Raw genomic sequence first — 456,923 nt, forward strand, 5'->3', positions numbered from 1 at the left:
CGCGCGTGCACAGATGTGGCTTTACGAAGGGCGCGAACAGTCAGGTGTCAACCCTCACGAGATACTGCGCGCCTTTGTCGACCGCACGGATCGTACACTCGCCTTGCTCGACGGTTTCATGCCGGAATGCCAATGGCTCGATGATAGCGGCACGCTGACTTATCTGCATTCAACCGTCTCGACCAAGCGCCATCGCGTCCGGGTTCCCGAGACGCCGATCTATCTCGACGCGCTACTGGCCGATCAAACGCTGACCGGCGGGCTGGAGCCGCGCCTTGGCGACCAACATCTTCGCGTGCTCACGATTGTCGGCTTTCCAACCGCAACGACACCCGGCCTCCTCGATGAGCTGAACCGGCTCGCCTTTTCCTATCGATGGTCGACACGCGCGATCCTGCTCGACAAGACCGATGCGACGAAGCTGCTGACCAAGATCCGAAGGCAATGGTTTGCCAAGCGCAAGTCGATCGCGGCGATACTGAAAGAGGTCATGACGAACGAGGCGTCCGCGCTTGTGGACACGGACGCGACCAACAAGGCGGCTGACGCCGACATGGCCTTGCAGGAACTCGGTGCCGACATGGCGGGCATGGCCTACGTCACCGCGACCGTCACGGTCTGGGATGTCGACCCTGGTGTGGTGCAAGAGAAGCTGCGCCTCGTAGAAAAAGTCATTCAGGGCCGCGATTTCACGGCCATGGCCGAAACCGTCAATGGCGTCGACGCGTGGCTCGGCTCGTTGCCTGGACATGCCTACGCCAATGTCAGACAGCCGCCCATCACGACGCTCAATCTCGCCCACATGATTCCGCTGTCCGCGGTGTGGGCGGGGCCGGAACGGGACGAGCATTTTGGTAGTCCCCCCTTGCTTTACGGCAAGACCGAAGGCTCGACCCCGTTCCGGTTGTCCTTGCATGTCGGCGATGTCGGACACACGCTTGTCGTCGGACCGACCGGCGCCGGCAAATCAGTTCTGCTTGCGCTGATGGCGCTGCAGTTCCGCCGCTATGCAGGCAATCAGGTCTTCGCCTTCGACTTCGGCGGCTCGATCCGAGCCGCGACGCTCGCCATGGGCGGCGAATGGCAGGACCTTGGCGGCAATGCGGTGCGCCATCGCGACGACGATGATCCGCTTATCGGGCTCGCGCTCGCCGACCTCACCGATGACGCAACCCCCGTTTCCCTCCAGCCACTCGCGGGCATATATCACACACCGGAGCGAGCTTGGGCCGCGGACTGGTTGGTCGACATACTCGCGCGCGAGGGCGTTGTTGCCACCCCGGAAGTCAAAGAGCACCTTTGGTCGGCGCTCACCTCGCTCTCATCTGCTCCAGTCGAAGAACGGACGCTGACGGGCTTGTCCGTTCTTCTGCAGTCGTCGGTGCTGAAGCAGGCGCTGAAGCCTTACTGCATTGGCGGGCCATATGGCCGGCTGCTCGACGCTGAGCACGAGCATCTGCGCAAGGCGTCCGTCCAGGCCTTCGAGACCGAGGGTCTGATCGGCACGGCGGCAGCACCTGCCGTGCTCGGCTATCTCTTCCATCGCATCGAGCAGCGGATGGACGGCCGCCCGACCTTGCTCATGATCGACGAGGGTTGGCTCGCCCTGGACGACGGCAGCTTCGCGAACCAGCTCCGCGAATGGCTGAAGACGCTTCGCAAAAAGAACGCCTCCGTCATCTTCGCCACCCAGTCGCTGTCGGACATCGACGGCAGCAAAATCGCGCCAGCCATCGTCGAGAGCTGCCCTACGCGACTGTTCCTGCCGAACGAGCGCGCGATCGAGCCGCAGATCGCGGCGATCTATCGGCGCTTCGGCCTGAACGACCGTCAGATCGACATCCTTGCGCGGGCCATACCAAAGCGCGACTACTACTGTCAGTCGCGGCGCGGCAACCGCCTCTTCGAGTTGGGGCTCGGGCCCATCGCGCTGGCGCTTTGCGCGGCGTCGTCGAAGTCCGACCAGGCCGCCATCGATCGCATCCTCACCGAGGCTCCCCGCCAACACTTCCTTGCGGCCTGGCTCACGCATCGCAGCCTCGCATGGGCCGCCGATCTCATTCCCGATCTCACCAACGTCATCGACCAATCCGCAGAGGAGTCCTCGCCATGAGACCCGTTCCCGTCCGTATTCGTATCTGCCGTCTGGCCTTGGCAGCAATCATTGCCGGCACCGCCCTGACCGTGCAGCCGGCTTACGCGCTGATCGTCTTCGATCCAAGGAACTATGCAGAAAACCTGCTCTCCGCCTCGCGCGCGCTGGAGCAGATCAACAATCAGGTCGCCTCGCTTCGGAACGAGGCGCAAATGCTGATCAACCAGGCGAGGAACCTCACCTCGCTGCCGACCTCGATGCTCGGCCGCATCGAGGGAAATTTCGCTCATATGAAAGCTCTGCTCGGGCAGGCGCAAAGGCTTGCTTACAGCGTTCAGGACATCGAGCGGCAGTTCAAGGACACCTACCAGAACTTCGGGTCAAACCTCTCCGACCGACAGTTGGTCGACGGCGCCCGGGAGCGCTGGCAGGGTTCCGTCTCGGCCTTCGAGGACGCGCTCAAAACCGGCGCGGTCGCCGTCGGCAGTATCGACGACACGCGGCAACAGACGAGATCGCTGGTCGACGCCAGCCAGGCGGCCGTCGGCGTGCTGCAGGCGACGCAGGCCGGCAACCAGTTGCTCGCAGTGCAGGCGAGCCAGATCGCCGATCTCACGGCGATGCTGGCCGCGCAGGGGCGCGCGAACGCATTGGAGTCTGCGGGCCGCGCCGCTGCGCAGGAGCAGGCGCGCGAGCAGTTCAGCCGCTTCATGGCCGGGAGCTCCTACCGCGCGGCCACCGTCAAGATGTTCCACGACTGAGCGGGCGCCATCATGAACATGAAGATCGCCGCCCGGACGCTTGCCGTCCTCGCCCTTGTCGCCGCCATGACAGCCGCCATCATGGCGCTGCGAGACCACGGCACGGAGGATGCCACCTCCCACAGCCTCCGACATCCGGGCGGCGAGCCTGCCAATCTTGAACTCACCCGTTGCCGCGATCTCGGCATCGCGGCCGTCCGCGATGATGGCTGCAAGAGGGCGTGGGCCGAGAGCCGGCGCCGTTTCCTCGGCCTTGACGGCTCCAATCGCCCTTTCATGCCGGCGCTGGAGCGTTTTGGCGAGGACGCCCAGACGAGAATGCCTCTGGAGCCGGCTAATCCGTCTGTCAGCCAGCCGGTGTCGCCATGAACAATACGGGGATTATCGACCAGTTCCTGGAGACGTTCACCCGCTACATCGATTCCGGCTTCGGACTGCTGGGCGCAGATGTGGCGTTTCTCAGCTCCACTCTCATCGTGATCGACATCACGCTGGCCGGTCTGTTCTGGGCCTGGGGCGACGACGGGGACGTGCTCCAGCGGCTCGTCAAAAAGACGATCTATATAGGCTTCTTCGCCTTCGTCATCGGTAACTTCAATCGTCTCGCCGGCATCGTCTTCGAGAGTTTTTCCGGCCTTGGCCTGAAGGCGGGCGGCTCGTCGCTTTCCGGCTCCGCGCTCCTCCAGCCGGGCCGCGTGGCGCAGGTGGGTATCGACGCCGGCAATCCCATTCTGAACGCCGCTGGCGAGTTGATGGGCTACGTCTCCTTCTTCGAGAACTTTGTCCAGATCATTGTGCTCATGGCAGCCTGGGCGATCGTTCTGGTCGCCTTCTTCGTCCTTGCGGTCCAGATCTTCGTCACGCTGATCGAATTCAAGCTGACCACGCTTGCCGGCTTCGTGCTGATCCCCTTTGCGCTGTTCAACAAGACGGCATTCCTCGCTGAAAAGGTGCTCGGCAACATCGTCGCCTCCGGCGTCAAGATACTGGTGCTTGCCGTCATCGTCGGCATTGGCTCGGGTCTGTTCAACCAGTTCACCGCCGGCTTCGGCGGCAACCAGCCTTCCATCACCGACGCGTTGTCTCTGGTTCTTGGCGCGCTGGCCTTGATGGGGCTGTCGATCTTCGGCCCCGGCATCGCGACGGGGCTTGTCTCCGGCGCGCCGCAGCTTGGTGCCGGTTCGGCGGTTGGAACCGGTCTTGCCGCGGCCGGCCTGGGTGCGGCCGGCTACATGGGCACACGCGCCGGCGTCGGTATGGCCACAAGCGCGTTCGGCGGCGCGGCGCGCGGTGGTGCTGCCCTGGCTGGCGGTGTCCAGACCGCCTACGGTCTTGGCGATTCATCGGTGGGAACATCCGGGACAGGCGGCGGCGCTGCCGCATTCGCCGGCGTCGCCAAGGCGGGAGCCGGTCTTGTTCTCAACCGGGGCAGGCAAGCCGCCGCGCGCGCTTCTGAATCGATGCGTTCCAGCTACCATTCCGGACAGGCCGCCGCGTGGAAGGCGACCGGCGGCAAGAACGAGGTCAATCCCGGCCATACCGACGCGCCCAGCGGCCACCCGGTCTCCGGTGCTTCGCCGACCGCTGTTGCCGGCCCGGGCGCTGTCGGAGGCTCCGGTTCTGAAACCGCACAGCAGTCGCCGCCCGAATGGGCCAGGCGCATGAAGCGCGGTAGCTCCATCAATCATGGCGTCAGCACCGCTGCCCATACCGTCCGTTCCGGCGACCACGGCGGCGGCTCGATGTCCGTCAATCTCAAACAGGATGATCGCTGATGAATTTGTTCCGACGACCCTCCATGCGCTATTCCCGCACGCCAGAACCGGAAACGCCGTACCAGAAGGCAGCACAGGTTTGGGACGACCGGATCGGCTCCGCGCGTGTGCAGGCAAAGAACTGGAGGCTCATGGCCTTCGGCTCACTCCTGCTCGCCGGCGGTTTCGCTTCCGCGCTCGTCTGGCAATCGACGCGAGGCAGCATCGTGCCATGGGTCGTCGAAGTCGACAAACTCGGCGCAGCGGCAGTCGTTGCGCCGGCCGTCTCTGATTATCGCCCGACCGATCCGCAGATCGCCTGGCATCTCGGCCGCTTCGTCGAGCAGGTTCGCTCGATCGCCGCCGATCCGATCATCGTGCGCCAGAACTGGCTACGCGCGTATGAGTGGACCACCGACCAGGGCGCCGCGGCGCTCAATGACTATGCTCGTTTGAACGAGCCCTTCGCCAAGGTCGGCAAGCAGCAGGTCGCGGTAGAAGTCTCCTCAGTCATCCGCGCCTCTGCGGACTCCTTCCGCGTCGCCTGGACCGAGCGTCACTACGAAAACGGCCAGCTCTCCACCACCGAGCGCTGGACGGCGATCCTGACCATCGTGGTCCAGCCGCCGCGGGATGCCGAAAAGCTTCGGGCCAATCCGCTCGGCATCTACGTCAACGCCATCAACTGGTCTCGGGAGTTGGGCCAATGATCCCGCCATTCCGCATGGTCGCCGGTCCGGCTTTTGGCAAATATGCGCTCGTGGCGGGCCTTTTCTCGGCGACAGTTCTCGCCGGCTGCGCGACGCCGCGGAAGTCGCCACAGATCACGTACGACGTCAGTGTGCCGCCCCTTCCGGCCATCCCCTCGGCCGTGACAGATGAGAGGCCAAAGCCGCTGCACATTCCGCCTTCCTGGACGCCGGCTCGTGGTGGCACCGCCGCAATTACGCCGGCCGGACGCGTCGAGAACGCCAATGCGGCCGCGCGCGTCCAGCCACGGCGCGAGGGCTACTACAACGCGATCCAGATCTTTCCCTGGAGCGAAGGAGCGCTCTATCAGGTCTATGCGGCACCTGGGCAGATCACCGACATCGCGCTCGAGCCAGGTGAAAATCTGACCGGTACGGGCCCGATCGCGGCCGGTGACACAGCCCGTTGGATCATCGGCGACACCGAAAGCGGATCTGGTGTCACTCGGCGCGTCCACGTGCTGGTAAAGCCCTCACGCGCCGACATCACCACCAATCTCGTCATCTCCACCGATCGGCGCACCTACATGGTCGAGCTGCGCGCAGCTGAGAAACCTTACATGCCCGCCGTGGCATGGGCCTATCCAGCACCCCCGGCCGGACAGCGGCAGGCGGTTCCCGCGGCGCCAGCCATCCCCGCAGTCGCGGCGCGAAACTATCGCTACAACCTCACCGGCGACACGCCGCCGTGGAAGCCGGTCGGCGCCTATGACGATGGCCGGCGTGTCTATATCGAGTTTCCTCGTGGAATCGTGCAGGGCGAGATGCCGCCCATCTTCGTCATCGGCCCCGACGGCGAACCCCAGATCGTCAACAGCCGCGTCTACCAAAACATCCTGATCGTCGACCGCCTCTTCGGCGCGGCCGAATTACGTCTTGGCAGCGGCAAGCGGCAGGAAACCGTCCGGGTCGTGCGCACCAACGCAAAGAGGGTCGGTAGATTGTCGTGGATGCCGAGCTCCACGGCCAATTCGAAGACCATGAACACCCCCAGTCAGAGGGGAGGACAAGGCTGATGATCGGAAAAGAAACCGCCGCTGCACCGATGCGGCTTCGCGCCGAACCACCGCGGGTCACCCGGCTGTCGCGCAAGGTGCTCGCCGGTATCGGCTTTGTCGCGTCGCTCGGCGTCGGCGTGGCGGTGATCTACGCCTTCCAGGTCAGCGACAAAGACGTCAGCGGCGAGGAGCTTTATTCGACGAACAATCGGCAAACCGCCGATGGTCTCGCCGGTCTGCCGCGTGACTACACTGGCCCGGTCCTTGGGCCGCCGCTGCCTGGCGATCTCGGCCGGCCGATCCTCGATGCCCAGAGCAAGGGACAGCCCGTGCTGCAGCCGACTGTTGGGGGAGCCACGATCGACGAAGGGGAACAACGCCGGCGAGCAGAAGAGGAGGCGGCCAGGACGTCGAGCGTGTTCTTTCAGACTGGGGCGCGTGCGACAGCAGCCGTCGAAACGGCTGGACGCACAGCAACGCTGGACCTTGCCAGTCCCGACCTCACCGGCCTGCCCGGTCAGCCAATGGCGTCGGACCGCCAGCTTGCCTTCCTCAACGCGGCCGTCGATCGGCGCACTGTGGCGCCGGATCGCGTCGTGCCACCGGTGTCGCCTTATGTGCTTCAGGCTGGAGCGATCATCCCGGCTGCGCTCATCACCGGCATCCGCTCCGATCTGCCGGGCCAGATCACTGCGCAGGTGACTGAGAATATCTACGACAGTCCGACCGGACGCATCCTGCTCATACCGCAGGGCACCCGCATCATCGGCCAATACGACAATGATGTCGGATTCGGACAACGCCGGGTGCTGCTCATCTGGAACAGGCTGATCTTGCCCAATGGCCGCTCCATAGTCTTGGAGCGTCAGCCTGGGGCCGTTGGCCAAGGCTATGCCGGGCTCGAAGATGGCGTCGACTACCACTGGGGCGAATTGTTCAAGGCGGCTGCGCTCTCCACCCTGCTTAGCGTCGGCGCTGAGGCGGGCTCATCCGGCCAGGAGAGCGACGTCACGCGCGCCCTGCGCCGCGGCGCTTCCGACAGCATCAGCCAAGCCGGCCAGCAGATCGTCGAGCGTCAGCTCGACATCGCACCGACACTGACCATCCGCCCGGGTTTCCCCGTGCGCGTTCTTTTAACCCGCGATCTCGCGCTTGAGCCCTATGGAGACTGATATGGGGAAGCTAAAACTCGGTCCGATTGCGGACGACAAGCCAGTCAAGGTGACGGTGGACTTCCCAGCAGCGCTACATCGCGACCTTACGCGCTACGCCGAAATCCTCGGCCGAGAGACGGGAAACCCTCCCGCAGATCCGCTACGCCTGATCGTCCCCATGCTGGAACGGTTCATTGCGACGGATCGGGCCTTTGCGAAGGAGAAGCGCTCTAGCGGAGGATCAAGACCGAAAGGCTGATGCCTGCAGGTTGCTGCCGTTGCTCAGTCGAAGCTTAATCGGAAGGCATGACCCGGCGCCGCTCCCGGCGCCGGATGATCAAGGCTCTGCTTGGGCGAGATCCATCGGCGGACTATGATTTGACCCCAGCTATCGGATCCAGTTGTTCCAGCGTTCCAGGAGCATGGGCGCATTCGCGTTGATCCATTCAGCGTCGGGCACGACGATCGAATTGCGGATATCGTCTGCGCCGGGCATCGTCTTGCGCGCCTGATCAGACATCAACGAAATTGCTTCAGCGCTTGGCGGCGTGCAGGACAGAACCTCGCAGGCCTGCGCCTGTACCTTTGGCGAATTGAGCCAAAACGCGATCAGCCTGAGCGCATTGTCGCGATGGGGTGCGCCTTTGATGAGCGAAATCCGATCGCCGACCAGGAACGACGCCTTGCTGGACCATGCAATCGGCAGGCCCTCGCTTTGCATCGCCTTTGCCCTCGTCAGCCAGATCTGGCCCAGCGAATACTCGTCATTGCGGAAGCCTTGCACGCTTTGATCGCCGGTCTTCCACCACAGCGTGATCGCCGGTCGAATCTGATCGAGCTTGGCCAGTGCGCGGTCGACATCGAGCGGAAACAATTTGTCCTTGGCGACGCCGTCTGCGAGCAAAGCGGCCGCCATCACGCGCCAGGGGTCATCGAAGTTCGGGAAGGCTCGCCCGCCCGGGAACTTCTTCGTGTCCCACATGTCCGCCCAGGTTTCGGGAGCCGGCTCGCCCGCCTTGCCGGTCCGGTAGGCGAGGAGGGTGGCAGTCGATTGCAGCAGCGCGCCGCCGGGAGCGCATGCGTTTGGACTGAGGTCCTTTCGGCTCGCGAATTGCTGGCAGAACCCACTCAGATCCTGGGTCGCCCGACGATGCGCCTCGGAAACCGCCTGGATTTCGCCATCGAGATAAAGGTCCCACGTGACATTTCCGGCCTTCACCATCGCGCTCGCCTTGGCGCGCATCTCGGCGTTCGTGGCAACGACGGTCACGACCTCGATGCCGGTCTCCTTGGTGAAGGGATCAAACCATGCCGCCTTAAGTGCCCGGTCATAGGCGCCTCCTGTCGAGGCGATGACCACCTGCTCTGTAGCCGACGCCTGGTTCAGGGACATGGCAAGCGGCATCAGACATGCGAAGGCACATCTCGAGAGCCGATGCTGGACGGCAGACGAGCGAATCCAAGTGGACGACATGGTGCGATTCTCCCTTTTTGATTTGATGTTTTTCGATTGGATCGGGCGTTACCGTCCGTCATGCGGCCGGCCAAATATGTGCGCCAGCGCCATGAGCAGCAGCGAAAGCCCGACGAAGGTCGTCGAGGCAGCCGCAATCACCGGCGTGAGGTTGAAGTCGATGTCCTCGAACATCTTGCGGCCGATCGATTTGCCGTTGATGTCCGAAATGAAGAAGGCCACGGTCGCCTCGTCGAAGGACGCAAGGAAAGCAAAGACCGAAGCCGCGAAGATGCCAGGCGCGATATTGGGGAGCACAATCTGAAAAAAGGCCTGCACACGGTTTGCTCCACAGCTCAAGGCGGCGAGTTCCAGGGCTGGATCAAATCGCTGCAGCGACGCACTGACGGTAATCACCACATACGGCACCGCAAGAACGGTGTGAGCCACAAGGAAGCCCGGAAAGCTTCCCGTGAGCTGCAGGGGCGAAAAGACCAGGTAGAGGGCGACACCCAATACGATGTGTGGGACGATCATCGGACCAAGAGATATCGCCAGGAGCGTGTTCTTGAAGGGCAGGTTCCCACGCACGAGAGCCAGCGACGTCATGGTTCCAACGACGGTGGCGCTTAGCGTGGTCGCCATGGCTATCTTGAAGCTGAACCACGTCGCAGCCATCCAGTCGGGATCGCTAAAGAACGTTCGGTACCAATCCAGGGTCAACCCGCGCGGCGGAAACCGCAGATAGTCGGTCTGGCTGAGCGACATCGGCACGATGAGCAGCGTCGGCAAGACAAGGAAGAACAACACCGTTGCGACGATCAGCCCTCCGCCAAGCAGCGCCCCAGACCTGCGGAGCCGCAAGGGAGCCGTCCGATGGTATCGTCCTGCGCTCACCGGCAATGCAGGCAGTCCGGGCGACTGATCAATAAACACTGGACAATCCCTTGCTGAAGGAAAGCGACTTCCGAAATGCGGCGACGATCAGAAGTGTGATGGCCAGCAGAACGGTCGACAGTGCCGCCGCGAAGGGCCAATCGAGCAGGACGGTGGTCTGTTGTCCGATCAATGAGGCCATCATCATCGATTCAGGCCCGCCCACCAAAGCAGGCGTGATGTAGAAGCCAAGCGCAAGCACGAAACACAGGATGGCCCCGGCAAACACGCCGGGCAGGCTCAGTGGCAGCGTCACAAGAAAGAAGGCCTTGACCTTTCCGGCTCCAAGATTGTGCGCCGCCCGGACATAATCAGTGGGAACTGCCCGAAGAGTCGAGAAGATCGGCAGAATGGCAAACGGCAGCAGGACGTGCGTCATTGCGACGATCACAGCGCCTTGCGTGTAAAGCAGCTTGATCGGTGCTTGCGTCAGCCCTTCCGAGACGAGGAGAGAATTTATGAGGCCGTTGCGCTGGAGAAGAACGATCCATGCATAGGAGCGGATCAGAACCGACGTCCACAAGGGGATGAGAACGCATGCGGCTGTGATTGCCGCGGCGCGCTTCCTGAGCCGCGCCATTGCGAGCGCGACGGGGTAGCCCAGCAAAACGCAAGCAAATGTGACCGAAACCGCAGTCACGATGCTGCTTGCAAGCACCGTCGCATAAAGCGGCTCTCGCAACAGGCGACCATAGGTCGCCGACGGACCTGCCGAGAGACTGAGCATGATCAGTCTGAGCAGCGGATAGAGAAATCCGATCGCGAGGATCGAGATGGCAGGGGCTATCAGAACCCAGGACACTGCGGGGGAGTAGCTTCGCATTGAGCGAGCCCGCGGCCGCCCCTTCATCCGTGACGATCGTGAGGAGGGTTGCGGCTGCCTCATGCGGCGAGCCTTTGCCATGCCGGAAACGCCTGCAGCATCGCTTCGTCGAGGGCTACCGCAACCTCAGCGCCTCGCTCGAGGCCGGTTGTTTGATCGGCCGGTATCTGCACGCGCAGCACAACGTTCGGCAGTGCTTGCGGGCGGACCAGGAGAATCTGCGTCGGTCCAACAAAGATGGAGGCCTCAACTGCGCCGGCCAACATTCCGGCCGGTTTGTCCGCCCTTGGCGCCAACCTGATGTGCTCGGGCCGGATGGCGAGGCATACGGGACTACCCTTGGATGGGGCCGCCAGTCTCCAGCCCGGTTTCGCTTTCAGCACGATGCCATCGGCAACTTGAATGACATGCGTCCCGGCTTCGCAGCCGACAAGAACGCCCGGCACGAAGTTCATGGTTCCGATGAAGTCCGCAACGAAAGCGCTGCTTGGGCGGCGGTAGAGTTCGGCCGGTGTTCCAATCTGTAGTAATGAGCCGCGATCCATGACCGCGACGCGATCCGACAGCGTCAGAGCTTCCTCCTGGTCGTGCGTCACATAGATGACAGTAGCGCCGAGCCGCTCCTGGATGCGCTTGATCTCGATCTGCATAGCCTCGCGCAGCTTCTTGTCGAGCGCTCCGAGCGGTTCGTCCATCAAGATGACGGGAGGGTCGAAAACGAGCGCGCGGGCCACCGCCACGCGCTGCTGCTGACCGCCCGACAGTTGGCCTGGATAGCGATCCCCATACTGCGGCAGCTGGACCAGCTCGAGCATGTTCTCGACGCGCGCAGCGATCGCAGATTTCGCGGCTCTGCGACGCATTTTGAGCGGAAATGCGATGTTCTGTCGGACCGTCAGGTGCGGAAACAGGGCGTATTTCTGAAAAACCATTCCGATGTTGCGAAGATTGGGCGGCAGATGGGTGATGTCCTTGTCGCCGATGCGGATAGCCCCGCTGGACGGAGGCTCGAAGCCGGCGATCAACGTCAACAGTGACGTCTTGCCCGATCCGGAGGGGCCGACGATGGAGACGAATTCGCCCGCCCCGATTTCCAGATCGATTTCGTTCACCGCAGCGATATCTCCGTAGCTCTTGCAGAGCCTGGAAAGGGTCAGTGCCTGGCCAATCAATGCTGCCTCCTCTCTTGGTGGAGCAGGGTCCAGCGTTGCGTTGGGTCCCGGGCGCGGCAATCGCAATCCGGCGCCTCCGCCGCTTCGAACCGTGCTCCCGGGAACCGTCGTTCCGCCACTCGTGACAGACGCCGAGAGCGCTGCTAAATAAGAAATTGATGCGACAATCTCTTTGCAAAAACTTCACATAATGTTTTTGTTGCATCAAAAAATGGGGACTGTCAACAGAGATTGGATGGAATTGTGCTGGATCTGAAGATCGCGGCGGCTAGCGGCGGGCAGGGCGCCAGCCTGGGAGATGCCGCCTATCGGGAAATGAAAGAGCGACTGATCCGGGGGAAATACCGGCCAGGCTACAAAATGACGGTTCGCGCCGTCGCTGAGGAATTGGGGGTGAGTTCGACGCCGGCGCGCGACGCCATCAACCGGTTGACCAGCGAAGGCGCACTGGTTTACGCGGGGCCCAAGACCGTCATCGTGCCTGTCCTGGGTGAGCTGGACCTCAAAGAGCTGACGACGATAAGGATTGCCTTGGAGGGGCTTGCTTCCGAGAAGGCTGCGCCGTCTGGCTCAGAGCAACACGTTGAAGTTCTTGGTCAAATTCAAGGCAGGATAAGCGCGGCCCTCGATGCCGGCAATTACGACGAGGCGTTGTGGCACAACAAGGAATTCCACTTCCATGTCTATGAGATGGCCGGCCTTCCGCATCTGATTACGATGATCGAAAGCCTGTGGCTGCGCGTTGGTCCCTCGCTCTACAACCTCTATCCGGAGTTCGCCCAGGAGCGAAGCGGCGTGCGAAACCATCAAATGGCGATAGAAGCGCTTGCCGAGCGGGATGGCGCCGCATTGCGGGCGGCATTCGAGAACGACATTCGCGACGGCTACCGGCTGTTGCGACTCGCAGCAAGGCGCGCTGCTCGCGCCTGATCCGATTTTTGTTGCATGGACTTGACGTGTCGCAATTTTGTTGCAACAAACTTGCGAAGTTCGCACGAAGGCGAACCTGAATTCCCACGGAAAGTCCCAACCATGCTCTCGCAGAACGCCAATACGGGAAGGCCGGCGCCTGATCGCACCCGCTCGTCCAATCTCTATCGCCGTGGTCAGCGGGTGTTTCCCGCGGGCGTCACACGGGCGACCATCGAGAAAGATCCTCTACCCATTTTTCTTGAGAGAGGCGAGGGCGCCTATGTCGTTGATGTCGACGGCAATCGGCTCCTCGATCTCAACAACAATTTCACGACCTTGATCCACGGACATGGCTTCGGCCCCGTGGTCGAAGCTATCGGTGACGTGCTGCGGCAGGGCACGTGTTTTGCCAATCCCATGGAGCATGAGATCGCGCTCGCCGAACTTTTGGTGTCGCGCATTCCTGCCATCGAGCACGTGCGCTTCGTAAACAGCGGGACCGAAGCGGTGATGTATGCCCTGAAGGCGGCGCGCGCCTTCACCGGACGCTCGTCGATCGTACGCTTCGAAGGCGCCTACCACGGGGGCTACGACTGGGCCGAAGCCGGCCAGAACGGCGTCGGCGAGAGCGGGGTGTCGGGAAGGCGCCTGCCGAAGCTCGGCTACAGGGGGGCGCCCAAGGCCATCGCCGACAGCGTGATCGTCCTTGATTTCAACGACGCCTTGGGCCTCGAAGCGGCCATCGCTCCGGTCGCGACTGACATCGCCGCCATCCTCATGGATCCGATGCCCAGCCGGGCCGGGCTGCTTCACCCGTCTGCTGATTTCATTGCCGCACTTCCCGCGACGGCGCGCAGACACGGCATCCTGATCGTTGCCGACGAGGTTCTGAACTTGCGCCAGGGCTTTGCCGGCGCCTCGGCGCGTTACGGACTGCAGCCCGACCTGGTCGCTGCAGGAAAGATCATCGGCGGCGGCTTTCCGATCGGCGCCATCGGCGGCCGGGCCGACGTCATGGCAGTCTTTGGCACTGACGACAGAACGCCGCTCGTCTCACAGGGCGGCACATTTTCTGCGAATCCTGTCTCGATGATCGCCGGCCGGATTGCAATGGAAGCTTTGACACCCGATGCCTTCGACCGTTTGGAGGAACTGGGTGATCGGGTGCGAAGCGGTTTGGCGCAGGCGATCTCAACAAGGGGAGCATCGTTTTCGGTCTCCGGAGCCGCGTCGTTGTTTCGCATCCATCCAAAGATAGACGTGCCGGCAACCTACAAGGCAGCGCAGATGTCGGCGCAGGAAGCTGCAACCATGCGCGCTTTGAGCAGACATTTCCTCGCCAGCGGAATCCTGTTGCCGTTCGGCGCGGCTGCCTGCCTTTCGACACCCATGACGGCCGCGGAGATGGACCGGGTTGTCGCCGTTTTCGATGACTTCCTTGCCCAATGTGAGCCAAGCGATGGAGACAAGCAATAATGCACGTGACTGTCACCAAGAGCACCGTCGCTGATCGGATCGCGGACGCGCTGAAGCGGCACGGCGTGGAAATGATCTTTGCCCAGAGCTTGCCGTCGGCCGTCATCCTGGCGGCCGAAGCGCGGGGCATTCGTCAGATCGCCTATCGGCAGGAAAACATGGGTGGCGCAATGTCTGACGGCTATGCGCGGGTCTCCGGCAAGGTCGGTGTGGTTGCGGCCCAAAACGGCCCCGCGGCGGCCCTTCTGGTGGCGCCATTGGCCGAGTGCCTGAAGGCAAGCATTCCTGTGGTAGCGCTTGTCCAGGATGTCGAACGCGACCAGACCGATCGCAATGCCTTTCAGGACTTCGACCAGATTGCCCTGTTTCAGTCCTGCACGAAGTGGGTCAGGCGCCTGACCGTTGCGGAAAGGGTCGACGACTATATCGATGCGGCCTTTACCGCCGCCACCTCCGGCCGATCCGGGCCGGTCGCCCTGCTTCTGCCAGCGGATTTGCTTCGATCGCCGGTGGCCGAGCAAGACCGGCCTCGCGCAAGCTGCCTTGGCCGCTGGCCGCTCGATCACTCGAGACCGTCGGACACTGATCTGCTGCGGGTCGCCGAACAGATAGCCAGCGCGCTCTCGCCGGTGATTGTTGCCGGCGGCGGCATTCATTGCAGTGGAGCGGCTGAGGAACTGGCGCGCCTTCAGGAAGAGGCGAGCATTCCCGTTTTCACGACCAATATGGGAAAAGGCGCGGTCAGCGAACGCCATCCGCTGTCGGCCGGAGTTCTCGGCGCGTTGGTTGGCCCGTGCTCGCTCGGTTTCTACAGCCGCCAACTGATCGAGGAAGCCGATCTCGTTGTGCTTGTCGGCACACGCACCAACCAAAACGGCACCGACAGCTGGCGCCAGATTCCGAAGTCAGCGAGCATCGTCCATATCGATATCGACCCGACCGAAGTGGGCCGTAACTATGAGGCAACCCGTCTGGTCGGTGACGCAGCCGAGACCCTGGCCGCGTTGCGGGAGGCATTGTCGAAGCGCGACCTGACACTCCGAAAAACTTTGCGGGCGGTGGTCGAGGCAAAGATTGCGACCTTCTGGGAGCAGTTCGAGCTGGCGAGTGAACCTCGACGGACATCGCCCCAGTCGCCGATCCGGCCCGAACGCATCATGGCGGGGCTGCAGCGATTTCTTGAAAGGGACATCACCATCGTCGCGGATGCCAGCTATTCCTCGATGTGGGTCCTTGGACAATTGCGAGCCCCGCGCGTCGGAGCGCGCTTCATCAGCCCACGGGGACTGGCGGGACTGGGATGGGGATTGCCGCTGGCGCTGGGCGCCAAGGCCGCTCATCCCGATCGTCCAGTCGTGGCGGTCGTCGGCGATGGAGGGTTTGCGCACAGCTGGGCGGAGCTCGAGACGATGGTGCGGATGAATCTGCCGGTTACGGTCATCGTTCTCAACAATGGAATACTGGGCTTTCAGCGCGACGCCGAGACCGTGAAGTTCGGGAGCTACACCTCCGCATGCCATTTCTCGGCGGTGGATCATGCCGGCATTGCCGAAGCTTGTGGGTGCCCTTCGGCTCGAGTGGATAGCCCAGAGCAGCTCCCTGCGGCATTGAAACGCGGCATCGAGGGTGGTGGCCCGCTTCTCATAGAGGTCATGACGGACCCGGACGCGCACCCGCCCTTGTCCCTGTTTGCGGAGATGGACAAGGCAGCATGACCGACCTTTCTCAACGCGTTGCCGTCGTGGCTGGCGGCAGCTCGGGCATTGGCCTTGCGACGGTTTCGAGCCTGCTGGAGCACAACATCAAAGTCGCCTTCTTTGGTCAAAGTTCCGGGCATGTTGAATTGGCAAAAGAGAAGCTGTCGGCGCGCGCAGACGCGGCAAACATTCTGGCCCGCACCGTCGATGTGACGGAGCGCTCTCAGATACAAAGGTTCTTCGATGAATTGGCGAACCTCTGGGCAATGCCGGACATCTTCGTCTACAGTGCGGGCATCTCGCCAAAGGGAGAGCGCGGTGCGACGCCTTTTGTCGAGGTCTCGTCAGAGGAATGGCAGCTGGTGCAGGCCGTCAATGTCACGGGTGCGATGCTGTGCTGCCAAGCGGTCCTGCCACACATGGTCGAGCGAGGGTTCGGCCGTATCGTTCTGGTAGGCTCTGTTGCCGGTCGCACCATTCCCAGGATCGCTGGGGCCGCCTACGTCACCTCGAAGGCGGCGCTCTCCGGCTTGACCAGAGTGCTCGTAGCCAACAGTGCAGGGCGGGGTATCACCGTCAACCTCGTGGCGCCCGGTCGCATCGCTACTGACATGGCCGGGCCGCCAGACAGCGAAACCAACCGCTCGGCGCTAGCCCGAATTCCGGTCGGGCGCCTCGGCAAGCCAGACGATGTCGCCGCGGCAATCCGCTTCCTAGTTTCCGACAGCGCCGGTTTCATCAATGGCGCGACCTTGGACGTCAACGGCGGAGAATTTGCTCCGCTGTGAGGCCGGAGGGACAGGATGGAATTTCGCATTCTGATCTATTCTCAAGATGCGCAACTGTTCCTGCTTCTCCAGCACGTCCTGGCGACCGAAGGTTTCGTCGCTTCACTCGCCGTCGCGGTGAATGACACGCTGAAGTTGGTTTCGAATGATCGTGTCCGAGCGATCGTCGTCGACAGCTCCACAAATTGCTCGGATTTGCACTCGCTTAGGGCCAAACACCCGCAAGTCAGCTTCATTGTGCTTTCAAACCAGTCCGAGGCGCCGAAGGAATTCTGCAGTGTGGCCGACGCGGATCTCGTCCTGACCCGACCATTCAACCCATCTGTCCTCATCCATTTCCTTCGCCGCTTGCGGGTAGAAGCGGTGGTGACCAAACAAGGCATTAGGTCCGTCGAAACCGTGCTGCGATTTGCCGATCTGGAGATGAATGCGACGACTGTGACGGTGCGTCGGAGCGGTCATGATGTCCCGCTCACGGCCCTGCAGTTTCGACTTCTGCGGCACCTCCTGCAGAATCCCGAGATCGTTCAGTCTCGGGAGGCTTTGATTACGGCGTGCTGGCCGCGGGATGCTGAAGTCGAACCGAGGACGGTAGACATCCACATGGGCCACATACGCAGGGCGCTTAAGAAGCTTGGACCAGATCTGATCCGAACCGTGCGCTCACATGGGTATGCACTGGCTGCCGAGACGTCGTCCGATGGTTCACCGTTGGCTTGACGCCCAGAGCGACCGCAACGAGCGGGGCCTCATCTCGGTCGGCGCCGGGTGCAAACCTAGTTGCGCAGGCGACGAAAGACCCGCAGCCAGAACCCGTACTCGTCCTTTTTGTCTTCGAACCACGCCTCAAGCGCGCAAAATGCCACGGCGGTAGGGGCGTCACTGCCGTAAAGCTCGGCCGCGTGCTGAACTATCGAACCTTCAACAGTTTCGTTGGTTTGGGCGCCAAGCGATTGGCTAAACACACAGCAGGCAAGATGAGAATAGGAATTTCGAGACAAGCACAACCTCCTGCGTCCGACGCAGGGAAATGCGTTCTAAGGCCGGACGTTGGTGCTCCACTATGAGCTTTGCAGGTAGGGTATACTGCACCGTCCCAGGCATGTGCTTGGACACCAAGCCTAGGGCGCAGAAGCAATTGCCACAAGTGAATTGATTGAAATTGCTATTGTTTCCGCCGCCGCAGTTTGGCGCGCTGCCTCCAGGCGCGGGTGAGGCCTTGCGATGGCGGGTCAAAACGCCCCTGCGCCAGCTGCCGGATATCGAGGATGCTGGCCTGCTGTCAAAAGAAAACTGCTGGCCGGTCACATTTCTGTGGAGCCGGGCCGCGGGGAGTGCGAGGAGGAAGAAGAGTCATAATCTGATGGCGTCGAGGGCCAACTGTCTTGAGCGGTCGTTGGCGCGGTTGCGTCCCCCAACGCCAGTCGCCAAGTCATGGCCACGATGACTGATCGAGCGGCAGCCGGTTATCGGGATCATGGACCACGACATGATCGCCTTCGACAAGGTTGGCTGGAAAAATCACAAGGTTGGTGCCGCCGCATAGCAAGTGAACGGAGGCCTAGCCCCTCCCAGCGCACTGCTTGTCCCTTCCTCATTCTGAGCGGTCGCCAGCGGCAGCAATGCGCCTCATCCCAGACACGCGCGCAACCTTTACCTTCACCCGAAAGCCGACGTTCCGGGTCGCTTCGCCTCAGCCATGTCAGGCGCTGCTGATGCTGGCGGGCAGCGACCCCTTGCGCAATATTCGTGTCGCGGCCTTGTTATATTCTGGCGTGTTCCAGACGACGCCTCTGTCCGAAGGCGCCGTCAACAAAACCGTGGAGCAGGGCAGACCAGCGGCATCGAATTTGCGCGCGATGAACTCACTCTCGCCACGATCATGGCTCGACATGATCAGCTGATAGCCGTTCAATTCGACCATATTGCGCATCACGTCGACAAAGGCGGCGGTGTGGATAATATCATTATGCTGCAGCGGATCGTCGAGCAGCAGGGCGCGCCAGCGCGACCAAGGATAGGCGGTACTCGCCGCGCACAGGATGCTGAAACCATTCGCGGCAAGCTGGCCCTCACTCAGTACGAGCTGAGGCGGCAAGTCCTTCTTCGTCTCGATCGCATTGTCGACCTTCTCGCGGTAGCGCAGCGCCATGCCGAAACTGGTCGCATCGACCCTCGTGTCGGCCTTGAACTGAACGCTTTCACCGGGCGTGCTCAGCATCGCCTCATTAAAATCGTCGATCACCGTATTGAGCGGGTCTAGCACGCGCGCCGAAAAATCGTCGGCCTGCTTTTGAAGGTCTTCCGAGTAGCGCTTTACCGCACTGCGTGCCGTAGTGGTGAGTTTGAGCGCCGCCCGCGCTGCCTCGAGCTTGGCCTTGAGCGCAGCCAGATAGGCCACCGGATCCCGAACACCATCGTCGCCTCCGGTCGCTCGCATCGAAGCGACGATCTCGTCGATCTCGCTCTGGAGAAGCGCATCTTCATTTTCGCGGGCAAGGACGAGTTGGCGTTCGGCCAGTGACCGCAAACCCGCCAGCACGGCGTCGATGGCGGCGAGCCCGCGGTCATATTCGGTCTGGCTCGGAATGTCATTGAGACCAGCGCCGGTCCAGCGCTGCTGCATCTGCCGCGCTGCCAGTTCCGAGGTTGTGCGGACTGTCTCGGCTGCGGCAAGGTCGCGCTGTGCTAGGTTAAGCGCGGCCTGCTCGCGCTGGGCGTCCGCAGACGCGCTAGTCGCCGCCTCGCTCAATTGTGCCAGACGAGCACGTGCGCCTTCGCCGCGCTCGCTCTCAGCCGTCAATCTCGCCTCAATGTCGGCGATCGTTGCGTTCGACAAATTGCGTGCGGCGATGCGATCGGCGCAGGCCTTATCCTCTGCTTGATACTTTGCCAGCCGGGCGCCAAGCTGATTGTCTCGCGCGATCAGTTCGCCGAGATCAGCTTCAACGTTCAGTCGCTGTTCGGTTGCCGCTGCCGCGTTCGCCGACAGCGGTTCCAGCGCTGCCTCCGCCGCCGCAAGAGCTGCATCCGCATCGCGTGCCCGGCTTGCCGCAAGCGCGGCAAGGTCGCTATCGGGGGTGGTAGCAAGGGTTTGCGCAACGCTGGCGCTGCACCCGGTCAGAATTTGCGAGCAAGGGATTGACGCAGGCCAGTCCGAGTGCTTCTATTCTCGATATTCAATAATAAGTCTCGATAAACGAGAAAAATGGGATAAGCGCTTTTACGATGGTTCAGCCCACGCTGCATGTCGGCATGACCGGCATATCCAAGAGCTACGACGGCCATAGTTTCGTCGTGCGCGATCTCGACCTCGATATCGCGAAAGGTGAGTTTCTGACGCTTCTTGGACCTTCGGGCTCGGGTAAGACGACGACACTCATGATGCTCGCCGGTTTCGAATACCCGTCAGGCGGGCAGATCACGCTCGACGGGCGGCCGATTCAGGACATGCCGCCGGAAAGGCGGAACATCGGCATGGTGTTTCAGAACTACGCCCTCTTCCCGCATATGACGGTCGCTGAGAACGTGGGTTATTCATTGAGGGTGCGAGGCTTTTCCAAGGAGCAGATCGCCACGCGCGTCGGCGGAGCGCTGGCGATGGTCCAACTTTCGAACCTTGCACAACGCAAGCCCACGGCCTTGTCGGGTGGCCAGCAACAGCGGGTTGCGCTTGCTCGAGCCCTTGTCTTCGAACCCAGCCTGGTGCTGATGGATGAGCCGCTCGGCGCCCTGGACAAGAAGCTGCGCGAGGACCTGCAGCTCGAAATCCGTCGGATCGCCGACCAGCTTGACCTGACAGTCGTCTATGTGACGCACGATCAGCACGAAGCGCTGACGATGTCCGACAGGATCGCCATTTTCAACGACGGCCGCATCCAGCAAATCGGTACAGCCCAGGATATCTATGGCCGTCCCGCGAACCGCTTCGTAGCCGAGTTCGTTGGCGACAATAACTGCCTTGAGGCGAAAATCGTCTCGATCGAAGGCGATTTGGCCCGCGCAAGACTGGCCGGCGGTCAGGAAATTTGGGCACGCAGCAGCGCACACGCAAAGGTTGATCAACGGGCAACGATCGCCATCAGACCCGAGAGCGTCCGCATCACCGCTCAGGACCGCGGCGGAACGCTCAGCGGGCGGGTCAGCGACATCATCTATTGCGGCGACCAATTCCGGATCCACGTCGAACTGCCGGGCGGGGAACGGTTAATTGCGAAGAGCTCATCATCGGCCGGAATCCAGATGGAGATGGGCAGCCCTGTCCGCCTCGGCTGGGAGCCCCACGATGCCTGGGCGCTTGACGGCAGATAACACAACTGAAGATCCAGAGAGGACATCACATGTTGGGAGTTCGTTCGTTCAAACAGTCATGCCTTGTCGGGCTTGTCCTGACTGCGGCGAGTTTTCCAGCCCTGGCAGACGGCCTGACCGTCGTTTCCTGGGGTGGGGCTCTACAGGAGGCACAGACTAAGGCTTTCTTCGATCCCTATTCGAAGGCAAAGAACATCACCGTGACCCAGGATACCTGGAGTGGCGAACTGGCCAAGCTTCGTGCCATGGTCGATAGCGGCAATGTCGCTTGGGATGTCGTCGACGTCGATCCGCAAACGGGGGCGACCGCTTGCGACCAGGGACTGCTTGAGAAGATTGGTAACGACGCGGCTTTCAAGTCCGCGGGCCTCGTGGAGGGCGCCCTCACCGACTGCGCCGTGGGAACGAGCGTCTACGCCACGATCCTGGCGTTTCAGAAACAGGCATTCCCGAAGGCGCCCACCAAATTGACCGATATTTTCGACACGACGACCTTCCCGGGCAAACGCGGCTTCCGCAAGAGCCCGGTGGACACGCTCGAACTCGCCTTGCTCGCGGATGGTGTGGCGGCGTCTGACATCTATCCAACATTGGCGACGCCCGCCGGCGTTGATCGAGCCTTCAAGAAGCTCGACACAATCAAGAAGGACATCGTCTGGTGGGAGGCCGGCGCGCAGCCGCCGCAACTTCTCAAATCCGGCGAAGTGAAGATGGCGCTGGCCTGGAACGGCCGCATTGCCGATGCCAACGCCAAGGAAAACGCCGATCTTGGGATCGCCTGGACCAATCAGATCCGCGGCTTCGACATGTGGGTTATCCCCTCCGGCTCCAAGAATCTCGCAGCCGCCAAGGAGTTCGTGGCCTTCAGCGTCAAGCCGGACGTCAACGCCACACTCAGCAACTACATCGCCTACGGACCAACGGTAAAGGCAGCCAGCGATCTCGTAGCAAAGGATGTGCTGCCGAACCTTCCGTCCGCCCCACAGAACAGCGAAGGCGCGCTGGCCCAGGACGGAGCATTCTGGGCCAAGAACGGGGACGCGCTGAACGCGCGCTTCTCCAGTTGGATTTCGCAGTAGGCCGGGCGGGAATTGTGGGATGACACTGCCATACGGCGACGTGGGCTTGGTAATGACGCAGCATGATGCCCCGACGGGAAACATCGCGTCATCGACGGCTGATGTCGTCGTTCGGTCTTCGATCAGAAGCGACAACAATCGGAGGGCAGCTCGAGCTGCCCTTCCGGCGGCGCCGCTCCTGATCTTCCTGCTTCTGTTCCTGATGATCCCCATAGGGTCTGTCTTTCATACTTCGATATCGGACGGAGAAATCGCCAAGGCATTGCCACTGACAACACAGACACTTCAGGCCTGGGGTGGAAATGATCTTCCAGCCACTGCCATCTTCATGACGCTCGGACAGGAACTGGAAGCCGCGGCACGTGTCGGATCCGTTCGCCCGCTAGCCCGTCGGCTGGGATACGAATTGACCGGTGGGGCGAGTGCCATCCTCAGCGCTCAGCGGGCGCTTTCCGAGGATTTCGATCGCGCGGATCCGAAGGCCTGGAAAGCCCAATTGATCAGGGCAGACGCGGCTTGGGGACAAATTGGCGTTTGGAGCATCCTCACGCAACATGACAGTCACTACAGCGCTTTCTATTTGCGCTGGGCGACCGGCTTTCCCGTGAAGATCGAAGCCGATGGCAGCCTGTCTCAGGAAACGAGCTATGACTTCCGGTCGATCTATCTGAGGACGATCCTGATCAGCCTTGTCGTGACGGGCCTCACAATCGTGATCGGATACCCGGTTGCGTATGTCATCGCCAATGCCAGCGGGCGAACCGCGGCGGTTCTTCTGTTCTTCATTCTCCTCCCGTTCTGGACCTCGCTCCTCGTGCGGACGATGTCGTGGATAGTCTTCCTCCAGACCAATGGCGTTCTCAACAATGCGCTGGCCGGAACGGGACTGACATCCGAGCCGCTGCCCCTTCTTTACACGCGCATGGCGACGGTCATCGCGATGATCCAGATCCAGTTGCCCTTTACGGTCCTGCCCATGATCAGCGTGATGCGCGCGATTCCAGCGAACCATGTAAAGGCCGCCCGCAGCCTCGGCGCAGGCCCTCTTCTGGCACATGCGACGATCTTTCTGCCGCAGGCGGTTCCGGGCATTGCCGCTGGCGGACTTCTCACCTTCGTGCTGTGCCTTGGCTTCTATCTGACGCCTGCATTGGTGGGTGGACCGTCCGATCAGATGGTGAGCTTCTTCATTGCGAGGTTTACCAATGAGGATCTGAATTGGGGGCTCGCTTCGGCACTTAGTGTCGTACTCATCCTTGGAGCGGGCATTGTGGCGCTCCCCCTCGCGCGCCAGGTCGCACGTCATTCATCGGATCGGATCTGACTATGGGCCGCCGCGTCTACACCGAGTTTCCCGCCTACATTCGCATACCGCTCTATGGATTTGTTGGGATGGCTCTTCTCCTGCTGGTGCTGCCGCTGGCTGTCGCTCTCCCGATCTCGTTCAATGCCGATCCCTGGTTCACCTACCCATTTCGTGCAGTGTCTCTCCGCTGGTTCGAACAGCTCTTTTCCTCTCCCCTTTGGACCGGGGCAATGATCAACAGTCTGGTGATTGCCAGTTCGACCACCGTCGTTGCCACGACGCTGGGCACGCTCGCGGCAATCGGCCTCGTCAATCCGAGGTTTCCTTTTCGGGCGGCGGTGATGGCGCTTGCCATCTCGCCCATGATCGTTCCCGTCGTCGTGCTGGGTCTCGGCCTCTTCATTTTCTTTTCGCCGCTCGGCCTCAACTATTCCTACGCTGGCGTCGTCATTGCCCACACCATCCTGGCATCGCCCTTCGTTCTCATCACCGTCACGGCGACACTGACGCGCTTCGACTTCAACCTGATGCGGGCCGCAGCAGGTCTGGGCGCCGGCCGCGTGACGGCATTTCGAACGGTGATGCTTCCAATCATCGCGCCAGGCGTGGCCGCAGGGGCGGTCTTCGCCTTTGCCTCGTCATTCGACGAAGTGGTGATGGTCCTGTTCATTGCTGGACCTCAGCAGCGCACGCTTCCAAAGCAGATGTTCACGGGACTGCGTGAGCAACTCGATCCCACGATCCTCGCCGCGGCCGCGGTGATGATCGTACTGACGAGTTGCCTGATGGCTGTAGCCTACAACGCCAACAAGAATAGGTAACGTGATGCTGCACATCATGTCACAAGAGACCGGGACGATCGGGGCGCAATCCAGATTGTTCGCCGACGATTATCTCGAGGAGCCTTATTGGTGGTCGGCGGCGCCGCCGCCCTCTGCGAGCGAGAGCATGGAGCCGGCTAAGCTTGACGGCAGGGCGGACGTCGTCGTCGTCGGCGGCGGCATCACGGGTCTGGTCGCCGCGCTGCATCTGGCGCGCGCTGGTTGTGACGTTGCCGTTCTCGATGCGCAGAGGATCGGCGAGGGCGCTGCACGCCGCAATGCCGGTTTCGTTGGCCGCACGCTCAAGCGGTCCGTTGAATGGCTGACGGCAAAGTCCGGGCGCGACCACGCGGTGCGGGTCTATCGCGAGCTTGATGCCGCTCTCCGCGGTGTCCAGGCCTTCGTCGACCGCGAGCAGATCGAATGCCACTACCAAACCTGCGGTCGCTTCATTGCCGCCAATTCGGACGCCCATTTTCGGGCGTTGGTTGCAGAACTCGAACAGACCCGAAAGGCCGTCGGCTTTGACTATTCCGTGGTCGAGAAGCATGAAGTTCCAACGGAGATCGCTTCCGACAGCTACCATGGTGGCGCGGTCATTCCAGATCTCGGTTCAATTCATCCCGGGCTTTATCACGCAGGCCTTCTCCGAAAGGCGCTCGATGCCGGCGTTAGGCTGTACCCCCTGACGAATGTCGTGGGCGTTGATCATGATGAGCGTGGGAAGATCGTTCGAACGTCGAGAGGCGACATTGCCGCCAGCCATGTCATTGTCGCCACCAACGGCTATACGAGCCGCGACCTGAAGTGGCTTGCAAGGCGTGTCATTCCGTTCCGCGGCTTTCTGATTGCAACCGAGCTGTTGCCGCCGGAAACGATCGACAGGGTCATACCGCACCGCCGTACCTACCTCGATACCAAGATGAATATCGATTTCCTGCGACCGGCGCCCGATTCGAGCCGCTTACTTTTCGGCGGCATGACCGGTACGGCGAGTCCCAGGGCGACGCCTCTCGCAGGAGCGCTCCGAGATCGTCTGGCTAGGATTCTGCCCGATCTCAAGGGTGTCCGGATCAGCCGTGCCTGGACCGGGCACTGCGCTGGAACTTTCGATTTCATGCCCCATATCGGCGTGAACGACGGGGTCCATTTTGCGCTCGGTTACAACTTCGCCGGCATTCCCCTGGGAACACATTTCGGGGAGAAACTTGCAGCCAGAATTCTTGAACGAGGAGACACCACGTCCGTCTTCGACGTCGAAAAATTCCCCACGGCTCCGTTCTATGGCGGCTCTCCGTGGTTCGTGCCCTTGGCCATGCGCTATTTCGACTGGCATGATGATCGAATCGCAAAGGGCTAGAGCGCAGACATCATGGACAAGAGCACATCGGGCAAGTCGGCGACAGAAAAGCCGTTGGAACGCTATGTCCGTATTCTCGAGATCGTAGCCGGCTTTCCAGACGGCATCTCGGGAACGACTGTCGGCGAGATGCTCGATTTGCCGAAAGCCTCCGCCTACAGGCTGATGAAGAGTCTGGCCGATGTTGAGTTGATCGAGCAAAGCGGCCCAAAGACGGCAACCTTCAAGCTCGGACGACGGCTGGAAAGGCTGCTCTTTTCTGGCGTCAGCGACGAATGGCTCAAGGTCGTCGCAAGGCCCACCCTTCAGGAACTGTCCGAACAGACGGGGCAAGCCTGCTTCATCGCGCGACTTTCCGGCAATAGCGTCCGCAGCGTTGACATGGTCTCGCCTGGCAATCTGGTCAGGGCCTACATCGTTCCAGGGCTTGAAATCCCGGCCCATGCCGGCGCCTCCGCCAAAGCGATCCTCGCCTTTCAGGAACCCGACTTTATCGCTTCCGTGCTTGACAGGCCGTTGAAGCGGTTCACCGCAGCCACAAAAGTCGACTTCGCCCAGCTTCTGGGCGAGCTGGAGACCGTGCGCAAAACCGGCGTGGCATATTGCATCGGGGAGGATGTTGATGGATTTGCCGGGATCGCCGCCCCGATTAGGATTGAGGGCCAGCGTACGCTGCACAGCCTCTGCGTGACGGGAACGATCCATGGAATCCTGGAGGCCAATCGAGACCTCAACGTCTCGCTCACCAAGCGACTCGCGGAGAAACTTTCCAAAATACTCGAAAAGCAATTCCAGATGACCGTGAAATCAAACACCTAACGCAAAGTAATATCTCCGTTTTTGAGCGCGTGGTAACGCCCATGGCGCTCTATTTGCATCTATATATATTGCCGATGACTGCGCCATTTAATTCGAAGATTTCGAGTCAAGTCCAAGCTTTTTCTAGATAAGACTCTACTTAGCTTAGCCTTTTCAACCCGGAATTGACCGACAGGTCGATTTTATATTGACACGAAGCGCGCTCTCAGCCTATTTTCTCATAAATTGATGTGTTGTATCGATTATCGAGAAAGGCAATCTGATGACTGCGATCGACTGGCGGCTGGCCGCCTCCAACCTCACCCTGCGCGGACAATCATTCATAGACGGCAGGTTCGTCGACGCCGTGTCCGGTGGCGTGTTTGGCGCGATCAATCCCGCCAACGGGACCACGCTGACCCGAGTCGCGTCTTGCGACGCGGCGGATGTCGACTTGGCGGTACGTTCCGCGCGAAAGGCTTTCGACTCTGGTTCCTGGTCGCGGCGTTCGCCGAGCGAGCGGAAGAAAGTGCTGCAACGGTTCGCCGAGCTGATGCATCAACACGGTGATGAACTGGCCTTGCTTGAGACCCTGAACATGGGCAAGCCGATCTCCGACGCACGGTCCATCGACGTCCCCGCATCGGCCAATACGATCGCCTGGTACGCCGAGGCGATCGACAAGATCTACGACGAGATCGCTCCGACCGGCAGCGGCGCGCTGGGCATGATCACGCGCGAGCCCGTAGGCGTTGTGGCAGCGGTCGTTCCATGGAATTTTCCATTGCTGATGGCATGCTGGAAACTCGGACCGGCACTTGCAGCGGGCAATTCAGTCATTCTCAAGCCAGCCGAGCAGTCGCCACTTTCCGCCATTCGGCTCGCTGAGCTCGCGGCGGAAGCCGGCATCCCGGATGGCGTGTTCAACGTGGTCACCGGCCTTGGCGAGACCGCGGGCAAGGCGCTTGGCTTGCACATGGATGTCGACGCGGTGACGTTCACCGGCTCGACTGAAGTCGGCAAGCTCTTCATGAGCTATTCTGCCCAGTCGAACATGAAGCGCATTGCTCTCGAATGCGGCGGCAAGACCCCGCATATCGTCATGGCCGATTGTGGCAACCTCGATGAAGCCGCGACGGCGGCGGCCTATGGTATCTTTTTCAACCAGGGTGAGGTCTGCAACGCCGGCTCGCGTCTGCTGGTCGACGCCAAGATCAAGGATGTGTTTCTCGAGAAGGTTATAGCAGTCGGTAAAACGCTTACTGTTGGCGATCCGCTTGATGCCGCCACGAAGCTTGGCGCGATGGTCAGCCAGGTCCAGATGGAACGTGTGCTCGATTACATCGACATCGGCGCCAGGGAAGGCGCCGAGCTCAAGTCCGGCGGCAAGCGTGTCCTCGGCGAGACCGGCGGCTACTACATCGAACCAACCGTCTTCGACAATGTCAGCAACAAGATGAGGATTGCGCAGGAAGAGATCTTCGGTCCTGTCCTTGCTACAATCTCCTTTTCCGGAGCTGAGGAAGCAGTCGCGCTCGCCAACGACACCATCTACGGCCTCGCCGCCGCGGTATGGACCGATAACATCGACGTCGCGTTGTCCACCGCCCGCCGGCTAAGAGCGGGTTCTGTCTGGGTCAACAATTTCGACGAGAGCAACATCACGATGCCCTTCGGTGGCTACAAACAGTCGGGCTTCGGACGGGACAAATCGCTACATGCGATCGAGAAATACACTGAACTCAAGGCAACCTGGATCAAGATCCGCGCATAGAGCCGGATCATCCCCCTGACCAACCACGTCTCCTCACCCTATGAGGCGAGGTACAGAAAGAGCCAAGCATGCGGGAGCCACGCTTCGATATCCTGTTCGACCCGGTACAGATCGGACCTGTTGTCGCCCGCAACCGATTCTACCAGACACCTCACTGTAACGGCATGGGCAATTTGCGACCGCAGGCCCATGCCGCTATGCGCGGCATCAAGGCCGAAGGCGGATGGGCAGTGGTCAACACTGAGCATTGCTCCGTTCATCCCTCTGGCGACCTCATGCCGGAGGTTTTGCAGATGCTGTGGGATGACGGCGACATTCCTCCGCTGGCATTGATGGTCGAAGCGGTCCACGAGCACGGCTCGCTCGCCGGCGTCCAACTTGCCTATCCCGCCTACTACAATGCCAATCGCATGACCCGCGAGGTGCCGCTCGGTCCGATGGACCGGCCCGTCAGCGGACACCATCCGGTCCAGGTTCGCGCCATGGACAAATCCGACATCAAGGCGCTGCTGGGTTGGTGGAAGGTCGCGGCGCAGCGTGCGCGCAAGGCCGGCTTCGACATCCTCAATGTCGACGGCAATTTTTCCACCATCGCCTTCCAATTCATATCGCCCCGCAATCAACGCACCGACGAATATGGCGGCTCGCTGAAGAACCGGGTCCGCCTGCTGAAGGAGTTGATCGAGGCGACGCGAGAGGGCGGCGGCGATGCCTGCGCTGTCAGCGTACGCCTGATCGTTGATGAGCTGTTTGGCCCCGAGGGCCTTCGTGTTGCGGAGGAGGGGATCGAGGCGATCAGCCTGCTCGCCGAACTGCCGGATCTGTGGGATCTCGTCGTGGGAACCTGGGCTGACGATTCACCTACCTCGCGCTTCGCATCGGAGAACGACCACGAGCCGTTCATGACCGGGATCAAGGGCGTCACCACCAAGCCGGTCGTGGGTGTAGGGCGGTTCACCTCGCCTGACACGATGGCGAGCCTGATCCGCCGCGGCGTGCTTGACATGATTGGCGCCGCGCGCCCGTCGATTGCGGATCCCTTCCTGCCGAAGAAGATCGAGGAGGGTCGCTACGAGGACATCCGCGAGTGCATCGGCTGCAATATCTGCGTGTCGAGCCACTTTGCCATGACGAACCTGCGCTGCACACAGAATCCGACGATGGGCGAGGAATGGCGGCGCGGCTGGCACCCCGAACGAATTTCCGCCAAATCAAGCGATGCGACCGTGCTCGTGGTCGGCGGTGGGCCGGCGGGCCTCGAATGCGCCCGGGCCCTCGGGCAGCGCGGCTACCAGGTAACCTTAGCCGAGCGGCAGAGCCGTCTCGGTGGCCGCGTGACCCTTGAAGGCGAACTGCCGGGCCTGCGTGAATGGCTGAGGGTTCGAGACTGGCGCATCACGCAGATCGACAAGCTCCCGAATGTCGGGGTCTATCTCGAAAGCGATCTCGGGTTGGCGGAAATTCTCGAATTCGACGCCGACGAGGTCGTGCTGGCGACGGGATCGCAATGGCGCGCCGATGGCGTCGGACGCGCGGCCTTCAAGCCGATTGCCCTGTCGGCCAGCCTGCCCGTGTTCACACCCGACGACATCATGCGCGGCAATCTCCCGTCGGGCCGCGTTATCGTCTATGACGACGACCACTACTATATGGGCGCCGTGATCGCCGAAGAGCTGGCGCTTGCTGGCAACGACGTTACATTGCTCACGCCAGCGGCCGACATCTCCTCCTTCACCATCAACACGCTTGAAAACATCCGCACGGCCAAGCGGCTCCATGAGCGCGGGGTCGCGATGGTTACGCATATGGCGCTGGCCGGCACCCGAGACAATCTGGCCCTCTTCTTCGATGCGCGAACTGGGGCCACGGCGTACAAGGAGGCCGACGCCCTTGTCCTGGTCACGGCTCGGCTGCCGCGCAACGAACTGTTTGAGGCACTCACCGCGCGTCTTGATCAAGGCAATGCAGGCCGCCTGCGCCGCGTCTCGCGCATCGGGGACTGCGAAGCGCCCGCTGCTATTTATGCCGCCGTATACTCAGGTCACCGTTTTGCTCAAGAATTCGAGAGCGGCAACCCGACGTTGCGTCGCGAGCGAATCAACCTTTCCGCCTAGAACCAAGCGATGAGCGTTATCATGTCAGCACCGGCGACACCGAATTCCGAAAAGCTCTATGCCCGCGCCCAAGAGGTCATGCCTGGCGGAAACACCCGTACCACTGTCTATCGAAAACCACATCAGATCTATGCCTGGCGCGGCGATGGCTGCCGGATCACCGACGTCGATTGCCATGTCCGGATCGACGCCCTGGGAAACTTCACCTCTCTGATCCATGGCTATGGCAACCGCCAGATCCTCGAGGCGGCCACGCGGCAGCTGGAAGCCGGCACGTGTTTCGGCATGCCCACGGAGAGCGAGATTCGGTTGTCGGAAATTCTGTGCGATCGCCTGCCGTCCGTCGAGCGGCTTCGATACACAAATTCCGGCACTGAAGCCGTGATGAACGCGATCAAGGCCGCGCGCGCCTATACCCTCCGTCCGAAGATCGCAAAATGCGAGGGCGCCTACCACGGGACCTATGACCCGGCAGAGACAAGTCAGGACGCCAGCCCCGCTACCTGGGGCGATATCGAGAGTCCGGGATCCGTGCCGACCGCCAAAGGGACACCCCAGGGTGTGCTCGACGATGTCGTCGTCATTCCCTTCAACAACACCCCGGTTGCCGAGGCCATTCTGCGCGCCAGCGGCAACAGCCTTGCCGCCGTCCTCGTCGATGTCATGCCCAACCGCGCCGGTCTCGTCCCGGCAAAGCCCGAATACCTGGCGATGCTGCGCCGCGTCACGCGCGAACTCGGAGCCTTGCTGATCCTCGACGAGGTCATCACGTTTCGCCTTGGCTACAATGGCGCACAAGGCCGTTTCGACATCGACCCGGACCTTACCACGCTCGGCAAGATTATCGGCGGCGGCTTTGCGATCGGCGCCATCGGCGGCCGTGCGGAAGTGATGTCGGTGTTCGATCCAAGCAAGGGCCAGCCCGCGGTGCCGCATGGCGGCACCTTCAGCGCCAATCCCATCTCGATGTCGGCGGGGATAGCCGCTCTTGAGGAATTGACGCCCCCTGTATTCGAGAAACTCGAGGCGCTCGGCGATCGGTTCGACAAGGGTGTTCGCGCCTGTTTCGCCCGGCATGGAATCAAAGGGCAGGTGACCGGACTGGGCTCGCTGCGCCGTGTCCACCTGACGGATGCACCGTTGAGCGACTACCGCTCTACATTCGCCGCGGCCGATGGCGGCGCGCGGGTTACGGCTCTCGCCAAGGCATTGTTCGACCAGGGCGTGATCATCGCTGGCAATGGGCTGATGGCGTTCTCCACCGTCATGGAAGACGCCGACATCGACGAAATAGTGCGGGCCTTCGACCGAGCGTTGCCGGCTTTCGCATAACGATTGGCGGCAAGGAAATCCTCCAGACAGCCAAGGAGCAGCGTATGAACAGGCAAAGGGTCGACGTGACCAACAACTGGGGAGCGGCTATCGGCTATTCCCGGGCCGTCCGCGCCGGAAACACCATTGTCGTATCGGGCACCTCTGCCTCCGGACCCAACGGCGCACTTCACCCCGGTGACGCGGAAAGGCAAACCATCGTGGTCCTGGAGCGCATCGGCGCGGCGCTACGCCAACTCGACGCCTCGATTGAGGATGTGGTCGAGACGCGTATCTTCCTGCGCGATATGAAGGATTGGGAAGCAGTTGGCAGGGCCCATGGCGCTGTCTTTGGCGACATTCGACCGGCAACGACGATGGTTCAGGCAGGGGCGCTCATCGACGACAGCCTGCTCGTCGAGATCGCCGCCACGGCTATCCTTGCAAGTTGAAAGAAATCATATGTCCAGGGACACCATCATTACCTGCGCCGTGACCGGCAGCCTCACACGGCCGCAAGACAATGAAAATTTGCCGGTCACGCCGGAACAGATCGCGGCCTCGGCTCTCGAGGCGGTCGATGCGGGCGCGGCAATCCTGCATCTTCATGTCCGCCATCCCGACGGTCGACCGTCCATGGAACTTGATCACTATCGCGACCTCGTTCGCCTGATCCGCACCAAGAACACTGAGGTGATCCTGAACATCACCACCGGACCTGGTGGTCGGTTCCAGCCCGGCGAGGAAGATCCCAAGATCGCCGGACCCCGGACGAATTTCGTGACGGCCGAACGCCGCGTCGAGCACATCCGTGACCTGCGGCCCGACATCTGCACGCTGGATCTCAACACGATGACGTTCGGCAGCGAGGTCGTCATTAACACCCCGCCCAACGTCAAGAAGATGGCTGAGATCATCTACGACTGCGGGGTCCGGCCCGAGTTCGAGCTTTTCGACAGCGGAGATATCAATCTCCTCAACGATTTTCTCGCAAGCGGCGAGTTTCGCGGCCCGCCGCTCGCGAGCCTTGTGCTCGGCGTAAAATACGGCTTCGCGACCACGCCCGAGACTATGATGTTCGCCCGCAACATGTTGCCGCGGGACGCCATCTGGACAGGTTTCGGTATTGGCCGGGCAGCCTATCCGATGCTGATGCAGTCCTACCTGCTCGGGGGCCATGTGCGGATTGGCATGGAGGACACGATCCGGATGTCGCGAACCGAGCTCGTGAAGAGCAATGCCGAACTCGTCGAGAAGGCGAAATGGCTCCTGGAAGGGCTCGGCGCCACTGTCGCCAGCCCTGCTTCAGCGCGATCTCAGCTAGCATTGAACGCCTAGCTTCTAGATTGATTGAAGAGGTCGCCGGCTGAGCGGTCGCAAATTCGACCGACCCTATCGCGGTTCGGCTGAGGGGAAGCCGGGTTCGAGACGCCGCCGGTCTGAAGTTGTTGTGACTTCCTGCGGAAGAGTTTCTCCGGACTTAGAGGCTCAGCCGCCGTGGCGCTCTGTTCCATCAACTAGGCGAGTGGAAGGGCGCAGGATCGGCAAATCCAGGGTCTAGTCTAGACCAAGGCTAGCTGTTTGATGTCGGCGCCTTTGAAGATGAGAGCAGGAGTGGCTTCCGTGCTACCCTCTCAGTTCCGGTGACTATGCGGGATGAACGATCGGCAGCTTACCTGTCATGCTCGCCCCAAAGCGGTCAGTCACCAAACGGCCCCATTCAAGCCATTGTTGTCACTATAGGGATCTGCCATGTCTGCAAAACTGTCCGATGCATTGCCAATTTTGCTCGGCGGCTGACAGCCACCCGGTGACTGACAGGCGTTCCCTATGATCGCCTGGCCGCCTTTTCGGCTTCGTCATTCAGCTTCTCGAGCTGTGATCGGCAGATCTTCTCTATCCGATCAATCAAGTCCGTGACACGATCAGAGAGCCAGCTAAGGGCCTCGTTGGTAATTTCGAAGTGTCGCGAATAGCGCGCTTTCACATAAGCCTCGTTAATGATGTTGAACCAAGCTACGAACCGCTGTTGATCGCGAGGCCATACTTCCGCTAGCTGCTGTGACTGATCCTCGGCAAGGCTGCGGAGAAATTTGATGTTGTGGGAAGCCGGACTGTAATTTGTCAAAACGAGCAACAACGCTGCGTAGGTTTGCTCGATTGATTGGTGAAGAAGAAAGGCGGCTTCTTTGTAATCCCTCTCGCGGAGATAGAACCCGGCACCTTTTGCGAACTTCTTTGCATGGGCCAACCGGTCATCGAAATAATCGGCCGCCACCCGGGCGGCTTCGGCCGGCTTTGCGGGGATCGGATTGGCAAGCGGCTCATCGTCAAGTTCGTAGAGCACAATCCCCTCGCGACGAATGTCGACGAAGAAATACTGGCCCTCCTTGAGCGCTGTATTCACCTCCCGGCGCGAGTGCACGATGAAGCTGACAGGGGTGTTTACCTCGCGCATCAGGCGGTCAGCGGCCGTGCGCCAATAGGCTGCGAAATCCGTCAGTTTGCGATTGTTGACCACAACCAGCAGATCGAAATCTGATCGATATCCCTTTCTGGTATGCGGCTCGTCCACCCAGCCTCCACGAGCGTAAGATCCGAAAAGTATGACCTTGAGGATGCGCCCGCGCTTCTTGAAATCCGCCGTTGCGCCCTTCAGCGCGTCCTCGAATTCCTCGATCAGCACTTCCACGGCCCGCGCGAGCTCGCGCTGTTTCAGCGGCGGCAGGTGATCGATGCTGGATTTCATAAGCAAGGGTCGGTCGTCCATCCGGCATGCATAACCGAGACAAAGTCTCGAATCTACAGACTGCCGTATTCGGCAAGGTCAATCAATATGGTTGTTGCAACAAAAAATTGCAAACTTGCTGGACACATCTAGGAAAAAGTGTGAAGCTTCTGGCCAACGAATGAAACGGAGGGAAATTTTGCGCAAATCGCCCGGCTCCTAGCCATATTTTGACGCAACAAATGGCGGATTTAGCGTTGAACGTTCAATCAGGAGGAGGCTCGGTATGATGCCTTCAGTCCTTTTCTGGTCGCGGAATCCCGACCTCTACCTCCTTTTCAGCCATATCTTTGCCACCGAGGGGTTCAGGTCCGTGCTGGCTGGCGATGAGAACCTTGAACAACTGGCGGCGCAGCCGTCAGTAGTGGCGATCCTTCTCGATACCGAAAACAATGTCGACCGCGCATTGGAGCTGTGCGGCCTGCTCAAGGCCAACCGGGCCACGGCACATGTCCGCCTGCTGACCCTCATGCTGGGTGGGAACGAGCAACATCATCTGGATCTGTTAAGGGCAGGAGTGGATGAAACGTTTGTCCGCCCGACATCGCCGGGCAAGATCCTGGCATACCTGCACTCGGTCGTCTCGGGAGGTAAGGTCCCGAAAGCGCGGGGAGATACGGGCATCTTCGATGTGTGGGAATTCAGCCTCGAGACAGGCAGGCGTCTTGTGAAACACGGCTCCACGGAGGTTCAACTCAGTCCCACCGAGTTCAGACTTCTGAGCCTCCTGCTCCAGGCTCCGGGCCGCGTCTTCAGCCGGTCCGAACTTATCAGCGCCGCGTGGCCGCCCAACTACATCGTCCAGCCCCGAACGGTCGATGTCCATGTCGGACGCTTGCGCCGGCTGCTCGAGCAGATGACCGGCCGTCCCATTATCCGCACCGTCCGATCGAGCGGGTATGCTGCGGAGTTCGACTAAACGAAGTTTTTCGTATCTTCACGGTCGCACGAAGTCGCAACGATCGGTCGATCGGAATTTATGAGGAAATTGTTCTTGCCTTCGTTGAGGTGGGCGCGCGGCAAATTCAGCTTCGGACTGTCATTCGACAGTTCGGAGCCTGATTTATGAAAGATCATATTCCCCGTCATTTTGCCGGGCGGACGCATGCAGCCTTCAGAAACACAGCCAGTCTGATCGAAGCGGCCGATACGCATTTCGAGGCCGCTCACTATCAGGGTATCATGGCGGTCTATGTTCGTCCTTCCGAGGGCCGGACAGTCGTCCTGAACCACGATGGCCGCCAGATCGTCGACTTTGTTCGCTGCTCCTATCTCGGCTTGGACAATCATCCGGCCATTGTCGCCGGCGCCGTCGACGCCGTCCGAAGCTCGGGCACGCTTCATTGGTCGTGTGCTCGCACCCGCTTGAATTTCGCCAGCCTGGGCGAATTGGAAGCTTCGCTTTCCGATCTCTTCAACGCGAAGGTGATCACTTACACAACCGTGCTCGCCGCCAACATGAGTGCCCTGCCTTTGATTGCCTCTGGACACCTCACTGGTGGCTATAAGCCGGTCATGGCCTTCGATCGGCTCGCTCACGCGACGCTCGCCTACCACAAGGGAACCATCGCCAGCGAAACGCGGGTCGAGACTTTGGCACACAACGACCTCGCTGGTCTGGAGCGGCTCTGCCGCAAGAACGAGGCGGTCGCCTACATTTGCGATGGCGTCTACTCCATGGGTGGCAGCGCTCCAATCGAGGAACTGCGCCGCCTCCAGGAAAAATACGGCCTCTTTCTCTACATCGACGATGCGCATGGCATTTCGCTGTTTGGCGACAAAGGGCAAGGCTTTGCCAGGTCGCAGATGGACGAGCTTGGCAGCCGAACCATTGTCGCTGCGTCCCTCGGCAAGGGCTTCGGTGCATCGGGCGGCATGTTGATGCTGGGTACCGTCCATCAGGAAAACCTCTTTCGCCGATTCTCGGTGGCTCACGCGTTTTCGGCGTCGATCAACACGGCCGCGATTGGAGCAGGGCTCGCTTCAGCCAGGCTGCACCGCACGGGCGAGCTCGGCCGGCTGCAGGCTGCCCTCCAGGAACGAATTGCCCTCTTCGACGCGCTTATGCCCACCGCGCAAAGCGGAAAGCCGCTTCCCATCCGCACGGTTCATCTTGGCGATGAATTGATGGCAGTCGCAGCCGCTAGGGTCCTTCTGCAAAAAGGCTTCTATGCGTCGGCCATCTTCTTTCCGACCGTAGCCCGCCGGCAGGCCGGCCTGCGCGTCTGTCTGACGGCGGGTCATTCCGAGGAACAGATCCGATCGCTGTGCGCTGAAATCGAAACGATCCGGGATGATATCCGCAAAGCCCATGAGCCATAACGCCTACGGCAACGCGCTCAGGCTGCTGACTTACGCCTTTGCAGCCATGGAGTATGGCAGCTTGAGGCAGGCGGCCAAGGAGCTACGAGTGCGCGAGTCCAGTGTAAGCCGCAACGTCGTTAAGCTCGAACAGCTTTTGGAGATGCAGCTGTTCGAGCGCGACGTTCGCGGTGTTCGTTTGACCGAGGCAGGCCGAGCGTGGACCGAGGTCGTTCGGGCCCACTACGAGGGTTTGCAGGAAGCTTTCCGAGATACCGCCCGCGACAATAGGGACGCAAATTCGCTCAGGATTGGGCTGTGCGCGGTCGCGGGCGGAGAATTCCTGAAGCGCCTTGTCGATCGTTTCCGTAAATCCTGTCCGCATATCAGTTTGACCATTGAGGATACTCCGCGTGAACAATGCGTGACGGCTGTGCGCCGCCGGCGCCTCGATGTCGTCTTTGCGTCTGGGTTCGGCACCGTCACGTCGTGCAGAGCCGAGATGTTGTGGCAGGAGCGCGTCTTCGTTCTCATGCAGGCTGGTCATCCGCTCGCCGAAAAGCAGGCTGTCACATGGGCAGAGCTTGCCGGCATGCAACTGCTCGTGCCGATCGGAACGAGCGGACCGCTGCTGGATTTCCACATGCTCGAAGGCGTCGTCGCCGAAGTGGGTGGCCCCGATGTCAAAATGTGCCAAGCTGGCCAGGCGACGGTCATCTTCAATGTACAGCTAGGCCAAGGCATTGCTTTGGCAGGCGAGAGCTTTGCGCAAACCGTTGCCATTGATGGAACGGCATGGAAACCGCTCCAGGGCCGCAACATTTCGATCAAAGCCTTCTGGCTTGAAACGAACCCGAAACGTGCTGTTTTGCGGCTGGTTGGCGTTGCCAGAAACATGGCCAATACGACTCCACCACCAAAACGCTCCACGCGCACATGCTGTCGTTAGAGCAATTTCCAGCAGCGCTCGTAACAGATTTTCGTCCGGAGTTGAGCAAAACAGTTGCCTCGATGGACGGCGATTCCGCCAATGGCCGAGGAAACAGAAACGCGCTCACCGCGGCCAGGAACGGCTCACCGCAAGTGCCGCATCCCTTGCTCACAGCGCGTCGCTAGAAGGCGGCCCGAACCGAACAACCGGGCAGAGGCCCATGTGAAAATTGAGAAATCTTGTCGCAATGCGGAAGTCGCCGCTCCCGGATCCTAGCAAAGCGTCTCGCACGCCACTCCGTCGCCGTCCCGATCCAGCTTCCGGCCCCAAGAGCAGTTGTACAGGTACCATTGGGCCTCGTCGCACGAGCTGATCTGCGAGCAGTACCGTCGCGGCTCGCACGAATAGCTACCGCTCTGGGCGACCAGCTTGCGGCTGACGACGCCGAGGGGCTGGCTCGATGGCGTCGCGCCGTCGGCATGGGACGCGCGCCAGTCCCACGGTGCTTGGAAGTTGCCGACCCAAAGGCCGACCTTCGCCGCTTCTGCTTGCGCCTGCTGTTCTGAGTAGGTGCCATGGCTGTAGCGGGGCCAGTCGAGCGCCTGGCCATGCTCGACCATCCACGCCGCTACGCTGGCGCCGTCGGCGCGCCTGCAGTCGCCGACAAAGCGGTGATAACGATCCCAGGTCACGAAAGTGCACTGCACCGGCCGCGATGCGGCCAGGAAAGTATCCAACGCTTGGGCCGATCGCCGGCCGCAGGGATACTCGGACCCGTTGGCGTCGTCGCAATATTGGCGGCTCTCGGGCGCGTCGATGCCGTTGAGGCGAATGCGCTGTCCGTGAACCTCAATCGTGTCGCCGTCGATGACGGATGCAACGCCGATGATCGGCTCCGGCTTGGGGCCGATCAAGTTGTGCAGATTCATCTCGGGCAAGCTGTCGCTGCGCTGCATGGCGGTTTGTGCGGCCAAGGCGCCGGCTGCGGCGACAGTCACGAAAATCAGACGCCGTGGCGCACTCGCCCACCGCAGGGCGCGCGATCGCTTTGCTCCGGCGCGCTTGCGCCATTGATCAGATCGATTGTAGTGACGAGACCTATCCAAGCCCTTCCCCCGCTCGGGAGGATGCTCTTAAATAGAATCGAAGTCCACTATGGCTGGATCAGAGCGCCGCCGTATTGCGCCCAAAGATGGTCGCAGTCCCAAGCCCGCAAGCTTGGCGTCCCTGGTTCACCGTATAACACCATTGCACCGCGAACGTCGTATCCAAGCACTGAAGCATTGGCCACGAACTGGATAGCTCTCCCTAAGCTGATGGCGCCGGTCCGGACTTCACTTTTGCTGGTGAGATCGATCACTCCGAAGATTTCCGCGTCTGCGCCTCTGCCGGCCAAAACAGCTGTCGAGATCGCATCGTCCAGGGCAAGGAGCATCGCGTGGGTCCCCGTAAGCGGCGCTAAGTAACTTCGATCCGCGAGATTTGTTCCGCGTCCCTGAAAGAATCTGAGATCAACCTTCCAGTTCAACCGGGGCGTGGTCGGGACTATTCATGCCAGATGGCTTGGTGGAGATCGCGCCGGTCGATTGTCTGGCCGCATGTGATGCTGTTCGCGAGGAGGGGCGCCCCATCTCGGCGCCCGTCGATAGGCGGGCCAAGGTCGAAAGCTCGTCACCCGCGCAATTTCCGGGCCTCGCGTTCCAAGATCTTACGGTTCGTGCCGTGCTCACCGATCAGTTCCCGAACTTGCTCGGGCGTAATCCTGTGCTGCTTGGCGAAGTAGCGGACCTCATAATCCTCGTCCGCGGACACGCGGTCGCGGTCCCGGAAATCGCGCTTCGTCTTGTCGTCTGCCATGGCCGTTCCTCCTGAGAGATGGAAGAACAGCGGCCAAGCGCGAATGTTCCTTGGCTTTTCAGCAAATGCTAACGGAACGATTCCAGCTATGCGATATTGAATCAAATTCGAGTATCGCGTGGGATTTCGATGCGTAAGCCCGCCGGCGGCGTCCGGCTGTCCTTCATCCGCCCGATGGAGCCCGAGCTGGTCGAGCAGCCGCCCAAGGGTGACGGATGGAGCCACGAAGTCAAATTTGATGGCTACCGCACCCAACTCATCAGGGATGCTGACGGCATCCGCCTCTACACCAAGACCGGGATCGATTGGACAGCCAAATATCGGCCGCTTGCCGCGGAGGCGAGCGCGATCGAGGCGGAGAGCTTCATCATCGAAAACGAGACAGTCGTTACCAATGAAGCAGGACTGTCCGATTTCCATGCGCTGCGCTCGGCCATTACTAGGCGCCCGCAGGACCTTTATCTTGTCGCTTTTGATCTCCTCCACCTCAGCGGTCACGATCTGCGCGATATGCCGCTGAAGGACCGTCGCGAGATCCTGCAGGCTCTCATTCCAGGTGGCGGCCATATCCAATTTAGCGAATCGCTGCCTGGCACCGGCGACGCGGTCTACCATCTGGCGTGCGAGGCGGGCCTAGAAGGCATCGTTTCGAAGCGGCTGGACAGCGTCTATCGCAGCGGCGCGACTATGAACTGGCGCAAGATCAAATGCTTCGTCGAAAAGGAAATGGACATCATCGGCGTCAAGCGCGAGACGGGGAAGCCGGCGATGGTGTTGATGGCTGACAATGGCCGCTACATGGGCGGTGCCTTCGTCACCTTCAAGGCTGACAAGCGGCGGCAACTATGGGAACGCGCGCAAGACAAGGCCGGAGCCCCGCCGCCGGCGGGCTTGGCGAAAGAAAAGGCCGAATGGCTGAAACCAGGATTGGTCGGCGTGGTGAAGTTCCTGAGGGGCGAGGACAAGCTTCGCCATGCAACGCTGAAGAATTTTTGGGAGACCTAATCGGCAGGAGCTAGGCTCTTCGCCGCTCGAAAACGGCCCGCAACAGATCCTCTACGGCTGTAACCCATCATCGAAAACGCCGGCGGTTGTACTCATTGTCCGCTACATAGCGGTAGCGCTTGCCCACAACCCTCTCCCCAGGGAAGTATGCCGGCGACGGATGTTGAGCACAAGCTTACGCTAATATGCGTGGGGCGAGAGGGGTTGCTGATGCTCAAGCCAAGACGAAAGCCGCCGAAGGCCTATCCGAATGCCGATCGCTTCGGAGAGGATGGGCGGCGCCTTTATGCGCCTACGACGCAATGGCGCTCGATCCGCTCGGCAAGTCTGGGTCAAACGCATAACGCTCGCCGCAATCGTTCTGGCGCTAGTCGCCGCGGTTCTTGTGGTCGCAGTCTTTAGCCTGTTGCCTCACTGAGCCTACCCGCGATCCTATGTGAATCGCCTCGCTAGGCGTCATCACACCACCCATCAGCGACCTATTCATCTGATACTGCTCGCAGGCGGCTTCGGCGTGCTGTCGAACGACAGTCTCTCGACCGTGGCAACAATCGCCACTGATAATGCCTCGGCCTCGTCGAGCAACGTCGGGCCATAGTGGCCGTTCACCTGTTCCTCGAGCATGATGCCGATGGCTGCGTCCCTCGTCATGAAGAACGTCGCCTTACCGCGTCGCGGCTGACTGTTATCCCGAGATGCTCGCCGCTCACGGTGACGGTGCTTTCGTCAACCCGCGTCACCTCGCCTATGAGGTCGATCTTCTGACCGCTGCTTATGCCGGGAGTCGTGTCGACAATGCTGTGAGGCTGGTTGTACGATGGGATCAGGACCGCCACGCGGTCTTCCGTCACGCGCTTCCGGACGGTCGCGGTAATAACCACCTCATCGCCGACCTTGAAAGAGCCCTTCGCCATACCTGGAGTCTGGGGCGGTGAGCGGCTTAGTCAAGCGTTTGCTAATGGAACATAAGGCTACGGGTGAAGTTGATTAAACAGTCGGCGCGCTCAGCGCACGTCGCGTCGGGCGGGGTAGCACGTAACCAGGCCCACTCTGGATAAGCGTGTCCGCAGGGAGGCCCGATAAAGAGCCCGTCTGGCACCCATGGCAGGCGGGCTCTTTCACTGCCGAATAGACCATAGCAGGTAGCGTAATGGGACCTCAGTCCTCATTGCAGCACGAGGGATTATCGAACAACTTTTACTTACCGCCGAGTTTAAAACCACTTCCCCCCGGAATAGGTGAGGCGGCTAGGCCCGGCTCGCATATTCCTGTGTCACCCTCGATCTGCGAGCCGGGCTTTGCGCCGAAGCAGTTCATTATTTGGCAAAGTCCTTTGGCGGCTCTTCTGCAATGCTGAATTCGTGGACGGTGCCTTCGCGTTCGTCGACAACCCGAAACCAGTGCTCTTGCAAGGCCTTGGTGGAGATCGTCTTTCCCGTCAGGGTCTCTGCGGCGCTGAACGCATCAGGGGCCTCTGTAGACGTCGTGGCAACGAGGCGTTCGCCATAGAACTCTTCGACTTGAAAACACGCCATCGGAAACCCTCCTGAATCCAATGGCAACGCTCCGCGAAAGAGAAGGTTCAAGGTCCAACCAAGATCAGCGGAACCTAATATGCGGATCATGCTTATGGAAAATGATGAGCACGCGCGGCATCAACTTTCTCGATCGATGGATGTCGGAGCATCTGCCAAACGCAATGACAGACGACCCGGCCGCCATTTGCGACCTGGTCGGCCATGTGATGAAGGCCGCAAAACGTGAAGGCATCGACCCGGAAGAAATCAGCGAGGAAGTTGGTAGTGTCTTTGGGGTGATCTTCGACGCGATGCAGCACCGCGAAGGCAGCTTGGCCGAAGGCGATGGAAGCGACAAGACGGCAGAGGTCGCCCTGGATCTGATGGCCGGACGTTTGGTGAGAGAGACGGGCATTACCCACGAGCAAGCCGAAGAGCTGATAAGACAGATCGGAATCGACTGGGACTCCCTGCGTCGTGAGGCTAATTTCTTGAAGAGATGATGAGCGCGTCGACCGCCGCCGCTCCCGTCGCCGCTGGTACATCCGCAGCAGCGACGGGTGCCGGAACGATCGGCCGAAGAAGAGGAATGCCGATCTTCTCTCAGCAAACTAGCGGGGTGTGCGGCCGAGGTCATCCTTCAAAGAGAGGAACGATGTTTGCTCCTCCTCTTGCGAACGATAATCACCAAACGCCATATGGGGCTCGGGTGGGGCGACCTCGTAGGAGATCGCCATGGGCAAGGAGTATCCGTTTTCGGAAGGCACGCTCGGCGGCAAGCTTGCGGCCGGCACAGGCCTATCGGTTTATTGTCTCACATGCAGGCGAAGGGCGATGCTCGACGTCGCCGCGCTGGCCAGGCGGCTCGGGCCTGACCAGCCCTGCCTCCACTGGGATCTGCTGAAAATTATCTATTGCCATGAGTGCCGCGCCGCCGGCCGCAACGACCGAAACCTGCAATTCACAAACCACGCGATGACGCCAGAGCAGCGAAAGCGGTGATAGCGTCTCAATTTGAAATTTAGTTGGAACTAAATCAGCTCGGCACCCGTTGCTGTCAATCGCCGGTAACCATCCACTGGACACCATTGGCGCCTGAGAGACGCAGAACGCGCTCCCGTCTGATTACGGGAGTGCCCTGTGGTCCGCGATGGCGAAGAGCGCGCCGCTCACATACTGGCGCAAAAAGAGTTTCGGGTACGGTTTCTCATGAGGGAAACCAGCATCACCGAAGCACAGGCGCGCGATCTAATCGACCTGATCGGCAATGATTCTAATTCGCTTCTTCGCGAGGCGCGGCTCCTGAATAAGCCCTAATCGGCCGTCCGACCTCAGTCTCATCGGATTAGGGGAGTGGAGTCCAATGTCGGAAGCCCCAAAATATCTCGACCACCTACTTGAATGCCCGTACTGCCACACAGTGCGGCTGCGAATTCCAACGGATGCCGCTCCAACCACTCCAATCACCTGTAGCGATTGCGGCCGATATCTCGGCACATGGGACGAGATACAGACCGACTTTGAGAAGCAGGGCGGCAATGACGGGGTTTTCCGTCTCGACAAGGGTCTCATCAAACGCATTGAATAGCCCTTAAGCGCTTCCGGGCTGAGCAAGGGAGCGCTCCCGCATCCTCGCAGCGAAGGACGCCTTGTCCTTGATCAGTACGTCCTCATAGCCCGATGTGGCATGCCGGCTTCCTCAAACTCGTCACCATAAGCGACAAAGCCAAGTTTCTCGTAAAGCGTGGTCTTGTCTGCCTGGGCCGTAAGAAAGAACCTCATTTCCCCACGCGCCCTCGCAAGTTCCATTCCCAAATGCATCATCCGGGTGGCAATTCCTTTCCCGCGTGCCTGTGGCAGCACAGCGACCCGCCCGAACTTGGCATGCTCGGGCAGAAATACGACCCGCAGCGTGCCGACGACATCGCCGTTATCAATTGCCACGAGGTGAAGCGCCTCAGCATCGTAAGCATCGCGCTCGATCGTCTCGGGCACGCTCTGGCCGACAATGAAAACCTTGCGCCGGATTTCCAAGGCGAGAAGCCCCAGGTCGGAGGCAATTGGGACGGGCAGAATGGTTAGAGCAGCCATGGTGATTGGCCGATGATATCGGCAAAAATTGACCGGCGCCACGCAGGCTCAGTTGAGGCTTGCCGATAAGCCGCGACTTATGCAACATCCGCGGCATGCAGGATCACGAACTCGTCGAGCGGCCCGGCAAGGGCTGGTCACCCTGGAAGGAAGGCGCCGGCCTGGCCAACATAGAGGCGGTCTGGTGGGATGCTCGGGTACTGCATTTCGCCAAGCTCAATTGCTCATGTGCGTTCTCAGGATCCGAACTCGTCGGCATAGAGCATTGGGGCTACGGCGGCGATAAATGGACCATGAAAAAGCCGCCGGTCGAGCATCCACCGCTGCCGGAGGAATTCAGGCTCGAGCGGGAGAGGGTGCGGGAGGAGAGGCTTGCCCGAGCCAAGGCAGAGGCCAAGGCACGCTTCCTTGCCGCCTGCCAGAGGCGCCAGCAAGCGAAAGGCGTCTCGGCAGGTTGTAGGACAGCGCAACGGGGAGACGCGCGTTTGAGGCTCAGCCGGCGAAATAGATCGATATCCCAGCACCTATCACGGACAAGCCTAGCATGAAGGCCATGAACGCCTCAAAACCATCGCCGCGGTTACCGGTTCTGTCCATTGCGATCCTCCCTTAGACGCTCAGCCGGGTTCTAACGTGCTTCGCGTAAGAAGGTTGCGAGGCGAACATCGATTGGTCGCTGCAATGCATGGCGTTGGCCAGGGAAGCCCGCCAGAGGGCGATCGAGGTAAGAGCGGTGTAGGAGAGCGGCGAAGGGAAACGCGCGCTGGTGCCATGTGGGGCGACTCTCACAGGCGGCCCGGCGCTCTTCTCCTGGGGTAGAGGGGCATGGGACACCGGGCCTGGCCGGCTGGAACTTCGAGGAGTGGGCTCAACGGAGTGCACCGGCTGGCAAAGATGTATGCTCTTCTGATGCAGGCGAAACATGCGAATGGAGGAAGGCCGCGCAAGGGCGATGCGAGGAAATGCAGATCGTCCCAGGGCGGTTTTCCCGCCGCTTCATGCTGCTTGGCGCCGCGGCCTCTGTTCCGGCCCGCCCGTCGGAAGCTTCAAGCCCGTCGGCATCCCTGCCGGCGCAGATCCGCGCTCATGGCGGCAGGCGATCGAACAGCAACTTAACGACCCGTTCGACCGCGCCACGGCGTTGATCACCGCTCTCGACGTCATGGAGGCCGATTGCGACCTGGAGGACGGTGCCGACGCCGCGCCCTGGTTAGGATGGGGCGAGCGCGGACCGAAATCCGTCAGCAGCGTATTCACCGACGGCCGCGGCAGTTCCCACTGCGATCGGGAGCTTGAGGACGAGCATGGCGGCGATATCCAGGACGAGCCGCATGACGAAGAAGAACGCGAAGGCGACCACGCCGACATGACAGCCCGGCTTTATCGAGGGCGGGCAGGGCCTCTGAAATTTGCCAGCTGACGAATTTGGCCCGGCTGCTCAGGTGGCCGGGCCCTTAGTCTTTATGAGGAACGATATATCCGACGGAGCGGCCAATCCCGCGTGTGACCACGACAGTCGCAAAACCGGCCGGCAGCGAACCTGTGACGGTTGGGTCAATGGGGCGACAGCGGCCTATTAATTTCCCATTGGGACCGTCGGCAAGCCTGTCAGCCAATGACGTTCGACATTGCTCCATCGATGCAAACATGGGGGACGTCGTGTCCACGGGTTTGCAAATGGAAGCCGCGCCCGGGCTGCACGAGAGCAAAACCATCACTGCCGCGGTTGCCGAGTCCATCGTCTAAGCTCCCTTGTGTGGAAGCTGCAACGCTCGCGAAATCGCTTTGTTTCACATTTTGCTAAAATTAGACACGCAGGCCCGGAGGCTTAGGCTTCCGGGCCTTGTTCCGACCGAGATCGATTTACTCAGCGGTGCTTTTGACAACGACTCGGTGATGATGCCTGTGATGGCTTTTTTTGATGACCAACTTCGTGGAGTGATGATGCCGCTTGCCGTGATCATAGAAGGCGACCGTGCCGTGGCGACGGTGATGGAGACGATGCCCATCCTTAATGACAACGGCTGTGCTATGGTGATGATGCCTGTGATGCGTCTTGACCACATCTGCCTCGGCAGCGGATGCGACAGCCGGAGCGGCGATGCAGAACGCCAGAGCGGCGAAAAGCACTGTTTTCATTGCGATTGAACCTTCAGGTTGGATTGCCCCTTCGTCGCAACAACTCGGCTCCTGGCGGACTTGTTCCAAAGGCGCTCTTACAGTCATTACGGCATGGTGAATTTTCAGCGATGCGGGCGCCTAGCCTTCGGCAACCATTTTCAACGCCAACGATTGACGGAATCCGGTAGCGGGCCGAGAATACCCCCCTCTTCTTGCTTTATTCCCATCTGCCCGGCTGCTTCGGTGGCCGGGTTTTTTCACGCCTGCGTGAGAGCGGGAACGCGAAGCCGGGATGCCGGTTCTCCTGTCAGGGCCTAGGCATTTCCCCAACAGATATGGCCCCTCGGTCTCAGGCAACCGACGACCTTCCCCCGTCCCCCGCTCGCAGAGCGTCGGTTGCCGGCTTTCTGCGTTGGCTTGTTTTGCGCCTGGCGGCTTCGGCTTCCGGACTCATTTCATGTCGCGCTTCATGTCGCGTCCAGTAGCCGCGCATCAGTGAAAACCGTTGAAAACTGCGGCGTGCCAGTTGCAACATGATGCAACATGCTGACGCCGCATATCTCTCACCAACTCCTTGATTTTGTTGGTGATCCCGCCAGGAATCGAATCTGTGACCTACAGATTAGAAATTTGTCAGACGGGCTTTCCTGATGTTTCTCGTTGCACGCCCAACACCGCGCTTGGGCTTTCGGATTTGGAAGGATGGTTCACTCAGCTCGCGGCTTTGAAGAATCCTGTCCGGCGGGAGTTCCATCTGTTCATGCTGCTTTCGGGCCATCGCCCTGAAGCGATCAGGAAGGCACGGTCGAGCATGTCGATTTTCCTGCCCGTGTCCTGCACATACCCCGACCGAAGGGCGGCGAGGTCAAAGCATTCGATATCCCGCTTTCGAACGCCATGATCCGTTGTCTGGTTCGCGCGATGCGCATTGGTCGGGCCCTCTATGAAGAGCAATCCCGGGATTGGCTCTTTCCGGCCGACAGCGAAAGCGGTCACATGGCCGAACACAAGGAAAAACGCCACGATCTGTCGAAATGGGGCAATGACCTGCGGCAGACTTTCCGCACCATCGCCCAAGCCATTCCGGGCCGGTCGATAATTGTGATCTCGCCGCGCTTGGCATGGATCAGCCCCCTGGAACGACGGACTTCCCGACCTGGCATCTGCTTTCCCTAAAAGGATGATGGCAGCCGCATTTGCCCGACGACGGGTACAGATTCCTATCGCCCCATCAATTTCGGTAACGCCCGGCGCCAAGTGAATGCGTGTCTGCTAATATAAGCGGTTTCGCGCACACACGCGCGTGACGAACAGGGAGGATGCGTACCATGATGATTTCGTCGCGATCTAATGGCCGATCAATGCTCCTTTTGCTCGGACTGGCAAGTGCGGCAGCCCTTGTATCTGGAAGCGAGGCACTGGCTGCTGAGGGTCAAGAAGGCGTAAAGACAACCCCCGTCCTAACGACCGACAGTCCTGACCTGAAATGGCAGGACATCGGCGACCTTCCGCCTGGCGCAAAAGTCGCTGTGCTGGCGCAGTCCGGCGACTGGAGCGTTGCCCGTGTAAAATTTCCACCTCACTACGTCGTTCCGCCGCACAGCCATCCCAACGCGGAGGCCGTGTGGTTGATTAGCGGTCAGGTTGGGTTCGGGTTTGGAGATAAGGTCGACCAGACCGGCCCATGGCTTAAGCCGGGAGCGTTTTTTGCGTTACAGCCTGGAGGCAAGCACTACGTGTGGACCGGAGATGAAGGGGGGATCATTGACGTTCAGGTTAGCGCCCCTGGTGGCATCACTTTCGTCAACCCGGCTGACGCTCCGAAGAAGAAGTGAGAAAAGATGAGAGCCAAAGGGCAGCGAAGAAAGCGCGCCGCTGGTTTCTGCTTAAACACGGGAGCGGCCCGGTAGTCAGCTCAGGAGGGCTACCGGGCCTAGCCCGGCTGGAACTTCGAGGAGTCGGCTCAACGGAGTAGCAGCGGCTGGCAAAGATGTATGCGCTTCTGCTGCAGGCGAAACATGCGAATGGAGGAAGGCCGCGCAAGGGCGACGCGCAAATTTGGTCTAACCCTCGTCATCGTCGGCAAGGTATTCTCTGACGCTTCCGAAGTCGCGGTACATCCCGCCGTCTGGATGCTTTTTCTCATGCCAGGCGATGGACCAATAGCCAGTGTCCTGAAGATCCTCCATTGCGCGGACTCGATCAGCAACAAATGGGAATTGCTGTTTGAGAAGCGCGTTGACTGCATCCACCCCGCCCAGTCGAAAGGCTTGCAGGCATATGTCGTGAAACATTGTCTTATCCCCGCAAAACTTGCAGGAGCAGCATTGCGCAACTATTGCGCGCGCACAAGCGGGCCCTTCCTCGCACGTCCTAGATTGGCAACAGCAGCACCAGCACCACGAAGACGGCCCCTAGAAGACAGCTCCACATTCCGATCAAATCCCGCCGCCGGTAACTCCAGACTGCACCAACCAGCATCAGGCAAGCCAAGGCGTCGATTAGAAGCGTGCCCATCAAGAGGACATGTAGCGCAAAGCAGTCTTGGCAAGCGCGAAATCCGCCGACGACCGGGCATCAAGACGGTGCCGGGGTTCGGCGGACGCAAGTTCGGCCTGGAGAAGGCCGCACTGAACTAAGCGGCCTTAATCCCGGCGACGCAGGCCGCTGCGTCGCCCTGCTCTCTGGCGGCGGACAACAACTCGCCAGAGAGCAGTCACATAGGGCATAGGTCGCAACGGAAGCCGCGGTTCTCGCTGAACCCATGCTGCCCCACGCCGGTCCAGCTCACGCCAACGGCGCAGCGCAGACGATGGCGAATTGAATGCGGCCGCGGTGCGCCGCCTGTCACGAAACGTCGGTCCGAACCGTCAGGCTGGTAGCTAAGGTGAAGTTCGGCTCGGGTCAGGCAGCCAATCTCGCAGATTGCACTTTCCAATTCCGCGGTAGGAGTTCAGCCAAGCCTAGGGCAGCCTTGTCACCGGCTTTGTCGCCAGCGCCTTGGCACTGGTCAGCGGCGCCTGGGCGGCACTCGCGCTGCGCGTGCAAGGATGAAGCGCTTGCTTGGCGTGCTGTTCTTCATCCCCAGTGCGGTTCCTTCGATGGAAAGGTTGGCAATTTGGTCCAAATATCCCGAAAGCACATGTTCAGCTTTCAGCCCATTCCAGACATTTCTTGGCGTCCAATTCGCCTCAGGGTGCGTGCGACGCATCAAGCGTCGCCGAGTTCGTGAATGACTGGTTGCATGTGGCTAGGCGTGACATCGACCGTCGCCAACGTGATCGGCAGCTTGAAGCGCCGCCGGCCGGCGCTGCCGGGATTTAAGTAGAGCACCCCATCGACAGTCTCGATCTTTGGAATGTGAGAGTGGCCCGAGATTACCATGTCGATGCCAAGCGCGGCCGGCGAGATCTGCAGCGTCTTCAAGTCGTGAAGCACATAGATCGTTCGCCCCGCAAGCCGCACGAGCTCAGTCTCAGCGTACTGCGCGGCCCAGGTTCCGGTGTCCACGTTTCCTCTGATGGCGGTGACCGGCGCAATCCTTCGAAGCGCGGCGATGATCTCTGGCCTGCCTATATCTCCGCCGTGAATGATATGATCGACACCGGCCAGGCGACGCTCTGCCTCGGGCCTCAACAAGCCGTGTGTGTCCGAAATGATGCCGATCCTGAATGTCATCGTTCGAGCTATGGGAACCCAAAGTGCTTTGGGATCAGATACGATCGATCTGGGCCCCGTACCCGGGGGCGCGAGTCCACTTTACCTTTCAAAAGCGGACATTCTGAATTTATGAATACGCGCCCCTAGACCGTAAGGATTGTGAAATCCGTTGCGACCGCGGAGTTCGCAAACGTCTGCATGGCCTCGGCTAGGATTTCCTCATCAGAATAGCGGCCGGAGATGTGGGTGAGAACGAGTTGCTTCACATGGTTGTTCGCCGCCACCGATGCGGCTTCCGCCGCTGTGAGATGGCCGTACTCGCGGGCCATGCCTGAATCTCGTTGAAGGAACGTGGCTTCGATGACCAGCAAATCGGCGCCGCGTACCTGTTCTCTCAAACCATCGGTGGTCTCGGTATCGCCGATAATGACGAGCTTCTTGGCGCCTTCGGGCTGCCCAAGAACTTCTTCAGGTGCAACCGCCTTGCCATCGCAGAGGATGATGGAGCGGCCCTCCGCCAGTTCCTTTCTGATTGGACCATCCGGCACACCCAGCGCCGCCAAACGGTCCGGGCGAAGGTGTCGACGCGGCGGCGTCTCGAATACGAACCCGTAGCTATCGGTATCGCGATGTCGGACTTGGAAGCAGTCGATCCTGAACTCATCTGCGTCGACGACCAAACCCGGCGTCAGCGGCACGAGATCCAAAGAGATCGGCGCCCGACCTTCGCCCCATAGACCCGCGAGCATGCGGGCAACGACGTCGAGGGTTTCCCGGCTTCCGTGAACGGACACGAGTTCTTCGCTCTGCCTGAGCCGAAGTGTCGAGAACAGCCCCGGAATCCCGAGCACGTGATCGAAGTGCGCATGCGTGAGAAGCAGACGGTCGAGCCGCCTGAAGCCGGCTCGGGCACGCAGCAGCTGTCGCTGAGTACCTTCGCCGCAATCAACCAAGATCCGCTGGCCTCCGGATTCAATGAGGAGACTTGGATGATTGCGTTCGGCCGAGGGCACGCTCGCCGAGGTGCCAAGGAATGTCAGTTTGAAGGTCATGAGGCCAGTGTAACCTCATGAACCACCAAGCAAAGGGTCTGCGGGAACACCCTTTGATACGTGAATCGATCTCATGGACGATGGCCTGATCATTTGCCGGGGCCACTTCAAACGGCTGCTTTGCGCCGCATGGTAGTCGTTCCGGCTAGTGGTACAGTTTCCTAAAAGCGGACGCTCAGACAGCAGTCACGTCGCCTTCGCCGCGTCCGCTGGCGTCGTCCTGGCGCTAGCTTGGTGGCCGTTTTAAAGCATCGAGCGGCCGAGACTTAGGGCTCCTTCCACGTCGCCCGGAATGTCCTCGACCAACATGGAAATCGCAGCACTGATTTCGATCGCGACCATGGCTTGTTCGGTCACATTGCTGTCGGCAGGCATACGGCTCAGGGCTGACCTACGGCCGCCGCTATTCGATCATGGCTTTGCTGGGCCTCACGGCGAAGGAAGAGGACGACGACGTCAGAGTGAATACCTTTGTGGCGGGGCAGGCATAGGATGTCTCCGGCAATTAATCGGGGTATGAATACGTTCCTGATTTGTTCCGCTAGAGTCGACCTCTTACAAAGCCACCGGTTTGCTCACATATTATTGCAAGGAATTCTGACGGGGGCGTTGGATGGTCGACACAGGCTTTCTCAACAAGTTTGAAGAGTATTTTGGCAGACGCGCAGCCAAAGCGGTGGTCCGGCATCATTGGCGCCGGTGCGATTGTAGTAGTTCTCGGTACCGCATGGAGCTACGTCAGTCCCATCGTGGCATGGGCCAATACAGACGGAATTAGCTGGTCTGTATTCGCCTTCCGCGTCCTAGGCTTCCTTATCTCGATTGGTGCGCTGATATCGGTGGGAACCGTGTTCGCGCAGGCCACAGCCAATCGAGCCCGTCAACACCAGTTCCTCGCCGACTTCGAGACCGTGACGGAGAAGCTGGAGAGTTTTTCAAAGGGCATGGACAAGGCGATAGGGGTCCAAGAGGAAACCATGGGGATCTTCGCCGAGTCCGTCGCGATCCTGGACAATCTGAAGGCCAAGAAAGAGCCCCAGACCCTTCGGGAGACCATTAAGAAGAGCAAGGCCAACCGCGACCAGATGCGCCGCATGAGCGACCAGGCGCGCGAAATGGCAGCCGACCTCATCGGGGGGAATCCGGTCAAAAGGTAGGACGCCCGGCAGCTGTCCGATCACATCAAAATTAATTGCGGACTTCACATGCTTGTCGCACTCTGCGGGCTTCGTAGCTTTCGAGGAGGAAAGGCTATGTTGTACCCCGGCCAAATCGTCATGGACGACGAACTTGCGATGCTTGCCCGAATCCATAAAACCCTGTGCGAGGAGCGCGGGATTTTGCTCGACAGCACGCGCGGCCAGAAACTGGCGGCTCACCTTTTCAAGCTGTTCTTGAACGGGCTCACTGAGGAAGACGAGATCCTGTACGCCGCGCGGAACCGAGGCCCTCTGGTGCTACCGCCCGGCCAGGGTATCGAGCATTCTTTGGCGGGTTAGCACGTTCGAGCCAATCGCCGGCCGAACATCCCCGATGAACGCGGCCAGCGACGGCAGCTTGTCACCACCGAGTTCGTCGCCTTCACGGAGCGCAGTCGAAGTCGTTGAGCCACACACCATAAGCTCGATTGGCGAACATGGTCCACTAAAGCTCCAACTGTCAGCGAGATGAAGCGAACGTCAACTCTCAGGAACCTGCCGCAGTGCCTCGAATGGCCGCAATGGGTCGGCAGCAGAACGGCAGCTTGTCGCTAATGCCGGCCAATACCTGACGGTCCGCTGTCGGCCCCCAAGCTGCCGGTCGGCAATGCGCCTCAACGCAGACGTATCGCCCGCCTTTGCGACATCCCATAAGCGGACACATGCGCGCGGTGTGAGGTCGCATACTGCCAGAAGGGAGACCGACGCAGCCACCCATGGGGGTCACCGCGATGACGGTTAGGTGGGAAGATGGCCAGCGGTCGACCAGCGCAGGAGAATTGTCGAATACATGAGAAATTGCTAATATAAATCTGGTACCCGGAGGGCTGCCGATGTCGATCCACGAGGAACTGCAGGTTTTCTGGAATGCCTATGTGGCTGCCTATCGAGCCGGCGACGCCCAAACATGCGGCGCGATGTTTACGGCCGATGCAGAGCTACATTCGCCCTACGCGCCTCCTGCTCGGGGCCGCGACGCGATCGAAGCCCTCCACGCAACCTGGACGAACGGGCATAGCGAGGCGACCGACAAGAAAATGACAGTGATACACGCGGGCAAATCTGGTGACTTGGCTTGGTGCCTGGCTACCTATACCGAGGGCTTGGAGGTCGGCAACGGTACGTCGGTCGACGTCTTCGAACAACAGGCCGACGGGTCGTGGCTCATACGCATGTGCAGCCTTAACAGCACCGACTGAGGGCTTTGGTTCGTTGTCGAGTTGGCCGCGGAGGCGATGGAAATGAAGCAGATAGACTTCTTCTATTTCTTCAATGCACAATTACGATAAGATGTTTGGCATTTCAGGTTTTCGGGGTCCAATGTCTGAGGTGGACTGGCTTAGCCATCTCTTGCAAATCAATACCGTTACCGGTCAGCTCGAGGTTCGCTGCGCCTACGGTGCGCTGTGGCGTGTTGCCTGGGGCCGATCGGCGGCCAACGAGATCCCCTATCACGTCATAGTCAAGGGTCGGGCCATTCTCGACGATCCGGGGCGAAAACGGCGCGTGAGCTAGTGAGCGGAGATATTGTATTGCTCCGTCACGGGCGCGGCGCATGTGCTGCACGACGGTAGCGGGCAAACGCCCATCCGGACGCACGAAAGCCTGGGCTCCGCCGGATGGATGCTGAGCGAGAACGACGGCCAGGGCGAGCAACTGGATCTGCTGTGCGGGCGGTTCTTCGTTGCGCCGCCCCATGAACGGCTGATTCGCAACTACCTGCCCACGACTCTGGTGGCGAGGGCCCTGGACACCCAGGAAGAAACGGCGAACCGCTCTATCTCTTGTTTTGACGCAATTCCGGACGGAAAACCGCTGACACTTTTCCCGGAATTGCTTTAGTCGTTCGACATCGAGCGCGCCATGTCGAGAAAGGCGCGCACGAGCTTGCCGCCACTGCGTTCGCGCAGGCAAATCAAGGCTTCGTCCATCAGAGTCTCGGGCGCATTGATCGAAATCGGCACCAGTCGGGAATCATGGCCGAACTCGGCCGCCGAGACAAAACCGACACCGGCCCCTGAGGCAACGATCTCGCGGACAGCCTCACGCCCCTCGGCTTCGATGACGGGCTTGAGTTCAACGTTCGAGGCGGCAGCGAGATCTTCCAGCTTCTTCCGGGTCTTGGAGCCACGTTCTCGCATCACTAGCGGTTCCTGCGCCAGCTGTGTGAGCGTCAGCGACTTCCTGGCCGCCAGCGGGTGGCCGGCGGATACGAAGGCGATGATCGGCGTAGAGTTGAGTTTGAGTATCTCGAAATCGCGCCCGGCGGGCACTTCGCCAAGCACCCCAAGATCGGCTTCGTAGCTGTAAAGGTTGCCGATCACGCTTTCGGTGTTGCCGGAGCGCAGGGAAACCTGGACTCCAGGATAGCGGGCACGAAAGGCGCCGAGGATGTGCAGAAGGTGGTGCGCGGCGTCGGCGACGATGCGCAGCGTACCGGAGCGCAACGCGCGCGATTCCGTTAGCAGTTCCAGCGCCTGCTGCTCCGTCTCGAACATGCGGTGCGTTATCTCCAGCAGCCTCTGGCCCTGAGCAGTCAGCGTCACCTGCTTCTTGTTCCGGTTGAACAGCAGCACGTCATATTCTTCCTCGAGCTTGCGAACCTGGTCGGAGATCGCTGGCTGGGTGAGGAAAAGCGCTTCGGCCGCACGCGAGAAACCGCCGGAAATCGCGACCTGATGAAATGCTCTCAGTTGCACGTAGCGCATTGACTTGGCTCCCGTTGGCGGCTGCGGGTCGATCATAGACGATTCTGATATAAAGATAGAAATGAACGATTTGATTTATGTCTTGTCCGGTTTCATTTTCGCTCCGAGCCAATGCCGATTGGCCGCCGCTTCTGAGCCGACCATGCAATTTTCCATGATTTTGCTGCATCTTGCAGGCGTCGTCCGGTCCGCATTGTGCGCACCGGCGTCGAGCGGGCCGGCGGCCCGGCACTGCGCGATATCCTCCGGCGCGCGCGCGGCAGACGGCTTCAGTCGGCGGCAGCCGGTACCGCGCTTGCCGTGCTGCTGCAAAGCTCGACGGCGGTTGCCGTGCTGGCCGCCGGGGTCGCCGCAAGCGGCATCGTTCTGGTTTCGGCTGACCGAGAGCGGCGATTTGCTCGAAAGCCGGCTGGCGATCGCCGGCCGCCCGCTGGAACGGGCACCAGAGAAGATAGCTCATCAACCTGCGTAGCGACGACCGTCTCGGATGCGGCTAGCTTCATAAGCTCAGATAATACATCGATACAAAATAACGATTTTACAAATAGGTCAGCAAAATCAAGAATGACCCCATATCGGAAAAGGCAAAGATCGAGGTGGAGGGCAGCATGCTCGCTGAGATGAAATTTGCGGCATCCAAGCCGCTGGACAAGCCGGCGATGGGGGAGCCTTATCTGCTCACGCCGGGGCCGCTCACGACCGCTTATTCCGTCAAGCAGGCGATGCTCCGGGACTGGGGTTCCTGGGACGGCGATTTTCGGGCCATGACGGCCGAAATGCGCCGCCGTCTGCTGGCGCTCACTGGCGACAGCCGTGACGAATTCGACTGCGTGCCGATGCAGGGCAGCGGCTCCTTCTGCGTCGAGGCCATGCTTGGTTCCTTCGTGCCAAAGGACGGCAAGGTGCTGGTGCTCGCCAACGGCGCCTACGGTCTGCGCGCCGCGCAGACCATGCAATATATCGGCCGCGCCTACACGCTGATCGACAAGGGCGACTACCTGCCGCCGCGTGGTGACGAGGTCGCGGCGGCTCTCGACGCCGACCCTGCCATCACCCATGTCATCGCCATTCATTGCGAGACCAGTTCCGGCATCCTCAACCCGGTCGCCGAGATATCGGAAGCCGTCTATGCCAGCGGCCGCAAGCTTCTCGTCGATTCCATGAGCGCTTTCGGCGCCATCCCGCTCGACGTCAAAGAGATCCGCTACGAAGCGATGGTGTCCTCCGCCAACAAATGTATCGAGGGCGTGCCTGGCTTCGGCTTCGTCATCGCCCGCAAGAGTGAGCTCGAGGCCGCGAAGGGCCGCAGCCACTCGCTGTCACTCGACGTCCACGCGCAATGGGCGAACATGAACAAGACCGGCCAGTGGCGCTACACGCCGCCGACGCATGTCGTTGCCGCCTTCCTTGAGGCGTTGCGCCAGCACGAGGCGGAAGGCGGCGTCGCCGGACGCGGCGCGCGCTACACCCGCAATCGCGACGTCATGGTGGCCGGCATGCGCGAACTCGGCTTCGAGACACTGCTGAAGGATCGCTGGCTGTCGCCGATCATCGTCACCTTCTTCAACCCGGCGCATCCGAACTTCGTGTTCGAGCGCTTCTATCAACTGATGAAGCAAAAAGGCTTCATCATCTATCCCGGCAAGCTCACCGTAGTCGACAGTTTCCGCATCGGGTGCATCGGCCAGATGGACGAACACGTCATGCGGCGGGTTGTGCGGGCGGCGGGCGAGTCGCTTCGGGAGATGGGCGTCGACACGGCCGCTCCGCCCGAGACGGCGCTTGCGGAACGCGCAAAGTTGGCCGCTGGCTAGGCTTCACAACGATAACTGGAGATAAGAAATGTCTGATTTCGTTTACCAGCGGTCCTATCGAGGCAAGGTTAAGGCCCTTATCCTCGACTGGAGCGGCACCACTGCGGATGCTTATGTGGTGGCGCCCGCCGTCGTTTTCGTCGACGTCTTCAAAGCACAGGGCGTCGAGATCTCGATGTCGGAGGCGCGGGGGCCGATGGGGCTACGCAAGGACCTGCACATCAAGTCATTGACCGAGGTGCCGGAGATCCGTGAAAGATGGAAGGCCCGCCATGGAAAATATCCGGACCAGGGCGACGTCGATCGCATGTTTGCGGACTTTGTTCCAAAGCAGCTCGATTGCCTGCGTAAATATACCAATTTGCTGCCGGGTGTGGCTACGGTGATCCAGCGTCTTCAGGCTCAGGGCATCAAGATCGGCAGCACCACCGGTTTCGTCCGCTCCATGGTCAACATCCTAGAGGAGGAAGCGGCGAAGCAAGGCTACAGGCCAGATTCTTCTGTGGCTGGTGACGAGGTCAAGCATGGCGCGCGCCCCGGCCCGTTCATGGTCTACAAGAACCTCGATAATCTGGGCATTCATCCAATCCAGTCCGTCGTTAAGATCGACGACACCGTTTCAGGCGTGGGAGAGGCTCTGAATGCCGGCTGCTGGGGCGTGGGTGTTGCCCGCTACTCCAACTATATGGACATGGATACCCCGGACCAGGACAAGCAATTTCCGAAGGAAGAGATTGAGCGCCGTCTCGAGAAGACGCGTGAGATTCTTCGCAAGGCAGGTGCACACTACGTAATCGACAGCCTGGCTGACATTGAGCCGGTTATCGCCGACATCAATGCTCGCCTGGCACGAGGCGAGAAACCCTGAGTCGAGAGGCCGCTTCAGGTAAACACATCTTACTGGAATGCGCATGGCCGGTCCATCGGCGGTGGCTTCCCGCCGAACCCGCAAAGGTCGCGTTGCCCAAGAAAAGGATTCTTCACGCATGAACCAGATGTCTCCCGTCAACGTCACGGCCAACGGCCGCAATTACGCCTGGCCGCGCGTGCCGGCCATCGCCATCTGCCTCGACGGCTGTGAGCCCGCCTATCTGGACGAAGCCATTCGCGCCGGGCTGATGCCGGCGCTGGAAAGGATCAAGCAGAAGGGCACGGTGCGCTTCGCCCATTCGGTGATCCCGAGCTTCACCAACCCCAACAACCTGTCCATCGCCACGGGGCGGCCGCCGGCGGTGCACGGCATCTGCGGCAACTACCTCTACAACCCGGAGACGGGCGAGGAGGTGATGATGAACGATCCGAAGTTCCTGCGCGCCCCGACGGTCTTCAAGCAGTTCTACGATGCCGGCGCCAAAGTGGCGGTGGTGACTGCCAAGGACAAGCTGCGCGCGCTGCTTGGTCACGGCTTGGCCTATAACGACGGCCGCGCGGTCTGCTTCTCTTCGGAAAAGTCGCACACTACCACCAAGGCCGCCAACGGCGTCGACAATGCGTCCAGCTGGCTCGGCCGGCCGGTTCCGGAAGTCTATTCGGCCGAGCTGTCGGAGTTCGTCTTTGCCGCCGGTGTCAAGCTGCTGAAGGAGTTCCGACCGAACGTGATGTACCTCACGACCACCGACTATGTGCAGCACAAATACGCACCGGGGGTGAAGGAGGCGAACGCGTTCTACGAGATGTTCGACAAGTATCTTGCCGAACTCGACGCGCTGGGTGCTGCGATCGTCGTCACCGCCGACCATGGCATGAAGCCGAAGCACCATGCCGACGGTTCGCCCAACGTCGTCTATATCCAAGATCTTCTCGACGAATGGCTGGGCAAGGACGCCGCCCGCGTCATCCTGCCGATCACCGACCCTTACGTGGTGCATCACGGCGCACTCGGTTCGTTCGCCACCACCTATCTTCCGAAAGGCGCCGACCGCGAGGCGATCGTGGCGAAACTCAGACAGGTCAAGGATATCATCCTGGTGCTTGGTCGCGAAGAGGGCTGCGCCCGCTTCGAATTGCCGGAGGACCGGATGGGCGACATCATCCTGATCTCCGGCGAGAACAAGACGATCGGCACCTCCGAGCACCGGCACAATCTGGCGGCGCTCGACGAGCCATTGCGCTCGCATGGCGGTCTGACGGAGCAGACGGTGCCGTTCATCGTCAACCGCGTGTTGCCGGACCTGCCGAACGAGCCGATCCTGCGCAATTTCGATGCCTTCTATTACGCCACGATGGCGGCCGCGCAGGTTTGCGGTTGAGGGCGCTGTCGACCCCCACTCCGCCGAGCTTCGCTCTGCACCTCTCCTCCAATCGACGGGGGAGAGGAAAAGCGCCCAGTCGATCCCAAAGCGCGTTGGCTTGGAATGCCGTGCTGTTGGATTGGAATAATGGGGAGCCGACCTCGCAAGATTTCCTCTCCCCCGTCGATTGGAGGAGAGGTGGCCCGAAGGCCCGGAGTGGGGGTCGACCCCACGACGTATCCAAGACTGGAACCAACGGATGACCCAACTCGATCCCTCTATCAAAGTCCGCCACGAGCCAATGCGCATCGCCGGCCGCCAGGTCGACGCTGACCACAGGCTGGAGGTGCGCTTCCCCTGGAACGACACGGTGATCGGGACCGTGCCTGCAGGCGGTGCCGAGCATGCGAGGCGAGCCTTCGAGATCGCGGCCAACTATCAACCCAAGCTCACGCGCTACGAGCGGCAGCGCATCCTGCTCAAGACCGCTGAGCTGCTCAACGGGTGCAAGGACGAACTGTCCGACCTCATCACGCTGGAGCTCGGCATCTCTAGGGCCGACTCGCTCTATGAGGTCGGGCGGGCATATAACGTCTTCACGCTCGCCGGCCACATGTGCATCCACGACGATGGCGAGATATTCTCGTGCGATGTGACTCCGCATGGGCAGGCCCGCAAGATCTTCACCCTCCGCGAGCCTCTCAGCGCGATCTCGGCGATCACGCCGTTCAACCATCCGCTCAACATGGTGTCCCACAAGGTGGCGCCGGCGATCGCGACCAACAATTGCGTCGTCGTCAAGCCGACCGAGCTGACGCCGATCACGGCGCTGATGCTGGCCGACATCCTCTACGAGGCCGGCCTGCCGCCGGAAATGCTCTCCGTCGTCACTGGCTGGCCGGCCGATATCGGCGACGAGATGATCACCAATCCCAACATCGACCTGATCACGTTTACCGGCGGCGTGCCGGTCGGCAAGATGATTGCGTCGAAGGCCGGCTACAAGCGTCAGGTGCTCGAGCTTGGCGGCAACGATCCGCTGATCGTGCTCAACGATCTTTCGGACGAGGACCTGGCCAAGGCAGCCGACCTAGCCGTCGCTGGCGCCACCAAGAATTCCGGCCAGCGCTGCACTGCGGTCAAGCGCATCCTCGTGCAGGAAAAGGTGGCAGACCGCTTTGTGCCGATGGTTCTGGAACGGGCAAAGGCGATCCGCTTCGGCGACCCGCGCGATCCGGCAACCCAGCTCGGCACCGTCGTGCATGAGAAGGCGGCCGCGCTATTCGAAAAACGCGTCCATATGGCTGCCGAGCAGGGCGCGGAAGTGCTTTATGATCCGGGTCGCAAGGGCGCGCTGCTTCCGCCGATTGTCGTCGACCGCGTGCCGCACCAGTCCGAATTGGTGATGGAAGAAACTTTTGGCCCCATCGTGCCCATCGTGCGCGCACCGGATGACGACGAGGCGATGATCGCGCTCTCGAACTCGACGGCATTCGGCCTGTCGTCTGGTGTTTGCACCAACGACTTCCGCCGCATGCAGAAATATATCGCCGGCCTGAGGGTCGGCACCGTCAACATTTGGGAAGTGCCGGGATACCGGATCGAGATGAGCCCCTTCGGCGGCATCAAGGACTCCGGCAACGGCTACAAGGAAGGCGTCATCGAGGCAATGAAGAGCTACACCAACGTCAAGACATTCTCCTTGCCGTGGTAGCCATGGCAGACTCTTACGACCTCGCGGTTGTCGGCTCCGGCATCATAGGGCTTGCCCATGCGCTGGCTGCGGCGCGACGTGGCCTGCGCGTCGTCGTCGTCGATCGAGATCAGAAGGCGAACGGCGCCTCGATCCGTAATTTTGGTCTCGTCGTCGTCACCGGCCAGGAGCCGGGGCCGTCGCGCCGCCAGGCCGAGCGCAGCCGCAGTATCTGGCTCGAGCTTGCGGATGAGGCGGGGATCGAAATCCTCCAGCGCGGCAAGCTAATCGCGGCGCAGCGTCCCGAGGCGCTCGCCGTGCTCGAGGCCTTCAAGGCCGGCCAGCATGGCGCCGATTGCAAGCTGCTGACGGCGCGGGAGACGGTCGCGCAGCTGGGCGGCCTCGATGGAAAGGCGATCATTGGCGGGCTCTTCAGCCCGTTCGAATTGCGCGTGGAGTCGCGCGAGGTCCTGCCGCGGCTGGTATCTTTCCTGGCCGAGCGCTTCGGCGTCGCGTTCCGCACCGGCGTCTCAGTCACGGATGTCGCCCCGCCGGTCGTGGAAACGAGTGCCGGCCGCTTGCGCGCGGAGAAGGTCGTCGTCTGTCCCGGCGACGACTTCAGCACGCTCTACCCGCGACGCATCGGCGAGCACGGTGTCCAGCGCTGCAAGTTGCAGATGCTTCGATTGGCCTATCCCGGCTTCCGGCTTTCGTCGGCGCTGATGTCCGATCTCAGCCTGCTGCGTTATGGCGGTTTCGCCGGCCTGCCCGAAGCTGCCACATTGCGAAACAGGTTGGGCGAACAGTGCCAGGCCGCGCTGGCCAATGGCGTCCATCTGATCGTCGTGCAGAGCGCAGACGGTTCGTTGGTCGTCGGCGATTCCCATCATTACGGACTGACCCTTGATCCATTCGGATCGGAGGCCGTCGATCGGCTGATCCTCGACGAGTTCAAGACATTGTTCGGCAAGGTGCCGGACGTGCTTGCACGGTGGACCGGAAGCTATGCATCAGCGAAGAATGCCGTCCTGCGTGATGCGCCGCATGACGCTGCGAGGCTTGTCATCGTCACCAGCGGCACCGGCGCCAGCACCGGCTTCGCGCTTGGTGAGGAAACCGTCACGGAGTTATTCGGCTGACGCATGTTGTCGCGAGGCAGTCCGGGTGATGAAATTCGCGGGAGGCCTATGGGTAAGAGGAAGATATGACACTCGTCCATACCGAAGGCGAATCCAATAAGGCGGCGGCCCGGCAGGAATGGAGCGCCAAGCAGAGCCACGCGCCGTCGCAGGAACTTCTGCGCCGTGACGCAGCGGCCTTCCTTCATCAAAGCCTTTCCAGCCCCTGCGTTTCGGCGATCGCCAAGGCCGAAGGCATCTGGATCGAAGACACCGCCGGGCGCCGCTACATGGATTTCCACGGCAACAGCGTCCACCATATCGGCTACGGCCATCCGCGCCTGAAGGAGGCCATCCGTCGGCAGATGGATGAGTTGCCCTTCTCGCCGCGTCGCTTCACCTGCGAGCCGGCGGTCGACCTCGCCGAGACGCTTGGCGCGCTGGCGCCGGGCGACCTCGGCAAGGTGCTGTTCACGACCGGCGGCTCGGACGCCATCGAGGTGTCGCTCAAGGTGGCGCGCGCGGCCACCGGCCGGTTCAAGACGCTGTCGTTCTGGGATGCCTTCCATGGCGCCGGCTTCGGCGCTTCCAGCGTCGGCGGCGAGGCGACGTTCCGCTCCGGCATCGCCGGGCCGCTCCTGCCGGGCACCGAGCATATCGCGCCCTGGGCACCGCACAACTGCCCCTATGGCACCAATACGCTGGAGGACTCGGCGCGTGCCTGTGCCAATATGATCTGCTATGTGCTGGGGCGCGAGGGCGACTTCGCCGCATTCGTCGCCGAGCCGATGCGGGCAACGCCGCTGGTGCCAGCGCCAGGCTTCTGGAAGGCGGTGCGCGAGGCCTGCGACCGGCACGGCACGCTGCTGATCTTCGACGAAATTCCGACTGGCCTCGGCAAGACGGGTAAATTCTTCGCCTCCGAGCATGACGGCGTCACGCCGGACATCATCGTGCTCGGCAAGTCGCTCGGCGGCGGCATCCTGCCGATCGCCTCGGTGATCGCGCGGCGCGACCTCGACGTCGCCGGTGACTATGCGATCGGCCATTACACGCATGAGAAGAACCCGGTCACCGCGCGCGCCGCGTTGACCACTATTGCCATCGTGCGCGAAGAAGGGTTGGTCGAGCGCTCGGCCGAGCTCGGCGCCCATGCGCTCGCGCGCATGAACGATCTCATGCAACGCTCGCCATTCGTCGGCGACGTCAGGGGTAGGGGGCTGATGTTCGGGGTCGAATTGGTCGAGGACAAGGCGAGCCGCGCCCCGGCGCGAGCGCTTGCGGAGAGGATCTACTACCGCTGCCTCGACGAAGGGCTGAGCTTCAAGATCAGCCAGGGCAATGTGCTGACCCTTTCCCCGCCGCTGGTGATTGCCCGCGCCGATCTCGACCGCGCGCTCGACATCGTCGAGGCCGCCGTGCTCGCGGGCTGAAACGGGGAGCCAATGTCGGCAATGAAGGCGGTTCGCACCGACCGGGAACTCGAATGTCCGGGTATCGACGCAGGTCTCAAGGCCCGCGGTGTCGAACTGGTGACGCTGCCGGACGGCATCCCGGAAGCCGATCTCATGGCGGCTGTCGCCGACGCCGATCTCATCCTGATGTGCTACACGCCGATCACTGCGCGCGTCATCGAGGCGGCACGGAAGCTCAAGGGCATCGTCAAATATGGCGTTGGTATCGATGCCATCGACATCCAGGCGGCGATGCGGCACGGCATCCCCGTCGTCAACGTCCCCGAATATGCCGAAGAGACGGTCGCCGAGGGGGCCTTCGCGCTGACGATCGCCTTGGCGAAACGGATGCCGGCGATTACGGCGGCTGTTTCGCGCGAGGGCTGGGTCTGGCCCGAGCAGCGTTGGCTCGGACGCGACATTTCCGGCGCGACGCTCGGCCTCGTCGGCTGCGGCAAGATCGGGCGCAGCATGGCGCGCATGGCCGGCCAGGGATTTCGCGCGCGCGTGCTCGGCTTCGATCCCCATGTCGATGCCGCGGCGATGCGGCAGGCCGGCATCGAGAAGGTCGACAATCTCCTCGACATGCTCGGCGTCTGCGACTTCGTGTCCGTGCATTGCGTGCTCAACGATACGACCCGTGGCTTGATCGGCAGGGCCGAACTCGCCAGCCTGAAGCCCTCCGCCATCCTCATCAACGTCTCTCGCGGGGCGCTGATTGATGAAGCGGCGCTGGTCGAGGCTGTTGTCGAAGGTCGCATTGGCGGCGTGGGCCTTGATGTCTACTCGCAGGAACCGCTGTCGACGTTGGGTCATCGGATGAGCGCGCTGTTCGGACGCGACGACGTGATCCTTTTCCCGCATCTCACATTCTTCACCGTGGAGGCCATGCGCCGGCTCGAGCAAGACACGCTCGCCCGCTGCTTCGAAATCCTCGACGGCAGGTCGGTGACGATCCGCTCGCTGGATCCGAGACTGCGCGCACAGACCGCTGGCGTCGTGTTCGGCTGATCGACCCGGATCCTCTCTAACATCTTGATCCGAACGGTATTTCGCCGCTGCCGGAGTCCGGCCGCAACATGGCCGCGACAGTTTCGTGACAATTATCAGGTCAGCTTTGGCGATCATAAAATAAATAGATTTTACTTATCGATCACCAATCCTCAGAGTCCCAGAAAGAGAATGTCTAGCCGGTTCGACCGAGTTAGGGACCCGAGGGCCCGCCGGCCAAAAGTGCATCGCAGAATGTGCCTTCCACCACAGGGGAACCGACCATGAAATCACGAAACGCAACTCTCATCGCCGCCTTCGCCGCGCTGCTTTCCGGCTCTGCGGCTCTCGTCGGACCGGCGATGGCCGACGGCGTCGTAACCATCTACTCGGCCGACGGCCTGCATGACGGCAATGGCAGCTGGTATGAAACCGAGTTCGCCGCCTTCACCAAGGCGACCGGCATCAAGGTGCAGTACATCGAGGGCGGCTCCGGCGGCGTCGTCGAGCGTGTCGCCAAGGAGAAGTCGAACCCGCAGGCAGACGTGCTGGTCACCTTGCCGCCGTTCATCCAGCGCGCCGCCGCTGACGGCCTTCTGCAGGACTATAAGCCTGAAGGCGCTGATCAAATCGAGGGCGGCACCGACAAGTACCGGCCGCTGGTCAACAACTACATGAACTTCATCTACAACAGCGCCGTGCTTTCGGAAGCGCCGAAGACCTACAACGACCTGCTCGATCCCAAGTTCAAGCACAAGATCCAGTACTCGACGCCGGGTCAGGCCGGCGATGGCACCGCCGTCATGCTGCAGATCATCCATGCCTTCGGTGGCGAGGACGCCGGCTTCGAGTTCATGAAGAAGTTGCAGGACAACAATGTCGGCCCCTCGGCCTCCACCGGCAAGCTGACCGCGCTGGTCAACAAGGGCGAGCTGCATGTCGCCAATGGCGACCTGCAGATGAACATGTCGCAGATGGCCGACAATCCGAACATCAAGGTGTTCTGGCCCGCGGGTCCGGACGGGACCCGCTCCACCTTCGCGCTGCCATACGAGGTCGGCCTGGTGACCGGCGCCCCGAATGGCGAGAACGGCAAGAAGCTGATCGATTTTCTGCTTTCCAAGGAAGCGCAGTCGACCGTAAGCTCGGTTGCCCTCGGCCTGCCGGCCCGCAAGGACGTGAAGCCGGACGATGCCAACTTCTCCAAGCTGCAGGAGACGATGAAGGGCGTGACGGTGTGGTCGCCGAACTGGGATGAGGCGCTGAAGAAGCTGCCCGACTATGTCAAGAAGTGGAACGAAGCGACCGGAAGTTGATCTCCTGGTGACCGGAACCGGAGGACCAGCCATGTCGGTGCCCGCTTTCACGGGGAGCAAAGTTGTGGACGTCGACGCCGCGAAAATTCGCGGTGCCGGCTCCAATGTCCACTTCGACAAGGTCAGCGTCGCCTATGGCGCGCAGGTCGTGCTGCATCCGCTGACGCTCGACATCGCGCCGGGTGAGATCCTGGCGATGATCGGTCCCTCCGGTTCCGGCAAGACAACGGCGCTGCGAGCCGTCGCCGGTTTCGTGCGGCCCGCCAGCGGCCGCATCCGCATCGGCGGCACCGACGTGACCGACCTGCCGCCCTATGAACGCGGGCTCGGCATGGTGGTGCAGAACTACGCGCTGTTCCCGCATATGCGGGTCGAGGACAATGTCGCTTTCGGCCTGAGGGCGCAGGGCGCCGACAAGGCGCTGATTGCCGAGCGCGTGAAGGACGCGCTCGCCACCGTCGGCATGTCGGGCTTTTCCGGGCGCTACCCGCGCGAACTTTCGGGCGGCCAGCAGCAGCGTGTCGCCATTGCGCGGGCGCTGGCGGTGCGGCCGCGCGTGCTTCTGCTCGACGAGCCGCTTTCGGCGCTCGACGCGCAAATAAGGCGCAACATGGTCGAGGAGATCGCCAAGCTGCATCGCGACCTGCCCGGTTTGACGATCCTCTACGTCACCCACGATCAGACGGAAGCGCTGACGCTTGCCGACAAGATCGCCATCATGCGCGACGGGCGGGTGTCCTCGCACGGGCCGACAGCCGATCTCTACCGCCGTCCGCCCAACCGCTTCACGGCGGAGTTCCTTGGCCGCGCCAACCTTTTGCCTGTGACGGTCGCCGAGGCCGCAGGGCCGAAAGGCTTTGCCAAGGCCAAGCTGGGCGATGCCGTGCTTGCCAGCGCAGCCCGGGGCGAGAAGCCCGGCGACAGGAGCCTGCTCTGCATCAGGCCGCAGCATCTTAGTCTCACCGGCGACGATGAGCATTCGAACAGGATCGTCGGCACGCTTAGGGAAGTGCACTGGCAGGGCGAGCTCACCCATCTCGTGCTCGATGTCGACGGAACGCCGGTGCGCGTCTCGGCAACCAGGCTGCCGGTATCCTTGCCGGAGCGCGGCACAGCGATGCCTTTGTTCTTCACGCCCGGTGATACGTCTCTGGTTCCGGAGGACGCCCGTGTCTGAGGCGGCGATCCTTTCGAGGCCGGCGGCCAGAAAGGTGCACGTCAGCATCTGGATCGTGCCGCCGACGGCGCTGCTGGCGCTGCTGTTCTTCTATCCGCTGGCGCTGATTGCCCGGCAGGCCTTTCTTGACGACAGCGGCGTTGCCAACGTCGCCGAGTTCGTGCGCGTGCTGCACGCGCGCTTTTTTCTCAACGCGCTCCTCAACACGGTGACGATCTCGGTGGCGGCAACCGCCGGATGCCTGATCGTCGGACTGGTGCTGGGCTTGATCCTCGCCTTCGTGCCATTTCCGGGCAGTGGCATCATCGCCCGGCTGATCGACACCTTCATCGCCTTGCCGACATTTTTGGTGACGCTCGCCTTCACCTTCCTCTACGGCTCCGCCGGCATGCTCAACAGCGGGCTGATGGAAGCCTTCTCGCTGCCGACGCCGCCCGTCGATTTCCTCTACTCGACCTGGGGCGTGGTGCTGGCGGAGGTCACCGTCTACACACCCTTCATCCTGCGGCCGCTGCTCGCCGCCTTCTCGCTGGTCGATCGCGGTCAGATCGAAGCCGCCAGCGTTCTCGGCGCGCGTCCGTTCCGCATCGTGTGCCAGGTGGTCCTGCCGGCGGCGGTGCCGGCATTGATCGCCGGCGGCAGCCTCTGCCTGCTTTTGACCGTCAACGAGTTCGGCATCGTGCTATTCATCGGCGCCAAGGGCGTCATCACCTTGCCGCTGCTGATCTACAGCAAGGCCATTCAGGAGTCGGCCTACCAGGTCGCCTGCATCATTGCGCTGGTCAATATCGTGTTGTCGCTCGGGCTGTTCGGCCTCTATCGCTTCGCCGCCGGCCGGCTGGGAGTGTAGCCATGCTGGTGTGGTCGAAATCCGGTCGCATCGCCATCTGGGCGGTATTCGCGGTGCTGTTCGGCGTGCTGTTCCTGGCGCCGCTGGCGGTCATCCTGCTTTCCAGTCTCGCCGGCCAGTGGAACGGGGTGCTTCCCAGCAGCCTGACGCTGGAGCACTATAGCGATGTCGTCCAGGGCTCGGCCGGCGGCTCGGTGAAGGCCAGCCTTGTCACCGGCTTTGTCGCCAGCGCCTTGGCACTGGTCAGCGGCGCCTGGGCGGCACTCGCGCTGCGCGTGCAAGGCGCCACGATGGAGCGCTTGCTTGGCGTGCTGTTCTTCATCCCCAGCGCGGTTCCTTCCGTGTCTGTCGGCCTTGGGCTGCTCGTTGCGTTCAGCAATCCGCCGCTGCTCCTCAACGGCACCGTCGCGATCGTCATGGTCGCGCATTTCGTGCTGATCTCGGCCTTCACTTTCGGCAATGTGTCGGCGGGTCTGGTGCGGCTGTCGCCGGATTTTGAGCAGGTCGCCTCGAGCCTTGGCGCCAGGCCGGCCTATCGGCTCTGGCATGTCACGCTGCCGCTGCTTGCGCCATATCTCGCCGCGGCATTCGGGTTGAGCTTCGCGCTCTCCATGGGCGAACTCGGCGCGACGGTGATGGTCTATCCGCCAGGCTGGGTTACGCTTCCGGTTTCGATTTTCTCGCTGACCGACCGCGGCGACATCTTCGCGGGCGCGGCGCTCACCATGATCCTTGTGGTGGCGACCCTGGTCCTGCTGCTTGGCCTCGAACGCATCACGCGACGCGCGACGGGATCGTAGATTCTCTGCGTGACGCAATGCAGTAGACGTCGGCGCTCGCGAAAGCGCTCGGCACAACGCTCAGCCTTGCAGCCCGGTTATCCGGAAGGGGACGTTCCGCTCGCGGCCCCCAAGCTGCCGTTCGGCAATGCGCCTCATCTTGGTCGCAGGGACGAAGTTTTCCTCAGCCTGAAAGCAGACCTCAGCGGCGGAGATTTAGGCCTGTCCGGAATTTTCAGGCCGAATTGGCTTGCGACCATCAGCTACGAACGCAGCGTTCGCCTCGCTGCCGCATTCTCCCTGCGGAATTGTCCGCTCAGCCATCCCATCGGGAGCCTAGGATCACGCTGCAGATGTCGACCCTGCGAAAGTTCGGCTGCTTGAAGGCTAGAACGTCGTCATTGAACGTGCCGAACGTGCTGTCGGGGCGATGCTTCATGCCTTCGTAGAAGGCGTCGATTATGTCATGCTTGAAGCGAGCTTCTCTTGGAAAGGCGGCCACAACTGCATCACGCTGGCCATCTGTGAATTCGTCATATCCGCGACCTGCGACATCCATGCCGGCCCCCGCCTGCACCAACGCGATCTCCGGGCGCATGAACTCGGGTATTCCAGGCGTGGTGTGGAGTGCGACGGCGTTCCAAACAATCTCGATGTCGCTCTCGGAAATCGCCCGCGCCCGAAGAAAGTCACGCGCGGCATTTGCCCCATCGACCTCGAAACGCAACTGACTGCTTTCATAGCGAGGAGTGAGGCCAAGGTCGTGGAACATGGCGGCCGTATAGAGAAGCTCCAGGTCAAAGGTCATATTCCTCCGTTTCCCCGTCATGGCTCCCCAGAAATAGACCCGCACCGAGTGATGGAACAGCAGATGGCTCTCAGTGTCGCGAACAAACTCGGTTACCTCGCGCGCGATTTTGCTGTCGGGGAGACTTACCCCACTGATCTCGACGGCCATGATTGCTCTCCATGATGGTCGACGACAGCCTCGGGCGTGTTCCGGAAGCTGATCGCCATGCGATTATAGCCGTTCATAATGCTGATCGCGACAGTCAGATCGACGAGTTGCTTCTCGTCAAAAACGTGTCGTGCGGCCTCGTAGGCACACTCCGGCACGCCGGTCTCGGCGACGCGCGTGACGGTCTCTGCCCACGCAAGTGCGGCGCGCTCAGTCTCGCTAAAGAGTGCGCCGCCCTCCTGCCACGCCTGCAGCAACGTGAGCTTCTCGACCTTCACGCCCTTCTTGATAAGTTCGCGGGTATGCATGTCGAGGCAATAGGCGCAGTTGTTGATCTGCGAGACCCGCAGATAGACCAGATCCACCAACTCGCCGGGCAGGCCGCTCTGCATTACGTAACCGTACACTCCGCCAAGCGCCTTGGCGGCACCGGGGGCGACACGGTTGTAATCAAGTCTGTTTGTCATCTTTAGGTTCCTTTTATTCAACCGGCGTGGTGAGCTTCTTGTCCTGTGAGCCGACGACGAAAACGGCCAGCAACTTTGCCGGCTCGGTATTGCTGGCGTTGCGGCTGACCGAATGGACCGCGCCCGGCGCTTCGAACCAGCTCTCTCCGCTCTTATAGGTGCGGGTTTTGCCGTCGTTCACCTTCGACTCGATCTCGCCCGAGAGGACGTAGGCATAGATAAAGGCGGATCCCGCGTGCCTGTGCGGCGGGGAAGCGGCGCCAGGTGCGTAGTCGACTTCCACGACAATCAGCGACTTGCCTGGGACGTTCGGGATGGCTTGGTCGAACTTCATGGCGACCGTTTCGGTCTGATGCACATCTGCCCAGACAGGCAAGACAGAGGTGAGCGCGATGAATATCGCTGGGATAATGGGTCCGATCTTCACTGGTCTTCTCCTTTGACCGCCCATAGGTGGTCTGCCCTTGGAGCATAAAAAAGGTCCAAGAAAGCGCAGAAATGATGTACCATCCGAGGATGGACAATGCTCTGAATCTGAACATCGACCGTTCGGCCAAGGCCTCTCTGTCGGAACAGATCCGACGGGGGCTGGCCAAAGCCATTGAAGATGGCGTGCTGAGGCCCGGTGCGCGACTGCCATCGTGGCAGGATCTCGCTGCCCAACTCGGCGTAGCGCGCGGAACTGTGCGGGCTGCCTACGAAAAGCTCGCCGCCGCCCAACTGATCGAGGCGTCACAGGCCAAGGGCACGCATGTCGCTCAACGCCCTCGCATCCTCACAAAGACCCAGCCGTCGCCAGACACTGGCTCCTTCCTGGAGACTTATCTGGAGATGGTGCGGGGACCTGCGTTCTTCCAAATGGGCGTACCGGCAACCGAGACTTTCCCGGCCACATTGTTAGCGCGTATTCGCGCGCACGCGGTCCGCGCCGAGGCAGGTGCGCCCCCTCTTTATCCCGATCCTCGCGGCGAATTGGAGTTGAGACGCGAAATCGCCGGCTATCTTGCGGTCGCCCGAGGCATCAATTGCTTTCCATCGCAGGTTTTCGTCACCGGAGGCTTCGCTGGCGGGCTTGGCCTGGCGCTCAGCGTTCTTCGCCTGGACGGGCGCACTGCCTGGGTGGAGGATCCCAGCTTCCCATGGTCCAGGAAAGGGCTGGAGCTTGCGGGCTTGTCGCTGGCCCCGATCCCGGTCGATCGGGATGGGATCGATCTCGACCACGCATTGCGCCATCATCCGGATGGGAAGCTCGTCCTCGTCACACCTGGCCAGCATGCCCCCCTGGGCTCCACCCTGCCCTTAGAGCGACGGCTTCGCCTCCTCGAATGGAGCGCCGCTAACAACGTCTGGGTCATCGAAGACGATTATCTGAGTGAGTTGCAATTGACTGGCAGGGCCGCGCCGGCGCTCGCGTCGGTCGACCGCGATGGGCGCGTCATCCATATCGGTTCATTCAGCAAGACGATCAGCCCGACCATTCGGCTGGGCTTCGTGATCGCGCCGACCGAACTTGTCGGTCGCTTCGCGGAGGTGGCGGCGTGCCTGGCGCCCGCGCAAGGCCCCGCCGTGCAGCACGCGACCGCCGAATTCATACGGGAGGGCCATTATATCCGCCATCTCCGCCGAACAAAGCGCGCCTATGCAGCCAAGCGCGAGGCCCTGCTGGACCGGCTTCGTCCGCTCGCAAGTGCCGATCAGCTTTCCACCCCCGGCCTCGCTGTGCTGCTGAAGCTGCCGAGCGAAACATCGGATGTAGCCATAGCGCGCGAAGTTTCAGCCTTCGGCATGTCTCCCGCGCCGCTGTCCGCATGGTACTCGTCGCCAGCCACGGCTCCATCAGGTCTTTTGCTCGGGGTCGCGACCGCACCGACCAAGAATCTTGCAAGATCCTGTGATCTTCTCTTTGAGGCAATCCGGCGGGTCGGCGGCATGCGCTAGGCCTGAGGGAGGCTGAGTCCAAGGGTCATGAAACGGGCCTCCACTAAATCTCAAAAGTTTAGCGAATGGCTCACGATATCATGCGATTGGCCATTCGGTCCGCCATTTGCCGTCGGCACCCTGCATCAGTACCTCGGCTTCATATTCGTTGGCTGGCGCGCTGCGCTGCCTTAACAGCTGCCATTACAGCTTCTGAATGGGACGGGTAGGGATAGTCCTTTTGGTCATATCGAACCGTCCGGCGGTCAGCGCTCTTCGAAACGTAGTCCCTGACTTCCATTCTCGACTTCCCCTTACATCCCGCGCCAGGTCGGATCGGGGAGGCATGTCTAGACTAGAGCAAAGCAGAAGGAAAACTGGCGGCCCGCAAAGGGCACGCCGAACGAGACGACTTCGCTACTTGAGGATGTGATCCTTAGGGCGGCTGAACTGGCCGGCGCTGAACCAGATGACAATTCGCCCGGCGGTCTCGTTGCAATCCGCATGCGCAGTCGTAGGAAAATCCCCGCCCATTTCTCACGTTGCTCGGTAACGTGCTTCCGATGCAGGTGGGGCCTAAAGGTTTAGTTAGACAGGCAACGCCCACTGAAAGGTGCGGCCCGCAAATCATGCGTCGCATTGATGAGCAAGCTGCCGCCTAGTTCTTTGCGCGTCTTGCGAAGTCGGGGATACCGGATCGAGCAACCGCAATCCCCCAATGTTTGATGATCTGACTGACGGGATCTATGAGGCTGCGTTCGTTCGATGCGCACCGTCAGCCATTCGCGATTTCGACGACGTCGCTCGCTGTTCTCTCGGTGTTTCGTGTCGGCGCTTTGCGCGCGAGATCAGTCAGATTGTAAGGGCTACGACGGGCGAGCCGATCACCACAATCCACGATGATCCACAAAGAGGGCAGAACTGCTCGCTCTGCCCCGAGTCCTCATGGACGAACGCGGATGACCGTCTTCCCCGCGCGTCGCTCCGTCGAGTTGAAGGCGGCGACGGCATCGTCGAGGGTCGCGACGGTGCCGATGTTTGTCCGCAGTCGTCCGTCCCGCACCCGCTGGACGATCTCACCCAGTTGAGCGCGATCGGACTCGACAACGAAGTCGACCGTCAGGCCATCCGCGGAACGCACCTTGGTTGGTCCGACAACGGTCACCAGCGTACCGCCGGCTCGGATTAGGGCTGCGGACCGCTTCTGAATGTCGCCGCCGATGACATCGAACACCAGATCGACACCGCCGATGTCTTCCAAGGCGTCGTTCTCGAGATCGACGAATTCATTTGCGCCGAAGTCGAGTGCCTTCTTACGGTCGGCAGTGCGTCCGGTGCCTATGACATAAGCGCCGGCCTCTCGCGCGAGTTGGGTCACCATCGAACCGACTGCACCGGCCGCGCCGTGCGCGAGGACGCTCTGCCCCGCCTGAAGGCGGCCGTGCTGGAAAAGTCCCTGCCACGCGGTCAGGCCTGAGATTGGCAGGCTCGCGCCGACAATGAAGTCGACGTCGCCTGGAAGCGGCGCCAGGTTGCGGGCCTCCATGGCTATGTACTCTGCGAGCGTGCCGTCGCGATGCCAGTCGGCAAGGCCGAACACTCTCTGCCCTACCGACAGTCCCGTTGTGCCGTAGCCGAGAGCGATGACAACTCCGGCCAACTCGTGCCCAAGGATCGAGGGTGTTCGGTGATGACCGGGGCGATCGGTCCAGGTTGAGGGCCATTCCAGTTCAGTCGGGACGAATCCCGACGCATGAACCTGAACGACGACGTCGTTTATCGCTGCCTGCGGCTCAGGCCGCTCCGCCAACTTCATCCCGGCGGTTCCCGCAACCTGGTCCGTCACTACGATTGCTTTCATGATAATTATCTCCTCAGTCACGGAATAGTCCCACTAGCTCATCACTGAGTACGAAATCCCAGCGCAGCCTCTGATAGACGCCGTAGCCAGCCAGAGCGACGGTGGCCGCAGCAGGCATCAGGCCTCGTAGCATCCCATCGCATTCGAATAAGGTCCTTCGGGCATTGTCGGACATGGTCGGTCGGTCTGTCTGCATGCGAAACATGATGCGGGTCTCAGAGGCCGGTCGTGGCCAGCGGCTCCTCGGGCGCGTTGAATACGGACGTCACTAGGAAGACCGCTGCGCCGAGCACCCAGTAGTACCAGGCGTCGAGCCCAGCGAAGCCAAATGCAAACGGCGCGACCAGGAACACCAGGCCAACAAGGCGGTCGATCCAGAGGTGTAACGGGTAGGGGATGAGTTTGACCACGCCGGCGGGGTGGTCTGTCAGCGTGGCGAGCGCGAGGGCCGTTACGCCCGCGACCACCGACAGCCATATTGCGGCCGAGCCGCTTTGACCGAGTTTGAGAACAAAAGGTGCCGCAATCAGGACAATCGCGACGGGGTAGTCGATCAGGTAGGCGTGCACGGATTTCGTGACGAAACGGATTTGCATGATAAGTCTCCTTTCCGGTTGGGTGCATGGGTATTGCCCATAGTTCTGCCACGCGGCGACCGACCGGCCCCCTGCGCCGTCTTGGTAGTTGGCCGCTCGTGGACGCGCGCCGTCAGTAGGGCGGACAATGCCGTGATTGGGACCGGGCTTCTGATGTCGCCTCCAGAGGGCCACAGAGCCTCTGGTTCTCCAGCTCCGGCGGCCGCATTCTGGGCGATCGCGCTGCCGCCGCGTGCTATTAGGCCGCGACCGCTGCAGGCGCGACTTCGGGAAAGTCGATCGGGGTCTGGATTGCGTTGTTCATGAAGTTGGTCAGCACGAATTGCGCTGTCAGCGCTATCATCTCGACGATGTTGGCGTCGGTCCATCCTGCGTGCTTGACCGACGCGAACTGGGCATCGGAAACCTTACCGCGCGTGTCGATGAGGGCTTTCGCAAAGGCCACTGCAGCTTGCCGTTTCGGGTCGCTCGACTGGCCTTGCCGATTCAGCGCGATCTCCTCTGAGGGGATCTTTGCCAATTTCGTCGAGACGTAGCCGTGCGCGGCGAGGCAGTAGTCGCAGCCGTTGGCCTCCGAGACCGCGAGCGCCATCCCCTCCCGCGTCTTCAGGTCGAGGGTCTTGGACGTCGAACCCATCAGGCCCGCCCAACCGCCGAGAGCGTTCGGGCTGATAGACATGAGACGATAGTGGTTCGGCAAGAAGCCGAGCGTCTTGCTGACGTTGTCGAGAATGGGTCGAGACTCGGCTGGGGCGTCGTCGCGGGCGGGAACGGCAATTCTGGGCATGTTTTTCTCCTGTTGGTGCCCCGGTAGGCGGTCTATTCAGGGAAGTAGGTTGAATTGACCTGTGGAATAATCCGCTATTTTCGGAAGGCGTCCTCTCGAAGGATGAGACCAACAAGGAGTAACGGCAATCGATCGTCTGGAAGCCATGAACATCCTGCTGGCCACCGTGGAGGAGGGGAGTTTCTCGGCCGCGGGCCGTAAAATTGGCATGCCCTTGCCGACGGTGAGCCGTAAGGTCGCAGAGCTCGAGGCGCACCTTAAGACACAGCTCATCGTCCGATCGACCCGCAAGCTCGTTCTCACCGAGTCGGGCGTATCGTACGTGGCCGCCTGTAAACGCATTCTGGAGCAGCTAGACGAAGCCGAAGCCCAGGCTTCCGGCGAGTACAGCACTCCGCGCGGGGAACTGACCATCACGGCGCCGCTAGTCTTTGGGCGGCTTCACGTTCGCCCAGTGGTCACCGATTTCCTGGCCCACTTCGCCGAGATCAACATCCGCATGACCCTGTCGGACCGAAAAGTGAATCTAGTCGACGACCATATCGATATGGCGGTCCGCATCGGGGAGCTTCCAGACAGTACGATGATCGCGACGCGCGTTGGGTCGATCCGCCGCATCGTCTGCGGCAGCCCTGAATACTTCGCCGCACACGGGGTTCCGCAAACCCCTGCCGACCTGGCGGACCACATGTGCGTAACTTTTTCAGCCATGGCGTCGGGCCAGTCGTGGGTCTTCGCGCCGAAGGCAGGCGAACCCGCGCAGATGGTGCGGCCCCTGTGCCGCCTGTGGGTCAACACCGCTGAAACCGCAATCGATGCGGCCGTGGCCGGTATCGGCGTCACCAACGTCCTGTCCTACCAGGTCACCAGTGCGGTTCGGCAGGGCAAGTTGCGCATTATCCTGCAGGACTACGAGGCCGAGCCGTTGCCCGTCCATCTCGTGCATATGGCGCAGAGCATCCTGCCCTTGAAGGTACGGCGCTTCCTCGAGTTCGCTGCACCACGGCTCAGAAAATCGCTCGACACCGACAATACCACCCTCGGGCCTTCTGGTTCCCTTTAGGAACGTCCACGCAGGCCAGCCGCCTCTCACCGACGGGGTTGAGATCTGAGTTGCGGAGGAAGCTCACATCATGGCGGTTCATCACGTGATACAGCTTCGGCCACCAGTCCATCGGGCTCGCCAAAGAAACGGGCCACCGTCACCGAGCAAGGGCACGCTCTCGATAAGCGGATCGTGCCCCACGCTCAGGCTTAGACCTGCACCTTGCAGGGCTCAGCCCGGAGCCGTGAAACTCGTCGCGGCGTGCGTCGATCTCAGGACGCAGCGCGCATTCGCCGGCTGCTTAAAAACTCCATGATCTTGTATGCACTCATCGGTCGGCTGAGCGCATAGCCTTGCAAGACGTCGCAGCCCAAATCCTTGAGGATCTTGGCCTGCTGCATTGTCTCGACACCTTCGGCGATGACTTCTACGCTCAAGGACCTGCCAATTTGCACAATCGATTCTACGACCTCGCGCCGCCGAGCTGACTCGGCGATTGGACTAATTAGCTGGCGTGCAATTTTGAGCCGTCGCGGTTGAAGTTCAAGCAAGCTGACAATCGAGGCGTGGCCGGTGCCAAAATCGTCAATTTCGATGTCGATCCCGAGCTCCTTGATCTGATTGACGTTCCAAGCCATAAGCTCGTCATTATCGTCGAGGAAGATCGATTCGAGTAGCTCGAAGGAAACGGTTCCTGGTTTTATTGAAAGTGAAGTCAGGCTTTTGATCAGCTCCTCGTCCTGCAGCCGTCTTGCAGAGACGTTCACGGAGACGCGCGGAACCGACAGCCGAGCTGTCTGCCACTGATCAAAATCGTGGAGAGTTTGTTTGAGCACTAGTCGGTCAATAGTTGAAACGACATTCAATTCTTCCGCAATTTTCATGAACCGACCTGGCGGCTGAAGGCCGTCGATCGGATGGTTCCAGCGCGCCAGCGCCTCAACGCCGGCAATTTTTAGCGTTTTCGCGTCGAACTGCAGCTGGTAGTGCGGAACAAATTCGTTGCGTTCCAACCCTCCGAGGATCTCATCGGCCAGCCGTTTGGTTCGAACGATCTCAGACTGGAGATCTTCGGTGAAGAACTCATACCGATTGCGTCCCCGGCCCTTGGCCCGATAGAGGGCTATGTCCGCGTTGACCATCAGGCGTGGGCCGTCGATAGGACCGCCCTTATGGACTGCGATCCCGATGCTGACTCCACTACGGCACTGATGGTCCTTATAGGGAACCGGCTGGCGCAATCTCCGGATTATCCGGTCGGCCAACTGCTTGAGTTGGTCTATCGAGATGTCGCGCCAGCAGACTATGACAAACTCATCGCCTCCGACCCGGGCAACGAAATCTGCCGACCCAATAGTCGAGGTCAGCACGTTCGCGGTATGGATCAGTACGGCGTCGCCGACGGCATGGCCAAGCGTGTCATTGATCTGTTTAAAGCGGTCGAGATCAAGATGCAGAAGCGCGGCGCCGCTCTCAGCCGTTGACCCCGTGGCGGCGTGACCATCGAGCACGGCGTCCAGGTGGCGGCGATTTGGAAGGCCAGTCAGCGAATCGTGAAGCGCTGTGTGTTCGTTGCGCGCCGTCGCCGCCTCCAGCTCAGCATTCCTCGTTTCGGCGAGGTTCTTTGCCCGTTCCAACTCCCGCCTCAGGGCCACGTCCGCCGTCACGTCCCATTCCGCTCCGACCATTTTGTGGTCGGTACCGTCCTTGTAACTCTTCGCACGCGCGCGAAGATGTCGAATAGCTCCGTTGGGAAGCGTTACCCGATATTCCGAAGAGTATACGCCGGTCGCGATCCCCTGCGCGAAATCCCGCTTCGCCTGTTCAAAATCATCAGGATGAATAGATCTTGCCCACTCTTGGAAGGTCCTCGGTTTGCCATCGGCCGGCTTTCCGTAGATTTCGTTCAGGCGGTCGTCCCAGTATATGATGTCCGAGTCGAGATCCTGTTCCCAGACGCCAATTTGCGAGGCGTCAAGCGCAAGCTCCAGCCTCTCTGAAAGCTGGGCGAGCCGTCGTTCGCTGCGGCGCAGATCGGCGTAATGCTTATGCCGTTGTTCGAAAAGCCGCCCCGCAATGACAATCGGAACCACGACCAGAGCGCCGCCGATGAGCATTGCCAATCGCAAAATCCAAGCATTCCGGGGCGTGGCGTTCCAGCCGCCCTTGGGAATGGCGGAAATCTGCCACGATCCTGTCGGCAACCGCACCTCGGCCGTAACGGGATTGTCTTCCGCCACGCGCGCCGGGCCGTAAAATCGCTCACCGCCGCGGCCAAGAGCGTCCTTGCCCGTCAGAGCGATCTCGATCGCCAGTTTCTTGTCTAAAAGACCGCTGTCTTCGTACAGCTTCTGAATGTCGATTACTGCAGCCACTATGCCCCAGAACGTCTCGCTAGGGCGGTCACGATCAAGGAATACAGGGAATCGGCCGATAAACGCCTGACCTCCTTGCTTGAGCTGCAGGGGGCCGGCCAACACCAGTTGTTTGGTGTCGCGTGCCCGAAGTACGGCTTCACGCGTATCTTGATCCTTGCGAAAGTCCAATCCAACGGCCTTTTCATTGCCTTCCATTGGATACATCAAAGAGATGACCAGGCCGGGAGCAGCGGCAATGTTTCTGACCTGTGTCTTATCGCGAAAAAGGCTCTCTGCCAGCTTGGCAAAGCGGGTTTGGCTCATATTCGGTTCGGTAACGATCGTCGCAATCAGACCGCGCGCTAGTTGAAGGTCTCCATTGACATTGCCTTCGAGATTGGCGCGGACGAGGTTCATCTCCTTCGCAACGTCAACGCGCAATGCCTGCTCGGCAACGACGCTGTTTTGATGGTCAGCAAAAATTCCAGCGATCAACAGCACGACAAGTGCAATCAACGCCGGAAGACTGGTCCAGGTCATCAAGGTGCGGAAGCGCTGATGAATGGCAAATGGCAAGGTGGAATCTCGGTCGGCCTAACTTCCGATTGGTGCAAGGTATAGGGTCAGACTTAATCGAGTCTTGGGACCCCTGCTCAAACTTTAGGCACATGGAGACCAAACCTTATCTGTTAGTCCGGACGATGGATCGACGAGGAAGAGAAACGGTCGGAAGCGCGTGTCGCGCCAAGCGCTGCCAGGAGGTCAAGCGCGATGGCAGATCATAGTGACTGCTTTTGATCTGATAACTTTGCCCGTCCTTCGCGGTTCTACCGTTCGCCAACTGGTATGGCCCCAGATCAGAGTTATGTCGGCGACGGCATGGTCAACGACACCATTACCGGATTGCCGCGATGGCCAATCACGTCGATGCCCGGGCCAATCTAAAAGTCTGCTTCTAATGATTCGTGCCTGGATGCTGCCGGACGGCTTTCGGCCCCCAAGCTGCCGGTCGGCCTCGGTCGTTCACCAACCCGTGGGCGGTTCCCGAAAGCCGCCACTGATGAACTTCAAGGATCTAGCCTACGCCGCAGCCACGAGAACGGCGCGAATACGGCAAAGAGTGCGTAGCCGATGCTGCGCGTTGCCGCGCGGATTACAAGCGGCGCGCGCTTCCATGATGCAGGCACGAGGCGCCCTTCTGGCGTGAAATGCTCCAGAGGATGTGTCAGGAAGCTGTGCCACAGGCCACCATCCGCGATTTGAGCGCGAAGATTCTCAGTAAGAAAAAAGTCCGAGTGGTTGAAGGTTGGCGCGCAGACATTGATCGTCTTTTTCGCCGTGTAGCCGACCCTCCCGCCAGGGCCCGTGCCGGGAATCGCGAACTGCGCGATCTGCACCGGTTTGTCCTTCTCGCCGACATGATTAAGCACGGCCTCCACACGGCCATTTTCGATCAGACTGTCCCAGTCGAAATCAGGGCGGATGACACTGCCCGCCGTTATGACACGCCCGAATTTCAGATCTTCGAAATCCGGGTTAGTCAGGACCATCGACAACAGATGGGTACCGAAGCTGTGGGCAATGATGTCGGGGCGGGGAGGACGGCGGCTTGCTTCTGCCTGTGCGATCGCAATGCGCATTCGCTCGCCGAGCCGGTTCGCTAGCTTGCGGTGGAGCCAGCAAACCAGCACATCGACCGTCGCCCAGCCATACTTGTATATGAGTACCGGTGCGGAGTAGCGAAGCTTATTGGCAATTTGCCAGCTGAACTCCTCCTGCCATTCGGCGCGGCTGTTCATGCCGTGCACGACAATCATCCACCTAATGTCGCGGCTAGTCTCGCCCGCAAGTCGGTAGAAGGTCTCGGTGATGACCTCAACGCCCTCCTCATGATAGTCCGTCTGACAGTACGGGCACGCCGAGTAAGGGGCGCCTGCGGGACTGAGGACCTTCTTGCATTCGGGCATGGGGCACCGAAAGGCTTCGATTTTCTTCAGTGCGCCTGACTCGTTGGCCTGGTTGAGAAATTCGCGAAGTGCCTCGTCTTCAGCCGCGGCGCCGACCGCTTCGGCGAACTGCGCCCGGGTGAATTCTAGCCCGTCGCCTTGTCCGAGGCGTCGAGCGATCTCTGCCTTCCAGCTTCGTTCGGATGCCTCGGACGGGTTCATGACTCGCTATTGTAGCCCCAAAGCAGCTTAAGGATCTGCGAGACGTCCTCGCGCTTGCATTGCGCCCAGATTCTCAGCCGCGCCTCGCTTCCATAGACTTGGACTGCGAGACGCCGGCTCGTCCCATCCTCCTCGGCAGCGAAATGGAGCATCCCCTGCGCTCTGTCGAATTTGCTCGTATCGACATTGTGCAGAACCACGCGAACTGGCTCGACTGCGTCAATACCGCCATCAGCGAGTGTGGAGGCGACTTCGACATAGCCTGCGTCGAGCTCGAAGCGCGCGGAGTGCGTGCCTTTGCTTTTGGTCGCTGCGATCTTGACGGCCTGATTAAGTGGGATCCGCAAAAAGGGAGCATCAGGGCAACCGATCGCGGTCAGGACAGCGCGCACATCCTCAAAAACCTGGCCGTGGTCGATCTCGGTGTTGCGATGGATCAGGATGGCGCAATAGGGGTCGCCAAAGTTCCAGGCATATCGAACGATGCTGCGGTCGAATCGCTGGCGATAGGCGTCGAACCGGTACCGCTCCAGCCCCTCTTCTTCCACGAAATCCTTCGGGCGCCAGCGATTCCAGCCTTCCTTGTTCTGGTGCCAGACCATCGACAGGCTGCCTGCATCGAGAGTGATCTGCTTGAGTTGGAGCGCGTCGGGAAATTCAAGGCTGGTGACTGCATTTAGAGCGTCAGAATGCGGGCTGGCGGCAATGCCGCCTGCGAGATTTGCAGCGTCAACTACTGGGGGCTCGACCAGATAGAGGTGCTGATCGCCCCAGCCTTCAATTTCGGCTAGCCAGGCTTCGAGCATTTTTTGGGAGAGGAGATCGGCATCTATCGCGGCCGCAAGATTATTCGAGAAATCATCTTTAGTAGTGCCGATCTTGGCACCACTGCTCCGCAGCAGCTCCTTGATGAAGATGTTCCCTTGAGCAACGACAATCTTGTTGGCAAGCTCCTTGAGCTGAGCCTTGGTCAGCTGATTATCTGCCATGTCCCCCTCCAGGCCTGCACTGTGTTCAGCAGCAGAGCAAGCTTTGGAAGCCCACTTTACGGTCACATTGTCCGATCGTCACTAGCCAAGCGCATTGCCGGTTATTCTGCCACCTCCACTCCATGAAGACCTCGGTGGAGTACGACCCTATTCAAGCTTTTGAAGGATATAGCCCGGGAAGATAACCTCATCGCAGTCAATCGTAGAAGTTATCGATTTGAGTGTTTCGAGGTCCTCGCTTGTAGAGAATATCACCTGCTGATTCCGCCTTTTAGCTCTAGCGGCGCGATTCAGAAGGTTTTGAAAACTCGGTCGAGAAGACGATTGCTGACGCGGCTCATCGAAGACAAGCATGCCGGGATGGTTGGTGGATTTGTCACTGGCGAGCTCGAGAAGTCCCAACTGATAGGCCCACTTCAGACGAATGGCGTCACTCGCGGATGTCTCGAAACCAATTTCAAATCCTTCCTTCTCGGGCCTGTAGCTGTCTTGCGAAATCGATAGCTCCGCCGGCGAGAACGTGCTGAAGCCGAAATCTTTGGCTTGATCCTGTACCAGTGACGTCAGCCGATTTAGTTTGTCATGATCGCTGGGAGAGAGTTTCTCAGTCGGAATCTGAGCTCGCTCTAGGAGGAGCGCACTGTAGGCTTCCTGCAGATTACCAAGTCGATCCACGGCATCATCGAAAATCGCCTGAAGGGCCTCAAGGTCCCGCAATCGCGCCTCAGCTCGGATGCGCTCTTCGATGATGGCGGCGGATGGGTTGGCGCCCGGCGCTACCAACTCTGATCGAAGGAGCCGGATCTGAGCGTAGTAGTCAACCAGTCTTCTACCGATCGCCGAGAGCTGATCCCGCCGCTCATTCTCCTCTGCCTGTTCCCTGACGAGGATGTCTTCGAACATTTTCTTCTGAGATCGAATGTATTCAATATTATCAGAAATCGGCATTACTGACGAAAGGGCATCCTGTGACAGCAACGTGTCTACCAGTGACTGCTCGCATGTTGGGCATCTATCTGGTGTCAGTGCGGCCGTGACGCCGGAGTAGCGCTGCAATCTTTGCACGTCGAGATTCTTTGCCAGATCGTCCTCAAGAGCCCCAATCCGCCTTCTAAGGGATTGCATGTCAGCAATTTTGAGTTGCTGAATACCATGCACACGAATTCGCTCGGCGTTTAACTGGTCGACCTGCTGTGTGAGCTGGGACAGTTTCTGACCAACCTCTTCCGATTGCTCCTCGACCGCTGGTACCGCCCTCGCAGCTAGCTCTGCGACATTCCGCCTGAGTTGGGAGACGACGGAGCTCAATGGAATCCATTCTGTCCCCTCAGCCAGCTGCACGTGCGCGTTCGACAACGCAGCCGGATCGGCGACAGGGCTTTCGCTAAGAGCTGCTACTCGTCCGCCACCTCTGGCTACAAATCGGTCTAGCTCTTGCCGAACCACGGACCATTCCTTCGAGTTTGCTGCTAGGCGCTCCGCGAGGCGTTCTCTCTGTACCTCGAGCTTGTACACATCGAGGTCCATGATGAACTCGACAGCGCGCTTATGCACCTCGCGGATTCGCATATAGGTCGGTATGGCGGCCGGGATGGCCGTCCATCCAAACTTTTGCTCAACCCAGAACAAGGGGAATACGGTCTCGAGATACAGTTTCGTTTCGGGAGCGTCGTACCGCCTAACCTGCGGCAATCGCCATCCTATGAAACCTTCGAGGAAGTGATGAAAACCGTCTTCGCGCTGCGCTGCCCCAGGATCCAGAACGAAAAAGTTCTGTCGGCGGAGGGCGGCCCCGTCGCCCGACAACGCGGTACCGAAGTCGACAGAGACTAGCCGGGTATCCGTGCTTGCCTTCACGGCCCGATTCACGGTGATGACCTGGCCGCTCCCATTGGCAATTTCGAGCGACACACTCGATTCCAATACCTCAACGCGCTTTTCGTCGTCCGTATTGAGATAGGTTGTCATAGCATGCGGTAGGGGAATCTCCCGCCGTGGGCTCAGCATGCGCTCCAAACCCAAGGCATAAAGCATTCCTTGCAGGCAGGTCGATTTACCCTTGGTGTTGTCGGCCCACAGGACCGTCAGGCCAGGAGAGAACGGAACATCCGCACCATATAACCCGTCAGATGTGACCGCACGAAGTCGCAGACGCTGGAAGCGCAGTGTCATAGGAGGTCCTCCAGCCGCCAAACCCGTTTCATGAGTGCATCGGTCATTTTCGGGGCTACTTCGCGAAGGAACGACACTTCCTCCTTCAGCGTGTCGTCACCCTTCACGATGGCCGAAGCCATTTTCTCGCCGGTATCTGTGAGCGAGACCGAAGTGCCTCTTTCAATCTTCACCAGCTTCAGTGCATGTGCCAGTGCCACCGCTCGGTTGAGGGAAGGCTCTACTCGAACTGAAACGTCAGTGGGCCTATATTCACCTGACAGAAGTCCGCGAACTTCCTCCCTGCCCTCCGGCAATCGAACGGCGTGCGCCATGAACTGGAGTTTCTGAAAGTTCGATTTTTTCGTCCGGCTATAGAAGAGCGTGAGGACCAGTACGGCTATCCCCCAAGACATACGGAGGTCCCCCGGCATAGGGTCGGGACGCGCCGTATAAGTGAACGCCCCGCCGAGTATGGTATTCCGAAGGCTCGGCTCACTGGACATCGGGAAAATCCAGCGGGCAACGCATGATCCATTCACATATGGAGCCGTACGCGACCTGCTCTGCGTTTTCTGCCGAAAGACTTGGGGCCGCCGCCTGCATCGCGGCAATCAGGGCATCGAGTTCCGCGTGCAATATCTCCCCGGCGGATCCACCTGATTGGGGGCCAGCAAACTCCAATCGTCGAGCGCGGCTCCTTACCGCAGACATGACCTTCTCGTGGAGATCGGGCGAACCAGAGCGAAGAGCATCGAGGACCGCGTTGCCCTGCAGGAAAGACCTGACCGTTTCGCTCACGACATCATCGAGCTTGTCGGGCGGTGCCCGCTTTTTGAGCTTCACGGTGGCGTTGGCAAGGAGGTCGGAAGACCCCGCCGTCCATGTCGCCAGTTCTGAAGGGGAGGGCGTTGGGATAGACAGAGTTACCTTGGAAAGAGCAGACATTCCGAGAGCAACGGCATCATTCGGAAAATTGCTGGGATCTTGAATGATGACCTCGACCGTTGGGTCGAACGCAGGACAACCAACGTTACGCAAGTCCTTCGTCTTCTTGGCGCAGTGAAGATTAACGTCCTTGCTGTCATGGAGGGGTGCCATGAGCACCCAATGCCTGATGGGCACCCCATGGAATAGCTTTCCAATCTCGACATGATTTTTGACGAGCTTCCCTATGTCGATCGTGATCTTTTTCTTCTGGCGCTCCGCTCTAACCGAAATATCTATTGGTTCTTCGACCGCATAGCATTGGTAGGCAACGCCGTCCTTTGTGCAGTAGTAATCAATGCCGTAGTCGCCCTTGTGGGCAGCCGGGATTTTCTGCACGTGCAGCGGACCGTGACGCCCATGAAGTAGACTTTGGGCAAAAAGCTCCCAGTCATCTGGATTCCAGACTTGGACTGCGTTCAACATTGCCGACCCCCCAATATTCTCAGCTTAACGCCAACGCCCCATAATTCAACGGACCATTTGGGGACCAAACCAGTCAAACGTAGTGCCGGTCATTTCACAAATACCGATCTCTGCGCGGAGATTGGGGGCTCCACGCTGTGTGATGTAGGCCACCGTCGCCACCGTCCAGCGGAATCATTGGCCGAGACAGAACGAGAACTGTCAGTAGGTTGTTCGATGCACGTGGCCCATTCAGTTTCCGTTCGATCGTAAGAATCTCACTGAATGGCTCCGCCTCCACGTGTCCTAAGGCGCCGATGTCAGCTCCCCTAGGGCCGTCGGCAGGAACCATTCGCGCCAAACATCTTCGTAGGTCTTCGGCAACAGCGAGAGCAGGCGCCACAACTCGAAGACATCGAGTTTTTCGCAGTGCGCCGTCAGCGACGCCTCGTCGAACCCATCAGGAATTTCGGCTGGTCGAGTGAAGAAGCCGGGCTGTCCGATCTCGATGAAGCGTCGAAGGCCAGCGGCGTCGTAGGCAATGGGGACGCACATCTCGGCGTCCTCCCAGAAGTCGTAGGCGGCGATGCGCCGGGCGAAGTAGTTGGCCAGGCCACGCCAGTCGCTGTCCTGAGCCCACTGCAGTTCGGAATACTGGTAGGTGAACCGCTGGAACGCGGCTAGGAGCTTGGGCCGCTTGGCGTACCAGCGCAGGGCGACCTGGCCCATGTCGCTGCCAATCTCGTTGCGCACGGGAACATGGATCGTGCGGCTCGCCTTGTCTCGGTAGTCTGCGTGGCGGGGGATGAGGATCTTGTCGATGTAGTCGTTTAGGCAGACGAACGAGCAGCGCTCGTTGGCGAGGTCGGCGATGACCAAGAGGACGGGCACGCCGATGCCCATCCGCTCGACCGTGACCAGTTCGGAGGTCTCCAGCTGGAAGCGGTAGGTTTCGACGTCCCCCGCCTTGTTCTTACGCTCGAGTTGTTCGGGGGCCTTCTCGACATTGCCGCGGCCGTACAGCGTGAGCGGGGCAGGCATCGGCTCCGCCACGCTCTTGAGCTGGACGAAGACGTGTTCGCCCAGCGTCTCGTAAGTCTTCAGCTTGCCGTCCGCCGCCACCCCGGTCTTGAACGTCTCAATTGTAAAGTCGAGGCCGTAATCGGGCCGGTAGTCTCGCAACAACCAGTGTTGCGGTAGCTTCGCCCGCAGGAGTTTCTCCCCCTCGCGGTCGATGATGTGTTGCTCGGCTTGTTTTTTAGCTTCGGCCATGACGGGGTCTTAGACCCGCCGTCGCGGGAGCGGAAGTGGGGTACCTTCTGATGTCCGCCTACACCCCATTGTGGCTGCTGTCCTCTACCGGGCTCGCGGACACTTGGCATGGCCGAGATGGGGTCGTAAGCGGACAGGCAAACTTTGCCGATGAGGCGGTGCAGAATGCCAGCTTACGGGCAATCTGCGCGCCATTCAGATCCTGCTTGGGCATACGAAGATTGAGAACACCGTTCGCTACCTCGGTGTCGATACCGAAGACGCTCTGCTGTTAGCCGAACGAACTGAGATCTGACGTTCGGGGCGGTCATCCGGGTGCACTGAATGACCGCTTCCCGGCAGGTTTCGGGTCACTATGCCGGGAAAGCTGCCCTTCCTTTGGTCAACGAGCTTCAGAGGCAGCGGGCCCCACGAAGATACGCGTTGACGAGCGTCTCGGCTGGCGTGGCAGTGCGGCGAGCGCGGTGCGCACGGATTTGGCGACGAGCGCCTGGATTTCAGCGGAGCCTCACTCGAGGCGAGCGCAGGATATCGTGCGTGTTGGAGAAGAAATTAGATCAAGAAATGGAAGACCGTCTCAAGCCACGGGCCGATTGTTCCGAGCGCGTGAACCAGTGGCTCATAAAGCCCGGTAACAAGAACAGTCACACCGCCGACTGCAGCTATCCCTAGACCGGTCCCGAAGGATTTCGCCATCGCATCCACCGCCATATCAGCCTTCCGGCCAACGTATTTTGCGATGCGAACCAGGATACCGCTTGCTTTCGAAACAGCGACGATGTCCGGTTCGTCCTTCTCGAGTTCAACGAGCACAGTTTCGGCGGCTTCTCGGGTCTCGTCCAACTCCTCCTGCGTAAAGCGTTCGTCCGGCGGCGGGTTGTTGTCGCCTATGCCACCTCGAACCCTTTCTCGTGGGGGAAGGCGCGCTGCCAATTCGACAAACGCCGATCGCATGTTGAAGCGAGCCTCACGCTCCTCTGAAGTGCCGAACTGGGGGACCTCGCCTGCTTCCACCGCTCTGATCGACCGCCGAAGATCAATCTCCAATTCATCGAGCGATGAAAGGGGCTCGTAGTCCGAGCCCTCATCTCGTCGATCGGGGTGCGCCGAGGTTGGTGCCCAGTCGTAAATGCCGTCCGCTTGAATTTCCTCGACGGCAAGTTCGATAGCCTCATCAGATGCGAAGCCGCCGAACTCGGTGGCTAGCTCATCATCGGCGTTATACGGCCCACCGTGCACGTATAAATAGCCACCCTCACGGCCGTTGTATGGGGTCTCGTGCGCCGGATCCTCGTGATAGCCCAAGAACCAAAACGTCAGGTACGGCACCTGCCTGTCGGCTGTCAGGTTGGCGAGTTCGGCAGCGGTGATCCCAAAGTCATCGTCTTCGGCATAATATCGTTGACTGCTGCCAGGTGGGTCGTCCGATTCTGGTGGAGGTGTGAGTTCGAAAGGCTCTTCCGCATCCTCTGGATCCAGGATCACAGCTATGTCGAAATCTTCGAGAAGCTCATGGGCGCCGAAGTTGTGTGTGACGTGGTTCGTTACGCCGACCGGATATTCGGACAATTCCCATCGAAGGTCGCCGAGATCAGGGTGAGCGATTTCGGCCGTGTAAATCGTCTCCGGCCCCATTTGACGATCGCCGTCACCGTCGGTTGCCTCCCACTCAAGTTCGTCACGCTCGATTTCGAATTCTTCGCCCGTGTCCCTATGGCGAATACGAGCAACGCCCGTGGTCTCGACGTGCATCAGCGACCACCTTCCGGTCGAACAAGTGTCTCGATGTCGATGCCAGCGTCTTCCAGACGCCGCCTGGCAGCCGCAGTGACTTCCGGTTCGAATTCGCTCTGATGACGCAGGACGATCGCTTCGCCGGTCAACTCCGGCATGCCCCATTCGAGCAGTTGCTCGAACCCGGCCGTTGGTTTCCGGTCCGTCGCGAAATCGGCGAGTGTCTGATGAATACCGACCCGAGCGACTTTGTCCCGCGTACGATGCATCGGCGACTTCTTACCCCGATCGAGGCGTCGGTGCTCTTCGAACGCGGTCACCATTGACCAGAAATCGTGCTCTAGCGTGCCAGGAGCCTCGGAGGGCACGATCTCGATTAGGCGTCGGAAGGCGGCGTCGGCAACCTCATCGACGCCGTTCTTCTGTGCGTTTTCCCGGAACTGCCGAAGGCGATCGGCGTCATCGGTGGCCGCGATGGCAGAGAGTATCTTCGAATGGTCTGGCACAACTGGCTCCGGCAACCCGACGTTGCGATCTGCAGGAGCCTACTGTGTTAGTGATCTAGTTCAAGCGAAGACATGACCGTCCATGCACTCAAATCCGACAGATCACGATTTCCGCTGTATGGCCTGCTGCCAATCAGGCGACTGCTTGGGGACAGCAACAATGGGGTCACTGGCCGAACGTCGGCTCTCTCAGTTTTTCGGCCAGAACCGGACAGTCAGCAGACGGCCCCAAATAGGCCATTCGCAACATCGCGAAACTGGTCAGGTTGTTACCCAGAGTTTCGGGCCAAAGCCCCACACCATCAGCGGGTATTCCTCCCCTTGCTCAGATCCAGCCACAGCCCGTAAGCCGGCCTAGGTGGGCCGATATGGCGCGAGTGACCGCGTCAAATTTCAGCTGACAGACCATCGCGGGTTGACATTCTGGGCACGCTCGCCATGCTGCATTGCAGCATGAACGATAGCCTTACCGATTCATCGCGCATCGAATGCCTGGATGGGCTTCGCGCTACCGCCGCGTTGTGGGTGCTGGTTGGCCACTGCCTGCTCCTGACAGGCTGGCATCTTCCGGTGCTCGGCGACCCTGCGCTGGGCGTCGATCTCTTCATCATGCTGTCCGGCTTCCTGATGGTGTTCCACTATCAGTTGCGCCAGGACAAGGAGCCTTGGCAAAGGCCTGAAACCTGGCTGAAATTCTGGACGCGGCGTTATTTCCGCATCGCGCCCCTGTTCTACGTCATGCTGTTCTTCGCGCTGGCGCTCGGCCCGTATCTTTATGAATCGCGGACGGTCATCGACGCATTCCTGGGCCGTGTGCCGCAGGCGCCCGAGCGCTACCTCGACAGCAGCCTGAAGAACATCGCCGCTCACCTGACATTCCTGTTCGGCCTTTCCCCGAACCTTGCCTACCGGACGCCGCTGCCCGACTGGAGCCTGGGGCTGGAAATGCAGTTCTACTCGGTCTTTCCGGCGCTCATGCTTTTGGTGCGCCGTTTCGATTGGGTCTGGAGCGCGATATTCGTGGCGGCTCTCGGCGCCTTCGCGGTGATGATCCTCAATGCGGCCTCGGTCCATTTCCCGATGCCGTCATTGCTGCCGCTGAAGATCCAGGTCTTCCTGTGCGGCATGCTTTTGGCGGGCGTCCTGGCGCAAAGGCAACCGCGGCCAGTGCTTCATCTGGCCTTGGCCATGGCGCTTGCGGCCATCCCCTTCGGCGACGGCTACGGCCTCTCGAAGTTCTTGATACGCGAAGCATTGGTGCTTGGGTTCTTTGCCCTTGTCCTCTACCGGATGCTGCCCGGCACGGCGGGTGCCATGGCGCGAACGATCGCCGTCGTATTGGGCGGAGGCGTGTTCCGTGTGCTCGGCGAATTGTCTTACAGCATCTATCTGATCCACCTGCTGGTTCTGCAACCCGTGGCGGCCCTCGTCATTGCCCATTATGGCGACGGCCTCGCGGCGCCGCTGCGCTTCGCCATCGTGCTGGCGATCGTGCTGCCGGTGGTCTGCGTCCTGTCCTTCATTACCTACAGGGTCATCGAAATGCCTGGCCAGCAACTCGGTCGCACGGTTCTGCACCGGTTCGCCCGCAAGCCGCTGCTGAAGCCAAGTCCTGCCGAGTAGCATCGGCGGCGCATCGTCGATCGCCGCCGGTGCGGCAGGACTTCGGCTAGAACTGCGTCACGCCCTCGCGTGCGCGCCGCAATGAAAGCAGATGCCGCAGCAGCGTCCGGACATTCTTGTCGTAGACATAATGCGCGAACGCCGAGACCGCGATGACGAGAATGGATGTTCCCACTACGAATGGCAGGCCGTGCTGATTCCACTGGGTTCCAGTGACGGATTCGTCCAGGACATTCACAATCCTGATCAACGGCGTGTGAAGCGCATAGATGGCGTAGGAGATGTTGCCCGAGAACAGGGCGATCGCGCGCCAGAAGCCCGAGAGCCGCAAGCGGGAAGCCGTGAGAACAAGCCAGGGCCAGACCAGCACTATAATCGCCAGGTCGTACAATTGCGCATTTCCGGCGGGACGGAAGATCATCAGTCCCGCGCAAAGCGCCAGCAGGATCGGCATGTAAAGATTGCCATCCCGGCTGTCTCCGGTCGCATATCGCCGCAGATAAACGCCGAGGAAGAAGGAAAAAGCGATCCGGGCGGGAGCCGCGATCGTGCCGTCCCAATGGGCCCCGCCACCCAGGATGACGCCCTGCCAGGCCATCAGCGCCAGCGCCAGGAAACCAAGGCTGAAGATAGCAGCCAGCGAGCGGCGAGCAAGCTTCAGGGCCAGCGCGGCGAAAACCGCGTTGGCGACCAGTTCATAGAAAAGCGACCATGCCGGACCGTTCAGCGGGAAAAGCACATCTGGGCCGACCGACAGCGACGGCGGCGTGGGCAGGAAAAGAAGGGAAAACGCGAGGCTCGCAAGCAAATCCAGCCGGGAATACGAGCTTAGCCCCTGCATTGCGATGACCGCGCCCACGCCAACCATGGCGACACCGATTGCGGCGAAATATAATGGGTAAAGCCTGAGGATACGGGCCTCCGCGAATTCCCAGAAAGACATCCCTTTCCGGAACTTCTCGTCATAGGCGTGGGCAATCACGAAGCCGCTCAGCAGAAAAAACAGGTCGACGGCCAGGAAGCCTGACGGCGCCAGCTCAAGATGCCGCGCCGTAAGCTCGCTGAAATGGCCAAGCATCACAAGAACGGCAGCGATGCCTCGCAGTCCATGCAACGCGTCGAAATGGGTCGTCTCGGGTCTCAGATTCCGCTCTCCGGTCGTCCTGACCCCGCCAGCGTCACCCAAACCCATCTACGCATCGATTGTTGCGTCGCACAAGAACCTTTTTGCGGCGCACGCGACCGACAATGCACTCATACCCCCGGACCTTCTCCCCGCGAGCGGGGAGAAGGTGGCTAACGATCAGTAGTTGCCGTTGTAATAGCGGTCGTCGCAGGGCGCGGTGTAGATGCGGCCGTAGCGGTCCTGATAGCGGCAGAGCTGGTCGCCGCGGCGCTGCGGGGTGGTGGCCGAGCCAACGACGGCGCCGAGCAGCGCGCCGCTGGCAGCACCGATCACCGTGCTCTTGGTGTTGCCGCCGATCGCCTGGCCGACCAGTGCGCCGCCGGCGCCACCGATCAGCGCGCCGGTGGTGGCCCGCTGCTGGCCCTCGGTCTGCGTCTCGCAGCCGGCGAGTGCTGCGGTCATCAGCACCGCCAGAATAGCCTTCTTAATGATCATCACTAGAACTCCTCTGAAGCCCCAGGGACTGGAAAACGGGGGCGGAATCGCCAAGTGCGGTCGCATTGCGGCGGAACGGCGGCGCGCCGGCTCACGAAGTGAATCACGGTTTCCCGGCAGTTGAACGCTATGGTTGCCAAACGGGAAAGGCGGCTCTCCCGGGCAGTAACCGGTCAGCGGATCCTCAATGGGACCATGATGGTTGTGAGATATGGACGGTCGGCGTCTGCCTTGACCTGCACAAGGGAGGTGGGAGCGGGAACGATCTCGCCGTCCTCAACGAGACCGTCAACGTGGAAAGCAAGCGCCTGTTCGGCTAGCTCGCGGGCCTCGCCGAGACTTGCGCCGGCCGTGACAACGCCGGGAAAGTCGGGAAAAGACACGCCGTAGTCGCTGGCTTCCTCTTTGTGGATCAGCCCGACGTATTGCCGCATTCCGTTCCCTTGCCGCGTGGTCATCGACCGCTAGTTTAAAGCACCAGCACGACGGTGCAAGGCGATGGACAAGTCTGCAACGGCTCACGCCGGCCCCCTTGGGAGGCCAAGGATTCGTGCGGCCGAGTATCTGCGCATGTCCACAGACAGGCAGATCTACTCGATCGACAACCAGAGAGACGCGATCCGCAATTATGCGAACGTCATGGGTTACGACATTGTTGCAACCTATGAGGATCCCGGGCGAAGCGGCCTCAGCCTCGTGGGGCGCCCAGGCTTGCAGCGGCTGTTGGAAGATGTGGAAAGCCGGCGAGTCGATTTCGAAACCGTCGTTGTCTATGACGTGAGCCGTTGGGGACGCTTCCAGAATACCGATGAAAGCGCCACCTATGAATACCGGTGCCAGATGGCCGGAGTGCGGATCGAGTTCTGCGCCGAGCTATTCGTCAACGATGGGAGCATCGGGTCCGACGTGCTCAAGGCAATCAAACGCAGCATGGCCGCGGAGTACAGCCGCATGCTGTCGAACAGGGTCTTCGCCGGTCAGAGCCGGATAGTCGCACTGGGTTTCAGCGGCGGTGGCCCCGCCGGCTACGGCTTCAGGCGCCTTCTTGTTGACGGCTCCGGAAGCCCCAAGGCAATGCTTCATCGCAACGAGCGAAAAGGGCTGGCCAGTGACCGTGTCATTCTCGTCCCGGGGCCAAAAGATGAGGTCTCGACCGTGCGATGGATGTTCAATCAGTTCGTGAAAGGAAAAACGGAAGCCGAAATTGCGACTGCATTAAACGCTCGCGGCCTGCTTACTGAACTCGGCAGACCATGGACCAAAGCATGCGTGGCCACGATACTGGTAAGCGAGAAGTATATCGGCAACAGTGTCTGGAATCGAATATCCCATAAGCTTCTACACGACCGGGTAAGAAATCCGCCAAGCGCATTTGTTCGCGCCGACAATGTCATCGAGCCGCTCGTGACCCGGGCGCTTTTCGGTCGCGCGCAAGCGATCAGGCGGGCGCGTGCTTACCTTAAGCCCGATGAGGAGCTGCTTGCCGATCTGACCAAGCTCCTGAAGGAGCGGGGGAGGCTGTCGGGCCCAATCATTGACGCCGCCCCCGGCTGTCATTCAGCCAACATTTACGTACACCGATTTGGAAGCATGAAGGCCACCTACCAGCTGATCGGATACGACGCGTCGGCGAATTTTCGGAAACTCGATGTCAGCAACCGGCTCAAACAGATCCGGCAGCAAGTAGTCGAGGACTTAATGTCGAACATTAACAAGGTCGGTGGTTCGGCACTGTACGATCCCAAAACAAATATTATGCGCGTCAATGAAGAGTTCACCGTCGCGATATGGATCGCGCGCTACCGCATCATCGTCACCGGCTATCCACGTTGGATATTTTGGAACCGGGGTCTGATTGGGCCAGATGTGACCGTTTTGATCAGAATGGAGGCCGATCATCAAACTGTTCGTGATTTCCTCATTGCGCCCCCGCATGAAGCGCAGTCTGCCCATCGCATGCTCAAGGCAGACAATGGCGTGCGCCTTGATGCCTTCCTCTTCGCTTCGCTCGATCCTGTGGTGGAGATGGCGAGACGAGAACCGATTTCGGCAACTCCGTGAAAATGACCAAAGCGGAGCTGCCTCGCTTCGTCGAGAACAACCGGCATGCCATTCGCCTGACTGACAATTTGCAGGCGCCGTTGAATCCATTGCGTGGCCCGGCGTTCCTGCGGACCTACAAGCGCGAATTCGATCGTATGCAGGACTTCATCAGAGAAGCCGAAGCAGCGCAGCATCAACTGGAAAGCGTCGTCAACACCACCCGCCAGCTACTACTCAACGCTGCGTTTCGCGCCTTGCTGCAGGCGCATGATCTCGGAACGCTACCTTCGATCTTGACGCAGGATTTGCCAAGCGGCGAGCCGAATTCCCATTCTGGGGAACAGCGCAGCACGTTTAGCTTCGCGGCCGAGCCGCAGCTTGTCGGCGGTGTCTGTCTTGAGGCTCTCAACCTCCTGAACGATTTTGGCGCCCCCTTGAAGATTTTCCCCTTGTTGCGAGAGGTCGTGCCGGGCCGCCAGGTTGAAATCGTACGGCTCATGCTAGCGTTGGACCGCGTGCAATTTCGTGTGGCGAGAGTCTTGATCGCGCTCACACCACGCTCGCAGCTCACCGATCCCTTTGCTCGCAGAAAGCAATATGAGGGCATCTCCCCGTCGCAATTGGCGGTCATGGAAACCGACCTGACCAAGGTCAGCCATGAATACCTGAGCGTCGCCAGCACCTATGGCGCAACAGTGCTCAACCTAATTGCCGTTACGAGTTATTTTGACAGACTGTTGAACAACCCGAAGTTGGTTAGGTTTCTAGCACGCAACCTTGTCGGGCACCTTGAGGTGTACCAGAAATTGCTCGACTTTCGCGAAAGTCGATTTCAGAAACGTGCACCGACCGTTTGAACGAAGCGAGCGGATTTGATCTCTCTACCTACTCATCTCGCCAGATGACACGTTTCTCCCAGCGGATTTGAACCAACCTCCGGTATCGGATCGTGTGCGCCTGCTCCCCTGTTGGATGGAAGAGCTCTGCGTCCATCCATTCGCGGCTACCGCATTGCTGACACCGAACCTTCTCCCTCACCTCGTCGATTGTGACATTGCCTATGACCTCGCGCAGTTCGAGCGGTTTGTAGAAGCGTTTGAGCTTGCATTTGCCGCAGCGGATTCCACACGCCTGCCCGGCGTCATGGGCATGCGTCAGCGTCCAGGCCGCACCTCTCGGCCACTTCTCGGGTTGCTCCGGCACATGCTGAAATGAGGAACATATTCCTGTGACGTCAAGAGGTCTCTTGATTCAATGTTCTCTTTTCGTTCACTGTAGGCGAAATGGAGGAATTTCCAATGAAGCCCCTACGTGCCACCGAAGCCGACCAACCCGAAATCTTCGCTATCATCAAGCGCGAGTTGCCCGCCATCCATCTCGCGTCACGCAAGATGGGCAAGCAGTTGCGCGGCCTGTCCGATGTCAGCCAGAAAAAGGCCATTGCGGAACTGATGGCATGCTGTGCTACCCAGAAGACTTGGAGTTGCAGCTGTCGCTCGCGGAGGCGATCTGCGACCAAGCCGAGATCGATCTGACGGAAGCCGCCCGAATGAAGGCGCGCCGCCAGCAGCATTGATGGTCACGCGAAGCCGCGGCATCCCGGCGCCTACGATCATCGACCGCGAGATGCCGCACCAGGCCGCCCTGCCCGACGATATCTGCACCGGTCACAATTTCACGCTGATCCGGCGCTTCCTCGAAGAGCACGGCCTCGAATGCCGGATCAGGTCCGTAATCGCGATCTGGGAGGACGGCAAGCAGGAACAATGGCGGCTGCACTGCTTTTCCGATAGCGCAGCCGCAACGGCCTTCCTTGACCACTTCGGCGGTATCAAGTTCGATCCGAAGCGAGACAGGAAGAACGGTCGCGCGCGCGGCGTATGGTGGCGCTCCGGCGCCTATGAGCGAATTCTGGAAATGGGGCCGCTCAGCGTGCCCGAAGCCCTGCGGAGCTAGGCATGTGCAATCTCTACAACATCACGACCAGCCAGGAGGCGATCCGCCAGTGGACGCGGACGCTCCGCGACATCTCCGGCAACTTAGAGTCCTCGATCGACATCTACCCAAACCAATTTGCTCCGGTGGTTCGCAATGCTGCCGACGGCAGCCGCGAGCTCGCCAGGCTTCGATGGGGCATGCCAACGCCCCCCGAGCGGATGCGCGGCAACGCCGATTCCGGCACAACCAATGTCCGCAATCCGCAGTATGCCCACTGGCAGCCCTATCTCGGCGTCGAGAACCGCTGCGTGGTGCCGGTGACGAGCTTTGCCGAGCCGTCGCCGACACCGGGCGACAAGGATCCAGAAACCGGGATCCAGAAGAACTTCTGGTTCGCGGTCAGCGAGGAGCGACCACTGTTCTTTTTCGCCGGCCTGTGGACGCCATGGCACGGCGTGCGCAAGGTGAAGGAAGGCCCCGGCGACCACGAAATCTATGGTTTCCTGACGACCAATCCCAACGCGCTCATCAAGCCGATCCACGAGAAGGCAATGCCGGTGATCCTGACCACGCCGGAGGAAACCGAATTGTGGCTCACCGCCCCCTGGTCGGAGGCGAAGAAGCTACAGCGGCCGGCGCCGGACGACACGCTGGTGATCGTTGAGAAGCCGGAAACGCAGATCAAGTTTCCAGGCGAGCCGCCAGCGCAGGCTTCCTTGTTCTAGGATAACGGCCATGGATCACATCGTCAGGTTGGACAGCCGCCAGGAGGCAGCGCTGCAACAGGTTGCCGACAAGTTCATCAAGCTTCACGGCGGCGACACCGTGAAGGCGCTGAAGGAGATGATCGTGCTCAACGGCCACCTGCAGGATGAATTGGACAAGATGAAGGGCAGCCCGCGCGGACGGCGCTACGGATGAGCGACGAGGCCACTCGCACCGGTGAGACCATCCAGCAGCGCCCGCGCGGCCCGCTCGGGCACGCTGCGAGCATGCCGAATGCGGCAAGGATGCCGGTTGGGGTTTCGGGCGGCCGAAACAACCATCGTACTGGTTCTGCTACGAGCACCGTGGCGAAGGGGGAGAAATTCCTATGATTGAAGTGCTGTATATCATCGACGGCCGGCTGAACGCCAACCTGGAGGAGAGCCAAGACCGACCGCTGGCGCACTACATGCCGAGCGTCTGGGCTTTTCCAGACGGTTGAACAGCTTCAACGAGCAATTCCGCCGCCGCCTCGACCTCGTCCGCCGCGTGGTCTGTTCGCTCCATACGCGTCACAACCCGTTTGTGCAGCATCTCCAACCTTGCGGCATGGTAGAGGGCGCTTCGCTTTCGGCCGTCCGAATTGAGCGGTTCAAACAGCATGGCAAACTCCCTCAATAGCGTGCGTCGGGATTGAGCTTCATGAAGCGGGCGCGCGCATCGATCACGCGCTGCTGTTCGACGCGGATTCGGTTGCAGAGAGTCAGGTTGATAGCAACCCCGCCGCACTCGTCCGCCAACTCGTTTGCCCGGCTGAGCGAGCGGTTTGCTCGATTGATGCGCTGACGCGCCCTGGCAACTTCCAGATTGAGAATCTCGACCATAGTTGGGCATCCCTTAAGTCTGCCGTCCCTTCCGAAAATCAACTGAAGTCGAGCGATTTCGTTCCGAGGGCGGAATGTCGCGGCCGAGGCGATCTTCGTTGAACTAGCGCGTCGACACCGCGCCTTCGTCCAGCTCGGCTTCCAGTCGATCGCTCACCGGCTTGGGCTCAGCGCCGAGCGACACCCCGTCGAAACCCCGCAACCAAGCTTCCGCATGCTCGACCCAATAATCAGGCACTGCCCGTTCCTTGCCGTCCTTGCGCGCCTGCTGGCCATACATCCACGCGTAGCCGACGCGCTCCTGATCCTTCTTGGCGACGGCCATCATTCATCCTCCCGAAAATCCTTTAACGAGGCGTGCCGCAGCATCTCCTCGCCCTTGAGGATTTTCACTCTACCGACGAGGCCGGGTTTCAGCCACTCCGCCTTCTGCTTCTTCAAACCCCTCGGCGGCGGAGCGCCACCTTGCCGATGAATGCGGTTCCACAGCGCCTGGCGCTTGTCAGCTTTGAAGGTGACGAAAGCGCCGCCCATGTAGTGGCCCTTGTCAGCCATGAGCACCATGGCCGGCTCGCCGGCCCCTCGCTGCACGCCGAGGATGTCCATCTCCTTCTCGACGTAGCACTTGATCTTGCGCCAGTTCATCGTTGGGCCACTGCGGTAAGCGCTATCGATCCGCTTCGATATGATCCTTCGAGGTTCGCCTCGCACGCAGGGTGGTAGACGGCGTCGCTGGTGTGCCTGGGAGCGCCTCGCTGAATTGGATACGGCCACCGGCCGGGATCAGCGCTTGTAAAAACTTTGCGCCAATCCCCATGGCTTCGATAGGCGCGACCTTAGGCAGGTCATTTGGCACGAACAACCTGGTCACCAGCCTCTTGAAATGGACAGTTAGTCCGGAACGCGGCGATACCGGAAATGATTGCGGATGTGGTCGTTGAAATAGCGGCCCTTGACGAAGGCCGACCGGAAGGCCGTGTAGGTCTCTGGTGGCACCTCCTCAAAGTCGTAGCGCTTGCCGCTGGCCACAAACCACACCGAGAGGATTTTGCTGGCCGGATCGTATTCCGTTTTCCTGATTGAGGTAGATGGCATGGGCAGTCGCTAGCGGCCTGTGCGACATCAGTGGAAGATCACGGCCGACAGCACTGCTATGCCGATCGAGACCGGTATTGCTGCCAGCAGGCAAGCTTCGACGATTAGGGTTTCTTTGTCGCTGAACATGGAAAGGCAATGCTTTTCCGTGCTTTAGGTTCCGGGTAACAAAAAAGCCCGACGACCGGAGCCGGCGGGCTTTACCGTTCGCCTGAGCCGTCTTGGCATCAGGGCGGCGGTAGAGGCGGGGGCACGGAAGGTCCCACAACGATGGCAGAAAGCTTCGCCTTGCGGATCCCCGATTGATCCCTCAAACGCCGAGAAACTGGCCCGCTATGGTGGGTTGTCAAGCCGCCAAAAAGCCCGCCAGCTGGAGCTGGCGGGCAGGTATTGGGGACCGCCCGGATGCGCTGGCAACGTGTGCGCGACGGGCTGTCCTGTAACAGTAATGAGCCTGGCTGGTTCCTCCACGAGCCGTCCCTTGCCCCTCAGTCCTACTATCCCTGAGACGAACGTCTTGCCACGTCGCTCATAGGTCCCAGCCGTGAAACCATTTCCGGAAATTTCTCTTAGGGTGGGCTGGCAAGAATAGTCCCTTCATTGCCAGCCCATGGATGCCCAGCATCGACCTGCGATGATGGTGGGCATCCACTTGACTTGATTGCGAGGAGGTACCCAATTGCCGATCCCGGAAAGTCTCAATGATCATCAACTGAAGTTCGATTGCCCACGATGCTCGCATCCGATCATTCGCCGTGGCTCATGGTTCAAGGTCATTTCCACTTTCAGGTGTCCGGGTTGCAACGGGACGCTCCGTCTCGGCTATCCCGAAAAGGTCCGCATCTTCGAAAGTCACAAGCATCTAGCCGGCTAGCGCGAGTAGCCTGCATCGTCATTTACCGCTTGGCGCGCCTTCGGTGCGTGGAGCCAGGGCGATGAGGAGGCCTATCGCGCCTGGACGGCGACATTCGTATCCCACAGAGAGCGGCGGACGGGGCTAGCGGTGACCGGCGCGTCGAAGCTTATCCTCGGGGGGCTTAAGTAGGTGCGAGGGGAACTGAAGGGAATAATCCCCGTTCATCATCCACCCAACCTAACTTAGCAGCGCTCATACGTCGTCGGTGAGCCCTTCGACCGAGGTCGACCCTTCGTTGCAGGCCTTGGGCATGGAGGACTAAGACGTGAGCGATGCCAGTTCGGGAGCCTCTCGCGAGCAGAGCAACATGATCGCGAAAGGGCCGTTTCAGCGGTTCCTGCGCACTATCGGGCCGGGCTTTATCACCGGGGCTTCGGACGATGATCCCTCAGGTATTGGCACCTACAGCCAAGCGGGAGCGCAGCTCGGGTTCACTATCGGCTGGACAATGGTTGTGGCTTTCCCACTGATGGCGGCCATCCAGGAGATTTCAGCGCGGATCGGCCGCACGACGGGCAAAGGGATATCGGGCAACTTGGTCCGCTACTACCCGCGGGCCTTGCTCTGCTTTATCGTCACCCTGCTTTTTATCGCGAATGTCATCAACATTGGCGCCGATCTCAGCGCCATGGCCGACTCGCTGAAACTGCTGGTCGGAGGTCCAAGTTCGGTCTACGTGATCGGCTTCGCCTCGGTCTGTGTCGCGGCAATCGTGTTCCTCGACTACAGCCGCTACGTCACCATCCTCAAATGGACGACCCTCAGCCTGTTTGCCTACGTGGTGGCTATGTTCGCGGCCAAGGTCTCTTGGAGTGATGCTGCCAGAGGGCTCATCCCGCAGATCCAATGGAGCGGGACGTTCCTCACCACCCTGCTGGCCATTCTCGGCACCACCATCTCGCCCTACCTGTTCTTCTGGCAGGCGTCGCAGGAAGTTGAGGAAGAGGAAGCGAAGCCGGCCGCCAAGCCACTAAAATGGGCCCCCTGGCAGGCAGCGCGGGCGTTTCAGCGCATCCGCGCGGACACGTTGGTGGGCATGGCGTTATCCAATCTCATCGGTCTGGCAATTATCTTCACGACCGCGGCAGCGCTTCACAACGCCGGGGTCACCGACATTGCCTCGTCCACCGACGCGGCCAAGGCTCTTGAGCCGGTGGCGGGCAAGTTCGCGTTCATCATCTTTTCCGCCGGTATCATCGGTACCGGATTGCTCGCCGTCCCGGTGCTCGCCGGATCGGCCGCGTTCGCCGTCGGCGAGGCATTTCACTGGAAAGTTGGCCTGTCGCGCAAACCTAAGGAGGCGGTGGCGTTCTACGCCACCCTTGCGGCGGCGGCCGCGCTGGGCACCGGTATCATGTTCACCCCGATCGACCCGATCAAGGCCCTCTACTGGAGCGCGGTGATCAACGGTATGTGTGCTGTTCCCGTCATGATCGTCATGATGTTGATGGCCGGACGCGCCGACATCATGGGCAAGTTCCCGGTGGAGGGGTGGCTGCGTCTGCTCGGCTGGCTCTCGACAGTGGCAATGGGGCTCGCGACGCTCGGCTTAGCACTGCAGTGGGTGATTTAAGCCTTAAAAATGCGTCCTGTCCGACGTCGCCTGCTACCGCTTGTTCAGAGCGGCCCCATTTGGCGATGAGTCGGACGAGCTGCGTGGCCGCGACAACGGCCAGAAGCAGCAACAGCATGAACGTCAGAACGAAAAAAAGGCTTTGACGTCATCGAAACTCCATTCCGAACCGGAGCCCGCCACTGCTTCTGCTTTCCATCGTCCCAAATAGCAACCACCGCGCGGGTCCGGCAAACCACGGCGTGCTCTCGCAGAAAGCGATCGATCAGCGTGAAATTGCTTCCGGTGCAGATGTCGTCTGGCAACGCCACCTGGAGTGGCATATCGCGATTGATAGTCGACGGCGCCGGAATGCTGTGGCTGCGTCTGACCATCAGTGGCGCTGTTGCCGCTCTCCATGTTCCCAGGCTTCCTTCAGGATGATGTCGGTCTGGTCGCGCATCGCATCGGAAAGTGAAATCAACAATCCAAGATCGTCGGGGTAGATTGGCATAATCCAAGCTGCCGAGAGTTCAGCGATTGCCCGCTTCTGACTGACGTCCGATAGTCCACGCAGTTGCTTGGCCATCTTGCCGATGGCGCCGTCAATGGCAGGCATCTCGCGCTTTACGGTTGCAAAATATCTCGGGCTGCTCGGCTTCGGTTGCTCGCAAGGGCTTCATGGGAATGTTCCGTTTTTTGCGGCACAGCGAACGGATTGACAGCATCGTCCGTGAGGCCGGATCGAGCAAGGAGGTGGGAGCCAACAACAATCGAGCAGCTTCCTCGACATCCGATTGCTGGTCGGTGCGGACTGAGGCACGGAAGCTAGCCGGCATCGTTCTGGTCGCTCGAGGTGGACCCGCTCAAATGGTTGCTGATGGTCGCCATGATGACAAGGAACGCAGCGCCATATTTTGCAAATCCGAAAGCTTGCGCGGCCCAAATCTTCGCACCCCTCGAATGTTGAGAGATGAAGTCGCCTGCAGGTATACTCAGTTCGGACGGGATATTGGCCATCAGCTCTTTCTCTAGCGCCGTCGACCTGAAGCCGCCGCTTAGTATCGAGCCGATCGCCAGCCCGCCTGCAAACCGAGCCACCGCGCCAGCCCGAGCAAACGAACCAACCGGCGGGTCCGATCGCTCGTATGGCGGCTCGGTTTCCGGGTCGCTTGCATGGTCATCAGAATGCCTGGAAGTATTTTCGGTCGCGCTCAGCCTTCCGACCTCGAATGCGGTAATTGCCCCCAGGCCGATTAGCCCTGCCGTCCCACCATTTTCCTTCACGGCATTGGAAACGTTGCCGAACGTCTCTTCCATCTTCTTCTTCGCGATGGCCATGGCGCCGTCTGCCAGCTGACGAGGTTGCACTCGGCGAGTAATCTCCGCGACGCAGCCAGCTAGCGCGTGTCGCTCCAAGGCAGCTCTTGCCGCCAAGGCTGCAATCTGCTCATTGGTTGGCGCCATGATGGAGTCCTCTCTTCAGCGCGGTGAAATCGGCGGTTGCCTGGGCGATTGTCTGCTCCGGGATCGGCGTCCAACCTGCGATGGCCTTTTTTGCGAAATGCAGCGACGCCACCCCCGCGACGAACAGCACAGCACCGACGATCAGACACGCGAAAACGGCACTGATTCCAGCCAGCACGATGGCGAGTATCAGGCACTCCACCAAGGCAAACGACCCCAGAACAAACAGGACCGCCGCCGCGATCCCGTAGATCCCAGACGCCATGATCGTGGAAGCTTTTGATTTCAGCTCAGCGTGAAAGAGTTCCAGGTCGAGACGAGCCAAAGACGCTGCTCGGTCTCCCGCCTCGCGCACAACGCCTCTAAAAGAACGAACCTCCGGCCCATTGTCCATGTCAGCCCTCCTGGCCCTGACAGATCAGGAGTTGGAGTTCCGCATGAAGCGCGTCAGCACGATACCAGCGAGGATCCCGATGCCAAAGAAAGCGGCGGGCTGGCGTTGCGCGAACTTCGTCACCGAGTCGACCAGCTCGCCGACATTACGATCTCTGATGTCGGTCGAAATCCGCTCCACGCCCTCGGCGGCACTGCGCACTATGCTCGCCACTTGAGGCGATTTCTGCTCGATGCCATCTGCCGCTTCTTTGACCGAGTGGGCAATGTTTGCGATAGCGTCGGCCCCGGCGGTCTTGTTTGTTTCCACCGCCTCTTTGAAAGCACCCGCGGCATCCGCGGCCACGCCCCCCGCATACCCTCGGGCATCTGTCGAAACCGCAGCCGCAGCGTCTTTCAGGTCGCCCAACGCGTCGGAGGCACTCGACTTCAGCTTATCGATTGCCGCTCCGGACTTGCCTGCGGTGGCGGCGCCGGACGTGCGATCCCACGCATCGCGGTCGGATATGGAACCGGTCAGATTATCTTTTTCGGTCACTGGTTTCTCCTCCATGATCGAAAGGGAACTCCATGCATCGTTCGAGGTTCCAAGCGCTGGCTAATATAAGATTGGAGGAGGCAAACGTAGACGATCGCCCAGCCGTCGCGGGCTAGATCATAACCTGACGGATCTGGGAGAAGTAGCCGGCATCTCCTATCCAACATGCTGGCACCACGGCATAGATGGCGGCGGGCACGACCAAGGCAGAGGACAGTGTCTTCCTTGAGCACGGTCTCATAGCTGATCAATCGACGGAAACACGCGAGCTTGTAATCGAATTTCGGGCCTGCGGCAGGATTGCCACCCAGCCAGTGGAGGCAGCCAATCAAGCTCGCCGATCTGGGTTCGAGTAGCGGCCGGGTCAGTGTGTCGACCGGATCGCCGGGCAAGCCCTGTCTGCGCTCCACTGGTTGAGCGCCCCCCGGGCGAGAATTGCCACGCCGGGGGCAAGATTCCTGACCGTGCCAGATGGCATCGTAGCCGGCTTGCCCGATGGCATCGGCGGGGAATTTCTCGTCGGATGAAGTGAGCTCCTGCAAGCCAACGATCACATATCGGGTTTCACCGAGCCATTTGAGGAGGGCGGGTGTTACGCCGTGTACGTTGAAGGTCGCGATGGTGGTCATGGTCTATTGCCGACGATCTCTTGCGAGAAGCGTATCGATTTCGAGCTGTGCGTCAGGGAGTGCGAGATGCGTAAAGAGGTACGCCAAACTCGTTATGCGATTACGGGAAAAACGACCGTTACGGTGGTGCCTTTGTCAGAGCTTAACAGCTCCGCCGTGCCGCCAATCTGGCGTGAAAGTGCTTGAATGAGCTTTTGTCCCGATCCACCGGGTCGCGGGTTCCGCACGCCATGTCCGTCATCTGCCAACGTCAGTCGCGCCTCCCCGTAGCCGACGCCGGATTGCAGGCTAACATTGATGTTGCCTTTACCTGTGCCGAAGGCATGCTTGACAGAGTTCATCACGGCCTCGTTCAAGATGAGGCCCAACGGAACAGCACGCTCCATCGCGAGTTCGACTTCGTCGGCGTTGATCTCGATCGTCGCGTTCTCCATCTGCGCCTGCAGTGATGCGCATAGCGCGCGCAGATAGTTCGCCACATTGACCGCCCGCAGATCCTGGCCGGGTGACAACTGGTCATGGGCAAGCGAAATAGCGTTCACGCGGTTTGCCACGTGCTCCAGAACGCGATGCACTTCGGCGCTCTCGAAGCGCCGTTTTTGAATAGCAATGGAGGCCAGGATAAGCTGGAAGTTGTTCTTCACCCGGTGCTGCATCTCCCGCAGCAGCACCTCGCGTTCCTCCACCTGACCGATGGCGGTTGCTGTTGATTGCGCGTCGGCGGAAGCAGTTGGTCTCTGCAGTGTTGAAGAGATAACGGCCGCAGCAGCCATCAGAAAAGCGATAGTGTCGTCGCCAAACTCGCGCGTGACTGTCGAATCCACCTCCAGTACGCCCCAAGCTGCGCCCTTGACGAGGATAGGTACGTTCGCAAGGGACTTGATATTGTGCTCTTTAAGCACCTCGGAAAAAACGAAATCCCCCCGCTGTTGCGCAGTCGCTCCGTCTACTATCACCACCGGCTCACCCGTCTGGTATGTTCGTCCAGGAGGCGACCGTAGGTCGGCGGGAAACGTCGCCAGACCCACCACGCCGTCCTTCCAACCAAACCCGGCTTCGATGAACAAATCAGCTGTTTTATGCCGATATCGCAGGGCCTTTACGTGGTCGATCTCGATCGCTCGAGCAACTTGCACGCAGGCTTGATCAAGGAAGCGAGAGAGCGGGGTTTCTTCTCCGGCCAGCCGGCCGAGGTCCACAAGAATGCGGACATGTCGGCGCAGCTTTACAAGGCCATCAACGTCGTCCAAAGGCACGATCCTTCAGGTCAACGTTTGATTAACGCCCGAGTGCGGAAAATGCTCCCGAGTGCCCGTCGGTGTCTCCCGCGATTGGAACCAAGCCTCCAGTTCACAAACCATGGCGTTGGAGCAGCGTAAGCGGTGGACGCCCGGCAGCAAGCTTTCATATCAGCAAACTTTCATATTTAAATGCGGCCGAGGAGCAGGCGCCTCACATTGGCAGCCAATGCCGAACTACCTTTGAAATTCTCCGAAACGAGTAAAGCTAGGTGATACCTGGCTCGATCTCGACAACCCCAGCGGCTGCGAGGGGAAGCACTGAAAGCATTGCATGAGATTGCCATCGACGAATGGCTTCACGCGAATTGGACGTTAGGGGCGCCGTGCGCGATGAGATCGGCAAGCTGCTTTATTCTGCCTCGCTCGACATTGCCTGGCCATTGGCGAGCTAACAGGCCGCTGAAGAAGTCTGTAGCAGCGCCGTCGGACTGGGGCGGGGGTCGTATTCGCTTTTTGGGACCTATGTCTTTGGCATCGAGTTAACGTCTCAGATGAGCGCTATCGCTAAGTAGCGGACCACAACATTATCCTGTTTAAACCGGCGCTCCAGATCGCCACGTCGAAGTTTCCAATTTGAAACGTTCACCTCTGGCGTCATCACCTCGAAGATAACAATCTCGTCCCTGTCTGTTTCTCCGCTGTCTTTCCAAAGACCCTCCGCGGGTGCCTGGAGATAGGCGGTGACGCCTTTGAAACGAACCGCGAGTTCTTCTTTCACATCGTCGAACTCCTTCCCCGGAAACGGCTCACCTTGGTTGTCGTTGCGAGGCAGTAGGATCTGGACGAGATACATGGCAAATCACCGCGAAAACGCTATAACCGTCGCCGCGAGCAAGCGGTTCCCTCCAAGGGTCGTCGGCGCGAAAGTGAAAACCCCTCTCAGGAAGCATGATTAATATCTCGGACCCTTCCCCCCTGGCTCCGGCCAAGGGGTTTTTCATGTCGAGCCAGGGCCGCCTGGTTCCTTGGTAGAGGGAATATATCGCGCAGATCCCGAGGGAACCTTCGCCCCAAATTGAAGGGTGAACAACAGGCGGTCTTCGCTGTCCGTCACATTCATAATCCAGGGCGTCATATGCTCCCAGAATGACCGATTGCTCTCGTTGATTATCTCGCCGGCCGCACGCACTGCTTCCCGCCGCGCGGCAGTCAAATCTGGCAGTTCGATTCCGTTAGGGTCTGGGGTGAATTCGCCATTGTCGACGTGGAAGTGATAGATTGGCATGTTGTGCTCTCGCTGGTTGCGACAATCCAACAGCGACGCCACGACTTCGTTCCCGGCGAATGGGAGCGCAGTAGCGTGCCGCTTGACCAGCTGCGAACGCGCAGTCCAGTTTCGCGCTGTTTGAGGGATCAACCGGGGATACCCCTGAAGAAGCCACACGAGATGTCCGCCCTTGTTCACAAGGCGAAGCTTTCTGCTATCGTTGCGGGACCGTCCGTGCCTCCGCCCTGATCCCAAAACGGCTCAGGGGAACTGCAAAGCCCGTCAGCTATCGGCTCGAAATCACTGCTCGGCTTAATCGGAGCGGTCATTTAGCCGTCTGGATGTTCGCTAGCTAGCTATGTGCTGCATGAGCTGTCGCGAATAGAGCCGGAAGTACGCTGCACTGTCCGGCAGATGTCGCTGGTTGTCGGGGGCGAACCGGCGGGTCTCATCCTTGCTAGGATGGACCTATTTCTGCCTCGGTTCTTCTAACGTCGAGCCGGCTATCCTTATTCTACCGGCTCGCTGGTCCATCAGCGCTTCGGCAAGCGTCAAGGCGACGTTGCGCACTTCGCCCTGGATGGCTTCGTCAATGTCCAATTCCTGATGATTGGTGGCGTAGGGTTTCCAATAGCCGATGTAGCGGTCGAGCTCGGCAGCCGGCCCAGCTGGCGCAAGGTTCATGAAGCGCAGCCAATCGGAAACCGAATGGCGCACATTCTCGGCGCCTTCGACATCGCCATGAACGACAATTGAAAACAGTCGGCCAGCTAGGTGACGCGGATAATCCCAGCCGTCGAGTTCGACATGCTTGGCTTTCTCAGCGTCCTTCCCCCCGGTAAGTGTCGGATCCGGGTTTCCACCATCCGCGCAGACGAGGCGGTCCATCATCAGCTTTAGGGGAGATGAAACCTGGTACCAGTTTACCGGCGTGATCACCATGATCCCGTGGGCAGCCACCCAGAGCGGATAAATATCGTTCATCCAGTCCTGCACCTGCCCGAGCGAATGGTTCGGATAACAGGAACAAGGCCAGTGACAGAGTGGAGCTGCGGTTGAGAAACACGCCTTACATGGATGAATGTTGCGCCCGTATTCTGACGCGAGCCGTGATAGATCGAGTATTTCTGCCGTTAGCTTGCCATTGCTCTCGATCGCATCCCGCGCCAACTCGGCCAACCGGAAGCTTTTTGACATTTCCCCCGGGCAGGTATGTTCGCTCCGCGATGAGCTGTTGATGATGAGAACGTGGGGCGGCATGGCCCGGTTCTCGTAACGCTGCTGAGCATCATCGATCGCCTGCCGCGCTGCGATCCAGTCCACCGAGAGGTCGTAATCGGGATCTGCAAACCCCGGTCCCGCCTTACGGGTTCGCGGACTCTTGCGGCTATCGGCATAGGCCTGCCAAGCCACTTCGGCAATGTCTCCGAGTTCGGAGTCCAGCTTGTCAAACGCAGGGTCGGCAAACTGCTGTCGGTAACGCACCTTGAACTCCTGCTCGCCAAGCTTTGGGCTGGGCATCCCCTTCCGTGGCGTCGTATTCCCCGGGGACTTTTGTGTTCGCTTTGGCATTGCGGTTGCAGTGTCAGAGGAGCTTATCGAGCGAGACGCGGGAATCTTCGGAGAGCGCCATAGATGCGCCGTTGACGCTCAAAGACATGGTCACCTCGCTGCGAGCTGGGTCTACTTCAACTATCTTCGGTTCGACCGGTTCCAAGGCCCGCTTCGGAAATCACACTGACAGTTGAGCAGTGGCGCAAGAGCCCAGCGGGGTGATTGGGAATGATACCATCGTCCCTGAAGAAGAAAGCGTTCGCCTTGCGCGAGCGCACCTGACGATCGAGCTCGCCGCTTGACGGCCGCTCCCAGCCCGTAATGTTCTCGACGATCTTTTTACCGCGCTCGAGTAAGGGCATCAATCTCTCCCGCGGACGCGTCCACTGGCCGGAGAGGATCAACGGCCGGCCCGTTGAGCACAGTGCCATCGGGAGCAAAATGCGAGCCGTGACAGGAGCAGTCCCAGCATTGCTCGGTGGAATTCCAGGCGACTTCGCATCCGGAATGCGTGCAGACGGCGGAATGCAGCTGCAACTTTCCGGCTGTGTCGCGGCAGGCGGCAATCTTGCTCAGGCCGTTGCGAAGAATCCCACCCTGGCCGGGCGCAAGCGCGTCAAGTGACTTCAACTCGCCCGGAAGCAGGTAAGCGGCAAGATTTTTGACGGCGGACACGTTTTCCCGGACATAGTTGATCACGCCAGAGGGCGTCTTGCGCGACGGCTCGTAAACCGTCGCCCAACGGTTCTCCTGCCCCGAAATCAGGTCCTTCAGAAGCAGGCCGGACAGCGCGCCATGTGTCATGCCCTGTCCTGAATCACCGGTGACCACATAGACCGACTTGCTGCCGGGATTTGGACCGATGAAGGCGCAGTAGTCGATCGTGTCCAGAACCTGCCCTGACCAACGGGCGACCTCCTTGCCCAGCGCGGGAACGAGTTGGCGTATCCAGGCCTCGACCGCCTCGAAGCGGATGTCGCCATCGTCGGCTTCGCCCGACTTGTGGTCGGCGCCGCCGGCGATCAGATAGTCGACCGAGCCTGGGCCGGGATTCATTCGGACGTAATGATAGGGATCGCCGGTATCCCAGAACAGCGCATCCGGCAGATCGCCACGCGGCAGGGTGAAGGCCATCGCATAGGTGCGATAGGGCGACATCTTTGTGTGCAGTTGGAAGCGATCGTTGATCGGGGAATTCGTGGCGACGACGGCTGCGGCCGCTTCGATCACGCCACCGTTCTCCGTAGAGATGCGTACGCCATCGGGCAATTCTTCAAAAGCAACCACAGGGCTGTCCGCGAAGATCAGCCCGCCCCTGACACGGATTGCGCTAACCAGGCCACGCAGATAGCGCAGCGGATGGAACGTGGCCTGATTGGGATAGCGCAGGACGGGCGCCTTCTCGAAACCCTTTAACGGCACTCCGGTCACGAGTTCGACGGGCGCGCCCAACTTCCGCGCCGCGTTGAATTCCTCACGGCGCTGGTCGCGCGCCTCCTTGGGATCCAGCCCCATCGCAGGAAACAGAAAGGCGTCCAGCCTGCGGAAATTGCAGTCGATCTTCAACTCGGCGACGTTTTCTTCGATGCGTGCTACCGCGGCTTCCTGGCTTTCCTGAAAGAGCCTTGCGGTTTCTTCACCGCGCAGATTGATCAACGCGCTCAGGCCGTCGTCGCAAATTGGCGCCAGATGCGCTGTGGTGCGGGACGTCATTCCGCCGGCGATCGATCCTCGATCGATGACGATCACCCTTTCACCGATGCTGGCCAACTCGTGTGCGACCGACAGGCCAGCGATGCCCGATCCGATGATGACGGTGTTGCAGCTCATCTTTCCCGAGAATTTCGGCGCGTCAGGATAGACGTCGACCTTCATCCAGAGCGATCGGGTCTGTTCACCGCGCGCATTCATGCAGAGATCCCTTTGGAGAGCTGCCGCTCAGCCGGATGCCTTTTGGTTGACCTTTCGCTGCGCAATGGTGGTCAGCTTCTTGTCTGCCGCCTTTTCCTCGTTGAGCGTCGTTGTAAGAAGCCGGGCGACGGCTTCGTTGCCGCTCTCCTGCGCCCACGCAATCAGCGTTCCGTAGCGGGTGATTTCATAGTGCTCGACGGCCTGCGCCGCGGTGATCAAGGCGGCGTCGAGCACCTTCTTCTCTGCAACCTCGCCGGCGATCTCGTTGGCCTCCTTGATGATGCCGTCGATCGCCGGGCAGGTTGTCCCCTTCGCCTTTTCGCCAATTAGTTCGAACACTTGCTCGAGCCGCTGCACATGTTTTTCCGTTTCAAAGAGATGCGCCTTAAAGGCAGCCGTCAAATCGCGATTGGTCGCCTTTTCGACCATGTCGGGAAGCGCCTTCAGGATTTGCTTCTCGGCATAGTAGATGTCCTGCAGAACATGCAGGAACAGGTCGTCCATCGTCTTGATGTCCTTCGTAAACAGGCCCACGACTCACTCCAAAATCTGAATGCTGAATATGCCGGAACAACGTGCGGCGTCAGTTCCCGTTCCAGCCGCCCGCCGCGCCGATGAATGCGGCATGAGCGTGACCGAGGCTGGGCCGCCGATGCCGCAGGAACGAATGTCGTCTTCTGGCGTTGCGGCTTGTCGGACCAATTTCCGGCTTGCCCCGTATCTATGGAAAATCGCCATATGGAGATGGCCGCGTTCCATTCAACAAGTACAAGTCTGCGCAGTTAGTTGTCAGATCCAGCCCCCGGCATTCCTCCAGGAATGTTGAATGTCGCGTGCAGAGGCCGGACACGATTTGCTGGTCGGGCCTAGCCGATCTATGGCGCTCGCATGCGCGAAAGGCAGCACACTGCATACCCCCCGCGCGGACGCTACGCGGCATTCCGCTTGAGTATCACAGCGAAGTGGTGCGCATCCGTGGCTCGACGAACGATTGATGGACTTGCCGAGCCTATTTCATTGGGGAGTGATCCGCCGGCCGCCAATCTTGTCGGAGCCGTCAGGTACGCGCCCGTCGCCGGTTTGGCCGCGCTCGCTGCCCCAGGAAAGGGGCGACGTACCGACCGTCTTTTATCAATACTTCACCATAGAGGCAGCGGTTCCGGAACCTTTCTGATTGCCACGGACTTCCGGGAGCCACTGTGAATCCCAAATGAAGGAATGTCGGCATGAAAGTAACCGCAGCAGGCATCGACCGCATCAAGATCGGTAATGCGGACGCAACTGGCCACGGCGCGCATTTCGTCGTTTGGCTTTATCTCCAGGTCGACGAAGGCGGCACACAGACCGGTCAGGAACTTGTGGTGTCGGTCCCGTACGACGCGAAGATGACCTTCGACGATATCGCCACCCAGGCGTTCGAGAAGGCGCACGCCATGCTGCTCGCTTGCTGCGAGATAGACGAGTCCATGTGGTGGAAGCAGTTCAACCGCAGCCTTGCGCCGCTGCCGGAATGGACGCCTGGTGCGCAGTAATTGGGAGGCGTAGCGTCCCAACAGGGCCCATGCCAGATTCTGAATAATACGGCCGAGACTTGGGCACTTCGCCAGGCAGCACGGTGGCCAGAGAACGAACCCGCCGTGCGGGCTAGGCCGTGAGGTGAGTTAGGACCACGAGCGGGACGTCGCCAGGCGTCCGGCGCGGTCAGGCACTCGCTTTGCGCCCGCATACAGTTCGGAGGTCGAGGAAGCGGTCACTCATTCCGCCCTCCGGATGCGTTGACGCGTGTAGCGCACATCCTGTCTGTGGTTAGCAGGATGGCAGCTCTTTAGCCGGAGGACGCTGGATGCGTCTTGGCTCTAGTATAGCGGCTGTCGCTCTGGCTAGCATGATGGCGGGACGATCAGCAAAGGAAGAGCGGGCGATCCGAGCCGCAAAGGCGCTAGCTGGCACGCATGTTGGCTATCGCATGGAGTCGCGACGCCGAGCCAGCGCTCGGGAACTGGCGGCGGCCCATGGCCGCTGGCATCGTCTCATCGAGGGCGTCGGACGCGCCCAGGTTTACAGCATCGACGACGGTCAATCCGTTAAGTTAGGATTGCGGGTGTGATCCATCATTAGCATTCGGATGATTACATCATTTCGGAAAACGCATTTGGCCAAGCTGCGATGTCATCATGAGCCTTGAGCGAAAGATCGTGGCGTGCCTCGGATCGAGCAGCACGGCAGGCAAAGGACAAGCATTTGATTGGATCGCTGAGCTTCGCCGCCGGCCGCGCAACGGCCGATTTGAGTTTCGGAATTTCGGCGTCGGTGGTGACTTGGCCTATAACGCGCTACAGAGGTTGCCAGACGTGGTTGCCTGTCGGCCCCACAAGGTTGTCGTTTGGGTTGGCGGCAATGACGTTCTCGCCGTCGTGTCAAGCAAGGCACGGCGTTTCTTCGCTTTATCGAAGCGCCTCCCATGTAGTCCGTCACCAGACTGGTATCGCGAAAACCTCGTCGAAATAGCCCGTCGACTAAAGCGAGAAACTGAGGCGGAGGTGGGGCTTTGCTCCCTCTGTCCCATTGGAGAAGCCTTGGACTCGGATGATCCGTTCCAGAGCGAACTCAATCGCCGGGTCGAGGAATATTCCGGGATCGTGGCATCTGTCGCGGATGAGGAACGCTGCGTCTACATTTCGCTCTATGAGGCGATCGCGGAAGCAGTTCATGCCTCGCCCGGTCGGGCCTTCACGGCGTTCAGATTTCTTCCATTCTACCGCGATGCGTTTCGCGTACTGGTGATGCGACAGTCTCCCGACGAAGTCGCACGCAGAAATGGGTGGCTTTTTCACACCGACGGCGTGCATTTGAACAGCCGTGCGGGGCGGATCGTAGCTGATTGCATACAGAAGTTCATCGACGCCTGATTAGCAGCGGTTTGAGAAGCCCATCATCTGCAATGAAGTCACGATTGCAGTTTATGGCTGTTTCCGACCGAGGAAGCATTGAGGCCGATCTGGATCAGACTGCCGCCCGTAGGCGAAGGGTTGGGCGTCGCGATCTTCTTGATGATGGCTTTCATTCTTGTCGGTCATGGTATCCTCCTCGTGCAATCATGCCTCGCGCTACGATTTGCGAAACGGATGCCTCGACGCCGTTCAGCGAAATGCCGAAAGAGAAGCTCGCGTTAAAATCCACGCCGAAGGAAGCTCAAGGCGGCCGGTGGTCGATGCGTTCCGTTCGGATCCTTTCGGAAGGCTCGAGCTATGGAATCGGTCTGGTTTTCGGGAGGAGGAGAGGGCGTTTCTGGCTGTCTGCGCTTATTCGGTCGGGGAAGCCGATTGCTTGGCCAAGGTCCAATATCTTTTGGAGATCGAGGCGCGCGGCCAGCTCGACCTGCCCGAGCACATTCAGGCTCTTCTTGGCTCGATGATACCGAAGCCACGAGACACGCCGCCGGACAGCTTCGGCATCATCAGCAGCTTGCCGGAAAGGTTAGTTGTGGGACTGAACTGGTGCGCCGCGCGGTGCCTGGCTGCCGCTGCCGGCCTATTCGCCTGATCTCAATCAATCGAAATGGCCTTCTCGAAAATCAAGGCGCTGCTCAGAAAGAAGGTCGCGCGATCCTTCGACGCTTTATGCAACGCGCTCAGGAACATATGCGACCTGTTCAACCCGCTACAGTGCAGAAACTTCTTCAAAGGCGCCGGATAGGAGGAGAGCCATCGGGAGCGGAACCTAAAGGGACGGGGAAGCATTGCGTTTCCATGTTCAGTGACAAAGAAACCCTGATCGTGGAAGCCTGCCTCCTGGCAGCCATACCGGTCTCGATCGGCATGACCGTCCTGTCGGCTGTCATCTTCAACTGATCAGCACGCGCGGCATTCGGCGGCATTCAAGAGGCGTCTGGCACGATGGTGAGCGGCTGGTTACTATCCGCAGCCAAATTGGCGGCAAGGGCTTCGAGCGCTTGAACGTCAGGCGCGTAAGCAGCGGCATGCGCAGGATATCGTCTCTGCTGCGCGCGGTAAAAGTCCAACCATTTTGGCAAGTCGGCGATCGGGAACGTTCCTCGCCATATGTCTTTCTGGAGCGTGAATGTGCCCGCCCTCGAATCGTAAGTCGCTATCGTCTTCATGCCAGCCTCATAGCATGGCTCGACCGGGAACCATGCTCGGCGCTAACTGTTCCTGTGTGAATGCATCGGTGAGGAACAAGGCATGGCAGCGCCCCGCGCGGTTTGGAAAGGCTTCCTGAAGGTCGGGTCGGTGTCCTGCGGGGTGAAGCTGGTGGGTGCGACCACCGAGGCCGGGAAGGTTCATTTCAAAATCCTCAATCGGGAAGACGGCTTGCCCGTCAAAAGCGCCTATATCGACGAAGGAACCGGCGAAGCCGTGCCGACGGAAGACCAGATCAAGGGCTATGAGGCCGATAAAGGCGATTTCGTTGAGATCGAGCCGGACGAGATCAAGAAGCTGAAGCTGACATCCCAGCATACGCTTGACGTGGAAGGCTTCGTCGCAATCGATGAGATTGACACGCGCTACCTTGAAAAACCCTATTACGTCATTCCCGCTGACGGTGCCGCCGTAGAGGCATTTTCGGTACTGCGCGAAGCCATGGCCAAGAAGCGTGTCGCTGCGCGCTCCTGTGTGGTGCTCTATCAGCGGGGCAGAGAGGTCATCATCCAGCCCTTCGGCAAAGGAATGTTGTTGACCGAGTTGCGAACTCACAACGAGATGGTTTCGGAGCGCAGCGTTTTCGACGACCTGAAGAGCCCGAAGTACGATAAGGATCTGCTCGAAATCGCCGGGTTGTTGATCGACAAGAAGGTCACGAAGTTCGACCCGTCGAAGTTCGAAGACACCTATGAGGATGCGTTGATCGCAATGATCGATGCCAAGCGGAAGGGTAAGAAGCCGCCCAAGCCAGCGCCAAAGCCCAAGGAGAACGTCGTCGACCTTGCCTCCGTTCTGAAAAAGAGCTTGGAGAAGGAAGGGATCAAGGGCGGCGCGAAGGCGAAACCGACGCGCAAATCGGCTTAGTCGCTTCGGTTACCATCTGTGAAACCCCAGAGGTGGTGCCTGCGTGCAAGGGTGGCCCGGGCCTTCGGCCCGACGGCTCCGGTCAGCGGGCTTTTCTATGCCGCCGCACGGTTGCGGTGATGACGTTGATACCTTCGACGTATTCATGGTCTGGATCAGTGAAAGCCTTCGTCAGGCAAGTTCTAATGTGCATGAATTCGTCTGCAACCAAACCTGCGTCTGCGGACAAGCGGTCAACCCCAGCCGCTGAGAGAAATCGCAGGAGCCCGTCGCCAATCTCTCCCGAGCAAGAATAGTCCCTTCATTGCCAGCCCGTGGATGCCCAGCATCGACCTGCGATGATGGTGGGCATCCACTTAACTTGATTGCGAGGAGCTACCCAATTGCCGATCCCGGAAAGTCTCAATGATCATCAACTGAAGTTCGATTGCCCACGATGCTCGCATCCGATCATTCGCCGTGGCTCATGGTTCAAGGTCATTTCCACTTTCAGGTGTCCGGGTTGCAACGGGACGCTCCATCTCGGCTATCCCGAAAAGGTCCGCATCTTCGAAGCTCACAAGCATCTAGCCGGCTAGCGCGCAAACCCCATAGCGTAAAAGCCTCGCGCCGGCAGCGGCTAAGCTTCATCCGAAGCGAGCGCCTTAGCCCAATCGGCTCTGAGATCTCTCGTGCGATCGGAAGGGTCGGGAAAAGCGGTTGGAAACAACGCCTCCTTCCAATTTGCTCTGCGCGGCAGTTTTTGCTCACGTTGCGACGGCTATCGGGCCTTCAACGGAGTTGGCACATGGAAATTGAGTTCATCGATCTGACACCGGAAAATGGCCTCGTACCAACGTCGCCGATCGCTCGCTTACATGGTGGATGCGCTAAGGGGGCTCCGCAGCGGATCTCAAGGACCCACGGAGCGTCGCTATCACGCTTGCCCGGGCGGACTTCGATCCCTTTCTGTTGGCGCCGGCCGGAATGATATTCATCCCCTGCTGTCGTGGTGAGCCCCAACGAGGCGGAGAGCGCCAAGATTACGATATGGCTGCGGGGACTTGCGTGCTCGCCAACACGCTTGTTGAGCTTGCTAATCTCTGACGAAAGCGGCTGGCGGCCGCCACCGAGGAGGCGAATGAAGGATCACGTTCACTCCCACCGATAGCTGCGCGGTAAGCCGGAACTTTCGTCCGTGCCCCTCATTGTCAGTGCAGGTATTCAACAGAAAGGAGCACCACCATGACCACCCCGTCCGGGCATACCGAAGCCATTGCGGCCTCGCGCGTCATCGGCACGTCTGTCTACAACACCGAAGGCAAGAGCATCGGCAGCATCGAGGATGTCATGCTCGACAAGATGTCGAACGGCATCATGTTTGCCGTGATCGGCTTCGGCGGCTTCCTCGGCATGGGCGAGAAGTACCACGCGATCCCGTGGGCGACCCTCGACTATGACGAGGATCAAGGCGGCTACGTCGTGCCGTTCACCAAGGAGCAACTCCAAGCCGCGCCCGCATATTCGATCGAGGAGCTCACCGGCGCCGATGGCGAAGCCGCCCGCGATGCTTCATTCCAATATTACCACGTGAAGCCCTATTGGCACTGATCGCTTGATCGACACGTGGAAATCGAAAGGCCCCCGCGAAACGGGGGCCTTTAACGTCAGCGCCGAAGGGAACCGGGCAAGCCAACGCGTGGCTGAGCGTTGAACCGGGCGTAAGTCGGGACGCCTTTATACCCCTCAATAAATTTCGCGAGCGAATGTGGTAGCGCGTCAGCAGCATGCTGAGCGACCAGCGACGCAGTAAAGCTTGGTCTGATCGGCCGCTTGAAGCACCCGTGAGGAAGATTTGTGGCACGCTTCGCTGCAGGATGCAGCGAGTAGAGCGTACGTCCTATGGACGCCATGCAATAAATGTGCCTGGATTTCCCTCGGTGTCAGAACAAAAATCGATACCGTGCCGCGATCAGGTGTCGCCTTCCATATGACTCTCTTCGCACAATACGAGCGTACCGGCAGATAAGCATTTGTCACCAACCAATCGCCGACGATCGTCTCGACCAGATCCGGCTTCACGGCGCCCATCTCAGCTGGTCAGCGCACCGTCGGTTCTCAGATCAAGACCCAGGCACCTGAAGTTTCTGAGCAGCAGCGCTCTCAGCATCACTTGGCTCGTGACGCGTCCATAATCGTGAAAATTTGACGGCGCCGCCTGCATCCCGCTGTCTCAGATGGCCATCTGGTGCATCGAACTATCGGGATGAACTGACCAGCCGACGGAGCAACCGATAATCCTTTAGATCTTTGTACGGGGTGAGATCCAGATCCGCTGGCACGTTGCGAAGTCGTTCCTCATCGATCGCCTTTTCATGCTTCTTAATAACGCTTTGATAGCGTCGCCACGTCAGTCCAGCACCTCTGACGGCGTCCCTTTCGACGCGCAGGGCGATCTGATGCGCGTGCAGATAATGAAGCCCGAGCTCGTCCAACAGAGCTTTCTCAACAATTTCGTGGCACACCAGAAACGGCTCGAGCCGCACGTCCTTGCCTCGCCATCTGATTGTGCGCGGCAGATGCCGATCGATGTAAATCGACGTGGCATCGCTGCTGTACCCGGCAATGTAGGGAATATCGAACTCGTGGCTGACCCTTGCCCGTCGATGAAGGGCGGCAACGACGTCGGACAGAACGAGGTCGCTTATGTCTTCAGAGTTGTGATGGACTTCGTCGGCTAATTTCAAACTCGGTCCTTGCCCGGGCGCCCCCGTCCACGGGACAGGACGAGGGCGAATTTCCCGATTGTCATTTGTTGATGATGATGCGCTGCTTGTCGCGATTTTGAGCGTATGTGGCCTTGTCGTAGGCAGCCTGAGCCTTCAACTGCTCCTTGGTGAAGTTCGTGTAGAGGTAGCGGTTGCCGTTCTTGTCGGTCATGAACCTGAGGTTCTCCATACCGATGGCCACCTCTTTTTTGCCAATGCCTAGAAAGCCGCCCACATCGACGACTATGGTGTCGACCTTCTTGTCGCCCGTCAGAATGACGTCGCCGATATCGCCCACCTTCGCATCATCAGCGCCATAGACGTTGGTGCCAATCAGATTTGCCGCGCTGATTTTGTCTGACGGCATCTCGGTCAACGACGACTTGTCAATTGAGGCCGTTGCGGTTTTATCCGTCTTTGCCGGAGCGGCCTGGCCGTCCGCCGTGGGCTGGGCCGTGGCGGGCGCAGACGCCGTGTCGTAAATCTTGGTGTCGAAATTGGGCTGGGCTTGAAGTTCTTCCTTGGTGGTCTTTGCCACCAGCCAGCGATCGCCCTTTTTGTTGATCCATTCGAGCTTGCCGAAATCGTAGGCAACATTCTTTTCGCCCACGCCGAGGAAGCCGCCAACGCCAATGATGACGAGCCTGGCCTTGCCGTCCTTGTCCAGGACGATGTCCTTAACATCGCCGATCTTCGTCGCATCGTCAGCGGTGCTGTCATAGACCGCGGCTCCCATAATCTTCGAGACGAGGTTGCCATCCGTAACTGGAGCAACAATCGCGGTCTGAGTAGCGGGAGTATTTGCGGCATGGGCGCCGGCCGCGTAGAACGCGGTCGAAATAAGAGCGGCCGTCGCCGCTGTAGCCAGTATCTTCCGGATCATTGTGAAATTCCTTCTGTTGCCTGGTTGATTGACCATCGGTGTCTGCCGACGTCATTTCGATCAACGGAAGCAACGGCCTTACGTTCCCAACGTGTCCCTGGTCTCAACCGGCACAGACTGGCGGCCTTGAGATCCCGCTCCCAGGCCTCGACAAGCAGGGAGTAATTTCTGGATCGGCTGGAACACTTCACTTGTCCTTTCGAGCCAAGACTTAATCGCGTTGTTCGCACGGAAAAGGCGGCGGGCCGCGCGCCGGAAGTTCGTACCGGATTGAGAACTCGCTGAAATGGGTGAGGGAGAGAGTGGCATCTCACGCAACGTACACCGAGAATGCGCGGTCTTTTTGATTGGTCGAGGCGCGGCCCGTCCTGAACAACAGGGATGCGCTGACAAGCCTAAGACCACCTGATGGCTAAGTTCAAGGAAGCTCTTGAGCATGGCAAGAAAGCCCACCGCAAGCCTACTACTCGGAATAAGGGGCAGGACACGTTCGGCAGGTTAGTCGCGTTCAGCGCGCCTTCAATTAGGATGCCTGACACGGTGACAGGCGGCTACGTCTACGCTGACGCGCTTCCGAAAAAGGCTCCGGTGCGAATTACCTCCCGCTCGGGCCGACCCCGATCAAGGTGCCGCTTTTAGTTCTTGCTCACCGGTCGTCCAGCACCCCAACGTGATGGCGGTAGACCATGCCCCAACCCTTCCAGCCGGTGAACAGCAGGATGAGAACCACAATAAGGGAAAGGACCACGCCAACCGGTATCACGGCCGCGTCGCCGTGCGAGTACCGCGAATACCAGTTGTAGAGTTCAATGACGACTACAAGCACATTTACCGCCTGCCCGCGTGAAGGCACGCATCCCCCAGATTGCGGATCTGGTCGTCGCCCAAAACTATTGGCCGACACGATCACGTCGCCAGGGCGAAGGCCGTTCTCCATGGCGAAGCTGTTCGGCGCGACGTCTTGGATAAACAGGCCTGCGATGCCGGGGCGAAGGCCCAGTTGCTGACGCGCGTTGTCTGGGATCGGGCTGAGTGGCAGCCCGAGGCGATGCTCCGCCGCCTCCGGGCCAGTAACAGCACCGTTTGTACCTCTTCGTCCTTGCGTTGACCGACGGTCAGGGACAATTACTGGCGGCGGCCATCACAACTTGTAGTCAACGTCGCTGTCGAGCCCGGCTTCTGGCTTGCCGCCACCAGCGCCAGATCACGGACGCCTTCGATGTCCTTGCCGTTAAGTTTGATGATCACGTCACCTGCCTGTATCCCTGCCTTGTCTGCCGGACTGCCGGCTCGACCGACGCGACCAGCGCTTCTTTGCTGCCCGGTACTGCAAGCGCCAGGACAATCCACGGCGTGACCTCTTGGAAACGTACGCCGATAAACCAGCCCTCGATGTGGGCAGTGCGAATCAACTGATCGACCACGCTTTGGGCAGTTCTGGACCGCACGGCGAAACCGATTCCTATGCTGCCGCCCGAAGGTGACACGATGGCCGTATTGGCCCCGATCGCTTCGCCGCGCGCGTTAAACAGCGGAGCGCCTGAATAGATCTCCCTATTTCGTATTTCCTGCGTCACATCCGCGAGGCTTACGCGCAAAGTCGGATACGTTTATTGACGGCCAGCCTAGCTCCAACAGGAGCCGCTGTTTTGAGGCGGGTCTTTGTCAGAGCAATTCGACGACACCGCCCTGTTCCACCCCTTCGAACATCGCCGACAGGCGCTGACACCCTGCCAAGGGTGCCCATGCAATAAAGGCTTTCCGAGCCGCCTCGGCCCTCTTAGCGTCCCTGCTGGGGGCAAGGCATCGAGCACCCTCACCAAGCCCAACCATCCACCCACCAGGCCGAAAAAGAAATTTGTCGGCGTAACAGCTGATCGGCTGGATGCCATGGAGGCTGAATTTTGATTGAATGGTGAATTACTATAGTGCGCCGGCCATCGCGGTATCTGGACGACGGGGCTGATGGCAGCAATCCCGGGACCAGGGACCTAACGGCCAAGGTCGAGCCAAGCTGGTGCGTGATCACTCGGCTTTTCCCAGCCTCGGGTTTCGACATCCACGCCGGCATATCGAATGTTCTCGTCCAGCGATGGGCTGACAAGCAAGTGATCCATGCGCAATCCGGAGCTTCGGTCGTAGCCGCCGCGGTAGGAGAAGTTCCAGTAGGTGTAGATGCCCTTGCCTGGGTAAATCCGGCGCATCGCGTCCACCCAGCCCAAGGATAGCATGTTCGCGTAGGCTTTCCGGCTTTCCGGGAAGAAGACGGCATCGCCCAACCAGCGAGCAGGCACCACGGCGTCTATCTCGGTTGGCACTACATTGTAGTCACCACACAGCACGGCGCGCTCGTCCAGGAGCGATCTGCTGTAGGTGACGAGACGTTCGAACCACCGCAGCTTGTAATCGAATTTGGGTCCTGGCGCCGGATTGCCATTGGGCAGGTAGATGCAGGCGACGACCATGTTGTCGATCTCCGCCTCCAGATAGCGGCTATGCGTATCGTCGGGGTCACCAGGCAAGCCGCGGCGGCGCTCGATGGGATCCCTCCCGCGCGCCAGTATCGCCACGCCGTTGTAGGATTTCTGGCCATGCCAGATAGCGCCGTAGCCGGCGTCCCGGATCGCCTCGATCGGAAATTTGTCGTCGGAAGTTTTCAATTCCTGCAGGCAGACCACGTCGTAGCTGGTTTCGCCGAGCCACTTCAGGAGCACCGGTAGGCGGCCGTTGACACCATTAACGTTGAAGGTTGCGATCCGGGTCACCGTTTGTCTCCCTGAGCGGCTCCAAGAACAAACGCAAGGCGCTGGCGCCGGGTTCAACTTTCTCTGGAACGATTGTCCAGCCTGCCGATTGAATTTCGATGGCTTATTCATGGAAGGTTTGCATGCCGCGCAACGAGAAATCGAAATACACCGAGATGCAGGAGCGCCAGCCGCGCAAAGACAAAGGTCAAGAGCGGCGGGAAGGGGCCGCCAAAACACCCGGCAAGACCAACGATTGGGACCGCGACGCAGTGCATGGCGACGGCGACACCGTCGGTATCGAACGCGACTCCAAATAGCAGTATGGCGGACCCTCACCGGCGCGGCGGTATTGAAACGAACTGGATTGAAGGCCAATCTAAAGGCCATGTCCGCACGCCGCAAAATTTCTCCAACTGGTAAGTTAATTGCTGAGTGGCCCCTGTCTTCGGCGGCGACGCTTGGATCGTCGGTGCGGGCGAGGGGCATTTTCCTCGAGATCCGTGCTCGCCTTCCTGCGGCTTTGAGAAAGCTGCTCCATATTGAATCTCGAAAAGTGACCTTGCGCCTGCCAGAGGGCTCCGATGCTGATATTCAGGCGGCTTCGGCGATCGTGCTCGAGGCCATGCACGACATCGAAGACTTGCCGGTGATCCCGCGCGAAGTCGAGGACATCCTCACGATCAAGCAGGGCGAGCGGCGCCGCTGGCTGAAAGACGGTCGCTTGCAGAGCGCGGGGACCAAGACAGTCAAGCTTGGCGGTCGAGCCAGGAAGATAACCTTCCACGTCTTCGATCCGGGTCACATCGAGGATGTGCTCGACCGCGATCTGGTCACAGTCTGGCGCGAAGAAGACGCGGCGAGGGTCGCCGAGAACCGGCGACGCGCCGCCGCGAAGACTGCCATTAAACGCGCGCAAAAGAGGGGCCACGGTCCTGCAAATGATATTGACGAGAGTTGCGACGAGGCGACCCGCCTGCGGGGCTGGGAAGACTTCGATATGAACGGGCTCTTACGGTGACTGGCGTTTCGAATATCAGGTCTTCGGCCGCTGACGGCAAACCATGCGGCTGACGGTCGACGAGGATTGGCAGAAAACACCTTCATGGGTGTGAAGCCGGTATCAAGGGTCAAACGGACCGTGCTGCCGAGCTCAACCTTCTGGAACGATTGAATGAAATATTCGCTCACGACGACGGCTTACCGTATCGGCATCTCGCCGCGAAACAGCGGCTGGTGGGCCCGCATCAAGGCGCTAATCCGGTTGGCGACTTTTCGGACCGGCGGGGAGTGACGTTCCTCGTGATGGGTGAGGATCCATTGGTCGGTTTCGAGTTCGGGGATTGGCTTGGCGACGCGAACCAGTCGCGGATCGCAGTCACCGACGAAGCACGGAAAGACTGAAAGGCCGGCGCGGCGGCCACCAGTTCGCGCACCGAATGGGTGTTGTTGCCGCGCACCGCGATGCGGTCGCCGGCAAGATGCGCCCCTCGACGATACCCTGCGCCAGGTACCGAACGCTTGGGCGCAAGCTTCAGGAAACGCCTCATCTCGACTACCTGAAGAGCTTCAGGACGGCCAGCGGGTCGACGGTGTTCGTACACCTGGAGGGATCGACAACTCGGGGGCGGTGACCGATACCTGGTACCAGGCGTGCAAGAAGGTTCAAGACATCGGTCTGACTTTGCCGCAAGGGGTGATCGGCCCGGTAGCCGATGATGAGTTCGGCATCCTCCATGGTTTTACCGCGGACGGGTATACCAACCGCGAAGTACGCGACTACGTGGAAAACGTCCGTTCTCGGCTCTTGCAGGTGCCCGATGTCGCCAAGGTAGACTTGATCGGCTGAAGGATCTCTGGCCATGCCAGAATGGCGCCAGAATCAGCCGCCGCGGTCGCATCGGCGGGGAATTTCTCATCTGGCGGTTTGAGCTCTTGCAGGCATACGATGTCGTAACGGGTTTCGGCGAGCCACCTCAGGAGGACCGGCAAGCGTCCGTTGACGCCGGTTACATTGAAAGTTGCGATAACGATCATCTTATCAACCGCATGATGTTCCTTCCAACCATCAGCCGGGCTCCCCGCGCCCATTCCTGTAGGACTTGGCCGCTTCATCGATCTTGCGCCAGTCGTTCCCGTATCGGCGCAAAAGCTCCCGCGCCTGGGCCGGCGAAATGTTATGCGTTTCGACGATATGTTTGACTTCTGCCTCTTCGCCTTTCAGCGGTCGTGAACGAGGCCTTCTAGGGTCTGTTCCCGGCATGAATCCATTCTCCTGGCTCGGGATCAACCTTTCAGAGCCCGGAAGGTTTCCGTGCTTTGCTCGTCCGATTTTCACCCCCCATCCGGTAGGGCCGAGGAACGAGCCCTTGGCAAGCAGGGAAAGAAAATGTTCCCGCCGGACCTGGCCATGTAGAGGGGGGAGGACGCTTCCCCGCTCATTCGCCGAGTTGTCGTTTAGCCCAGCGCTTTGGAACCCAGAGGAGCTTTTCGCGTTACTTTCCTCGCGGAGGTGTCCGCGACGGGGTTTTTCAGCAAAACGACGTTTATCTCGGTCAGCTGAGTGTGAGGGGCGCTGTGGGTAGGCTAGCATCGAAGGCGCAGTTGGACCGCCGGCACATCTTGAATGCGCTCAAAGCGTTCCGGCGTGGGGACTTTTCCGTCCGCATCGAGAATGTCTACGACGGACTCGATTCCGATATCGCCGATGCATTTAATCAGATTGTGGAAATCAACGACCAAGTTACGCGCGAGTTCGAGCGGCTGAGCAGGGTGGTCGGTAAGGACGGGCGGATCGGTGAGCGCGGCCGCGTTCGCAACGCCACCGGAAGTTGGGAGAGCAGCGTTCGCTCCGTCAACAATCTGATCGAGGACATGGTTCAACCGACGACGGAAGTCGCCCGTGTCATTGGAGCCGTGGCCAAGGGTGACCTGTCGCAAACCATGATGGTGGAGATCGACGGCCGGCCCCTGCGAGGTGAGTTCCTTCGCATCGGCAAAGTCGTCAATACCATGGTCGGGCAATTGGGCTCCTTTGCCTCGGAGGTCACTCGCGTCGCCCGCGAAGTGGGCACAGAAGGCAAGCTCGGAGGGCAAGCGCGCGTCAAAGGCGTGGCTGGCACCTGGAAGGACCTGACTGACAACGTCAATGCGATGGCGACCAACCTGACGGGGCAGGTCCGCAATATTGCCGAGGTTACCACGGCCGTCGCATCGGGTGATTTGTCGAAGAAGATTACTGTCGATGTGAAAGGGGAAATTCTCGAGCTTAAGAACACCATCAACACAATGGTGGATCAGCTCAATTCATTCGCCTCGGAGGTGACGCGCGTGGCGCGCGAGGTCGGCACCGAAGGAAAGCTTGGCGGCCAGGCGCGTGTCGAAGGTGTCGGAGGGACTTGGAAAGATCTGACCGACAACGTCAATTTGATGGCCGAGAACCTGACCGGCCAGGTTCGCAACATTGCCGAGGTGACGACCGCCGTCGCTCTCGGCGACCTTTCGAAGAAGATCACCGTCGATGTGAAGGGCGAGATCCTCGAGTTGAAAAATACCATCAACACGATGGTGGACCAGTTGAATTCGTTTGCCTCCGAAGTCACCCGCGTGGCGCGCGAGGTCGGTTCCGAAGGCAAGCTGGGCGGTCAGGCCCAGGTGCGTGGTGTTGCGGGCACTTGGAAGGACCTCACCGACAATGTGAACTCGATGGCCGAAAACCTGACCGGCCAGGTTCGCAACATTGCCGAAGTGACGACGGCCGTCGCGTCGGGCGACCTGTCGAAAAAGATCACCGTGGCCGTCCAGGGAGAAATCCTGGAGCTCAAGGACACCATCAACACGATGGTCGACCAGCTCAATTCTTTTGCCTCCGAGGTGACGCGCGTTGCCCGCGAGGTCGGCACTGAAGGCAAGCTCGGCGGTCAGGCCGAGGTGAAAGGCGTCGGCGGAACTTGGAAAGATCTCACCGACAGCGTCAATCTGATGGCCGCTAACCTCACCGGCCAGGTGCGCAACATCGCCGAAGTGACCACGGCTGTCGCCCGTGGCGACCTGTCGAAGAAGATCACGGTCGACGTCAAGGGCGAAATTCTGGAGCTCAAGGACACCGTCAACACGATGGTCGACCAGCTGAATTCGTTTGCCTCCGAGGTGACGCGCGTGGCGCGCGAAGTCGGTTCCGAAGGCAAGCTCGGTGGCCAAGCTCACGTCGAAGGCGTTGCCGGCACCTGGATGGATTTGACTGACAACGTTAACGCGATGGCCGGCAATCTTACGGTGCAGTTGCGCGACGTCTCCAAGGTGGCGACGGCCATCGCCACCGGCGACCTGACCCAGAAGATCACGGTCGACGCCCTAGGTGAGATCCTTCAGATCAAGGACGTCATCAACACGATGGTCGACCAGCTCAATTCGTTCGCCTCGGAAGTGACGCGCGTGGCGCGCGAGGTGGGCTCCGATGGCAAGCTCGGCGGACAGGCGCAGGTGCGTGGGGTTGCCGGGACATGGAAGGATTTGACCGACAACGTCAATGCCATGGCGGCCAATCTGACCGGCCAGGTTCGCAACATCGCCGAGGTCACCACCGCCGTGGCGCTCGGCGATCTTTCGAAGAAGATCACAGTCGACGTCAAGGGAGAGATTCTGGAGCTGAAGTCGACGATCAATACGATGGTCGATCAGCTGAACTCATTCGCCGGCGAAGTGACACGAGTCGCACGTGAGGTCGGCACTGAGGGCAAGCTCGGCGGCCAGGCGCAAGTTCGTGGCGTCGCTGGCACGTGGAAAGACCTAACCGACAACGTGAATTCCATGGCCGAAAACCTGACCGGCCAGGTGCGCAACATCGCCGAAGTGACCACCGCAGTGGCGCGTGGCGATCTGTCGAAGAAGATTACCGTCGACGTCAAAGGCGAGATACTCGAGCTGAAGTCGACCATCAACACCATGGTCGATCAGCTGAATTCGTTCGCCGGGGAGGTGACGCGCGTGGCGCGCGAGGTCGGCACCGAAGGCAAGCTTGGCGGTCAGGCGCGCGTTGAGGGCGTCGCTGGAACCTGGAAGGATCTGACCGACAACGTCAACCTGATGGCGACGAATCTCACCAATCAGGTGCGTGGCATCGCGGATGTCGTGACGGCGGTTGCACAGGGAAATCTACGCAGCAAGCTGACGGTGGACGCCAAGGGCGAGATTGCCTCCTTGGCCGACACCATCAACGGCATGATCGAGACGCTCGCCACCTTTGCCGACCAGGTAACCAACGTCGCGCGCGAAGTCGGCATCGAAGGCAAACTTGGCGGCCAGGCCCGTGTGCCGGGTGCCGCCGGCCTCTGGCGCGACCTGACGGACAACGTCAATCAGCTTGCGGCCAATCTGACAACCCAGGTGCGTGCTATCGCTGAGGTGTCGACGGCGGTGACCAAGGGTGATCTAACACGCTCGATCAGCGTGCAGGCGTCGGGCGAGGTGGCGGCACTCAAGGACAACATCAATGAGATGATCCGCAACCTCAAGGATCAGACACTCAAGAATGCCGAACAGGACTGGCTAAAGACAAATCTCGCCCGATTCTCGCGCATGCTGCAGGGCGAACGCGATCTGGCGACCGTGTCGCGTCTGATCATGTCGGAGCTGGCGCCGTTGGTGAACGCACAATACGGCTTATTCTACGTGACCAACCGAGAAGAAGACGAATCCTATCTCGAACTCGCCGCGTCCTATGGCGCCGAGAGCAAGGCCGCGATGAAGCAGCGGTTGGATCTGCGCGAGGGACTTATTGGGCAAAGTGCTGCCGACAAGCGCGCAATTGTGCTCGACAATGTGCCGCCGGATTTCCTTCGTGTCACGTCCGGCCTTGGCAGCGCCGCCCCCGCCAATGTCATCATCTTGCCGGCCCTGTTCGAAGACGAAGTCAAAGCGGTTATCGAACTCGCTTCCTTCAACGAATTTCGCGATACCCACCAGTCATTCCTGAACCAGTTGATGGAGTCGGTCGGCATCGTGCTCAACACGATCGCAGCGACGATGCGTACCGAAGGGCTTCTTAAGCAATCGCAGTTGCTGACATCCGAATTGCAGGCGCGCCAAACAGAGCTGACCAAGAAACAGGAGGAATTGCACGCCACGAACGAGGAACTGCAGGAAAAGGCGCAGCTGCTCGAGAACGAAAAGAAACAGGTGGAGAATAAGAACCTCGAGATCGAGATGGCTCGGCGGGCGCTTGAGGAGAAAGCGGAGCAGCTGGCCCTGACATCCAAATACAAATCCGAGTTCCTGGCCAATATGAGTCACGAGCTGCGCACCCCGTTGAACTCGCTGCTTATCCTTTCGAACCTTCTCGCCAGCAATCAGCAGGGCAACCTCAACGACAAGCAAGTCGAGTTTGCTCGCACCATCAACTCGGCCGGGACTGATCTGCTCAGCCTCATCAACGACATTCTCGATCTGTCGAAGATTGAGTCCGGTACGGTCTCCGTCGAGATTAACGACATGCCGCTGGCGCATCTTCGCCAGCATATGGAACGCACATTCCGTCAGTTGGCCGCAGACAAAGGGCTTGGCTTCACCATCGACGTGGATCCGGGGCTTCCCGAGACTGTGCGCACCGACGAAAAGCGCCTCCAGCAAATCGTCCTTAATCTGCTGTCGAACGCCTTCAAGTTCACATCTCAAGGCCAGGTTAGCCTGCACTTCAGGCCAGAGAGAGCAGGACGACGCAATGGCGCTCAGCCTCCCAAGGCGCTCGCGATCGCCGTCACCGATACCGGCATTGGCATTCCTGACGACAAACAGAAATTGATTTTCGAAGCATTCCAGCAGGCAGATGGAACGACGAGCCGCAAATATGGCGGCACCGGTCTTGGCTTGTCGATAAGCCGCGAGATCGCTCGCCTGCTAGGCGGCGAATTGAGAGTGGAGAGCACGGCAGGGAAGGGCTCGACCTTCACGCTTGTCATTCCATTCGACGGGCCTCGGGCCGCGCCCCAGGCCATGGCATCGCTGGATGATGAAGGGTCTGCTGCTTCGCCGACCTCGGCCATGCCGACCGCGGAGTTGATGGATGATCGCGACACTCTATCGCCCAATGACAGGGTAGTGCTGATCGTCGAGGACGACCCAACTTTTGCTGGGCTTCTCTTGGGCATGGCTCGTTCCGCCGGTCTCAAGGGCGTGCTGTCCACCGCGGGTTCCGGCACGGTCGCGTTGGCGAGGAAACTGGTCCCGGATGCCATAACCCTGGATCTAGGTCTTTCTGACATCGATGGATGGGTTTTGTTCGACCTGCTGAGGCACGACCCGAAGACGGAAGGGATTCCGATACACGTCATTTCCGGCGCCGACGACGCTACCGGCTTGTCGGCCAATGGCGCGGCCAGCGTATCCGCCAAGCCGGTGTCGACTGATGACCTCATGAGCGTCTTCGAAGGTATCCATTCCAGCAAGCTTCGTGTCCAGCGCGCCGTCTTGGTGGTCGATGCAGAACCAGAGCGCCGCCTGTCACTGGTGGAGGCAATACGCGACGGCGTCACCTCTGTGACCGCCATGGCCCGGATTGCTGCCAATGGCCAAAATGTCGATTTTGCGGCCTACGACGCGATCGTGCTCGGGTTCGGCCGATCCGGCAAGGACAATGCTAAGGCGCTCGAGGAGATCGCCGCCTCGTTCGAAGGCCCACCGTCAAAGCTTTTATTCTTCGCTCCACATCCAGAAGCGCTGGAACAATTGATCGCCCTTAAACCGGAGATGGCCGACGTTCCACGAGCCGAAAATTTCGGGCAACTGACGTTGCTGATGTCGGCGGCCCTGCCACGCGAAGGACAAAGCGACGACGGCGCCGTTATGCAACCGTCAGACAAATCCGACCTTGCCGGCGCCAGGGTTCTGATTGTCGATGATGACATCCGCAACATCTATTCGCTCACCAGTGTCCTCGAGACTTATGGCATTCAGGTGCTGCACGCTGAGCGAGGCCGAGATGGCATCGCCTTGCTCGAGCAGAATCCAAACATCGATGCCGCCCTTATTGACATAATGATGCCCGAGATGGACGGCTACGAGACGATGCGCCAGATACGCGGCATGCCAGCGATTGCGCACATTCCTCTAATCTCCGTCACAGCCAAGGCGATGAAAGGTGACAGGCAGAAATGTCTCGACGCTGGTGCGTCGGACTACATAGCCAAACCTGTGGATCTTGATCTTCTGCTTGCGCTGCTTCGCGTCTGGATCGGCCGTTCGCGGCAAAATGTTGACGTGACGGAACAGCTGGCGGCGGCAGTCTGACGACAACATGCAGCGGATCGAGAAAACCAAAGGTAAGCGTCCTGGGGCTTTGCCGAAAGCGCCGGAGCGTGCGCGAATTCTCGCCGTAGATGACGACGACCGCAATCTTCTGGCGATCAGGGAAGTTCTGGATGGTATTGGCGAGGTTGCCTGCGCACCCTCCGGGGAAGAAGCTTTGCGACTTCTGCTGAAGGAAGACTTTGCCGTTATTCTGCTCGATGTGCTCATGCCTGGTTTGGATGGGTACGAGACTGCCTCGCTAATCCGGAAACGCGAGCAATCGAAGCGCACACCGATCATTTTTCTGACCGCAATCAACAAGGAAGAAGCGCATATGCTGCGCGGCTATGATGCAGGTGCGGTCGACTATGTATTCAAGCCCTTTGATCCTGTGATGTTGCGCTCGAAGGTTGCGGTGTTTGTTGAGTTGCATGAAAAGACGTTGGAGATCCAGCGCAAGGCCGCGCTCGAGCAGCGGCTCTTGGAGCAAGCGCTGCAAGCACAGGACGAGAAACTGGAGACCGAGCGCATTTTGCGCGCTTCTGAGCAACGTCAGGAAACGATCCTGCGGTCCTTGCCGGTTTGCTTTCACGCCCGATCAGCCGAGCCGCCTTTCGGGGCGAGGTTTGTGACTGCAGGTGTCGAGCGGCTGACCGGCTTTCCTGCCGAACGAATGACGTCAGAGCCAGGTTTCGGTCTCAGTCGTGTGCACCCGGACGACCTGCCGAACGTGAGGGCAGCTCTGTCCGACGCCAAGACCACAGGGGCTTACAATTGCGAGTTCCGCTGGCAGTGCGCCGACGGCAAATACCGGACTTTTCTCGACCAAGGCGTCATCTCATCCGACCCTGTAGAGGGTGCCAATGAAATCATTGGTACTTTGCTTGACGTCACAGAACGGCGCGAGCTTGAGGATAAGTTACTGCAGGCACAACGCATCGAGGCTATCGGTAAGCTTACGGGCGGTTTGGCTCATGATTTCAACAATTTGCTCGCAGCCGTCCTTAGCGGATTGGGGCTACTCGAGCGAAATTCAACCCTCGACCAACAGGCGCTAAAGGTGCTCGATTTGACAAGGCGCTCCGCCAGACAAGGAGCAGAACTCGTTAATCGGATGCTCGCCTTTTCACGACGCCAGAACCTGAAGCCGGAAGGAGTGCGGCTGACCGCGTTGGAAGAGACCATGAACGGGCTCGTCGCGCCGGTTCTGGGAGGGTTGGTCCGTTTCGAGTGGCATATAGATGATTCAGTTTGGCCAATTCATGTGGATGTGGGCCAACTCGAACTCGCGCTCATGAACCTGGTTTTCAACGCCCGTGACGCAATGCCTTCTGGAGGCACGATCGCCATACGAGCTGCCAACAATACCGCCAACCAGAATTCATACGATTTAAGGCAAGGCGACTACGTGGTCATCTCGGTCACCGACACCGGCTCGGGGATTCCTGCCGATCTTTTGACCAAAGTGATTGAACCGTTTTTCACGACAAAGCCCGTTGGAAAAGGCACCGGGCTTGGGTTGAGCACAGTGTACGGCTTCGCGAAACAGTCGGGCGGCGCCCTCCGCATCGATAGTGTGGTCGGCCGGGGAACTACGATGCGTCTATGGTTGCCTAGATCTCTAACGGAGCCGGAACTCCGGGGGGAGCGGGAGCAAATCATCCACCCTCAATACAATGGCAATGGCGCTCAGCCATCGATCTTGTTAGTCGATGACAGCGAGGCCTTGCGCGAATTGACAGCTGCGTCGTTACGGCAATCCGGTTTTGATGTGACTTGCGCCGCTGGAGGAGCTGAGGCGTTGGCTGCTATCGAAAAATCGCCGGATGACTTCGATGTGATCGTTACGGATTTCGCCATGCCGCTTGTCTCGGGCGTCGAAGTGATCCGGTTTGCGCGGAGCCTGAAGGCTGACTGGCCTGCGGTCATTATCACGGGCTACGCAGACACCAGAGCGATCGGGGCTCTGCCTAGCGATGTGCCCCTCCTTGGTAAACCGTTCAAGGATAACGAACTGATCGAGTCCATCCGGCTGGCAAAGCAATCGCGCGGGTAGACCAGAAAGCTGGTCGTCGCGAGACAAGTGCCGCAAATGCGGGAAGATCTGAGTTGGAGCGGACTCGCGAAATCGCTTATGTATCACGTTGCTCAATCCAGTAGCCTGGTCACGTCGTGGAATTGATGACGTTGTTCTTGGCGGAATGAGGACCTTTCGCACCGAATCGGCGCGAACCGCAGAGCGCATAGTCCCGGTGACAGGGGTAGCGATTCTGCTCGTTGGTCACATGGAACATTAGCGTTTGCTGTTGGTTCTGTAGCACATCAACACTGCTGCTTGTGTGTTGGCCGAAGATCAGTGGCAGCGCTCGTGAATGCCCACGCGCGCTAGCCACCCGTACGCTAGCAGAAGCCGCCGAAGCCACGAACAGGAGCTGGCCATGAAACATCAAACAATCGATCAACTGCATGCGGTTGCTGAAATTAATCCTCTGGCACCCGCCAGACCGATGACAAGAACACAACGGATCGAACGCTGGGCGGAGTTGCTTGAACGCAATCCTTCTCGCTGCCTCGCAGCGCTTACAGGAACAGAGCATCTCTATCCCGGTGTTCGGGATGAAGCGAGAGCCGCTGGATCGCCGATCACAGTCGCCTTCGAAGATTCGCTGCTGCGCAGTGCGGGCCTGGCTTCGGATACATTCGGCGCCGCCAAGAGGTTTTTCGACCTGTCCGATTGGGAGTTGCATGAAATCGTCTGCAGTTGCCATGTCGGCGCCACCATGCAGGCAGGATGGGCTGCCGGGCGAGTCCGTCGGATAGTTGCCGGTAGCAAAATCTGGGCTTGGATAAGGAGGAGTTTTCTCGCGCATTGATCCGAAGCGATTTATAGCAAATCGCTACTGTGGGGCGATGCTCGCGGAGCAAGATTGTACTCAGCGCATACGCAATGGCGCATGCCGCCGTTCTTCGGCGGCAGTGGACTCTTAAACCGGATCTTTCTTGTTTGCTCCGACGTCGTGGCTTCGCAGTAAGATCTCTGTCGGGCCGATTGCTTGTATGGCGGTGAGTCGCTGTCCGGCGGGCTCGCCTCGGTGGTGGGCTTCGCAATACCTATGGAGTGCAGTGGACTTCGCGCAACCGGTGCGCGGAACGGGACGGCACGTCCTCAGTCGATCCTGCCCGGCGATCGACATTGAGCGTTGCTCAAGGTCCCACTCTCGGCTCTGCCATTTGCGAGAGGGTGGGATCCACTGTTCACCAATACGTGACCTGGAAGTTCCGGCCAGACGCCTCCGGCTTAGGAACTTCCTTATCGGGGTGGTGTTGCTCCTATCGATGAGCAGGGGCGCACTGAGATGAATCCGGCCACAACCAACAACGTAGAAATCCGCAAATACAAGCACCCTACCGGCGGATGGGGTTCTTTGAAGTCCCTGATCCGCAAGGCCCGCGGCGAAGGATTGTTGATGTCCGGCATCTGGAGCACCCTGCTGAAGCAGAACAAGCCCGACGGCTATATGTGCGTCTCCTGTTCCTGGGCGAAGCCCGCCGAGCCGCGGCCGTTCGAATTTTGCGAGAACGGTGCCAAGGCCACGATCTGGGACCAGACGAAGCGACGGTGTGGCCCGGAGTTCTTCGCTGCCCATCCCGTCAAGGAGTTGCTCGATTGGCCAGACCATGACCTTGAGAAGCAGGGCCGCCTGCTCGAGCCGATGCGCTACAATGAGGTCACCGACAAATATGAACGGGTCCCGTGGGAGACCGCGTTCAGCGACATCGGCGCGCAGCTCCGGAAGCTCGATCCGAAATCGGTGGTGTTCTACACTTCTGGCCGTGCCTCGCTTGAGGCGTCGTTCATGTATCAGCTCTTCGCTCGCATCTACGGTTCGGGCAATCTGCCGGACTCCTCCAACATGTGTCACGAGTCGACTTCGGTAGGTTTGCCGGAGTCCATTGGCTCGCCGGTCGGCACCGTCCAGCTGGAGGATTTCAGCCACTGTGACCTGATGTTCTTCTTCGGCCACAACACCGGCGTGAGCGCGCCGCGATTGCTTCACCCCATCGAGGAGGCGCGCCAGCGGGGCATACCTGTCATTACGTTCAATCCGCTGCCTGAGCGGGGGCTCAAGCGCTTCAAGAATCCGCAAAGCCCGGTTGAAATGCTTTCGCCTGGCGCCGGCACCAAGATGTGCAGCGACTTCTTCCAGATCCGCAGCGGCGGCGACATCGCCGCCATGACGGGTATAGCGAAAGCCGTTCTGGCGCTCGACGACGCGACCAAGAAGGTCGGCGCGCCGCGCGTCCTCGACACGGCCTTCATCGAAGAACATACCGACGGCTTCGGTGCGTTCGAGGCCTATCTGCGCCGCACACCTTGGGAAAAGATTGAATCGCGATCGGGCATTGCACGTGCGGATCTCGAGCATGTCGCCGAGGTTTACAGCAAGGCTTCAGCGGTCATCGGCAACTACGGCATGGGGCTGACGCAGCACCGGCATGGGACGGAGAACGTCCATATGCTGTGCAACCTGCTCCTAATGCGAGGCAACATTGGCAAGCCGGGCGCCGGCGTCTCGCCGCTTCGCGGTCACTCCAACGTCCAGGGCCAACGCACCGTCGGCATCTCCGAAAAGCCGGAACTTGTCCCGCTCGACAAGTTCGCAGCATTCTACAAGTTTGAACCACCGCGCGAGAAAGGGCGCGATACCGTGGAAACATGCGAAGGGATTATCGATGGCTCAGTCAAGGCTTTCATTGGACTGGGCGGCAATTTCGTGCGCGCTGTTCCGGAAACGGGTCTGGTCGAAGAGGCTTGGCGGCATCTCAGATTGCATGTCCAGATCGCCACCAAGCTCAACCGCAGCCATCTGATACCGGGTGCCGTCACCTATCTTCTGCCCTGTCTCTCCCGGATCGAGAAGGATCTGCAGAAGGCCGGAGAGCAGCACGTCTCGATGGAGGATTCCACAGCCTGCACCCATGGTTCCTTCGGCTATCGGCCACCGGCTGGACCCAACCTGCTCTCCGAGCCCCGCATCGTTGCCGAACTCGCCAAGGCGACAGTGGAAGGAAAAAGTTCGGTCCCGTGGGACGAATGGGTGGCAGACTATTCGCGCGTCAGGGATGAAATCGAGCGTTGCTACCCCGACCATTTCGAGGATTTCAACAAACGCTTTCTTGTGCCCGGCGGATTTCATCGTGACATCAAGGCCTCGAAGCGGGTGTGGCAGACTCCCAATAAGAAGGCCAATTTCAAGCCGCCGACGATGCTGGAAACGGATCCCGATATCGACGTCTCGCGATCCGACGTGCTGACGCTGATCACCATTCGCTCCAACGATCAGTTCAACACCACCATCTACGGCTACCGCGATCGCCTTCGTGGCATCAACGGCACGCGCATGGTGGTGCTCATGAACGAAGACGACATCCGGCGCATGGGACTCCACGAGGGACAGATGATCAGTCTGGAGTCGGCAGCCGATGACGGGGTCCCGCGCCGGGTGAGCGGACTTAGGGTGACCACCTATTCCATCCCCCGAGGGGATTGCGCCGGCTATTATCCCGAACTGAATCCACTGATCCCGCTGTGGCATAGGGCGGAAAAGGCGCATGTGCCGGCGGCGAAATCGGTGCCAGTCCGAATAGCAATTTAAGGGGAGGAGATTTCTTGTCGAGCGGGCCCATGCCACGACGATCGGCGGCGCCAGCGAGTACTTGAGGAGCCACCTATTGCCGGTAACTCCTCGACAGCTTTATGCCGTGCGGTTGTCGGAAAATGTCAGCTCATCCGCGACCCTCAGCAATGCCCGCGATATATGAAAGAGCTTCCGGTTTTCGAACGCTCTTGCGTGCCTCCGAAGTAGGGCGATGCAGCGGCTTCGTTCAGACACCGGATCGCCACGCTGATCTTCCGGCGTATCAATGGATATGCTGTTCATGGGTTTTCCGCGTTTTCGCGGCCTTCTTCGCGGATGCTGATCTTTCGGCGGCGGCGCGGTTGGCTGAGGCGGCGCCCCCCTTACTTCCACCCTTGTGAGCGGCAGGATGCCCCGTGTGTTTGCCGCGACCCGAACCACCCTCCTTTTTGCCGCCGCCATCATCCTTGTTGACCGTTGCCCAGGCTCGGCGTTCGGCTTCCTCTTCAGAGACGCCGCGTTTTTCGTAGCCTTCGGCGATGTGGTCGGCCTTGCGTTCCTGTTTGTCGGTATATTTCGATTTGTCTCCGCGTGGCATTGTGCTGCTCCTGGTAGCGTTCGGGATGGCGATAGGGTTCAATCCATGATGCGTCGCTGGAACTTCTCTCCTAACCGCCGCAAAACCGAACGGTTCCAACTCTACCGCTGTGGGATATGGCGTCCTATTTCTTGACATAAGCGCTGGATGGCCGGCCCGATTTCGGAGCTTTGGAGTCCTTCGAATGCTCGGCCAAAGCGGGACCCGCACCTGATACTTTTTCTGTCGAAGGTGAAGGTGTCAGCCTCCGGTTTAGCCCGTCACTTTGGTGCGTCTTGTCGTTCACCTCGTCCACCGGGCGCGTAAGGCCAATCCCGGTGTCCGGCTTTTTGTTGGTTGCTGCATCTTGCGAGAAATCACCGGTGCCGCGTTGGGTCGCGGGGTATTTCGTAGCGCCGGTTTCGCGGCGGTTTTCACCGTTCGTCATCGCACAGTCTCCTTTGAAACATGGACGATTCCACAACCCCGCTGGAGCCAGCATGTTCCACCTGATATGCCCACGGTGTCAGCGCCAGTAAGCCAGGACCTCCTCCGCGGAAAACCACTTCGACATGATGCGAATATCGCGTCGTGAACAGCTTGAGTATATTTTCGGGCCTCGTCAGATGTGCTGCCGATCGCGTCCTCGACCAGGATGGTCCTGTAGCCGAAGTCGATCGCTGCGAGCAGCGTCGCCAACACGCACATATCGGCCTCTGCCACCGCTGATGTGGACGACTCGTGTTGAGATTAGCGTCATTGCGATTCGATAACTTTTCAGCCGCGAAAGCTAAGCCTTTGGGTCAGCCAACGCTCGTGCGGTCGGGGTATTGGTGTCGGCATCCATTTCGCCGACGGCTTTACGTTCGGCGAGGACCGTGACGGCGAGATATTCTTTTAGATCGCCGACCTCATCGCTGATTTCTTCCGCGAGGATGCCTTCACGCTCTGCGTCCGCGATGCAAGCTGTCGCCAATTTTTCCGCCGCGGTTTCCGGGGATGCTTCGGCGAGCGGCTTGACGGGATGACCTTCGATCCACTCCTCGACGAAGTGTCCCGGTCTGTTGACGAGGGTATCGAGCTGGGCTGGGTTGTCAGTGGGGGCAGGGAGAATGTCCATCTTCATGGCTTGAGCTCCGGATTTGTGAACCACAAACGCGGATGCTCAAGGAAGGATGCACCGCCTCAGTTCGTGCCGAACGACGTGGGTAGCCGAAACCACTTTCGGCGTTCGGCGTTGTCGGTAGATGGCGAACTCCGGAGAGATCGATCAAGCACCTGGACGTGAACGTACGGGCGGATGCCTTTGCGGTGGTGTCCGGTATAAGACCTCGTCCGAGCCCCGAATTCACTACTGCCATTGCGATATGTGTCGACGCGCAACAGGCAGTGCTTTCGCGGTTCTTGCGTGGATGCCTAGGACCAGCCTCTCGTGGTCGGGCGCAGCGCCCACCTTCAGGAAGTCTTCTCCCATTGCGGAGCGAGGATTCTGTGGCGTTTGTGGTTCGCCGCTCACGCTAAGCTACAATCTCGACATCGATCGGATTGCGCTGCATGTGGGCACTTTCGATGAACCGTCGAACCTCGTGCCACAGTATAATTATGCCTCGCGGACGCGGCTGCCATGGGTCTGCTGTGGACTGGAGCTGCCTGACCATAACCTGGAGGAGAGTTGGTGAGGCGCGTTCGGTTGAACGGCAAGAACGTGGCCCCCATTTTTGGGCGTTGAGGGAAGTGAAGATGGTGGCTTCACTTATGCTTGCGGTCGAGACGCTTGAGCAATTCGCGCAGTTCGTCAGGGAGCCAGCGGCTTACGTGAAACAGAGGTAGGCTGCGTAGATATCGGCGCATGATTTCGTTCGAGAATTGCCGCCTAAGAAGGCTGGCTCTGGATTTGTTGTCGCGTTTCTCGCCCATCGCTGCGGTTCAAACTGAGACGGTTTTCCTATTCAAAAAAACCTGTCCTCCGGTCAGTTGTTCCCTCCGGTCACGAATATTGGAGTACCGATTTTGATACCCCGCGATTAACAACCCAAGCTTAATGACCTTGCATCAATGGCCGGTCTTCTGATGCGGCGCCGCAACCGGCTTACTCTCCGGCGATCCCTTCTCCCGTAGCCAGATAGCAAGGAGCACGAGCGCGCCCGTCGACAGGAATTCACTTTGCCAATTCTGGAAACTTTCGAACCAGAATTTGACCCGAAAAGAGGTGCTGGAGAACGCCCTCGGCAGGCTGGCCGTGCGCCGCTGCCTGCTCGGCCGCATGGCGGGTGCTTTGCCACAGGCGAGCGATGAACGTGACCATGAAAATGGCGAGCAGCGCCGCTCCAAGCGAGCGAGAGTAAAGCCGCGCTACCCAACCTCCGCGCTTCACCGGCCACGGGGCTTGCGGATCATCCTGGCGCAGCGTTGGGTCCTCGTCCTCTGGCGAAGCGGCAATCCGTCGCCCCATGCCGGCAACATTAGTGCCCAAACCGGACGCAGGCGGGTCACAACAGCCGCTTGATGCGACCCTGTCGAGGCGAAAAACTCCGCTGCCTCCCTTGACGCTCGAAGTAGGCCTGCAATTCATCCCCGGTACCGAGATATTTGCCGCACTCGGGGCGCATCGGTGACTCGTGAGGGCTGGGTCGCCACGTTTGAACAGGATACCCGCCCTCGTCATCGGCGGGCGTCCTGCATCCTGGCTAGCGATTTAGGAAAAGAGCTTCTTCCTCATCGCGTTGTCGACCGCCAAGAGCTGCCGCCGCACTCGCGATGAAGGCGCCAAGTACCATTGACAGTGCTCCCACAAGCGAGAATGTCGCTACGGCCTTCCTGGCGGTATCGGCGGCCGCCTTGGCCTTGTTCTTGGCATCGTCGATGCCAGCCAGCACAGTATCTACCCGCTTCTTCGCATCCGGCTCGGACAGGCCGGTTCGCGAAGCTACGAGCTTCGCGAGATACGCCCTGTCGTCGGGAGAGATTTCGCCGTTTGCTGCGCCCGCAACGAGAATACGGCCGGCCTGCGCGACGGCAGTGTCGTTCTGGGCTGCCGTTGCCGACGCCGGGTCGGCAGGACGAAACAACATGTCGACAAAATAGTTCATCGAGCTTTCAGCCGACGGACGCTGCGACGCGGCGGCTGCACTGGAGGCCCCCATCGCGGCTCCGGACGCAACAGTCGCGGCAGCCTGAACCCCTGATCCAAGCGCGGCAGACAAGGCGGAGCCGAGCACACCCGCCAGCAGCAACGTCGCCAGAGCCCAGGCGAGAAAGCCATGCGCGGTGTCTCTGAAATAGACCTCGTCGTTATGGACGTTCACCCATTTCGTCCGCAGGCGACCGGTGAGATAGCCGCCGACAGCGGAAGAGAGCCATTGAACAACGACAAGCCAGACGGCGGCCGATACCGCAAATGTCGTGGGAGCGGCGCTGGAGCCGGTCCACGGCGAAACCATCGTCAGGCCGAGCCCCGATCCAATCAACATGAGGATGACGGTGAGAGTGGACGCCGCGAACGCGCCGGCAATAATTGATGCCCAACTGACTGCGGACGAAGAAGATTCTGTAGGTGCGGCTGCCACGGCCGCGGAGGGGAGAGGGGATTGCATTGTCGAGCTCCCCTATCGCATGAACAGCATGAGCAGAATGATGATCGGAATTGGCACCCCAAGGAGCCAGAGCAAGATACCGCGTCCCATATCGACCTCCTGATAAAGTATTGAGACTTAGGGACAATTCCCAGCGATAGCTTTCGTTCCGGCGGCTTGACGAAGTTGCTAGCCGGCTTCCCACCGTCCCATGAGTTCATGCTTCGAGCTTGAACAGTTCGGCATCGACATCCTCCAGCCCGGCGATGGATGCCGAAATGATCTCGGACGCAATCTGCGAAAATGTGATCCCGTTGCCGCCATATCCCATCACCGAATAGATACGCGGATGCCCGGGCACGCCGCCGATAATAGGTAGTCCGGTCCCCGTGGCTCCAAATGATCCGCTCCAGGCAAACCGTGCTGCGGGGTCCAAGTCCGGAAACATTCGTTCGAGCTTCTTCGTTAGGCGAGCCGCTTTCTTCAAGGTCAGAGTGTTTCGCCGCTCCTCATCGGTGAACTCCTCATCCTCGCCGCCACAGATCACACGCCCATCGGCCGTCGCCCGGACGTACAGGTAAGGATCTGAGGCTTCCCAAATCATTGCGGCAAGAGGCCAGATCTTGCTCGGCTGCCGGGCGGTAGCAATAGCCCATGTCGAGATTATGTGGTGGCCCCGGGCGGGAACGATATCGGCGAGTTCGTACCCCGTCGTAAGGACAAGATGTTGGGCCTCGATCACAGGGCCTTGCCGCGTCGCCACTGTTACGCCGGAGCGATGACCCTCGATCGCTGTTGCTTCGGCCGGCGCGTAGAACCTTGCCTTGCGTTGCAATGCCGTCAGGAGCAGCCCGGCCGTCAATTTACGAGGATCGAGCGCCAGGTTGCCATGGCTGAGAATAGCGCCGCCGCGGTCTATGCCGAATTCGTCTTGCAGCTCTTTGCGGGTCAGGAACGATGCGCCGATGCCGGCCTGCCGCCGTGCAGCCGCTTCCCGGCGCAGGTCGGACGCGCCGAGCCGATTGCCCGCTAAATAAATTGACGGGGTGGCGACCGACCGGCAGCGGATTTGCAATTCTCTTACGCGCGCTTGCAGATTTGATAGAGCAAGTCGCGATCGTCGCCAGGCCTGTCGAGCAGCATCGCCTCCGATTATTTTTGAAAGCGTTGTCAGCGGCTGATCAATCTCGAACTGGACGAGTGCCGTCGTCGCTGCGGTCGACCCCTTCAGCGGGCCGCGTCTGTCGATGCAGATGACCGAATGGCCATCCCGGGTGAGCGCTTCGGCCATCATTGCACCGCTGATGCCCATGCCGACGACCAACACATCCGTCTTTGTATCCCCCTTCAGAGCAGCCACCGGCACTGCGGGCGAACGATAGGCCGACCACACTGGCGTGCCACCTCTGAGATCGAGCTTGCGTGGCATGGAAACTCCCGGTTGCGCACGATAAGTCGCCGCAAGCCGTAGCGTTCCCCCGTGAACGCCTCCGACAAGTCATCACCTTCAGCGGAACTGGACCTCGCTCAGTCCGTTCGAGGGCATGGCAAAACATCAAATCGGCGAATTGCTCACGGCAATAGGCACGGCTACTTCGAGACCATCGGCGTTCCTGGTGCTGGGAGGTTTTACGGCCTGCTGGGTGATTTTCGAACCTGAGAGCCTGGATTGGCATGGCATCGCCACACTTGTCACTTGGGCCATGACCCTGCTGATTCAGCGAGCCGAACATCGCGACACCCAAGCGCTGCAAGCAAAATTGGACGAGCTTATAAGAGCCAGCGAAACTGCTCGCGACAGCATTGCCAAGATCGATGAAAAAGAACCGGAAGAGATCGAATCCCTGCGTACTCACGAAGCCAGAGCAGCGCCGTAGGTGTCGCCGGATAGACACAGCCAGACTTTTGGGCTGAGTATCTAGGGGCGAGGCACCATGCGGAACCGATCTCCCTTGAGCGCATTTTGCCGGCTGCACCGGCAGGGGGCGCAATGGGGGTTATCGAGCACGATCGGCTGACTGGGGTTCAGCGCCTTCAACTTCTGGCGGCGCTGGGAGATCGGATTCGCGAGATCGACGATCCCGGCGAGCTGGCTACGCAGCAGCCGAGTTGCTCGGGCGAAACTTCGAGATCACCTGCGCCGGTTACGACATAGAAGGCGGGAAAATCCCGTCGCTGCTCTTTACCGATGTAGCGATGCCCGAAATGTCCGGACGCGAACTCGTCGACAAAGTGAAGCTGGTCCAGCCTTTCCTTAAAGGTCCCCTATACCACCGGCGCGCAGCGCGATCGTCCACAACGGCACGTTGGATTTCGGCACGGAACTTTTGACCAAGCCATATACAATCAATGAACTGGCCGCAAAAATTCGCGACGTGCTGGATCGATAAACACAATCGACTAACCAAGGGGCGCTGCGACGACCGCCGGCCGCCTTGCTACCTCGTTATTGAAGCCTTTCGCTAGGCTTCGTCAAAGCGACTGCCTTCCTTGGAAGGGTCGCGCGATAGCACGCGCTCTTCCTCATCGTCAGGTAAGGCTTCGTCGCTCTCCTGATAGGGATTGTCGTCGTCTTCTTCGGGAAGGACACCTTGTGGTTCCATATCGTCTCCCGGATCGCCGTTTACGGCGACGCCGTCAGGCAGGATCCGGTTACCCTCAAGAGCGTCCCAGTCTTGTTGTTCGATGCCGGGGGCTTCGGTTTCTTCCTGCCTTGTGGCTCGCTGTTTATCGCGCGGATCCATGTTCTTGTCTCCAACGGTAGGTGCGTTCGTGGCGCGGGGCCGTCCTGACCAGGAACCGCCCGGGAAGGCGATTGTTCCGGAAGTGCGCTCCTATCGAATCTGTTCGAACGTACATTGGCTCGGCGCTTTGTCGGACCGCCAGCGAACGAATCGAGTGCCGTGCCGGAAGCGCTCGCCCGTGACGTGGTCGAAGCGTACCTCCACGACGAGCTGCGGCCGCAACGGCTCCCATTCGCCGCTGCGCTCCGTGCTCCAGCGGCTCGGCCCACCCGGCGCCTTGCCGGTGAAGCCGGGCCCGCCGCGCAGCGCCTCCAACTTCTTCGTGAGCGCGGCGCGTTCCTCATTGGCAAATGTCGAGGTGAAGCCGACATGGTCAAGCAAGCCGCGCTCGTTGTAGAGGCCAAGCAACAGGGACCCGACTTGCGACTTGCCGTTCAGATAGCGGAAGCCGCCGACCACGCAGTCGGCCGTACGCAGTCGCTTGACCTTAATCATCGCGCGCTCGCCCGGCCGATAGGGATAATTCAGCCGTTTGGCGACGACACCGTCGGTAGACCCATGACCGGCATCTTTCAGCCATCGCCCAGCGGTCTCGACACTCGTGGTGCAGGGCGAGAGCTGAAGAGGGCCGGTGTTTGCTTTCGCGACGAAGTCTTCGATTGCCGCGCGCCTTTGCGTCAGTGCGGCCTCCAACAGCGATTTGCCGCCCGGCGCGACCAGCATATCGAACACGATCAGTCGCGCCGGTGTTTCCGCGCTCAGCTTGCGGATGCGGCTCTCCGCCGGATGAAGCCGCATCTGCAGGGCGTCGAAGGAGGCGGCGCCGCCGATCTCGATGACGATTTCGCCGTCGACCACGAAATCCTTGGCTTCCAGGTTTTGCATCATCGCTGTCAGCTCGGGAAAGTAACGCCCAAGCGGCTTGCCCGACTTCGCCCTGAGATCGACCATTTTGCGATTCTTGAAAGCGAGGCAGCGAAACCCATCCCATTTCGGTTCGAACTGCCAGATGCCCTTGTCCTGCGGCAATGCTTCATCGGTCCGAGCCTCCATTGGGGATGTATCGAGAGGGAGAGGAAACACCTCGGTTGCGACCGCTGCCATCGCCGGCCCTCAGGCGCCGAGATCGATCAAAGCGATGCCGAGGCCGGGGCGTTTGGTGCGCCGCAGGTGAACAGGCGATTCCGTCACCGTGACTTCGAGCGTAGGTCTGACAATGCCTTCGACAAGATGGCCGCCGCGCGTCGATCCGTCGCTTAGACCAAGGACAGCATGGACATGCAGGCTCGCCTTGCCGCTGTCGTCGACCGCGATGTCACCAATGGCGCTCAGAACCTCGCATTGTTCGCCGACCGGGATCTTGCGGTAGGATTTCGAGCCGAAGTCGAACCAGCCGACTGTCGCCTTTTCGAAAGCGCCGATTGCCGTCAGCGAAGCGCCGGCGATTCCTTTCTGAGCGGCGAACGCGGACAGCGCGGCAAAGGCTTCCTCTCCCGGATCCAGAACGACCACGAATGTCCTTTGTCCAGACGTCTCCGCGACCAGTTTCGATTTCATATCGGCTACCCATCAGCGTTGGTGTTGGCCGTAGAACTCGAAGCCGGCATCCATGTTCCAGAATGATGCGCGTCTATCGGCCAGGATCACGCTTCGGTGAGCTTATGATTCTGCGCGGGCAAGGCCGGAACAATGGCCTGCATGAAGGGTTAGCTCCGATGACTAGCCAGCCAGGAGCGAGCCATGTCCCAGCCTTCTCTTTCATCCGCGCTTGGCCTCAGCCGGCGAAATTTCATGGCAGGCACGGTCTCGGCCGCAGCAGCGCCGTTGCTCGCGTCATCCGCGAAAGCCGAAGCGCCAGCCCCATCTGGCCCGAAACTCCGGGCGCCAGTGGTGGCGTCGCTGCGGATCAACCAGCAGGCCTATGAACTATCGCTCGATACTAGAACCAGCCTGCTTGATGCCTTGCGAGATCATATCGGCTTAACCGGCACCAAGAAGGGTTGCGACCATGGCCAGTGCGGCGCTTGCACGGTGCTGGTCGACGGCAAGCGCGTACTGTCGTGCCTAACCTTTGCGGTTATGAACGAAGGCAAGGATATCACAACCGTCGAGGGGCTTGCCACCAGTGACGGCAAGCTGCATCCGATGCAGCAGGCCTTCATCGATCACGATGCGTTCCAGTGCGGCTATTGCACGCCGGGACAGATCCTGTCGGCGATCGGCTGCGTCAATGAGGGGCACGCGGAATCCGAAGACGACATCCGAGAATATATGAGCGGCAACATCTGCCGCTGCGCTGCCTACCCTAACATTGTCGCCGCCGTCCTGCAGGCACGCGATCAGACGAAGGGAGCCTGATATGCGCCCGTTTGTCTATGAACAGCCCAGCGACATCTCCGATGCTGTCGCTATCGCATCCCGCTTCACCACCAACGACGACCAGCCGACGCGAGCGAATGCGCAGTTCATCGCCGGCGGCACCAATCTCGCCGACTACATGAAGCTTGGCGTTGCGGAGCCCAACCGTCTTGTGGACCTAAACCGGCTCAAGGATCCCGGGCTACGGCAAATACGCGTGAGCGAGGATGGAGTCCGCTTCGGCGCCCTGGTGCGGATGGGTGAGGCCGCCGATCACGCCGAGATCAAGCGCCGCTATCCCGTCATTGCCGACAGCCTGCGCCTGGCCGCGAGCGGTCAGATCCGCAACATGGCTAGCCTCTCGGGCAACATCCTCCAGCGCACACGCTGCGAATATTTTCGCGAGACATCCTGGTCCTGCAACAAGCGCGTGCCGGGCTCCGGCTGCGCCGCGATAGAGGGTTTCAATCGGCAGCATGCGGTGTTGGGCGGCAGCGATGCCTGCATTGCGACCTATCACGGCGACTTTGCCCAGGCGCTGATCGCGCTCGACGCCGTCGTGCATGCCGAGGGTTCGCGTGGGGCGCGCAAAATCCTATTTTCCAAATTGCATCGGCAACCTGGCGAAACGCCGCACATCGAGACCGATCTCGTTGCCGACGAGATCATCACTGCCATCGAAGTGCCGGCCCTGCCATGGGCGCGGCGCTCGCTTTACCTGAAAATTCGGGACCGTGAATCCTATGCATTCGCGCTGGCTTCGGCCGCTGTTGCGCTCGACCTGGACAGTGACAACGTTCGCGATGCGCGCATTGCACTGGGTGGCGTAGCGACCGTGCCCTGGCGCGCCCGCGCGGCCGAACAGAGTCTGCAAGGCAAGAAACTTGACGAAGCCACCGCCACTGCGGCGGCGGACGCGGCCTTCGCCGAGGCCCAGCCGCGCCAGCACAATGCGTTCAAGATCGAGCTCGGCAAACGAACGCTGATGCGCGCGCTGCTTGAAACCCGCGACATGAAGGTATGAACCATGGACGCCACACCAACACCCAAAGAAAATCAGGGCGAACCGCTGCCGCGCATCGATGCGCGCCTGAAAGTCACCGGACAGGCGCATTATCCCGCCGACTTGCCGAGCCCCAACGTCGCATATGGCGCATTGGCTACCAGCAGCATTGCCAGAGGCAAGGTGACGAAGCTCGACCTGGACAAAGCCCGCGCGGTGCCCGGCCTGCTCGACATTGTTACCTATGGCGACATGGACAAGGTCGAGAAACCGAAATTCGGCAATTCCGGCGCGACCTCGATCGGACCGCTGCATGACCGGACGATCTTCCACGACGGCCAGATCATCGCGCTCGCGGTCGCCGAGACATTCGAAGCAGCCGAAGAGGCGGCGCAGTTGATCCGCGCCGAGTATGATGTGGAGGCTCCGACGGCGAGCTTCGACAGTCCGGGCACGGTGACCATTCCCGCCGCCGGCAAGAGTCCTTTGTTCAAGGAAGACGTGAAGGCCGGCGACTTTTATGCCGCCTATGCCGCCGCCGCCGTCAAGGTCGACGAACGCTATTCGACACCCGCGCAGCACCACAATCCGATCGAGCTGTTTTCAACCACCGCTTTCTGGCAGGGCGACGAGCTGACCATACACGAGCCGTCGCAGAATGTGACCGGCTGGAAGGTCGAGCTTGCCAGACAGTTGAAGATCGATCCCGCAAAGGTGCGTATCTTCAGCCCCTTCATCGGCGGCGCCTTTGGTTCCAAGGGGCCGATGACGCCCCGCACCGCCATTGTCGCCATCGCCGCCAGGCGGCTCGGCCGCCCGGTGCGCTGCGTGGTCAGCCGCATGCAGGCCTTCGGCACTCAGACCTATAGGGCGGAGACGAGGCACCGCATCAGGATCGGCGCTGACAAGGACGGGCGCATCACGGCCTTTGCGCATGAAGGCTGGGAGGTCACCTCGCGGCCAGACCCCTATGTCGTGGGGGGGACATCAGCAACTGGACGGATGTATGACTACGCCTCGGTGCTGACACACGTCTCGCTGGTGCAGGCGGACCGCAACACGCCTGGCTACATGCGCTCGCCGCCCGAGACCCCTTATGTCTATGCGCTCGAAAACGCCATGGACGAAATGGCTGTGACGCTCGGCATGGACCCGGTGGAGTTCCGCCGGATCAATGAACCGGTGACAGAGCCGATCGGCAAAAAGCCATTCTCCAGCCGCTCGCTGATCCAATGCTACGACCAGGCGGCGGAGGCTTTCGGTTGGGCCAAGCGCGAGGCGAAAGTCGGCGCGATGCGTGAGGGCGACTGGCTGGTCGGCATGGGCTGTGCCACGGCGATCTATCCCACCGCCGTCGCGCCATGCGCGGCACGGGTGCGCCTCACCATCGACGGCGATGTTCGGCTGCAATGTGGTTCCCACGAGATCGGCACCGGCGTGCGTACCGTGGCCGGCCAGATGGCGTCGGAGCGGCTCGGCGTCGGCATCGATCGGGTCAGCGTCGAGATGGGCGACAGCAACCTGCCTCCGGCTCCGGTCTCCGGTGGGTCGATCTCCACAGCTAGCGTGTGTTCGGCGGTGCTCAAAGCCTGCGACGCCATCCGCAGCAAGCTCTTTGCCGCCGCGACCGCAGAAGGCGGTCCGTTGGCCGGCTCCCACAACGAGGAATTCGACCTCACCGACGGAAAGATCGTGGCAAAGGGCGGTGCGTCGGCCAAGGTCGAAGACATCCTGAAGACCATGCAGGTCGGCGCGATCGAGGAGTATGCCGAGTTTGCGCCGAAGGGCGCGACGCCCGAGGCGCTGAAGAAGCTTTATGCTGGCACGCCGGAGTTCCACGGCGGTGAACAGGATGCGGACTCGGTAAAATACGCTTTCGGTGCCGAATTCGTCGAAGTCCGCATCAACCGCTACACTCTGGAAATTCGCGTTCCACGCATTGTCGGGGCGTTCGCGGCCGGCCGCATCATGAACACGCGCACGGCGCGCAGCCAGTTGATGGGCGGCATGATCTGGGGCATCGGCCAGGCGCTGCATGAAGCGACGGAAATCGACCGTCGCTACGCCCGCTATGTGAACCGGGACCTGCAGGATTATCTCGTGCCGGTCAATGCCGACATCAAGGACCTGCAGGTGATCCTGATTCCGGAGGTCGACCATGCGGTCAACCCTGCCGGCGTCAAGGGCCTCGGCGAACTCGGCAATGTCGGCACCGCCGCCGCTGTTGCGAGTGCTGTTTATCATGCGACCGGCAAGCGCATCCGCGACTTGCCGATCAGGATTGAGCAACTTCTCGCCTGAGTATGCTCTAAGACCGTTCTATGATTGGGGAGACCCATGTTTCACATTGGCATGTGGATGCTGCCCGTCGCGGGCGTCCCTTTGTTCCTCATCCTGATCTGGATGTATTTTCTTGCCAGGCGTCGAAGTCGTAGACTGGCGGAGAGGAGAGACGGCCCTTCGCGGACGACGGGACGCCGTCGTGGCGACCTAGAAGGTTAAAGCGCTTTTTAAGCCGGTCTCACCCAGTCGGCAGAGCATAGGCGATGACTTCATCGCCAACCTTGGTTCCCATGAAACGATGTCCTCCAGGCGCGATGACTATGCATAGGTCATCGGCCCGATCGTGATATCTGGCGAACGCGTGCGACTGCCTGTGGTTGCGGATTAATTTTGAAGCCGGCTCTCGCTGTGGGTCACCATTTTGTGATCCTTTTGCGGCTTCGGAACCTTCGAGGCAAAAGCACCGTTAGGTGTCGTCAACTTTGAGTTTGCCTTTAGCAGAATCGGCGAGGGGATGCCGCAGATCTTCTCGAAAAACGCCAACGGGGTTGCGCGCTTTGTCATCTGGGGAAGTTGTGCGGTTCTGCTGATCGCCGCCGCGATCGGGACAATCCTTCCCCGTTCGGACTTTGTAACGGGAGTAGGTGAGCCATTGGCGCAGCCGGTGCCATTCAGCCACAAGCATCATGTCGGCCAGCTCGGCATCGACTGCCGCTATTGCCACAACGGCGTCGAAACCTCCTCGTTGGCGGGTTTGCCAGCGACCGAAGTTTGCATGACCTGCCATTCGCAGCTCTTCACCAATGCCGACATGCTGGCGCCGGTGCGTGCAAGCCTCGCCAGCGGCAAGCCGATCGAATGGCAGCGGGTCAACACCGTGCCCGATTTCGTTTTCTTCAATCACGCGATCCATATCGACAAGGGCATCGCCTGCGAGACCTGCCATGGCGAGGTCGACCAGATGCCGCTGACGATGCGGGCACATACGCTCAGCATGGAATGGTGTCTGGGCTGTCATCGCAATCCCGGTCCTAATCTGCGTCCGCCGAAGGACGTGTTCCTGATGCACTGGCGGCCGCCTGCCGACATCGATGAGATCAGGCGACAGCTGATCGGCATGCTCGACATCCATCCCGAGACGATGACGGATTGCTATGTCTGCCATCGATGAAAAGGGCCGGCTCGCCATCGACATCGCAGCGTTGCGCCGACGGCTGACAAGCGATCGCGACATGTGGCGCAGTCTCGACGAGATCGCCGGCACCGCAGATTTCCGCCGCTTTGTCGAAACCGAATTCCCGGCAATCGCGGAGCGCCTGCCGGCAAGGCCGAACAGACGCACGCTGCTGAAGCTGATGGGCGCGTCGCTGTCGCTAGCCGGTCTGGCTGCCTGCAGCAGAGCGGAGAGCATCGTCCCTTATGTGCGCCAGCCGGAAATCCTGATCCCGGGCAAGCCGACCTACTACGCGACAACCTTGTCGAGCGACGGCTTCGGCATCGGCGCCATAGTCGAGAGCCATGAAGGGCGGCCGACAAAGGTCGAGGGCAATCCGGATCATCCGGCATCGCTTGGCGGAACCGACGCGGTGATGCAGGCGGCTGTGCTGATGCTGTTCGATCCCGATCGTTCACGCACGCCGCTGAAGAATGGCGAGCCGGCATCTTATGGCGATTTCCTGAAGGACATGGCAGGGCTCGTTTCGCAATGGACGGCATCGAAGGGGCAGGGCGGTGCCTTGCTGATAGAATCAACGACCTCGCCGACTCTCGCGGCACAGCTGAATGCGCTGCGGACACGCTATCCAAAGCTGAAAATTTACCGCCACGATCCGCTGGCGGCGCCGGGATCGGCCGAGGCGTCGCGTGCTCTGTTCGGGGCGGCACTGACGCCGGTCTATCGTTTCAATCGTACAGAAACGATCGTGAGCCTTGATGCCGATTTCCTGGGAGAGGGGCCAGGGCGGCTCGTCTATGCGCGCGACTTCGTAGCGCGGCGACGCGTGCGCAGCCCGAGTGACCGCATGAGCCGGCTTTACGCGGTGGAGTCGACGCCGACGATCACCGGCGCAGCAGCCGATCATCGGCTTGCGATCAAGCCAAGCGAGATGGAGGCGGTGGCTGCGAGATTGATTGCGGCGTTAAGTGGCCAAGCCGGAACTTCCCGCACATCTATCGACCAGACATGGATGACAGCGCTGGTCGACGATCTGAAGGCGGCCGGCCACAGCGCGCTGGTCGTTCCGGGTGCGCATCAGAGCGCGTTCGTTCACGCCGCCGCGTTTGCCGCCAACGCGAGCCTTGGTGCGCTCGGCAATACAGTGGAGTTTATCGAGGCGCCGGATGCGCTGTCGGTCGATGGCGATCTGGAGGCGATGTACGAAGCGATTGGCCTCAAGGCGATCGACACAGTGGTCGTGCTGGGCGCAAACCCACTCTACACCGCGCCGGCAGGCCTCGATGTGCAAAAGGCCTTCTCCAGCGTCAAGCTGCTCGTCCATCATGGGCTCTACCGCGACGAGACCGCTTTCCTGGCGCACTGGCATCTGCCCGCGGCGCACGAGCTCGAGAGCTGGAGCGACATCCGTGCCTATGACGGCAGCACCTCGATGGTGCAGCCGCTGATCAGGCCGCTTTACGACGGAAAGACCGGGCATGAGCTGCTCGCCGTGCTTGGTGGCGCGTTCGATACGGATCCGCTTTTGCTTGTCCGGCAGCATTGGACCGAGCTCGATGATGACGCGTGGAGAAAGGCTCTGCGCGACGGGGTCATAGCAAATGGTGCCGCCAAGCCAGTATCCGTCACAGTGCCGCCGGACCTGGCCGGATTGAAGCCGGCGGCAAAAGCAGGCACCGGTATCGATATCCGCTTCGTCGCCGATCCCTGGTTGCGCGACGGTCGTTTCGCCAACGCCTCATGGCTGCAGGAACTGCCGCGACCCTTGACCAAGATCGTATGGGGTAATGCCGCGCTCATCTCGCCCGCCACGGCCGAGCGACTGAAAGTCGGAAACGGCGAGGCCATCAACGTCGCGTGCGACGGAGCGGACATCGACGCGCCGGCCTGGATCGTGCCCGGCCACCCGGACGAAACGATAACGCTTTCCATTGGCTTCGGGCGAAAGGTCGGTTCTGTCGCTCTCCTATCGGGAGGCTATGACGCTTTCCAATTGCGCCGTGGGTCGCAATGGTTCGCGACCGGCGCGGCCATCACGCTCCGCAAGAACAGCATGCGCGTCATCACCACGCAGCAACACCAGGCGATGGAAGGTCGCGCCATTGTGCGCCACGCCTCGCTCGACGCATTCCGGCAGAATCCAGATTTCGTGCGCACGGACTCACCGTCGGCGCCGACTGAATCGCTTTATCCCGCCTGGCCCTACAAACAGGAAGCCTGGGCCATGGCGATCGATCTGTCGACCTGCATCGGCTGCATGGCCTGCGTCTCGGCCTGCCAGGCGGAAAACAACATCGCGCCGGTCGGGCCGGACGAATGCGAGCGCGGCCACGAGATGCACTGGCTGCGGGTCGATCGCTACTATGCCGGGCCAGTCGATGCGCCCGAGACCTTTTTCCAGCCCGTGCCGTGCATGCATTGCGAGAAGGCGCCCTGCGAAGTGGTGTGCCCGGTCAACGCTACCGTCCATACGCATGATGGGCTGAATGCGCAGGTTTATAACCGTTGCATTGGCACGCGCTATTGCTCGCAGAACTGCCCCTACAAGGTGCGGCGCTTCAATTTTCTCGAGCACCAATCCTTCGACAAGGACGAAGCTGGGCCGGAGCAGGCCGTTCACAACCCCAATGTCAGCGTGCGCTCGCGCGGGGTGATGGAGAAATGCACCTATTGCGTCCAGCGCATCAGCGCCAAACGCATCCAGGCCCAGATCGAGAACCGCGACCTCGCCGATGGCGAGGTGGTCACCGCCTGCCAGCAGGCCTGCCCGACCCTGGCCATCACTTTCGGCGATCGCAACAAGAAAGATGCAAAGGTCGTTCGCGAGAAAAGCGCGCCGCAGAATTACGCGCTGCTCGAGGAACTGAATACACGGCCGCGCACCACCTATCTCGGCAAGATTTGCAATCCGAACGGCAAGCTTGCCAAGCCGGGCGAGGCGACCGATGGCTGAAGCCAGCGCGAACAGCCCGGCCGTCTTGCGCGGGCGGCACGATTCTCGCGAGATCAGTGGGCGCATCGGCTCGATCGTGCTCAACGGCCGCCTGCCGCGTCATTTCTGGGCGGCGTTCTTCCTCTGCTTCCTGCTGGTTTTGCTGCTGCTCTATTCAATCACCTACCTGATCGCGGTCGGCGTGGGCGCCTACGGCATCAATATGCCGGTGGTCTGGGGCACGATGATCTCCAACTTCGTCTGGTGGATCGGCATCGGTCATGCCGGCACGTTGATCTCGGCGGTGCTTCTGCTGCTGCGCCAGCCGTGGCGCGCCTCGATCAATCGCTTCGCCGAGGCCATGACGCTGTTCGCCGTTGCCATGGCCGGACTTTTTCCGATCCTGCATCTCGGCCGGCCGTGGTTCTTCTACTGGCTGCTGCCGTTGCCCAATGTGCATATGCACTGGCCACAATGGCGCAGCCCCCTGGTCTGGGATTTTGCGGCGATCGCGACCTACGCGACCGTCTCGCTGCTGTTCTGGTACATGGGTCTGCTGCCGGATCTGGCGGTGCTGCGCGATCGCGCAAGCTCGAAACCGGCGCAGCTCTTCTATGGCATATTGGCGCTTGGCTGGCGCGGCTCGGCTTATCATTGGGCGCGCTACCAGGTCGTCTATTTTCTGCTTGCGGCCTTAGCCACGCCGCTGGTCGTCTCGGTGCATTCGATCGTCTCGCTCGATTTCACCTTCGCGATCACGCCCGGCTACCACTCGACGATCTTTCCGCCTTATTTCGTCGCCGGCGCGCTGCTCTCCGGCTTCGCCATGGTGCTTACCATCGCCATTCCGCTGCGCTGGGCTTTCTCGGTCGAGGACCTGATCACGCTCAGGCACATGGACAACGCCGCCAAGCTGATGATCGCCGCCGGCATGGTCGTCGCCTATGGCTATGTCTCGGAAGCGTTCTTCGCCTGGTATTCAGGCAAGCCTTATGAACGCGCGATGATGGCCCAGCGCGCGCTGGGTCCATACGCGACATTGTTCTGGACGATGATCGGCCTGAACTGCGGCGTGCTGCAATTGCTGTGGTTTAGGCGCGTCCGACGCAACATGCCGCTGCTGTTCGCGATCGCCATCGCCATCAATATCGGCATGTGGATCGAACGCTACATCATCGTCGTGACGGGCCCGAGCCGCGATTACCTGCCGTCGTCCTGGGGCGAGCAGTCGCTGACCTGGCTCGATTTCGGTATCCTGTTCGGCTCGATCGGCACTTTCTTCGCGCTCGTCTTCCTGTTCATCCGCATCCTGCCGGCGATCACGATCTTCGAGGTCGAGGAACTGGCCGAGGAAGAGGGCAAGCTCAAATGAGCCTCTACGGTCTCATGGCGGTTTTTGCCGATCCCGAAGCGCTCGTCGAGGCAGCGCGCGGCATGCGCGAGCGCGGCTATCGGCGCATGGATGCGTTCTCGCCATTTCAGGTGAAAGAGCTGGAGGGGATATTGGCGATCCCGAAGACGCGCCTGCCCTGGGCCGTGCTCGCCGGCGGCATTGCCGGCGCGGCTCTCGTCTATGCTCTGCTCTGGTACTCGGTCGAAGTCGACTATCCCATCAATGTCGGCGGGCGTCCGCTGCATTCCTGGCCGCCTTTCGTCGTCATCGCCTTCGAGGCCGGCATTATGGGCGCCGCCTTTGCCGGATTTGTGGGCGTGCTCGCGGCCAATGGGCTGCCCCGCTACCATCATCCGGTCTTCAACGCCGAGAGCTTCAGCTACGCGCGCGGTGGCAAGTTCTATCTTCTGATCGAAGCGGCCGATCCGAAATACCGCAAGGGCGTCACCAAGGGCCAACTGACGCGGCTCGGCGCCGAGACCGTCGAGGAGGTCGAAGCGTGAACCGCTTGCGCCTCACGCTGATCCTCGGTGCGCTGGCCGTCGCCGGCTGCCGGCAGGACATGGAGGACCAGCCGCGCTACGATCCGCTAGAGGCGAGCAACCAGTTCGCCGACGGCATGTCGGCACGCACGCCGGTAACGGGCACCGTCGCGCGCGATGCCGATCTTTCGCTTGTCCCGGACAGGATCCCCTATCCGATCACGACCGCGCTGCTGCTGCGTGGCCAGCAGCGTTTCGACATCTTCTGCTCGCCCTGTCACGGCCGCACGGGCGACGGCCATGGCATGATTGTCCAGCGTGGTTTTCCGGCGCCGCCGACTTATCATCAGGATGCGCTTCGCAAGGCCTCCGACCGGCATTTCTACGATGTCATCACCAATGGCTATGGCGCCATGTATTCCTACGCGGCGCGCGTGCCGCAGCAAGACCGCTGGGCGATCGTTGCCTATATCCGCGCGCTGCAATATTCGCGCAACGCACCAGTCGCTGAGCTTCCGCAGACCTTGCGCGCGCGGCTCGAAGCGGAGACATCGCCGTGAGCCGCCTCGAGCAGGGTTTTGCCGCCGTCGGCATCACAGGGCTCGTTCCTTGCGTTCTTGGCGCATCGCTTGATGTCAAAGCGATGCTGGGCGCCTGGCTCGCGGCGGCTCTCTTCGCGCTCAGCCTGCCGCTCGGCGCGCTGACCATATTGATGGTGCATGGGCTGACCGGCGGACGCTGGGGCGAGGCGGTCCGTCAGCCTTTGCGGGCCATGACCGCAACACTGCCGTTTGGACTCGTCTTGCTCCTGCCGGTGCTGATGAGGCTCGATCTGATCTTACCATGGGCCGGCGCCGATCCCGCGACGCTGTCCGAGAAGGTTCGAGAGAAGCTTGCCTATCTCAACGTGCCGTTCTTCATGCTGCGCTTTGCTGTCTGCGCGGCGATCTGGCTCGTCCTCACTTGGGTGGTGCTCCGCCCGACTTCAGAGGGTTCCGGGAAGGCTGGCAGCGGGAGGAAATATGCCCTTAGCCTGATACTCCATGCGCTTGCCGTCAGCGTCTTTGCCATCGACTGGATGCTTTCGATCGAGCCCGAATTCACCTCGACTATCTACGCACTTTGCGAGGCTTCAGCGGAGGTCGCTGGAGCTTTCGCTCTGGCGATCCTTGTGCTGGCGGCGAGGAAGGCGGTCGAGGTCATACCCGGCGGTGAGGAAGATGCCGCGCTTGGCGAAGACCTTGCCAACATGCAGCTCGGCTTCGTGCTGACCTGGATCTACCTCGTCTTCATGCAGTGGGTTGTCGTCTGGGGCGGTGACCTTCCGGACGAGATCCAGTGGTACATCGTCCGGGCCACCGGCGGCTGGTGGTATCTGCTGTGGCTGCTGATTGCCTTGCAGGTGGCTGCGTTCGCAGGCTCGCTCAGCCGACCGCTCAAGCGCAGCCATGACGGCTTGGTCTGGCTGGCAGGAGTAACTTTAGCAGGCCATTTCGCCGATGTGTTCTGGCGTGTTCGCCCACCGCTGTTTTCCGGCGGCTTGCTGGGACTATGGCGAGATGCGGCAGCATGGATTGGAGTTGGCGGGCTGTGGCTCGTGCTGTTCCTCTTCCTTCTTCGCCGACCGGATCGGATCACTTGGTGGAAGCGGGAGGTCGCCCATGGCTAAGGCGCACCGCCATCCCGAAGTGCGCGATGTCCAGCCGGGTGTGCTGCTCGCTTTCAGCGGCGGTCTGCTTCTGTTCATCGCTTTAGCCACGATCGGCGTGAAGCTTGCCTTCAACACCGCGCCGACCTGGTTGCCGGTTCCGGGCAACACTAGTCCGGAAAGCCCTGGGTTGCAGACCGCGCCAAACCAGGACCTAATCAGCTTTCGCGCCGAGGAGGATCGCCAGCTCAAAATGCTTGGCTGGATCGACCGCGATGCCGGCATCGCCCGTATGCCGATCGACGACGCCATGTGGGCGATTGTCAGCAACGGTTTGCCGGATTGGTCGCAGCAGCGATCAGTGAGCTCTGGAGGGGATGACTGCGGGTTGGTTACTGCGGCGGTTCCCCGCGCTCCGCAGAGTCAGAATTGCCGGGGGCAAAGCGGAGCAGGACGATGAGAAGCTTGTTCGCTGCGCTTTGTTTGTTCATTGCCGGCGCGGCTCCTGCCGCCGAGCGACCGACATTCGATCCGAGGCTCGGAGCGCAACTGACTCTCGATCGCGAAATGACCGATGCAAGCGGTGCGAGGCTGACGCTTGGCAAAACACTGAACGGCCGTCCAGCCCTGGTCATCTTTGGCTACGACAAATGCCCGAACCTTTGCGGCGTCACCCAGCAGGCTGTCGCGTCCGACCTGAAAAAGACATCCCTTCTCCCGACAGATTACCGCGCGCTGTTCATCTCGATCGACGCCGATGAGACCCCCGCCGATGCCACAGCGGCACGGGATGAGATCGCTTCCGCCGCCGGTCCGGTGGGCCTGTCCACCTGGCGTTTTCTGACCAGCAGCGAAGGTGCTGGCGCAGCGCTCGCCAACGAGGCCGGCATCACTTTCGATCGGCGCAAAGGCATCGATCAGTTTGTCCATCCGATCGCAATTATCGCGCTCACACCCTCGGGCCGAATTTCACAGGTGCTGCCGGCGCTGACCTTTACGCCGCGCGACCTCGAGCTTGCATTGGTCGAGGCGTCGGCCAACAAACTTGGCTCTATCGCGGATCACGCCTTCCTGCTTTGCGCTGGGTTCGACAGGTCGAAAGGCCAGTACACGCCTGCCATCTGGGCGGCGCTGAAAGTGGCAGGCCTGGCAACGCTACTCGGCCTCGGCGCAACTGTGCTCTGGCAGACCTGGGGGAGGGCAAGGTGAGCTTCGGCATCCCCTTCTTCCCGCAGGAAGCCTCGTCGGAAGCCGGCCAGATTGATGCGCTATTTTACACGTTGGTCGCTTTTTCAATCCTTCTCGGACTGGCGCTCAGCGGCCTGGTCGTCGGCTATGCGGTGAAATACCGCATCGGCTCGAAGGCGGATCGCACAGGCAAGCGTTCCCGCAGCCTGCCGCTTGAGATGAGCTGGACCGTGGCCAGCCTGGTCATTGCCTTTGTCTTCTTCGGCTGGGGCGCCACCCTTTTCGTTCGGCGCGACCATCCGCCGGCGGATGCGCTGGAGATCATCGGACTCGGCAAGCAATGGATGTGGGAGTTCAGACAGCCCGGCGGTCAGCGTGAGATCAACGAATTGCATGTTCCGATCGGCAAACCGGTCGTGGTGTCGCTCGCCTCGCAGGACGTCATCCACTCCTTCTACGTGCCGGCATTCCGCATCAAGCAGGACGCGGTGCCGGGCCGCACGACGCATATCTGGTTCATCGCCACGGAGCCCGGCCGCTATCATCTGTTCTGCGCCCAATATTGCGGCACGCAACATTCCCAAATGGGCGGCTGGGTCACTGTGATGGCGCCCGAGCAATATGCGGCCTGGCTGAACAGTCAGAGCGAAGGCGAGACGCTCGCCGCGAGCGGCGAGAAACTGTTTCGCGCGCTGGGATGCTCCGGCTGCCATGGCGCCAGCAGCAAGGTGAGGGCGCCCTCGCTTGAAGACATCTTCGGTCGGCCGGTGGCGCTCGACAACCAGCAGACAGTGATCGCCGACGAGCGCTATCTGCGCGACTCCATCCTCAATCCGAAGAAGGAGATCGCCGCCGGTTACGAGCCGGTGATGCCGAGCTTCGACGGCCTGATCGATGAAGGCGAGCTGCAGATGCTGCTCGCCTATCTGAAGTCGTTATCGCGTCTACCTACGGCAGGAGCCAAGCCATGACCAACGCGGCGATGCCTGGCACTTATCTAGAGGAGGGAAGCGGCCCTCGCGCGTGGCTGCTGACCACTGACCATAAGCGCGTGGCGTGGCTTTACCTGATCTCGCTGACGGCCTTCTTCTTCCTCGGCGGCGCCATGGCGGTGCTGATGCGGATCGAGCTCGCGACACCGGCCGGCGACCTTGTGTCTGACGATGTCTACAACCGGCTGTTCTCGCTGCACGGCATCATCATGGTCTGGTTCTTCCTGGTGCCGTCGATCCCGGCCACGCTTGGCAATTTCCTTTTGCCGCTGATGATCGGCGCGCGCGATCTCGCTTTCCCGCGACTGAACCTCGTCAGCTGGTACGTCTTCATTTTCGGCAGCCTGTTCGCGCTGTTTGCGGTGGTGGCCGGCGGCGTGGACACCGGCTGGACGTTCTACACGCCGCTGTCGACGCTCTACGCCAATGGCTGGGTCTCGACCGCGGCTTTCGGCGTCTTCATTGTCGGGTTCTCGACGATCATGACCGGCATCAACTTCATCGTCACCGTGCACATGCTGCGCGCTCCCGGGCTCACCTGGTTTCGCCTGCCGATTTTCGTCTGGACGCTTTACGCCACCAGCCTGGTGATGGTGCTGGCCACCCCGGTGCTTGCCGCCTCCCTTATCCTAATCGTGCTGGAGCGTGTCTTCGGCATTGGCATCTTCAATCCCGATCTCGGGGGAGATCCTTTGCTCTTTCAGGATCTATTCTGGTTCTATTCGCACCCTGCGGTCTACATCATGATCCTGCCCGGAATGGGCGTCGTGTCGGAGGTGCTGCCCTGTTTCAGCCGCCGACCGCTGTTCGGTTACAAGGCGGTGGCGATGTCGTCGATGGCGATCGCCGTCTTCGGCTTCCTGGTCTGGGGCCACCACATGTTCGTCAGCGGGCAATCGGCCTATGCCGGGGTGGTGTTCTCGTTCCTGTCCTTCTGTGTCGCTATTCCGTCGGCGATCAAGGTCTTCAACTGGAGCCTGACGCTGCGCAAGGGCGAGATCAGCTTCGAGACGCCGATGCTTTACGCGCTGTTCTTCCTCGCGCTGTTCACCTTCGGCGGATTGGCTGGGCTGTTCCTTGCGTCGCTCGCGGTCGACGTGCATGTCCATGACACCTACTTTGTCATCGCGCATTTCCACTACATCATGGTTGGCGGCATGGTGACCGCCTATATGGCCGGCCTGCATTTCTGGTGGCCAAAATTGACCGGCCGCATGTATTCGGAAACGTCAGGGAGGATTGCGGCGACTGTCACCTTCATCGGCTTCAACCTGACCTTCTTCCCGCAATATGTGCTGGGCTTCGACGGTATGCCGCGGCGCTACCATACCTATCCGCCGGAGTTCCAGTTCTGGAACGTGTTGTCCTCGGCTGGCGCCGTGGTGCTGGCGATCGGCTATCTGATGCCGTTGTTCTACCTCGGCTGGTCGCTGTTTCGCGGCGCCCGCGCAGTGCACAATCCGTGGAGCGCCACCGGGCTCGAATGGCAAACGAGCTCGCCGCCGCCGCCGCATAATTTCGAGACGATACCGGTCGTGACGCGGCCGGCCTATGACTACGACATGAAGGGGCTCGAGCACGAACGCTTCAGTCCGCACCGGGAGGAGGCGGCGGGATGAGCGGCACCGAAAGCGTCGCTTTCGATACACCTCAACGCGAACGGCGAGCCGACACTTTCGCCATGTGGGTGTTCATCGGCTCCGAGGCGATGCTGTTCGGCGCCATCTTTCTGGTCTTCCTTGTCGCGCATATCGATTTCGGCCCCGCCTTCGCCGCAGCCTCGAAACATCTTTCGCTGCCGCTCGGCACCTTCAACACCGCGGTGCTGATCACCAGCAGTTTCACCATGGCGCTGGCCCATAAGCTTGCCGTTCACAGACGCTGGAGCGCGACCGTTTGGGCGCTGGCCGCGACGTCGGCGCTGGGTATCTGCTTCCTGATCGTGAAGGGGATCGAATATAGCAGGGAGATCAGCGACGGCCTGGCGCCGCTCCTCGGCCTGCCGTTTCGCTATGCCGGGCCGGACCCGGCCCAAGCCGAGTTGTTTTTCGGCCTCTATTTCACAATGACCTCGTTGCATGCGCTGCACCTGATCGGCGGCCTGGTGGTCGTCGCCGGTATGGTCGCGCTCTGGCCGGCTTCCAGCCCTGCCAACCGGCTGCGCCAGGTGGTGGCCGTCGGTCTTTACTGGCACTTCGTCGACATCATCTGGGTTTTCATGTTCCCCGTTCTTTACCTGATCAACCGATGAGCGAACTGCGCAAACTCACGTTCGGCTATCTCGGGCTGCTCGCGCTGCTGGCGCTGACGGTCGGCTCCTCCTTGATCGATCTCGGCCCCTTCAATGTCGCCCTTAACCTGGCGATAGCGGCCGCGAAGGCGGTCCTGATCGCCATGCTGTTCATGCATCTGATCGGTACGTTGCCCCGGCTCGCCGTTGTGGCCGCGGGGCTTTGGCTCATCATCCTGTTCGGGCTGACACTGATCGGACGTTAAAGCGCGTCGGGCTGAAGCGGTTCAGGCGGCCCCGGCCTTTTCCGTGCTTCGTCGGTCACAGCGATCCGCGACTGGTTCGCGTCGCCAAGCCAATCCCCGAACTCGAAACCGACCAATGGATCGTCACCCAACACCAGGAACGTCACTTCCCGCCGGTCCGAAAAGTCGCCAATCGAATTAGCGCCTTGATGCGGCCCACCAGCCGCTGTTTCGCGGCGAGATGCCGATACGGTAAGCCGTCGTCGGTGAAGAACACGGAATGCTGTGATGCGATTTAGGATTCTGCTCCAATGATTTTGCCGAAAATCGTAGCATTTTGAGCGGCGATTTCCGACAAATTGAAAAAGTGCCCGTTCATAAGGGGTGGAACTCGTTACCACCGCCGAACCGGTTGACATCGGTCGCCATGCCGCCGACATCGGCATCCGCAGTGAGCGCCAGACCGAGCAGTGGTCGCCGGCCGTCAGAGCGGCAAGGTTGCCCACGCCATTTATTCCGGCTGCCACCTGCTCAACGGCATCGCCGCCGGGTTGTTCGTCGGCGTCACCGGCGAAGGGGCAAACATTGCCTCGGCGCGCTGGCTGCAAGCCCATCACGGCGACGGCATTGCCGTGCCCGGCAACAACACCCATTCGGTGCGCGAACTGGTGGCAGTGCCGTCATCGACCGTCCGGATCTCAGGCGAGGCGGCCTACGTGACGGGCAGCCAGGATCTCGTCGACGGCGTGCTGACGATCGCCTGACGGCGATGGCGGTCCGGAGAGCGCGAGGTGCTCGTGGACCCTGCCAGAAACCCAAACGCCCTCATTCGGCCAACTCGCGGACGGCGCTCGCGAGGATCCTGATGCTTGGCTCGATTGCGCTGTCGGCGATGCGGCCGTATCCGATGAAGAGGCGACGAGGTCCAGCACAGGTCGTGCTGTAGCGCCCGAGCCCCTCGGTCGCGACGCCGTGGCGCCGCAGATGGTCGATAACGCGAGCCTCGCCGGCCGCGTCTATCTGGTCAGGCAGGCGAAGCGTCACGTGGAGCCCGGCGGCTGCGCCCTCGGTTGCGAGCTCAGGGAGCGCCGAGGCCAGGCAGGAGAGCAACCGGTCGCGGCGGTCACGATAGAAGCGTCGCATCTTGCGCAGGTGCCGGTCATGCGCCCCGCTGTCGATCATGGCGGCCAGCGCATCCTGGTCGATCCTCGGCGGCCCCTCGCTCCAACGGCGCAACTCACCCGCCATCGTCTCCACGAGGTCAGACGGCACGACCAGCCAGCCGAGCCGGAGCGCCGGTGCGAGCGTCTTGCTGGCAGTTCCAGCGTAGATGACGCGATCGGGCGCAAGGCCCTGCAAGGCGCCGATCGGCGCCTGATCGTAGCGGAATTCTGCGTCGTAGTCGTCCTCGAGGGCGAAGGCGTCACGTTCCCGCAGCCAGCGCACCAGTTCTTGGCGCCGCGCCGCGCTCAGCACGCCTCCGATCGGAAACTGGTGCGCTGGCGTGACAAACACGGCCCCGGCCGAGAGGGCGGCAAGTTGGGGCACGTCCAGACCTTCCGCATCCACCGGCACAGGCGTGCGCCGCAGGCCCGATTTGTTGACCGCAACCCAGTCGCTGTAGCTGGGATCCTCCACCGCGAGGCCACGCACGCCCTTCGCGTAAAGGGCCGCGCAGACGAGTGCGCGCGCCTCCGCGAAGCCGCTCGTGACGAAGATGAATGCCGGATCGGCGATCACGCCGCGGACCCGGCCGAGATAATCCGCCAGCGCGTGACGCAACACGGGGCTGCCCCGCAGATCGCCATAGCCAAGATCGCTTGCAGGAAGGTTCGCAAGGACGCTTCGCAGCGAACGGAGCCAGAGGCGCCTGGGAAACATCGAGAGATCGGGCATGGCCGGTCGAAGGTCAAACCGGATTTGTTCAGGCTCCGCCAACACCTCCTCGCCGTCAGGAGGCGCCACGGCCTCCCCGGCGACCACAGGCCGGGCGCCGCGGCGAAGACTCAGATAGCCCTCGGCGGCGAGCTGCGCATAGGTGTCGAGCACGAGCGGTCGCGAGATGCCGAGCTGCGCCGCAAGCACCCGCGTCGAGGGCAGGCGGACGCCGGGACGCAGCGCATCGGTACGGATCAGGTTGAGGATCCCGCGGCGGAGCTGGGCCGCCAGAGTCTCTGGGATGTCTCGATCGACCGACAGAGGGAGTCCATCCGTCAAAGTGGGCAACAATTTTGCATCGGAACTGGTCATGTTCAGCAGACCACTAGCACGTTAGGCATCGAACGGACAGTCACAACTGGAGACGCCGAGATGTCGATCGCAGCCACCGCAACACCCGTCCCGAGCGATGCAAGCAGGACCGCGATCCTCACTCCTGCGATCCTGACGTTGGCCGGCGTGATGCTGACCGCGATGGGAAGCTTCTATCTGCTTCTCTCCGCGATTCCGACGCACGCTGCCGCGCTTGGCGGCGCGTCAGCCGCGGGCTTGTCCACCGGCGCATTGATGGCGACGACCATCATCGGCGAATTGATCGCGCCCCGAGTGATCGTCAAGGTCGGGCGCCGCCGCGCGCTGGCGGCGGCGCTGCTCACGATGGCACTCCCCTGTCTCGCGACGTTCTCGAGCTCGCTCGCACTGCTCCTTGCCACTTGTGCCGCGCGCGGGTTTGGCCTTGGAATCCTGCTGGTTGCGGCCTGCGGCCTGGCCGCGCAACTGGCGCCGCCGGCGCGACGCACAGAGGCGCTGGGCGCATTCGGCGTCGCCTCCGCGATCCCGGCCATCGTCGCCGTCCCGCTCGGCCCCTATGCGCTCGCAACCCTCGGCCCCGGCGGAACGGCCGGCATCGCCGCAGCTTTCGCGGTCGCCGCCTTGCTTACCGTCGCGCTTGTTCCCGAAGGCAGCCCGGCGCCTCGCGATACGGGTCACGCCTCTTCGTTTCCGCCGCTTCGCGTGACGGTTTGGCCGATCACGGTGCTGGCCCTGGGTGCCGTCGTGGTCGGTGCAGCGATAACCTTCCTTCCCTTGGCGCATCCGGAATTCGATCAGGCTACGATCATGATCGCTCTCCTCCTCCAGGCGTTGTTCGCGGGCTGCGCTCGCTGGGTGGCGGGCCGGCCGATCGATCAGCATGGCCCCCGTGGGGCGCTGATCGCAGCGGCGGGACTCTCCATCGCCGGCTTGCTCTGCCTCGCGGTGCCGGGAGCCTTCGCGGTAATGATTGGCATGGCGGTGAGCGGCATCGCTTTCGGGGTCGCGCAGAGCGCCAGCCTCTGCCGGTTGCTCGCTCAAACCAAGCCGGCGCAGGCGGACGCCGTGGGTGCACTCTGGAACGGAGCCTATGATGCCGGGCTGGGAATCGGAGGCATGGCCCTCGGCGGTCTCGCCGCTGTGCTCGGCTACACGCTCTCGTTCCTGGCGGCAGGGGTCATCTTGGTCCTGCTCGCGGGCGCCGCCTTTGTCCGTTTCGGAAAGCGGAGCATTGCATAGAGGCACGAATCCGCGACTGGCGCCCGCTGAGAAGGTCAGGTGGAGCCTCGTCGATCTTGAGCATCCTACGCCGCCTGACTGAAATCATTTAACAGAACCGGAGAATTCCGAAATGAGAAAGCTGAAAGTATCGACGCTCGTCACGCTTGATGGCGTTATCCAAGATCCAGGTGGTTTCGGCGAGACTGAGCAAGGTGGCTGGGCCAACCCGTACTTCACCGAGGAAGCCGAGAAAGACTCGCTTGAGCACCTGATGGAGGCCGACTATTTCCTGTGCGGACGAACTACCTATGAGCTGCTGTCAAAGACGTGGGGCAAGATCAAGGGCGGCCCCTACCTCGAGCGGATGAACAGCATGCCGAAGCTTGTCGCCTCACGGACCCTGGCCGAGCCGTTAGAGTGGAACGCCAGGTTGATCAGCGGTGATGTCGCAGAGGAGATTGCCAAACTGAAGCTGGAGCCTGGCAAGGACATCGAGATGTATGGCAGCGCGTCACTCCTGCAAACGCTAATGAAGCACGGCCTGGTCGACGAGTGCCGAGTCTGGGTGCACCCGTTGGTGATCGGTGGCGGGAAACGCCTATTCATCGAGGGTGGGCACTCCGCAAAGCTGCGGCTCGCCAGCTCGAAGACGCTCAGTTCGGGTGTTGTGATCTTGACCTACGAGCCGGTCAGCTAAGGTCAGTTTCGTGGGGACTACCCACGCGCGGCCTCGCGCTGCGGCCATCAGGCTGGTCCATCGAACCAGAGTTCGGCTAAAGGCAAATAGCTACAGCCATCGCCGAGCACGCCTTTGTGCCTATGTTCAACGAACTTTGAGCAACTGGGCGAGGTTCGCTAGCATTTTCTCCCAGAGCTGTTGCGCATCAGACGGTCCGGCGCCGCTCGCCTGGAAATCCAAGTGCGAGCCTGACCCCCTGGGTGTGATCGTCACATCGATCTGCGCCAGGCCGGCGAAGTGTTGGGGCACTCCCAACGTGAATAACAGGCGTGTCGGCGGCTCGCAAATCGCGTACCGACCATCATGCGTGATGATCTCACTACTCTCGTGTTCGACAATTGAAAAAGCGCCGCCCGCCCGAGGGTCGGTTTGTGCTTCGAGCGTGTTTGTCGGCGATTTGAACAGCCATCGCTCAATCAGCGACGGGTCGACCCACGCGGCAAATACCGCTTGGGGGTCTGCGTCGAGATCGAGCGCAACCTTGGCTTTGACTTCTGCCGTCGACATTTTACGCTTTCCTAGGGCCTTACAAAGCGCGGGGCTTCGGGATTTGTTCCCTTGCGCGAACGCCCGACAGCGGGCCGCTTAAAGAACCATGTCCATTGGGGCCGCATTTGATGCAGTGGCCGGCTCCTCCGCCGGTATCGCGGCGTGCCACTTTGCGGTGTTTTTTGATGCATCAATGACGGGGGAGTGTCGGTGGGTCCTGATGCTTCCGTTTCCTCACGGACCCTCACTTGCGCTCTTTCTTGCCGAGGCTCGTCTGGATGGGCAAGGTAGGATAGCTTCACCGCGATTCGAAAAAAGTACCGTCACGGTCTTACCTACGCGGAACCAGGATTTGGTCCAACAAAGGTCGATTGATGCTGGAAACTACCAAAAAATTTTCAGGAATTTTCCCTTTAATCAACGCCATAGGTTCTTGACAGCCTCGGGTCGGCATTGCCGGCTGCAAAAAATGAAAAACCCAACTTAATCAAGGGCCTAGCTTAGGCGAAAAATAATCGAGTGGGCAACATCCACAGCGGAAATAGTTGTCGCAGCCATTGTAAACAACCGCTTCGACCATTCATCTCGGTTGAGTCACCGAAGTCGCGTTAGATGTGCTACGTATTGTGACACATATTGTGACACAAATCGACCCGGAAAATACAAAAAAACAAATAAAAACAACGAAATAGCGCTGAGGCCGATCCCAGCCAACGGTACCATTGATTTGGATTGCTGGTTTATCGCCGTAAATTGCGATTTCGATTGCGCCGCGACCAATGCAAGCGCTGGCGAATTGAACGCCGTGCGCGAGGCGCACAAGATCGTTTGTCCTCAAGGAGATCCACAATCTCCTGCGCAATCAGCGGCCGTGGTTCGAGATGAAGAAGCGTACCTTCTCGGAGGAACGCCGCGCCACCTATTGCAGCGAGCACCAGGTCGTTCTGGATGCGCTGCTGGCGCGCGACTCCGAAGGCGCCAGCAACGCGATGCTGACGCTTCTGAGGACGGTCGAGGCAATCTTCTGGGGAGGTAATCGCCCGGATGGCGGACCCCGAGTCGACATTGCATGAGGATATCACTATATAGCGCCTGCTCGGGTTGAGGCCGGGGCAACGTTGACCGGGAAGCCATGATACGGTTTGTGATACACATGCGTTGTCAGAGATAGAAAAAAGCAAGCAAAAACAACAGCGGCCCTTCTATCGACCCCAATCAACGATCTCATCATTCTCAACGATCTGAACGTGCACCTTGAACCCTTCCATTCCTTCGATTTCGCGTACAACGGGCAAGATCTCTTGTCCCGCGGGCAAGACGTCTTGCCGGTCGAGGCCGACTCGGTTCGAATGGGGCATGCATCCTTTGCGGGATGTGGACGTTCATAGCTACCAACCGGCTTAGCCGCCAGGGAAGAAGCAGTATGAGTGAACATGCGATCGAGTTCTTGCGCGGATGGATTGGCGAGAAAGTCCAATGCCAGCATTCGCCGATCAAGATCGAGCAGGCCGAGACCCTCGCCAAGGAGTGCTGCGCCAAGGCTGCCGAGGCAGGCATTCTCCTGGAAGACATCCAGGAAGAGGTCGGCGACATCCAGGAGTTGATCGCGTCGCGCCTTGAGGAAGCCGCCGAAGAGAGCACCGGCGAAGCGAAGCCCGACAAGCCGGCGGAATAAATACCCGCCTGCGACAGGCCGGCGGTCATTTCTATCCGAATTTTTCCTTCAGCCATTCCTTCGGCAGCGCCGGCACGAAGTTGCCGTCGCGTCCGGTCATATCCTCATTCGCCACCAATGCGTTGAGGATCGCCTCTTCGACACCTTGCACGACCGCGTCGAAGAACGGGTCGATGTCGACGTCCGGGATGAACTGCGCACTGGCGATGCGACCGGAAGCTCCCAGCGCGGCCTCCGGATTGGCGGTCGAGAAGGCGAGAAAAATGTCGCCCGAACTGTGGTAGCCAAAGCCGCCGGTCATGGCGATGCCGAGCGGCACGCGCCGGGCGAGCCGCTTCATCTGATGCGGCAGGAACGGCGCGTCGGTGGCGACAACAGCGATGATTGAACCCTTTTCGGCGCGCGCCGTGGCCTCGCGGATCGCCGGGTCGGCAAGCTCCGGCCCGATGCGCCGGCCACGAATGGTGAAATTCTGCCTTTTGCCGAAATTCGACTGCACGAACACGCCAAGCGTATAACGCCTGTCCTGCCATTCGACGATGCGCGAGGCGGTGCCGGATCCGGCCTTGAAGCCGAAGGTTATCATGCCGGTGCCGCCGCCGACGCTGCCTTCCTCGATGGCCCCGCCACCGGCGTTCTCGAGCGCTGCGGCGACATGCTCGAAGCCGACATGATGGCCGTTGATGTCGTTGAGGAAGCCGTCATAGGTCTCTGCCGCCACCGGCAGGCCCCAGGCGCTGTCGAGCGCGGCTGGCAGCGCCTTGTGCATCCAGCGCAGCGTGCCGTCGCGGGTGACACCGCAGGAATGCGTGTTGGTGACGGTGACCGGAAAATTGAAGGCGCCGGTTTCCTCGATGATATGCGTCCCGGTCAGCTCGCCATTGCCGTTCTGGCTGAACACGCCGGCGAACACCGGCGTGGCGAGGTCTTGCACCGGCCTCGGCAGGATGGCGGTGACGCCGGTGCGCACCGGGCCGATGCCGACCTGCAAGGGACCGTCGCCTGAAATCAGCGTCGTGTAGCCCACCGACACGCCCGGAACGTCGGTGATCGCATTGAAGCGGCCCGGCGTGCCGTCCGGCGCGATGCCGAAGGAGCGCAGGCGCGGCTTGCCCGACGGGGTGCGAAGATGCGGGTCGTGGTTGCTCATGGAAACCTCAGAACAACGAGCCCTGATTGCCCGGCTCCTTGGCCTTCGCGGGCGATTTCGCGGCCAGCTTCGGCCGCGCGCCGCCGCTGGTGGCGATGGCCTCGGCGTTGCCGTCGGCGAATTCCAGCTGCAGCGCGGCACCCGGCGCCAGCTCCGCGACCCGCTTGATGACGGCGCCGTCGGCGTCCTTGACCAGCGCGAAGCCGCGCGCCAGCACGGCTTTGTGCGACAGCGTCGACAGCAGCCGGTCCGCCTGGGTCAGCGCCGCGCGCAGCCGGTCGAGCCGCCGCGCCGTCGCCTGGTCCTGCCGGCGTGTCAGCGCGGCCAGCATGTCGGCCTGCTGCTTCTGGCGCCGCACGATCGGCGCCGGCGACAGGCGCGTCGATGTGCGCTGGAAGCGCGTGCGTCGCTCGCGCACGATGGCGAAGAACGCGGCTCGCGCCCGGGCAATGTCGCGGCCGGTCAGAGTGCGCGCTTCGTTGAGGCGCCGCGACAGCGTCGCCGGCGTCAGCCTTTGCCGTTCCAGCGTTGCCCGCTTGCGCTCGATATTCACCGTCAGCCCGCGGCCCAGCCGGCTTGTCGCATCGTCGAAGCGGCGGCGCGGCAGCGCCAGCAACTGGTCGGGCGAGGGGAGCGCGCGCGCCGCGGCGCGCACTGCCTGGCGTTTGCGCTCCAGATGCCGCGAGGCGCAGGCGTTGAGCCGCGCGCCGAGGCTGGCCAAGGTGGCCTCCAGGTCCGCCCTGACCGGCACGGCGATCTCGGCCGCGCCCGTCGGCGTGGGCGCGCGCATGTCGGCAACAAAGTCGATCAAAGTCGTATCGGTCTCGTGCCCGACGGCCGAGATCACCGGGATGCCGGACGCCGCAACGGCGCGCGCCAGCCCTTCGTCGTTGAAACCCCAGAGGTCTTCGAGGCTACCGCCGCCGCGCGCCACGATCAGAACGTCTGGCTGGCGGATGGGGCCGTCCCATGTCAACGCGTTGAAGCCGTTGACGGCCGCGGTCACTTCCCTGGCCGTCGTCTCGCCTTGGACCCTTACCGGCCAAACCAGCACATGCAGCGGAAACCGGTCCTTGATGCGATGGATGATGTCGCGGATCACCGAGCCGGTCGGCGAGGTGACGACGCCGATGACCTGAGGCATGAACGGCAGCCGCCGCTTGCGGCCGGCATCGAAAAGGCCTTCGGCCTGCAGCCGGCGCCTGCGCTCCTCAAGCAGCGCCATCAGCGCGCCGGCGCCCGCCGGTTCCAGATTGTCGATGACGATCTGGTAGTTGGACTTGCCGGGATAGGTCGTCAGCTTGCCGCTGGCGATCACCTCCATGCCTTCCTCGGGACGGAATTTGAGCCGCGCCATCGTGGTCTTCCAGACCACGGCATCGATCCGCGCACGGTCGTCCTTCAATGCGAAGTAGGCGTGGCCGGACGAATGCGGGCCGCGATAGCCGGAAATCTCGCCACGCACCCGTACATTGCCGAAGGCGTCCTCGACAGTGCGCTTCAGCGCGCCGGAAATCTCGCTCACCGTGTATTCGGTGGCGTTGCTGCGTGATTCGGTTGCTGTTTCACTCATTTGGCGATTGGGGAACGCTTATCGGCGCCCGTCAAGCCGGGACAAACCTCGCTAATATTATAACGCGATTTTAAGCCCGATTTGCTTTGACTGGCGCGCCAGGAGAGCCGGCCGGGGACGTGATGAGCGCACGCCACAACAGCAGCCCGTTGACGCGTCAGGTCACGCTGACCGTGCTGACGCTCGCCGCTTTCGCTTTGGCCATCGTCGTCGGCTTCGGCTTCTACGCCGCCAATCAGGCTGATGAGGCCTCGCTCGAACGACAGAAGATTTTCATAGCCGATGGCCTGAAGGACCAGATCGCCGCGGTCCAGCGCGAACAGGAAAGCGTGACCGTCTGGGATGATTCAGTAACCAATGTGAGGGCGGGCAATCAGGCCTGGATCGAGGAAAACCTCAGCACGTGGATGTACACCTACTACGGCCACAACCGGGTCTACATTCTCGACGCAGCCAACAATGCGATCCATGCGATGCGGGAAGGCAAGGTCGTCGAGGCGTCGGCTTTCGGCGAGGACGAGCCGGAATTGCGGCCGACCATAGAGAGGCTGCGCCACATGTTGGCTGAGCCGCCGAAGGCCGGCGTCTCCGGGCAGTCGGCCAAGATGGTCGCGCAGGATCTTGTCTCGCTCCAGGGGAAGCCCGCGATCCTGAGCATCATGCCGCTCGTGCCGAGCACGGATCGTGTCACCCAGGCGACTGGCACAGAATATCTGCATGTCTCGGCCGAGTTCATCAATGATGCCGTCATCGGCAGGATCGCCGGAAAATACCTGCTCGAGGGGGCGCGGCTGGTACCGCTGTCGCAGCCGACGGGCGCCGCAGCCGTACCGCTGATCGATTCCCGCGGCGTCATCCTCGGATACATCAGCTGGGACCAGTTGAGGCCCGGCCTCACTTTGGTGCGTCAGACTGCGCCGGCCTTGGCGATCGCGCTGCTTCTGGGAGGTGGCGTCCTGATGTTCCTGCTGCGCAGATTGCGTCGCGCCTCGGCCGCGTTGCAAACCAGCCAGGACCAGGCGCAATATCTTGCCTTCCACGACACGCTCACCGGCCTGCCCAACCGGGCGCTGTTCGAAGACCGCTTGCGGCGCATGCTGCTCTTCGCCAGCCAGGAGGGAACGCGCGTCGCGCTGCTCTACCTCGACCTCGATCGCTTCAAGCACATCAACGACACGCTCGGCCATCCGGCCGGCGACGAGCTCGTGCGCCAGACGGCGGCGCGGCTCAAGCACACGATCCGCGAAGTCGACACCGTCGCGCGGCTCGGCGGCGACGAGTTCGCCATCATCCTGCTCGACGTTCCCGACGTCGGCAGTGCCGAGGACATCGCCGAAAGGCTGCTCTTGAAGCTGCGCGAGCCGTTCCGGCTGATCGACGACCAGGTCTTCGTCAGCGCCAGCGTCGGCATCGCGCTGTCGTCTGGATCGGACACCGACGCGGACGACCTGTTGCGCAAGGCCGACATCGCGCTTTACGAGGCCAAGAAGAACGGTCGTGGCCGCTACGAGGTGTTTGCCGGCGACATGGACGATCTCCTGTTGCGCAAGCGCAAGGTCGAATCCGAGCTCCGCAAGGCGCTGGAGGGCGAAGGTGGCATAAAGCTCGCCTATCAGCCGGTCTTCGCCGCCGACGGCCGCGGCATACTGGGCGCCGAAGCGCTGATCCGCTGGGGGCATGAAGTGCATGGCGCCTTGCCGGCGGCGCAATTCATCGCGATCGCCGAAGAGCGTGGCCTCATCGGCGAGCTCGGCAAATGGGCGCTGAGCGAGGCTTGCCGCTTTGCCGTCGCGACCGAATTGCCGTGGATCGCGGTGAACATTTCGCCGATGCAGCTGCGTGATGTCGGCTTTGCCGAAGAGGTCGCCGCGATCCTGAGAGAAACCGGGCTCGACCCGTCCCGCCTGCAGCTCGAAACCACCGAAAGCGTGCTGCTCGAGCACAATGACACGATCGGCGCGGTGATTGCGGCGCTGCGCCAGTCCGGCGTGCGCATCGTGCTCGACGATTTCGGCACCGGCTATTCCTCGCTCAGCTATCTGCGCCGTCGGGCGATCGACAAGTTGAAGATCGACCGGTCCTTCGTGCGTCTGCTCGACGAGGACCAAAGCGCCCGCGCAATCGCCAAGACGCTGATCGAGCTGGCGCTGGCGCTCAAGGTCGAGGTGACCGCCGAGGGCGTCGAGACCGACACGCAAAAGGCCCTGCTGGTCGGCATGGGCTGCCACCAGTTGCAGGGCTATCTGCTGTCGCCGCCGCTGGAGCCCGGCCAATTGCTTGCGCTGCCGGGTCTCTCGTCCGCCGACCAGGAACGTTCAGCGGTCCGCGCCTGACGTCTACCAGCCGGGCATGATCTGGTTCGCCTTGACCCGCTTCATCTTGGCGAAGGCGAGCGCGGCGAAGTCGAAACTTCCCGCCTCCTCGCTGACCGGCACGGAAATGTTGTCGAGGCTCTCGGCGATGTGACGGGCCAAGGCATCGACGATCTCCGGCTGCGAGGTCTGGCCGCGCATGATGCCGATGCGGCAGTCCGGCAGTTGGCCGAACCCGTCGGCCTCGCCGAGCACGCGCATGCCTGGCCGCAGCGCGCATTCCGGCAGCACCGAGACCGCCAGGCCGGAGAGCACCGCCGCGGTGATCACGGTAGCCGAGAAGCTGGAGAACAGCACGCGGTAGTCGCGGCCCTGCCGGTCGAGCACATCGACCGCGGCGCGCCGCCAGATGCAGTTCGGCCGGCCGAACGCCATCGGCAGGGTTTCCTGTTCATGCGTGGCGTGGTTGGCCGAGGTAACCCACAAAAGCGGTTCGCGCCGCACCACTTCTGACTGGCCGCGCGTGTCGTTATGCGTCACCAGCGCCAGGTCGAGATTGCCGCGCTTGATATGCTCGACCAGCCCCGGCGTCGGCTCGCAGACCACCGTCAGCTCGACGCGCGGGTTGGAGCGCGAGAAGCGCGCCATGATCTCGGGCAGGAAGCGGTCGGCATAATCGTCCGGCGTGCCGATGCGGATGGTGCCTTCGAGCCGCTGGTCGTCGAAGGCGGCCAGCGTCTCGCGGTTGAGAAAGATCAGCCGCCGCGCATAGGAAAGCAGCCTGTCCCCCTCCTCGGTCAGCTTGTTGGTGCGGCCGTCCTTTTCGAACAGCGGCTTGCCGATCCGCTCCTCCAGCCGCCGCATCTGCATCGACACGGCCGACTGCGTCCGGTGCACCTCTTCGGCGGCGCGAGTGAAGCTTCCCGTATCGGCAATCGAGATGAAGGTCTGCAACTGATCGAGGTCGAGCGGCGCTTTCATCGGTCCAACCCATCATTGATGTTGATGCTAGAGATTAAAAACATTCGTTGGATTAATCAATCGCGTGATGGCAAATTGGCACTGTCCACATGAAGGCAATGCATGTCGCCCAAAAGTGGCCCCCGGTTTTGGGGACAACGACATGCATCACTTTAACAGTATCGAAACCGGAACGGCGGTTCTCCCAAGGCGCCGGTTGCATGGTTTCGTCCGCTCGACTCCTGGAAGGAGAGACTGACATGACCACGATTGAATTCGCTTCCCAGACCCCGCGCATCACCACGCGTCCGGCCGTTGCGACGCGCGTGCTCAATGCTCTCGCCAATACCTATGTCGCCTGGAAAAATCGCCGCGCCTTCTATCGCCTGGGCGAGATGTCGGATGCCGAGCTTGCCGATATCGGTCTGACCCGCGCCGACCTTCATGTCGCTGTCGCCATTCCTTTCGGCCGCGACCCGACCGTGAAGCTGCGCGCGATCGCCAGCGAGCGCGCCGACACGATCGAGGATCTTGCTCGTCAGGTCGCCTGAACGGCCGCGTGCTCTGGATTTCCGGTCGCGTTGAACCTTTTCACGGCTCGGCGCGACCAAGTCTCATGCAGGCTCCCACACTCCCTGCCGGTTCCCCGCCGGCCAGCCTGCACATTGCCCGGTTCCTCCTCCAGGACCGGGCATTTTTTTAGGCTGTGCCTTTTTCGAGTATTGCTTCAGGGGATCAGGCGAAAGCCAGTTTTCTCGATGGTCTTGGCACCGATCGACCAAGCTCGTTCGCCGCTTCTATCCAAGCCGCGATAGCATCTTGAACATTCGCGATGGCCTCCTCGGGAGTTTCGCCATCGCTCATGCAACCGGGAAGATCCGGGACATAAGCGGAGAACCCGCCACCGTCCTCAGTCGAGAGTGGTGCGATGACGACAGGGTATTCAAGCTTGTCCGTCATGCTTTACGGAAGGCGCTCTGAGGTGTTTGAGACCTAACGCCGGTCCATGTCGCGCTTGAACTGGTCGAAGATCGATTCCACGCCCTTCTGGTAGTCGTCGCGCTGTTGCGCGCCGGTCTCGAACATCTTGCCGAAGATGTCGTCGAACGGGTTTCGCGGCCGGCCGCTCGGGTTGGTCTGCGGCTGTTGCGGCGCGCTTTGCTGCGGTTGCCGCTGTTGCGGCTGCGGCGCCGGCTGTCCGCCAGGCAGGCCGAAACCGCCGCCGCCCTGGCGCAGCATCTCCTCGAAGATCTTGCCGAGCGGATTGTCGCCATACGGGCTTTGCGTCTGTTGCGGTTGAGTCTGCTGCCGCGCCGCACTGCCGCCGAACATGTCCTGCAGCACTTTGCCAAGCGGGTTTTCGCCGTAGGGATTGGGCGTCTGCCGGGGTTGGCTCTGCGGCTCCTGCTGCGCCGCGCCGCCGCCGAACATGTCCTGCAGCACTTTCCCGAGTGGATTTTCGCCATAAGGATTGGGCGCCGGCTGCGGCGCCTGGCGTGTCTGCGGCGTCGGCGCGAGGCCGCCTTGCCGCATCATCTCCCCGATGATCTCGCCGAGTGGATTGCCGCCGCCACCGAAGCCGCCGGCGGCCTGCATCTGCCCCCCACTCAGTTGATTGTTGGTCTGCTTGAACAGCCCGCCCATCATCATCGAAGCCATTGCCGGCAGCATCTGCTGCAGCACCTGCTGGCTCAGTCCCGTCGCCTGCGCGGCTTGGGCTGCCACGGCGCGCGACAGGTCCTTCGAGCCGAACAGATGGCCGAGAATGCCGTTGCCCTCATCGATGCCTTGCGGCGAAAAGGCTCTGGTGGCGTCCTCGAAATATTTGGCGTGCTGGCCGCTTGCCATCGCCGTCATGAAGGCGCCCATCCCGTAGGGATCGGCGGTGTTGCGCTGTAGTCCTTGCGAAAACGCCGGCAGCAGCGCCTGGACCGCTGCCTGCGTCTGCTGCATCGAAAGCCCGTATTGCTGGGCCATCGCCTGCATGCCGGCGCCGTTCTGGGCCTGGGCGAAAATGTCGAACAGGGACGGCATTGGATTCTCCTCCGACAGTATCCTCGTCGGAGAGCCTAGTTCGTTTCCATCACCGATTGAAGTGGCATTTGCTGCCCAACCGCTCGGCGCATGCCGGACGGGTTAATAGGCATATTCCATGAACACAGGCTCGATCGAACCGCCCCAGCGCGTGTGGTAGGCCGACAGCATCTCCTCGGCGCTGGTGGTGCCGCGCGCCACGACCTCGTCGAGCGTGTTGAGGAAGGACGTCTCGTCATAGCCGTCGCGGTTCTTCCTGGCCCGGTTCTTCAGGCCCGTGCGCGAGATGGCGAGCACGTCGCGAGCGACATCGCGCAAGGTGGCGTTGCGGAACGGCGCGGCGATGCCCAGCTCCGGCACGGCGTTGCGCATCGCCAGCGCTTCCTCGTAGGTCCAACTCGCGGTCAGCGCCTCGGCAGCGTCAAGCGCCTGCTCGTCATAGAGCAGCCCGACCCAGAAGGCGGGCAGGGCGCAGATGCGCCGCCACGGCCCGCCGTCGGCGCCGCGCATTTCGAGGAAACGCTTCAGGCGCACGTCGGGGAACAGGGTCGAGAGGTGGTTCGCCCAGTCGCCCATCGTCGGCAGGCCGTCGGGGACTTCGTTGCGGGCCGCGCCCGCCATGAACTGGCGGAAGGTGTAGCGCGTCATGTCGTGATAGTGGCCGTCGCGAATGACGAAATACATCGGCACGTCGAGCGCCCATTCGACATAGTCGGCAAAGCCGAAATCGGGCGAGAAGCAGAATTCGAGCATGCCTGAGCGCTGGTTGTCGGTATCGCGCCAGATGTCGCCGCGCCAGCTTTGCAGGCCGTTCGGCCGGCTCTCGGTGAAGGGCGAATTGGCAAACAGCGCCGTCGAAAGCGGCTGCAGCTTCAGCGACACCTGCATCTTGCGGCGCATGTCGGTTTCGCTCTCGAAGTCGAGATTCACCTGGATCGTGCAGGTGCGGTACATCATGTCGAGGCCCTTGGTGCCAACCTTCGGCATGTAGCGCGTCATGATCTCGTAGCGCGACTTCGGCATTTTCGGCGTGTCGGCCAGCGACCATTTCGGGCTGCCGCCGAGGCCGAGGAAGCGGATCCCCATAGGCTCGGCGATCTCGCGCACCTGCGCCAGATGCGCATTGCCCTCGCGGCAGGTCTGGTGGATCGACTCCAGCGGCGCCCCGGAAAGTTCGAACTGGCCGCCGGGCTCCAGCGAGATCGCGCCCTGGCCGGTCGGCTCGACCAGGCCGATAATGCGGCCGGCATCCATGATCGGATCCCAGCCGAGTTTCTCCTGCATGCCTTCGAGGATGGCGCGGATGCCGCGCTCACCGCCATAGGGCACCGGCGCGTTGCCGTCGACATAGAAGGGGAATTTTTCGTGCTCGGTGCCGATGCGCCATTTTTCGCGCGGCTTGTTGCCGTCGGCCAGATAGCCGACCAGTTCGTCTATGCCTTCGATGGGCTGGGTATCGGTTGTATCGCGCGCCATGTCGCCCCTCCGTGCGCATGATCCCCGAAAACCGGCATCGATTTCCGCGGGACGTCCTGCGCAAGACTTTAAATTTTACAGCGGCCTTTGCTCCACGAAAAGGAGGCGCGGTGCTGCAGTGGCCGGACGGCCGCCGGCGCTAGATGGACGAAATGTTAGCAGCCGATCAAGCAAAAAATCCTGAGCCAGACCTCAACAGGATTTGATCACCAGTCGCCGATCGTCGCCTGGATCGCAGCAAGTGCTGCCACGGCCGCCGTGTCGGCCCGCAGGATGCGTGGCCCAAGCGGGATCGCGGTGACGAAAGGCAAGGCCCTCAGCATCTTGCGCTCGTCCTCGGAAAATCCGCCTTCCGGACCGACCAAAAGCGCAAGCTTCTTCTCACTTACCGCTTGCAAGGCCGGCAGCGGATTGTTGGTCGAGGCATCCTCGTCGCAGAAGATCAGCCGCCGCTCCTTGTCCCAATTGGCAAGCAGCCGTTCCAGTTTCTCCGCCTCGCGCACCTCGGGCACCGCCAGGATGCCGCATTGCTCGGCCGCCTCGACGACGTTGGCGCGCAGCCGCTCGATGCCGGGTTTTGCCACCTGCGTGTGCTGGGTGATGACCGGCTGCAGCACACCGGCCCCCATCTCGACCGCTTTTTGCACCAGGTAATCGAGCCGGCCTTGCTTCAGCGGCGCGAAGCAATAGACGAGGTTCGGCAACGGCGGCTGCGGCCGCTGCAAGTCGAGCACCTTCAGCCGGACCGCCTTCTTGGACTTTGCGGCGATCGCAGCCGACCACTCGCCGTCGCGGCCGTTGAAAAGCAGAACCTCGGCGCCTTCGCCGAGCCGCAGCACATGGGCGAGATAATGGCTCTGTTGCTGTCCGGCGTCGAATTCGAGGCCGGGTTCAAGATCATCTGGCACGAACAGCCGCTGCATTTTATAGTTGGCGCGCATCGCTGAGGAATGAGTGAGGCGACGGGCTGCGTCAAGTATCGGCGCTGGGATGCCAGACCGGCGTGAAACCATGCTTCAATACGGAAACGCTGGTCGCCGGTGTCAGCATCCGCAGCTTCTGTACTGCCAGGCGCTCAAAGGTGAGGGGAGCGGCGTAGCCCGCGAACGACCATTCGAGTGCCTTGCCGGCGCGGATCGCATAGGCGGTATCGCCACTGGCAATCATGGAGCCGTCTGGCAAGCTATCGAGGTCTTCCACGTGCACACTAGGCGGCCTCCCGCCCGAAGCCAGTCGCTCCTTGTGCAGCCGCTTGTCGACCATCGGCGCGCGCGGCACGTCAATACCGAACGCCTCGCCGAAGCGGCCGACGAAATCGGTCGCCCGTTCGCGCCGGCAGAAGAAGCAGGGCCGGTGGCCGGCGGCTAAGGCGCTCACCTCGTCGAGGAAGAACAATTCCGTCCAGCCCGCCTTGCCGCCCGGCCGGTTGCGGCCCATCGGCTCGCGCCGCACATCGCGGAACTGGCACACGCAGATGATCCAGGCCGGCAAGGCCCAGCGCTTCTTCAGCAGCGTCCTGGTCTCTGGATCGTGGATGATGCCGCGATTGCCGGTGAACAAGCCACGTTCCGGCACCGCATGGATAGCGCCGAAGGGATCGACCCGGTTCTGCAGTGGCATAGCTTTCTCTCCGCTGCGTATCTTGGCTGGAATGCGGGCCGCATGATATCGCTCGCCCCAGCATTTTCATGTCAGCAGGGTTTCGATGCGGGTTTTGGTCGTCCAGAATTTCGATAATGAGGGCCTTGGCCAGATCGGCGCGGCGCTGGTGGAGGCCGGCGCCGATATCGATCTGCGCAAGCCTTACCACGGCGAAACGCTGCCGCAGGACAGCAGCGAGCATGACGCCATGGTCATGCTGGGCGGCGCCCAGAACGCGCTCGACGACGAAATCTGCCCCTACTTCCCCGCCTTGCTGGACCTGACCCGCGATTTCGCCGACAAGGATCGCGCGGTGCTCGGCATATGCCTCGGCAGCCAGCTTGTGGCGCGCGCCTTCGGCGGCACCAACCAGATCGGTGGCGCCACCGAGTTCGGCTGGCATAAGGTGTCGCTGACGCCCGCCGCCAAATCGGACCCGGTCCTGGCGGCGCTGCCCGAGAAGTTCCCGATCTTCGAATGGCATGACGACACGTTTGGCCTGCCGGAAAACGCCGTGCGGCTGGCCGGAAGCGCGGTCGCCGAAAACCAGGCCTTCCGCCTCGGCCGCGCCGTCTACGGCTTCCAGTTCCACTTCGAGGCGGATACGCCGATGGTGCGCGATTGGAGCACGTCCTTCGCGGCAATGATCGCCGAGCGCCATCCCGACTGGAACGACCGGCTCGACGACGAACTGGCCCGCAATGGCGCAGACGCCGACGCCGCCGGGCTGGCGATCGCCCGCGCCTGGGTGGCGACGATCTAAAGGCTTGCCGATACTCAGGTGATGCCGGCCTGGCCTCAACACACCTAAGCGGCGCCGGCCCTGGCACGCAGCGTGGCATAATTGGCACGCCTGCGGGCTTCTGCTTGGGGACAACATTCTTCTTCCTTGGTTTGTGTCCGGCTGCTCGCCTAAGAGGGCGCGCTTTGTATCGCCGGTGCAACCGCCATGAACCTTTTGTGTGATCCAGCCGACACACCGGCGATACAGAATCTGCTTAGAAGCGCGAAATCGTCGAAACATTGAGACGCATTTTATCGTTTCAACGCATTGGTAACCGCCTCGTGCCCAGATGCAGAAAGCTTAACCAGAGATGACGTCCGTGAAAGCAGCTCTCCTGTCTTTTGTCATGCTGTCTGCCATCGTGCTCTGCGGCCTGGGTATCTATGCCGCCGACGCAGCGACCAACCACCGGGCCGTCGACGGCTACGGCGTCACCGCCTCGCTGAACTAAGCCTCCATCAAAATCGGCAGCACGTCCGAGCCGGGATCGCGCCGAAGGTGTGTTGAGATTCAGGTCAGGCCGAGTCGAGAATGACGGCTCTCGAGAACCGGCCTACGCCGGCCGTAGCCTTCATAGAGCGAATACACTTGTGAGAGCTTCGGCCGGCGAAGGCCGGAGCGGAGCGTACTGAAGTACGTGAGCACCGGAAGCGCAGAAAGCTGTCATTCGCAGGCCGGCCTCACCTGAATATCAATGCGCCTTAGAGCGCTTTGCCTTGCACGTCGATGATCTGCTTGTCGCTGCCGTTGACGGCGAACGCGCTCAGCGTCCCCGATTTCCAGGCGAGCGTGTCGACATTGACGCGGTTGGCCTTCACCTCGGCTTCGGGCACGGGCGTGTGTCCGTGCACGATCACTTTGGGATAAAGTCCAGGGTGGTCGTGAAACGCGTCGCGGATCCAGATCAGGTCCTGCCGGCTTTGGCTGTCGAGCGGCACACCGGGGCGGATCCCTGCGTGGCAGAAGAAGAAATCGCCGAAACTAACCGAGAACGGCAGCGACCGCAGGAAGTCGACATGGCTGGGCGGCACCGCCTTCACCAGGGCCATGTGCCCCCGCGCGATGGCCTCCGCCTTGCCGAACCAATGCATGTCCCGCGTGAAATCCACGCCATATGACTGCGCCGTCTGGACGCCGCCATAATTCATGAACAGGCCGTCGGGCTCGGCATCGGCGAGGAATTCGAGCATGCCGATATCGTGGTTGCCGGCGAGCATGATGTTGCGCGGATCGCGCTTTTGCGACTCGATCAGGAAATCGATGACACTCTTTGAATCCGGCCCGCGATCGACATAGTCGCCGAGATGGATGATGCGCCAGTTGGACCCGGGCGCGTGTTCCAGTTCGCTCTCGATGCGCCGGTGCATGGCGGCAAGCAGGTCGTGGCGCCCATGCACGTCGCCAATGGCGTAGAGCCGCATGCCGTCAGGCCCGCGCGCGTCGAGGTAATGGATGCCGGTTTCGGTCAAGGTGGCGTTTTCCGGGACGAGGCTGTGACCGAACCTAACGCCGATCTGTGAACATCGCCCTAGCGGCGGAGTCGGTCCTTGCCCCCTGTTGGCGATAGTGGCGCTTGCTGTACCCTACCGCCGGAGCTGCTCCTTGCCCATGTCGGTGACGAGGCGCTTGCCGCAGAGCGCCAGGGTGACGTCCATTTCCTTGCGGATGATTTCGAGCGCCTTGGTGACGCCGTCCTTGCCCATCGCGCCGAGGCCGTAGAGGAATGGTCGGCCGATATAGGTGCCCTTGGCGCCAAGGCAGAGCGCCTTGAGTACGTCCTGGCCGGAGCGGATGCCGCCGTCCATATGGACTTCGATCTTGTCGCCGACCGCATCGGCGATTTCTTCCAGCACCGAGATCGAGGAGGCGGCGCCGTCGAGCTGACGCCCGCCGTGGTTGGAGACCACGATCGCGTCCGCCCCGGTCTTGGCCGCCATCAGCGCGTCTTCCTTGTCGAGGATGCCTTTCAGGATGAGCTTGCCACCCCAGCGCTCCTTGATCCAGGCGACGTCCTTCCATGACAACTGCGGATCGAACTGCTCCGTCGTCCAGGACGACAGCGAAGAGACGTCGCCGACGCCCTTGGCGTGGCCGACGATGTTGCGGAAGGTGCGGCGCGGGGTAGCGGCAATCCCCAGGCACCAGCGCGGCTTCAGCGCCAGGTCGACGATGTTGGCCAGCGTCATCTTGGGCGGCGCCGAAAGCCCGTTGCGGATATCCTTGTGGCGCTGTCCCAGGATCTGCAGGTCGAGCGTCAGTACCAGCGCCGAGCATTTTGCCGCCTTGGCGCGGTCGATCAGGTTGAGCACGAAATCCTTGTCGCGCAGCACGTAGAGCTGGAACCAGAACGGCTTCTTGGTCGCCGAGGCGACATCCTCGATCGAGCAGATGCTCATGGTCGACAGCGTGAACGGCACGCCGAACGCTTCCGCCGCCTGCGCCGCCAGCATCTCGCCGTCGGCATGCTGCATGCCGGTCAGCCCGGTGGGCGCGAGCGCCACCGGCATCGCCACCTTCTCGCCGATCATGGTCGTTTCCAGCGAGCGGTTGCTCATGTCGACCAGCACGCGCTGGCGGAATTTTATCTTGGCGAAGTCCTCTTCATTGGCCCGGTAGGTGCTCTCCGTCCAGGCGCCGGAATCGGCATAGTCGAAGAACATCTTCGGCACCCTGCGGCGTGCCAGGTCCTTGAGGTCGGCGATGGTGAGGATTTCGCTCATGATGGGTTCCCCGCTGATGGCTAGGAGCGTTTGCGTGTGGGTTCGATGTCGTCCGAGCGTTGCCTGAGGCGCAGCCTGGACACGCGCTGCCAGTCGCCGCTGCGCTCGGCTTCCGCCATCGAGCGCTCGACATAGGTGATGTGGTCCATCGCGGCCTTGCGCGCCGCGATCGGGTCTGCCGCCTTGATTGCTGTATGTATCGCCCGGTGCTGTTCGAGCAGCGCCTCGCGCGCGCCGGGCACGCTGAACACCAGCAGCCTGTTCTGGAACACGCCTTCGGAGAGCAGCCGGTAGCAGGAGCGCAGCGTGTGCAGGAGGATGATGTTGTGCGCGCACTCGCAGACCGCATGATGGAACTCGACGTCGATTTCCGCCTCGTCGTCGAAATCGCCGTTCCGGTGCGCTTCGTCCATGCGCGCCATGATGCGGTCGAGCAGCGCGAGGTCTTCCGGCGTCGCCCGCCGCGCCGCATATTCGGCCGCCACCGCCTCGATCTCGCGCCGGTACTCCAGATAGTCGGTCACCGCCTTGCGGTGCGTCGAGATGAGGTCGGTGACAGGCTTGGTGAAGAGCTGGCCGATGACGTCGGCGACATGGGTGCCGCCGCCGGCCTTGGTCGTCAGCAGTCCTCGGCCTTCGAGCGCCTTCAGCGCATCGCGCAGGATCGGCCGCGACACGTCGAACTGGCGCGCCAGTTCGCGCTCCCCCGGCAGCCGGTCGCCGGTGCGCAGCACGCCTTCGAGGATCAGGCTCTCGATCTGCTGCACAACCTCGTCGGCGGTGCGCGAATGCTCGATCCTGGAGAAAATGTCGCTCAAAGGGACGCCTGGGGAACGGGACGGATGTGGTCCAGATTAAAGCGTCTGTCGCCAACTGGTCAAATTATTTATCCAATTCGTCGAACCCGGTCGCATTACCCGTCATGCGTCACCATCCCCGAGCGCTAATATTTGCTGTTTACGTGCGTTGGCGATTGCCGCAAGAGGGCTCGATTGCACGAAAGGTCGAAACCAAGGGGGCCAGCCGTGTCGGACGAGACGTCCAACATCGAGTTCCAGCCGCGCGCCCAAGGCAGTGTCATGGGCTTCCCGGCGCATGAGGGGCGGCCTGGCGCGTTGGGCGAGGTCCATGCCCGTCCGCACCCGCTGATCGAAAAACCGCGCGTGCTCATCCAGCTTTCCTTCATGACCGAAGGCGGCGCTGCCGTCGATCATGCCGTGCTGTCCGAACTGTCGCGCCGCCTCGGCATCGCGGCGCCCGACCGCCAAGCCCGTCACCATGCCATGAAATGGGGCAAGGGCACGCTGCGCTGGGAGCGGCATACGGAATTTTCGACCTATCTCTGGGAAGGGCCGCTCGCCGAAAACGGCCGGGGGCAGGAGGATTCGCCGTTCGGCAATGGCTTCTCGCCACCCGGCACGGTGATTTCCGGCATCCGCCTGGAGATCCGCAAATGGACGCAGGCGAGCGAAAAGCTGATCGCCGGCTTCGATCCGACCAGCCTGTGCTATTCGCTGGTCGAGCGAGGCGCCGCCGCCATCCTCACCGATTTCCGCCAGGACGGCGACGGTCTGACCCGCATGTTGGTGCTCGATCGCGGTCTGACGCCGGCCAGCACCGGCGCCCTGTCGCAGCGGCTGATCGACATCGAAACCTATCGTACGCTCGCGATGCTCGGGCTGCCGCTGGCGTTGACGCTGTCTGGCCGCGCTCGCCGCATCGAGGACCGCCTGGCGCAGACCACGCTGGAAATGAAGGCGGTCGAAACCCGCGACAGCCAGACGCTGCTCGCCGACCTCACCGAACTCGCCGCGGAACTCGAGGCCGACGCCGCATCCAGCCTCTATCGCTTCGGTGCCAGCCGCGCCTATGACGGCATCGTCACCGAAAGGCTCGAAGCGCTGGATGAAGAGCCGGTGCAGGGTTTTGACACCTGGGCGGGCTTCCTCTTGCGGCGCATGGCGCCGGCCATGCGCACCTGCCGCTCGGTCGAGGAGCGCCAGGCCAACCTGTCGAGAAAACTCACGCGCGCCACCACGCTACTGCGCACCTGGGTCGATGTCGAGGTCGAGAAGCAGAACCGTGACCTGCTGGCGTCGATGAACAATCGCGCCCGGCTGCAACTGCGCCTACAGCAGACCGTCGAAGGCCTGTCGGTGGCCGCCGTGTCCTATTATGTCGTCGGCCTCATCGGCTATGTCGCCAAGGGCGCCTCGATCTTCGGTCACGCCTTTGCGCCCGAGGTCGTCACCGCGGCGTCCGTGCCGGTCGCCATACTGCTGGTCTGGTGGGGCGTGCGCCGGGTGCGGAAAATGCATTCCGAGCCGGCGAAGCATCCGGGCGAATAACCTTCCTCCTCGATGGGTTGCGAGGCCAGCGGCAGATTGCCGCTGCGGAAGCCTGGCATTATGCTCGCCGTCCGCGTGGGACCAAAGCAGCGTTTGCAACAAAACCGTCAGGCTGGTAAAAGATTTTGACCAGTCAAGCGAGATGAGGCCCGCCCGATGTCCGGCCTAGCCATGCCCAAGCCAGATGCCGGGACGCTGCGCCGGCGCGCCGAGATCGTCGCCGACATGCGCATCATCGTGCCGGGCGAGGGCGTCGTGGACGCGGCCAATGAAATGCGCGCCTTCGAAAGCGACGGCCTGACCGCCTACAGGCAACTGCCGCTGGTCGTGGTGCTGCCGGAAACGGTGGCGCAGGTCTCCCGCGTCCTGAAATACTGCAACGAGCGCAACATCCGCGTCGTGCCGCGCGGTTCCGGCACCTCGCTGTCAGGCGGCGCGCTGCCGCTCGAGGATGCGGTGCTGCTGGTCATGAGCCGCTTCAACCGCATCCTTCAGATCGACTATCCCAATCGCGTCGTCGTCGCCCAGCCGGGCGTCACCAATCTCGGCATCACCACCGCCGTCGAGCAGGAGGGCTTTTACTACGCCCCCGATCCATCCTCCCAGATCGCCTGCTCGATCGGCGGTAATGTCGCGGAGAATTCCGGCGGCGTGCACTGCCTGAAATACGGGCTCACCGCCAACAATGTGCTCGGCATCGAGATGGTGCTGATGAATGGCGAGGTGGTTCGGCTCGGCGGCAGCCACCTCGACCAGGAAGGCTACGATTTGCTCGGCGTCATGACCGGCTCGGAAGGGTTGCTCGGCGTCGTCACCGAGGTGACGGTGCGCATCCTCAAGAAGCCGGAGACCGCGCGCGCGCTCTTGATCGGCTTCCCGACCAGCGAACAGGGCGGCCAATGCGTCGCCGACATCATCGGCGCCGGCATCATCCCCGGCGGCATGGAGATGATGGACCGCCCCGCGATCCACGCAGCGGAGGATTTCGTCCATGCCGGCTACCCGCTCGATGTCGAGGCGCTCTTGATCGTCGAGCTCGATGGTCCAGGCGTCGAGGTCGACCACCTGATCGGCCTCGTCGAGGCGATTGCTTACAAGAACGGCTCGACCACCTGCCGCATCTCGCAGTCGGAACAGGAGCGGCTGAGCTTCTGGGCCGGGCGCAAGGCGGCTTTCCCGGCGGTCGGCCGCATCTCGCCGGATTACTACTGCATGGACGGCACCATCCCGCGCAAGGAACTGCCGCGCGTGCTGGCCGGCATGCGCGATCTCTCCGAGAAATACGGTCTCGGCGTCGCCAATGTCTTCCACGCCGGCGACGGCAATCTGCACCCGCTGATCCTCTACGACGCCAATGTGCCGGGCGAACTGGACAAGGCCGAGAGTTTCGGCGCCGATATCTTGCGGCTTTGCGTCGAGGTCGGCGGCGTGCTGACCGGCGAGCACGGCGTCGGCGTCGAGAAGCGCGACCTGATGCCCGAGATGTTCAACCAGATCGACCTCGACCAACAGATGCGCGTCAAATGCGCCTTCGATCCCAACCATCTGCTCAACCCGGGAAAAGTGTTTCCGCAACTGCGCCGCTGCGCCGAACTGGGGAGGATGCACGTGCACCGCGGCCAGGTGGCGTTTCCGGATATTCCGAGGTTTTGATGGGGGTTCAAACTCGCATGTCGGCGTTCTGTCACGCCCCCCTCTGTCCTGCCGGACATCTCCCCCTCTTGGGGGGAGATCAGCTGTCATTGCGGCCTTCGCTAATCTCCGACATTGCAAGTGAGGCGCGGTGGCAGAAGCTGCCAATCTCCCCCCTAGAGGGGGAGATGTCCGGCAGGACAGAGGGGGGCGCGAAGGAACGCGGCCTATGACCACCTTCACCCCATCCACCTCGGCCGAAGTCCTCTCCAACGTCCAATGGGCTGCGGCGGAAGAAACACCCCTCGAACTCCTCGGCCACGGCTCCAAGCGCGGCATCGGCCGTCCGCTCCAGACCGAGCATACGCTCGACCTGTCGAAGCTCACCGGCGTTACCCTCTACGAGCCGGCCGAACTGGTGCTGTCGGCGCGCGCCGGGACGCCGCTCGCCGAAATCGAAAAGCTGCTCGCCGAAAACGGCCAGCAATTCGCCTTCGAGCCGATGGACTATGGCCCGCTGCTCAGCGGCGAGGCGGGCAGAGGCACGATCGGCGGCGTGCTGGCCTCGAACCTGTCCGGCCCGCGCCGGCTCAAGGCGGGTGCTGCGCGCGACCACATCCTTGGCGTTGCCGCCGTCTCCGGACGCGGCGAGGCGTTTAAGTCAGGCGGCCGCGTGGTCAAGAACGTCACCGGCTATGACCTCTCCAAGCTGATTGCCAACAGTTGGGGCACGCTTGCCGTTCTGACCGATGTCACCTTCAAGGTCCTGCCGGCCGCCGAAACGGAAGTGACCTTGGCCATTCGCGGCCTGCTCGACGATGCCGCCGTCGCCGCGATGAGCCTGGCGCTCGGCTCCAGCGCTGAAGTGTCGAGCGCCGCGCATCTGCCGCAGCGGATCGCCGCGCGCGTCGCCGGTGGCAGGCACGGCAGCGATGCCGCCACGCTGCTGCGCGTCGAAGGTTTCGGCCCGTCGGTCGTCTATCGCATCGAGGCATTGAAGCAGCTGCTCGGCAAGGCCGGCGCGCTCCAAGAGATCGCAGGCGAGGCGTCGAAGACGATCTGGCGCGAGATCCGCGATTGCGCTCCCTTCGCCGATGGCGGCGCACGGCCGGTCTGGCGCGTGTCGATGGCGCCGTCGCGGGCGCACCACATGGTGATGGCGCTGCGCATGCAGGCGGCGGTCGACGCCTTCTACGACTGGCAGGGCGGCCTGGTATGGCTCTCGATGCGCGAGGACGATCCCGAGGCTGATTTGCTGCGCGGGCTGATCCGCAAGCATGGCGGCGGCCATGCGACGCTGGTGCGCGCCTCGCCCTCGCATCGCGCGGCGCTGCCAGTCTTCGAGCCGCAGCCGCCGCATCTGGCGGCGCTGTCGGCGCGGCTCAAGGCCGAGTTCGACCCGAAGCGGATTCTCAACCCTGGCCGCATGGCGCCGGATGCCGGCTCTGCTACTCTTGCCCGATCAACGGAGGGAGCAGCATCATGAGCAATACCGATCAAGGACCTGGCAGCCCACCGCGCCAAACCGACCGCTGGCTCGAGCCGGGCCAGACCAACGCGCTGGTCATCTATGTTCTTTACCTCGCCAGCCTGGTCATCGGCGTCACCGGCATTGTGGGCATCGTGCTGGCCTACATCAACCGCGGCAAGGCAGGCGGCTTCGTCGAAAGCCACTATACATTCCTGATCAGGACGTTCTGGATAGGCCTTCTCTACGCGTTGATCTCGGTGGTCCTGATGATGCTGGCGATCGGCTTCCTGCTGATGTTCGCCGTCGCCGTCTGGTTCATCGCCCGTTGCATCCTGGGCCTGCAGACATTGCAACGCGGCGAGCCGGTCAGGAACCCGCAAAGCTGGTTTCTGGGACAGTAAGGATTTTTGCGTGCAGACCAATTTCTCCCTTGCCCAGCTTGCCGACCCGCATGTCGCGGAATCGGAAAAGATCCTGCGCAAATGCGTGCATTGCGGCTTCTGCACCGCCACCTGTCCGACCTATGTGACGCTTGGTAACGAGCTGGATTCGCCGCGCGGCCGCATCTACCTCATCAAGGACATGCTGGAGAATGGCCGGCCGGCCGACAAGGAGATCGTCACCCATATCGACCGCTGCCTGTCCTGCCTTGCCTGCATGACGACCTGCCCCTCGGGCGTGAACTATATGCATCTGGTCGACCATGCCCGCGCCCATATCCAGGAGACCTACAAGCGGCCGCTGCTCGACCGGCTGACGCGCGCCATGTTGGCCTTCGTGCTGCCTTATCCGAACCGCTTCCGCACCGCGCTGAAATTGGCCGGGCTTGGCCGGCCGTTCATCGGCCTGTTCGAGAAATTGGCGGTGCTGAAGCCGGTCGCCGCCATGCTGAAGCTCGCGCCATCCTCGATCCCGTTGGCATCGCCAATGGCGAAACCCGGCACGCATGTCGGGCAGGGCGCGAAGCGTGGTCGCGTCGCCATCCTCACCGGCTGCGCGCAGTCGGTGCTCGATCCAGCCATCAACGACACGACCATCTCGCTGCTGACCAGGCTCGGCGTCGAGGTCGTGGTGCCGGAAGGCGAAGGCTGCTGCGGTGCGCTTGTCCACCATATGGGCCGCGAGGCGGCCGCCCTTGCTTCGGCCAGGCAGAATGTCGACGCCTGGACACGCGCCATCGAGCAGGGCGGGCTCGATGCCATCATCATCACCGCATCAGGCTGCGGCACCACGATCAAGGATTACGGCTTCATGCTGCGTCTCGATCCGGCCTATGCCGAAAAAGCCGCGCGCGTATCTGCCCTGGCCAGGGACGTCACCGAATATCTCGCCGCCCTCAACCTGCCCGAGCCGGTGCGCAAGCCGGGCACGATTGTCGCTTATCATTCCGCCTGCTCCATGCAGCATGGCCAGAAGATCACGCGCCAGCCGAAGGAGTTGCTGGCCAAGGCGGGCTTCGTCGTGCGCGAGCCGCGCGAAGGGCATCTGTGCTGCGGCTCGGCCGGCACCTACAACATCCTGCAGCCGGAGATCTCGGCCAAGCTGCGCGACCGCAAGGTGAAGAACATCGAGGCGACAGGCGCCGAAATCGTCGCCACCGGCAATATCGGCTGCATCACGCAGATCGCGTCCGCCGCCAGGCTGCCGGTCGTGCACACGATCAAGCTGCTCGACTGGGCCTATGGCGGTCCGAGGCCGGAAGGCGTTTCCGACAGCGGTTTGATCGCTGCCGAATGACTATTCCGCCGCGATCTGATCCGGCACGCCGTAGGTCGCGCGGTAGAGCGCGCGCTGGCGGTTGAGCGCCACCATGGTGTTGCGCAAGAGGATCGCCACCGTGAGCGGGCCGACGCCGCCGGGCACCGGCGTAATCCAGGAGGCCACTTCCTTGACGCTGTCGGTATCGACATCGCCGACGATGCGGGTTTCGCCGTCAGGCCCGATCTCGGAATTGATACCGATGTCGATGACGGCGGCGCCGGGCTTCACCATGTCGGCCTTGATCAGCCGCGGCTTGCCGACGGCGACGAACAGCGCGTCGGCGCGGCGCGCATGGGCGGCCAGCGAGCGCGTCATATGGTGGCAAACCGTCACCGTCGCGCCCTCGCTCATCAGCAGGAAGGCGATCGGCTTGCCGACGATCTCGGAATGGCCGACGACGACCACTTCGAGCCCCTTGAGCTCGAGGCCGGTCTCTTTCAGCAGTTCGACCGAGGCCGCCGCCGTGCAGGGCGCCAGGTCGAGCTGGTTGTAGACGATGTTGCCGATCGAGGCCGGGTGCATGCCTTCGACGTCCTTCAGCGGATGCACCGCCGCCTGCAGCGTCTTGATCGGGATATGCGCCGGCACCGGACGCTGGATGATGATGCCGGTGACGCGCGGGTCGGCGTTGAGGCCGTGGATCGCCGCTTCCAGCTCGCCGGCGGTGATGTCGGCGGCGAAGCGACGCTCCTCGAAACCTATGCCGGCAAGAGCCGCCTTGGCGCGCTGGTTGCGCACATAGACGTCGACCGCCGCTGTATCGCCGACGGTGATTGAAACCAGCTTCGGCGGAAAGCCTTCGGCCGTGGCGATCGCCGCGTCTTCGCGCACCGAAGCGATGATGCGCTGGGCGACCGGGCCGCCTTTCAGGTAGCGGCTGTCGTCGGTCCGGGTCATGGCTGGCACCTCTGCCTTCTGGAGCAATTCTGGGGACAGGCGCGGGAGCGGCTTTCTGTCTGGAATTGCGAAACAACTGAGATTTTGTGCAGTGCAATAGCAGAGGATCGCCGGGAAATCAGCCCCGAAAGCGAAACCGTCTGCTTCCCGGGCGACTTGCCGCGCCATGCATCAAAGGAAAAATCAAATTGAAAAGGGCAGCGCGGTTGCCCGCGCTGCCCTTTCGTGACCGACCGTATCCCCACACGGCCCGTCCCCCGTAAACTCTGTCACCGGTTTAAGCACATCCCGTGGGATCGCACTATGACTTGGCTGCAACAGCAGGAGACTAAAAGTGTTGCGCCGTCTAACCGGCTGATTCGCTGTGACTATATCACCTCGACCGTAGTTCCGACATTCACGCGTTCGTAAAGGTCGACGACGTCCTCGTTGCGCATGCGGATGCAGCCGGATGACACCGCGCCGCCGATCGTCCAGGGCTGGTTGGTGCCGTGGATGCGGTATTCGGTGGTGCCGATATAGAGCGCGCGCGCCCCGAGCGGGTTCTCCATGCCGCCCGCAAGATAGGTCGGCAGGTAACGGCCCTTGGCCGCCTCGCGCTTGATCATCTCCGCCGGTGGGCGCCAGTCCGGCCAGACCTTCTTGTCGGTGATCTTGTGGGTGCCCGACCATTCGAAGCCGGGCTTGCCGGTGCCGACGCCGTATCGCCTTGCCTTGCCGTTCTTCTCGACCAGGAAGAGGAAGTTCTGGTGCGTGTCGATGACGATGGTGCCTGGCTTCGCCGGCCCGTCATAGGCGACTTCCTGCGGCAGGTAGACCGGATTGATCTGCGGCCGCATCACCATGCGCTTGGCCGGCTGCTGCACGGTGGCCGTGCGCTGCCCGTCGGGTTGCGCCTGGAACAGGCGGCGCAGCGGCTGCTGCGTTGCCTGGCGGGCCGGGCGCACGATGCCCGGTGCCTGGCCAAGCTGCAGCACCCAGGGCGCCGAAAGGTCGGGGCTCACCATCACCGGCGGCCGGTCGGCATAACGGTCATTGGCAAGGGAGGTCGTGGCGCCGGCGGCAAGGATCGCCGCAGCACCTAGCAGGGAGCAAAACGCTGTCTTCATCGGAACGCACCTTGATCGTCGAACTCACCCGGGGCGGAGAGGACGCCCTCGGTTTCGCGATCCTTGGCGCGGAGCGGCAAGCAAAACATGAATCGGAATGCGTAAAATGCCGCTTTGTCAGTAAACCTTTTGGTGTGGTTACCGGCCGGTTCAGGAATCTGGTAAAGCCACGGTAAAAGCGGCGCTGAAGCGCATTAACGAATGGATTTGCGAGCGATGGCGACTGAAAATGCCGGTATTCTCGACGGCCCCGACGGCAAGGCGCGCTGCTTCTGGCACGGCAACCTGCCGGACTATCGCCACTATCACGACCATGAATGGGGCCGGCCGGTAACGGATGATCGCCGGCTGTTCGAAAAGATCTGCCTGGAAGGCTTCCAGTCGGGTCTGTCGTGGCTGACCATCCTGCGCAAGCGCGAGAATTTCCGCGAGGCCTTTGCCGGTTTCGATTTCGACAAGGTGGCGGCGTTCACCGACGCGGATGTCGAGCGCCTGCTCGGCAATGCCGGCATCATCCGCCATCGCGGCAAGATCGTCTCGACCATCAACAACGCCAAGCGCGCCCGCGAGATGGTGGACGAGTTCGGCTCCCTGGCCGCCTGGTTCTGGAAGTTCGAGCCGGGTCCGCAGGAGCGGCCCGAAATCGTCGACCTGGCGCATCTGCGCGCCAATCCGACCACGGCGGTGTCGGTCAGGATATCGAAGGAATTGAAGAAGCGCGGCTGGAGCTTTGTCGGCCCGACCACGGTCTACGCCTTCATGCAGGCCATGGGCCTGGTCAACGACCATCTCGAAGGCTGCTACTGCAGGGCGGAGGTGGAGAAGGAGCGAAAGAAGCTCAAAAGGCCGAAGTAGGCGCCTTCTTCCTTCTCCCACAAGGGGAGAAGGCAAGGGTGCACGATCAAACGCTACTGGCGCCGGCCAGGAACAGTCCGGCGAGGATCGCCGCCACCGCGGCGAAGGCCGGGTAGATGACCAGAAGCCCCGTCACCAGCGCGTCGCGCGCACTCGGCTTGGCCGCCGCAACCTCAAACGGCCCGGCCGGCTGCTGCGCCGGCTTGACGGCGGCGTTGCCGGCGGGCCGCAGCCTGGCCGATCTGCCGCTCTCGATGATGTCGTTAGCCGTCGTCATGGCCCCGAACCCCTTGTTTCGGTGCGCTTTATGGTCGCCGATTGTGTCGGCAGCATGCCGCGCCGATGGCGGAATTGTTTCGTTTTTGGCGCGGTTTTGTTTCAGGCGCGCCTCTCCTTCTCCCGCGAAGGGAGAAGCAGAGCCTGCTAACCCTTGCTGCTCCAAGCCGCATCGTTTAGGAAACGCGCGCCCATTACCAGAGAAGATCATCCCATGGCCGACAAATCGGAAAAGACGAAAGCGCGGCTGCCGCGCGGTTTTGCCGACCGCAGCGCCGAAGACATTCGCGCCGTCGAGAAGATGATGGCGACGATCCGCTCGGTCTATGAGCTTTACGGCTTCGAGCCGGCCGACCAGCCGATGATCGAATACACCGATGCTCTGGGCAAGTTCCTGCCTGACCAGGACCGGCCGAACGAGGGCGTCTTTTCCTTTCAGGACGATGACGACCAGTGGCTGTCGCTGCGCTACGACCTGACCGCGCCTACGGCGCGTTTCGTCGCCGAGAATTACGACAAGCTGCCGAAGCCCTATCGCAGCTACCGCTCCGGCTGGGTGTTCCGTAACGAGAAGCCCGGTCCCGGTCGCTTTCGCCAGTTCATGCAGTTCGACGCCGACACGATCGGCACGCCGAACGGCGTGGCGGGCGTCGCCGCCGACGCCGAGATGGCGACGATGATGGCCGACGTCATGGAAGCGCTCGGCATCAAGCGCGGCGACTACATCATCCGCGTCAACAACCGCAAGGTGCTGGACGGCGTGTTGGAGGCGATCGGCCTCGGCGGCGACGAGAATGCCGGGCGCCGGCTGACGGTGCTGCGCGCCATCGACAAGCTCGACAAGATCGGCCCCGAAGGCATCGCGCAGCTGCTTGGCGCCGGCCGCAAGGACGAAAGCGGCGATTTCACCAAAGGCGCCGGTCTCGAACGCAAGGCGATCGAGACGGTTCTCTATTTCATGAATTACGAACCGGGTTCGGCGGCCGGCGAATGGCGCAAGCTGGAGGTGGCAACCGACATCTCGCCGAACGCAGCCCAGATCCGCTGGTTGAAGACATTGGACTATTTCGCTGACACCGGCCGCGAAGGCGTCGAGGAATTGGCGGCGATTGCGGCTATGGTGGATGCCGCCGGTTACGCGGGCCGCGTGCTCATCGACACCTCCGTCGTGCGCGGCCTCGAGTACTACACCGGCCCGGTCTTCGAGGCCGAACTGCTCGCCGAGATCCCCAATGACGAAGGCCAGATCGTGCGTTTCGGCTCGGTCGGCGGCGGTGGGCGCTATGACGGGCTGGTGTCGCGCTTCCGCGGCGAGCCGGTGCCGGCGACCGGCTTCTCCATAGGTGTCTCCCGGCTGATGACGGCGCTGAAGAATCTCGGCAAGCTCGACGCCTCGGATGTCATCGCGCCGGTCGTGGTACTGGTGATGGACAAGGATACGGAAAGCCTCGGCCGCTACCAGAAGATGGTCGCCGACCTGCGCGCCGCCGGCATCCGCTCCGAAATGTATCTCGGCGGCGCCGGCATGAAGGCGCAGCTGAAATATGCCGACCGCCGCGGCAGCCCGGTCGCCATCATCCAGGGCGGCGACGAGCGCGCCAGGGGCGAGCTGCAGATCAAGGACCTGATCGAAGGCGCGCGTATGTCGGCCGAGATCACCGACAATGCCGAATGGCGCGCTACAAGGCCTGCCCAGGTGACGGTGGCGGAGAGCGAGCTGGTTGGCGAGGTGAAGAAGATCCTGGCGGCGCAGGCAGCCGATCGCACGAAGGGTGGCGCTTGAGCCCCCCTCTCCGGCCTGCCGGCCATCTCCCCCTCAAGGGGGGAGATTGGACGTCGCCCACGCTTTCGCCAATCTCCAGCGCCGAAAGAAAGGCGCCGCGCTTCGAGCTGCTGATCTCCCCCCTTGAGGGGGAGATGTCCGGCAGGACAGAGAGGGGGGCCTCGCGCCCGACCTATCAATGACCACCCGCCCCGACATCGCCGCCGACATCGTCAAACTCTTCGCCACCCGCGACACCCACGCGGTCGAGGTCGCCGTGCTGCAGCCGGCCGATCCATTCCTCGACATGGCCGGCGAGGACCTGCGCCGCCGCATCTTCCTCACCGAGAGCGAGACCGGCAAGACGCTGTGCCTGCGGCCCGAATTCACCATCCCGGTCTGCCTCGACCACATCGCCAGCCAGGCCGGCACGCCGCGCCGCTATTCCTATCTGGGCGAGGTGTTCCGCCAGCGCCGCGACGGCGGCAACGAGTTCTTCCAGGCCGGTATCGAGGATCTTGGCGATCGCGATACGGCCGCCGCCGACGCCCGTTCACTGGCCGACGCGCATGCGCTGCTTTCGCTGGTGCTGCCCGGCCAGCCACTTGCCGTCACGCTCGGCGACCAGACCCTGTTCGAGGCGGTGCTGGCGGCGCTCGGCCTGCCGCGGGGGTGGCGCATGCGTCTTGCCCGCGCCTTCGGCTCGGCGCCGATGCTGGAAGCAGCCCTTGCCGATCTCGCCAATCCGCCGCGCAACAGCCAGCTTGCCGGTCCAGTCGCCCTGCTGGCGCTCGACGGCGATGCGGAAGGCCTTGCCGCGCATATTGCCGAAGGCATGGAGGAGGCGGGGCTTTCGGCGTCGTCCGGCCGCGCCCCGGCCGATATCGCCCGCCGGCTGATCGAGAAAGCGCAACTGCGCAGCGTGCGGCTGTCCGACGACGCCTTTTCGGCGCTCAAGGGTTTTCTCGAGATTGACGTGGCGCTCGACGGCGCGACCGCGGCGCTGGAAAAATTTGCCGCCGATGCCGGCCTGTCGCTGGGACCGGCGCTGGAGAATTTTGCCGCCCGCGCCAAGGCGATCGAGGCGCATGGCCTGTCCTCGGCGCAAATCCGCTACGACGCCGCCTTCGGCCGCCCGCTCGATTACTACACCGGCCTGGTCTTCGAGATTGCCGCGGTTGACGGCGACCGTCCGCTGGCCGGCGGCGGCCGCTACGATCGGCTGCTGACGCTGCTCGGCGCGAAAAAGCCTATCCCCGGCGTCGGCTTTTCGGTCTGGCTCGACCGTATCGAGGCTTTGCGGGAGGGCGCGCGATGATCACGCTGGCGATCCCATCGAAAGGCCGTCTCAAGGAGCAGTCCCTCGAAGTGCTGGCCAAGGCCGGCCTGGCCGTCACCTTGCCTGAGGACGATCGCAAATACCGCGCCTGCATCGACGGCCTCGACAATGTCGAGGTGGCCTTCCTGTCCGCGTCCGAGATCGCCGGCGAGATCGGCCAGGGTGCGGTCGATCTCGGCATCACCGGCGAGGACCTTTTGCGCGAGAATCTTGCCGATTGGGAAGCGCGCGCCGAGATCGTCGCCCGCCTTGGCTTCGGCCATGCCGATGTCGTGGTCGCCGTGCCCGACATCTGGCTCGACGTCGACAGCATGGCCGACCTCGACGATGTCGCCGCCGATTTCCGCCAGCGTCACGGCCGGCGGCTCAGGATCGCCACCAAATACTGGCGGCTGACGCAGCAGTTCTTTTCGCTCAAGCACGGCATCCAGGTCTACCGCATCGTCGAAAGCCTCGGCGCCACCGAAGGCGCCCCGGCTGCCGGCCTGGCGGACGTCATCGTCGACATCACCACCACCGGCTCGACGCTGCGCGCCAACCACCTCAAGGTGCTGGGCGACGGCACGATCCTGAAGTCGCAGGCCTGCCTCGTCGCTTCAAAGAAGCAGCGCGATGCGGCGGACGAGGCGGGGTTGCGGGAAATCGCCGCGAAGATGGCCGGGCTGGTCGCGTAAACCCCCATATCTTCGGCGGGTTTCCACCATCCCGACAGGCTGATAGGCTGGGCCCATCCCGGGAGGAGACGGCGATGGCGATCAAACTCGACGAACTCATGAACGCCACCAATCTGCGCCGGCGCGGCGCCTTCGTCGCTCCGCTTGGCGGCAAGGCGCATGTGTCGGGCGACCGCTCGGTGCCCCTGCTCGACAAGACCATTCCGGGGCTGTTTTCCGACACGGTGAGCAGATACGCCACGCTCGACGCCGCCGTCTTCGTAGGACAGGACAAGCGCTTCACCTGGAGCGAGCTGTCGGACACGGTCGACGCGCTGGCTGCTGGCTTCCTGGCGCTCGGGCTGGAAAAAGGCGACCGCGTCGGCATCTGGTCGCCGAACCGTTGGGAATGGCTGGTGACGCAGTTTGCCACCGCGCGCATCGGCCTGATCTTGGTCAACATCAACCCGGCCTACCGGTTGACCGAATTGGAATACGCTCTCAACAAGGTGGGCTGCAAGGCGCTGGTCACCGCCGCGCAGTTCAAGACCTCCGACTATCTCGGGATGATCGAGACGCTGGCGCCGGAGCTCGCCAAGGCGGAGCCCGGCAAGCTCAAGGCGAAGAAACTGCCGGCGCTCGAAATCGTCATCCGCATGGGCGAAGACAACTCGCCCGGTATGTTCAATTTCGGCGATGTTCTGGCCATGGCCGGCCGCGACGAGCATGACAGCCTCGACCGCATCTCCGAAGGCCTGAAGCCCGGCGATGCCATCAACATCCAGTTCACCTCAGGCACGACCGGCGCGCCGAAGGGCGCGACGCTGACGCATTCCAACATCGTCAACAACGGCAATTTCGTCACCTCGGCGATCCGCCTCACCGTCGACGACCGGCTCTGCATCCCGGTGCCGCTCTACCATTGCTTCGGCATGTCGATGGGCACGATGGGCTGCGTCTCCAAGGGCGCCACCATGGTTTTCCCGGGCGAAGGCTTCGATGCCGGCGCGACGCTGAAAGCGGTCGCGCAGGAGCGCTGCACCGGACTCTACGGCGTGCCGACCATGTTCGTCGCCATGCTCGATCACGCCGATTTTTCCACCTTCGACTTGTCCAGCCTTCGCACCGGCATCATGGCCGGTTCGCCATGCCCGATCGAGGTGATGAAGAAGGTCGTCTCGCTCATGCACATGTCGCAAGTGACGATCGCCTATGGCATGACGGAGACCAGCCCCGTCTCCTTCCAGAGCAGCGTCGACGATCCGCTGGAAAAGCGCGTCTCCACCGTCGGCCGCATCCACCCGCATGTCGAGGTCAAGGCGATCGGCGCCGACGGCGCCACCGTCGCGGTCGGCGAGCCGGGCGAGCTCTGCACGCGTGGCTATTCGGTGATGAAGGGCTATTGGGACGACGCCGACAAGACCCGCGAGGCGATCGACGCCGACGGCTGGATGCACACCGGCGACCTCGCAACGATCGACGCCGAGGGCTATTGCAACATCGTCGGCCGGGTGAAGGACATGGTCATCCGCGGCGGCGAGAACGTCTATCCGCGCGAAGTCGAGGAATTCCTCTACCGCCATCCCAAGATCAAGGAAGTGCAGGTCTTCGGCATTCCGGACGACAAATATGGCGAAGAGCTCTGCGCCTGGATCGTCCTGAAGCCCGGCCAGATCGCCACCGCCGAGGAGATCAAGGCCTTCTGCGCCGGCCAGATAGCGCATTACAAGGTGCCGCGCTACATCCGCTTCCGCACCGAGCTGCCGATGACGGTGACCGGCAAGCCGCAGAAATTCCTGATGCGCGAGGCGATGGTGGAGGAATTGGGATTGGTGACGCAGAAGACGGCGTGAAACGGCATTTATGGACAACGAGTTTCCAAATTTCGCGGCGCTGAGAGCCGCCAAAATCGAAAACATAGATTATCGCATAGTCGTCCGGCGCGGCGCGCGAACCGGCGGCGCGATCGTCATGGCACCGCATGGCGGCAAGATCGAGCCCCGCACCTCGCTGATCACCGAGACGATAGCGGGGCGCGATCTCGATATGTATTGCTTTGAAGGGCTCATGCCGGAAAGCAACCGGGAGCTGCACATAACGTCCAGGAATTTCGACGAGGCAACCGCGCTGGAACTGTTGCGGACGAAGTCCACTGTCGTCACCATCCACGGCCGCCAGGATCGGGACGATCCCGCGACAGTCTACCTGGGCGGCAAGGACGCCGCGTTGGTTTCAGAGATCGCATGGCGTCTGCAGGAGACCGGCTTCCAGACGAAAAAGGACAATCATCCGTTTCCAGGTATCCAGGATTCGAACATCGTTAACCGAGGACTGACGGGGAAAGGCGCACAGCTGGAAGTGCCCCTGTCGCTGCGCCGTCGGCTGGGGAACGAGCCGGAGCTTCTGGAAAGATTCTGTGGGGCGGTTCGCAAGGCCATTGATGTATTCGACGCTAGAAATGGCGGCCAGTCCTCAATCGTATTTTGACCGACCGGCTTGGCGGGCAAGGATGCCCGTGACAGGTGCTCTCTACGCGCTTTTACGCTAAGTTCGCGGGAAACGCGTGGCGTAAGAGCAATTCCAGGAAAAGTGTGAGCGGTTAAGTTCGGCGTCTTCGCCGTAAGTTCCGTCCGGAATTGCGGAAAAACAAAGAGATAGAGCGGTTCGCCGTTTCCGTGAAACGGTGAAACGCTCTTGGGTGGGCTTGGATGACTGGTTACGGGCGGTCGGTGACTTCCTACACGATGCCGTTGGCCGCGCTGGCCATGGCTTTCGCGGTCAGGGCCAGCGGCCTTTCGGTCGACGAAGGGGCGCTGAACGCCAGGATACTGGTTGGAGCGTTGTCCAGCGCCATCATGTTCACCACCATTTTCGTCGTGCTCGACCACGCCGAGGCAGTCGCCCGGCGCGTGGGGGAGCCCTACGGAACCTTGGTGCTGACTTTTGCGGTGACGGCGATCGAAGTGTCGATCATCGTCTCCATGATGCTGCACGGCGCAAACAACCCGACGCTGGCGCGCGAATCCGTCTTCTCGACGGTGATGATTACCTCCACCGGCGTTGTCGGCATCTGTCTCACGCTTGGCGGCTGGCGCTACCGCAAGCAGGCGATCGTTCGGCAAGGCACCAGCGCCTACCTGTCGGTTCTGATCGCGCTGACCGTGATGACGCTTATTCTTCCGACCTACACCCAGGCCACGGATCCCGGCACGTTTTCTGCGGCTCAGCTTGGTTTTGTAAGCGTCCTTTCGGTGCTGCTCTATGCGAGCTTCGTGTTCGCCCAGACCGTCCGGCACCGGGAGGACTTTGTCCAGGGAAAGGCGCATGACGCCCCGACGCGAACCGCTTCCCACGACAGCATTTCCGTCAGCGCCCTGCTGCTGTTGTGCGGGCTGGTCGGAATTGTCCTCCTCGCCGAACAGGTCGCCGCGAGCGTGGAGGACGCGCTGGCCGCCTACCAGGTGAGGCAGGCCGACAGCATTGTGGGGGCAATGATTGCGGCTCTGGTTCTGATGCCGGAAGCCATTTCGGCGATCCGCGCCTCGTTCAGGAACGAGCTGCAGCGCAGCCTGAATGTCGCGATGGGCTCGGCCTGCGCCACGATCGGTTTGACGATACCGGCGGTCGCGGCCGCCAGCCTGCTGACGGGCAGGGGGCTGACCCTGGGGCTTCCGGCGTCCGATGCCGTGCTTCTGGTGCTGGCGCTTTTCATATGCAGCGTGAGCTTCAGCACCGAAAGAACGACGTTCCTGACCGGCATGGTCCATGTCGTGGTGTTTTTCACCTATGTGTTTCTGATCTTTGTGCCGTGAAGGCTTGGTGGAAGCCGGCAAGGATAGATACGGCTGGCAGGTAACCCGACGCATGGCCGCTCTACGATCGCCGCCCTGCCTTCATCTCTGACGGCCTTGGCGCCGAGCCTGGTTCCTGGACGAGCGGACCGAGCAGCACTTCGCCGAACAGCGGCTGATAGCTGCGGCGCACGGCCGGATCCTCCTTGAAGGACAGCGCGTATTGGCCAATCTGGTGGAAATAGGTGATGCGCGCCCTGACCAGGCTTTCGTCGGGCGAATAGCCCATCGCACGGAAGGAGCGGTCGAGCAGCGCGATGCGCAAATCGTCCATGTCCTTCACTTCGCGCGCCAGCTTCCGCGATGTCCGTGACCAGTCGCGCACGGCAAGATCGAGCAGGGGACTGAAGGGCGCCTCGTCGACCCAGACATGCACGATGGCGGTGAAGAACCGCAGGCCGTCCACGTCATGCGTCTCTCGCATCGCCCAGAACGGCGCGCAGTTGATGTCGCGCCATTCCTGCAGCAGCCCGTCGCGGAGGTCGGCGAGGCTGGTGAAGTGGAAATAGAAGCTGCCGCGCGTGACCTTGAGCTGCTTGGACAGGCGGTCGATCTTGACCTCGGCGATGCCGCGCTTTTCCAGCACCTTGCGCGCCGCTGCGATCCACGCCTCGCGGCTCAGCGTCTGCCGTGCTGCTGATCCGCTGCGCGCCCGGGACGAACGTTTGGTCTTCGCCGAGGCGGCATCCGCTTTCAACTGCTTCCAGGCCTCCGTGGCGGCCGGTGGCAATTCGCCCGGCCATCCCTGATCAATCCGATGTTTGCCCGCTTCGCAACCCGCAACCGTCGCCGTCCACCGTGGAACGCTGTCTCTCCTGGCCCATGCATGTCGTTCTCGAGCGAAACCGCCATGCTTTCTGGGCTCAGGGCAATGCGCTGATCCGCTGCAGCATGAGCTCGAAGAACGGCGCCGGCTCGATGCGGCGCAGCACGTTGCAATTCTTGCGCCGTCCGGTGACATGCCACCAGTCGACCACGGTCATGCCGATCGTCTCGGGCGAGACGATGTCCACCGTCACCGCGCATTGGCGCTTTTCGTAGATCTCCGGCGCCAGCAGATAGCCGGTTACGCAGGCATCGTGGATCGGCCGCCCCGGGGTGCCGAATTTGTGGCTGCCATACTGGCGGTAGAAGTCGGCGAGGTTGGCAGCCTCCATCGCCGCCCTGCTGCCGGTGGCGCGCAGGCGGTCGAGCCACTCCAGCGTCATTATCGCCGTGTAGGTGCAGTCGATGCCCGCCATCGTCAGCGGCACGCCGCTGTCGAACACCTTGTGCGCCGCGTGCGGGTCGACGAAGATATTGAACTCGGCGGCGGGCGTCGCATTGCCGCCCTCGAAGAAGCCGCCGCCCATCAGTACCACTTCGCGCAGGCGCGGGATGATCCTGGGCTCCATGGTCATGGCCATCGCCAGATTGGTCATTGGTCCGAGCGTGCAGACGGTCAGCTCGCCTTCCGGCGCGTCCATGATCGCCCGGACGAGATAATTGACGCCATGCTCGCTCTGCAGCGGCGTTACCGGCTCGGGGAGATCGGCGCCGTCGAGCCCGGTCTTGCCGTGCACATATTCGGCGGTCATCAGCTTCTTCACCATCGGCCCCGGACAGCCGGCGTAAACCGGCACGTCGGGCCGCCCGGCAAGCTCGACCACTTTCAGCGCATTCTTCGACGTCAGCGGCAGCGGCACATTGCCGCCGACGGTGGTGATGCCCACCACCTCGATCTCGGCCGGCGAGCCGAGCGCGAACAGAATGGCGAAGGCATCGTCCTGGCCGGGATCGGTGTCGATGATGATCTTGCGTGGTGCCATGTCGTGCCTGCTTTCGAAAGCCTATTGATGAGCCCGTCTGGATGTGTAGAAATACAGTACTGTATCTTATGTTCAAGACAGGATGATCGAAAATGGGCGAACGAGAGCGCGGCGACTTTTCCGAAATTCCGATCCTCGACGTGTCGGCTCTCTACGGCGCCGACCAGGATGCGATCCGGGCGACGGCGGCGACGCTGCGCCGCTATCTCGAGACGGTCGGCTTCCTATACGTCGTCGGCCATCCGATCCCGCGCGCCGATGTCGAGGCGGTGCGCGAGGCAAGCAAGCGCTTCTTTGCCTTGCCGGAGGATGAAAAGCTCAAGCTCAAGATCGACCGGAATTTCCGCGGCTATCTGCCCTTCGCCGGTTCGACCATCGTCACCTCGTCGGTCGCGACCGTCAGCAAGCCCAACCAGAGCGAGTCGATTTTCTTCATGCATGAGGTCGGCGAAGATGATCCTCGGGCTCTCGCCGAAAAGCCGCTGCAAGGTCCCAACCAGTGGCCGGACGAGGCCGCGCTGGGCGGCTTCCGGGAAACGATCGAGAACTATGTCGGCGAGATGGGCACTCTCGCCCGCAAGATGGTCGGCGCCATCGCGCTGTCGCTCGGCCTTCCGGCCGGCAGCCTCGATCGCTATTTCGATCAGCCGACAACCTTCCTCAGGCTGCTGCACTATCCGACGCAGCCGCACGAGGAGGGGCTGTTCGGCTCCGCCCCGCATACCGATTATGGTTTCATCACCTTGCTTGCGCAGGATGACGTGGGCGGCCTGGAGGTCAAGAACAAGGCTGGCGAATGGGTGCCCGCGCCGCCGATCCCGGATTCCTTCGTCATGAATGTCGGCGACATCCTGGCGCGCTGGTCGAACGACCAGTTCGTCTCGACGCCGCATCGCGTCATCAACAGGTCCGGGCGCGAGCGCTACTCGCAGCCCTTTTTCTTCGACCCGTCGATGGACGAGACGATCTCAGCATTGCCCGTCTGCGTGCCCGCCGGCGCCAGCCCAAAATACGAGCCGGTGCTCTATGGCGACTATCTGATGGAGCGCATCGACAAGAACTATCACTACCGCAAGAAGAAGGCCGCGGAGGCGGCGAGCGCGTAGGCGATCGGACGGTCCGCCCCTGCGTCGACCTGTTCATGGCGCGCCGGGGCAATGAAGAATGAGCAACAGGGGAACGAAAATGAGAACAAATCTACGCATGGCCGGCCTTGCGCTGGCTGCTTTCGCCACGGCCTGGAGCGGCCTTTCCAAAGCCGCCGAAATTCCGAAGTCGGATGAGGTCAAGCAGTCGGGCGCGCTCACCGTCGCCAACACGGTCGACTTCGCGCCGTTCGAATATCTCGACGCCGACGGCAAGCAGACCGGCATCATCATCGACCTCGCCGGCGAGGTGGCGAAAGCCCTCGACGCCAAGCTGGACGTCCAGCGCATTCCGTTCCCATCGATGATCCCCGGCCTCGCCGCCGGCCGCTTCAAGATCGCCTGGGAGACCTTCTCGGCGACGCCCGAGCGCTTGAAGCAGGTCGACTTCATCATGTTCCTCAAGGCCGGTATCGCCGTTTCGACGACGCCCGACAAGAAGGACAGCCTGTCCGCCGACAACGGCCTGTGCGGCAAGCACATCGGCGCCACCGGCGGCAGCGCTTCGGACTTCCTGATCGACAAGCTGAGCAAGGACTGCACCGACAAAGGGCAGGCGGCGATCCAGAAGTCGCTGTTCAACTCGACCGCCGACAGCACCCAGGCGACGCTCTCCGACCGCATCGACGCCCGTATGGACGACGCGACCGCGTCGAGCTACTTCGAGGTGACCAGCAAGGGCCAGCTCGTCGTGTTGCCGAAGCTCTATGAGGTTGCCCCGCTCGGCATGGCAATCGCCAAGGACGACAAGGGCACCGCCGACATGATGGTCGCCGCGCTTTCCGAGCTGTTCAAGAACGGTACCTACAAGACCATTCTCGAGAAATACGGCATGGGCGCCTACGCAATCAAGGAACCCTATTTCGTCAACAGCATGGATGCGCTGCGCGCGGACTAAGGCAATCGATCCGAAATCGGAATCGATTTTCGCGAAGGACCATGCGCAAAATCAGCACGACGTGTTTGCGCGCCCGGCAGGGCGCGCCGGCGTTTGAACGGGACATCGGCATCCGGTCGGCCGGATGCCTGACATGATCAGGAGTTGAGCGATGGGCGCGGCCCACCCGACCGAGATGAGTATCGAGCAAGGCGCCGCCGCCGCGGTGGCCCGGCTCACCGTCGTGCCGCAGCGCCGCTATGGCATCTGGGTCGGCACGGCGCTCGCCTTGCTGCTGGCTTTCCTCATCATCCGGGCCTTCGCCAGCAACCCGGCCTTCGCCTGGGGCACGGCCGGGGGCTATCTCTTCCATCCTTCGATCATGCGCGGCCTCGCCAACACCCTGATCCTCACCGTGGTGATCATGGCGCTGGCGATCGTCATCGGCACCGTGATCGCCATCATGCGCGTGTCGCCGAGCGCGGTGCTGCGCGGCTTTGCCGGCGTGTATGTCTGGTTCTTCCGCGGCGTGCCGGCGCTGATCCAGCTCATCTTCTGGTTCAACCTGTCGCTGCTGGTGCGCGAGGTCTCGCTGACCGTTCCGTTCCTGGGCACGCTTTTTTCCGTTCGCACCAACGATTTCATGACGCCCTTCTTCTCGGCCGTCGTCGCGCTTTCGCTCTGCGAGGCGGGCTATATGGCCGAGATCATCCGCGCCGGCATCAAGTCGGTGCCGTCGGGCCAGGCGGAGGCGGCGAGCGCGCTCGGCATGCCCTATCGAATGATCCTGAAACGCATCACGCTGCCGCAGGCCATGCGTTTCGTGCTGCCGCCGACTGGCAACGAGGCCATCAACCTGCTCAAGATGACATCGCTGGTGACCTTCATCGCGGTCGACGATCTGTTCTATTCGGCCCAGAGCATCTACGCGCGTACCTTCGAGACGATCCCGCTGCTGATCGTGGTGGCGTTCTGGTACCTTGCGGTGGTCAGCATCATGTCGGTCGGCCAGCATTTCCTCGAGCGTCATTTCGGCCGCAGCGACACGCGCCGCGAGCCGCTCTCGATGCGCACGCTGCGCAACGCCATCAGCCTGCGCGGCATTGCCCGATGAGCGATGTGAAGTCCGAGAACCGCGCCCGCTTCGGCGTGCCCGCCGGTTCCATGGTGTTCGCGCGCGGCGTGCGCAAATCCTTCAGCCAGCTGGAAGTGCTCAAGGGCATCGACCTCGATGTTCCGGCAGGCTCCGTCGCTTGCATCATCGGCCCGTCCGGCTCCGGCAAGAGCACCTTCCTGCGCTGCATCAACCATCTGGAGAAGATCAGCGGCGGCCTCCTGCTCGTCGACGGCCAGTTCGTCGGCTATGACCTCCGGGACGACAAGCTCTACGAAGTCAAGGACGATCTGCTCTGCCAGCGGCGCGCCGAGATCGGCATGCTGTTCCAATCCTTCAACCTGTTCTCGCACATGACCGTCATGGAGAACCTCATCGAGGCGCCGACGCAGGTGCGGCGCATCGCGCCCGACCAGGCCAAGGCCGAGGCGGAAATCCTGCTCAAGCGCGTCGGCCTGCTCGACAAGGTCGACCGCTACCCGCGCGAATTGTCCGGCGGCCAGCAGCAGCGTGTGGCGATCGCCCGCGCCATGGCGATGAAGCCGAAGGTGTTGCTCTTCGACGAGCCGACCTCGGCGCTCGACCCCGAGCTCGTCGGCGAGGTTCTGCAGGTCATGCGCGACCTGGCCGAGAGCGGCATGACCATGGTCGTCGTCACCCATGAGATCGGTTTTGCCCGCGAGATCGGCGACCAGCTTGTCTTCATGGACGGCGGCGTCATCGTCGAGCGCGGCGCGCCGCGCCAGATGATCGCCGATCCGCAGTCGCCCCGCACGCGCGAATTCCTGTCTCGGGTGCTTTGATTTCGGCCTGATGTCGGCTTCACGCCGCCAGCACCGCCCGATCCAGTCCGCGTATGATCCTTGCCAGCTCCACGCACTCGTCCTGCCGCACCTTGTTCTTCCGCCAGGCCATGCAGATCATGCGCTGCGGCATCGGCTCCTGGAACGGCACGATCCTCAGGTCCGGCATGACGCCGGCGGCACTTGCCGCCATTTCCGGCACCAGCGTGACGCCGAGCCCATGCGCCACCATCTGGAGGAGTGTCGTCAGGCTGGTCGCGCCATAGCTTGCCATCGCCACCGGCCGCACATTGCCGCAGACGGCCAAGGCCTGCTCGCGCAGGCAGTGGCCTTCCTCCAGAAGCATGAGCCGCTCCAGCGCCGGGCTCTCGGGCGGTACCGGCGGCGAGGCGAAGGCCGGATCGCCGGCGGGAACGGCGAGGAAGAAGCGGTCGGGGAAAAGCCCTTCGGTGACGATCGCCGGCTGATCGAGCGGCAAGGCCGCGATGAAGGCGTCGAGCCGGCCCGACGTCGCGTCCTCGACCAGCGACGCGGTCACCGCCTCGCGCAGTTCGAGCTGCAGGGAAGGGTAATGCTTCTTCAACTCCGGCAGCACGTGCGGCAGGAGGTAGGGCGCGACGGTCGGGATGATGCCCAGCCGGAAGCGTCCCTCCATGGTCGGGCGGCCGCGCCGGGCAGTCGTCTCGACGTCACGTATGTCGGCCAGAATGCGTTCGATACGCGGCTGCAGGGCAAGCGCCTCGTCGGTCATGCGCACCGTCTTGCCGCCGCGCTCGAACAACAGGCAGTTCAGCCGCTCTTCCATCTCGGCGATCTGCGCGGAAAGGGCCGGCTGGCTGACGCCGGCAAGCTTCGCGGCGCGGCCGAAATGCAGCGTCTGCGCCAGCGCGTCGAAATATTGCATCTGCCGGACTGTGAGGCAAATCATAAGAAAATCCTATCAAATGAAACAGGAAAGGCAATTTGTCTTTATCGGCTGGCCGGCCTAGTCTGGAATCATTCCAGGTTGGCGCGGCCAATGGCTGCCTCCCGAAACTCGGGAACCTCGGCAAAATTCAACCTCGGCAAAAACCTCGGCAGAATCGGAGACTAAGATGGACGCCAAAACCGACGACAACAGCGCTGGCAAGTGCCCCGTGGCGCATGGATCCGCCGGCCGGACCAACCGTGACTGGTGGCCGAACCAGCTCGACCTTGCCGTCCTGCATCAGCAGTCGAACCTGTCGGACCCGATGGGCGAGGATTTCGACTACGCCAAGGAGTTCGCAAGCCTCGATCTCGATGCGGTGGTCAAGGACCTGCACAAGGTCATGACGGATTCGCAGGACTGGTGGCCGGCCGACTTCGGCCATTACGGGCCGCTCTTCGTCCGCATGGCCTGGCACAGCGCCGGCACCTATCGCATCGGCGACGGCCGCGGCGGCGCCGGTGCGGGCCAGCAGCGCTTCGCGCCGCTGAACAGCTGGCCGGACAACGCCAATCTCGACAAGGCGCGCCGGCTGCTGTGGCCGGTCAAGCAGAAATACGGCCGCAAGATCTCCTGGGCCGACCTCCTGATCCTCACCGGCAACGTCGCGCTGGAATCGATGGGCTTCAAGACCTTCGGTTTCGCCGGCGGCCGCGCCGATGTTTGGGAGCCGGAGCAGGACGTGGATTGGGGTTCCGAAGCCAAGTGGCTTGGCGACGAGCGTTATTCGGGCGACCGTGAGCTTCGCGGCCATCTCGGCGCCGTGCAGATGGGCCTCATCTACGTCAACCCCGAAGGCCCGAACGGCAAGCCGGATCCGATCGCCGCCGCGCGCGACATCCGCGAGACCTTCGGCCGCATGGCGATGAACGACGAGGAAACCGTGGCGCTGATCGCCGGTGGCCACACCTTCGGCAAGACCCATGGCGCCGGTGACGCCTCGCTCGTGGGTGCCGAGCCCGAAGGTGCGGGCATCGAGGCGCAGGGCCTCGGCTGGTCGAGCAAATATGCCTCCGGCATCGCCGGCGACGCCATCACTTCGGGTCTGGAAGTGACCTGGACGACGACGCCGACCAAATGGAGCAACAATTTCTTCGACAACCTCTTCAACTACGAATGGGAGCTGACGAAGAGCCCGGCCGGCGCCCATCAGTGGACGCCGAAGGGCGGCGCCGGAGCCGGCACCGTTCCGGACGCGCACAACCCCTCCAAGCGTCACGCGCCGGCGATGCTGACCACCGACCTCGCGCTGCGTTTCGACCCGGCCTACGAGAAGATCTCGCGCCGCTTTCACCAGCATCCGGATGAGTTTGCCGACGCCTTCGCCCGCGCCTGGTTCAAGCTTACCCACCGCGACATGGGCCCGCTCGTGCGCTATCTCGGCCCGCTCGTGCCGAAGGAAGAGCTTATCTGGCAGGATCCGATCCCGGCGGTCGACCATGAGCTTGTGAGCGAGGCCGACATCGCTTCGCTCAAGGCCAAGATCCTGGCTTCCGGCCTCTCGGTCTCCGAGCTGGTCTCGACCGCCTGGGCTTCCGCCTCGACCTTCCGCGGCTCGGACAAGCGCGGCGGCGCCAATGGCGGCCGTATCCGGCTGAGCCCCCAAAAGGATTGGGAGGTCAACCAGCCGGCCCAGCTCGCCAAGGTTCTGGCCAAACTGGAAGCCATCCAGAAGGAGTTCAACGCGGCCCAGACCGGCGACAAGAAGGTCTCGCTTGCAGATCTCATCGTGCTCGGCGGCGTCGCCGCGGTCGAGAAGGCGGCCAAGGATGGCGGCAATGAGGTGAAGGTGCCCTTCACACCAGGCCGCATGGACGCTTCGCAGGAGCAGACGGATGTCGCCTCCTTTGCCGCGCTGGAACCGAAAGTCGATGGCTTCCGCAATTATGCCCGCGGCAAGCTGCCGATGTCGATTGAAGCCATGCTGGTCGACCGTGCTCAGCTGTTGACGCTGACGGCGCCGGAGATGACGGTATTGGTCGGCGGCCTGCGCGTGCTCGGCGCCAATGCCGGCGGCTCCAAGCACGGCGTCTTCACAGACAGGCCGGGCCAGCTCACCAATGACTTCTTCGTCAACTTGCTTTCGATGGCGACCGTCTGGGATCCGGCGGCCGGCTCCGAGCCCGGCTCGGACGAGGTCTACGAGGCGCGCGACCGCAAGACCAAGCATGTGAAGTGGACCGGTACCCGCGCCGACCTGATCTTCGGCTCACACGCGCAGTTGCGCGCGCTCTCCGAGGTCTATGGATCGGGCGATGCCAAGGCCAAGTTCGTCAAGGACTTCGTCAAGGCATGGACGAAGGTGATGAACGCCGACCGCTTCGATATCGCGAAGTAAGGTCCATCCTCCCAAAAGTAAAAAGGCGCGGGCCAAGCCCGCGCCTTTTTCGTTCATTCCTTCAAGACGGATCAGTCTTTTTCGAAGATACCGGCCTTGGCGACAACGCCGGCAATCGCTCCGCCGATCAGCGGCGCGACGATGAACAGCCAGAGCTGGCCGAGCGCAGCGCCACCCGAAAACAGCGCCGGGCCAATCGAGCGCGCCGGATTGACCGAGGTGCCGGTCACCGGGATCATGGCGAAGTGGATCCCGGCCAGCGTCAGGCCGATAACCAAGCCGGCAAAGGCGGTAGTGTGCTTGGCGTTGGTGACGCCGAGGATCACCGTGACGAAGGTGAAGGTGCCGATCAGCTCCCACAGGAAGGCCGAGCTCATGCCCCATTTCGTCGCGTCCCAGCCATTGGCGCCGAAGCCGCCGGTGTGGCCGCCGGCCTGGCCCGATACGATGATCCACAGCGCCAGCGAGGCGATGATTGCGCCGATGACCTGCGCGATCCAGTAGGGGACGACATCCTTGGCCGGCATCCGCCCCGCCAGGAACACGCCGAGCGTCACCGCCGGATTGAGATGCGCGCCCGAGATCGGGCCGATCGCATAGGCGGCGGCGATCAGGCCGATGCCGAACGCCAGGCCGATGCCTTCCTGTCCGAGCGGCAGCGCGCCGCCGAAACCGCCCGTGACCACGGAGGCCGTGCCGATGAACACCAACAAAAACGTGCCGAGAACTTCTGCCAGATAAGTCTTCATTGCCCTCTCCTCATAGGATCCGCCAAACCGCGTCTCCCGCGCCGCGAATCACTGCCGGAAGAGTATTCCTGGGGGCAACACTTGGAAAGCTGAGAGGTTAAGCCAAAAAGCTTGCTTGTACCCGCCAGTCAAAGACATTAGAGACCTTTCATATTCTGGCGAATTGTTCTTGCTTTTTACGGTGGTGGCGCCTTGCTCTGAAAAACCGTTCGGGGGTATCGCCTGGTTTTGGAAACGGGTTTCGCAGCCAGCGCGAACAGAACTCTTTCAATCCAGGCCTGAAACGCTTTAAGAGCGGGCTGGAGCCGATTTTGTGGTGTAAGCGGAAAACGGAATGCGATTGGGCGGAAGGCTGGCAGCAGCGATAGAGGTTCTGGAAGACATCGGCCGGCGTCACCGGCCGGTGGCCGACGCCCTGCGCGACTGGGGCCTGTCGCATCGCTTCGCCGGTGGTGGCGATCGCGCGGCGATCGGCAACATCGTCTATGACGCGCTGCGCCGCAAACGCTCGGCCGGCTGGCTGTTCGGCGAGGACACCCCGCGCGCCATCGGCTTCGGCGCGCTTCTTTTGGAATGGGGCCAGACGGCGCAGTCGCTCAACGGCGCGCTCGACGGCGACAAATTCGCGCCGCCGCTGCTCAGCGCCACCGAGCTGAAGGCAGCCGCCAGCCGCAGGCTGGCCGACGCGCCCGATGTGGTGCGTGCCGATATCCCGGACTGGTGCACGCCGCTGCTCGAGCAGGCCTATGGCGAGGCCTGGGTCGAGGAAGGCGCGGCCTTGGCGCAGCGCCCGCCGTTGGATCTCAGGGTCAACACGCTCCAGGCCGATCGCGCCAAGGTGCTGGCCGAGCTGCAGGGCACGGGTGCCGCGCCTGCGGCGATCGCGCCGCACGGCATCCGCATCCCGCCGATCGACGGCGACGGCAGGCATCCGAACGTGCAGGCCGAGCCGGCCTTCCAGAAAGGCTGGTTCGAAGTGCAGGACGAGGGTTCGCAGCTTGCCGCGGTTCTTGCCGGCGCCGCGCCTGGCATGCAGGTGCTCGACTATTGCGCCGGCGCCGGCGGCAAGACGCTGGCGCTGTCGGCCGAGATGGACAACAAAGGCCAGCTCTTCGCTCATGACGCGGAAAAGGTGCGGCTGGCGCCGATCTTCGAGCGCATCCGCCGCTCGCACAACCGCAACATCCAGGTCGTCAGCAAGCCCGCGGAGCTTGCGCCGCTCGCCAATCATATGGACATCGTGCTGATCGACGCGCCCTGCACCGGCAGCGGCACCTGGCGGCGGCGGCCCGACGCCAAATGGCGATTGACGGAAAGGCAGCTCGATGCCCGCAAGGCAGAGCAGCAGGCGATCCTCGACACGGCCCAGGCCTTCGTCAAGCCGGGCGGCTTGCTCGTCTATATCACCTGTTCGGTGTTCGACGCTGAAAACGGCGAGCAGGTCGCGGCCTTCCGCGAGCGCCATGAAGGCTTTGCACCGGTCGATCATCGCCAGCTCTGGGACGGCCGCTTCCCCGGCCATGAAGGAGCCGCGCGCATTGCCGGCGCCGGCGGTATCTCGCTGTCGCCGGCGTTGAGCGGCACCGACGGTTTCTATTTCCACGCCTTGCGCAGGGCTGCTTGACGGCGGCCAGTCCTTTGCTGCGCTGCAACATAAAAGATTGCCTGTCTCGCCCGGCTCTGCAATAAGGTTCGCCAGCAAATATGAGGCGAAACGCCATGGCAGCAGCCAAGATCGTACCCGCTCCCGACTTCGAGGAACGCGTCAGGACCTCCTTTGCCCGGCAGGAGGCAATGGCCACCATCGGCGCCGAGCTGACGCTGGTGACGCCCGGCATCATCGAGATCGAGATGCCGTATTCCGCCTCGCTCACCCAGCAGCACGGCTTCCTGCATGCCGGCGTCATTTCGACCGCGCTGGATTCGGCCTGCGGCTATGCCGCGTTTTCGCTGATGCCGCAGAATTCCAGCGTGCTGACCATCGAGTTCAAGGTGAACCTTCTGGCGCCGGGCAGGGGCGAGCGGTTCCTGTTCCGCGGCTCCGTGACGAAACCCGGCCGTACCATCATCGTCGCCGACGGACAGGCCTACGCCTTCGCCGCCGATGGCGAGGCCAAGCTGATCGCCACAATGACCGGCACCATGATGACGGTGGTCGGCCGCGACGGTATCGAGGGGTGAGGAGCGGTCCGCGCAGCGGACGAAAAGCCCCCTAATGGGCTTTTCGAGCGACGAACGCCCGGAGCCATAGCGAAGGGCCGGCAAGCGGCGAGGGCACGTTGCCCTTTCTCTTCGTCGTAGCAAATAGGGGTAAAGCTCATGACTGTCGAAGTGTCACGCCTGTGGCAAAAATCCGTTCTCTTCGTCATGGCGGTCGAGGCTGAATACGGTCCGCATCTGAAAAGCCTGTTCACGCCGCTGATGACCGGCGTCGGTCCGGTCGAGGCCGGTGTACGGCTGGGCGCCGAGCTCGCGGCGTTGAAGGCCGAGGGTGCGCTTCCGGACCTGGTCGTTTCGCTGGGCTCGGCCGGCAGCCGCAGGCTGGAGCAGGCCGAGATCTATCAGGCCGTGTCGGTGAGCTATCGCGACATGGACGCTTCGCCGCTCGGCTTCGAGAAGGGCGCGACGCCTTTCCTCGACCTGCCGGTGTCCGTGCCGCTGCCCTTCGTCATTCCAGGCATCAAGACCGCCGCGCTCTCCACAGGCGGCGCGATCGTCTCCGGTGCCGCTTATGACGCCATCGATGCCGACATGGTCGACATGGAGACTTTTGCCTGCCTGCGCGCCTGCCAGCTGTTCGGCGTGCCGCTGATCGGGCTCCGCGGCATTTCGGACGGCGCGGCCGATCTCAGGCATGTCAACGACTGGACGGAGTATCTCCACGTCATCGACGAGAAGCTCGCCGCCGCGATCGGTTTGCTGGAACAGGCGATCGGCGACGGCCTGCTTGGTGGCTGACTGCCGTTGGATCAAGCGGCCAGGCGCTGCGGGTCGCCGAAATCGATGCGTGAAATGCGTCCGCGGGCGGCGCCGGTTGCGTCGATATAGTCGATCGCCCCTGGTGTATGGTCGAGCTTCCATGCGCCGGTCGGGCCGTCCTTCCATTCGACCTTGTAGCCGTCGTCCAGCAGCGTCCAGGCCCCGTGGAAGCGCGTGCCGTCCGGCAGAAGCATGTGCGCCCGATCGGCAGTTTCATAGTGGACGAAGGCGTTCTTGCCGCCCATGTCGATGACATGCGTGGTTCCGACCATGATAATGGCCAGCGTATCCCTGTTCAGTATCGTCATTGTCCCTGTCCGTGGGTTTGCGTTTGGAATGGTCTCGACGGCATGAATATCGTCAAGTATCTTGACTATATGGAGCTTGGACTGAATGGTCAAGGAGCTTGACGAAAAATCCGATGCGCTGCCCGATCATGTCGGCTGGCGGCTATGGCAGGCGAGCCGTGCATGGCAGACGGAATTCGCTGCCGCCATGCGAGCCGCCGGCCACGCCTGGTTCAGCGAGGCGCGCGCCGGGCTGCTCGGCCACATTCCCCGCAACGGCACGCGCCAGTCGGCATTGATCGAGCGCGCGGCCATCTCAAAGCAGGCGGTTCAGCAATTGCTCGACGGCCTGGAGGCGGAAGGCGTGCTGGAGCGATTGCCCGATCCACGGGACGGGCGCGGCAAGCTTGTGCGCTATACGCGCAAGGGTCTGGATGCCTTGCGCGACGGCGACCGCATCAAGCTTGAGATCGAGCGCGGCTATATCGATCGCATCGGCGAGCGGCGGTTCGCGGCGCTGATGGACGCCTTGCGCTCACTTGACGCCGGGCCGGGCGACGCATCGGGAGACGCACCAGGATCGAAGTGAGCGGCGCGACCGCGCGACCCATTGCGTCGACTCGTTTCTTTCTCTAAAGGCTCGCCATGACGACGACAGCCAATCATCCCGACACCGTCCTGATTGTCGATTTCGGCAGCCAGTTCACGCAGCTCATCGCCCGCCGCATTCGCGAGGCCGGCGTCTTTTCCGAGATCGTGCCGTTCCAATCGGCCGAAGCCGCCTTCAAGCGCATCAATCCGAAAGCGGTGATCCTGTCGGGCGGTCCGGCCTCGACCACCGACATTGGCAGCCCCCGCGCGCCGCAGATCGTGTTCGACGCCGGCGTGCCGGTGCTCGGCATCTGCTACGGCCAGATGGCGCTTTGCGTGCAGATGGGCGGCGTCGCCGAAAGCTCCAACCATCGCGAGTTCGGCCGCGCCTTCGTCGAGATCGAGAAGGAGAGCCCGCTGTTCGAAGGACTGTGGGCGCCCGGCCAGCGCCACCAGGTGTGGATGAGCCATGGCGACCGCGTCATCGAATTGCCAGCGGGCTTCAAGGTGCTCGGCAAGTCGGAAAGCTCGCCCTTCGCCATCTTCGGCGATATCGAGCGCAAGATGTACGGCATCATGTTCCACCCTGAGGTGGTGCACACGCCGGATGGCGCCAGGCTGCTCAGGAACTTCGTCCACAACATCGCCGGCATCGAGGGCGACTGGACAATGCGCGCCTATCGCGAGCATGCGGTGGAGACGATCCGCAAGCAGGTCGGCAAGGGCAAGGTCATCTGCGCGCTCTCGGGCGGCGTCGACTCCTCGGTTGCCGCACTGCTGATCCATGAAGCGGTCGGCGACCAGTTGACCTGCATCCTCGTCGACCACGGCCTGATGCGCAAGGACGAGGCGGCAGGCGTGGTGGAGATGTTCCGCCAGCATTACAATCTGCCGCTGATCCTGGTCGATGCGTCCGACCGCTTCATCTCGGCGCTGGAAGGCGAGGCCGATCCCGAAAAAAAGCGCAAGACGATCGGCCGCCTGTTCATCGAAGTGTTCGAGGACGAGGCGAAGAAGCTCGGCGGCGCCGATTTCCTGGCGCAAGGCACGCTCTATCCCGACGTGATCGAGAGCGTCTCCTTCTCCGGCGGCCCGTCGGTGACGATCAAGTCGCACCACAATGTCGGCGGCCTGCCCGAGCGCATGAACATGAAGCTGGTCGAGCCGCTGCGCGAATTGTTCAAGGACGAGGTGAGGGCGCTCGGCAAGGAGCTCGGCCTGCCCGAGAGCTTCATTGGCCGGCATCCCTTCCCGGGCCCCGGCCTTGCCATCCGCTGCCCGGGCGGCATCACGCGCGAGAAGCTGGAGATCCTGCGCGAGGCCGACGCCATCTATCTCGACGAGATCCGCAAGGCCGGCCTGTACGACGCCATCTGGCAGGCCTTCGCGGTGCTTTTGCCGGTGCAGACGGTGGGCGTCATGGGCGACGGCCGCACCTACGAATTCGTCTGCGCGCTACGCGCCGTGACCTCCGTCGACGGCATGACGGCCGACTTCTACCACTACGACATGAACTTCCTGGGCGCGGCCGCCACCCGCATCATCAACGAGGTCAAGGGCATCAACCGCGTCGTCTACGACGTGACCTCGAAGCCGCCCGGCACGATCGAGTGGGAATGATTCAGGGCCATCCGAACACCGCCGAAATCACGCCAAGGTTCGACTTAAGCCACTGAAATCAAAAATAGTTTTTGCCAGCGACGTTCGGCTACGATCGGTGTGCATGGTTTGGCTTTGCCGACCCGCTTGCCGGCCCTTGCTCGTATTGCCAACCTGAGTTTTCGACAGTACCGTCACGATCCATAGGGCTGATGACGGTACTTTTTTCAGTTTAACACGCTGAAAAGAAAGACAAATTCACACCGGTAGCTCTCAAAAACCATGTGACCGTACTTTTTGAAAGGCAGTCGGGATGCTGACGGACGCCGCCCTCAAGGCATTGAAACCAAAACAGAAAATGTACAAGGTCGCGGACCGCGACGGCATGTATGTCCGGGTGATGCCGAGCGGCGCGATCTCGTTTCACCGTGCACGATCTTCGTCGCACAGGCTCCACGCTTCTCAACGAATTTGGGTTCAACAGCGACTGGATCGAGAAATGCCTGGCCCACGAGGATGGCCGGTCGTCCCGCGGCGTCTACAACAAGGCCGAATACGAAATCCAGCGCCGCCACATGATGCAGGAATGGTCCGACCTAGTCGAAGCGTGGGTTGAAGGGAGGAAGCGGCCGGTGGCGCTTGTTCCTCCGACAATTGCGATCTTTGAACCAGATCCTTCAATTTGATGGGGGAGGTCCTGTCCTCGATCATCGAATCGAAACTGCTGGCAGGGGCCACGACAACAGATTAGGCGCTTGGCAGCGCGGGCTATCGACAAGGCCGTCGCGTTTCACCGTCCCTTGGTACTCTATAGGACTTAGTCGCGCTCACTGTGTGCGTCCGTCACACAGGCCTGCGCTGCGCGGTAGGTCTCTGACCGGGCGTGGAAGGTGCGCATCCAGCTGACCTGGTGAGCGCCGATGCCTCCGGACGCGCTGGCCATCCGTTTCGGACCGTCGCGTCGGCCGATGGCTCGCGCACCCAGTAAAGCAGAGGCGACTATAAGCGCGGCCTCAGAGCCGGCGTTCCGTTGCTTTCGAGAAGATCGACGCCGTCGCCATATTGAAACGCAGGCCGACTTCCTTCCGCATCGATCGCGCCGCCTCGATGCCGAGCCGGACGCTGAAGCGCTTGCCGAGACAATCGAACCAGCCTAGCGCATCCGCACCCAGCAGTTCCGTGAAGGCCAGTGTTGCCGGGATGCTCCGCGGCGCGCCGCAATCCACGACCGATATGTCCTCGGACCGGACGCCGAGCACGGCGTCGCCTGAAGCCCACGGCTCCTCGAACGCGTAATCGCCGGTGTCGACGGAGATATCGCCGGTCACGAAGCGCCCCGATCCGTCGAGCCTGCCTTCGATGAAGTTCATCGCGGGCGACCCCACGAAACCGGCCACGAAAAGACTGGCCGGCTTCTCATAGATCGATTGCGGATGGGCAAATTGCTCGACCTTGCCCTTGTGCATGACGGCGACGCGGTCGGCCATGGTCATGGCTTCGATCTGGTCATGCGTGACGTAGATCATCGTCGACCCCAGGGTTTCATGCAGTTGCTTGAGTTCGACGCGGGTCTCGGCACGCAGCTTGGCATCGAGGTTCGACAGCGGCTCGTCGAACAGACAGATGCTCGAGGAGCGCACCAGAGCGCGGCCGATGGCCACGCGCTGGCGCTGGCCGCCGGAAAGCTGGGCCGGCTTGCGGTCGAGCAGGGCCTCGATCTGCAGGAGCTTGGCCACCCAGGCGACCTTCTCGGCCACCGTTGCCTTTGGCGTTCCGGCAATCTCCATGCCGAAGGAAAGGTTGCGGCGCGCCGTCATGGCCGGAAACAGCGCGTAGGACTGGAACACCATCGCCAGGCCCCGTTCGCTCGGCTCCAGCCCGCTGACGTCCTTCCCCTCGATGACGATCTGGCCTTCGCACTCATCGAGGCCGGCAATCACGTTGAGAAGGGTAGATTTACCGCAACCCGACGGGCCCAGGATGACGACGAACTCTCCCTTCTCGATCTCCATGTCGATGGAACGGAGGATGGTGAGGCCGCCAAAGGATTTCTTGATTTGGCGCAGAGAAATGCTGGACATGTTTCAACCCTTCACGGCGCCGGCGGCGATGCCGCGCACGAAGTACCGGCCCGACAGGAAATAGACGACGAGCGTCGGGATCGCGGTTATCAGCGCCGCAGCCATGTTGACGTTGGGATTTGCGGCGCCGCGTGAATTGCCGACGATGTTGGTCAGTTGCACCGTCATCGGCAAATTGTCGTTGCCGGCGAAGATCAGGCCGAGCAGGTAGTCGTTCCAGATGCCTGTGAATTGCAGGATGGCGACCACCACCAGGATGTTGGTCGAGATCGGCAGGATGATCGACCAGAAGGTTCTGAGGAAGCGCGCTCCTTCCATCCGCGCCGCGCGGCTGATCTCGTCGGGTATGCCGACATAGAAATTGCGGAAGAGCAGCGTCGTATACGGCAGACCATAGATGACATGCACGAAGACGATGCCCGGATAGGTGCGGAAGAGCCCGACATTGCTGAGGATCTTCACGGTCGGATAGAGCATCGCCTGGTAGGGGATAAACAGGCCGACCGTGACCAGCAGCATGATCATATTGGCATGGCGCGATTTCCACTGCGCCAGCGCATAGCCGTTGAGGGCTCCTGCCAGGGTGGAAATGACCACGCTCGGTATGGTGATCTTGATGGAGTTCCACAAGCCGGGTCGGACGCCGGCACATTCGAGGCCTGTGCACGCGCTTTGCCAGGCGCTCACCCATGCATCGAAATTCGGATTGACCGGCAGCGCTAGCAGGTTGCCCTGGCGAATCTCCTCCATCGGCTTCAGCGAGTTCATGATGACCAGCAGAAGCGGCAGGAGGAAGAAGATGGCGGACACGGCGAGGAAGGCATAGAGGCCGATGCGGGCGGCGCGCGGCCCGAATACCGGTCGCCGGCGGGCGATGGCGACTGTCATGTCTGCCTCCGGAATTCGCTATAGAAATAGGGGGTGAGCATGATGAGCGACAACACCAGCATCATGATCGACGCCGCCGAAGCCAGCCCGAGGTTGACGCGGGCAAAATAGAAATCCACCGCGAACTTCGCCGGCATCTCGGTGGCGATGCCGGGACCGCCCTTGGTCATGGCGATGATCAAGTCGTAGCCCCGGATCACTTCGGACATGAGCAACACCACGCAGGAGGCGATGACAGGCCGCATGCCGGGAAAGATCACCTGGCAATATGCACGCCACGGCGGAATGCCCTCCATCCTGATTGCTTTCCAAAGATCGTTGTCGATGCCGCGTAGTCCGGCCAGCACGATCACCATCACCAGGCCGGCGGAGTGCCAGATGCTGGCGATGACCAGCGTGTAGATGGCGCGGTCGGGGCGCGTCAGCCAGTCGAAGGTGAAGCTGTCCCAGCCGGCGTCGCGCATCAGTGCCTGCAGACCGGTCGTCGGATCGAGGATCCAGCGCCAGGAAAGGCCGGTGATGATCAGCGATACCGCAAGAGGATAGAGGAAGGTCGTGCGGAACAACGACTCGGCTTTGATGCCGCGGTCGGCAAGTACCGCCAGCAGGGTTCCGAACGCTAGCGTGCCAAGCATGTAGAACACGCCGAAAATCACCATGTTCAGGCAGGAGACGAGCCAGCGCTGGTTGGTGAACAGGTCGAAATACTGATCGATACCGACGATCTCGTATTTGGGGATCAGGGTCGAGCGTGTCAGGGACATGTAGAAGGTCCACAGGATCGAGCCATAGAAGAAGACCGCCACGATCGCGAAGAAGACCGCCACCGTGATGTCCGGCTTGAAACCCTGCCGCTTGAGCCAGGTCGACATTCCAATCCTCCCGCGGGCAAGCCGCGTCCGCGTCCCTCACTGGGGCCGGCGACACCTGTCGGTATCTTCCTCCAGACAGGTGCCGCCGGAACAGCGTTTTTACCCGTTCCTGTCCCCAGGCTCACTTGCTCTGGAGGATGTCCCCCAAGCTCTTGACACCAGTATCTACCGTCATCGAGGGATCGGTCCAAAACTGCGTCGCAAGATCCGTCATCCGGCCGTTGAGGTCGCCCGGAAGAGCGTCGTAGGTGGAAGAGACCGTCACGCCGGGTGTGCCGAGCGATTTGACGCCCCTGACCGCGCACAGGTCCAGCGTGCTGGTGTCGACGTCCAGGCGCGACGGGACGGAGCCTTTCACGGCTGCGATCTTTGCCTCTACCGCCGGGTCCATGACGGTTTCGGCAAGCATGGTCTGGCCCTTGATACGATCCTCGTCCTTGTTGAGGGGGAATGCGAAGATGTCGACGACGATGGCGTAGGCGGGCTTGTCGGTCGGCATCAGGAAACAGCCGAAATTCTTGCCGGCGACCTGGCCTGCGGCAAGGAATTCGCCGCGCGCCCAGTCTCCCATGAACTGCATTCCCGCCTTGCCCGTCACCACCATGTTCGTGGTCTCGTTCCAGGAGCGGCCGGGGCTGGCCGGATCGGCGTAGGTCGAAACCTTGCGGAACAATTCGAAAGCCTTGGGCAGGATCGGCGACTTCAACGCCTCGGGATCGCGCTTGATGAAAAGCTCGTTCCAGTAATCGGGACCTCCGAGCGCGATGACCATGGAGGTGAGGATGGTCACCTCCTGCCAGGGCTCGCCGCCGACGGCGAATGCGGTGTATCCAGCCGCCTTCAGCTTGTCGGCGGCGGCGAACATTTCGTCGAGCGTCTTCGGCTCCTCGATTTTCGCCGCCTCGAAGGCCGCTTTGGAGTACCAGACCCAGTTGTCGGCATGAATGCCCACCGGCAGGCCGACGAGATGGCCGTCGACGTTCAGCTTGTCCCAGACGACGGGTGGCATTGCCTTCTGCCAGCCATTCGCCGCGGCGAGATCATCGAAGTTGCGAAGCTGCCCGGAGGAGGCGAGGTCCCGCATAGCCGCGCTTGGCGTCATCAGCACCGCCGAGGGCGGTTCGCCGCCGGCGATGCGGCTGGTCGCCGCCGCGATGGTAGAGTCGAAATCGGCCGAAGGGCTGTCTATCCATTTGCCGCCGCGGGCCTTGTAGGCATCGGCGATCGTATTCATGGCCTTCGATTCGCTGGCGCTCGTCCAGTACTGCTGCACGTCGACGGTCTGGGCGAAGGCAGGCGTGGATGCGGCAAGCAGCCCGACAAGGGCTATCGTGGAGGAGTGGCGTTTCAGGTTCATCCTGGTTCCCTTTCTGAAGTCATTCTTGTTGATTTTGAGCGATCTTTCGCTGGCCGGGCGGCAAGGCGGTTGCCGAACCCGTCAGGCCGCCTTGCCGATGGCTCTGCCCATTTCCCTGTTGAGGCTGTCCAGGAACGCGGCCATGGCGTCCTTGGAGATCTTGTCTCCGGCTACCCAGGCGACGGTGTTGTAGATTCCCAGGAAGGAACCGCCGCAATATTCCAGCAGCTTGACGGTTTCCTCGTCGTCGAGATCGAGTTGTTCCTTGAGAAAGGCGCCGAAGCGCTTGCGCGCGAATTCCTGCTCCAGCACGGTGGCAGGCTGGCTTTCGACGGTGAGGATGCTCGACGGCAGCGCCGGCGCTTCGACGTCGATCGTCCTTTCCAGCCGGATGTCGCGCGAGGATGCCGCCACTTCGATCGTCAGCTTGCCGGCGTCGAGCAGCCATCTGCGATGGTCGCAGTCATAGTAGCGCAGATCGCGCGCCTCGATCGTAACCTCGACGCGCTTGGTTTCTCCCGGCTGCAACTCGAATTTGGCGAAGCCCTTGAGTTCGCGGAGCGGACGAATGAGGCGCGGGTTGTGCGGCCGGGAATAGATCTGTGCGATCTCTTTGCCGGCGCGCTTGCCTGTGTTGGTGACATCGAAGGACACGGTGAAGGTGTCCGCTTCGTCGATGCTGTCCAAATCGATTTCGATGTTGGAATAGTCGAACGTTGTGTAGCTCAGGCCGAACCCGAACGGGAACTGCGGAGCGAGTTTGCGCTTGTCGTAGGAACGGTATCCGACGTGGATGCCTTCGCTGTAGATGTGCCTGTTGTTCTCTCCTGGATAGGTGAGGAAGCCAGGTGTGTCCTCGAGTTTCACCGGGAAAGTGACGGTGAGTTTTCCGCACGGATTATGGACCCCAAACAGCACTTCCGCCACGGCGCGGCCCGCGCCCTGTCCGCCGAAGAACATCGCCAGGACAGCCGCGGTCTGGTTTACCCAGGGCATGGCGACGGCGTCTGGCGTGGCGAGGATTACGGCGAACCTGCCGTTACGCCTGGAAAGCCGGTCGATCAGTTCGTCCTGGCCGTCATGCAGGTTGAGGTCCGTACGGTCGGAGCCTTCGCCGTCGTAACCTACCTCGGTATTGCCGAAGAACAGCGCCACGTCGGCGGCGTCGATGTTGGTAAGCGCCGCCTGTTCGCCGGCGCTGTCGGGCGCAAAGTCGGAAACCACGTTGAAGGTAACGGTGGCGCCCGGCGCCAGGCGACGAATCTCGTCGAGTGGAATATCGACCTCGGTCGGGCGCGTCGTGGCGCAGCCCGACCCCTGGATAACCGGCTCGCGCGCTGCGGCACCCACCACGGCAATCCTTTGCAGCTTCGTTCCGTCGAGCGGCAGGAGGCCTGCCTGGTTCCTCAGCAGCACGATCGATTCGACCGCCATGCGCTGCGACAGGGCGTGATGCTTCCTGAAGTCGGCGGTAATGTTCGTGCGAAGGCCGTTGCGCGCCGTCCGGATGAGCTTGAGGATGCGCAGGCACGACCGGTCCAGCGCCTTCGCCGAAACGCGGCCGTCCTTCACGGCCTCGAGCAACTCCTGCCGGCGCGCCGCGCTTTCCGGCATATCGAGATCGTTGCCGGCGTTCATCGAGGCCGCGCGATCCTTGATGCCGTGCCAGTCGGACACGACGACGCCGTCATAACCCCATTCGTCGCGTAGCACGTCCGTCAAGAGCCAGCGGTTCTCGGCCGCCTGCACATCGTTCAGGCGGTTGTAGGAACTCATGACGGTCCAGGGGTTGCTCTTGCGGATCGCCCTCTCGAACCCGGCCAGATAGATTTCGCGCAGGGCGCGCTCCTCGACGACTGAGCTCATCGTGGTCCGCTGCACTTCGGAATTGTTGCATGCGAAGTGCTTGAGCGAAGCGCCGACGCCGTTCTTCTGCATGCCGTTGATGACCGCTGCCGCGATCTCGCCGGACAGGATCGGGTCTTCCGAATAATATTCATAGCTGCGCCCGGCGAGCGGAGTACGACGAATATTGATGCCGGGACCGAGCAGGATGTTGACGCCGAAGGCTTGGCATTCGTCGGCGAGCGCCTCGCCGAGCTCGTGGGCGAGACCCACGTCCCAGGAGCAGGCGAAGGACGATCCGTTGGGGAAGCAGGTTGCCGGACGGGTGGACCCGAATGCGCCTTCCACGCCACGCGAAAGGTCGGCGTTGACGACGCTGAGGAACGACGCGAGCTGGCTGTCGCTATCCTGCGGGCCATCGATCTGTTCGATCGAATAACGTACGCCGTAGGTTCCGTCGGTCATCAGGATCTCGGGAACGTTGAGCCTGTAATTGGCGGAAGTGCGCCAAAGGCCATGACCCGTCACCAGCGTCGTCTTTTCCTCAAGGGTCATCTGATCCAGGAGGGCGCCGAGTTCCTTGTCGGAAACATTCCACGTCATCGGGCTGTCCACTTCATTGTCGCGGCCATCGGCATGCCGATGGCCGCAGGCTTCCGCGCTTGCGCGGATCGACCATCCGCCGGAGAACGAAGAAACGATGACATAGCGTCAGCTCGTCATCTAGCCGCGAAACTTGCGCTGGAATTACGACAGTTTTTGATATCTAGTAAGCAAATCCACGGAGGTCACGGATGAATGTCGCCTACCTGAGGCCCGAGCCTGGGCGCGAGAAGGCCGGTTGCGGTTTCGAGGATCACGGCCCTGCGGGCGAAGGGCACTGCCGCGCCTTCGTGCACGGCTATGCCGACGTGCCCTATCACTGGCACCGGGAGATGGAGATTCTTTTCGTGCTGCGCGGGCGGTTTCGCCTCGTGGTGGATGGGCAGGTCTGCGAGATGGAGCAGGACGACGCCATCATCATCAATGCCGACGTACCGCACAATTCGACGTCCGTTTCGCGCGATACGTTGATCTGCGGCGTACATCTCGACGCTGCCCATTTCGAGCGGCTGGGCCTGCCCGGCTTTGCTTCGCGGCAGTATCTTTGCCGCACCTTCCTGCACAGCCAGTCCTTCATGCATCGGGTTGCGCCGATCAAGGCGCTGATGGCGCGGCTGGCGCTGGATCTGAGCAACCATCCCGAAGAGATCATGGTACGCCAGACCATCGCCAGCCTGCTTGCCTGCTACGTCTACCGCTGGATCCCGCATGAAGTGGCCGATGCGGCGGGCGCGCAGTTGCGGTCCGACAGCCGCGACCGGATCCTGCGGATCATGGACACGTTGAGTGATCAGGACGAAGGGCAGAATCTCGGCGAGATCGCTGAAGAGGAGGGGCTGTCGCTCAGCCACCTTTCCCGCCTGTTCAAGCGGCATCTTGGAATAGGCTATCGCGATTATTCGCAGAACCTGCGGCTCGACAGCGCCGCCGAAGCGCTGCGCACCACCAATGACACGATCGGGATCATCATGGAGCGCGGCGGCTTCGGCAATCCGGCCGTCTTCTACAACAAGTTCCGGGGCAGGTTCGGCTGCAGCCCGGCTGAATTCCGCCGCGGCCATCGGTCATCGAAACCCCAAAGTGTGCTGACGACGGAGGATGCCGCTGAGGTTCAAAGGCTTCTGGTCGCGCATGCAGCCGGCGTCGGCAAGGCGGCTGAACTGGCGGTCGGGCTCGCGCCTGGCGGCAAGCGACAGATTGTTCTCAGTGCGCCGCACAGCGCTGCCTCGACGGCGAAGCTGTTCGGGTCCACGGGGAAAGGATAGGGCCTCGAATAAGTAAACCGGGCTCGGAAATCGCTTCGCGGGAGGTGCGCCTGAGATGGCGCGGCCCGCGATGCGGCGCTGCTGATGGACATCATCTCGGGCGACGACCCGCAGTATGCCTTGCATTGCCGGCTGCCCGAGCACCAGGCGATCTCGGTTTCCACAAATCCGAGGCTAGAAACTTGGCGGGCTGATTGCCCAGATCACGACGGCCTCTCGCCCACCCGCATTCTTGTACCTGTGCGGCTCGCCTGACGAATAGGAGCAACTGTCTCCTTCGTAGAGGTGGAAATGTCGCTCGCCGACCCAGATGTCGAGTTCGCCCGAGACGACGAAGCCGACGCCGTCGCCCTCGTGGGTGTAGCTTTCGGCGCTTTCGGTTCCTGGCGGCAGGCGCGTATAGATCATCTCCACCTGCAGGCTCATCTTCGGCGTGACAAGCTCGTCGATGATACCGCCCTCATACTGTATCTTCAGGCGGTTGCCGCTCCTGACGACATAGCCATGCTCTTCCTGCGGTACGGGCGAGGCGCCGGCGAAAAACCACTGCACGGTCACGCCCAGGCTTCGGGCGATGTTCACCAGGGCCGGAATCGATGGGTAGGCAAGGTTACGCTCGATCTGGCTGATATAGCCGATGGAAAGGTTGGCGCTTTCCGACAACTGCGAAAGCGTCATCTTGCGCCGTTTGCGCAAGCCGCGAATGCGATCCCCAAGAACCGGATCGCCGCCAACAGATACCAGCCCGGTTTCAGGGCCGCCTTCAGACGACATGCTCACTCCGGATACAATGCCCGATGAAAACGGGCCACCCAACTCGGCCAAAGATCTCCGTTCTTGTCGATCAAAAGCGCTGTCCGCAAGGTGGGCATTTGGAATTCCAGCCTTTCCGCACGAACCCTTCAACGTCGCCAGTCTTTTCAGGCCCAGGGAGAACCATTTCACCACCGGCGATAATTCGCAATGAATTTTGCCATTGGTAAAAAAATATCTGGATTTTTTACTTATGGCAAAATATGAGAGCGTAGTTTGCCAGCGACGGAGGAAATCGATGGCCGGCGCCGCGCATATCAAACAACCCTCGACGCCATTCCCGCGCCTTTTCCAACCTTTGCGGATCCGTGGCGTGCGGCTCAAGAATCGTATCATGTCCACCGGGCACGATACGACATTGCCGACCGACGGCCTGGTCAACGATGCGCTGATCGCCTACCACGAGGCGCGGGCGCGGGGCGGAGCCGGGCTTATTGTCAGCCAGGTCGCGGGCGTCCACGAGACGGCGCGCTACACCTCGCACATGCTCATGGCGACGCAAGACGAATGCATCGCCGGTTACCGGAAGCTGGCCGAGGTCTGCCATGCGCATGACTGCAAGATCTTTTCCCAGCTCTTCCATCCAGGCCGGGAGATCATGGAAGGCGGCGATGGGCTGCTGACGGTGGCCTACGCGCCATCCGTGTCGCCGAACGAGCGCTTCCGTGTCATGCCGCGCGAGCTCGACAAACGCCTGATCGACGAGATCGTTCGCGGCTACGCCGAGGCGGCGCGGCGGATGCACAAGGCGGGGCTGGACGGCGTCGAGTTCGTCGCCAGCCACGGCTACCTGCCGGCGCAGTTCTTCAATCCGCGCGTCAACCGCCGTGTAGATAACTATGGCGGGTCGCTGGAGAACCGCCTGCGCTTCGCGACCGAAGCGCTCGCCGCGATGCGCGCGGCGACATCCGAGGATTTCGTCATCGGCTTGCGCATCAGCGGCAGCGAACGTGACGAGCACGGCCTGACCATGGACGAGGCGCTGGAGACCTGCCTTGGACTCGAGCCATTGCTCGACTACGTCAATGTCACTGCCGGCACCTCCGCTTCCGCCGGCGGCGCGGTGCATATCGTGCCGCCCATGGCTTATCGCAACGCCTATCTGGCAAGCGACGCTGCACGGTTCAGGCAGGCACTCGACATACCGATCATGGTGGCCGGGCGCATAAACCAGCCGCATAAAGCCGAGGCGGTGCTGACGGAGGGTTCTGCGGATGTCTGCGGCATGACGCGGGCGCTGATCTGCGATCCCGACATGCCCGCGAAAGCCGAAGAAGGCCGCACGGACGACATCCGCGCCTGCATCGCCTGCAACCAGGCCTGCATTGGCCATTTCCACCGCGGATTTCCCATCTCCTGCATCCAACATCCCGAGACGGGGCGCGAGCTCAGATTTGGCAAGCTCACACCGGCCCCGCGTCCGAAGAAGGTGATGGTCGTCGGTGGCGGTCCGGCCGGAATGAAGGCCGCGGCCGTCGCGGCCGCCCGGGGGCATCAGGTCACCCTCTATGAGGCGTCCTCTCATCTGGGAGGACAGGCGCTGCTGGCCCAGCTACTGCCCCGCCGCGCCGAATTCGGGGGCATCGTCACCAATCTTTCGCGCGAACTCGAACTGACGCAAGTGCGCGTGGTCAAGGGCGCGCGCGTCGACCAATCCTTGGTCGAAGCGAAAGGCCGGACGCGGTGGTCATCGCGACCGGTGCCAGACCTTATCTTCCGGAAATACCCGATGACGGAAGCGTGCAGGTCGTCGATGCCTGGCAGGTGCTGAGGAAGCAGGTCAAGACGGGGAGCCGCACTGTGGTGGCAGACTGGCGTTGCGACTGGATCGGACCAGGTATCGCCGAGATGCTGGTCAATGACGGCTGCAGCGTCGAACTTGCCGTCAACGGCACCCATCCAGGCGAGTTGCTGCCGCTCTACGTGCGCGACAACATTGCCGCCGAACTGCACAGGCTTGGCGTGGTCGTAACCCCGTATGCCCGCCTCTTCGGCTGCGACGGCGGCACCGTCTACATGCAGCATACCGCCAGCGAACAGCCGATCATGTTCGAGAATGTCGACACCCTGGTGCTTTGCCTGGGACATGAGCCGGTAAGCGAATTGAGCGACATACTGGCGGGCAACGTGCCGGAACTGCACATCATCGGGGACAGCATGGCCCCGCGCACCGCGGAGGAGGCCGTTTACGAAGGATTGAAGGTCGGCGCCGCGCTGTAGTCGGCATCGGACAGACGTGCCGGTCGCTTTCAGGCGCCGGATGGGGACGGCAAAGGAATGAATGGGTGGACGGAGATGCCCGCGGAAAGCCGACAGTCCGTCCTTGAGCAAACTGGAGGAGAATTCATGGCATTCGAAGGAAATGGTATCAGCCGCCGCAGCGCGATGAAACTAGCGCTCGGCGCCGCGATCGGAATGCCCGCGATCCTTGGCCGCGCAAACGTCGCCTCGGCCGCGACGGCCTTTGCCGGCGAAGGGCTGATCGTGGTGTCCTGGTCGGGAAACCATGAGCTCAGCTTCCGCGAGGCGGTGGTCAAGCCGTTCAACGAGAAGTACGGCACGAAGGTCGAAACCGTCGGCGGCTGGGACCAGATGATCGCCCAGATCGTCGCGGCGCCCGCCGACAATCCGCCTTTCGACCTGACGATCGCCGACGAGTACACGACCACGACCGGCATGGCGCAGAACGTGTTCACCAAGGTCGACCGGTCGAAGATCCCCGGCAATGCCAATATCTATCCCTGGTTCGACGAGAATCGCGGCCCGGCGAAGGACTATGGCGTGCCCTTCGGCACCGGCTCGCTGTGGATGCTGACCTCCAAGTCGAGCGGTCTGAAGCCCGAGAGTTAGAAGGGCTTCTGGGACGAGAAGGCGATGGGCAAATCGACACTCGACGCGTCCGCATTCTACTGGGATCTCTGCATCCCGGCGCTGCTCTCCTCCGCCAAACCCGGCATCGACGAAGTGTTCGGCTCGCCCGACGACGTCGAGCTCCTGTTCAAGGAACTGGACAAGCTCAAGGTCGCCAAATGGTACAAGGACGGTGCCGAGCTGACCAATCTCATGACCCAGGAAGAGGCGGCGGTGGCGATGATGTATTCCGCCGACGCCTACGGATTCATCAAGCAGTATGGCGACGATTTCGAGGCCGCCATCCCCAAGGAAGGCACGGCCTCCTACAGCAACTGGTTCATGAAGGTGCGCGGCACCAGGCATTCGGAGCTCAGCGATCTCTTCCTGAGCTACCTGCTCGAAAAGGAGACGCAGCAGAACTTCCTCAATGCCTCGACGGACTTCATGTCGCTGCAGGGTCTCGAGCCCCCGCCGCACTGGCCGAGCTATCCGCGCAGCGAGGAAGCGTTGCGCGACACCTACAAGCTTTTCGGCATCGATGGCTGGGACAAGTTCGGCCCGCATTGGGATGCCTACAGCGCCCGCATGAAGGAAACTATCGCCAAGACGACACAGGGCTGACCCCAAGCCCGCGCGAAGCGCCCCCGCCGGGCGGTGCTTCGCGCGCTTCGACGCGGAGTTGACGGTTTTGGCTGACATGAATGCACTGGAACTCGACAGTGTGCGGCGCACCTACGGTGGCGTCGTGGCAGTCGACAATGTTTCCATCGATGTGAGACGTGGCGAATTCGTCACGCTGCTCGGCCCGTCGGGCTCGGGCAAGACCTCGACGTTGCGGCTGATCGGCGGCTTCGAACGGCCGGATGCCGGCGCGATCCGCATCAACGGCATCCGCATCGATCACCTGCCCGCCTACCAGCGCGACACGACGACCATCTTCCAGAGCGGCGCGCTTTTCCCGCACAAGACCGTGGCCGAGAATGTGGCCTATGGCCTTCGCATGCGCGGCGTCGCCAAGGCCGACATCGCGCCGCGTGTGAAGCAGGCTCTCGAGGTCGTGCGGCTTTCCGGCTACGAACAGCGATATCCAGCGCAATTGTCGGGCGGGCAGAAGCAACGCGTGGCATTGGCCAGGGCGATGGTGGTCCGCCCCGCGATCTTGTTATTCGACGAGCCGCTGTCGGCGCTCGACCTGTCGCTGCGGTTGCAGCTGCGCGCCGAGATCAAGCGCCTTCACGAGGAGATCGGCTTTAGTGCCATCTACGTTACCCACGATCAGGGGGAAGCGATGGCTATGTCGAGCCGCATCGCGGTGATGCGAGGTGGCCGGATCGAGCAGATCGACCGTCCCGAAAAGGTGTTTGGCGAGCCGGCCAACGAATTCGTCTACACCTTCATTGGCGAGAGCTGTTGCCTGAAGGCCCGGATAGTCGCCGGCGGCGCCGCCGACAGCGACGGCGAGCCTATCGACCTGCGTCTTTCCAATCCTCCAGGCGACGGTGCCTGGCGCCTCTACATTCGGCCGAGCCGGATGCATCTCGGCCGCGCCGACATGCCGAACGGCCTGAAGGCCCGTCTCGATTTCACCGAGTTCCTTGGCGACGTTCACCGCTACCATTTCAAGGCCGCGAAGCTGGAGTTGTTCGTCGATCATCCGGGAGCTGTCGCGCACAGGCCGGGCGACCTCGTCGACATCGGCTGGCAGACCGCAGACATGATCGCCTATCAATGAGCATCGGAACCTCGGAAATGAGCGCTCCGGACGCCGCCAGACGAAAGGCCGGGCTGCGCGCGCGGCTTGCGCCTTGGCTGCTGATGGCGCCGGCACTTCTGATCGCGGTCGCCTTTTTCGGCCTGCCGATCGCCTTCATGGCGCGCATGAGCTTCAATGAGCATATCGACCAGCGCTTCTACGTGCCGGGCTTCACGTTCGATAATTACGCGGCCATGCTGACTGACCAGACCTTCCGCGGCGCGCTGTTCACGACGATGCGGCTGGCCCTCATCTCTTCCGTCGTCACGGTCGTCATCGGCTACGCCTTCGCGATGCTGGTGTGGCTGAAGCCGAAGCGCTGGCGGCTGGCGTTCATCGCGCTGGCGCTTTGCCCGCTGCTGATTTCGGAGATATCGATCATCTTCGGCTGGTGGATGTTCTTTCCGAAGAACGGCCTGCTCAGCTACGCGCTCGTCTCGTCCGGGCTCATCACCGACAAGATCAGCCTGATGTACACCGAATTCGCGGCCTTCGTCGGTCTGACCTACGTGACCTTGCCGTTCTGCTTCTTCATCCTGCTGTCGATCTTCGATGGCATCGACAAGAAGGTTCTGGAGGCCAGCGCTGATCTCGGCTCCGCGCCGCTGCGGACCTTTTATGAAGTGCTCCTGCCGCTTACAAAAGGCGGAATCGCCGCGGCCTTCGCACAGTCCTTCATCTGGGCGGTCGGCACCTATGCGACGCCTTCCGCACTCGGCCCGGATACGCTCTGGACGATCGGCTACCTGATCCAGGAACAGATGCTGGGCAAGCACAACTGGCCCCGCGCGGCCGCCTTCTCGATCGTGCTGACCATCGGCGTCGCGCTGGTGATGGTGATCGTCCGCGCGCTGACGTCGAAACGGACCGCGCTCAATGGCTGAAACTTCGATCCTTCCGACGCGCAATGCCGCGGCCATACCCGCGCTACGGGCGCGCAAGGACACCATTTTTCTGCGCATCCTGACGTTTGCCTTCACCGTCTCCATCATCGCCTATATCGCGATCCCAGTGCTGGTCACGCTCGCCATGTCCTTCAACGATGCATCGGCGATCCGCTTCCCTATCAAGGTCTGGTCGCTGAAATGGTATGGCGATTTCTTCGCCAGCCCGCAGTGGGTCGATGCCTTGACGAGCAGCATCATCATCGCGCTCGGAACGACGGTCATCTCGACGGTATCGGGGGTCCTCGCAGCCTGGGCGTTCGAGCGTTTCACCTTTGTCTTCAAGCCTCTCGTCTATCTCCTGATCATGCTGCCGCTCTTCATGCCCGGCGTCGTGCTGGGGCTGGGCGTCGCGATGGCCTTCGGCAACGTCTCGCTGCTGGGCATCAACGTTTACGGCTCGCGTGCGCTTGTCATGCTCGCGCATTCGCTGTGGGCGATGCCGCTGGTCTTCATGCTGATGGAAGCGACCTTCCGCACCGTGGACCATCGCATTGTCGAAGCCTCCTACGATCTCGGGGGCAGGCCGCTGCGGACCTTCCTGGAGATCGTCTTGCCGTCGGTTTCGACCGGCATCATCTCATCCGCCCTGTTCGCCTTCGTAATATCGCTCAACGAATTCGTCATGGCGCTGTTCCTCACGACACGCGACACCCAGACCCTACCGGTGTTGATGTGGCTCAGCCTCCGCTCGGCCGGCACGCCACGGCTCGCCGTCGCCTCGGTCATCCTCGCCGCCGCCGTCTTCGTCAGCCTGTCGCTAATCATGGTTTGGTACATCAGGCAGCTTCGCAAGAATTAGGGAAATATATCTGATCGCCGCCAGTCGCCTAGGCCCAAACCGCACGAGGCTGAGGCCTACGGCAAAAGGGGCCGAGCACCAGCGGTGTCCCAAGCGCCATGATGATGACGGATCAAAACGCCGCTTGATACTGTCCACCCTCAGGGGGCACTCCAGAGAGCGCCCCTTTATTACTCCCTGTCGATATCCCGGCGCAGCACGATCAGCGTCGTCAGGTCCTGCACCGCCGGCCCGCTGGCGATGTTGTCGCGCAGATTGTTCAGTCGGTCGATCGACGGCACCTCGACCTCGACGACGAGGTCGAGCTGGCCGCTGATCGAGGACACGCGCCGCACCTCGGCGTAACCGGCCAGCTTGTCGAGGATGCTCATCGAGGGCGTGCGGGCCAGCGTCACCAGAAGGAAGGCCCGGATGACGTCCCGGTCCATCTGGCCGATATCGGCGCGATAGCCTCGGATCACGCCGGCGCGCTCGAGCTGCGCCACCCGCTCGCTGGCGGCGCTGCGCGAAAGGCCGACGCGCGCAGCCAGCGCCTTCAGCGGGATGCGCGCCTCCTTGGAAAGGATGGCGAGGATCTCCTGGTCTTTTGCGTCCGGCTGCTTCACCGCGGGCTCCATGGCGCGCCGGCAATATGCCGGCTGATCACGTCAGACTGCCGGCAGGGCCGGCGCTTTGCCGGATGTCTGATTTGCACGGCCATGCAAAACTATCCACCAATTTCAGCGACATGCCGGCAGAACCCGATGACCGATCTCTACCACCCCGCACCCGCTTTCCCGATAGACCAGGCCGCCCTTCTGGCGAGCGAGCACTTCGGCATCGAAGGCGAGCTTAGCCCTCTCGACAGTGAGCGCGACCAGAACTTCCGGCTGGCTTCAAGTGCCGGAACCTGGACCTTCAAGATCATCAACGCCAGCGAACCCGGCCTGGAGAGCGCTTTCCAGGTGGCCTTGCTCACTCATCTGGCGGCTGTCGCGCCCGACCTTTCGCTGCCGCGCCTGAGAAAGGCGGCATCGGGCACCGCGCTGGCGACCACGCTGGCGGCGTCTGGCGAGCGTCATTCGCTGCGTATGGTGTCGTGGCTTCCGGGCAGGCCACTCGCCGAAAGCACACGCAGCCCCGCGGTTCTCAATTCTCTCGGCCAGATGCTGGGCCGCATGGATCGCGCCCTGCAGGGCTTCATCCACCCCGGCGCCTTGCGCGCGCTGGACTGGGATGTCCGGCGCGCCGGCGAAGCCCACGCCCGGCTCGCTCATGTTGCCGATGCCGGCGACCGGGCCGTGCTGGAGCGCTTCCTCGATCGCTTCGACAAGCAGGTGGCGCCCCGTCTCGCAATGTTGCGGACGCAGGTCATCCACAACGACGCCAATGACTGGAACGTCCTGGTCGATCCGGACCGGCCGGACAGCGTCGCCGGCATGATCGATTTCGGCGACGCACTGCACACGGTGCTGATCGCCGAGGTGGCGGTGGCCAGCGCCTATGCCATACTCGACCAGGAGGACCCGATCGGCGCCGTGGCCGAACTGGCGGCCGGCTTCCACGCCCTTTATCCGTTGCGTGAGGAAGAACTCGACGTCTTGTTCGACCTCATCATGGCGCGACTGGTCATCAGCGTGACGCTTTCGGCGGCGCGCGCCAGCCGTGTCGGCGACAATCCCTACCTGGCGATCAGCGAGGCACCGGCCTGGCGCATGCTGCGGCGCCTCGATGCGATGAACCCGCGCTTTGCCACGGCGATCCTGCGTCATGCCTGCGGCTTCGATGCGGTGCCCGGCGCAACTGCTATCGCGACCTGGATCGATCGCAATGCCAAGAACATGGCGCCGGTCGTGCGCCCGCACCCGGCCACGCTGGCCAAGGCGCTGGTGCCCTATGGCGACGCCGCCAATCCGATGACGGTGGCCTCCGCCGCCGCCGACCCTGAAAAGGCCTCCACCTGGTGGGACGCCCATGCGAGCGAAACGGGCGTCGCCCTCGGCATCGGGCCATGGGGCGAGGCGCGCAGCGTCTACTCAGGCGACATGTTCAAGTCGCGCTTCATCGACGGCAGCCGGCGCGACCGCCATCTCGGCCTCGACCTCTTCATGCCGGCCGGCACCAAGGTCCACACACCGCTCGCCGCGACAGTCCAGAGCGCCGAGATCGAGGAGGAGCCGCTCGGCTATGGCGGCCTCGTGGCACTGCTGCACGAGCCCGAGGGCTGCCCTGCCTTCGTCACGCTCTGGGGGCATCTTGCCCATGAAGTCGTGGCGCGGCTGAAGCCCGGCCAGAAGCTCGCCGCCGGCGCGCTTGTCGGCGAGATGGGCGCGCACGCGCAAAACGGCGGCTGGGCGCCGCATCTGCATCTCCAGATTTCGGCCGATACCGGCCTCTCGGCACGCGCGATTCTGGGTGTCGGCGAGGCGAGCTATCTGGGCGTATGGCGCGAATTGTTCCCCGACGCGGCGGCGCTGGTGGGCATTCCCCCCGAGACTTTCACGCAGACCGGCCGCAGCCGGGCCGAGATCGTCGCGGCCCGTAAGGCGACGATGCTGCCCAACCTGTCGATCTCCTATTCCGAGCCGATCAAGTTCGTGCGCGGCGACGGCGTCTGGCTGATCGACGATCGCGGTCGCGCCTATCTCGACTGCTTCAACAATGTCTGCCATCTCGGCCACGCGCATCCGCATGTCGTGGAGGCCATCGCCCGACAGGCCGCGAAGCTCAACACCAACACACGCTACCTGCACGACAACATCGTCGCCTATGCCGAGCGGCTGACGGCAACACTGCCTCCGGAGCTCGGCGTCGCCTCCTTCGCCTGCTCGGGCAGCGAGGCCAACAGCCTGATGCTGCGCATGGCGCGTACCCACACCGGCCGCGAGGAAGCCATCGTGCTCGACTGGGCCTATCATGGCACGACCCAGGAACTGATCGACCTCAGCCCTTACAAATACAAGCGCAAGGGCGGCAAGGGGCGCAAGCCCCACGTCTTCGAGGCGGTGATCCCCGACAGCTATCGCGCGCCGGCGGACTGGCCAGCGGAGGAGCATGCGAAGCGCTTCGCCGCCAGCGTCGCCGAACAGATCGACGCTATGCGCCGAGAGGGCCGCGCCCCGGCGCTTTTCATGGCAGAATCGATCCCCAGCGTCGCCGGGCAGGTCTTCCTACCGGATGGGTACCTCAGCGAGGTCTACGCCATGGTGCGCGCGGCCGGCGGGCTGTGCGTCGCCGACGAGGTTCAGGTCGGCTTCGGCCGCGTCGGCAGCCATTGGTGGGCATTCGAGACGCAGGGTGTCGTGCCCGACATCGTCACCATGGGCAAGCCGATCGGCAATGCCCATCCGATGGCGGCGCTGGTGACGACGCGCGAGGTCGCGGCGTCCTTCAACAACGGCATGGAGTATTTCAACACGTTCGGCGGCAATCCGGTGTCCTGCGCGGCGGGACTGGCGGTGCTGGACGTGATCGAACAGGGCGACCTGCGCCGCAACGCCTTGGAGATCGGCAACTACCTGATCGAGCGTTTCCGCGGCATGCAGGAACGTCACGAGGCTATCGGCGACGTGCGCGGCATGGGGCTGTTCCTCGGCATCGAGCTGGTCGCCGACCGCCGGACGAAGGAGCCGGCGACGGTGTTGGCCAAGAAGATATGCGACGGCGCCCGCGCGCGGGGCGTGCTGATGGGTACGGAAGGGCCGGGCGACAACGTGCTCAAGATGCGCCCGCCGATGATCTTCACCCGGGCCAACGCCGATCATCTGTTGTCGGTTCTCGAGGGCACCTTCGAGGCAGTGCTGGCCGGCAAGGAGTAGCGGGGGCCTGCCCCGACTCCGCCGGCAGCTTCTTTGCATCTCATAATAAAAACGTTTTTATTTTTCTTGAAAACGTTTTTATTTGCCGGTAATGCCATTCCTGAGAGGAGAGCAGGCGCACATGGCAGAGGGCAGCATCGCGGCAAGCCGGCTTTCGCCGACCATCAAGACGCTGGCGGCGCACACCGGCTATTCCATCGGCACGATCTCGAAAGCGCTGCGCGGTTCGCCGGTGGTCACCGAGCAGACCCGCGAGGCAATCCTCGCCGCCGCCAAGGAACTCGGCTACCAGGCCAATGCGCGCGGCATGGCACTGCGCACCGGCAAGACCTATCAGGCCGCCGTACTGATGCCGCTCACCGCAGCCGCCGGCTACGAATGGGACGGCGTCGAATATACGCAGATCCTGAACGGCATCAGTCAGGCGCTCGACGGCAGCGATTACCAGCTTTCGGTCCACGGCTATCGTTCCTACGAGGACGCCTGCGCCGTTGCCCGCCGCGTCGCCGACCAGAAGCTCTCCGACGGGCTGATCTTCTCCGGCGTGCTGGCCGACGACGCGCGCATTGCCATGCTGGCGCAATCGGGCTTCCCCTTCGTCTCGCTCGGCCGCTGCCGCAAGCCGCTCACCTATGCCCATGTCGACGTCGACAACGAATGGGCAGCCCATGCCGCCACCGCGCGGCTGATCGCCGGCGGACACCGCCGTATCGCGCTGATCAATGCCGAGCAACGTTTCTCCTACGCCCTGGACCGGATCGATGGCTTTGTCCGAGCTTTCCGCGAGGCAGGGCTGGAGCCGTCGCTCGATCTGGTCGCCGGCGGTGACCTCTCCACCCGTTTCGGCCGCGACAGCACGCTGACGCTGCGCGGCCTGCCGCAGCCGCCAACCGCCCTAGTCTGCGTCAACGAATCCACCACGCTCGGCGCGCTGTCGGCGCTTGGCTCGCTTGGCCTGCGGGTCGGCGACGATGTCGACGTGATCGCCTATGACGACATCAACGTCAGCGCCTATTTCAGTCCGCCCGTCACCACGCTCTACCAGCCCATCGAGGTGCTCGGCCGCCGGCTGGGCGAATTCCTGCTGCGGCTGATGGCCGGCGAGGATGCCGCGCGTCTCACCGAGGTCTTCCGCCCGCAGTTGATCGCGCGGCAGGCTGACAATCTCGGCGGCCGCCTCGGCCGCCACAATCCTTGAAAAATGGAGGAAACAGCATGAAGAAAGTCCTGTTTGGCCTGACGCTGGCTCTGCTGGCGTCCGGCGCCGCGCATGCCGCCGATCTTGGCGGCAAGCTCATGAAGGTGGGTTCCGACACCACCTCGCCGCCGATGGAGAGCGTCGACACCGCGACTGGGCAGATCGTCGGCTTCGATGTCGATGTGGTCAACGCCGTCTGCGCCAAGATCAACTGCAAGGCCGAGTTCGTCACCACCGGCTGGGACGGCATCTTCGCCGCGCTCGACCAGGGCAATTTCGACTTCGTCGCCTCCGGCGTCTCGATCACCGACGAACGCAAGAAGGCCATGGATTTCTCCGAGCCCTACATCGTCAACAGCCAGGCCGTGCTGATGCGTGTCGCGGACGAAGGCTTGAGCGTCGACGACTTCAAGTCGAAGGGCAAGAAGCTCTCGGCCCAGGCCAACACGACCGACGCCCAGGTCGCCGAAGGCATCGTCGGCAAGGACAATGTCGTGGCCTATGACAGCTTCAGCGCATCCGTGATCGCGCTCAAGAACAAGGATGTCGACGGCGTCGTCATCAACGGCGCCAACGCCGCCGCCTACGAGAAGGAGTTCGCAGGCGAACTGGTGGTGCCGATCCGCAACCTCCAGTCGGATCCGCTCGGCCTCGTCTTCCGCAAGGGCGACGAGAACGCCGCGGCCTTCAACGAAGGCATCGAGGCCATCAAGAAGGATGGCACGCTGGACGCGCTGATCAGCAAGTACTGGGGCGTCAAGTAATCGTGGTCGATGGTCCCGGCGCGCCGCCGCGCCGGGACCTTTTTGTTGGAGGGCGGTCATTCGATGCAGCTCCTGATGCGCCTTCGGCCCAGCAATCTCATCATTGCCGCCGCCCTGCCGTTCATCGTCTACCTCTTTGCCTCGTCGGCCGATTACCAGCGTTCGCTGCGCGCTATCCTCGGCGTCGAGCACGGCTCGTCAGCGTTCGTGCCCGGCTTTGTGCTGCTGGCTGTCGCCTTCGCCGCCGGCATCGGCGTCATCGTCTTCAGTCGCGCCAAGGCACTGAAACCGCGCCTTGCGCTGTTATGCGCCGCCATCAACCTCGTGGCGGCGCTCGCCGCAGCGACGACCGGCCTGGTCTATCCCTACGCATCGTCGGTCGTTGCCAACGCCGTCGATCCTTTCACGTCCAAGCTGGTCGTCCAGGGCGTGACGCCCCGCCAGTTGACCGGCGAGGCCGAGGCGATGGTGCACGGCCACGTCTCGACGCTTTTGTGGATCTATCTAGCTGTGACCGTCGTCGCCCTCGCTCTTTTTCTCGTCGGCGGCCGGCGGGATAATGGCGACGTCACGCGGCGCGCCGGACGCGCGACCCTCGGCCTGGTCAACGGCGCCGGGCTGGTCTTTATCCTGTTCCTGGCGCCGATGGCCTTCGCGGCCGGCGTGGCCACCACCATCCGCGCGGCGATCGCGGCCTATATTCTGGCGGCGCTGCTCGGCCTCGTCTGGGTCGGCCTGCTCAACCTAGAATACAGCAGGCGAGCCGATTTCTCCTTCATTGTCATCACGGCGTTGCTGGCCTGCGCGGCCGCATGGTTCCTGATGCAGCCGCGCCAGGCCTACACGCTGGCGGGCAGCCTTGAAGGCAAGGTCGCCGTGATATCGGGCACGCCCGCCGGCATGATCGGCGCCGTGCGCTTCGGCCAGTTTCCATCCGGCCCCGAAAACGAAGTGCCGCTGCGCACCTTCAAGGGTGCGCCGGAAGCGCTCGCCGCGCTGGCCAAGAAGGACGTCAGCGCCGCGCTGCTTCCCTCCGCCTCGGCGCCCGCCGACCTGCCGGTGCTCTGGCAGACGCAGACGCTGAGCGACCGCGACAAGGCATCCGGCATCACGCTCGCTGTGCTTGCCATCGTGCTTGGCCTGCTGACCTTCGGCGGCCATATCCACCGCCGCCATCCGCTCTCGATCGGCTCGGAATTCATCGTCGACACCATTCGCGGCATCCCGATGCTGGTCATCGTGCTCTATGTCGGCCTGCCGCTGGCGGGCGCGCTCAAGGACGCCACCCAGGGCGTCTTCGATCCGCCGAACCTTGCGCGCGGCATCGCCGCCATGGCGCTGGCCTACTCCGCCTATCTGGCCGAGATCTTTCGCTCCGGCATCAATGCCATCCCGCGCGGCCAGCTCGAAGCGGCGCGCAGCCTCGGCCTCAATGGCTGGCAGACGGCGCGACTGGTGATCCTGCCCCAGGCCTTCCGCATCATCATCCCGCCGCTCGGCAACGAGCTGATCGCCATCCTGAAGGACACCTCGCTGCTGTCGATCCTGTCGATCCGCGATATCACCCAGCGCATGCGGGAATTCCAGTCGGCAAGCTTCCTGCCCTTCGCCCCATACAACTCCGCCGCCATCTTCTACATCCTGCTGACGCTGGCGGCGGCCAGCCTGGTCAGTACCGTCGAGAGAAAATATGACATCAAGCATCGATAAATCGCGCCGGGATATCGAAGCGCGGGCCGCTTCCCTCGTCATGCCGAAAGGCTTCGTCTTCGGCGCCGCCACCGCGTCCTATCAGATCGAGGGCGCGCCGGCCGCCGACGGCAAGGGCGAGAGTATCTGGGACCGCTTCTGCAAGGTTCCGGGCGTGATCATCGACGGCTCCAGCGGCGACGTTGCCTGTGACAGCTACCATCGCTGGGGCGACGACATTGCCGTGCTCAAGACGCTTGGTCTCGGCGCTTATCGCTTTTCGCTCGCCTGGACCCGGCTTCTCCCCGAGGGCCGCGGTATTCCCAACGCCAAGGGCATCGCCTTCTACGACAGGCTGATCGACGGCCTGCTGGAAGCCGGCATCGAGCCTTATCTCACGCTCTACCACTGGGATCTGCCGCAGGCGCTGCAGGAGCGCGGCGGCTGGTACAGCCGCGATACTTCCGACGCGCTTGCCGAATACGCTGCACTTGCCGCGCGCAGCTTCGGCGACCGAGTCAAGAAATGGACGACGCTCAACGAACCCTGGACCTTCTGCTGGTCGGGCCACGCCTCGGGCGAGGACGCCCCGGGCTTGCGCGACGGGACGAAAGGCGGCGCCGCCGCCAGCCATCACGCGCTGCTAGGCCACGGCAAGGCCGTGCCGGCCATCCGCGCCGAGGTGCCCGACGCGTCGGTCGGCATCGTCTTCGACCTCAACGTCGCCGAGCCGGCAAGCGGCGACCCGCGCGATGTCGCCGCGGCGCGGCGCTTCGACGGCGCGCAGAACCGCTGGTTCCTCGACGCCGTCTTCAAGGGCGCCTATCCGCAGGACATGCTCGACCTCTATGGCGACCTGCTTCCGGAGATCCACGCAGACGACAACAGGCTGATCGCAACGCCCGTCGACTATCTCGGGGTCAACATCTATCGCCGTTCGGTGATAGCGGCGGGCACGGAACTTAGCCCCCTCGACTATCGCCGCGTGCAGCCGGAAGGGCTCTATTCGGCGGTGGGCTACGAGATCTGGCCGCGCTCGATGTACGACATCCTGCGCTACGTCAACGACCGCTATGCGCCGCAAGCGATCTACATTTCCGAGAACGGCGTCGCGACGCGGCCCGAGCGGGTCGGCGCCGACGGACATATCTGGGACGATCTGCGCGCCGCCTACTATGTCGACCATCTCGAGCAGGTGGCGAAGGCCGCGGCCGAGGGCGTGCCGATGAAGGGCTATTTCGCCTGGACGCTGATGGACAATTTCGAATGGGCCTACGGCTATACGACGCCCTTCGGCATCACTCATGTCGACTACGAAACGCAGGAACGGCGCGTCAAATATTCCGGCGAGATCTATGCCACGATCGCAAGGCAGGAAAGTCTCGTGCCGGCGCGGAGAGCCGGGCGTGGCCGCTGAGCCAGGACAGCCGGGCACCGTCCTGATCACCGGCGCGGGGCGTGGCCTCGGCCGCGAACTGGCCCGCCAGTATGCGCGGGCCGGCTGGCGGGTCATCGCCTGCGGCCGCGCCTTCCCCGCGGATGGTTTTGAGGAACGCGTCGAATTCCAGCCGCTGGACGTGACCGATCCGGCATCGATCCGCTCCCTTGCGGCGCAGCTGGCGGACCGGCCTCTCGACGTGCTGGTCAACAATGCCGCCGTCCGCAGCCGGGCGCCCGGATTGGTGGCCCTGGAGCCGGAGGCGTTCCTCGACGTCATCAGCGCCAATACGCTGGCGCCGATCCTCATGGCCAAGGCCCTGCTCCCGAACCTTCGGCTAGCCGCCGGCCCCCTCATCGCCAATATCGGCAGCCGCGCCGGCTCGATGGCGGAAGGCCTGCTCGACGATGATGACGACGACTATGCCTATCGCTGCTCCAAGGCCGCGCTCAACATGGCGACGGTGCAGCTCGCGCGCGACCTGAAGCCCGCCGGCATCACTGTGCTCGCGCTTCACCCGGGCTGGGTGAAAACCGATATGGGTGGCCCCGAAGCGGCTTTGCCAGCGGAGGACAGCGCCCGCGGCCTTTGCGAAATAATCCACTGCGCATCGGTCGAGGACAGCGGTTCGTTCCTTACTTTCGACGGCAAGCGGGTCGGCTGGTAGGTCAACAACTGCGGGGTGAAAGGATTGTTGTCCACCCACTTTTATCAGCCGCCGCGCGGTCAGTGATCGCTGCGTCACTCGGAATTCCCGGCTACGGGGCGCTCCGGCGCAGGGGGAGGGGTCAATTTTGCACGCCGATTCACGGTCAGCTCGCGGCCTCCCGCACGGCCTTGGGCAGGCTGGCACACATAGCAGCACGCTCGGCTCCGATCAGGACTTTCACTTACCCGAGATGTTCCGATGGGACGCGCATACGGCTAAAGCGCGTCGCGTCGGAACGGCCTCATGCGGCGCGCTTTAGGTTGTTGTTTTTATGCATGTCGTTGTCCCAAAACCGCTGCGCACTTTTGGGCGACATGCATTAAGGTCAACGCGCCGACCAGCGCATTAATCTGGCGTTGCTCTGAGGAAGCCGTGCTCGAAACCGGATCCCTGTTGCAAGAGGCCTGATGGGTACAAGCGGGCCGACATTTGGCAGACTTTAGTCCGCAGCTGGTGAACACCATGTCCAGAACTGAGGCAGCAACATTGCAGACGGATAAGGTCACGTCAGCGGTATTCAGGCTGTCGATATCAGCCCGCCCATAAGGGCACGGCCGCAGCGAGCGCCTCAACTTGACACCAGGGCACTGTCCCGGGTTGCCCAGTAGTTTCGCGGCGAATGCCCGAACACGCGCTTGAAGGTGTTGCCAAACGAGCTTTCGGAGGCGAAGCCGAGATCGTGGGCCAGATCGGCGAGCGAAGTGTTTGCGTTGCGCAGCGCGTCCCGCGCCTTCTCCATCCGCCAACGACGCAGGTACTCCATCGGTGGCATGCCGACCGCCTCCTTGAAATGGGCGACGTAGGAAGACCGCGACATGCCGGCCTCGGCGGCGAGTTCTCTCAGTGTCCACTGCCGCTCGGGCGTCCGGTGCATCAGGTTGATAGAGGCGCCGAGGCGCGGGTCCTTCAGAGCGGCAAGCCATCCCCCGACACCTCCGCCACCTTGATCCACGAAAGCCCGCAGCGCCTGCACGAGAAGAATGTCGGCGAGGCGGTGCGTCAACAGCGTCGTGCCCATTCGCGCCGCTCGCACCTCTTCGTCCAGAAGCTTCAGCGAACCATGCAGAACGGCGGCCGAGGGACCGGCGGCGGACAGGATCATCACATCGGGAAGGACATCCAGCAGCAGCCCGGCATTGTTGCCTTCGAGGGCGAAGCCGCCGCCGAGCAAGACGGTATCGTCACCCTGATACCGCGCGATGTCGGAGCGATCCCAATCGAAGGCAGCCATGCCGTCTTCGGGGCGTTTGCCGGGATCGCTTGCGACGACATAGTCTGAAGCGTTGGCGAGCAGAAATGTGTCGCCTGTTTCAAGGCGGTACCGCTCCTCACCGTTGAGGATGAGCCAGCATCCGCCCTTCAGCACCGCTACGAATTTGAGGATTGGTTTCGCCGGGAAGCGCCATGCCCATTCGCCGGCCGCTTCCAGCCGCGTGCAGGGTATGCTGCGCATCTCTATCAGCGCCAGGATATCGGACAGCGCGTCATGCAATTTGGACTCCTGATGTAGACACTTGGCCGTTCAAGCATGGATAGTCCAGGGCATCTTCGTTTATCACGGAACGAAGGGTTGGGAAACCGACCTGGATACACCGATCTGAAAATGAGGATGAGATATGGCACAGGTACTGAACGGCAAAGTGGCGGTGATCACCGGCGGCGCGCGTGGCGTGGGCTTCGGCATCGCGACCACATTTATTCGAGAGGGCGCCGTGGTTGTCATCACGGGCCGGGAAGACGACGACCTTCAATCAGCTTGCGCGAAGTTGGGAGAGAATGCCTTCGGGACCGTCGCGGATGCCGGCAGCCCGTCCGGGATGGATCGGCTGCTGAAAGACGTGAAGGCGCGGCACGGCCGGCTCGATATCCTGGTGGCCAACGCTGTCGTCGGCGAGCATGCGCCGCTCGGCGCGATCACCGAAGATCAGGTCGACAAGATGATCGATGTCAATTTCAAGGGCATCGTGTTCGCAATCCAGTCGGCTGTTCCTCTGATGACAGAGACAGGCTCTGTCATCATGATCGGGTCCACTGCATCCGTGGAGCCACCCGCCGGAATGGGCGTCTATGGCGGTCTCAAGGCGGCGCTGCGCGGCTGCATGCGGGCCTGGATCAAGGACGTGAAGGGAACGGGCATCAGGATCAATCTGCTGAGCCCCGGAGCGGTCGACACGCCGTCGCTTCGCAGTGCATCCGCCAAGGCCGGCGGCGAGGGGAAGGTGGAAGCGATTATCCAATCGATCCGCGACCGGCATCCCGCCGGCCGTATCGGTGAGCCCGACGAGATCGGTAAGGCGGCCGTGTTTCTGGCCAGCGAAGCCTCGAGCTACGTCAACGGCCTCGAGATGTTCGTTGACGGCGGCTTGACCACCGTGTGAGCCTGACGAGGCGCGGCAGATGCTAGGTTGACCGACGCTAATCCGTCCTGGTGCCGGCCTCCTTTCTCCATAGGCGAGGTGTCTGGCCAACGGTGCAACGAAACACGCGCGTCAGATGGCTTTGGTCGACGAACCCGCCCGCGAGGGCCACTTCGCAAATTCCAAGCCTGCTTTGGCTGAGCAACGTCTTTGCCTTGCGGATGCGCTCGCTCATAAGCCACTTGTACGGCGGAACACCCATCGTCCGGCGAAAGGCGCGGGCGAAGTAGCTGACCGAGAGGCTGCAGGCCTGGGCGATGTCGGCAATGGCGACGTCGCCGCTCAAATTGGCCAGCATAGCATCACCTCGAAGGTCAAATTGGCGATCGAGTCGCCAAGCAGCGCCAATTCCGATTTCGGCTTCTATCTGCTGGTGCGTCCTCGCCAAGGCCGCGCCGGCCAGCGGCCATGACGAGACAAGCGGCGATCTCAGGTCCCGCCGCACGCTTTCATCCGCTCGATGATCTCGGCCATTAGCGCCAGGTCGCGGCGCGAATCCGCAAGGTCAGTCAGCGGCCTGGTGCGGTCCATGATGTGGCGGTGGAAAGCCTCGAGCTCGTTGGAGAAGGCGTCTCCATAGAGCGGACCCAGCGCTTTCGTCACGGGGCCGAGCGGGCCGGCTTCCGTCACCTCCAGCCGCGTCGGCAGACTGCGGATATAGGGCGTGTCGTAGATGATGCGCACGCGCTTTGTGTTCGAGCGTACCTCGATCATGGCGTCGAACAGGCCGAGGTCGTCGACCACCGCGTCATAGAGGCAGGCGAAGTGGCCATAGTCGAAGGTGACGCTGGTGTTGGCGCCGCCATTGGTGCGGTGAGCTGCAACCACCCGCCGCGGTTCGCCGATCAGTCCGCGCATCGCCGAGATGTGGTGCGAAGAAAGCGCCGTCAGCCCGCGATAGGCGCGGACCAGATCGCCCGAGGCGTCCTTGCCCACGACCTCGCGGATCAGCGCGTCCCGCTCCTTTGCGCCGCGCGCAAGGATCGCCGGATCGATGTCGTGCGGGTAGAGGATGTTCTGGCTCTTGTTCAGGAAATGCCGGCCCTCCGAGATGAGGTCGAAGATGCGCACATGGGTGATGTCGCCATGCGCCGGCAGCTCTTCGCGCGCCGCCAGGTAGGCCGGCGCGTAGCGGCGCATATAGCCGACGAAGACGGTCTTGGCGTAGTCCTTGCTCAGCGCCAAAAGCTCGTCGATCTCGCGCACCGTCAGGCAGGCGGGTTTTTCCAGCAGGATATGCTTGTCGGCCGCGATGGCGGCACGCACGAAGCGGCTGTGCGTGTCGTCGGAGGAGAGCACGAACACCGCGTCGATGTCGGGCGAGCCGATCAGCGCTTCCGCGCTCTCATATGCTTTGGCGGTCGCATATTCCGAGGTAACGAGTTTCACCAGGCTCGGCGAAACGTCGTGCACGCCCGCAATCACCCAGCGGTCGCGCTGGTCGGCCAGCACCGGCAGATGGATCGACTGCGCGACCTCTCCAAGACCCACAAGCCCGACACGGATCAGCGCCACGGCAACACTCCCATTCCACGAAATTGTTTCAAGTTCCAAGGCGTCGCGCGCGTCACGCCGCCCCGGTCACCAGCGCCACCAGCTCGTTGCCGCTGGTTTCGGATGCGCGCACCGTCGCCACCATCCTGCCGGCGCGCATCACCCAGATCTGGTCGGACAGGCGCCGCACCTGATCGAAATTATGGCTGATCAGGATGACGCTCACGCCTTGCTCGCGCAGCTTGCGGATCAGCGCCTCGACATTGGCCGTCTCCTGCACGCCGAGCGCCGCCGTCGGCTCGTCCATCACCACCAGCTTGGCGCCGGAACCGGCGGCCCGGCAGATCGAGATCGCCTGCCTTTGCCCGCCCGACAGGCGCCGCACGCGCTGGCCCACCGAGGGCACGTTGATCGACAGCTTGGACAGCATGGCGCGGGCCTGGGCCTTCATCGCCTTGCGGTCGAGCAGCGCGAACGGGCCGATGCGGCGAACGATCTCGCGATTGAGGAAAAGGTTCTGCGCCACCGTCAATTCGTCGATCAGCGCCAGATTCTGGTGCACCGTCTCGATGCCTGCCTTACGCGCCTCGTCCGGATTGGCGAACGGATGCTGGCGGCCGTCGAAATAGATCGCGCCGCCGTCCGGTTGATGCACGCCGACCAGGCAGCGAATCAGCGTCGACTTGCCGGCGCCGTTGTCGCCGATCACGGCTGTGACCTCGCCGCGGCGGGCCTGGAAGCCGACATCGGTGAAGGCGCGGATGCCGCCGAAATGCTTGCTCAGCCCCTCGCAGGCAAGCACCGCTTCGGCGGATGGGATATGATTGACGACGCTCATTTCTGATACCGCATGATCAGCGCCGCCAGCACCACGATGGCGCCCACGGCAAGCGGTTGGTAGAAGGCCGAGACGCTGAGCAGCGTCAGCCCGTTGACCAGCGCCGTCAGCATCAGCGCGCCGATGGCCGGCCCCAGGATGCTGGCGCGGCCGCCGAACAGGCTGACGCCGCCCAGCACCACGGCCGCCACCGAATTCAACAGCAGGCTGGTGTTGATCTGCGGCTCGGCCGAGCCGATGCGCGCCACCAGGAGGATCGCGGCGATGCCGGCGCAGAAGCCGGAGATCGTGTATGCGGCGATCTTGACCCGGCCGGTGCGGATGCCCAGCGCGGCAGCGCTTTCGGCCTGGCCGCCGGTCGCCAGAAGATGCACGCCGAAGCGCGTGTGGTAAAGCGCGATATGGGCGACGACGACCGCCGCGATCGCCACCCAGACGGGATAGCCGAACGGTCCGAACGAGCCGGATGCGAGCTTGAGCAGGAAGGTCGAGCCGACCATGCTCGGTTCGCCGCCGGAGATGATCAGGCCGAGCCCGGTGATGCCGGAGAGCGTGCCGAGCGTGACCACGAAATCGGGAATGCGCCCCGCGATGATCAGCACGCCGTTGAGCAGGCCGACCGCGCTGGTGGCGAGAACCGCGAGCACGCAGGCCGCAAAGATGCCCCAGCCGGCGGCGTTGACAAGGCCGAGGATGACGGCGCCCAGCATGACGGCGGCGGCCAGCGACAGGTCGATGCCGGAGGTCGCGACGACGAAGGTCTGGCCGATCGACAGCACGACAAGGATCGCGGCGGCGAGCAGCAGCGCCTGCAGGTTGGCGATGCTGAGGAAGACCGGCGAGGTGACGCCGAACAGGATGACGAGGCCGACCAGGCCGACCACGGATGCCCAGTCGGCCCAGAAGGAAGGATCGAGGAGGAGAGCCGCAAGGGAGGAACGGCTCTCCTCCGTCGCGCCCGCCGATGGGGCGGCGGGCGCGTTGTCTGTCGGTAGGCTCACTTCAGCAGCTCGCGCAACGGATCGGGATAGTCGCCGCCGGGGGCGGGGAAGTTCTTCAGCGATGCCTCGGCATTGGCCTTGTTGATGAGCAGCACCGGCGCCGGCACGTTGGCAGGCAGTTCCTTGCCCATCACCGCCGCCTTGCAGGCCTCCACGCCCATCGCGCCGACCACATAGGGGTATTGCGCGACGGTGGCCGTGAGTTCGCCGGCCGCGACCGATTTCAGCGCGTCGACGATGCCGTCGAGGCCGATCACCTTGACGTCCTTGCCCGACGTCTGCACGGCGCGCTCGACGCCGAGCGCCATGATGTCGTTGGCGGCGAAGAAGCCGGCGAGGTCCGGATGGGCGGCCAGGATGTCGGTGGCCGCCGTCAGCGCCTTCTCGCGGTCCCAGTCGGCGCTCACCATCACAACCACTTCGAGCTTGCCCTCGACGGCCTGCTTAAAGCCCTTGATGCGGGCGTTGGAGCCGACGTCGCCGACGATGCCGGCGATAAGCGCCACCTTGGAGCCCTTCGGCACCAGCTTCAGCATCTCCTCGCCGGCCAGCGCGCCGGCGGCGACGTTGTCGGTGCCGATATAGGTGGAGACGGCGAAGCCCGCAGCCTTGGCCTGCTCGGCGTCGATGGTCGAGTCGATGTTGATGATCGGCTTCTTCTTCTGCGCCACCGGCACCAGCGCCTGCACCAGGTTGGAGACGCTGATCGGGTTGACCAGGTAACAGTCGTAATCCTGCAGGGCCATGGCGGTCAGCTTGTCGGCCTGGCCGGTCGCGTCGCCCATATTGGCGGCGGCCTGGACGGTGACGGCGACGCCGTCGGCCTTGGCTTGCTCCTCGATGCCCTTCTGCATGGTCTGGAAGAAAGGGTTGTCGAGGCCTTTCACGATCGCCGCGACCTTCGCGTCCCCCGCATAGGCCGGCGCCGAGACGATGGTTGCAAGCAGGCCCGCGCCTAGCGTCAGGCCGTTGAAGATGCGCATGGATATTCCTCCTCCGAATTTTGGGTTGTCGGCTCGTTTTCCGGGAGCGGGAATGCCTGACGGGACACAAGCGACCCCGGCGCTTGCCCTGCGAAAGTGATGACCGGATGCCGACTGCCCGCTGCGCGGATTGCGCCCCCGGGTTCGGGTTTCTTCTGTGACAGGCATTGCTCCTCCCAGAGCGCTGGCTGATGCATCGCCAGCATTTCCGCATGCTTTATAAAAATTTGACATGCGTCAATAATTAAAATGGTGTGCCGCCTGTTTTGATGTGCTGCAATGCAGCAGGAATCGAAGAGGCCGCTCCATCGTTTTCGTCATGCTCGGGTGGAGGCCTTCGTTGCCTCGTTCTGCACCATCGCCAGCGCCGTGCCGGGCTCGCCCTCCCACAGGATCAGGCTGGCGGCGCCGACCAGGCCGGCACGGTCGCCGAGCTCGGCTCGCACCATCGGCACGTCGCGATAGGCGGCCATCGCGCGCTCGTCGATGGTCGCCCGTATCCCCGGCGCCAAAAGGTCGAAACCGTTGGAGAGCCCACCGCCCATGACGATCAGGTCGGGCGAATAAAGATGCAGCAGATTGGTGAAGCCTATGCCCAGCCATCTCGCCTCGGCCTCGATCAGCTGGCGGGCGGTCGCATCGCCTGCGAGCGCGGCCTCCACGACATGCCGGCCGGAGATGTCTCCGTCCTTGGCGAGGCGCCTCAACGCCGAACCGTCGCCCGGTGCTGTCAGCCGCGTCGCCTGCCGCCCCAGCGCGGTACCGGAGGCGACCGCCTCGAAGCAGCCGACATTGCCGCAGAAGCAGCGTTCGCCCTCGCCGGTGATCGTCATGTGGCCGATCTCGGCCGCCAGTCCGCGCCGTCCATGATAGATGTGGCCATCGGCGATGACGCCGCCGCCGATGCCGGTCGAGACGGTGACGAAGACCAAAGATTCCGTGCCGCGGCCGGCGCCGAAACGCCATTCGCCGAGTGCCGCCGCGTTGGCGTCGTTCTCCAGCCTGACCGGCAGGCCGAACTGCCGCCCCAGGATGTCGATCATCGGCACGTTGTGCCAGCCGGACAGGGTCGGCGGTCCGATGACGATGCCGGCCTTCGGATCGAGCGGCCCTGGCGCGCAGGCGCCGATGCCCATCACCTGGGCCTGCGGGTGGTCGTCCAGCAGTTTGTTGGCAAGCGCGATGATGCGGCCGATCACCGCGTCCGATCCAGCGCCGGCCATCGTCGGTTCCGAGACGCGCGCGATGACGTCGCCGCTGCGCTCGACCAGCGCGCCGCGCAGCTCCGTGCCGCCGAGATCGAAGGCAAGCGCGATCGTGCTCATCAGGCGGCGGCCTTCAATCCGTGCAGCCAGGCCATGCGCTGCGCGAGGTCCGGATCGCCGAAGGCGAGCGAGCCCAGCACCACAGTGTCGGCGCCGGCGGCGCTCAGCTTCGGCACGGTCTCGTGGCGGATGCCGCCATCGGCAGCGAGGATGATGTCGGCCTCGCGGCCGGCCTTCCGCATCAGCGCGCGCGCCTCGATCAGGCGCGGGCCGGCTTTTTCGGACAGGCTCTGTCCCTTGACGCCGATCGAGGTGCCGAGCAGCGTCACGAAGGCGACGTCCGACAGGAACGGCTCGATCGCCGACACCGGCGTCTCCAGCCGCAGCACCACGCCGGCCGCGGCGCCGAGCTCATGTGCCAGCTTCACCGCGCGCAGGCCGGCCTCGCCATTCTCGGCATGGATGGTGACGAGGTCGGCGCCGGCTTCGATGAACTGGCGCGTCTGCGTCTCGACGATTTCGGCCTCGACCATCAGATGCACATGGATCGGCCTTGCCGTCAGCTTTGCGATGCGCGCCACAAGGTCCGGGAAAAAAAGGAAGCCGGGCGTGAAGCGGGCGTCGGCCACGTCGATATGGTGCAGGTCGGCATAGGCTTCGATGCGCTTCAGGTCGCGCTCCATATTGGCGAGGTCCGCCGACCATAGCGAGAACTCGCCGATCAGCCGGTTGCGCGGCAAGGCGGCTATTGCCGAGGGGCCGGAGAGGGATTTGCTGGTCATGACGGAATGAGGCTCCGGACTTTCGAGTGGGATTGCAGGAAGTTTGCGATCTGCGTGTGCAGCTCGCTGAAATGCTTGGCGCCGTCGCGCGCCTTGGGGGTGATCTCGGCGAAGATCGCATCGGGTATCGCGGCGGCAAGCGTGTAGGCGGCCGAGAGCGGGTGCACGGCATCGACCGCATTGCCGATGACCAGCGTCGGAACGCGCAAGGCGGTGGCGCCCTGTTCGGAAACGCCCAGTCCGTCGGCCGCGATGTTGGACAGCACCTGCGCGAAGGTATGGGCATCCGCCCGGTCGAAATAGCCGAGCAGCGAGGTGAGATTGTCGGGCGCCTCGCGGTAGAGACGCAGCGCCGTCTCGGACTGCGCGAAGATCGTCCGCGCTCTGTCCGGACCATGATCGAGGATCAGGCGGGCGACCTCGGCGATCGGCTGCATGTTGTCCGGCGCCGGGCCGAAGCTCCACGCCGGCCGCACCAGCACCAGCCCGGTGATGCGATCAGGATGGCGGCAGGCAAGGCGCATGGCGATCGCCGCCCCCATCGACACGCCGCCGGCGACGAAGCGGTCGAGGCCGACCTGATCGGCGGCGGCGAGCACGTCGTCGGCGAACATCTGCAGCGAGAACGGCCGCCGCTCGCCAAGCCCGGAACCGCCATGCCCGCGGCATTCCAGCGTGATGCGCCGGAAGCCCGCGGGGAACGTCTGCGCGACCTGCGCCTCACCGCCGCCCAGCCCGTGCTGGAAGACGACCGCCAGGCCTTCGCCGGTATCGGTGATGCCGAGCACGGCACCGTCGCGGAGCAGCTTCGTCCGGGCCGCCATCAGACCAGCTCCTTGAGGAAGCATGCGACACCGGGCGCCTCCTCGGCCGTGAGCCCATGCGTCACCAGCGGTCCGTCGAAGCCGCCGGCCTTAAGGCGGGCGACGAAGTCGGGAAAGTCGACGACGCCTTGTCCCGCGGTGGCGAAGCGGCCGTCGGCAAAACGATCCTTGGCATGCGCCAAAGACACATGGCCCGCCGTTCGTTCGACCGCGGCGGCAACGATGGCGCGCGCCTCGTCGGGATTGGCCTGTTCGAACAGATTGGCGGGATCGAGCACGATGCGCAGACGCTTCGAACCCATCTCGGCGATCAGCCGCATGGCGTCGCCGGCCGAGGTGACGATGTTGGCCTGCTCCGGCTCGATGCCGAGATCGACGCCATGGCGCTCGGCCATCAGCAGGGCCTTCTCCATCTCGCGCGCCATGTCGGCCCAGGCCGAGGGATCGGCATTGTCCGGATGGTGCGTCCACTGGTCCCCGGCATTGCGCGTTCCGGTGCAGAGCGTGACGAGAGGCGTGGAAAGCTTGGCTGCTGTCTCGATGACGACGGCCAACCGGCGCTGCCCATCCTCGCGTACGGCTTTGTCGGGATGCGCCATGTTGTAGGTGCCCGAGAGCGCGACCAGGCCGATGCCCGAAGCCTTGGCGGCGGCATCGATGGCGCGGATCGCGTCGTCCGGAACACTATCCGGCATCGACGCCAGGCCGGCGCAGGCGAGGTTGAATTGGGTGACCGCGAAGCCCGCATCGCGCACGGCGGCAAGAACGCCGGACGGCTCGCTGCCCGCAAAAGTCTTGGCGAACACCCCGAACTGCATCAGACCGCTCCCGTCACGCTGGCGATCTCGACGCGTCCGCCGCTTTCGACCGAGCGGGCGATCGCCACCATGGCGCGGATCGAGGCGAGCCCGTCCTCGACATCGGCGCCGCGCATCGGCTTGCCGTCGAGCACCGTGTCGGCGAGGCCTTCCAACTGGCGGCGGAAGAAATGGCCATCGGCGCCGAGCGGTTTTCGCGATGTCGCGTCCTTCTCGTGGAAGATATCGACTTCGCTGGCGCGGAAGTACCAGGGATTGAAGGTCTTCGCGATCACCGAGCCGTTCTCGCCATAGAGCTGGAAGCCCTCGTGCCAGTCCATGCGCACGGCGACGGTGAGATCGAGATGGCCGAGCGCGCCATTGGCGAACTCGGTCTCGACGAACCAGCAATAGGCGCCGAAGCGCTCGTTCAGCCGGGCGCGCACGGCGGTGATCTCGCCGGCGAGGAAGCGCGCCGTGTCGACCAGATGCGAGCCATGCGCCAGCATGAAATATTGCCTGAGATCCGCCTTCGGATTGCCGGAGGGCTTCCTGGCCAGCTTGCTGGTGACGGGCAGCGGCTGCACGGCATCGGTGTTGGTGTAGCGATGCGTGGAATCGCAATACCAGGCCTTCAGCGCCAGGATGTCGCCCATCTCGTCGCGGACGAAATCGCGCGCCGCCTCCAGCGCCGGGTCGAAGCGCTTCATGTGCCCGACCTGCAGCACCTTGCCCGAGCGCTTGACCGCCTCGGCCAGCGTCTTGCCTTCCTCGACCGAGACGCCGATCGGCTTTTCGCACAGCACATGCTTGCCGGCCTCCAGCGCCTTGATCGACATCGGCACGTGATAGGCGTCCGAGGTGGCGACGATCACCGCCTCCAGTTCGGGGTCGGCGAGCATCTCGTCATAGTCGCCATATATCTTCTGCGGCTCGTAGGTCGCGCCCATGCGTGCCAGCAGATCGGGCGCGGCGTCGCAGATTGCGTAAAGATCGGCATTGCTCGCCTTCACGCAGGATTCCAGGTGCGCGAACTGCGCGATCGGCCCGCAGCCGAGCACACCGACACGAAGACGACGGTCTTTCTTGCGGATCATCGTCTTATGCCCCGTAGCCGCGCATGGTCTGGCGGTTGGTCTTGACCGCGCCGGCAGGATCAGCGGCGGCGGTCTCGGACTCTTCCTCAAGTACCAGCCAGCCGTTGAAATTGGGCGCGGCGCTCGCGATCTCGATCACCTTGGCCGTGTCGCAGACGCCTTTGCCGAGCATGGCCCAGCTGCCCTTCGCATCGACGTCCTTCAGATGCACGTAGCGGATGCGGTCGCGATAGGCGGTCAGCGTGTCGGCCATGTCCTTGTGACCGCGCAAAATGTGGCCGGTGTCCGGCACCCAGCCGACCAGCGAAGCGTCGAGCAGGGAGAAGATGCGGTCATAGTCGGCGCGGTCGAAGAGCAGCGTGTCGTGGTGCGAGCTCGGATGCACCGCGACCTGCACGCCGGCTTTACGGCCAAGCTCGCCGGCCTTGTTGTAGACGTCCGCGGCGATCGCGAACTTGTCGTCGCGCGGCCCGTCGGAAACGACGGTCGCCGAGCCCATCGACACCAGCGCGCCCGGAAAGGCGGCGGCGAAGTCGATCCAACGCTTGGCGGCCTCGAGGTCTTCGCCGATCTTGTCCTTCAGCGTGAAGCCGCTCTTCGAGCCGAAGGCGAAGGAGACCAGCGTCAGGCCGCGTGACTTCAGCGCCGCGGCGAATTCGGCCGGCTTGCCGGCATAGCGGCCGATCATCGTGTCGGTGATCTCGATGCCGGCATAGCCGCCATCGGCGATAGCCTTGATGAGATCGTCGGGGCCGCCGGTGAACCGGTCTCCCAGCATTTCCCAGGTGAAGGTCTGGCAGCCGACTTTGAGGTCTTTCACGTTCATCCTTTCATTCCTTGGTTCTCCGCGGAACATCTATTTGACCGAGCCCGCGGTCATGCCGGCGAGGAAGAACCTCTGGGCGATGAGGTAGATCAGCAAGAGCGGCAGCGAGCCGAGCACGCTCATCGCCATCATCTGGTTCCATTCGAAGGCGTGCTGCCCCATCAACAGCTGGATGCCGATCGGGACGGTGCGCATGGACGTCGACTTCGTCAGCGTCAGTGCGAAGAGAAACTCGTTCCAGCACAACAGGAATGTGTAGACCGACGTCGCCACGATACCAGGCAGTGAGATCGGCACGATTACCCGCCAGAGCGCCGTCCAGCTGCTGCCGCCGTCGACAGCCACCGCTTCATCGAGATCGCGGGGCAAGGTGTTCAGATATCCCGTCATCAACAGGATTGCGTAGGGCAGGGTGAACACCAGGTAGGTCAGGATCAGCGCGACATAGGTGTCGAAGATGCCATAGGAGACGACAAGCCCGAAGAAGGGGATCAGAAGCGTGATCGGCGGGATCGTCTGCGTGCTGATGATGAGCGTGTTGAGGCTGCCCTTGCCGCGGAAATTGAAGCGGCTGAACCCATAGGCCGCCAGCAAGGCGATCAGCACCGTCAGCACGGTCACCGCTCCGGCGACGAAGTAGCTGTTGAAGAAGAAGCGCAGCTTCACCGGGTCGCCAAGGATGGCTTCATACGCTTCCAGCGTGAAGGCCTTCGGCAGGATGGTCGGCGGCAAGGCGAAGATTTCGGTATTCGATTTGAACGAGCTGCTGAGCATCCAGTAGATCGGGAAGGCCGCGAAAAACAGCCCCGCCGCAAGACCAACATGCAGCGCGACGGTGATCAGCCTGTCTTTCGGCGTGTGTCTTTTCCTCATGGCGACTACCGGGCCTTTTGATAACGGATATAGAACAGCGTCAGGCCGAGAGAGATCAGCAGGATGACCACGGCGCTCGCCGACGCTTGGGACAGGTTGTAGCTCGAGAACGCCAGCTTGTAGGTGTAGGTGCTGAGCACCTCGGTCGAGTAGATCGGACCGCCGCCCGTCGTTATCCAGATCAACGGGAAGACCTGCATGGTCCAGATGAAGTCGAGCAGCGAGATGCTGATGATGATCGGCATCAGCTGCGGGATCGTGATGAAGATCAGCTTCTGATAGGCCTTCGCCCCGTCGATATCGGCGGCCTCGTAGAAATCCTTGGGAATGCCTTGCAGACCGGCGAGCAGGCTGACCATGAAAAGCGGGTAGCCCGCCCAGATGTTGGCGAAGGTGACCGCGTGCAGCGCGGTCTCGGGCGAGGAAAACCACTCGATCTTGGAACCGATGATGCCCAACTGGATGAGAATGCTGTTCACGACGCCGTTCGGCTCGAGCAGCAGACGCCAGATCACCGCGATGATCACCGCGGTGAACAGCCAGGGCAGTATGTAGAGCACGCGCAGGATATTGCGCAGCGTTGGATTGATGCGGTCGCTGTTCAGCATGAGCGCGAAGACCATGCCGATGGTCATGTGGAAAACGACGCTCATGCAGGTGAAGTAGAGCGTGTGCCACAGCGAAGCCCAGAACACCGGATCGTCGTAGATCGCCTGGTAGTGTTTCAGTCCGGCAAAGGAAGGGTCGCGACGCAGCACCGCGCTGTTCTGGAACGAGTAGGCGATCACCGTCACCATCGGCAGCAGCATCAGAAGGCCGATGATGATGAGCGAGGGCGACAGATAGAGATAGGGTGCGACCGCTCGTTTCAGCTTGTGGTGGGAGCGCTTTTGCCGGGTCATGTGCCAACCTTGGGATACGCCTTCAAGAGAAGGCGAGCCTCAAAAACAGGTCCATTCTCAAATTGCCGATCCGTTGTTGCCGGGTGGCCTGCCCGAAGTCAGGCCACCCGGCCGAAGATAGCAAAGGGGGAACAGGCCGATCAGAATTTCGCCATCCAGCCCTTTTGAGCGTTGGCCGCGGCTTGTTCCGGAGACTGCTCGCCGGCGAGCATCTTCTGGGCTTGCACGTCGAACTGGGTCATCAGGTCTTCAGCCACCGGCAGGCCCGTGAACTCGTTGGCGAGATAGCCGGTCTTGAAGATTTCGAACGCCTTGCCGAAAGCCTTGTCCGAGGTCACGAAATCGGGCTTGGCGTTGACGTTGCCCGGGAAGGCGTTGGCGAGCGACACCAGCTTGGCGTTGACCTTTTCGCTCATCAGATATTGGACGAGTTTCCAGGCCTCTTCCTGATGCTTCGAGCCGGCGGAGATGCCGATGCCCCAGGAGGCATAGGGAAGGCCGCGCTTGCCGGTGTAGCCCTCCACGACCGGGACCGGGATGAGGTCGAAGTTCAGCTTGGGATTGCGCTTGCGGATAAGGTTCACATGCGCGAGCGAGTCGATCATCATCCCGACGCGGTCGTTGACGAACTCCTCGACCTTCTCCTGTTCGGTCTTGGTGGCGATGCCGGGCGAGATGGTGCCGGCGTCGTTGAGCGATTTGACGAAGGCAAGCATATCGACGACCGGCTTGGCCTCGAGAGCCGGCTTGCCGTCCGCCATCATCGACTGACCCGAAGCCCAGACCCACGACATCATATCGTTCTGGACGCCGGACGGCGTTTGCAGCGAGAGCGGCAGCACCCAGCCATACTGGTTCTTGTCGGCATGGGTCATCTTCTTGGCGGCTTCGAGAAACTCCGCGCGGGTAGACGGCAGCTTGGTCACGCCGGCCTGGGCGGCGAGGTCCAGATTCACGAAGACCGGATAGACGAACGAGGCGACCGGGAACATCACCGCCTTGCCGTCCACCTTGATGATATCGGCGACCTGGGCTTTGTCGAACTTGCTCGCATCCATCATCGGGTTCATGTCGGCGAGCGCATTCTGCGCGTTCAGATTGTTCACCCAGGCGCCGTCGAGACCGACGACGTCGCTGAGCGTTCCGGTTGCGGCGCCCACCGAGATCTGGTCTCGCGTGGTCGCATAGGGGCCGCTGACCAGCGTCACCTTGATGCCGGGATTCGCGGCCTCGAAATCATCCATGATTTTGCGCAAGGAGCCTGCGGGCAGCTCTGGCTCCCACCATTGGGTGAATTCCAGCGTCGTGTCCGCCATGGCGCCGGTTGCGCCAAGCAACCATGCGGCCGCGGCCATTTTCAGCATCGCGGGTCTTATACGAAACATCATTTTCTCCTCCTTCTTAGTGATCGGCCGCACAATGCGGACGATCGTCTGGTTTATTCAGAAGCCTTCTTTCGCAGGCGCCTCGCTCCCGCCTGCGGGCCTTGCCGCAAATCTTCAGATCGCCAGATGCGTCTCGGGATCGAAGAAATGGAGCTTGGTATCATCCAGGGCCAGCCGGATTTCCGACCCGGAGCGGACTTCGCTGACCGGTTCGAATTTCGCCACCGCGTTCGACGCCAGACCGAAATCCTCGACCGCGTCCGGGTCGCCGGAGTCCACCCGGACCGCGTCGATGTTGAGATGGACGATATGTTCGGACCCGAGCTCTTCGATCGAGGTCACCTTTGCCGGTATCGTCTGATACTTGCGGCCGGATTCGAGGCTGCTGTCATAGAGATCCTCGGGCCGGATCCCGAACACGACCTTGCGCCCCGCATACGATTTCAAGCTTGGCCTGCGCGCGAAGGCCGCATCCTGCAGCCGTATGGCGAAGGCGCCGGACATCAGCTCGCTGCCCGTCAGCGTTGCCTCGAAAAGGTTCATCGAAGGAGAGCCGATGAAGCCGGCGACGAAAGCGTTCACCGGTGATTCATAGAGCCTCTTGGGTGTGTCGACCTGCTGCAGCACGCCGCCCTTCAACACCGCGACCCTGTCGCCCATCGTCATCGCTTCGATCTGGTCGTGGGTCACGTATATGGTCGTCACGCCGAGCTGCTTTTGCAGGCTGGTGATTTCGGCGCGCATTTGCACACGCAGTTTCGCATCCAGATTGGAGAGGGGTTCGTCCATGAGAAAGGCGGCCGGCTCGCGCACCATGGCGCGGCCCATGGCAACCCTTTGACGCTGCCCGCCTGACAGGTTCGCGGGTTTGCTGTCCAGCAGCGACGTCAGCTGAAGGGTCTTGGCGATCTCGTCCACGCGCTTCTTGCGCTCGGCCTTCGGCTTGCCTGCCAGCCGCATCGAAAAGGCGATGTTTTCGAACACCGTCATATGCGGGTAGAGCGCGTAGCTCTGGAAGACCATCGCGATGTCGCGGTCCTTTGGCGGCATGTCGACGACGTCGACGCCGCCGATCCGAAGGCTGCCGCTGGTGACGTCCTCCAATCCCGCGATCATTCGCAGCGCTGTGGATTTGCCGCAGCCGGACGGCCCGACGAGAATCAGGAACTCGCCGTCCTCGACCGACAGGTTCAGTTGGTCGATCGCGTGAAAATTGTTTCCGTAGGTCTTGCAGATATTCTCAAGAACGACTTCTGCCATCTTCCTCCCTCCACAAGTCTAAGCCGCTGATTTTGTAATTATTCTCGGCCTGTATTCGCTTGCGAAACGTTTCCTCGGATAGTTCCGTTCTATGTTCCGGTATCGAGCTGCGCATGGTTCAGCCCGGCTGCCGATGGAGCGTTCGCCGATGCCAGGAGTTGCCTGACCTGATCGTCGGTCGGAAGCGCCTCGCGCCCGCCATGCCCCGTTACCGACAGGGCTGCGGCCGCGGCCGCGAATGCGACCCGGCCAGCGGTGTCGCCGCCGCGCGTCAATGCATGGGCATAGGCGCCATGAAAGCAGTCGCCTGCGCCGGTCGAGTCGACGACGGCAACCCGGTGCGGAGGCAGGTGCCAGAGACCCCTCTCGTCGCGCCCGCGATAGTAGACGCCCCTGTCGCCATCGGTCAGAACCACGGCCGACCGCGACGGCGACCACAAAGCCTCGAGCATCTCGGCGGGCGAGCGGCGACCCGTGGCGGTGCGTGCGAAGCCGAGCGGAAGAATGAGATGGTCGCAGAGCGCCGTCAGCCTGTCGGTCGCTGGCCCGCCGCTCCATTCGATATCGCCGAGGATCGCGAGGCCGAGATCGCGAGCCCGAGCCACGACATCCAGCGACCGGATCGCATAGCCGTCGACGATCAGCATGGTCGCGCGGCTGAGGACCTCGTCCGGAAAGTCCGGCGCGGTGCCCAGCATCGCTTCGTCGTCATAGGCGATGAATCGGTCCCCGTCGGAGCCGACGGTGATACGCGAGCGTACCGGGCGCGCATCCGGGTGGCGCGGCGCGAATGCGGTTTCGACACCGCTCTCAATGAGATCGCACAGCACGGCGTCGTCCGCGGCATTGCTCAGCCAGCCGATGAATCCGGCGTTTCCGCCGAGCCGCGCGACGGCGGCAAGGGCCGTCGCGACATTTCCACCGAAAGCGCGCGTGCTTTGCAGAACCTTCCCCTTGCCCGCCGACAACGGCTGATCGACATAGGCGATGTCGTCGATCGCAATGGCGCCGAAGCCGAGGATTGAGGGGACGGTGGGCATTGTTCAGGCACCCGCCTTCGCCAGAGCGTCTTGTGCCGAAAGGCCGTCATGGATGACGCCCCGGAAGGCAAGAGCTGCTTTCTGCGGATCGCCATGTCCCCAGAGATTGCGGCCCACCACGGCGCCGCGCGCGCCGGCACGGATGGCGTCCGCCGTCTGCTGAAGCGCGCCGAGCAGCGTATCGGTCTTCGGCCCGCCAGCGATCACGACCGGCACCGGGCAGGTCCGAACGGTCTCCCTGAACGATTCGAAGTCGCCGGTGTAGCCGATCTTGATCACGTCGACGCCGGACTCGTAGCCGATGCGCGCCGCATAGGCGATCTCGTCGGGGGTGAAGACGATCTTCGCCCCGTCGGTGAAATCGCGCGGATAGATATGCGCCACCACCGGCATGCCGTAGCGCGCCGCCGCATTCACCGAGTCGGTCAGCCAGCGTATGTATTTGCCCTCGGTCGCGCCGCGCACCGGAATGGCCACGGCCAACGCATCGGCGCCTGCCCGCACCGCATCCTCGGGCGTTGCAATCAGCTCGCTGATGCGATCGTCCGGGGTGAAGCAGCCCGCCTGGATCACGAGGGAAGCCTTGCCCGCATATTGCGGCCACAGATGGCGCGCGGTGCCCGGCTGGATGCTGACATAGTCGGGTTTGCCCGCCATGACGCGTGCGAGCGCACCCGGCAGGTCGGCAAGGCCGCCTTTGCGCACGTCGCCATAGCCGACGAAGTGGTCGACCGCACCGCCAAAAAGATTCCCCGATGGATGCGAGAAGAGGCGCGCAAGACGCACCTTGGTTCCGAGGCTCATGAGTGGAAAATTCCTCAATCGTTTGTTTTCAAAATCCCGGTGCACGGCGTTTTCATATGCTCTATAAAAATTTTACGCGCGTCAAGAATTAAAATGTTGTATAGCGGCTTTTGACTGTGCTCCGTTGCAGGCGAAAGGGTGCAGCCAGGCCATGGCCGCGTTGGGAGGTACGATCTGAAATGCAAGGAAAATCAAAGACAAAGCTCGGCATCGGCGTCATCGGATGCGGCAACATCTCGATGACCTATCTGCGCAATGCGAGCCTGTTCGGCGGGGTCGAATTGCGCGCCTGTGCCGACATTTCGGCCGATATGGCCGCGCTCCGTGCCAGGGAATATGGCATCCGCACGCTCGGCGTCGACACGCTTCTGGCCGACCCCGACATCGACCTTGTCCTCAATTTGACGATACCGGCGGCGCATTTCGACATTTCGCTTTCGGCGCTCTCGGCCGGAAAACACGTTTTCACCGAAAAGCCGCTGGCGACGTCCGCCGCCGATGGCCGCCGGCTGGTTGCCGAGGCGGCAACGCGCGGTGTTCTGCTCGGCTCGGCGCCCGACACCTTCCTCGGTGCTGCCGGACGTAGGGCGCGCCGGCTGATGGACGAGGGCGCGATCGGCCGCGCCGTCACCGGCACCGCCTTCATGATGGGGCGCGGCATGGAGCACTGGCATCCCAATCCGCAATTCTACTATCAGCCGGGCGGCGGCCCGGTCTTCGACATGGGTCCTTACTACCTGACTATGCTGGTCAACCTGCTCGGCCCGATCGCACGCGTCATGGCGATGGCGACGCGCGGCCAGGAGGAACGTCTGGTCACCGCCGACGGTCCTTACAAGAACACCACCTTCAAGGTCGGCACACCGACCAACATCCTGTCGCTGCTCGAGTTCCGCTCCGGCGCCACCGTCACCTTCGGCGCCTCCTGGGACGTCTTCAAGCACTCCAACCATCCGATCGAACTGCATGGCACCGAGGGCTCGCTGAGGCTGCCCGATCCCGACACCTTCGGTGGCACCGTCTCGCTCTCGGCGCGCGGCGCCGACTGGAAAGATCTCGAGAGTGAGCGCGAGCTCTACGGCGCGCGCAACTGGCCATACGCCGCGCCTGACCGCGCCAACTACCGCATGCTCGGCGTCGCCGACCTGGCGCGAGCTCTGACGGAGGGCAGGAGGCCGCGCGCGTCCGGCGATCTGGCGCTGCATGTGCTGGAGATCATGGAGGCGATCCTGGCCTCGGGCGAAAGCCGTGGCTCAGTCGCCGTCAACGGCACGGTCGACCAGCCGCCGCTGCTCGGCGAGGACGAGGCGGCGAGCCTGCTGGCCTGACAGGAGGTCCGTCGATGACGACATCGCCGCTGACGGCAGCACCGAACCTGTCCGCGCTCGACCCGCAAGCGCTACATGTTCTCGATCTCGGCCGCCGGGCGAACGGGCCGCCCTTCGAGACCGGCACGCCGGAACAGGCACGCCGTACCTATGTGAACGGTCTTTCCGATCTACAGGGCGACCGCGAGCCGGTAGGGTCGGTCACCGAGCGCACAATCGCCGGACCGGGCGGCGCGCTGAGGCTGAGGATCTATCGCGGGCAGGGCGCGCCTGATGCGGATGCTCCGGCGCTGCTTTATCTGCATGGCGGCGGCTGGGTGATCGGCAATCTCGAATCGCATGACGAGATCTGTCGCTGGTTCGCCAACATCGCGGCTTGCGTTGTCGTGTCGCCCGATTACCGGCTGGCGCCCGAGCACAAGTTTCCAGCGGCGGTGGAAGACTGCCGCGCCGTGTTGTCCTTCATGCAGGATCATGCCGCCGATCTCGGCATCAACGCGAAACGCGTCGCCGTTGCAGGCGACAGCGCCGGCGGCAATCTGGCCACTGTGCTCAGCCTCGTTGCGCGCGAGGACAAACATCCGCTGACGGCGCAACTGCTGCTCTACCCCAACACCGATGCCGCACAGACGGCGGACAGCTATCGTCGCTTCGCCGTAGGTTTTGGACTGACCGCCACGACCATGGCCTGGTTCCGCGACCACTATGTCCGCGACGCCGCCGACGTCGGCGATTGGCGCGTCTCGCCGCTCAAAGCCGAAAGCCTTGTGGGAGTGGCGCCGGCCTTCGTCGCCATCGCCGGCCACGACATCCTCACCGATGAAGGCGAGGCCTATGCAAAGCGTCTCCTGAACGCCGGTGTGCCGGTCGTGCTCGAGCGCTGGCCGGGCCAGATCCACGGCTTCGTTTCGATGGGCCGCCACGGGCGGGCATCACGACAGGCGGTCGAGGCGGCGGTTGCCGCCTGGCGTGGCTTCGATCGCGCTCTCGCCAAAGATCAGGCCGACTGACGCATCACCAGCGTCGCGTCGAGTTTGACCTTGGGCGCGACCGCCGTCCCGTCTTCGTTGAGCAGGGCAAGCAGTGTCTCGACGCTGCGTCCGGCCATCGCGGCGAAATCCTGCGCCATGGTGGTGAGGCCGGGGCAAGCGTAGCGGCTCAGCGGATGGTCGTCATGCGCGGCGACGCGCAGGTCGCAATCCGCCTTGCGGCCGACCTTGAGCCCTCGGGCGAAGGCGGCCGCCATCAGGCCGAAGGCCAGGCGATCATTGTTGCACAGGATGGTCTTGCCCGGCAGGGCGCCATTGCCAAGCATCCTTTCGGTCTGCTCGTAGCCGATCCGCTCGAAATCCCAAGTGTAGTCCTTGGTGTTGCCGATCACGATGGGCTCATGCCCGAGCCGTTTCATCGAGGCGACATAGCTCGCCAGCCGTTCGGGCGAGTTGTGGTTGACGTGCGGGATGTCGAAATAAACCGGCGCGTCGCCCGAGCGGCAGAGATAGTCGACGATGGTCGCGACGCTCTGCGTGTTGTTGTTGCCGACGAAGGGCGTGTGGCCTTCGAGGTAGGTGTCGAAATAGACGATCGGGATCGCCTGCGTCAGCTTTTCCAGCGTGCGATGGTCGGAACGCCGCCCGAGCGGCGCAACGAGCGCGCCCGAGACCTTCAGCGACAGGATGGTCCGCGTTGCCTCGACCTCGAGCTCGGTCGAGCCATGCGAGGAGATGACGATCGGCCAGTAGCCTTCGTCGCGCAGCCGGAGCTCGATGCGGCTGACCATCTCCGAATAGAACGGATCGGTCACAGTCGGCACGACAATGCCGATGCTGCGTGTGCGCTTGCGGTTGAGGTTACGCGCGAACAGGTTCGGCTGGTAGTCGGACGAGCGCAGCGCTTCCTCGATGCGCTTGCGCGTCGCCGGCTTGACGCTGGTCGGATCGTCGAAATATTTCGAAAGCGTAGGCCTGGAGACGCCGCAGGACCGGGCGAAATCCTCCATCGTCTTGTGCGTCATCGCCATTCAAACCCTCGCAGCACGGACACGGCCTGGTCCATGCGCTGTCCCGTGCTTTCCTTGCGGTGCGCCAGCGCGCGACTGCAAGTTGAAATTTTACAGGAAGCCATGTAAGTTATCAACGCGTCGACGAAAATTATTCCATGCGTAAATTTATTAATTAACGTGAAAATTCCAGGTGTTCAATCTTGAAGGGAATAGGCTGCGCGCGTGCCGGGGACATGGATGGAGAAGCTGGTCTGCACCGGCGAAATCCCGGTCGAGATCATGGTTGAACGCATCGGCCGGGCTTCCTCGAGCGCCTTCGCGTGCGGAACGCACAGGGAAAGCTTGCCAGTTCTCTAAGTAAATCATCCAGGAGCGAGCGTCCTCTCAATCCGCCTACTCCACCGTGACCGACTTCGCCAGGTTGCGCGGCTGGTCGACGTCGGTGCCCATGAAGACGGCGGTGAAATAGGCCAGCATCTGGATCGGCAGGGCGTAGATGATCGGCGAGATGATCTCCGGCACTTCGGGCAGGATGATCGTCTCCATCGTCTTGATGCCGGCCTGGGCCGCGCCCTTGGCATCGGTGATCAGGATGATCTTGCCGCCGCGCGCCGCCACTTCCTGCATGTTCGAGACCGTCTTTTCGAAGATGCGGTCATGCGGCGCGATCACGATCACCGGCATGTTCTCGTCGATCAGCGCGATCGGCCCGTGCTTCAGCTCGCCGCCGGCATAGCCCTCGGCGTGGATGTAGGAAATCTCCTTGAGCTTCAGCGCCCCTTCCATGGCCAGCGGGAAGTTGGTGTCGCGGCCGAGATAGAGCACGTCCTTGTAGCGCGACAGCTCGCGCGCGATGCGCTCGATCTGCTCGTCGAGCTTCAGCACCTGGGTGGCGAAGCGCGGCGCTTCGGAAAGCTCGCGCACCAGCCGCTTTTCCTCGTCGCGCGAGATCGTGCCGCGCGCCACGCCGGCGCGGACCGCAAGTGCTGCCAGGACGGAGAGCTGACACGTGAACGCCTTGGTCGAGGCGACGCCGATCTCCGGCCCGGCAAGCGTCGGCAGCACGACGTCGGATTCGCGCGCCATGGTCGATTCGCGCACATTGACCACCGCGCCGATCTTCATGCCGGCCTGGCGGCAATAGCGCAGCGAAGCCAGCGTGTCGGCGGTCTCGCCCGACTGCGAGATGAAGAAGGCCGCGTCGTTGGCCGACAGCGGCATCTCGCGATAGCGGAATTCGGAGGCGACATCGATGTCGACCGGCAGCCGCGCATAGCGTTCGAACCAGTATTTCGAGATCAGCCCGGCGAGATAGGCGGTGCCGCAGGCCGACAGCGCCAGCCGGCCGATCCTGGCGAAGTCGAACGGCAGGTCGAGCGGCTTCGACACGCCCGAGACGAAATCCACGTAATGCGCCAGCGTGTGCGAGATCACCTCCGGCTGCTCGTGGATTTCCTTTTCCATGAAATGCCGGCGGTTGCCCTTGTCGACCATGAAGCTGGTCGACAGCGATTGCTGGCGCTTGCGGTCGACCTTGTTGCCGTCGATGTCGTAGATGGTCACGCCGTCGCGCCGCACGACCGCCCAGTCGCCGTCCTCAAGATAGGTGATCGAGTTGGTGAAGGGCGCCAGCGCAATCGCGTCCGAACCCAAGAACATTTCGCCCTCGCCATGGCCGACGGCCAAAGGCGGACCGTTGCGGGCGCCGACGATCAGGTCCTCGTCGCCCTTGAACATGATTGCCAGCGCGAAGGCGCCCGAAAGCCGCTTCAGCGCCGCATGCGCGGCTTCCACCGGCTTCAGCCCCCTGGCGAGCTCGCGCGCCACCAGATGCGCGACGACCTCGGTGTCGGTCTGCGAGGTAAAGCTGTAGCCGTCGCGGGTGAGCTCGTCGCGCAGCTCGGCGAAATTCTCGATGATGCCGTTGTGGACGATGGCGACGCCGTTGGAAAAATGCGGATGCGCGTTGGTCTCGTTGGGCACGCCATGCGTTGCCCAGCGCGTGTGACCGATGCCGATCGTGCCGTCGAGCGGCTCATCCCTCAGCCGGCGTTCGAGATTGATGAGCTTGCCTTCGGCGCGGCGGCGGCCAAGCTCGCCCTTGTCGACCGTCGCGATGCCGGCCGAGTCGTAGCCGCGGTATTCGAGCCGCTTCAGCGCATGGACGAGGAGTGGCGCGGCCTGCGAATGGCCGACAATTCCAACGATTCCGCACATGTCCAGCCTCCGAATCCCGGCCGAACTATCCCTGATGCCGCGAAAGCCAGACTACCCCTCATTATCTGCGGGTTGATCGTTCATTTGAACGAGCCACCTGATTAATCGCACCCAGGCATAAAACACCGCGTCGTCGCATTTCAGCGGCCAGCCGAGTCGACACAGCAAACCATCTCACCTCTCATGCAAGACTTCCTGCCTGTAGCGGAGCAGCGGCGAAAGCAAATAGCTGATGATGCGGCGCGAACCGGTCTTGATCTCGACCGTGACCGACATGCCGGGCGAGAGATCGGCGGACCGGCCCTCGATCTGCATCTGCGTGCGGTCCAGCGAGACGCGCGCCAGGTAAGCAGGCCCCTGGTCCTTCTTCTCGGGGATCGAACTCTCCGCGCTCGACGAGGAGTCCCGCACGGCGTCACCACGCCTGTCATTCGTAACGGTATCACGCGAGACGCCGAGCACACGGCCGTGCAGAAGCCCGTACCGCGTGAAATTGAAGGTATCGACTTTGATCGCTGCGTCCTGGCCCGCGGATATGAAACCGACATCGCTGTTCGACACCATTGCCTCGATCTCGAGGGCGGCATCGGCCGGCACCACGACCGCGAGTGCCTGCGCTGGCGTGACGACGCCTCCGATCGTATGCACGGAAAGCTGCTGCACGACGCCGTCGACCGGGGCAGTCAGGGTTTGCATCTTCGCCCTGTGCTCTGCCTTGATCATGTCCTGGGCGAGACCTGCCGCTTTTTGTTCTGCCTTTGCCAGATCATCGAAAAGCGAGCGACGGTATTCGGCCTCGGCTCTTGCGCGAGTCTCCTTCAAGACCGAGATAGCCGCTTTGACCTCGCCCTGGCGGCTCTCCAGGACCGGGAGATCGTGCTGCTGGCTGATCAGGTCCTGCAAGTCGGTGAGATAGGTAATCTTGGACGCGAGACCCTTGTTGTAAAGGTTCTTGCTCACATTGGCCCGTTCCTGGAGCGGCGGGAGAACCGCCTGCAGCTTGTCTATGGTGGCGGCGATTGTCTCGCCTTCCGCCTCCTTCTCGGCGAGCTGGCGCGCGATCTCGGCGACCTTGGCGTCTTGCTCGGCCGTTTGCATGGTAAGGAAGCGACGCTGCGTATCGATCAAGGCCTGGCTTGCATCGGCGGGGGCGATGAAATCGTCGAGGGGATTGGCATGACCCGAAAGCGCCGCCCGCAACCGCGCCACCTCGAGCTCGGCCGCGACGAGATCGCTCTTGATGTGGTCGGTCTCGGCCGCGCTGATTGTTGGGTCGAGCTCGATCAGAACGTCGCCGGCCTTCACCGGGGCCCCGTCGCGCACGCGGATGGCGCGTACGACACCTGTCTCGAACGGTTGGACGACCTTGACGCGGTCGTTGGGCACGATCCTGCCGGGAGCGGTCGCGACGATGTCGACTTGACCGACGGTCGCCCAGGCGGCCGCTAGGCAGAAAAAGGCAATGATGGTCGCGCCGATGGCGCGGCCGACGGGCGAGGGCGGCGTCTCCATGACCTCGAGCGCCGCGGGCAGGAACGCGGTTTCATAGTCGCGGCGGCGTACGCGCCGGGCGGGAAATTCAACGATGTTTCCGGCGGCCGCCATTGGCTTGACCCGCTTGCAGGTGATGGAGGTTGGCGTAACGACCGTTCGAGCGCATCAGGTCGGCATGCGTGCCGTCCTCAACGATGCGGCCGCGATCGATGGTGATGATACGGTCGGCATCGCGCACCATCGACAGGCGGTGCGCGATGATGATGACGGTGCGCCGATCGGCCATGGCCCGCATGTTGTCCTGGATGATGCGCTCGCTCTCATAGTCGAGAGCGCTCGTCGCCTCGTCGAAGATGAGGATGCGCGGATCGCCAATCAGTGCTCGGGCAATGGCGATGCGCTGACGCTGGCCGCCCGAGAGCGAGCAGCCACGTTCGCCGATCACAGTGTCGTAACCTTCCGGCAACTCGAGGATGAATTCGTTGGCCCCGGCGAGCTCGGCCGCGGCAATGACATCCTTTATCGGCATCGCCGGATCGGCGAGCGCGATGTTGTCGCGCACCGAGCGGTTGAAGAGCACATCCTCCTGCAACACCACGCCCACCTGCCGGCGCAGCCAGGCGGTATCGACCATGGCGAGATCGACGCCGTCGGCCAGCACGCGTCCGTTCTCTGGCACGTAGAGGCGCTGGATGAGTTTGGCGATCGTGCTCTTGCCTGAGCCGGAAGCGCCGACGAGCCCTACGATCTGGCCGGGCGGAAATTGAAAGCTGACATCGTGCAGTACCTGCGGGCCGTCGACGCGGTAGCGGAAGCTTACATGCTCGAAGGTGATCTCGCCGTGGATAGGCGGCAGCGCGGCGCGGCCCGAGCTGAACGACGGCTCTGGCTGCGTGTTGAGGATATCGCCGAGCCGCTCGACAGAGAGACGCGCCTGATGGAAATCCTGCCAGATCTGCGCGAGGCGCAGAACTGGCGCGCTCACGCGACTCGCAAGCATGTTGAACGCCACAAGCTCGCCGACCGTCAGGTTGCCGTCGATGACGAGCTTGGCGCCGAAGAACAGGGTGGCAGCGGTGACGATCTTGCTTGCGAGCTGGATGGCCTGGCTCGCCATGTTGCCGAGGCTGAGCACGCTGAAGCTGGCGCTTACATAGGCGGCAAGCTGTTCTTCCCAGCGGCGCTGCATCTGCGGTTCGACCGCCAGCGCCTTCAGTGTCTCGACCCCGGTGACGCTCTCCACCAGCAGAGCCTGATTTTCAGCGCCGCACCTGAACTTCTCGTCGAGCCGCCTGCGGAAAAGCGGCGTCGCGCCCGCCGACACGCCGATATAGACGGGAAAGGCGCCGAGCACGACCAGGGTCAGGAGCGGGGAGTAGAGGACCATCACGCCGAGGAAGATGACAGTGAAGGCGAGGTCGACGACCAGCGTCAGCGCCGAGCTGGTGAGGAAGTTGCGGATATTCTCCAACTCGCGCACGCGGGCGATCGAGTCTCCCGCACGCCTCGCCTGGAAATAGGCCAACGGCAACGCCATCAGATGGCGGTAGAGGCGCGCGCCGAGCTCGACGTCGATGCGGTTGGTCGTATGGGCGAACAGGTACGTGCGTAGTCCGCCAAGGATTGCCTCGAAGACCGCGATCGCCACGAGTCCTATGGTGAGGATCTCCAGCGTGCTCAGCCCGCGGTGCACCAGCACCTTGTCGATCACGACCTGGAAGAAGAGTGGGCTGATAAGAGCAAATATCTGCAGGAAGAGGGATGCAATGAGGACCTCGCCCAGCAGATGGCGATATTTCCAGATAGCGCCGAGAAACCAGCTGATGCCGAAGTGCCGCGACAGGTCGGACAGCGAAGCGCGGCGCGCCATCAGGATGAGGCGCCCGTCCCAGATCTCTTCGAATTCGGCGCGCGACAGCGCTTCGGGACGTGGCGCATGGGGACGCTGGACGAGGACTTGGTTGTCCCCGGCCTTGCCGAGCAGCAGGAAGCCGCCATCCGTGAGCGACGCTATGGCTGGCAGCGGCGTGCGGCCGAGGCGCGGCCAGGCGCTTCTTATGCTGCGCGCCTTGAGACCGAAATCCTTGGCGCAGCGCAGCATTTCGGTCGTGCCGATGCGCGCCTGGCCGAATCGATGACGTATCTGCGGGCCTTCGGCCGCGACGCCGTTCAACTGAAGGAGCATGACCAGAGAACCAAGCCCCTGATCGTCTTCCTGCCCGATCTGAGGGCTTCCGAATGCCATGCCCGGAACCCCCTCAGTGCCCGAAATGCCCAGGTGTCGTCAGCATCGCCAAGACATCGTTGCCGCCATGCTGGGACCACGCCGGGGCGATCTCACCGGCGTTGGCGCGACCGTCGTGGAAACCCCAGGCAGCATACTGGTTGAACAGCGCAAGCAGGTTCGATGTTGGATTGGTTGTGGTCGCCGGAGGATCGGTGACAGTCATCGTCCTTGACGGCGCGCTCGCCGTTTCGCCAGCCGTCGAATTGCTCGCGGTGACCGTCAGCGTCGCGACGGGATGGTTCGTGCCCTTATAGGAGGATGCCAGCGTCAGCCCCGAGATCGGCTTGCCCACCGTGGACGAGGTCTCGGTGATCGTCCAGGTGTAGGTGCCGTTCAATTGCAGTGCTTTGCTGACGTGGTAACCGCTCGGCGCCGAGATCGTCTCGTAGCTGGGCAATCCCGCGATTTTCAAGGTGACGCTGTCGTCGGAATCGACCGGGGTTGCGGTAATGCCGAGCGCCACCGAGCTACGTGCCTGGACGGTCAGAGCCGTGTTGGCGATCGTCAGGATCGGCGCCTCCGGTGTATTGTCTTCGTCGACGATCAGGGCCTTGGTGGCAAGCGGGGCAAGATTGCCAGCCTTGTCCGCCACATCCGCGGTCACCGTGTAGGCCCCGTCGGCCAGTGCCTGTGCCTGTGCGCTCGTCACACTCATCGACCATGCATTGTTCTGATCGCTGGTCGTGTAGCTGTCGACGACGACGTTCTGGCTGTTGACGATGTTGACCGTGACCACCTGGCCGTTCTCGACATTGGTCGAGGTGCCGCTGATGGCGAATCCGGTCAGTGCTTCCAGGGCATTGACGTTGTTGTTGCCGGCGATCGTGTTGATGGCGATTGTCGGCACCGTGGTGTCGATCTGCAGCGTCCCGGCTGGATTGTAGTTGGTGGCGCCTGCCAGATTGGCGTTGTTGGTCGCGGGATCTGTGATGGTCGACCCGTTCAAACTGAACGAGGAAACCGTCAGATCTGAGGTGTTCTGACCGGAGGCCACGGCGTAGCTGAATGTCAAAGCGGTCGTGCCTGACCCACCGCTGTAGGTCGCAATTCCACCATCGTTGAGCAGGAGTTGCGGCGAGCCGCCGGTTGTGTTGACCGTCACCGCCGCGCTGAAGTTCACGGTCAGCGTGACGATCTTGCCGGCGTTCAGGTCGCCGGTGCCATTGGTAATGCCCGTGCCGGATGTCGCGATCGAGGCGATCGTCGGCGCGCCGCTCACCGGAGCGAAGGTCATGATAGGCGCCGTTCCGGTCGAACCCAGCGCGGGCAAATTATACATATTTTCGATCGTGTGCAGGAGCGAGTAGTGATCGAAGAGCTGGCTGTTCTGTCCCGCGCCCACGCCGGCGCCGAAGACGAGCGTCGCGACGTGATTGTTACTCGTGCCGTCGTCCTCGTCGAAGGCGACGACGAGAATGCTGTTATGGGTGGTCGCCCAGTTGGCATAGGCGCTGAGATGTGAACTGAGCCACTGATCGCCCTGCGCGATGGTACCGGTATGCATGTCGTCGTTGATGTTGGGGGCGACGAACGAAACCGTCGGCAACGTGCTGAAATCGGTTGGAAACTGGCTGAAATCCTGGCCCGTATTCTGTGAGTCGCCAAAGCTCGCCCAGGGATCGTGATCCTGATCTGGAGGGGATTCCGCGTAGCCGACAAAGCGGTCGCCGGCCTGCGCCAGTTCCCCCGCTAGCGTTGGCGTTGTCGGAAAGAAGAAGCTGCCGTCCGTTGTGATACCTTGGGTTGAGCCGGAGAAAATCGCGAAATAGTTTGGCTCGCTTGGGTGGGAGACCGCGTAGTAGTTGGTGAAGAGCGTACCTTGACTGGCGAGCGAGTTGATGTATGGCGCGGCGGAGTTGCCGATGATTTCCGAGTAGCTGTGATTTTCTTCCATCACGACCACGACGTGGTCGGGGGCTCCCTGCGGCACTCCCTGGTAGGTGTATGTGACGGGCGCGCTGATCCCGACATTTCCCGCGAGATCCGTATCCCGCGCCGTCAGACTGTTCGTGCCGTTGGTCAAGTTGATATTGGTGCTCCAGCTTCCGTTCGCCTGGACGGTCGCGGTTGCAACCTGGGCAGTGCCGTCGAATATCGCGACCGTCGCGCCAGGACCGGAAATGTCCGGGTCGCTGACCGTTCCCGTCACGGTCAGCGTCGGCTGGGTCGCCGTGCCGCCGGCATTGGTGATCGCCACTGCGGGGAGCGTCGTGTCGAGCGTGAACGTCAGCGATGCCGATGAGGGGTTGCCGAGCGCATCCGTCTCGCTGGCGATGATCGTATGCTGCCCGTCAGCTAGTCCTGTCGGCGTGAAGGTCCAGGCTCCCGTGCTGTTGGCCGTCACCGTGCTTGAGATTGGGGTTCCATCGACGGTGAAGTGCACGACCGTGTTCGCGCTGCCGGTTCCGGTCAACGTGGCGTCTTTAGTGATCGTGTCGCCCGAAGATGCGCCGGTGTCGTTGAGCAAGCGTTCGGTCACGGCTGGGGTGGATGACTGGATGGCGACTTGCGCCACCGCTGTCTGCCACCAGCCATTGGCGGAGTACTCGCTCGACAGCCAAAAGGAATTCGCATGGTTGGGATCGGCGATCGCGGTCGAATAGATCCCCCAGCGCTGAAGTGTTGCGCTGTCGCCATTGGCGAGATAGCTGGCGCTTGCCTGGTAGAGAACGGGCGCGCTGAAAGCGCCCGAGGGATCGCCAGCCGCCAGGAAGCTGTAATAGTCGGCCGGGTACATGTTCGGGCCGCTGGCGGTGAAGTTGATGACGACGTCGCCCGCCTGGTCGGCGGCGATCGAGCCGTCGAAGGTGGCGACGCCGGCGCCGATCGAGGCGCCCGATATGTTGCCCTGTGCCACCAGGACGGGGCTGCTTGGATTGCTCACGTCGAGCTTGAACCAGTGCACCTGGGGGGTGCTCGAGCCGACCGGCTTCACTTCGAACACGCCGTAGAGAAAGCCGTTGGCATAGGCGAGGTTCTGAAGATGCCCATCGCCGGCATCCAGCGGAATGCTGGTTCCCTGCTGCTGGGCCGTGAAATCGACCCCCCCGTCGCCTTGATCGATACTGCCGAGCGACACGGTGGTTGCTGCGCCGAAGCTGTTGGTGGCGAGGCTGTAGGTCTGCAAAGTGATGAGGGTTTGGCTGCTGGTTCTGATCGCCGAAGCGTAGTAGGTCTGGCCGTTGTTGCCGGCGACGACCCGGGTCATGCCCTGATTTGGCGCAGCAAGCTGGCTGGCCACGACAGTCATGGTGCCGCCATTGTAGAGGCCGCCGCCGGTGCCCGCCGTGTCGCTGATGACCCATTCTTCCGTCCCGGCGAAGCCTGAGACATTGACGTCGTATTGGGGTGCCGTGATGTAGATGTTTGTGCCGTCGAGCGACAGGATCGGCTGATCGGCTGCCGTCAGCTGACCGTTGATCGTGAGCGATGTGTTCAGCGAGTAGAAATACCAGCCGTCGTTGGGGTTCGAGTCCTTCGATACGGCGATGTCGATGTTGCTGATCGCGCCGTTTGAACCGATGTTGTCCATGGTGACGACGTATCGGTTGTTGACGCTGTCATACACCGCGCGTGGATCGAACAGGGCGTTGGCCGCAGTCGAACCGAGGGATCCGAAGAACTGGTAGACCGACTGCAAGTTCGCCGCGCCGCCGGACAGGTTCGTCCATTCGATCCGCGATCCCTCCGCCATGACGATGTAGCTTGGACCGACGGCGAGCGCATTGTGCGGCGGATCGCTCGAAGTGTCCGAAATGCCGGAGAATAGCGTCGTGATCTGCGATGTCGCGCCCTGGTAGGTGTATGTGACGGGCGCGCTGATCCCGACATTTCCCGCGAGATCCGTATCCCGCGCCGTCAGACTGTTCGTGCCGTTGGTCAAGTTGATATTGGTGCTCCAGCTTCCGTTCGCCTGGACGGTCGCGGTTGCAACCTGGGCAGTGCCGTCGAATATCGCGACCGTCGTGCCGGGGCCGGAAACATCCGGATCGCTGACGGTTCCCGTCACGGTCAGCGTCGGCTGGGTCGCCGTGCCGCCGGCATTGGTGATCGTCACGGTCGGGAGCGTCGTGTCGAGCGTGAACGTCAGCGATGCCGATGAGGGGTTGCCGAGCGCATCCGTCTCGCTGGCGATGATCGTATGCTGTCCGTCCGCGAGTCCTGTCGGCGTGAAGGTCCAGGCTCCCGTGCTGCTGGCCGTCACCGTGCTGGAGATGGGGCTTCCGTCGACGGTGAAGTGCACGACCGCATTCGCGCTGCCGGTGCCGGTCAGTGCGGCGCTGCTGGTAATGTTATCGCTCGGCGACGCGCCGGTGTCGTTGAGCAAGCGTTCGGTCACGGTCGCGTTTGGCGCCTGGATGGCGACTTGCGCCACCGCTGTCTGCCACCAGCCATTGGCGGAGTACTCGCTCGACAGCCAAAAGGAATTCGCCTGGTTGGGATCGGCGATCGCCGTGGAATAGGTGCCCCAGCGCTGGACTGTCGGGCCGTCGCCATCGGCGAGATAGCTGGCGCTTGCCTGGTAGAGAACGGGCGCGCTAAAGGTGCCTGAGGGATCGCCAGCCGCCAGGAAGCTGTAATAATCGGCCGGATACATGTTCGGGCCGCTGGCGGTGAAGTTGATGACGACGTCGCCGGCCTGGTCGACGGCGATCGAGCCGTCGAAGGTGGCGACGCCGGCGCCGATCGAGGCGCCCGATATGTTGCCCTGCGCCACCAGGACGGGGCTGCTCGGATTGCTCACGTCGAGCTTGAACCAGTGCACCTGGGGGGTGCTCGAGCCGACCGGCTTCACTTCGAACACGCCGTAGAGAAAGCCGTTGGCGTAGGCGAGGTTCTGAAGATGCCCGTCGCCGGCATCCAGCGGAATGCTGGTTCCCTGCTGCTGGGCCGTGAAATCGGCGCCGCCGCCGCCCTGATCGATGTTGCCGAGCGACACGGTGGTTGCTGCGCCGAAGCTGTTGGTGGCGAGGCTGTAGGTCTGCAATGTGATGAGGGTCTGGCTGCCGGTGTTGACGGCGGAGGCATAATAGGTCTGGCCGTTGTTGCCGGCCACGACCCGGGAAATGCCTTGACCGGGCGCAGCAAGCTGGCTGGCCACGACAGTCATGGTGCCGCCATTGTAGAGGCCGCCGCCGGTGCCCGCCGTGTCGCTGATGACCCATTCTTCCGTCCCGGCGAAGCCTGAGACATTGACGTCGTATTGGGGTGCCGTGATGTAGATGTTTGTGCCGTCGAGCGACAGGATCGGCTGATCGGCTGCCGTCAGCTGACCGTTGATCGTGAGCGATGTGTTCAGCGAGTAGAAATACCAGCCGTCGTTGGGGTTCGAGTCCTTCGATACGGCGATGTCGATGTTGCTGATCGCGCCGTTTGAACCGATGTTGTCCATGGTGACGACGTATCGGTTGTTGACGCTGTCATACACCGCGCGTGGATCGAACAGGGCGTTGGCCGCAGTCGAACCGAGGGATCCGAAGAACTGGTAGACCGACTGCAAGTTCGCCGCGCCGCCGGACAGGTTCGTCCATTCGATCCGCGATCCCTCCGCCATGACGATGTAGCTTGGACCGACGGCGAGCGCATTGTGCGGCGGATCGCTCGAAGTGTCCGAAATGCCGGAGAATTGAGTGGTGATCTGAGACGAACTGGTCATTCGGAACCCCGATCCGTAAGGGATGGATCACCGCCGGCGGCAATCATGTGGACGTCAATCCGATCCTCGCGAGATCGGACAACGCTTCCCCAGGTGTAAATGCGGGAAGCTTTCCGGCTCGAGTGAACCGAAGCAACGCTCCGGTTCTTGTCGCGAACTGGATTCGTATTGACGTAATGTTTCGGAATAGATCGGAGCACTGTAACGTGCACCCTCCATTCGAATGATGCAGGTACAGGTCGGCCGGCGCTTCTCTCGAAAATCTTGCGCAGTGCGCTGCAGATGCCTGCGACCTGCGCACAAATTCGTCGGCGTCCAACGTCGTGGCGCCCCGCATGGCGCCTGATCCGATCGTCGATAGAAACGCCAGGCTTGCCGGCGTAGAGGATCACTTGCCGGGGGAGAGGAGGCGCCTTGAATCACGGCAATCCCTCAATGCCGCCGCTAGCACGGTGCAATCGATCTCCTCGGTAAAGGAAATCCGCAATTCTGCCTTCGCCAGCAGAAACTGCTGGCGAAGTGACTTAAGCCTGGCCGCCTTGGCGGCGCGCTCGGCGCATTCAGCTTCGAGGATCGCCAGTGTGGATTGGCCAAACTCTTCATGTCGCTGTCCGCGCATCCATCGACCTCACGAAATTGTCCGGGTGGTCTCCGACTATATATCGGCGTTCTGCACCCCCGAGCCAATCTTGCGTTCAGCAGATCAGGCAGACTTCCGACTGTCACCCTTCGTTGTGATGAAGACAGTCAAGCGTGACAGGTCCATTGACCAGGGGGAGACGCTAGGCTTGCCGTGACCCGGTGAAAGGCCGGGCGTACAAGCATCGTGTTCGTTCGAATGATGCCGAGCCGACGACACGCACGCATACTTGCCGCAGCCGGCGACCCAACAGGTCCCATGCCCCGCCGGTTAGGCCCGGTGGCTAACTGAGTACCCCCCGAAGAGCCGCCGGGCCGCTCGATTACCAAGCATGATGCCGAGAAGTGAAGCGGTTTTCGGACGACATCATGCTCTATCCTTTGATTTAGAGGCGGATGATTTCAGGTCGATTCGACCTGACACCAGCGCGCTGTGTTCGAAGCCCGGCTTGCAGCGGCAAACGTTGTTTCGGGTTCATCCGCGGCAGGCCGGGTGCGGGTTCGAACGCCTCGGCACAAAGAACGCCGCCGATCCACATCGATCACGGCAATCAGCGCCTTGTGCCCTCTATCCGAATGGTCTCCTACGCTATTGGCGAAAGGCCCGGGACATCTGATCGGTTAGAGGCTTGAGCAGGTAGGACCAGACGCTGCGCTGATCAGTGCTTATGTGGACTTCGGCCGGCATCCCGGGTTTGAGCACCTTTGTTTCCGTCAGGCAGTCCGCCTTGTTTTCGACGCTGATACGCGCCGAGAAATACGAGAGCTGATGCTGCGGATCCTTGATCAGGTCCGCCGAAACGCGCCGAACGGAGCCCTGGCAGGCGGGTGTGGTGCCGGCATCGAAAGCCGGGAAGCGTATCGAGACAGGCTGACCGGGGCGAACGTCATCGATCCGCGATGGGGGGATGAGCGCGTCCAGCACCAGGTCGTCGGCATCGGGAACGACCATCATGAGCACTTCCCCGGCGCCGACCACGCCGCCAATCGTGTGGACTGAAGATTCCTGTATTGTCCCCGACTGCGGGGCGCGGATGGTCGTCTTGGTAAGCTCGTCCTGCGCCACAACTCGGCGCTCGTTGAGCTCGGTCAGCTTGGCTTCAGTCTCGCGGAGTTCGCTCGTCACGTCGCTGCGCTTTTGCTCGTCCAGTTGCAGGATCTGCAGCTCGGTTTCGCTGACTTTGGCTTCGGCCTCCGCAACCGCGGCGGCGAGGCGCCCGGCCTCGCCACGGGACCGTGTCGCCTCCAACCTGACGTTGCTCAATCGCTCCTTGGGCACCAGCTTCTTCAAGTAGAGCGCTTCGACGTCGGCCCGATCCTTGTCAAGGAGGACCACCGAATCGTCCGTCGCGGCTTTCTGCGCCTTGAGCCCGTCGATCTGATTTTGCAGCTGCTGCGAGCGGCTTTGCAGTTGCGCCTTTTGACCTGTCAAGGCAGCGGCGCGGCTTTCGAACAGGGCTTGCTCGCCCTTGACGAGCCCGGCCAGTTCGGGATTGTCCATTTCGGCCTGAAGAGAGGCCGGAAGCTTCATATCCGGCGCCCCCTGGCGCTCGGCCTCCAGTCGAGCGAGGCGAACGGTCGCGCGATCGAGATCTCCGTTGATTATCTGCAGGTTTGCCCGCGTGAGCGTATCGTCCAGCCTGACCAGCACATCGCCGGCTCGCACATGATCGCCGTCCTGCGCGAAGATTCCGCCAATGGTGCCGCCAGTCTGATGCTGGACCTTCTTGATGTTGCTCTCGACAACCACGGTGGCCGGCGCGATCACTGCGCCGGCGATCTTCGTGAGCCCGAGCCAGAGTCCTGCGCCAACGAACAGCAGGACCGTTACCGCAAAACCCAATCGCAGATTGGCGCGGATGCCGTCAGAAGCGTCGAGTGGTCTCGTTGCCTCCGCCCATTCGCTCGCGCCGGCCGTCAGGCTATTCTGCCAAGCTGCCGCCTCAGCCATGATGCGCAGCCTCACGCATGTCCGCTCACGCCCTTCGGTGACGGGACGACCGAACTAGGACGCTCTCCAGGTGGGACGGACCGGATCACGTTCGCCAACACGTCCTCGCGCGAGCCGAAGGAGTGCAGCATGCCGTTGGACATCACCAGAACCTGATCGATGTTGGCGAGGGCGGAGGGGCGATGCGCAATAACGATGACAATACCCCCGCGCTGGCGCACCGACAGGATCGCCGCAGCCAGGGCGGCGTCGCCGTCCACGTCCAGGTTCGAATTCGGTTCGTCCAGCACGACGAGAAACGGATTGCCATAAAGCGCCCTGGCGAGTCCCACGAGCTGCCTCTGCCCGGCGGACAGAGCTGCGCCTCCGTCTCCCACGCGTGTTTGAAAGCCTTCCGACAGACGCATGATCATTTTGTCGGCTCCAGCGGCCCTGGCAGCAGCCAGTACACCCTTGGCGTCTCCCTTGCCGCCGAACCGCGAGATGTTGTCGGCAACCGTTCCATCGAACAGTTCGATGTCCTGCGGCAGATAGCCGATGTGGGCGCCGAGCTGCTCCGGGCTCCATTGGTCGAGCGAAGCCCCATCCAGTCTTACTGTGCCACGAAGCGGGCTCCAGACCCCGACCAAGGCTCGCGCGAGCGTGGTTTTCCCAGAGCCGCTTGGGCCGATGACGGCCATTCCCGCGCCTCTCGTCAGATCGAAGCCGACGTTCATCACGGTCGGCTTCAGTTGGCCCGGCGGTGCTATGGTCAGCTCCTCGACGGCAAGCATGGCTTGGGGGCGCGGCAGTTCCATCGGCTCGACATGGCCACCGAAAGCGGTCAGAGCAGCCGTCAGTTGAGCATAGCTCTGCCGGAAGGACACGAACCCTCTCCAGTTCGCGATCGCCGCGTCGACCGGCGCCAGCGAGCGGCCGAGGAGTATGGAGGATGCGATGATGACTCCGGGCGAGGCTTCGCCACCGATCACGAGATAGGCGCCGAGCCCTAGAACGGAAGACTGCAAAGCCATTCTGAGCGCCCTCGACAGCGAGCCGGTGGCGCCGACGATATCGGAGAGCCGCTCCTGGTGGGTGAGATAGGCATGACTGATCTCGTTCCACCGCCAGCCGAGTCGCCTGGAAAGGCCCATGGCTCGCACGACCTCCGCGTTGCGGCGTCCAGAATCGGCAAGGCTGCGTTGTGCCAGAAGTGTTTCAGAGGCGCGAGCGGCTGGTCCGCGCCCGAGGATTTCGGCGACCACCGTCAGTAGCACGACGAGAAGAGCACCGACCGTCGCCAGCATGCCGAGGGAAGGATGCAGCAAATAGATGACGACCAGGTAGAACGGCATCCAGGGAGCGTCGAAGACGACTGTGGGTCCCAACCCGGAAAGAAAGCCGCGCAATTGATCGAGATCGCGAAGCGGCTGCACACGGCTCGCGTCCTGCCCTTTGATCAGAGGCAGGGAAAGCGAGAGGGCAAAGACCTTGGGCTGCAGCTTTCGGTGAAGGCGGCTGCCTGTTCGAACCAGCAGCCGAAGCCGCACGAAATCGAGCAGGCCATACACGGCGTAGAGACCGAGCATGCCGATCGTGAATCCGACAAGTGTCGGAACGCTCTGCGACGGCAGGACGCGATCGTAGACCTGAAGCATATAGATGGAGCCGGTCAGCGAGAGAATGTTTATGACCGCCGAGAACAGGCCGACGCCGACCAGCCCGGGTACACAGCTCAACATCGCCTTATGCAGATCGGACGCGCGCCTTTCCGTTGGCTTCATGATCTGCTGTCTTCCACGCCAAAGCGCGGAGCGATCTCATTGGCTCTGCCGATGATGATGGACAACCTGGACCTTCCTGGAGCAGCCTTGCTCCCCCTCCTCGTCGAACATTCATCCCCACTAATATGTGTCCCTCTTTGCAAAATGCAGCAAAATCGTGACGCCGCTCTCGAGGGGGACCGAAACCAGCCCATCAAGTTGGGGATAGAGTGTCGCACGAACGGAATTTTGCGGGGGAGAGGGATAGGAGCCGAAGGAGGTTCCGGGTCGAGTCGATACGACGAACCGTGATGGATGTGGCGACGCGGGCGCGCGTCAGACGGCGCGCATCACTTGAAATCTTCTGTCGGCTGAACCGCGCCGCGTCATTGGATGGCACTGCTTTCGAGTTCGCTTGCGAACTTGACCTCTACGGTGTCGCCGGGCGCCACGGCGGCGTCTTCATCGACAGGCAGCTTTCGCCATTCAGCACCGACTTTGCGAACGATGATCACCTGGGCCTGGATCGTTTCACCGGCTATCGGCAGGGGATGCGCAGATGCTCCACTCGGCTGCAATTTCTGGCTGGCGGCGTGAAGCTTCGCGGTGAGTTCCACCAGCGACGCGTCGGTTTCCTTCAATTCGGTGAGCAAACCAATCGTTCTTTGGTTGTCGCCGTGTTCGCGCTGCCTGGCGTAGTCCTCCTGCTGGTGGCGCGTCCGCATCAGCTCGACCGACGTTTGCAGGGCTCCGCTGGACGACAGGAGCAAGGCGCGCCGGACGTCGGCCAATCTGTTGTTTGTCAGATTGCCTGCCTCGTACAACTTGGTCACCCGCGCCAGGTCCTGTTCGTCCGCCTTCACCCCTTCGGTCTCGACCTCCTGGCGCTTTGCAAGCACGGCGACTTCGGCAGCGGCGTCTTTCTCAGCCTTGTCAAGGAACCGCTGCTCCTGCTGATAATCGCCGAGCGCTATCTTGAGCGCCTGTCCCTCGGCCTGGGCGATAGCCGCGCCGATGCTGTCCGGCAAGGGCGAGCCTTGCGGCACCTGGGTATCGAAGCTGTCCTTGTTCGCCAATTCGGCCCGGATGCGGGCACCGTGAAAGTAGGCCTTGGTGTATTCCCCCCAAAGGGATTCATAGTCGCGCCGCAAATCCACCGGATCGGGGCCGGCCTGACTGGTCCTAGAACGTAAGAGGCTGTATCCGCCGGCCACCGCAACTGCCTGTCGCACGGTCATCATCGGACGGTAGGCCTGCTGTCCGGGAGTAAGCACGTCACCGGTCACATAAACAGGGCGATAGTCGGCGACGATGGCGGTCACATCGTCCGGCTTGATGATGACGGTCTGCTCCCCTCCGTCGGACAGGCGTATATGGAAGATCTTCGTCGGCAAGATCGTTGCCATGCGGGTCTGTAGTTCGGCCGAGGTGAGGCCGACGACAGAAATCACCCCGACTTCGGGAAGCGCGATCGTGCCGTCCATCTGGACCACTGCTCGGCGCGGCCAGTCGGGAACCGAGGCAACCGCAACCTCGACCGTGTCGCCGGGAGAAAGCCGATAAAGGCCCACCATATCCGCAGCTACGGCCATCTGAGCTGCACAGAACGCGGCGATCGACGCGAGCGCAATTCTGCTAATGGGCACCATTTGCGGCAACCTCCGTTTGGTTCGAAAACCTCTCCCGAGGCCAATCGAGGTGAGCGACGAAATCGTAGACTGGACCGCCAGGCACCCCCCAATTGCTCGACCAAACCACCTGCGAACCATCCGGCGATGGTGAGGCATGGGTCTCGCTCCAGTAGTCGAATGGAGTGTTCCGAGTCTGGACGATGGGCCGAACTTCCCCGCTCCCGTCTATACGCAGAGCGATAACCTCGCGCGCATAGGGCGCCCAATCCGGATGACTGGCGACTTGGTCCGGGTTTCCGCCGTAGCTCAGGAATACCCAGCCGGGCATGCCAAGGGATCTGAGCGAAGCATGTTGAGCTTCGCCATACTTCATCAGAGGGGTGACTTTTCCGTCGGACAGCCGTCGCTTGATCACCTGATACTTGTCCGGGTCCGATTTGCTTATCCCGACATAGACTTCGCTGCCGTCGGCATCGACCGTCATATCGCCATGGCCGGGTCGATGATGCTCGGGCCATGTTTGGCGCAAGGCTCCGTCCACGGTGAAAATGAAAGCCTGCTCGACACCGTCTTTGAGTGTCTGAAAGCAAAGAATGCTTGTTCCCAAGGGGGAGATCGAGCAGGCGTTGTTGGTCCCGGCAATTTGGGCAAGATCGATGTCCGCGAACTTCCGCCGCTGCTTCAGGTCGAAGGCGAAGGCGACCTGGTGGCCATCCTTGCGGGTGGCTCGCACCGCAATGCGGGTCCCGTCGAGACTCGGATTGCCTTTATACGGTCCGAATTGGAGCCCGGCGTAGTCCGTCGAAGCGAATTGGATTTCCTCGCGATCGACGCGTGGCGCCCAGGTCGAAATCTTCTGGTCGTGAACGCAGATCATCAGCTCGGGATCGCGCGGATGCCATTCGCATTCGGTGGATCGATCGCGATGAAAAAGCGGAGCAAACGTCCGCCCATCGAGAAAGCACATGCCGCCGCAGCCATTGGTTAGGACAAGTAGGCTCTGATCCGAATTCCAAGCCTGCGAGCTTGAGTAACGATGGCTGCAATATTTGTCGCCGCAAACGACACCTGCGCCGAGGTCGCCGGGCTTGGTGATACGGGTGAGGACAGTCCCGAACGCCGGATCCTTTGTCTGCTGCAGGTAGTTGGGCAACTCCATCGGCGCTGTCGCAAGGAGCTGTGCCGCCGCGCCATTGTCGTGCCATTCGGCCGCCCACAGGGCCAATGACATGACCCCGCCCACCACCACCAGCGCTCGCCGGAGAAGTAGCGTCATATCATGTAGTCCTTCTCGCGGCGCACGCGTCCCTCATTTAGGCGCGCGCGCCACCAGTCGATGGTCAGCTCAAGTCCATCGCGCAAACTGGTCTGCGCTCGCCATCCGGTCTCGCCTGCGAAGCGCGTGCAGTCCGCGAGCAGCGCGCGGACTTCCGAATTCTGCGGCCGCAAGCGACTTTCGTCGCGACGGACGGGTTTTTTCGAACCACTCAACTCGAGCACCAGATCGAGCACCTCGGAGATGGTCGAGGCGCGCTGGCTGCCGGCGTTGTAGGGACGACCAAATTCGAGCTCGGCTGTGCCGGCGGTCAGGAATGCCGACGCCGTGTCTTCGACAAAGGTGAGATCGCGGATCGGGCTTGTGTCTCCGACCATTATCGCCGGACAATCTGGATCAAGGGCCTGCCGTATGATGGTCGGCACGATTGCGCGCTCACTCTGGCGCGGGCCATAAGTATTGAAAGGTCGCATGATGACGACGGGGACATCGAAGGACCTGGCATAGGCCTCCGCCATCATGTCGGCTCCGATCTTGGAAGCCGAGTAAGGCGACTGTCCCTGCAGAGGATGGGTCTCGCTGATCGGCATAGTCAGTGCCGTGCCGTAAACCTCGCTGGTGGACGTTTGCACCACGCGCTCCGTCTCCCAATGGCGCGCGGCCTCGAGCACATTGACCGTGCCCAGAATATTGGTCTCCACATAGGATTGCGCGGCGGCGTACGAGTATGGAATGGCAATCAGAGCCGCCAAATGAAACACGATGGCCTGGCCGCGTGTAATCCGGTTGAGCAACGCGCTGTCACGAACGTCGCCGCGGACCAGCTTCAACTGGTTTCGAACGCTTTCCGGGAGGTCGTCCAGCCAGCCATGGCTATCGAAGGAATTGTAGAGAGCCAGCGCGGTGACATCGGCGCCGCTGCGAACCAATGCCTCTGTGAGGTGCGATCCGATAAATCCATCGGCACCGGTGACCAGGACTTTCTTCCCCGTGTAAGCCATAGTCAGGCCTTTCCTCTCCGACCTAGCGGGGCCGGCCCTCGGATATTGCGGCGTGCGACTACGAAGCTCTCACCGCCTGGCGGTGCCGGATAAAGGACCGCCCGCAGGGAGCGAAACATCCAGACGATGTCCGAGGCGATCGAGCGTTCCGGATAGTAGGAGAGATCGATCCTCGCCTTGGCGGGAAACAGGATTTCTCGATAAAACAGCACCGGATCCAGGTTCTGCGGATAGAGATGGGCTTCGTGCCTGAAGAGGGCCTGCGTTGGACCAAGCAAGCCAGGCCGGTATTGCAGCAAAGCCTCGAAGCTCCCAAGGAAACAGTCAGCAAAGGCAAGGCTTTCGGGTCGCGGCCCGACAATCGCCATGTCGCCCTTCAGGACATTCCACAGTTGGGGCAGCTCATCGAATTTGGTGTCGGCGAGCAGCTTTCCTATCAGCGTCATGCGGCTGTCGCCGGCGACGGTCAGCGGAACGCCGCCCGGGCTGCACCGCGCGGCGAATTTCCGGAATTTGTACATGCGGAATGGCCGGCCGCCCGCCCCGACGCGGGTCTGAACAAACAGGAAGGGCCAGCCGCTTTCCAGCAGCAAGGCGACGGCGATCACCAGCATTAGCGGTGCCAACATTGCACCCGCCATCGTAGCCACGGCGAGATCGATTGACCGCCTTGTGAACCCGTGGCTGGGGCAGGGACTGAAATATCGATGCAGCGAAAGGTCCGAAGCGTTCATGCCGCTGTTCCTGCTTGGCTGGAGCTGTCGAGTGAGCTTGCCAGGGCAGCCACCACGGCCTCGACCGCGGAAGACGTGATCTGGGGATGCAATGGAATCGTGAGTTCGCGCTGGGCAAAGTCTTCCGTGAGCGGCAGGTGGATGCCGGGGAAACGCTCGCGATAGAGTGTCATCCAATGCAGGGGAGGGTAGTGGATGGTGGTCTGTATTCCCTGAGCTCGCAGTTCGTCGATTACGTGTTGCCGCCTGGCAAAGCGCGGCAGAATGATTGGCATGATGTGGTAGGCGGACGTTCGGGGCTGGCTGAACGGGACTGTCACAGCCGGGCAATGGCTTGCGATGAGGCGCCGGTACAGCACGGCCAGGATACGCCTTATCTCGTTCCACTCCTGCAGGTTCTGGAGCTGGACCAGGCCGATCGCCGCTCTCATCTCGTCCATGCGGTAGTTGAACCCGAGCATGGTCACGTCATACTGCGGCGTGCGGCTGTTCAACCGCTGGTGCGTTCCCGAGGTCATCCCATGCCCGCGGGCCAGTCGGATTTTCTCGCGCAGATCGGGGTCGCGGGCAATGACGGCCCCCCCTTCCGCCGTCGTCATGTTCTTGTTGCCATAGAAACTGAATGCGGCGGCGGCGCCGAATGTCCCAACTTCCTTTAAGCCGGGCGCATGTGCGGCATCCTCAATGATGTGTAGCCCGCGCGCACGGGCGAACCTCTGCCATTGTTCGCGATTGGCAAGGTAGCCCGCAAAATGAACGAGGATGACCGCCTTCGTGCGCGGCGTGCAACGCGCCTCTGCTTCGGCGAGTGACATCAAAGGGACGTCGATCGACTCAATGTCGACGAAGACCGGTGTCGCCCCGACATATAGCACCGCATTCGCGGTCGCCACGAAGGTCAGCGACGGAACCAGCACTTCGTCCCCCGGGCCGATCCCGAGCGCGTGCAGGATCAGATGAAGCGCGGCGGTGCAAGAGCTGACCGCAACGCAATCCTCCGCGCCATGGACATCCGCAAAGGCCCGCTCGAAGGCCTGCACCCGCTCCCCCATCGTCAGCCAACCGCTGTCGATCACCTTCGATAGCGCAGCCTTCTCAGGTACGCCCAGGATCGGGGCACTCACCAAGAGCATCGTGACCTCCCCGGCCGTTCGCCTAGGACGACTGTTTTCACGCGGCCACTGCAGCGACCTCTACCGAGGACGACTGCTCTTCCCACGAGATCGATTGTGCATTCTGGAAGTCGTCGACGCGGCCGATATCGAGCCAGAGACCCTCGTGCTTGTACACATGCACGACCGTGCCTCCCTGCATCATCTGCAGCATGAGATCGTCAAAACCAAATGGCACACCTGAGGGGATGAACGGCAAGACACTTGGGTCCATGCAGTATATACCCATGCTTACAAGATTGGATAGCGTCGGTTTCTCACGAAATACCTGAACGATATTGTCTGTTTCATCTATGACGCCGAAATCCATCTTGATCAAGCGGCAGGCGGTAGCGATCGTTACCGGGTCTTTATGCTTACGATGCGCCGCCACAAACCGACTGAGACTAAGATCTGTAAGGACGTCGCCATTGAGGACGAGAAACGGCTCGGTCAACTCGTCCCTGATCAAGGACAGCGGGCCGATGGTTCCGAGCGGCTCTATTTCCTGGGTATACCGAATCTTCAGGTTCCACTGGGAGCCGTCGCCGCAGACGCTGCGGATCAGGTGTCCGAGGTATCCGGTAGTGATGTAGACGTCTTCTATGCCGTTACGTCGCAACCACTTCAGGAGCAACTCCAGAACGGGGCGCGCGCCGATCGGCATGAGCGGCTTCGGCAAGACCGATGTGAAGGGACGAAGGCGGGTTCCCATTCCACCGCATTGAATCACCGCTTTCATCCTATCCTCCCAGGTTCATCTGGCTCCTTCGTCATGCGCTGGCCGGCGAGCAACGTCGCAAGCCAGCTGGAGAGTGTCCGAAGTCTCCCCTCCCAAGCGTCAGAAGAGCGCGTCATGGATGCTATGACCGCTCGAACCGAGTGTCGTCGTGCGTTCGAATGGTTGTCGTCGTGCATTTGAATGGTAGTCGTCCGGCATTGCGGGTGTCCCGCGGCTGAGAGGTTTGAGGGTGGGGCCGCAAACTCCCGCTGCTCTATGACGACTAAGTGATAGGCAACGCGTTCAAATTAGGATTATATTAGTAATGTGACGTTCGTGGGCGAGGGACAACGCGGACCTCGCTGGGGTGTGACGATTAGTGGTCGGCCACGAATTTAGCTTATCACGGTTGGCACATCTCACGATGATGGAGTGTGGCGGGCTGGTAGGAGTATGCTCGCCGACAAGCGTTGGGGTAGGGAAATGCATCGGATCGTCATCGCCGACGATCACGGATTGTATCGCCGTGGCCTTCGACTGGCTCTGACCGCGGGCATTCCGGGCGCCGAGATATTCGACGCGGCGTGTTTCGACGCCGTGATCGGCCTCTTGGAGCAACAGGCATCAATCGATCTTGCGATCCTTGACCTGAACATGCCGGGCCTCTTCGATCAGGAGATTCTCGGCGATGTTATGTCTGCCTACCCCAATACGCATTTCGCAATCGTTTCGGCCGACGATTCACGCGCGGAGATACTCAAAGCCCTTTCGATCGGGCTGTACGGCTACATCGTAAAATCGCAAAAGGACGAGGAAGTCGTGCTGGCTGTGAACGAGATGCTCGCGGGTCGCATCTACGTTCCGGCACTTCTTTCGCGCACGTCTGCCGGGCAAGGTCAGCAGGCGCATGCGTTCACGGAGAGATTCGCGGCCAGGCGGCGCGACGGTATCGGCGGCCTCGCAAAGTTGACGTCGCGACAGAAGGAAGTTCTCAAGTTGATGGCAGAAGGGTACTCGAACAAGGAAATTGCCCGCAATTTGGAGATTGCCGAAGCGACGACGAAAATCCACGCAGCGGCCATCATGCGCGAGCTTGGGGTTCGAAACCGGACCGAAGCGGCCGTTTTGCTGCAAAGCTGGCTTGCGAACAACGAAGGTTAGAGTTCAATTTCTTTCCGCGACAGCCGCAACGAATATCGGAACCCGCGCTCCGATATCTCCAATTTTGGCGAATGACCGACCAGCGGCGCCCCGTCCACACCGATTATCATCGAACCGAAACCATGACGTACGATGCCCGCGAGCTTCCGCTGCCCCGATTCCACCCAATCGAACACAACGTCGCCACCTGCGTCAGCTGACGCGAAGCTCCACGTCACTTCGACGCGGCCCTCGGTATCGCCTAGCGCGCCATGCTTTACTGAATTGGTCGTCAACTCGTGAAGAACCATGGCAAAGCTCTCGGCGGCCCCGGCGGGCATTACCAGCGATGGCCCGACGATTCTTATGTCTCTTGTTTCTGCAAAAGGCTGAAGCTCCTGAGAGACGAGATCGTGGAGCATCCCGGAAGTGCTCGAGCGGCGCGATAGGAGCAGATGCGTCGCCTCCAGGGTTCTGATCCGATCGATCAGCATCTCCTTGTACTTGGCGATGTCGTTGCCGGGAACATTGATCATCTTCACCAGGGCGGTGATCACCGGAAACAGATTGCTGAAGCGATGGCGCTCTTCGCGCATGGTGCGTTCGCGTTTCTTCGCGGCTGCGCGCAGAAGCGTTGTTTGCCGACGCTCGGTGAGGTCGGCAGCCACCCCGATGTATAGCGAACGATCATCGTATTTTTCCTTGCGTCCGCGCAGGGCGATCCAGCGCACATGCCCGTCCTGCCGCCGAATACGAATTTCGATATCGTAGTTCGCTGTCGTTGAGGGTTTCATCGAACCTGCGAGCTTGGGCCAGTCAGCTGGGTCAACCACAGCAGAAAGGTCCTCCAGGCGAGCGGTGGGACCAACTGGCAGGCCGAGAATGTCCCAGAACTTGCCAGAGCCAGTGACTGTCCCGTCCCTGAAATCCATTCGCCACGTGCCCATGCGACCGGCAGACAGAGCGAGATCAAGCCATTCCTTCTGCGCCCGCAGGGCCTCGCGTGCAGTTCGTCGTTCCGAAATGTCATCGATCACAATGAACACGCTGTCGGCGAAAACTTCATCATGCGGGGACGAAGAAAGAGTCAGGCGGGCCCAGAATGTCTTGCCATCTTTGCGCAACAGGCGAACCTCTGCACCGAATGCAGCGGCGTCGCTACCAAGATCTCTCAGAAACCCCTGCACCTCGTCCCGGTCATCAGGGTGAATGAGTTCCTCAATCTGCAACTGGGCAAGTTCCAACGTCTCGTAACCTGTCAACTCGCACAGGCGTTCGTTCGCTTGCAGCAACTCGCCGCGTCGATTGCTGCTTGCAAAGCCCATGGCGGCCCGCTCGAAAGCCCATCGATAGCGGCTCTCCGTTTCCTGCACGGCCGCCAGCCTCGCCTCAGCAATCCTGAGTGCTTCACTCAGCTCGGTTCGCAAGCGGTGGAATATCGTCGCAATTACCCCGCCCGAGACCAGGAGCAGGATGGCGCGGGTCAAATCCTCGTAGGAAATCTGGGAATTCAGTGCTTGCCGGGCCCAAAGCCCTGTCGCCGCCATCACAAGCGTCGCGGCGATCGCGGCCGACCGACCTTCGAGGTATACGATGATGATAATCGCGGGAATGAACGAGATAAAAGCTCCGTCTTGCCCGACATGTATAGAATTGGTTGCTTCGAATACTATTGAAACTGCCAGAATCACTGCGGAAGCTACGTGAGCTAGCGGTGTCCCCGGCACCGTCGAATTCAGCCAGCGCAAATATGAGCCCATGCAACAGACTACAACTTTAGGACTAGTCCGTCGAGACTAGACCGTTCGGAGGCGGCTTAGTACCGCCGTGGGATTGCCACGCTTTAGCCGGCGAATAGAATCATACGGGTTGCGACCGGCCACGACCCTGTCGCAGACATATCAGACACGTCGAAATTCAAGTCAGGGGAATTCATCTGGATCAAACAAGCATAAGTAACCGCAAGTAATTGCGGAGACTGTGTGCAGGTAGGGCGGGGTACAAAAATGGCTCTGATTGGAAGGCACACCGACGCGGTTGCCGGCGGACGGTACATCGTGCTGAAAAACGCATATGCGCGGCAATCCCAGACGACGTATCCAACATGCGCCACGGACCGGTCCGAAGAGCCGGCCGGCAGGTCGCAACGTCGGAGTCTGGAGTCCATCACCGGCATGCTCGAGCGCATCGGGTGCGGCTATCTGGTGCTCAACAGCGAGAGGAAGGTGATCGAGTGGAATGCGGCCGCTCGAGCCACGATTGAACGACAGGGCGACGCTGCCGAAACGGCAAGTGCGCTTTCGGCCGGACTGAGACGTCTGGTTGCAAACGTACCGGTACATTTCCTGCCAGGTTCACTCTCATGGGTCGTGATCCGAAACCTTGGCGATAACCCAGTGGTGCTGGATGAAATTGGTGTGGTCGCACATGACGGAACCTGCATCGTCGCATTGCTGGATCGCGAAAACAGGACTGCGGCCAATCCTCAGACGCTGCAGCGCATGTTCGGTTTGACGAGTGCCGAGACGCACCTTGCGTTGCGCTTGGCTCAAGGTGATGCGCCTTTGGAAATCGCACGGAGCTGGCACCTCAGCCGCACGACGATCCGCTCCCAACTTGCATCCTTGTTCGCCAAGACTGAGACGAAGCGGCAGGCGGAACTGGTGGCTCTTCTCGGACGCATTTCGGTCTTGCCGTGAGGGCATGCCATCATCCGACGATCTGCCGGATGATTCACGATGCAATCAAAGCAACTGCCAGATCGCAGCCTTGGCCGAACGGATGACGTCGGCCAACGGCTGCCCGGCGTCGAGGCTCACCACCGCGGCGCCGCCGAAGGTCAGTTGCTGCAAGGCCGGCACCCGCCGTCGAATGACCAGCGGATCCATATCCGGCTCGCGTGACATGATGACTTCGGGAGTGGTCTGCAGCTTGATTACGAGATCTGGCGGCAGACGGCGGGCAAGCGCGTATGCGTTGGCTTCGAAGCGCCGGAGCCAGGCCGGAATCTTGGCCAATCGGGGCAACAGTGGAGCGTCGTTGAACTCCGCGATCTGATCCTGGGGGAACCTGTCGGTGATAACGACCATTCCACGATCCGCGCCACGACGCGCGGCCAGTAGTTTATTACGCTTTTCGACCGCGACGATGCTTGCCCAGACCGCAAGCAGGGCACTGTAGAAAGGCCCCGGTGGGCGATCCGAGATGCCGCCGTGCGAACTGCCCGCGGGCTTAGTCCCAAGCGCCCAGGAGGCCATCGGCACTAGCAATTTGAATGGCAGCAGCAGCAGCGATGGCCTGCCGCCGCCGGTGCCGAAATATATTGGGAGTACATCGACTTCCGCCCCGAGCCATTGACGGATTGCCGTCGTCACCGTTGTTTTTCCGCTGCCGTCGATGCCAACCAATGCTACCACGATGCCACCGCCAGGTGCACGGCGGCTCCAGGGTCGTGGAATGTGCACGAACCGCTTGTTCAGACCGCCGGCGATCCACAGGATTGCGCGCCCGATACCGCGCACAAGGGCGTCGACACTGTTGTAGGTTCGGTACGCCGCCAGTTCCTTGCGGATCCGGGCTTGAAGACGATGCTGGGCCGCAAAGGGCTGCGCCGCGAACAGTGCCTCGGCAATCGCTTCCGCGACGTCCTCTTTCACTAGTCTTGCTGCCTGGTCGCGGAGACTGCGGCGATCGACCTGCGGCGCCAAGTGCAACCGATCAAGTTCGAACTTTTCCTGCGCACTTTGCCAGTTGCGAAGCACGATCGGATCTCGCCGCCGCAATTCGAGGCTGCCCCGCACCAGCAGGAGCAATGCTTCGCTCGTCGGATCCAGCATCCTGATGGGCAATGTCGGGTGTGGGATCGCCGAGGCCAGGATGAGCTGTTCCCAGGGAAGCTGATAGTTTCTCAGCAGGGGCTGGCCGACGACGAGGCGAAAGTGAAGATGGAGATGGACGATACGGCCGCTAGGATCGTCATAGCCAAGAAAACTCTGAACTGCAGGATGGCCATGGCAATTTGCGGATTCGAAACGCTTGAAGCCGCAGGCAAGCATGGCTTGGGTGGCGCGATGCTGATCGGAGCGCGCAACAAGCAGATCGAAGTCGGATTCGCCCGACAGGACAGCCTGAAGGCGCCGGCTGCTCTTCCAGTAGCAGCATTCCACGTCGCTTTGCCGCAAGGCGTTGAGCACCACGAGCAAGATGTTCAGAATCCGCGGCTCCACAGCCGGTACGGCACCGGCATTTTCCATCTGGCCGCCTTGGGCTGCCGATGGAGATTCGGGCTCCAGTCGCGGAACGCGGGTAGCCTGATGACCAATAGACATCATTGCGTCGAACTCCACGGTTGGAGACATGCCGCTATCCCCAGCGAGCTCTGAATTGCCCCACCCTGAGGGCCGAGGTGGCAAAGATCAGACCGGGGACGATGTTCAGTCGTTTGCGGATATAGATTGCCATTCCGAGGTTCCACACGACCAGTGCGAGCGTGAAGCCTACCGCCGCTCCAATCGAGCCGTCGAGCGCAATGCCGACGGCACAAGCGGCGACATTGGCCACTGCGCCGCTGACCATCGTCGCGGCGGCGGCCCATTCATGCCCGGTCATTGTGAGAAGGTTCAACTGAGGTCCGCAGAAGGCGCTGCAAAGGTAACCCATGATCAGGATGCGTGCTATGGGCGCCCCTGCGGCGAAATCCTCCCCGAACCAGCCCAGGAGAGGTTCGATGACCACAAACAATGGCACGGCCAACGCAAGCGCTCCGCTGAAGCTCAAGACCGCGGCTCTGGAAAACAACCGCTGCAGGCTCTGATGATCCTTGCGGGCATGAAGATCCGCTGCGGTTGGCGAAAACATCGTGCTGACCGCCACGCTTGAAAGGCCGACCAGCAGCGCAACGTTCAGCGCCAGGGCAAAAATGCCGGCATCATGTACCCGGCCGGTCCAACCCAGAAGCATAACACCCGTCCGGCTTACGAAGGCATCAAGCCCGGTGATCAGCATGGTTGGAGGGATTGCAGACCGCCACCGGCGCCAGGTAAAGCTCGCCTGCGCGGTCAGCAGGTCCGCCGGCCGCATCTTTATTGCTGTAACGAGCACAAGCAATACGGTAACGGCCGAGCTGGTGACGACCGCCGTCATCGCGAGCCGGGCATCCAAAGTCACCCAACCTGAAAATGCCGCGCCGGCCAACAAGGCCAAGAGCAGCCCGTCGCGCGCCACGCGCTCAGGCAAAAGCGCCGATACCACGCCTCCAAAGGCGCGAACCAGCGTGGCACCCAGCGCATAGGCCGTCATCAGCGGCACGGCCGCCATGGCAAGCAGCATCGCTGTCTGAAGTTCCCCGTGAAGCCGCCTCGAGAAGACGACAAGGCCGGCTCCGGTCAGTCCTGCCAGTACGGCCGCCGTGAGCGACCACCACAGCGCGACGATGATGACTCCGCGTGCGAGGTCCGAACGCCCGGCTGCCCTGTACTCCGGCACGAAGCGCAACAGCGACAGGTTGAAGCCGAGCGTCGATAGGGTGGCGAGCACCATGCTCCAGGCCAGTGCATATGAGTAGATGCCGTAGCTCGTCGCGCCGACCATGCGCGCGATTCCAAGCTGTGCAATGCTGGTAAGCCCAGCGCCGCTGACATAGACCAGAAGGGCGAAGATGCTGGCAAGCATCAGACGCTGGCCGACATCGTGGCGCCGGGGAGACATCGCGGCCAAGGCCGTAGCCTTGGCCGCGGCAGAGATCGGCGGGACGTCGGCTACCGCACTGGCCGCACGGCGTCCGAGCTGACGCCTTTTCGAACCTGTGCCTATGTCCGGCGGGCTGGTCACAACACTGCCTTTCCTGTCGACTGGGTTCCGCCTTGCCACTGGTTGGCGGGATGAAGTCCGGTCCGCGACAACTGCGCCAGAATTTCCTCTTCCACCAAGCGAAGGTCGATTGCAGTCGACTCTTGGTCGACTGCGTGAACCGAAAGGATGCTTTGGTCCCCGCGCTGGACAACATTGCCAATTTTGTCGAAGACGTCGAAAGCGTTCATGTTGCCAGCGACATCGACCTCAAAAAGCCGCTCCGCCGCCGGTTCGAGCCTCATTCTCGCCTGCAGCCGCGCTTCCACGATATCGCGCGGTACGACCAGTCGAATCACGAGGTCGGCCGGGGGGGCAAAAAAAAGCGCTTGCGCGATCATCCGGTCGTCCGTGGTGTCGTTAAACATAGCCAAGGACCCGATTGCCTGGACGAAGCCTTGATCGAATATCGTTACGTCTGTCGATTCTTGCGACTGCTTCCAGCAGAGTGACAGGCGAACAATATATTGCCACATTCGAACCCGCCAGATAATTTGCTTAGGCGGAATAATTCTTATCAATTTATTGCTCAATCTAACTCCGTTGTTTTCATATGCAGACGGTAGAAATGCTGCACATAGCGCGAAAATAGCTGAGGAAATTCTAGTAATTACCGAGATCACCCCAAAACGATCCCAGCTATCGCCTTTATTACGGGGTTGATAACAAAGAATAACCCTGGCTGCCCAACCTCGATCGCGCAGGCGGCCGGCGAGGCTATGTGCAAGGGTTGATTTGCCGGACCCTGGCGGTCCGAAAAATTCGATGATCATGCCAATTCAATCCGCAGATCGAGGTGTCGTGGCCTGGCCCTATTGCAATTGTTCCTTCATTCCCGATCAGGTTCGGTTGCGCCAGCGGCCGGCAACAAAAGACCGGCGCTGTCTCCGAACCGGTAGCCGGCGTGCTGCTTGAGATTCACCTGCGTCAGAACGCTGACGAGGGATGCGGGCAAATTCCAGGGGAGGTCCTCGACGCCGATGAACTCGACGACGCTGCGCGCTATGTCCCGCGGCGTCTTGCCCCAACGCACCGCCAGAAGCACCGCGTCCGCCCAACTGCTCAGCAATCTCGCTTCCGGCCTCGCCAGCCCGGATGGGCCGTTCAGGACCACGAGAGTGTATTTCTCACGCAAGCTGTCCATGACCTTTGCCCCGTCCACCGTTGATACGAGGTGGAGCAGGTCGTTCGAAATCGGCGGCGCAGGCATGAAGTCGATATGGATTTCCGCCATGTCTTCCACCGTTTCGGGCAAAGAGCGGTTGCCGACAAGGAAGCTGGCCACGGAACTGCCGTTTCTGGACGTGCTGAATTCGGTCCGAAACGCGCGCGTGATGTGCTTTTCCTGCTGATCGAAGTCTACGAAAAGCACCCGTTCGCCAAGCCGGGTCGCGGTCAGTGCGAGGCTCCATGCAAGCACAGTCTTGTCCTCGTCCTCGTCACTCGGAAGTATCAGAATGACGCCGGGCCGGCGCAGCCTTGCTTTGGCCAGGGAAATCAGCAGCGAACCGACCGCTCGTGTGTAAGGAGCCCGGTGCTGCCCCAGCAGCAGGCTGCAAAGCTGCCTCGCGCCTGGCCGGGCGACCTTTGGAAGAAGACCTGCGCATGGGATCTCCAGCGCAGCCTCGGCTTCAGCTTCGCTGCGCAGGGTTCTGTCGAAGTACCGCCATGCGAGTGCGAAAACGGCGGTGGCGAGGCCGAAAACGATCATCCCCGGCGGAACCAGAAAGACCGGCGACAGCGTCACCGGGCGCATCGGCGGCCGCGCCTCGGATAGGACGGCGACGTCCGGCCGGGGGAATTTGATGCGCTGTTGCAGATCCTGCTGGCGGGCCAACAATTCATTGTAGCGCTGAGAGATGACGTCGACCTTCAATTCGAGCGCGTGCAAGCCTGAAAGGTGGCCTGCGACGTCGGCCGCCGCGGCTTTGAGAGCGTCGCTCTGTTCCTGCAGCGACGCTATCTGGCCCAGGTAGACCTGCCGCTCGGCATCCAACCGGGCGATCTGCCCGTCGATCTCGTTTGTCGAGGGAGTGCCGGTAGCGGCCGTGCCCGTGGCAGGGTCAATGGTCGCAGGCGCCCCGGTTGCCTCGGCCGAATCCTGAGCCTGCACGCCGCTTGTGCGCAGGCCGCGAGCCCGTTGGAGCCGCGTCTCGACCTCGGCCAGGCTTGCCTTGACCAAGGACATCTGCCGTCCAAGACCAGCGATCTCGCGACCGCCGTCGTCGAGGCTTCCTCGGTCGGAAGCGCCGTTGGTGAGCCGATATGTTTGCAACTGCTCGGTGGCTCGCCCCAGTTCGTCCTGCATTTCAGGCAAGCGGGAGGCGATCAAGGCGAGTTCGTGCTGATCGGAGGCGCGGTTCTGCAGTGCAATCATCCCGATGTAGACGCCGGCCACCGCGTTGACGACCTGCGCGGCCCGCACCGGGTCGCGGTCGGTGAAAGCGATGCCGATGATCCGGGAGCGGAGCTCCTGGCCGACTCTCAGGCCGTCCTTCAGCGCCTTGAGCGCCGCCGCGTCCGCTGTTTCCGAGGTTGCGGCCGCATCCTGTCGGCCACCGGACCAGGCCCAGGACAAGAGACTGCTCGCCGACGCCTGCGTCTTCTGCGCCATGAAGTGAATGATACCGCGCATGGAATTCGGCTCGATTGCGGCCGGGACCGGGCGCGTGCGAGGGTGATCGGCATCCGCCGCGCGCAGAGCCATCAGCACATTCCTCAAATGCGCTTCCGATGAAAGCACAGTCAGGTGGCCATCGACGGTCGCAGCCAGCATATCCTGTGGCGCGCTCGCGGCGGGACCAGGGCTGCCGGGCAGGTCCACGATCATTTGTGTGCTCGCCTCATAGAGGGGAGGGCGCATCATCCCGACAAATCCGGCCAGGACGCCGCCTAGAATGGCCATGCCGAGGATGGGCCATTTCTGCCTCCAAACGGTCACCAGCACCTGCTGCAAGGGCGTCGGATCGTTCATCTTTTCGAGGGCCAGCCGCCGTGGCCTGGCGTCGTGCGTCGGCGCCGCCGCCGGCTTCGGCCTTAGAAGTTGAACTTGGTTGACCATCTCAATCACCCTGCAGCGCGTATTCTTGAGACCGGCTTGCGTCGGATGCGATCGACCGGGCCGCCTGGCTACGCCACGCCTCGAACATCAAGACTGGCCACAGATCGCGGGCGCGGTCCTGCTTGCCGTCGAGATGATCCCGCCAGCAGGCGTCCACTTTGGCAAAGTCGAGTAGCCCGGCGCCGGACAGACGCGCGTCGGCAATCAAGTCCGAGGCCCACATGCGAAGGGGTCCTCTCAGCCAGGCGCCAACCGGAACGTCGAAGCCCTGCTTCGGCCGATCAATCATCTGCCGCGGCAAATAGCGGCCCAGCAGGTGGCGAAGGATCCACTTGCCCTTGCCGTTCCGAACCTTGGTGCCAGCCGGCAGGCGCCACGCAAATTCAACGACGCGATGGTCAAGGATCGGACACCGACCCTCGAGGCCGTTGGCCATGCTGGCGCGGTCGAGCTTGACCAAAATATCGCCGGGCAAATAGCCGGCCATGTCGTCAAGCAGGAGACGAGACAACAGGTCATCGGGCCGCGGCAAGCCGGAGCTCGGCATGGTTAGCCGACGACGGGCCAGGGTCCCGGTCGAAGGGCTCGTCAGCCGTTGCAGCAGGTCATCCTCGCTCGCTGCTTCGAGCAGACTTGTGAGGCGATGCAAGCGATCGCTTCGCAGCGCATGCCGCAAGCCCGTCGGCAGCGGCAGGCGCCCGACCAGATCGTGGAGCGAAGCCCGGGCAAGCAGACCCGTACCTGCGGCTATCGCTCGGCGAAGCGGTGACGGGAAGTGCTGCTGGCGCGTCAGGCGGCTCACCAGGAAATGCCTGGAGTAGCCGGCGAAGCACTCGTCGCCGCCGTCACCCGACAGAGCCACCGTAACGTGCCGGCGGGCGAGGCGCGACACGAGCAGCGACGGAATCTGCGATTCATCGCCGAACGGCTCGTCCCAGATCCGCGGCAGTTCCGGTATGACCTCCCGCGCCACGGCGGCGGACAGGTGAAGCTCGGTGTGATCCGTGCCCAGGAAGTTCGCCACGGTCGCGGCATGCGGAGCTTCGTCGAACCCTCCTTCGTCGAAAGCGATGGTGAAAGTTCGCACCGGCTTCATGGATTGCGCCTGCATGAGGGCGACGACAGTCGAGCTGTCTATGCCGCCCGACAGGAAGGCGCCAAGCGGCACATCCGCAATCATTCGTTCGCGCACTGCGAGGCGAAGCAGGCGGTCCAGCTCGGTTGTGAGGTCCTCGTCGCTGCCGATGGCCGGCTCCCGCTGCCCTGCACATGCAATTTCGGCGAGCGACCACCAGTGCCGAACGCGTTGGGCAAGGGCACCGACGCTGCGCGCATTGGCAAGATCCGCCAAATTCACCGACATGGTCGAACCAGGCGGCAGCTTGAACGCCGCTCGCCAGATACAATAGCCGTCCGGCACCCATCCTTTCGACAGCATCATCGTCGCCGCGTCTTCATCCAGCTCCGCGCGGAAGCCGGGGAAACAGGTGATCGCCTTCAGTTCCGAGGCAAAGACTAGCGCTTCGTGTGTCAGGCCGACATAGAGCGGCTTCTTGCCCATCCGGTCGCGGACGAGGTGCAGCGTCCGGGTTTGCATATCCCACAGCCCGAACGCGAACATGCCGGCAAAACGTCGAACGGCTGCGTCGAGACCCCACTTCTCGATCGCGCACAGCATGACTTCGGTATCGCCGGTGCCACGGAAGGACCCGCCCGCCGCTTCAAGCTCACGGCGCAGATCGCAGAAGTTGTATATCTCGCCATTGAAGGTGATGACATACCGGCCGCTTGCCGAACGCATTGGTTGGCCACCCGTCTCCGACAGATCGACGATCGCCAGTCGCCGGTGGCCCAGCGCAACGCCTGCCTGGCGGTCGATCCAGAATCCTTCCCCGTCCGGTCCGCGCTGGCGAAGGGCCGTCGTCATCGGCCCGATCGCCCTGAGCGGCTTCGTATCGAGGGCATGGGGAGCAAGAAGAATTCCGGCAATCCCGCACATCCTAGTATTCCTTGGAACGAACGGTCGCCGGAACCGCCTGATTGGTTCTGGCGACAAGGGACATGGTCAGCGCAAACCACACAATCGGGTGGCGGATGATCAGGTGCGGAGAGCCGAAAATGACGATCGACGCAATAAGCACCAGCAGGGCGTCTGCCCTCGCGCGCCACGCCGAGAGCGCAGCCGAGCTGACGATCCAGGCGAGGGCGAGGACAGCGACCAGCCCACCTTGCAGGTAGAGATCGATAACGGTGCTGTGGGCTTCGAAGGGGCGTGGCAGAAATTGCTTGTCGACGATAGGCGGACGTTCGAGATGCGGTCCCGGGCCTAGACCCAATGATCCCGCTGTCGCTCCCTTCTCCAATGCCTCGCCCCAAAGAAAAAGACGAAGCGCGGCGGTCTCTTCGGTCGCTTCTCCACCCTTGTCCTTGGTGAGGCTCTTGGCATAATTTGCCGCGTGGCCGGCCTCAGCGAGGGCGTAGGGGCTCAGCGACATCGCCAGCGGAAGGGAGCCTATCAGCAGCACGAGCATAACCTGTCGGAACAGGCTTTTGTCGGCGCGCCCGGTCGCAAGCCATGTCCTGGTCCACAGCGCAACAAACATCAGACCGGTCGCGATGCTTGTGTAGAGATAGGTGTCGCTTTTCGTCAGCCGGCCGACATAGAAGGTAATGACTAGGCAGCTTGTTCCAAGCAGCCGGCCCCACCGACTGCGAGTGGTGGTCGTAAGGTGCAGGGCCAGCGGGCCGAAGAGCGCGCAATAGATTGCGAGCTGGTTCGGGTTCTCGGACCAGCCGCGGAACCGATCCCAATACCAGGGATCGACGCCGGATTGATGTATCCAACCCCAACCGACGCCTACCTGAATGACGAAGCACATGTTCGCGATGCCGATCACCCACCACGCGCTCCGGCGCAATCGGACATCGGCATCGGGCTCCGCGGCCACCAGACAGGTGACGCAGATCAGCAGCGCATAAGCCACCGTGTCGTGCAGCAGCGGATCCACGTAGAGGACAGTTGTCATGAAGCCGACGATGGTGCCCAATCCCAGGGCAAAAGTCAGGACCAGCCAGAAGGCTGCAAGCTTGGCCAGGGCTGGCGTTGCTTCCAGGCGGCCGCCTGCAAGTACCCTCAAGAGCGACAGCACGATCCAAAGCGTGAGGAACAGTTCGCCATATCCAAACGGCAATCTCGGGACGTCGAGCTGCGTCGCATATGCCATTGCGACGCCGCAGGCCAGGAGCGCGTCGCGGATCATTGCGGCGCCTCGCTGAGCTGGCGGTTTCCTGGATCCCTTGCCGTCGCCTGGCCCGGCAAGCCTGTCTGGATCGCGCCAGAAAGGATGCGCCGGTAAAGGTCGCAATACTGATCGACGACACCCGAAAGCGCGAACCGCTCTCGCACAAATCCGACCGACCGGTCGCCCATGGTCTTGGCGCGGGCGCGATCTGACAGGAGATCGATTATTCTGGATGCAAAGCCGTTCACGTCGCGCGGCGCAACGAGATAGCCGTTCCACCCATCTTCGACCACGTCATTGCAGCCGGGCATCCTCGAGGCGACGATTGGCAATCCGGCCAGTCCGGCTTCCAGCAGGACACGCGGGATACCCTCCCGATATTGCGTAGGGAACGCAAAAAGGTCGGCCATGCCAAGCAGGGCGGGAATATCCGTTCTCGGTCCAAGGGCGAGTACATGGGGAGCGTATCTGTCGATGTCGGCTTTGGCGACGGCAAATGGACCTTCGGACATGCGCGGGCCGACAAGAATGAAACGCGCGTTGGGCCTTTCTTTAAGAATGCGGGGAACTGCTTCAAGCAGGGTCGGAATCCCCTTTTGGCGGGTCAGCCGGCCGACGAACATCACGACCTCGGCGAAGTGCAGCCCAAGCTGCTCGCGCATCGTCGCCGCGGAAGGCCCGCAACGACGCACTGTCGCGAATGCCTCCACGTCGATACCTGAACCAGCTATCAACCGCGCCGCGCTCTTGCCGATCAACCGCCAGCGTTCGAAGAAAGCCTGGTCATCCCGGTTCTGGAAGACAGTCACGGCTGTCCAGAAAGAAGCAAGCCACTGCAGACTACAGAAGACTGGACGCAGGGCGAGCGCCCGTGGCTCCAGTGAGGAGAAAGTCCAGCCAAGGCCGTTGATCGTGCGCACAACGGGCACTTGGCCTCGTACTGCCAGCGGCGTCAGCAAGTTGGGCTTGGTGTCGAAGCTTTGCACGATGTCCGGCCGGAGTTCAGACATCAGTCCGCGGATCGAGCGCAGTGTGCTCAATTCCGCACCGCTGCTGGCAAATCGATCGAACCTGATGTGACGATGAGGAATTCCGTGGCGCGAAAATGCGGTTCCGTCGTCGCTCGATAGCGCGGTGAGCCTGAAGCCCTGTTCGCGCAGCGATAGAAGGAACGGAATACGCAGAGGGTGATCCTCGCCTCCCACGCAAACCAGATGGGGGTTCATCTTGCCCCTCCCGAGAGCGCAAGGCATCTCGGGCGCACGACGTGGCAGGCGTTTGGATTTGCTCTCATTGCCGGTTCGCGATGCTTCCGCCCGAATGTCACCCAGCTCACGCTAAGGGCAGGCTTGCCTCCTGTCCTCGTCCGTTTAAATGAAGCAGGGAGCCTTGCTCCGATGCGGCGATACGCTGTGACAGTTTTGGTGGGTAAGAACCGAAAAGGGGCGCGGCATGGCCCTCCCGACTCCTGGGCGCGTGCGGCCCCGGCAGCCAGGCCGCTCGACGGAGAAATGAACGGAGGCGCGACGTCTCGTCGCGCCGGCATCGTTATCAACAACTCTGACCGAAAGCGCATCTATTTTTACTTGTAGCTAATTTAGGCGTCGGTTACGCAGCCGTCGGGGGCTTCTCGAATCAGACAAAGGGAAGTCGCATGACACTCCACTACACGTCCGGATCTGGCGGGCTGGGTACGACTATTGCCGCCGACGGATTCAATCTGGTCGATGTTCAAAGCGTTGATCAGCTCAACGCGCTTCCGGCCGGATCGAAGGGGCTGGTCTGGCTCGACGAGTACAGTGGGACGACGTCCTCCTTCATCCAGAAAGTCACGCCCTTCATCGGCAATCCGAATCTTTTCGGATTCTTCCTCGTCGACGAGCCGGATCCGACCGGCAAGTGGGGCACCTACGCAACCGCGTCGAATTTGATGGCGGAATCCGACTGGATCCATTCAAACGTGCCGGGCGCGAAGACCTTCATCACCATGATGAACATGGGATCGTCGGCGAATCCGGACTTTTCCAACACCTATAATCCGGCGAACTCGCACATCGATTACTACGGGCTGGATCCCTATCCGGTACGCACCGGCGTGACCTCGATCGACTACAACATGATCGACAGGACCGTGGCCGCGGCCGAAGCGTCGGGCATACCGGCCAGCCAGATCGTGCCGGTGTATCAGGCGTTTGGCGGTGGCACCTATACCACCGACAGCGGTGGCCAGTATGTGATGCCTACTCCGGCCCAAGAGCAAACGATGATGGATCACTGGGCCGCGCTGGTTCCCTCACCTGCCTTCGATTACGCGTATGCCTGGGGATCGCAGCAGGGCGACACGGGGCTCGGAAGCGATTCGGCGCTGCAAGCCGTGTTCCTCCAGCACAATACGCAGACCACCACCACTTCGACAACAACTCCGCCTCCGACCACGACATCGCCTTCGACCACGACACCACCCCCAACCACAGGCGGCACGTTCTACGGCACCCCCGGCGCGGACGTGCTTCAGGGAACAACCGGCGCCGACACGCTGATCGGCGGTGCTGGCAACGATACCTACTATGTCAACAACAGCGGTGACCAGGTGATCGAGGCGATCGGTGGTGGAACCGACAAGGTCCTTGCCTCGGTGAGCTATGCCCTTTTTCCGGGTTCGGAGATCGAACTCCTGGCTACCACGAATCCCTCCGGAACCGCGGCAATCAACCTGACCGGCAACGAATTCGCCCAGACGATCCAGGGCAATGCGGGGGCCAACATCATCAACGGCGGCGGCGGCGCTGACGTCCTGACCGGAAATGGCGGCAAGGACGTCTTCGTATTCAATTCGGCTCTTAAAGCCGGCAATGTCGCCACGATAACCGACTTCAACGTCAGCCAGGACAAGATCCAACTCGACCACAGCGTTTTCGCGGGGCTTCAGACGGGTGCCTTGCCAGCCGGTGCCTTCCACATTGGGAGGGGCGCCCATGACAGCACGGACCACATCATCTACAACAGCTCAACCGGAGCACTATCGTTCGACGTAGATGGCACCGGAAGCGCTCATCAGGTCCAGTTCGCCACTCTTGCGCCCCACCTCTCGCTCACGGCGTCATCGTTCGTTGTTGTGTGAGCCTTCGGCCAGCGCCTTACCTCAGGGCGGGGATGCGATCACGGCATGCTCGCGGCATCGTGGCCCAGCCATTGCCGGCAAATCACATTTGCCGGCAACCGGCAGACAGGCCGCGAGCATAGCCGGCCGACGTGAGCGGGTTTTACGTCACGGCAGGTAATCCGCGACGTCCCAGCTTGGAGCGCAATACCGAAACGCCTGGCCAGTCGGCTCCGTCGAGCATTCAAACGCGACACATCGTCGACAGTTACTCGTTTCGATGTCGCAGTTGATCAAGGTTAATACTCGTATAAGTCGTAGAATGATCGCAGCCGAAATCGATCTATCGCTACAGAGTGCTGAATATGCCTGGACGATAGACGCCATGAAAGCTGCCGTTTTACGGCATGACGACACCGCCATTGGAATTCCGACCTTTGGAAGCGGAGCCATTGGCCGATCAATTATTCTGAACGAGAGACATCCGTATTTGATTTGAGGCCAATATGGCATTCGAGTAGGTGGGCGTCCCGGGGGTCCGAACTATGAAGGAAATCGGATGACTCTCCACTACACATCAGGATCCGGTGGACTGGGCGCTCCCATCGCCGCTGCCGGATTCAATCTTGTCGACGTTCAATCTGTCGACCAGCTCAACGCGCTGCCGGCCGGCCAGAAGGGCCTGGTCTGGCTCAACGAGGTGAATGGCGCCACATCATCGTTTACCCAGAAGGTGGCCCCCTTCATCGGCAATCCGAACCTGTACGGCTTCTTCCTTGCCGACGAGCCGGATCCCACCGGCAAGTGGGGCACCTACGCATCCGCTGCCAATTTGAAGGCGGAGTCGGATTGGATTCATGCCAACGTGCCTGGCGCCAAGACCTTCATCACAATGATGAACATGGGGTCCTCCACGAACCCGGATTTTTCCAACACCTACAATCCCGCCAACACGCATATCGACTATTACGGCGTGGATCCCTATCCGGTGCGCACGGGTACGAGCACGATCGACTACAACATGATCGACAGGGCCGCGAACGCGGCGGTGGCATCGGGCGTCCCGGCCAGCCAGATCGTTCCGGTCTATCAGGCGTTTGGAGGCGGCTCCTGGACGACCGACACGGGCGGCCAATATGTGATGCCCACTGCGGCCCAAGAGCAGACCATGATGGACCACTGGGCCAAGCTGGCGCCGTCGCCTGCCTTCGACTATGCCTATGCCTGGGGTTCGCAACAGGGCGACACGTCGCTTGGAAACGACAAGGCTCTGCAGTCCGTCTTCCTGCAGCACAATACCTCCTCGACCACGCCGCCTACGTCGTCGAGCGCCGGTACTTCATCCACACCCGCCGGCACCGGTACATCCACATCCTCCGGTACCGGTACCTCGTCCGCGTCATCGAGCACTGGCACTTCATCTGCGCCTGCAGGCGCAACCACCAGCCATACGATCTACGGCACCCCTGGCGATAACGTCCTTCACGGAACGACGGGCGCAGACACGATGGTCGGCGGTGCCGGAAACGACACCTACTATGTCAATAATGCCGGCGACAGGGTGCTCGAGGCGATCCACGGCGGCACGGACACTGTGCTCGCCTCGGTCAGCCACGCGCTTTTGTTTGGTTCGGAAATCGAGCACCTGGCTACCACGAACCGCTCAGGCACGACGGCAATCAACCTCAGCGGCAACTCGTCGGCCCAGACTATCGACGGCAATGCCGGGCCAAACGTCATCAATGGCCGCGGCGGTCATGACGTGTTGACCGGGAACGGGGGCAAGGATGTCTTCGTTTTCAACTCGGCTCTGAAGGCCGACAACATCGCCAAGGTAACCGACTTCAACGTTGGCCAGGACAAGATCCAACTGGACCACAGCGTGTTGGCGGGCCTTCACGCCGGCGCCCTCCCGATGCAGGATTTGCACATCGGCGCGAGCGCGCACGCCGGTACCGACCACATCATCTACAACAGTTCGACCGGAGCCCTTTCCTTCGACAGCGACGGCAGCGGTGCGGCCCATCAGGTCCAGTTCGCTACCCTTGCTCCGCATCTCTCGCTCACGGCATCTTCGTTCGTTGTTGTCTGAACCCTTGCGGGCGTCCGGCCTTGGGGCTTCGGCGTCGGCTCAATATTTTAGCTGGGTCAAAAACAATTGAGCGGGAATGATGGGAGCATCACGCAGCGGATAGCAGGGGTCAGCCGGGCGAATCCTAGGCCATCGCCAGCATTCGATAGATGCTGAGCGACCCGTGGATTCGCCCTTGCGCCAGATCGGTCACTGCTCCTTCTTGAACAAATCCTGGAAGATGAGCTGGCCCCAAACGCGGCCGCGTGCGTGCACCAGCGCGCCGCCCTCGTTGAGCTTTCCCAGCTTGACGGGTGCGAACCCGAGTTGCTTGGCCAAGGCCGCCACGGGAGCGACCGCGTCCTCGTCGTCGCTCGACAGGAAGACGACCCGGTGGCCGCCCTCGACGACCGGATCGGCAGCCAGGGTGGCCGCAATCAGGTGATTGAAACCTTTCACGAACCTGGCGCCGGCGAAGGCCTTCGCGACGAAGGCGGAGGACGGGAGACCGTCCAGCTCCTCAGGGGGAACCAACGCGTTCGTCGCGTCGATGACCGTCTTGCCTTTCCAGTTCGGCAGGGCCTTCGCGACCTCGCGGTGCTCCCCGAACGGGACCGCCAGGAAGATTGTGTCAGCCTCGAGTGCTTCCCGCAGCGACATGGCGACGACCGTGGGTCCAATCGCCTCGGCCTGCGGCGCCAACGCCTCGGGTGGCCGTCTGCTCGCGACGGCCACGTTGATGTTTTTGCGGGCGAAGGCGTGGGCGAGGGCCTGGCCTATCTTGCCGAATCCTACAATCGCGTAGCTCATAATGTTTCTCCGATCCGTGTTGATGTTGATTCCCCGGCCTTCAATGGCGCTGGGTTATCCGTTCCGCTGTGTGGGGCGATCTTTGCGCAGACGTCCCGTCACGAACGACTTCCGCGCAGCCGGGCCGGGCGTTCGGCGCGGAAGTCTTTTCGCCATGGGTGGTTCCGGCGATCAGGCGCGATTTCAGATGGCCGAAAAGCCGCCGTCGACGGACGGCTCCACCCCATTTACGAAGCTGGAATCGTCGGAAGCAAGAAACACCGCGGCCGCCGCAATTTCCTCGGCACGCCCCATCTTTCCCCGCGGGATCAGGGATTCGAACATCCGCTTCGCCTCCTCGGTGAGAACTTGGTCCTGCATCGGTGTGGCGATCGGACCCGGGCTCAACACGTTCACCCGGATATTCCTGCCCTTCAGTTCGTTGAGCCAAGTGCGTGCGAATGAACGCAACGCCGCTTTGCTCGCCGCATACACGCTGTAACCAGGGAAGCCCTTCACCGAAGCAACTGACCCGGTCATGAAGATCGATCCGCCATCGTTGAACAGCGGCAACGCCTTCTGAACCGTAAACAGCGTGCCGCGCGTATTCAGGCCGAAGGCCGCATCGAAATGCTGCTCGGTAATCTCGCCCAGCGGGACGGCTTCGCCTATGCCGGCGCTCGCATACAGGACGTCGATCTTGCCCTTTTCCCGCTTGACCGTGTCGATCAGGCGGTCGAGGTCCGCCAGGTTGGCAGAGTCGGCGCGCACGCCGGTCACGTTGCGGCCAATCGCCTTCACCGCCTCATCGAGCGCCTCCTGCCTCCGGCCCGTGATGAAAACATAGGCGCCTTCTTCGACGAACCGCTTGGCGCTCGCCAGCGCCATGCCGCTCGACCCACCCGTGACGACTGCAACCTTACCATCGAGCTTTCCCATGACTTCTCCTTTCGGCTTTCCTCGTTGCCCCGAGCATTCGTCCGGGGATCGTGTCGAGGTTGAAATGGGTCCGGCTGCGTCAGGCTTTCAGTGCGGAAGTCCGCACATCGGTGGTGCAAAATCGAACCAGGCGAGCTAATAACTTCAGCCAAGGAATGTCCGGCGTGAGCAACGGCCCCAAGCGCAAAAGTCATCACCCGACTTGTCCGAGGACGACGCTATTCGACGGTATCGGAGACGGGCTTTGGAAGACGCACCGCACGGTGCCGGATTGCACCATGATCGACTGGGATGACATTCGCTACTTTCTTGCCGTCGCGCGCGGCGGCTCAGTCCGGGCTGCCGCCGGGCGTCTCGGGGTAAATCACTCGACCGTGCTGCGACGCATCGCTCAGCTCGAGGAACGCCTCGCGGCGCACATGTTCGAAAAGCTGCCTTCTGGTTACCGCCTGACGGCCGCGGGCGAGGAGGTCCTCGAGCTCGCGAACCAGATGGAAGCCTCGTCGCACCAGCTCGAGACGCGCGTTTTCGGTCGCGACCAGGGCGTGCGCGGGCTCCTGCGGGTGACGTTGGCGCCTACGCTTGCGACACACCTGCTCATGTCGGACTTCACCGATTTCGCGCGTCTGCATCCGGACATCGAGATGGAAATCTTGTCGTCCGGCGAGCTGGCAAATCTGACCAACCGGGACGCCGATGTCGCGATCCGCGTCGTCTACGACCGCAAGACCCTGCCGCTCAATCTTCACGGCCTGAAGGGGCCGGAGCTGTTCGGCGGCGTCTACATGTCTCGCGATCGACTGGCCGCGTGGCGCGCGGGCGCGCCGGATCCCATCCGGTGGATCGTCATAAGCGTTCATGGCATCCCGGACTGGGTCCGCGAGGGTGAGGTTCGTGCCACAGGGGTTCCTTTCAGGACCACGGATGGCGAGGCGCAGATCGTTGCCGTACGGCAAGGGGTGGGGATGACGACACTGCCGTGCTTCGTCGGCGATGCCGACCCGCTGCTCGCAAGGGTGCCGGGCACCGGCCTGCACATGTACGGAACGCTCTGGCTTCTCACACAGGGCGAGGCACGCAAGACGAAGCGCGTGCGGCTCTTCACTGAGTTCATATCCCGCAGGCTCGCCGCCTACGCGCCGCTTCTCGCGGGACTGTCCTCATCGCCGGACTGACACACGGAATGTCGCCGATGGCGCTGTCTCGAGCGTAGCGCTTGTCGCCATGCAGCCGGATGCAAATCTCGCGACTGACTCTGACGGCGTCTTGCTTACCTATGCCGTGGCAGGTGAGGATTCATCAGCAAGTTGAGCGCGGTACCAGCCAACGCAATCGCCCGTGCTCACCGCTCCAGGCAGATCGCCACGCCCTGGCCGCCGCCGATGCAGAGCGAAGCCAATCCTTTGCGCGCATCGCGGCGGATCATCTCGTAGAGCAGCGTCACCACGATGCGGCAGCCGGAACCGGCCAGCGGATGTCCGAGCGCGATGGCGCCGCCGCTCATGTTGATGATGTCCTCGTTCCAGCCCATCTCGTGGTTGACGGCGATGGCCTGCGCGGCGAAAGCCTCGTTGATCTCCATCACGTCGAGGTCGGACGCGCGCCAGCCGGCTTTGTCGAGAGCGCGGCGCGAGGCCGCGACGGGGCCGAGCCCCATATCCATCGGCTCGACGCCGGCGGAGGCGTAGGAGGCGATGCGGGCGAGGGGCGTCAGGCCGAGTTCCTGCATCCGCGTGTCCGACATCACCAGCACCGCCGCGGCGCCGTCGTTGAGGCCCGACGAGTTGCCGGCCGTGATCGTTCCCGCCGTATCGAAGACAGGTCTCAGCCTGCCTAGCGCTTCCATTGTCGTTGTCGGATTGGGATGCTCGTCGCGGTCGATGACGCGATCGCCCTGCCTGGTCCTTATCGAGATCGGGACGATCTCTTCGTCGAACCGCCCGGCCCGGATGGCCGTGTCGGCCTTTTCTTGCGAGCGCAGCGCGAAACGGTCCTGCTCCTCGCGGGTGATCTGGTAGCGCTGCGCCAGCGACTCCGCCGTCACGCCCATATGCACCTGATGGAAGGCGTCCCACAGCCCGTCGGTGATCATCGAATCCTTGACGATCCGGTCGCCCATGCGGATGCCGGCGCGGGCGCCGTGAATGACATGCGGCGCCGAGGTCATCGAATCCTGCCCACCGGCAATCACGCAATCGGCGTCGCCGCAGCGAATGGCCTGGGCAGCGAGATGGATCGACTTCTGGCCGGCGCCGCACACCTTGTTGACAGTCATGGCGGGAACGCCGACCGGCAAGCCTGCCTTGAGCGCGGCCTGCCGCGCCGGGTTCTGCCCGGCGCCGCCGGTCAGCACCTGGCCCATGATCACCTCGCTGACGGCATCGGGCGCGAGCTGCGCATCAGCCAGCATCGCCTGGATAAGCTGCCCGCCCAGCTCCGCCGCCGAGAGGTCGCAAAGCGCGCCGTTCAGCTTGCCGATGGGCGTCCGCTTCGCGGCAACGATATGCACGGCATCCATGGTCTGCTCCTCCGCCGGCGCGGTCCTCATGGCCGCGATCCTCGCTTGACATTCTGGTTATAACCAATAATCTGAAATGCATCGGCAGGCAAGGTCGCGGCATCGAGCCCGGCCTGCGTTGCGGGAGGAAATCCATGTCATCCGTGCTTTGGACGCCGGCGCCGGCCGCGTTCCAATCGTCCAACCTTGCGCGCTTTTCGACAGCCAACGGCTTCGACCCGCGCGACTACGAGACGCTGCACCGCTGGTCGATCGGCGATCCGGGCGCGTTCTGGCGGGCAGTGTGGGATTTTGCCGAAGTGATCGGTGATCCGGGCGCGATCTCCTTCCAGCGCGACGACAATGCGCCGATGACCGGGAGCCGCTTCCTGCCGGAAGCCTCGCTCAATCTCGGGGAAAACCTGCTGCGCGGTGACGAGGAGAGGGTTGTTCTGATCGAGGCCGACGAGAGCGGCCATTTCCGCTCCGTCACGCTCGGCGAACTGCGCCGTCTCGTCGCCCGAACGGCGCATGGCCTGCGCGCGGCCGGCGTCGTCAAGGGCGACTGCGTCGGCGGCATCCTGCCCAATCGTGTCGAAGGCCTCGTGGCGTTGCTGGCGGCTCTGTCGGTCGGCGCCGTCTGGTCGTCCTGCTCGCCGGATTTCGGCGCCGCCGCGATCGTCGACCGCCTTGGCCAGATCGGCGTCAAGGTGCTGTTCGCCGCGCCGCGCTACCGCTATGCGGGCAAGGAGCATGACATCTCCGACAGGCTGGCCGAGATCGTCGCCGCAATGCCGACGGTGACGACGCTGGTGCTGACCGGCGAGCCGGGCGCCAAGCCGGACTGCGCGGCGGACTGCATTTCGTTCGACGATTTCGGCAGCGACGCCCCGCTCGTCTTCGAGCGCGTGCCCTTCGACCATCCGGCCTATGTGCTCTACACCTCCGGCACGACAGGCGCGCCGAAGGCGATCGTCCACCGCGCCGGCGGCGTGCTGCTCCAGCATCTCAAGGAACACCTGCTGCATGGCGATGTTCGCCCAGGCGACGTCATGAGCTGGTACACCAACACCGCCTGGATGATGTATCACTGGCTGATCTCCGGCCTCGCCTGCCACGCGACAGTGGTGCTCTATGACGGCGCGCCGATCCTGAAATCGGCCGACGGCCTCGACCCCAGCCCGCTCTGGACGATGGCCGAGCGTGCCCGCGTCACCCATTTCGGCACCAGTCCGAAATATCTGGCCACGCTCGCCGCCGAAAATTACGCGCCGGGACGCTTGCACGACCTCTCGTCGCTGCGCTCGCTGCTGTCGGCCGGCGCGCCGGTTTCGCCCGGCCAGTTCGACTGGGTCTACGAGCATGTGAAGCGCGACATGATCTTCGCCTCGATCTCGGGCGGCACCGAGATCATCGGCTGTTTCCTGCTTGGATCGCCGATCCATCCCGTGCGGCGCGGCGAGCTCACCGTCAAAGGGCTTGGCCTCGCCGTCGCCGTGATGGACGAGCGCAACGCGCCGGTCGTCGGCCGCCAGGGCGACCTCGTCTGCACCGAGCCGTTCCCGTCGATGCCGCTGACCTTCTGGGGCAAGGACGGCGACGCGCGCTATCACGCTACCTATTTCGCCGCGCGCCGCGAGATCTGGACGCATGGCGACGTCGCTGAGATGACCGCTCACGGCTCCGCCGTCATCCATGGCCGTTCGGACACGACGCTGAAGCCCGGTGGCGTGCGCATCGGCACGGCCGAGATCTACGCGGCCTGCGAAGGTTTCGCCGAGATCGAGGATTGCCTGGTCTTTGGCGCGCCGGTCGAGGGCGACGAGGAAATCGTGCTCTGCGTCAAGCTCAGTGACGGTTATGCGCTGACTCCCGAGCTTGCCGCGCAAATCCGCCGCGCGATCCGCGAAGGCGCCTCGCCGCGCCACGTGCCGCATCGCATCCATGCCGTGCGGGCCGTGCCTTATACGCTGAACGGCAAGCGCGTCGAGGGCGCGGCCCGCACCACGCTCGAAGGCAAGCCGGTCAAGAACATGGCTTCGCTCGCCAATCCGGCGTGCCTGGAGGAATACCGCGCGCTCGACCGGAGCAAGGCGGCATGAACCAGTCGAAGGGAGCAATCGTCGGCATCGGCGAGTTGAAGCCGCAGCGCCTGACCAGCGGTGTGACGACGCTCGAGATGATCGCCGAGGTCTCGCGCCTGGCGGTACTCGATGCCGGGCTGGAGCCGACGGCGATCGACGGGCTGCTGGTCGGGCCGCAGGTCGGCGAGACGCCGCAGCATGTTCCGGCGACCATCGCCGAGTATCTCGGCCTCGCGCCGACCATGGCCAATGTCGTCGATCTCGGCGGCGCGTCCGGTGCCGGCATGATCTGGCGCGCGGCGGCAGCGATCGAGGCCGGTATGTGCGAGGCGGTGCTGTGCGTGCTCGCCAACAACCGCGAGGAGACGGCGCCCCGCTCGCCCAACCGCAACCCGATCCGCGAGTTCGACGTGCCGTTCGGCGCCTCGGGCGCTAACATCTCCTACGCGCTGCTGATGCAGGCGCATATGGCTGAATACGGTTCGACCGCCCGGGACTTCGCCATGATCGCCGCGGCGGCGCGCGCCAATGCGCAGCTCAATCCCGACGCTATCTTCTTCGGCAAGCCGGCCGATGTCGAGGCGGTGCTGGCCTCGCCGATGATCGCCTCGCCGCTGCATCTTCTCGAAATCGTCATGCCGGTCGCCGGCGGCGAAGCCGTCGTTGTCACCTCGGCCGAACGCGCGCGGTCGTTGCGCAAGCCGCCTGTCCATCTGCTTGGCGCCGGCGAAAAGGTCACGCATCGCGCGGTCAGCCAGGCCCCACACCTCACCTCCGGCCCGCTGAAGAGCGCCATGGCGCGCGCCTTCCAACAGTCCGGCACGCGAGCCGAGGAGATGGATCTCCTGTCGCTCTACGATTGCTACACGATCATGGTCGCGACCACGATCGAGGATGCCGGCCTCTGCGCTCCGGGCCAGTTCGGCGCGTGGCTCAGCGACCACGACCTTTCGCACAAGGGGGACAAGCCGCTCAACACGCATGGCGGCCAGCTCGGCTTCGGCCAGCCGGACCTCGCCGGCGGCATGACCCATGTCGTCGAGGCGGTGCGCCAGCTGCGCGGCGAGGCGGGCGAACGCCAGATCGCCAAGGCCGGGCTCGCGCTGGTCACCGGCAATGGCGCGACGATGAGCGAAGCGACCGCGCTCGTGCTGGGAGCCGCCTGATGCTAGTCGATTTGAACACGCTGAAGATCGCCGGCCCGACCATTACCGCGCTTACCCGGCCGTTCTGGGATGCCGCCGCCGAAGGGCGGCTGGCCATCCAGCATTGCGAGGACTGCGGCAAGGCCGTCTTCTACCCGCGCCCGATCTGCCCCAATTGCTGGAGCAGGCGCCTGGTCTGGAAAGACGCGTCGGGCAGGGGACGGCTCAAGTCCTTTTCGGAAATACACAAGCCTGGCCATCCCGGCTGGCTGCCGGCAGCACCCTACGTGGTCGGGCTGGTCGAACTGGCCGAAGGCCCGACGATGCTGAGCTTCATCCTGGCCGGCACACAACCGCTACACGTCGGGGACATGCTGCGGCTTGCGCCGACAGCCATCGGCGGCCGAGTCCTGCCGGCTTTCAAACCAGTCGAACCCGGAGCAGAGGAGAAGCCGAAATGAGCACCGAGACAAAAGACGGTTGGGTGGGTGTCGTGAAAGGCCGCCCGCAGGTCGGCGCCTTTGCCGAGCGCACGCGGCGCACGCGCATCAGCGACATCGAAGCCTTCACCGACATCACCGGCGACCGCAACCCGCTGCATTACGACCGCGCGCTAGCCGAGAAGTCGGTGTTCGGCAAGCTGATCGTCCAGGGCGGCGTCACCTCCGGCATCCTCAATGCACTCGTGGCGGAGGATCTTCCCGGCCCTGGAACCGTGTTCCTCGAAGTGGCCTGGAAGTTCGTCAAGGCCGTCGGCGTTGATGAGGAGATCACCGGACGCGTGGAGGTCAAGGAAGTGCGGCCCGACAAGCCGATCTGCAAGATCGAGACCAGCGTACGCAACGGCCAGGGCGAGCTTTGCCTCACCGGCACGGCCACGGTCTTCACCGTTCCGCTGCAAGGCGTATGAGCACGGTCGGGGGCGGCCGGCTCGGCATGGTGGCCGACAGCGAGCGCTGGCGCGTGCTGTCGCTGCTCTGCCTGGCGGTCGTCCTGTCGCTGACCACCTGGTTTTCGGCGACCGCTATCCTTCCCGAGCTGAAGCAGGAACTGGCATTGGGCGCCAGCGCCGAGGCCTGGCTGACCAATGGCGTCCAGGTCGGCTTCGTGATCGGCGCGCTGGCGGCGAGCCTGGTCAATCTGCCGGACCTTGTGCGGCTCGGCCGCCTGATGGCGGCCGCGGCACTCGTCGCTGCTTTAGCCAACGCGACGCTGCTGCTTCATCCCGGGCCGGGCGGCGTGATCGCCGCGCGCATCGCCACCGGCGTGGCACTTGCCGGCGTCTATCCGCCGGCGCTGAAGCTGGTCGCCACCTGGTTCACGCGCGACAGGGGGCTGGCGCTCGGCGCGGTCATCGGCGCGCTGACTGTCGGCTCGGCGCTGCCGCATCTCTTCCGCGCCGTCTCGACCGCGCTCGACTGGCAGCCGGTGGTCGCCGCCGCCAGCGTGGCGACGGCGGCGGGCGCGCTGCTCTTTCTGCTGTTCGCCAAGGAGGGGCCCTATCCCTTCGGCAAGGCCGTGTTCGAGCCCTCGCGCATCGGCCAGGTGTTCCGCGAAAAACCGTTGCTATTAGCCAATCTCGGCTATCTCGGTCACATGTGGGAACTCTATGCCATGTGGGCCTGGCTGCTTGCCTATACGCGCGCCGCTTTCGAGGCGCAGGCGATTGGAACCGCCGCCACCGCGTCGCTCGCGACCTTCCTTGTCGTGGCCTCCGGTATCCTTGGCTGCCTGCTCGGCGGCTATCTGTCGGATCGCATCGGCCGAACCGTCACCACCGCCGGCATGATGCTCGTCTCGGGCGGCTGCGCGCTGCTGATGGGCTTTCTCTTCACCGGCCCGCTCTGGCTGTTCATGCTGGTGGCCATTGTCTGGGGCGTTTCGGTCGTCGGCGATTCGGCGCAGTTCTCCGCTGCCGTCACCGAGCTTGCCGACCGCCGCTTCGTCGGCACCGCTTTGTCCGTGCAACTGGGACTGGGCTTCGCGCTGACGGTGCTAGCCATCTGGCTGACGCCGCGTTTCGCCGATTTCATCGGCGGCTGGCGCTGGGCCTTCCTGCTTTTGGTTCCCGGACCGGTTCTGGGGGCCGCCGCGATGCTATGGTTGCGAAACTTGCCGGAGAGCGTGAAAATGGCGGGCGGTCTCCGTTAAGGAGGCGCTGCCGCTTCCTGAGTCGCGGCAAATGATTTTTGCGGCAGGACCGAATGGAACAAGCAACCAGAATGCGCGGGCGTCCTCGTTACGACCAGGAAGATGCCGAGGCGGCCGAGGCTTTCCGCTCGATAGGTTCCAAGGTCCAGCTCAACCGCGACGAGGCCGCACCCCTCTGGGTGCAGTTGCGCAACCAGGTCGAGGAAGCGATCAACACCGGCCTGCTTGCCGCCAATTCGCGCATTCCCTCGGAACAGGCGCTTTGCGATTTCTTCGGCGTCTCGCGTCCCGTGGTGCGCGCCGCGATCGGCTCGCTGTCGAACGAAGGCCGCATCATCAAGATGCCGCGCAAGGGCATGTTCGTCGCCGCTCCCCGCGAGCATGTCGACTTCATGACCGCCAATCTCGGCGTGTTCGACGACCTGACCGCCAAGGGCCACAAGGTCTCGACCCGAACGCTGGAGATCTACCGCTGTCCGCCGAGCGAGAAGGAATCGAAGGTCTTCGGCATCCCCGCCAATGGCAGCGTGGTCCGGATCTGCCGCGTCTACATGACCGACGGCGCGCCGATCACCATGACGCGCATCAGCCTGCCGGGGCACAGGGTGCCCGGGTTGGAGAACATCCTGTCGGAAAACCAGTCGATCTTCGGCACCATCCGCGCCGTCTTCGGCCTGACGGTGAAACGCGCCGACCGCTGGCTGCGCGCGGCCCTTCCGACCAAGGAAGAGGCCGACGAGATGGGCGTTGCCGCCAACACGCCGCTGATCGAGATCGAGTCGATCGCCTATGACGCCGATGGCGCCGCGCTCGAATATTACGAGGCCTTCTACAACTCCTCCGTCGCTCGCATCCACATGGCGGTCGAGCAGCCGTCGGCGACCGTGAACGGCGTCGATCGCACCTGACTTGCGCTCATCCAAAAAAGATTCCGTTTTCTGGTTATAACCAGATTGACGGACCCGGGAAGCTTCTGTAACGTCCCTGTCATGGGGTCGGGAGGAGCCTGACCCGGAGGCATTATCAGGACCAGTCGGCTTGCGGCGCTGCTTCGGCGGCGAGGGCGGAGTTTTGCCCGCGCTCAAGTCCGTCCTGATGGAGGACGTGCATGGATTACCGGTCGCAATTCGACCTGGCAGGCGAGGTTGCCGTCGTCACCGGCGGCGCCAGCGGGATCGGTCTCGAGGCCGCCAGGGCGCTCGGGACTTGCGGCGCGGATATCATCCTGCTCGACATGAATGCGGATGGGCTGAAGGCCGCCGCCGAAGCGCTCAAGGCCGCCGGCGTCGCAAGCGTCGATGGCCGCGCGCTCGATGTCACCGACCCGCAGGCCGTCGAGGCGATGGCAACTGCGATCGTCGCCGATTTCGGCAAGGTCGATATCCTGGTCAACAGCGCCGGCATCGCCCGCCTCAACACCGCGCTCGACACACCGGACGAGGAATGGCGCCTGGTGATGGATGTCAACGTCAACGGCGTCTACTGGGCCTCGCGCGCCTTCGGCCGTTCGATGGTCTCCCGCACCAAGGGCTCGATTGTCAATCTCGGCTCGATGTCGGGCCTGATCATCAACCGTCCGCAGACGGCGCCGTCCTACATGGTGAGCAAGGGCGCCGTGCACATGATGACGAAGGCGCTCGCGGTCGAATGGGCGAAATCGGGCGTGCGCGTCAACGCGCTGGCGCCGGGCTATGTCGGCACCGAGATGACGCTGAAGATGCGCGAGCGTCCCGAACTCTTCAACACCTGGATCGACATGACGCCGATGGGGCGCTTGGGCACGCCGCAGGAGATCGCCTCGGCGATCCTGTTCCTGGCGTCGCCGGCGTCGAGCTACGTCACCGGCGCGATCCTGTCGATCGATGGCGGCTACACGGCCTGGTAACGGACCGAATAAGGATTGGAATATCGCATGACCGTTTCGGACCGAGATGTGCGCCAGGCCATCATCGACGCCTGCATCCAGATGAATGCGCTCGGCATCAACCAGGGCACATCGGGCAACATCAGCTGTCGCCACGGCGAGGGCATGCTGATCTCGCCGACCAGCACGCCCTATGACACGCTGCAGCCGGAAGACATCGTCTTCATGGGTTGGGACGGCGAGGTCGACGGGCGCCTGCCGCCATCCAGCGAATGGCGCTTCCATCTCGACATCATGAAGGCCAGGCCCGAGGTCAACGCTGTCGTCCACGCGCATCCGATCTACTGCACGACGATCGCCATCATGGGCAGGAAGATACCGGCGATCCATTACATGGTCGCGGTCGCCGGCGGCAGCGACATACGCTGCGCGCCTTACGCCACCTTCGGCACGGCCGAGCTTTCGGCGCATGCGGTGGAGGCGCTGCGCGACCGCAAGGCCTGCCTGCTTGCCCAGCACGGCATGATCGCGGTCGGCTCGAGCCTTGCCCAGGCGATGTGGCTTGCCGTCGAGGTCGAGACGCTGGCGCGCCAGTATCACGGCGCCTTGCAGATCGGCGAGCCGCCGATCCTGTCCGACGAGGAGATCGAGAACGTCATCAAGCGCATGGCGAGCTACGGCCTGCGCGAGAACGAGGCCGCTGCGTAAGCGGAGGGCTTAGCCCGAAGCGACCAGCAAGGGACCGCGCGGCGGCCATCTGGCAGAATCCTCCGGGAAGGCCCGGAGCGATCAACAAGGGAGGAAATGACAATGACTGGATCAATGAAAGGCCTCGTCAAGGCGCTCGCTTTGGGGTTGGCGGCGGCTTGCAGCCTTGCCGCCGTCTCCGGCGCGAGCGCCGAGGATTTGTCGCTCAAGGGCAAGCGCATCGGCGTCTCGGCCATCGGCACGGACCATTACTGGGACCTGATGGCGTTCAAAGGGATCCAGGACCGCGTGAAGGAGCTCGGCGGTGAGGTCATCGCGCTCGACGCCGGCCGCAAGGACCAGCAGCAGATCGCGCAGCTGCAGACGCTGATCGCGCAGAAGCCGGACGCCATCATCGAGCAGCTCGGCAACCTCGAAGTGCTGAACCCGTGGCTGCAGAAGATCCGCGACGCCGGCATCCCGCTGTTCACGGTCGACACCGCGACCCCGCACGCCATCAACAACACCACGTCGAACAACTACAACATCGGCGCCGAGATCGCCTTGCAGATGGTCGCCGACATGGGCGGCAAGGGCAATGTGCTGGTGTTCAACGGCTTCTACAGCGTGCCGGTCTGCAAGATCCGCTACGACCAGCTGAAATATGTGCTGACCTCGTTTCCGGATGTGAAGATCGTGGAGCCCGAGCTGCGCGACGTCATCCCGAACACGGTGCAGAGCGCCTATTCCAACGTCACCGACATGCTGACCAAGTCGCCCGAGAAGGGTTCGATCGGCGCGGTCTGGGCCTGCTGGGACGTGCCGCAGATCGGCGCCACGCAGGCCGTCGAAGCGGCCGGCCGCAACGAGGTGAAGACCTACGGCATCGACGGCAGCCCGGAAGTCGTCAAGATGGTGATGGACCCGAAGTCGTCGGCCGGCGCGGTCGCGGCGCAGCAGCCTTATGAGATCGGCAAGACCTCGGTCGACAACGTCGCCAAGTACCTGGCCGGCCAGAAGGTGCCGCCCTTCACCTTCGTCCCGGCGGTGCTGATCAACAAGGAAAATGCCGCCGAAAAGGGTAAACCTTTCCTCGACGCCGCCGAGAAGGCCGGCGTTAAGTAGAGCGGACGAAACGACGGGCAGCCGCGCTTATGCGGCTGCCCGTCACATCCAACCAGGATTGATGGCCATGCAGACAGCAAAGCACGACATTGCTGTGTCGATGACGGGCATATCGAAGCGGTTCGGTCCGGTGCGCGCCTTGGAAAACGCGAACCTCGAGATCGCGCGCGGCTCGATCCTCGGCCTTGTCGGCCAGAACGGCGCCGGCAAGTCGACCATCATCAAGGTGCTGGCCGGCATCATCAAGCCGGACAGCGGCTCGATCGTCATCAATGGCGAGACCGCGAGCACGCTGACACCGGCGTCGGTCGAAAAGCTCGGCGTCCATTTCATCCACCAGGACAGGCTTCTGGTGCCGACGGCGACCGTCGGCGAAGCTGTCTTCCTCGGTCACGAGATCGGCCTCGGCCCGTTCGTCAGCCGCCGTGCCATGGAGCGCCGCGCGGCCGATTTGCTGAAGCGGTTCTTCGGCATGGAGCTGCCGGCTGGAACCTTGGTCAAGGACCTCACCACGGCACAGCAGAAGGTCGTCCAGATCACCCGGGCGCTGGCACAAAAGGCATCGGTGCTGGTGCTCGACGAGCCGACCGCGGCGCTGGTCAAGCGCGAGGTCGACAGCTTGTTCGACGTGCTGCGCCGACTGCGCGACGACGGCATCGCCGTGGTCTTCATTTCCCATTACATGCAGGAGATCGAGAAGCTCTGCGACCGCGTCACCGTGATGCGCAACGGCACCGATGTCGGCACGGTCGATCCGCGCCAGACGCCGATCGACGAGATCATCTCGATGATGATCGCCCGCGATGTCGGCGAGATGTTCCCGAAGCGCTCGGTCATTTTAGGCACGCCGGTGCTGGAGGTTTCCAATCTGCGCCTCGGCGGCAGCTTCGAGAACATCGGCTTCAACGTGCGCGCCGGCGAGATTGTCGGCCTCACCGGCCTGCTCGGCTCCGGCGCCAAGGAGATCGTCCAGTGCCTGTTCGGCCTCAAGACCGCCGATGGCGGTGAGGTCAAGGTCGAGGGCAGGGAGCTGTCGCTGTCGACGCCGGTCAAGGCGGTGCGCGACGGCATCGCCATGCTGCCGGAAGACCGTCGCGCCCATGGCGTCGCGCTAGGTCTTTCGGTGCGCGAGAACATTTCCTTGGCCAGCCTGCGCCGCTACTCGCGGACTGGCATGGTCAGCCGTGGCGCTGAGAACCAGGCGGTGGACAGCCTGATCAAGGAACTGTCGATCAAGACGCCGCATCGCGACGCGCTGGTGCGCGAGCTCTCCGGCGGCAACCAGCAGAAGGTGGCTATAGCCAAATGGTTGAGCTGCCAGTCGCGCGTCTATGTGCTGGACGAACCGACGGTGGCCGTCGATGTCGGCGCCAAGGTCGAGATCTACAACCTCTTGAATCGCCTGGCGGGCGAGGGCGCGGCGATCCTGCTTCTGTCCTCCGACCTGCTCGAATTGGTCGGCGTCTGCGACCGCGTGCTGGTCGTCTATCGCGGCAGGCTCGCCGGAAGCTTCTCCGGCCCCGCGATGAACAGCGACGCGCTGCTGGCTGCTTCGTCAGGCGCGCGCTCGAACGCTGACGGAGTGGCCGCATGAGCGCGACTGTTCTCCACACTGAAGTCGGCGTCTCCGACGAAAAGCAAGCCGCCGCCAAGAGCGCCGGCCGGCGCTTCGGCGCGCTCGTCGTGCGGCTTGGCGCGATCGCTGCCTTTGCCGCGATCATGGCCTATTTCGTCATCTTCGCGCCGGGCTTCACCTCGACCTTCAACCTGATCAACGTCGTCGAGCAGTCGGCGATCCTGGGCGTGCTCGCCTATGGCATGACGGCCGTGATCATCGGCGGCGGCTCCGATGTCACCGAAGGCGGCATCGACCTGTCGATCGCCGCCAATATGGGGCTCTGCGCCGCCGTCTATGCGACGCTCCTGTCGATGGGTTATGGCGACCTCCTCTCGGTGCTCGCGGCGATTGCCGTCGGCATGGCGGTCGGCGCGCTCAACGCGCTTGCCGTGGTCGGCCTCGGCATCCTGCCGCTGCTCGCCACGCTTGCCGTGCTCAATGTCGCGGCCGGCATGGAACTCACGCTCACCCAGAACACGGTCGTCGGCGCATCCTCCCCGCTGCTCGGCGTGCTGGTGTCGGGCAGCTTCCTCGGCGTCTCCGCGCTTGCCTGGGCGCTGATCGTCTTCTCGGCGCTCATGATCGTGGTCGTTCACGGCACGTCGTTCGGGCTCAGACTCTACGCGGTCGGCGGCCATCCTGAGGCGGCCCGCGCGGCCGGTCTCAGCGTGCCGTTCTATGTGTCCTTCACCTATGTGCTGAGCGGGTTCTGCGCGGCGGTGGCGAGCATCCTCACCGTCTCGCGCCTTTCGGCCAGCACGCCCGGTTCCGGCGAGCTGCTTCTGTCGGTGCTGGCCGCGGCACTGCTCGGCACCGTCTTCTCGCGCCGCTTCGTGCCGACCATGGGCGGCACGCTGCTCAGCGTTCTCTTCATCGGCCTCCTCGCCAACGGCTTCCAGCTGCTCAACGTCTCCAGCTACTGGGTCAACGGCGTGCAGGGCGCGCTGATCCTGCTGGTGGTGGCCATCACATCTTTTGCCCGCGGTTCGGAGGGTTCGCGATGAGCGTCTCGGCCAACGACAACGCAGCCAAGGTGAACCTGCGCGGCTTCCTCGCCAAATACAGCGTGCTCATCGCCTTCGCGGCCATCGTCATCTTCTTCTCGGTGGCGAGCCCGACCTTCCTGACGCCGGCCAACCTCTTCAACGTGCTGGTCAACAACGTCGTCATGCTGGCAATCGTTGCGCTGGGGCTGACCATCGTCATCTCGTCGGGCGGCATCGATCTTTCGGTCGGCGTGTCCGTCGACATGGCGAGCATGGTCTTCGTCATGCTTCTGGCTGCCGGCCATAGCGGCGTGGTCGGCGTCGCGGGCGGACTTGGCGCGGCGCTGATCGTCGGCATCCTCAACGCGATCCTGATCACCCGGCTCAACATCAGCCCCTTCCTGGCGACGCTCGGCGTGCTCTTCATCGGCCAGAGCACGCAGCAGCTCGCCACCAGCGGCGGCCAGCCGATCTATCTCACCAGCGGCTATGCAGCAGACCAGTTCAACGCCATCGCCCGCACGGCTCTGTTCGGGATACCGACCCCGGTTATCGTGCTGATCGTGCTCGCCGTCGCGGTCCATCTCCTGCTGCATCGTTCGGTGTTCGGCCGCTATGTCCAGGCCATGGGCGCGCAGCCCGGCGTCGCCTGGTATTCCGGCATCCGCGTGCCGCGAGAATTGTCGATGGTGCACGTGCTGTGCGCGCTGCTCGCGGGCGTCACCGGCATCCTGCTCTCGGCGACGGTGAAGTCCTACGTGCCGCTGTCGGGCAATGCCTTCCTGCTCGACGCCATCGGCGCCACCTTCATCGGCACGACGCTCAGCCGCGAGCGCAAGCCCTCGGTCATCGGCACGCTGCTCGGCGTGTTGCTGCTCGCCATCGTCAAGAACGGGCTGCTGCTCGTCGGCTGGAATTTCTACTGGCAGCAGGTCGGCATCGGCGTGCTCGTCTTCCTGGTGCTGGCCGCGAGCTTCGGCCTGCGCCGCGCCGCCCATTGAGTTCGAAAGGTTAAGTCAGCCATGCCCCAATTCGACGTCAGCTCGATCGGCTTCTACGTCCTCGACATCCTCGGACGTCCAGTCTCTCGCATCCCCGAAGGCGGCCGCGCCGACTATATCGAGGAGATCCGCATGACCGTTGCCGGCACGGCCGGCGCGACCGGCATGGACTGCGCCATCCTCGGGCTGAAGACCCGCGCCGTCACCACGCTCGGCACCGACGACATGGGCGACTGGTTCCTCGCCAAGCTCAAGAAATACGGCCTGGAGACGAGCCTCGTGCGCCGCGACGGCAGCCTCCAGACCTCGTCCACCATCCTGCCGGTGCGGCCGAACGGCGAGCGTCCCGCCTTGCATGTGCCCGGTACGGCCACCTTGTTTGACGTCGCCGATGCCGATCTTGATGCTGCCCTTGATGCAACCGTCGTCCATGTCGGCGGCACCGGCCTGCTGAAGCGTTTCGACGGCGAGCCGACGGTGCGGCTTTTGAAACGCGCCAAGGAACTTGGCCGCGTCACCACCTTCGACCTCATCCAGGCGACGCCGGAGACATGGAAGCTGGTCGAGCCGTGCCTGCCCTATATCGACTATTTCGTGCCGAGCATCGACGAGGCCGGCGAGATGGCGCATGACCGCGATCCGGACCGCGTCGCCGCCTTCTTCAAGGCGAGGGGCGTGAAGAACTGCATCCTCACCCTTGGCGCCGGCGGCGTCTATGTCTCGCCCGAGCATGGCGAGGATTTCCATCTACCGGCCTTCGAGGTCGAAGTCTTCGACACGACAGGCTGCGGCGATTCCTTCACAGCAGGCATCATCGTCGGCATCGTCAAGGGTTGGGATCTGAAGCAGTCCGCGCGCTTTGCCAGCGCGGTCGCCGCCAAGGTGGCGATGGGGCTCGGCTCCGACGGCAAACTCGTTTCATTCGACGACACGATCGCGGCGATGAACTCGCTCCCGGTCAAGACATCAAAGGTGGAAGCAGCATGACCATTCTCTCTGAGGCCAAGGGCAAGACGGCTCTCGTGACCGGCGCCAGCCGTGGCATCGGCAGGGCGCTCGCGAAAGGGCTTGCCGAAGCGGGCTTCGATGTCGCCATCACCGATCTGCCGTCGCAGGCGGCCGAGCTCGACGTCACCAAGGGCGAGATCGAGGCGGCCGGCCGCAAGGCCTATGTCTACACGATGGATGTCAGCAAGAAGAAGGACATCGAGGCGACCGCGCAGGCCCTGCTCGAGGCGGCGGGCAGCATCGACGTGCTGGTCAACAATGCCGGCATCCTGAAGCCCAGCCTGCTGCAGGATCTCGACGAAGCCAATTGGGATGCGCATTTCGATATCAACGCCAAGGGCGTGCTGATGATGTGCCAGGCGGTGCTGCCGCATATGCGCGCCAGGAAGTCGGGCCGGGTCATCAACATCGCCTCGATCGCCGGCCGGCAGGGCGTGCCGACGCAGGGCCACTACGCCGCGACCAAGGCGGTGGTGATCACGCTGACGCGTGTCCTGGCGCAGGAGGTCGGCATGGACGGCGTCACCGTCAACGCGATCTGCCCCGGCATCATCCTGACCGAGATGGGCAAGAACAATCTGGGCAGCGAAGCCGCGATCCGCCACTGGGAGGACGTCGCCGCGCTGAAGCGCCTCGGCGCGCCCGAGGATGTCGTCGGCCCGGTGCTGTTCTTCGCCTCGGATCTCTCGGCCTTCGTCACCGGCCAGGCGCTCAACGTCGACGGCGGCATCTACTACCACTGAGGCTCAGGGCGCCCCGAAGAGTACCTTCGTGTGAAGGGAAGTGCGGTTGCAGCGGGCCTCTTGGCCCGCTCTACAGCAGCGGCGGCCCCGCCACCATGCGCACCACCCGCGCCATGTCGGCGCTCATCTCGCGGTCGTCGTCGAGCGGGGCGACCAGCGCCCGAACGGCTTCATAGCTGCGCCGCGGGCCTTCGCCCATGCTGTCCAGCACGCCGCGCAGCTCGACGCCTGTGGCGGCGAAGATCAGCTCCATCGCCACCAGATAGCGCAGGCGCTCGACGATCCCTGCCGTCTTGGCCACGACGCGCGGCGCCATCGACGACTGGTCCTCGACACCATCCGAGATGGCCAGGGGGCTGAGCGACATCGGATTGGCGAGGTGCCGGATTTCCGCTTCGAGCGCCGCGACCGGCTTCTGCAGTTCCGCATAGCCCTGGCGGCTGCCGCCTCTTGCCGACAGGAAGCGCGGCAGTTCCGCCACCGTCGGCGACATCAGCTTCATCGAGCGGTTGGCGGTGCCGACCGCGCAATGCGCCAGCGCCTGGCCGAGGTTTTCCCAGGTCAGCGTGAATGCGGTCAGGTCGAAATTGCCGTTGGAGACGACCCGCTCCGCCTCGGGCAGGATAACGGGATTGTCGCCGGAATGGCCAAGCTCGATCTCCGTCGCCAGCTTCGCCTGCTCATAGGCGTGGAGCAGGCCGCCCCACACTTGCGGCACGCAGCGGAAGCTGAGCGGATCCTGCAGCCGCCGCGCGGCATTCTCCTGCCACAGCCCGGAGCCTGAAAGCTCGGCCCGCAGCCTTGCGCCGATCTCGACCTGGCCGAAGGCCGGCCGCGCCGCCAGCGCATCCTCGTCGATGGCCTTGAGCGACGAGCGGAATGCCTCGTAATTCAGCGCCACCGCCGCCAGCGACCAGTCGATCAGGCACGCAACTTCTTCGAGCGCCAGGCACGCCGTTCCGGTCGAAAGGCTGTTGGCGACGATGATGGCGTGGCCGTCCTTCTCGCGCAGGTCGAGCGGTTCGAGTCCGGCGAGCTTCAATGCCTCGGCCGACGGCATGATCCGGCCTTGATATTCCGTCTCGCCATCGCCGCGCAGCGCCCGCGCCAGATGGCCGAGCGGCGCGAGATCCGCGGCGCCCACCGATCCCCAACTCGGAATGACCGGATGAACGCCGGCGTTAAGCGCTGCGATCAGGCCCATGACGACGCCTTCCGAGGTGCCAGTGCCGCCCGCGGCCATGCCGCAGATGCGTGCGACCAGCAGCGCCCGCACAGCCTCGGTCGACAGCGACGGGCCGGCGCCCATCGAGTGGCTGAGCGGCACGCTGTGCTGGAAGGCGATCAGGTCGGCTTGCGCCAGCGGCGTGTCGACACAGGCGCCAAGCCCGGTGGTGACGCCATAGAGCGGCTTGCCGAGCTGGGTGAGATGCTCGATGAGGGCGCGGCTTGCGCGGATGCGGCGCATGGCTTGCTCGCCAAGCACGAGCCGGGCATTGCGCCGCGCGATCTCGGCGACATCGCTCGTGCTCAGCGGCTTGGCGTCGAGAACGATCACTCTGGCTGTCATCGGGCTATTCCCTTTGGCCGCCGAGGCTGGTGGCCGAACGAATGCAGGATATCCGGCATCGGAGCCCGCCATTGTCGAAAATCCGCCGTCGCGATTGCCGTTATTTTTCGGCGATCCGGATAGGGGGTTCGGTAGCCAAAATTTCCCACGTCGATGTCACACCTGGCCAAGCCTCGCTCGTCTTGAGGTCGGAAGCAACGAAAGGAACCGACCATGACTGTCAGCGGTGTGCGGACCCGCCCGTGTGGGAACTTTTGCTCCGCTGGAGATTTTGGATATGCTGCAAATCCAAATTGCCGGAAGGTCGCTGCTATGACGAAACATTTTGCAATCGCCGCGCTCATGCTTGCCGCGGCAGCCGTGATGGTCGGCCGGGCTTCCGCCGGCGAACATCGTCACCGCGTCACCGAGCATGAGCGTTATGTTCCGGCCAGTGACGACATCATCGACACGCTGTTCGGCGGTCCGCGCTACTACGACCAGCAAATGTCCACCACGCCGGCGGGGGCCTGCTCGTATCACCGCGTCGGGCCGGACGCGAATGCGGTGAACGACATCAACGATCACTATTGCGGGAAGTAGGATTCCCGGCGGCATTCCTCCGGAGCCGGCTTTCGACAGGCCTCGGCCACCTTTGCGTTTATGGTTCCTGCGACCCTATCGGAGTCGCTGGGGTGGCTGCCGTTGACGAGACCTGACCCCCTTTGAACGCTGATCTTGTTATGGTTGGCGGGCCATCGCGCACATTCGGCCCAGATATTGTATACAATGTTGAAGAAAGATGTTGACAATCGACGCCGGCCGGTTTCCCTTACGCTATACGCGCAGCCTACGAGCAAAACACAAAGCGCGATAACCAAGGGGAACTACCGATATGATCAACCGTCGCTCGACTCTGAAATCAATGGCGCTCGGCGCCGTCTCGACCCTGGCCATTGCCGCTGTCGGCATTTCGTCCGCGCAGGCTGAAAACAAGGAACTGAAGATCGGCTTCGTCGGCGTCACCAGCGGTCCGGCCGCCGCCTGGGGCACCTCGAACGTACGCTCGATGCAGACCCGCGCCGCCTGGCTCAACGAGACCGGCGGCGTCAAGATCGGCAATGACACCTACAACATCAACATCGTCACCTTCGACGACCAGAAGGACCCTAAGCGCGCCATCGCCGGCATGGAAAAGATGGCGCAGGAGGGCGTCCACTATGTCGTCGGCCCGAATGTCGATGACGGCGCCGCCGCTGTGCGCCCCGTCGCCGAGGCCAACGGCATCATTTATTTCCCCTACGCTTTCCCCAAGGCGCTCTACCAGAAGCCGGCTTCGAATGCCGTGCTCGGCATGATCGCCAACTACCAATCCGGTCCGGCGATCTATAAATATCTCAAGGAAAACAAGGGCGTGAAGAAGATCGCCTTTGTCGCCGCCAACGAATCCGATCCGCTCAGCCAGCGCGACGGCGGCGTCGAGGCGGCCAAGGCGCTGGGCCTCGAGATCGTCGCCCAGAACGACACCTACCAGAACGACACCCGCGACTTCACGCCGGTGCTGACGCCGATCGTGGCGCTGAAGCCCGACCTGCTGGTGCTGTCCGGCGTAGCGCCGGCCAACGCGCCGCTGCTCATCCGCGCTGCCCGCGAGCTCGGCTATGAAGGCCTGATCTCGACCGAAACCGCCCAGGACGCCAAGGTTCTGGAAGAAGGCGCCGGCGAATACGCCAACGGCTTCATCTCCGTCGGCGGTGCTTCCACGCCAGAGATTGCCTCCGACACGATGAAAGAGTTCGTCACCCGCTACACCAAGATGTTCGGCGAATACAACGACGAGTCCAACACCAAGGTCTACGCGTTGGAATACATTCTCGACACGCTGAAGGCCAATCCGGCGGCCATCAACGACGTCGCCGAATTCAAGAAGACCATGGACACCTTCACCGCGCCCAATCCTTTCCTCAAGGGCGACGCCAAGCTGGGCTATGTCGGCATGACGTCCTTCGGCCAGAAGCGCCAGTTGTCGGTGCCGATGGTGGTCAACGAATACAAGGATGGCGCTTTCCAGACCCTGTTCGTCGGCTCCGTCGACTAGCGTTACCTTCGAGCGTCAATTCCTCAAGCTTGCCGCGGGGCCGGTCGATAGGCCGGACCCCGCGGGAGATCGAAGGTATCCATGGAACAGGTCATCGCCAACGGATTGTATCTCGGTGCCCAATACGCGCTGATCGCGCTGGGGCTCACCCTGATCTTCGCCCTGATGAACGTGCTCAATTTCGCCCACGGCCAGATGTATGTGCTGGGCGGGTTCATAACCTACACCGTCTACGGCCAGCTCGGCCTGCCTTTCGTGGTGGCGTTGCTCGCCTCCGGCGTGACGCTCGCCGTCATCGGCGCGCTGATGGAGAAATTCCTCTTCCGCACCGTCATCAGGCGCAGTCATCGCGAGGAAAGCACGATGCTGCTCGCCGCGGCGACGGCTTTCTTCTTCGACGCCGTCATCCTGCTCCTCTTCGGCGAAAAGCAGCGCGGCGTTCCCAAGATCGTCAAGGGCGTCTTCAACGATGCCGGCATCATCATGCCTTACGACCGGCTGGTCGTCGGCGCGCTCGCCATCGTCTTCATCGCCGCTTTCGTGCTGTACATGCAGTACAGCCGGGTCGGGCGCGCCATGCGGGCGCTCGCCCAGGACCGCGTCGCCGCCCAGCTGATGGGTGTCAGGGTCGACCGCTATTCGATGATCGGCTTCGCCATGGGCGCCATGCTGGCCGGCGTCGTCGGCGGGCTGCTGGTCACCATCACCGGCGTCAATTCCGGCATTGGCGGGCCGATCTCGATCAAGGCCTTCCTGATGGTGATGATCGGCGGCGCCGGCGTCGTCGGGGGCGCGATCGCCGGCGGCTTCATCCTCGGCATGATGGAGTCGGTCGGCCTTACCGTGCTGCGCGAATATGGCGACGTGACCTACCTCGTGATCTTCGCCGCCCTGATGGTGTTCCTGTCGGTCCGTCCGAACGGGCTGATGGGCAAGCCGTGGGGTTGATCGCGCCATGACCCTCAATCGCAACACCAGGATCGCCGCCGTCGTCGCCTTTCTCGCGATCGTCTTTGTCGTCGTGCCGGCCGCGATCTCGTCGAGCGGCCGCTTCGACCTCTATTACACGCTGACCTCGGTGGCATTGCTCAGCATCGCCAGCGCCGGTGTCTGGCTCACCTTCTATATCGGCCGCATCAACATCGGCCAGGGCGCCTACGCGCTGACGGGCGGTTATGTTTCGGCCATACTGGTCATGAACCATGGCTGGTCGTTCTGGCTGACGCTCCCGGTCGCGGGTCTGTTCTGCGCCGGTGCCAGCGTGCTGATCGGCCTGCCGATCCTGCGCCTGCGCGGCGTCTATTTCGCCATGGTCACGCTGGTGCTGACCGAGGTGGCGCGCCTGCTTGCGCTGGCGCTGCCGATCACCAACGGCGCCAAGGGCATCGTCAGCATCCCGCTGCCAGGTGCGCTCTCGGTCTTCGGCATCACGCTGATTCCCGATTTCGCCACGCTGCAGAATTCGCGGCTTGCCTTCTACCTGTTGGCGGTCACGCTGATGGTGGTCTGCTTCGCGGTCATGTACCGGCTCGTCAATTCGCGCATTGGCAAACTCTGCCAGTCGCTGCAGCAGAATGAGGAGCTTGCGTCCTCGATCGGCGTCAACATCGCTTATCTCCGCGTCATCGCCTATGCCGTCTCGTCCTTCTTCGGCGGCGTTTCCGGCGCCATCTTCGCCGCCATCTCGCAGTCGATCTACCCGTCGAGCTTCACCGTCACCGATTCCGTCAACTTCATGCTGAACTGCTTCCTCGGTGGCCTGGGTTACGTGTTCGGTCCGATGCTCGGCACGCTGGTGCTTTATTTCGGCTGGGATCTTCTGTTCCAGACCGGCCAGTTCCAGTTGCTCATCTATTCCGGCCTGATGATCGTCCTGATGCTGGTGCTGCCCAACGGCATACTCAGCCTTGCCGAAATGACCCGGAAGAAGGGTTGAGCCATGGCCGAAATGCTCGAAGTCTCCGGCATCACCAAGCGCTTCGGCGGTCTCGTCGCGGTCAACAACGTCTCCTTCTCGGTGCGCGAAAAGGAGATCCTGTCGGTCATCGGTCCGAACGGCGCCGGCAAGTCGACTTTGTTCAAGCTGATCTCGTCGTTCCTCAAGCCTACGACGGGCGAGGTGCGCCTGAAGGGCGAGCGCATATCGGGTCTCGCCCCGCACATCGCCGCCCGCAGGGGCGTCGTGCGCACCTTCCAGGAGACGACGATCTTCAAGAACATGAGCGTGCGCGACAACGTCATCATCGCGCACCATCTGCGCTCGAAGGCGAGCCTCTTCGGCTTCTTCCTCGGCACCGGCGCGGCGAAGGCCGACGAAGCGGCCTTCGGCCAATCGGCCGACGAGATCCTCGCGCTGCTCGGCCTCTCCTCGCTCGCCAATGAGACCGCCCGCAACCTGCCGCACGGGCATTTGCGGGCGCTGGGCATCGCCATCGGCCTTGCCACCAACCCGTCCATCCTGTTGCTCGACGAGCCCTTCGCCGGCATGAACCACGACGAGACCATGCGCATGGTGGAAATGGTGCGGCGCCTGCGCGAGCGCGGCCTGACCATCCTGCTGGTCGAGCACGACATGCCGGCCGTCATGAAGATTTCCGACCGGCTCGTCGTGCTCAATTTCGGGCAGAAGATCGCCGAGGGAACGCCGTCGGAAATCCAGGCCGATGAGAAGGTGATCGAAGCCTATCTCGGCAGCGAAGACGAGGCGATCGGCCTATGAACCAGATCCTGAACTTCGCCAATGTCGAGCTCTACTACGACCACGTATACGCGCTGAAAGGCGTCTCGCTCGAGGTCAACGAAGGCGAGACCGTCGCGCTGATCGGCGCCAACGGCGCCGGCAAGTCGTCGATCCTTCGCGCCATCACCGGCTTGCGCAAGATCAGGTCCGGCGAGATCCACTATGGCGGCAAGCGCATCGATGGCGCCGCGCCCGACGAGATCGTCAAGATGGGCATCGCCATGGTGCCCGAAGGGCGCCGCGTATTTCCTTACATGTCGGTCAGGGACAACCTGCTGATGGGCGCCTTCACGCGCACCAGCAAGACCGAGATAGCGGCGTCGATGGAGATGGTGCTGGGGCGGTTTCCCCGGCTGAAGGAGCGCTTCTCGCAGGCCGCCGGCACGATGAGCGGCGGCGAACAGCAGATGCTGGTCATCGGCCGCGCGCTGATGGCGAAACCGAAGCTCTTGCTGCTCGACGAGCCGTCGCTCGGCGTCGCGCCCAAACTCGTCCAGGACATCGCCCGCTCGATCGTCGCCATCAACCGCGACGAGAAGGTCAGCGTGCTGCTGGTCGAGCAGAATTCGCGCATGGCGCTGCGCATCTCGCAGCGCGCCTATGCGCTGACCACCGGCAGTGTCGCGCTGAGCGGCAACTCCGCCGAATTGCTGGCCGACGACCGGGTCAAGCGTCTTTATCTCGGCGGCGAGATCTGAGGCTGATTGGAATGCGCATCCTCGTCATCAATCCCAACACTACCCAATCGATGACCGCCAAGATCGGCGAGGCGGCGGCAAGCGTCGCCTCCAGCGCGACGGAGATCGTCGCCGTCAATCCGGCCGACGGCCCGCCGAGCATCGAGGGCTATTTCGACGAGGTCTTCGCCATTCCGGGCATCATCGCCGAGATGGGCAAGGCGCCGGCCGCGGATGCTTACGTTATCGCCTGCTTCGACGACACCGGGCTGGATGCCGCGCGCTGTGCCACCGAGGCTCCCGTCATCGGCATCGGCGAGGCGGCGTTCCATATGGCGAGCCTTGTCGCCGGCAAATTCAGCGTCGTCACCACGCTTGCCCGCTCGGTGCCGGCCATCGAGCACAATCTGGCGAAATACGGCCTTGCCTCGCGCTGCGCCAAGGTGCGCTCGTCGGAAGTCGCCGTGCTCGAGCTCGAACGTCCGGGCTCGAATGCAAGACACAGGATTTCGCAGGAGATCGCGCGCGCCATCCGCGAGGATCATGCCGAGGCGATCGTGCTCGGCTGCGCCGGTATGGCCGACCTCGCGCACAGCCTGTCCGAGGAGCACGGCGTTCCGGTGCTTGACGGCGTCGTTTGCGCCGTCACGCTGGCCGAGAGCCTGTTCAAGGTCGGCTTGAAGACATCGAAGATCGGTGGCTACGCCGCGCCTCGTGGCAAGCGCTTTTCGGGCGTTTTCGCCTCGCTGTCGCCGACCGGCTGAGAGGAGATCCTGTACGACCGGCTGCCGGGATTGACCCTCGCGCAAGCCATATTAGATTGAACTCACCTCTACCGGTGGAGGCAAATCAGGCGTGTTGCGCCTGCGCGTTGAAGAGCATGCTGACAGTCCTCAAGGAAGAAGATCGAGACGACAGGCCCGCAGCGCGCTGGTCGCCGATCTATTATGGGTTGAGGGATGCCATCGTCAGCCATCGCCTCGCGCCGGGCACCAAGCTGCCGGAGGACGAACTCGCCTCGATCTATTCGGTGAGCCGCACCGTCGTTCGCGCCGCCTTGCAGGCACTCGCGCATGACCGGCTGGCCCGGCTCGAGCCCAATCGCGGCGCCTTCGTCGCGCAGCCCTCGAAGATCGAGGCGCGCGAAGTGTTCGAGGCGAGGGCGCTGATCGAGCCCAAGGTGGCGGCACTCGCCGCCAGAGCCGCGGTGCCATCCGACATCGCGCAACTGAGACAGCATCTCGAAAAGGAGCACGAGGCGCTGCATGACGGCCGCGACAGCGACGCCATCATGCTGTCGGCGCGCTTCCATGTCGGCATCGCCGAGATCGCCGCGCATTCGGTGTTCACCAACTTCGTGCGCGACCTCGTCTCGCACTCCTCGCTGATCATCGCGCTTTACTGGAAGCGTCGCGACGCCACATGCGAGAAGCACGCCCACCATGCGTTGGTCGATGCGATCGAGGCCGGCGATAGCGCCGACGCGGCCGCCCTGATGAACAGCCATCTGGTCGACCTTTTGTCCGGGCTCGATCTCACCGACAAAGTCGAAAAGTCTGACAGCCTGGCGGACCTGCTGCAGACGGCGGTCCAGCCGGGTCGCTGAACCGCCAAGGATATGGCTAGGCCGCGGCCGCCTGCGAATAATCCATCCGTTCGAGGTCGGCGATCAGGCCGGGTCCGGTCGGCTGCCAGCCGAGATGCGCACGCGTCCATTCGCTCGATGCCGGCATATCGAGGCCGGCGAAGATGGAAAGCCATCCGAAATGGTCGGCTGCTTCTTCCTGCGACAGCGAGACCACCGGCACGTTGAGGCCGGCGCCGATCACTTCCGCGATCTCGCGCATGGCAATGCCTTCCTCCGCGACGGCGTTGTAGCGCACTCCGGCTTCCTGCTTGTCCAGCGCCAGGCGGTAGAGCTTGGCGACATCGAGCACGTGCGCTGCCGACCACCGGTTTTGGCCTTCGCCAAGATAGGCCGACACGCCCCTGGTGCGGGTGATCTCGATGAGCGGGGTGATCAGGCCCTGCTTCACCGTGTCATGCACCTGCGGCAGCCGCACCACCGATACTTTGACGCCCTTCTCGGCCATCGCCGCGCCGGTGAGCTCGGACAGGATGCGCGGATTGCGGTGTTCGGTGTTGAAGATGTCTTCTCTCGCGGGCTGCCCGTGCTCGCCCGAACCCATGCCCACGCCCGACGTGATGATGAGCAGCCGGTCCGAGCCTGCGAGCGCCCCGCCCAGCGCTTCGATTACGCGCTTGTCCTTCTCGCAATTGGCGACGAAGTTCGCAAAGTTGTGGTCGAAGGCGGTGTGGATCACCGCATCCGACTTCGCCGCGCCGTCGCGCAGGCTGTCGAGGTCTTCGATGTCGCCGCGATGGGGCTCGGCGCCAGCGGCCGTAAGCGACCGCGCACCGGCTTCGGAGCGGGTCAGGCCGAGCACATGGTGCCCGGCGGCAAGAAGTTCGGGCACGATCCTGGAACCAATGAAACCGGTCGCGCCGGTAAGGAATACACGCATGGGGGATCTCCTCTGTTGTTCGGAGGCCCTTCTCGCGCTATAAATCATCCTGTTAAAGTAGTGACTTTATCATGGTATAATAATCAACAGGATCGTCATGCCTGCGCAGACCGTCAACAAGCTCGGCAATTTCCTGCGGGATCGCCGCATGCGCCTCGACCCGGTCGCCTTCGGCTTCGTCCCGGGGCGGCGGCGCACGCAGGGGCTGCGCCGCGAGGAGGTGGCGCAGCGCGCCAATATCAGCCCGACCTGGTACACTTGGCTGGAGCAGGGCAGGGGCGGCGCGCCGTCCGCCGACGTGCTGAACCGCATCGCGACCGGACTGATGCTGACAGAGCCCGAGCGCGAGCATTTGTTCATGCTGGGCCTCGGGCGACCGCCGGAAGTCCGCTACAGGAACGTCGACAGCGTGACGCCGCGCCTGCAGCGCGTGCTCGACGCCTTGGACCCGAGCCCCGCCATCATCAAGACTGCAACCTGGGACGTGGTTGCCTGGAACCGTGCCGCGGCCGCGATGCTGACCGACTATTCCAAGCTACCGCGCGAACAGCGCAACATCCTGCGCTTGATGTTTGGGAACTCGCGCGTGCGCGACGCGCAGGACGATTGGCAGAGCGTCGCCCGCTTCGTGGTCGGATCCTTCAGGGCGGATGCCACGCGGGCGGGCGCAGGCGCGGAAATCACCCAGCTCGTCGAAGAGCTTTGCCGGATCAGTCCGGAATTCGAGGCGCTGTGGCGCGACAATGAGATCGTTGCGGCCCATGGCGAGGGCGTGAAGCGCCTGCGGCATCCCGAGATCGGACTGATCGAGCTGGAGTTCTCGGTCTTTGCGGTCGACGGCCGGCCCGAGCTCGGCATGATCGTCTACAACCCCACGACACCCGCCGACGCCGAGCGCATTCAGTCGCTGATCGCGTCCCGCTCCGGCTAATGGCGTGTCCGTTGTCTTTGCTTCGCGGAGCGCCCGAGATTGGGCCGCAGAACCAGGGAGGTATTGCATGAGCTTCGATATGAAATGGTCTTCGTCCGAGAAGAAGGTCGCCCGCAGCGCATTCGATAAGGCGCTGGAGGTGGCGCTAAGCAAGACACTGGCCGAATTCAAAAGGAAGGCCAGCGACGCGGCGACGTTTTCCGACATGTGGGAGATCGAAGACCATCTGCGACAGCAACGGCGAAACCTTGAGCAGATGTTCGACTATCGCTACTCGCAGCTAATCGTTGTCTTTGGCAGTCTTATCCGGGATGGGTATCTCGACGAGAAGCTCCTTGTCGGTTTGTCGCAAGACAAACGGGAAGAGATAAGCAGGTTCCTTTCCTGGCATGCGAGAGAATAGCGCGCGCGAGAACTACCTCCGTGTCGCCGCGCGCCTCAGCGCCTGCAGCGGCTGGCTGAAGCTCCCGCACGAAAGCACGGCGCATGCGCCCGGCATCGCCGAAACCGCTGTGCTCGGCGATATGGTCGAGCGGCGCGTTGCTGGTCCCCACCGCCATTCGCGCGGCTTCGAGCCGTAGCCGCACCACGGATTTCGTCGCCATGCAGCTCGAATATCCGCAGATGCATCCAGCCCAGTGAAGCGCCAGATGTGAAGCGTCAGCTTTGCGGCCGTTTGCCCGATCGCTTCGGGGAAGCATCAACGCCGCCCGGTTGCCTGATGTGGTCGATGAAAGCCCTCAGCTTGGGCAGCACCTGGTGCCGTTCGGGGTAGTAGAGAAATACGCCCGGCGTGGTCACCGCGAAGCGGCCTAGAAGCGCCTGCAGGCGCCCGTCGGCGATCGGCGTTTCGGCGATCGGGCCTGGCACCTGCGCCAGCCCGACACTCTGGATCGCCGCGCCGAGAAGCGACGGATAGTCGTGCGCAATCAGTGGTCCCGAGACGATCGCCTCGACGGTCTTGTTGCCATCGACAAAGGACCAGGGCGCGACCGAGCCGTTCGAGCGGCGCATGCGCAGGCAGGCATGGTCGCGCAGATCCTCGATGCGCTCAGGTGCCGCGCGCCGGCGCAGATAGTCGGGACTGCCGACGACCGCCATCGGGAAGGACGGCGTCAGGCGGACCGCGACCATGTCGGGCGCGACCAGGTCGCCCATGCGGATGCCGGCGTCGAACCCTTCGGCGGCGAGGTCGGCCAGTTCGCCGCTGGCGACGATCTCCAACTCGATCTCGGGATAGGCCTGGCAGAAGGAGGCGATCATCGGCTCCAGCAGCACCGGCACAACGGCCGGCGGCACTGAAAGGCGCAACAGCCCGGCCGGCCGCTGGCCCATGCCGCGCGCGATCTCGCTCGCGGCGATCAGTTCCTCGAAGGCCGGTCGGGCACGCGCGAAAAAACGCTCGCCGGCTTCGGTCAGGCCGACGCTGCGCGTGGTGCGGATGAAGAGCGCCGCGCCGATGCGCGCTTCGAGCGTGCGTATTGCCTGGCTGATCGCCGACGGGGTGACGGCAAGCTCGGCCGCCGCCTTGCGGAAATTGCGGTGCCTGGCGACGCTCAAGAACGCCTCGACACCATCGAGCGCGCCGTGCCTGACTGTGAAGTTCTGCTTCATGACCCATCGACATTATCGCGGATAGTTTCCGTCTGAAAGCGGTCGTATTTCTGCTGTGACCCGGAAGGCTGAAAGGAAGTGGGCAATGACCGATGAACTCGATCGCGTGCGCGATCACTACCGCGCGACCGGCCTGACCGATCGGTTGAAGACCGCGCTGGCGGTCTTTGGATCGGAAGAACGGCGTCTGAAGCCCGAGCAACTGGCCACGCTCGACCAGTTCCACACCCGTGGGCTGGCCGCGACGGCCGAGCTCGCCAATCTGGCCGTCATCGACGCCGACATGTCGGTGCTGGACGTCGGATCTGGCGTCGGCGGGCCGGCTCGCTTCCTCGAGGCGACCTATGGCTGCAAGGTGACTGGCCTCGATCTCAGCGAACCTTTCGTAGAGGCCGCGCGCTATCTGACCGCGCGAACCGGCCAGGACGACAACGTGTCGTTCGAAACCGGCAGCGCGTTGGCGCTACCTTTCGAAGACGGCCGGTTCGACGCCGCGCTTTTGCAGCATGTGGCGATGAACATTACCGACCGGCCACTGCTCTATCGCGAGATCAGGCGTGTGCTGAAGCCGGGTGGAAAATTCGCCACCTTCGACGTCGTGCTCAATGGCGGCGATCCGCTCTATCCGGTGCCGTGGGCGAAGACGCCCGGCGAAAGCTTCCTGCTGACGGCCGAAGCGACCTGCGAGGCGATCGAGGCCGCCGGCTTCGGCACGCTCGTGCGCCGCGACGACACCGCTGCCGCCAAGGCCTGGTTCGCCGAGCTCCGCGTCTCCGGCCCGCCACCGCTCAATCTCGGCATCGTCATGGGGCAGGGTTTCGCCGAACCCACCACCAATCTTGGGCGCAATCTGATGCAAGACCGGCTGGGCATCCTCACCGCGGTGTTCGAAGCCGTCCCGGTCAACGGAGCAATTCCAGGAAAAGTGTGAGCGGTTTTCCGTCCGAAATTGCGCAAAGAACTGACAATTAGGAGGCGAAGATGACACCAGCGATGATCCTCAACATCCACCTTGCGCTGGGCTACGTGCCATGGCTGCTTTGCTTCGCCGCCTATATCTGGCCAAGGCTGAGGTCGATGGAGCCATTAGAGGCGCAGCGCGCCATCGCCACGTTGCACAGCTTCCGCTTCTTCGGGCTCGTCTTCCTCATCCCGGGCATCACCGGACCGGACTTGCCCGCCGGCTTTGCTGCCTTCGCCGCCTATGGCGACTTCGCGACCGGCCTGCTCGCCATGCTGGCGCTGTTCGCAGTGGCGAGGCCCGCGATCTTCTGGCCGTCGGTTGTCGCCTTCAACCTCGTTGGCGTGGTCGACCTTGTCGGCGACTACTATCACGGCGTCACGCTCGACCTCCCCGGCCATGCCGGGCAGTTGGGCGCGACCTATGCGATCCCGATCCTCTACGTGCCGCTTTTGATGATCACGCATGTCGCGGCGTTCTACCTGCTGGCGCGTTCCAGGCGCCATCAGTTGGCGGCGACCTAATACATTGGGTTTGCCATGTGCTTCGGTGCCGGCCATTCACTCGTGATCTCCGGCTGCACCGGACGCTCGAGATAGGTCGACAGCACCACATAGCTGCGCGTCGAGGTCACGCCGGGCGTGTCATAGAGGCGGGCCAGCAGGCCCTCAAGCGCGCGCGTGTCCTCGGTGCGCACCTTGAGCAGCATGCAGGTGTCGCCGGCGACCGTGTGGATCTCCTCGACCTCCGGATATTTGGAGACCGCCATCAGTTCCGGCGTCTTGCCCCAGCCCCTGGTGTCGATATGCACGAAGGCAAGCAGAGGCTTCTTCACCGCTCGCGGATCGATGATCGCCGATGTGGCGCGGATGGCGCCGCTGCGCTTCAGCCGCTTGACCCGCTCATGCGCCGCCGGCGGCGACAGGCCGACGCGCTCGCCGAGCTCGGCATAGCTGATGGTCGCGTCCTCGACGAGAACGCCTAATATCTTTCGGTCTATGGGGTCGATCTCACGGGTCGGAGGCTTGTTCCGCTGAATGTCATCTGTTTCTGCGTCCATATGGGAATTCTCCATTGATGCGGAATTTAGTTCGGCCATTATGATGATATGTCGAACAGTGATCAATCAGCAATTTTGACCGCGGCGCCGCGTGCGCCGATCCCGGCGACCGCCTATCTGCTGACGGGCTGCATCGCCGTCATCGGCTCCAATTCGCTGGTTCTGGGACCCATCGCGCCGGCCGTCGCGGCATCGTTCGGCGCCAGCGTGCCGGCGGTGATGACGGCCGCCGCCGCCTTCGGCCTCGGCACGTCGGCCAGCGCGCTCTTCCTTGCCCGCTACATCGACCGGATCGGCGCGCGCCGCATGCTGCAGGGCGCATTGCTGCTACTGGCCATCGCGCTGGTCGCCAGTGCCCTCGCGCCGACGGTAATGGCGTTGGTGGTCGCCCAACTCGTAGCCGGCATTGCCGCCGGTATCGCCATGCCGGCTATCTATGCCAGCTCGGCCGCGATCGCGCCGCCCGGCCGCGAGAGCGGCACCATCGGGGTGGTGCTGACGGGCTGGACGCTTTCGATGGTCGCCGGCGTTTCGCTGTCCGCCGTGATTGCCGATCTCATCCACTGGCGCGCCGTCTTCGCCGCCGTGGCGCTGCTGGCGGGAGCGGCCGTTGCCGGCCTGGCGATGAGCTCGCTTCACGACACCAGGAAAAGCGGTCCGGCGCCGTCGCCGCTCGGCGCGCTCGCCGTTCCCGGTATCGTGCCGCTGCTCATTGCCTGCGGTGCCTTCATGACCGCCTTCTATGGTGTCTACGGCTATCTCGGCGATCATCTCCATGAAGCCCTCGGCGAGCCGGTCAGCGCCAACGGCCTGGCGGCGGTTGCCTACGGCCTCGGCTTCGGCGCGGCCGCCTTGCTCGATGGCGTCATCGATAGGCTAGGCGCGCGTCGTGTCATGCCTTTCGCCTATCTGCTGGTCGCCGTGGTCTACGTCGCGATTGCCCTGGCCAGCACCGGCTTCGGCCTGCTGATCGCGACGATCGCCGCCTGGGGCCTGGCCAACCATTTCGGGCTGAACGTGCTGGTCATGCGCCTGACCGCGCTCGATCCTTCGCGGCGCGGCACCATCATGGGCCTGAACAGCGCGGTCACCTATCTCGCCGTCACCGTCGGCACCGCAGGCTTCGGCCCGATCTATACGAGCCTCGGCTTCGCCAATTGCGCCCTGATCGCCGCCGGATTGATGCTGGTGGCGGCAGGCGCCGCGGCGGGGCGCTCAGCCGGTCCTCGGTAACAGGCCCCGCTCTTCGCTTGCGGCCGGAAAACCGTTTCGCGCTTTTCCTGGAATTGCTCTAAGGCTGGCTTGCGAACCGGAGCCGCAGCCGATGAAGACCAACCTCGAGATCACCGCCGAGCCCATGCCGCGGGACCTTGCTTTTCTGGGCGAAAGTCTCACCGCCTTCAACGATGCCGATGTCGGCGCGTCAGGCCGAAAGCCGATCGCGGTTTTCGTGCGCGACGAGCATGGCGTCATCGTCGCCGGCATCTCCGGCTACACTGCGTGGGGCTGGCTCTACGTGCAGTGGCTGTGGGTCGACGAAAGGCTGCGCGGCCGGCGCACAGCCGCCGGTATGCTCGACGCCGCCGAACGGGAAGCCATCGCGCGCGGCTGCCACGGCGCCTGGATCGACACCTTCAATCCGATCGCCGAAAAGGTTTATCGGCGCCAGGGATATGAGCCATTTGGATCGCTGCCCGATTTTCCGATCGGCCGCAGCCGCATCTTCCTGCAGAAGAAATTGCAGCCCTGATCAGCCAGCCAGCTTTCCGCCGCGCATCGGCTCGGGCGCGCCGGTGGTGCTCGGAAAGCTGATCGGCAGGCCGCGCAGCACGCGCACGGCGAGGAAAGCAAAACACTCCGCTTCGACCGCGTCGCCCTTCCATCCGAGCGTTTCGGCCTGCACCACTTCGACGCCGGCGCGGCTCTCGAGCATCGCCATCATCGTCGGGTTGTGGCGGCCGCCGCCGCTGACTGCCAGCCGCTTCGGCCGGCGCGGCAACAGGTCGAGCGCCTTGCCGACAGCCGACACGGTGAAGGCCGTCAGCGTCGCCGCGCCGTCCTCGGCATTCAGCCCTTCGGCCATCGCCGCCGTGAAGTCGAAGCGGTCGAGCGATTTCGGATAGGGTTTGGTGAGATAGGGATGCTTGAGCAGCCGGGCGAGCCGTTCCTCGTCGACCTTGCCGGCGGCGGCCAGCCTGCCGTCGCGGTCCATCTCGCCGAGGCCCTTCAACTTGATGAAATCATTGACCGGCGCGTTGGCCGGCCCGGTGTCGAAAGCGACGATATCGCCCTTGCCGTCCCACCAGGTGATGTTGCCGACGCCGCCGAGATTGAGCACGGCGGTGTCGCCGCTGACGTCCGCCTGCTTGAGCAGCGCCGCGTGATAGGCGGCGGCCAGAGGCGCGCCTTGCCCGCCGGCCGCGACATCGGCCGAGCGGAAATCATAGGCGACCTTGGTACCGAGCAGCGAAGCCATCAGCTCGCCGTCGCCGAGCTGGCGGGTCCTGCCGATCTTGCCCGGCTGGGGCGCGCGATGCAGCACGGTCTGGCCGTGGAAGCCGACGACGCCGATATCGGTCATGCTCATGCCCTGGCTCTCGACCAGATCCCTGACCGCGGCCGATTGCGCGCGCGTCAGCGCCTCCTCGGCTTCGCGAAAAATCTCCGGTTCCGGCCCCTCGAAATTCCACGCGCGCGCCTGGCGCAGTGTCTCTTCGAGCAGGGCGCGGATCGACTGCGGGTAGGGGGCCAGCGTGTAGGTGCCGGTGTCGGCGATGCGCTCGCCGTCCGTCTTGATCAGCGCCACGTCGATATTGCCGTCGAGCACCGTGCCGGTCATCAGGCCGACGGCCCAGATTGGTTCCATGGTCGTTCCTCGAATCGCCATTCATCCACGTGTCGGACGGATCGGTCCGGCAGGCAAGTCTTCCGCCGCGCCCTTGCGGGCGCCTTTTGCGTCAAATGGCGAAAATCGAGCAACCACGATCTTGCCTCTCGCCGCCAAAGGCGCGAGCCTGCGGGTCCGACATCGATCCCAAAGGAGGAAACGGCATGGCAGCCAATGTTGCGGTGATCGCGGGCGCCGGGTCCGGGCTAAGCGCCTCGCTGGCACGGCTCCTCTCCAGGGAAGGCTTGCGCGTCGTCCTTGCTGCCCGCAACGTCGACAAGCTGGCCGCGCTGGTCAAGGAAACCGGCGCTCAAGCCGTGGAAACCGACGTGTCTGACGTGGCCTCCGTCGAGCGGTTGTTCGAGGCGGCCGACAAAGCGGGTCCGCTCGAAATTGCCGTCTTCAACGCCAGCGGTCGCACGCGCGGCCCGATCGCCGAGCTCGATCCCGAGGCGGTCAAGCAAGCCCTGCTCGTCGGCGCCTATGGCGGTTTCCTGGTTGGTCAGCAAGCAGCGCGCCGGCTTCTTGTGCGCGGCTCCGGCTCGATCCTGTTCACCGGCGCCAGCGCAAGCCTCAAGGGCTTTTCCGGCTCGGCCGGTTTCGCCATGCCTAAATTTGGCCTGCGCGGGCTGGCGCAATCGATGGCGCGCGAGCTCGGCCCGAAGAACATCCACGTCGCGCATTTCATCATCGACGGCCAGATCGCCTCGCCCGCGAGGACGCCCGAGCGGCCGGACAGCCACCTGTCGCCCGATGCGATCGCCGAAACCTATCTGGCTATTCATCGCCAGCATCGCAGCGCCTGGAGCTTCGAGGTCGATCTCAGGCCTTGGGTCGAGACGTTCTGACGATCAAATTGCCCCAGGCAGTAACACGCCTCTTCGCGCGCCTCTGTTATTTTAGGGATTCTGCATATTTCTGATAAAATTTTAGTGATCTACTATATAAAAAGGCAGGGTGTGAAAGATACCTTTACTTAACTTCGGCGTGCATACTGCGGATTGGTCAGATTTGTTGTCCGGCTCTCCTGCACGAATTGAGAACGCGCATGCCGCTTACACGTCGCACGCTGTTTGCAGCCGGAGGCGGAGGGCTGCTGATCGCGCAGGCGCAAGCCGCGGCCGCGCAAGGACAACAGACCGAGAACCCAGCCAAGCCTATCGTGAGCAACAACAAGCTGCGCATCGCCATGCCGGCCTTCGCTTCCGATCCCTTCTTTCCGGCCGACGGCTCGGGGGACAAGGGCGTCGATATGGACCTGGCGCGCGGCATAGCCGCGGAGCTTGGCGTCGAACCGGTGTTCGACAGATCCGCCGTGACCTTCGACGCCATGGTGCAAAAGCTGACCTTCGGTGAGGCGGACCTGGCGATCGGCAAGTTGAGCCGTACCCTTCAGCGCGGCCGCTCGATCCTCTATTCCCGGCCCTACGCCATGCTGCACCAGGGGCTGCTCGCCAACCGCGTGAACCTGGCGCGGATCGCGCAAGGCAAGCCGCCCGAACAGATCATCCGCGATTTCTCCGGCGACCTCGGCGTTATCGAAGGCTCGTCCTTCGCCACTTATGCGGCGGCGACTTTCCCGCACGCGCGGATCCGCCGCTTCGCGGGCTGGAATACGGTTGTCGATGCGATCCGCAACGGCGCGATCGACCTGGCTTATCGCGACGATTTCGAGATCAAGAAGCTGATGGTCGACGATCCCTCGATGACGGTGGTCGCGCGCTCGATCACGCTGACGGACAAGGTCGACACGATCGCGGTCGGCGTCAGTCCGGACAACCCGCATCTCGCGGCCTTCGTCGATCTCTATCTCGACCTGGCAAAGGGCCAGCAGGTCCTCAACACCGACGAGATCATCGCGCGCTATCGCCAGGGGAGCAAAGCCTGACAATGGCTGTCTCGGACGTAGCCGCACCCCTGCCTTTCGACTGGCGCCTGGCGGCAAAGCGCATCCTGCGCTCGCCGTTGACGACGATGATCATGATCCTGGCCGGGATCCTGTGCGGCCTCTATTACCCGGCCTTCGCCCACGCGATCAGTCCTGTCGCGCAGATCTACCTGAACTTCCTCAAGATGGTCGTCCTGCCCTATCTGGTCTCGTCCGTCATCTTCTCCATCACCGCGATGGTCCAGGACCCGAAATCGGTCCGCTACCTCGGCAAGGTGGGCATCGCCGTGCTGGTCGTGTCGTTCCTGGCCGTGCTGGTGAGCGGCACATATTCGCTGATCCTCAAGCCCGGCCAGATCGAGAACCCGCAGTCGCGCATCGAGCTCGGCGAGTTCATCAATTCGCAAGGCAGCGTGTCCACCGATCTCGCATTCCCATTCCAGCCGCCGCCGTCGATCGTGGATCCGAACGGCGGGCATTCGATCTTCATGGATCTGGTGCCGAACAACGTCTTCAACGCGCTGGCCTCGGGCCAGACCATCCAGGTCCTATTGTTTTGCCTGCTTTTCGGATTGGCGATGGGCAAGATCCCGCAGCCCTCGTCGCTCAGCCTGTCGCAGGCGCTCAACGCGGTGTACCGGGCCTGTACGGTGCTGACCAACTGGTTCGTCTGGGGACTGCCCTTCGCGACCTTCATCCTGATCGCCGACCAGACCGCGTCGACGGGTACCAAGCCGCTGATGCTGATGGGCGGCTATCTGCTGGTGATGGGTCTTTCCTGCCTGACATTCCTCGCCGGCGCGTTTGCAATTATCGCCATCAGGTCGCGGCGAAGCTACTGGGCCACGATCAAGACCTGCCAGCCGCTCCTGATGGTGGCCATCACCACCCGTTCCTCGGTCGCCTCGCTTCCCTGGGTCATCAACTTGTTGAGCGAGCGCCTGCGCTTCAACCTGGTGGTCGTCGAACTGCTCGTGCCGCTGCAGGCCGCACTGCTGCGAACGGGTCCGGCGCTGGTCTACACTTCGGGCGCCCTGTTCATCGCCCAGCTCTACGGCCATCAGCTGGCGATCCCGGACCTCTTGCTCGTGGGCATCGTCTCGGCGCTTCTGGCGCTGACGACCGGCGGCATGGGCAGCCTGCTCATCCTGTCGCAGATGTCCATCGTCTGCGGCTACCTGAAGCTCCCCTTCGAGGCGGCGTTTGCCCTTTTCGTCGCGGTGGATGCGGCCGTGGATACGTTCATGACGCTATCCAGCGTCTGCACCGTGGCGGCGAGCACGGCAATGATCGCGCCCAGTCACAGGGAGACGGCGCAGTCCGATGAAATCGTCGCGGGCGAGCTCGAAGCCGAGCCCGTTCGATGATCGACGACAGCATCCGTCCCCAGCTCGGCATCATCGGCGGTCTTGGGCCGCTGGCATCGGCCGACTTCTACTTCAAGCTGACCCGGATGACCGACGCGCTCCGCGACAACGAGCATGTGCCTGTGGTCATCCTCAGCGTGCCGCAATTGCCCGACAGGACCGAGGCGATCCTAGCCGGCCATGACGGGCCGCTGGCGCCGCTGACGGCTGCGGTCTCGACGCTCAACGCGCTCGGCGTCGCCTGTATCGCGATGCCCTGCAACACCGCCCATCATTGGTACGATCGGCTGGCGGCAAACTCGCGGGCCGAGATCATCCACATCGGCGACGCGGTGGTGGCGGAAATCCGCCATAACCTCAATCGCGGCCGGGTCGCGAACCTCGCAACCCGGGGCACGCTGGCCTCCGGCTTCTACCAGGACAGGATATCGGCGGCGGGTTTTGAGCTCTGCGTTCCGGCGGACGCGGAATTCCAGGAACGCGTCGACAACGCAATTGCGCTCGTCAAGGCCGGCTCGATCGGAGAAGCCGCGGCCGAGACCGAGCGGGCGCTTCACCTCGCGCAACTGGCTGGCGCCGATGCAGCGCTTCTCGGCTGCACCGAACTGTCGGTGGTGGCGGCCAGCCTCGGCGACACGAACGGATTGATCGTCATCGACAGCAACGCGGCCCTGGCGCGGGCAAGCCTGACGCGATTGGGCTTCAGCGTTCAGGAAGCCCGGGGCCTGCCGACGGTGCCTCGCTTGCGGGGGAATGGCCGGTCGACCTGGCGCGCCGCGCAGCGGGCCTCCTAGGCGTTTACCGCTTCGACCTGCGCCGGGTCAAAATCGGCTTGCCAACAACCGGTGTTCTCCAAGTCACAAAATCTTTGAGAGAATATTTTCCGCACTCCCTTCGAGAGGAAAAGCGCTTCTTTGCCCAATGAGGCAGCATTGATGATCCTGAGATCAAGGCTTCGCATCCCGCCGGGCCGAAATGATTTCAGGATCGCAAGGAACGCATCATGGCCGAACGCGGCAACGCTTCAAATTCTCTCGTTACGTCAATCACCCGGCGCGCCGGACTTGCCGCGCTTTTCGCCACGACACTGGCCGTTGTCGGCTTCGCCGGACCGTCGCCATCCTTCGCCGAGGACAAGAAGGCGATCAAGGTCGGCATCATCAGCGGCGAGGATGAGGATGTCTGGCGCGTCGTCACCGCCGAGGCGGCCAAGAAAGGGCTGACGATCGAGACCGTCGTCTTCAACGACTACACCCAGCCCAACGAGGCATTGGAACGCGGCGAGATCGACGCCAACGCCTTCCAGCACAAGCCCTATCTGGACAATCAGATCAAGACGCAAGGCTACCACATCGTACCGGTCGGCTATACCGGCGTCTGGCCGATCGGGCTCTATTCGAAGAAGCACACCAAGGTCGCCGATCTGCCTGAAAGTGCCGTCATCGGCCTGCCCAACGATCCCTCCAACGAAGGCCGCGCGCTGCACGTCCTGGAGCATGAGGGGCTGATCAAGCTCAAGGAGGGCACTGGCATCCTGGCGACGACCGCCGACATTGCCGACAACCCCAAGAAGCTCGAGATCAAGGAGCTCGACGCCGGCATCGTCGGCCGCTCTGTCGACGATCTCGACGCCGCGGTCGTCAACACCGACTGGGCGCTGAAGAGCGGCCTCGGCCCTGAAAACCGCATCGCGCAGGAGCCGGTGGCCGACAATCCGTACCGCAACTTCATCGCGGTGAAGGCCGGAGCCGAGAACGAGCCCTGGGTGAAGACGCTGGTCGCCTCCTACCAGAACGAGGCGGTCAAGGCCGAGTTCGACAAGGTCTACAAGGGCACTGGGATCAGCGCCTATTGACCGAGGCCTGGTTGTCGGGAACAGGCGGTCCGCTTTTGAGCGGGCCGCCATCGTATTTTCGCACTGAAACGGAAATAGAGATGAACCAGCATGTCACGGCCGGACTCGCCGATACGGTCCACGTCCAGCCGGTCGGGCAGGAAGACGTTGTCCGCCTCGTCGGCCTGAAGCGTCGCTTCGGCGCGACAGCCGCCCTCGACGGCGTTTCGCTCACGGTGCGCAAGGGCGAGATCCTCGGCATTATCGGCCGCAGCGGCGCCGGCAAGTCAACGCTGATCCGCTGCCTGAACGGCCTGGAACGACCCGATTCCGGCGAGGTCTTCATCGAAGGCCGCGAGATCGGCCGTCTGGGCGAGCGCGAGCTGCAGCCGCTGCGCCGCCGTATCGGCATGGTCTTCCAGCACTTCAACCTTCTGTCGGCGAAGACCGTCGAGGACAATGTCGCGCTGCCGCTCAAGATCGAAGGGCGGCCGCGCGCCGAGCGCATGGCGCGTGCGGCCGAGCTTCTGCAACTCGTCGGCTTGTCGGAGAAGGCCAGCGCCTACCCCGCATCGCTCTCGGGCGGCCAGAAACAGCGCGTCGGCATCGCCAGGGCTTTGGCCGCGCGACCGGCGCTGCTTTTATCCGACGAAGCGACCTCGGCCCTCGATCCGGAGACGACGCGCTCGATCCTCGCTCTGCTGAAAGACATCAATGCGAGACTCGGGCTCACCATCCTGCTGATCACGCATGAGATGGAGGTGATCCGTTCGATTGCCGATCGCATCGCGGTGATCGATGCCGGCCGGATCGTCGAGGAGGGCGCCGTGTGGCAGGTCTTTGCCGATCCGAAATCCGAGATCACACGCAGCCTGCTCGGCGGCATCCGGCCGCAATTGCCGCCGGAGATCGCTGCTCGGCTCGTCGCGGGCGAAGGCGTGGAAACGATCCTCAGGATCGACGTCGCCGGCGAGGCGGCGCGTCGCCCGTTGTTGTCTGAGCTGAGCGCCGGCGTGCCCGGACCGTTCCGCCTTGTGCACGGCGGCATCGACCACGTGCAGCGCCAGCCTGTCGGCACGCTGTTCCTGTCCATTCCCGGAGCCGATGCCGCGCATCTGGCGGCGGTTGTCGCATTCCTGAAAGACCGCGGCGCGCGGGTGGAGGTGCTTGGCCATGTCGCCGGTCCTGTTTGAACTCCTCATCCGCTCGATCTGGGAAACGGTGCTGATGACCGGAGCGTCCGGTCTCATCTCGCTGGTCTTCGGCCTGCCGCTCGGCCTTGCGCTGGTCGCCACCGACCGCGGCGGTATTGCCGAGAGCCTTTGGGTCAACCGCATTCTCGGCGCCATCATCAACGGCTTCCGCTCGGTGCCTTTCATCATCCTTCTGGTGGCGCTGATCCCGGTGACGCGGCTGATCGTCGGCACCTCGATCGGTACCTGGGCAGCGATCGTACCGCTGTCGATCGCGGCGACGCCCTACTATGCCCGCATTGCCGAAGTGTCGCTGCGCGAGGTCGATCACGGGCTGATCGAGGCGGCGCGCGCCATGGGCGGCAATCGCTGGACGATCATTCGCGAGGTGCTGGTGCCGGAAGCGCTGGCGGGCATCGTCGCCGGCTTCACGGTGACGCTGGTGACGCTCGTCGGCGCTTCGGCCATGGCTGGCGCCATCGGCGCCGGCGGTCTCGGCGATCTCGCCATTCGCTACGGCTATCAGCGCTTCGAGACCAGCGTGATGGTCGCCGTGGTTGTCGTGCTTATCGTGCTGGTCTGCGGCATCCAGTGGATCGGCGACCGGCTGGTCGCGCGGCTGGACCGTCGCGGATAGGGGCGGGCACCGGACGCGAACGCAATTTGCCGCAAATGCCGGGAATTGAGCGCCGGCTTGCGCCGTTTGCAATGAGATTGGTCGGTGTGTTTCTTCACCGGCAAAGGCGCGCATGTCATCGTGCGGGCGGGGAGCTAAAACAAAGGGTTACCGCCAAGAGGAGCCTGTCCATGCCCAGAATAATTCCGGTGCTCGATCTCGATCGCTTGGAGCAGGGTCCGTCGGAACTTCGAACTTTCCTGTTCGACCTGCGCACAGCAGCCCGCGACGTCGGCTTCTTCTATCTGAGCGGTCACGGCATCACCCAGCCGGAAATCGATGCCGTGCTCGGCGCGGCGCGCCGCTTCTTCGCCTTGCCGGAACCCGACAAGCTCGGCATCGAAATGGTGAAGTCGCCGCAGTTTCGAGGCTATACGCGCGCCGGCGGCGAGCTGACCAGGGGCAAGGCCGACTGGCGTGAGCAGCTCGACATCGGCGTCGAGCGCGCGACCATTGCGCAAGGGCCGGGCGTTCCCGCCTGGACGCGGCTGCAGGGCCCGAACCAGTGGCCCACAGCACTTCCCGAGCTCAAGCCCGCGCTGCTTGCCTGGCAGGCCAAGGCGACTGACGTGGCGATCCGGCTGCTCAAGGCTTTCGCGCTGTCGCTCGACCAGCCGGAGGACGCTTTCGATCCGATCTATCGCGGCGAGCCGAACCATCGCATGAAGATCGTGCGCTATCCCGGCCGCGACGCCACCGGCGACGACCAAGGCGTCGGCGCGCACAAGGATGGCGGTTTTCTGACCCTCCTGCTGCAGGACGAGAACAAGGGCCTCCAGGTCGAATATGACGGCAGTTGGGTCGATGTCGACCCGATCCCGCGAACGCTCGTGGTCAACATCGGCGAGCTGCTCGAACTCGCCTCGAACGGCTATCTCAGGGCTACCGTGCACCGCGTCGTCACGCCGCCGGCCGGCGTCGAACGGATTTCGGTTCCGTTCTTCTTCAGCGCACGTCTCGACGCGACGATCCCGCTGCTCGACCTGCCGGAGGAACTCGCTGCCGAAGCGCGCGGCCCGGCCAGCGACCCTGACAATCCGCTCTTCCGCAATGTCGGAACCAATGTGCTGAAAAGCAGGCTGAGGTCGCATCCCGACGTGGCCCGGCGGCATTATGCCGACCTTCTGGAAAAAGCATCGGCCGCCGGCTGACGATTCGTCGTGATTGAGTGAGAATTTTTCGCGACTTCGATCTTTTTTGGAATTTCGTTCGTGGAAAATCCTCCGTTCAGACCCCAAATACACGTCATCGCTCGGTGTTTTCCTCCCATTGCGCCGGGCGATGTTCCCCTCTGAAGGTTATGACCTTCATGCTTGGCCGGGCCGCTTTCGCGCCCGGCCTTTTTCTTTTCAGATGCCGAGAAATGCGCCGATCAGGCGAAGGCGATGCGGATCTCACCAAACGAGCCGAAATCCGAGACGATCCGGTCGCCATGCCGGCATTCGACCGGCCGGATGAAGGAGCCCGACAGCACGACCTGTCCGGCCTCAATCTGCATGCCGTATTGATGCAGCCGGTTGGCGAGCCAGACGATGCCTTTCGCCGGATGTTCGAGCACGCCGGCGCCGAGCCCGGTCTCCTCGACTTCGCCGTTGCGCGAGACGATGGCGCCGATCCAGCGCAGATCAGCCTCGAGTGGACCCGCCTTGCGGCCACCGACGACGATGCCGGCATTGGCGGCATTGTCCGAGATCGTGTCGAAGAAGGTGCGGATCTTGCCGGTCTCCTTGTTCATCCGCTCGATACGGGTGTCGAGGATTTCAAGCGCCGGCGTGATGTGGTCGGTGGCGTCGAGCACGTCGTCGATCGAAATGTCCGGGCCGGCTAAAGGCGCCTTCATGACGAAGGCGATCTCGGCCTCGATGCGCGGCTGGATAAAACGATCGGCCGGCACGATGCCGCCGTCTTCGAAGAACATGTCGTCGAACAGGATGCCGGAATCCGGGATGTCGATGCTGAGCGCCGACTGCATCGCTTTCGAGGTCAGGCCGATCTTCCAGCCCTTGATCGTCAGTCCCGATGCGGCCTTGCGCTTCACCAGCGCCGCCTGCACGCGGTAGGCGTCGTCCATCGTCGCTTGCGGAAAGTCGAGGCTGAGCAGCCTGATCTGGCGGCGGTCGCGCTCGGCTTCGAACAGCCGCTGCGCGGCGTCCTCGACTTCCATCTCCGTCATCATTGGCCGGCTCCTTCGTCGACCACGCCGTTTCGGAGCAGGCCGATGCCGTCGGCCTCGACCTCGATCACATCGCCCGGCTTCAGCCAGATCGGCGGGTCGAATCGGGCGCCGGCGCCCGTCGGCGTGCCGGTGACGATGACGTCGCCCGGGACCAGCGTGGTGAAGGTCGAGATGTAGTTGATGATCTTGCGGAAGGAAAAGATCATGCGGCCGGTGCGATCGTGCTGGCGCACCTCGCCGTTGACGCGCGTGGTCAAGGAAATGTCGGCGATCTGTGCCTCGTCGGTGAACGGCACCAGCCAGGGACCGATGGAGCCTGTGCGGTCGAAATTCTTGCCTTGCGTGACGTTGAACTTGGCGTGGCGCACCCAGTCGCGGATGGTGCCTTCGTTGCACAGCGACAGCGCCGCGATATGGCCAAGCGCATCGGCCTCGGCGATGCGTCGCCCGCTCTTGCCGATAACGATGACGACCTCGCCCTCATAGTCGAGCTGGGTCGATTCCGGCGGCCGCACCAGCGGCGCGCCATGGCCGACAAAGGAGCGTGGGAAGCGGATGAACAGCGACGGGTTCGAAGGCGCCGCCTGCCCGTCCTTGTACTCCTCGTTGCGGTCCGGATAGTTGACGCCGACGCAGATGATCTTTTCCGGCGAGGGGATCGGTATTTCGTAGGCGATGTCCTCGATCCGGAAATCGGCCGCGAGGCGGTCGGCCTCCTCGGCTAGTTTCACCAGCGCGCCGGCCTCGATCGCCTCGCGCAGCGTCGGCCATTCCACGTGCCGCGCCGACAAATCGACGACGCCCTTGTCGGTGATCGCGCCGTAGCGCGTCTTGCCGCCGACGGTGAAGGTGGCGAGGCGTCCGGCGCTCATGCTGATGCTCCACGGTGGGTTCTATCGGCCAACCGGAAGCGTCGAGTTCTACGGCGCCCCTCTCTGTCCTGCCGGACATCTCCCCCTCTAGGGGGGAGATTGGCAGAATTCGCGGCCGGCGCTTTTCTTGCGGTGTTGAAAATTGGCGAAGTCGAAGATGACATCCAATCTCCCCCCTTGAGGGGGAGATGTCCGGCAGGACAGAGGGGGGCGCGGCAGAACGCGAACATCTCCCAATAGCCCATCAAGGCGCCACGATCGGCGAGGCCGCGAGATCGGACTTGCGCGGTTCCACGCCCGCAAACACGCTGCCTTCCTCGAACCAGCTTCGCGGCGCCGGCGCGCCCCACAATGTCTGGCGCTGCGGGTCCTTGAGATCCCACTTGATCGGCTCGAGATCCGGATCGACCGTCTGGTAGTCCGAGCAGTAGATCTCGATGCGATGGTTGTCGGGGTCGCGGATGTAGAGGAAGAAGGCGTTGGAGATGCCATGCCGCCCCGGGCCGCGCTCGATGTTGCCGACATAGCCGGTGGTCGCCATCAGGTCGAGCAGGTCGATGATGTTGAGCGGGGTCGGCACCCAGAAGGCGACATGGTGCAGTCGCGGGCCGAGGCCGTTGGTGAAGGCGATGTCGTGCACGCCGCCCTTGCGGTGCGTCCAGGCCGCCCACAGCTTACCGGTCTCGGCGTCCTGCGTGTATTCGGTCACGCGGAAGCCGAGCTCGTTGTAGAAGGACACCGATTCATCGACATTCGGCGAGAAGCAGTTGAAGTGGTCGATGCGCAGCGGCTTCACGCCCTTATAGAGCGCGTATTTCTGGTGGATCGGCGGCAGCCGCTCCATCTTCGAATAGAATTCGAGCGGGATGCCATGCGGGTCGCGGGTGCGGAAGGTGCGTGACTGGTAGGGCCGCTCGACCCATTCCACCGGCAGGCCTTTTCCCTTGAAGAAGTGCTCGGCCTTGTCGAGGTCCTCGTCGGAGAACACCTTGAAGCCGAGTTCGCGCGCTTCCGGCGTCGCCGCCTTGCGCAGCACGATGCAGTGGTGGCCGCGCTCTTCCATGGCGCGCAGATAGATCGCGCCGCTGGTCTCGTCGGTCACCTGCAGGCCGAGCGTGTCGACATAGAAGGCACGTGACTTGGCAAGGTCGGTGACGGCGAGCTCGACATGGGAGAGCCGCACGATGTTGAAGGCGGGGTAGAGGTTGGGTTGGGGCAGGGCCATGGTTGTCTCCGGTCAGCCGCCGAGCTTCTGGATCGAATGCGGCGCCGTGGCGAATGCGATGTTCTTGGTTTCCATGTAGAAGTCGAACGACCAGTCGCCGCCGTCGCGGCCGATGCCCGAGCTCTTGACGCCGCCGAACGGCGTCGGCAGGTGCCGGACATTTTCCGAATTCACCCAGATCATGCCTGCATCGAGCGCGTCGGTGAAGCGCAGCGCGCGGGTGACGTCGGAGGTCCATAGATAGCCGGTCAGGCCGTATTGCGTGTCGTTGGCGAGAGCCAGCGCCTCGGCCTCGTCCTTGAACGGGATCGCCGTCAGCACCGGCCCGAAGATTTCCTCCTGGGCGATGCGCATCTTGTTGGTGGCGCCGACGAACAGCGTCGGGCTGACATAGCAGCCGCCGCCCGGACCGGCGAACTTGCCGCCGCCGGCGGCGACGACCGCGCCTTCCGATTTGCCGATCTCGATATAGGAGAGCACCTTTTCCTCATGCACCGGATGGATCAGCGGCCCGACCACTGTGTCGGGATCGAGCGGATGGCCTATCCTGATGCGCCTCGCCTTCTCAGCCACCAGGTCGGTGAACTTGTCGTGGACGGAAGCCTCGACCAGCAGGCGCGAGGACGACGTGCAGCGCTCGCCATTCAGCGAATAGATCATGAAGACGGCGGCATCCGCCGCCCGCTCCAGGTCGGCGTCGGCGAAGACGATGACCGGGTTCTTGCCGCCGAGCTCGAAATGCACGCGCTTCAGCGTCTCCGCCCCTTGCTTCATGATCATCGAGCCGGTGCGGCTTTCGCCGACGAAGCCGATCGCCTTGATGTCGGGGTGTTCGGTCAGCGCCCGGCCGGCATCCTCGCCGAAACCGTTGACGAGATTCCACACGCCCTTGGGCAGGCCCGCCTCCTCGGCGATCTCGACCAGCAGCCGGGCGGTGAGCGGCGACAGCTCGGCCGGCTTGTGCACCACCGTGCAGCCGGCCGCCAAAGCCGGCGCGATCTTCCAGGTCGACAGCATGAAGGGCGTATTCCACGGCGTGATCACGCCGACCGGGCCGATCGGCGCGCGCGTCGTCATGTTGACCTGGTTCGGCGCGCGGATCGTCCGGCCGTCACGCGCTTCCGGCGCGCGGTCGGCGTAGAAGCGGAAGTTCTCGGCGCCGCGCAGCGCCGCCTTGGCCATGAATTTCAGCGACTGGCCAGTGTCCATGCATTCGACGAAGGCGATCTCTTCCGCCCGCGCCACGATAGCGTCGGCTATTCTGTGCAGCAGCTTCTTGCGCGCGTCGCCGGAAATCGCCGCCCAGTCCTTGAAGGCGGCCTTGGCCGCTTTTGCCGCGCTGTCGATGTCGGCCGCCTTGCCACGCGCAACCTTGGCGATCGGCTTGAGGTCGACGGGCGAAAGCGTCTCGAAGGTCGAGCCGTCCGCGGCAGGCACCGCTTCGCCGCCGATCTGGTTCAGCACGCCGTTTTTCCGGAATCGTTCCAGATAGGCCTCGGCCTTCCGCAGATTGTCGTCCAGTGCCGCCATGATTTCTTTCCCGTTCTAGATCACTTGCCGCGCAGGCGCGGATGGATGGCGTTCTTCTTCCAGCTCAGCTCGGCGTCGATCTCGCGGATCTCCAGCGACAGCGCGAAATGCGGCGTGGCGAACAGCGATGCCAGATGATCGGTCACGGCTGCGAAGATCGCCTCGCCGGCGCTCTTCTTTTCCGCCGCGCTGCGGCCCTTGCCGATGCGGAAATTCATGTCGATGAAGCCGTTTTCCGGAAGCCGGTCTGCGATGGCATAGGCTTCGGCGCGGAAGGCGCGCACCCTGACCGCGCCCGGTTCGAACAGTCCTGTTTCGAGGATGGTGCGCGAGACCAGCGCGCAAAGCTCGCCCATGTCGACCTTCGCGTCGAGATTCGCCGAATATTCGATCGCCATATGGGGCAAGGTTTCCTCCACCTTGTAGTTAACATGTGAATTACATCTTGACGCCGGAATGTCAAGCGTCGTTCTCTCTGTGGATGCAGCTTCCGGGGTGGGATTGCCGCTCCCGGCAAAATCGCGGATATAGCTGCGATCCGGGCCTTAATCCTTGTTGCGAGTCGTACTGGACTGGAATTTTCGGAGACCTGATTTTGCTACCGCCCAGCACCCGCCGCTCCTTGCCCATGGCTCTGCTTCGCGCCCGCGAAGTGATCATGGCGCATTTCCGGCCGATGCTCGCCCGCCACGACATCACCGAGCAGCAGTGGCGCGTGCTGCGCGTTCTCGCCGAAGCCGGCCCGCTGGAAGCGACAGAGCTCGCCAACCGCGCCTCGATCCTGCCGCCGAGCCTGACCCGCATCATCAAGGCGTTGGAAGAGCGCGAGTTCATCTCCCGCAACAAGGTCAAGGATGACGGCCGCCGTGCCCTGCTCGCGATCAGCCCCACCGGCGTGGCGCTGATCGAGGAGCTGGCCCCTGAGCGGGTCGCCATCTACGACGCCATTGAAAAGCGCTACGGCGCCGAAGAGCATGAGCGCCTGCTCGACATGCTGGAGAGCCTGATCCAGTCGGAGACGGTGGAGGGGTGACGCCTTTTCCTTCTCCCCTTGTGGGAGAAGGTGGCCGAGCGAAGCTCGGACGGATGAGGGGTGCTCCAGCGGAGTGAGACGCACGAAATCCACCGCAGCCTCATTCCTTCCAACACCCCTCATCCGTCTCGGCGCTACGCGCCGATCCACCTTCTCCCACAAGGGGAGAAGGCGAAGTCGCGCTCACCCTCCAAAACTCCCCAGCGCGCTCGGCTGCATGTAGTTGCGCCCGACATAGAGCAGCGCCGCCTCGTCGCTGCCGTGGCGGATGTCGACGACGCGGCCGAACATCACGTTGTGCGTGCCGACCTTGTTGACCGCGCCGATCTCGCAGTCGAAGCTGACGATGGCGTCGAGCAGCGCCGGCATGCCGGAGGGCATGGTCTGCCAGCGCGCGGCTTGATAGCGCTCGGTCATGTCGCGGATCGCGCCGGCGAATTTCGCCGCCAGGTGCATGTGCGACTGGGTCAGCACGTTGATGCAGAAGCGCTGGTTGGCGAGGAACAACTCGGTCTGCGTCGAGCGCTCGTTCATGCACACAAGCAGCGTCGGTGGGTCGTCGGAGACGCTGCACATGGCGGTTGCGGTGAAGCCGCCGCGCCCGGCCGGGCCGTCGGTGGTGACGATGTTGACCGGCGCGCAGACCCGCGCCATGGCCTCGCGGAATTCCAGCCTTGCGACTTGTGTTTCCATGGGCGTCTCCATGGCCGGCCTCCCGTCAGTTGGCCTGGGCCGACAGCGGCGGCAGCCAGGTGTCGCCGGTCCAGCCCTTTTCGTCATAATCGGCCATGCATTGGTCGACGAGTTCCTCCATCTGCTTCAGCCGGCCGCCGCGCTCGGCGCCCTTCAGAACCTGCAGCCGCACTTCTTCCGGCGCGCCGGCATAGTTGAGCTCGTAGAGCGCGTGGCGGCCGCCGAATTCGGTGCCGGTCGCGTCCCACAGCAGCTTCATGATCTTGATGCGCTCGACATGGCCCATGTCGTTGGAGCCGCGCACATATTGCGCGAGGTAGCGGTCGATCTCAGGATTGTCGAAGTCGCGCGCCGAGGAGGGCAGGTAGATCAGCCCCGAGGCGACCACCCGGCGCACCGTGTCGATGACGCGCGGATACGCTTCCGACATGAAGGTGCGGTAGGCGAGCGCGGCCTCGAGATTGGGCAGCACCGCGCCGTTCGCCCATGGTATGGGGTTGTGCGCCATGGCATTGGAAAAGCTCCAGAACATGTGGCGCAGCGCAATCACCTCGCCGAGCGCCGCCTGATTGCCGCGGAAGGCGTCGCCGCCTGTGGCCCGCAGCGCCTTGGCCAGCAGCCCGGCGAGGAAGTCGAGTTTCACCGCAAAGCGCGTGCAGCCCTGGAAGCAATAGCCATGCATGAAGCCCGACGCGGGATGGAAGGACAGGATTTTTTGCGCGTCGCGCAGCACCAGCACGTCCTCCCAGGGGATAAACACGTTGTCGAGCACCAGGATCGCGTCGTTCTCGTCGAAGCGCGACGACAGCGGATAGTCGAAGGGATGGCCCACGGTGTTGGCCGTCTGCTCGTAGGAGACGCGGCAAAACATCTTTATGCCCGGCGCGTTCATCGGCACGATGAACATCACCGACAGCGACGGATCCTCCGTCACCGTCGCCGAGCTCTGCGCCAGGAAATTGTAGTGGGTGAGCGCCGACGACGTCGCCACGACCTTGGCGCCGGACACCCAGATGCCGGCGTCGTTTTCCTTGGTGATGTGCACGAACACGTCCTTCACCTGCTCGGCCGGCTTGTGGCGGTCGATCGGCGGATTGACGATGGCGTGGTTCATGAACAGGACCGCTTCCTGCGCGCGTTTATGCCAGGCGCGCGCATTGTCCTTGAACGGCCCATACCACTCGGCGTTGGCGCCGAGCGTGTTCATCAGCGCGGCCTTGTAGTCGGCGGTGCGGCCCATCCAGCCATAGGTCATGCGCGCCCAATGCGCGATCGCGCCCTGCTGCGCGGCAAGCTCGGCGGAGGAGTGCGCGACGCGGAAATACTTGTGCGTAAAGCCGCCCGAGCCGGTATCGGTCGGCGAGGTCAGCACCGCCTGCTGGTTGGGATCATGCAGCGCGTCGTAGAGACGCGCCAGCGAGCGCACCGAATTGCGCATCGCCGGATGGCTGGTGACGTCGGCCACCCGTTCGCCGTTGATATAGACCTCGCGCCCGTCGCGCAGGCTCGCCAGATATTCGGCGCCCGTGAACGGCCGCGAATTGTCCGCCCGGAAATCTTCCGATCGCATCATGATCCTCCCTTGGATTGGTAGAGAGTAGCCGGATACGTCACAATGGTTTATGGACGAAAGCGCAAAACCGCTTGGACTTTTTCCGGCTGCCTATGAGCCAGACCGCCATTCTGGAATTCTTCGTCTACGGCGAGCCGGCTCGGGCGCTCGAGATCGGATTCCTGCATGTCGAGACCGTGCAGGCCCGCGCTTCGGTGCATCGCGGCCACGTTCTGGCGCACAAACATCCGCAAATGGCCCAGATCACCTATTGGACGAGCGGGCAGGGCCTCTATCGGATCGAGGACAAGACCTGGAGTTTTTCGGCGCCGACGGTGAGCTTCATGCCGAGCGGCGTGGTGCATGGCTTCGACATCGAGCCGGGCACCGACGCCATCGTCGTCTCGGTTGCGGATGCGGCGCTCGCGGCAATCGCGGAACATTCGGCGCTGCCGCTCGATCAACCGGTTTTCATCACCGCGCGGGGTGATGGAGCGCTTTGGCAAAGGCTGGGCGACACCGTCAGGATGATCCAGGCCGAATATGCCGAGGCCCAAGCCGGCGCGGAAAAGATCCTGCCGCCGCTGATCGCGGTGGCATTGTCGCACATCGCCCGTCTCGACGCCCAGTCGCATGCGGTAACCGTGCCGGCGGCGGTGGCGCTGGGTGGCCGGCTCAGGCGGCTGATCGACCGCCACTTCCGCGACGACTGGCCGGTGGATCGCTATGTCGAGGAGCTCGGCACCACCAGGCACCTGCTCGACAAGGCGGCGCATCAGGTGCTGGGCTCGGGCGTGCGCCAGGCGATCGGCGACAGGCGCCTGGTCGAGGCCAAGCGCCTGCTGCTCTTCACCATACGCACGGTCGAGGACATCGCCTACGAGACCGGCTTCAACGATCCGGCATACTTCTCGCGCTTCTTTCGGCAAGCGGTTGGAATGGCGCCGGCGGCATGGCGCAGAGAGCGAATAGTGAGTAGCGAATAGCGAGTAGGGGAAAGCCGCTCCCTATTCGCTACTCGCTATTCCCTATTCGCTAGGCTGCGGCAGCAGCGGTCAACCCCGCATCCAACCCCTCGGCAATCTTCGCCACATCGGCCGCGGTGATGATCAGCGGCGGCGACAGGATGATGTTGTTGCCCGAGACGCGCAGCATGACGCCCGCCTCGTAAGCGCCGTCCGCGACGGCGGCCATCGTCTTCTTGTCGACCGGCTTCTTCGCGGCGCGGTCCGAGACCAGCTCGAGCGCCGCCATCAGACCCTGGTAGCGGACATCGCCGACCAGCTGGTGCTTGGCCTTCAGCGCCTCCAGCGCCTTGCCGAGCTCGACGCCGCGCGCTGCGGCATTCTCGTTGACGGCCAGCCGTTTCGTTTCGGCGAGCGCCGCCAGACCGGCCGCGCAGCCGACCGGATGGCCGGAATAGGTATAGCCATGGCCGATCGCGCCGAAGCTGGTCTTGTCGGTCTCGAAGATTTCGGCGACCTTGGCGCCGATCATCGTCGCGCCGAGCGGGAAGTATCCCGATGTGATCGCCTTGGCGATGGTCATGAAATCCGGCTTCGTACTGGAGAGCCTTGAGCCTGACCAGGCGCCGGTGCGGCCGAAGCCCGTCACCACCTCGTCGGCGATCAACAGGATGTCGTGGCGGTCGCAGATCGCCCGCACCATCGGCATGAAGCTCTCATGCGGGACGATCACGCCGCCGGCGCCGAGCACCGGCTCCATGATGAAGGCGGCGATCGTGTCGGCGCCCTGGAAGGCGATCTCTTCCTCGATCGCGCGCGCGCAGAGTTTCGCCAGCTTTGCCGGATCGGTCTCGTCGAACGGGTTGCGGTAGGTCATGGGCGCCGGCGTGTGGAAGACGCCGGGCAAAAGCGGCTCGTAGTTGCGGCGAAAATTGGAGTTGCCGTTGACCGAGGCGCCGCCGAAATGGGTGCCGTGATAGCCCTTCTTCAGCGCCAGGAATTTCGTCCGGTCGCCTTGGCCGCGGATCTTCCAATACTGCCTGGCGAGCCGGAGCGCCGTCTCGACCGAATCCGAGCCGCCCGAGGTGAAGAAGGCGCGCACCATGCCTTCCGGCGCAAACCATTCGGTGAGCTCGTAGGCGAGCTCGATCGACGGTCCGGTCGAGGTGCCGCGAAAGCCTGAATAATAGGGCAGAGCGTCGAGCTGCGCGGTCATCGCCTGCTTGATCGGATCGCAGCTGTAGCCGAGATTGACGTTCCACAGGCCGCCAACGGCATCGAGCACGGTGCGGCCCTCGGCATCGGTCACCGAAACGCCTTCGCCCTTCATGATGATCTTCGGCGGGCTCGCCCGCATTTCGGCCGGATGCGCCATCGGATGCCAGATCGGCTTGGCGTTGTTTTCGGTGAGGAAGTTGATGTCACGCATCGGGAGGAACTCCGGTTTTCCAATCAGGAGAGCGTCAGGCCGAAATGGCTGAGCGCCTCGGCATAGCTTTGCGCCGGTCGGGCGACGTCGAAATGAACGGTTGGCATGCCGGTGGCAATCGCACCGTCGACATTGCGCTTCTGGTCGTCGACGAAGACGCAGGCCGAAAGCGGCAGGCGCAGCGCCTCGCCGACCATCGCATAGGCGCGGGCGTCGGGCTTGAGGATCTTTGTATAGGTCGCATCCACGATCGCCTCGAAAAGCGAAAGCAGCGGCAGGCGCTGGCGAAAATCAGCGCCATAGAACAGGTCGAGCTCGTTCGACAGGATGGCGAGGCGGACACCGGCGGCATACGCGGTGCGGATGGCTTGGTCGGCCTCCGGTCGCACCACTTTTTCCGGCTCCGCTCCACGCGCCCGCTGCACGAAGGTCTGCATCGAGGTCCAGTTTTCGCCGACCAGAGCGCCGACCTCGCGCGTTCGTTCCGTCCAATAGTCGCGCTCGCTGATTTCGTCGCGTTGCATCGATCGCCAAAGCGGATCGCTGCCAGGATCGAACGGACCCTTCCAGCGCAGCTTGCCGGCAGGCAAGCCGAGCGCCTGCTCGGTCAGCGCATGCGTCTCGAACAAAGTGCGGGTGACCACGCCGCCAAAATCGAGCACCAGCGCCTGCGGCTTCAACGGGCTCATGCCACGCGCCTGCCGGTCACGCCGGGCGGAACGACGCCCTCGGCCACCCAGCGATCGAAGATCTCCAGTGCCTTGGCGCTGAAGGCGGCATCGTTGATGTGCCCAGCGATCTCATGCAGCTCGGCATTGTCCGGCACGCGCGCCCTCATCTCCTCGACAAAGGCCGACAGCGCCTCCGGCTCATAGAGCGGCTCGCCTTCCTGGTCCCATTGCTGGATGCCGCCGGCCGGCAGGATGAAGGCGGTCGGCCCGGTTGCCGCGGCGAGCTTGTCGCCGATGGTGCGCGCGATCTCCCGGCGCGTCGCGCCGTCGGAGGTGACCGACGCCAGCAGCCGGTTATGCGCGTGGTATGGCCGCTCGGTGAAGCGCGATGGCACTGCCTGCCAGGTCGGGAAATCCACCATGTCGATGGCGCCGGGCGCGACGATCTGCGGGATGCCTTGCCGCCCGGCATTCTCCAGCCGGTCCGTGCCCGAATTCACCACCGAGCCGGTGAGCTGGTTGGCGAGCTCCTGCAGGCTGAAATCGAGCACCGCGACGAAACCCTTCTGCGCCGCGATCGCCTCCAGCGCCCGTCCGCCCATGCCGGTGGTGTGGAAGACGATGACCTCGTAGCCGCGCTTTTCCAGCTCCGGCTTCAGCGTCACCATATATTGCAGGCAGCTTTTGCCCAGCGAGCTCATGCCGACCTTCGGCCGCGACATATCGGGTTTGACGACGGCCCGCGCGGCGCCGACCACGGCGCCGCTGGCCTGCGACAGCACCGCCTTGCAGGCGCTGTTGAGCCCGTAGAGGCCACCGGCCCACAGGATCATCATCAGGTCGGTGGCGATGCGCTCGGGCGGCACGAGATGCGAATAGGCGATCGTCGAGACGACGAATTTAGGCACGCCAAGCGGCAGCGCCAGCGCCACATCGAGCGCAAGGTCGGTGCCCATCGAGCCGCCCAGCGCAATGAAGCCGTCGATTTCGCCCCGGTCGTAGAGCGAGCGCGCCAGCCGCGCAGCACCCAGCGCCATCAGCGTCATCGCGGTATTCTCGTCGCCGCTGGCGATGATTGCCTCGATGGTCGTGTCCGCCGCGCGCGCCACCGCTTGCTTGTCGTGCTCCGGCCTGTAGGGCGGGTCGCCAAGCACACTCACGTCCATCATCACGGCGACGCCGCCGACGGCCTCGATGCGCTCGCGCATGAACAGAAGCTCGTCGGCCTTGGTGTCGCCGGTGCCGATAACCAGGATTCGGCGTTTCTCCTCCACGTCAATCTCCCTGCAGTCCTGTTGGTTGTTAAGCCCGCTTCTGGCCGGGCAGCCTGCCGAACAGCCGCTCGCCAATCTCGCGACCCGCGGCGGTCACAATGACGCCAAGCCGTTCGATATCGGCCTTTTGGGTGCGCACTCTGGGCGCCGCCACCGCGATGGCGCCGATGGAGTAGCCGTCGGCGCCGAGGATGGGTGCCGCGACACTCATCACGCCTTCCTCGAAACCCTGCGCGCCGATCGAATGGCCGCGCGCGCGGGCCGCGGCGACATGGTCGGCGAGCGTCGCCGCATCGCCTATGGTGAAGGGCGTGAAGGCCGGCAGTGGTCCGGCCAGGATACCTTGCCGAAGGCGCTCCTCGGCGAAAGCCAGGAACGCGATGCCGGACGCCGTGGCATGCATCGGCAGCACGTCGCCGAGTTGCACGCTGACACGATTGGCCTTGGCGGATTCGATGACCTGGACGGTGATCAGGCCGCGCTTCGAATATTCGGAGAGATGCACGGTCTCGCCGGTCTCGGCGGCCAGCGCCTCGACCACCGGCACGGCCATGCGCAGGAACGGAAACTGTGCCTCGCGCATCAGCGCCAGCCGCGTCAGGCCGGCGCCGAGCCGGTAGAGCCGCGTCGTCTCATCCTGTTCGACCAGACCTTGCGCGATGAGCGAAACCAGCAGCCGGCGCGCCGTCGCCTTGTCGAAGCCGGCGGCCCTGGCAAGGTCGGCTAGCGCCGCCTCGGCCGCGCCGCCGCCCAGCACCTCCAGCAGCGAAATGGCTTTGGCCACCGTGCTCATCGCGTGTCCGATCCTCCGTCAGATACTTAACGTGCGAATTAACTTGACAGCAAGTCGATTCCTTTGCAAGTCTAATATCGAAATGCCGTTGCAAATAATGAAATGCACATTGGCCCTCTCAGAAGGCCCCCGGCATCTCAGGGACACTTGGTTTCCGCAACGCGGAATGGAGGGAAAAATGACCACAGTTGAAGCCGGGGTAGTGAACCGGTTGAGGAAGAACAGCCTTGGCGTCGGCGCCATCACCTTCATGGTGATTTCGGCTGCCGCCCCGCTCACGGCCGTTGCGGGCGGCACGCCGCTCGGCATGCTGATGGGCAACGGCGCCGGCTTTGCCGGCACCTATCTGATCGTGACACTGTTACTGCTCCTGTTCGCGGTTGGCTATGTCGCCATGTCGCGCCACATCGGCAATGCCGGCGCCTTCTACGCCTATGCCGCGCGTGGGCTGGGCGGTCTTGCCGGCGGCGCCGTCGCGCTGATCGCGATCCTCTCCTACAACGCCATGCAGATCGGCGTCATGGGCCTGCTGGGCGCGGCCACCGCCGGGCTTTTCGCCGGTTGGGGCATCAATCTGCCCTGGTGGGTGTGGAGCTTCATCGCCATCGCCATCGTCGCAGTGCTCGGCTACCGCCAGGTCGACCTGTCGGCCAAGATCCTGACGGTGCTGGTGCTTGCCGAGTATGTGGTCGTGCTGATCCTCGACCTCACCATCCTCAAGACCGGCGGCGACAGCGGCCTGTCCGCCGCGCCCTTCAGCTGGAGCCAGATCACCAGCGGCGCGCCGGCCATCGCCATCCTGTTCTGCTTCGCCGCCTTCATCGGCTTCGAGGCGACCACGATCTATGCCGAGGAGGCGCGCGACCCGAAGGTGACCATTCCGCGCGCGACCTATTTCTCCGTCATCCTGATCGGCCTGTTCTACATGATCACCGCCTGGCTGATGGCGGTCGGCGCCGGCGTCGACAAGCTCCTGCCATCGCTGCAGGCCTTGCAGGACCCGACCACCTTCCTGTTCGGCCTCTCCGACCGCTACGCCGGAACGGCGCTCACCCACGCCATGAGCATCCTCTTTGTCTCCAGCCTGTTCGCCGGCGTGCTCGCCTTCCACAATGCGGTCGCCCGCTACATCTACGTCTCCGGCCGCGAGAAGCTCCTGCCGCAGTCGATCGGCGTGACGCATTCGGCGCATCAAAGCCCGCATGTCGCCTCGGTGATCCAGACCGTGCTCGCGGCCGTCGTCGTCGGGCTGTTCGCGGTGCTCGGCCTTGACCCGGTGCTGGCGCTGTTCTCGTGGCTCACCAACGTCGCCACGCTCGGCGTCATCGTCATGATGGCGGTGGCCTCGCTCGCCGTGGTGATGTACTTCCGCGCCAATCCGTCCAACCAGGAGAACGGGCTGAAGACCACGATCCTGCCGGCGCTGACCTTCATCGCCTTCGCCATCATCATCTACCTGATCGTCATCAATTTCGGCAGCCTGTCGGGAGCCGGCGGCTTCCTCGGCGTGTTCCTGCCGGCGCTGGTGCTGATCGCGGCCGTGGTCGGCCTGCTGCTGGCGGGCGCTTTGAGGGGCCGGGATCCCGTCGCCTTCGAAAGGCTCGGCCAACCGCTGGCGGATTGATGGACAGATGGGGCGGCATCCGCGCCGCGCCATCTTAACGCAGCGGGAGCAGCGGCATGAGCTTGCCGATCTGCGGCTGGGAGTTCCGCGCGCCGGCGACACTTCATGTAGAATTTGGAGCAAATTGAGAATGATCAACCAGGACACCATCGACACGCTGCGCAAGGCGGAGGTCGGCGCGCGGCGTCTGTTCATCGATGGAACCCAGGTGGACGCGCAAAGCGGCGCCAGCCTGCAGGTGATCTCGCCGATCGACGGCCGTCCCTTCGCCAGCATCGCCGACGGTGCCGCCGCCGATATCGACCGCGCCGTCGCTTCGGCGCGCAAGGCGTTCGCGAAGGGCTCCTGGTCGCGTGCGGCTCCCGCCCTCCGCAAGAAGGTGCTGACGAAATTCGCCGAGCTGGTCGAAAAGCACGCGCTGGAGCTTGCGGTGCTCGGCGTGCGCGACAATGGCACCGAGATCGGCATGGCTTACAAGGCCGAGCCGCTGTCGGCCGCCGGCACCATCCGCTACTATGCCGAGGCGATCGACAAGGTCTATGGCGAGATCGCGCCGACGGCCGACAATGTCTTGGGCCTCATCCACAAGGAACCGCTCGGCGTCGTCGGCATCATCGTGCCGTGGAACTTCCCGCTGATGATCGGCGCCTGGAAGATCGCGCCGGCGCTCGCTGCCGGCAACGCGATCGTCGTCAAGCCGCCGGAGATCGCCTCGCTCACTTTGCTGCGCCTGGCGGAACTTGCCGCCGAGGCGGGACTGCCGGAGGGCGTCTTCAACGTCGTCACCGGCCGCGGCTCGGTCGCCGGCGAGGCGCTTGGCCTGCATATGGATGTCGACGCCATCGCCTTCACCGGCTCGGGGCCGGTAGGCCGCCGCCTGCTCGAATATTCGGCGCGCTCGAACCTCAAGCGCGTCTTCCTGGAGCTTGGCGGCAAGTCGCCGAACATCGTCTTTGCCGATGCGCCCGATTTGAAGCAGGCGGCGGTCGTCTCGGCCAACGGCATCTTCCGCAATTCCGGGCAGGTCTGCGTCGCCGGGTCGCGGCTGCTGGTCCAGGCCTCGGTCTACGACCGCTTCATGGACGAGCTTCTCAAGGCAACCACCAAGCTGAAGGTCGGCGATCCGCTCGATCTCGGCTCCGATGTCGGCGCGGTGTCGAGCGCTGAGCAACTGACCAAGAACCTCGGCTTCGTCGCCAAGGCCGCGGAGGAGGGGGCCCGTCTGGTCACCGGCGGTGAACGCATCCTGGCCGAGACCGGCGGCAGCTACATGGCGCCGACGATCTTCGAGAACGTGACCGAGAAAATGCAGCTCGCCCGTGAGGAAGTGTTCGGGCCGGTGCTCGGCGTCATGCGCTTCGAGACCGAGGAAGAGGCGGTGCGTCTCGCCAACGCGACCGTCTATGGCCTCGCCTCGGCCGTATGGACCTCGAACCTGTCGACCGCGCACCGCATGGTGCGTGCAATCAATGCCGGCGTCGTTCACGTCAACACCTATGGCGGCGCCGACATCACCGTGCCGCTCGGCGGCTTCAAGCAATCCGGCTTCGGCCGCGACAAGTCGCTGCACGCCATCGAGAAATACACCGACCTCAAGACGGCCTGGATTGCGCTGGGGTGATCGTTTGAGCGCGCTACTGGGCAATCCGATGGTCACCACAGCCGCGCTGCCGTTGCTGCTCGGCATTGCGCTCGCGCTGCTGGTTCGATTTGCCAGGCTTGGCGCATTGCCGATCGCCACGCTGTCGTGGGCCGCATTGGTGCTGTTTTTCTATCTCGACACGCTTGGCGCGCCGGTCCTGCCGCCGATTGCCGCGAGCCAGAAGCTCGTCTATCTCGCCGTTGCCGGCATCGCCATAGGCCTGTTGCCGGGGCGAATGCTGAGCGGCCGGGCGGCCGGTCTTCTCCCGGCTGCCGCGGTTGTCGCCGCATTCCTTTGGCTCGGCTGGCGTCGCGTCGAGGCCGGTCCGCTCGACCTTCAGATGATCGCCGCCTGCATCGTCGGCCTGCTGGTCGCGGTGGGTGCGACCGTGTTGGTGTCGTTGCGGGACGCGCCTTCGCCGTCGGCCGAGCAGCAATTTCTAGCGCCGGCAGCGGTGCTTGCAATGTCGATCGCCGGCGCCATCGTTTCGGTTCTCGGCGCGTCCATCGTCACCGGCCAGTTGCTCGGCTCGCTCGCCGCGCTGATCGGCGGCTGGTGCCTGGTCGAGTACCTTGCAGTGCTCGGCGGTCGGACTGCCGGCCCCGGCTGGAGCAAGGGTGTCGGATTTCTCACCTTCTATGCAACGGGCACCGTGCTGATCCAGGTGGCGCTGCTGGCGCCCAAGGTGAACCTCGCAGCACTGGCGCTTTCACCCCTGCCGCCGATGGTGGCGGCGCTTGCGCGGGGTCCGCTGCAAAGCCTGCTTCCCGGCGCCCGGCCCCTGCGGCCGCTGGTGGCCGGTCTCCTGATCGCCATTCCGGCGATGCTTGCTGTTCTCGCGGCGATCGTCTGGGCGCCGCACGGGGCCGCACTCGGCTTTTCCTGAGCCAATGAACGACAACCAACATCGGATAAATGGGAGAGTTATGTGACGACGAGAAACCTTATGGCTGCCCTTGTTTTCGTCGGGGCTTCGGCGCTGGCCTCGGCCGCGCAAGCCGAGAACTACGAGATCGACGGCCAGCACGCCTGGGTTACCTTCACTATCAAGCACGGCATCTACGGCGTCGCCCACGGCCAGTTCGATGCTGTCAAGGGCGCGATCGTGATCGACAAAGCTGATCCCTCCAAGAGCAGCGTCAAGGCCGAGATCGATGTCGGTTCGGTTCACACCGCCTTCGATCAGCGGGACAGCGATCTCAAAGGCCCCGACTTCTTCAACGCGGCGGAATTCCCGACGATCAGCTTCGAGAGCACCAAGGTCGAGAAGGTCGACGAAAAGACCGGCAAGGTGACCGGCAATCTCACCATCAGCGGCGTCAGTAAGGAGGTCACGCTCGACGTCAAGCTGCTCAACGAGGCGCAGGCGCCTTGGGACGCGACGCTGACCAAGGCGGCCTTCAGCGCCTCCGGCAAGGTCAGCACAGCCGATTTCCCGATGGCCAAGGCGGCTGACGGGTTTGGCCTTGGTCCGGACGTCGACATCGTCATCGATCTCGAGGCGATCAAGAAGTAAGCCACCGGCAGGAGGACGCCGCGCGGCTTGCAAGGTCGCGCGGTTGGCTCGCTATTTCGCGTCCAGGATGAAATCGGCGCAGCGGTCGCCGATCATGATCGCCGGCGCGTTGGTGTTGCCGCTGGTGAGCCTCGGCATGATCGAGGCATCGGCGATGCGCAGGCGCGGCACGCCGCGCACGCGAAGCTGCGGGTCGACCACCGCTAGGTCATCCGTTCCCATCCGGCATGTGCCGCAGGGGTGATAGACGGTCTTGGCGTGGCGGATGATGTGGTCGGTTATCGCCTGGTCGCCGAGATCGTCCGCCCTGCCTGGCGCAAGCTCCTCGGCGACGACCTCGCGCAACGCCGGCTGACGCACAATGGCGCGCGCGACCTTCATACCGGCAAGAAGCAAGGCAAGGTCGTCGGCATGCGACAGGAAGCCGGTGGTGAAGCGGATAGGGTCGCTTGCGTCGGCGGAGCGCAGCCGCACCGAGCCGCGCGATTTCGGCCGCAGCAAGCACGGGTTCAGCTCCATGCCGTGGCGCTCGACCGAGCCGTGCTCGGCATTTTCGATCATCACCGGCAGCACGTGGAATTGTATGTCAGGTCGACCGTCGCCGTCGGTGTCGAAGAAGCCGCCGCTCTCGACCACATTGGAGGCGAGCAACCCGCGACGGAACATGAGATATTCGATGCCGTGCCGCAGCGCCTTCAACCCGCGGTCCTCGCCGAGTAGCGAGACCGGCTTGCGGGTCAGCGCATAGAGCGGAGCGGCGACATGATCCTGCAGGTCCTGGCCGACCGAAGGCATGTCGCGGATGACAGGAATGCCCATCTCGGCAAGATGCGCCGCAGGACCGAGACCGGACAGCATCATGAGCTTCGGCGTCGCCAGCGCGCCGGTGGCAAGGATGACTTCGGCCTTCGCCGAGGCCACATGGTCGTGGCCGTCCGGCGTCCGGTAGGACAGGCCGGTCGCGGCGCCGTTCTCCAGCGTCAGCGCCGTCACCAGCGCATCGGTGACGATCTTGAGATTTGCGTTGCCGGCGAGCGGCCGCAAGAACACCTTGGCCGCCGACTGTCGCTCACCTTCTGCGGTCGTCGTCTGGTAGAAGCCGACGCCCTCCTGCCGTTCGCCGTTGAAGTCGTCATTGAAGCGATAGCCGGCCTGTTGCGCCGCCTTGACATAGGCAAGCGACAACGGATGCCGGTAGCGTGGGTCGGAGACCGGCAGCGGACCTTCGGTGCCATGCCGTTCGCCTGCCAGCCGCTCGTTGCGCTCCAGCCGCCTGTAGACCGGCAGCACGTCGTCCCAGCTCCAGCCGGGGCAGCCGAGATCGCGCCAGCCGTCATAGTCTTCAGCTTGCCCTCGGATGTAGAGCATGGCGTTGATCGACGAGCCGCCGCCCAGCGTCCGGCCTTGCGGGATCGGCAGCGAGCGGCCGCCGACGCTCGCCTCCGGATCCGACTGGTAGATCCAACTGCGCGCCGTGCCGATCACCTTGGCGAAGGTGGCGGGCATGTCGATGAAACGTGTGTTGTCGGCCGGCCCCGCTTCGACGACCAGCACGCGCTTGCCGGCCGCGACAAGCCGGCTCGCCAGCGTGCAGCCGGCCGAGCCTGCGCCGGCGATGATGTAGTCGTAAGCCTCCGTCATCTGGTCAGGCGTAGCGCATGATGGCGGTCTTGGTCTCGAGGTAACCCTCGATCGCCGCGCGGCCGTGCTCGCGGCCGATGCCGGACTGCTTGAAGCCGCCGAAGGGCGCCGCCGGATCGAGCGTGTTGTGCGAGTTCACCCACACCGTGCCCGCCTTGAGGCCATGGATCGCCGTCATCGCCTTGCCCATGTCACGCGTCCAGATCGAGGCCGACAGGCCGTAGCGCGTATCGTTGGCGATGCGGATCGCCTCGTCGAGATCGGCGACGGGCATCGCCGCCACCACCGGCCCGAACACTTCCTCGCGCACGATCTCCATCTCCGGCTTCACATGATGCAGGATGGTCGGCGCCACATAATGGCCCCTTGCGGGCACGGGGCGTGCGCCGCTGACACGTTCGACGCCGGCCGCAAGGCTGCGCTCGACGAAACCCTGCACGCTGTTGCGGTGCTTGGCCGAGACCAGCGGATTGATCTGCGCTTCCGCGTCGCGGCCGGCGCCCATCGTCATGCCGTCGGCGATTTCGGCGAGCCGCGCCAGCGTGCGGTCGTAGATCGGCTTCTCGATCAGGAGCCGCGACGCCGAGGTACAGACCTGGCCCTGGTTGAAGAACATGCCGAGCCCGGCAAGCAGCGGCTCGATGCCGTCCTCCATGTCGGCGAGCAGGATCATCGGCGACTTGGAGCCGAGTTCCAGGGTGAAGCGCGCGACTCGGTCGACGGCGGCGTGACCGATGCGTTTGCCCACCTCGGTCGAGCCGGTGAAGGTCAGTTTGTCGATGCCCGGGTGGCGGATCAGCGCTTCGCCGGTCACGCTGCCGCTGCCGGTGACGATGTTGATGACGCCAGGCGGGAAACCTGACGCCTCGATCAGTTCGGCGAGCCTGAGCAGGCCGAGCGGCGTTTCCTGCGGCGGCTTCAGCACGATCGTGCAGCCGCAGGCGAGCGCCGGCGCGATCTTCCACATGCCGATCAGCAGCGGAAAGTTCCACGGCACGATCGCGCCGACGACGCCGACCGGCTCCATCACCGTCATCGCATGATGCTTGGCGCCCGGCGGCACCGGGATCGACACCTGGAAGGTCGAGCCTTCGATCTTGGTCGCCCAGCCGGCATAATAGCGCAGCCAGTCGACGGTGCCGCCGGCGCTCAACATGCGCGCGACGCCCAGCGATTTGCCGTTTTCGATGCTTTCGATCTCGGCGAGCAGATCGGCGTCGGCCTCGACTGCATCGGCAAGCTTCAGCATCAGGTTCTGGCGGTCGACCGGCCGCATCGAGGCCCATGGCCCTTCGAGCGCCGCGCGTGCCGCGCGCACCGCCTCGTCGACGAGTTCGGGGCCGCTCTCCGGCACATAAGCGACGATCTCACCGGAAGCGGAATCATCGACCGCCAGCCCGTCTCCGGCGAGGCCATCGACGAAACGTCCATTGATGAAGGGCCGATGCGGCCGCGACAGGAACGCTGCGGCAGCCACGCTGATCGGCGGCACGGTTCTCTCGTTCACGCCATCCTCCTCGAATGCTGACGACATTTTTTCGAGAGGGTTATGGAGCGCGCCAGGCACCTTCAAGCCGAAGCCGTCGCGAGTGCGCTTTCAGTCAAAACAAAGTTCCCGCTCGGACAAGACGCTTCGCTCAAGGCCAATCAAGATTGAATGACGAGATCAGCCACGCCGGATGGTCTCAATCAGTGTTGGAGGGCGGCGGCGGTTGAGCGCAATTCTCGGCAATCCGATGGTCACCACCGCCGCGCTGCCGCTGCTGCTTGGCATCGTGCTGGCGCTCGCTGCGCGCTTTGCCCTGCCGGCCGCATCGCCGGTGTTGACGCTGTTCTGGGCAGCGCTGCTCCTGTTCTTCTACTGGGACACGCTTGGTCCACCAGCCGTGCCGCCGGTCGCCGCCAGCCAGAAGCTGATCTATCTCGCTTTCGCCGGCATCGTCATCGGTCTGCTGCCCGAGCGGATGCTGGGCCGCGCAACGAGTTTTGTCGCCGTCATCGCTTTTGCGGCGGCCTTCCTGTGGCTCGGTTGGCGGCGGCTGGCCGGCGGCTCGCTCGACCTGCAGATGATTGCCGCGCTGGCTGTCGGACTGTTGACGCTGATCGGCGCCGCGCTGCTCACCGCACGGCAACCCTCGCCAATGCCGTCACCCGAAGAGCCGTTCCTGGCGCCGGCAGCGGTGCTCGTCCTGTCGCTCTCCGCCGCCATCGTCTCGGTGCTCGGCGCATCGATCGTCACCGGGCAATTGCTTGGTTCGCTCGCCGCGCTGATCGGCGGCTGGTGCCTCGTGCAGTATGTCGTGATGCTGCGCGGCGGCGCTGCCGTCTGGTGGAGCAAGGGCGTCGAATTCCTGCTGCTCTACGCCGCCGCCACGGTGCTGGTCCAGGTAGCGCTGCTCGCGCCCAAGGCCAATCCCGCCGCGCTCATCCTGTCGTCCTTGCCGCCGATCGCCGCCGTGCTCGTGCGCGGCCGGCTGCAAGGCCTGCTTCCCGGCACTCGGCCTTTGCGGCCGCTCGTCGCCGGCATCCTGATCGCCATTCCGGCGATGCTGGCCATCGTGACGGCGATCGTCTGGGCGCCGCACGGGGCAGCCCTCGGCTTCTCATGAGCCGGGTCCAAACACAACAACCAACAACAGGGAGAAACATGTGAGAACGAGAAAACTGATTGCCGCGCTCGCTTTCGCCGGCGCATCCATGCTGGCCGTGTCTGCCCATGCCGACAACTACGAGATCGACGGCCAGCACGCCTGGGTCACCTTCACCATCAAGCACGGCATCTATGGCATCGCGCATGGCCAGTTCGACGACGTCAAAGGCGCGATCACGTTGGACAAGGCCGATGTCACCAAGAGCAGCGTCAAGGCGGAGCTCGACGTCGGCTCGGTCCATACGGCTTTCGATCAGCGCGACAGCGATTTGAAGGGACCGGACTTCTTCAATGCCGCCGAGTTCCCGAAAATCAGCTTCGAAAGCACCAAGGTCGAGAAGGTCGACGACAAGACCGGCAAGGTCACCGGCAATCTCACCATCAGCGGCGTCAGCAAGGAGGTCACGCTCGACGTCAAGCTGCTCAACGAGGCGCAGGCGCCGTGGGACGCGACGCTGACCAAGGCCGCCTTCAGCGCCACCGGCAAGGTGAGCACCGCCGACTTCCCGATGGCCAAGGCGGCCGATGGGTTCGGCCTTGGACCTGAGGTGGAGATCGCCATCGATCTCGAGGCAATCAAGAAATAGGCCGCCGCAAGCCAACCGCATGGTGCCGCGCGGCTAGTTCGCGCGGCACCCAAGAGGAGCGGAGAAGTGCGCGCTCAGTCAAAACAAAGTTCCCGCTCGGACAAGACGGCGGAGATCTCTCGTCGCACACTCCAGGTCAACGATCGGCAGCATTTGGGCCTCGTGCCCGCAAGGACCGCAGCATGAGATTTTCCGGCAAGACGGCATTCATCACCGGCGGCGGCACCGGCATCGGCGCCGCAGTCGCCCGGCGCATGGCCGCCGACGGCGCCAGGGTGGTGCTGATGGGCCGGCGGCGCGAGCCCCTCGAGGCCGTAACCAGGGACATTGGCGGGCTGGTCGTGCAGGGCGACGCCGCCGATGCAAAAGCAGTTCGAGCGGCCCTTGCCGAGATTCACGAAAAGATTGGCCCTGTCGATATCCTCGTCGCCAATGCCGGCGGTCATGGTGTCGGCCCGACGGTGACGATGAGCGACGAGACCTGGGCGCTGGCGACGCGCACCAACCTCGACACCGCTTTCGTCTGCGCCCGCGAATGCCTGCCTGACCTCATCGCGCGGAAGGGCAACATCGTCGTCGTCGCCTCGATCGCCGGCCTGTTCGCAGGACCGGCGGCGGCGGGCTACGTCACCATGAAGCACGCCTGTGTCGGCTTCGGCAAATCGCTGGCGCGCGACTATGGCCGCCAGGGCGTTCGCACCAACATCATCTGCCCCGGCTGGGTGGCGACCGCCATGGCCGACGAGCAGATGCAGGTAATCGTCGACAAGCACGGGCTTGGCTCGATCGAGGAAGCCTACAGGCTTGTCACCAAGGACGTGCCGCTCGGCCGACCGGCGACGCCGGAGGAGGTGTCCAACGTCATCTGCTTCGTCGCTTCCGCCGAGGCGGCGATGATGAACGGTTCGATCCTGACCGTCGATGGCGGCGCCACCGTCGTCGACCTGCCGACGCTTGCTTTTGTCGATTGATTTGGAGATGGCGATGAACGACCAGAACAGACCCGCCGACTGGAAGCATTTTGACGACTTTGCCGCCGGCATCGCCACCAACCGGCTGCCGACAACCGATGCCTTGCGCGGCCGGACCTTCAAGATCACGCTGAAAACCGGCCGCGTCATCGATCTCGCCTTCACCGCCGCGGACACGGTGGCATGGAGCGAAGGCAACGAGGCCGGCGCCGACTGGTACGAGGCGCTGGAAGTCGCGCCGCAAGTCTTCTTCATCAACATGACCTTTGCCGCGAGGCCGGCCGAGGACGAAGCCTTCATCGTCGACACCAAAACGCGGCGGGTGCTGTCGGTGCGCGAGCGGGTGCGCGAGCCCGGCGAGGCGCAGGGCGAACCGCGCGTCGCGCAAGTCTATTCCGCTGGCGTGCTGGGCGATCCCGCCATGCCGCCGACCGGCCGCGAGCCGGCGCCGACGCGCGACCTGATCGGGTTGACCGCGCACTACACCTACAGCCCCAACCATGTTTACGAGCACATTTATCTCAGCTCGCAGCGCTACGCCTGGCAGAACCTCGTCGGCGTCCAGCGCGGTCACGGCGACGTCGATCTGGCCACCACCTGGAAGTTCGCCGACAACCTTTATGTCTTCGGCTTCCGCGAGTTCATCATCCCGGTCGCCTCGCTGTTCTTCTACAATTGGGAGACGATGCGCTCGACCGGCAAGTTCCTCGGCGTGACGAGCCAGGGCAAGGTCGAGAACAAGCCCGCCGGCGCCTTCATCGAGAAGAAATCCCGGGCCGTCTACGACCCGGGCCAGGAACCTGTCTGAGCGTCGGGATCAGCATCATGAGCAGCAAGAACTACGACGCCATCAAGGCCCACTACGCCGGCTCCGACGCCAAGGACCTTGCGGCGATGATGGCGCCGATCACCGAAAGCACGGCCTGGACCGAGATGGCCGGCTTTCCCTATGCCGGCACCTATATCGGCCCCGATGCGGTCATCGCCGGCGTCTTCAAGCGCATCGGCGAGGAGTGGGATGGTTACACCTTCGCGCTCGAGAAACTGGTCGACGGCGGCGCCACCATTATCGGCATCGGCACCTATTCGGGCACCTGCAGGAAGACCGGCAAGCCGATGACGGCGCGCGTCGTCCATGTCTGGGAAATGCGCGACGGCAAGGCCGTCAGTTTCGAGCAGTTCACCGACACCAAGCTGGTCGCCGATGCGATGAGCTGAGGCGCAGCGAATGCGGGCCTCGCCTTGGGAGGATCGGCCCGATGGAAAACCTGGGAGGATGGAAATGGAAATCAGTCTAAAGGGAATGCTGGCGGGCCTTTTGCTGTCCACAGCGCTGACTGCCGGCGGCACGGTCGTCGCCAATGCTGCGGGCGACGAGATCGTCATCGGCGCGCCGATCTCGCTGACTGGGCCGCTTGCCGGCGACGGCAAGGAGCAGAAATGGGCCTACGAGCAGGCGGTCGCCGACATCAACAAATCAGGCGGCATCATGGTGAAGTCGGCCGGCAAGAAGCTGCCGGTCCGGCTCGTCGTCGCCGATGATGAGAGCTCCGAGGGCAAGGTCGCGTCCGCGCTCGAAAACCTGATCAAGGTGCAGAAGGTCGACGCGCTGCTGTCGACCCATTCCGGTCCGATGAACATCGCCGGCGCCATCGTCGCTGAGAAATACAAGAAATTCTATATGATCACGACGGCCTTCCCCTTCGAGTGGCAGCCGTTGAAGCTGAAATACTCGGCGCTGTTCTTCTTTCATCCGGGGCCTGGCGCCGAAGTGCCGTTCCAGATCTGGGACAAGCTGCCGGCCGATGAAAAGCCGAAGCATCCGGCGCTGGTCTCGGAAGACTCGCCCGACGGCAAGGGCTTCGGCGGCGCGTTCGAGGCGGCGGCGAAGAAATACGGCTACAGCTTCGCCGTCGACGATCCCTGGGCGATCGGCGCCACCGACTATTCGGCGCTGATCACCAAGCTTAAGGCCGCCGACGTCGACGCCATGCTGGTCTTCGGCTCGCCTGCAGACACCGTCACGCTGCTCAGGCAAATGAAGGAGCTCGGCTTCTCCGTGCCTTACCTGCATGGCTGGAAGGGCACCTGGACCGGCGAGTTCCACGAAGCGCTCGGGCCGGATTCCGACTACATCCTGACCGACGGCTTCTGGTCGGCGAGCTATCCTTACAAAGGCGCGAAGGAGCTCGGCGACCGCTACGAGGCCGAGTTCAAGAAGGACTCCGTCACCGTCGGCGCCTTCTACGCCAACGCGCAAGTGCTGGCGCAGGCGATCGAGAAGGCCGGCAGCACCGATGCCACCGCCATCCATGACGCGATCTTCGGCCAGGAGTTCAAGGACACCGTGGTCGGTGACCTGAAATTCGACGAGACCGGCTTCGCGCTGATCCCCAGCGTCGCCACGCAATGGTGGCAGGGCAAGCACCAGCTCATCTATCCGGACGGCAACTGGACCTACAAGCCGGCCCCGGCCTGGGACAAGCGCTGATAAAATCAGAGAGGCGGGCGGGCGGGGCCGGTCGCCAACGCGACCCACCCCGGTATCGTCACTAAGGGGATAATGGGAACACGATGCAGCCTGACGGAACCTTGCTGCGCCTCGAGGCGGTCAAGAAGCGCTTCGGCGGGCTTGTCGTGCTCAACGACATCGACATCGCCGTCGGCTCCAACGAGCTGATCGGCCTGATCGGGCCGAACGGCGCCGGCAAGTCGACGCTCTTCAACGTCATCACCGCCATCTATGCGCCGACCGAGGGGCGGGTACGGTTTCGCGGCAAGGACATCACCGGCATCGCGCCGCACCGCATCGCGCGGCTGGGTATCGCCCGCACTTTCCAGCTGGTGCGCACCTTCCTCACCATGACCGCCTTCGAGAATGTCATGGTCGGCGCCGTCTACGGGGCAGGGGGGCGGGTCAAGCATGCGACAGAGACAGCGAACTCCGCGCTCGAACTGGTCGGCCTGACGGCGCGGCGCGACATGCGCACCGCGCATATGACGCTCTCCGATCGCCGCATGCTGGAGATCGCGCGCGCCGTCGCCTCCGATCCGGCGCTGCTTCTGCTTGACGAACCGATGGCCGGCCTCAACCCGACCGAGATCCAGCGCATGGTCGACGTCATCCGGCGTGTGCGTAGCGAGAAAGGCATCTCGATGCTGTGGGTCGAGCACAAGGTCGACGCCATCATGAAAGTGTGCAGCCGGGTGATCGTGCTCGACCACGGCGAGAAGATCGCCGACGGCACGCCGCGCGACGTCACGCAAAACCGCAAAGTCATCGAGGCCTATCTTGGCGAACCGGCTGCTTGAAGTAAGCGATCTCGAAGTCGCCTATGGCGATGTCGGCGCGCTGTGGGGCGTGTCGCTCCATGTCGATCCCGGCACGATCGTCGCGCTGGTCGGCGCAAACGGCGCCGGCAAGACGACGCTGCTTAGGACCGTATCCGGTCTGCTGAGGCCGAGGGCCGGCGACATCCGCCTGTCAGGCCAATCGATCACGGGTAAGGCGCCGCAAGAGATCGCCCGCATGGGCATCGCCCATGTGCCAGAGGGGCGCGGCCTGTTCCGCCAGATGACGGTGCTGGAGAATCTCGAGCTCGGCGCTTTCCAGCCCAAGGCTCGCCCGCGCACGAAGGAACTCCTGGAGAAAGCCTACACGCTCTTTCCGCGCCTGAAGGAACGCGCGCACCAGAAAGCCGGTTCGCTCTCCGGCGGCGAGCAGCAGATGCTGGCGATCGCGCGGGCCACCATGTCGGAGCCGTCGCTGCTCATCCTCGACGAGCCGTCGTTGGGCCTCAGCCCGCTCGTCGTGCAGCAGATGTTTTCGCTCATCCAGACCTTGCACGGCCAGGGCGTCACCATCCTGCTCGTCGAGCAGAACATCCACCAGGCGCTTAAAGTGGCCGACTACGCCTTCGTGCTGCAGACGGGCTCGCTCGCCATGCAGGGCACCGGCGACGACCTCATCGCCGATCCCGAAATCCAGAAGGCCTATATGGGCGTGTTGGAGTAATCGATGTTCAACCTCCCGCCTCCCGACATCCTGCTCCAGCTTTCGCTCAACGGCGCGCTCGGCGGCGCCATGTATGGCGTCGCCGCCGTCGGCTTGAGCCTCATCTTCGGCACCATGCGGCTGATCTTCCTCGCCCAGGGCGCGATGATCATTTTGGCCGCCTATTTCGTGCGGGCACTGTTCTACGGCCTCGGCATCGACCCGTTCCTGTCGCTGTTGATCGTCGTGCCGGTCGGGCTCGGCGTCGGCTGGCTGATCTATCAGGGCCTGTTCCGCAAGGCGGCCGCCGAGGAAGACCGCAACGTCTCGCTGCTCATCGCCGTCGGCCTGATGTTCCTGGTCCAGAACCTGATGACGGTGATCTGGGGCGGCAACACCGCCGGCGTGGTGACGAGCTATACGGCGAGCGGCATCGAGCTCCTGGGCGTGCGCACCTCGTTCACCCGCTCCATGGGTTTCCTGATCGCGCTCGCCGGCACCGGGCTGGTGATGCTTTTCCTGCGCAAGACGATCGTCGGCAAGGCGGTGCGCGCCGCTTCGGAGGACATGGACGCCGCGACCCTGATGGGCATCAGCCCGCACCGCGTCAATGCGATTGCCTTCGCCATCGGCATTTCGCTGGCGGGCGCGGCCGGCGTGGCGGTTGCGACGACCTTTCCGTTCAATCCGTTCGCCGGCTTCATCTTCAGCCTGAAGGCGCTGGTGGCACTGGCGTTGGGCGGCATCGGCAATGTCACCGGCGCCTTGGCCGGCGGCATCCTGCTCGGCCTGATCGAAGCCTATGTGCAGTTCTTCATCTCGGGCGGCTGGACGAACGCCATCGCCTACGGCGTCTTTCTCCTGGTGCTGATGTTCAAGCCGGAAGGCCTGTTCAGCCGTCCTTACAAGAAGGCATGAGAGCGATGAGCCGGGCCTTGCAATGGATCGCAATCGTCGTCGTCGCGGCGCTCGCGCTGCTACCCTTCCTGCCGGGCGCCGTCGACGCCTATTATTTCTCCTTCCTGTTCTTCGTCTTCCTCTACGCCATCATGGCGCAGAGCTGGAACCTGGTCGCCGGTTATGGCGGCCAGATCAGCCTCGGCAGCCACGCCTTTTTCGGGCTCGGCGCCTACACCACCGCCATCCTGTGGAGCGGCAACTATCTCTGGGGCTCGCTCTATGACAGCCATCCGAACATCTATTATTTCGACCCGGTGACGATGCTGCTGGGTGGCATTGTCGCGGCGATTGCCGCGGTCATCATCGGCCTGCCGCTTCTGTCGAAACTGCATGGCGATTATTTCGCGCTCGGCACGCTCGGCTTTGGCGAGATCGTCAAGGTGCTGTTCGTCAATGGCGGTGACTTCACCGGCGGCGCCTTCGGCATCGTCGCTCCCGCGAGCAGCTTCGACACGCTGCGGCCGCATTACTGGGTCGGGCTCGGCCTGACGGTCGCCACCGCTTTGGCCATCCGCGCGCTGATGCGCTCGCGCTACGGCCTGGCGCTGATCGCCGTGCGCGACGACGAGATGGCGGCGTCCGCCAACGGCATCGACACGCTCAAGGTCAAGGTCGCAGCCTTCGCCGGAAGCGCCTTCATCGCCGGCATCGCCGGCAGCCTCTACACCTTCTACATTTTCCATGTCGGGCCGGACTCGGTGTTCGACCTTGACTGGATGCTGCTGCCGCTGATGATGACGGTGGTCGGCGGCACCGGCACGCTGCTCGGCCCAATCCTCGGCGCGCTGGTGATGTACGCCGTCTTCGATCTTGCCCGCATCGTCGTGCCGGACTACCACCCGGTGATTTCGGGGCTGACGATCATCCTGGCGATGCTGTTCCTGCCGAAGGGGATGATGCGGCTGGGGCGCAAGGCGCGGCGACTGAAGTCGGCCTGACGGGGGAGATTGGGAGGCCTCAGATCGTCGAGGCGCATCGTTTTATCGAGGCGGGCGAGCAGTTCGGCAAGATCGGGGTGGTGGTTTGAGGCGCGCTTCGCGCCGCAACGCGACTATCCGCTTGGCAAGCGGTGCCGGTCGGGACAAACTGAGCCATCCGCGTGACGCCTCAAGGAGACTCCGAAAATGACCGCCAATGTTTTTTCCGGCTGCATGCCGGCGCTGATGACGCCTTGCACCGATGACCGCCTTCCCGACTTCGACGCGCTGGTGCGCAAGGGGCGCGAGCTGATCGCCGCCGGCATGTCGGCGGTCGTCTATTGCGGCTCCATGGGCGACTGGCCGCTGTTGACCGACGCGCAGCGCATGGAAGGCGTCGAGCGCCTGGTGAAGGCTGGCGTTCCGGTGATCGTCGGCACAGGCGCGGTCAACACCGCCAGCGCCGTGGCGCACGCCGCCCACGCGCAAAAGGTCGGCGCCCGGGGCCTGATGGTCATCCCGCGCGTGCTGTCGCGCGGGCCGTCGGTGACGGCGCAGCGCCACCACTTCAAGGCGATCCTTGCCGCTGCCCCCGACCTGCCGGCCGTCATCTACAACAGTCCCTATTACGGCTTTGCCACGCGCGCCGATCTCTTCTTCGCGCTGCGCGCCGAGCATCCGAACCTCGTTGGCTTCAAGGAGTTCGGCGGCCCGTCGGATCTGCGCTACGCCGCGGAAAACATCACCAGCCGCGACGATGAGGTTGCGCTGATGATCGGCGTCGACACCGCCGTCGTCCACGGTTTCGTCAACTGCGGGGCGTCCGGCGCCATCACCGGCATCGGCAATGTCCTGCCTAGGGAAGTGCTGCATCTCGTCGGCCTGAGCCAGGCGGCGGCGAAGGGCGATGCCGAAGCGCGCCGGCTGGCGCAGGAACTGGACGCGGCGCTGGCCGTGCTGTCCTCTTTCGACGAGGGCCCGGACCTTGTGCTCTATTTCAAGCACATGATGGTGCTGAAGGGTGGCCCCGAATACAGGCTGCACTTCAACGAGACGGACGCCTTGAGCGACAGCCAACGCGGCTATGCCGAGCAGCAGCTCAAGCTGTTCGACACATGGTACGCCCAGTGGTCGAGGCAGCCCGTCATGGCAAGATACGCGGCCTGAGCGGCGATCGCGCTGACGAAATGTTCGGCGGTGCAAGCTGGCCCGTTGGACAAGCTGCGCTGCGGCTCAGTCGAAGGCTTAATAGGCCGCAGCCGAACCGGGTGTGGCCTAAAGGCGCTCGATGTCCTGACGGGGCGGGGCGCCGAACAGGCGCCGATATTCGCGGCTGAACTGCGAGGGGCTGTCATAGCCGACCGCGTATCCTGCCGTGCCGGCATTGGCCCCGTCGGCAAGCATCAGCCTTCGCCGCGCTCGTTCGCAACTGCGACTATAAGGTCCAGGTCGAACGCGTGGAGACTGACCAGCGTCGAAGCGCACCGTTTGCCGCTTATCCCCACACTCGCTGAATGGCATCGAAGGCGTGGGCGATGCTTGGATCGAGAATGCGCGCGTTCAGGCAAACGAAACTGAGCGTTGTTTCCACTTTGACGTCGGCGATGACCAATCCATTGGCCTGTTGTTCATGCAGGGCGATGGATTCACGGCAAAGGCTGAGGCCGACGCCGGTGCGTACCATCGCCAGCATTGAGGCTTCCTGATCAACGGATGCGACCACGTTCTGGCGTACGCCGAGCCTGGCAAACAGTCGCGACAGCAGCCGGTTATGCACCGACGCATGTGGGGTGCCGATCCACGGCAGAGTGGCAAGGCCGCTCCAATCCTGGCCTCGTATAACACCTCCGAGCGACGGTGGCCCGACAACATGGTAAGTCAACCGCGCCAATTCCTTGACATGGAAGAGCTGCTCCTGAGCCCCAGCCGCGAGGCCCGCGACGGCATCGAAATCCTTGATGTCGCCAAGGAAGAATCCGGCGTCCAACTCGTCCTTTTTCAGCATCTCGGGCACCTCGCCGCTCATGCCGTGGCGAAGCTCCGTTTCAATTCCAGGCCCGCTCTCGACCAGCGCCTTCAGAAAGGCACCCAGCCGGGTAAATTCCGGATCGATGATTGTGCCGATCCTCAGCCTGCCGCGCAGCTGCGTGGTCAGGTGTCGGGCGGTCTGGCTGAAATCCACCAGCGAGGCGAGCACCTGCTCGGCCTTGGCCGCAAGCAGGGCGCCGTCCCGGGTGAGTTCCAACCCGGTGGCGGTGCGACGGAAAAGCGTGATGCCTGTATCTTGCGCCAATCGCTTCAACTGCAGGCTGATCGCCGGCTGAGTGAGGTGCAGCTGGTCGGCCGCGCGGGTTACGTTTCCCTCGCGGGCGACGGTGACAAAGGCCCTCAACGTTCTCAAATCAAGCGGGCGATGCATTATCAATCGACGTTATAATTGTAAGAGCTATTTGTCATTGGATTTTCCCACTCATCCCGCACTATCGGTTATCCGGATGAGGGAGGAGTGCGCCACAAATGACGCTTCAAGCGAACGTACCTTATAATGCTTCGCCACGAATACCATGCAGCCGCCGCCTGAACAGGGTCGCTCCCTAATGAGATCCCGTGTTTCTTCGCCAACCAATCATACGTTCGACTATGTCGTCGTCGGCGCCGGTTCGGCCGGTTGCCTGCTTGCCAACCGGCTGAGCCGCGATCCGTCCAAGCGCATCCTTTTGCTGGAGGCCGGCAAGAACGACAACTATCCCTGGATTCATATTCCGGTCGGCTATTTATACTGCATCGGCAATCCGCGGACGGATTGGCTGTACAAGACCGAGCCCGACGCCGGATTGAACGGGCGGTCCTTGCGTTACCCGCGTGGCAAGACGCTAGGCGGCTGCTCCTCGATCAACGGCATGATCTATATGCGCGGCCAAGCGCGCGACTATGCCAATTGGGCCGCGCAGACCGGCGACGATGCCTGGGCATGGGCAAACGTCCTGCCGGACTTCAAGGCTCATGAAGATCATTACCGCCTTGATGCAGGCGAAGATCCCCCAACGGGTGGCAATAGCCGATTTTCCGACATGCATGGGCACGGTGGCGAGTGGCGAATAGAGAAGCAACGCCTAAGTTGGGAGATCCTTGAGGCCTTCGCGGAGGCGGCAGTGGAGGCAGGTATTCCGCGATCAACCGACTTCAACAGCGGCGACAATGAAGGCGTGGGGTATTTCGAGGTCAATCAGAAATCCGGTTGGCGGTGGAACACCTCCAAGGCCTTTCTACGTCCGGCCCGCAACCGGACCAATCTCGTCATCTGGACCGAAGCCCAGGCTGAAAGGCTGCTCATCGAGTCTGGTCCGCAAGGACGAAAGCGCTGCGTCGGCGTCGTCATGCAGCGCGGCGGGCGGGAGGTGACCGTCCGAGTTGATGGGGAGGTCATACTCTCGGCCGGCGCAATCGGCTCACCGCAGATTCTACAATTGTCCGGAATCGGCCCGGCGGGGCTGCTTCAGCGGCACGGGATCCCCGTTGAACTGAACTTGCCGGGCGTCGGCGAAAACCTGCAAGACCACCTGCAGATACGGGCCGTGTTCAAGGTCAGTGGCGTCAAAACACTCAACACGCTGGCCAACAGCCTTTTCGGCAAGGCCAAGATCGGTCTCGAATATGCGTTGCGCCGCAGCGGACCTATGAGCATGTCGCCGTCACAACTGGGCGCCTTCGCGCGTTCCGACAAGGGCCAGCCCTACGCGAACTTGGAATATCATGTTCAACCGCTCAGCCTTGACGCGTTCGGCGAACCTCTCCACACGGTGCCGGCAATCACGGCCAGCGTGTGCAATCTCAACCCGACCAGTCGTGGCAGCGTGCGCGTCCGCTCGAAACGCGGCAGCGACGCTCCGGCGATCGCGCCGAACTATCTCAGCACGGCGGAAGACCGCCAGATCGCCGCCGACAGTATCCGTCAGATTCGCACCATCGTGTCGCAGCCAGCGCTTGCAAAGTACAAACCCGTCGAATGGAAACCTGGCGTCGAGTTCCAGAGCGATGCGGAACTCGCGAAGCTTGCGGGCGACATCGCCAACACCATTTTTCATCCGGTCGGCACGACGAAAATGGGGCACGACGGCGACGCGATGGCTGTCGTCGACAGCCATTTGCGCGTCAGGGGTATACAAGGTCTGCGCGTCGTGGACGCCGGTATCATGCCGAGTATCACCAGCGGAAACACCAACGCGCCGACGCTTATGATCGCCGAAAAGGCAGCGCGCCTGATCATTCGAGAGGCGCGGGCGCGAGGTCACGCATGACAGCTGCTTCCGACCCATCAATTGACCAGGCGAAAAAGATGCATCGTTCAACCCTTCCGCTGCACGGCATCAAGGTCGTCGATTTCGGCCAGTACATCGCGGGACCGGCCGTGGCGATGATCCTTGGCGATCTCGGCGCCACGGTCGTGCATGTGGATCCGCCATCGGGTCCGCTGTGGGACAGCCCAGCCAACGCCACGCTCAACCGGAACAAGCTGATCGTTTCCATCGATTTGAAGACCAAGGCGGGACTCGCGCAAGCACGATCCCTGGTCGAGCAAGCCGACATCGTCGTCGAGAATTTTCGCCCGAGCGTGCTCAGCCGCCTCGGCATCGATTTCGCCGAACTTCGTCGGGCGCGGCCGGAGTTGATCACCGTCTCTATCCCCGGCTTTGCGTCCAACGATCAACTCCGTCGCGAATGGCGGGCTTTCGAAGCCGTCATCGCCGCGTCCTCGGGTGTCTTCACGGATATGGGGCTCAACCGCGTCTTGATGGGCGTCAACCCCTCCTTCTCGCCACTCCCGCTGGCCTCCGCCTACGGCACGATGCTGGCTGCCTCGGCAACCGTTCTGGCACTTCAGGCGCGCGAACGTACCGGAACGGGCGACCAAATCGAAGTGCCGCTCGCCTGCGCGGTCATGGAAGGTCTCGCCTACAACTCGATCAGGATCGACAACTATCCGCTTCGCTACAAGACCCAGCGGGAAAGCGAGATCGAACGCAGACGTGCCGAAGGCTTGCCGATGGACCTCTCCTACGAGGCCCTGCAGGAGTTGCTCGACCCGTTCTATCGCAGCTACAAATGCAAGGATGGGCGCATGTTCTATGTGGTCTGTCCGAGTCACAAAAATCACGCCAAGCGCTGCCTGAAGGCTCTCGGCCTCTATGACGAGCTCGTTGCGGAAGGATTGAGGGAGGAAGCCGACACCTATCTGCCGGTCAGTGAATGGACCTCCGATGTCTCGCTTGGCGTCTACCCCTTGCCGAAATACTGGGCCGACAAGATTGCGGCGCGCATGAAGGCGGTGTTCCTGACCCGAACCGCCAAGGAATGGGAACGTATCTTTGGCAAGGGGCAGTTTCCTGGCGCGCCGCAGCGTTGGCTGCAAGAATGGATCAGTGACGATCACGCCGAATGCGCCGGCCTGATGATCGAGGTCGACGACCCCGTTTACGGACGCATGATCCAGCCTGGCCCTATGGCCTGGCTTGAAGAGAGTGGCGAGGTCATGCTGAGCCCGACGCCCCGGTATTGGGTCGGTTTCGACGTTGCAATGGCGGCCCTGTCCGAACATCCGACAGAACCGCGTTCGGTACCGTCCACCGGCGCGCAAGCAGGATGGCTGGACGGCATGCGGGTCCTCGATCTCTGCAACGTCATTGCCGGCCCGCATTCGGCTTCCTATCTCGCCCGCTTCGGGGCGGAGGTCATCAAGGTCGATCCGGCGAAGCCGCTTTACGATTGCTGGAACACAGTGATTTTCGGCATGACCCACATGCGCGGCAAGCGCTCGGTGCTTGCCGATTTAGGGTCGCCGGACGGCCGCGCTGTTTTCGAAGCGCTGGTCAAGTCGGTCGATGTCATCGTCTGGAATGCGACTGAGCGCCAGGTCAAGGACAAGGGGCTCGATCTCGATGGTCTGCGCGAGCTCAATCCGAAAGCGATCTTTTGCCAGCTCGATTGCTTCGGCGGCGTGCGTCGCGGGCCACGCACCGACTATCTCGGCTATGACGACCTGGTGCAGGCGGCCACAGGCATCATGCAGCGATTCGGCGGGTCCATGGACACACCCGAGGAGCACGCCCATGTCGGCACCATCGACGTCATGTGCGGCTTCGGCGCGGCGCTCGGCATCGCCGCAGCCCTCTATCAGAAGTCCAGAACCGGGCGGATCGGTCGAGCGCGGACCTCGCTGTCCGCGCTGAGCGGCCTCGCGCAGATGCCGTTCTGCTACGACTACCAGGGTCGCCAGCTATTCAGCGAAGCGGCCGGGCCTCGGGTCAAAGGCAACGACGCCCTCACTCATGTCTACGATACAGCGTCCGGACAAAGCGTTCTGCTGAGTGCTTTGGAGGCGGATATACCGCGCTTGGCCAAAGTGGAGGGCCTCGAGGGCATCGCTCGATCCCCGAAGGAAGACCGCGTGCACTATCTGACGGGAGCGCTGATGAAAGGCTCCGCCGAGACATGGCTGACCCGTCTCAGGGCGGCCGATGTTGGAGCGGCTATCTGCGAAAACATCGAGACGATCAGATCAAGGAATTCGCGACCGGCGGACGCCGCTCCGGGGACGCGCAACGGTAGCTATTCATTCTCGGTCTATCACGATCACCCGAGCGGGCATGTGGTGACGCAGCTTGACCCGTACGCGATCCGCCCAACGGTCGCAAAGGTCTACGCCATGCCGCCGGCGGAGAAGTACGGCGCTTCGACGCGCTCGGTTCTTATGTCGCTTGGATACAGCGAGGCTCAGATCGAAGGCCTTTTATCCGGAGGAGCAATCAGCGAGTGCTGGAGCCGTGAATATCTACCTAGTTGAGAGCCGACGAATTATTGTGGTTCGACGGCCAAGTTGGCTGCGCGAACCGAGGGTCAAAAGGCTTCTCTGATGACCGAACCGGTGAACCTGGGCCGCTCAGAGCAGCCGGCGTTACCCTCAATGCACCATCGTCCGCACCCTCTCCCTTAACTCACGCGGCGCGACATCATACTTGCTCTTGAACGCTCGTGAAAAATGCGCGCTGGAATTGAAGCCGCAGGCGAAGGCGATTTCCGAGATCGAGGCTGAGGCGCGGGCTGGGGAGAGCAACGCCTCCTTGCTGCGCTCCAGCCGGCGGTCCCAGACGAAGCGCTCCAGGGTCATGCCTTCGCCCTCGAAAGCGCGGTGGAGGTAGCGGCGCGAGCAGCCCATGTGGCGGGCGATGTCCTCGGCCGAGAGATTGCTGCGCGAAAGGTTGGCGTCGATATAGGCGACGATGCGCTCGCGCAGCGCTTCCAGCGGCGAGCGGCGGAATTCCGGCGCCATGGGCTTGGCCTGGATCAGGCCGTTGACGAGCTGGATCAGGCTCTCGCCGACGCGGCGGCAGCCGGCTTCGTCGAGCTTGTGTGCCTCGCCGATCGCCATCTGCATCAGGCCCGACACGATATGGGTCAGGCTGTCGTCCTCGCCCGGCAGCGGCAGCGGCGCCGAAAGCCGCGCCAGCGTCTCGTCGCCGAAAGTCGAGCGCGGCACCTGCAGGATGAGCTGGTCGACATCGGAAAGGTTTTGCAGCGAATAGCTGCGCACCGGGTCGTAGATGATCGCCGCGCGCGGCCCGAGATCGACGGCAACCTGCTGCTGCTCGAAGCGGCTGCGGCCCTTGCGCTGCATCAGGATCTTGATCGCGTCGGGATCGAAGCTGCGCCAGAAGGCGCGGTCGTTGAGAACCAGATGCGACTTGGCCCTGATCTCGGACAGGCGGCAGGCGCCGAGATTGACCGAGACCAGCTTCGGCAGCGACGGCGCCTCGCCGCGAGAGAAGCGCTGGGTGATCGGGCCGAACAGCATCCGCGAGGCGGACAGGAAGGCTTCGCCGTCGGCGACGCTCACATGGTGGCCGTGCATCGTTTCCTCCATTTCGTTCCGTCTCCCGTCTTGATGCGGGATTTTGAGAAGCAACGGCAGCGCCGATGCAACCGACAAATAACTTAACATGCTAATCATCTCCGCCGCAACGGCGGAAATCGTTCACTCACCGCTCGTTGATCAAGGAAGTGCACAGAGCAGGCAAGAAGGCGCTAGCGAGCGGCCGGGACGCCTCACATTTCCCCGGCCCCTCGATATTGAACCTCAGCTCGACGCCGGGCGTCATGGATGCTCCCAATTTGCGCACCTAGAGCGAATTCATTCCGGACGATAGCGAGGCGCCAAGCAGGGGCCCTCGGTGCCAGATTTTCCGTTGAGAAAATCCAGGTCAGTACATCGACCTTTTGTTGACGGCATCCGCAGGGACAGGCTGCATTACATCCCAATGCTCGGCGATTTTGCCATTTTCTACACGGAAAATGTCAACAATGACCGTTTCTGGGCTGCCGCCGAATTTCGGCTGTACGACCTGGGTCATAACGAGGTCGCCCTCCGCGATGACGCGCTTGAAGTCGACCTTCTGCTTCGGCCAATGGGAAACGCCCATCTTCTCAAGCAACTGTTTCACAGCGTCGCGACCATCCGTCATCGTCGGATTGTGCTGGATATAGTTTTCGGCCCAATAGCGATCCAGCGCGGTCAGATCGTGATCGCCGAAAAGCTCCTGATAGGCCTGAAGGACAATCGTCTTGTTTTTCTGAGTAAGCTCATATTGCTGCATGACCTTCTTGGCTGGTTTTGTCGTTTCCCCACTCGCGGAAGTCGCCAGGGCGGCCGCGGCGATGAGGGCGGCGCCAAAGATTCTGAGGTTTTTCATTTAGTCTCTTTCCTTGAAATCGGATGTCAGCTGAGTGCTCGGGCGACCAGGACAGTGTCCACATATTGCCGCATGCGAATGATCCGGCCGTCCCTCAATTCATAGAGGTGGGCGAAGGGAGCGGTCATCGCTTTGCCCGTGGAATTGTAGGTGCCCGAATACACGCCGAAGGCGGCGACCCGGTCGCCATCGGCAAGATAGCTATGCACATTCGCGCGTTAGCCGGTCCATTCGGTGGCCAAGCGCTGGAAAACGCCTTTCATCAGGGCTTCCACACCGACGTAAGTGCCGGCATAAGGAAAGCCTTCGGCCTCTGTCCATTCGACATCGGGCGAGAGAACGGCGAGCAGATTGCCGCCGTTCTCCTCGGAGGAGCCTTCATAGGTCCTGCGGATCAGTTCGAGATTGCTGATCATCTCAGCCCCACTTCATCTCGCCCTTGGCGACCTTCGAGCCGATGTCGAGGGCGACACCCATGCCGAGGTTCGGGAAGCGAGCCTCCATCGCGGTCTTCAGCGCGGCGGCGTCGGTGGCCTTGGCGAGTTCTTCCTCGAAGGCCAGCAGATAGGTCTTGGTGTGCTCGACAGCCGAGATGTCGACCGGCGCCTCCGGCGTCATGTGCCCCGGCACGACGATAGCCGGCTTGCGCGCTGCGATCTTGCCGAGATTGGCAACCCAGGCCGCGCGTTCTTCCTTCGTGGGCGTGTCGGCGGTCCAGACGTGCACACCGGCGAAGACCAGGACGCCACCGAACACCGCGTTCAGCGATGACGCCCAGAGGTAGCGGCGGTTGGCGAGGCCCTCGGCGGTAACGATCTCCACCGTATCGCCGTCCACCGTCAGCGACGGACCGTCAAAGGCTTCCGGCAGGACGATGTCGGCCAGGGCCTGCGGACCGTTTTCCTTGAGCTGGGGCCCCCAGACGGCGAGCTTCTTCTCGACCGAGGCCTTGATCGCAGCCACCGTCTCCGATGCGGCGATGACCTTGGCCTCCGGGAAAGCTTCACGCACCGGTTTGAGGCTGAAATAATAGTCCGGATCCGACTGGCTGACATAGATCGTGGTCAGCTTCTTGCCGCTGGCCTTGACTGCCTCGACCAGCCCGCGGCCGTCCGGATAAGTGAAGCCGCCGTCGATCAGCAGCGCCTCGGTGGCCCCGGAAAGCACGACCGGGGCACGGAAGAAGCCGTTCGGACCGGCGGGAAAGTGCTTCCAGACGAGCCCGGTTCCGGCGGCACGGCCGATATCGGCGGGAGCAAAAGCGGCGGCGGCGATGGCAACGGAAGTTTTCATGATCTGTCTCCTGGTGAACATTTGAAACTCCTTATGTGATGGCAAAGAAATCTGTCTGCGCGCCCGAAGCCGGGGCTAGGTCAACCGGGTCCAAGTGCCGGACAAATTGAGGAAGCTGCGGTCGGGCCGTGTGATGTTTGTGTGGACGACCCCGTTCTCGAAATCCTCGATGTGGGTCACGGTCGTGCCGTCAGCCTCAATCCAGGTCACCATGAACACGCCCTGACGAATGGCGACTGCCCGATAGGTCACCGCCTCCGCCTTGCCGAAGTCGTCCGCTTGCGCGGGGGCAAACCGCATGCTTTGCCCGTCGCTGTCGAACTTCAAATGAAACGCGAGTTCGCCAAAACGAGCCTCGTACATGTGGCCGATTGCGGGAAAGATGTTTGCCGTCATGCAGGGGCCTTCGAATGTTGGGCGGATCAGGCGGTGGCTGAACTCCACGCACAAAAAATGCCCTGTTTGTATTGATCGATAAATCCCAATGAATTGGATTCAATGTAAGCTGGAGGCACACAATCCTGCGGAGCGACCACCATGGAAGCGATCAATCTCAATAGGCTGGCCTACTTCGCCGCCGTGGTGGAGGCTGGTTCCTTCACGCGGGCGGCTGAACGTCTCGGCATCACCAAGACTGTCGTGAGCCAGCAGGTGGCGCGACTTGAACAGGATGTGAAGACAAGCCTCCTGCTTCGCACGACCCGGCGCGTTGAGCCGACCGAGGCGGGGCGGCAGCTTCACGCGCGATGCATGACGATTCTGCGGGAGGCCGAGGCGGCCTTCGACGACCTCGCCCAGACAAACGCCCAGCCGGTGGGCGTTCTGCGCGTCACCGCGCCGAATGATTATGGCACCGCCACCATAGCGCCGCTTGCAGCCCGGTTCTGTCGTGCCTATCCGGCATGTCGCGTTGACCTGATGCTTTCGGACACCAGGATCGATCTGATCGCGAACCAGATTGATCTGTCGATCCGTGCAGGGTGGCTAGCGGACTCGAGTCTTCAGGCACGCCGGATCGGTTCCTTCAAGCAGTTTCTCGTGGCCGCGCCTGATCTGGCGCGGAGTCTTTCGCCCGCCGAGCCTGAGGACCTGTCCGACTTGCCCTTCATCGCGAATGCCGCGTTGAAAGAGCCGCTCGTTTGGCGTTTTGCGCGAGGTGAGCACGATCGGCGTACAGTGCGGATGAAGCTCGGGCTGACAATCAACGCCACGCCGGCCGTTCTGGAGGCTACCTTGGCCGGCGCCGGCATGTCCATCCTTCCAGACTTCGCTTTGGGCGGCCATATGGCGGCCGGCCGGCTGGTGCCCGTTCTACCCGGCTGGGCCTTGCCCTCCGGCGGCATCCATGCCGTCTATCCGGCTGCCCGCTTCCGTCCGCCCAAGGTGACGAGATTTGTGGAGATGCTCGCCCAAGCCGGCAAAGCCGATGTCGGCACCTGATGTATGTCGCCCAAAAGTGCGCCGCGGCTTGATTGCGTCAAAGGCATGCTCGATGCGAGTCTGCAGGATCAGGCGGCCTTGACCTTCAGCTCTTCCGCGCCGCGCACCATCCGGGTCACGCCGGCGAAGTCGAGCTTGCCGGAACCGAGCACCGGCACCTTCGGCACGACGCGCACTTCGGCCGGCACCATCAGGTCCATGGCGCCGTTCGCCTTGGCGAAGGCCAGGAAGTCCGCGCGCGTCGCGCCGGAAGCCTCCGTGATCAGGATCAGCTTCTCGCCCTTGCGCGCGTCCGGCACCGTGGCGACAGCCGAGAGCGAGCCTTTCCACAGCTCCCCGGCCAGCGCCTCGATCGCGGCAAGAGAGACCATCTCGCCGGCGATCTTGGCGAAGCGCTTGGCGCGGCCGCGGATCGAGATGAAGCCCGCGTCGTCTACCGTGACGACGTCGCCGGTGTCGTGCCAGCCGTCTTCCAGCGTCTCCAGCACGCCCGGGTTCTCGGCGCGCAGATAGCCGGCCATGACGTTGGGGCCGCGCACGTAAAGCCGCCCGCCTTCGTCGACGCCGGGCACCGGCTCCAGCCGGTACTCCATCCCGGGCATGATTTTGCCGACGCTGCCCGACTTGTTGTACATCGGCGTGTTGATGGCGATCACCGGCGCGGCCTCGGTCACGCCGTAGCCTTCCAGGATGCGCAGGCCGAACTTTTCCATGTAGGTCGTGCGCGTGGCGGCCTTGACCGGCTCGGCGCCGGCGAAGCAGTAGCGCACCGAGCGGAAGTCGTAAGGATGCGCCGTGCGGGCGTAGCCGGCGAGGAACGTATCGGTGCCGAAGATGATCGTCGCGTTCGACGCATAGATCAGCTCCGGCACGATGCGGTAGTGCAGCGGCGAGGGGTAGAAATAGACCGGCACGCCGGAGATAAGCGGTAGCACCGTGCCCGCCGTCATGCCGAAGGAGTGGAAGATCGGCAGCACGTTGAACACCTTGTCGCCCGAGTGGAAGTCGATGCGCGAGGCGGCCTGGGCGGCATTGGCCAGGATGTTGCGGTGGGTCAGCACCACGCCCTTGGGCGTGCCCTCCGAGCCCGAGGTGAACAAGATCGCCGCCGGGTCGTCAGCCTTGCGCGCCACTCGCGGCGTCGCCTTGCGCAACAGTCCGAGCAGCTTGTCCTTGAGGCCGATCGTGGCGCGCAGATCGTCGAGCCAGACGATGTCGACCGAGCGGCCGATCTCCTCGACCATCGGGCCGAGCTTTGCCTGCTCGACGAAGGCGCGGGAGGTGAGCACGGTGCGCACCTCGGCCGCTTTGCAGGCCGACAGGATGTTCGCGGCACCCGCGGTGAAGTTGATCATCGCCGGCACCTTGCCGGACGACATGACGCCGAGCAGGGCCGCGCAGGCGCCGTTGGCGTTGGGCAGCATGATGCCCAGCGTCTTTTGTCCGGCATAGAGATGCTCGAACTTCTCGCCGAGCACGGCGGCGGCCGTCAGCAGCTTGCCGTAGCTCAGCGAACCGGTGACCGGATCCTGCACGGCAAGCTCCTTCATGCCGCGCTCGTTGGCCGTCTCGATGATCTTCTGAAGCACGGTCTTGTCGATGTCCTGCGTGCGGAAGACGAGGTCCGACATCACCTGGTAGAGTGCTGCGCCCGCCGCGGCGCGGCGCTGGCGGCCCTTCAGTTCCTGCGGCACGTCGAGCTTCACCGGCTCCAGTATGGTCACCTTGACCTTCGGGAACAGGCGGCGGCGCACATGCTGCGAGGAGAGTCGCGAGAAATAGCTCTTTTCCAGCCCGTCGATGCGCACCGGCACCACCATCGAGCCGGTCTTGTCGGCAACCATGGCGGCGCCGTCATAGACCTTCATCAGGCCGCCGGTGACGGTGATGCGGCCTTCCGGGAAGATGACCAGCGGATCGCCGCCCTGCACGATCTTGATCAGCGTGCGGGTCGACATCGGCTTGGCCGGATTGAGTGGCAAGGCGCGGGCAAGCTTCATGAACGGCTTCATCCACCAGGCCTGGGCGATCGTGTAGTCGATGGCGAAGACCGGCTCCTCGTCGGTCAGCGTCAGCGCCAGCGGGCCGTCGAGGAAGCTGACATGGTTGAGCGCCAGGATCGGCGCCTTGCCGGCCGCCTTGAGGTTGTCGATACCCTCGACCTCCAGGCGCAGGAAGGCGCGGAACAGGATTGAGACGAAATCGCGGAACGGATTGGTCGGCAGGTATTTCAGCATCAGCCAGGCGGCGATCGCGTTGGCGACGACGAGGCCGAACAGGATGCCCGCGATGGAGACGCCGGCGGCCTGGATGGCGGCGACGAGGATGCCGCCCACGGTCATGAAGCCGGCATTGACGATGCTGACCGCCGCGACGACACGGGCGCGGCGAGCCTCAGGCGACCAGGCCTGCACGGCGGCGAAGGTCGGCACCACCAGGAAGGCGGCGGCAATCGCCATGCCGGCGAGATCGATGGCGACACGGATAGTGTTCGGCCCGGCGAAAAAGGCGGCAAGCGTCTCGGCCTTGGGCGAGGGCTGCATGCTGCCGATGGTCCACGCAAGATGCAGGCCGAACAGCGCCAGCAGCGCGGTGCCGACCGGCGCCGGCAGCAGCACCATGCGCCCTTGCGACATCCAGGCGGCGATCGCCGAGCCGATGGCGATGGAGACGGCGAACACCGCGAGATAGGCGGTGACGGCGATCTCGTTGCCGCCGAGCGAATCCTTGATCAGCGTCGGCAGGATCGAAAGCACGATCGCGCCGACCAGCCAGAACCACGAGGTCATCAGGCCGGCGCGCCAGATGCGCGTGTCGGTGCGCAATTCGGTGACTTGCCGCCAGGTCGAGCGGAAGATGTTCTTGTCGATGACGAGGTCGGGCGCCGCTGAGCCGGTGGCAGGGATGTAGCGGCTGACCAGCCAGCAGCCGACGGCCAGCGCCATCATGATCGGCCCGAAAACCGCGACGCCGATGCCGTCGGCGGAAACGACACCGCCGGCTATGGTACCGCCGAGGATCGCGGCGAAGGTGGCCGACTCGATCCAGGCATTGGCCTTGGGCAGTTCCTTGCGCTCGAGATGATCGGGGAGGATGCCGTATTTGATCGGCCCGAACAGCGCCGAGATGACGCCGAACATCAACAGCGCCGTCATCAGCACGGGGATCGACGACAGCGCGATGCCGGCGACGGAAACCGCGGCCGCGGCGATCTCGGTGAATTTCAGCCGCTTGGCGATCAGCGCCTTGTCGAAACGATCGGCGATCTCGCCGCCCAATGCCGAAAGCAGCAGGAAGGGGGCCATGAAAACGGCGCCGGCCAGCGTCACCAGCGACGCGGCCTGATCCTTCGCCAGCGTGAAGAGAATGAGGAACACCAGCGTGTTCTTCAGGAAATTATCGTTGAAGGCCGAGAGGAATTGCGTCCAGAAGAGAGGCGCGAAGCGCCGCGACATCATCAGATGGGAGTTCATGGCAATTTCCATTGGGCAAGTCCGCCTGGCAATCCGATTGGACTGAGCGGACACTTGCGCGGTTTGAGCCTTGTTTATCGGGAAGCGGTTAAACTTCGTTACTGCGATTCAATCCAATCCATTTGGCCAATCCATTTGTTTCTTGTCCTTGGCGCCTGGAATCTGTCGTCCATGACCGGTCTCCAGGCTTTCCAGGCAATTGACCGTTTGCGGGCTTGGCTGTCGGCGAGCATCGATATGATCCTTTCGTTTCAGCGTTAAGCCGGATCGGCGCCGGTCTGTTTCAGGCCGGATACATTGCTTTGAACGTTGTTCACGGACGCACCATAGCACATCGTGAACAGCGTTCAAGAGAAAAATGAACGGTGTTCACAAGCGGAAAGCGTAGGTTAAAAAATGCCTCAAGGCAGTGGTCCGTGGCTTCGGCCGCCGGTGGGGCGTCTCACGCCTCGCCGGTCAACCGCGCCGAGATCAGCCGGGCCGCCCTGACCGCCGCCTCGCCTTGTCCGGCCGCCGTCGCGTCGTCGACGCGCGAGACGGGGGAGGCGACGGCCAGCGTGCCGATCGGCTGACCGTCGGTGCCGAGGATGGCCGCGCCGATGCTGTGCACGCCTTCCTCATAGCCCTGGGCGCTGCGCGAATAGCCGCGCGAAGCGGCAAGCGCGATGGCTTTTACCAGATCGTCCGGCTGCGTCATCGTGAACGAGGTGAAGGCCTGCAGCGGCTTTTCCAGATAGGCGCCGACCGCTTCCAGGCGTGAGGCGGCGAGGAACGCGATGCCTGAGGCGGTGCCGTGCAGCGGCAGCACCTGGCCGACATCGACATTGACGCGGTTGGCCTTGGCCGACAGCTCCACATGCAGCGTAAGCAGCGCGCCGGCGCTGAACTCGGACAGATGCACTGTCTCGCCGGTTTCCAGCGACAGCTCGCGAATGACCGGCGCGGCCAGGCGCACGAAGGGGAAATGCGCGTCGCGGATGCGGGCGAGCCGCGACAGGCCGGCGCCCAGCCGGTAGCGACGACTCCGCGGCTCCTGCTCGATCAGCCGGTGCGCGGCAAGCGCCATCAGAAGCCGCCTGGCGGTGGCCTTGTCGAGGCCGGCGCGGCGGGCAAGCTCGGAGAGGCCGATCTCGGGTTCGTGCAGGGTGAACAGCTCCAGCAGCGACACCGCCTTGCCCACCGTGCTCATTGTCCGCTCTCCGAGATACTTCGCATGTGAATTAACTTGACAGGCGCTCTTGCTGCCTTCAGTGTGTCTATAACATACAAAACACTGGTTCAAATAGTGAACCGTTTGGGAACAATTTAGCGCTCCGGAATTTTGCGCGCCAGGGAGAGTTCAGCGCCGTGATGGCCGCCAGCAAGACTGCTTTGCAACCCGCAACGATCGACGGCCTGCTCGACCGCGAGCAGGCGCGGTTCCTCGACACGCATCCCCGCTCGGCAGCGGCCTGGGAGGAGGGCAAGACGCATTTCCTCTATGGCGGACCGTCGCATTGGATGCGCCGTTGGGCCGGCGGCTTCCCGGTCTATGCCGCTTCGGCGCGCGGCGCGCATATCCGCGACATCGACGGCCACGACTATGTCGACTTCGCGCTTGGCGACACCGGCGGCATGTGCGGCCACGCGCCGGAAGCGGTGACGCGCGCGGCGCTCCACCAGTTGCAGAATGGCACGACGATGATGCTGCCCACCGAGGACAGCCTCTGGGTCGGCGCCGAGCTCACGCGCCGCTTCGGTCTGCCTTACTGGACGCTGACCACTTCGGCCACAGATGCCAATCGCGGCGCCATCCGCATTGCCCGCATGATCACCGGCCGCCCCAAGGTGCTGGTCTTCTCCGGCTGCTATCACGGCGGCGTCGAGGAGGCGCATGTCGAGATCCGCGATGGCAAGATCGGCATGCGCAACATGATCCACCCGAACGGCGTCGACCATTCGGCCGTCTCCCGGGTGGTCGAGTTCAACGACGTCGCGGCGCTCGAGGAAGCGCTGTCGCATGGCGACGTCGCCTGCGTGCTGACCGAGCCGCTGATGACCAATTTCGGCATGATCCCGGTCGCCGAGGGCTTTCATGCAGCGCTGCGCGAGATCACGCGCCGCACCGGAACCGTGCTGATCATCGACGAGACGCACACCATCTCCAGCGGCCCCGGCGGCTACACCGCGCTGCACGGCCTGGAGCCGGACATGCTGGTCGCCGGCAAGGCGATCGCCGGCGGCATTCCGGCCGGCATCTTCGGCACCTCGCAAGAGATCGCCGAGCGGCTTTGGAAAATCGTGCCGATGGTCAATCCGCGCGTGCGCCAGTCGGCGCATCTCGGCATCGGCGGCACGCTGGCCGGCAACGCGCTCACCGTTGCCACCATGCGCGCCGTGCTGGAAGAGGTGCTGACGCCGGCCAACTTCGAACGGATGATCGCCAACGCCACGCGCCTTGCCGAGGCCGCGCGGAAAATCATCGCCGACAACAAATTGCCCTGGCATGTGACGCAGACCGGCGCCCGCGCCGAGATCATGTTCATGCCGAACCCGCCGCTGAGCGGCGCCGACGTCATCGCCGGTCGGCGCAGCGACCTTGAGACGCTTTTGCATGCCTTCTACATGAACGAGGGCATATTGGTGACGCCGTTCCACACCATGTTCCTGATGTGCCCGGCAACGTTGCCCGCCGATGTCGACCGCCACACGGAGGTCTTCGGCCGCTTCGTCGATCTCGTTCGCAGCGCGGGCGTCGTCTGAACGATGGCGAACCCGTTCGACCTCACGGGCAAGGTGGCGCTGGTGACCGGCGGCGGGCGCGGTATCGGCGCGGCAATCGTCGCGCGCTTTGCCGAGGCAGGCGCCTCGGTGGTCATTGCCAATCGAACGCTGGATGTCGCCGAGGCGCTTGCCATCGACCTGAAGGCGCGCGGCCTCTCCGCCCGCGCCGTCGCGCTTGCCGGGCTGGACCGCGGGGCGCTGCACGCACTCGTCGGCGATGTCGTGCGGGAGGTCGGCCGCATCGACATCGTCGTCCACAACGCCGGCGGCTGCCCCTGGGCGTCGGTCGAGGAGCTCGACGAGGAGAAGCTGGAAGAAGCGCTGGCGGTCAACCTCAAAGCCTGTTTCTGGCTGGCGCAGGCGGCCGCTCCGGCGATGCGCAAGAACGGTTTTGGTCGCATCATGGTGACGTCCTCAGTGTCGGCGCGGGTCGCCATGGCCGGCGGGGCGCACTATTCGGCAGCCAAGGCCGGCGTCAACGCCTTCATCCGCGGCGCGGCCTTCGAGCTCGCCCGCGACGGCATCACCGTCAATGGCGTCGAGCCGGGCTTCATCGCCAAGCCCGGGCGCGGCACGATGAGCAAGCCAGAGGTGGCGGACAGGCTCGGGCAATTCATCCCGATGGGGCATCTCGGCGAAGCCGACGACATCGCCTACGCCATGCTCTATCTCGCTTCGAAACAAGCGAAATACACCACCGGCCAGACCATCATCGTCGACGGCGGCTCGACCCTGCCGGAGACCGGTTACGCCGTCGAGCGGCATTGGGGGCTCGCATGAGCCGCCGCCTCGAAGGCCGCACGGCGCTGATCACCGGTGCCGCCACCGGCATGGGCCGCGCCACCGCCGAGCTGTTCGGGCGTGAGGGCGCCAAGGTCGTCGCCTTCGGGCATGGCGGGGACGTGCTGGCGGAAGCGGCCAAGGCCAGCGGCGGCACCGCCGTGCGCGGTGACATCACCGATGCCGGCGACATCGCTCAGGCCATCGATGCCTGTGACGGACGTCTCGACATCGTCGTCAACGCCGCTGGCGTCATGATCCTCGACGAGCCGGAGACGCTGAGCGACGAGACCTGGGCCAAGAGCTTCGCCGTCAACGTCACCGGTTCGATGATGGTCTGCCGCGCGGCGCTGCCGCTGCTCAAGGCGCGCGGCGGCGCCATCGTCAACATCGCCTCGGTCGGCGCCTTCAACGCCAGCGGCCAGAACGCCGCCTATTCGGCGAGCAAGGCGGCGCTCGTCTCCTACACTCGCTCGCTTGCCTTCGCGCATGGCGTCGACGGCATCCGCGCCAATGCGGTGGCGCCTGGCTGGGTGCGCACGCCGATGAGCGTCTACGAAATGAAGGTGGCTGCTGCCGCCAACGGCTCGACGCCCGACGCGGAGTTCAAGGCGCTGACCAATCGCATCGCGCTGCGCCGCGTCGCCGAACCCGAAGAGATCGCCTCCTGCTGCCTGTTCCTCGCCTCTGACGAAGCGTCCTTCGTCACCGGCGCGGTGCTGGTGGCGGATGGCGGCGGTCGCGCCCCGACACAGAACAGGGCGGTGTGACGTGAATTGAGGTTTTGCTCGCCGAGCAGCGTGGAGGCGCAGGCCGGTGGGAGAGGAGGAGAAAAAATGCCCGACAGAAGTGCCGACCTGGTTTTCACCAATGGCCGCATCTACACGCTCGTCCGCAAGCGGCCCTGGGCCTCGGCCGTCGCCGTCAAGGGCGGCCGCATCGTCGCGGTCGGCGAGGCCGCTGATGTCGCCGCGCTGACCGGCGCTGCCACCCGCGTCGTCGACCTCGAGGGCGCGATGATGATGCCGGGCATCGTCGACGTGCATGCGCATCTGATGATGGGCGGCCAGGCCGAGCTCTTCGAGCTGCGTTTCCCGCCGACGGCAAGCTTCGAGACGCTGATCGCGCGCGTCGGCGAGGCGGCGGCCAAGGCGCCGGAAGGCTCCTGGATCATCGGCGGCCAATGGGGCAGCGATCTCTTGCCGAAGCTCAACCGGCTGGAAGCGCTGGCGGCGCTCGACCGCGTTAGCCAGGGCCGGCCGGTGATGCTGCGCGACGACACCTATCACAACCGCTGGGTCAATTCGCAGGCGCTTGTTCTCGCTGGCCTTTCCGCTTCGTCGCCCGATCCGGAGAAGGGTTCGATCGGCCGCGATCCGGCGACCGGCGCGCTGACCGGCATGATGATCGAATCCGCCGCCGGCATCGTCGAGCGCACCATCGCGCAATCCGGCCATTACACCGAAGAGATGGACCGCGCCGCGATGGCGCGCTCGATCGCGACGCTCAACTCCTACGGCGTCACCGCATTCCTCGACGCCGCCGCCATGCAGCCGATCCTCGCGGCGCTGAAAGGCCTCGACGATCGCGGCGAGCTGACCGCATGGTCGGTCTCGGCGATGCCGGCGGTCGAGCCTTCCTTCATGTTCGGCATTGCCGGCGACGAGCTGATCGCGCTGCGCGAGCAGTATCGCGGCGTCCACGCCAAGCCGGATTTCGTGAAAATCTTCCTCGACGGCGTGCCGGGCGCCCGCACCGCCGCCTTCCACGAGCCCTACACCAAGGACCCGGTGCTCGGCTGCTGTTTCCGCGGCTCGACCATCGTCACCGTACCGGAGCTGATCCGCTGGGTCGGCAAATGCGAGAAGCTCGGCCTCGGCGTGAAGATCCATTGCGCCGGCGATGCCGCCGTCAGCCAGGCGCTGGATGCCATCGACGTCGTTCGCTCCTTCAATGGACCGACTAAGCTGAAGCATCACATTGCGCATGCGAGCTACATCGCGCCGGACGACGTCGCCCGCTTCGCCGAGCTTGGCGTTGTCGCCGATCTCTCGCCGTTCCTGTGGTATCCGACGAGCTTCCTCGAAGGCCACAAGCAGACCATGGGCGAGGCACGCGCGCTGCGCTTCTGGCCGAACAGGGACCTGCTTGCGGCCGGCGCACTGCTGGCCGGCGGCTCCGATTGGCCGGTGATGCCGAACCCCGATCCGTGGGACGGCATCGAAGGGCTGGTGACGCGCCGCAACCCGAGCGGCGAGTTTCCGGGCGCCGCGCTCTGGCCGGAGCAGGCGATCGACGTCGCGACAGCGCTGGAAATCTTCACCATCAACTCGGCTCGCGCGATCGGCCTCGCCGACACCGTCGGCTCGATCGAGATCGGCAAATCGGCCGATCTCATCGTGCTCGACCGCAACGTGCTGGAGACGCCGGCCGAGGACCTCGCCGACACCAAAGTGCTGACGACCTGGTTCGAGGGGAGGGTGGTCTATGAGCGCGCCTGATCCCACCAGCGACGCGAGGATCCCGGTGACAATCCTCACCGGCTTTCTCGGCAGCGGCAAGACGACGGTGCTCAACCGCCTGCTGCGCCAGCCGTCGCTTGCAGGTGCTGCCGTCATCGTCAACGAATTCGGCGCAGTTGGACTCGACCATCTGCTGATCGAGGCGAGCGAGGAGCAGTTCACGCTGCTCGACAATGGCTGCGTCTGCTGCACCGTGCGCGGCGATCTCGTCGCCACGCTGAAGGAGCTCGACCGCAAGAGTCAGGCCGGCGAAACGAGGCCGCTTTCTCAGGTGATCGTCGAAACCACAGGGCTCGCAGATCCAGCGCCGATCCTGCACACGCTGATGGCCGAAGCCGAGCTTATGACTCGCTTTCGCATCGGCGGTGTCGTCACCACCGTCGATGTGGTGAATGGCGCGGCGACGCTCGCCCGCCATTCCGAGGCCGCCAAGCAGGTCGCCGTCGCCGACCGGCTGCTGATCACCAAGACCGATCTCGTTTCGAACGAAGCGCTTGGCGACTTGCAGCACCACCTTGAGCATCTGGCGCCGGCCGTCGAGCAAACCATTGCCCGCAACGGCGAAGTCGAACTCGATCTGCTGGCGAGCTTGCCCGCTGATGCCGCGTCGGATGTGGCCCGCATCGCCGGGCGGCTCGAAGCGGCGGATCATCACGACCATGCATGCGGACCTGATTGCCACCATGGCCACGATCATCATCACGACACCCATCACGGCATCCGGTCCTTCAGCTTCATCATCGACAAGCCGGTCGAGTGGAGCGCTTTCGCCCGCTGGCTTGACTATGTCGCGGCGCTGAAGGGCGAGAACCTGCTGCGCTTCAAGGCCATCGTGCGCACAACGGACGATCCCGAGCGGCCGCTGGTGCTGCATGGCGTGCAGCATGTCTTCCACCCGCCGGCGCGGCTCGACCGCTGGCCGTCAGCGGACCGTCGCACCCGGCTGGTGTTCATCGTCCGCGACATCGAGCGCGAGACCATCGCCCGCACGCTGGTGAAATTCGCCGCCATCGATGCCGCGAGCATCGCCACGCCGGCGCTCGCCGCCGCCTGAAACCGAATAACATGATGACAAAAATGGGAGAATGAACATGCATTGGAAATCGAGACTGCTCGCAGCGGCAATTGCCGGGATTGGGCTTGCCGCCATGGCCGGCACGGCCTCCGCCGCCGGCCCGACCTGCAAGGATGGCGCCATCAAGGTCGGCGCCGTGTCGACCGTCACCGGCCCTGCCGATTTCTCGGAAGTGCCGAAGGCAACGCAGGCCGCCTTCGATGCGGTCAACGCCGCCGGCGGCATCAATGGCTGCAAGATCGACTACACCATCGCCGACGACAAGGCCGATCCGGCAGTCGCGGCACAAGCCGCGCGCGACCTGATCGACAACAAGGAGGCCGTGGCACTGGTCGGCTCCGCCAGCCTTCTCGACTGCGCCGTCAACTCCGCCACCTACAGCCGCAAGAAGATCCTTTCGGTGCAGGGTCTCGGCGTCGACGCCGCCTGCTTCTCCTCGCCCAACGTCGCGCCAGTCAATGTTGGGCCTTACACGCTGTCGACGGCGATGGCCTATTACGCCACCAACGAATTGAAGACGAAGAAGCTCTGCGCCTTCATCATCATCATCGGCGGCACCCAGGAGGCCTACAAGAAGGCGATCGAGAACTGGGAGAAGATCAGCGGCCAGAAGATCCACCTGATCGACCTGACGCTGCCCTTCCAGGGCGACCTGACGCCTTACGTCATCAAGGCGCGCGACGCCGGCTGCGACGCGGTGCTGACCAACCAGGTCGAGCCGCAGGTGGTGCAGCTGATCAAGACCGTCGATGCCCAGAAGATCACCGGCATCAACTGGCTCTTCCTGGCCCCAGGCTACACCGAGCAGGTCGCCAAGGCGCTGGCCGACACCAAGCAGCCGATCTATGTCGGCACCGAGTGGGAGCCCTTCACCGAGAAGAACTCGGCCGCCAACGCGCAATGGATTGCCGACATGCAGAAGGCAAACCGGCCGCTCACCGCCTTCTCGCAGGGCGGCTACCTTGCCGCAGAGCTGTTCCTCAAGGTGGTTGCCTCGATCGACGGCGAGGTCACGCGCGAAAGCGTCGCCAAGGCGCTGCACGACATGCAGCCGCTCACCAACCCGCTCGCCGGCTCGCCTTACGTCTTTGGCAAGGCCAAGACGCATTCGCCGATGCAGGCCACCAAGGTGATGAAGCTCGAGGCCGGTGCATGGAAGGTCGAGACGCCGGACTGGGTCGTGCTGCCGCAGGCCAAGTGAGATCCTCCCGGGCGTCGGCGCTGCCCCTCGCCTCGAAATGTCCGGTTTACCCTCCGAAGCTGCAGCGCAGCTGCTGCGGAGGACGGGCAGGACAATGAGGGGCGGCGCCGGCCTCGGGACATATTCGGGGCCGATGCCAACCCGCTTTCCAGATTGGGAAAAAATGAACGCATTGCTCACATCCGCCGTGGCGGGACTGACGGCCGGGGGCACCTATGCCCTGCTCGGTGTCTGCGCCGTCTTCACCTACCGGCTTGTCGCCGTGGTGAACTTCACTGGGGCCGCGATCGGCACCGCCGGCACCTTCGTGCTGATCGCGCTCTTCGAGGCCGGTTTCCCGATCTGGCCCTCAGTGCTGGCGGGCATAGCGGCCGGCACGCTGACCGGCGTCGCAATTGGCTACATAATGACCAGGTGGTTCGGCGAGGCGAGCGCTTCGACCAAAGCGGCGGTGACGGTGGCGCTGCTCGTCGGCCTGATCGCGGTCGGGTTGCGGTTGACCGGTGGCCAGCATCCGCACAACATGCCGGAGCTGTTCCCGGGCTCGGCCTTCCGTCTCGCCGGCGTCGAGGTGACCATCGCCTCGGTGCTCACAATCGGGCTTGCGGTACTGTTCACCGTCCTTTCCGACCTCTTCCTCAACCGTACCAAAATCGGCCTCAATCTGCGCGCGCTGGCCGACCGGCCGATGGCGGCTGAACTGCTCGGCGTGCGCGTGCAATTGTTGTCTTTGCTGGTGTGGGGCATGACCGGCGCCTTCACCACTTTCGCGCTGATGATCATCGCGCCGCAGCGCTCGCCGAACTTCATGACGCTCAGCCTGCTTGTCGTGCCGGCGTTGGCCGCGGCGCTTATCGGCGTCTTCCGCAGCTTCTGGTGGACGCTTGCCGGTGGCATTGCGCTCGGCATCGTCGAAGGGCTGGCAAGCTCCCTCGACAGCGTCAGCCAGTATCGCAGCGCCATCCCCTTCCTGGTGGTGCTCGCCGTTCTTCTGTGGTCGCAGCGGGAGGCCCGCTGGGATGAAGCGCGCTAGTTCGAGAGCCTCGTTCGCCATCATCGTCGTGGCGCTCGTCGCTGGCGGGGCCGCCTATGCCGGCCTGTTGCCCTCCTATTGGGTGTTCCTTGCAACCTCGGTGCTGATCACCGGCGTCGCCTTGCAGAGTCTCGGTCTCGTCGCCGGCCGCACCGGCATGATCGCGCTCTGTCAGATGTCCTTTGCCGGCGTCGGCGCCTGGACGGTCGGTTATCTCAACCTCGCCGAGGCGCCGGGAGGCCTCGCGGCGTGGATCCTGGTCGGCGGTCTCGCGGCCGTGCCGTTCGGCGTCGCCATCGGCCTGCCGGCTCTGCGGCTGCGCGGCATCAACCTCGCCATCGTCACGCTCTCCTTCGCCACTGCCTTCGACACCATCCTGGCCACCATGACCTATCCGGGCCAAACCGACTTCCTCCAGGTGCCGAGGCCGGAGCTGTTCGACAGCGACGAGGGCTATTTCGTCTTCGTGCTGCTGTTTTATGTGGTGATCGCCGTGGCGCTCGAAATCGTCAGCCGCTCGCGGCTCGGCGCGTCCTGGCTGGCGGTGCGTCACTCCGAGCGCGCCGCTGCCGCGCACGGCGTCAGCATCGCGACCGCCAAGCTCTCGGCCTTTGCGCTCAGCGCCTTTGTCGCCGGCGTTTCCGGCGGTCTGCTTGCCGGTTATCTCGGCACGCTGGTCGCCGAGAATTTCAGCATGATGCAGTCGCTCTCGCTCTATGCGGTGTCGGTGATGGCCGGCGCGCATTTTGCCGAGGGCGCGATCATCGGTGGTCTGCTCGTCGTCATGTTCCCCGAACTCCTGCGCCGGCTCGACTGGCCGCAGGACATCGGCAACGTGCTCTTCGCCATCGGCGCCACCCAGGCGCTGGCGTCCGGCGAGACGATGAGCGAGACGTTCCGGCGCCAGTTCCGCAAGCTGCTGCCGGCGCGCGCACCGAAAGCCGCCGCCGCGTTTGCTTCGGACCTGCCGGCAGCAGTCGAGCGCGCCGCCGGCCCGGCATTGAGCATCGACGGTTTGACGGTCCGCTATGGCAGCGTGGTCGCGCTGAACAATGTCAGCCTCACGGTGGCGGCCGGCACGGTGGCCGGTCTGATCGGCCCGAACGGTGCCGGCAAGTCGACCTTCATCGACGCGGTGGCGGGCTTCCTGTCGTCCTATCAGGGCAGTGTCCGCCTGGAAGGCAAGCCGCTCGAAGGCGTGCCGGCGCATCTGCGCGCCCGCGAGGGCGTGCGTCGCACCTGGCAGACCAACCGCATCGCGCCGGAGCTCACCGTCGGCGGTTACCTGGCTTTGGCCGCCAAGGGCCTGTCGACGAGCGAGACCAAAGCCGTGCTCGACTGGCTCGACTGTCCGCATCCCGACATGCTGGTCGCCTCGGTCGATGCCGGCACGAGGCGGCTGCTCGATGTCGCGGGCGTCGTCGCCGCCCGCCCGGCCGTAGTGCTGCTTGACGAGCCGGCCGCCGGCCAGTCGCATGAGGAAACGCTGCGGCTTGGCCAGCGCATCGCCGAGATCCCGAAACTGTTCGGCTCGGCCGTGCTGCTGGTCGAGCATGACATGGACCTCGTGCGGGCGGTCTGCTCGGAGGTAACCGTGCTCGATTTCGGCCAGGTCATCGCTTCTGGCCCGCCGGCGAAGGTCCTCAGCGAGCAGGCGGTCAAGAAGGCCTATCTCGGCATCGAGGAAGAGAGCGTCGCGGCATGAGCAGGCTCGTCGTTTCCAACCTGTCGATCGACCGCGCCGAATTGCCGGTGGTCTCGTCGGTCGATCTCGTCTCCGAGAGCGGTGCGATCAGCGTCGTGCTCGGCGCCAATGGCGCCGGCAAGACGACGCTGCTCGAAGGACTGTCGGGCATCATCCCGGTCGCCGGCGGCACCATCGCCATCGACGGCCGCGAGCTGCAGAAGGCACGGCCGGGTGCCCGCTCGCGCGAGGGGCTTGCCCATGTCGAGCAGGGCCGCACCGTCTTCCGCCAACTGACGACGGAAGAGAATTTGCGCGTCAGCCTGCATCCGGGCGCCGATATCGCGGAAGCCTATGCGCTTTTTCCCGAGCTGGTGCAGCGCCGGTCGGTGAAGGCGAGCCTGCTTTCGGGCGGCGAACAGCAGATGCTGGTCATCGCGCGTGCGCTTCTCACCCGCCCGAAGGTGCTTTTGATCGACGAGATGTCGGCCGGCCTGGCGCCGGTCATCGTCACGCGGCTGATGACAGCCGTGCGCAAGCTCGCCGATGACGGCCTGGCCGTCGTGCTGGTCGAGCAGTTCGCGGCCCTTGCGCTGTCGATCGGCAACCGCGCCTATGTCATGCGCCGCGGCCGCGTTGTCTATGACGGCGACTGCGCGAAGCTGCGGCAATCGCCGGACGAACTGCACCGGCTTTATCTCGGCGGGGCTGAAGCCGCCGCGCCTGTTTGATCGGTACTGTCAGGAGAGCAACGGAACATTAGACAAGGTCTCGATTTTACGGAGGCTGGAGCTTAACCAGCGCGCCGCAAACGGCTATCAATCGTCGCGACGTCATGCTTCGGGGGGCGCGCGGCTTGCAGCTGGATTTGAAGACAATCGAGGCTTTGGCGCCCGATCAGGCCTCGCTTGGCGCCGCCGCCAAGCTGACCAAGCGGTCGAACTGGCCCCGGCTCGAAGCACATGAACAGCTGCCGCTGATCTGGGGCGAATGCCAAGGTTCTGGATCCAATCCCTATCGCGTCGCGTTCGACACCTCCGATCACGGCTATAAATGCACCTGTCCGTCGCGAAAGTTTCCGTGCAAGCACATACTGGCGCTGGCGTGGATCGGCGCCACGACCCCCGATAGCTTCGCGCGCGTCGACCAGATGCCCGACTGGGTGAACGACTGGCTCGGCCGTCGCCGCAAGCCCGGGCAGCCGCCGGCCCAGGCGCCTGCGCGCGCGGAAGGCAAAAGCATCGACGAGGCATCGCGGCCGGAAGAGGCCGCTCCTGTCGAGGACGCCGCTGCCGCCGAACGCCGCGAGGCGGCGCAGCGCAAGCGGGCGGAAGATACGCGAAGCGCCGTTTCGGCCGCGCTCGATGAGCTCGACCAGTGGATCGCCGATCAGTTGCGGCTCGGCCTTGCCGGCTTTGTCGACGCCTCGAGCGAGCGCTGTCGCCGTATCGCGGCAAGGCTTGTCGATCTCAAGGCGACGGCGCTGGCCGGGCGCATCGACGAGCTGCCGGCGCGGCTGATGGCGCTGCGCAGCGAGGAGAGGCCGGACGCTGCGATCCGCGAGCTGGGCAAGCTGGTGCTGCTCGCCAAGGCCTGGCGTGCCGCGCCCGACGATGCCGAGCTGAAGCGTCTCGTGTCGACGTCCGAGACCCGCGACCAGATCCTCACCAATCGCGATGCAGTTCAGGTGGAGAGCGACTGGGAGGTGCTCGGCGAGAAGATCGAGACCCGCCGGGACGGCCTCGTCAGCCACGCGACCTGGCTGCTCGATCTCGGGAGTCCAATCCCACGATTTGCACTCCTGCTCGATTTCTTCCCGGCATCGGCGGGACGGCGCTCCGCCGCCTTCGCTCCTGGGGATCGTTTCAAGGCCAGGCTGGTGTTCTATCCGTCCGGAAACCCGCTGCGGGCGCTGGTCGCGGAACGGTTGGGCGATGTGGCGCCAGGAGCTTGGCCGTCATTTGCCATGGACGCGGCCGGCGATCCGCTGGCTGCCTACACCGCCTTTCAGGACGGTGCGCCATGGCTGGCCGATTGCCCGGTCATCCTGCCCGCCGGCGCAATCGCGCTGGACGAAAGGGAAGGCGCCTGGTGGCAGGCGGCGAACGATCCGCACGGCATCGCCCTGCCAGTCGCAGGCTCCGTCAGCCAGACCTTGCTCGGCCTCGATCTCACGGCGACGGCTGCGCTCTGGAACGGCGCCAGGCTCGAGTTGCTGGCCTCGCAAAGCAACATCGGGAGGCTCGATCTATCATGAACGAGCACGATCAGGCAGGGCTGGCACGATTGCGCGACGGCTGGATTTCAGGTGGGGCGGCTTTCGAGCTTGCGCCTGCCGAGTGGAAGGAAGTCGCTGCCGCTTCCAGTGCCGACGAGCAGGAGCGTCGGCTGCTGGCCATCGCCGCGCAAGCACTCGATGTCGCGCTTCGCCCCGCGGCGCCGAAAACCTTGAAGCGGCGTCCGCCGCTGCCGGTGCTGGCCTTGCCGATGCTGCCTGAACGGCTCCGCCCGTTGCTGCGCGCGGCGCTGAAATATGCCGCCGATACGCGGCTCAAGACCCGCGTGGCCGCGCTCGTCGCCAGCCGAGGCTTCGTGCTGCATCCGATGGATTGGATGCCTGCTGCGACGGATCAGGAAAGCCCGGACATCTATGCTCCCTGGATCGACTGGCAGGCAGGCGCGGACAGCGAAAAACAATCCCGACGCGAGCACCTGACGGCGGAAACCTGGGACGATTTCTATCCCGCCGCGCGCCGTAGCGCGCTGGTCGATTTGCGGCGCTCCACACCCGCCTTGGCGCGAACCCTTATCGAGACAAAAGGGGCAAGCGAGCCCGCGGAAGTCAGGCTTGCGCTCATCGAACTCATGCGCTTCGGTCTGAGCGCGGACGATGTGCCATTTCTGAAGAGCCTGTCCGCCGATCGCTCGGGCAAGGTGCGCGACATGGCGGGCCGGCTCCTAGCGAGATTAGGTGAGCATGGCAATCCAACTGAAGGCGGGTCGGAAGACCCGATAGCCGAGCTCGCCGCTTTCATCGAGGAAGGCAAATCCGGCTTCATCCGTCGCCGCACCACCTACGCGCCGATAAAGCCCAAGTCACAGGCGCAACAGGCACGTCGCGCCGACTTGTTCGCGTCCTGTTACTTCGGCGATCTCGTTGTCCGCTTCGGCAAGACGGAGCCGGATTTCATCGGCGCATGGCAGTTCGGCGTCGATGACGGTGCCGATCTCTTTCTCGTCCGAATGATCGCGGTGTCCGGCAGCGATGCGGCGGTGGCCTGTCTGGCGGATCTGCTGGTCGCCGCTGGCGGCAGGCTGGCGCTTCTCGTCCTCCAGCTCATGTTGCGTCTGGACGGCGGCAGGAAGCGTGCCCTGATCAGGCAGATCTTGAATGATGCGCAAAACCTGGCCGCGCTCAATCTGGTCGAAGGCGTGGAAGCAGGCTGGCTCGAATGGGGCGACCTCGCAAACGGCAAGACGCTTTCGGCGCTGAGGGCCGCCGTCTCGGGTGATAATGACGTCACGAAACGAAACGCCGAGCAGTATCTCGAAACCATAGGCTTTCTCGCCTCGGCGGCGACGGCGGAAAAACTGATCGGCGACATCGTTGCCGCCGGGCTTCCGCCGGCCTCGCCATCGCTCAGCCTGCTGCGGCTCAACGCAGCACTGACCGAAAACCAATCCGCCAGATGATCAATCCGGAGAAGATCGCATGAACGCAGCCATCCGCCTCCCGGCCGAACAGGTCTACGCCGCCGAACTGCACGCGCTCGCGCAGGGCGATGACCGCCAGAAGCCTGCCGGCTGGAGCTTGTCGCCGAAAGCCGTGCTGACCTATCTGATGGGCGGCAAGGCGAGCGACGGCACGGTGATTTCGCCCAAATATGTCGGCCGGCGGCAACTGATGGAAACGGCGGTCGCCACGCTCGCGACCGACCGGGCGCTGCTTCTGCTCGGCGTTCCGGGAACCGCGAAATCCTGGGTGTCGGAACATCTCGCCGGCGCCATCATGGGCAATTCGACCTTGGTCGTGCAATGCACCGCCGGCACCGACGAGAACCAGATCCGCTACGGCTGGAACTATGCGCAGCTCCTGGCAAAGGGCCCGAGCCAGGAGGCGCTGGTGCCGACGCCGCTCTACCGCGCCATGCAGGACGGCAAGCTGTGCCGCCTGGAAGAGCTTACCCGCATGGGCTCCGACGTGCAGGACACGCTGATCACCGTGCTGTCGGAAAAAATGATGCCGGTGCCGGAATTGAACACCTCGATCTATGCGCAGCGCGGCTTCAACATCATCGCCACCGCCAACAACCGCGACAAGGGCGTCAACGAGCTTTCCTCGGCGCTGAAGCGCCGCTTCAACGTCGTGGTGCTCCCTTTGCCGGACGACATGGCGGAGGAAGTCTCGATCGTCTCCAGGCGCGTCGGCGAGATGGCCGGCGGGCTGGACCTTCCGGTGCCGAAAAATGTCGGCGAGGAGATCGCTCGCGTGCTCACCATCTTCCGCGAATTGCGCTCGGGCGCGACCGCCGACGGCAAGGTGACGCTGAAGACGCCGTCGGGCTCGCTGTCGACCGCCGAGGCGATCGCTACGATGGTCAGTGGCCTCAGCCAGGCGGCGTGGTTCGATGACGGCAAGCTCCATGCCGAAGGGCTGGCACCAAGCCTGGTCGGCGCCATCGTCAAGGACCCTGTGCAGGACAAGGTGGTGCTGGAGGAATATCTGGAGACGGTGCTGAAGAAGCGGCCCGACTATGCCGGCTATTATGCGGCGCTCAACGCGGCCATCTGACCCATGGCGCGGGACGGCATCAGCTATTTCGGCATTCGCCACCATGGGCCGGGCTCCGCCGGCAGCCTGGTCAAGGCGTTGCAGGAATTGCAGCCCGTCGCCGTGCTGATCGAAGGGCCGGTGGATGCCACGCCGCTGCTGCCGCTGCTTGCCAGCCCCGACATGAAGCCGCCGGTGGCGTTGCTTTGCTACCCGGAGGACGATCCCGCCGCGACCAGCTTTTGGCCTTTCGCGGAGTTCTCGCCGGAATATCAGGCCGCACTTTGGGCTGTCGCCAACAAGGCGGCGTTGCGCTTCATCGATCTGCCATCGGCAGCACGGTTTGCCGAGAAGGGGCCTGAAGGCCCGACAGACGCCGATGCCGCCGAGACGGAAGTCACGGAAGAGCACAATGAAGAACCCACCCGCATCCAGGATCCGATCGGCACTTTAGCGCGCGCTGCCGGCTACGAGGATGGCGAAAGCTGGTGGTCGGACATCATCGAGCAGAATCCCGCGCCCGGCCCGATCTTCGCGGCGATCGCCGATGCGATGACGACGCTGCGTGACGGCGAAGGCGCGATCGGCAAGTTCGAGGCGATGCGCGAGGCGCATATGCGGTTGGAAATCGCGGCTGCACGCAAGGAATTCGTGGGGCCGCTGGCGGTCGTCTGCGGCGCCTGGCACGTGCCGGCCTTGCAAGCGGCACACACGCAAAAGAGCGACCAGGCGCTGCTCAAGGGCATCGGCCGGCGCAAGACCACGATGACCTTCGCGCCGTGGACCGGGCCGCGCCTGGCGCTGGGCTATGGCTACGGCGCCGGCGTCGTCGCACCCGGCTGGTGCAAGCATCTGTGGCAGACGCGTGGGCAGGACGACGCCTCGGTCCTGTGGCTTGCGCGCATCGCCTCGGTCCTCCGCGCCAAGGGCCACATGATTTCGACGGCGTCGCTGATCGAGGCGGAGCGTCTGGCGCGCGCGCTCGCCGCCATCCGCGAACGGCCGAAGCCGGGCTTCGAGGAATTGCGCGACGCTTCGGTTTCAGCCCTCTTCAACGGCGAAGCCCTGCTGTGGAAGATGGTCGAGGCCGAGCTGCTGCTTGGTGCCGATGTCGGCGAGATTCCAGCCGACACGCCGCTGGCGCCGCTGATCGACGACCTGCAGCGCAACCAGAAGGCCGCCCGGCTGAAGCCGGAAGCGCTCGAGCGGGAACTTTCGCTAGACCTGCGCAGCGAGAGCGGGCTGTTCCGCTCGACGTTGCTGCACCGGCTGAACGTGCTCGGTGTCAGCTGGGGCAGGCTGACCGATGTCGGGCGCAGCCGCGGCACGTTCCGCGAGCGCTGGATGCTGGCCTGGCAGCCGGAGTATGCCGTTCGCCTGGTCGAGAACCTCGTCTATGGCCCGACCATCGAGAAGGCCGCCAATGGCCGGTTGATCCAGATGATCGGCGCTGCCGCGACACTCGATGCTCTGGCCACGCTGGTGCAAAGCGCGATCACGGCGGCGTTGAGCGACGCGTCAGCAGCCGGCCTTGCCGCGCTGGAGGAAAAGGCGGCGCATAGCAGCGAGTGCCTTGAGCTCTTGGCCTCGGTGCCGCCGCTCGCCGACATCATCCGCTATGGCGAAGCGCGCAAGACCGAGCGCCTTGCCGGCCTGCTGGAACGACTGATCATCGAAGGCTCGATCGCACTGCCTTACGCCGCGCGCGACCTCGACGCGCAGGCTGCCGGCGCGCTGATGGGCGCGTTGCGCAAGGCCGACGAAGCGATCAAGCTGGTCGAGCCGGGCGAGCCTGTCCTGGAGGCTTGGCGCAACGGGCTCGCGGCCGTGCTCGACTCCTCACGCTCGACGCCGCTGGTGGCCGGCTGCGCCGCGCATCTGCTCTATGAGGCTGGCCGCCTCTCCGCCGAAGCGACCGGTGACCTGTTGGCAAAGCGCCTGTCGCCGGGAACGCCGGTCGCCGATGCCGCCGCCTTTTTCGAAGGCTTCTTTAGCGGCGCCGGCCAGCGGCTGATCTATGACGACGGGCTGCGCGGCGCCGTCGATGCCTGGCTGGCATCGCTCGACGAGGAATCTTTCGTGGCGCATCTGCCGCTGCTGCGCCGCGTCTTTTCCAACCTCGACAACATGGAGCGCCGGCGCCTTATCGAGGCCGTGCTCGGCAGGAGAGCAAGCTTGCCTGCCGGGCTGACGCCTGCCCCGGATGGCGGCGAGGCCTGGCGCAGGCATTTTGGTCTGCTCGCCAAGCTGCTTGCAGGAGAGCCCAGCAATGGCTGATGAAGCGAACGGGCCGGACGTCGATCCGACCGAAGACAGCAGGGAGCGCCGCTGGCGGCTGGCGATCGGCGCCGACGACGAGTCCTCTTCGGCGCTGTCCGCTGAAGACCGCAAGCTTTCGGCGGCGCTCGATGCGCTCTATGGCAGCGGCGATAGCGCCGGCGATCCTCGCAAGCGGCGCGGCGGGCTCGGCCGTTCGGCGCCGCGCGTCGCGCAGTGGATGGGCGACATCCGCTCGTTCTTCCCCGAGCAGGTCGTCCAGGTCGTGCAGAAGGACGCCTTCAAGCGGCTTAACCTGAAGCAGATGCTGATGGAGCCGGAATTCCTCAAGGCGATCGAGGCCGACGTCAATCTCGTCGCCGACCTCGTCTCGCTGCGCTCGGCGATGCCGGACAAGACCAAGGACATCGCCCGCTCCATCATTTCCGATATCGTCGCCAAGCTGATGCAGCGCCTGGAGCAGAAGACCGCCGAGGCGATCCGCGGCGCGCTTGATAAGTCGCGGCGCACCAACCGGCCGCGTCAACGCGATATCGACTGGCCGCGCACCATCTCGGCAAACCTTCGCCACTACCAGCCGGACCATAAGACCGTGGTGCCGGAAAAGCTGGTCGGCTTCATGCGTCGCCAGCGCCGCCTGGTCGACCTCGACGAGGTGACGCTCTGCGTCGACCAGTCCGGCTCGATGGCAAGCTCGGTCATCTACGCCTCGATCTTCGCCGCGGTGATGGCCTCGCTGCCGGTGGTGCGGACCAAGCTGGTTTGCTTCGACACCGCGATCGTCGACCTGACCGAAGAACTCAGCGATCCGGTCGAGGTGCTGTTCGGCGTCCAGCTCGGCGGCGGCACCGACATCAATCAGGCCGTCGCCTATTGCGCCGAGCGCATCGAGCGGCCGACCAAGGCGCATTTCATCTTGATCACCGATCTCTACGAAGGCGGCAACGGCAAGGAGCTTCTGCAAAGGCTGGCGGCACTTGTCCGTTCAGGCGTCAACGTCATTGTACTGCTGGCGCTCACCGACCAGGGCCGTCCCGGTTACGACCCGTCGATGGCCGGATCTGTCGCCGCGCTCGGCATTCCGGTCTTTGCCTGCACGCCCGACCATTTTCCCGACATGATGGCGGCGGCGTTGCGTCGCGAGGACATCGCCGCTTGGGCGGCAAGTGCCGACATCAAGCTTGTCCGAGCGGACGTCGAGACGCCAAACGCGTAGCACTTGTGACCGGCGCGTTCACAAGCCGCGAATATGCGCCAGACTGCTTGGCTGCCCGGCAGGTGTCCAGCAGCTCAAAGCCCGAACGGATAGGTCTCGGGGACGTCCTTTCCGGCGTGCTCTGGTCCGAGCGGCGTGACCGCTTTCGTCTTGTTGAACCAGACAAAGGCGTCGAATTGCCTCGGCAAAGAGGCGTCGGCATAGTGGCTGCGCAATTCCGTCTCCGGCCGGTAGATCACGCCGATGAAGCGTTCGAGCCGACGCTCCAGCAAGCGATTTCTCAACGCGCCGTCGCGGTCGAAATCGAGCAGAAATCGCGGCACACCGCTATCATGGCAAAGTCGTTCGTAGCTGTCGGCGTGCGACGGCCGCACTCGCATAACCTCCATCGGAACGTCCCAGTCCGATGCCGCTGCCACCGTGCCGCTGTCGGTGCCAAAACCGATCAGCGCCGCCTGGTTGCCGAAGCGCTCGCGGCAGAGCTGGCCGATGTTCAGCTCCTGCCTGATCGTCCCCATCTCGGTGTGGCGGGCATCGCCAATGTGGGAATTATGTGCCCAAACGACGGCTTTCGCCTCGGAGCCACGTGCCTCGAGCAGATGTTCGAGCGTTTCGAACATATGCCTGTCCCGCAGGTTCCATGAATCGGCACCGCCGTAATACATGATCCGATAGTAGCGTTCGGCGGCTGCGATCAGCCTTGCATTCTGCGCGGCATCGAGAAAGTCAGCGCCGTCCTGTCGGGCGTAGTCGAGCTGCCTCGCAAGCAGTTCCTGACACTGCTCCAACACTGCTTGTTCACATTTTCGATAGCCAGAGGTGAGCACGGCGCGTCCGTATGTGGACGGCTCATTCTGCCAAGGCGTCAGGCAGCCGTAGCGTTGCCGCGCGGCAGCAGCCGCTTCCGGATCGACCTGGTCGAGATAGCGAAGCACGGCCGCGATCGAGGCGCTCATATTGTAGATGTCGAGACCGTAAAAGCCGACCATGCGATTCGCATCGTCGAGATTCGCATTGTGACCTCGCATCCAGCCGACGAACGCTTCGACGTCGGTGTTGCGCCACATCCATGTGGGAAAGCGCTGGAACGGTGGCTCGGCGGCCGTGCGCGCCGGCCGATGGCGGATGTAGCGGTCGATGGCCGCCGCATCCGGCCAATCCGCTTCAACCGCGACGATGACGAAGCCATGCTTTTCGATGAGCCTACGCGTGATTGCGGCGCGCGCCCTGTAGAACTCTGAGGTGCCGTGACTGGCCTCGCCGAGAAGGACAAGACGCCGGTCGGCGAAGCGGTCGAATAGGTCGCCGAAGGCCGGGTCTCGGAAATCGGGCAGCGGCTCGGCGGCGACTGCGATCATCTCCGGCAGGCTTTGTCTGCGCGCCGGCGGCGTGACCGTTCTCGGCGGATCATCATCGGATTGAGGCCTTTCCGCCCATCCTTCTTCGCCGATGAGTGGAACGAATTGCACGCCACCGAGGTCTTCCTCCGCGTAGGTCGTCGCGCCGGTGCGTGTGACCTTCAGCAGGCGCTGGTCGTCGGGGTCGTTGCCGACCGGGATCACCAGGCGGCCACCGACATCGAGCTGTTCCTGAAGCGCCAGCGGTGCGCCGGGACCGGCCGCGGCCACCACTATGGCGTCGAACGGAGCGGCGCCGCCCCACCCCTTGGTGCCGTCGCCGGCGCGGACCTCGATATTGTCGTAGCCAAGGCGGTCGAACCGCTGGCGGCCGACTTCGGCGAGCGTCGCATGGCGCTCGATCGTGTAGACGCGACCCGCGATGCGGCTCATCACTGCCGCCGCGTAGCCCGACCCGGTTCCGACCTCGAGAACGCGGTCGCCAGGATCGATCTCGGCGGCTTCGACCATGTAGGCGACCATAAAGGGCTGCGAGATCGTCTGGCCCTTGCCGATCGGCAGGGGGGTGTCCTCATAGGCGAATTCTTCGAAATCGGGATCGACAAAGGCCTCGCGTGGAACCTCCCGCATGGCCTGCAGGACGCGGCGGTCGCGAATTCCACGCTGGGCGATCTGGACATCGACCATCCGGCCGCGCGTCAGAGAAAGTTCGGCCATCAATGCCTACCCATCATGGATAAGTAACGTCTTGCCCAAAACCATCTGCAGGCAGGAAAGTTTCATGGGCCTGGACAATTTCAACCATCCTCCGTTACGAGACTCAGAATGGTTTCTCGCCGATCACCTCGAAACGCTCGACCGCGCAGTGCTCGCCGACGAGCGCCAGCACGTCGGTTGAAGGCGCTTTTGCGTCGGGCTGCTTCCATTGAATATTGAAGGAAAACACGAAACGGTCGCGGTCGCCATCATGCTCCATGCCGACGAAACGCGCATCGTAGCCCAGAGGTCGCACCATCTCCTGCAGATCGGGCGGCGAACTCTTCGGCCATGAGACCGACAGGATCGCCCTGTGGTCGCGCGGGATCTTGAGGTCGACCCATTTCAGCGCCTGCAGCGTAACCAAGGTCAGCACCGTCGCGATCCCGCCGAGGCCGTACTGGCCGCCGCCGAAGGCAAGGCCGATCATGGTCATGATCCACATCGTCGCGGCGGTGGTGACGCCGGTGACCAGATCGCCGCGCCGCAGAATGGCGCCGCCACCGATGAAGCCGACACCGGTAAGCACGCCGAGCGCGAAGCGCATCACATCCATGCGCACGAAGGAGTCCGGAGCCTTGCCGGCGACGTCGAGCAGCATGTTGGCCTGGACCATGGCCACACATGCCGCCAGACCGACCAGGATTGTCGTGCGCAGCCCGGCGGAATGACCCCGGGCCTCGCGATTCAGGCCGATGAGGAAGCCGGCGAGCAAGGTCAGCAACAGTCGCCCGACAAGGTCCGGCCAGGTCGGATGAAGCGGCATGTCGCAGCAAAGCGTCTCAAGCATCGACTGTCAGGGCGCTGAAATTCGCCGCGCCTCAATTTCGTCTGCGACGATCAACTAGGCAGAGCCGAGGATGGTTCCTTGGCGGTGCCCGGGAGCATCCGTGATGCGCAAGCTTCAGTGGGCGGCGAGGCTGACCATCAGCGCCAGCACCACGATGCCCACCAACCCGGCGATGAAGATGATGCGCTGCACGCGCGTGCGTAGGATGATCTCGCCCTGCCTTGCGTCTTGGCCGGAAAAAACCGGCCCTTTGCCATTGCGATCCTTGCTCATGATTTGCTCCTTCCCTCGAACGGTGCGGAAGGTGTCTGAGCAGGAACCAATTTGTCGGCGTGAAGTTCCGCCCCGTTTCGGCGAGGCGAATGCCCGCGATCGGATTGCGACCGGTCGCGGGCCATAGTTGGCTCAGCCGAATTTCGGATCCAAGCTGCCCGACTTGTAGCGCTTGGCCATGTCGGCAAGCGGGATCGGCTTGATCTTCGGCGCGTTGCCGGCTGTGCCGAACTGCTCGAACCGCTCCTTGCAGAGCTTCTTCATCGCCGCCATCGCCGGCGTCAGATATTTGCGCGGATCGAATTCCGACGGGTTCTCGGTCAGCACCTTTCGGATCGCGCCGGTCAGCGCCATGCGGTTGTCGGTGTCGATGTTGATCTTGCGCACGCCATGCTTGATGCCGCGCTGGATCTCTTCGACAGGCACGCCCCAGGTCGGCTTCATCTGGCCGCCATATTTGTTGATGATCTCCTGCAGGTCCTCGGGTACGGAGGAGGAACCGTGCATGACCAGATGCATGTTGGGCAGGCGGCGATGGATCTCCTCGATCACGTTCATCGCCAACACTGCGCCGTCCGGCTTGCGCGAGAATTTATAGGCGCCGTGGCTGGTGCCCATGGCGACGGCCAGCGCATCGACATGCGTGTCGCGCACGAACTGCTCGGCCTGCACCGGATCGGTCAAAAGCTGGTCGTGGCTGATCGCGCCTTCGACGCCGTGGCCGTCTTCCTGCTCGCCGCCGCCGCTCTCCAACGAGCCCAGCACGCCGATCTCGCCTTCCACAGACACACCGCCCCAATGCGCCATGTCGACGACGCGCCGCGTAATACCGGAGTTATAGGCGTAGTCGGCCGGCGACTTGCCGTCCTCCTTCAGCGAGCCGTCCATCATCACAGAGGTGAAGCCGTACTGGATGGCGGTGACGCAGGTCGCTTCGTTGTTGCCGTGGTCGAGATGCATGCAGACCGGGATGTCGGGATGGATCTCGACCAGCGCGTCGATCAGCTTGGCCAGCACCACGTCATTGGCATAGGCGCGCGCGCCGCGGCTGGCCTGCAGGATGACCGGCGATTTTGTCTCCTCGGCCGCCTCCATGATGGCGAGCCCCTGTTCCATATTGTTCATGTTGAAGGCAGGCACGCCATAGCCGTATTCGGCGGCATGGTCGAGCAATTGTCTCAATGTGATGCGAGCCAACGAATAGTCTCCCGTATCTGGTTGCAGGCGCGATTTGGCAGGTTGGGCCGAAGCCCGGCCCAACTGCTTCTGGCTGGATTTCCGACGGACCGCAACCCACTCAAGGCGCGGTCCTGAAATCCAAATCGGTTTAGTTCCGATGCGCCGTGCGCGAAGCGGTCAGGCGGCGATCTGCTCACGCGCGGCGAGGATCTCGACGCAGGCCCTCGCGGCTTCCTTGCCCTTCACGATGAAATGCTCGTGGAAGAAGCGGTGGTGCTCGGCGCTATCATGGTAGTTGTGAGGCGTCAGCACGGCCGACAGCACCGGCACGCCGGTCGCAAGCTGCACAGTCATCATGCCGTCCAGAACGGCGCCTGCCACGAAATCGTGGCGATAGATGCCGCCATTGACGACAAAGGCGGTGCCGAGGATCACGGCATAGCGGCCGGTCTGGGCGAGCGTCTTGGCGTGCAGCGGGATTTCATAGGCTCCCGGCACGTCGAAGACCTCGACGGTAAAGCCGCCAAGCGCGGCAAGCTCCGCTTCGAAGGCAGTGACGCATTGGTCGACGATATCGGCATGCCAACGCGCCCGGATGACGGCGACACGACGGGTAGTATGGTCTTTGGAGAAATGCTGATTCATGGGTCCTTCCTTCCGTTTCGAACCAGAATCAGGACGCACGACGCAAAAACGCGGCCCGCGCGAGCGGACCGTCTTCTGCGTACGTTCTCTTCCATCCGGACTGTAACCGTCGGCTCCGGAATCGCACCGGATCTGCTGACCCTTCCGATAGGTGGAAGGCGCTCGCGGGCTTGGGTCGAGACCCTTACCGCCGGTAGGGACTTTCACCCCGCCCTGAGAACTTAACGCGGGTAGGTATGGAGGGGTGAGGGTACGCTGTCAATCGCTGGCGACAAACTCAGTCGTCGTTCTAGGGCGGAGCAAGGAGCGAAGCGACGCGCGCAGACCCTAGAATCCATTCCGTGACGCTAACGTGTTGCAACGGCTACAGAATTCTGCACCGCTGCGCTCGATGGCGGAGGTCACGGCATGGATTCTCGGGTCAAGCCCGAGAATGACGACGTGGTGGGGGAGATCAGCCAATCACCCACGCTCCGGAAACATCGCCTTCAGCCCCTCGCGCGAGGCCTTCGCCACGCCGCGCTCGGTGATAAGCCCTGTCACCAGCCGCGCCGGCGTCACGTCGAAGGCAGGGTTCGCCGCCGGTGTCGCATCCGGCGAGACCCGCACCTGCGCGATCTTGCCGTCCGCCGTCTTGCCCCAGACAAGCGAAACCTCGTCGCCGGAGCGTTCCTCGATCGGGATTTCGGCGAGCCCGTCCGCGACCGTCCAGTCGATGGTGGGCGAGGGCAGCGCCACGTAGAACGGCACGTCATTGTCGGCGGCGGCCAAAGCCTTCAGGTAGGTGCCGATCTTGTTGCAGACGTCGCCATTGGCCGTGGTGCGGTCGGTGCCGACGATCACCATGTCGATGTCGCCATGCTGCATCAGATGGCCGCCGGCATTGTCGACGATCAGCGTGTGCGGCACGCCGTGTCCGGCCATCTCCCAGGCGGTCAGCTGGGCGCCCTGGTTGCGCGGCCTGGTCTCGTCGACATAGACATGCACCGGAATGCCGGCCTCGGTCGCGAGATAGATCGGCGCGGTGGCGGTGCCGTAGTCGACGGTAGCCAGCCAGCCGGCATTGCAATGGGTGAGGATGTTGACCGTCTCGCCCGGCTTCTTCTTCGCCGCGATCTCCTTGATGATGGCAAGCCCGTTCTCGCCGATGGCGCGGTTCAGCCCGACATCCTCGTCGGCGATCTCGGCGGCGCGCTTGTAGGCCGCTTCGGTGCGCTCCCCGGGCGCGAATGGCTTGAGATGCCTGCGCATCTCGTCCAACGCCCAGCGCAGGTTGATCGCCGTAGGCCGCGTTTTGTGCAGCGTCTCCCATACCGCGTCGAGCGCTTCGTCCGACGGATCGTCTTTCATCTGGATGGCGACGCCATAGGCGGCGGTGACGCCGATCAGCGGCGCGCCGCGCACCCACATGTCGCGGATCGCGGTGGCGATGCCGGCGACCGTTCCGATCTTTTCGATACGGAACTCATGCGGCAGCCAGCGCTGGTCGATGATCTCGACCGACCGCTTGTCGTCGCTGAGCCAGATGGTGCGGTAGTGGCGTTCGCCGACGTTCAAATTCTGTTCTCCTGTTCGATCAGCGCGGCGAGATTGTTGACCTCGTCGATGCTGTGGATCTGGCGCCGGTTGACGGCGATGTGGCGGCCGAAGCGCAAAGCCTTGGCCTCACATGTGGCGCGCCGGTCTTGATCGGCAATGGTCTCGAAATCGGCATTGTGGGCCAGCCCGAGGATGCGCCGGTGCACCTCAATGCCGGCAAAGCCGAGCAGGTCGGTCCAGATGGAATGCAGCATGTGATCGAGCGCCTGTTCGGAGCCGAGCAGGTCGCCCTGATCCTCGAACAGGCTCTTCTGATAGAGCATGCCGGTGCGCTCGGTGCGCCACAGATTTGAGAACTCCGCGCGGAAGGTAGCCCAAGTCTCCGCTGTGACACCGAGCAGATAGGCGCGCATCGAGTTCCTGCTGCCTTTCTCCTCATGGCCGTGCTGCGAAAAGAAGGCCATCCAGAAATTGGCGAGCAGCATGCCGACATCGAAGGCGATCGGGCCGTAGAAGGCGAATTCCGGATCGATCATCCGGGTCTCCGTGTCGGTCACCATGATCGAGCCGGAATGAAGATCGCCATGCAGCAGCGTCTCGGCATTGGCGGCAAAGAGATGCTTCAGCCGCTGCGCTTCGACCTTGAGGTCGCGGTCGGCGCGCAGCTCCGCCACCAGGCCGTCGAGCTGCGGCGAGGTGTGCCGGTTCATCTTGGCGTCGAAATAGGGATCGGAAAACACCAGGTTCTCGGTGATGTCGCAGAGCTCGACATTGTCGGCGAACAGCGCCAGGTCGGCCTTGCGCTCTTTCGTCACCATCGACAGGTCCGAGCCGCGGAACAGCGTGCGGGCCATGAACAGGCCGATGTCGCGCGCGATGTTCGGCAGTTCGCGGCCGTCGATCAGCGCGCGCCGCAAGATGATGTGCGGCGGCGCCAGATATTCCATGACGATCAGCGCCTGGGTCTCGTCGAAATGGTAGATCGCCGGCACCGAGCCGGGCGCGCGTGCCTCCTGCCTGGTCAGCGCATGATATTCGAAGAAGGAGCGCTTGAGCGGCAGCGGCCAGCTGTCGCCGACCAGCCGCACATAGGGCAGCGCCTGCTTGACCACCGCGGCGCCCTGGTCGCCCTCGACGATGAAGACGAGGTTGAGATTGCCGTCGCCGACCTCGCGTACCTTCCACTGGCCGGCGTCCTTGCCGATGCGCTCGGTCAGCGCCGTGGTCTCGCCAAGGCGCTTCGGCAGCGTTTCCACTGACAATGCTTCGAACTTCCCGGTCATGCTCTGCCCTCCTGCGCGCGGTTTCCGACGATAGCGGAGCCACGGCGGCGGGGCCAAGCTAGGAAGCGCTTTGGCAAATGTCAATCGTGTTGACAATTGCCGAATGAGCCCATAGCGTCACCAGCCGGGAGGAACGGATGGGCGCAGATGCCGTGTTCCATGTGGAGGGCCTGAGGAAATCCTTCGGCCAGAACGAGGTGCTTGGCGGCATCTCGCTCGACCTCTTTGCGGGCGAGGTGACCGTGCTGATGGGCGCCAACGGCGCCGGCAAGTCCACCCTGGTCAAGATCGTCAGCGGCGTTTATTCGCGCGGCGCCGGCTCGATGCAGCTCGCCGGCAAGGCCTTCGACCCGCAGACCCCCGCCGAAGCCATCCGCGCCGGCGTCGTCACCGTGCATCAGAACATCAATGACGGCGTGGTGGCCGATCTCGATGTCGCCACCAATCTGACGCTCGACCGGCTAAGCGGCAAAGGCGCGTCGTTGCTTTTCAAGCCTGCCAATGTCCGGGCCGAAGCGAGAGCCGTCGCCGACCGCATGGGGCTCGCGATCGATCTCAAGGCGCGCGTCAGCGACCTTTCGTTGGCGGATCGGCAGATGGTGGCCATTGCGCGGGCCATGGCGCACCAGCCCAAAGTCCTGATCCTCGACGAGCCGACCTCGTCGCTGTCGAGCGCCGAGGCCGACCGGCTGTTTTCGCTGATCGACCGGCTGCGCGGGCAGGGCGTCGCCATCCTCTACATCTCACATCGCATGTCCGACATAAGGCGGCTCGCAGATCGGATCGTTTCGATGCGCGACGGCATCGTCTCCGGCGTCTTTGACAAAAAGCCGCTCGACTATGAGGGCGCGGTCAACGCCATGCTCGGCCGCAAGATCCATCTCGACCAGGTGGTGGCGCGGAGTTCCGCCCGAGCCGTCTTCACCGCCGAGGGCCTGCGGATCGCGCAAGGGTCGAGGCCGATCTCGATGACGCTCGGCACCGGCGAGGTGGTGGCGATCACCGGTCTGGTCGGCGTCGGCAAGACGGCTTTGGCGGAAACGCTGTTCGGCGTGCGCAAGCCACTTGCCGGCACCATGCATATGGACGGCAAGCCCTACACGCCGGGCTCGGCGCGCGAGGCGATCGCAGCCGGCGTCTTCCTGGTCGCCAAGGATCGCGCCGCGAGCGGCATCGTCGGCGGCTTCAACATCGAGCGCAACATCAGCCTGCCGTTCCTCAAGCGCATGTCGGGCCTGGGCGTCATGAAGAAGCGCGCCGAGCGCGCCATCGCACGCCGCCAGATCGACGAGCTCGGCATCGTCTGCCGCTCGGAGAAGGACGAACTGTCGGCGCTTTCCGGCGGCAACCAGCAGAAGGTCATGGTGGCGCGCTGGATGTCGCAGGCCTCGCGGCTCTTCATCCTCGACGAGCCCTTCCAGGGCGTCGACATCTCGGCGCGCCGCGACATCGCGGCCAAGCTGAGGGCCAGCGCCGACGGCCGCGCCACGCTCATTTTCGTCACCGAGATCGACGAGGCGCTGGAGACCGCCGACCGTATCCTGGTGATGTCGGAACACACGATCGTCGGCGAGCACCGCAACGCCGACATCGACCTCGACCGGCTGCTGGCGGAAGTGGCCGGCGGACCGCTTCACAGCGCGGCGTGAGGTCTAATGCATGTCGCCCAAAAGTGCGCAGCGGTTTTGGGAAAACGACATGGATCAAAACGAAGACTTAAAGCGCGTCGCGCGAATCCGTTTCGAAGCGACGCGCTTTAAGATTTGCATGGAGTGGACTTGGAATGCGTTTGACTTCGAATGCCGCGCGGCGGGGCGCTGAGTGATGTTGCGCGACTACGCCATCCGCTACGGCTTCATCGTCCTGCTGGTCGGCTTGATCGCCTATTTCGCGATCGCCGCCGACGGTTTCGCTTCGCCGCAAAGTGCCGTCTTCATCTTCCAGTCGGTGGCCATCACCGGCGTGCTGGCGCTCGGCGTCACCGCGACGCTGGTCGTCGGCGGCTTCGACCTCTCGATCGGCTCGGTCGCCACCAGCGCCATGATGGCGGCTTCCTACGCCATGGTCGTGCTGGAGCAGAATGCGATCGTTGCCGTCATCGCCTGCCTCGTCATCGGCGTCATCGTCGGCCTGATCAATGGCTGGCTGATCGTCTATATGCGCGTGCCCGATCTGCTGGCCACGCTCGGCATGATGTTCCTGCTGCTCGGCCTGCAGCGCATCCCGACCGAAGGCCGCTCGATCGCCACCGGCATGACCATGCCAGACGGCTCGGTCGCCAACGGCAAGTTCTCGGAAGCCTTCCTGGCGCTCGGCCGCCACCGCATCGACTTCTTCATTCCGAACCTGATCCCGGTTTCGGTGGTGGTGCTGGTGGTGCTCGCGGTGCTGATCTGGTTCTTCCTCGAATACACCCGCTTCGGCCGCATGATGTATGCGGTCGGCTCCAACGAGAGGGCGGCTGAACTCGCTGGCGCGCCTGTCAAGGCATACAAAATCTGGGCTTATGTGATTTCGGGAGTTTTTGCCTCGATCGGCGGGATTCTGCTCGCCGCCCGGCTTGGACGCGGCGACATCGCCTCGGGTAATAATCTCTTGCTTGACGCTGTCGCCGCGGCGCTCATCGGCTACGCGGTACTCGGCGCCGCCAAGCCGAACGCCTTCGGCACGGCCGTCGGCGCGGTGTTCGTCGGCGTCCTGCTGCAAGGCCTGACGATGATGAACGCTCCCTACTACACGCAGGATTTCGTCAAGGGCGCGGTTCTCGTCGTCGCCCTTGTCTTCACCTTCGCCCTTTCCGGCAGGGGCAAGAGATAGTTTCGACCGGGGCATTGAGACAAAACGGAGGAAAACGAAGTGAGCATCACAAGAAGACTTTTGGGGAAGGCAGCACTCGGCCTCGCCGGCGCGGCGCTGCTGATGCAGGGCACGGCTTTGGCGGCGGACAAGCCGGCGCCGTTCGACAAGCCGGGCGTGAAGATCGCGCTGGTGCGCTATCTTTCGACCGGTGACTTCTTCCAGGCCTATCTCTCGGGCGTCGAGGCGCAGGCCAAGGCGCTCGGCGTCGACCTGCGCGTGCTGGACAGCCGCCAGGACGCCGCCCTCCAGGCCGACATGGTCGACCAGGCGATTGCGCTCGGCGTGCAGGGCATCATCATCCAGCACGGCCTGACGGAATCGATGAAGGATGCCGCCCAACGCGCGGTCGACGCCGGCATCAAGGTGGTTGCCTTCGACGTCAATGTCGAGAACCCGAAGATCCCGCAGATCGAGCAGTCGGACAAGGATCTTGCCAAGCTGGCGCTCGAGCAGGCGGTGAAGGACAATGGCGAAAGCTGGAAGGCCGGCTATGTCTATGTCGCCGGCATCGCCCCGCTCGACCGCCGCAACGAGACCTGGGTGGACGTGAAGAAGAAGTATTCGGGCATCAACGAGGTCGCCATGTTCGGCACGCTCGACAACCCGATCGCCAACTCGGTCGCCAACCAGGCGCGCTCGGTGCTGCAGGCGCATCCAGACATCAAGGTGATGTTCGCGCCCTATGACGAGTTCGCCAAGGGCGTGAAGATCGCCGTCGACGAGGCCGGCCTGAACAAGGGCATCAAGATCTACTCGGCCGACATCTCGACCTCGGACATCGCCGCGATGCGCGAGCCGGACAGCGCTTGGGCGGCCACTGCCGCCACCAACCCGGCCGTCGTCGGTCAGGTCTCGGTGCGCGCTTTGGCGCAGTTGCTCGCCGGTGAGGACCCCGGCCACAACGTCATCGTGCCGCCGACGCTGATCACCCAGAAGGAGCTGATCGACAAGGACATCAAGAACATGGAAGACCTGTCGGCCAAGCTGCCGCAGTTCGCCCATGCCGATGTCGCGATGCCGGCCTGGATGCCGAACCCCAACGCCAAGTAAGGGTTCTGCCTGTCGCGGATGAAGAGAGCGGTCCAACGGGCCGCTCTCTGTCTTTTTCAGGGGACCGTTGCGACCTCATCTTTGCCAGAAGGGCAGTTTCGCGATCTCCGCTTCAACCTCCTTTTTCGTCAGTCCGATGTCGTCGATCAGATGCGGATTGTCCGTCACCATGCGCTTGAGCTCGAAGCGAAAATAGGCCTGCTTCCGTCGCTCGGCAAAAAAGCTGCGCAAGGCTGAGAGGCTGTAACGCCGGCGGCCCTTGATCTCGGCTGGGCACGTCGCCAACGGTGCGCAAGGCGCAAGAATATCGTTCATGGCAACCTCCATGCGGTGCGGGTTCGGAAACCCGTGATCTGATTGAGATTGCAGTGTGCCGCAGGCGCCCGGCGGCGTAATTAAGCCCTCCCAAATAGTTCTCAAAACTTCCAAATCGGCTATAGATGCCCCGCATGCAGGGATCGCGCTTCGCTTTTGGACCGTTCGTGTTTGATCCTGGCGCGGGAACGCTGCTTCGGGGCGATGTTCCCGTTGCCGCAGGTCACCGCGGGCTGAAGCTTTTGGAAGCGCTCATTGCGCGCCCCGGCGAAATCCTGGCCAAGGCCGAGTTGATGGACGCTGCCTGGCCGGGCACGGCCGTCGAGGAAGGCAATCTCACCGTGCAGATTGCCCAACTCAGGAAGCTGCTCGGTCCGGCGGCCGGTGGCGGCGAATGGATCGCCACGGTGCCGCGCGTCGGCTATCGCTTCGCCGGCGCCGTCGAACAGGCCGACGCCAGGCGCAAACCCTTGCCGCTACCCGACAAGCCATCGATCGCCGTGCTGCCCTTCGTCAATCTGAGCAACGATCCCGAGCAGGATTCTTTTGCCGACGGCCTGACCGAAGACCTGATCACCGATCTCTCGCGGATCCCGGGCCTGTTCGTCATCGCGCGCAACTCGGTGTTTGCCTATAAGGGCAAGGCCATGGATGTGCGCGCCATCGCCGGCGAACTCGGCGTGCGTTATCTGCTTGAGGGCAGTGCGAGGCGTGCCGCCGGGCGCGTGCGCATCAACGCGCAGCTGATCGACGCGCTGAGCGGCGAGCATCTGTGGGCGGAGCGTTTCGATCGCGGCCTGGAAGACATTTTCGCCGTCCAGGATGAGGCGACCGCCAAGATCGTCGAGGCGCTGCTCGGTCGATTGCGCGCGCCGCCGGTACGCAACCGGCCGAAGAACCTCGAAGCCTATGATCTCGTCGTGCGGGCGCGAAAGATGTTCGACGAGTCGCCGCAGATGGCGCGCGAAGCGCATCTGATGCTGACGCGCGCCATCACGCTCGACCCCGACTACGCCGAGGCCTATCGCTGGCTCGCCATGAACCACTGGATGGGTTGGGTGCATTGGGGCGATCCGTTCGAGCCTGCCCGCAGCACGTCCCTCGAACTGGCGCGCAAGGCCGTGGCGATCGATCCCAACGATGCCGGTTGCCGCTGGGTGCTGGCGAACCTTCTTGCCTATGAACGCGATTTCGAGCGGTCCGAGGCCGAATTCGCCAAGGCGATCGAGCTCGATCCGAACGAGGCCGATATCTGGGCGACCCTGTCCGACATCGAGGTTCTGGCCGGGCAGATAGACTTGAGTCTCGAACACATCCGCAAGGCGTTCCGCCTCAATCCGTTCCCGCCGAGCTGGTATTATCTCACGCTCGGCCAGGCGCAATATGCGGCCCGCGACTATGAGGCCGCTGTCGAGACGCTGCGGCGCGACGAGACCTATCGCACCAGCTCACGCCGCTTCCTGGCGGCAGCCCTTGCTCAGCTCGGCCGCCTCGACGAGGCGCGCACCGAGGTTGCGCTGTTCCTGGTCGGCAATCCGCATTTTTCCACGCGGCGCTGGGTCGACACAGAGCCGTTCCGCGACGACGCGGTGCTGGAGCATTTCGTCGACGGCTTCCGCAAGGCCGGCCTGCCGGAATGAAGCCGGCCACGATGATGGGGCTAGTCGCTCCAGCACAGGGATTTGACTGGTCGGCTCTGTTTGCGTTGGCAGGTGGCATGCCTTGGGGATTGGCCGAAACGCCCACGCCGTCGTCATTCTAGGGCGGAGCAGGAGCGAAGCTCCGTCGCGAAGACCCTAGAATCCATGCCGTTACCTTCGCCAAGGAGTGCAACGGAGCAGAATTCTGCATCGTGGCAACGCCTCAACATCACGGAATGGATTCTATGGTCTGCGCCGCGTCGCTTCGCTCCTTGCTCCGCCATAGAATGACGACTTGGGGCGGCTTCAACCAATCTCCGGTGTTCGCGCTGATTTCACGATAATGAGCGGAAAATCTTGTACCAAGACAAACGGCAACCCCGCGTCCAATTCCTCAGATTTTTTCACCGGCCGGCGCGCGCCAACCCATGCGCCACCAGACGGTCGATGACCTCTGGATAGCCGACGCCGCTGGCCGCCATCGCCTTGGCGTACATGCTGATGTTGGTGAAGCCCGGAATGGTGTTGAGCTCGTTGATCAGGAATGTCATGTCCGGCATCAGGAAGAAATCGACACGGGCCATGCCGTCGCAGCCGAGCGCCCGGAACGCTTTTGCCGCCGTGCGGCGCATGGCGTCCTCGACTTCCAACGGCAGCTCGGCCGGCACGATCAGGGCCGCGCCATTCTCGTCGATATATTTGGCGTTGTAGTTATAGAAGCCGTGGCTTTCGGCAGGCACGATCTCGCCCGGCCGCGAGACGAAGAGCTCGCCCGCTGGGCTCTCCAGCACGCTGAACTCTATCTCGCGGCCGCGAACGAATTCCTCCGCCAGCAGCTTGCTGTCGTGCTGGAACGCTTCCGACAGCGCGCGATCGAATTCCTGGCTGCCATTGACCTTTGCCACGCCGACCGACGAGCCTTGCCGTGCCGGCTTGATGAACAACGGCAAGCCGAGCTTGTCTTCCAGTTCGGCAAGCGACGGCGGCGAGGCACCCTCGTCGATCGTCACCGAGCGCGCGACAGGCACGCCGGCCGCCTTCAGCAGCCGCTTGGCGATGTCCTTGTCGAGGGCGGTGGCCGAGCCGAGGATGCCGCAGCCGGCAAGCGGCACGCGCGCCACCTCGGCCAGGCCCTGCACCGCGCCGTCCTCGCCGTGCAGACCGTGCAGCACTGGAAAGAGGATATCGATAACGGGCAGCGGGTAAGGAGAGCCGCTGGCAGGGATCGCCAGCATCCGCCCATGCCCGCCCGGCACCAGGCAGATTTCAGTGCCGCTGGAGGGCGTGGCGAGAGCGCCGTTCTCGAAACCGCTCAGCAGCCACTGCCCTTCGCGCGTGACGAAGATCGGCACGGCGTCGTATTTCGCCGGATCGAGCGCGGCCATGACATTGGCCGCCGAAAGCAGCGACACCTCATGCTCGGCGGAGCGCCCGCCGAACAGCACACCGATACGCAGTCTTTTCGCGGGCATCGACAACTCCACCAATGATCGGGGTTGGAGCTCGTACGCGAAACACCAGACATCCCCCTTCAACTCCCCGAGTAGTAACCGAAGGATTGGAGTGGGACTTTGACCGGTTGAAGCAGTTTTTCAGCAGAAGCGCGAAAGGCCTTCCGTTCGGAACCGCGTCAAGACGAGGAGCGGTTCATCCGTTTATGAAACGATGAACCGCTCCAAGGCTGTGTTGTTACGTCCTCAGCGTAGCGCCGCCGCGATGTTGCCGCCGTCCACCGTCGTCACGTTCGCCGTGGTGCGTTCGGCCAGCGCCTGGTGCAGGAAGGCCTGCGCCACGTCGTCGGCCGTCACTTCCTGCCCCAGCAGATTGCCGGACATGTATTCCTTCTCCGACACGCCGCGCGCGCCGGAGCGGCTGGCGATCATGGCGTCGGTCAGAAGGCCGGAGCGGATGCGGTCGGCGTTGACCGCATTGGAACGGATGCCATGGGCGCCGTAGTCAAGCGCGTACTGCCTGGACAGGAACAACGTCGCCGCCTTCGGGATGCCGTAGGCGCCGAATTTCGGGCCGGGATTGATCGCCTGCTTGGAGGTGTTGAAGAGCAGCACGCCGCCCGTGCCCTGTTCCAGCATGATGCGCACCGCGTTCTGCGCCGCCGACTGGTGGGCAAAGAAGTTGAGCTCGAAGCTCTTGCGCAGCATGGCGTCGTCGAGCTCGCCGATGCGGCCTTCCCAGGCCGCGCCCGCATTCGAGACCAGGATATCGACGCCGCCATAGACGGCAACCGCCTTGTCGAAGGCGGCGCGCATTTCGGCCGGGTTGGTGATGTCGGCGCCGACACCGATCGAGTTGTTGCCGGCCGCCTTCGCCGCGTCCGCCGCCTTGGCCGGATCGAGGTCGACGATCACCGCATGCGCACCGTTGGCGGCGAACAGTTTTGCCGTCGCGGCGCCGATCGCGCCGGCGCCGCCGGTGATCAGCACCACCTGGCCGGTCAGCGGCTTCGGCTTGTTGGAGGCGAGCTTGGCCTGCTCCAGCGACCAGTATTCGAGCGGAAAGAGGTCGGCCTTGGAGAGCGGATGGAAATTGCCCACGGCTTCGGCGCCGCGCACCGCCTCGATCCACATCTCGCCGACATCGGAGGCGATCTTGGCGTCCTTCAGCGTGCGGCCATGGCCGAACATGCCCAGCCCCGGCACCAGCGTCAGGCGCGGCATCGGGTCGAGCATGGTGCGCTTGACGTCGTCCAGCGCGTCATTGGTCTCGAAATAGGCGGTGTAGTCCTTGACGAAGGCCTCGACATGGCTGCGCACGACGCCCTTGTAGTCGCCGAGCTTGTCGGCGTCGGGCGCGGGCACGGCCATCGGTCCGGTCTTGATGCGGATCGACAGGTCGGGCGTCGACACGCCGCGCCCGGCATAGTCGGCGATCTTGGCCGAATTGATGAAATCGACGATCGCATCCGAGGTGCGGAAGTCGCTGATCATGCGGTCGAAGCGGCCTTCGCCGCGCGCCACCGCGACGGCGCCGCGCAGCGTCGGCGCGATGTCGCCGGGCTTGGCGAGCTTTGCCGGCAGCGCCGCCTTGGCCGCCTGCGGCTTGCCGTTTTTGGCGACATAGTCCTCGGCCATGGTCACGTAGTGGATCATGCGGTCATAAGCCTGCTTGGCATCGTCGCCGAAGGTGAAGATGCCGTGCTTGTCGAGGATCAGGCCTTCGACTTTTCGGTCGGCGTCGAAGACTTCCGCCGCCACCTTGGCGAGGTCGAAGCCCGGCTTGATGTAGGGCACGTAACCTAGTCTGTCGCCGAACACGGCCTCGATCAGAGGCTTGCTGTCTTCCTGGTCTACGATGGCTAGGATCGCCGTCGAATGCGTGTGGTCGACGAAACGGTGCGGCAGGAAGGCGTGCAGCAGCGTTTCCACCGATGGGTTCGGGGAGGCGGGGTCGATGAGGTTGGAGCGCTGCAGCGCCACCATGTCCTCGTCGGCTAGCGTTTCCAGGGAGCGCGCCTTGAGCAGCGCGCCCATCTTCACCGCCGGCAGGCCCTGCGGCTCGATGACGGCCATGTCCCAGCCGCTGCCCTTGACGCAGAGCACGTCCCATTCGTCGCCGACCAGATCGGTGGCCTTGGTCTTGCAGGACGTGTTGCCGCCGCCATGCAGCACCAGCCGCGGCTCGCCGCCGAGCAGGCGGGTCGTGTAGACGCGCAGCGCAAGGTTGCGGCCGACGCCCTTCCTGGCATAGTCGGCAACCATCTTTTCCGCGTCGGCGTCGTTCCAAAGGTTCTTCATGTCGATCCGTCCGATACTCGTCTTTTTGCTCATGAACAGAAAGCCGCGACGCCTGTATGACAGAAGCGGCGAGGGTGGTTTTTCTAGGATGCTTTTTTGCCGGCTTCGCCCGCGTGATTGAGCAGGCGCTCGGCCATATGCGCGCCGACCACCAGATGCGTGCAGAGCCCGCCGGCGATGGCCGCAAGCAGCGGCTCGAACTTGGTGTCTTCCTGCACCACCATCAGCCGCTTCTCGATGGCACGCAGCGAGGCGAGCTCGGCGGAGATGACGCGCCGGTTGTAGCTGCAGTCGAGCACCTCGCCCTTGGCGTCGATGATCTGCCCGGCGATGACGCCGGCGGCACCTTGGCTGCGCAGCGCTTCCATCTCGGCCGGCGACAGCGCGCCGCATTTCACCAGATGGCTGTCGGCATCGACCGCGCCGACGGAGTAGAGTGCCAAGTCGCAGTCGGCGATGCCGGCAAGCTGGTCGCGGATCACCGGTTCTGCGCGCAGGCTCTTGGCCAGCTCTTCCGTCGACAGCACCAGTGGTGCGTAGAAGTTCAGGCCCTTGGCGTTCAGCCGCCGCGCGATCTCCATCGTGCACTGGTCGGGCCGATAGGAATAGGGCGCGCCGAGATTGCCGCAGAGCTGCACCACGGTGACGTCCTGCAGGTCGGCAAAGGACATGATGTCGGCGATGGTGTAGACGGTGCGGCCCCAGGCGACGCCGATGCGGTCGCCTTTTTTCACCAGTTCGAGAAAGACGCTCGCCGCCAGCACGGCGATGTCGGTCGAGGGATCGGCGAGATAGGCATTTTCCGGCGCGATCCAGACCGCGTCGAGCCCGAAGGCGTCTTCAAGCTGGCGCGCCGTGACGTCGTCGGTGAAGAGCTGCGTCGAGGTCGAGATGTTGACGATGCCGGTCTCGCGCGCCTTGCGCAGATACATGGCGACCGAGGCGCGTGAAATGTTGAGCTGGCTTGCCACTTCATCCTGGCGAAGGCCGTGGGCATAGTAAAGCCAGGCGGCCTTGTGGATGAGCTGTTCTGCCGGTCTGATCGCCATGCCGCCTCCTCGGCTGACATTAGTCACGGCTCTCGACAAAAGTCAAATTTGCCCGCGTGAGCCTCGATCGTCTCACGGCGCGGCTCAATCCGGATCGCCATTCCACCAAGCCGGCGCAGCATAGCATTTTCAGCCAGGGGAGGGGGATAGCGTGACGGCATGCGCAAGGTTAGAAGATTCGAAAAGAACTTTGGGGAGAACGGGATGGCCAATCCCTACGAACAGGATCTCGACAGGAACGCCGCCAACCACCAGCCGCTGACGCCGCTGACCTATCTCGAGCGCGCGGCCAAGACCTATCCAGACCACATCGCCATCATCCATGGTAACCAGCGCATCACCTACCGCGATTTCTGGCGCCGCTCGCTGAAGCTTGGCTCGGCGCTGGCCAAGCGTGGCATCGGCAAGGGCGACACGGTGACGGTGATGCTCTCCAACACCCCGCCGATGCTCGAAGCGCATTTCGGCGTGCCGATGACCAAGGCGGTGCTGCATTCGCTGAACACCCGCCTCGACGCCGCCGTCATCGCTTTCCAGCTCGACCATGCAGACACGAAGGTGCTGATCGTCGACCGCGAGTTCTCGGGCGTCGTCAGGCAAGCGCTGGCATTGGCCAAGGCCAAGCCCTTGGTCATCGACTATGACGACCCTGACTATGCCGCCGACGCTCCCTATCCGAAGGGCGAGCGCATCGGCTCGGCTGATTATGAGGAGTTCGTCGCCGGCGGCGACGAGGCTTTCGCCTGGTCGATGCCCGATGACGAATGGGACGCCATCTCGCTCAACTACACGTCCGGCACGACGGGCAATCCGAAGGGCGTCGTCTACCACCATCGCGGCGCCGCGCTTATGGCCTATACCAACACCATCCATGCCGGCATGGCCAAGCATGCGGTCTATCTCTGGACGCTGCCGATGTTCCATTGCAATGGCTGGTGTTTCCCCTGGACTTTGGCCGTTCAGGCCGGCACCCATGTCTGCCTGCGCTGGGTGCGGGCGAAGCCGATATATGACGCGATCGCCGACCATGGCGTCACGCATCTGTGCGGCGCGCCGATCGTCATGTCGGTGCTGATCAACGCCAAGGACGAGGACAAGCGCCAGTTCCCGCAGACCGTCACCTTCAACACAGCGGCCGCGCCCCCGCCGGAAGCCGTGCTTTCCGGCATGGCCGACGCCGGCTTCGCCGTCACCCATCTCTACGGCCTGACCGAGACCTATGGCCCGGCGGTCGTCAATGAATGGCACAATGAGTGGGATGCGCTGGAGAAGGGACCGAGGACGGCGAAGAAGGCGCGCCAGGGCGTGCGCTATGCCGCGCTCGAGGGGCTGACAGTGATGAACCCGGATACCATGGTGGAGACGCCGGCCGACGGCGAGACCATCGGCGAGGTCATGTTCCGCGGCAACATCGTCATGAAGGGCTATCTGAAGAACAGGAAGGCGACCGACGAGGCCTTTGCCGGCGGCTGGTTCCATTCCGGCGATCTCGGCGTCATGCATCCCGACGGCTACATCCAGCTCAAGGACCGCTCCAAGGACATCATCATCTCGGGTGGCGAGAACATCTCCTCCATCGAGGTCGAGGACGCGCTCTATAAGCATCCGTCGGTCGCATCCTGCGGCGTGGTTGCCCGCGAGGACGAGAAATGGGGCGAGGTGCCGGTCGCCTATGTCGAGCTGAAGCCGGGCAAGAGCGCGACCGAGGCCGAGATCATCGAGCATTGCCGAGGGCTGTTGGCGCGCTTCAAGGTGCCGAAGGCGGTACTGTTTGCCGAGATCCCGAAGACATCGACGGGCAAGATCCAGAAGTTCAGGTTGAGGGAAATGGCGAAGGGTATCTAACTTTCGTCATCCTAGGGTGGAGCAGTCGCGAAGCGACGTGGCGGAAACCCTAGGATCCATGCCGTGACCTTGCGGCCGTACTCATGCGGGCGAGGACAGCCACCAGCGGCACCGCGCAAATTGACGTAACATCTTGATCCGCCTCACTCTTCGGCGAGCGTCACGGAATGGATCCTCGGGTCTGCGCGCGTCGCTTCGCTCCTTGCTTCGCCCGTGGATGACGGCCACACAGGTCATGGCTCCAATCGCCAACGCTCCCTTGTTCCTGTCGCCATCTGTCACCAAATTATACGCGTACGTCGATTTCGCGTTGACTCCCCGTCACTTTCGTTTTACGACTGATGAAAATTGAAATTCGTCACTCGTCAAAACGAAAGCGCCATGTCCGAAGCCGCCAACATCGTGGCAGACCCCGCCAGACAAGAGAATGTGACCCGCATTCTCGACTGCGCCGAGCGCCTGTTCCGCCACTACGGCTACGGCAAGACCAACGTCGCCGACATTGCCCGCGAGCTCGGCATGTCGCCGGCCAACATCTACCGCTTCTTCGCCTCCAAGGTTGAAATCCACCAGGCGGTCTGCGGCCGCATGCTCGGCGCCAGCTACAAGATGGCCTACGAGATCATGCACCTGCCGATCAGCGCCGAGGAACGGCTGCGCCGCTACATCCATGCCCAGTACAAGATGACGCTGGAGGTCATGCTCGACCAGGAGAAGGTGCATGAGATGGTCATCGTCGCCTTGGAGCGCGACTGGGGCGTCATCGACGCGCATGTCAACAGCATCCACGACCTCTACGCCGAGGTGATCCGCGAGGGCATCGAGGCCGGCGAGTTCAGGGAGCAGGATCCGGAGACAGCCTCGCGCTGCTTCGGCGCCGCGACCGTCATTCTCTGCCATCCGCAGATGGTGGCGCAGTGCCTTGCCAAGACCAACCGGGCGATGCCCGACGAACTTATCGACTACGCCATCAGAGCCTTGAAATAGCCGCCGCCCGCCGGGCGCGGTTTCGACAAATCATCTCCAGTTCAGGAGTGCTAAGGTGTCTTTGTCCAGTTCCATCCTCCGCAAGCTGCCGGCCGCCGGCCTCCCAGCCGTCGCCATCGTCGCAGCAGCGCTCGGCCTCGCCGGCTGCAGCCAGGAGAAGGCCGCGGTCGTCCAGGAAGTCGTCCGGCCGGTCAAGGTGGTGAAGATCGGCGAGGCGCAAACCACCCGTCAGCTCGACTATTCCGGTTCGGTGCGCGCCCGCACCGAGATGAATCTCGGCTTCCGCATCGCCGGCAAGGTCACCGAGCGCCTGGTCGATATCGGCCAGCATGTGAACGAGGGCGATGTGCTCGCCCGCGTCGATCCAGCCGATTACGAATTGTCGGTGAAAAGCGCTGCGGCCAGCCTCGACGCCGCCGAGCGCCAGGTCGAGACCGTCGACCTCGCCAGGAAGCGCGCCGAGCAGCTCTACGCCAAGAATTTCGCGCCGAAGTCGCAGCTCGATCAGGCGCGGCTGACCTACGACCAGGCGGTGGCGACGCGCGATGCCGCGCGCTCGACGCTGGCCCAGGCGCAGAACCAGGTTCAATACGCCGATCTGAAAGCCAGCAAGAACGGTATCGTCACCGCCATTTCGGCTGATGTCGGCCAGGTGGTCGCCGCCGGCACGCCGGTCATGACCGTCGCTGTCGACGGCGAGAAGGAAGTGTCGATAGCGGTGCCGGAGATGGATATCGCCGGCTTCAAGCCCGGCAAGGAGGTCAAGGCCAGCTTCTGGTCGGACGAAGGGCTTACCCTTGACGGTAAGGTCCGCGAGGTCGCCGGCAGCGCCGATCCGCAGTCGCGCACCTTCGCTGTCCGGGTCTCGCTGCCCGACGATTCGCGCGTGCTGCTCGGCATGACCGCCAATGTCCAGGCGACCGTCGGCAGCAAGGCGCAGCTCGTGTCGATCCCGCTGACCGCGATGACCGAGAAGAACGGCAAGCAGATCGTCTGGACGGTCGATCGCGCCTCCGACACGGTGCATCCGCGTCCGATCAAGGTCGCCAACTTCACCGCCGACGGCGTCGCCGTGGCCGACGGCCTGAAACAGGGCGACGTCGTGGTCGCGGCCGGCACCCAGTTCATGACCGAGAACCTGAAGGTCAAGCTTTCCGGCGACGCCCAGCAGTCCGCTTCGGCGGAGGATGACGTCGCGACCACCAGCAGCCTGCACTGATGCTTGTCGCCCAAAAGTGCGAAGCGGTTTTGGGACAACGACATGCATCGAACTAAGACCTGAAGTCAGGCGAAACAGACGCCGTTCCCGCTCTCGCTGCATCGAGCCGCGAGCCGGGGAGGGCATGGGTTCCGGGCGGCGAACGCCCGATCGTGAGATGCCGGCATGTTGGCTCCCCCGCAGCAGTGCCGCGTCCAGCGCGATTTGCGAGTCTCTCCGCTTGAGGGGTCTCGCCGTCCGGAAGCCCACCGAACTCAAAAGCGGCATGCCAGGCGTGCCTTGCCGATCAATTGGACTGGACTTGTGCCATGACCACCACCGACAGCAGCACTGAAAAGCGGCCCTTCAACCTTTCGCGCTGGGCGATCGGACATCCGAGCATAGCGCGTTTCCTGTTCGGCCTCATCATCCTGGCCGGCGCGCTCGGCCTGATGCGCATGGGCCAGAAGGAGGATCCCGACTTCACCTTCCGCGTCATGGTGGTGCAGGCGATCTGGCCCGGCGCCTCGATCCAGGACATGGAGGACCAGGTTGTCAACAAGATCGAGCGCAAGCTGCAGGAAACGCCGCATCTCGATTTCGTGCGCTCCTATACCCGTGCCGGCAGCGCCATCATCACGCTCCAGGTGAAAGGCGACACCAATGCCGAGGAGGTGAAGGACGCCTTCTACCAGGTGCGCAAGAAGGTCGGCGACATTTCAAGCGACCTGCCGCAGGGCCTGCTCGGTCCCTATTTCAACGACGAGTTCGGCGACACTTTCATCACGCTGCATTCGATCAGCGGCGACGGCTTCACCTATCCGGAGCTGAAGAAATTCGCTATCCAGGCGCGCGACATGCTGTTGACGACGCCTGGCGTCGAAAAGGCCGTCATCATCGGCGACCAGCCGGAGAAGATCTATATCGACGTCTCGTCCAAGGCGCTGGCCGAGCGCGGCTTGACCATCGTCGACCTGCAGAACGCCGTCAAAGGGCAGAACGCCGTCGATCCGGCGGGTTCCGTCGACACCGGCCTGCGCTCGGTGCGCATCTCGGTCGAAGGCGACGTCACCAAGGCCGCGGATATCCGCGAGCTGCGGCTGCGCTCCGGCAACCAGGTGACACGTCTCGGCGACATCGCCACCGTCTCTTCCGGCCTCGAGGACCCTTATGAGCGCAAATACCGCTTCAACGGTCATGAGAGCGTCCAGGTCGGCGTCGTCATGGCCAAAGGTTTTAACGTCAGGGATGTCGGCAAGGATGTCGAGGCGACCTACCAGCGTTTCGAGACCGGGTTGCCTTATGGCGTTGCGGTCGACCAGATCTCCGACCAGCCGCAGGTCGTCAAGGACGCGGTCAGCGAATTCATGGAGGCGCTCGGCGAAGCGCTGCTGATTGTGCTTGCCGTCTCGCTGCTGTCGATCGGCTGGCGCTCCGGCCTGGTGATCGCGATCGCCATCCCGCTGGTTCTGGCAGCCACCTTCGCCATTATGTACGAGATCGGCATCGACCTGCAGCGCATTTCGCTCGGCGCGCTCATCATCGCGCTCGGCCTGTTGGTCGACGACGCCATGATCGTCGTCGAGATGATGGAGCGAAAGCTTGAGGAGGGGCTGGTCAAGATCGAGGCGGCGAGTTTTGCCTACACCTCGACCGCCTTCCCGATGCTCACCGGCACGCTGATCACCACGGCCGGCTTCATCCCGGTCGGCTTCGCCGCTTCCACCGCCGGCGAATATGTGCGCACGCTGTTCTATGTCGTCGGCATCGCGCTGGTCGTGTCGTGGTTCGTCGCAGTCTATTTCACGCCGTGGCTGGGCTACATGATCCTCAAGCAGCGCAAGCACGCCGGCACCCACCACGATGTCTTCGACACCGGCTTCTACCGCCGCCTGCGCGCCACTGTCACCTGGGCCGTGCGCCACCGTATCATCGTCCTGGTGATGACGCTGGTTACTTTCGCCACCAGCCTGTGGGCTTTCCAGTTCATCCCGCAGAACTTCTTCCCGCAGTCCTCGCGGCCGGAAATCCTGGTCGATCTTTGGCTGCCGGAAGGCACCTCGATCAAGGAGGTCGAGAAGCAGGCCAAGGCGCTTGAAGCCAAGATGATGGACGATCCCGACAAGCGCTTCATCGCCACCTATATCGGCGAAGGCGCGCCGCGCTTCTTCCTGCCGCTCGACCAGCAGCTCAGGAATCCGAACTTCGCCCAGCTCCTGGTGATGGCCAAGGACGAGCCGGCGCGCGAGCGGCTGATCGTCAAGATGCGCAAGATCCTGGCGCAGGACTTCCCCTCGATCCGCGGCAAGGTCGACCGCCTGTTCCTCGGTCCGCCGACCGGCTGGCCGGTGCAGATGCGCATCATGGGCCCGGACCGCCAGGAGGTACGCCGCATTGCCGACGAGGTGAAGGCACGCTTCCAGGCCAACCCGCTGCTTGGCGCCATCCATGACGACTGGCTGGAGCCGGTGCCGGCGATGAAGCTGGTGATCGACCAGGATCGCGCCCGGGCGCTTGGCGTCACCTCGCAGCGCATCCGCCAGATGCTGCAGGCCACCATGTCCGGCGCGCCGCTTGACGACTTCCGCGACGGCGAGGAGACGGTCTCGATCGTCGCCCGCGAACCGGAGGCGACCCGCCATCTCTTGTCCTCGGTCGACTCGGTCTACATCCCGACCGACTTCGGCGGCTCGGTGCCGCTATCGCAGGTGGCCAAGGTCGTGCCGGTGATGGAGCAGGGCGTCGAGTGGCGGCGCGACCGTCTGCCGACGATCAGCGTGCGCGCCACGCTGCCGGACGGCGTGCAGTCGAACGACGTCGTCACCAAGATGTACAACGACATGAAGGACCTGCGCGCCGGCCTCGCGCCCGGCTACAAGGTCGAGATCCAGGGCGGCGCCGAAGACTCGGCCGAGAGCCAGGCCTCGATCGCCGCCAAGGCGCCGGTCATGCTCGCCATCATCGTCGTGCTGCTGATGGTCCAGCTGCAGCATTTCGGCAAATCGATGCTGGTGCTGGCGACCGGTCCGCTCGGCATCATCGGCGCCGCCGCGGCGCTCTTGATCAGCGGCGCGCCGTTCGGCTTCGTCGCTATCCTCGGCGTCATCGCGCTGCTCGGCATCATCATGCGCAACTCGATCATCCTGGTCGACCAGATAGACCAGGATATCGCCGCCGGCATGGAGCGATCGGAAGCGATCGTGGGTGCGGCCGTGCGCCGTTTCAGGCCGATCATGCTGACGGCGCTGACTGCGGTGCTCGCGCTTATCCCGATCTCGCGCGCCGTGTTCTGGGGGCCGCTGGCCTACGCCATGATGGGCGGCATCCTGGTAGCAACCGTGCTCACCATCCTGGTGCTGCCGGCCGGCTACGCGCTGTTCTTCGGCCGCGAGCCAAATAAGGCCAAGACCGACGAGCAGGCGCCCGAGCCGGAGAAGATCGAAGGCATCGAAAGGCCGCAGCTGGCCCTGGCTGCGGAATAGAGCATGATCCCAAAAAGTGCGCAGCGGTTTTTGGCAAAGATCATGCTGAAACGGTAAGGTGGCAACCTTAGATCATCCGCCATCGGTGAAAGCCGGTGGCGGATGATCTGCATCCGGGGCCAGCCGGGCGAAAAATGCTCCGCGGCAGGGCTTCCGCAAAACAGAATTCCTTTTCAGCGGCGCGATGCAGGCCGATCCTGCGCCGATATCGGAGCGGCAACGCTCGTCACCGCTGGATCATTCCCATGTCCGAAAAACGGCATTTACGGCTCGGCGCCTTCATGCGTCCCGTCAGTCTTCACACCGGCGCCTGGCGCTATCCTGGCGCCTACGCGGATGCCAACTTCAATTTCGCGCATCTGAAGCGCTTCGCGCAGACGCTCGAGGCGGCGAAGTTCGACGCCTTCTTCATGGCCGACCATCTGGCCGTGCTCAACATGCCGATCGAGGCGCTGCGGCGCAGCCACACGGTGACCTCTTTCGAGCCGTTCACGCTTTTGTCGGCGCTCGCCGCCGTCACCGATCACATCGGCCTGGTCGCGACCGCATCGACCACTTTCGATGCGCCCTATCATATCGCGCGGCGTTTCGCGTCGCTCGACCATATCAGCGGCGGCCGCGCCGGCTGGAACATCGTCACCACGTCCAACCCGGACGCGGCTCTGAATTTCGGCCTCGACGAGCATGTCGAGCATGACGAGCGCTACCACCGGGCACGCGAGTTCTATGACGTCGTCACCGGGCTATGGGACAGCTTTGCCGATGATGCCTTCATCCGCGATGCGGAGAGCGGGCTCTACTTCGATACATCGAAACTGCATGTGCTCGACCACAAGGGCGAGCATTTATCGGTACGCGGCCCGCTCAACATCGCGCGTCCCGTCCAGGGTTGGCCGGTGATCGTACAAGCAGGCGCCTCGGATGCAGGGCGGCAACTGGCCGCCGAGACGGCGGAGGTGATCTTCGCGGCGCCGTCCGACCTGGCATCCGGCCAACGCTTCCTTGCCGACGTGAAGGGTCGTGCCGAAAAGCTTGGCCGTTCGCGCGACGATATCAAGATCCTGCCCGGCGCTTTCGTCATCGTCGGCGACAGCGTCGAGGAGGCGCGGGCCAAACGAGCCAAGCTCGATAGCCTGGTCTACTACGAGAGCGGCATCGCCTCGCTGTCGATCGCCCTTGGCCACGATGCGTCGGGTTTCGAGCCGGACGGCCCGTTGCCGGACATTCCTGACACCAATGCCAGCAAAAGCAGCCGCGAGCGCGTCATAGAACTGGCGCGCAAGGAAAACCTCACGGTCCGCCAGCTCGCCCAGCGGCTCGGCGGCTATTCGGGCCTCGCCTTCGTCGGCACTCCCGGGACCATCGCTGACGAGATGGAGGAATGGCTCCTCACCGAAGGCTGCGACGGATTTAATGTGATGTTCCCCTATCTGCCGGCGGGGCTGGACGATTTCGCCGAGAAGGTGGTGCCCGAGCTGCAGCGGCGCGGAATCTTCCGGCGAGAATATGAAGGATCGACGCTGCGTGAGAATCTCGGCCTGAAGCGGCCGCCGAACCGGTTTTTCGAAGAGTCGGCGGTCCGCAAGGCAGTCTGATTAAAATGAAACGGGCGCGCCGAGGCGCGCCCGTCTCTTTCAGGTTGCCATGTCAGATGACGAACACCCAATTGGCGATCAGCATCACCGCCACGCCGGCGATCAGCGTCAGGTAAGGCAGCATGCCCGCCTTCTTGACCGAGAGGTCGGCGCCCGCCATGCCGAGGTCGGCCAGCATGTGCTCCGGGAACTTGCCTCCGTCCTGGACGTAGTGACGGAAGCAGAACACCGGGATGATCAACGCGGCGGTGATCAGGCCGGCCCACAGCGCCATCGGGTTCCACACCTTGGCGCCGGCGCCCATGAAGATCGCGTTGACATAGGCAAAGATCGCGCCGATGCCGAGCAGCCAGCTCGGGGCCTTCCATGGACGGTTGATATGGCCGTTGTCGATGCGGTGGATCCAGCCTGCATTGAGGTTGAGGAAGTTGAAGATGATGTAGCCGCAATTCGACACGGCGAGGATGAAGAAGAAGCTCGTCGCGTCGGCCGAGGCGATGGCCAGCACGATCAGGTTGAAGCAGAGGTCGGTCCACATCGCCCGCGTCGGCGCGCCATGCTCGTTGACGTGGCTGAGATAGCGCGGCAGCCAGCCGTCGACCGAGCCCTGGTAGAGCGTGCGCGAGGAGCCGGCCATCGCCGTCATGATGCACAGCACCAGCGCCAGGATCATCAGCATGACCAGCAGGCTGTGGATGATCTTACCGCCGCCGACCATGCCGGCCAGCGCGTCGGCGACGCCCGAGCCGTCGACGATCGGCGTCGCCAGCATGCCGTTCAAGCCGAGCACGCCCTGGAAGGTGAAGGGCACCAGAATGAACAGGAGCATGCAGAGCAGGCCTGAGTAGAAGATCGCCTTGAAGGTGTCGGTGCCGGGATTCTTGAACTCCGACGTGTAGCAGACGGCGGTCTCGAAGCCGTAGGTCGACCATGCGGCGATGAACATGCCGCCGAGCGCCAGCGTCCAGCCGGCAATGTTCCACGAACCGGGATCAGGCGCGTAGGCGGCGGCCAGCGGCACCAGCGGCGAGAAATTCGCCCAGTCGATCTGGCCGGTGAAGATCGGCACGACGCCGACGATCAGCATAGGGATGATGACGAGCAGGCCGATATATTTCTGCACATTGGCGGTGCCGAGGATGCCGCGATGCTGGATCGCGAAGATGACCAGCATCAGAACCGCGCCGATGAAGAAGGTGGCGTTGAGCGTGAAGGAGACCGGGCCGAGCGTGTGGCCCCACAGCGTCCAGGTGCGGATCGCCGGTGTCGCCGCGGCTGTCACCGCGGCGATCGCATCGGCGGGCGCCGTCCCCGCATGCGCCGCTATGTAGGCGGCCACCTCCGGCGAGGTCTCGCTGAAGATCGGGATCGGCGCCAGCGCGTTGAGGATATAGGCCGCGGCGATCGAGCAGCCGAGCGACAGCACCGGCGACCAGGCGAACCAGTTGCACCACACCGAAAGCGGCGCGATGAATTTCGAATAGCGCAGCCAGGCGGTAGCGCCGTAGATCGAGGCGCCGCCAGACTTGTTTGGAAACAGGCCTGCAATCTCCGCATAGGTGAAGGATTGCAGGAAGCCCATGATCATGGACACCGTCCAGATCAGGAAGGCGAGTTTTCCGGTCGTGCCGGCAATGCCGCCGATCGAGAACAGGACCAGCGCTGGAACGCCGCTTGCCACCCAGAAGGCGCCACGCCAGTCGATATGCCTGAGCAGCTTGCTTTCGGCAGGCTGCTCGAGGGCCGTGCTTATCGTGCTCATATGGTTGTCTTCCCCTTTTTGTTGTTCCCCGCCAGCGACGCCTCGGCTCTCGCGAAGCTTGCTCCCCGGCAAATCAGCGTCGACCCGTCGTGTTTCCACTCAGTCGTATTTTTTTCTTAAGAGTGAAGATTGATCCGGCGCGCTTTCGCGTCAAGCGTTTTGTGAATGTCATGCACATCACGCTTGCGAAACATCGATCCGACCGCCGCCGGTGGCGGCCGGCGAGGGTCGGATCCGCCTTGGGAGGCGTATCAGGAACGTGGTTTGGTTTTCTGAGGATCGTAATGGGCGAAGGCCACGACGCGCGCCGGCAAACGCTTGGCATGGCCGTCGAGCTTGCCGATCTCGACCTCCGTGCCGATCTCGGCGTGGGTGACGTCGAGTCGTGCTAGCGCGATGTTCTTGCCGAGCACCGGCGAGCGCATGCCGGAGGTGACGACGCCGATCTGGGCGCGGCCGACATGGACGCAGTCGCCATGGCCGACGGCGACATTGGCATCGATGTCGAGCCCGACGAGCTTGTGCTGCGGATGCTCCTTGCGCCGGATCAGCGCGTCGCGGCCGATGAAGTCGTCGGCCTTGGTCTTGAGCGGCACGGTGAAGCCGATACCGGCCTCGAACGGATCGGTCTGGTCGGAGAATTCGTAACCGGCGAAGATCAGCCCGGCCTCGATGCGCACCATGTCGAGCGCCTGCAGACCCATCGGCTTCAGCCCGTGCGGCTGACCGGCTTCCCAGACGGCGTCGAATACCTTTTCGGCGTCGCGCGGATGACACCAGATCTCGTAGCCGAGCTCGCCGGTATAGCCGGTGCGCGAGACGACGACCGGCACACCATTGCCGCCGCCGATCCGGGCGACCGCGAAGCGGAACCATTCGAGCTCGCCGATCGAGGGCTGCACCGGCGAGGTCCACACGACTTCCTTCAATATGTCGCGGCTCTTCGGCCCCTGGACGGCGATGTTGTGCATCTGGTCGGTGGAGGAGCGGACCAGCACGTTGAGGCCGAGTTTTTTCGCCGTTTCGCGCAGCCATTCGCCGGACAGATCGTCGCCGCCGACCCAGCGGAAATTGTCCTTGCCGAGCCTGAGCAGCGTGCCGTCGTCGATCATGCCGCCATGCTCGTAACACATCGCCGTATAGACGACCTGGCCGACGCCGAGCTTCTTGACATCGCGCGTCAGCGTGTATTGCAGCAGCGCTTCGGCATCCGGCCCGGTGACCTCGAACTTGCGCAATGGCGACAGATCCATGATCACGGCGTCCCGCCGGCAGGCCCAGTATTCGGCGATCGGCCCTTCCTTGGCGAAGGAATTGGCGAGCCAATAGCCCCTGTATTCGACGAAGTCGCGCGTGTGTTTGGCAAAGCTCGAATGAAAGGCTGTCTCGCGGGTCATTTTCGGTTCCGAGTCGGGCTTCATGCGTCTGGCGATCGCTCGCGAGAATTTGTGCTGGCCGGAATAGGCGCGCACATGGATGTCGGTCAGGTCCCAGCCATTGGATGGCGTGGTGTCGTCCGGGCAGGCGGAGGAGACGCAGACGATATCGGTCAGCGCGCGCAAGAGCACATAGTCGCCGGGCCGCGACCACGGCTCGTCCGACACCATCACGCCATGCGCGTCGATCGCCGTGTTGAAGAAGAAGTTGATCGCCATCCAGCCGGCGCGGGGCGTCACACCCTTGTCTGAAAGCGCGCGATTGAAATTCTCCGAGCAGTTGGTGTGGCCTGGATAGCCGATGTCGTCGTAATATTTGGCGGCGCAGGCGAGCGCGAAGGCGTCGTGCCGCCCGCATGTGTCCTGCACCACCTCGACCAGCGGCTCCATGTCCTGGTCGTAATATTTCGAATGCAGGCCCGGCATCGGATAGGCCGCGCCCATCAGCGTTCGAGTGGTGGTCACGTCGAGCGGTAGGTCGCGTCCCTTGTCCAGCTTGCGCGCCGAAAAACACTGGAAGTCCGTGCATTGCCGGCCGTCGACATCGATGATCTGCAGGTAGTCGCCTGCCTTGACGAAATAGGATTCGGCCGTCGCCGATTTCACCCGAAGATCGAGCACCGGATCGGCGAGCGGATCGGGAAGCTGCGACCTGTTCTTCAGCCGGATCGTGGCGCGGCGGACCAGCACGGCCAGCGGCGTCGCCGTGTTGTGGCCGTCGACCAGCATCGGCCCGCCGGGCGCAGCGATCAGCAGCGCGCCGTCGCGTTGAACGGAAAAACTCTGCTCGGTGTCGGCCGGCGTGGCGCCGCCGAACACGCGCACCGCCTTCGGCTGGTCGAGCTGCACTTTGCGTCGCTCGAGGCTGAGCCGCAGCGCTGCAAGACTGTCGTCGCCTTCGGCGAGCAGCGCCTTGATGCCGGCGGCGTTGCTGTTCGAGCGCTCGCCGAAAATGCCGGGATCGGTCGCGCCGGATGTGTCCCAGGCCAGCAATTCGCAAGGCTGGCCGCCCTCGACATTGGTCACGCTGACGCTGTCGCCGGCCTCGACGTCGATCAGCACCGCGCCGTTGCCCTGCACGGTGTAGCGCTCGAGACCGGGCGGCAGCGCGATCTGGCCGGGCCGCAGGATCAGGCTCGGCCGCGGCGGTCCGGACTGGACGGCAGGGTAGGGCGACTGGCTCATCTCAAACCCTCCTCCGAGCGAGAAATAAGTTTGCCTGTGTGTAAAATTATTTTCGCTGAGAGAATAGCAGGGTGAATGGGTTTGGCAAGGCGGGACTTCCCCTTCTCCCCTTGTGGCAGAAGGTGGATCGGCGCGCAGCGCCGAGACGGATGAGGGGTGTTCCAGCGGAGTGAGACGCTGGCTTTCCCTGGAGCACCCCCTCATCCGTCGCCTTCGGCGACACCTTCTCCCACAAGGGGAGAAGGAGGGCGCGCGCCTCTACATTAATTCCTCGGAATGACCGATCGTCGCACCATATTCCGCTGCAGAATCGAGAATGGTGTGCCACAGGCTCTCGGCGAAAGTAGAGAACACTAGGAGATTGAACACAGCCTGCCCATCGGCCCGGTCCGCACCGCGCCACAGCGTCACGCTGGTGTGATCCATTGAGGTCGCCGCCGCCGCACCCACGCCGAACACATCGGGGTGCAGATCGATCGACGACAGCTTCGCGAGCACCGCACGCGCCTTGTCGCCGCTAACGCTGATCAGCGCCCGCGCATGCGATTGGTCGGAAAGCGAGGTCGATCCGGCAAAGACGGGCGCAAGGCTATCCATCGTATGCTTGCCGCCTCTCGACAGCACCAAGAACTGGTCCGGTCCCGACCATATCAGCGTCGCATCGGCCGTCCCTACCGCCTTGGGCGTTTCCGGCGCGGCGACGCCGAAGCGCGCCTGCGCGGCCTTCGCCATCTCGGCCGCCTTGCCGCGCCGCGCCATCACTTGCACGAGGTCGAAATTGCGGATCTCGGTCAGCGCCACGCCGGCGTCGCCTTGCGCGCCGTAAGAGCCGGCGACCAGCGCACGATCGAGCGGGCTGCGGACGTCCCAGGAAAAATCAGCCACGCTGGCGCCCTCCATCCGGATCGTAGAAGACGGAATTGCAGAGCTCGACATCGTAGTCCTCGCCGCGCAGCGGATCATGCGCGCCCACGATCTCGCCGATGCGCTCGCGCCCGCGCTCGACCAAGGCCAGCCCGATCCATTGGTCAAGCACCGGCGAGAAGCAGACCGAAGTGACATAGCCCTGGTCGTTGCCGGGGCCAGGTGTCTCGCCCTTCGGGATGATATGCGCGCCGGAGCGCAGGCGGCGCGCCTTGTCGGTCGGCTTGATGCCGACGACCACCTGCCGGTTCGGTGCGACCAGCGCCTCGCGGCCGGCCATGACGCGGCCGATGAAATCCTTCTTGGTCGACATCATCTTGCCGAGGCCGAGATCGCCCGCGGTCGTGGTGCCGTTGAGTTCCGGCCCGGCGACATGGCCCTTTTCGACGCGCATCACGCCGAGCGCTTCGGTGCCGTAGGGCGTCACGCCGAACGGTTTTCCCGCAATCATCAGATTGCGCGCCATCGCCTCGCCATAGCGCGCCGGCACCGAAATCTCGAACGCCATCTCGCCGGAGAAGGAGATGCGGAACAGCCTCGCCTTGATGCCGCCGCGCAGCTTGACCTCGCGCGCGCCCATGAACGGGAAACCTTCGTTCGACAGGTCCTCGGTCGGATCGACGATCTCCTTCAAGAGATCGCGGGTCTTCGGCCCGGCGATCGAGAACTGCGCCCACTGATCGGAGACCGAGGTCAGCTGCACATCGAGTTCGGGGAACAGCACCTGCCGGCAGAATTCGAGATGCTGCATCACCAACCCGGCCTTGGCCGTCGTGGTGGTGAGGAAATAATGGTCCTCGGCCAGGCGCGAAGTGGTGCCGTCGTCATAGACGATGCCGTCCTCGCGCAGCATCAGCCCGTAGCGCGCCTTGCCGACGGCGAGGCTGGAGAAGGCGTTGATGTAGACGCGGTCGAGGAACGCGCCGGCATCTGGCCCGTGCACGTCGATCTTGCCCAGCGTCGAGACATCGCAGAAGCCGACACCTGAGCGCACCGCCTTGACCTCGCGCGTCACCGATTCCAGCCAGTCCTTCTCGCCGGCGCGCGGATACCACTGCGCGCGCTTCCACAGGCCGGTGTCGACGAAGATCGCGCCCTGTTCGGCCGCCCAGTGATGCGACGGCGTAAGCCGCGTCGCATGGAAATTCTCGTCGCGATGGTGGCCGGCGAAGGCGCCGATGGCGACCGGCACGTAAGGCGGCCGGTAGATCGTCGTGCCCGTCTCCGGGATCGACTTGCCGCCGACCGCCGCCATGATGGCGAGGCCGGCGACATTCGAGGTCTTGCCCTGGTCGGTCGCCATGCCGAGCGTCGTATAGCGCTTCAGATGCTCGACCGATTGAAAACCCTCGCGCTGCGCCAGCTCGACATCGGAAGCGGTGACGTCATGCTGCTGGTCGACGAAGGCCTTGCCCTTGCCGGCGACATGCCAGAGCGGGGTGATCGAAAAGGCGTCGTCGTCGGCGACCGGCATCGATCCGATATTGCCGCTGCGGCCGGCGTCGCGTGCCGCGGCAGCGCCGGCTTCGAACCCCTCGCGCAGGCAGGCGCCAAGCCCGAAGGCGCCGTTGGCCGAGCCCGCCGCGACCATGCCGGGCGGTGCGCCGTCGGGCACGAAGGCGGCGATGTCGTCGCGCCATTTCGGCCGGCCTCGATGGTAGGAGGTAAGGCCGACCGCCGGGTTCCAGCCGCCGGAGACGGCGAGCCCGTCCGCCTCGACCTCGGCGCGCGCACCGCCGGTCAGCGCGACGGAAATCTTGCGCACGCCGCCCTTGCCGCCGTCGACGCCGCTGATGGCGCCATGTAGGACCGGGAAGCCGCCTTTGCTGGCAAGCGAGCGATGCGCCGGCGAAACATCCGGCCGCGCATCGATCACTGCCGCCACCTGCAGTCCGGCGGCGATCGCCGTTTCGGCCGTACGCCAGCCATCCTCATTGTTGGTGAACAGCGCGATGCGCCTGGACGGCGTCGCGGCGTAGCGGTTGATGTAGCTGCGCATGGCCGACGCCATCATCACGCCGGGCGTGTCGTTGCCGGCAAAGACGATGGGACGTTCGATCGCGCCGGCGGCGACCACGCAGCGCTTGGCCACGATCCGCCAGAGCCGCTGGCGCACCTGATGCTCCGGCGGCACCGGCAGATGGTCGTTGACGCGTTCGATCGCGCCATAGGTGCCGCCGTCATAGACGCCGAACAGCGTCGTGCGCGTCATGATGCGCACATCCGGCATCGCCGAAAGTTCGGCAACCGTGCGCGCAACCCATTCGGCGGCCGGCAATCCGTCGATCGTGCCGCCATCGGCGAGCAGCCGCCCGCCAAGGACGAAATCCTCCTCGCACAGGATGACGCGCGCGCCGCTGCGGCCGGCGGCAAGCGCGGCCGCCAGACCGGCCGGGCCGGAGCCGGCGATCACCACATCGCAATGCGCCCAGGCCTTGTCGTAATGGTCGGGGTCGGAAACCTTTGCGGCGCGGCCGAGGCCGGCGGCGCGGCGGATCGCCGGCTCGTAGATCGCTTCCCAGAACTTTGCCGGCCACATGAAGGTCTTGTAGTAGAAGCCGGCGACGAAGATCGGCGCGAACAGCTGGTTGACCGACATCACATCGAAGCTGAGCGATGGCCAGCGGTTCTGGCTTGCGGCCTCGAGACCCTCATAGAGCTCGGCCGTCGTCGCCTTGGTGTTCGCCTCGCGCCGCGCGCCGCTGCGTAATTCGACGAGCGCGTTGGGTTCTTCCGAGCCCGCGGTCAGGATGCCGCGCGGGCGATGGTATTTGAACGAGCGACCAACCAGCTTGACGCCGTTGGCGACCAGCGCGGAAGCCAGCGTGTCACCCTTGAAGCCCGAGAATGTCTTGCCATCGAAACGGAAATTGAGCGCGGCCGAGCGGTCGATGAGACCGCCGGATGTGAGACGGTTTGTCTGATCGCCGCCCATCACGCACCAACCTTGGCGGCGCCGACGCCCGCCGCCGGCTCGACGGCCGAAATCTCATGCGTCAGCGTGTTGCGGGTGACCTTCAGCCAGGCCCGGCAGCCGCCGCCATGGTACCAGTGCTCGTTCATCACCCCGGCGACGTTGTCGCGCAGATAGACGTAGTCGTAGAAGGCGTCCTCGCCGGCATCCGCCGCGGGGCGTTGCGGCTTGGCGTCGCCGAGATAGGTGAACTCGCCGAGTTCGCGTTCGCCGCAGAAGGGACAGACAATGCGCATGGTTTCGGGCTGTCCTCAGTGCATGATGCCAAAAAGTGTGGAGCGGTTTTTGGATAACATCATGCTCTATCTCTAGTGCAGGTTCGGTTGGGCGCCCTGGCCCTTCTCGTCGATCATGGCGCCGCGCTGGAAGCGGTCGAGGCGGAAGCGTGCGGCTTCCTTGTGCGATTGATCGCGGGCAAGGAGATGGGCAAAGACGAAGCCCGAGCCCGGCGTCGCCTTGAAGCCGCCATAGCACCAGCCGGCATTGATATAGAGGCCATCGACCGGGCTCTTGTCGATGATCGGCGTGCCGTCCATCGACATGTCCATGATGCCGCCCCACTGGCGCAGCAGCCGCACCCGGCCGATCATCGGGATCAGCGCCATGCCGCCTTCGCAGACATCCTCCATGACCGGCAGGTTGCCGCGCTGGGCATAGGAATTGTAGCCGTCGATGTCGCCGCCGAAGACGAGGCCGCCCTTGTCGGACTGGCTGACATAGAAGTGCCCGGCGCCGAAGGTCATGACGCCGGGGATGAGCGGCTTGATCGCTTCCGAGACGAAGGCCTGGAGCACATGGCTTTCGATCGGCAGGCGAAGACCTGCCATCGCCGCGACGCGTGACGAGGAGCCGGCAACCGCCATGCCGACCTTGCCGGCGCCGATCTTGCCGCGTGAAGTCTCGACGCCGGTCACCTTGCCATTGGCGTCGCGGGTGAAGCCGGTGACCTCGCAATTCTGGATGATATCGACGCCGAGTTCGCTCGCCGCATGCGCGTAGCCCCAGACCACCGCGTCATGCCGCGCCGTGCCACCGCGCCGCTGCAGCAGCCCGCCTTGCACGGGGAAGCGCGCATTGTCGAAATTCAGGAACGGCAGCATCTTGCGCAGCGCCGCCTGGTCGAGCAGCTCCGCGTCGATGCCGTTGATGCGCATCGTGTTGCCGCGCCGCGCGAAGGCATCGCGCTGCGCATCGGAATGATAGAGGTTGAGCACGCCGCGCTGGCTGACCATCGCGTTGTAGTTGAGGTCCTGCTCCATCCTCTCCCACAGCTTCATCGACAATTCGTAGAAGCCGGTATTGCCGGGCAGGCCGTAATTGGAGCGGATGATGGTGGTGTTGCGGCCGGCATTGCCGGAGCCGATCCAACCCTTTTCCAGCACCGCGACGTTGCGGATGCCGAACTCGCTGGCGAGGAACCAGGCGGTGGCGAGCCCATGGCCGCCGCCGCCGATGATGATCACGTCATAGCGATCCTTGGGCGCTGCATCGCGCCAGGTCGGCTTCCAGTTCTTGTGGCCGGAAAGGGCGGCGCGGGCGAGCGAGAAGATGGAGTATTTCATGAAGTCATTCCAAGGTCGCTCGCCCCGCTAGGGCATGATGCCGAAAAGTGTGAAGCGGTTTTCGGACGACATCATGCTCCACTACAGGACGGTCAGATATCCAGCGTGTGGTCGCGCTCCCACTGCGTGAAGTGCGAAGCATAGGAATTCCATTCCTGCTGCTTCAGCTTTAGATATGCCGACGAAAATTCCTCACCCAGCGCCGCCTTGAGCGATTTGTCATGATCGAACTCGCGCAGCGCATCGAGCAGGTTGAGCGGCAGTTTCGGCGCGTCCGTGACGGTATGGCCGAACTGGTACATGTCGATGTCGTAGCGCTTGCCCGGATCGGCCTTTGAGCGGATGCCGTCGAGACCGGCGGCAATGATCACCGCCTGCAGCAAATAGGGGTTGGCGGCGCCATCCGGCAGGCGCAGTTCGAAGCGGCCGGGGCCGGGCACGCGCACCATGTGGGTGCGGTTGTTGCCGGTCCAGGTCACCGTGTTCGGCGCCCAGGTCGCGCCCGAAATGGTGCGCGGCGCGTTGATGCGCTTGTAGGAATTGACCGTCGGATTGGTGATCGCAGCCAAGGCGGAGGCATGCTTCATAATGCCGCCAAGGAAGTTCTTGCCCTTGGCCGACAGCCCAAGCTCCATCGAATTGTCGGCGAAGACATTGGTCTTGCCGGTCTCGTCCCACACCGAGATATGGGCATGGCAGCCATTGCCGGTCAGGCCCTGGAACGGCTTCGGCATGAAGGTCGCGCGCAGGCCGTGCTTTTCCGCGATCGACTTGACCATGAACTTGAAGAAGGAGTGCTTGTCGGCGGTCGCCAGCGCGTGGTCGAAGGACCAGTTCATCTCGAACTGACCGTTGGCGTCCTCGTGGTCGTTCTGATACGGACCCCAGCCCAGCGCCAGCATATGGTCGCAGATCTCGGCGATCACGTCGTAGCGGCGCATCACCGCCTGTTGGTCGTAGCACGGCTTCGACGCCGTGTCGTACTGGTCGGAGATGGCACTGCCGTCCGGCGAGATGAGGAAGAATTCCGCCTCGACGCCGGTCTTCACATGCATGCCGTCGCGGGCGGCCTCGGTGATCAGCCGCTTCAGCGTGTTGCGCGGCGCCTGCTCGACCTCCTTGTCGTCCATGATGCAGTTGGCGGCGACCCAGGCGACGTCTTTCTTCCAGGGCAGCTGGATCACCGAAGCCGGATCCGGCACCGCCAGCATGTCCGGATGCGCCGGCGTCAGGTCGAGCCAGGTCGCGAAACCGGCAAAGCCCGCTCCGTCCTTCTGCATGTCGGCGATCGCCTGCGCCGGCACCAGCTTGGCGCGCTGGCCGCTGAACAGGTCGGTGTAGGAGATCATGAAATATTTTACGCCGTTCTCCTTGGCGAATGCGGCGAGATCGTTCCCCATTTATGTAGTTCCCTCGCGGATTTTGGGTGCTGTTAGTCTTTGGTGTTCTAGAAGCCGTTTTTCCCTGGTATCCAGTTGGTGCCGGCAAGCGGAACGCCAGCCATGGCAGCGGCTTCGATCGAGAGCGCGACGAGATCCTCGGGCTCGAGATTGTGCAGGCTGTTCTTGCCGCAGGCGCGCGCAATGGTCTGGGCTTCGAGCGTCATCACCTTCAGGTAGTTCGCGAGCCGCCGTCCGGCCGCGATCGGGTCGACCCGCTTCATCAGCTCGGGGTCCTGGGTGGTGATGCCGGCCGGATCGCGGCCCTCGTGCCAGTCGTCATAGGCGCCCGCCGTGCTGCCGAGCGCGTTGTATTCCGCCTCCCAGCGCGGATCGTTGTCGCCCAGCGCAACGAGCGCCGCCGTGCCGATCGAGACGGCGTCGACGCCGAGCGCCAGCGCCTTCGCGACATCGGCGCCGTTGCGGATGCCGCCGGAGACGATGAGCTGCACCTTGCGGTGCATGCCGAGGTCCTGCAGCGCCTGCACCGCCGGCCTGATGCAGGCAAGCGTAGGCTGGCCGACATTCTCGATGAACACTTCCTGGGTCGCGGCCGTGCCGCCTTGCATGCCGTCGACCACCACGACGTCGGCGCCGGCCTTCACCGCAAGCGCGGTGTCATAGTACGGACGTGCGCCGCCGACCTTGACGTAGATCGGCTTTTCCCAGTCGGTGATCTCGCGCAGCTCGAGGATCTTGATCTCGAGGTCGTCCGGCCCGGTCCAGTCGGGATGGCGTGAGGCCGAACGCTGGTCGATGCCCTTGGGCAGCGTGCGCATCTCGGCGACGCGGTCGGAAATCTTCTGTCCGAGCAGCATGCCGCCGCCGCCCGGCTTGGCGCCCTGGCCGACCACCACTTCGATGGCGTCGGCGCGACGCAGGTCACGTGGGTTCATGCCGTAGCGCGACGGCAGGTACTGATAGACCAGTTGCTTGGAATGGCCGCGTTCTTCCTCGGTCATGCCGCCGTCGCCGGTCGTGGTCGAGGTGCCGGAAAGCGTGGCGCCGCGTCCGAGAGCTTCCTTGGCCGGACCGGAGAGCGAACCGAAGCTCATGCCGGCGATGGTGATCGGGATCTTCAATTCGATCGGCTTCTTGGCATGGCGCGAGCCGAGCACCACCGAGGTATCGCAACGCTCGCGATAGCCTTCCAGCGGATAGCGCGAGATCGACGCGCCGAGGAACAACAGATCGTCGAAATGCGGCAGCTTGCGCTTGGCGCCGGCGCCGCGGATGTCATAGATGCCGGTCGCGGCCGCGCGGCGGATTTCGGAAAGCGTGTAGTCGTCGAAGGTCGCTGATTTGCGCGGCGTCGTCGGCGGGTTGCGGTAGGTCATCTTGCCTCAATACGCGTCGGCGTTATCGATGTTGAAATTGTAGAGTTTGCGGGCCGAGCCGTAGCGCTTGAACTCCGACGCCTTGACGCCGGTGACGCCGGCCTTGTCGAGCAGGCCCTGCAGCAATTCGATGTGCTCGGGCCGCATCTCCTTGGCGATACAGTCGGCGCCGAGGCTTTCGACCTTGCCGCGCACGAAAAGCCGCGCCTCGTAGATGGAATCGCCCAGCGCGTCGCCGGCATCGCCCAGCACGACCAGATTGCCGGACTGCGCCATGAAGGCCGACATGTGGCCGATATTACCATGCACGACGATGTCGATGCCCTTCATCGAGATACCGCAGCGCGACGAGGCGTTGCCTTCGATGACGAGAAGACCGCCGCGGCCGGTGGCGCCGGCATACTGGCTGGCGTCGCCCTTGATGACGATCGAGCCCGACATCATGTTCTCGCCGACGCCGGGACCGGCGGAGCCGTGCACGGTGATCGCGGCGCCGTCATTCATGCCGGCGCAGTAATAGCCGACGCTGCCGCGCACATCGATCGAGACCGGCTGGTCGACGCCGACCGCCACCGAGTGGCTGCCCTTCGGGTTGAGCACTTCCCAGGCGGTCTCGTTCGAGCCGGGCGTGAGCGTGTGCAGCGCCTGGTTCAATTCGCGCAGCGAATGTTGCGAGAGGTCGAAAACCCTCGCATGGCTCTGGTCGCGCTCAGCCTTCGACATTGTGGTTGCCGGCATCAGCTCAATGCTCCCAGAAATAAACGGTTGCGGGCTCGGGCTCCCAGACCCGCGCATTGTCGATGCCGGGCAGCTTGGTCAGCGCGCGATATTCGGAGCCGAAGGCGACATATTGGTCGGTCTCGGCCATGACGGCGGGCTTGCAGGCGATCGGATCGCGCACCACGCCAAACCCGTTCTTGGTGCCGACGACGAAAGTGAAGAAGCCGTCGAGGTCGGAAAGCGTGCCTTCCAGCGCCTCGCCGAGGTTCTTGCCGTGCGCCATCCGGTTGGAGAGATAGGCGGCCGCCACTTCGGTGTCGTTCTCGGTCTCGAACTTCATGCCGTCGCGGATCAGCTCGCGCCGCACATTGTTGTGGTTGGAGAGCGAACCGTTGTGCACCAGGCACTGGTCGGCGCCGGTCGAGAAGGGATGCGCGCCCATCGTCGTCACTGCCGATTCCGTCGCCATGCGGGTATGGCCGATGCCATGCGTGCCGGTCATGGAGCGTACGTCGAAGCGGTCGACGACGGCTTCCGGCAGGCCGACTTCCTTGTAGATCTCGACTGCTTCCCCAGCGCCCATGATGCGGATGTCGGGCCGCAGCGACTGCAACGCCTCGCGCGCCGCGTCGACCTTGTCCGGCGCGGTTCGGATGACGGCATGGGTGGATTTCGTGGCAAGACTGACGGGGGCGCCGATCGCCTTGGCAAGCTCGGCGTCGAGGCCGCGGAAATCGCGCTCCGGCTTGGCCGACTGGATGGTGATCTTGGCTTCATTCTTGGAAGGGGCGCCATAGATGGCGATGCCCGCGCTGTCCGGGCCGCGGTCGGTGAGGCAGATCAGCATCTCCGACAGCATCGCGCCGAGCTTCGGCTCCAGCGCCTTGTCCTTCAAGAAAAGTCCGACGATTCCGCACATGCCAGCCTCCGACGTTTTTTGGCTCTCAGATTGATGTACCGAATGAGTTTGCCGAATTCAATGGTATGAAAGAAATTTTCCTGTCGTTATATATTCGACGGTGCATTGCCCTCGGTACTATCGCCGTCCGGCCGCGCCTTGTGAACCCAGATCGCATGGCGGATGCGCGCGATCCTGTAGGCGTCGAGGATCGATAGCGCATAGATCAGGAAACCGCCGGCATGGCGGCCGATGAAGCCGGCGTCGGCCGGCGCCAGCTTGGTCGTTATCCAACCAAGGATCACCATGAAGAACAGGAACTGCAGCCCGCGCACCGGGACGCCGAGCATGACGTGGCCGCTTGCCGGCAAAACGATCGCCGCGCCGAGCACGAGATACGGGTTTGCGGGAGCAGGCATCGTGGTTTCGTCGGTCATGCGGCTTGCCGTTCGCGCCGGTTGATCGCATCGCGGAGTTCGGACGCCGCCTCGATCAGCTTTTCGATCAAGGCGGGATCGATCCTGGCATCGCCGAACGCGGCCTGCCGGAACACGCCGTAGCGGGCGCGCTCGGCCTCGGCCAGCAGCCAGACGATGCGCACGCCCTTCGGCGTGATCAGCAATTCCTTGGCTCGCCCCTCGGCAAAGATGCCGGTATGCGCGGCGATCAGATCCTGCGGGAAGGCGACGCCCTTGCGGTCGGTGCGCAGCACCGCTTCGGCTGGAAGGCCGAGCACCTTCGGCAGCGTGTGGGGGAGATGGTCGAAATTGGAAAATGTCGTTGCCGAATTCGGGCGCATCATCATGTCGAAGGTGCCCGGTACCGCGACCGGCTCGGTGATCGAGACGCTTAACCAGCGGGTCGGCAGCTTTCGCGTCGCCAGCGTGTCGACGATGGTGCGCAGCTGGACGCGCTGACCGTTCCAGGAGCCGGCCCAGGTGACGACGCCGGCCGTGCCGTCGGAAATGTCGGCGGCGTCCGCGACGACGCTGCGGACGCTAGCCGCATCGGCGGCCAAAGCCGCCTTCGCCCTGTTGCGGCTGGCGCGGGCGAGCCAAGCAACATGAGCGACGACGCCCAATGCGATCGCCCCGGTAAGCAATACTGACGTCAGTTCGGACATCTCGACACGCCACGGCCCACCGTCGACAGGCGGGCCTTTGATCCACTCAATAACCCTGCGGCTTCGGCCACGGCATGGAGAACTGGTCGCCGCGCCGCACGAACTTGTAGCGGTAGAAGTGGAACCATAGCGAAATCAGGAAATAGAACACCGTCATTGCGATCAGCTGCGAGCCGAAGCCGAGGAAGATAGCGAAGAACGTCACCATGCACAGGCAGAACAGGACGATCGCCGGCAGCGGATGGAAGGGGTGCGTGTAGCCGCGACGGATCGTGCCCAGAGGCCACTTCTTGCGGAACATCATGATGTTGATGCTCATGAAGGTGTATTGCAGCACGCCCGACAGGATCGAGAAGGTGATTGCCTGGTTGAGGTCGGCGATGAAGGCGAAGGCCAGCGCGATCGGCAGCAGGAACAGGATCGAGCGGTAAGGCGTGCGGTATTTCGGATGCACCGCCGAGAACCAGCTCGGCAGATAGCGGTCGCGGCCGAGCGAGAACCAGGCGCGCGCCGCGTCGTTGATGCAGCCATTGGCCGAGGCGAGCGCGGCCAGCAGCGTGGCGACGAACAGCAGCTCTTCAAGCAGCGGGCTGCCGGTCAATTTGCCGGCGTCCCACAGCGGATAGTAGGTGATGCCGAGATATTCCCAGGGCATCAGCGAGGCGCAGACATACCAGGTCATCGCGGCGGCGATCAAAAGCGTGATCATGCCGGCCATCGTGCCGTAGGGCAGGGAGCGAGCCGGCGAGCGCACTTCCTCGGCCGCCTGGGTGGTGCCCTCGATGCCGAGATAATACCAGATGCCGAACTGGAAGGCGGCGATGACGCCGATCCAGCCATAGGGCAGCGCATTGCCGGGCGTGACCAGCTCGTTGAGCTTCAGCACCGCGCCTTGCGTCCACGGGCTGACGGAGAAGAACAGGATGACGATCGAGACATAGGCGATCGCCGTGATGACGAAGTTGACGTTGAGCGTCATCAGCACGCCGCGATAGTTGAGCCAGGCGAGCACGACGATGGTGGCTGCGATGAAGGAGTTGTGCGTCAGCCCTTCGACGCCGGCCTTGGCGACGATGGTGTCGCCGAGCAGGATCGCGTCCGACACTTCGAGCATGGTGTAGGCGAACACCAGGAACAGCGCGACGTTGAAGGCCATCAGCGGCCCGACGATATGCTTGGCTTGCGCATATTGGCCGCCGGCGGCGGCGACGGTGGACGTGACCTCCGAGTCGATCATCGCGACCGAGGTGTAGAGCAGCCCAACGACCCAGCAGACGATCAGCGCGGCGAGCGCGCCGCCCTTGTCGGCGGAAAAATTCCAGCCGGTGAACTCGCCGACCAGCACGATGCCGACCCCGAGCGCCCACACATGGGCGGGGCCGAGCACCCGAAGCAGCGAGACCCTGTCGCCGTGAATAGTTGTCGTTTGTACCGTTTCAACCGCAGCCGTCATCGCTCAGTCCCCACTCAGATCCGGTGCTTTTCGGAAACGGCCTCGAGCTCGCCTTCACGCGAGGATGTCAGCACGGCTTCGGAATAGGTCGTGTCGACCTTGAACCAGTCGTAGAGCATCCACGCCGCAAGCACGACCGAGATGCCCCAGCAAACGTAAGACAGTCCCATCCACATGATGTTTTCCCCGGACTCTTTTGTCGTCGAAATCTATTTGTCGTCGAACTTCTCGTTGATGACCTCGCGATATTCCTTGTCGGAGGCCCGGAACAGGAAGACGAAATAGGCGATCAGCACGATCGCCATGATGATCAGCGTCGGCCAGTCGATGATGTAGTGGAAGCGGTTCTGGATGATGTCGTGCGCCGTTTCCGGCGTATAGCCGAGCTTCTCCCAGATCGAGGCCATGGTGGCGTTCTGGCCGAGCGCGTCCCAGGTCTTGGCGTCGAGCGCGTCGATCGACTTCGCCGCCCCGGCGAAGCCGAGTTTCAGCGGCAGCCAGAGCGCCACGAAGATAGCGACCACAACGACCGCGATGTCGAAAACCTGTCCGGCCTTGCTCTGCTCCGGCGGGATATAGCGCGCCATGGTTTCTCCCTTCACGATTGACGGTTGCGGGCCGCGTCGGCGTTCTTGATGTCGAGCCCGTAGATGAAGTCCTTGTCTTCCTTGTAGTGGTTGAGCATGGCGAGGATCGCGGCGGTGTTGAAGATCAGCACCGCGGCGGCTGCAACCGCCACCACGAGCTTGATGCCGCCGTGCGGGATGTATGGCCATGTCATCAGGAGGACGAAGAGGATCGTCGCCCACAGGCACACGATCAGGAGCACGGATCCACGCACGTCGGAACGGTACAGCGCTTCGATGCGCTGCTGCAGGTCGGACATCGGTTTTCCCCTTCTGGCGACGTCCGGTCCCGAAACCGACCGGACGGCTACTCTTTCAACAGAGTGAAATTTTTTTCATAAGTTCCGCTCGATTCCCGGAATTGTCAAGGCGGATTTACGCGTCGTAAACCGCTTGTCTCAGGTCAAGAAATTTGCCTGACAATGAAATTATTTGCTTCAAGGGGATTGCAGGGCCTCGCGGTTTGCGGTCAATATTCATCCAAGCTCCGCCACCAAGCAGGAGCAGGGAACAGCAACCGCTTAAAGCGACCTAGATTGCACGGAGGACGATCGGATGACGGCATCCTGGAGATTCTCGACCCTGGCAGACCGCCATCGCGCGCTCGGCTCGAAGCTCGAGGACTGGAGCGGCATGGGCACCGCCTGGACCTACGACAAGGACGCCGACGCGGAATATGTCGCCATCCGCACCAAGGCCGGGCTGATGGACGTCTCCGGCCTGAAGAAGGTCCACATCACCGGGCCGCATGCCTCGCATCTCATCGACCTTGCCACGACGCGCGATGTCGAAAAGATCTATCCCGGCAAGTCGGCCTATGCCTGCATGCTGAATGAGGCGGGCAAGTTCACCGACGACTGCATCCTCTACCGCATCAGCCCGAATTCATGGATGGTCGTGCACGGCTCCGGCACCGGCCACGAGGAACTGCAACGGGCGGCGATGGGCCGCGATGTCTCGCTACGTTTCGACGACAATCTGCATGACTTGTCGCTGCAGGGTCCGACGGCGGTTGACTATCTGGCCAAGCATGTGCCGGGCATCCGCGACCTCAATTACTTCCATCACATGCACACGCAGCTGTTCGGCTTTCCGGTGATGATCTCGCGCACCGGCTATACCGGCGAGCGCGGCTACGAGATCTTCTGCCGCGGCCAGGATGCCGGCACGATCTGGGACAGGATCCTCGAGGAGGGCAAGAGCGCCGGCATCATTCCGTGCCGCTTTACCACGCTCGACATGCTGCGCGTCGAGAGCTACCTGCTCTTCTATCCCTACGACAATTCGCAGAAATATCCGTTCGAGAACGAAGGCCCCGGCGACACGCTGTGGGAGCTTGGCCTCGACTTCACCGTCAGCCCCGGCAAGACCGGCTTCCGCGGTGCTGAAGAACACTACAGGCTGAAAGGCAAGGAGCGCTTCAAGATCTACGGCGTGCTGCTCGACGGCAAGGAGCCGGCGGACG

The 456,923-nt window shown here is 62.8% G+C and carries 422 protein-coding genes, 7 pseudogenes and 1 riboswitch (2 of these 430 cut by a window edge); of the genes and pseudogenes, 227 read left to right on the forward strand and 202 right to left on the reverse strand.

Going from position 1 to position 456,923, the window contains the following annotated elements; genetic code table 11:
* The 8 genes in view from trbE to WDX12_RS17050 are tightly spaced (at most 18 nt apart) and all read left to right on the forward strand, a layout consistent with a single transcriptional unit that may run on beyond the window.
* Positions 1-2,113: the 3' portion of a conjugal transfer protein TrbE gene (gene trbE, locus WDX12_RS17015; RefSeq protein ID WP_434721304.1), read on the forward strand. It extends 395 nt beyond the left edge of the window; 2,113 of the gene's 2,508 nt are visible here — the last part of the coding sequence; its start codon lies beyond the left edge, outside the window; it ends in the stop codon at positions 2,111-2,113.
* Positions 2,110-2,856 (forward strand): P-type conjugative transfer protein TrbJ, encoded by a 747-nt coding sequence (gene trbJ / locus WDX12_RS17020; RefSeq protein WP_434721305.1) that lies wholly within the window; start codon positions 2,110-2,112, stop codon positions 2,854-2,856. The genes trbE and trbJ overlap by 4 nt, the downstream gene beginning before the upstream one ends.
* Before the next feature lie 18 nt (positions 2,857-2,874).
* Complete coding sequence (trbK-alt, locus tag WDX12_RS17025) at positions 2,875-3,225, forward strand: putative entry exclusion protein TrbK-alt (protein WP_434721306.1); 351 nt, start codon at positions 2,875-2,877, stop codon at positions 3,223-3,225.
* A complete protein-coding gene (trbL, locus tag WDX12_RS17030) occupies positions 3,222-4,631 on the forward strand; it encodes a P-type conjugative transfer protein TrbL (protein WP_434721307.1) in 1,410 nt (469 codons plus the stop codon). The genes trbK-alt and trbL overlap by 4 nt, the downstream gene beginning before the upstream one ends.
* Positions 4,631-5,320, forward strand: coding sequence for a conjugal transfer protein TrbF (trbF, locus tag WDX12_RS17035; RefSeq protein ID WP_434721308.1), 690 nt, complete (start codon positions 4,631-4,633; stop codon positions 5,318-5,320). Before trbL ends, trbF begins: the two co-directional genes overlap by 1 nt.
* Positions 5,317-6,375, forward strand: coding sequence for a P-type conjugative transfer protein TrbG (trbG, locus tag WDX12_RS17040; protein WP_434721309.1), 1,059 nt, complete (start codon positions 5,317-5,319; stop codon positions 6,373-6,375). Before trbF ends, trbG begins: the two co-directional genes overlap by 4 nt.
* Positions 6,375-7,529 (forward strand): TrbI/VirB10 family protein, encoded by a 1,155-nt coding sequence (locus WDX12_RS17045; protein WP_434725653.1) that lies wholly within the window; start codon positions 6,375-6,377, stop codon positions 7,527-7,529. Before trbG ends, WDX12_RS17045 begins: the two co-directional genes overlap by 1 nt.
* Position 7,530: 1 nt before the next feature.
* Positions 7,531-7,770 carry a DUF2274 domain-containing protein gene (locus WDX12_RS17050; RefSeq protein WP_434721310.1) on the forward strand — a complete coding sequence of 80 codons (240 nt, stop codon included), beginning with the start codon at positions 7,531-7,533 and terminating at the stop codon, positions 7,768-7,770.
* A gap of 129 nt (positions 7,771-7,899) precedes the next feature.
* Here the strand turns inward: WDX12_RS17050 and WDX12_RS17055 are convergent, their stop codons facing one another.
* The 4 genes from WDX12_RS17055 to WDX12_RS17070 all read right to left on the reverse strand — a co-directional run bounded on the left by WDX12_RS17055 (position 7,900) and on the right by WDX12_RS17070 (position 11,895).
* Positions 7,900-8,916, reverse strand: coding sequence for an ABC transporter substrate-binding protein (locus tag WDX12_RS17055; RefSeq protein ID WP_434721311.1), 1,017 nt, complete (start codon positions 8,914-8,916; stop codon positions 7,900-7,902).
* A gap of 117 nt (positions 8,917-9,033) precedes the next feature.
* Positions 9,034-9,828 (reverse strand): ABC transporter permease, encoded by a 795-nt coding sequence (locus WDX12_RS17060; RefSeq protein WP_434725654.1) that lies wholly within the window; start codon positions 9,826-9,828, stop codon positions 9,034-9,036.
* A 61-nt stretch (positions 9,829-9,889) separates the two neighbouring features.
* Positions 9,890-10,723 (reverse strand): ABC transporter permease, encoded by an 834-nt coding sequence (locus WDX12_RS17065; RefSeq protein WP_434721312.1) that lies wholly within the window; start codon positions 10,721-10,723, stop codon positions 9,890-9,892.
* 59 nt (positions 10,724-10,782) lie between these two features.
* On the reverse strand, positions 10,783-11,895 hold the full coding sequence (locus WDX12_RS17070; RefSeq protein WP_434721313.1) for an ABC transporter ATP-binding protein: 1,113 nt from the start codon (positions 11,893-11,895) through the stop codon (positions 10,783-10,785).
* A 243-nt stretch (positions 11,896-12,138) separates the two neighbouring features.
* Here WDX12_RS17070 and WDX12_RS17075 point away from each other — a divergent pair, with 243 nt between their 5' ends.
* From WDX12_RS17075 to WDX12_RS17095, 5 genes are all read left to right on the forward strand, one after another.
* On the forward strand, positions 12,139-12,825 hold the full coding sequence (locus WDX12_RS17075) for a GntR family transcriptional regulator (RefSeq protein ID WP_434721314.1): 687 nt from the start codon (positions 12,139-12,141) through the stop codon (positions 12,823-12,825).
* A 102-nt stretch (positions 12,826-12,927) separates the two neighbouring features.
* On the forward strand, positions 12,928-14,283 hold the full coding sequence (locus WDX12_RS17080; RefSeq protein WP_434721315.1) for an aspartate aminotransferase family protein: 1,356 nt from the start codon (positions 12,928-12,930) through the stop codon (positions 14,281-14,283).
* A complete protein-coding gene (locus WDX12_RS17085) occupies positions 14,283-15,998 on the forward strand; it encodes an acetolactate synthase catalytic subunit (RefSeq protein WP_434721316.1) in 1,716 nt (571 codons plus the stop codon). Before WDX12_RS17080 ends, WDX12_RS17085 begins: the two co-directional genes overlap by 1 nt.
* Positions 15,995-16,768 (forward strand): SDR family oxidoreductase, encoded by a 774-nt coding sequence (locus WDX12_RS17090; RefSeq protein WP_434721317.1) that lies wholly within the window; start codon positions 15,995-15,997, stop codon positions 16,766-16,768. The genes WDX12_RS17085 and WDX12_RS17090 overlap by 4 nt, the downstream gene beginning before the upstream one ends.
* Before the next feature lie 15 nt (positions 16,769-16,783).
* Positions 16,784-17,488 carry a winged helix-turn-helix transcriptional regulator gene (locus tag WDX12_RS17095; RefSeq protein ID WP_434721318.1) on the forward strand — a complete coding sequence of 235 codons (705 nt, stop codon included), beginning with the start codon at positions 16,784-16,786 and terminating at the stop codon, positions 17,486-17,488.
* 56 nt (positions 17,489-17,544) lie between these two features.
* Here the strand turns inward: WDX12_RS17095 and WDX12_RS17100 are convergent, their stop codons facing one another.
* Positions 17,545-17,769, reverse strand: coding sequence for a hypothetical protein (locus tag WDX12_RS17100; protein WP_434721319.1), 225 nt, complete (start codon positions 17,767-17,769; stop codon positions 17,545-17,547).
* A gap of 701 nt (positions 17,770-18,470) precedes the next feature.
* Positions 18,471-19,571 carry a hypothetical protein gene (locus WDX12_RS17105; protein ID WP_434721320.1) on the reverse strand — a complete coding sequence of 367 codons (1,101 nt, stop codon included), beginning with the start codon at positions 19,569-19,571 and terminating at the stop codon, positions 18,471-18,473.
* Positions 19,572-19,996: 425 nt separating this feature from the next.
* Between WDX12_RS17105 and WDX12_RS17110 the strand changes: the two genes are divergently transcribed.
* From WDX12_RS17110 to WDX12_RS17160, 11 genes are all read left to right on the forward strand, one after another.
* Positions 19,997-21,079: an ABC transporter ATP-binding protein gene (locus WDX12_RS17110; RefSeq protein ID WP_434721321.1), complete on the forward strand. Its 1,083-nt coding sequence runs from the start codon at positions 19,997-19,999 to the stop codon at positions 21,077-21,079.
* 29 nt (positions 21,080-21,108) lie between these two features.
* Positions 21,109-22,158, forward strand: coding sequence for an ABC transporter substrate-binding protein (locus tag WDX12_RS17115; protein WP_434721322.1), 1,050 nt, complete (start codon positions 21,109-21,111; stop codon positions 22,156-22,158).
* 19 nt (positions 22,159-22,177) lie between these two features.
* Positions 22,178-23,482, forward strand: a complete 1,305-nt coding sequence (locus tag WDX12_RS17120) for an ABC transporter permease (RefSeq protein WP_434721323.1) — start codon at positions 22,178-22,180, stop codon at positions 23,480-23,482.
* Positions 23,483-23,484: 2 nt separating this feature from the next.
* The gene (locus tag WDX12_RS17125) at positions 23,485-24,285 is read left to right on the forward strand and encodes an ABC transporter permease (RefSeq protein WP_434721324.1); all 801 of its coding nucleotides are present in this window, start codon (positions 23,485-23,487) and stop codon (positions 24,283-24,285) included.
* A 4-nt stretch (positions 24,286-24,289) separates the two neighbouring features.
* A complete protein-coding gene (locus WDX12_RS17130) occupies positions 24,290-25,645 on the forward strand; it encodes an NAD(P)/FAD-dependent oxidoreductase (RefSeq protein ID WP_434725655.1) in 1,356 nt (451 codons plus the stop codon).
* A 12-nt stretch (positions 25,646-25,657) separates the two neighbouring features.
* On the forward strand, positions 25,658-26,464 hold the full coding sequence (locus WDX12_RS17135) for an IclR family transcriptional regulator (RefSeq protein ID WP_434721325.1): 807 nt from the start codon (positions 25,658-25,660) through the stop codon (positions 26,462-26,464).
* Positions 26,465-26,726: 262 nt separating this feature from the next.
* Positions 26,727-28,217, forward strand: coding sequence for an aldehyde dehydrogenase (locus WDX12_RS17140; RefSeq protein WP_434721326.1), 1,491 nt, complete (start codon positions 26,727-26,729; stop codon positions 28,215-28,217).
* A gap of 68 nt (positions 28,218-28,285) precedes the next feature.
* Complete coding sequence (locus tag WDX12_RS17145; protein ID WP_434721327.1) at positions 28,286-30,331, forward strand: FAD-dependent oxidoreductase; 2,046 nt, start codon at positions 28,286-28,288, stop codon at positions 30,329-30,331.
* Positions 30,332-30,352: 21 nt separating this feature from the next.
* Entirely contained in the window at positions 30,353-31,663 is a 1,311-nt protein-coding gene (locus WDX12_RS17150) for an aspartate aminotransferase family protein (protein ID WP_434721328.1), read from the forward strand.
* 44 nt (positions 31,664-31,707) lie between these two features.
* Complete coding sequence (locus WDX12_RS17155) at positions 31,708-32,094, forward strand: RidA family protein (protein WP_434721329.1); 387 nt, start codon at positions 31,708-31,710, stop codon at positions 32,092-32,094.
* Between the two features lie 10 nt (positions 32,095-32,104).
* Entirely contained in the window at positions 32,105-32,980 is an 876-nt protein-coding gene (locus WDX12_RS17160; RefSeq protein ID WP_434725656.1) for a 3-keto-5-aminohexanoate cleavage protein, read from the forward strand.
* 490 nt (positions 32,981-33,470) lie between these two features.
* Here the strand turns inward: WDX12_RS17160 and WDX12_RS17165 are convergent, their stop codons facing one another.
* Positions 33,471-34,391, reverse strand: a complete 921-nt coding sequence (locus WDX12_RS17165; RefSeq protein ID WP_434721330.1) for a nucleotidyltransferase and HEPN domain-containing protein — start codon at positions 34,389-34,391, stop codon at positions 33,471-33,473.
* Between the two features lie 265 nt (positions 34,392-34,656).
* Between WDX12_RS17165 and WDX12_RS17170 the strand changes: the two genes are divergently transcribed.
* The 3 genes from WDX12_RS17170 (at position 34,657) to WDX12_RS17180 (ending at position 37,680) form a co-directional block, all read left to right on the forward strand.
* Positions 34,657-35,349: a winged helix-turn-helix domain-containing protein gene (locus WDX12_RS17170; RefSeq protein ID WP_434721331.1), complete on the forward strand. Its 693-nt coding sequence runs from the start codon at positions 34,657-34,659 to the stop codon at positions 35,347-35,349.
* A gap of 146 nt (positions 35,350-35,495) precedes the next feature.
* Entirely contained in the window at positions 35,496-36,752 is a 1,257-nt protein-coding gene (locus tag WDX12_RS17175; RefSeq protein WP_434721332.1) for an aminotransferase class I/II-fold pyridoxal phosphate-dependent enzyme, read from the forward strand.
* Positions 36,742-37,680: a LysR substrate-binding domain-containing protein gene (locus WDX12_RS17180; RefSeq protein WP_434721333.1), complete on the forward strand. Its 939-nt coding sequence runs from the start codon at positions 36,742-36,744 to the stop codon at positions 37,678-37,680. The genes WDX12_RS17175 and WDX12_RS17180 overlap by 11 nt, the downstream gene beginning before the upstream one ends.
* Positions 37,681-37,934: 254 nt before the next feature.
* On the opposite strand, the gene WDX12_RS17185 is transcribed toward WDX12_RS17180, so the two are convergent.
* The 3 genes from WDX12_RS17185 to WDX12_RS17195 form a co-directional block, all read right to left on the reverse strand.
* Complete coding sequence (locus tag WDX12_RS17185; protein ID WP_434721334.1) at positions 37,935-38,636, reverse strand: thermonuclease family protein; 702 nt, start codon at positions 38,634-38,636, stop codon at positions 37,935-37,937.
* A 179-nt stretch (positions 38,637-38,815) separates the two neighbouring features.
* Positions 38,816-39,097: a hypothetical protein gene (locus tag WDX12_RS17190; protein WP_434721335.1), complete on the reverse strand. Its 282-nt coding sequence runs from the start codon at positions 39,095-39,097 to the stop codon at positions 38,816-38,818.
* A 236-nt stretch (positions 39,098-39,333) separates the two neighbouring features.
* On the reverse strand, positions 39,334-39,519 hold the full coding sequence (locus WDX12_RS17195) for a DUF3606 domain-containing protein (RefSeq protein WP_434721336.1): 186 nt from the start codon (positions 39,517-39,519) through the stop codon (positions 39,334-39,336).
* Positions 39,520-39,648: 129 nt separating this feature from the next.
* Between WDX12_RS17195 and WDX12_RS17200 the strand changes: the two genes are divergently transcribed.
* Entirely contained in the window at positions 39,649-40,524 is an 876-nt protein-coding gene (locus WDX12_RS17200) for an ATP-dependent DNA ligase (protein ID WP_434721337.1), read from the forward strand.
* A gap of 483 nt (positions 40,525-41,007) precedes the next feature.
* On the opposite strand, the gene WDX12_RS17205 is transcribed toward WDX12_RS17200, so the two are convergent.
* The 3 genes from WDX12_RS17205 to WDX12_RS17215 all read right to left on the reverse strand — a co-directional run bounded on the left by WDX12_RS17205 (position 41,008) and on the right by WDX12_RS17215 (position 42,059).
* The gene (locus WDX12_RS17205) at positions 41,008-41,175 is read right to left on the reverse strand and encodes a hypothetical protein (RefSeq protein WP_320293558.1); all 168 of its coding nucleotides are present in this window, start codon (positions 41,173-41,175) and stop codon (positions 41,008-41,010) included.
* A complete protein-coding gene (locus WDX12_RS17210) occupies positions 41,172-41,438 on the reverse strand; it encodes a hypothetical protein (protein ID WP_434721338.1) in 267 nt (88 codons plus the stop codon). Before WDX12_RS17210 ends, WDX12_RS17205 begins: the two co-directional genes overlap by 4 nt.
* A 402-nt stretch (positions 41,439-41,840) precedes the next feature.
* The gene (locus WDX12_RS17215) at positions 41,841-42,059 is read right to left on the reverse strand and encodes a hypothetical protein (RefSeq protein ID WP_434721339.1); all 219 of its coding nucleotides are present in this window, start codon (positions 42,057-42,059) and stop codon (positions 41,841-41,843) included.
* A gap of 104 nt (positions 42,060-42,163) precedes the next feature.
* Here WDX12_RS17215 and WDX12_RS17220 point away from each other — a divergent pair, with 104 nt between their 5' ends.
* The 3 genes from WDX12_RS17220 (at position 42,164) to WDX12_RS17230 (ending at position 43,358) form a co-directional block, all read left to right on the forward strand.
* Positions 42,164-42,544: a hypothetical protein gene (locus WDX12_RS17220; protein ID WP_434721340.1), complete on the forward strand. Its 381-nt coding sequence runs from the start codon at positions 42,164-42,166 to the stop codon at positions 42,542-42,544.
* A gap of 232 nt (positions 42,545-42,776) precedes the next feature.
* Complete coding sequence (locus WDX12_RS17225) at positions 42,777-43,043, forward strand: hypothetical protein (protein ID WP_434721341.1); 267 nt, start codon at positions 42,777-42,779, stop codon at positions 43,041-43,043.
* 138 nt (positions 43,044-43,181) lie between these two features.
* On the forward strand, positions 43,182-43,358 hold the full coding sequence (locus WDX12_RS17230) for a hypothetical protein (RefSeq protein WP_434721342.1): 177 nt from the start codon (positions 43,182-43,184) through the stop codon (positions 43,356-43,358).
* Positions 43,359-43,700: 342 nt separating this feature from the next.
* Here WDX12_RS17230 and WDX12_RS17235 read toward each other — a convergent pair whose 3' ends face one another.
* Positions 43,701-44,132: a GNAT family N-acetyltransferase gene (locus tag WDX12_RS17235; protein ID WP_434721343.1), complete on the reverse strand. Its 432-nt coding sequence runs from the start codon at positions 44,130-44,132 to the stop codon at positions 43,701-43,703.
* Between the two features lie 95 nt (positions 44,133-44,227).
* Between WDX12_RS17235 and WDX12_RS17240 the strand changes: the two genes are divergently transcribed.
* The 3 genes from WDX12_RS17240 (at position 44,228) to WDX12_RS17250 (ending at position 46,280) form a co-directional block, all read left to right on the forward strand.
* On the forward strand, positions 44,228-44,680 hold the full coding sequence (locus WDX12_RS17240) for a hypothetical protein (protein ID WP_434721344.1): 453 nt from the start codon (positions 44,228-44,230) through the stop codon (positions 44,678-44,680).
* A gap of 380 nt (positions 44,681-45,060) precedes the next feature.
* A complete protein-coding gene (locus WDX12_RS17245) occupies positions 45,061-45,552 on the forward strand; it encodes a hypothetical protein (protein ID WP_434721345.1) in 492 nt (163 codons plus the stop codon).
* 365 nt (positions 45,553-45,917) lie between these two features.
* On the forward strand, positions 45,918-46,280 hold the full coding sequence (locus WDX12_RS17250; protein ID WP_434721346.1) for a hypothetical protein: 363 nt from the start codon (positions 45,918-45,920) through the stop codon (positions 46,278-46,280).
* Positions 46,281-46,964: 684 nt separating this feature from the next.
* On the opposite strand, the gene WDX12_RS17255 is transcribed toward WDX12_RS17250, so the two are convergent.
* Positions 46,965-47,330: a hypothetical protein gene (locus tag WDX12_RS17255; RefSeq protein ID WP_320293568.1), complete on the reverse strand. Its 366-nt coding sequence runs from the start codon at positions 47,328-47,330 to the stop codon at positions 46,965-46,967.
* 251 nt (positions 47,331-47,581) lie between these two features.
* Between WDX12_RS17255 and WDX12_RS17260 the strand changes: the two genes are divergently transcribed.
* Positions 47,582-48,088, forward strand: a complete 507-nt coding sequence (locus tag WDX12_RS17260) for a cupin domain-containing protein (RefSeq protein ID WP_320293569.1) — start codon at positions 47,582-47,584, stop codon at positions 48,086-48,088.
* Between the two features lie 228 nt (positions 48,089-48,316).
* Here the strand turns inward: WDX12_RS17260 and WDX12_RS17265 are convergent, their stop codons facing one another.
* From WDX12_RS17265 to WDX12_RS17280, 4 genes are all read right to left on the reverse strand, one after another.
* A complete protein-coding gene (locus tag WDX12_RS17265; protein ID WP_434721347.1) occupies positions 48,317-48,547 on the reverse strand; it encodes a hypothetical protein in 231 nt (76 codons plus the stop codon).
* Positions 48,548-49,463: 916 nt separating this feature from the next.
* Positions 49,464-49,931, reverse strand: coding sequence for a metallophosphoesterase family protein (locus WDX12_RS17270; protein ID WP_434721348.1), 468 nt, complete (start codon positions 49,929-49,931; stop codon positions 49,464-49,466).
* A 125-nt stretch (positions 49,932-50,056) separates the two neighbouring features.
* Entirely contained in the window at positions 50,057-50,965 is a 909-nt protein-coding gene (locus WDX12_RS17275; RefSeq protein WP_320293572.1) for a ribonuclease Z, read from the reverse strand.
* Between the two features lie 243 nt (positions 50,966-51,208).
* A complete protein-coding gene (locus tag WDX12_RS17280; RefSeq protein WP_434721349.1) occupies positions 51,209-51,340 on the reverse strand; it encodes a hypothetical protein in 132 nt (43 codons plus the stop codon).
* A gap of 11 nt (positions 51,341-51,351) precedes the next feature.
* On the opposite strand from WDX12_RS17280, the gene WDX12_RS17285 reads away from it, so the two are divergent.
* The 5 genes and pseudogenes from WDX12_RS17285 (at position 51,352) to WDX12_RS17305 (ending at position 54,006) form a co-directional block, all read left to right on the forward strand.
* A complete protein-coding gene (locus WDX12_RS17285; protein WP_434725657.1) occupies positions 51,352-51,456 on the forward strand; it encodes a hypothetical protein in 105 nt (34 codons plus the stop codon).
* A 162-nt stretch (positions 51,457-51,618) separates the two neighbouring features.
* A complete protein-coding gene (locus WDX12_RS17290) occupies positions 51,619-52,122 on the forward strand; it encodes a hypothetical protein (RefSeq protein WP_434721350.1) in 504 nt (167 codons plus the stop codon).
* Positions 52,123-52,242: 120 nt separating this feature from the next.
* Complete coding sequence (locus WDX12_RS17295; RefSeq protein WP_320293574.1) at positions 52,243-52,464, forward strand: hypothetical protein; 222 nt, start codon at positions 52,243-52,245, stop codon at positions 52,462-52,464.
* Positions 52,465-52,997: 533 nt separating this feature from the next.
* Positions 52,998-53,363 (forward strand): YybH family protein, encoded by a 366-nt coding sequence (locus WDX12_RS17300; protein WP_434721351.1) that lies wholly within the window; start codon positions 52,998-53,000, stop codon positions 53,361-53,363.
* Positions 53,364-53,484: 121 nt separating this feature from the next.
* Positions 53,485-54,006: pseudogene (locus tag WDX12_RS17305) on the forward strand (cupin domain-containing protein).
* Here WDX12_RS17305 and WDX12_RS17310 read toward each other — a convergent pair.
* Complete coding sequence (locus WDX12_RS17310; protein WP_434725658.1) at positions 54,003-54,872, reverse strand: LysR substrate-binding domain-containing protein; 870 nt, start codon at positions 54,870-54,872, stop codon at positions 54,003-54,005. The pseudogene WDX12_RS17305 and the gene WDX12_RS17310 overlap by 4 nt on opposite strands.
* A 195-nt stretch (positions 54,873-55,067) precedes the next feature.
* Between WDX12_RS17310 and WDX12_RS17315 the strand changes: the two genes are divergently transcribed.
* The 12 genes from WDX12_RS17315 (at position 55,068) to WDX12_RS17370 (ending at position 68,315) form a co-directional block, all read left to right on the forward strand.
* Positions 55,068-55,496, forward strand: coding sequence for a hypothetical protein (locus tag WDX12_RS17315; protein WP_434721352.1), 429 nt, complete (start codon positions 55,068-55,070; stop codon positions 55,494-55,496).
* Positions 55,481-56,686: a 2-aminoethylphosphonate--pyruvate transaminase gene (locus tag WDX12_RS17320; RefSeq protein WP_434721353.1), complete on the forward strand. Its 1,206-nt coding sequence runs from the start codon at positions 55,481-55,483 to the stop codon at positions 56,684-56,686. The genes WDX12_RS17315 and WDX12_RS17320 overlap by 16 nt, the downstream gene beginning before the upstream one ends.
* 28 nt (positions 56,687-56,714) lie before the next feature.
* Positions 56,715-57,554 (forward strand): phosphonoacetaldehyde hydrolase, encoded by an 840-nt coding sequence (phnX, locus tag WDX12_RS17325; protein WP_434721354.1) that lies wholly within the window; start codon positions 56,715-56,717, stop codon positions 57,552-57,554.
* Positions 57,555-57,672: 118 nt separating this feature from the next.
* Entirely contained in the window at positions 57,673-58,935 is a 1,263-nt protein-coding gene (phnA, locus tag WDX12_RS17330; protein ID WP_434721355.1) for a phosphonoacetate hydrolase, read from the forward strand.
* A gap of 241 nt (positions 58,936-59,176) precedes the next feature.
* On the forward strand, positions 59,177-60,631 hold the full coding sequence (phnY, locus tag WDX12_RS17335) for a phosphonoacetaldehyde dehydrogenase (RefSeq protein WP_434721356.1): 1,455 nt from the start codon (positions 59,177-59,179) through the stop codon (positions 60,629-60,631).
* Between the two features lie 2 nt (positions 60,632-60,633).
* Positions 60,634-61,749, forward strand: coding sequence for a TIGR03364 family FAD-dependent oxidoreductase (locus WDX12_RS17340; RefSeq protein ID WP_434721357.1), 1,116 nt, complete (start codon positions 60,634-60,636; stop codon positions 61,747-61,749).
* Positions 61,750-61,814: 65 nt separating this feature from the next.
* Entirely contained in the window at positions 61,815-63,161 is a 1,347-nt protein-coding gene (pbfA, locus tag WDX12_RS17345; protein ID WP_434721358.1) for a (R)-1-hydroxy-2-aminoethylphosphonate ammonia-lyase, read from the forward strand.
* A gap of 12 nt (positions 63,162-63,173) precedes the next feature.
* Positions 63,174-64,193, forward strand: a complete 1,020-nt coding sequence (locus tag WDX12_RS17350) for a C-terminal binding protein (protein ID WP_434721359.1) — start codon at positions 63,174-63,176, stop codon at positions 64,191-64,193.
* A gap of 263 nt (positions 64,194-64,456) precedes the next feature.
* Positions 64,457-65,488: a 2-aminoethylphosphonate ABC transporter substrate-binding protein gene (locus WDX12_RS17355; protein WP_434721360.1), complete on the forward strand. Its 1,032-nt coding sequence runs from the start codon at positions 64,457-64,459 to the stop codon at positions 65,486-65,488.
* Positions 65,489-65,552: 64 nt separating this feature from the next.
* Entirely contained in the window at positions 65,553-66,665 is a 1,113-nt protein-coding gene (locus tag WDX12_RS17360; RefSeq protein ID WP_434721361.1) for an ABC transporter ATP-binding protein, read from the forward strand.
* Entirely contained in the window at positions 66,658-67,515 is an 858-nt protein-coding gene (locus WDX12_RS17365; RefSeq protein WP_434721362.1) for a 2-aminoethylphosphonate ABC transporter permease subunit, read from the forward strand. Before WDX12_RS17360 ends, WDX12_RS17365 begins: the two co-directional genes overlap by 8 nt.
* Before the next feature lie 2 nt (positions 67,516-67,517).
* Positions 67,518-68,315, forward strand: coding sequence for an ABC transporter permease subunit (locus WDX12_RS17370; RefSeq protein ID WP_434721363.1), 798 nt, complete (start codon positions 67,518-67,520; stop codon positions 68,313-68,315).
* Positions 68,316-68,610: 295 nt separating this feature from the next.
* Here the strand turns inward: WDX12_RS17370 and WDX12_RS17375 are convergent, their stop codons facing one another.
* The 3 genes from WDX12_RS17375 to WDX12_RS17385 are packed head-to-tail and all read right to left on the reverse strand — an operon-like array spanning position 68,611 to position 70,146.
* Complete coding sequence (locus WDX12_RS17375; RefSeq protein ID WP_434721364.1) at positions 68,611-69,252, reverse strand: HD domain-containing protein; 642 nt, start codon at positions 69,250-69,252, stop codon at positions 68,611-68,613.
* Complete coding sequence (locus WDX12_RS17380) at positions 69,228-69,719, reverse strand: carboxymuconolactone decarboxylase family protein (protein ID WP_434721365.1); 492 nt, start codon at positions 69,717-69,719, stop codon at positions 69,228-69,230. Before WDX12_RS17380 ends, WDX12_RS17375 begins: the two co-directional genes overlap by 25 nt.
* 13 nt (positions 69,720-69,732) lie before the next feature.
* Entirely contained in the window at positions 69,733-70,146 is a 414-nt protein-coding gene (locus WDX12_RS17385; protein ID WP_434721366.1) for a cupin domain-containing protein, read from the reverse strand.
* Between the two features lie 89 nt (positions 70,147-70,235).
* Here WDX12_RS17385 and WDX12_RS17390 point away from each other — a divergent pair, with 89 nt between their 5' ends.
* Positions 70,236-71,657: a PLP-dependent aminotransferase family protein gene (locus WDX12_RS17390; protein ID WP_434725659.1), complete on the forward strand. Its 1,422-nt coding sequence runs from the start codon at positions 70,236-70,238 to the stop codon at positions 71,655-71,657.
* A 922-nt stretch (positions 71,658-72,579) separates the two neighbouring features.
* Here the strand turns inward: WDX12_RS17390 and WDX12_RS17395 are convergent.
* From WDX12_RS17395 to WDX12_RS17405, 3 genes are all read right to left on the reverse strand, one after another.
* Complete coding sequence (locus WDX12_RS17395) at positions 72,580-73,497, reverse strand: NADP-dependent oxidoreductase (protein ID WP_434721367.1); 918 nt, start codon at positions 73,495-73,497, stop codon at positions 72,580-72,582.
* A gap of 215 nt (positions 73,498-73,712) precedes the next feature.
* Entirely contained in the window at positions 73,713-74,093 is a 381-nt protein-coding gene (locus tag WDX12_RS17400; RefSeq protein ID WP_434721368.1) for an SPW repeat domain-containing protein, read from the reverse strand.
* A 238-nt stretch (positions 74,094-74,331) separates the two neighbouring features.
* The gene (locus WDX12_RS17405; RefSeq protein WP_434721369.1) at positions 74,332-74,880 is read right to left on the reverse strand and encodes a carboxymuconolactone decarboxylase family protein; all 549 of its coding nucleotides are present in this window, start codon (positions 74,878-74,880) and stop codon (positions 74,332-74,334) included.
* Between the two features lie 127 nt (positions 74,881-75,007).
* Here WDX12_RS17405 and WDX12_RS17410 point away from each other — a divergent pair, with 127 nt between their 5' ends.
* Positions 75,008-75,943 carry a LysR family transcriptional regulator gene (locus tag WDX12_RS17410; RefSeq protein ID WP_434725660.1) on the forward strand — a complete coding sequence of 312 codons (936 nt, stop codon included), beginning with the start codon at positions 75,008-75,010 and terminating at the stop codon, positions 75,941-75,943.
* A gap of 254 nt (positions 75,944-76,197) precedes the next feature.
* On the opposite strand, the gene WDX12_RS17415 is transcribed toward WDX12_RS17410, so the two are convergent.
* From WDX12_RS17415 to WDX12_RS17445, 7 genes are all read right to left on the reverse strand, one after another.
* On the reverse strand, positions 76,198-78,822 hold the full coding sequence (locus WDX12_RS17415) for a bifunctional diguanylate cyclase/phosphodiesterase (protein WP_434725661.1): 2,625 nt from the start codon (positions 78,820-78,822) through the stop codon (positions 76,198-76,200).
* A gap of 527 nt (positions 78,823-79,349) precedes the next feature.
* Positions 79,350-80,450 (reverse strand): hypothetical protein, encoded by a 1,101-nt coding sequence (locus tag WDX12_RS17420; protein WP_434721370.1) that lies wholly within the window; start codon positions 80,448-80,450, stop codon positions 79,350-79,352.
* Positions 80,447-81,439 carry a hypothetical protein gene (locus WDX12_RS17425; RefSeq protein ID WP_434721371.1) on the reverse strand — a complete coding sequence of 331 codons (993 nt, stop codon included), beginning with the start codon at positions 81,437-81,439 and terminating at the stop codon, positions 80,447-80,449. Before WDX12_RS17425 ends, WDX12_RS17420 begins: the two co-directional genes overlap by 4 nt.
* A gap of 147 nt (positions 81,440-81,586) precedes the next feature.
* Complete coding sequence (locus tag WDX12_RS17430; protein WP_434721372.1) at positions 81,587-83,611, reverse strand: hypothetical protein; 2,025 nt, start codon at positions 83,609-83,611, stop codon at positions 81,587-81,589.
* A complete protein-coding gene (locus WDX12_RS17435) occupies positions 83,608-84,096 on the reverse strand; it encodes a hypothetical protein (RefSeq protein WP_434721373.1) in 489 nt (162 codons plus the stop codon). Before WDX12_RS17435 ends, WDX12_RS17430 begins: the two co-directional genes overlap by 4 nt.
* The gene (locus WDX12_RS17440; protein WP_434721374.1) at positions 84,086-85,003 is read right to left on the reverse strand and encodes a hypothetical protein; all 918 of its coding nucleotides are present in this window, start codon (positions 85,001-85,003) and stop codon (positions 84,086-84,088) included. The genes WDX12_RS17435 and WDX12_RS17440 overlap by 11 nt, the downstream gene beginning before the upstream one ends.
* A 285-nt stretch (positions 85,004-85,288) precedes the next feature.
* Positions 85,289-86,254 carry a DUF4365 domain-containing protein gene (locus WDX12_RS17445; RefSeq protein WP_434721375.1) on the reverse strand — a complete coding sequence of 322 codons (966 nt, stop codon included), beginning with the start codon at positions 86,252-86,254 and terminating at the stop codon, positions 85,289-85,291.
* Positions 86,255-86,429: 175 nt separating this feature from the next.
* Here WDX12_RS17445 and WDX12_RS17450 point away from each other — a divergent pair.
* Positions 86,430-86,549 (forward strand): annotated as a pseudogene (locus tag WDX12_RS17450) (integrase); the annotation flags it as partial.
* Positions 86,550-86,806: 257 nt separating this feature from the next.
* Here WDX12_RS17450 and WDX12_RS17455 read toward each other — a convergent pair.
* On the reverse strand, positions 86,807-88,006 hold the full coding sequence (locus WDX12_RS17455) for a hypothetical protein (protein WP_434721376.1): 1,200 nt from the start codon (positions 88,004-88,006) through the stop codon (positions 86,807-86,809).
* On the reverse strand, positions 88,006-88,494 hold the full coding sequence (locus tag WDX12_RS17460) for a hypothetical protein (RefSeq protein ID WP_434721377.1): 489 nt from the start codon (positions 88,492-88,494) through the stop codon (positions 88,006-88,008). Before WDX12_RS17460 ends, WDX12_RS17455 begins: the two co-directional genes overlap by 1 nt.
* 453 nt (positions 88,495-88,947) lie before the next feature.
* On the opposite strand from WDX12_RS17460, the gene WDX12_RS17465 reads away from it, so the two are divergent.
* Entirely contained in the window at positions 88,948-90,117 is a 1,170-nt protein-coding gene (locus WDX12_RS17465; protein ID WP_434721378.1) for an acyltransferase family protein, read from the forward strand.
* Between the two features lie 46 nt (positions 90,118-90,163).
* On the opposite strand, the gene WDX12_RS17470 is transcribed toward WDX12_RS17465, so the two are convergent.
* The 3 genes from WDX12_RS17470 to WDX12_RS17480 all read right to left on the reverse strand — a co-directional run bounded on the left by WDX12_RS17470 (position 90,164) and on the right by WDX12_RS17480 (position 92,172).
* Positions 90,164-91,309, reverse strand: coding sequence for an acyltransferase family protein (locus WDX12_RS17470; RefSeq protein WP_434721379.1), 1,146 nt, complete (start codon positions 91,307-91,309; stop codon positions 90,164-90,166).
* 111 nt (positions 91,310-91,420) lie between these two features.
* Positions 91,421-91,738 (reverse strand): YMGG-like glycine zipper-containing protein, encoded by a 318-nt coding sequence (locus tag WDX12_RS17475; RefSeq protein WP_127234358.1) that lies wholly within the window; start codon positions 91,736-91,738, stop codon positions 91,421-91,423.
* Between the two features lie 173 nt (positions 91,739-91,911).
* On the reverse strand, positions 91,912-92,172 hold the full coding sequence (locus WDX12_RS17480; protein WP_434721380.1) for a type II toxin-antitoxin system HicB family antitoxin: 261 nt from the start codon (positions 92,170-92,172) through the stop codon (positions 91,912-91,914).
* Positions 92,173-92,308: 136 nt separating this feature from the next.
* On the opposite strand from WDX12_RS17480, the gene WDX12_RS17485 reads away from it, so the two are divergent.
* The 5 genes from WDX12_RS17485 (at position 92,309) to WDX12_RS17505 (ending at position 96,640) form a co-directional block, all read left to right on the forward strand.
* Positions 92,309-93,799 carry a recombinase family protein gene (locus tag WDX12_RS17485; RefSeq protein WP_434721381.1) on the forward strand — a complete coding sequence of 497 codons (1,491 nt, stop codon included), beginning with the start codon at positions 92,309-92,311 and terminating at the stop codon, positions 93,797-93,799.
* A 2-nt stretch (positions 93,800-93,801) separates the two neighbouring features.
* Positions 93,802-94,638, forward strand: a complete 837-nt coding sequence (locus tag WDX12_RS17490) for a plasmid partitioning protein RepB C-terminal domain-containing protein (protein WP_434721382.1) — start codon at positions 93,802-93,804, stop codon at positions 94,636-94,638.
* A 769-nt stretch (positions 94,639-95,407) separates the two neighbouring features.
* Positions 95,408-95,737 carry a hypothetical protein gene (locus WDX12_RS17495; RefSeq protein ID WP_434721383.1) on the forward strand — a complete coding sequence of 110 codons (330 nt, stop codon included), beginning with the start codon at positions 95,408-95,410 and terminating at the stop codon, positions 95,735-95,737.
* Positions 95,738-95,739: 2 nt separating this feature from the next.
* Complete coding sequence (locus tag WDX12_RS17500; RefSeq protein WP_320293585.1) at positions 95,740-96,444, forward strand: SOS response-associated peptidase; 705 nt, start codon at positions 95,740-95,742, stop codon at positions 96,442-96,444.
* A gap of 10 nt (positions 96,445-96,454) precedes the next feature.
* Positions 96,455-96,640 carry a hypothetical protein gene (locus WDX12_RS17505; protein WP_434721384.1) on the forward strand — a complete coding sequence of 62 codons (186 nt, stop codon included), beginning with the start codon at positions 96,455-96,457 and terminating at the stop codon, positions 96,638-96,640.
* A gap of 249 nt (positions 96,641-96,889) precedes the next feature.
* On the opposite strand, the gene WDX12_RS17510 is transcribed toward WDX12_RS17505, so the two are convergent.
* The 5 genes from WDX12_RS17510 to WDX12_RS17530 all read right to left on the reverse strand — a co-directional run bounded on the left by WDX12_RS17510 (position 96,890) and on the right by WDX12_RS17530 (position 98,403).
* Entirely contained in the window at positions 96,890-97,087 is a 198-nt protein-coding gene (locus WDX12_RS17510; protein ID WP_434721385.1) for a hypothetical protein, read from the reverse strand.
* An 11-nt stretch (positions 97,088-97,098) separates the two neighbouring features.
* Positions 97,099-97,308, reverse strand: a complete 210-nt coding sequence (locus WDX12_RS17515) for a hypothetical protein (protein ID WP_434721386.1) — start codon at positions 97,306-97,308, stop codon at positions 97,099-97,101.
* Positions 97,309-97,411: 103 nt separating this feature from the next.
* Positions 97,412-97,636, reverse strand: a complete 225-nt coding sequence (locus tag WDX12_RS17520) for a hypothetical protein (protein ID WP_434721387.1) — start codon at positions 97,634-97,636, stop codon at positions 97,412-97,414.
* A complete protein-coding gene (locus WDX12_RS17525) occupies positions 97,633-97,953 on the reverse strand; it encodes a hypothetical protein (RefSeq protein ID WP_434721388.1) in 321 nt (106 codons plus the stop codon). The genes WDX12_RS17520 and WDX12_RS17525 overlap by 4 nt, the downstream gene beginning before the upstream one ends.
* 246 nt (positions 97,954-98,199) lie before the next feature.
* A complete protein-coding gene (locus WDX12_RS17530) occupies positions 98,200-98,403 on the reverse strand; it encodes a KTSC domain-containing protein (protein ID WP_320293591.1) in 204 nt (67 codons plus the stop codon).
* Between the two features lie 1,223 nt (positions 98,404-99,626).
* Between WDX12_RS17530 and WDX12_RS17535 the strand changes: the two genes are divergently transcribed.
* Positions 99,627-100,892, forward strand: a complete 1,266-nt coding sequence (locus tag WDX12_RS17535; protein ID WP_434725662.1) for an NRAMP family divalent metal transporter — start codon at positions 99,627-99,629, stop codon at positions 100,890-100,892.
* A 373-nt stretch (positions 100,893-101,265) separates the two neighbouring features.
* On the opposite strand, the gene WDX12_RS17540 is transcribed toward WDX12_RS17535, so the two are convergent.
* The 12 genes from WDX12_RS17540 to WDX12_RS17595 form a co-directional block, all read right to left on the reverse strand.
* Positions 101,266-101,490 carry a hypothetical protein gene (locus WDX12_RS17540; RefSeq protein ID WP_434721389.1) on the reverse strand — a complete coding sequence of 75 codons (225 nt, stop codon included), beginning with the start codon at positions 101,488-101,490 and terminating at the stop codon, positions 101,266-101,268.
* Between the two features lie 209 nt (positions 101,491-101,699).
* On the reverse strand, positions 101,700-102,338 hold the full coding sequence (locus WDX12_RS17545; RefSeq protein WP_434721390.1) for a hypothetical protein: 639 nt from the start codon (positions 102,336-102,338) through the stop codon (positions 101,700-101,702).
* A complete protein-coding gene (locus WDX12_RS17550) occupies positions 102,322-102,732 on the reverse strand; it encodes a phage holin family protein (protein WP_434721391.1) in 411 nt (136 codons plus the stop codon). The genes WDX12_RS17545 and WDX12_RS17550 overlap by 17 nt, the downstream gene beginning before the upstream one ends.
* A gap of 24 nt (positions 102,733-102,756) precedes the next feature.
* Positions 102,757-103,269 (reverse strand): hypothetical protein, encoded by a 513-nt coding sequence (locus tag WDX12_RS17555; RefSeq protein ID WP_434721392.1) that lies wholly within the window; start codon positions 103,267-103,269, stop codon positions 102,757-102,759.
* Entirely contained in the window at positions 103,266-103,898 is a 633-nt protein-coding gene (locus WDX12_RS17560) for a hypothetical protein (protein ID WP_434721393.1), read from the reverse strand. Before WDX12_RS17560 ends, WDX12_RS17555 begins: the two co-directional genes overlap by 4 nt.
* A 92-nt stretch (positions 103,899-103,990) precedes the next feature.
* Positions 103,991-105,154: a sensor histidine kinase gene (locus WDX12_RS17565; protein ID WP_434721394.1), complete on the reverse strand. Its 1,164-nt coding sequence runs from the start codon at positions 105,152-105,154 to the stop codon at positions 103,991-103,993.
* A 532-nt stretch (positions 105,155-105,686) separates the two neighbouring features.
* Positions 105,687-105,992, reverse strand: a complete 306-nt coding sequence (locus tag WDX12_RS17570) for a hypothetical protein (protein WP_434721395.1) — start codon at positions 105,990-105,992, stop codon at positions 105,687-105,689.
* A 144-nt stretch (positions 105,993-106,136) separates the two neighbouring features.
* The gene (locus WDX12_RS17575) at positions 106,137-106,466 is read right to left on the reverse strand and encodes a DUF6894 family protein (RefSeq protein WP_434721396.1); all 330 of its coding nucleotides are present in this window, start codon (positions 106,464-106,466) and stop codon (positions 106,137-106,139) included.
* Positions 106,467-106,874: 408 nt separating this feature from the next.
* Positions 106,875-107,978: a flavodoxin family protein gene (locus WDX12_RS17580; RefSeq protein WP_434721397.1), complete on the reverse strand. Its 1,104-nt coding sequence runs from the start codon at positions 107,976-107,978 to the stop codon at positions 106,875-106,877.
* Between the two features lie 116 nt (positions 107,979-108,094).
* A complete protein-coding gene (locus tag WDX12_RS17585; RefSeq protein ID WP_434721398.1) occupies positions 108,095-108,322 on the reverse strand; it encodes a hypothetical protein in 228 nt (75 codons plus the stop codon).
* The gene (locus WDX12_RS17590) at positions 108,300-109,871 is read right to left on the reverse strand and encodes an FAD-dependent oxidoreductase (RefSeq protein ID WP_434721399.1); all 1,572 of its coding nucleotides are present in this window, start codon (positions 109,869-109,871) and stop codon (positions 108,300-108,302) included. Before WDX12_RS17590 ends, WDX12_RS17585 begins: the two co-directional genes overlap by 23 nt.
* A gap of 27 nt (positions 109,872-109,898) precedes the next feature.
* Entirely contained in the window at positions 109,899-110,405 is a 507-nt protein-coding gene (locus tag WDX12_RS17595) for a ferritin-like domain-containing protein (RefSeq protein WP_434721400.1), read from the reverse strand.
* 692 nt (positions 110,406-111,097) lie between these two features.
* On the opposite strand from WDX12_RS17595, the gene WDX12_RS17600 reads away from it, so the two are divergent.
* From WDX12_RS17600 to WDX12_RS17615, 4 genes and pseudogenes are all read left to right on the forward strand, one after another.
* Positions 111,098-111,403, forward strand: a complete 306-nt coding sequence (locus WDX12_RS17600) for a hypothetical protein (RefSeq protein ID WP_320293602.1) — start codon at positions 111,098-111,100, stop codon at positions 111,401-111,403.
* 642 nt (positions 111,404-112,045) lie between these two features.
* Complete coding sequence (locus WDX12_RS17605) at positions 112,046-112,780, forward strand: SGNH/GDSL hydrolase family protein (RefSeq protein ID WP_434721401.1); 735 nt, start codon at positions 112,046-112,048, stop codon at positions 112,778-112,780.
* A gap of 418 nt (positions 112,781-113,198) precedes the next feature.
* Positions 113,199-113,414: a hypothetical protein gene (locus tag WDX12_RS17610; RefSeq protein ID WP_434721402.1), complete on the forward strand. Its 216-nt coding sequence runs from the start codon at positions 113,199-113,201 to the stop codon at positions 113,412-113,414.
* A pseudogene (locus WDX12_RS17615) lies at positions 113,395-113,567 on the forward strand (IS630 family transposase); the annotation flags it as partial. The gene WDX12_RS17610 and the pseudogene WDX12_RS17615, both read left to right, overlap by 20 nt.
* A 181-nt stretch (positions 113,568-113,748) precedes the next feature.
* Here the strand turns inward: WDX12_RS17615 and WDX12_RS17620 are convergent.
* Complete coding sequence (locus tag WDX12_RS17620; protein WP_320293606.1) at positions 113,749-113,991, reverse strand: hypothetical protein; 243 nt, start codon at positions 113,989-113,991, stop codon at positions 113,749-113,751.
* A gap of 82 nt (positions 113,992-114,073) precedes the next feature.
* Between WDX12_RS17620 and WDX12_RS17625 the strand changes: the two genes are divergently transcribed.
* Together WDX12_RS17625 and WDX12_RS17630 are read left to right on the forward strand one after the other, a co-directional pair.
* Positions 114,074-114,898 (forward strand): Ku protein, encoded by an 825-nt coding sequence (locus WDX12_RS17625; protein ID WP_434721403.1) that lies wholly within the window; start codon positions 114,074-114,076, stop codon positions 114,896-114,898.
* Between the two features lie 1,224 nt (positions 114,899-116,122).
* Positions 116,123-116,488 (forward strand): PRC-barrel domain-containing protein, encoded by a 366-nt coding sequence (locus WDX12_RS17630; protein ID WP_126082771.1) that lies wholly within the window; start codon positions 116,123-116,125, stop codon positions 116,486-116,488.
* Between the two features lie 647 nt (positions 116,489-117,135).
* Here the strand turns inward: WDX12_RS17630 and WDX12_RS17635 are convergent.
* The 6 genes and pseudogenes from WDX12_RS17635 to xth form a co-directional block, all read right to left on the reverse strand.
* A complete protein-coding gene (locus tag WDX12_RS17635; RefSeq protein ID WP_434721404.1) occupies positions 117,136-117,624 on the reverse strand; it encodes a hypothetical protein in 489 nt (162 codons plus the stop codon).
* Between the two features lie 61 nt (positions 117,625-117,685).
* Positions 117,686-118,528 carry a PRC-barrel domain-containing protein gene (locus WDX12_RS17640; protein ID WP_434721405.1) on the reverse strand — a complete coding sequence of 281 codons (843 nt, stop codon included), beginning with the start codon at positions 118,526-118,528 and terminating at the stop codon, positions 117,686-117,688.
* Between the two features lie 646 nt (positions 118,529-119,174).
* Positions 119,175-119,357, reverse strand: a pseudogene (locus tag WDX12_RS17645) (DUF2231 domain-containing protein); the annotation flags it as partial.
* Between the two features lie 296 nt (positions 119,358-119,653).
* Positions 119,654-119,776: a hypothetical protein gene (locus WDX12_RS17650; RefSeq protein WP_434721406.1), complete on the reverse strand. Its 123-nt coding sequence runs from the start codon at positions 119,774-119,776 to the stop codon at positions 119,654-119,656.
* Entirely contained in the window at positions 119,773-120,126 is a 354-nt protein-coding gene (locus WDX12_RS17655) for a S1C family serine protease (RefSeq protein ID WP_434721407.1), read from the reverse strand. The genes WDX12_RS17650 and WDX12_RS17655 overlap by 4 nt, the downstream gene beginning before the upstream one ends.
* 393 nt (positions 120,127-120,519) lie before the next feature.
* Positions 120,520-121,293, reverse strand: coding sequence for an exodeoxyribonuclease III (gene xth / locus WDX12_RS17660; RefSeq protein WP_434721408.1), 774 nt, complete (start codon positions 121,291-121,293; stop codon positions 120,520-120,522).
* A 122-nt stretch (positions 121,294-121,415) separates the two neighbouring features.
* Here xth and WDX12_RS17665 point away from each other — a divergent pair, with 122 nt between their 5' ends.
* Both WDX12_RS17665 and WDX12_RS17670 read left to right on the forward strand, forming a co-directional pair.
* Positions 121,416-121,592 (forward strand): hypothetical protein, encoded by a 177-nt coding sequence (locus WDX12_RS17665; RefSeq protein WP_434721409.1) that lies wholly within the window; start codon positions 121,416-121,418, stop codon positions 121,590-121,592.
* A 68-nt stretch (positions 121,593-121,660) separates the two neighbouring features.
* On the forward strand, positions 121,661-122,293 hold the full coding sequence (locus tag WDX12_RS17670) for a hypothetical protein (RefSeq protein ID WP_434725663.1): 633 nt from the start codon (positions 121,661-121,663) through the stop codon (positions 122,291-122,293).
* Positions 122,294-122,519: 226 nt separating this feature from the next.
* On the opposite strand, the gene WDX12_RS17675 is transcribed toward WDX12_RS17670, so the two are convergent.
* Positions 122,520-122,822, reverse strand: a complete 303-nt coding sequence (locus WDX12_RS17675) for a hypothetical protein (protein WP_434721410.1) — start codon at positions 122,820-122,822, stop codon at positions 122,520-122,522.
* Positions 122,823-122,902: 80 nt separating this feature from the next.
* Between WDX12_RS17675 and WDX12_RS17680 the strand changes: the two genes are divergently transcribed.
* From WDX12_RS17680 to WDX12_RS17700, 5 genes are all read left to right on the forward strand, one after another.
* Positions 122,903-123,121, forward strand: coding sequence for a hypothetical protein (locus WDX12_RS17680; RefSeq protein ID WP_434721411.1), 219 nt, complete (start codon positions 122,903-122,905; stop codon positions 123,119-123,121).
* 755 nt (positions 123,122-123,876) lie between these two features.
* On the forward strand, positions 123,877-129,555 hold the full coding sequence (locus tag WDX12_RS17685) for a HAMP domain-containing protein (protein ID WP_434721412.1): 5,679 nt from the start codon (positions 123,877-123,879) through the stop codon (positions 129,553-129,555).
* Positions 129,556-129,562: 7 nt separating this feature from the next.
* Positions 129,563-131,611, forward strand: coding sequence for a response regulator (locus WDX12_RS17690; RefSeq protein WP_434721413.1), 2,049 nt, complete (start codon positions 129,563-129,565; stop codon positions 131,609-131,611).
* A 382-nt stretch (positions 131,612-131,993) separates the two neighbouring features.
* On the forward strand, positions 131,994-132,428 hold the full coding sequence (locus WDX12_RS17695) for a hypothetical protein (protein WP_320293620.1): 435 nt from the start codon (positions 131,994-131,996) through the stop codon (positions 132,426-132,428).
* Between the two features lie 483 nt (positions 132,429-132,911).
* Positions 132,912-135,212 (forward strand): FdhF/YdeP family oxidoreductase, encoded by a 2,301-nt coding sequence (locus WDX12_RS17700; protein ID WP_434721414.1) that lies wholly within the window; start codon positions 132,912-132,914, stop codon positions 135,210-135,212.
* 265 nt (positions 135,213-135,477) lie between these two features.
* On the opposite strand, the gene WDX12_RS17705 is transcribed toward WDX12_RS17700, so the two are convergent.
* From WDX12_RS17705 to WDX12_RS17720, 4 genes are all read right to left on the reverse strand, one after another.
* Positions 135,478-135,792, reverse strand: a complete 315-nt coding sequence (locus WDX12_RS17705; RefSeq protein WP_320293622.1) for a plasmid stabilization protein — start codon at positions 135,790-135,792, stop codon at positions 135,478-135,480.
* 124 nt (positions 135,793-135,916) lie between these two features.
* Positions 135,917-136,219 carry a hypothetical protein gene (locus tag WDX12_RS17710; protein WP_434721415.1) on the reverse strand — a complete coding sequence of 101 codons (303 nt, stop codon included), beginning with the start codon at positions 136,217-136,219 and terminating at the stop codon, positions 135,917-135,919.
* Positions 136,216-136,479 (reverse strand): isochorismatase family protein, encoded by a 264-nt coding sequence (locus WDX12_RS17715; RefSeq protein WP_434725664.1) that lies wholly within the window; start codon positions 136,477-136,479, stop codon positions 136,216-136,218. Before WDX12_RS17715 ends, WDX12_RS17710 begins: the two co-directional genes overlap by 4 nt.
* Before the next feature lie 82 nt (positions 136,480-136,561).
* Positions 136,562-136,897 carry a hypothetical protein gene (locus WDX12_RS17720; RefSeq protein WP_320293624.1) on the reverse strand — a complete coding sequence of 112 codons (336 nt, stop codon included), beginning with the start codon at positions 136,895-136,897 and terminating at the stop codon, positions 136,562-136,564.
* A gap of 121 nt (positions 136,898-137,018) precedes the next feature.
* Here WDX12_RS17720 and WDX12_RS17725 point away from each other — a divergent pair, with 121 nt between their 5' ends.
* Positions 137,019-137,450, forward strand: coding sequence for a GFA family protein (locus WDX12_RS17725; protein WP_430699210.1), 432 nt, complete (start codon positions 137,019-137,021; stop codon positions 137,448-137,450).
* 373 nt (positions 137,451-137,823) lie between these two features.
* Here the strand turns inward: WDX12_RS17725 and WDX12_RS17730 are convergent, their stop codons facing one another.
* The 4 genes from WDX12_RS17730 to WDX12_RS17745 form a co-directional block, all read right to left on the reverse strand.
* Positions 137,824-137,907, reverse strand: coding sequence for a DUF6766 family protein (locus WDX12_RS17730; RefSeq protein WP_434725665.1), 84 nt, complete (start codon positions 137,905-137,907; stop codon positions 137,824-137,826).
* 22 nt (positions 137,908-137,929) lie between these two features.
* A complete protein-coding gene (locus tag WDX12_RS17735) occupies positions 137,930-138,244 on the reverse strand; it encodes a DUF6766 family protein (protein ID WP_434721416.1) in 315 nt (104 codons plus the stop codon).
* 214 nt (positions 138,245-138,458) lie between these two features.
* Positions 138,459-139,364: a hypothetical protein gene (locus WDX12_RS17740; protein ID WP_434721417.1), complete on the reverse strand. Its 906-nt coding sequence runs from the start codon at positions 139,362-139,364 to the stop codon at positions 138,459-138,461.
* Positions 139,365-139,560: 196 nt separating this feature from the next.
* Positions 139,561-140,772, reverse strand: coding sequence for an NAD(P)/FAD-dependent oxidoreductase (locus WDX12_RS17745; RefSeq protein WP_434721418.1), 1,212 nt, complete (start codon positions 140,770-140,772; stop codon positions 139,561-139,563).
* A 115-nt stretch (positions 140,773-140,887) separates the two neighbouring features.
* Here WDX12_RS17745 and WDX12_RS17750 point away from each other — a divergent pair, with 115 nt between their 5' ends.
* Positions 140,888-141,220 carry a low affinity iron permease family protein gene (locus tag WDX12_RS17750; protein WP_320293628.1) on the forward strand — a complete coding sequence of 111 codons (333 nt, stop codon included), beginning with the start codon at positions 140,888-140,890 and terminating at the stop codon, positions 141,218-141,220.
* A gap of 585 nt (positions 141,221-141,805) precedes the next feature.
* Here WDX12_RS17750 and WDX12_RS17755 read toward each other — a convergent pair.
* From WDX12_RS17755 to WDX12_RS17765, 3 genes are all read right to left on the reverse strand, one after another.
* Positions 141,806-142,087 (reverse strand): hypothetical protein, encoded by a 282-nt coding sequence (locus WDX12_RS17755; RefSeq protein ID WP_434721419.1) that lies wholly within the window; start codon positions 142,085-142,087, stop codon positions 141,806-141,808.
* 90 nt (positions 142,088-142,177) lie between these two features.
* Positions 142,178-143,191 (reverse strand): ATP-dependent DNA ligase, encoded by a 1,014-nt coding sequence (locus WDX12_RS17760; RefSeq protein WP_434721420.1) that lies wholly within the window; start codon positions 143,189-143,191, stop codon positions 142,178-142,180.
* A 9-nt stretch (positions 143,192-143,200) separates the two neighbouring features.
* A complete protein-coding gene (locus WDX12_RS17765) occupies positions 143,201-143,644 on the reverse strand; it encodes a PPC domain-containing DNA-binding protein (protein WP_434721421.1) in 444 nt (147 codons plus the stop codon).
* A 183-nt stretch (positions 143,645-143,827) separates the two neighbouring features.
* Here WDX12_RS17765 and WDX12_RS17770 point away from each other — a divergent pair, with 183 nt between their 5' ends.
* Genes WDX12_RS17770 through WDX12_RS17780 form a run of 3 tightly spaced genes read left to right on the forward strand, consistent with a single transcriptional unit; the run spans position 143,828 to position 147,749 of the window.
* On the forward strand, positions 143,828-144,445 hold the full coding sequence (locus tag WDX12_RS17770) for a (2Fe-2S)-binding protein (protein WP_434721422.1): 618 nt from the start codon (positions 143,828-143,830) through the stop codon (positions 144,443-144,445).
* Position 144,446: 1 nt separating this feature from the next.
* Positions 144,447-145,469, forward strand: coding sequence for an FAD binding domain-containing protein (locus tag WDX12_RS17775; RefSeq protein WP_320293633.1), 1,023 nt, complete (start codon positions 144,447-144,449; stop codon positions 145,467-145,469).
* 3 nt (positions 145,470-145,472) lie between these two features.
* Entirely contained in the window at positions 145,473-147,749 is a 2,277-nt protein-coding gene (locus WDX12_RS17780; RefSeq protein WP_434721423.1) for a xanthine dehydrogenase family protein molybdopterin-binding subunit, read from the forward strand.
* 448 nt (positions 147,750-148,197) lie between these two features.
* On the opposite strand, the gene WDX12_RS17785 is transcribed toward WDX12_RS17780, so the two are convergent.
* Positions 148,198-148,518, reverse strand: coding sequence for a hypothetical protein (locus WDX12_RS17785; protein ID WP_434725776.1), 321 nt, complete (start codon positions 148,516-148,518; stop codon positions 148,198-148,200).
* Between WDX12_RS17785 and WDX12_RS17790 the strand changes: the two genes are divergently transcribed.
* The 13 genes from WDX12_RS17790 (at position 148,435) to WDX12_RS17850 (ending at position 160,779) form a co-directional block, all read left to right on the forward strand.
* Positions 148,435-148,902, forward strand: a complete 468-nt coding sequence (locus tag WDX12_RS17790; protein WP_320293777.1) for a cytochrome c3 family protein — start codon at positions 148,435-148,437, stop codon at positions 148,900-148,902. The two genes, WDX12_RS17785 and WDX12_RS17790, sit on opposite strands and share 84 nt — an antisense overlap.
* Complete coding sequence (locus tag WDX12_RS17795) at positions 148,886-151,858, forward strand: TAT-variant-translocated molybdopterin oxidoreductase (protein WP_434721424.1); 2,973 nt, start codon at positions 148,886-148,888, stop codon at positions 151,856-151,858. Before WDX12_RS17790 ends, WDX12_RS17795 begins: the two co-directional genes overlap by 17 nt.
* Entirely contained in the window at positions 151,851-153,209 is a 1,359-nt protein-coding gene (gene nrfD, locus WDX12_RS17800; protein ID WP_320293636.1) for an NrfD/PsrC family molybdoenzyme membrane anchor subunit, read from the forward strand. Before WDX12_RS17795 ends, nrfD begins: the two co-directional genes overlap by 8 nt.
* Entirely contained in the window at positions 153,206-153,733 is a 528-nt protein-coding gene (locus WDX12_RS17805; RefSeq protein WP_320293637.1) for a DUF3341 domain-containing protein, read from the forward strand. The genes nrfD and WDX12_RS17805 overlap by 4 nt, the downstream gene beginning before the upstream one ends.
* A complete protein-coding gene (locus WDX12_RS17810) occupies positions 153,730-154,272 on the forward strand; it encodes a c-type cytochrome (protein WP_320293638.1) in 543 nt (180 codons plus the stop codon). Before WDX12_RS17805 ends, WDX12_RS17810 begins: the two co-directional genes overlap by 4 nt.
* Positions 154,269-155,381: a hypothetical protein gene (locus tag WDX12_RS17815; protein WP_434721425.1), complete on the forward strand. Its 1,113-nt coding sequence runs from the start codon at positions 154,269-154,271 to the stop codon at positions 155,379-155,381. The genes WDX12_RS17810 and WDX12_RS17815 overlap by 4 nt, the downstream gene beginning before the upstream one ends.
* The gene (locus WDX12_RS17820) at positions 155,374-155,820 is read left to right on the forward strand and encodes a hypothetical protein (RefSeq protein ID WP_320293640.1); all 447 of its coding nucleotides are present in this window, start codon (positions 155,374-155,376) and stop codon (positions 155,818-155,820) included. The genes WDX12_RS17815 and WDX12_RS17820 overlap by 8 nt, the downstream gene beginning before the upstream one ends.
* A 5-nt stretch (positions 155,821-155,825) precedes the next feature.
* Positions 155,826-156,569 carry an SCO family protein gene (locus tag WDX12_RS17825; protein WP_434721426.1) on the forward strand — a complete coding sequence of 248 codons (744 nt, stop codon included), beginning with the start codon at positions 155,826-155,828 and terminating at the stop codon, positions 156,567-156,569.
* Positions 156,566-157,519, forward strand: a complete 954-nt coding sequence (gene coxB, locus WDX12_RS17830) for a cytochrome c oxidase subunit II (protein ID WP_434721427.1) — start codon at positions 156,566-156,568, stop codon at positions 157,517-157,519. Before WDX12_RS17825 ends, coxB begins: the two co-directional genes overlap by 4 nt.
* Entirely contained in the window at positions 157,516-159,159 is a 1,644-nt protein-coding gene (gene ctaD / locus WDX12_RS17835) for a cytochrome c oxidase subunit I (RefSeq protein WP_320293643.1), read from the forward strand. Before coxB ends, ctaD begins: the two co-directional genes overlap by 4 nt.
* Positions 159,156-159,791 carry a cytochrome c oxidase subunit 3 gene (locus tag WDX12_RS17840; protein WP_434721428.1) on the forward strand — a complete coding sequence of 212 codons (636 nt, stop codon included), beginning with the start codon at positions 159,156-159,158 and terminating at the stop codon, positions 159,789-159,791. Before ctaD ends, WDX12_RS17840 begins: the two co-directional genes overlap by 4 nt.
* Complete coding sequence (locus tag WDX12_RS17845) at positions 159,788-160,036, forward strand: cytochrome C oxidase subunit IV family protein (RefSeq protein WP_320293645.1); 249 nt, start codon at positions 159,788-159,790, stop codon at positions 160,034-160,036. Before WDX12_RS17840 ends, WDX12_RS17845 begins: the two co-directional genes overlap by 4 nt.
* Before the next feature lie 449 nt (positions 160,037-160,485).
* Positions 160,486-160,779 carry a hypothetical protein gene (locus tag WDX12_RS17850; RefSeq protein ID WP_434721429.1) on the forward strand — a complete coding sequence of 98 codons (294 nt, stop codon included), beginning with the start codon at positions 160,486-160,488 and terminating at the stop codon, positions 160,777-160,779.
* A gap of 61 nt (positions 160,780-160,840) precedes the next feature.
* Here WDX12_RS17850 and WDX12_RS17855 read toward each other — a convergent pair whose 3' ends face one another.
* Positions 160,841-162,265 (reverse strand): PLP-dependent aminotransferase family protein, encoded by a 1,425-nt coding sequence (locus WDX12_RS17855; protein WP_434721430.1) that lies wholly within the window; start codon positions 162,263-162,265, stop codon positions 160,841-160,843.
* A 60-nt stretch (positions 162,266-162,325) separates the two neighbouring features.
* Between WDX12_RS17855 and WDX12_RS17860 the strand changes: the two genes are divergently transcribed.
* Complete coding sequence (locus WDX12_RS17860; protein ID WP_434721431.1) at positions 162,326-163,504, forward strand: MFS transporter; 1,179 nt, start codon at positions 162,326-162,328, stop codon at positions 163,502-163,504.
* Positions 163,505-163,616: 112 nt separating this feature from the next.
* A complete protein-coding gene (locus WDX12_RS17865) occupies positions 163,617-164,183 on the forward strand; it encodes a dihydrofolate reductase family protein (protein ID WP_434721432.1) in 567 nt (188 codons plus the stop codon).
* A gap of 126 nt (positions 164,184-164,309) precedes the next feature.
* Here WDX12_RS17865 and WDX12_RS17870 read toward each other — a convergent pair whose 3' ends face one another.
* A complete protein-coding gene (locus WDX12_RS17870) occupies positions 164,310-164,732 on the reverse strand; it encodes an SRPBCC family protein (protein WP_434721433.1) in 423 nt (140 codons plus the stop codon).
* Between the two features lie 836 nt (positions 164,733-165,568).
* On the opposite strand from WDX12_RS17870, the gene WDX12_RS17875 reads away from it, so the two are divergent.
* Together WDX12_RS17875 and WDX12_RS17880 are read left to right on the forward strand one after the other, a co-directional pair.
* The gene (locus WDX12_RS17875; RefSeq protein WP_434725666.1) at positions 165,569-165,787 is read left to right on the forward strand and encodes an FCD domain-containing protein; all 219 of its coding nucleotides are present in this window, start codon (positions 165,569-165,571) and stop codon (positions 165,785-165,787) included.
* Positions 165,788-166,137: 350 nt separating this feature from the next.
* Positions 166,138-166,389 (forward strand): hypothetical protein, encoded by a 252-nt coding sequence (locus WDX12_RS17880; protein WP_320298486.1) that lies wholly within the window; start codon positions 166,138-166,140, stop codon positions 166,387-166,389.
* A gap of 31 nt (positions 166,390-166,420) precedes the next feature.
* Here WDX12_RS17880 and WDX12_RS17885 read toward each other — a convergent pair whose 3' ends face one another.
* A complete protein-coding gene (locus WDX12_RS17885) occupies positions 166,421-167,539 on the reverse strand; it encodes a P1 family peptidase (protein WP_434721434.1) in 1,119 nt (372 codons plus the stop codon).
* 7 nt (positions 167,540-167,546) lie between these two features.
* On the reverse strand, positions 167,547-169,112 hold the full coding sequence (gene xseA / locus WDX12_RS17890; protein ID WP_434721435.1) for an exodeoxyribonuclease VII large subunit: 1,566 nt from the start codon (positions 169,110-169,112) through the stop codon (positions 167,547-167,549).
* Positions 169,113-169,234: 122 nt separating this feature from the next.
* Between xseA and WDX12_RS17895 the strand changes: the two genes are divergently transcribed.
* Positions 169,235-171,445 (forward strand): bifunctional diguanylate cyclase/phosphodiesterase, encoded by a 2,211-nt coding sequence (locus WDX12_RS17895; protein WP_434721436.1) that lies wholly within the window; start codon positions 169,235-169,237, stop codon positions 171,443-171,445.
* Between the two features lie 3 nt (positions 171,446-171,448).
* On the opposite strand, the gene WDX12_RS17900 is transcribed toward WDX12_RS17895, so the two are convergent.
* On the reverse strand, positions 171,449-172,405 hold the full coding sequence (locus tag WDX12_RS17900; RefSeq protein ID WP_434721437.1) for a LysR substrate-binding domain-containing protein: 957 nt from the start codon (positions 172,403-172,405) through the stop codon (positions 171,449-171,451).
* A 239-nt stretch (positions 172,406-172,644) separates the two neighbouring features.
* Between WDX12_RS17900 and WDX12_RS17905 the strand changes: the two genes are divergently transcribed.
* Positions 172,645-172,935: a DUF1127 domain-containing protein gene (locus tag WDX12_RS17905; RefSeq protein WP_434721438.1), complete on the forward strand. Its 291-nt coding sequence runs from the start codon at positions 172,645-172,647 to the stop codon at positions 172,933-172,935.
* A 184-nt stretch (positions 172,936-173,119) separates the two neighbouring features.
* Here WDX12_RS17905 and WDX12_RS17910 read toward each other — a convergent pair whose 3' ends face one another.
* The 5 genes from WDX12_RS17910 to WDX12_RS17930 form a co-directional block, all read right to left on the reverse strand.
* Positions 173,120-173,344, reverse strand: coding sequence for a type II toxin-antitoxin system HicB family antitoxin (locus tag WDX12_RS17910; RefSeq protein ID WP_434721439.1), 225 nt, complete (start codon positions 173,342-173,344; stop codon positions 173,120-173,122).
* A gap of 33 nt (positions 173,345-173,377) precedes the next feature.
* Positions 173,378-174,418: a DUF937 domain-containing protein gene (locus WDX12_RS17915; RefSeq protein WP_434721440.1), complete on the reverse strand. Its 1,041-nt coding sequence runs from the start codon at positions 174,416-174,418 to the stop codon at positions 173,378-173,380.
* Positions 174,419-174,520: 102 nt separating this feature from the next.
* Positions 174,521-175,894 (reverse strand): glutamate--cysteine ligase, encoded by a 1,374-nt coding sequence (locus tag WDX12_RS17920; RefSeq protein WP_434721441.1) that lies wholly within the window; start codon positions 175,892-175,894, stop codon positions 174,521-174,523.
* Between the two features lie 206 nt (positions 175,895-176,100).
* Positions 176,101-176,835, reverse strand: a complete 735-nt coding sequence (locus WDX12_RS17925) for a 16S rRNA (uracil(1498)-N(3))-methyltransferase (RefSeq protein WP_434721442.1) — start codon at positions 176,833-176,835, stop codon at positions 176,101-176,103.
* Between the two features lie 31 nt (positions 176,836-176,866).
* The gene (locus WDX12_RS17930; protein WP_434721443.1) at positions 176,867-177,514 is read right to left on the reverse strand and encodes a hypothetical protein; all 648 of its coding nucleotides are present in this window, start codon (positions 177,512-177,514) and stop codon (positions 176,867-176,869) included.
* An 85-nt stretch (positions 177,515-177,599) separates the two neighbouring features.
* On the opposite strand from WDX12_RS17930, the gene WDX12_RS17935 reads away from it, so the two are divergent.
* Together WDX12_RS17935 and WDX12_RS17940 are read left to right on the forward strand one after the other, a co-directional pair.
* Positions 177,600-178,298, forward strand: coding sequence for a type 1 glutamine amidotransferase (locus WDX12_RS17935; RefSeq protein WP_320298496.1), 699 nt, complete (start codon positions 177,600-177,602; stop codon positions 178,296-178,298).
* A gap of 340 nt (positions 178,299-178,638) precedes the next feature.
* A complete protein-coding gene (locus tag WDX12_RS17940) occupies positions 178,639-178,770 on the forward strand; it encodes a hypothetical protein (protein WP_263481599.1) in 132 nt (43 codons plus the stop codon).
* 250 nt (positions 178,771-179,020) lie between these two features.
* Here the strand turns inward: WDX12_RS17940 and WDX12_RS17945 are convergent, their stop codons facing one another.
* The 3 genes from WDX12_RS17945 to WDX12_RS17955 all read right to left on the reverse strand — a co-directional run bounded on the left by WDX12_RS17945 (position 179,021) and on the right by WDX12_RS17955 (position 181,857).
* Positions 179,021-179,788: a metallophosphoesterase gene (locus tag WDX12_RS17945; RefSeq protein WP_434721444.1), complete on the reverse strand. Its 768-nt coding sequence runs from the start codon at positions 179,786-179,788 to the stop codon at positions 179,021-179,023.
* A gap of 114 nt (positions 179,789-179,902) precedes the next feature.
* Positions 179,903-181,042: an alpha-hydroxy acid oxidase gene (locus WDX12_RS17950; protein WP_320298570.1), complete on the reverse strand. Its 1,140-nt coding sequence runs from the start codon at positions 181,040-181,042 to the stop codon at positions 179,903-179,905.
* A gap of 17 nt (positions 181,043-181,059) precedes the next feature.
* Positions 181,060-181,857 carry an FCD domain-containing protein gene (locus tag WDX12_RS17955; RefSeq protein ID WP_320298498.1) on the reverse strand — a complete coding sequence of 266 codons (798 nt, stop codon included), beginning with the start codon at positions 181,855-181,857 and terminating at the stop codon, positions 181,060-181,062.
* Between the two features lie 207 nt (positions 181,858-182,064).
* Between WDX12_RS17955 and WDX12_RS17960 the strand changes: the two genes are divergently transcribed.
* The 5 genes from WDX12_RS17960 to glcF all read left to right on the forward strand — a co-directional run bounded on the left by WDX12_RS17960 (position 182,065) and on the right by glcF (position 188,227).
* Positions 182,065-183,387, forward strand: coding sequence for a DUF3422 family protein (locus WDX12_RS17960; protein ID WP_320298499.1), 1,323 nt, complete (start codon positions 182,065-182,067; stop codon positions 183,385-183,387).
* Between the two features lie 156 nt (positions 183,388-183,543).
* Positions 183,544-185,040: an FAD-linked oxidase C-terminal domain-containing protein gene (locus WDX12_RS17965; RefSeq protein ID WP_434721445.1), complete on the forward strand. Its 1,497-nt coding sequence runs from the start codon at positions 183,544-183,546 to the stop codon at positions 185,038-185,040.
* 208 nt (positions 185,041-185,248) lie between these two features.
* Entirely contained in the window at positions 185,249-186,505 is a 1,257-nt protein-coding gene (glcE, locus tag WDX12_RS17970; protein ID WP_434721446.1) for a glycolate oxidase subunit GlcE, read from the forward strand.
* Entirely contained in the window at positions 186,502-186,891 is a 390-nt protein-coding gene (locus WDX12_RS17975; protein WP_434721447.1) for a DUF4870 family protein, read from the forward strand. The genes glcE and WDX12_RS17975 overlap by 4 nt, the downstream gene beginning before the upstream one ends.
* A gap of 10 nt (positions 186,892-186,901) precedes the next feature.
* Positions 186,902-188,227, forward strand: coding sequence for a glycolate oxidase subunit GlcF (gene glcF / locus WDX12_RS17980; RefSeq protein ID WP_434721448.1), 1,326 nt, complete (start codon positions 186,902-186,904; stop codon positions 188,225-188,227).
* On the opposite strand, the gene WDX12_RS17985 is transcribed toward glcF, so the two are convergent.
* Together WDX12_RS17985 and WDX12_RS17990 are read right to left on the reverse strand one after the other, a co-directional pair.
* Positions 188,228-189,148 (reverse strand): bifunctional 5,10-methylenetetrahydrofolate dehydrogenase/5,10-methenyltetrahydrofolate cyclohydrolase, encoded by a 921-nt coding sequence (locus WDX12_RS17985; RefSeq protein ID WP_320298504.1) that lies wholly within the window; start codon positions 189,146-189,148, stop codon positions 188,228-188,230.
* A gap of 368 nt (positions 189,149-189,516) precedes the next feature.
* On the reverse strand, positions 189,517-190,257 hold the full coding sequence (locus WDX12_RS17990) for a L,D-transpeptidase (protein WP_434721449.1): 741 nt from the start codon (positions 190,255-190,257) through the stop codon (positions 189,517-189,519).
* A gap of 216 nt (positions 190,258-190,473) precedes the next feature.
* Here WDX12_RS17990 and WDX12_RS17995 point away from each other — a divergent pair, with 216 nt between their 5' ends.
* Positions 190,474-191,112: a DNA-3-methyladenine glycosylase I gene (locus WDX12_RS17995; protein WP_434721450.1), complete on the forward strand. Its 639-nt coding sequence runs from the start codon at positions 190,474-190,476 to the stop codon at positions 191,110-191,112.
* 46 nt (positions 191,113-191,158) lie between these two features.
* On the opposite strand, the gene WDX12_RS18000 is transcribed toward WDX12_RS17995, so the two are convergent.
* Positions 191,159-191,389 (reverse strand): hypothetical protein, encoded by a 231-nt coding sequence (locus tag WDX12_RS18000; protein WP_320298507.1) that lies wholly within the window; start codon positions 191,387-191,389, stop codon positions 191,159-191,161.
* Positions 191,390-191,602: 213 nt separating this feature from the next.
* On the opposite strand from WDX12_RS18000, the gene hisS reads away from it, so the two are divergent.
* The 6 genes from hisS to WDX12_RS18030 all read left to right on the forward strand — a co-directional run bounded on the left by hisS (position 191,603) and on the right by WDX12_RS18030 (position 198,954).
* Positions 191,603-193,171: a histidine--tRNA ligase gene (gene hisS / locus WDX12_RS18005; RefSeq protein WP_434721451.1), complete on the forward strand. Its 1,569-nt coding sequence runs from the start codon at positions 191,603-191,605 to the stop codon at positions 193,169-193,171.
* Positions 193,172-193,349: 178 nt separating this feature from the next.
* Complete coding sequence (locus tag WDX12_RS18010; protein ID WP_320298509.1) at positions 193,350-194,468, forward strand: ATP phosphoribosyltransferase regulatory subunit; 1,119 nt, start codon at positions 193,350-193,352, stop codon at positions 194,466-194,468.
* A complete protein-coding gene (hisG, locus tag WDX12_RS18015; protein ID WP_320298510.1) occupies positions 194,465-195,163 on the forward strand; it encodes an ATP phosphoribosyltransferase in 699 nt (232 codons plus the stop codon). Before WDX12_RS18010 ends, hisG begins: the two co-directional genes overlap by 4 nt.
* 74 nt (positions 195,164-195,237) lie before the next feature.
* The gene (locus WDX12_RS18020) at positions 195,238-196,995 is read left to right on the forward strand and encodes an AMP-binding protein (RefSeq protein WP_434721452.1); all 1,758 of its coding nucleotides are present in this window, start codon (positions 195,238-195,240) and stop codon (positions 196,993-196,995) included.
* Positions 196,996-197,005: 10 nt separating this feature from the next.
* Complete coding sequence (locus WDX12_RS18025) at positions 197,006-197,629, forward strand: poly-gamma-glutamate hydrolase family protein (protein ID WP_434721453.1); 624 nt, start codon at positions 197,006-197,008, stop codon at positions 197,627-197,629.
* Between the two features lie 257 nt (positions 197,630-197,886).
* On the forward strand, positions 197,887-198,954 hold the full coding sequence (locus WDX12_RS18030; RefSeq protein WP_434725667.1) for a calcium:proton antiporter: 1,068 nt from the start codon (positions 197,887-197,889) through the stop codon (positions 198,952-198,954).
* A 61-nt stretch (positions 198,955-199,015) separates the two neighbouring features.
* Here the strand turns inward: WDX12_RS18030 and WDX12_RS18035 are convergent, their stop codons facing one another.
* A complete protein-coding gene (locus tag WDX12_RS18035; protein WP_434725668.1) occupies positions 199,016-199,690 on the reverse strand; it encodes a TetR/AcrR family transcriptional regulator in 675 nt (224 codons plus the stop codon).
* 166 nt (positions 199,691-199,856) lie between these two features.
* The gene (locus tag WDX12_RS18040) at positions 199,857-200,801 is read right to left on the reverse strand and encodes a nucleoside hydrolase (protein WP_434721454.1); all 945 of its coding nucleotides are present in this window, start codon (positions 200,799-200,801) and stop codon (positions 199,857-199,859) included.
* Between the two features lie 92 nt (positions 200,802-200,893).
* Between WDX12_RS18040 and WDX12_RS18045 the strand changes: the two genes are divergently transcribed.
* The 4 genes from WDX12_RS18045 to WDX12_RS18060 all read left to right on the forward strand — a co-directional run bounded on the left by WDX12_RS18045 (position 200,894) and on the right by WDX12_RS18060 (position 204,740).
* Entirely contained in the window at positions 200,894-201,907 is a 1,014-nt protein-coding gene (locus WDX12_RS18045) for an isopenicillin N synthase family dioxygenase (protein ID WP_434721455.1), read from the forward strand.
* 79 nt (positions 201,908-201,986) lie between these two features.
* On the forward strand, positions 201,987-202,844 hold the full coding sequence (locus tag WDX12_RS18050; protein ID WP_434721456.1) for an ABC transporter substrate-binding protein: 858 nt from the start codon (positions 201,987-201,989) through the stop codon (positions 202,842-202,844).
* Between the two features lie 151 nt (positions 202,845-202,995).
* Entirely contained in the window at positions 202,996-203,937 is a 942-nt protein-coding gene (locus WDX12_RS18055) for an amino acid ABC transporter permease (RefSeq protein ID WP_434721457.1), read from the forward strand.
* The gene (locus WDX12_RS18060) at positions 203,934-204,740 is read left to right on the forward strand and encodes an amino acid ABC transporter ATP-binding protein (protein WP_434721458.1); all 807 of its coding nucleotides are present in this window, start codon (positions 203,934-203,936) and stop codon (positions 204,738-204,740) included. The genes WDX12_RS18055 and WDX12_RS18060 overlap by 4 nt, the downstream gene beginning before the upstream one ends.
* Positions 204,741-204,759: 19 nt before the next feature.
* Here WDX12_RS18060 and WDX12_RS18065 read toward each other — a convergent pair whose 3' ends face one another.
* On the reverse strand, positions 204,760-205,668 hold the full coding sequence (locus WDX12_RS18065; RefSeq protein ID WP_434721459.1) for a hydrogen peroxide-inducible genes activator: 909 nt from the start codon (positions 205,666-205,668) through the stop codon (positions 204,760-204,762).
* Positions 205,669-205,834: 166 nt separating this feature from the next.
* Here WDX12_RS18065 and katG point away from each other — a divergent pair, with 166 nt between their 5' ends.
* Positions 205,835-208,045 carry a catalase/peroxidase HPI gene (gene katG, locus WDX12_RS18070; RefSeq protein ID WP_434721460.1) on the forward strand — a complete coding sequence of 737 codons (2,211 nt, stop codon included), beginning with the start codon at positions 205,835-205,837 and terminating at the stop codon, positions 208,043-208,045.
* Between the two features lie 71 nt (positions 208,046-208,116).
* Here the strand turns inward: katG and WDX12_RS18075 are convergent, their stop codons facing one another.
* Positions 208,117-208,794, reverse strand: coding sequence for an MIP family channel protein (locus WDX12_RS18075; RefSeq protein ID WP_320298520.1), 678 nt, complete (start codon positions 208,792-208,794; stop codon positions 208,117-208,119).
* Between the two features lie 334 nt (positions 208,795-209,128).
* Between WDX12_RS18075 and WDX12_RS18080 the strand changes: the two genes are divergently transcribed.
* The 3 genes from WDX12_RS18080 (at position 209,129) to WDX12_RS18090 (ending at position 211,752) form a co-directional block, all read left to right on the forward strand.
* Positions 209,129-210,418, forward strand: a complete 1,290-nt coding sequence (locus WDX12_RS18080; RefSeq protein WP_434721461.1) for an RsmB/NOP family class I SAM-dependent RNA methyltransferase — start codon at positions 209,129-209,131, stop codon at positions 210,416-210,418.
* Positions 210,419-210,513: 95 nt separating this feature from the next.
* Complete coding sequence (locus tag WDX12_RS18085) at positions 210,514-210,975, forward strand: PaaI family thioesterase (RefSeq protein WP_320298522.1); 462 nt, start codon at positions 210,514-210,516, stop codon at positions 210,973-210,975.
* Positions 210,976-211,113: 138 nt separating this feature from the next.
* Positions 211,114-211,752, forward strand: coding sequence for a 5'-methylthioadenosine/S-adenosylhomocysteine nucleosidase (locus WDX12_RS18090; protein WP_434721462.1), 639 nt, complete (start codon positions 211,114-211,116; stop codon positions 211,750-211,752).
* An 11-nt stretch (positions 211,753-211,763) separates the two neighbouring features.
* On the opposite strand, the gene WDX12_RS18095 is transcribed toward WDX12_RS18090, so the two are convergent.
* Positions 211,764-212,081, reverse strand: coding sequence for a hypothetical protein (locus WDX12_RS18095; protein ID WP_320298524.1), 318 nt, complete (start codon positions 212,079-212,081; stop codon positions 211,764-211,766).
* A gap of 85 nt (positions 212,082-212,166) precedes the next feature.
* Here WDX12_RS18095 and WDX12_RS18100 point away from each other — a divergent pair, with 85 nt between their 5' ends.
* The 3 genes and pseudogenes from WDX12_RS18100 to WDX12_RS18110 all read left to right on the forward strand — a co-directional run.
* On the forward strand, positions 212,167-212,649 hold the full coding sequence (locus WDX12_RS18100; protein ID WP_434721463.1) for a MarR family winged helix-turn-helix transcriptional regulator: 483 nt from the start codon (positions 212,167-212,169) through the stop codon (positions 212,647-212,649).
* Between the two features lie 56 nt (positions 212,650-212,705).
* Positions 212,706-214,271: a glutamine-hydrolyzing GMP synthase gene (guaA, locus tag WDX12_RS18105; RefSeq protein ID WP_434721464.1), complete on the forward strand. Its 1,566-nt coding sequence runs from the start codon at positions 212,706-212,708 to the stop codon at positions 214,269-214,271.
* A 401-nt stretch (positions 214,272-214,672) separates the two neighbouring features.
* Positions 214,673-214,936 (forward strand): annotated as a pseudogene (locus WDX12_RS18110) (tyrosine-type recombinase/integrase); the annotation flags it as partial.
* A 143-nt stretch (positions 214,937-215,079) separates the two neighbouring features.
* On the opposite strand, the pseudogene WDX12_RS18115 reads toward WDX12_RS18110, so the two are convergent.
* The 6 genes and pseudogenes from WDX12_RS18115 to WDX12_RS18140 all read right to left on the reverse strand — a co-directional run.
* Positions 215,080-215,208 (reverse strand): annotated as a pseudogene (locus tag WDX12_RS18115) (Tn3 family transposase); the annotation flags it as partial.
* A gap of 55 nt (positions 215,209-215,263) precedes the next feature.
* The gene (locus WDX12_RS18120) at positions 215,264-216,331 is read right to left on the reverse strand and encodes an ABC transporter ATP-binding protein (protein ID WP_434721465.1); all 1,068 of its coding nucleotides are present in this window, start codon (positions 216,329-216,331) and stop codon (positions 215,264-215,266) included.
* A gap of 3 nt (positions 216,332-216,334) precedes the next feature.
* Positions 216,335-217,207, reverse strand: coding sequence for a carbohydrate ABC transporter permease (locus WDX12_RS18125; RefSeq protein ID WP_430699306.1), 873 nt, complete (start codon positions 217,205-217,207; stop codon positions 216,335-216,337).
* Between the two features lie 8 nt (positions 217,208-217,215).
* Positions 217,216-218,091 (reverse strand): carbohydrate ABC transporter permease, encoded by an 876-nt coding sequence (locus WDX12_RS18130; RefSeq protein ID WP_434721466.1) that lies wholly within the window; start codon positions 218,089-218,091, stop codon positions 217,216-217,218.
* Between the two features lie 121 nt (positions 218,092-218,212).
* Complete coding sequence (locus WDX12_RS18135) at positions 218,213-219,448, reverse strand: ABC transporter substrate-binding protein (protein WP_434721467.1); 1,236 nt, start codon at positions 219,446-219,448, stop codon at positions 218,213-218,215.
* Positions 219,449-219,529: 81 nt separating this feature from the next.
* Positions 219,530-221,896, reverse strand: coding sequence for a beta-glucosidase (locus WDX12_RS18140; RefSeq protein ID WP_434721468.1), 2,367 nt, complete (start codon positions 221,894-221,896; stop codon positions 219,530-219,532).
* Between the two features lie 191 nt (positions 221,897-222,087).
* Here WDX12_RS18140 and WDX12_RS18145 point away from each other — a divergent pair, with 191 nt between their 5' ends.
* Positions 222,088-223,161: a helix-turn-helix domain-containing protein gene (locus WDX12_RS18145; protein ID WP_434721469.1), complete on the forward strand. Its 1,074-nt coding sequence runs from the start codon at positions 222,088-222,090 to the stop codon at positions 223,159-223,161.
* A gap of 174 nt (positions 223,162-223,335) precedes the next feature.
* On the opposite strand, the gene WDX12_RS18150 is transcribed toward WDX12_RS18145, so the two are convergent.
* A complete protein-coding gene (locus WDX12_RS18150) occupies positions 223,336-224,109 on the reverse strand; it encodes a helix-turn-helix domain-containing protein (protein WP_434721470.1) in 774 nt (257 codons plus the stop codon).
* Between the two features lie 103 nt (positions 224,110-224,212).
* On the opposite strand from WDX12_RS18150, the gene WDX12_RS18155 reads away from it, so the two are divergent.
* The 6 genes and pseudogenes from WDX12_RS18155 to WDX12_RS18180 all read left to right on the forward strand — a co-directional run bounded on the left by WDX12_RS18155 (position 224,213) and on the right by WDX12_RS18180 (position 230,326).
* Positions 224,213-225,745, forward strand: coding sequence for an FAD-dependent oxidoreductase (locus tag WDX12_RS18155; RefSeq protein ID WP_434721471.1), 1,533 nt, complete (start codon positions 224,213-224,215; stop codon positions 225,743-225,745).
* The gene (locus WDX12_RS18160; protein WP_434721472.1) at positions 225,715-226,194 is read left to right on the forward strand and encodes a hypothetical protein; all 480 of its coding nucleotides are present in this window, start codon (positions 225,715-225,717) and stop codon (positions 226,192-226,194) included. The genes WDX12_RS18155 and WDX12_RS18160 overlap by 31 nt, the downstream gene beginning before the upstream one ends.
* 195 nt (positions 226,195-226,389) lie before the next feature.
* Positions 226,390-227,448, forward strand: a pseudogene (locus WDX12_RS18165) (ABC transporter substrate-binding protein).
* Between the two features lie 76 nt (positions 227,449-227,524).
* Positions 227,525-228,559 (forward strand): ABC transporter ATP-binding protein, encoded by a 1,035-nt coding sequence (locus WDX12_RS18170; RefSeq protein WP_434725669.1) that lies wholly within the window; start codon positions 227,525-227,527, stop codon positions 228,557-228,559.
* A 17-nt stretch (positions 228,560-228,576) separates the two neighbouring features.
* Positions 228,577-229,464, forward strand: coding sequence for an ABC transporter permease (locus tag WDX12_RS18175; RefSeq protein WP_320298536.1), 888 nt, complete (start codon positions 228,577-228,579; stop codon positions 229,462-229,464).
* Positions 229,457-230,326 (forward strand): ABC transporter permease, encoded by an 870-nt coding sequence (locus tag WDX12_RS18180; RefSeq protein ID WP_434721473.1) that lies wholly within the window; start codon positions 229,457-229,459, stop codon positions 230,324-230,326. Before WDX12_RS18175 ends, WDX12_RS18180 begins: the two co-directional genes overlap by 8 nt.
* Before the next feature lie 170 nt (positions 230,327-230,496).
* On the opposite strand, the gene WDX12_RS18185 is transcribed toward WDX12_RS18180, so the two are convergent.
* Positions 230,497-230,943: an Lrp/AsnC family transcriptional regulator gene (locus WDX12_RS18185; RefSeq protein ID WP_434721474.1), complete on the reverse strand. Its 447-nt coding sequence runs from the start codon at positions 230,941-230,943 to the stop codon at positions 230,497-230,499.
* A gap of 126 nt (positions 230,944-231,069) precedes the next feature.
* On the opposite strand from WDX12_RS18185, the gene WDX12_RS18190 reads away from it, so the two are divergent.
* The 6 genes from WDX12_RS18190 (at position 231,070) to WDX12_RS18215 (ending at position 239,879) form a co-directional block, all read left to right on the forward strand.
* Positions 231,070-234,123 (forward strand): aminotransferase class III-fold pyridoxal phosphate-dependent enzyme, encoded by a 3,054-nt coding sequence (locus tag WDX12_RS18190; protein ID WP_434721475.1) that lies wholly within the window; start codon positions 231,070-231,072, stop codon positions 234,121-234,123.
* 121 nt (positions 234,124-234,244) lie between these two features.
* A complete protein-coding gene (locus tag WDX12_RS18195; RefSeq protein ID WP_434721476.1) occupies positions 234,245-235,321 on the forward strand; it encodes a LacI family DNA-binding transcriptional regulator in 1,077 nt (358 codons plus the stop codon).
* Positions 235,322-235,338: 17 nt separating this feature from the next.
* Positions 235,339-236,085, forward strand: coding sequence for a transporter substrate-binding domain-containing protein (locus WDX12_RS18200; protein WP_434721477.1), 747 nt, complete (start codon positions 235,339-235,341; stop codon positions 236,083-236,085).
* A 63-nt stretch (positions 236,086-236,148) separates the two neighbouring features.
* Positions 236,149-237,795 carry an amino acid ABC transporter permease gene (locus WDX12_RS18205; protein WP_434721478.1) on the forward strand — a complete coding sequence of 549 codons (1,647 nt, stop codon included), beginning with the start codon at positions 236,149-236,151 and terminating at the stop codon, positions 237,793-237,795.
* Positions 237,776-239,191 carry a GH1 family beta-glucosidase gene (locus WDX12_RS18210; RefSeq protein ID WP_434721479.1) on the forward strand — a complete coding sequence of 472 codons (1,416 nt, stop codon included), beginning with the start codon at positions 237,776-237,778 and terminating at the stop codon, positions 239,189-239,191. The genes WDX12_RS18205 and WDX12_RS18210 overlap by 20 nt, the downstream gene beginning before the upstream one ends.
* Positions 239,181-239,879, forward strand: a complete 699-nt coding sequence (locus WDX12_RS18215) for an SDR family oxidoreductase (RefSeq protein ID WP_434721480.1) — start codon at positions 239,181-239,183, stop codon at positions 239,877-239,879. Before WDX12_RS18210 ends, WDX12_RS18215 begins: the two co-directional genes overlap by 11 nt.
* Positions 239,880-240,489: 610 nt before the next feature.
* Here the strand turns inward: WDX12_RS18215 and WDX12_RS18220 are convergent.
* The gene (locus tag WDX12_RS18220) at positions 240,490-241,413 is read right to left on the reverse strand and encodes an AraC family transcriptional regulator (RefSeq protein WP_434721481.1); all 924 of its coding nucleotides are present in this window, start codon (positions 241,411-241,413) and stop codon (positions 240,490-240,492) included.
* Between the two features lie 124 nt (positions 241,414-241,537).
* On the opposite strand from WDX12_RS18220, the gene WDX12_RS18225 reads away from it, so the two are divergent.
* Positions 241,538-242,299, forward strand: a complete 762-nt coding sequence (locus WDX12_RS18225) for an SDR family NAD(P)-dependent oxidoreductase (protein ID WP_434721482.1) — start codon at positions 241,538-241,540, stop codon at positions 242,297-242,299.
* Between the two features lie 37 nt (positions 242,300-242,336).
* On the opposite strand, the gene WDX12_RS18230 is transcribed toward WDX12_RS18225, so the two are convergent.
* The 17 genes from WDX12_RS18230 to WDX12_RS18310 all read right to left on the reverse strand — a co-directional run bounded on the left by WDX12_RS18230 (position 242,337) and on the right by WDX12_RS18310 (position 258,509).
* Positions 242,337-242,636 carry a helix-turn-helix transcriptional regulator gene (locus WDX12_RS18230; protein ID WP_434721483.1) on the reverse strand — a complete coding sequence of 100 codons (300 nt, stop codon included), beginning with the start codon at positions 242,634-242,636 and terminating at the stop codon, positions 242,337-242,339.
* Between the two features lie 131 nt (positions 242,637-242,767).
* Positions 242,768-243,853, reverse strand: a complete 1,086-nt coding sequence (locus tag WDX12_RS18235) for a Gfo/Idh/MocA family protein (protein WP_434721484.1) — start codon at positions 243,851-243,853, stop codon at positions 242,768-242,770.
* Positions 243,854-243,905: 52 nt separating this feature from the next.
* Complete coding sequence (locus tag WDX12_RS18240) at positions 243,906-244,670, reverse strand: ATP-binding cassette domain-containing protein (RefSeq protein WP_434721485.1); 765 nt, start codon at positions 244,668-244,670, stop codon at positions 243,906-243,908.
* Positions 244,667-245,671 carry an ABC transporter permease gene (locus tag WDX12_RS18245; RefSeq protein ID WP_434721486.1) on the reverse strand — a complete coding sequence of 335 codons (1,005 nt, stop codon included), beginning with the start codon at positions 245,669-245,671 and terminating at the stop codon, positions 244,667-244,669. The genes WDX12_RS18240 and WDX12_RS18245 overlap by 4 nt, the downstream gene beginning before the upstream one ends.
* Complete coding sequence (locus WDX12_RS18250; RefSeq protein ID WP_320298550.1) at positions 245,668-246,654, reverse strand: sugar ABC transporter substrate-binding protein; 987 nt, start codon at positions 246,652-246,654, stop codon at positions 245,668-245,670. The genes WDX12_RS18245 and WDX12_RS18250 overlap by 4 nt, the downstream gene beginning before the upstream one ends.
* 317 nt (positions 246,655-246,971) lie before the next feature.
* On the reverse strand, positions 246,972-247,979 hold the full coding sequence (locus WDX12_RS18255; protein WP_434721487.1) for an ROK family protein: 1,008 nt from the start codon (positions 247,977-247,979) through the stop codon (positions 246,972-246,974).
* Positions 247,979-248,701 carry a ribulose-phosphate 3-epimerase gene (locus tag WDX12_RS18260; RefSeq protein WP_434721488.1) on the reverse strand — a complete coding sequence of 241 codons (723 nt, stop codon included), beginning with the start codon at positions 248,699-248,701 and terminating at the stop codon, positions 247,979-247,981. The genes WDX12_RS18255 and WDX12_RS18260 overlap by 1 nt, the downstream gene beginning before the upstream one ends.
* Entirely contained in the window at positions 248,698-249,525 is an 828-nt protein-coding gene (locus tag WDX12_RS18265; RefSeq protein ID WP_434721489.1) for an alpha/beta fold hydrolase, read from the reverse strand. Before WDX12_RS18265 ends, WDX12_RS18260 begins: the two co-directional genes overlap by 4 nt.
* Positions 249,525-250,343, reverse strand: a complete 819-nt coding sequence (locus WDX12_RS18270) for a sugar phosphate isomerase/epimerase family protein (RefSeq protein ID WP_320298554.1) — start codon at positions 250,341-250,343, stop codon at positions 249,525-249,527. The genes WDX12_RS18265 and WDX12_RS18270 overlap by 1 nt, the downstream gene beginning before the upstream one ends.
* The gene (locus WDX12_RS18275) at positions 250,343-251,419 is read right to left on the reverse strand and encodes a Gfo/Idh/MocA family protein (RefSeq protein ID WP_320298555.1); all 1,077 of its coding nucleotides are present in this window, start codon (positions 251,417-251,419) and stop codon (positions 250,343-250,345) included. Before WDX12_RS18275 ends, WDX12_RS18270 begins: the two co-directional genes overlap by 1 nt.
* A 4-nt stretch (positions 251,420-251,423) precedes the next feature.
* Complete coding sequence (locus tag WDX12_RS18280; RefSeq protein WP_434721490.1) at positions 251,424-252,245, reverse strand: sugar phosphate isomerase/epimerase family protein; 822 nt, start codon at positions 252,243-252,245, stop codon at positions 251,424-251,426.
* Between the two features lie 30 nt (positions 252,246-252,275).
* Positions 252,276-253,118, reverse strand: coding sequence for a carbohydrate ABC transporter permease (locus WDX12_RS18285; RefSeq protein ID WP_320298557.1), 843 nt, complete (start codon positions 253,116-253,118; stop codon positions 252,276-252,278).
* A gap of 5 nt (positions 253,119-253,123) precedes the next feature.
* Positions 253,124-254,020, reverse strand: a complete 897-nt coding sequence (locus WDX12_RS18290; RefSeq protein WP_434721491.1) for a carbohydrate ABC transporter permease — start codon at positions 254,018-254,020, stop codon at positions 253,124-253,126.
* A gap of 140 nt (positions 254,021-254,160) precedes the next feature.
* Positions 254,161-255,408, reverse strand: coding sequence for an ABC transporter substrate-binding protein (locus WDX12_RS18295; RefSeq protein ID WP_434721492.1), 1,248 nt, complete (start codon positions 255,406-255,408; stop codon positions 254,161-254,163).
* A 111-nt stretch (positions 255,409-255,519) separates the two neighbouring features.
* Positions 255,520-256,665 carry an ABC transporter ATP-binding protein gene (locus tag WDX12_RS18300; protein WP_320298560.1) on the reverse strand — a complete coding sequence of 382 codons (1,146 nt, stop codon included), beginning with the start codon at positions 256,663-256,665 and terminating at the stop codon, positions 255,520-255,522.
* A gap of 89 nt (positions 256,666-256,754) precedes the next feature.
* A complete protein-coding gene (locus tag WDX12_RS18305; protein WP_320298561.1) occupies positions 256,755-257,705 on the reverse strand; it encodes a PfkB family carbohydrate kinase in 951 nt (316 codons plus the stop codon).
* Positions 257,706-257,708: 3 nt separating this feature from the next.
* Positions 257,709-258,509 carry a class I fructose-bisphosphate aldolase gene (locus WDX12_RS18310; RefSeq protein WP_010914679.1) on the reverse strand — a complete coding sequence of 267 codons (801 nt, stop codon included), beginning with the start codon at positions 258,507-258,509 and terminating at the stop codon, positions 257,709-257,711.
* Between the two features lie 179 nt (positions 258,510-258,688).
* Here WDX12_RS18310 and WDX12_RS18315 point away from each other — a divergent pair, with 179 nt between their 5' ends.
* Positions 258,689-259,837, forward strand: coding sequence for a Gfo/Idh/MocA family protein (locus WDX12_RS18315; protein ID WP_434721493.1), 1,149 nt, complete (start codon positions 258,689-258,691; stop codon positions 259,835-259,837).
* A 14-nt stretch (positions 259,838-259,851) separates the two neighbouring features.
* Positions 259,852-260,847 (forward strand): alpha/beta hydrolase, encoded by a 996-nt coding sequence (locus tag WDX12_RS18320; RefSeq protein WP_434721494.1) that lies wholly within the window; start codon positions 259,852-259,854, stop codon positions 260,845-260,847.
* Here the strand turns inward: WDX12_RS18320 and WDX12_RS18325 are convergent.
* The 14 genes from WDX12_RS18325 to WDX12_RS18390 all read right to left on the reverse strand — a co-directional run bounded on the left by WDX12_RS18325 (position 260,835) and on the right by WDX12_RS18390 (position 284,360).
* Entirely contained in the window at positions 260,835-261,857 is a 1,023-nt protein-coding gene (locus tag WDX12_RS18325; RefSeq protein WP_320298565.1) for a LacI family DNA-binding transcriptional regulator, read from the reverse strand. The genes WDX12_RS18320 and WDX12_RS18325 overlap by 13 nt on opposite strands.
* Before the next feature lie 375 nt (positions 261,858-262,232).
* Positions 262,233-264,056: a glutamine--fructose-6-phosphate transaminase (isomerizing) gene (gene glmS, locus WDX12_RS18330; RefSeq protein WP_434721495.1), complete on the reverse strand. Its 1,824-nt coding sequence runs from the start codon at positions 264,054-264,056 to the stop codon at positions 262,233-262,235.
* Positions 264,057-264,230: 174 nt separating this feature from the next.
* Positions 264,231-265,661: an HlyD family type I secretion periplasmic adaptor subunit gene (locus WDX12_RS18335; protein ID WP_320294480.1), complete on the reverse strand. Its 1,431-nt coding sequence runs from the start codon at positions 265,659-265,661 to the stop codon at positions 264,231-264,233.
* Positions 265,636-267,795, reverse strand: a complete 2,160-nt coding sequence (locus WDX12_RS18340; RefSeq protein ID WP_434721496.1) for a type I secretion system permease/ATPase — start codon at positions 267,793-267,795, stop codon at positions 265,636-265,638. The genes WDX12_RS18335 and WDX12_RS18340 overlap by 26 nt, the downstream gene beginning before the upstream one ends.
* 13 nt (positions 267,796-267,808) lie before the next feature.
* Positions 267,809-273,391 (reverse strand): Ig-like domain-containing protein, encoded by a 5,583-nt coding sequence (locus tag WDX12_RS18345; RefSeq protein WP_434721497.1) that lies wholly within the window; start codon positions 273,389-273,391, stop codon positions 267,809-267,811.
* A 490-nt stretch (positions 273,392-273,881) separates the two neighbouring features.
* Complete coding sequence (locus tag WDX12_RS18350) at positions 273,882-274,112, reverse strand: hypothetical protein (protein ID WP_320327835.1); 231 nt, start codon at positions 274,110-274,112, stop codon at positions 273,882-273,884.
* A gap of 609 nt (positions 274,113-274,721) precedes the next feature.
* Positions 274,722-276,083, reverse strand: coding sequence for an HlyD family type I secretion periplasmic adaptor subunit (locus WDX12_RS18355; protein ID WP_320294483.1), 1,362 nt, complete (start codon positions 276,081-276,083; stop codon positions 274,722-274,724).
* 11 nt (positions 276,084-276,094) lie between these two features.
* Entirely contained in the window at positions 276,095-277,846 is a 1,752-nt protein-coding gene (locus WDX12_RS18360; RefSeq protein WP_320294484.1) for a type I secretion system permease/ATPase, read from the reverse strand.
* Between the two features lie 365 nt (positions 277,847-278,211).
* On the reverse strand, positions 278,212-279,474 hold the full coding sequence (locus WDX12_RS18365; RefSeq protein WP_320294485.1) for a polysaccharide biosynthesis/export family protein: 1,263 nt from the start codon (positions 279,472-279,474) through the stop codon (positions 278,212-278,214).
* Entirely contained in the window at positions 279,461-280,732 is a 1,272-nt protein-coding gene (locus WDX12_RS18370; protein ID WP_434721498.1) for a hypothetical protein, read from the reverse strand. The genes WDX12_RS18365 and WDX12_RS18370 overlap by 14 nt, the downstream gene beginning before the upstream one ends.
* A complete protein-coding gene (locus WDX12_RS18375; RefSeq protein WP_434721499.1) occupies positions 280,729-281,733 on the reverse strand; it encodes an SDR family NAD(P)-dependent oxidoreductase in 1,005 nt (334 codons plus the stop codon). The genes WDX12_RS18370 and WDX12_RS18375 overlap by 4 nt, the downstream gene beginning before the upstream one ends.
* A 2-nt stretch (positions 281,734-281,735) precedes the next feature.
* On the reverse strand, positions 281,736-282,347 hold the full coding sequence (locus WDX12_RS18380; protein WP_434721500.1) for a sugar transferase: 612 nt from the start codon (positions 282,345-282,347) through the stop codon (positions 281,736-281,738).
* Between the two features lie 116 nt (positions 282,348-282,463).
* Positions 282,464-283,600 carry a DegT/DnrJ/EryC1/StrS family aminotransferase gene (locus WDX12_RS18385; RefSeq protein ID WP_320294489.1) on the reverse strand — a complete coding sequence of 379 codons (1,137 nt, stop codon included), beginning with the start codon at positions 283,598-283,600 and terminating at the stop codon, positions 282,464-282,466.
* A 37-nt stretch (positions 283,601-283,637) separates the two neighbouring features.
* Entirely contained in the window at positions 283,638-284,360 is a 723-nt protein-coding gene (locus WDX12_RS18390; protein ID WP_434721501.1) for a nucleotidyltransferase family protein, read from the reverse strand.
* A 462-nt stretch (positions 284,361-284,822) separates the two neighbouring features.
* Here WDX12_RS18390 and WDX12_RS18395 point away from each other — a divergent pair, with 462 nt between their 5' ends.
* Entirely contained in the window at positions 284,823-285,500 is a 678-nt protein-coding gene (locus WDX12_RS18395) for a LuxR C-terminal-related transcriptional regulator (protein WP_434721502.1), read from the forward strand.
* Here WDX12_RS18395 and WDX12_RS18400 read toward each other — a convergent pair.
* Positions 285,497-287,227, reverse strand: a complete 1,731-nt coding sequence (locus WDX12_RS18400) for a PAS domain S-box protein (RefSeq protein ID WP_434721503.1) — start codon at positions 287,225-287,227, stop codon at positions 285,497-285,499. The genes WDX12_RS18395 and WDX12_RS18400 overlap by 4 nt on opposite strands.
* A 258-nt stretch (positions 287,228-287,485) precedes the next feature.
* Here WDX12_RS18400 and WDX12_RS18405 point away from each other — a divergent pair, with 258 nt between their 5' ends.
* The gene (locus WDX12_RS18405) at positions 287,486-288,178 is read left to right on the forward strand and encodes a helix-turn-helix transcriptional regulator (protein ID WP_434721504.1); all 693 of its coding nucleotides are present in this window, start codon (positions 287,486-287,488) and stop codon (positions 288,176-288,178) included.
* Between the two features lie 45 nt (positions 288,179-288,223).
* Here the strand turns inward: WDX12_RS18405 and WDX12_RS18410 are convergent, their stop codons facing one another.
* The 7 genes from WDX12_RS18410 to WDX12_RS18440 form a co-directional block, all read right to left on the reverse strand.
* On the reverse strand, positions 288,224-289,837 hold the full coding sequence (locus WDX12_RS18410; RefSeq protein WP_320294494.1) for a hypothetical protein: 1,614 nt from the start codon (positions 289,835-289,837) through the stop codon (positions 288,224-288,226).
* 4 nt (positions 289,838-289,841) lie between these two features.
* A complete protein-coding gene (locus WDX12_RS18415; protein WP_320295016.1) occupies positions 289,842-291,185 on the reverse strand; it encodes a lipopolysaccharide biosynthesis protein in 1,344 nt (447 codons plus the stop codon).
* 119 nt (positions 291,186-291,304) lie between these two features.
* On the reverse strand, positions 291,305-292,099 hold the full coding sequence (locus WDX12_RS18420) for a hypothetical protein (RefSeq protein ID WP_434721505.1): 795 nt from the start codon (positions 292,097-292,099) through the stop codon (positions 291,305-291,307).
* Between the two features lie 56 nt (positions 292,100-292,155).
* Positions 292,156-294,387, reverse strand: coding sequence for a GumC family protein (locus WDX12_RS18425; protein WP_434721506.1), 2,232 nt, complete (start codon positions 294,385-294,387; stop codon positions 292,156-292,158).
* Between the two features lies 1 nt (position 294,388).
* Positions 294,389-296,386 (reverse strand): asparagine synthase (glutamine-hydrolyzing), encoded by a 1,998-nt coding sequence (asnB, locus tag WDX12_RS18430; RefSeq protein ID WP_434721507.1) that lies wholly within the window; start codon positions 296,384-296,386, stop codon positions 294,389-294,391.
* Position 296,387: 1 nt separating this feature from the next.
* Entirely contained in the window at positions 296,388-297,647 is a 1,260-nt protein-coding gene (locus WDX12_RS18435; RefSeq protein WP_434721508.1) for an O-antigen ligase family protein, read from the reverse strand.
* On the reverse strand, positions 297,644-298,855 hold the full coding sequence (locus WDX12_RS18440) for a glycosyltransferase family 4 protein (protein ID WP_434721509.1): 1,212 nt from the start codon (positions 298,853-298,855) through the stop codon (positions 297,644-297,646). Before WDX12_RS18440 ends, WDX12_RS18435 begins: the two co-directional genes overlap by 4 nt.
* Before the next feature lie 428 nt (positions 298,856-299,283).
* On the opposite strand from WDX12_RS18440, the gene WDX12_RS18445 reads away from it, so the two are divergent.
* From WDX12_RS18445 to WDX12_RS18455, 3 genes are all read left to right on the forward strand, one after another.
* Entirely contained in the window at positions 299,284-300,750 is a 1,467-nt protein-coding gene (locus WDX12_RS18445; protein WP_434721510.1) for a calcium-binding protein, read from the forward strand.
* Positions 300,751-301,051: 301 nt separating this feature from the next.
* Positions 301,052-301,228 carry a hypothetical protein gene (locus WDX12_RS18450; RefSeq protein ID WP_434721511.1) on the forward strand — a complete coding sequence of 59 codons (177 nt, stop codon included), beginning with the start codon at positions 301,052-301,054 and terminating at the stop codon, positions 301,226-301,228.
* A gap of 60 nt (positions 301,229-301,288) precedes the next feature.
* Complete coding sequence (locus tag WDX12_RS18455) at positions 301,289-302,821, forward strand: M10 family metallopeptidase C-terminal domain-containing protein (protein ID WP_434721512.1); 1,533 nt, start codon at positions 301,289-301,291, stop codon at positions 302,819-302,821.
* Positions 302,822-303,010: 189 nt separating this feature from the next.
* On the opposite strand, the gene WDX12_RS18460 is transcribed toward WDX12_RS18455, so the two are convergent.
* Positions 303,011-303,610 carry an NADPH-dependent F420 reductase gene (locus WDX12_RS18460; protein WP_320294502.1) on the reverse strand — a complete coding sequence of 200 codons (600 nt, stop codon included), beginning with the start codon at positions 303,608-303,610 and terminating at the stop codon, positions 303,011-303,013.
* Positions 303,611-303,793: 183 nt separating this feature from the next.
* Positions 303,794-304,528, reverse strand: coding sequence for an SDR family NAD(P)-dependent oxidoreductase (locus WDX12_RS18465; protein ID WP_434721513.1), 735 nt, complete (start codon positions 304,526-304,528; stop codon positions 303,794-303,796).
* A 278-nt stretch (positions 304,529-304,806) separates the two neighbouring features.
* Between WDX12_RS18465 and WDX12_RS18470 the strand changes: the two genes are divergently transcribed.
* Positions 304,807-305,703, forward strand: a complete 897-nt coding sequence (locus tag WDX12_RS18470) for a LysR family transcriptional regulator (RefSeq protein WP_434721514.1) — start codon at positions 304,807-304,809, stop codon at positions 305,701-305,703.
* A gap of 167 nt (positions 305,704-305,870) precedes the next feature.
* Here the strand turns inward: WDX12_RS18470 and WDX12_RS18475 are convergent, their stop codons facing one another.
* The gene (locus WDX12_RS18475; protein ID WP_434721515.1) at positions 305,871-307,076 is read right to left on the reverse strand and encodes an acetyl-CoA C-acetyltransferase; all 1,206 of its coding nucleotides are present in this window, start codon (positions 307,074-307,076) and stop codon (positions 305,871-305,873) included.
* A gap of 104 nt (positions 307,077-307,180) precedes the next feature.
* Here WDX12_RS18475 and WDX12_RS18480 point away from each other — a divergent pair, with 104 nt between their 5' ends.
* From WDX12_RS18480 to WDX12_RS18545, 14 genes are all read left to right on the forward strand, one after another.
* Positions 307,181-309,127, forward strand: a complete 1,947-nt coding sequence (locus tag WDX12_RS18480; RefSeq protein ID WP_434721516.1) for an acetoacetate--CoA ligase — start codon at positions 307,181-307,183, stop codon at positions 309,125-309,127.
* Positions 309,124-310,275 carry a thiolase family protein gene (locus WDX12_RS18485; protein WP_434721517.1) on the forward strand — a complete coding sequence of 384 codons (1,152 nt, stop codon included), beginning with the start codon at positions 309,124-309,126 and terminating at the stop codon, positions 310,273-310,275. The genes WDX12_RS18480 and WDX12_RS18485 overlap by 4 nt, the downstream gene beginning before the upstream one ends.
* Positions 310,275-310,715 carry a Zn-ribbon domain-containing OB-fold protein gene (locus tag WDX12_RS18490; protein ID WP_434721518.1) on the forward strand — a complete coding sequence of 147 codons (441 nt, stop codon included), beginning with the start codon at positions 310,275-310,277 and terminating at the stop codon, positions 310,713-310,715. The genes WDX12_RS18485 and WDX12_RS18490 overlap by 1 nt, the downstream gene beginning before the upstream one ends.
* On the forward strand, positions 310,712-311,164 hold the full coding sequence (locus WDX12_RS18495; RefSeq protein WP_434721519.1) for a MaoC family dehydratase: 453 nt from the start codon (positions 310,712-310,714) through the stop codon (positions 311,162-311,164). Before WDX12_RS18490 ends, WDX12_RS18495 begins: the two co-directional genes overlap by 4 nt.
* Complete coding sequence (locus tag WDX12_RS18500; protein ID WP_434721520.1) at positions 311,161-312,405, forward strand: MFS transporter; 1,245 nt, start codon at positions 311,161-311,163, stop codon at positions 312,403-312,405. The genes WDX12_RS18495 and WDX12_RS18500 overlap by 4 nt, the downstream gene beginning before the upstream one ends.
* A gap of 71 nt (positions 312,406-312,476) precedes the next feature.
* The gene (locus WDX12_RS18505) at positions 312,477-313,313 is read left to right on the forward strand and encodes a GntR family transcriptional regulator (protein WP_320294526.1); all 837 of its coding nucleotides are present in this window, start codon (positions 312,477-312,479) and stop codon (positions 313,311-313,313) included.
* A 200-nt stretch (positions 313,314-313,513) separates the two neighbouring features.
* On the forward strand, positions 313,514-314,290 hold the full coding sequence (locus WDX12_RS18510; RefSeq protein ID WP_434721521.1) for an SDR family NAD(P)-dependent oxidoreductase: 777 nt from the start codon (positions 313,514-313,516) through the stop codon (positions 314,288-314,290).
* A 27-nt stretch (positions 314,291-314,317) separates the two neighbouring features.
* Positions 314,318-314,977 (forward strand): L-fuculose-phosphate aldolase, encoded by a 660-nt coding sequence (locus WDX12_RS18515; RefSeq protein WP_434721522.1) that lies wholly within the window; start codon positions 314,318-314,320, stop codon positions 314,975-314,977.
* A gap of 102 nt (positions 314,978-315,079) precedes the next feature.
* Complete coding sequence (locus WDX12_RS18520) at positions 315,080-316,081, forward strand: sugar ABC transporter substrate-binding protein (protein ID WP_320294529.1); 1,002 nt, start codon at positions 315,080-315,082, stop codon at positions 316,079-316,081.
* Between the two features lie 67 nt (positions 316,082-316,148).
* Positions 316,149-317,675: a sugar ABC transporter ATP-binding protein gene (locus WDX12_RS18525; RefSeq protein ID WP_434721523.1), complete on the forward strand. Its 1,527-nt coding sequence runs from the start codon at positions 316,149-316,151 to the stop codon at positions 317,673-317,675.
* A complete protein-coding gene (locus tag WDX12_RS18530) occupies positions 317,672-318,703 on the forward strand; it encodes an ABC transporter permease (RefSeq protein WP_434721524.1) in 1,032 nt (343 codons plus the stop codon). The genes WDX12_RS18525 and WDX12_RS18530 overlap by 4 nt, the downstream gene beginning before the upstream one ends.
* The gene (locus WDX12_RS18535; protein ID WP_434721525.1) at positions 318,700-319,686 is read left to right on the forward strand and encodes an ABC transporter permease; all 987 of its coding nucleotides are present in this window, start codon (positions 318,700-318,702) and stop codon (positions 319,684-319,686) included. The genes WDX12_RS18530 and WDX12_RS18535 overlap by 4 nt, the downstream gene beginning before the upstream one ends.
* Positions 319,687-319,707: 21 nt before the next feature.
* The gene (locus WDX12_RS18540) at positions 319,708-320,673 is read left to right on the forward strand and encodes a carbohydrate kinase family protein (protein ID WP_434721526.1); all 966 of its coding nucleotides are present in this window, start codon (positions 319,708-319,710) and stop codon (positions 320,671-320,673) included.
* Positions 320,670-321,437 (forward strand): SDR family NAD(P)-dependent oxidoreductase, encoded by a 768-nt coding sequence (locus WDX12_RS18545; protein WP_320294534.1) that lies wholly within the window; start codon positions 320,670-320,672, stop codon positions 321,435-321,437. Before WDX12_RS18540 ends, WDX12_RS18545 begins: the two co-directional genes overlap by 4 nt.
* A 70-nt stretch (positions 321,438-321,507) precedes the next feature.
* On the opposite strand, the gene WDX12_RS18550 is transcribed toward WDX12_RS18545, so the two are convergent.
* Positions 321,508-323,007, reverse strand: a complete 1,500-nt coding sequence (locus tag WDX12_RS18550; RefSeq protein WP_434721527.1) for an HAL/PAL/TAL family ammonia-lyase — start codon at positions 323,005-323,007, stop codon at positions 321,508-321,510.
* Between the two features lie 312 nt (positions 323,008-323,319).
* Here WDX12_RS18550 and WDX12_RS18555 point away from each other — a divergent pair, with 312 nt between their 5' ends.
* The 8 genes from WDX12_RS18555 to WDX12_RS18590 all read left to right on the forward strand — a co-directional run bounded on the left by WDX12_RS18555 (position 323,320) and on the right by WDX12_RS18590 (position 330,107).
* Positions 323,320-323,589, forward strand: a complete 270-nt coding sequence (locus WDX12_RS18555) for a hypothetical protein (RefSeq protein WP_430699230.1) — start codon at positions 323,320-323,322, stop codon at positions 323,587-323,589.
* 292 nt (positions 323,590-323,881) lie between these two features.
* Positions 323,882-325,084, forward strand: a complete 1,203-nt coding sequence (locus WDX12_RS18560; protein ID WP_320294536.1) for an ABC transporter substrate-binding protein — start codon at positions 323,882-323,884, stop codon at positions 325,082-325,084.
* An 81-nt stretch (positions 325,085-325,165) separates the two neighbouring features.
* Positions 325,166-326,032 (forward strand): branched-chain amino acid ABC transporter permease, encoded by an 867-nt coding sequence (locus tag WDX12_RS18565; RefSeq protein WP_112095129.1) that lies wholly within the window; start codon positions 325,166-325,168, stop codon positions 326,030-326,032.
* 7 nt (positions 326,033-326,039) lie between these two features.
* The gene (locus tag WDX12_RS18570) at positions 326,040-327,020 is read left to right on the forward strand and encodes a branched-chain amino acid ABC transporter permease (protein WP_434721528.1); all 981 of its coding nucleotides are present in this window, start codon (positions 326,040-326,042) and stop codon (positions 327,018-327,020) included.
* 3 nt (positions 327,021-327,023) lie between these two features.
* A complete protein-coding gene (locus WDX12_RS18575; protein WP_320294538.1) occupies positions 327,024-327,803 on the forward strand; it encodes an ABC transporter ATP-binding protein in 780 nt (259 codons plus the stop codon).
* A complete protein-coding gene (locus WDX12_RS18580; protein WP_320294539.1) occupies positions 327,800-328,522 on the forward strand; it encodes an ABC transporter ATP-binding protein in 723 nt (240 codons plus the stop codon). The genes WDX12_RS18575 and WDX12_RS18580 overlap by 4 nt, the downstream gene beginning before the upstream one ends.
* Before the next feature lie 11 nt (positions 328,523-328,533).
* On the forward strand, positions 328,534-329,265 hold the full coding sequence (locus tag WDX12_RS18585; RefSeq protein WP_320294540.1) for an aspartate/glutamate racemase family protein: 732 nt from the start codon (positions 328,534-328,536) through the stop codon (positions 329,263-329,265).
* 116 nt (positions 329,266-329,381) lie between these two features.
* Positions 329,382-330,107 carry a GntR family transcriptional regulator gene (locus WDX12_RS18590; RefSeq protein WP_320294541.1) on the forward strand — a complete coding sequence of 242 codons (726 nt, stop codon included), beginning with the start codon at positions 329,382-329,384 and terminating at the stop codon, positions 330,105-330,107.
* Positions 330,108-330,123: 16 nt separating this feature from the next.
* Here WDX12_RS18590 and WDX12_RS18595 read toward each other — a convergent pair whose 3' ends face one another.
* Positions 330,124-331,026 (reverse strand): SDR family oxidoreductase, encoded by a 903-nt coding sequence (locus tag WDX12_RS18595; protein ID WP_434721529.1) that lies wholly within the window; start codon positions 331,024-331,026, stop codon positions 330,124-330,126.
* A gap of 97 nt (positions 331,027-331,123) precedes the next feature.
* On the opposite strand from WDX12_RS18595, the gene WDX12_RS18600 reads away from it, so the two are divergent.
* The 3 genes from WDX12_RS18600 (at position 331,124) to WDX12_RS18610 (ending at position 332,599) form a co-directional block, all read left to right on the forward strand.
* On the forward strand, positions 331,124-331,957 hold the full coding sequence (locus tag WDX12_RS18600; protein ID WP_434721530.1) for a helix-turn-helix transcriptional regulator: 834 nt from the start codon (positions 331,124-331,126) through the stop codon (positions 331,955-331,957).
* Between the two features lie 67 nt (positions 331,958-332,024).
* Positions 332,025-332,360, forward strand: coding sequence for a hypothetical protein (locus tag WDX12_RS18605; RefSeq protein WP_320294544.1), 336 nt, complete (start codon positions 332,025-332,027; stop codon positions 332,358-332,360).
* An 83-nt stretch (positions 332,361-332,443) separates the two neighbouring features.
* A complete protein-coding gene (locus tag WDX12_RS18610) occupies positions 332,444-332,599 on the forward strand; it encodes a hypothetical protein (protein ID WP_434721531.1) in 156 nt (51 codons plus the stop codon).
* 18 nt (positions 332,600-332,617) lie between these two features.
* Here WDX12_RS18610 and WDX12_RS18615 read toward each other — a convergent pair whose 3' ends face one another.
* Positions 332,618-333,571, reverse strand: coding sequence for a LysR family transcriptional regulator (locus tag WDX12_RS18615; RefSeq protein WP_434721532.1), 954 nt, complete (start codon positions 333,569-333,571; stop codon positions 332,618-332,620).
* Positions 333,572-333,656: 85 nt separating this feature from the next.
* Between WDX12_RS18615 and WDX12_RS18620 the strand changes: the two genes are divergently transcribed.
* Positions 333,657-334,502 carry a class I SAM-dependent methyltransferase gene (locus tag WDX12_RS18620; protein ID WP_434721533.1) on the forward strand — a complete coding sequence of 282 codons (846 nt, stop codon included), beginning with the start codon at positions 333,657-333,659 and terminating at the stop codon, positions 334,500-334,502.
* Positions 334,503-334,552: 50 nt separating this feature from the next.
* Complete coding sequence (locus tag WDX12_RS18625) at positions 334,553-335,056, forward strand: hypothetical protein (protein ID WP_320294548.1); 504 nt, start codon at positions 334,553-334,555, stop codon at positions 335,054-335,056.
* Here the strand turns inward: WDX12_RS18625 and WDX12_RS18630 are convergent.
* Entirely contained in the window at positions 335,053-335,592 is a 540-nt protein-coding gene (locus WDX12_RS18630; protein WP_434721534.1) for an Lrp/AsnC family transcriptional regulator, read from the reverse strand. The two genes, WDX12_RS18625 and WDX12_RS18630, sit on opposite strands and share 4 nt — an antisense overlap.
* Before the next feature lie 48 nt (positions 335,593-335,640).
* Here WDX12_RS18630 and WDX12_RS18635 point away from each other — a divergent pair, with 48 nt between their 5' ends.
* The gene (locus WDX12_RS18635) at positions 335,641-336,825 is read left to right on the forward strand and encodes an MFS transporter (RefSeq protein WP_434721535.1); all 1,185 of its coding nucleotides are present in this window, start codon (positions 335,641-335,643) and stop codon (positions 336,823-336,825) included.
* Positions 336,826-336,916: 91 nt separating this feature from the next.
* Positions 336,917-337,342, forward strand: a complete 426-nt coding sequence (locus tag WDX12_RS18640; protein ID WP_320294551.1) for a GNAT family N-acetyltransferase — start codon at positions 336,917-336,919, stop codon at positions 337,340-337,342.
* On the opposite strand, the gene WDX12_RS18645 is transcribed toward WDX12_RS18640, so the two are convergent.
* Positions 337,343-338,458 carry an anhydro-N-acetylmuramic acid kinase gene (locus WDX12_RS18645; RefSeq protein ID WP_434721536.1) on the reverse strand — a complete coding sequence of 372 codons (1,116 nt, stop codon included), beginning with the start codon at positions 338,456-338,458 and terminating at the stop codon, positions 337,343-337,345.
* Between the two features lie 185 nt (positions 338,459-338,643).
* On the opposite strand from WDX12_RS18645, the gene WDX12_RS18650 reads away from it, so the two are divergent.
* The 8 genes from WDX12_RS18650 to WDX12_RS18685 all read left to right on the forward strand — a co-directional run bounded on the left by WDX12_RS18650 (position 338,644) and on the right by WDX12_RS18685 (position 346,588).
* A complete protein-coding gene (locus WDX12_RS18650; RefSeq protein ID WP_434721537.1) occupies positions 338,644-339,327 on the forward strand; it encodes an SDR family NAD(P)-dependent oxidoreductase in 684 nt (227 codons plus the stop codon).
* 200 nt (positions 339,328-339,527) lie between these two features.
* Entirely contained in the window at positions 339,528-340,367 is an 840-nt protein-coding gene (locus WDX12_RS18655) for a substrate-binding periplasmic protein (protein WP_434721538.1), read from the forward strand.
* A 2-nt stretch (positions 340,368-340,369) separates the two neighbouring features.
* The gene (locus WDX12_RS18660; RefSeq protein WP_434721539.1) at positions 340,370-341,734 is read left to right on the forward strand and encodes a dicarboxylate/amino acid:cation symporter; all 1,365 of its coding nucleotides are present in this window, start codon (positions 340,370-340,372) and stop codon (positions 341,732-341,734) included.
* Positions 341,731-342,528: an aspartate/glutamate racemase family protein gene (locus WDX12_RS18665; protein ID WP_434721540.1), complete on the forward strand. Its 798-nt coding sequence runs from the start codon at positions 341,731-341,733 to the stop codon at positions 342,526-342,528. Before WDX12_RS18660 ends, WDX12_RS18665 begins: the two co-directional genes overlap by 4 nt.
* 209 nt (positions 342,529-342,737) lie before the next feature.
* The gene (locus WDX12_RS18670) at positions 342,738-343,589 is read left to right on the forward strand and encodes a MetQ/NlpA family ABC transporter substrate-binding protein (protein ID WP_434721541.1); all 852 of its coding nucleotides are present in this window, start codon (positions 342,738-342,740) and stop codon (positions 343,587-343,589) included.
* 80 nt (positions 343,590-343,669) lie between these two features.
* Complete coding sequence (locus tag WDX12_RS18675) at positions 343,670-344,761, forward strand: methionine ABC transporter ATP-binding protein (protein WP_320294558.1); 1,092 nt, start codon at positions 343,670-343,672, stop codon at positions 344,759-344,761.
* Positions 344,742-345,398 (forward strand): methionine ABC transporter permease, encoded by a 657-nt coding sequence (locus tag WDX12_RS18680; protein WP_434721542.1) that lies wholly within the window; start codon positions 344,742-344,744, stop codon positions 345,396-345,398. Before WDX12_RS18675 ends, WDX12_RS18680 begins: the two co-directional genes overlap by 20 nt.
* Before the next feature lie 170 nt (positions 345,399-345,568).
* Positions 345,569-346,588, forward strand: a complete 1,020-nt coding sequence (locus tag WDX12_RS18685; RefSeq protein ID WP_320294560.1) for an isopenicillin N synthase family dioxygenase — start codon at positions 345,569-345,571, stop codon at positions 346,586-346,588.
* 221 nt (positions 346,589-346,809) lie between these two features.
* On the opposite strand, the gene hpaH is transcribed toward WDX12_RS18685, so the two are convergent.
* The 5 genes from hpaH to WDX12_RS18710 all read right to left on the reverse strand — a co-directional run bounded on the left by hpaH (position 346,810) and on the right by WDX12_RS18710 (position 351,647).
* Positions 346,810-347,613 (reverse strand): 2-oxo-hept-4-ene-1,7-dioate hydratase, encoded by an 804-nt coding sequence (gene hpaH / locus WDX12_RS18690; protein ID WP_434721543.1) that lies wholly within the window; start codon positions 347,611-347,613, stop codon positions 346,810-346,812.
* Positions 347,610-348,485 carry a fumarylacetoacetate hydrolase family protein gene (locus tag WDX12_RS18695; protein ID WP_434721544.1) on the reverse strand — a complete coding sequence of 292 codons (876 nt, stop codon included), beginning with the start codon at positions 348,483-348,485 and terminating at the stop codon, positions 347,610-347,612. Before WDX12_RS18695 ends, hpaH begins: the two co-directional genes overlap by 4 nt.
* 244 nt (positions 348,486-348,729) lie before the next feature.
* Positions 348,730-349,710, reverse strand: a complete 981-nt coding sequence (gene hpaD / locus WDX12_RS18700; protein ID WP_434721545.1) for a 3,4-dihydroxyphenylacetate 2,3-dioxygenase — start codon at positions 349,708-349,710, stop codon at positions 348,730-348,732.
* Between the two features lie 12 nt (positions 349,711-349,722).
* The gene (hpaE, locus tag WDX12_RS18705; RefSeq protein WP_320294564.1) at positions 349,723-351,240 is read right to left on the reverse strand and encodes a 5-carboxymethyl-2-hydroxymuconate semialdehyde dehydrogenase; all 1,518 of its coding nucleotides are present in this window, start codon (positions 351,238-351,240) and stop codon (positions 349,723-349,725) included.
* Positions 351,241-351,260: 20 nt separating this feature from the next.
* A complete protein-coding gene (locus WDX12_RS18710; protein ID WP_278163235.1) occupies positions 351,261-351,647 on the reverse strand; it encodes a 5-carboxymethyl-2-hydroxymuconate Delta-isomerase in 387 nt (128 codons plus the stop codon).
* Between the two features lie 221 nt (positions 351,648-351,868).
* Here WDX12_RS18710 and hpaR point away from each other — a divergent pair, with 221 nt between their 5' ends.
* On the forward strand, positions 351,869-352,273 hold the full coding sequence (gene hpaR / locus WDX12_RS18715) for a homoprotocatechuate degradation operon regulator HpaR (RefSeq protein ID WP_320294566.1): 405 nt from the start codon (positions 351,869-351,871) through the stop codon (positions 352,271-352,273).
* Between the two features lie 183 nt (positions 352,274-352,456).
* Here the strand turns inward: hpaR and WDX12_RS18720 are convergent, their stop codons facing one another.
* Together WDX12_RS18720 and WDX12_RS18725 are read right to left on the reverse strand one after the other, a co-directional pair.
* Positions 352,457-352,966 (reverse strand): flavin reductase, encoded by a 510-nt coding sequence (locus tag WDX12_RS18720; protein WP_434721546.1) that lies wholly within the window; start codon positions 352,964-352,966, stop codon positions 352,457-352,459.
* A 25-nt stretch (positions 352,967-352,991) separates the two neighbouring features.
* The gene (locus tag WDX12_RS18725; RefSeq protein ID WP_434725670.1) at positions 352,992-354,536 is read right to left on the reverse strand and encodes a 4-hydroxyphenylacetate 3-hydroxylase family protein; all 1,545 of its coding nucleotides are present in this window, start codon (positions 354,534-354,536) and stop codon (positions 352,992-352,994) included.
* A gap of 95 nt (positions 354,537-354,631) precedes the next feature.
* Here WDX12_RS18725 and WDX12_RS18730 point away from each other — a divergent pair, with 95 nt between their 5' ends.
* Positions 354,632-355,504 carry a helix-turn-helix domain-containing protein gene (locus tag WDX12_RS18730; protein WP_434721547.1) on the forward strand — a complete coding sequence of 291 codons (873 nt, stop codon included), beginning with the start codon at positions 354,632-354,634 and terminating at the stop codon, positions 355,502-355,504.
* 49 nt (positions 355,505-355,553) lie between these two features.
* Here WDX12_RS18730 and WDX12_RS18735 read toward each other — a convergent pair whose 3' ends face one another.
* Genes WDX12_RS18735 through WDX12_RS18750 form a run of 4 tightly spaced genes read right to left on the reverse strand, consistent with a single transcriptional unit; the run spans position 355,554 to position 359,650 of the window.
* Complete coding sequence (locus WDX12_RS18735; RefSeq protein ID WP_434721548.1) at positions 355,554-356,912, reverse strand: aminotransferase class III-fold pyridoxal phosphate-dependent enzyme; 1,359 nt, start codon at positions 356,910-356,912, stop codon at positions 355,554-355,556.
* 23 nt (positions 356,913-356,935) lie between these two features.
* Positions 356,936-357,601: an HAD family hydrolase gene (locus WDX12_RS18740; RefSeq protein ID WP_320294570.1), complete on the reverse strand. Its 666-nt coding sequence runs from the start codon at positions 357,599-357,601 to the stop codon at positions 356,936-356,938.
* The gene (locus tag WDX12_RS18745; protein WP_434721549.1) at positions 357,598-358,857 is read right to left on the reverse strand and encodes a Tm-1-like ATP-binding domain-containing protein; all 1,260 of its coding nucleotides are present in this window, start codon (positions 358,855-358,857) and stop codon (positions 357,598-357,600) included. Before WDX12_RS18745 ends, WDX12_RS18740 begins: the two co-directional genes overlap by 4 nt.
* Positions 358,858-358,885: 28 nt before the next feature.
* Entirely contained in the window at positions 358,886-359,650 is a 765-nt protein-coding gene (locus tag WDX12_RS18750; protein ID WP_434721550.1) for an IclR family transcriptional regulator, read from the reverse strand.
* Between the two features lie 178 nt (positions 359,651-359,828).
* On the opposite strand from WDX12_RS18750, the gene WDX12_RS18755 reads away from it, so the two are divergent.
* The 4 genes from WDX12_RS18755 (at position 359,829) to WDX12_RS18770 (ending at position 364,432) form a co-directional block, all read left to right on the forward strand.
* Positions 359,829-361,274, forward strand: coding sequence for an APC family permease (locus WDX12_RS18755; protein ID WP_434721551.1), 1,446 nt, complete (start codon positions 359,829-359,831; stop codon positions 361,272-361,274).
* Positions 361,275-361,404: 130 nt separating this feature from the next.
* A complete protein-coding gene (locus WDX12_RS18760; RefSeq protein ID WP_434721552.1) occupies positions 361,405-362,895 on the forward strand; it encodes an aldehyde dehydrogenase in 1,491 nt (496 codons plus the stop codon).
* Between the two features lie 4 nt (positions 362,896-362,899).
* Entirely contained in the window at positions 362,900-363,802 is a 903-nt protein-coding gene (locus WDX12_RS18765; protein WP_434721553.1) for a hypothetical protein, read from the forward strand.
* Between the two features lie 60 nt (positions 363,803-363,862).
* Positions 363,863-364,432, forward strand: coding sequence for a YceI family protein (locus WDX12_RS18770; RefSeq protein WP_434721554.1), 570 nt, complete (start codon positions 363,863-363,865; stop codon positions 364,430-364,432).
* Positions 364,433-364,483: 51 nt separating this feature from the next.
* On the opposite strand, the gene WDX12_RS18775 is transcribed toward WDX12_RS18770, so the two are convergent.
* Positions 364,484-366,073 (reverse strand): GMC family oxidoreductase, encoded by a 1,590-nt coding sequence (locus tag WDX12_RS18775; RefSeq protein ID WP_434721555.1) that lies wholly within the window; start codon positions 366,071-366,073, stop codon positions 364,484-364,486.
* A gap of 4 nt (positions 366,074-366,077) precedes the next feature.
* On the reverse strand, positions 366,078-367,580 hold the full coding sequence (locus WDX12_RS18780) for an aldehyde dehydrogenase family protein (protein WP_434721556.1): 1,503 nt from the start codon (positions 367,578-367,580) through the stop codon (positions 366,078-366,080).
* Between the two features lie 205 nt (positions 367,581-367,785).
* On the opposite strand from WDX12_RS18780, the gene WDX12_RS18785 reads away from it, so the two are divergent.
* The 11 genes from WDX12_RS18785 to WDX12_RS18835 all read left to right on the forward strand — a co-directional run bounded on the left by WDX12_RS18785 (position 367,786) and on the right by WDX12_RS18835 (position 377,319).
* Positions 367,786-368,682: a hypothetical protein gene (locus WDX12_RS18785; RefSeq protein WP_434721557.1), complete on the forward strand. Its 897-nt coding sequence runs from the start codon at positions 367,786-367,788 to the stop codon at positions 368,680-368,682.
* 40 nt (positions 368,683-368,722) lie between these two features.
* On the forward strand, positions 368,723-369,310 hold the full coding sequence (locus tag WDX12_RS18790) for a YceI family protein (protein ID WP_320294579.1): 588 nt from the start codon (positions 368,723-368,725) through the stop codon (positions 369,308-369,310).
* A gap of 182 nt (positions 369,311-369,492) precedes the next feature.
* Positions 369,493-370,281, forward strand: coding sequence for an SDR family NAD(P)-dependent oxidoreductase (locus WDX12_RS18795; RefSeq protein WP_434721558.1), 789 nt, complete (start codon positions 369,493-369,495; stop codon positions 370,279-370,281).
* A 13-nt stretch (positions 370,282-370,294) separates the two neighbouring features.
* Complete coding sequence (locus tag WDX12_RS18800) at positions 370,295-371,089, forward strand: MoaF C-terminal domain-containing protein (RefSeq protein ID WP_434721559.1); 795 nt, start codon at positions 370,295-370,297, stop codon at positions 371,087-371,089.
* A 17-nt stretch (positions 371,090-371,106) separates the two neighbouring features.
* Positions 371,107-371,499: a nuclear transport factor 2 family protein gene (locus WDX12_RS18805; RefSeq protein ID WP_434721560.1), complete on the forward strand. Its 393-nt coding sequence runs from the start codon at positions 371,107-371,109 to the stop codon at positions 371,497-371,499.
* A gap of 64 nt (positions 371,500-371,563) precedes the next feature.
* A complete protein-coding gene (locus WDX12_RS18810) occupies positions 371,564-372,772 on the forward strand; it encodes an amino acid ABC transporter substrate-binding protein (protein ID WP_434721561.1) in 1,209 nt (402 codons plus the stop codon).
* A gap of 83 nt (positions 372,773-372,855) precedes the next feature.
* Positions 372,856-373,593, forward strand: a complete 738-nt coding sequence (locus WDX12_RS18815) for an ABC transporter ATP-binding protein (RefSeq protein ID WP_434721562.1) — start codon at positions 372,856-372,858, stop codon at positions 373,591-373,593.
* Entirely contained in the window at positions 373,586-374,296 is a 711-nt protein-coding gene (locus WDX12_RS18820; RefSeq protein WP_434725671.1) for an ABC transporter ATP-binding protein, read from the forward strand. The genes WDX12_RS18815 and WDX12_RS18820 overlap by 8 nt, the downstream gene beginning before the upstream one ends.
* Positions 374,297-374,299: 3 nt before the next feature.
* Entirely contained in the window at positions 374,300-375,193 is an 894-nt protein-coding gene (locus WDX12_RS18825) for a branched-chain amino acid ABC transporter permease (protein ID WP_434721563.1), read from the forward strand.
* A gap of 17 nt (positions 375,194-375,210) precedes the next feature.
* On the forward strand, positions 375,211-376,173 hold the full coding sequence (locus WDX12_RS18830) for a branched-chain amino acid ABC transporter permease (RefSeq protein ID WP_320294586.1): 963 nt from the start codon (positions 375,211-375,213) through the stop codon (positions 376,171-376,173).
* A gap of 186 nt (positions 376,174-376,359) precedes the next feature.
* Complete coding sequence (locus WDX12_RS18835; RefSeq protein ID WP_434721564.1) at positions 376,360-377,319, forward strand: dihydrodipicolinate synthase family protein; 960 nt, start codon at positions 376,360-376,362, stop codon at positions 377,317-377,319.
* Between the two features lie 108 nt (positions 377,320-377,427).
* Here WDX12_RS18835 and WDX12_RS18840 read toward each other — a convergent pair whose 3' ends face one another.
* Both WDX12_RS18840 and WDX12_RS18845 read right to left on the reverse strand, forming a co-directional pair.
* Positions 377,428-377,556, reverse strand: a complete 129-nt coding sequence (locus WDX12_RS18840; RefSeq protein WP_434721565.1) for a hypothetical protein — start codon at positions 377,554-377,556, stop codon at positions 377,428-377,430.
* Positions 377,557-377,647: 91 nt separating this feature from the next.
* Positions 377,648-378,571 carry a LysR family transcriptional regulator gene (locus tag WDX12_RS18845; protein WP_434721566.1) on the reverse strand — a complete coding sequence of 308 codons (924 nt, stop codon included), beginning with the start codon at positions 378,569-378,571 and terminating at the stop codon, positions 377,648-377,650.
* A gap of 178 nt (positions 378,572-378,749) precedes the next feature.
* Here WDX12_RS18845 and WDX12_RS18850 point away from each other — a divergent pair, with 178 nt between their 5' ends.
* Together WDX12_RS18850 and WDX12_RS18855 are read left to right on the forward strand one after the other, a co-directional pair.
* Positions 378,750-380,450 (forward strand): GMC family oxidoreductase, encoded by a 1,701-nt coding sequence (locus WDX12_RS18850; RefSeq protein ID WP_434721567.1) that lies wholly within the window; start codon positions 378,750-378,752, stop codon positions 380,448-380,450.
* A 38-nt stretch (positions 380,451-380,488) separates the two neighbouring features.
* Positions 380,489-382,993, forward strand: a complete 2,505-nt coding sequence (locus WDX12_RS18855; protein ID WP_434725672.1) for a CoA transferase — start codon at positions 380,489-380,491, stop codon at positions 382,991-382,993.
* A 117-nt stretch (positions 382,994-383,110) separates the two neighbouring features.
* Here the strand turns inward: WDX12_RS18855 and WDX12_RS18860 are convergent, their stop codons facing one another.
* The 6 genes from WDX12_RS18860 to WDX12_RS18885 form a co-directional block, all read right to left on the reverse strand.
* A complete protein-coding gene (locus WDX12_RS18860) occupies positions 383,111-384,070 on the reverse strand; it encodes a helix-turn-helix domain-containing protein (RefSeq protein ID WP_434721568.1) in 960 nt (319 codons plus the stop codon).
* A gap of 337 nt (positions 384,071-384,407) precedes the next feature.
* Positions 384,408-384,896 carry a nuclear transport factor 2 family protein gene (locus tag WDX12_RS18865; RefSeq protein WP_434721569.1) on the reverse strand — a complete coding sequence of 163 codons (489 nt, stop codon included), beginning with the start codon at positions 384,894-384,896 and terminating at the stop codon, positions 384,408-384,410.
* A 26-nt stretch (positions 384,897-384,922) separates the two neighbouring features.
* Positions 384,923-385,105, reverse strand: a complete 183-nt coding sequence (locus tag WDX12_RS18870) for a nuclear transport factor 2 family protein (protein WP_434721570.1) — start codon at positions 385,103-385,105, stop codon at positions 384,923-384,925.
* 9 nt (positions 385,106-385,114) lie between these two features.
* On the reverse strand, positions 385,115-385,312 hold the full coding sequence (locus tag WDX12_RS18875; protein WP_434721571.1) for a nuclear transport factor 2 family protein: 198 nt from the start codon (positions 385,310-385,312) through the stop codon (positions 385,115-385,117).
* 1 nt (position 385,313) lies between these two features.
* Positions 385,314-386,210, reverse strand: coding sequence for an MBL fold metallo-hydrolase (locus WDX12_RS18880; RefSeq protein WP_434721572.1), 897 nt, complete (start codon positions 386,208-386,210; stop codon positions 385,314-385,316).
* A gap of 54 nt (positions 386,211-386,264) precedes the next feature.
* Positions 386,265-386,585: a MoaF-related domain-containing protein gene (locus WDX12_RS18885; protein WP_434721573.1), complete on the reverse strand. Its 321-nt coding sequence runs from the start codon at positions 386,583-386,585 to the stop codon at positions 386,265-386,267.
* Positions 386,586-386,726: 141 nt separating this feature from the next.
* Between WDX12_RS18885 and WDX12_RS18890 the strand changes: the two genes are divergently transcribed.
* The gene (locus WDX12_RS18890; protein ID WP_434721574.1) at positions 386,727-387,629 is read left to right on the forward strand and encodes a LysR family transcriptional regulator; all 903 of its coding nucleotides are present in this window, start codon (positions 386,727-386,729) and stop codon (positions 387,627-387,629) included.
* 68 nt (positions 387,630-387,697) lie between these two features.
* Here the strand turns inward: WDX12_RS18890 and WDX12_RS18895 are convergent, their stop codons facing one another.
* Together WDX12_RS18895 and WDX12_RS18900 are read right to left on the reverse strand one after the other, a co-directional pair.
* Positions 387,698-391,102 carry an acyl-[ACP]--phospholipid O-acyltransferase gene (locus tag WDX12_RS18895; protein ID WP_434721575.1) on the reverse strand — a complete coding sequence of 1,135 codons (3,405 nt, stop codon included), beginning with the start codon at positions 391,100-391,102 and terminating at the stop codon, positions 387,698-387,700.
* A gap of 442 nt (positions 391,103-391,544) precedes the next feature.
* Positions 391,545-392,291 (reverse strand): IclR family transcriptional regulator, encoded by a 747-nt coding sequence (locus WDX12_RS18900; protein WP_320294597.1) that lies wholly within the window; start codon positions 392,289-392,291, stop codon positions 391,545-391,547.
* A 161-nt stretch (positions 392,292-392,452) separates the two neighbouring features.
* Here WDX12_RS18900 and WDX12_RS18905 point away from each other — a divergent pair, with 161 nt between their 5' ends.
* The 14 genes from WDX12_RS18905 to WDX12_RS18970 all read left to right on the forward strand — a co-directional run bounded on the left by WDX12_RS18905 (position 392,453) and on the right by WDX12_RS18970 (position 410,424).
* Entirely contained in the window at positions 392,453-393,844 is a 1,392-nt protein-coding gene (locus WDX12_RS18905) for a transaminase (RefSeq protein ID WP_434721576.1), read from the forward strand.
* Between the two features lie 3 nt (positions 393,845-393,847).
* Positions 393,848-394,645 carry an SDR family oxidoreductase gene (locus WDX12_RS18910; protein ID WP_434721577.1) on the forward strand — a complete coding sequence of 266 codons (798 nt, stop codon included), beginning with the start codon at positions 393,848-393,850 and terminating at the stop codon, positions 394,643-394,645.
* Entirely contained in the window at positions 394,642-395,415 is a 774-nt protein-coding gene (locus WDX12_RS18915) for an SDR family NAD(P)-dependent oxidoreductase (protein ID WP_434721578.1), read from the forward strand. Before WDX12_RS18910 ends, WDX12_RS18915 begins: the two co-directional genes overlap by 4 nt.
* 66 nt (positions 395,416-395,481) lie before the next feature.
* Positions 395,482-397,146, forward strand: coding sequence for an amidohydrolase (locus tag WDX12_RS18920; RefSeq protein ID WP_434721579.1), 1,665 nt, complete (start codon positions 395,482-395,484; stop codon positions 397,144-397,146).
* Positions 397,133-398,221: a CobW family GTP-binding protein gene (locus WDX12_RS18925; protein ID WP_434721580.1), complete on the forward strand. Its 1,089-nt coding sequence runs from the start codon at positions 397,133-397,135 to the stop codon at positions 398,219-398,221. Before WDX12_RS18920 ends, WDX12_RS18925 begins: the two co-directional genes overlap by 14 nt.
* Positions 398,222-398,258: 37 nt before the next feature.
* The gene (locus WDX12_RS18930; protein ID WP_434721581.1) at positions 398,259-399,443 is read left to right on the forward strand and encodes an ABC transporter substrate-binding protein; all 1,185 of its coding nucleotides are present in this window, start codon (positions 398,259-398,261) and stop codon (positions 399,441-399,443) included.
* A gap of 163 nt (positions 399,444-399,606) precedes the next feature.
* Entirely contained in the window at positions 399,607-400,476 is an 870-nt protein-coding gene (locus WDX12_RS18935; protein WP_320294604.1) for a branched-chain amino acid ABC transporter permease, read from the forward strand.
* Entirely contained in the window at positions 400,463-402,181 is a 1,719-nt protein-coding gene (locus WDX12_RS18940; RefSeq protein WP_434721582.1) for a branched-chain amino acid ABC transporter ATP-binding protein/permease, read from the forward strand. Before WDX12_RS18935 ends, WDX12_RS18940 begins: the two co-directional genes overlap by 14 nt.
* On the forward strand, positions 402,178-402,891 hold the full coding sequence (locus tag WDX12_RS18945) for an ABC transporter ATP-binding protein (protein ID WP_434721583.1): 714 nt from the start codon (positions 402,178-402,180) through the stop codon (positions 402,889-402,891). The genes WDX12_RS18940 and WDX12_RS18945 overlap by 4 nt, the downstream gene beginning before the upstream one ends.
* A 125-nt stretch (positions 402,892-403,016) precedes the next feature.
* A complete protein-coding gene (locus WDX12_RS18950; RefSeq protein WP_434721584.1) occupies positions 403,017-404,417 on the forward strand; it encodes an SWIM zinc finger family protein in 1,401 nt (466 codons plus the stop codon).
* Positions 404,414-405,853, forward strand: a complete 1,440-nt coding sequence (locus WDX12_RS18955) for a DUF5691 domain-containing protein (protein WP_434721585.1) — start codon at positions 404,414-404,416, stop codon at positions 405,851-405,853. Before WDX12_RS18950 ends, WDX12_RS18955 begins: the two co-directional genes overlap by 4 nt.
* Before the next feature lie 19 nt (positions 405,854-405,872).
* A complete protein-coding gene (locus WDX12_RS18960) occupies positions 405,873-406,952 on the forward strand; it encodes an ATP-binding protein (protein ID WP_320294609.1) in 1,080 nt (359 codons plus the stop codon).
* Between the two features lie 3 nt (positions 406,953-406,955).
* Entirely contained in the window at positions 406,956-409,208 is a 2,253-nt protein-coding gene (locus WDX12_RS18965) for a DUF5682 family protein (RefSeq protein WP_434721586.1), read from the forward strand.
* Positions 409,201-410,424: a VWA domain-containing protein gene (locus WDX12_RS18970; RefSeq protein WP_434721587.1), complete on the forward strand. Its 1,224-nt coding sequence runs from the start codon at positions 409,201-409,203 to the stop codon at positions 410,422-410,424. Before WDX12_RS18965 ends, WDX12_RS18970 begins: the two co-directional genes overlap by 8 nt.
* Positions 410,425-410,498: 74 nt before the next feature.
* On the opposite strand, the gene WDX12_RS18975 is transcribed toward WDX12_RS18970, so the two are convergent.
* The 7 genes from WDX12_RS18975 to mtnK all read right to left on the reverse strand — a co-directional run bounded on the left by WDX12_RS18975 (position 410,499) and on the right by mtnK (position 418,247).
* Positions 410,499-412,499 (reverse strand): protein-L-isoaspartate(D-aspartate) O-methyltransferase, encoded by a 2,001-nt coding sequence (locus WDX12_RS18975; protein WP_434721588.1) that lies wholly within the window; start codon positions 412,497-412,499, stop codon positions 410,499-410,501.
* Between the two features lie 103 nt (positions 412,500-412,602).
* A complete protein-coding gene (locus tag WDX12_RS18980) occupies positions 412,603-413,328 on the reverse strand; it encodes an MgtC/SapB family protein (RefSeq protein WP_320294613.1) in 726 nt (241 codons plus the stop codon).
* 114 nt (positions 413,329-413,442) lie between these two features.
* Positions 413,443-413,601: a peptide ABC transporter permease gene (locus WDX12_RS18985; RefSeq protein ID WP_434721589.1), complete on the reverse strand. Its 159-nt coding sequence runs from the start codon at positions 413,599-413,601 to the stop codon at positions 413,443-413,445.
* Positions 413,602-413,733: 132 nt separating this feature from the next.
* A complete protein-coding gene (fba, locus tag WDX12_RS18990) occupies positions 413,734-414,798 on the reverse strand; it encodes a class II fructose-bisphosphate aldolase (protein WP_434721590.1) in 1,065 nt (354 codons plus the stop codon).
* A gap of 159 nt (positions 414,799-414,957) precedes the next feature.
* On the reverse strand, positions 414,958-415,425 hold the full coding sequence (locus WDX12_RS18995; RefSeq protein ID WP_434721591.1) for a 6,7-dimethyl-8-ribityllumazine synthase: 468 nt from the start codon (positions 415,423-415,425) through the stop codon (positions 414,958-414,960).
* Between the two features lie 79 nt (positions 415,426-415,504).
* A riboswitch (FMN riboswitch) is annotated at positions 415,505-415,650 on the reverse strand.
* Positions 415,651-415,887: 237 nt separating this feature from the next.
* On the reverse strand, positions 415,888-416,982 hold the full coding sequence (gene mtnA / locus WDX12_RS19000) for an S-methyl-5-thioribose-1-phosphate isomerase (RefSeq protein WP_434721592.1): 1,095 nt from the start codon (positions 416,980-416,982) through the stop codon (positions 415,888-415,890).
* On the reverse strand, positions 416,979-418,247 hold the full coding sequence (gene mtnK, locus WDX12_RS19005; RefSeq protein WP_434721593.1) for an S-methyl-5-thioribose kinase: 1,269 nt from the start codon (positions 418,245-418,247) through the stop codon (positions 416,979-416,981). Before mtnK ends, mtnA begins: the two co-directional genes overlap by 4 nt.
* Positions 418,248-418,384: 137 nt before the next feature.
* On the opposite strand from mtnK, the gene WDX12_RS19010 reads away from it, so the two are divergent.
* The 3 genes from WDX12_RS19010 to WDX12_RS19020 all read left to right on the forward strand — a co-directional run bounded on the left by WDX12_RS19010 (position 418,385) and on the right by WDX12_RS19020 (position 422,156).
* Complete coding sequence (locus tag WDX12_RS19010) at positions 418,385-419,896, forward strand: sugar ABC transporter ATP-binding protein (protein WP_434721594.1); 1,512 nt, start codon at positions 418,385-418,387, stop codon at positions 419,894-419,896.
* Between the two features lie 172 nt (positions 419,897-420,068).
* Positions 420,069-421,064 carry an ABC transporter permease gene (locus WDX12_RS19015; protein WP_140809419.1) on the forward strand — a complete coding sequence of 332 codons (996 nt, stop codon included), beginning with the start codon at positions 420,069-420,071 and terminating at the stop codon, positions 421,062-421,064.
* A 39-nt stretch (positions 421,065-421,103) separates the two neighbouring features.
* Positions 421,104-422,156, forward strand: coding sequence for a substrate-binding domain-containing protein (locus tag WDX12_RS19020; protein ID WP_320294619.1), 1,053 nt, complete (start codon positions 421,104-421,106; stop codon positions 422,154-422,156).
* Between the two features lie 75 nt (positions 422,157-422,231).
* Here the strand turns inward: WDX12_RS19020 and WDX12_RS19025 are convergent, their stop codons facing one another.
* On the reverse strand, positions 422,232-422,471 hold the full coding sequence (locus WDX12_RS19025; RefSeq protein ID WP_434725673.1) for a DUF1127 domain-containing protein: 240 nt from the start codon (positions 422,469-422,471) through the stop codon (positions 422,232-422,234).
* Positions 422,472-422,596: 125 nt separating this feature from the next.
* Between WDX12_RS19025 and WDX12_RS19030 the strand changes: the two genes are divergently transcribed.
* The gene (locus tag WDX12_RS19030; RefSeq protein ID WP_434721595.1) at positions 422,597-424,111 is read left to right on the forward strand and encodes a winged helix-turn-helix domain-containing tetratricopeptide repeat protein; all 1,515 of its coding nucleotides are present in this window, start codon (positions 422,597-422,599) and stop codon (positions 424,109-424,111) included.
* Positions 424,112-424,515: 404 nt separating this feature from the next.
* Here the strand turns inward: WDX12_RS19030 and WDX12_RS19035 are convergent, their stop codons facing one another.
* The 3 genes from WDX12_RS19035 to WDX12_RS19045 all read right to left on the reverse strand — a co-directional run bounded on the left by WDX12_RS19035 (position 424,516) and on the right by WDX12_RS19045 (position 428,912).
* Positions 424,516-425,583, reverse strand: coding sequence for a D-alanine--D-alanine ligase family protein (locus tag WDX12_RS19035; RefSeq protein WP_434721596.1), 1,068 nt, complete (start codon positions 425,581-425,583; stop codon positions 424,516-424,518).
* Between the two features lie 225 nt (positions 425,584-425,808).
* Entirely contained in the window at positions 425,809-427,863 is a 2,055-nt protein-coding gene (locus tag WDX12_RS19040) for a bifunctional aldolase/short-chain dehydrogenase (RefSeq protein WP_434725674.1), read from the reverse strand.
* Between the two features lie 83 nt (positions 427,864-427,946).
* A complete protein-coding gene (locus tag WDX12_RS19045; protein WP_434721597.1) occupies positions 427,947-428,912 on the reverse strand; it encodes a sugar-binding transcriptional regulator in 966 nt (321 codons plus the stop codon).
* A gap of 204 nt (positions 428,913-429,116) precedes the next feature.
* Between WDX12_RS19045 and WDX12_RS19050 the strand changes: the two genes are divergently transcribed.
* The 5 genes from WDX12_RS19050 (at position 429,117) to WDX12_RS19070 (ending at position 438,019) form a co-directional block, all read left to right on the forward strand.
* Positions 429,117-430,757, forward strand: a complete 1,641-nt coding sequence (locus WDX12_RS19050) for an acyl-CoA synthetase (RefSeq protein WP_434721598.1) — start codon at positions 429,117-429,119, stop codon at positions 430,755-430,757.
* 381 nt (positions 430,758-431,138) lie between these two features.
* Positions 431,139-431,744, forward strand: coding sequence for a TetR family transcriptional regulator (locus WDX12_RS19055; RefSeq protein WP_320294624.1), 606 nt, complete (start codon positions 431,139-431,141; stop codon positions 431,742-431,744).
* Positions 431,745-431,799: 55 nt separating this feature from the next.
* Positions 431,800-432,963 carry an efflux RND transporter periplasmic adaptor subunit gene (locus WDX12_RS19060; protein ID WP_434721599.1) on the forward strand — a complete coding sequence of 388 codons (1,164 nt, stop codon included), beginning with the start codon at positions 431,800-431,802 and terminating at the stop codon, positions 432,961-432,963.
* Positions 432,964-433,271: 308 nt separating this feature from the next.
* Positions 433,272-436,424, forward strand: coding sequence for an efflux RND transporter permease subunit (locus WDX12_RS19065; RefSeq protein WP_434721600.1), 3,153 nt, complete (start codon positions 433,272-433,274; stop codon positions 436,422-436,424).
* A 245-nt stretch (positions 436,425-436,669) separates the two neighbouring features.
* Positions 436,670-438,019, forward strand: a complete 1,350-nt coding sequence (locus WDX12_RS19070; protein ID WP_434721601.1) for an LLM class flavin-dependent oxidoreductase — start codon at positions 436,670-436,672, stop codon at positions 438,017-438,019.
* Positions 438,020-438,071: 52 nt separating this feature from the next.
* Here the strand turns inward: WDX12_RS19070 and WDX12_RS19075 are convergent, their stop codons facing one another.
* From WDX12_RS19075 to WDX12_RS19150, 16 genes are all read right to left on the reverse strand, one after another.
* Positions 438,072-439,781, reverse strand: coding sequence for an APC family permease (locus WDX12_RS19075; protein WP_434721602.1), 1,710 nt, complete (start codon positions 439,779-439,781; stop codon positions 438,072-438,074).
* Positions 439,782-440,032: 251 nt separating this feature from the next.
* Complete coding sequence (locus WDX12_RS19080) at positions 440,033-442,402, reverse strand: DUF1989 domain-containing protein (protein ID WP_434721603.1); 2,370 nt, start codon at positions 442,400-442,402, stop codon at positions 440,033-440,035.
* A gap of 258 nt (positions 442,403-442,660) precedes the next feature.
* Complete coding sequence (locus tag WDX12_RS19085; protein WP_434721604.1) at positions 442,661-443,302, reverse strand: sarcosine oxidase subunit gamma; 642 nt, start codon at positions 443,300-443,302, stop codon at positions 442,661-442,663.
* Positions 443,280-446,261: a sarcosine oxidase subunit alpha gene (locus tag WDX12_RS19090; RefSeq protein ID WP_434721605.1), complete on the reverse strand. Its 2,982-nt coding sequence runs from the start codon at positions 446,259-446,261 to the stop codon at positions 443,280-443,282. The genes WDX12_RS19085 and WDX12_RS19090 overlap by 23 nt, the downstream gene beginning before the upstream one ends.
* The gene (locus WDX12_RS19095; RefSeq protein WP_320294632.1) at positions 446,261-446,536 is read right to left on the reverse strand and encodes a sarcosine oxidase subunit delta; all 276 of its coding nucleotides are present in this window, start codon (positions 446,534-446,536) and stop codon (positions 446,261-446,263) included. The genes WDX12_RS19090 and WDX12_RS19095 overlap by 1 nt, the downstream gene beginning before the upstream one ends.
* Positions 446,537-446,608: 72 nt before the next feature.
* On the reverse strand, positions 446,609-447,862 hold the full coding sequence (locus WDX12_RS19100) for a sarcosine oxidase subunit beta family protein (protein ID WP_320294633.1): 1,254 nt from the start codon (positions 447,860-447,862) through the stop codon (positions 446,609-446,611).
* A gap of 92 nt (positions 447,863-447,954) precedes the next feature.
* On the reverse strand, positions 447,955-449,262 hold the full coding sequence (gene glnT / locus WDX12_RS19105) for a type III glutamate--ammonia ligase (RefSeq protein WP_434721606.1): 1,308 nt from the start codon (positions 449,260-449,262) through the stop codon (positions 447,955-447,957).
* A gap of 47 nt (positions 449,263-449,309) precedes the next feature.
* Complete coding sequence (locus WDX12_RS19110) at positions 449,310-450,638, reverse strand: FMN-binding glutamate synthase family protein (RefSeq protein ID WP_217573345.1); 1,329 nt, start codon at positions 450,636-450,638, stop codon at positions 449,310-449,312.
* 6 nt (positions 450,639-450,644) lie between these two features.
* On the reverse strand, positions 450,645-451,376 hold the full coding sequence (locus tag WDX12_RS19115) for a protein GlxC (protein ID WP_434721607.1): 732 nt from the start codon (positions 451,374-451,376) through the stop codon (positions 450,645-450,647).
* Between the two features lie 4 nt (positions 451,377-451,380).
* Positions 451,381-452,277: a class II glutamine amidotransferase gene (locus tag WDX12_RS19120; RefSeq protein WP_320294636.1), complete on the reverse strand. Its 897-nt coding sequence runs from the start codon at positions 452,275-452,277 to the stop codon at positions 451,381-451,383.
* An 86-nt stretch (positions 452,278-452,363) separates the two neighbouring features.
* Positions 452,364-452,693, reverse strand: a complete 330-nt coding sequence (locus WDX12_RS19125) for a hypothetical protein (RefSeq protein ID WP_434721608.1) — start codon at positions 452,691-452,693, stop codon at positions 452,364-452,366.
* A complete protein-coding gene (locus tag WDX12_RS19130; protein ID WP_434721609.1) occupies positions 452,690-453,379 on the reverse strand; it encodes a hypothetical protein in 690 nt (229 codons plus the stop codon). Before WDX12_RS19130 ends, WDX12_RS19125 begins: the two co-directional genes overlap by 4 nt.
* 46 nt (positions 453,380-453,425) lie before the next feature.
* Entirely contained in the window at positions 453,426-454,832 is a 1,407-nt protein-coding gene (locus tag WDX12_RS19135) for an APC family permease (RefSeq protein ID WP_434721610.1), read from the reverse strand.
* A gap of 14 nt (positions 454,833-454,846) precedes the next feature.
* The gene (locus WDX12_RS19140) at positions 454,847-455,008 is read right to left on the reverse strand and encodes a hypothetical protein (protein ID WP_040990881.1); all 162 of its coding nucleotides are present in this window, start codon (positions 455,006-455,008) and stop codon (positions 454,847-454,849) included.
* A gap of 33 nt (positions 455,009-455,041) precedes the next feature.
* Positions 455,042-455,419: a hypothetical protein gene (locus tag WDX12_RS19145; RefSeq protein ID WP_140657745.1), complete on the reverse strand. Its 378-nt coding sequence runs from the start codon at positions 455,417-455,419 to the stop codon at positions 455,042-455,044.
* Positions 455,420-455,430: 11 nt separating this feature from the next.
* Positions 455,431-455,718 carry a hypothetical protein gene (locus WDX12_RS19150; RefSeq protein WP_112095211.1) on the reverse strand — a complete coding sequence of 96 codons (288 nt, stop codon included), beginning with the start codon at positions 455,716-455,718 and terminating at the stop codon, positions 455,431-455,433.
* Positions 455,719-456,013: 295 nt separating this feature from the next.
* Here WDX12_RS19150 and WDX12_RS19155 point away from each other — a divergent pair, with 295 nt between their 5' ends.
* Positions 456,014-456,923: the 5' portion of an aminomethyltransferase family protein gene (locus tag WDX12_RS19155; protein WP_320294641.1), read on the forward strand. It continues 224 nt past the right edge of the window; the window shows 910 of its 1,134 coding nt (coding positions 1-910); its start codon is at positions 456,014-456,016; its stop codon lies off the right edge, out of view.

This window comes from Mesorhizobium sp. RIZ17, from assembly GCF_051127865.1.
Classification (GTDB): domain Bacteria; phylum Pseudomonadota; class Alphaproteobacteria; order Rhizobiales; family Rhizobiaceae; genus Mesorhizobium; species Mesorhizobium humile.

Excerpts from the sequence above, each read along its gene's own strand:
- WDX12_RS17505 (WP_434721384.1), top strand. The coding sequence starts at position 96,455 with ATGGATCACATCGTCAGGTTGGACAGCCGCCAGGAGGCAGCGCTGCAA.
- WDX12_RS18970 (WP_434721587.1), top strand. The coding sequence starts at position 409,201 with ATGGCTGATGAAGCGAACGGGCCGGACGTCGATCCGACCGAAGACAGC.
- WDX12_RS19085 (WP_434721604.1), bottom strand. The coding sequence starts at position 443,302 with ATGGAGGGCGCCAGCGTGGCTGATTTTTCCTGGGACGTCCGCAGCCCG.
- WDX12_RS18675 (WP_320294558.1), top strand. The coding sequence starts at position 343,670 with ATGAACCAGCATGTCACGGCCGGACTCGCCGATACGGTCCACGTCCAG.
- WDX12_RS17295 (WP_320293574.1), top strand. The coding sequence starts at position 52,243 with ATGGACGACGAACTTGCGATGCTTGCCCGAATCCATAAAACCCTGTGC.
- WDX12_RS17910 (WP_434721439.1), bottom strand. The coding sequence starts at position 173,344 with ATGACGGACAAGCTTGAATACCCTGTCGTCATCGCACCACTCTCGACT.
- WDX12_RS17590 (WP_434721399.1), bottom strand. The coding sequence starts at position 109,871 with ATGAATGCGCGCGGTGAACAGACCCGATCGCTCTGGATGAAGGTCGAC.
- WDX12_RS17795 (WP_434721424.1), top strand. The coding sequence starts at position 148,886 with ATGTCTGCCATCGATGAAAAGGGCCGGCTCGCCATCGACATCGCAGCG.
- WDX12_RS18270 (WP_320298554.1), bottom strand. The coding sequence starts at position 250,343 with ATGCAGTTCGGGGTGTTCGCCAAGACTTTTGCGGGCAGCGAGCCGTCC.
- WDX12_RS18340 (WP_434721496.1), bottom strand. The coding sequence starts at position 267,795 with ATGGCATTCGGAAGCCCTCAGATCGGGCAGGAAGACGATCAGGGGCTT.
- WDX12_RS17775 (WP_320293633.1), top strand. The coding sequence starts at position 144,447 with ATGCGCCCGTTTGTCTATGAACAGCCCAGCGACATCTCCGATGCTGTC.
- WDX12_RS18540 (WP_434721526.1), top strand. The coding sequence starts at position 319,708 with ATGCCCCAATTCGACGTCAGCTCGATCGGCTTCTACGTCCTCGACATC.
- WDX12_RS18590 (WP_320294541.1), top strand. The coding sequence starts at position 329,382 with ATGCTGACAGTCCTCAAGGAAGAAGATCGAGACGACAGGCCCGCAGCG.
- WDX12_RS18895 (WP_434721575.1), bottom strand. The coding sequence starts at position 391,102 with ATGAACTCCCATCTGATGATGTCGCGGCGCTTCGCGCCTCTCTTCTGG.
- WDX12_RS17165 (WP_434721330.1), bottom strand. The coding sequence starts at position 34,391 with ATGAAATCCAGCATCGATCACCTGCCGCCGCTGAAACAGCGCGAGCTC.
- WDX12_RS17125 (WP_434721324.1), top strand. The coding sequence starts at position 23,485 with ATGGGCCGCCGCGTCTACACCGAGTTTCCCGCCTACATTCGCATACCG.
- WDX12_RS17640 (WP_434721405.1), bottom strand. The coding sequence starts at position 118,528 with ATGATCCGGAAGATACTGGCTACAGCGGCGACGGCCGCTCTTATTTCG.
- WDX12_RS17090 (WP_434721317.1), top strand. The coding sequence starts at position 15,995 with ATGACCGACCTTTCTCAACGCGTTGCCGTCGTGGCTGGCGGCAGCTCG.
- WDX12_RS17920 (WP_434721441.1), bottom strand. The coding sequence starts at position 175,894 with ATGGCGCGCGATACAACCGATACCCAGCCCATCGAAGGCATAGACGAA.
- WDX12_RS17510 (WP_434721385.1), bottom strand. The coding sequence starts at position 97,087 with ATGCTGTTTGAACCGCTCAATTCGGACGGCCGAAAGCGAAGCGCCCTC.
- WDX12_RS18770 (WP_434721554.1), top strand. The coding sequence starts at position 363,863 with ATGGCTGCCCTTGTTTTCGTCGGGGCTTCGGCGCTGGCCTCGGCCGCG.
- WDX12_RS17480 (WP_434721380.1), bottom strand. The coding sequence starts at position 92,172 with ATGCGGCAATACGTCGGGCTGATCCACAAAGAGGAAGCCAGCGACTAC.
- WDX12_RS18025 (WP_434721453.1), top strand. The coding sequence starts at position 197,006 with ATGGACAACGAGTTTCCAAATTTCGCGGCGCTGAGAGCCGCCAAAATC.
- WDX12_RS18475 (WP_434721515.1), bottom strand. The coding sequence starts at position 307,076 with ATGAGGACCGCGCCGGCGGAGGAGCAGACCATGGATGCCGTGCATATC.
- WDX12_RS17340 (WP_434721357.1), top strand. The coding sequence starts at position 60,634 with ATGGCAGACTCTTACGACCTCGCGGTTGTCGGCTCCGGCATCATAGGG.
- WDX12_RS19110 (WP_217573345.1), bottom strand. The coding sequence starts at position 450,638 with ATGACCTACCGCAACCCGCCGACGACGCCGCGCAAATCAGCGACCTTC.
- WDX12_RS18455 (WP_434721512.1), top strand. The coding sequence starts at position 301,289 with ATGACTCTCCACTACACATCAGGATCCGGTGGACTGGGCGCTCCCATC.
- WDX12_RS19045 (WP_434721597.1), bottom strand. The coding sequence starts at position 428,912 with ATGGCGATCAGACCGGCAGAACAGCTCATCCACAAGGCCGCCTGGCTT.
- WDX12_RS18975 (WP_434721588.1), bottom strand. The coding sequence starts at position 412,499 with ATGGCCGAACTTTCTCTGACGCGCGGCCGGATGGTCGATGTCCAGATC.
- WDX12_RS17550 (WP_434721391.1), bottom strand. The coding sequence starts at position 102,732 with ATGGACAATGGGCCGGAGGTTCGTTCTTTTAGAGGCGTTGTGCGCGAG.
- WDX12_RS18825 (WP_434721563.1), top strand. The coding sequence starts at position 374,300 with ATGTTCAACCTCCCGCCTCCCGACATCCTGCTCCAGCTTTCGCTCAAC.
- WDX12_RS18605 (WP_320294544.1), top strand. The coding sequence starts at position 332,025 with ATGAGCTTCGATATGAAATGGTCTTCGTCCGAGAAGAAGGTCGCCCGC.
- WDX12_RS18505 (WP_320294526.1), top strand. The coding sequence starts at position 312,477 with ATGCGCGGGCGTCCTCGTTACGACCAGGAAGATGCCGAGGCGGCCGAG.
- WDX12_RS18395 (WP_434721502.1), top strand. The coding sequence starts at position 284,823 with ATGCATCGGATCGTCATCGCCGACGATCACGGATTGTATCGCCGTGGC.
- WDX12_RS17210 (WP_434721338.1), bottom strand. The coding sequence starts at position 41,438 with ATGGCGAAGGGCTCTTTCAAGGTCGGCGATGAGGTGGTTATTACCGCG.
- phnY (WP_434721356.1), top strand. The coding sequence starts at position 59,177 with ATGACCCAACTCGATCCCTCTATCAAAGTCCGCCACGAGCCAATGCGC.
- WDX12_RS18190 (WP_434721475.1), top strand. The coding sequence starts at position 231,070 with ATGACCGATCTCTACCACCCCGCACCCGCTTTCCCGATAGACCAGGCC.
- WDX12_RS17990 (WP_434721449.1), bottom strand. The coding sequence starts at position 190,257 with ATGAAGACAGCGTTTTGCTCCCTGCTAGGTGCTGCGGCGATCCTTGCC.
- glmS (WP_434721495.1), bottom strand. The coding sequence starts at position 264,056 with ATGTGCGGAATCGTTGGAATTGTCGGCCATTCGCAGGCCGCGCCACTC.
- WDX12_RS17840 (WP_434721428.1), top strand. The coding sequence starts at position 159,156 with ATGAGCGGCACCGAAAGCGTCGCTTTCGATACACCTCAACGCGAACGG.
- WDX12_RS18550 (WP_434721527.1), bottom strand. The coding sequence starts at position 323,007 with ATGACAGCCAGAGTGATCGTTCTCGACGCCAAGCCGCTGAGCACGAGC.
- WDX12_RS19030 (WP_434721595.1), top strand. The coding sequence starts at position 422,597 with ATGCCCCGCATGCAGGGATCGCGCTTCGCTTTTGGACCGTTCGTGTTT.
- WDX12_RS19150 (WP_112095211.1), bottom strand. The coding sequence starts at position 455,718 with ATGTCCGACCTGCAGCAGCGCATCGAAGCGCTGTACCGTTCCGACGTG.
- WDX12_RS17710 (WP_434721415.1), bottom strand. The coding sequence starts at position 136,219 with ATGACGAACGGTGAAAACCGCCGCGAAACCGGCGCTACGAAATACCCC.
- WDX12_RS18200 (WP_434721477.1), top strand. The coding sequence starts at position 235,339 with ATGAAGAAAGTCCTGTTTGGCCTGACGCTGGCTCTGCTGGCGTCCGGC.
- WDX12_RS18195 (WP_434721476.1), top strand. The coding sequence starts at position 234,245 with ATGGCAGAGGGCAGCATCGCGGCAAGCCGGCTTTCGCCGACCATCAAG.
- WDX12_RS19075 (WP_434721602.1), bottom strand. The coding sequence starts at position 439,781 with ATGAGCACGATAAGCACGGCCCTCGAGCAGCCTGCCGAAAGCAAGCTG.
- WDX12_RS18570 (WP_434721528.1), top strand. The coding sequence starts at position 326,040 with ATGACCCTCAATCGCAACACCAGGATCGCCGCCGTCGTCGCCTTTCTC.
- WDX12_RS17190 (WP_434721335.1), bottom strand. The coding sequence starts at position 39,097 with ATGCTCCTTGCCCTGGACGATGCGATCTCGACAGCTGTTTTGGCCGGC.
- WDX12_RS18365 (WP_320294485.1), bottom strand. The coding sequence starts at position 279,474 with ATGGTGCCCATTAGCAGAATTGCGCTCGCGTCGATCGCCGCGTTCTGT.
- mtnK (WP_434721593.1), bottom strand. The coding sequence starts at position 418,247 with ATGACCGGGAAGTTCGAAGCATTGTCAGTGGAAACGCTGCCGAAGCGC.
- WDX12_RS18170 (WP_434725669.1), top strand. The coding sequence starts at position 227,525 with ATGAATGCACTGGAACTCGACAGTGTGCGGCGCACCTACGGTGGCGTC.
- WDX12_RS17390 (WP_434725659.1), top strand. The coding sequence starts at position 70,236 with ATGGACAATGCTCTGAATCTGAACATCGACCGTTCGGCCAAGGCCTCT.
- WDX12_RS17600 (WP_320293602.1), top strand. The coding sequence starts at position 111,098 with ATGAAAGTAACCGCAGCAGGCATCGACCGCATCAAGATCGGTAATGCG.
- WDX12_RS19055 (WP_320294624.1), top strand. The coding sequence starts at position 431,139 with ATGTCCGAAGCCGCCAACATCGTGGCAGACCCCGCCAGACAAGAGAAT.
- WDX12_RS18915 (WP_434721578.1), top strand. The coding sequence starts at position 394,642 with ATGAGCCGCCGCCTCGAAGGCCGCACGGCGCTGATCACCGGTGCCGCC.
- WDX12_RS17370 (WP_434721363.1), top strand. The coding sequence starts at position 67,518 with ATGCTGGTGTGGTCGAAATCCGGTCGCATCGCCATCTGGGCGGTATTC.
- hpaE (WP_320294564.1), bottom strand. The coding sequence starts at position 351,240 with ATGGCGGCACTGGACGACAATCTGCGGAAGGCCGAGGCCTATCTGGAA.
- WDX12_RS18470 (WP_434721514.1), top strand. The coding sequence starts at position 304,807 with ATGATCGACTGGGATGACATTCGCTACTTTCTTGCCGTCGCGCGCGGC.
- WDX12_RS18060 (WP_434721458.1), top strand. The coding sequence starts at position 203,934 with ATGAGCGATGTGAAGTCCGAGAACCGCGCCCGCTTCGGCGTGCCCGCC.
- WDX12_RS18805 (WP_434721560.1), top strand. The coding sequence starts at position 371,107 with ATGAGCAGCAAGAACTACGACGCCATCAAGGCCCACTACGCCGGCTCC.
- WDX12_RS17455 (WP_434721376.1), bottom strand. The coding sequence starts at position 88,006 with ATGCACGTCGAGACCACGGGCGTTGCTCGTATTCGCCATAGGGACACG.
- WDX12_RS17420 (WP_434721370.1), bottom strand. The coding sequence starts at position 80,450 with ATGAACCCGTCCGAGGCATCCGAACGAAGCTGGAAGGCAGAGATCGCT.
- WDX12_RS17050 (WP_434721310.1), top strand. The coding sequence starts at position 7,531 with ATGGGGAAGCTAAAACTCGGTCCGATTGCGGACGACAAGCCAGTCAAG.
- WDX12_RS17300 (WP_434721351.1), top strand. The coding sequence starts at position 52,998 with ATGTCGATCCACGAGGAACTGCAGGTTTTCTGGAATGCCTATGTGGCT.
- trbK-alt (WP_434721306.1), top strand. The coding sequence starts at position 2,875 with ATGAAGATCGCCGCCCGGACGCTTGCCGTCCTCGCCCTTGTCGCCGCC.
- WDX12_RS18045 (WP_434721455.1), top strand. The coding sequence starts at position 200,894 with ATGGGCGAACGAGAGCGCGGCGACTTTTCCGAAATTCCGATCCTCGAC.
- WDX12_RS17490 (WP_434721382.1), top strand. The coding sequence starts at position 93,802 with ATGACCAAAGCGGAGCTGCCTCGCTTCGTCGAGAACAACCGGCATGCC.
- WDX12_RS18520 (WP_320294529.1), top strand. The coding sequence starts at position 315,080 with ATGACTGGATCAATGAAAGGCCTCGTCAAGGCGCTCGCTTTGGGGTTG.
- WDX12_RS18385 (WP_320294489.1), bottom strand. The coding sequence starts at position 283,600 with ATGCTCTTGGTGAGTGCCCCGATCCTGGGCGTACCTGAGAAGGCTGCG.
- WDX12_RS18655 (WP_434721538.1), top strand. The coding sequence starts at position 339,528 with ATGCCGCTTACACGTCGCACGCTGTTTGCAGCCGGAGGCGGAGGGCTG.
- WDX12_RS17845 (WP_320293645.1), top strand. The coding sequence starts at position 159,788 with ATGAGCGAACTGCGCAAACTCACGTTCGGCTATCTCGGGCTGCTCGCG.
- WDX12_RS18495 (WP_434721519.1), top strand. The coding sequence starts at position 310,712 with ATGAGCACCGAGACAAAAGACGGTTGGGTGGGTGTCGTGAAAGGCCGC.
- WDX12_RS19100 (WP_320294633.1), bottom strand. The coding sequence starts at position 447,862 with ATGAAATACTCCATCTTCTCGCTCGCCCGCGCCGCCCTTTCCGGCCAC.
- WDX12_RS18055 (WP_434721457.1), top strand. The coding sequence starts at position 202,996 with ATGGGCGCGGCCCACCCGACCGAGATGAGTATCGAGCAAGGCGCCGCC.
- WDX12_RS18980 (WP_320294613.1), bottom strand. The coding sequence starts at position 413,328 with ATGCTTGAGACGCTTTGCTGCGACATGCCGCTTCATCCGACCTGGCCG.
- WDX12_RS18530 (WP_434721524.1), top strand. The coding sequence starts at position 317,672 with ATGAGCGCGACTGTTCTCCACACTGAAGTCGGCGTCTCCGACGAAAAG.
- WDX12_RS17915 (WP_434721440.1), bottom strand. The coding sequence starts at position 174,418 with ATGCCGTCCCTGTTCGACATTTTCGCCCAGGCCCAGAACGGCGCCGGC.
- WDX12_RS17415 (WP_434725661.1), bottom strand. The coding sequence starts at position 78,822 with ATGACCTGGACCAGTCTTCCGGCGTTGATTGCACTTGTCGTGCTGTTG.
- WDX12_RS18210 (WP_434721479.1), top strand. The coding sequence starts at position 237,776 with ATGACATCAAGCATCGATAAATCGCGCCGGGATATCGAAGCGCGGGCC.
- pbfA (WP_434721358.1), top strand. The coding sequence starts at position 61,815 with ATGACACTCGTCCATACCGAAGGCGAATCCAATAAGGCGGCGGCCCGG.
- WDX12_RS18720 (WP_434721546.1), bottom strand. The coding sequence starts at position 352,966 with ATGGAAACACAAGTCGCAAGGCTGGAATTCCGCGAGGCCATGGCGCGG.
- WDX12_RS18175 (WP_320298536.1), top strand. The coding sequence starts at position 228,577 with ATGAGCGCTCCGGACGCCGCCAGACGAAAGGCCGGGCTGCGCGCGCGG.
- WDX12_RS17220 (WP_434721340.1), top strand. The coding sequence starts at position 42,164 with ATGAGCACGCGCGGCATCAACTTTCTCGATCGATGGATGTCGGAGCAT.
- WDX12_RS17150 (WP_434721328.1), top strand. The coding sequence starts at position 30,353 with ATGTCAGCACCGGCGACACCGAATTCCGAAAAGCTCTATGCCCGCGCC.
- WDX12_RS17605 (WP_434721401.1), top strand. The coding sequence starts at position 112,046 with ATGAGCCTTGAGCGAAAGATCGTGGCGTGCCTCGGATCGAGCAGCACG.
- WDX12_RS18225 (WP_434721482.1), top strand. The coding sequence starts at position 241,538 with ATGGCACAGGTACTGAACGGCAAAGTGGCGGTGATCACCGGCGGCGCG.
- WDX12_RS18350 (WP_320327835.1), bottom strand. The coding sequence starts at position 274,112 with ATGCGCGGACAGCGACATGAAGAGTTTGGCCAATCCACACTGGCGATC.
- xseA (WP_434721435.1), bottom strand. The coding sequence starts at position 169,112 with ATGAGTGAAACAGCAACCGAATCACGCAGCAACGCCACCGAATACACG.
- WDX12_RS17570 (WP_434721395.1), bottom strand. The coding sequence starts at position 105,992 with ATGTATCTCGTCCAGATCCTACTGCCTCGCAACGACAACCAAGGTGAG.
- WDX12_RS17110 (WP_434721321.1), top strand. The coding sequence starts at position 19,997 with ATGGTTCAGCCCACGCTGCATGTCGGCATGACCGGCATATCCAAGAGC.
- WDX12_RS18155 (WP_434721471.1), top strand. The coding sequence starts at position 224,213 with ATGGCCGGCGCCGCGCATATCAAACAACCCTCGACGCCATTCCCGCGC.
- trbG (WP_434721309.1), top strand. The coding sequence starts at position 5,317 with ATGATCCCGCCATTCCGCATGGTCGCCGGTCCGGCTTTTGGCAAATAT.
- WDX12_RS18815 (WP_434721562.1), top strand. The coding sequence starts at position 372,856 with ATGCAGCCTGACGGAACCTTGCTGCGCCTCGAGGCGGTCAAGAAGCGC.
- WDX12_RS18205 (WP_434721478.1), top strand. The coding sequence starts at position 236,149 with ATGCAGCTCCTGATGCGCCTTCGGCCCAGCAATCTCATCATTGCCGCC.
- WDX12_RS19065 (WP_434721600.1), top strand. The coding sequence starts at position 433,272 with ATGACCACCACCGACAGCAGCACTGAAAAGCGGCCCTTCAACCTTTCG.
- WDX12_RS17965 (WP_434721445.1), top strand. The coding sequence starts at position 183,544 with ATGTCCGGCCTAGCCATGCCCAAGCCAGATGCCGGGACGCTGCGCCGG.
- WDX12_RS18145 (WP_434721469.1), top strand. The coding sequence starts at position 222,088 with ATGAATGTCGCCTACCTGAGGCCCGAGCCTGGGCGCGAGAAGGCCGGT.
- WDX12_RS18360 (WP_320294484.1), bottom strand. The coding sequence starts at position 277,846 with ATGAAGCCAACGGAAAGGCGCGCGTCCGATCTGCATAAGGCGATGTTG.
- WDX12_RS18670 (WP_434721541.1), top strand. The coding sequence starts at position 342,738 with ATGGCCGAACGCGGCAACGCTTCAAATTCTCTCGTTACGTCAATCACC.
- WDX12_RS17805 (WP_320293637.1), top strand. The coding sequence starts at position 153,206 with ATGAGCCTCTACGGTCTCATGGCGGTTTTTGCCGATCCCGAAGCGCTC.
- WDX12_RS18800 (WP_434721559.1), top strand. The coding sequence starts at position 370,295 with ATGAACGACCAGAACAGACCCGCCGACTGGAAGCATTTTGACGACTTT.
- WDX12_RS18315 (WP_434721493.1), top strand. The coding sequence starts at position 258,689 with ATGCAAGGAAAATCAAAGACAAAGCTCGGCATCGGCGTCATCGGATGC.
- WDX12_RS18625 (WP_320294548.1), top strand. The coding sequence starts at position 334,553 with ATGACACCAGCGATGATCCTCAACATCCACCTTGCGCTGGGCTACGTG.
- WDX12_RS19040 (WP_434725674.1), bottom strand. The coding sequence starts at position 427,863 with ATGAAGAACCTTTGGAACGACGCCGACGCGGAAAAGATGGTTGCCGAC.
- WDX12_RS18835 (WP_434721564.1), top strand. The coding sequence starts at position 376,360 with ATGACCGCCAATGTTTTTTCCGGCTGCATGCCGGCGCTGATGACGCCT.
- WDX12_RS17130 (WP_434725655.1), top strand. The coding sequence starts at position 24,290 with ATGCTGCACATCATGTCACAAGAGACCGGGACGATCGGGGCGCAATCC.
- WDX12_RS17820 (WP_320293640.1), top strand. The coding sequence starts at position 155,374 with ATGGCTAAGGCGCACCGCCATCCCGAAGTGCGCGATGTCCAGCCGGGT.
- WDX12_RS17140 (WP_434721326.1), top strand. The coding sequence starts at position 26,727 with ATGACTGCGATCGACTGGCGGCTGGCCGCCTCCAACCTCACCCTGCGC.
- WDX12_RS17180 (WP_434721333.1), top strand. The coding sequence starts at position 36,742 with ATGAGCCATAACGCCTACGGCAACGCGCTCAGGCTGCTGACTTACGCC.
- WDX12_RS18130 (WP_434721466.1), bottom strand. The coding sequence starts at position 218,091 with ATGTCGACCTGGCTCAAGCGGCAGGGTTTCAAGCCGGACATCACGGTG.
- WDX12_RS18405 (WP_434721504.1), top strand. The coding sequence starts at position 287,486 with ATGGCTCTGATTGGAAGGCACACCGACGCGGTTGCCGGCGGACGGTAC.
- WDX12_RS17135 (WP_434721325.1), top strand. The coding sequence starts at position 25,658 with ATGGACAAGAGCACATCGGGCAAGTCGGCGACAGAAAAGCCGTTGGAA.
- WDX12_RS18510 (WP_434721521.1), top strand. The coding sequence starts at position 313,514 with ATGGATTACCGGTCGCAATTCGACCTGGCAGGCGAGGTTGCCGTCGTC.
- WDX12_RS19125 (WP_434721608.1), bottom strand. The coding sequence starts at position 452,693 with ATGACCGACGAAACCACGATGCCTGCTCCCGCAAACCCGTATCTCGTG.
- guaA (WP_434721464.1), top strand. The coding sequence starts at position 212,706 with ATGACGACGACAGCCAATCATCCCGACACCGTCCTGATTGTCGATTTC.
- WDX12_RS18645 (WP_434721536.1), bottom strand. The coding sequence starts at position 338,458 with ATGGAACCAATCTGGGCCGTCGGCCTGATGACCGGCACGGTGCTCGAC.
- WDX12_RS18890 (WP_434721574.1), top strand. The coding sequence starts at position 386,727 with ATGGAAGCGATCAATCTCAATAGGCTGGCCTACTTCGCCGCCGTGGTG.
- WDX12_RS17625 (WP_434721403.1), top strand. The coding sequence starts at position 114,074 with ATGGCAGCGCCCCGCGCGGTTTGGAAAGGCTTCCTGAAGGTCGGGTCG.
- WDX12_RS19135 (WP_434721610.1), bottom strand. The coding sequence starts at position 454,832 with ATGACGGCTGCGGTTGAAACGGTACAAACGACAACTATTCACGGCGAC.
- WDX12_RS18600 (WP_434721530.1), top strand. The coding sequence starts at position 331,124 with ATGCCTGCGCAGACCGTCAACAAGCTCGGCAATTTCCTGCGGGATCGC.
- WDX12_RS18305 (WP_320298561.1), bottom strand. The coding sequence starts at position 257,705 with ATGCCCACCGTCCCCTCAATCCTCGGCTTCGGCGCCATTGCGATCGAC.
- asnB (WP_434721507.1), bottom strand. The coding sequence starts at position 296,386 with ATGTGCGGGATTGCCGGAATTCTTCTTGCTCCCCATGCCCTCGATACG.
- WDX12_RS17870 (WP_434721433.1), bottom strand. The coding sequence starts at position 164,732 with ATGTCGACGGCAGAAGTCAAAGCCAAGGTTGCGCTCGATCTCGACGCA.
- WDX12_RS18410 (WP_320294494.1), bottom strand. The coding sequence starts at position 289,837 with ATGTCTCCAACCGTGGAGTTCGACGCAATGATGTCTATTGGTCATCAG.
- WDX12_RS18555 (WP_430699230.1), top strand. The coding sequence starts at position 323,320 with ATGACGAAACATTTTGCAATCGCCGCGCTCATGCTTGCCGCGGCAGCC.
- WDX12_RS18995 (WP_434721591.1), bottom strand. The coding sequence starts at position 415,425 with ATGAATCAGCATTTCTCCAAAGACCATACTACCCGTCGTGTCGCCGTC.
- WDX12_RS17375 (WP_434721364.1), bottom strand. The coding sequence starts at position 69,252 with ATGGCCGTCGAGATCAGTGGGGTAAGTCTCCCCGACAGCAAAATCGCG.
- nrfD (WP_320293636.1), top strand. The coding sequence starts at position 151,851 with ATGGCTGAAGCCAGCGCGAACAGCCCGGCCGTCTTGCGCGGGCGGCAC.
- WDX12_RS18000 (WP_320298507.1), bottom strand. The coding sequence starts at position 191,389 with ATGACGACGGCTAACGACATCATCGAGAGCGGCAGATCGGCCAGGCTG.
- WDX12_RS18065 (WP_434721459.1), bottom strand. The coding sequence starts at position 205,668 with ATGATTTGCCTCACAGTCCGGCAGATGCAATATTTCGACGCGCTGGCG.
- WDX12_RS17690 (WP_434721413.1), top strand. The coding sequence starts at position 129,563 with ATGCAGCGGATCGAGAAAACCAAAGGTAAGCGTCCTGGGGCTTTGCCG.
- hisG (WP_320298510.1), top strand. The coding sequence starts at position 194,465 with ATGATCACGCTGGCGATCCCATCGAAAGGCCGTCTCAAGGAGCAGTCC.
- WDX12_RS17155 (WP_434721329.1), top strand. The coding sequence starts at position 31,708 with ATGAACAGGCAAAGGGTCGACGTGACCAACAACTGGGGAGCGGCTATC.
- WDX12_RS18300 (WP_320298560.1), bottom strand. The coding sequence starts at position 256,665 with ATGGCAGAAGTCGTTCTTGAGAATATCTGCAAGACCTACGGAAACAAT.
- WDX12_RS18040 (WP_434721454.1), bottom strand. The coding sequence starts at position 200,801 with ATGGCACCACGCAAGATCATCATCGACACCGATCCCGGCCAGGACGAT.
- WDX12_RS18230 (WP_434721483.1), bottom strand. The coding sequence starts at position 242,636 with ATGCTGGCCAATTTGAGCGGCGACGTCGCCATTGCCGACATCGCCCAG.
- WDX12_RS17720 (WP_320293624.1), bottom strand. The coding sequence starts at position 136,897 with ATGAAGATGGACATTCTCCCTGCCCCCACTGACAACCCAGCCCAGCTC.
- WDX12_RS17880 (WP_320298486.1), top strand. The coding sequence starts at position 166,138 with ATGAGTGAACATGCGATCGAGTTCTTGCGCGGATGGATTGGCGAGAAA.
- WDX12_RS18580 (WP_320294539.1), top strand. The coding sequence starts at position 327,800 with ATGAACCAGATCCTGAACTTCGCCAATGTCGAGCTCTACTACGACCAC.
- WDX12_RS17765 (WP_434721421.1), bottom strand. The coding sequence starts at position 143,644 with ATGAAATCGAAACTGGTCGCGGAGACGTCTGGACAAAGGACATTCGTG.
- WDX12_RS18500 (WP_434721520.1), top strand. The coding sequence starts at position 311,161 with ATGAGCACGGTCGGGGGCGGCCGGCTCGGCATGGTGGCCGACAGCGAG.
- hpaH (WP_434721543.1), bottom strand. The coding sequence starts at position 347,613 with ATGATGACGGAGATGGAAGTCGAGGACGCCGCGCAGCGGCTGTTCGAA.
- WDX12_RS17580 (WP_434721397.1), bottom strand. The coding sequence starts at position 107,978 with ATGCCAAAGCGAACACAAAAGTCCCCGGGGAATACGACGCCACGGAAG.
- ctaD (WP_320293643.1), top strand. The coding sequence starts at position 157,516 with ATGACCAACGCGGCGATGCCTGGCACTTATCTAGAGGAGGGAAGCGGC.
- WDX12_RS17675 (WP_434721410.1), bottom strand. The coding sequence starts at position 122,822 with ATGAGGCGTTTCCTGAAGCTTGCGCCCAAGCGTTCGGTACCTGGCGCA.
- WDX12_RS18735 (WP_434721548.1), bottom strand. The coding sequence starts at position 356,912 with ATGCGTGACATCAACTTCCTCACCGAAAACAACGCCAAGCCGATCTGG.
- WDX12_RS17670 (WP_434725663.1), top strand. The coding sequence starts at position 121,661 with ATGTCCGCACGCCGCAAAATTTCTCCAACTGGTAAGTTAATTGCTGAG.
- WDX12_RS19095 (WP_320294632.1), bottom strand. The coding sequence starts at position 446,536 with ATGCGCATTGTCTGTCCCTTCTGCGGCGAACGCGAACTCGGCGAGTTC.
- WDX12_RS18290 (WP_434721491.1), bottom strand. The coding sequence starts at position 254,020 with ATGACCCGGCAAAAGCGCTCCCACCACAAGCTGAAACGAGCGGTCGCA.
- WDX12_RS18375 (WP_434721499.1), bottom strand. The coding sequence starts at position 281,733 with ATGGCTTACACGGGGAAGAAAGTCCTGGTCACCGGTGCCGATGGATTT.
- hisS (WP_434721451.1), top strand. The coding sequence starts at position 191,603 with ATGGCCGACAAATCGGAAAAGACGAAAGCGCGGCTGCCGCGCGGTTTT.
- WDX12_RS17245 (WP_434721345.1), top strand. The coding sequence starts at position 45,061 with ATGGAGGAAGGCCGCGCAAGGGCGATGCGAGGAAATGCAGATCGTCCC.
- WDX12_RS17440 (WP_434721374.1), bottom strand. The coding sequence starts at position 85,003 with ATGTTGAACGCAGTCCAAGTCTGGAATCCAGATGACTGGGAGCTTTTT.
- WDX12_RS19145 (WP_140657745.1), bottom strand. The coding sequence starts at position 455,419 with ATGGCGCGCTATATCCCGCCGGAGCAGAGCAAGGCCGGACAGGTTTTC.
- WDX12_RS18840 (WP_434721565.1), bottom strand. The coding sequence starts at position 377,556 with ATGCTTGCCGACGGGGCCAATGCCGGCACGGCAGGATACGCGGTCGGC.
- WDX12_RS17975 (WP_434721447.1), top strand. The coding sequence starts at position 186,502 with ATGAGCAATACCGATCAAGGACCTGGCAGCCCACCGCGCCAAACCGAC.
- WDX12_RS17445 (WP_434721375.1), bottom strand. The coding sequence starts at position 86,254 with ATGGCCGAAGCTAAAAAACAAGCCGAGCAACACATCATCGACCGCGAG.
- WDX12_RS18030 (WP_434725667.1), top strand. The coding sequence starts at position 197,887 with ATGCCGTTGGCCGCGCTGGCCATGGCTTTCGCGGTCAGGGCCAGCGGC.
- WDX12_RS18355 (WP_320294483.1), bottom strand. The coding sequence starts at position 276,083 with ATGGCTGAGGCGGCAGCTTGGCAGAATAGCCTGACGGCCGGCGCGAGC.
- WDX12_RS18050 (WP_434721456.1), top strand. The coding sequence starts at position 201,987 with ATGAGAACAAATCTACGCATGGCCGGCCTTGCGCTGGCTGCTTTCGCC.
- WDX12_RS18450 (WP_434721511.1), top strand. The coding sequence starts at position 301,052 with ATGATCGCAGCCGAAATCGATCTATCGCTACAGAGTGCTGAATATGCC.
- WDX12_RS17265 (WP_434721347.1), bottom strand. The coding sequence starts at position 48,547 with ATGTTTCACGACATATGCCTGCAAGCCTTTCGACTGGGCGGGGTGGAT.
- WDX12_RS19115 (WP_434721607.1), bottom strand. The coding sequence starts at position 451,376 with ATGCCGGCAACCACAATGTCGAAGGCTGAGCGCGACCAGAGCCATGCG.
- WDX12_RS18945 (WP_434721583.1), top strand. The coding sequence starts at position 402,178 with ATGAGCAGGCTCGTCGTTTCCAACCTGTCGATCGACCGCGCCGAATTG.
- WDX12_RS18255 (WP_434721487.1), bottom strand. The coding sequence starts at position 247,979 with ATGAGCACGATCGCGCTTGCCTTCGATCTCGGCGGCACGGAGCTGCGC.
- WDX12_RS18725 (WP_434725670.1), bottom strand. The coding sequence starts at position 354,536 with ATGCGATCGGAAGATTTCCGGGCGGACAATTCGCGGCCGTTCACGGGC.
- WDX12_RS17475 (WP_127234358.1), bottom strand. The coding sequence starts at position 91,738 with ATGATCATTAAGAAGGCTATTCTGGCGGTGCTGATGACCGCAGCACTC.
- WDX12_RS17170 (WP_434721331.1), top strand. The coding sequence starts at position 34,657 with ATGATGCCTTCAGTCCTTTTCTGGTCGCGGAATCCCGACCTCTACCTC.
- WDX12_RS17900 (WP_434721437.1), bottom strand. The coding sequence starts at position 172,405 with ATGAAAGCGCCGCTCGACCTCGATCAGTTGCAGACCTTCATCTCGATT.
- WDX12_RS18020 (WP_434721452.1), top strand. The coding sequence starts at position 195,238 with ATGGCGATCAAACTCGACGAACTCATGAACGCCACCAATCTGCGCCGG.
- WDX12_RS17175 (WP_434721332.1), top strand. The coding sequence starts at position 35,496 with ATGAAAGATCATATTCCCCGTCATTTTGCCGGGCGGACGCATGCAGCC.
- WDX12_RS17520 (WP_434721387.1), bottom strand. The coding sequence starts at position 97,636 with ATGATGGCCGTCGCCAAGAAGGATCAGGAGCGCGTCGGCTACGCGTGG.
- WDX12_RS18865 (WP_434721569.1), bottom strand. The coding sequence starts at position 384,896 with ATGAAAAACCTCAGAATCTTTGGCGCCGCCCTCATCGCCGCGGCCGCC.
- WDX12_RS17525 (WP_434721388.1), bottom strand. The coding sequence starts at position 97,953 with ATGAACTGGCGCAAGATCAAGTGCTACGTCGAGAAGGAGATGGACATC.
- trbJ (WP_434721305.1), top strand. The coding sequence starts at position 2,110 with ATGAGACCCGTTCCCGTCCGTATTCGTATCTGCCGTCTGGCCTTGGCA.
- WDX12_RS18795 (WP_434721558.1), top strand. The coding sequence starts at position 369,493 with ATGAGATTTTCCGGCAAGACGGCATTCATCACCGGCGGCGGCACCGGC.
- WDX12_RS18985 (WP_434721589.1), bottom strand. The coding sequence starts at position 413,601 with ATGAGCAAGGATCGCAATGGCAAAGGGCCGGTTTTTTCCGGCCAAGAC.
- WDX12_RS18280 (WP_434721490.1), bottom strand. The coding sequence starts at position 252,245 with ATGAACGTGAAAGACCTCAAAGTCGGCTGCCAGACCTTCACCTGGGAA.
- WDX12_RS18905 (WP_434721576.1), top strand. The coding sequence starts at position 392,453 with ATGGCCGCCAGCAAGACTGCTTTGCAACCCGCAACGATCGACGGCCTG.
- WDX12_RS17745 (WP_434721418.1), bottom strand. The coding sequence starts at position 140,772 with ATGCCACGCAAGCTCGATCTCAGAGGTGGCACGCCAGTGTGGTCGGCC.
- WDX12_RS17995 (WP_434721450.1), top strand. The coding sequence starts at position 190,474 with ATGGCGACTGAAAATGCCGGTATTCTCGACGGCCCCGACGGCAAGGCG.
- WDX12_RS18680 (WP_434721542.1), top strand. The coding sequence starts at position 344,742 with ATGTCGCCGGTCCTGTTTGAACTCCTCATCCGCTCGATCTGGGAAACG.
- WDX12_RS17260 (WP_320293569.1), top strand. The coding sequence starts at position 47,582 with ATGATGATTTCGTCGCGATCTAATGGCCGATCAATGCTCCTTTTGCTC.
- WDX12_RS17145 (WP_434721327.1), top strand. The coding sequence starts at position 28,286 with ATGCGGGAGCCACGCTTCGATATCCTGTTCGACCCGGTACAGATCGGA.
- WDX12_RS18435 (WP_434721508.1), bottom strand. The coding sequence starts at position 297,647 with ATGATCCGCGACGCGCTCCTGGCCTGCGGCGTCGCAATGGCATATGCG.
- WDX12_RS19070 (WP_434721601.1), top strand. The coding sequence starts at position 436,670 with ATGTCCGAAAAACGGCATTTACGGCTCGGCGCCTTCATGCGTCCCGTC.
- WDX12_RS18415 (WP_320295016.1), bottom strand. The coding sequence starts at position 291,185 with ATGTCTCCCCGGCGCCACGATGTCGGCCAGCGTCTGATGCTTGCCAGC.
- WDX12_RS17275 (WP_320293572.1), bottom strand. The coding sequence starts at position 50,965 with ATGACCTTCAAACTGACATTCCTTGGCACCTCGGCGAGCGTGCCCTCG.
- WDX12_RS17535 (WP_434725662.1), top strand. The coding sequence starts at position 99,627 with ATGATCGCGAAAGGGCCGTTTCAGCGGTTCCTGCGCACTATCGGGCCG.
- WDX12_RS18875 (WP_434721571.1), bottom strand. The coding sequence starts at position 385,312 with ATGATCAGCAATCTCGAACTGATCCGCAGGACCTATGAAGGCTCCTCC.
- WDX12_RS17495 (WP_434721383.1), top strand. The coding sequence starts at position 95,408 with ATGCCGCACCAGGCCGCCCTGCCCGACGATATCTGCACCGGTCACAAT.
- WDX12_RS18880 (WP_434721572.1), bottom strand. The coding sequence starts at position 386,210 with ATGTTCACCAGGAGACAGATCATGAAAACTTCCGTTGCCATCGCCGCC.
- WDX12_RS18445 (WP_434721510.1), top strand. The coding sequence starts at position 299,284 with ATGACACTCCACTACACGTCCGGATCTGGCGGGCTGGGTACGACTATT.
- WDX12_RS18100 (WP_434721463.1), top strand. The coding sequence starts at position 212,167 with ATGGTCAAGGAGCTTGACGAAAAATCCGATGCGCTGCCCGATCATGTC.
- WDX12_RS18930 (WP_434721581.1), top strand. The coding sequence starts at position 398,259 with ATGCATTGGAAATCGAGACTGCTCGCAGCGGCAATTGCCGGGATTGGG.
- WDX12_RS17665 (WP_434721409.1), top strand. The coding sequence starts at position 121,416 with ATGCCGCGCAACGAGAAATCGAAATACACCGAGATGCAGGAGCGCCAG.
- WDX12_RS18420 (WP_434721505.1), bottom strand. The coding sequence starts at position 292,099 with ATGATCATCGAATTTTTCGGACCGCCAGGGTCCGGCAAATCAACCCTT.
- WDX12_RS18610 (WP_434721531.1), top strand. The coding sequence starts at position 332,444 with ATGCGCCCGGCATCGCCGAAACCGCTGTGCTCGGCGATATGGTCGAGC.
- WDX12_RS18525 (WP_434721523.1), top strand. The coding sequence starts at position 316,149 with ATGCAGACAGCAAAGCACGACATTGCTGTGTCGATGACGGGCATATCG.
- WDX12_RS18660 (WP_434721539.1), top strand. The coding sequence starts at position 340,370 with ATGGCTGTCTCGGACGTAGCCGCACCCCTGCCTTTCGACTGGCGCCTG.
- WDX12_RS17770 (WP_434721422.1), top strand. The coding sequence starts at position 143,828 with ATGTCCCAGCCTTCTCTTTCATCCGCGCTTGGCCTCAGCCGGCGAAAT.
- WDX12_RS18860 (WP_434721568.1), bottom strand. The coding sequence starts at position 384,070 with ATGGAGGAAACGATGCACGGCCACCATGTGAGCGTCGCCGACGGCGAA.
- WDX12_RS19050 (WP_434721598.1), top strand. The coding sequence starts at position 429,117 with ATGGCCAATCCCTACGAACAGGATCTCGACAGGAACGCCGCCAACCAC.
- WDX12_RS18440 (WP_434721509.1), bottom strand. The coding sequence starts at position 298,855 with ATGAACCCCCATCTGGTTTGCGTGGGAGGCGAGGATCACCCTCTGCGT.
- WDX12_RS19130 (WP_434721609.1), bottom strand. The coding sequence starts at position 453,379 with ATGTCCGAACTGACGTCAGTATTGCTTACCGGGGCGATCGCATTGGGC.
- hpaD (WP_434721545.1), bottom strand. The coding sequence starts at position 349,710 with ATGGCCCTGCCCCAACCCAACCTCTACCCCGCCTTCAACATCGTGCGG.
- WDX12_RS17935 (WP_320298496.1), top strand. The coding sequence starts at position 177,600 with ATGCGGGTTTTGGTCGTCCAGAATTTCGATAATGAGGGCCTTGGCCAG.
- WDX12_RS17320 (WP_434721353.1), top strand. The coding sequence starts at position 55,481 with ATGCTCGCTGAGATGAAATTTGCGGCATCCAAGCCGCTGGACAAGCCG.
- WDX12_RS17080 (WP_434721315.1), top strand. The coding sequence starts at position 12,928 with ATGCTCTCGCAGAACGCCAATACGGGAAGGCCGGCGCCTGATCGCACC.
- WDX12_RS18480 (WP_434721516.1), top strand. The coding sequence starts at position 307,181 with ATGTCATCCGTGCTTTGGACGCCGGCGCCGGCCGCGTTCCAATCGTCC.
- WDX12_RS18075 (WP_320298520.1), bottom strand. The coding sequence starts at position 208,794 with ATGAAGACTTATCTGGCAGAAGTTCTCGGCACGTTTTTGTTGGTGTTC.
- WDX12_RS17725 (WP_430699210.1), top strand. The coding sequence starts at position 137,019 with ATGGCGAACTCCGGAGAGATCGATCAAGCACCTGGACGTGAACGTACG.
- WDX12_RS17160 (WP_434725656.1), top strand. The coding sequence starts at position 32,105 with ATGTCCAGGGACACCATCATTACCTGCGCCGTGACCGGCAGCCTCACA.
- WDX12_RS18730 (WP_434721547.1), top strand. The coding sequence starts at position 354,632 with ATGAGCCAGACCGCCATTCTGGAATTCTTCGTCTACGGCGAGCCGGCT.
- phnA (WP_434721355.1), top strand. The coding sequence starts at position 57,673 with ATGAACCAGATGTCTCCCGTCAACGTCACGGCCAACGGCCGCAATTAC.
- WDX12_RS18760 (WP_434721552.1), top strand. The coding sequence starts at position 361,405 with ATGATCAACCAGGACACCATCGACACGCTGCGCAAGGCGGAGGTCGGC.
- WDX12_RS17905 (WP_434721438.1), top strand. The coding sequence starts at position 172,645 with ATGACCACGATTGAATTCGCTTCCCAGACCCCGCGCATCACCACGCGT.
- WDX12_RS17930 (WP_434721443.1), bottom strand. The coding sequence starts at position 177,514 with ATGCCACTGCAGAACCGGGTCGATCCCTTCGGCGCTATCCATGCGGTG.
- WDX12_RS18750 (WP_434721550.1), bottom strand. The coding sequence starts at position 359,650 with ATGAGCACGGTGGCCAAAGCCATTTCGCTGCTGGAGGTGCTGGGCGGC.
- WDX12_RS18285 (WP_320298557.1), bottom strand. The coding sequence starts at position 253,118 with ATGAGGAAAAGACACACGCCGAAAGACAGGCTGATCACCGTCGCGCTG.
- trbF (WP_434721308.1), top strand. The coding sequence starts at position 4,631 with ATGAATTTGTTCCGACGACCCTCCATGCGCTATTCCCGCACGCCAGAA.
- WDX12_RS18575 (WP_320294538.1), top strand. The coding sequence starts at position 327,024 with ATGGCCGAAATGCTCGAAGTCTCCGGCATCACCAAGCGCTTCGGCGGT.
- WDX12_RS18080 (WP_434721461.1), top strand. The coding sequence starts at position 209,129 with ATGCGATTGGGCGGAAGGCTGGCAGCAGCGATAGAGGTTCTGGAAGAC.
- WDX12_RS17400 (WP_434721368.1), bottom strand. The coding sequence starts at position 74,093 with ATGCAAATCCGTTTCGTCACGAAATCCGTGCACGCCTACCTGATCGAC.
- WDX12_RS18010 (WP_320298509.1), top strand. The coding sequence starts at position 193,350 with ATGACCACCCGCCCCGACATCGCCGCCGACATCGTCAAACTCTTCGCC.
- WDX12_RS18120 (WP_434721465.1), bottom strand. The coding sequence starts at position 216,331 with ATGTCCAGCATTTCTCTGCGCCAAATCAAGAAATCCTTTGGCGGCCTC.
- WDX12_RS18320 (WP_434721494.1), top strand. The coding sequence starts at position 259,852 with ATGACGACATCGCCGCTGACGGCAGCACCGAACCTGTCCGCGCTCGAC.
- WDX12_RS18515 (WP_434721522.1), top strand. The coding sequence starts at position 314,318 with ATGACCGTTTCGGACCGAGATGTGCGCCAGGCCATCATCGACGCCTGC.
- WDX12_RS17740 (WP_434721417.1), bottom strand. The coding sequence starts at position 139,364 with ATGCAATCCCCTCTCCCCTCCGCGGCCGTGGCAGCCGCACCTACAGAA.
- WDX12_RS18885 (WP_434721573.1), bottom strand. The coding sequence starts at position 386,585 with ATGACGGCAAACATCTTTCCCGCAATCGGCCACATGTACGAGGCTCGT.
- WDX12_RS18630 (WP_434721534.1), bottom strand. The coding sequence starts at position 335,592 with ATGGACGCAGAAACAGATGACATTCAGCGGAACAAGCCTCCGACCCGT.
- WDX12_RS17405 (WP_434721369.1), bottom strand. The coding sequence starts at position 74,880 with ATGCCCAGAATTGCCGTTCCCGCCCGCGACGACGCCCCAGCCGAGTCT.
- WDX12_RS17760 (WP_434721420.1), bottom strand. The coding sequence starts at position 143,191 with ATGGCAGCGGTCGCAACCGAGGTGTTTCCTCTCCCTCTCGATACATCC.
- WDX12_RS19090 (WP_434721605.1), bottom strand. The coding sequence starts at position 446,261 with ATGGGCGGCGATCAGACAAACCGTCTCACATCCGGCGGTCTCATCGAC.
- WDX12_RS18535 (WP_434721525.1), top strand. The coding sequence starts at position 318,700 with ATGAGCGTCTCGGCCAACGACAACGCAGCCAAGGTGAACCTGCGCGGC.
- WDX12_RS18335 (WP_320294480.1), bottom strand. The coding sequence starts at position 265,661 with ATGGCGGCCGCCGGAAACATCGTTGAATTTCCCGCCCGGCGCGTACGC.
- WDX12_RS18845 (WP_434721566.1), bottom strand. The coding sequence starts at position 378,571 with ATGCATCGCCCGCTTGATTTGAGAACGTTGAGGGCCTTTGTCACCGTC.
- trbL (WP_434721307.1), top strand. The coding sequence starts at position 3,222 with ATGAACAATACGGGGATTATCGACCAGTTCCTGGAGACGTTCACCCGC.
- WDX12_RS17700 (WP_434721414.1), top strand. The coding sequence starts at position 132,912 with ATGAATCCGGCCACAACCAACAACGTAGAAATCCGCAAATACAAGCAC.
- WDX12_RS17095 (WP_434721318.1), top strand. The coding sequence starts at position 16,784 with ATGGAATTTCGCATTCTGATCTATTCTCAAGATGCGCAACTGTTCCTG.
- WDX12_RS18560 (WP_320294536.1), top strand. The coding sequence starts at position 323,882 with ATGATCAACCGTCGCTCGACTCTGAAATCAATGGCGCTCGGCGCCGTC.
- WDX12_RS18135 (WP_434721467.1), bottom strand. The coding sequence starts at position 219,448 with ATGAACCTGAAACGCCACTCCTCCACGATAGCCCTTGTCGGGCTGCTT.
- WDX12_RS18620 (WP_434721533.1), top strand. The coding sequence starts at position 333,657 with ATGACCGATGAACTCGATCGCGTGCGCGATCACTACCGCGCGACCGGC.
- WDX12_RS17215 (WP_434721339.1), bottom strand. The coding sequence starts at position 42,059 with ATGGCGTGTTTTCAAGTCGAAGAGTTCTATGGCGAACGCCTCGTTGCC.
- WDX12_RS17545 (WP_434721390.1), bottom strand. The coding sequence starts at position 102,338 with ATGGCGCCAACCAATGAGCAGATTGCAGCCTTGGCGGCAAGAGCTGCC.
- WDX12_RS17470 (WP_434721379.1), bottom strand. The coding sequence starts at position 91,309 with ATGGGTTTGGGTGACGCTGGCGGGGTCAGGACGACCGGAGAGCGGAAT.
- WDX12_RS19010 (WP_434721594.1), top strand. The coding sequence starts at position 418,385 with ATGGGCGCAGATGCCGTGTTCCATGTGGAGGGCCTGAGGAAATCCTTC.
- WDX12_RS17540 (WP_434721389.1), bottom strand. The coding sequence starts at position 101,490 with ATGCCTGCCATTGACGGCGCCATCGGCAAGATGGCCAAGCAACTGCGT.
- WDX12_RS17205 (WP_320293558.1), bottom strand. The coding sequence starts at position 41,175 with ATGACGAGGGACGCAGCCATCGGCATCATGCTCGAGGAACAGGTGAAC.
- WDX12_RS17750 (WP_320293628.1), top strand. The coding sequence starts at position 140,888 with ATGGCAAAACATCAAATCGGCGAATTGCTCACGGCAATAGGCACGGCT.
- WDX12_RS17270 (WP_434721348.1), bottom strand. The coding sequence starts at position 49,931 with ATGACATTCAGGATCGGCATCATTTCGGACACACACGGCTTGTTGAGG.
- WDX12_RS18640 (WP_320294551.1), top strand. The coding sequence starts at position 336,917 with ATGAAGACCAACCTCGAGATCACCGCCGAGCCCATGCCGCGGGACCTT.
- WDX12_RS19120 (WP_320294636.1), bottom strand. The coding sequence starts at position 452,277 with ATGTGCGGAATCGTCGGACTTTTCTTGAAGGACAAGGCGCTGGAGCCG.
- WDX12_RS18650 (WP_434721537.1), top strand. The coding sequence starts at position 338,644 with ATGGCAGCCAATGTTGCGGTGATCGCGGGCGCCGGGTCCGGGCTAAGC.
- WDX12_RS17350 (WP_434721359.1), top strand. The coding sequence starts at position 63,174 with ATGTCGGCAATGAAGGCGGTTCGCACCGACCGGGAACTCGAATGTCCG.
- WDX12_RS18920 (WP_434721579.1), top strand. The coding sequence starts at position 395,482 with ATGCCCGACAGAAGTGCCGACCTGGTTTTCACCAATGGCCGCATCTAC.
- WDX12_RS17120 (WP_434721323.1), top strand. The coding sequence starts at position 22,178 with ATGACACTGCCATACGGCGACGTGGGCTTGGTAATGACGCAGCATGAT.
- WDX12_RS17435 (WP_434721373.1), bottom strand. The coding sequence starts at position 84,096 with ATGTCCAGTGAGCCGAGCCTTCGGAATACCATACTCGGCGGGGCGTTC.
- WDX12_RS18490 (WP_434721518.1), top strand. The coding sequence starts at position 310,275 with ATGCTAGTCGATTTGAACACGCTGAAGATCGCCGGCCCGACCATTACC.
- WDX12_RS17395 (WP_434721367.1), bottom strand. The coding sequence starts at position 73,497 with ATGAAAGCAATCGTAGTGACGGACCAGGTTGCGGGAACCGCCGGGATG.
- WDX12_RS17235 (WP_434721343.1), bottom strand. The coding sequence starts at position 44,132 with ATGGCTGCTCTAACCATTCTGCCCGTCCCAATTGCCTCCGACCTGGGG.
- WDX12_RS18295 (WP_434721492.1), bottom strand. The coding sequence starts at position 255,408 with ATGATGTTTCGTATAAGACCCGCGATGCTGAAAATGGCCGCGGCCGCA.
- WDX12_RS18260 (WP_434721488.1), bottom strand. The coding sequence starts at position 248,701 with ATGACCAGCAAATCCCTCTCCGGCCCCTCGGCAATAGCCGCCTTGCCG.
- WDX12_RS17855 (WP_434721430.1), bottom strand. The coding sequence starts at position 162,265 with ATGACCAGTTCCGATGCAAAATTGTTGCCCACTTTGACGGATGGACTC.
- WDX12_RS19025 (WP_434725673.1), bottom strand. The coding sequence starts at position 422,471 with ATGAACGATATTCTTGCGCCTTGCGCACCGTTGGCGACGTGCCCAGCC.
- glcE (WP_434721446.1), top strand. The coding sequence starts at position 185,249 with ATGACCACCTTCACCCCATCCACCTCGGCCGAAGTCCTCTCCAACGTC.
- katG (WP_434721460.1), top strand. The coding sequence starts at position 205,835 with ATGGACGCCAAAACCGACGACAACAGCGCTGGCAAGTGCCCCGTGGCG.
- WDX12_RS18775 (WP_434721555.1), bottom strand. The coding sequence starts at position 366,073 with ATGACGGAGGCTTACGACTACATCATCGCCGGCGCAGGCTCGGCCGGC.
- WDX12_RS18960 (WP_320294609.1), top strand. The coding sequence starts at position 405,873 with ATGAACGCAGCCATCCGCCTCCCGGCCGAACAGGTCTACGCCGCCGAA.
- WDX12_RS17310 (WP_434725658.1), bottom strand. The coding sequence starts at position 54,872 with ATGCGCTACGTGCAACTGAGAGCATTTCATCAGGTCGCGATTTCCGGC.
- WDX12_RS17465 (WP_434721378.1), top strand. The coding sequence starts at position 88,948 with ATGAACGATAGCCTTACCGATTCATCGCGCATCGAATGCCTGGATGGG.
- WDX12_RS18465 (WP_434721513.1), bottom strand. The coding sequence starts at position 304,528 with ATGGGAAAGCTCGATGGTAAGGTTGCAGTCGTCACGGGTGGGTCGAGC.
- WDX12_RS18740 (WP_320294570.1), bottom strand. The coding sequence starts at position 357,601 with ATGAGCCCGTTGAAGCCGCAGGCGCTGGTGCTCGATTTTGGCGGCGTG.
- WDX12_RS17195 (WP_434721336.1), bottom strand. The coding sequence starts at position 39,519 with ATGGCAGACGACAAGACGAAGCGCGATTTCCGGGACCGCGACCGCGTG.
- WDX12_RS18900 (WP_320294597.1), bottom strand. The coding sequence starts at position 392,291 with ATGAGCACGGTGGGCAAGGCGGTGTCGCTGCTGGAGCTGTTCACCCTG.
- WDX12_RS17200 (WP_434721337.1), top strand. The coding sequence starts at position 39,649 with ATGCGTAAGCCCGCCGGCGGCGTCCGGCTGTCCTTCATCCGCCCGATG.
- WDX12_RS17085 (WP_434721316.1), top strand. The coding sequence starts at position 14,283 with ATGCACGTGACTGTCACCAAGAGCACCGTCGCTGATCGGATCGCGGAC.
- WDX12_RS18090 (WP_434721462.1), top strand. The coding sequence starts at position 211,114 with ATGACTGTCGAAGTGTCACGCCTGTGGCAAAAATCCGTTCTCTTCGTC.
- WDX12_RS18380 (WP_434721500.1), bottom strand. The coding sequence starts at position 282,347 with ATGCTGGTGATCGCCGTCGCCTTGCTGCTGGAAAGCGGCTGGCCCTTC.
- WDX12_RS18910 (WP_434721577.1), top strand. The coding sequence starts at position 393,848 with ATGGCGAACCCGTTCGACCTCACGGGCAAGGTGGCGCTGGTGACCGGC.
- WDX12_RS17585 (WP_434721398.1), bottom strand. The coding sequence starts at position 108,322 with ATGCCCTTACTCGAGCGCGGTAAAAAGATCGTCGAGAACATTACGGGC.
- WDX12_RS17560 (WP_434721393.1), bottom strand. The coding sequence starts at position 103,898 with ATGACCACCATCGCGACCTTCAACGTACACGGCGTAACACCCGCCCTC.
- WDX12_RS17925 (WP_434721442.1), bottom strand. The coding sequence starts at position 176,835 with ATGCGCGCCAACTATAAAATGCAGCGGCTGTTCGTGCCAGATGATCTT.
- WDX12_RS18585 (WP_320294540.1), top strand. The coding sequence starts at position 328,534 with ATGCGCATCCTCGTCATCAATCCCAACACTACCCAATCGATGACCGCC.
- WDX12_RS18180 (WP_434721473.1), top strand. The coding sequence starts at position 229,457 with ATGGCTGAAACTTCGATCCTTCCGACGCGCAATGCCGCGGCCATACCC.
- WDX12_RS19035 (WP_434721596.1), bottom strand. The coding sequence starts at position 425,583 with ATGCCCGCGAAAAGACTGCGTATCGGTGTGCTGTTCGGCGGGCGCTCC.
- hpaR (WP_320294566.1), top strand. The coding sequence starts at position 351,869 with ATGGCTCTGCTTCGCGCCCGCGAAGTGATCATGGCGCATTTCCGGCCG.
- WDX12_RS18615 (WP_434721532.1), bottom strand. The coding sequence starts at position 333,571 with ATGAAGCAGAACTTCACAGTCAGGCACGGCGCGCTCGATGGTGTCGAG.
- WDX12_RS17355 (WP_434721360.1), top strand. The coding sequence starts at position 64,457 with ATGAAATCACGAAACGCAACTCTCATCGCCGCCTTCGCCGCGCTGCTT.
- glnT (WP_434721606.1), bottom strand. The coding sequence starts at position 449,262 with ATGGGGAACGATCTCGCCGCATTCGCCAAGGAGAACGGCGTAAAATAT.
- WDX12_RS18185 (WP_434721474.1), bottom strand. The coding sequence starts at position 230,943 with ATGGAGCCCGCGGTGAAGCAGCCGGACGCAAAAGACCAGGAGATCCTC.
- phnX (WP_434721354.1), top strand. The coding sequence starts at position 56,715 with ATGTCTGATTTCGTTTACCAGCGGTCCTATCGAGGCAAGGTTAAGGCC.
- WDX12_RS17515 (WP_434721386.1), bottom strand. The coding sequence starts at position 97,308 with ATGGTCGAGATTCTCAATCTGGAAGTTGCCAGGGCGCGTCAGCGCATC.
- WDX12_RS19140 (WP_040990881.1), bottom strand. The coding sequence starts at position 455,008 with ATGTGGATGGGACTGTCTTACGTTTGCTGGGGCATCTCGGTCGTGCTT.
- WDX12_RS18345 (WP_434721497.1), bottom strand. The coding sequence starts at position 273,391 with ATGGCGGAGGGATCGCGGATCGAATGGACGAACCTGTCCGGCGGCGCG.
- WDX12_RS17380 (WP_434721365.1), bottom strand. The coding sequence starts at position 69,719 with ATGACAAACAGACTTGATTACAACCGTGTCGCCCCCGGTGCCGCCAAG.
- WDX12_RS18955 (WP_434721585.1), top strand. The coding sequence starts at position 404,414 with ATGAACGAGCACGATCAGGCAGGGCTGGCACGATTGCGCGACGGCTGG.
- WDX12_RS18460 (WP_320294502.1), bottom strand. The coding sequence starts at position 303,610 with ATGAGCTACGCGATTGTAGGATTCGGCAAGATAGGCCAGGCCCTCGCC.
- WDX12_RS17630 (WP_126082771.1), top strand. The coding sequence starts at position 116,123 with ATGACCACCCCGTCCGGGCATACCGAAGCCATTGCGGCCTCGCGCGTC.
- WDX12_RS18755 (WP_434721551.1), top strand. The coding sequence starts at position 359,829 with ATGACCACAGTTGAAGCCGGGGTAGTGAACCGGTTGAGGAAGAACAGC.
- WDX12_RS17865 (WP_434721432.1), top strand. The coding sequence starts at position 163,617 with ATGAGAAAGCTGAAAGTATCGACGCTCGTCACGCTTGATGGCGTTATC.
- WDX12_RS18425 (WP_434721506.1), bottom strand. The coding sequence starts at position 294,387 with ATGGTCAACCAAGTTCAACTTCTAAGGCCGAAGCCGGCGGCGGCGCCG.
- WDX12_RS17430 (WP_434721372.1), bottom strand. The coding sequence starts at position 83,611 with ATGACACTGCGCTTCCAGCGTCTGCGACTTCGTGCGGTCACATCTGAC.
- WDX12_RS18275 (WP_320298555.1), bottom strand. The coding sequence starts at position 251,419 with ATGATCCGCAAGAAAGACCGTCGTCTTCGTGTCGGTGTGCTCGGCTGC.
- WDX12_RS18085 (WP_320298522.1), top strand. The coding sequence starts at position 210,514 with ATGGCAGCAGCCAAGATCGTACCCGCTCCCGACTTCGAGGAACGCGTC.
- WDX12_RS17785 (WP_434725776.1), bottom strand. The coding sequence starts at position 148,518 with ATGGCAGGTCATGCAAACTTCGGTCGCTGGCAAACCCGCCAACGAGGA.
- WDX12_RS18265 (WP_434721489.1), bottom strand. The coding sequence starts at position 249,525 with ATGGCGGCCCGGACGAAGCTGCTCCGCGACGGTGCCGTGCTCGGCATC.
- WDX12_RS17485 (WP_434721381.1), top strand. The coding sequence starts at position 92,309 with ATGTCCACAGACAGGCAGATCTACTCGATCGACAACCAGAGAGACGCG.
- WDX12_RS17225 (WP_434721341.1), top strand. The coding sequence starts at position 42,777 with ATGGGCAAGGAGTATCCGTTTTCGGAAGGCACGCTCGGCGGCAAGCTT.
- WDX12_RS17425 (WP_434721371.1), bottom strand. The coding sequence starts at position 81,439 with ATGGCAGATAATCAGCTGACCAAGGCTCAGCTCAAGGAGCTTGCCAAC.
- WDX12_RS17985 (WP_320298504.1), bottom strand. The coding sequence starts at position 189,148 with ATGACCCGGACCGACGACAGCCGCTACCTGAAAGGCGGCCCGGTCGCC.
- WDX12_RS17280 (WP_434721349.1), bottom strand. The coding sequence starts at position 51,340 with ATGCCTGCCGACAGCAATGTGACCGAACAAGCCATGGTCGCGATCGAA.
- WDX12_RS17620 (WP_320293606.1), bottom strand. The coding sequence starts at position 113,991 with ATGAAGACGATAGCGACTTACGATTCGAGGGCGGGCACATTCACGCTC.
- WDX12_RS18695 (WP_434721544.1), bottom strand. The coding sequence starts at position 348,485 with ATGAGCGCCGGACGCCTCGCCACCTTCACCGTCGGCGGCAAGACGCGC.
- WDX12_RS17895 (WP_434721436.1), top strand. The coding sequence starts at position 169,235 with ATGAGCGCACGCCACAACAGCAGCCCGTTGACGCGTCAGGTCACGCTG.
- WDX12_RS17115 (WP_434721322.1), top strand. The coding sequence starts at position 21,109 with ATGTTGGGAGTTCGTTCGTTCAAACAGTCATGCCTTGTCGGGCTTGTC.
- WDX12_RS18565 (WP_112095129.1), top strand. The coding sequence starts at position 325,166 with ATGGAACAGGTCATCGCCAACGGATTGTATCTCGGTGCCCAATACGCG.
- WDX12_RS18595 (WP_434721529.1), bottom strand. The coding sequence starts at position 331,026 with ATGCGTGTATTCCTTACCGGCGCGACCGGTTTCATTGGTTCCAGGATC.
- WDX12_RS18635 (WP_434721535.1), top strand. The coding sequence starts at position 335,641 with ATGTCGAACAGTGATCAATCAGCAATTTTGACCGCGGCGCCGCGTGCG.
- WDX12_RS18485 (WP_434721517.1), top strand. The coding sequence starts at position 309,124 with ATGAACCAGTCGAAGGGAGCAATCGTCGGCATCGGCGAGTTGAAGCCG.
- WDX12_RS18685 (WP_320294560.1), top strand. The coding sequence starts at position 345,569 with ATGCCCAGAATAATTCCGGTGCTCGATCTCGATCGCTTGGAGCAGGGT.
- WDX12_RS17860 (WP_434721431.1), top strand. The coding sequence starts at position 162,326 with ATGTCGATCGCAGCCACCGCAACACCCGTCCCGAGCGATGCAAGCAGG.
- WDX12_RS18925 (WP_434721580.1), top strand. The coding sequence starts at position 397,133 with ATGAGCGCGCCTGATCCCACCAGCGACGCGAGGATCCCGGTGACAATC.
- WDX12_RS18140 (WP_434721468.1), bottom strand. The coding sequence starts at position 221,896 with ATGACGTGGAATGTTTCCGACAAGGAACTCGGCGCCCTCCTGGATCAG.
- WDX12_RS18935 (WP_320294604.1), top strand. The coding sequence starts at position 399,607 with ATGAACGCATTGCTCACATCCGCCGTGGCGGGACTGACGGCCGGGGGC.
- WDX12_RS17780 (WP_434721423.1), top strand. The coding sequence starts at position 145,473 with ATGGACGCCACACCAACACCCAAAGAAAATCAGGGCGAACCGCTGCCG.
- WDX12_RS18665 (WP_434721540.1), top strand. The coding sequence starts at position 341,731 with ATGATCGACGACAGCATCCGTCCCCAGCTCGGCATCATCGGCGGTCTT.
- WDX12_RS18855 (WP_434725672.1), top strand. The coding sequence starts at position 380,489 with ATGCATCGTTCAACCCTTCCGCTGCACGGCATCAAGGTCGTCGATTTC.
- WDX12_RS18240 (WP_434721485.1), bottom strand. The coding sequence starts at position 244,670 with ATGAGCGTCGTCAATCATATCCCATCCGCCGAAGCGGTGCTTGCCTGC.
- WDX12_RS17695 (WP_320293620.1), top strand. The coding sequence starts at position 131,994 with ATGAAACATCAAACAATCGATCAACTGCATGCGGTTGCTGAAATTAAT.
- WDX12_RS17530 (WP_320293591.1), bottom strand. The coding sequence starts at position 98,403 with ATGCCATCTACCTCAATCAGGAAAACGGAATACGATCCGGCCAGCAAA.
- WDX12_RS17755 (WP_434721419.1), bottom strand. The coding sequence starts at position 142,087 with ATGGATCCGCGCGATAAACAGCGAGCCACAAGGCAGGAAGAAACCGAA.
- WDX12_RS19080 (WP_434721603.1), bottom strand. The coding sequence starts at position 442,402 with ATGAGCCAGTCGCCCTACCCTGCCGTCCAGTCCGGACCGCCGCGGCCG.
- WDX12_RS17715 (WP_434725664.1), bottom strand. The coding sequence starts at position 136,479 with ATGTGCGTGTTGGCGACGCTGCTCGCAGCGATCGACTTCGGCTACAGG.
- WDX12_RS17065 (WP_434721312.1), bottom strand. The coding sequence starts at position 10,723 with ATGCGAAGCTACTCCCCCGCAGTGTCCTGGGTTCTGATAGCCCCTGCC.
- WDX12_RS17500 (WP_320293585.1), top strand. The coding sequence starts at position 95,740 with ATGTGCAATCTCTACAACATCACGACCAGCCAGGAGGCGATCCGCCAG.
- WDX12_RS17240 (WP_434721344.1), top strand. The coding sequence starts at position 44,228 with ATGCAGGATCACGAACTCGTCGAGCGGCCCGGCAAGGGCTGGTCACCC.
- WDX12_RS18325 (WP_320298565.1), bottom strand. The coding sequence starts at position 261,857 with ATGGCGATGACGCACAAGACGATGGAGGATTTCGCCCGGTCCTGCGGC.
- WDX12_RS17055 (WP_434721311.1), bottom strand. The coding sequence starts at position 8,916 with ATGCCGCTTGCCATGTCCCTGAACCAGGCGTCGGCTACAGAGCAGGTG.
- WDX12_RS18850 (WP_434721567.1), top strand. The coding sequence starts at position 378,750 with ATGAGATCCCGTGTTTCTTCGCCAACCAATCATACGTTCGACTATGTC.
- WDX12_RS17885 (WP_434721434.1), bottom strand. The coding sequence starts at position 167,539 with ATGAGCAACCACGACCCGCATCTTCGCACCCCGTCGGGCAAGCCGCGC.
- WDX12_RS18250 (WP_320298550.1), bottom strand. The coding sequence starts at position 246,654 with ATGCGCATCTTCAACGGCCTGACGCTAGGCGCGGGCCTGCTTGCAACC.
- WDX12_RS18810 (WP_434721561.1), top strand. The coding sequence starts at position 371,564 with ATGGAAATCAGTCTAAAGGGAATGCTGGCGGGCCTTTTGCTGTCCACA.
- WDX12_RS17705 (WP_320293622.1), bottom strand. The coding sequence starts at position 135,792 with ATGCCACGCGGAGACAAATCGAAATATACCGACAAACAGGAACGCAAG.
- WDX12_RS17045 (WP_434725653.1), top strand. The coding sequence starts at position 6,375 with ATGATCGGAAAAGAAACCGCCGCTGCACCGATGCGGCTTCGCGCCGAA.
- WDX12_RS18370 (WP_434721498.1), bottom strand. The coding sequence starts at position 280,732 with ATGACGCTACTTCTCCGGCGAGCGCTGGTGGTGGTGGGCGGGGTCATG.
- WDX12_RS18095 (WP_320298524.1), bottom strand. The coding sequence starts at position 212,081 with ATGACGATACTGAACAGGGATACGCTGGCCATTATCATGGTCGGAACC.
- WDX12_RS18545 (WP_320294534.1), top strand. The coding sequence starts at position 320,670 with ATGACCATTCTCTCTGAGGCCAAGGGCAAGACGGCTCTCGTGACCGGC.
- WDX12_RS18390 (WP_434721501.1), bottom strand. The coding sequence starts at position 284,360 with ATGAAAGCGGTGATTCAATGCGGTGGAATGGGAACCCGCCTTCGTCCC.
- WDX12_RS18965 (WP_434721586.1), top strand. The coding sequence starts at position 406,956 with ATGGCGCGGGACGGCATCAGCTATTTCGGCATTCGCCACCATGGGCCG.
- WDX12_RS18940 (WP_434721582.1), top strand. The coding sequence starts at position 400,463 with ATGAAGCGCGCTAGTTCGAGAGCCTCGTTCGCCATCATCGTCGTGGCG.
- WDX12_RS18310 (WP_010914679.1), bottom strand. The coding sequence starts at position 258,509 with ATGAGCCTCGGAACCAAGGTGCGTCTTGCGCGCCTCTTCTCGCATCCA.